Below are 416,153 nucleotides of genomic sequence, written 5' to 3' on the forward strand. Positions count from 1 at the left end.
TCGATTTGTAAAAATCCTGGTGCATCTACCATTAGTTGACGCGCCTGATAGTCGTACATTCCGGTCTCTTGGAGTTCTTTGCCATTGTATTTATAGTTGTAATAACCACCCAAATTACTCTTTAATCCTCCGATATGATTAAGACCGAATGGATAGTAATCATTTTTATCCGTGATTTCCAATGATCCATCGAGCTTTTTTGCATAGCTTAATCTGGCAGTTCCTAAATGATCTTTATACTGGTAAATATAACGATTTTCTGCAAAGCTGTAAAAGCCCTCTGTTGTAGGTACAAAATTTAATCTCCAGATTGGTGCTAAAGGAGGCTTGATACCACCACCCGGATCAAAGATGATGTCTCTCTTCTGATAGGCCTGCTCCTCAAAAGCAAACTCGGTACGACACCATAGACAAGGTGCTACCGTTTCTTCGTAACTGTAATGGAAGCCATCCAAATAATCAGTCATACTTGTAGTCGTAGACTGCCCTCTTCCTCCTCCACTAATATAAGATTTACGAAGCTTTACTCCATCTGCTCTATAAAGGTATTTAGTATAAATAGGAACCAAGAGTCCAACCATATTAATTTGGGAAATGGAAAAATTATTAGGTAAATTGAGATAGTTGTAACTGATATTTTGGATGTCTTTATCAAGCATATTGGTCATATTGCCATTAAGATCATAACTGATCAGATTATTTCCGCCTTCATAACCTGTACTGTTCTGCTGGTTTTCTATTATCTGAGTCAGACGGTTTCCTTCATAGATATAATCCAGATTATCTACCATTGTTGCCGTAGGTGAAAATACCTGAGGAGCATTTCTCTTCAGGCTGAGGATATTTCCGTTTAAATCATAGGTCAGATATTCATCAAAAAAAGTACTGTTTCCTGTCGTTGGCTCATTATAAAAAGCGTTTTTTAGCCTGTTCAAATGATCATACTCATAGTTATAGCGCTTCAAAAGATCTTCGGAAGAGTTTTTCCAATCGATCTCTGCAATATTGCCATTGTATTTTCCTGGTGCCGCATTGGTATTGGCTGGGTTGTTATATTTGATTTTATATCCAAATAGATCGCCATTGCTTAAATCTGCAGGATCATTGATATTGGTCATCCAACCTCGGATGTTGTAGACATAATCTACTTGCTGAAGTCCATTCCCTAAACTTGTTCCTCCAACCTTTTTGTTTTTCAATTGAGAAAGCTCAGTATACTCATTCTGTGCAAGATATTCCACAGGATTGCTATCAACCTGATGCGTATGGGTTACTAATCTGTTTTGATGATCATACGTAAAGTTCTCGGTAATAACCTTTTCGGGATCACTATCCAGTCTTTTGTGTTTTGTAACAACCATTTTTGCCATTCCTGAAAAATCAAGCTCTGATTCCGTTTTCGTATAACCTCCCAAATGGTTGATAGAATGACTTCCGATCGGTCTTCCTTTCTGATCATACCAAGTGTAATTCTTTGTCCAGTTGTCGTCCTCAATGTTTTTTACATACGACGCTACAGGCAAACCTTTGGTACTTACATTTAAACTTGAATCATCTGTCAACAAAGGTAAATTAGTAACTGTAGGGATAAATGACGGCGTAAATGGAGGATAGGTGTCGTAATAATTAACGGATAATATCGTATCTATCTGATTATATAAATCGTTTGTATAATAAATCTGCATTCCGCTCATGGTAAAACCTTGTGCGCTTTTGTTTTCAGTAATTACGAAATTATTGGTTATAGCTTGTAATCCTGCACGGGTTTGATTAGGAAGAGGCATAATTCCTGTATAGATTACTCTACCAAACGTATCATATTTTGTGACAAGCCATTTCGAATTTGGTCTTAAATTAGCATCCTGTGTTGCAATCAGTCGATCTGCTTTGTCATATACCATATACTCCCACCCCTTTCCCGGCAGCTTCTTCTCAACAAGACGGTTTCTACCGTCGTATTTGTATTGATAGCAAAGATTGTTTAATGTTACATCAGGAAATGTACCCGTGGTTAAACTTTTAACCGCTTCTACTGCTAAAGGTGGAATGACATAAGCCAGCTGGTCATAATCATTGTAAACATAATAAGTATCGGCATTTTCTGTGGCACTAACTACCTTTCTTACCATTAAAACCTGGCCCTGACCATTCTTATATTCAATGGTCGTATTTCCGTCTTCATCCGTTACCATATTTTTGTACAACTGGGCATTACCGTAAGAAGGTGTTAAATTAAGTTCCGATTCGAAAGTGGTATAGTTAAATGTGGCTGTAAACTTTCTCACCTCTCCGTCAACATTTGCATTGTAATTAAATGTGACAGGATGGGCTTGCCAGTCCGTGCCGGGCTGTACCTGAGATAAAACCCTGTCTAAAGGTGATGCCTCGAGATTGGAGTGACCAAATGCAAAATTATCACCATAATAAGTCGTGGCTGAAGATTTTACTCCTGTTTGAATGCCGCCATTCAGGGTATTCATAGGGGCAGGAAGCCAGGAATCGACTTGTCTTCCGAAACCGTCATATTCAATATGGCTCACCAAATCTTTTCCGGTAGGTGATGCTTTTATACTCACAACCTGTTTAGGTCTGCCTAAACCGTCAAAATATTGGACGGTTTCTGCTGCCTTAGAGGCAGTGGTTCCATTATAATCGAGATAGGTTTTTGAATAGACATAATTTTGATTAGTGCTCAGGTTGAGAGTTTGCGCATGGGAAAGCCCCACTACAAACAATGCACTTATCGGGATGATTATTTTTTTCATGATTTGGTTTTAGTGTTTGTAGTTGTATTTGAATTCTTTTAACAGTTTACCTGTAGCATTATCCTGTCTGATTTCTTTCAGTCTATGGGCTGAATCATACAAATAAACTTCTTTTATTCCTATAGGTGAGGTGATACTCGTTACTCCAATTAATGAATCATGCGTATAGGTAGTGACTTGTGCATCAGATAACCATGTAGAATTTCTAACATTAGTTAGAGCAGATAATAATGGGGTTTCATCATTATTAGCACTAGCTGCTGCATCTAAATTTGACTCATTTATTGCTTGATCTAGTAGTAATTTTAGGTCAGATGGTGTGCCATATTTGACTCTCAAACCCGCTCCTTCTATTTTGATAATAGGTTGAGTTTGATTATATCCCCAAATTATTATCGTGGTAAAATCACCCTTATCCGTATATTGTGATAAATTCCCCTGGTTGTCGTATTTATCATAAGTAATTTCTAAAGATGGTAAATTAGATTGAACGTCATATGACTGTACAGACAACGGTAGCAGTAGATTTCCCGTTTGCGATGTTGGATAATTATTCTGATCAGGATAGATGGTTTCTAATCTAGAAGTCATTTTGCCTACTAAATCTGTAGAATCCTTTCTTTTTAGATTCATAATTTCTAACGGAACACTTATCATATTAGCATTAAGCAACTTCTGGTTACCTTTCTCAAAAGCATAAGCATAGGTGGTTTCCTGAACAGAATAATCAGAAAGAGTTGTTATTTGTTTAGTAAGTTGCTTTTGAGGATTTAAATAATAATTTTTAATATTACTAATAATCTTATTATTTGGGTTATTAGAATTTGGAAAATCTGTAATTGTTGTTTCAGATAACAAAGCTTCATTTATGATAGTTGGGTAGGATGTAATATATTTATTTTTAAGATCATAAGGATCTCCATTGGCAGAAGGGTAAACGTCAGCTCCTAAAATATTATAGACTTTTCTATCTTCGGTAAAATTGTATTTATTTTCAATAATCTTATTATAAACGATATTATTATTTTGAATTTTAAATAATTTTTTGCTGATTAATTTTCCGTCAACATTGGGAAAAGAAAATAATCGATAGAATTTTTTTTCTACAGATAGAGTTAATAAAGATAAAACGCTCTCGTTTCCAAGAATATATTGATCACTAAAGCCTAGCTCACCAAACTCAGGTGAAAATAATTTGAAATCTTCATTTCTCGGTTTTACATAATAGTTTTTTTCTTCCCCTCCCTTTTCAAATTGATCTCCACCAAAACTTACAGTAATATCTGAATACATAGGATCAGTTAGATTGAAATAGTTTAGTTCATTCGAGTTTTTCGATGGATAAGAATATCCTAATGAACTTAAATTAGGAGTTGATTTAGTGTTTTCAACAACAATAGAAGATCCTGAGTAATTATCTGTAGGATGTTCATCACATCCAGACGATGTTTGGGGATTAGGTAATCTTGTCTGCAAAAGAAAATGAGTCTTAAAATTGGGAGTAAGAATAACATTATTCTTTTTTATATTGGGTATATTTACAAAATCAGTATAATATATTCTTTTAATGTTTACCGTGTCATTTTCTGTAATATCGTATTGTTTTTTTAATCGTATACCGGGTCCGTTCTGTATATCCAATTTCTTATATTTTATTATTGCATATCCTTCGCAATTACTACACATATTATCTAGAATCTTTAACAAAAATTTATATTTTTTAGTACGGTTTAACATAAAAGTAGCCTCTAGTCTATTATAAAAATTTGGAGTTATTCTACTTACTCCTAATCTTGTAGAATAAACAATATTATCGAAGCTGTCAAGTATTTGAAATTCAGACCATGCTTTTTGGGGTGGGGTGTAAGAAACATCATGAGATTTGAGACCAATTGAAATTTGAGCATTTCCATCGAAAAATTCATATGGCAATAATTCTTTAGTATTAGTACCAACATAGCTTATAGGCTCATCCAGCCGATGATTACCAACTCCCAAATCAAGCGTACCATCATCTTTAGGAGCCTCATTAATAGGTTCATATTCAAATACAGTTTTTCCTTTTGTGGGATAAGTTATAGATTTAAGAGTTCCATACTTTGCGAGTTCAAATATCGTTCTTCGATCTGCAAAAATATTCAACGCAGGTTTATTGGTTCCGTCAAATAAATTTGTATTGGGAATTATTGTATTTATATTATTACTTTTTCCGTTATAATACCCAAGATAATCAATAGCTACAGATGATCTGTTAGGAATTTCTAAGGGATTATCATATTCCATAGTATATTCCTGTGTTGAATTTAAATTATTGTTTTCATAAAATTTAATATTTGTCAGAAAGTATCTTTCCAAATTATTATTATTACCAAGTTTATCTAAATAATTAAACGTATACCTTTTCCTTAATAGATTATTACTGGTATAGACGTTAATACTGTTAAGTTTATCATATAAAACATGATCATTAGAATATTCAAAAGAAATAATTTTATCATCGGAAAAGATTCTGCTAATTCTTTTAGGGTCTGAAATTTTTAGAGCCCTGTTATTCTGTTGAATTCCAATAAGGGGGAGCGGACGTCCACCACAAGCTGGTTCTGAAATTAGCATAATATCTGAATTATAATTTTGTTGGATATTGGTTACTATTCCTTCTAAAATTCCTGTTTCATACTCGAAATTGATGGTCTTATTACTACTGCTGCTGGTTATTTGTTTCAAATAAAAACTTGTTACACCCGCTGTTGAAGGTTGATCTCTACTCATTGTTTTTTCAGTAAATCCAGTACCTCCAAAATGATAAACAATCCCATCGTTTGAAGTAATTTTAAACTCATAATTCTGTCTAAATGATCCAATGACTTCCACTTTACAATTATTGTCTTTAGTCAATATTACAGGTTGAAAATTTCCATCTAAATAAAAACTTCCGGAATAATTACCTATGGTAAAGTTGAAAACATCTACTTCGTGATCATTATTTTGTAATACATAGGCTCCCCAAGTCTGAGGATTGGATAGAGTTATATATGGAAGCAGATTAAATAAATTGTGTAGTACTTTTTCATCTGCAATATCATTAATAGTTCTTGTAATTATTCCTCCGGTATTTAAAACCCAATTTATGCCTGTACTGTTGGGTATATCGTTTACTTTCACCCCTGCTTTAGTATATTTTAATTCTAAATCGAGAGGAATATTACCATTTTGAAGTGAAAACAAAGGTATTGAGACATTAGGCTCTCCTCTAAAATCGTTGATTTCTGTATTTCCAAATGTTGATTTGTAAAACGATTCTGGTGATGGTGGGATTATATCATATGGCTTATCAGTATTAATTGACTGTCCAAAACAAACTAAATATATAAAGCTTGTTATAAAGATTAATATTTTTTTCATCTGTTTTTATTTCTTAATCAGTTTAGCATTCGCAGCTTTATCAGTATCTGTTTTCACAACGATCAAATATGCTCCCTGAATCAGATTCTGCGTATTGATCTTGGTTACCTTGTTTTTGGTTTTCAAACTCTGAAGCTGTCTTCCACCCATATCATATAGTGTAACATCTGCTTCTTTAAAATCAAATCCGATTTCAACATAAGCATAATCTGAAACTGGGTTAGGATAGATCTTAATATTCTGTTTTTCTATCAATTGGTCGATCTGGCTGTCACCAAGTTTCACGATCTTCCAGTTCTCTTTACCTAATTCTTCGGCGCTTGTTCCTGCCAAAACAATCGAACCATCTTTATTCATTTTCAGATCAGAAAGCCTTTCCTCTTTCTTTCTCGATTCCCCTTTTACGTGTTTTCGCCATTGTTCATTGCCATTATTGTCGATATACAGCATCCAAAATGTTTCATCATCAGCTTCAATTCTTCCTTCGGCTTGCGTATATCCTCCCAATAAAATTCCTTTAGAATTCTTTCCGTCTCTTGTGTTGATTACATTCATTCCCATCAGAATATCACGGTTTTTAAAGTTGTACGATCTCTGCCATTGCTCTTCACCTCTTGTATTTAAAGAGATGAGCCAGATATCTGTTCCTTCTTCAATTCCAACGGTTTTGTTTCCTGATCTTTCCGACCTTGATTCTCCACCAATAATATATCCTGAAGACGTAAAGGCCATAGTTCTCAAATGATCATCACCTGTACCTCCAAAATTCTTTTCCCATTCTACTTTATTGTCTTTGCTGAGCTTGATCACCCAATAGTCACCTTCACCGAAGTTTTCTGTAGACTTTGGATGAGTAATAGGTAATGAGTAATTAGTAATATCTGAAGAATTCCCTTTTGCAGTCGAATTGACATTACCCATTACCGATTGCTTATTACCCATATGAAATTCAGAACTCCTTGAATAGATTCCCAACAATGCTCCTCCATCTGGAGTAGGAATCATTTTTTCAACTTCATCCAGACCTCTTCCGCCTAATACTAATTCTGAAAGTACTTTTCCGTTTTTATCAAGTCTTGTTACGGTCACATCTTTTGAGCCGAATCCGTTGGCGTCATTCTGAACATTCCCGGCAACCATAAAACCAAAATCTGCGGTCTGAATCACCGATCTTGCTTCTTCATCCTGAGATGTTCCTAAGGTTTTTTGCCACAATTCATCTCCGAATTCGTTGATTCTGATCAGCCACATATCAGATCCTCCCTTAGAATCATCTTTTTTATCTAAACCTTTTCCGGAATAAGAAGTTCCCGCCAACAGAAAACCTCCTTCCTGAGTAGCAACCGCTGCTGATAGAAAATCATGGTTCTGTCCCGAAAAATATTTTTCCCAGACTTCTTCACCCTGTTGATTCAATTTAACGAGATGAAAATCGTAACCGTTATTCTGTTTGTTTTCGGAAGTGATTTTTTTTGATTGAATCGAACTTCCGGTAATAAGATATTGCTGATCGATTGTGGTGGTGACTTGTGAGAGAAAATCCTGAGTAGAAGATTTAATGTCTTTCTGCCATATCACCTCCTGAGCATATACAATTGCAGTACTTAGCAATAATGCACTTATGTAGAGTTTTTTCATGATTTGGTTATTAATTTAACAATGCGCGAATTTAACTTTTTTTAACGTAATAAGTCAACTGTTTGATGAAAATTAATATAAATATTATCATTGTAATGTGACAAAATTAAGTAAGCATTGCGACAAAACTTGACGTGTTATTATTTGACAGAAAAGAGAAGATAATCTTTTAGAGATTATTTTAGAAGTTTATCTCAAAGGGAAAGAAGTTCTAATAATATCTTATATTTCTTTAAATCTTTCATTTTGTTTATTAAATTCTTCTATTGTTAGATAATTAAGTGTGCTGTGACATCTTTTTTTGTTGTAACAGACTTCGATATACTCGAAAATTTCCAGCTCCATTTTTCTTTTGTAATTAGCTTGTTGCCATAAATGAGTTCAGTTTTCAATGATTTAAAAAAGCTCTCCGCCACTGCATTATCCCAACAATTTGCTCTACGGCTCATACTTCTTGCAGCGCCATAAAATTCAACGGTGTTCGCAAATTTCTTACTTGCATATTGTACACCCCGGTCAGAATGGAAAATTAATCTATCAACTATTTTCCTGTTTTTGACAGCCATTTTCCAAGCCGTAAGGGTTGTTTCTTCGGTACTCATTCCTTTGCTCAAACTCCATCCGATTATTTTCCGGTCGTATAAATCAATAATTGTTGTCAAATACAAAGACCCTTCTTTGCCGTGAATATAAGTGATGTCAGAAACCAATTTTTTAAGGACTTATCTGCTATAAAGTTCCTGTTCAACACATTTTCTACTACCAAATAATTGTGTTTAGAGTTCGTAGTAACTTTAAATTTCTTGCTTAATTTACTTCTCAAGCCAAGCTTCCACCAAATGTTTCGATATATCATCGGTCATGAGTACAAGACAAGCACAGCCAACTAAATAACTACTATTCCACTGCTGATTGTTGTTAATTTAAAAAATTAAATTGCAATAGACACAATCTAAAGACATTATTTGATAAGAATGAATTTTGAAATTCTTTTTTAATCCGGCTCAATTGAACCAAGTCATCGATAAAAGTGTTTAAAGATACGCTCGTCTTGGTTACAAGATAGGATCATAAAATTTCTGAAATTTGAGAAATTTGAGAAATTCTTTCCAAATCTTCGATTAAATGTTTCGATATTCCTTCGGTTATGGGTACAAAAAGCCTCTGAAATATTTTTCAGAGGCTTTTGCTTTTATCGGCTATTTTGAGCTCAGTCTGGAATCAAGGCTCAGTCTCAAAAGTTGGGGACTAAGCAAAAAGTTTAGCTAATCTGAATAGAAAGAAAGATTTATCTCGTACTCCTCCAAGTTGTAATCTGAAGTTTTTTATTTTCGCATTGAAAGATTCTGCTGAAGCGTTTGTGCTTGGTGCGTTAAAGTAATTGAGAATATCATTCATAGTCTAATATGATTGTTCTCGTTAAGGTATTGAATGATTTAAATCCTGATTCTTCCACTTCTTTAAACCAGTGTACCAGCTTTAACATTGCAACTGATTTTTCAATGTTTTGATTATAAGTTTTCCTAAGTCCACCTGATAAATTGTACGCTTTTTCTAAATCAGGAGACTCCGAAAACAAGATTTTTGCCCTCTTTTTTTGTGATGAAGTCCATTTTTCGGGAATTGGATATTTTCTGGGGAGGGATTTTTATGTTGAAATCTGTTTTTTGTTATTGTAGATTCTTTACGATTATATTTTATGGATGTTTATTAAAGACAAAATCCTCACATTTGTGAGGATTTATTTTATTAGCTCAAAGTCGGGAGTCTTTGTGCAGCGAGGATTTACATTTATGATAATTACAAACCTTATCTTGAATTTAAACCTTTTACAGTTTTTGAATAAAAAGAATATCCAGGAATAACATTATTATTTAATTTTTTTTCTAAGATAAATAATTTTTCATGTTTAATATTGAATGGGAAATCAATACTTGTGTTTTTAAACCATGTTTTGCCTTTGTCAAACTTAAAATTCAATTTCTTTATTTTTTTAGAAGGTATTAGAATTATCGGTATGGATTGTTTATCTTGACCGTACAATTCGCTAACAACGTTATCAATGGTATCATTTACAAAGAAATCATATTGGTTTAATTCGCCAACAGAACTAAAATTATTTTCACTTATTATACACTGAGGTGCTAAAATATAATAATTTTTAGATGTTGGATTGTTTAAGTAAATATTAATTTCATAATCTTTATCATTCCGATCTACTTTCTGCAATATTAACTGATCTTTATCTTTGCAAGATGTGAGCATCATAAAAACACATACAATGCAACTATTTAATAATTTATAAATTTTCATTATTTCACTTTAATAATTAAGTTTTTCAACAAATCTACAAGTACACGTTCTGGAGCAAATATACCCAAGTAGCTACCTCCATATATCCCTTGCAAATTTAATTTTCTATAATTATTCATTATAATAAAACTATTTTGACTCTGTTGGATAGCATGATGCGCTTTTGTACCCATTTCTATACTTGAGGTTTCAATTTTTTCATTCCATTCATTTTTGTATCCATATTTGTGGTTGATAACAGAATGACCAAACTCATGAAAAAAATAAGAATGTACCTGAGCAGTCGAATATACATTAGGTGGAATGTATATTGTAGAACGTACGGCTTTACCACCGATGACAGGATTATAAGCGGTAACTGTTGCAGCACCAGCTTCACCTCCTCCTTTTCTGACAAATGCTGTTCCACTCTCATTTAGAGTATAATTCCCGGGAATTGAACCCAGCGGAGCTAGATATACATTTTGTTTAAAACCATAGCTTAAGTATGGGCCTTTCCATTGTTGGAAAGCTTCTATTACTTCATTTTGAGTCAATGCTTTCTCACCAAATTCATCAATTACTTCACTTTCATGTACAGAAAAATAATCAGTAGATGTAATTTTATTATCAAATACATTGGCTGAATAGGAAATTCCTCCAATCGCTCCCGTTAAGAAGTTAGAACCTGTAAATGCAGAGTTTAATCCCCCTGAGACAATTCCAGGTAAAAAACTTTTAATTGCGCCTGCATAACTCGATATATTCCCTAATGCGCCTGAAACAGCTGCACCACCAATAGCCCCTCCTAATACTGCACTCCATGTACTTTCCCAATTCCATTTTCTGGGATTCCAATTTCCGTTGTTAGCCTGAACACCCGATAAATATCCTCCTGCAATTGCACCAACTGCCCACCACCAAAACTCTCCGTTAGGATCGCTGTACATCATTGGGTTATTCATAACATACCCATACTTATTATAATTCTGGGTGTTGTAAGGATCCTGGATGTTCTCGTCTGCATTTAAAAATCTTCTCAACAATGGATCGTATAATCTACCATTCATGTGGATGATGCCTACTTCTGCAAAATGCTCATGGCTGGTATATCCCCTCTCAATTAGTAATAAGGAATTAGCAATGAGTGATTTATCGGTGATAATTGCTCCATTTCCAATCTTAAAATGCGTAAAATTGCCCCAAGCATCAAAATGTCTTTGCTCAAGTTTATTTCCTGCTTCATCACTGATTGCGAGGATGCTTCCGATATAATCTTTGTGTAGGAATTTATGAGAGCCTGTTGATTCATCATAGTTCTTTAGATAAAGAATATTAGATTCATAAGGCGTTCCACCAATATAAAGAATATGTTTTTCTTTTCCGGTGGTATTATCCTTCACGACTTCAAAGCTGCCGTCTGAGCTGTAGAATTTGGTAAACTTACCATCTCCGTCTTCGCTGAAATTTCCTCCATAGGTTACTCTTTGCCTCATGGCAGTTAAACCATATTGAAAAGCTACATCTCCTTTTTCACCATCAATAAATACAGGATCGTTGTTTTCGTTATAAACAACAGATTGAATTAAATCATTATTATAATTCTGCTCACCTGCTGCATTGAGGGTCATCCCTGTCGGTTGGTAAATCTTGGAAGAATTTTCAAATTTAATTTTTCCAACCTGATCATTTTCAAGAATTCTACCTTTTGCATCATAAACATTAAGTTTTGCATTCTGTACTTTAACTCCAGTCACGGGATTTGTCCAGTTGATCAGTCGGTTATTGTCATCATAATCGAAAGTTTCATTGATGCTAAAATCTCCACCGGTTGTTCTGAGTCGTAATTCATTCTTTATGCCATCGAATGAATAATGAATTTGCAGAATATCTGTTTTTACCTGTGATGAATGATTCACATTGGTTAGAAAACCATTTTCATCATACATATTGTTAACATCGGCTGCTCCCAATTTTACCTTTGAAACCTGCCCTCTTGCATTGGTTTCTTTCAGCTCCCAAAGCACGGTACCTGTGAGGCTATTTTTAATCTGATATAATTCTCCATTCCAGGTGCTATATACATTCTCAATCTGAACTTTCGTTAAAATACCGGAAGAGTAGAGTTGTTTTTCATACGAAATCACCCTTGCTTTATCATCATAGGTAATTCCTTTTTGAATAAAATATTTACCGTTACTGCTTTCTGATGAAGACAATACTCTTCCCTGAGGATCGTAAGAAACATTAGAGCTATACGCTTTTCCTTTCGAGGTTCCGGATTTTGAAATTACTCTTCCTTTATCATCATAAGAATAAGTAATTGTTTTATTACTTGCCTGCCCGCTATCGTTTGTGGAAAGTTCTTTTTGTGTAATAAGCTGCCCTAAATTATTGTATGCATATTCTTTTGTTCCTTTAGGGCTGATGATTTTTTTAGGCTGTCCGAAGCCATCGTATTCATATTTATACAATCCGTTGGAAGGATCATTAAATTCAGATTTCCTTCCCCAGGCGTCATATTTTGTGGTAACAATATTTTCGGCATACTGTGCTTTAATCTGTTCTCCGGCGGCATTAAAAGTAAATTGTATTGTTCCTCCTTTATCATTGCTTGAAAGTACATTGCCTAAAGCATCGGTTGTTTTTGAATTTGTTCTTTCGTAGCCGTTATCTTCTTTTATGGTAGTAGTCAACCCTGAAGCAGTTGTTATTAATCGTTTACCTGTAAATGAAGTAATTTCATCCGATGCATTTATTTTAGCCAATGCAGTGGAAGTAACTTTAGTTGGGAAGACTGTATCATCATAGGTTAAAACATTCCACTGAGAAGGACTTTGCCCCTCAAAATAAAGCTCAGATTCTCTAATTTTTCTGCCTAAAATATCATATCGTGTATCTTTAGAAACAAATTGTCCCTGTCCGAAAGCTTTGGTGGAAGTTTTATAATTCTGACCTAACTTATTGGTGTAATTTTTAGAAATATCACCATCAGGATTATATTGGGTTATAATAATATTTGAATTGCTATCTCTATCATACTGATAAGTAGTTGTTCCGCCTAAATTAATTTTGGATTTAAGAAGTTTACCCCAGTTATCATAAGTGTTGGTAAGAACATTTCCTAAAGCATTGGTTTGAGTAAGAATTTGCCCCCAATTATTATAAGTAGTATTGGTTTCTAATCCTAAGTTGTCTGTTTTCTTTAGAATAAATCTCCCTTTATCATCATAATTTGTTTTTATTGTCTGCGTTTGAGGGTCTATACTATTGCTGATGGTTTTTTGGGTAAGATTACCAAAACCATCATAGCTGTAAGTTTCTAAAAGATAACCCGTATTATCTCTGTTCCAGATTTTCAGAGTTTTTAATTGGTTATTTTCGTAGGTATTTTCTTCTTTCGCTGATTTTGTGTCGCCATAGGCCTGTGCAATATCAGTTTTAGACTTTGGTCTACCTATAAAATAATTCACACCTATTCCTGTGGGATTATGGGTGTATTCAAAAGTAGAAGTACTTATTGCATAGCCGCTGTTGACATTAGATATTCTTTGCAATGGTAGGTAATAATCTCCATATGTAATATTATCAGTAGTTAAAATTCCTGATAAAAAATCTTTAGATTTTGAAATTTTTGGTATTATTGCCGTTACTACTTTTGGCTTGTCAGCATCAGCAAAAGTTGTTACTAACTGACCGTTCAGGAGTTTATCTGTCTGGTATGTTGTCGATTTAAAGCTTAGTAACTGTGCGTTATTCTCAGAAACATCTACAGGGAATATCTGAGATTCCATATTTGTTCTGATCGACCACTCTTTAATAGGAATACCTTCATTTATCGGATCAATTTCGACCCCTGACCATATTTTTGTATTTTCAAACCCATCAGCATACCAGGATGAGCGGGCTGTTTTGCGAAAACCTATCATCCCTCTTCCAAGAATGTTGGATGTAAGCCCTCTATATCTGAAATCTTGTTTTAGCTTCTTATCGGCTGCAATATTTTGGATGAGTTGAGAAACAACATGCATTCCTGCCACCTGCCCAATTTCAACATAAGGATAGTTTGTAACTTCAGAAGTATTATTATATAAATTAGGAGTTGGCGTTTTATCTAATCGATTATAAACAATATCAGTAGTAATATTTCCTTGTGAAATACTCTTGATACGACCTTCCATTGAAATGTCATAATACTTGTGAGTATCCATGTCCAAATCACCTTCAAAATTAGGCACTATAGAAACTAATGCAAACTTTTTTAGCATGGCTCCGGCTGAATGACCAACTGGTATTCCAATTTTATCAGCTGCATTTGGCGCTAAAAAAGAATTGATATTACTTGAATTAAGATAAACGATTTGACCATATGTTTGATCACTGTAAAGAGGATTGCTACCTCCTCCAAAAGTTGCTAAAACACTTACTCCACTGCCAGATGTTACGCGGTACTTTACCCCTGCACTTGGATTATCTTGATTATATTCTTTTTGATAATATCTTGACGATTGAAGGAATATAAGCTCTGTCTTTCCATCATTATTAATATCAAAAGCTACAAAAGTTCTAGGATTAGCCACCGTAATATTTTCGTAATTATCTTTAGTGACCGTACGACTCTTATGTTGCCTCATAAAAACACGGGTTTCTTCTTTGAAATCAATCCCTGTTGACATATACAGATACCAAAGATCAGAATCATTTGATTCCGGAATCATAATATCGCTTAAGCCATCTCCATTATAATCACCTGCTAAACCATCCTTCCATATTCCCTTTAATAGAGTATTGTTTGTCGGATTAAAAGGTGCTGTAGATGAAATATATTTACCCTGACTATTTTTTTGAAAAGTAATTATGAATGGTTTTTTATTCTGATCGATTTTTACCAAATCAAAAACACCATCTCCATTAAAGTCTCCGCTTTTATAATCAACAAATGCATTATCAGTGTCAGTGTAAAGCAATAATTCATAAAACCATTGATTATTTTGAATTGATTCATCAGGATCAATTACAATATATCTTTTTATATTCTCACATTGATGTGGGAGTTTTTCAGTACCATTTATATCAGTTCTCCAACAGGTTTTATCATTGAGTGTTAATACCAACTCACTTAAACCGTCTCCATTAAAATCAACATTATATAAGCCGCTAATGGTTGTTCTTACACCTTCTTGTGTGGTTCCAACAGAATAATCATAATTTACACCGGGAATGGTCTTTTTATTATATAATACAATCTGGTTATTTTCTGTAATTCCATAAAAAGATAGTTCTAAATCATACTTTAAACCGGAAGGATTAATATATTTCCATGTTACAAATCCCTGACGATTGTTAACAAGATTATTCCTTTTTAAATTGACAGCAATAGCGTTTTTAAATTCAGCTTGAGTTATTGAATTTCCTACATAAACAGGTGGAGAGCCTCCTCCTGCCACATGATAAAAATTTCTATAAAAGTATATCCCAATCTGAGGTATATTCGCAGATGTTGAAGTATGATATTTCATAAAATCGAGACGCCCGTCACCGTCAAAATCACCAAATAGATCTGTTGCATAGTTATGATTAACAACGTTTGGAAATCCCCAAGTTTGAATGTTTGGGTTAGGAATATCCATTGACTTTTCATAAGTGAAAATTACAGGATTAGCTTCCTCATTCTGACTATTGAAAACTGTGATTTTATCCAAATACCTGTAGGCGGTTTCCTGCAAATCCTTTTTATAGGTTACACGATATTTTTTATATTGTTGATGATTCGAAGTTACAATGATAGATTCAAGAAGTTTTGATTGAGAAAAACCAATCCCTTTAATATAAGCGGTTTCAGGCAAAGGTCTTACTCCAAATACAAATTCTATTTTGTTAAAATGCGGTGTACCCTGCATTTCATTACCACCCCATTCAATACTGCTTATTATTGCAATATTATTCTCCAAAATGTAATTGTAGATAATTAAATTACCATTAATATCTTTTGATTTAACAATATTATAATCTATTGGTGTTCTCGCAGAGCTATTCCCAGGCGAAGCAGATCCGTACCAAGCTTGAGAACCATCATCAAAAGTCACCTCCCAATATTCAGGACCTTGCCATGTAACTCCTGACACATTTCCAATTGATTTAATTTTGATATTGGAATATTTCTCAGTTACATATTCCGCACCATCTTTTCCATATTCTCCAGACTTAAGAATTAATCTCTGTCCGTTGAAACTGTAATAATCTGAATAATCTAGTTGAACACCTTTAGTTATACCATCTACTTCAAGATTTTTACCAATCCTAGAAATTGAGTTTAATCCTGTGATATTCCAATTGTAGCCTGCAAGACCATTTTGTCCTCCACTAGTATATACAAGACTAATGTTTGGTGCAATATTTTTAACTCCGGGGGGAATATCAATTGCTAAAGTATATTGCAATTGTCCTGCTTTGGTAACTTCAATATTTCCTTTAGTATCGTGAAAACTTTGGTTTGCAGGAGCATTTGTTCCTGAAGGATTTCCAGCTCCTGCACCAGAATCACTAGGTCCGCCGCCAGGATTTTCCGTACCGGGTCCTATTTTAGCCACAAAAGGATTTGAAATCCCTGAAGTAGCTCTAAAACCAGGTGCCATGATAACAGTTTGCGGATCCTGAACTGTCCTCGTTGTACTTTCGGTCTGATGCAGAATGGTCTGAGAATAACCTGCGACCGAAAGTAAGGATATAATTATTGAATAGAATAATTTCATATTCTTCATTGTAATAATATTAGTAATTAGTTTTTAACGTTTGGTTATATTCCTGCTAAATACCCTTCCATCTTTTAAACGAACATGAAGTACATAAACACCCCATTCATAGCCGGTCATATTTATCTTCAACTGTTTGTTAAGATTAGGAAGATTTTGCTGCTGAAATTTCCAATGAACTGTACTATGCTGGTAAATAGAAACTGTAGCGATAAGTTCATCCAGCTCATCTGTCCAATCTATAGTTAAAATATCATTTACCGGTACAGGATATATTCTCATCTGTTTCCAGAATACTTTATCATCGAGCTGAGCTATTGAAGCATCTTTTTTTTCAACTTTTGTCGTATCTATTTTAGCTTCCTGACTAATTATATCTTTTGGAGCAGATTTCCCATTAATATTAGGACCACGATATCTTTGATTTCCAGCCTCATCATATTTAAAATAAACTTCTGTCTGTGAATATCCAAAGAAGCCTATGAATAAAGATAAAATTGAAAGTAACTTTTTTTTCATCTTGTATTTATTTGTGATTTGAAATAAGTAATTGAACTTGTCTTTTAAGTTCATTAATTTCTTCAGACTGTAATTGTAATCGCTTATTTTGTTCTATTGAATACAATGTTAATTCTTCTATTTTTTCAAGAAGCTTAGCGTCCATTTCAGCAACATTAATTCCTTTTTCAATGACTTCAGTTGCCGAAGGTATATTAGGTAGATGTCCTTTTTCCGCAATATGTTTTTCAACCTCTTCCAAAGTTTTAAGCTTATAATCTTTCTTAAAAACATAATCTGCCCAGACATTTGCTTTTACTTCAACTTCTTTTGCAAATATTTTCCCGTTAAATCTTGCCGTGGCATTATTGAAGAACTTTGCCCAAACTCCGTTATGGTTGTCTTCAAAACCGACATATGATCCCCCATCATTTCCTCCATTTGGAATTGAAAACAATAAATTCTGCGAAGCTCCCGCTACATTAGATAAAGTTCTAAAAACCGTATCTCCTGTACGTGCACCAACTGCCCAACAATCATTACAAACTGATCTTGCAATCTGAAAAGTCCCTTGTGAGTTTGCAATTTCCACATACGTACCATCTGCTTTAAAAATTCTAAGGCTTGCCTCTGAGTTTGCAGGATCATTTTTTCCAATTTTTACATTACCTGCAGAATTTTCTAAAATAGCTCTCATCCATGATTGAGAACTACTGTTATTAGTTTTTCTAAAATATAAATCTTGATCAAAAAAACTTCCGGCGAATTGCATTCCGAAATTATTATTTGGATTAGCGTGTCTTACATCTAAAAGATGCCACCAATCGCTTGCACCAGAAGGATAATTTATAGGATTATTGGCTTCATAAAAACCACTAATGGTTGTTGGAGAGCCTGCGTCATTTCTTGTTGTAGTATTTTGCGAAAATGCAATTGAACTAAATAATAGTCCCACGAAAAATAAATTTTTTTTCATCTTTATTGTTTATTAATTTTAATTTAATCAATTGTAAATTTAACTTTTCTTAACTAATATTATAATCTCATTAATGAGAATTAATATGAAAGTTATCATATGCTTTTTTACAAAAATGTTTATAAAAACAAGAAAATTCATTAAACACAAAGAATTAACTAATTAAAAATCAGAATTTTACAGATATTCAAAATGAAATTATATTTTTCCAAATGATTCGATTTCCCTTCGGTATTAAGCATAATAACAAGCTCTGAAAATTAAAAAATTTCAGAGCTTGTTATTATGAGGGAGAATAAAATTTGGTTAATTCTAAATTTTAGGACTAATAAAAAAATATTTATTAAAAAATTACTGAATATCAACAGATCTTTTAGGTGAAATAGTACATTTTCCGTTGTTAATATTTACATCTGCTTTAACTTCATAGGTACCTGCAGCATTATAGAGATGTGTAGCAGTTGTACCTGTCGTCGTTGTTGTAGTACCATCACCAAAATTCCAAACGATGGATGTTATTTGATTTTCACCTGAATGACTTACGTTAAACTCAACTTGTTTTGGATTGGTTCCGGAAACATTAACGTGAAGCGATGTCAGTATATTTTCACCGAGACAATCTACAATATCCTCTTCCACCTTTCTACAAGAAGAGAATGTGGAAAATACACTAACTGTTAAAAACAGAATTCCTAAAAGTTTAGTTTTCATTATTATTTTTTTACGAATTTATACATTTTTAAATTTACAAAAACGACTTTCCTAGCAAAGATGTATAATTTCAAAATATGTAGACAATCAAAACGATGTAGTTAATTATTATTCAATTTAAATTACTAGAAAAAATGTTTTAGAATAAATTAAAAATAAATCTGTGTATTCGGCATTTGTTTCCTCAGGTTTTCAACTTGAGTTTTACTCATAGGATTTCCCGTAAGAATAAGTGTTTTTAAGTTTTTTAAATCAGTAATTTCTTTCGGTAATGATTTTAGCTGATTATTCGCCAAATTAAGACTGACAATATTCTTTAAATGTTTTATTTGAGGCGAAATCTCAGATATTTTATTCTCTCCTACATTCAAAAATTCAAGATTTTTTAAAGTCAGAATGTTTTTTGAGACTGTAAGCAACATATTTTTTTGTAACTCAAGATATTTGAGCTTTTTTGGGAATCCGGTTTCATTAAGATCATTAATCTGATTCGATGAAAGATTCAGAAACTTAAGATTCTTTATTTTATCAACATCAGAAACCATGCTGATTTGGTTACTATGTAAATTGATTTCTTCAAGTCCGGAAATTTCTGTCAAAGCTTTCGGAAAAACGCTCAGATTATTCGCGTCGAGCTGTACTACTTTAAGATTTTGAAGTTTGGCAAACTCAGGATTAAGCTCTGTCAACTGGTTAAGATTCATAGAAAATGTAGTCAGCTTTTTAAGTTTGCTGATTTCATCCGGAATATATTTAATGCTGTTTTCGTTAATATTAAGAATTTCAAGTTGTGAAAGTGAAAAAAGTGCTTCGTCTAGTTTTTCAAAATTATTTCCCATCATATTCAGAAAAAAAACAGAATCCATTTTCTTAATGTCAGGCGGTAAATTAAACAAACCTTTATCTCTGAAACTTAAGCTGTAAACAGTTTTATCAGACTTCAAAGCAGCCTCCATATCTGTATAGGTAGGATATTTTACAGGATCAATCTGTGCATTTATATTAGCGATACACAAAAACGACAAAAGGCAAGTATATTTTTTCATAAACAAAAAAAGGTCGCCGAAAAAACTCCGACGACCGTTATAAAGTATTAAAACTATTTTTTAAGAATCTTAGTTGTCTTCTGGAATCCGTCTGCTTCAATATTTAATATTAAAACTCTTGATGCCTGAAGCTGACTTGTGAAATCTAGATCTAAATTCGTTGTAGACCCAGTAATTTTCTTTTTAAACACTACTTTTCCGTCAATGCTGTACGCAGTAATTTCAAGATTTTTCAGTGCTTTTGAAGAATTAATTTTTACAATTCCTGAAGTAGGATTCGGGGCAACCGTCACATCATTTTCGTTAACAACTTCTACTGTACCCAAACTTCCTGAGGTACCTAAAAACTGTTGTAAAGCAACTACGATTGTAGCCGACTTTCCTCTGTAATCTATCGTATTTCCTGTAGCATCTATATCGGTCGAAATTGTAGAATTTGGATGTTGTATTGAAAAGAAACCAAATTTTTTGTCCGGTGTAAAAGTAAGACCTGTTGGTTCTGATCCTGCAGGCATTGATGCAAATAATCTTACATTAGGGTTTGCCTGAGTGTGATCCGGACCAATCACCCAAATGTAGTTTTTACCACCATCCTGAAGTACCCAAAGGTTTCCAAGCTCATCAAAAGTAAGGTTATCGTTTCCGTCTCCCCAAGATTCAGTTTTCATTCCCTGAGCAGTGTTAAATGTATAAACTGTTGATGCTCCCCCTACGAAAGTTTCTACGTTTGAAAGCGTCATTCCGTTGTCTGTCATTCTGTACACTTTGTCTAACCCTTTTGCCGTAAAGTAAATTTTACCGTCAAGTGGGCTTATTTCAACATCTTCTACTCCATTAAACGAAGTACCACCTAATGACAGAGCTAAAGCTGCGGTATTATTTTGATCTGCCTGAAGTTTGTTTGGAATCTGAATCCATTGTCCTGTGCTTGCTACCGGATTTCCTCCGCTTAAACCTTGATCAAGTTTTAAAACATATAAATTTCCTGAAGCCAAATTATTTGGAGTATCCATCACATATTTATAGACCATGTGAGTTCCGCCATCTTCTCCATAATAAGCCGTAGTACCAGCATCGTTTACAACCACATTCTCATGATTCATAATTCCCATCTGCCAAAGCTTGTCTTTAGTTCCCGCTTGGTTATGAGACATTACTTGTGCTGTTGCAGGATCAATTTCTACCAACCATCCATAATCTTTGTATCCATCAGCATTAAGATCATTTGAAGTAACAGATTCTTCAGCCGTTACCACAGTTCCCCAAGGTGTAACACCTCCCGAACAGTTTCTGATAGTCTGCACAAGGCTCGGTGCTGAAAAGCTCACTGCTCTTGATTTTGTCAACTGCCAAAGTTTGGTTGAAGTATTATAATTAATTTCTGCCATGGTAACACCACCTGGGTTAGTTTCATGGTTTACAGAAAGATATCCGTCGGTACTGCTGTTATTTTTAGCCACATAAGCGGTAAAGTCATTAAGACCACCAACCAATCCGCCACCTTCTGTATAATTATCTTCTTCTTTTAAGATTAACTGATATTTGTGTTCAGCAGGAATAATTAATTTTGATGTCTGCGTTGTCGGAACAATTGATGTAAAACAGCTGATATGAGTTCCTGTACAATTGGTAACCGGTGGAGTTACAGTTGTAGTTGTTTTAAGATAAGCATCGATGGTTAAATCTGAACTTGAAGCACTTCTGTTATGTAATTCAATTGAAATTCTGTTAACTCCCTGTACAAATTTGTTTTTGGGAATAGAAAATAAATTAATCGCTGTTTCTGCAGCTCCGTCAATCGTTGTACTCGAGAAAGTACCATGAGAAACAGCTCCAGCAGGCATATTGTCTCTTATCACCTCTTCACCATTTAGATAAACAATAATTCCATCATCTCTTCTCACGCCAAATTCCATCGTATTGGAAAGATCTGCCAAATTCACGGTAAAATCTTTGATAAGATAAGCAGTATCTACACCCGAGATAAAAGAAGTAGTAACCGGATCACCATATCCTAAAGGTCCGTTTCCTACAGCCCAGTTTGAAACATCATAATTGGAACTTTTCCAGTTTGCAGGCAATGCAACATCTGCGTCGTTGAACTTCCATGCACTTTGCAATGCAAAAATTGTCGTCTGTGCCTGGATCATCGATGTCGTCATCAATGCCAAAGCTGCGATACTAAGTAGTTTTCTTTTCACTTTTATTAAAATTTCATTTACGATGCAAAACTATTTTTTTTGTCTCGGCATTGCGTTACGCTATCTTTAATTAAACCCCGATGAATATTAATAAAACTGAACGTGAATGTTACGAATTTTAACTTATTATTAAATTTAAAATTAATGTAAAACATAAGCTTTATTTCACTAATTTCTTAGCCTTGCTGATATCTGTTAAAGTATTTAGAAAACTGATGAGTTGCTTTTTTTCAATTTCCGTCAGATTAAGTTTATCTGCAGGAAGCGTTTGATTTTTCATTGGCAATCCTAAACCTTCGCCACCTCCTTCATTATAAAAATCAATCACTTCTTCAAGTGTATTAAAAGCTCCGTTATGGAAGTAAGGTTTTGTTAAGGCAATATTTCTCACCGTCATGGTTTTGAATGAGTTTTCATAGATCCATGAATTTTCTTTTTTCACATTAGAATTTATTCTTCCTCTGTCGCCATCAAGTTCTATAGGTAAATTTGAAATTGGCTTTTTAGTCACGCCTAAAACTTCAGATTCATTTTCGTTAAAGAAAGGCGGTACAAGCCCTGAAAAATGCGGTGCAAAATGACAAGTCGCACAATTGGCTTTCCCCATGAATAGATTATACCCTTTTTTAGCATCTTCAGAAATTTCTTTTTCATTTCTCATAAAACGGTCAAAATCACTTTCAAACGAATATAGAGATGCTACAAAAGAACTTAGCGCTTTCGAAAAATTTTGTTTATTGATTTTTCCATCTTTAAAAACTTTTTTAAACTCTTTTTTATATTCTTTATTGCCATTCAGTTTTTGTACAATTTTTTGATAATCGGTATTAAATTCATCCTGATTATAAATCACATGTTCCGCCTGTTGCTCAAGATAAAAAGCTCTCATATCGTAAAAAAACCTTTTTGCAAAAACTGCATTATACAAAGAAGGAGAATTTCTTAAGACCGTTTTTCCTTCTACATTACTTGCAGATTTCTGTTTTAGATCGGTGTATGCATTTTCTGGCAGGTGACAACTTGCGCAACTCATCGCTTCATTCGCACTGAAACTTTGGTCATAAAAAATCTTTTCACCTAATTTTTTTAATTCTTCAGAATCTTCAGAAGGTTTTAAAATGGTATAAAAATAAGGGTCAAAAAAATCTGCCTTAAAAAAATCTTTATTGGAAACATTCCAACCCGAAAAGTTTTTGAGATCATCAGGATTGCCATCCCAACTACCTAATTCTTCATATAAAGGCTGAACAAATTGTTTATAAAACTCTATTCTGTCGAAAGACTCAAAATCGGTATTCTTCCCAAGATAAGTAATTGCATGTTGAATAATTAAATTAGCTTTTTCTGTTTTAAAATTTTTAAAATAAGCTTCATCATTGATGTATTGACTCATTCCCTTTAAAGCATGAGCTGCTTCCTCCGAAATATTAAGCGAACCCGGAGTATCAAAACCTGTCACACCCAAACTGTAAATTCTAATAAGTTCTATTCGCAAAGGCAAAGTCTTGTTGTTTCCCGAGCTTAATCCGTTATTCAAAGCACTTAAATAAAAGTTTGCATAGCTGTTGTAAAGAAAATTGGTAATTGTACCTATTTCTTCTTTCTGTTCACTGGCTTCGTCAGAAAAAATAAGTTCATCTAAAACCTGCAAACCTTCGGGAGGCAAAGTATAAGCTGAAGTTCCTGCAGCTTCAATATGAAAAAGCGGTGCTGCATTAAGATGGGTTTTGGTAAATTCAGGATAATAATAAGCGACGAAAAATTCTACTTCTTTAAAAGAATTTCTGGTATTCCTTAAAGTTTGCTGAAGCTTTTCTAAGGAAATTTTTTCTTGGGAATAAAGCTCAACATCGTTTTTTAAGTATTCTAACTCAATTTTAAAATCACGTAAGCCTCTGTTTATAAATTTATTGTCATTTTTCACACCTTTATTAACAGGGTTAAAAGACATTGCAGAAAAAATGAAGACGCATGGAATAAGCAGTAAAAGATAATATCTCACAGTTTTAATCGCAAAAGTAGCCTGATTAGATTACAGGAATTTTACGCATAGATTAAATAATGTTTACCATTTGCCCGACAAACCGCACCTTTTTTAATATTGTAAATACAAACCGTTAAAAAAGGAAGACTATTTTACAAAATGAATTTCTGATTTTACAGATTTTCATCTAAAATACTTTGTACTTTTTCTCCAATTATTTTCAGCCTCACAATACTTTCAGAGGTGATTCTGTCTGCAAATATAATTCTGAAATGATGGCTGCATGCGTCAGTGTAAGAAAATGTATCTCCAGGTGTAAAAGCGATTTTTTGACTTTCACAAAATGTATAGAAATCTGGCATATTTACTTCTTTAGGAAGCCTTCCCCAAATGCTGTAACCGCCATGAGGCCTGTGAAAATAACAATCTTCTGGAAAGTATAATCGTAATGCATTGAGAAGTTCTACGCATTGAATTTCTAATTGTTTTCGAAAAAAACGAAGATGTCGGTCATAAGAGTTTTCGTGTAACAACTGTATCATTAATTCCTGAAAAATGGGTGCTACAGATCTTCCAAGAGAAAACTTCAGCCTTTCAGCCTGTTCAAAAAAACGACCTGTATTTAGCCAGCCCAGACGAATTCCCGGTGCAAAAGTTTTTGAAAATGATGAATAAGTCATTACCCAACCCTCCGTATCAAAATTACAAATCGTTGAAGGTCTTTCACCATCAAAATAAAGGTCTCCATAAATATCATTTTCAATGATCGGAATCTCATTACTTTGCGCAATCGAAGCAAGATCTTTCTTTGTTTCGTCTGATATTAAAATTCCTGTGGGATTATGAAAATTGGATGTTAATACAACAGCACGAATATTATTTTTACTTACAGCATCTTTTAGATAATCTACATCAAACCCGTTTTTGTAATGTACCGGAACTTCGATTATCTTCAATTTTAAATTTGAAATAACTTCCAAAACAGAAAAAATACAGGGACTTTCTACCGCAATCACATCTCCCGATTGAGTTACCGAAGCCAGCCCAATGTAAAGCGCCTGCAAAGCTCCATCTGTAATAATGAGTTGTTCTGAATTTATTTTACAGCCAAATTTTGTTGCCCGTGCAGCAATTTGATTTCTTAAGATTTCTGATCCGTTCGCAGGATAATATCTGAGAATTGATGCACCTTTTTTCCGAATTACTTCCTGCATTTTTCTTAAGATCAATTTTTGAGGAATGAGCAGATCTGTCGGTGCAGCGGTATTAAATGAAATTTGTTCAAAAGACTTACCTGACTTTGAAGTGAGTTTTACCTTTTTATCAAACTCTACATTGCTTACAACTGGCGAGAATGTTGGTAAATCGTCAGGAATATTTTCATTTCTTTTTATAGTAACAAAAAATCCTGAGCGAGGACGATTTTCAACACAGCCTTTCATAACAAGATAATCATAACCACTCTGCACCGAAGTAATGCTTAGTTTATATTTTTCTTTAATTTCTCTTATAGAAGGTAACCGATCGCCTGAAACAAGAATTCCATTTTTAATCTGTTCCTCGATGACCGAAGTAAATATTTGATATTTAAAATTCTGCATAATCAAAATCTGTTCCGCACAAATTTACAAAAAGTAAAACTGTACCGTTTTATTTGCATGAAACTGTACCGATATTATCATTCATAAATAACTTAGCTTTGAAAAAAAATAAGAATGGAGATTGTTTCAAAATTTGTGGTAGGTTCAGACCAGGGAGTTGATGAATTTTTTGATGTTAAAAAAGCTTTTATTAAAAACTCATATAAAGAAATTGTTGCATCAGAAATTATAGAGAATTATATTCAAGAACATTTTGACCATAGAAAAATGATCAATATTTTAAATGATTTTTCTAATCAATTAATTATGGTTTTTGCAGATCAACAACCTGTAGGATATTGCTTTTTTCAAACCGGATTTTCTTACCCAGAAGCTAGTGAAAATCAAAAAATGACAGCTATCAAAGAATTTTCTATTCTTCAGGAATATGATTTGCCAGAAGTGAGACTTTCTCTTTGGAATAAAGTAAAATCGGCAATTCAATTTGCAGACAGTCTTTGGATCAATATCAGAGAAAATGATTCACAAATTCAGTTTTTTAAAGATCAAAAATTCGTTTTTGTAAAAGATACGGTTTCAGAACCCTTCAATCTTCCATCATTCATTTATGAATTAGATTTAAAAAAATTATAAATCATTCATTATAAATCCACATCAGTAAAGGCTTTTTAGAATTTTGAATAATCGGATCTAATTCCTTCATTGCAGTATTAGAAATCGTAGGACAACCCCATCCTTCCGGAGAACCTTTTGGATAAACTTCTTCATCGCTCATCAATTCCCATGAATGAAAAACAATGAATCTTTTCAGCGCATTATTATTTGTTTCTTCTAAACCGTGCATCAAATATTTTACATGAATTCCCCAATCGCTTCTTCCTCTTTCGCCTAATTGATATTTTCCCAAAGCTGAAAGATGGCTTCCGTCTTCGTTACTGAATTTGGGATTGTCTTTTGATTCATCACTGCTCCAACTATTACTTCCGCAACCATGCCCCACTAAATATTTATTAGATATTTTCTGCTCCTTAAAATCCCAGATTATAAAACGGTTCAATCCGGAATGCAGACTCATATCAATTAAAATACAGAAATCAGTATTCATTTTTTTGCTTTTGCAAAACACAAGGGCTTCTTCCGCTTTCTTTTTTGTTTTGATTAAATCTAATTCAGGCTTTATAATTTCACTGGTCTTTTCATTTTCAAAAACAGTGTTGTCAGCACCCTTTTTCGATTCATATTGACATGACGAAAAAATGATAACTAAGAAAATTAAATGGAAAATTTTCACAAGATTTATTTATAATGTAAGAAAATACCATAATCTGTTGGCGTCCACCATGCAGCTTTTTGTCCGGCAGCTTTTAGTGCATCGTTTGCCCAAGTGTTGCAGGTATTTAGAAAACTATAACTTCCCTGCGCATCATAGAACGCATCATTATCGCTGTAAATAGCTTTAGTTGGAATCAATATATAACTACCGTTTGTATCTCTATCAAATTTAGCATCGATAAACTTCACTAATTCTAAATATTGTTTTTTGCTGATCATTATTTTTTTGCAGTCAGCAGCTTCGGTCATCGTTTTGTAGAATGACGTATGCATTGCAGATTCACTCATCCAAAATGCAGCTTTTACAGCCGTAGAAAATTTCAAATCTGCCCAAGTCGGTGTATCCAAATAAAAACCTTTATCGCCCCACCCGATTCCTACATAATTGTAATCTGTTTTTTTCGAGGTTGTATTTGTAAACGGAATTTTTGCGCTCCAATCGTGTAATTCATTTTTCACAGGCATTACAATATCGGTATGAACACCGTTGGTATAAATGTAAATCGGAATTTCTTTTTGCTCACCATCATCCTTTGCCGAAACTTCGATAAAGGGCAACAGATAACCTAGAATAGCGTACAGCACAATGATTCCGAGGATGATTCCCAGAGTTTTTAGGAAATAGATCAGTATAATTTTCACACTCATGTTTTCAGATATTGGAGTTTAATAAAATTTAATTTTAAATTTTTCCTAAAAGTATTTATTTTAATTCAAAAATTAATTAAATTTAACTAACAAACATTCACAAATATGCTTAAAAACACGAAATCCCAAAAAAGATTTAAAGTAAGAGTAAAAACAGCTCCTAAAAGAACCCAGAAAAAACGTTGATTTTCTTAAAGACATTCTCTTTTTGAAAGTCAATTTTTCTTTTGTAGAAAGGGCTTTTTAAACTTTTACGAATTGAAATCTTTTATTTCTTTAAAACTAAAGTTTTAAGGAATGATACAATACCCTTATTATTTTTGGAGAGTACAATTTCCGAACAGGTTTTTTCACCTCTATATTGTACTATAATTCTTTTGAAGACTGATTCAAAAACTCAATATTTCTTTTTAGACCTGCAAATTTTGTGCGCTTCACAGGTGATTTCCGGAATATTTCGGAGAATATTTCTTGGGTTAATTCTTTCCACTCTCCTTTTTTAAAATTTTTCAACGCTTCATTAGGTTTAAATTTAGCCTGAATATTCGGCGCAGAAAAACGGTTCCAAGGACAGACATCCTGACAGATGTCGCAGCCAAACATCCAGTCTTCCATTTTATCTTTAAAATAATCCGGAATTTCAGTTTTCAATTCAATGGTTGCATAGGAAATACATCTGCTTCCGTCAACAATTTTCTCCGAAACAATCGCATCGGTCGGACAAGCATCGATACATTTTCTGCAGCTTCCGCAATGATCCGTTGTTTCATGATCAGAAATTAAATCTAAGTCACAAATAATTTCAGCTAAAAAATAAAACGAACCACTTTGTTTAGTTATTAAATTGGCATTTTTCCCAACCCACCCAATTCCTGATTTTTTCGCCCAACTTCTTTCCAAAACCGGAGCAGAGTCTACGAAAACACGGAACTCAAAGTCTCCGATTTCCTTCTGCAGTTCAGAAACCATATCACGAAGAATTTCTTTTACTACTTCGTGATAATCTTCAGCATACGCATATTTTGAAATTTTAAAATTCTCTAACGCAGAGATTTTTTCCTCAGGAAAATAGTTGTAAGAAAGCGAAATAACCGATTTAGAACCTTCCACTAACAATCTAGGATCTAATCTTTTGTCGAAATGATTTTCCATGTATTTCATTTCACCATGGAAGTTATTTTTAAGCCATTTTTCCAAATGATGGGCATCTTCTTCCAGAAAATCAGCCTTTGAAATTCCACAATTCTGAAACCCAAAACTTTTAGCTTTAGACTTGATTAATTGAGAATATTTTTCAGCAGTTGAATTCATAGATTTCGCATTGCAAAACTAAGATTATTTTATAAATTTGTTGGAGTTTGGATGTATGAAAATACTTCACTCATTTATCTTGTAATTTAACTCAAAAAAATTAAATATTATGTCATTAGCAGATGTATTACAATCAGGAAATTATGCATTAATCGACGTTCGTGAGCCAATGGAGCTTGAAATGGACGGAAATATAGAAGGAGCAGTCAATATCCCTTTGGGAGAAGTTGAAGACAGAAAAGACGAAATCTTATCTATCGAAAAGCCTGTTGTTTTGTTCTGCAGAAGTGGAAACAGAAGTGGAAAAGCTTTAGAATACCTGAATTCTGAAGGTTTAAAAGATGGCTACAACGGCGGAGGCTGGGCTGATTTGAAAGCAAGCTTATAAGAAACGGAAGGAACTTTTTTAAGTTCCTTTTTTATTTAACTAAAGATGAGATTTTATGATTTTAAAAGATAGATTTGAATCGCTTTGTCTAAACTTTACTGAAGATAAAATTTTAATTGAAAAATTTTGGATCGAAATTGAGAAAAACTATTCAGGGAAAAGCAGACATTATCACAATCTTCAACATTTAGAAACTCTATTTGAAGAAATTGAAAATGTAAAAGATAAAATCAAAAATTTCAATAGCATTTCATTTTCTATTTTTTACCATGATGTGATCTATGATGCGACTTCAAAATTTAATGAAGAAAAAAGTGCAGATCTTGCAAAAGAAAGGCTTGGAATTGTAGGTTTGAATAATGAAGATGTACAACAAGTTTACAAGCAAATTTTAGCTACAAAATCTCACAAAAAATCGGATGATGAAGACACTAATTTTCTTTTGGATGCAGATTTATCGATTCTTGGGAAAAGCTCGCAAGTTCATTTAAAGTATACAAAACAGATCAGAAAAGAATATTCTATTTATCCGGATTTCCTTTATAAACCGGGAAGAAAAAAGGTTTTACAACATTTTTTAGCACTTGAAAGTATTTTTAAAACTGAATATTTTAAGAATAGATATGAAACTCGGGCGAGGGAGAATATAGAATTTGAATTGAGAAGTTTGTAGGTTTTTCTTATTTTATTAAACCACCCCGTCAAAAATTCTTTGAATTTTCGCCACCCCTCCAGAGGAGGGGAATTTTAGCGAATTAATTTATTATTGTGTTAATAAACACAATTGATTTATTTAAAACTATTTCCGGAGATTCTTTGTGCGGTGTATGTCCAACATTTGGGATGATGAACTTCTCCGATGTTCCTGTAACCTGTGAAATTGTTTTTTCAACTTGGTTTAAAGTTCCGTATTCATCAGCTTCCCCTTGAATAAACAAAAGAGGACTTTCAATATTTTCCAATAAATACTCAATATTCCAGCCTCTGAATTTATCATTAAGCCAAATTTCAGTCCATGCTTTGACAATCGTTTCTACTTTATCACCGTGATATTTTTCGAGACGTTGAGGTAGATTTGTGGTGTTGTAAGCATTTAATGCTTCTTCCACACCTTTCACTGTAATATCTTCAATAAAAATATGTCCGGCTTCACAGATTACAGCTTTCACTTTTTCAGGATATTTTGATGCGGCAATTAAGGCAATCGTTCCGCCATCGCTGTGTCCGAAAAGAATGGCATCGTTAATATTAAATTCAGAAAGCAAATCATTCAATACATCTGCTTCCAATTCCATGTAATTATTTTCTCTTTCATGGGTAATCATAGGAAAAGACTTGCCATATCCTAAGCGGTCATATACCAAAACATTACATTGGGTTGCTTCCGCCAATTTTTCAGGAAAATCTCTCCAAAGCTGAACCGAACCTAAAGAATCATGCAGAAAAACAATTGTTGGTTTATTTTCGAATGAATTATTAAATTTTATAAATAAGTTTTGACCTTTTACATCAATTACCTCTTCAATCATTATTTATAAGCTCGGATTTTTTGTTTCATTAAATTCTTTTAAAAGGTTGGCAAAAACTGTTTCCACAGGAAGAACTTCGTCAATCAAAGCTGAAACCTGACCAATTTCCAATTCACCTTCTTCCATATCCCCTTCAAACATTCCTTTTTTTGCTCTTGCTCTACCTAATGAAGCGACCAAAGCTTCCGCATTTCTTCCCACATTATATATTTCCTCAAGCTCGTTGAAAAACTTGTTTTTAACCATTCTTACGGGCGCCAATTCTTTTAAAGTAAGAAGTGTATCACCTTCATTCAGTTCTGTAATTTTCTTTTTCCAGTTTTCATGAGCACTTGCTTCTTGTGTAGCCGCAAAACGACTTCCAATCTGTACTCCGTCTGCTCCTAAAATCATGGCAGCTTTCATTTGGGAACCTAAAGCAATTCCTCCTGCAGCAATCAATGGTTTAGAAATATGTTTTTTAACATTCGGAATCAGGCAAAAAGTTGTTGTTTCATCTCTTCCGTTGTGACCTCCTGCTTCAAAACCTTCAGCAACGATTGCATCAACTCCTGCTTCTTCACATTTAACGGCAAACTTGGTTGAAGAAACCACATGAGCGACTTTTAAACCTTCTTTCTGAAGCGTTTCGGTATACGTTTTAGGGCTTCCGGCAGAAGTGAAAACTATTTTCACACCCTCTTCCAGAATAATATTGATGATTTCTTCTAAATTTGGGTACAGCAAAGCGACATTTACACCAAAAGGTTTATCGGTAGCTTTCTTGCATTTCTGAATATTTTCTCTTAAAATATCCGGATACATACTTGCTGAACCAATCAACCCCAATCCACCACAATTAGAAACTGCCGAAGCTAATCTCCAGCCTGAATGCCAAATCATACCGGCCTGAATAATGGGATATTTAATATTGAAAAGTTCTGTGACTCTGTTTTTATTTTCGTTCATTTTATGAAGCTTTTTTGCGGAGTTGAAATCTATAAAATTACTCATAAGGTAAAAATACTAAAAACGTAGATTCTATGATACATCTGAGAACTATTTTCACAAAAAAAACCTTCAGAAAGTTCTGAAGGTTTAAGTATTATTTTTTTAAGGATTCTTTTTTCCAGTTCCCTTTAAAATCACAGCTGTCATATCGACCGTCTATAGAAATAAATGTGGTTGGAAGTTTTGAATTGACAAACTTCTCAATCATTTCACTTTTTTTCTTGTTAAGAGCCATCTGTTTGATTCTGTCGTAATCTGTTTCAAGTGTAATCTGGTGTGAAGGAATAACATCTTCAATTTTAATGATTTTTACCACTTTTCTTTTTCTTTCGTCTTCATCATCAAAAGCAGTTGTAATATCATTTTTATTAAGACCGGCAAGCTCATAACTGATTACTCCCGGAATGCTTTCTCTTTCGATTTTACTAGAACCATCTCCACCGGTAATAACACCCGCATTGAATTTAGTTTTTTTATCATCTGAAAACTTAAATGCAGCCTCTTTAAAACTCAATTTTTCAGCTAAGACTAAACCTCTGATACTGTCTAATTTTTGTTTTGTCGTAGTAATTTCTGCATCTGTAGGTGTCGCCATTAAAAGAATGTGTCTTGCATCATAAGCTTTACCAGATTTTTTCACCAACTGAATAATGTGATATCCAAACTCAGATTCTACAGGGTCTGAAATTTCACCTTCTTGTAAGTTTAATGCTGCAGCTTCGAAAGGCTTTACCATTTGCCCTTTAAAGATATTTTTCATCAACCCCCCATTTGGAGCCGTTCCTTGATCTTCAGAATAAATCCTTGCCTGGCTTTCAAAACTTTCTCCTCCCGCGATGTCGGCTTTGATCTTTTTAAGCTTGTTGATCAATTCATCTTTATGAGCTTCCGTCAATTTAGGATACATCATAATCTGAGAAAGAGAAACCTCATCTTTTATTTCAGGAAGCTGAGATTTATACAAATTGAAAAAATCTGTCACTTCATTAGGAGTAACGTCTGCTTTTTCTGTAATTCTTCCATATTTTGCCTGCCCGTAATATTGATCAGTATCAATTTTTTCGATGGCATTTTTCATCTCATATTGATTTCTGAACTTATAAGCAGCCAACATCGTCTTTTCATCAGGAAACTGACCTAAAAACTGATTATATTTTGCATTTACGTTTTCTTTAATCGCTGCAGAACGGTTTTCAATTAATGTATCTCTTTTAGCTTCGTACACCAAAAGTTTATTATTAATTAAGTTTTCCAAAAACTCACATCTATCAGTGGTTGAAGCACCCTGCTGTTTTCCGTAATTCATCTGCTCTTCAACATCAGACTCCAAAACGATCTCATCACCAATTACTGCCGCAATACCGTCTACCAACTGTCCTTTCTTTAGCTGAGCGTTGATGTTTCCTGAGAACAACATCGTGAAAACTCCTAAAAGGAAAGTGATTTTTAGTTTATTTATCATTATACTATTTTAAACAAGTTGCAAATTTAGAATTCTTAATGAATTGCACTCAATTTTTTATTATAAATATTTCTTAAAAAGAGATGATTTAATGTAATTCTACATCAAAAGTTGTCAATTCTTTAAATTGCTTCAATCTGTTTTGAATATCAGCTTCGTTAACCTCTTCAATTCTTTCTGTTCCGAATTTTTCTACTGTGAAAGAAGCCATTGCAGAACCTACGATTAATGCAGACTTCATTGTTTCGAAATCGAATTTACCTTTTTTAGCAAGATATGCTGCAAAACCACCTGCGAAAGTATCTCCGGCACCAGTCGGATCGAAAACTTCTTCCAAAGGAAGTGCAGGAATTGCGAATACTTTATTATCATGGAACAGTAAAGCACCGTGCTCTCCTTTTTTGATGATCACATAATCAGGGCCCATTGTATGGATCTTTTTAGCTGCTTTTACCAAAGAATATTCACCTGAAAGCTGTCTTGCTTCTTCGTCATTAATACTGATAACATCGGTTTTAGCAATCATGTCTTTCAGAATATCCATAGCAGAATCCATCCAGAAATTCATTGTATCTAAAATAACCAATTTAGGACGTTGGTTCATTTTTTCAAGAACTGAAAGCTGAACTCCAGGGTGAAGATTTCCTAATAATAAAATCTCTGCATCCTGCATAGATTCAGGAATTTTTGGATCAAAGTTCTCCAAAACATTTACTTCAGTCGCTAAAGTATCTCTTGTATTTAGATCATTGTGGTATTTACCTGACCAGAAAAACGTTTTTCCTTCTTTTACAATTTCTAATCCTTCGATGTTTACTTCTCTGTTGGTAAACATGTCAAGATATTCCTGTGGGAAATCTCCTCCAACTACAGATACAATTCCAGATTTTACTCCCAAAATAGAAGATGTAATCCCGATATAAGTAGCTGCTCCACCTAAAATTTTATCTGTTTTCCCAAACGGCGTCTCAATTGCATCAAATGCCACGCTTCCTACGACTAAAAGTTTCATATGTATTTTATATTTTTTTATTAAAGGTCATATGCAATCTACCGATGCTATATGTATTTTATTATTTTAATTAATAATCGATTGATTACTAAAGTTTTTATTGAATTTTAAAATTTATTTTTTCCATTCAAAAGTATCGAGCAAATGCATCATATCTTTTTTGATATAATCTATTGCAGGAGCTAAAGAATCTGGTTTTGGTCTAGAATTGAAGTATAAATATCCCGTCACGAAATGTTTTGTACTGTCGGTTGCATAAAACTGCAGATTAGATGCAGCTTGACCTTTCAATTCATAAAAATTTCCGTAAACTCTTTTCTCAGGATATTCGAAAGATTTTGTATCGATAGAACTAGCTTTTACAGTATGCTTGTAAACCATTTTTTCGGTTTCCATAATCTGCTGGGCAAAATCGTTATTGATGGGGTAATACGTCAGGAAAATCTTTGCCTTCATTTTTGGATAGTTCAGATAATACCAACAAGGTTTCTTTGCATCATAAATTTTGGCATAATCTGAAGCTTCAAAAGAATACAGGCAATTAGGCTCAAATTTATGATATTTTGGTGCAGGATATTCTAATCTCAATTCGCCGTAAGGTTTTGGAGTACTCTCCTTTCCGCACGAAATAATCAACATTGAAACAAAAATAAAAATGACTTTTTTAATCATTTTGCAAAAATACAAATTAGATTTCAAATTTGAAGGCACAAATTTCAGCATTTCAATGAGTTTTGAAATTTGATGATAAGATTTTTTTCAAATGTCAGTATCCATAAAGTTTGTCATTCCGTAGGAATCTCAACTCATTTATTAAACAATAAATAAAAAAACAGCGCTTAGATTCCTACGGAATAACAAATATGATGGAGATTTTTCATCTTTTCACATTAAAAAATTTGATAAACTGTCTCATAATTTTGGATATAATTTTCTAAAGGTTTTGGAAATGACCTTTCATGAGAACCTTCAACGTCCGTTATCATGTAATTGTTTTGAGCAATAAAATCTTCCCAAGCCGATTCAGAATCAACCTCAACATTAAAAATTTCTATGCTTAAATTTTTGTGAGTGAGTTTGTGATTAACTGTTTTTACGCTTTTAATAAATGGATTTAAATCATCAGAAATCATCGGCGGAAATTCAAATAATTTTTTCCAGATAAAGTCATCTTTTCTTTGCTGAATTAAAAACTGCCCGTTTCTGTGAACGAAATAATATTTTAAATCTAAATCCTGTGCTTTTACCTTTTTAGTTTTAACAGGAAATTCTGAGATTTTATTTAATGAAAAAGCAAGACAATCATCATTGACAGGACATTCTCCGCACAAAGGATTTTTTGGTTTGCAAATTTCCGAACCCAAATCCATCATTGCCTGATTAAAATCGCCCACATTTTCAGGCATAATCAAAGCTGATAATTCAGAAAAATAATTAAACGCTCTAGAATTGGAAATATCAAAATTATCAGCAAAAATTCTGCTTAAAACTCTGTAAAAATTTCCGTCAACTGCAGGCATTTTTCCATCAAAACAAATACTGGAAACAGCAGCAGCGGTATATTTACCAATTCCTTTTAGTTTTAAAATATCTTCATAATCGGAAGGAAAAATCCCATTGTAATCGTTGATGATTTGTTGTGATGCTTTATGAATATTGATGGCACGGGAATAATATCCTAACCCTTTCCAATACAATAAAACCTCATCTTCAGGAGATTCTGCCAAAGTTTTCACGTCGGGGAATCTTTCAATAAAATTATTGTAATGATTTAACCCCTGAGCGATTCGGGTTTGCTGAAAAACGATTTCGCAAATCCATATTTTATAAGGATCTTTGGTTTTTCTGAATGGCAAATCTCTCGCATTTTTATCATACCACTTCAACAGCTTGTTCCCGATGTGAAGAAAGTCTGAGTTTCTTTTATTCTTTTCCAAAAAACCAATTCATTTAGTGAGACAAAGATAAAACTATTTTTTTTCGTTATCAAGAAGATATACAGGAGCTCCTTTCAGCCACTGATATTTAATATTTTTCATTTCAGCAATAGATTTATACCCTTTCAGCGTTTCTAAAAATACATACACCGAATCATTTTTTTCTTTTTTAAGATTTAATCTCTGATTCGAAAGAAACTGAAACGGATACGGAATCACAGAATCTCTTTTGCTGAATAATAGATCTCCGGAATTGATGCTATAAATGTAAAATGCTTTACCGCGCCCCGAAGAACTGTCGGTGACAGAAACATCTGAACTTGCCACGACCATATCACTAATTCCGTAAGCTTCGTCTTCAGACATTACATATGCCTGATTGCTGTCTTTTTTTTCGTTTTTGAAAAGATCAATTTCATATTTTCGGGGTCGCTGATACTCTTTTTCACAACTTACAACTGAGAATAACAGAAAAGCTAACAAAATGTAAAACGTAAAATTTTTCATTAAACCGTTTTTAAAAATAATTAGAAATAAAAAACCGATGTTTTTGACGCACCGGTTTCTATATTGAATTTTATAAAGATTAATCCTGAATATATTCTGCATCCCACTCATTACCGTCATCACCTTTGTGACCGTCAAGCTTGATTACAAAACTTTTAGTAGGGAAATAAGGAGTCAGTCTGATATCTAACCAAACTCTGTCTTTATTTACTTTATCTTGCTCAAAACGTACAATTTTAAACTTTTCGATTAATTTATCAGCTCCTTTGATGCCATCTAAGAAACTCACAATCTGTCTTCTCAAGTCGTCTTCGTTTTTTGCGTTCCAGTTTTCGAAGGCTCTTCGGTTTAAGAAATCCAGTAAAACTTTAGTTACATAATCGAATACACGAACCACAGAATACGTCTGAAGACCGATGTTATCACCTGTAAATAATGTTTTTGCAGAGAACGCCATGATTTTACCATATTCATTCACCATTGGAACAAGACCCATTTTTTCTAACTGAGAAATTTCACTTTTCTTCAATTCAAATTTCACTGCGTCTACTTCATTGATATTACCGTGCTTTTTACCGGCAGCAACCTGTGACATTAAAGTTTTATGAATTTTTCCGGCCAATGAAGTTGACGGTGGAAGTTCTACGTTTTCTTCTTCACCTACTTCTTCTGCTCTACCACGACCCACTAGCCAGTTACACGTCATAATGACATTACTTCTGTGCAATTCGCCACCTGTAAGATTTGCAGAGTGGAATAAATCTACCACATCATCCGGCTTATCAAGATTGGCAAAATCGGTAACCATCATTACTTTATTTTCGTTACAGATCTTCGCCCACTTTTCAATTACTTTATTCGATCCCAAATATCCCGGAATCGCCAAAATAGAGTAGTTATCTCTTAAATCTAAACGGTCGTAATAACTTTTAAATTCATCAGCAATTGCCTCAATAAATAACGGGTTATCTAAATCTGAAACCTGCTCTAAGGTTGCATTGACTATACTTACATTATCTACCTTGTCTAGTTCTGTATTTTTATAAAACTGAGCAACCGTTCGGTATGAAGTTTCGAGTTGGCGAACGGCATCAAGAGAGTTTTTAAGATTTACTTTCAAGTTTTGATCAGCCTGTTGTGCTTTATTTTTGCAGGTATCTGCCATTTTTTCAGCAGAATCATTACTGTTTAAAAGCTCTACCCATAGATTAATTTTCTGTAAAAGCTCTTTTCTTTCATCGGTTTTATTACCATCGTTCAAGAAAATTTCTTTTCTCGCTTTTCTGGTGGGGTTCATATTGGCTATTCCGTCTACGACAGATTCTATAAAGCCAAATCCTCCGATTTTATTTAATTCTTCAAGCGGATTTCCTTTTGGTCTTCCAGCTTGCTGCTGTTGATTATGCTGTTGACTTTCTGCAGCCTGTAATTTACTATCCATAATATTTGTGTAGGTACTTAAGATTATTTTTCAAGTTCTTGTGCGACATCTTTCAATGCTTCAATAAAAGCAGCTCTGGTCTGCTCATTTTCCAACATATTGCGAAGAATCTTATTGGTTTTCAGCTGACGCACGATTTTATTGTACTGCTCCTGCTCCATACTGAGCTGCTGAAGATAATCTGATTTCTGAACAAGATTTTTGGGAGTAAAGTCTGCAAGATTCTGAAAACGGAATTCTTCTTCTACCACACTTCCTTCTTCTGTTTCGTGCTGTACAGCGACAGAAGGTTGAAAGTGTCTGAAAACATCATCTACGGTTTTTAATCCTGTAACAATTTCGGGAACATAAGATTCGTCTGTTGTAAGCTGGCTTACGATAAGAGATTTGTTCTCCTGGATTTCTTGAATAGCTTCATTAGCGTCGACCTTGACTTCGTTTCCGCCAACACCATAATTAAACATTGCCATATTATTATTATTTTGAGATTGTTGATTTTGGTTTTGGATTAGCAAATTTTTGACCAATCCATTGCTTAAATTTATAAAAAAACTATAACATACAAAATTTTGTGAAGTTTTTTTTAAAATAATTCAATTCACCGATGATAATTAAATGATTATTAATACTTTTTGGCATCACTATTCTATGAAAAACAAATAAAAAAAACGCACCAAAATGATGCGTTTTAACAGTAAATTATTGTACAAAAATTACCAGATTTTAATTCTCTCAGCCGGAGCTTTATACAATTTATCTCCCGGTTTAATATCGAATGCTTTCATAAAAGAGTCCTGATTTACCAAAGGTCCAAATGCTCTGAAATATCCCGGTGAGTGCGGATCTGTCTTCACCTGATTCATCATATACTGATCGGTAGATTTGGTTCTCCAAACCGTTGCCCAACTCATAAAAAACCTCTGATCCTGATTAAATCCGCTAATCAAACCGACATCTCCTTTATCTTTTAAATACATTTGAAGCGCATCATAAGCAACCGCTACTCCACCTAAATCACCAATATTTTCACCGCTGGTAAATTTTCCGTTGACGAAACTTCCTTTTACCGGTTCGTAAGCGTTGTATTGAGCTGCTAATTGCCCCACTTTTGCATCAAAATTCTTACGATCCTGATCGGTCCACCAATTATTCAAATTTCCATCACCGTCAAATCTTGAACCACTATCATCAAAACCATGAGAAATTTCATGACCAATCACCGCTCCGATTCCACCGAAATTCACCGCAGCATCAGCTTTTGGATTGTAAAAAGGTGGCTGTAGAATTGCAGCAGGGAAAACAATTTCGTTATTTGAACCGCTGTAATATGCATTTACAGTTTGTGGAGACATTCCCCACTCAGTTTTATCGACAGGTTTTCCTACTTTTTCTAAGCTTTTCTGATATTGCCAAGCGGAAACATTTTGTAAGTTGGAATATAATGTAGCACCTTGAGCTGGAGCTTCTACTTTCAATTTAGAATAATCTTTCCACTGATCTGGATAAGCAATTTTTACGGTAAATTTCGATAGTTTTTCCTGAGCTTTCACTTTGGTTTCCGGCGACATCCAATCCATATCATTGATGTGCGTTTTGAAAGATTTTAAAATGTAATCAATGTACATTTCCATCTGCTGTTTAGATTCGGGAGTAAAATATTTATCAACATATAATTTCCCGAAAGCTTCACCTAAAATACTGTTTACAAGCGCCAAACCTCTTTTATCCATCGCACGCTGTTCTTTTTGCCCCTGAAGATATTTAGAGTAAAAATCGAAACGTATATTATCTAAGCTGTCACCCAAATTACTTGCATTCCCATTAATGATATGGTATTTCAGATAATCTTTCAGCAACGGCAGGTTTTTCTGATTGATAAACTGATCCATATTTTGGTAATATTTCAGCTCACCAACGATTACTTTATCAGTATTTACGCCTGCATCTTTCAGATATTTAGCCAAATTTACATTTTTCACCAAACCAGAAAGCTCATTTACATTTTTAGGATTATATCTTAAATTGGCATCTCTGTTCTGCTCTAAAGTCAGTAAATAATTTGCTAATTGCTTTTCAAAATCAACTACATTTTTTGCAGCAGCATCTGAATTCTTATATCCTAAAACAACAAACAATTTAGCTACATAATTTTGATATTCTGCTAATGTTTTGGTATTGGCTTCGTTTACCTTTTGGTAATAATCTCTTCCTAAACCAAGGTCAGGACCTCCAAGATATACTGCATTCATTTTAGAATTCTTCATATCTGCCCCTACTCTCCATCCGTAGAATGAATTGTCACTCAATTTTGTTGCATCTAAAAGGTATTTCTGAAGGTCATTAATATTTTTAATCGCATCAACTTTAGCTAAATCAGATTTTATCGGAGAAATTCCAGCAGCATTTCTCTTTTCAACATCCATAAAAGATGCATACAGATTTTGAATTTTTTGTCCTTCTGAACCTTCTGCATATTTCTCGGTTAAAATTTTATTTAAAATATCAAGCGACGCATCATCTACATTTTCTCTCAATGCATTGAAAGAGCCCCAACTTGCTTTATCAGAAGGAATCTGAGTTTCTTTCACCCAGTTTCCGTTTACATAACTGAAGAAATCATCCTGCGGGCGAACCGTTTTATCCATATAAGATAAATTGATTCCGTTTTCAGGATAGATGGTAAGCGAAGAATTCTCAACAACGATATTTGTTGGAGTTTTTTCTACGGTCGCAGTGGTATTTTTGGTAGTTCCACAAGAATTTAAGAATACAATACCAGAAAATGCAAGTACTGCAATATTTAGCTTTTTCATTAAAATAATTTTGAAGTGTAAAACAGTTTTATCAAATATAAGAATTTTGGTGGACATGCTTATATTACCCAATATCTCGCAAATTAGTGCACATAAAGTCTGTCTAATCCGTGGGAAAAACATTAATTTTCGATCTTACTCAAATGTTTTTTCTTAAAAGCTGTAGGAGTTTCTCCCATGTAATTTTTGAATAATTTATTAAAGTAAGAAATGCTTTCAAAACCAACCTGAAAGCAAACTTCTGTAATGCATAAATTCTGTAACAACAACATTTTTGCCTGATTGATTCTGTAATTATTCACAAAATCGGTAAAAGTCATATTCGTTTGTTTTTTAAAATACCTACAAAAGGCTGGCGTACTCAAACTTACCATCTCAGCAATAACGTTCACATTGGGATTTTTGTCATAGTTTTCGTTGATGTAATCATAAATAGTTCCCATCCTGATCTTATCATTTAAGAACCATTTTATTCTGGTGTCTTCATTATTCAATTCTTTGACTTCATTTGATTGGGCTAAAATTTGTAGAATTTCAATTAAACCCATAAAAGAGACAAATGAATTTTCATTTTTAATCTGATGTAGTTTTTCAACGACAATCATTTTAGTTTCTCCTGAAAATGATAATCCCAGATAAGAACGTTCGAGCAAATTTTTAATACTATCGAATTCCGGAATTGGGAAAATAAGTTCCTGCAGAAAATTTTCTCTCATTTGCAAAACGAGCTGCTTGCATTCGGTATGAATTTTATAGTCAAAATTAAGATGCGGAACATTTGAACCAATCAATAACAATTCGCTGTCTTTAAAATCTGAAATATTTTTCCCAACATGACGGATTCCTTTGCAGGCTTCTACATAAACAAGTTCGATTTCGGGATGATAATGCCAGAAAAAACAGTCTTTTAATGAAGGAGAAAAAAGTTTAAAAGACTTTCCTTCTTCAAACTGAATAATTTCTTTCTGAATTTTCATTAGGTTCTATTTTGATTAATATTCAATTTAAATTAAAATAAAAAAGTTAATATAGAGCAAATTTATATCATTTCTGTTAAAGTTTAAATGATTATTTCTATCGAAATTTGCGCTTTAAAAAGAAGCAATGAATAATTGCGTGGATCAGGTTTATTTTTAAATAATTTAAAATGCAGATTGATAAAAGAATTATTCCACTTGCCATAGGTGGTTTGGGAATAGGAACAACAGAGTTTACAATCATGGGATTGCTTCCCGATCTGGCAAGAAGTTTACAGATCAGTATTCCGGAAGCAGGTCATTTGATCTCTGCGTATGCTTTTGGTGTTGTTGTAGGAGCACCTCTTTTAATAGGATATTCGGTGAAATTTCCACCTAAAAAAGTGTTGATTGTATTAATGATGATTTTCACATTATTTAATGCGTTATCTGCAATTGCTCCCGATTACAATACGATGATGATTATCCGTTTCTTATCCGGACTTCCTCATGGAGCATTTTTCGGAGTTGGAACCGTTGTTGCAACAAGAATGGCAGCAAAGGGGAAAGAAGCTTTTTATATTTCACTCATGTTTACAGGATTAACGGTTGCGAATTTAGCGATGGTTCCTTTGGTAACTTATATTGGCCATATGTTTCATTGGAGATGGTATTTTGCAATTGTTGGGGTCATAGGCCTGATTGCTTTATTATTTTTAAAACTTTGGCTTCCTGCAATAGATGCGAATCAGGATACTCATTTTAAAGAAGAAATTAAATTCCTAAAAAGAAAACAGGCTTGGTTGGTTTTGGCGATCACAGCAATTGGTTTTGGCGGACTTTTTACCTGGTTTAGTTATATCACCCCATTAATGACCGTCGTTTCTGGGATTGCAGAAAGCAGTATGGCATATGTAATGATTCTTGCAGGTGCAGGAATGGTAGTCGGAAATCTTGTTGGAGGATATCTATCTGATCGATTAAGCCCTGAAAAAACCTGTATCTTATTACTTGCATTGATGATGCTCTCTTTATGTGGTGTATTTTTCCTTTCAGAATATCAATCTATTTCTTTGGGATTAACTTTCATTTGTGGTGCATTATCAATGTCTGTGGCTGCGCCAATCAATATTATGATGATGAAAGCTGCACCGAAAAGCGAAATGATGGCTGCTGCATTTATGCAGGCTGCGTTTAATATTGCCAATGCAATGGGCGCATTTTTAGGAGGAATTCCTTTAGAAAACGGTCTTTCATATAATTATCCTTCGCTAGTCGGAGTGTTTATGACTTTAATTGGTCTGATCATCAGTGTGCGTTATATGTATCTCTACCGCTCCAATAATATTGTGGACGACTTGAAATTAGAAACTGCGAATTGCGACAAATAAAAGAACTAAAAAAGAGAAGCAATTGCTTCTCTTTTTTATTAACTAACTTTTAACTTCGTTACCGTTTTGACACCAGTATAATGCATTATAAAGATTTTCTTTCGGAAAAGATTTAAATTCTCCAGGCATCAAAACACTGAAAATATCTGTAAAATTCTGTACTCCTTCTTTATCGGTTACAATAGCTGCTCTGTTCCATTTCGTAATATTTTTTATACCTAAAAGTGCATCCTGAAGCCAGGCTCCCATCGTAAAATTACTTAAATCGGTATCTAAATAAAGGAGGTAATTTAATTCATCAAATTGTTCTATTTTACTCTTCACATAAGGAATGACAAGATTCTCAAAATCTTCTCTTGTTACTTCACCAGTTGCATTGAAGGCTGCTACATTTTCCGGAGCATCATTAAGTATTGTTATCATAATTTATATTTTAAATGGTTTTGGTGATTTTATTTTATCAATAATTAAACCATAATTAATGAATAGGTCTATTTAAGGCTCAATTATTGCTCATATTTTGAAAAAACTCTATGGACTTGAAATCTAACGAACCTTTCTGGCTTTTGAAAAATGGTTTATTATCTTCCTATCCTTCCCTAAAATCTGATGAAGAATGTGATGTTCTTATTATTGGCGGTGGAATTACCGGAAGTCTTATTGCTCATCAAATGATAAAAGACGGATACCAAACTATTTTGATTGATAAACGCGAAATCTGCAACGGAAGTACCTCAGCGACAACCTCAATGTTGCAGTATGAAATTGATACTCCGCTTTACGAATTGATTGAAATGATTGGCGAAAAAGGTGCGGTAGAAAGTTACAAAGCCTGTTCAAAATCTATAGACGATCTGGAAAAGCTTACAAAAGAAATAAAAGCCCGATCTGGTTTTAAAAGAAAACAGTCTTTATATTTTGCTTCGAAAAAGAAAGATGCAATTTGGCTTGAGAAAGAATATGTTGCCCGGAAAAAAGCAGGATTTGATGTGACTTGGTTGGGTATTGAAGACATTGAAGAAAAATTCGGATTTCAGAATACTTACGGTGGTATATTATCTAAACAAGGCGCAAGTATTGATGCCTTTAAATTTGCTCATGAGCTGCTAAGATTTAATACAAAAAAAGGACTGAAAATATTTGATAAAACCGAAATGAAATCGGTAAAATATTTAAGAGATCATAATTTAGCTTTAACAACTGATGGTTTTAATATTAAAGCTAAAAAAATTATTTACTGCGTTGGTTATGAAAGTTCAACAATGATTAAAGAACATTTTGTTGATTTGAAAAGCACGTTTGCAGTAGTTTCTGAAGTTGACAATAATAAATTTAAAAATATAGAACATACTCTCGTTTGGAATACCGATGATCCCTACATTTATATGCGATCTACAGACGACGAAAGACTACTGATCGGTGGTGGTGACGAAGATTTTTCTGATCCAGAAAAGAGAGATTCTTTATTGAACAAAAAAGAAAAAGAAATTTTAAAAAACCTGAAAAGAATAAAACCTGATTACCAGTTTTACACCGATTTTGTGTGGGCGGGAACCTTCGGTGAAACGAAAGACGGACTTCCGTACATCGGACCTCACGACAATTTTAAAAACTCGTATTTTGTTTTAGGATTTGGTGGAAACGGAATTACTTTTTCGGTTACAGGAATGGAAATGGCTTCCGCTTTTATGAAGAATAAAAAACACAAGCTTTCTGAATATTTTAAATTTGGAAGATAACTTTATTTTAAAATTTAGCGTTTTAAAAATAACTGAAAAGTTTCGGGGTTTGGCAAAGCCAAACCCCGAAACGAAATAAACAATACTAACATTCACATCACTGTTTCACGGAACTGGTGTTTGAGACCAATTCTTTTGCTACTTTTGTTGATAGGATTTTATCCTATCCTTTATTAGGTCGTCCCTTTGGGACTTTCGAACATCAATAAATAAAAAATAATTTCAAACTCGAATCCTATATCTCGGAACCGAAAACTAAAAACTATATCCGTTCTTTTTCGCCAATTCTATAATAGATCTTTCAATCGCTTTTCCTAGATCATCACCTTCAGAGCTTCCTCTTTTTGTTGTTTCAACATCAATAAATTCCTGTCTTTTTTTCGCTAAAACTTCAATTTCTTTTTGAATTTTGTCTCGGTCTGCAGATTTTTGAGCCACAATTTTCTGAATTTCATCTTTGCTTTTCCCTTTTAATTCAGAAGGTAATTCCTCCTCTTTTATTGATGAAATATAAGCTTTGTCTTTTTCAACTTTATCCACCAAATCCCAATGATCATTTTTGTAAGCATTTTTCTTTGATTTGCTTACGGCTCTTTCAACAGCATTAGAAGCGGATTGCATTTCTGCATTTGAATCTTGAGTTGTTTGCTTGTTTTTCATTTCAAAGCCACGTCGTCCGTAAGAGATATAAGTGTCATTCAGTTTAGAATTGTACTGCGAAATTTTCACATCATAAGGCGTTTCAATATAAATCACTTTTTGGTCGCTGTCGATATTAAAATACTTTCCGTCTCCTAAGCTCGCTCCGTTTTGCCAATGAGATTGAATGCCTTCTTCACGGCTTCCGCAGAAGATCGTATTCGTGTAAATGTTTTTGGTTTTAGCTTTAGAAATCACATCTTTATAACTAATTTTCCCCTGATCAAAAGGCTCATTTCCGGCAATGTAAATCAGTTTCATGCTTTTTTCGTTTCCTTCCCATTTCAAATTGGATGATGCATCACGAATGACCGCTCCACAATATTCATTTCCGCCATTGGTTCTAAGAGCAAAAAGTTTTTCTGAAACCAAATCCAGATCCTGTGTAAGCGGAGTTACTTGTCTGATGTAATTTTCATCCTGCAATCCGTCATTTCCATATTCATAAAGAGCAATTTCCACCTGTGGAGCTTGTCCGTTGTATTTTAAAGTCGTCAACGTATTGACGATATTCCAAAGTCTTGATTTTGCCTGGTCTATTAAACCATCCATACTGTTGGAAGTGTCCAAAAGCAAAGCGACCTGAATTTTACTATCTTTCGAAACAAGAATTTGTGGTTGATTTGAAATGTTACTTTCTACAATTTCTCTCTCGTTACCTTTGCTGCTGCAACGATTATCTGAAATTTTACCTGCACTCAAAAAAGCAAATACACTTGCTGTTACTGTTAAAACTTTTAATGTGTTCATATTGTATGTTTTTAATGATTTTTACTAAATCTTTTTTGTTGGTATTCGCAAAGGCCCAAGAATTTTAATATAATTTAAAGGCGCAAGGATTTTATCTTCGATAAAATTTATTAGCAATTTCTAAATGAAAATCTTCCGTCACACTGAGCGAAGTCGAAGTGATCTTGCGTCTTAAAAACAGCTTGTTTTTCCTAAAACCTTTGCGATTAATAACTTTTTTTAATAGGACTTCATTCTTTAGAAAATCGTCCCTTCAGGACTCTCTCAACTGCACTCAGACTCTCAAACCCTCAAACTTAATTAACGACTGTAATACTGAATCTGCATTTCCTTCGGATATTTTACTTCATAAGAGAAATTGATTTTTTCTGAAGCTCCGCTGTTGATTTTTCTGTTCCAAAGAACACTTCCGGTTTTGTCATCATAGCTTCCGTCTTCGATATTTAAAGTTTTCACTGTGATTTTCTGATTTTCACTTAATGGAATTTGATCTAAAATTTCCAGTTCAATACTTTCTTTTGTGTTGTTTCTGATAGATATTTCGTAAGATTCTGTTTCCCATTTATTAGAGTTGAAATATTTTTGGGCGGTTTTATCTTCAAGTTTAATACGTTTTACCACGATTCTTTCATCAACTCCAAGAGAAATTGGGAACTCATCTTTTACATAATTGCTTGTAATATTGGTTTTTCCGATATAGTTATCTTCAAAATAAATATTCGCTTCACCCGTAATTAGATTTAAATTCTGCCAATTTTTTATGAATGCCATTAAGAAGACCTGATTGTTCAGTTTCGGAACCGTGTGATACTTGAAATTAGCTTCGACATTTTTCTTATCTAAAATCACATATTGTTCTTTTTCCTGACTCACGATGGTTTGATTGTAATTCAATTCATACAAAATATTCATCTGATTATCCGAAACCGTTGCAACAGGAATCTGACTTGGTGCAGCAACTTCAGCTCGCATTTGATAAGAATTTGAAAGTTCAGCTTTTGCCTTTTTCTCATAACCTACTTTTGCATCTTCATTATTGTAAGCGGCATATTCAGCAACATATAAAGGCGATAAAATCGGTCTGTTTTGGTTGTAAGAAGGTCTGTAAGTGGACACGAAAAGTTTCACATTGTTCCAGTCTTGTCCGGTTTTCTGATAAATTTTTCCTTTGTAGACAATTTCTAAAGGTTTTTTTGTAGACTGTGCTCTTAAATCATAAGAAGGAATCCAACCTGCATTAGAAACGATATAGCTTACGCCGAGATTCAGATTCATTTCATTTTCAGCGAGAATTTCAAGTAAAAGTTCTTTTCTGTTTTGTGTTTTATGAGTCTGTTCTTCGGCAAATTGCTTGTTGATTTTAGCAATGCTTTCATCAAACGTAGTTTTTTGCTCATTCAGAAGAAAAACCTGATTGTCGATTTCCAGCATTCTCTTTCTGTAAAATTCAGTCAGTTTTATCAACTGTTCCTGCGGAGTCGATTTATCATTCGTTGAAACTTTAAGATTATCATTAATGATATTTTGTTCGCCCGTCAGATTTTTAATCTGAATATTTAGTAAATTGACCTGTCTCTGAAATTTTTTTCTTTCATCATCCAGTTTTTTTTCGCCGTCAGTCAGTTCATCATTTTTGAGATAATTACTTTGTGGGGTAATTGATAAAAGCGTTGTGTTTTTTTCAAGATTGATTTTGTACGTGTTTTCATCTAAATCATTCGGAAGGTTAATGATTTTCACGGTGTTTCTTCCTTTTTGGAGAGTAACGTTTGTGCTTCCGAAAACTTTCGCTCCCTGCAGAAATACAGTCGCCTGTTTTACGTCGATTTCTTTTTTAATTTCCTGAGATTTAAAAAACGAAACCATCAAAATGAGTATTAAAATAGAGTGTCGCATTGTTTATTGTTTTAAAGTTCTACAGTAAAATTACTTTGATTAGAAACCGAAAATCTGAAGACTTGGTGAACTGAGGTTTTCACTTGGTGGAAGTTTTTAAGCGAAAAAAAGACAGCCATTTCTGACTGCCTCTTAAAAAACTAAAGAATTTCGTATTTTGTTTTGATGCTGTATTTCAGCTTGATATTTTCGATGTTGTCGAACGAATAATCCATACTTTGGTCGGCTGCTTCCAACTGTACATTCGCCATTTTGCTTCTGTAAGCAACGGGAAGAATAGAATCGCTCATGTAATCTTCAATTTCTGTAATCTCAATCGCATCTCCGGCCTTTTTATTGATGCTTCCCAAAAGATAATCTGCTTTCTCTTTCGCAGCTTTTAAGGCATTAATTTTAACCGTTTTTCTGAAATCTGCAATTTTTGTGTTTTTGATTTCTGCAATGTTCAGATTGCTTACCCATTTCTGATTAAGGTCTTCAAAAAGCTTACTCACATTGGTTTTCGCATTAACTTTAAACTGAAAACTCTTGGTAAACTTCGTTGTTTTCGAATATAAATTCTGGTACATCGATTTAAATTTAATGTCTTCATTTTTTACACCGTTGTTTTTCAGTGTTTCAAATAAAAGTTTTTCGCTGTCTGCCAATTGATTTTTGTTGTCGGCTTTTATACCGATACTAAAGATGATTTCATCCGGTTCTACTTCCATTTCGGCAACTCCTGTTACTTCAATTGCATTTTTCTTTACTTCCTGCGCATTCATCAAACTTCCTGCTGCAAAGATTCCTACTAATAAAAGGTGTTTAAATTTCATATTGTTTATTTTAAATTTCTAAAGTAAAATTACCACGATTTGAAACTGAAATTTTGGAAACTTGGTGAACCGAGCTTTTCACTTGGTGAAAATATTTGATAGGATTACCTGTTAATCAACCAAGATGTGAAATTTGTCCTGCAATGCATTCATTCCTTTATCATTAATAGCTTTAGCATGAATCACTTGATTATTAAAAGAAAAAATAATTGTACTGTCTTTATTATTTTCCACGAATAAATGTCTGGAAATATGATGTTGATTATCTTCAAGAATCATTTGATGATTAAAAGAAATATCATAATGAAAAGAAGTCATCTTTTCTGAAGATTTTTCCATAAAAATCAGGTATTGGTCTTTATGAAAGAATAAATATTGATAAGGACTTTCGGAAGAAGTTACTTGATAAGCTCCCCTTAAATTGAATGAACTATCTTTATTTTCTGCATCAAAATTATTATTGAAATATGGTATTCCGATTTTTATAAATACAGTTCCTAAAATAAGAATCTTAAAAAAGGTTTTATAAGGAAGAAATAAAGTTTGGTCAAAAAAAGTTTTTTTTGGTAGACTAATCAATTTAAGAATAAGTTCCCATCCGTTTTTTCTGACCAAAAATAGGCTCATTAAAAGTAAAATCAGTGAAAATAATTTTACAGAAATATCAAAACTAATATTGATGATTAATATCTGAGCGAAGCTAATAATTGCCAATAATAATCCTAAAAACCGAGTGCGTTTGAATAACAACAAAACTCCTGAAAAAAATTCAATTGAACCCATGATGATATTATAAATTTTAGACGTTCCAATCGTACTCCAGAATAAAATATCTTTGTCTAAATTACCGAATCTTGTAAACAGAATATTCGGTTCAGGTTCGGGAAATTGAGCTTTAAAAATTTTATCAATACCATATTTTATCAGAATAACAGAAATATAAATTACACAAACATATCCTGTTATTGATAAAAATATTTCCATCCATTTTTTCTTGATAAGGAAACTAAAAATTGTCGATGTAAGAAGTAAAATGATGATTAAAACCAACATCGAATAACTATCTGAACTGTAATCTATTCTGCTATTCTTGTTATTGAATAAAAATTCTAATATAAAACCAGTAAAATCTCCAAAAATAAAATCCGTAATTTTTAACTGGAAATCGTTTAAAAAACTCAACGGAAAAAATAGAATGAATTGCAGAAAAAAAACACCGCAAAAAACAGTAACCTGTCTAAAAAGCATTGATTTAAATTTCACAAAAATGCTGTTAACGATTTTTTCTATAAATAAAAACAGACGCAAACACAGCAATACTTAAAACAAGCAAATACATGATTTCTTCTTTTGATTTAAAACTTTTTACTTCAGCCGTTTTTATTACTTTCTTAGAGGTAATCGGCTTATATTCTTTCGTTTTCTTGTCATATTTCAGAAAAACGGTACTGTCTAAATCATTTTGAAAATTGTAATCTCTTTTTAATTCTTTTTTTACAGCTTCTATATTTTCCTGGGAAAAAACGGGATGATTGTAAACAGTATCTCTTCCCGGTTTCCACTTTTCAGGATTTGCGTTTCCTCTTATTTTACAGTAGCTAGAAGTAACAATGACGCTTTTTTTATCATCAATAATAATCACACTATCCAATTTTGAGTTGGTTACATATCTTTCCGGTTTCATTCCAAGATTAGAATAATTTGTATTAAAACGGTCTTCCACAATACTTTTTTCAAAATATTTCATATCTCCGCTGTGGCTTTTGTAGGATATTAATTTGGTCTGAGAAAAAATCTGGCAACTTGAAAATACCAGTGCGAAATGAACTAAATAGGATAAATTTTTCATGAGAATTAAGTTTAAATTATATCACAAACTTAATCGTCTTTTAAAAGCTGTTTGAAGTCAACTTGGTCAACGTTGCTTTTCACTTGGTGAATAGTTTTTGGGTAAACTATATATATGTATATCTTTGTTTTATGAATTTAGTTCGGTTTTTTGTGTTGGTTTTTATGATTTCTGTGAATAATCTTTATTCGCAAAGTAAGGAGACGCAGGAAGTTGTAGCAGAAACGTCAAAACTGAAAAAAGCAGTCGAAACAAAAAACGAATCTGCAGAAGCCGAATCTTATTACAATATCGGCGAAACATTTTTTAATGATAGAAATTTTTCTAAAAGTGAAGAGTATTTTATAAAATCTAAAAATATCTACGAAAAGCTTAATGACAAGCAAAATCTCGAAAAAGTAATCCGAAAACTGGCGCAGTCTCAGGAAAATCAAAATAAGCTGAAATCTGCGCAAAGCAACTACCAAAAAGCTTCAAAAATTGGATATTCTAAATCAAAAAGAAGTTTAAATGCTAATGACGCGTCAAGACTTTCTTCTCCGGCGCCAGAAAATAAAGCGGATGCTATTCTGAGTAATATTCAGATTAGCGAAAAGGAAAACAATAAACAAGATCTTGCCGCAAGCTACAGTCAAATGGCAGATGTAAATATTGAAAATAAAAATATTCCGAAAGCCGAAGAAAACCTCAATACAGCGTATCAGATTTCAAAAGAACAGGCGCCGCAACAGGCTTTGGCAATCAATCAGAAATTAACCAATTTTTATGTCGACAATAAAGATTTTGACAAAGCAATAGAAGCCAAAAAATCTGTTTTAAAAGAAAATTTTGTTAAGGAAAATTCTCAGAAAAAAGTAGAGCAGATTCAGGAACTGGCAGAAATTTACATCAAAAAAAATGATCCGAAAGAAGCGATTGTTTTGTTGAAAAATGCTTATGACATTGCCTTACAGAAAGGTCATACTCTTGAAGCGCAGAAAAGTGTAAAAAAACTTGACAGTCTTTATAATATTTCAGAAAATACAGATGCTTCTGTGAAATTATATCGCGATTTTCTTGGAAAATTACCTGATTTGGTCTCCAAAGACAGAAGTTTAGTTGATAATAAAATCCTTGAAGATACCGAACAGAAAATTTCTCAACTTCTGCAAGAAAAGAAATTGAAAGATGAGCTAATTCGCAAGAAAAACATTTTCAATTACAGTTTAATTGGAGTGTTGGTTTTACTGACGGGTTTAATAATTTTCATCTTCAGAACTCTGAAAAAAGTTCAGATTAAAAACAAAAAAATTGCGTTGCAATCGCTTCGTCGTGAGATGAATCCGCACTTTATTTTTAACAGTTTAAATTCTGTCAATCATTTTATTGCAACCAATAATGAACTGGAAGCCAATCAATATTTAACCAAATTTTCAAAATTAATGCGTGGCGTCATGGAAAATTCCAGTGAAGATTTTATACCGTTTCAGCAGGAATTAGATTTGCTTCAGAATTATTTAGCTTTAGAAAAAACACGTTTTGCCGATAAATTTGACTACGAAATTGAAGTGGATGAAAGTTTAAATACTCAAAATCTAAAAGTTCCGGGAATGTTGATACAGCCATTTTTGGAAAATGCAGTTTGGCACGGCTTAAGATACAGAACAGATAAGGGATTTTTAAGTTTAGAATTCACAAAAAACAACGGCTTGCTGAAAATTACCATTAAAGATAACGGGATAGGAATAGAAGAAAGCAAAAAGCAAAAAACAGAACACCAAAAAACACGTGAAGGACGCGGAATGAAAAATACTCTGGAAAGAATCAGACTGCTGAATGATTTGTACAAGAAAAATATTATCTGTACGGTAAAAGATTCTGAAAACGGAGTTTTTGTTGAGGTTTCAATGATAATTTAATAGAAAAAAATGATGGAATTATATAAAAAAACAGCAGCATTTTTATTGCTATTGATCACGTTTTCTTTGTCGGCTCAGCAATACGCTGATGCGAGATATGGAGTTGTTTTGAAACAATTACAACTTAATTCTTCTGAGGTTCACAATGAACTCTACACTGAAAAGAAAATGCCCAACATTCAAGATTCTTATATTATTGTAGTGCCTGTTTTGTTGGGGAAACTTGAAGCTGATGGATTTTCTGTAAAAAATACGATACTAATTACCGATGTTCAGGGAAAAATCAATAGCAAATATATTGATGATACAGAGTTCGGATCTGATGCTATCATGTTGGATAGTTTTACAATAGATACAGGACTTTATAAGCTAAATTCCAACATTCGGGCTTTTGGAATTACTGCCAATTATCACGGCAGCAGCAGACCCAATCCATACTCTTCTTCCGATATTTCATTGTATTATCCCGAAGGCAAAACTTTGCAAAAAGTTCTTGATGGTTATAATTTGAAAACATACAGCGGCGAATGGGATATGAATTGTTCAGGAGAATTTGACAAAGATAATTCGGTCATTATTGTTGATCAAGTGAAAACGAATGGTTTTAACAATCTTAAAATTAAAACTGAAAGTAATCATATAATAAGTAAAGAGGTCAGTGGAGAATGTACCGAAGATAAAACTTCAAAAATTTCGAATAAAACCTTGAAATTTAATAAATCTGTTTACAAATAAATCCTGCTTCCTACAATCTGCAACCTAAAACCTAATAAGATGAAAATAAAATCAGTAATCGTAGACGACGAAAAAATTGCAAGAGAAGTTCTGAGGAATTATCTCACAAAATACTGTCCGCAAATCGAGATTCTGGGAGAAGCTGAAAATATAAAAGATGCTGTTCCTCTGATCGCAGAGATGCAGCCGCAACTGGTTTTTTTGGATGTAGAAATGCCTTTCGGAAATGCTTTTGATGTGTTGGAAGCAACGAAAGAGTTCTCGTACGAAACTATTTTTATCACGGCATTTTCGCAATATTCTTTGCAGGCTTTAAACAAATCTGCGAGTTATTATATTTTAAAACCCATCGATATTCAGGAATTGATTTTAGCAGTGAATAAAGTGGCAGAAAGTATTGAAAAGAAAGACGAGTTAAACCGAAACAAAATCCTCCTCGAAAATTTAAAATTAAAACCCGAAAAACAACAGTTGATTCTCCCGACATTACAAGGTTTTGACGTCGTAAAAACGGAGGACATTGTAAGACTTCAGGCTGATGGAAATTTTACGCAGGTTTATCTTACAGACGGTTCAAAGAAGATGGTTTGCAGGTTTTTAAAGCATTTTGATGACTTGCTTGAAAATCCTTTCGTTAGAGTTCACCGATCACACATTATCAATACCCATTTTGTAAAATCGTATCATAAAAGTGGAACGGCAACTTTGTCTGATAACTCCGAAATTGAAGTTTCAGGAAGTTTTAAAGAACAGTTTCTGAAAGTTTTTTCTTGATTTTTATGGCAGCTTTTCCGCCTTCCACTCCCGCTTTTTTGTTTCACAAAAAGAGCTCCGTTCAAGTCGGGCTGCTGCAATTCGATGCTGCAATTACATTGAAAGGCATCATTTTTGAATTTTCATCATACACAATTACAATATTATGAAAAACTTACACAAAATAGCCATTCCTGTTTCATTAGGTATTATCGGACTTTTAATGTTCAATTCCTGCTCGGTTGGAATTCCAAAAGGCGCAACGGCAGTCAAAAATTTTAATTCAGAAAAATATCTTGGTAGATGGTACGAAATTGCCCGTTTCGACTATAAATTTGAGAAAAATATGGATAATGTGACCGCCAATTATTCACTCAATCCTGACGGAACAATTAAAGTACAAAACAGAGGTTATGATTACGTAAAAAAAGAATGGAAAGAGTCAATTGGAGAAGCGAGATTCGTTAATGATCAATCTGAAGCGAGACTGAAGGTTTCCTTTTTTAAACCTATTTGGGCAGGCTATAATGTGATTGACATTGATGATGATTATCAAAATGCTTTGGTCGTAGGAAACAGCTCAAAATATATCTGGATTCTGTCACGAAACAAAGAAATCCCAAACAGTATTAAAGAAAGATTCTTAGCAAAAGCGCAGAAATTAGGCTATAATACCGATGATTTAATTTGGGTAAAACATAATTAATCATTGCGAGAAGTTAGACAAGAAAGCAATCTCGAAATAATTTAGTCTTCAGTTTGTCATTCTGACGAAGGAAGAATCTCTACAATAAAAAAAAGATTCTTCACTCCATTTCATTGCGTTCAGAATGACAAACTGAATTATTTAGTTTAAGCTTTTATACTCCTTCCATTCCTGAAAACGGTAATCGATAATCTGCTTCATCACATCATAATTTTCGTACGTATCTTCAATGTGATAAAAAGTTTCATATTCAAAATCTTTTTCTTCGGCTACAGTATCAAAAATATTGATGTAATCGGTAGCAAATGAACTGAATTTATCAGCAAAATCGGTTTCGTCAGCATAATAATCTTTGGCAAAACTGTTTCCTAGGTCATTCAAATCATATTCAGAAAACTTTCCGTCCAGAGATTCGATAATAAATTCTGCCCCGGTTATTTCGCGTTTTTTTAGACTTTCGATTTCGATTTCGCAATCTTCTTTCAATTCATCAGAATGCAAATTGTTGTTGATACACCAGTTAAGAAACATTCCAGTGTGTGTAGCGCTGTTTTTTTCGGGAATTCCTTCCGGAAAATCTCCACCATAATGCCACGAAGCATCATCATATTTAGTCATAATCTTTATTATAGTTTCAGACAGTTTAAATCAAAGATATAAAAAATCATTTTCTTTTGTTCACTACAGAGATTTTCACGTCATTTGTATGGAATTTATTCAAAATTAAACGCATGCAAAACGCAGTTCTTATCACCATTGGTGACGAAATTCTTTCAGGAAATACTGTAGATACCAATTCAAATTTTATTGCTACCGAACTAAAAAATATAGGCATAAAAGTTTCTCAGATCATTACCATTTCAGACGAAATAGAAACAATAAAAGAGACATTAAAGTTAGCTTTTGAAACGGGAGATTTAGTCATCACGACAGGAGGTTTGGGACCAACAAGAGATGATAAAACCAAAAAAGCTCTAGCTGAATTTTTCGATGATGAAATTGCTTTGGATGAAGCTACTTTCGAACATCTTAAAGCATATATGGAAAGACGTGGTCGCATAGAAATTTTAGAAAGAAACCGTGAACAGGCTTTTGTACCTACAAAGTCTACGGTTTTTCAAAATCATTATGGAACGGCACCGTGCATGATGATGCAACAAAACGGAAAACTTTCTTTCAGTTTACCTGGCGTTCCGTACGAAGTAAAACCTTTGATAAAAGATCAGATTATTCCTTATTTAAAAGAAAAATTTAATCTTAATTATATTTCTACAAGAATCGTTTCTGTAGTTGGAATTCCTGAAAGTATTTTAGCCGACGAGATTGAAGAATGGGAACTTGCTTTACCTGAAAATCTTGCTTTATCTTATCTTCCTGTCGGAACGAGAGTGAAATTGAGATTAACTGCTACAGGACCTGATGAAAATGTGTTGCAAATTCAGCTGGAAAATGAAATTCAAAAATTATTTCCGATTATTGGAAAAAACATTATTGCAACTTCCGAAGATAAAATAGAGAAAATTTTAGGTGAAATTTTAAGCGAAAAAAAATTAACTATTTCAACGGCTGAAAGTTGTACCGGCGGAGAATTATCTCTTTTGATTACATCAAATCCTGGAAGTTCTAAATATTTTATCGGTGGTATAGTACCTTACGCAACGCAGAAAAAGATAGATATTCTACATGTTTCAGAAGGGATTATTGAACGTTTTACGGTGGTAAGCGAAGAAGTTGCACGCGAAATGGCAGACGGTTGCCAAAATTTATTTAAAACAGATATTTCTCTTTCTACAACTGGAGTTGCAGGACCTGGAAAAGGCGAAGATGGAAAAGAGGTAGGATTGGTTTATTACACGATAAAAGTGAAAAACGAATCTCAAACTTTTAAATTGTATATGCCGCATTTAGACAGGCAGGATTTTATTTATTTTGTCTCTCAGAAAATCATTCAGGATTTGGTAGGGATTTTAATTAATCAATAAAAATTCAATTCACAAAATAAATTAACTTTACCGTAACAAAATTTAAATTTAATATACATATTGTGTAAATTATTATTACAATGAAAAAATTAACACTTTCTTTGTTTTTATTAGCAGGGGTTTGTTCACAAAATACGTTGAACGCTCAGACTAAATCAACCAAAACAGCAACTACAGCAGATAATGGTTTAGACATCAGTTTGATGGATAAATCTGTTCGTCCACAAGATGATTTTTACAATTATGTGAGTGGAACCTGGATGAAAACTGCAAAAATCCCTTCTGACAAACCAACTTGGGGAAGTTTCAACAAATTGGCAGATGATACCGATAACAATTCAATGACGATTTTAAACTCTCTTCTGAAAGATAAATTCGCAGAAGGAAGTGAAGGTAAAAAAATCCAGGATCTGTACGCAACGTACATGAATATGGAGAAGAGAAATACAGACGGAATCAAGCCTATTCAAGAAAACATCAACAAAATTGATGCAATCAAAAATCTTAATGATCTTCAGAATTATTTGACTTCAGTTACCAAAGACGGAGAAAATAATTTCTACGGATGGGGTGTTTATGCTGATCTTAAAGATTCTAATATGAATGCAGTTTACCTTGGTGATGCTTCATTAGGAATGGGTAGAGATTACTATCAAAAAGTAGATGCTAAAAATACTGAAGCTCTTGCAGAATATCAGAAGTATGTAGCTTCTATGTTGAAAGAATTAGGTTACAAAAACGCTGATGCAGCTGCAAAAGGTATTGTAGATTATGAAAAAAGCATTGCGAAACATTTACTAACGAATGAGCAAAGCCGTGATAATACACTTCAGTATAATCCTAAAACAATGGCAGAGCTTAAAGCTTTGGTTAAAAATGTAGATCTTCCGGCTTACCTTAAAAAAGTTGGGGTAGATACCGATAAAGTGATCATCGGTGAATTAGGATATTATAAAAACTTTGATCAGTTGGTGAATGCGAAAACACTTCCTGTGATCAAAGATTATTTAAAATTCCACATGATCAGCGGAAGCGCTTCTTATTTAAGTGAAAAATTAGGAGATGCTAAATTTGCTTTTTATGGTAAATATTTAAGAGGTCAGCAAGAGCAGAGAGCTTTAAACAAAAGAGGTTTTGAGTTGATCAACGGTTCTTTGGGTGAGGCTTTCGGTAAATTATATGTTGAAAAATACTTCCCGGCTGAAGCAAAAGCTCAGATGGTTGAGTTGATCGATTACTTAAAGAAAAGTTTTGCAGTTCACATCAATGGTTTAACGTGGATGTCTGCTACAACTAAGGAAAAAGCAATGACTAAATTGAATAAATTTACTGTAAAAGTTGCTTATCCTGATACATGGAAAGATTATTCTAAATTAAATATCATTCCTGAATCTAAAGGTGGAAATCTATATGCAAACCTTCAGAATGTTTCTGAGTGGCAATACAATAAAGATTTAGCAAAGATTGGAAAACCAGTAGATAAAACAGAATGGGGAATGACGCCACAAACTGTAAATGCTTATTACAACCCGGTATATAACGAAATCGTTTTCCCTGCTGCAATTCTTCAACCGCCATTCTTTAATCCTAAAGCGGATGCTGCTGTTAATTTTGGTGGAATTGGTGCCGTTATCGGTCACGAAATTTCTCACGGATTTGATGATTCAGGGGCACAGTTTGATGCAGACGGTAATTTAGTAGACTGGTGGACTCCGGAAGACAAAGCCAACTTCGAAAAAGCAACAAAAGCTTTGGCTGCTCAATACGATAAATATGAGCCAGTAAAAGGAACTTTCGTAAACGGAACTTTCACAAACGGTGAAAACATCGCAGATCTAGGTGGTGTAAACATTGCTTATGATGCACTGCAAATGTATTTAAAAGATAAAGGAAACCCTGGAACAATCAGTGGTTACACACAAGATCAGAGATTCTTCTTAAGTTGGGCAACCGTTTGGAGAACTTTATCTAGTGAAAAGTATATGGTAAACCAAGTGAAAACAGATCCGCATTCTCCTGGATATTTCAGAAGTTTCGCGCCTTTAATGAATGTTGATGCATTCTATAAAGCATTCGATGTGAAACCTGGTGACAAATTATACAAAAAACCGGAAGACAGAATTAAAATCTGGTAATCAGTATTTAAAATATTCAAAAACCGTTCAGTAATGAGCGGTTTTTTTATGGTTATAAATTAATTCAAAAAAAATCCGTCTCACATTTTACTTGTGAGACGGATTTTATATGTTTTTAATGAATATGTTTTTCTGCGTGGTAAGAACTTCTTACAAGAGGCGAACTTTCAACATGTCTGAAACCTAAACTTCTAGCAAAATCTCCAAATTCATCGAACTCTTCAGGCGTAATGAATTTTTTCACAGGAAGATGTTTCTTTGTTGGCTGCAAATATTGTCCCATTGTAATAACGTCAACATTGGCGTTTCTGATGTCTTCAATAGTCTGGAAAACCTCATCCCTATTTTCACCTAAACCAAGCATTAATCCGGTTTTTGTTCTGTTTTGTCCGGCTTCTTTTAAATATCTTAAAACTTCAAGACTTCTTTCATATTTAGCCTGAATTCTCACTTCTCTTGTCAAACGTTTTACCGTTTCCATGTTGTGAGAAATTACTTCAGGAGCAACATCGATCATTCTGTCAAGATGTTTTGTCAAACCTTGAAAGTCTGGGATCAAAGTTTCCATCGTTGTTCCCGGAGAAATTCTTCTTACTGCATTTACGGTTTCACCCCAAAGAATAGAACCCATATCTTTCAAATCGTCACGGTCAACAGAAGTTAAAACAGCGTGTTTGATCTTCATTAATTTAATTGAACGGGCTACTTTTTCAGGTTCATCCCAGTTTACATCCATTGGTTTTCCGGTTTTTACGCCGCAAAATCCACAACTTCTGGTGCAGATATTCCCTAAGATCATGAAAGTTGCCGTTCCTTCTCCCCAGCATTCACCCATATTTGGGCAGCTTCCGCTTTGGCAAATTGTATTTAATTTATATTTATCAACCAAAGTTCTTAATTCTCTGTAATTCTTTCCGGTAGGAAGTTTTACACGAATCCATTTTGGTTTTTGAACGGTAGTATCTTGAACTAAATTCTCCATTTATCTCTCAAATTGAGGTTCAAAGTTAGTGATTTTTTTATCGAAACAATCAAAGACAGACATTGATGAAACAGATAATTTTGTAATTTTAAGATTCAATATTTGTTATGAAGACTACAGTTTGCTTTCTATCCATTATTTTCAGTACATTTTGCTTTGCTCAAAAAGAATTCCAACCAAAAGGTTCTACAGTTAATGAAACTGTTGACGGAGATTTGGATGGTGATAAAATTCCGGAGAAAGTAATTGTTTATGATATTGCATCTAACAATGATTATGGAGACATTCGAGAGATCCAGATTTTGAAGAAAATTAATAATAAATGGACAGTTTTAGAAAAATCCAGAAAGGCAATTTTAAGAAGTAAAGATGGTGGAATGATGGGTGATCCTTATATGAGCACAACCATTGAAAATGGTATTTTAAACATCACTCATTATGGAGGAAGCAGCTGGAAATGGGGAGGCACAGATAAATACAGATTTCAAAACGGACATTTCGAATTAATAGGATTTTCTTCAGAAGGCGGAAAACCTGAAGAATATTGGACTACCGTAGATTTTAATCTTTCAACCGGAAAACTAATTTTTAATAAAGAAGTTGTAAATACTAAAGAATACGGAAAATCTAAAAATGAAATTTTCATTAAAAAAGGAATGAAAATTAATCTTCAAAACAGAAATCAGGAGAAGCAAAGAAAAATTATTCTTCCTAAAACGAAGGAGGATGTTTATTTGTAAGCATTTTTCGGAAAAGCCTTGTCAAGGTTTTGAACATTGACAAGGCTCATTAATTATCTTCAAACTCATTATTTTTCAGCAATTCTGCTAAAACTTTTTTCGCTCTCATTACACGAACTTTCGTGTTGGCAACAGAAATCCCAAGCTCCTCGGCAATTTCTTTGATGCTTTTTTCTTCAAAGAATCTTAATTTTATAATGTCTTGGTAGTTAACATCTAAAGACTCAATCGTTTTAATTATCTTTTGCTGCTCTTCATCAGAAATCATCAGTTCTTCCGGAGATTTTGCATAATGATTTTTTACTTCATCCAGATTTTCGGTAGGATCTTGATTTTCACGGCTTTTCCTGCGCCAGAAATCGATAATTGTGTTTTGAGCAATCGTTAGAATCCAGGTTTTAAACTGAAAATGAGGATCGTATAGATCGAGTTTCGATAAAACTTTTGAAAAAACATTTACGGTAATTTCATCTGCATCATTTTCGTCATGTACTTTCTTCATCACAAAAGAGAAAACATCCAACCAAAAAACATTGATCAGTTTAGTTTGTGCTTTCTGGTCTTTTTCCTTTGCTTTTTGGATGAGAGGAAATAATTGCTCGTCTTTCATTACTAACAAATATAATTGAATTTAAGTAAAAAACAAAAGAGATACGTATTAAGAGTTCCGAGTTTAAAATTACAAATATGATATTTCCACATTAGTAACACGAAACTCGAAACCCGAAACTCAAGTGATTTTCTTATCTTTGCGTATTAAATTTTAAACTGAAAAAAATAATGAACTCTTTTATTGAAGAACTGAAATGGCGTGGGCTTTTTGCCGATATGATGCCCGGAACAGATGAACAACTGAATAAGGAAATGACAACTGCCTATATCGGTTTTGATCCTACCGCAGATTCTTTACATATCGGAAGTCTTATTCAGATCAAAATTTTGGCTCATTTTCAGCAACATGGCCATAAACCAATCGCTTTGGTAGGTGGTGCAACAGGAATGATTGGTGACCCTTCAGGAAAATCTGCAGAGAGAAATCTTTTGGATGAAGCAACCCTTTTACACTATGTGGACTGTTTACAAAACCAACTTTCAAGATTTTTAAATTTTGATGGAAATGAAACCAACAAAGCTGAATTGGTCAACAATTACGACTGGATGAAGAAAATTTCTTTCCTTGATTTTGCTAAAAATGTAGGGAAAAACATCACCGTAAACTACATGATGGCGAAAGATTCTGTAAAGAAAAGACTTTCGGGGGAAGCAGGTGTTGACGGAATGAGTTTTACCGAGTTTACTTATCAATTGATTCAGGGATATGATTTCCTGTATTTATATCAGAATAACAATGTAAAACTTCAGATGGGTGGTTCTGACCAATGGGGAAATATCACCACAGGTACAGAATTGATCCGTAGAAAAGCGCAGGGAGAAGCGTTTGCTTTAACAGTTCCTTTAATTACAAAAGCTGACGGTTCGAAATTCGGAAAGTCTGAAAGCGGAGAAAATTATTGGTTAGATAAAAAGAAAACTTCGCCTTACAAATTCTATCAATTTTGGTTGAATGCAACCGATACAGATGCTGAAAGATTTATTAAATTCTACACTTTCTTAGGAAAAGAAGAAATTGATGCTTTAATTGAAGACCATAAAACAGCACCACACGAAAGAAAACTTCAGAAGAGATTGGCTGAAGAAGTTACGGTTTGGGTTCACGGAAGAGAAGAATATGAAAGAGCTTTAAAGGCTTCAGAAATTCTGTTTGGTAAATCTACAGCTGAAGATCTGGTAAGTCTTGATGAGGAAATTTTCCTGGAAATCTTTGATGGAGTTCCTCAGAAAGAAGTAGCTAAAGCTGATGTTTTAGGAATTAATATCGTTGATTTGCTTTCTGAAAAATCTGGTTTCCTAAAATCTAAAAGTGAAGCGACAAGAGAATTGAAAGGAAATGCAATCTCTGTAAACAAAGAAAAAATCAATGAAGTTTACACCGCAAATGAAACCGATTTGATTGACGGTAAATTCTTATTACTACAAAAAGGAAAGAAAAGTTACTTTATTGTAAAAGTGATTTAATCTTAAAAACATAAAAAATAATCCGACTCAGTTTTTGAGTCGGATTATTTTTTTATCAAAGTGGATGGTTTTTAAAATGTATAACTTGTTGAAGCCGATAAAGTCAGCCCGCTTGAGACACTTTCTTTTTTAAGCTGGCCATCTACCCAAATCTGAACTTTCAAAGTAGATGCCGCATCAACTCCTGTTGCATTTACCACAACATTAGAATTATAAACTACGCCTTCTGCAGTGAGTTCCGGGCTCGTCCATGTTGTTCCGCTCAAGCCAGTTACGGTAATAGGATTTCCGTCGATTCCGTAAACGGCTTTACTGATATTAACTCCGGATGACCCCTCTGCCTTGAAGACTACTTTTTGTGTCTTAATATCTTCAGAAGTATCATCATTATCTTTGCGACAAGATTCAACAAGACTCAAAACCATTACTGTTATTAAAGCAACAAATACTCCTTTAAATACCTGATTCAATTTTATTTTTTTCATAAATTTATTTTGTTAATATTTTTCGGAATCTCCTTGATTTAGAATCCGCAAAGATATTATAGACTAAAAATACTGTCAATCCTCAAATTTAAAAAAAATATTCTACCCTATTTTAGATATTTTTCAGTTCTGTGTTTTATAGAACTATTTTCGTTAATGGCTATGAAAGAATATGATTTGTCCCACCAAAAAAAAGTCCGACTCAAAATTGAGCCGGACTTTTTTTCATCATAGGGTTATATTAGAATGTATGACTTGCTGAAGCAGATAAATACTGTCCGCTTGAAGTTCCTTCTTTCTTAAGCTCACCATCTACCCAAATTTGAACCTTCAAAGTAGATGAAGTACTCGCTCCTACTGCATTTATTGCAACATTTGCGCTCATTGCTCCCGCTTCAGTAGTAATTTCCGGGCTCGACCATGTTGTTCCGCTTAAGCTGGTTGCAGTGGTAGGGTTTCCATCAATTCCGTAAACAGCGATCTCAATATTACTTCCTGCAGATGCTTCTGCTTTGAAAACTACTTTATGTGTTTTGTTGGTTCCAGGAATATTGTCATCGTCATCATTATTGCTGCAAGATGTTACAAAGCCAAAAACCAACGCCGCCATCACCATTACAAATGAGCCTTTCAATACGTTTTTCAATTTCATTTTTTTCATAATTTCTCTTGTTAAATATTACTGTTAATTTTAATTTGTAATCTTTCTGATTTAGTACCTGCAAAACTATGACTGTCTGAAAAGGCAAGCAATCCTTAGAATTAAGGAAAATATTCTACCTAATTTTAGGTATTTTTCAATTCTGAATTTTTCACTAAATTGTGGAGTTTTATTTTAAATAATGAAATTGAGACAATGAAGAACCACCTTATCACCATCTGTGTTTTTTTATCTACTTATATACACTCGCAGCAACTCATTCCGCTTAATGAGAAAGCCTATTCAGACAGTCTGAAAACGGTTGTAAACAGCAAGGTTGACAACAATGCCAAAGCGAATTCATATTTCTTATTATCAAACTTTTATAAAAATACAGACTCACTTTTAAGTAAAAGTTATTTAGAAAAAGGGAAAGCTTTAAGTGCGAAAACACCTTTAAATACAGCGAAATATCATTATTATGAAGGTTGGCATTTTTTAGAAAGCAACAAAGAAAAAGCAGCAGTCTCATTTCAAAAAGCCATACAAGAATTTTCTAAAATTAAAATTGAAGAATCTGATTTTTTTATTGCTTCATCATGGTACAGTTACGGTGTAACCCAGAAAAACAAAGAAGGCTATCCTTTTTTGGTGAAAATTCTAGTTGAAAAAAGCATTCCGCAGATTGAAAAATATAAGCATCATAAAACTTTAGGACAATTCTATTCTCAGCTAGCCATCATTCTTACGTATAACGCCGAGTTTGCAAAAGCTTTTGAATACAACACAAAAGCCATCAAAATATTAGAAAAAAATGCACCTCACTCTCCGGAATTGTTTTTTGCTTACCTAAACACTGCAAGTAATTTTTGTTATCAGGCAAAAGGTGACGAGGCAAAAAAATATTTGGACAAAGCCGAAAAACTCATTCAGCCTTATCCGGAGTCTTCTGCAAATGCTTCTTTCTATTATGGAAAAACCCTTTACTTTATAACTAAACAGAAAAATGAAGAAGCACTTCCAATGATTGAAAAAGGTTTGGTTTATGCTAAAAGATCCCACCAAAATCTGTTAACTCAGATGTTTTACATGAATAAATATGATATTTTAAGGAAACAGAATAAACTGAATGAAGCGAAAAATGTTCTGGAAAATATCTTATCCGAAAAGACGCTTATCATTGATGCAAACAACAGAAAAACTTTCTACAACCAGCTTTCGAGCCTTAATGAGCAAATGGGAAATCTTAAAGAGGCTTTGGTCTGGGAAAAGAAATATTCAAAATTAAATGACAGCTTAAATTCTGAAAATGTAAAGCTGGAACTCAATACACTGGAAACTAAATTCAGAACTGCAGAAAAGCAAAAAGAAATTGCCAACCTCAACACTGAGAAAGCGCAAAAAGAACTGGAGATCAACAAGAAAAATCAATATTTATGGTTATTGGTTTTTGCATCATTATTCCTTCTTATTTTAATTATTTCGATTTATTTTTACACTAAAAAATTAGCCAAAGAAAAGGAAATCAACCATTCTCAAAAGCTTAAAGAAATCGCTCAACAGGAAGAATTGAAAATAACAAAAGCCATTCTGGAAGGTGAAGAAAAAGAAAGAGAAAGAGTAGGAAAAGACCTTCACGACGGACTTGGAGGAATGCTTGCCGGAGTAAAAATAAATTTTTCAGCGTGGGCTTCACAAAATTTAGAACCAGAAAACAAACAAAACTTCAACGGAATTTTAAATCAGCTGGATCATTCGGTAACCGAGCTCAGAAATATTGCCAGAAATCTGATACCGGAATCTCTTTTAAAATTTGGTTTAGAAACTGCTTTAAAAGACCTTTCAGAATTTTACACCAGAAAAGGTCTACATATTGACTTTCAGCCTATTGATATCAATTCAAGGCTTCCTTTGCCAGTTCAGATTAATATTTTCAGGATTGTACAGGAAATTTTGGCTAATGCTGTGAAACATTCAGAAGCCGAAAATATCCTACTTCAATGCTCTCAGTCGAATGACGTGTTTTTAATTACAATTGAAGATGATGGTAAAGGTTTCTCACAAGATTCTTCACCAACCAAAAGTATGGGACTTCATAATCTAAAAACCCGTGTCGATTATTTAAAAGGCAAAATGGAAATCAATTCTGATCATGAAGGAACGGCAATTAATATAGAACTCAACACGCATGCAATCTCATAAAATCAACATCGTCATTGTAGATGACCATCCTATCGTTATTGAAGGGTTGAAAATCATGTTATCTGACAAACCTTTTTTTCACATTTCAAAAACATTTACCAATGGTGGTGAGGTCATTCAATTTATTAAATCTAATGAAGTAGATATTATTCTACTCGATATTTCTCTGCCAGACATCAGCGGAATTCAGCTATGTGAAGAAATCAAGAAAATTTCTCCGAATACATCCGTCATTATGTTTAGTAACCGTTCTGAAAGAAGCATTATCATGCAGTGTATTCAGAACGGAGCAAGCGGTTATTTATTGAAAAATGTTTCTTTGGAAGAATTGATGAAATGTTTTCATGGCGCGCTTTCCGGAAATATTGTTTTTTGTAATGAAACTAAAAATATCATCAGTAAACCTTCGCCACAGGAATTGACCACTACTCCACGTCTAACAAAACGTGAAAAGCAGATTCTCCAGTTTTTAGCAAAAGGAAAAACAAGCAATGAAATTGCAGACGAGCTTTTTTTAAGTCCTTTAACCGTAGATACCCACCGTAAAAATTTATTGCAAAAGTTTGGTGCTAAAAATTCTGCTGAGCTTGTACACATCGCTGTACAACAGAATATGATTTTGGAATAAAAAACCTACTTTAGTCTTCAATAATTGATAGTCTTTATGAAATATTTACTCTTTATTTTATTTGTTTCTTTTAATTTTTTGCCTGCACAGCAAAATATTGAATACGATAAAATTTTAAAAATCGAAAACCTTAAATTTCATGAAAAGGAAATCCGCGTTTATAAAAAATACGGAACCTCAACAGGTTTAGAGCTTTTCAGATTTTATGAGGATAAGAAGGAAAATTGGAAAGCCGAAGTTTATAATACAGTTGCTAGAACAAATAATAAAGATGAAGTTAAAATTTGGACAAGAAAATCAAAATTAAATTCTCTGAAAAATTTTGAGATGTTATGGCTACAGTTTTTGGATACTAATATTATTCATCTTCCAAAATGGGAAGCTTTTGAGTACAAATTAAAAAAAATAAATAAAACCTATCAAATTGAGGATGGTGAAATATATTCTTCAACCTCAAGACTTTCTGTACTTGACGGTCAATCTTTTTACGTACAAATTAAACGTGGAAAAGCAGAAAACCAATTTAACTACTATAACCCTGAATCATATTTAGAAAAATATCCAAACGTAGATGAGCTGCTTTCTTTCAAAGAACTTTTAGATTTAATCAGAACTGAATTTAAAGTTTTTGAAAAAGATTAAAGCACATTATTCTCTTCGTAATAGATTTTGATATAAAAAAAGACACATTTGTCCCATCCTGTTTTAGTTTACTCCAAAAGCCCGCCCGACGAGGCAAACTGATTTCAAGAGAAGTAAATATGGCTGCATATTTGTCTGCCCAAAATTTCTGGGGTCTAAAACGTCCCTCTGGCAGGACAATCTTTTATAGGTTGAGCAAAAACGCTCACCTAACAAGCTCTCTTTTTTACGAATTCCACAAAAAAACCTCTGAAAATTTCAGAGGTTTATAACTTTTAATATAATCATTACTGTACGAATAGGATTGCATCCTATCCTTTAGTAAGCCGTCCCGTTGGGACTTTTTGTGGATTAGTGCATTGCTTCACTCAAATCTATTTTTTCTTTGCTCTTCCGTTCTTTTATAAATAATATAAACGGAATACAAATTAAGAAAGCTATCCCTAAATAGAGGAAAACATCCATATAAGAAAGCACCGTTGCCTGTTTGGTGACCGTCATATCTAAGACCTTGTAAGCGGCATTCATTGCGTTATCGGGCGTCATTCCTTTGGCGATGAAATTAGCTTTTAAACCAGCGAGTCGCTGCTGTACATCAAAGCTGTCACTGTCGAGATGGGATATTAAATTCACCCTGTATTTCTGACTGGCGTTTGCGATAAATGTTGTAATGGCAGCAATCCCGAAAGAACCACCAAGCTGCCTCATCATTCCTGTAAAAGCTGCTCCCTGACCAATTTCCTGACCTTTCAATGTACTTAATGATAATGAGGTGATTGGGATAAACAATAGCCCTAATCCCATTCCTCGTACAATCAACATCCAGAAAAAGGCTTCTTTACTTGTATCTGGCGTCAGAATTTTGTAGCCCCAGAAACTGTAAACGAAGAATATAAATAATCCCAGGGAAACTAAAATCTGTTGTTTTACCCCTTTCGTTAATAATTTACCTATTATCGGCATCATAAAAGCAGTAGTTAAAGCTGCCGGAATCATTAGTGCTCCAGATTGTAGTGCCGTCCAGCCCAAAACACTTTGGGTGTAGAGCGGAACAATAAAAGTAGAACCATACAAACCGAAACCTAAAACAAATGACATTGCCGTTCCTATCCTCAGATTTCCATTTTTCAAAACCCGCAATTCTACAATCGGATATTTGCAGGTGAGCTCTCGCCAGAGGAATAAGATAAATCCTAAAACAGCTGTCGTCGTGAAGGTAACAATCATTCCGCTTTCAAACCAGTCTTCTTCGTGACCTCTTTCCAAAATAAACTGTAAAGAGCCAACAGTAAGTGCCAGTAAAGCAATCCCTAGCCAATCGACATCTGAAGCTTTACGTTTTTCGGCAAATTTGGGGCTTTTAATAAACTGTAAAGTCATTAAAGTTGCCGCAATACCAATCGGAATATTAATATAAAAAATATACGGCCAACTGTAATTATCAACAATATATCCTCCTAAGGGCGGACCTAAAGTGGGACCAATAATTACTCCCAGACCATAGATTGCCTGCGCCATACTTCTCTTTTCGATAGGATATGACTCTGTAATAATGGTTTGCGAAGTTACCAGCAACGCACCACCACCAATACCTTGGCATAATCTGAAAAATACCAGCTCCCAAATATTATCTGCATTCCCACAGAGAAATGAGAATATGGTAAAGATGACAATAGAGGCTGCAAAATAATTTCTTCTACCGAACTGCTGTGAAAGCCAGCTCGTCATGGGAACTACGATTACGTTACCAATGGCATACGCTGTAATTACCCAACCTACTTCAGAAAGTGTAGATCCCAAATTACCCTTCATTTCGTTGAGGGCAACATTTACAATCGTGGAATCCACAATTTCAAGCAAAGCACAAAGAATCGCTGTAATCGTAATGATTACTCTTCGGGCTCCATATTCTACTAATGAATCTTGCATTGATTTTTTAATGTGTTTTAAAGAAGGTTGAGGTAAAGATTTAGGCTAAGAATAAAGTATTTCTAAAGCTTAAAATCATTGTTCCTCATCTTTAAGAATTATAAAAAGTGAATTGTCAATAATCAATCAACATCGTTGTCAATTTTACTACTTCATTTCCAATCTGTCATCAATCATTGCCATAATCCTCATCAACCATCCTGCATCTAATTCCTCAACATTCCCAATTGACTCGCCTCAGCAAAACTGACAATTCACTTATATATTTTTATAAAAAATGAATTGTCAATACCCCATCAACATTGTTATCAATCTTCAGCTGCATTTCCATTCACAATTGATTTGCTTCCGCAAAATTGACAATTCACTTAACTAACTTTTTCAATATTATTTTAAAGAAACTTCTGCTTTCACATTCATTCCTGTTCTTAATCTTTTTGCAATTTTTGGATCAAGATTTACAAAATCGATTTTTATAGGAAGTCTCTGTACTACTTTTACAAAGTTTCCACTTGCATTATCCGGAGGCAAAATTGAGAATGTAGAACCTGTTGCAGGAGAGAATGAGCTTACTACTCCTTCAAATTCCGTATCAGGAAAAGCATCAATTTCTATTTTCACTTTTTGTCCTTCTACCATTTTAGCAACCTGAGTTTCTTTAAAATTCGCAATTACCCATTTTTGGTCGTTTTTAACCAAGCTAAATAACTGAGCACCTGCCTGTAAAAACTGACCTGCCTGAATAGGAACTTTTCCTACAAAACCATCTTCCGGAGCTACAATAACTGTGTAAGAAAGATTTAATTTTGCGCTTTCTACATCAACTTCTCTCTGTTTTGCTACCGAGCCGGCAACTGAAATCTGTTGAGAACTTGCTTCTGTTTGTGAAGATGCAATTCCTGTTTGTTGTGCGATTTGGTTTCTTGTATCTACTAAAACCTGTAGTTGCTTATCTGCAGATTGTTTTGCTGCTAAAGCCTGCTCGTATTGCTGTTCTGTAATCGAATGGTCTTTTACAAGAATTGAATATCTTTTTAAATCCTGAGAAGTTTTCCAAACGTTTACTTTTGCCGCTTCAATCTGTGCATTTGCTGTTGCTACAGCAGCTTGTGAGCTACTGATGTTTTTTGAAGTTGCAGTTGTAGAAGACTGAGCAGATGAAATATTGCTTTTCGCTGTTGACAAAGCTGCCTGAGCCTGATCCAACGCCATTTTCTGATCTTTGTTATCTAAAATAACCAGTGTATCACCTTTTTTTACAAACTGGTTGTCTTTTACTTTTACTTCGGCTACATATCCTGAGATTTTAGAAATTACAGGGTTCATGTTAGAAGCAATTTGAGCATCATCCGTTTCTTCGTGAAATTGCCCGTAAGAATAGGTTCTATATCCGTAAATCCCACCTACGACAATCACTACCGCTAAAATGATCGGGAAAACTAAACTTTTTTTCTTTTTTGGTTCAGTTACTTGAGTATTGTTATTTTCCATTTTGGATATTGTCTGTTTTTATTTGATTGTTAAAGTTCCTGTAGTCTGCAATAGTTTTCTGTAAGCCAATGCTGCATCTGCTTTTGCATTGATAACGCCTACGTTTGCTGCAATTTGGGCGGCATCTGCATCCAATAATTCTGTCATGGTTGCAAGACCGTTATCATATTTATTTTTTGTTATTCTGTAGTTTTCGTTAGCTTGTACAGCTGCCTTTTCGAAAACTGTAATTCTTTTTTTAGAATAATCTGAGTTCTGATATTCTCTGTTGACGTCTAATTTAATGTTGTCATTCAATAGTTCGTTGGTTGCAGACAACTGCATTTCTCTGGCTTTTGATTGCTTCAAAGCAGAATTTTCTTTCCAAAGATTTGATAAATTGTAAGAAACTCCCACTCCAACATTCACAGCATTATAAATCGTTAAGAATTTCGGAATATCTGCCGCTACATACCCTCCTGTAAATGCAATAGAAGGAAGATTTTCTGCTTTTGCCGATTTTGTTCCCAATTCTGCTGCTTTTCTTTGCTGGTCTAAAGCTTGCAGATCTTTACGGTTTTCTCTCGCTTCATTCAGATAAAAATCAACAGGCTTCACATCATCAGATTCGTCTACATAGTTTTGATCAACCTCAATCTCTGTCGTTTCCGGAAGACCTAGAAGTAAATCCATATTAATATTGGCAATGTTATAATTGTTTTTGGCTTCTAATAACTGTAATTCAATATTTGAAGTCTGAAGATTTGCCTTTAAACGGTCGTTTCTTGCAATCACTCCATTATTTTCAAGCTTAAGAAAAGTTTCGTCTCTTTTTTGAGAAGCGGTAAGGTTTTCTTCTAATACTTTAATCGATTGGTTGGCTTTAAATAAGTTATTATAAGCCTGTGCAACGTTGTAGGCAATGGCAACTTTATCGTTTTCGGTGCTCAATTTTGATGCTTCCACCAAATATTTTGCAGACTGAATTCCGTATTTGATTCTTCCACCGCTATAAATCGGAACGCTCAAATTGGCAGAACCGAAAGCAACCTGATGAACTTCAGGGCCACCTGCTCCAGAAACGCCCGGAAGTCTGATATCAACATTGGGCTTTAAAGGCAGATACAAATAACTGGCAGAAACTTTCAATTCCGGGAGCTGTCTGTTTTTTGCTTCCAAAAGATCGGCAGTTGCTTCTTCTATTTTGGCAGCATCTATTTTTAAACTTTTACTGTTTTGGATTCCCAACTGCACGGCTTCGTCGAGGCTGAGCTGTTTTTTCTCCTGAGCATTGGTGTACATTATTCCTGCGAAAAGGGACAGTACAATAACTGAGTTATTTATTCTCTTCATAACCTAAAAGGTCTTTTAAAATATGTTTTATATGTTTATTGAGTTCTGAATAATATTTTTCTTCAAAAGCTTCCTCGTCTTCTGTATTATTAAGAAATTCTTTATACATTTCTTTGGCATTTGACGCATAAAATAGCGTTCCGCTTACGGTAGAATGTAGTAAATAGATCGGTGGATTTTTAGTAAAAATCCCTTTTTGAATTCCGCTTTCCAGAATTTTAGAATACATGGAAATGAAGCTCATTTTAGTTTCCTTTAAAAACTCAACAATCTGAGGATTTTCTGTATGAAGCTGCTCTCTCTGCATAATTCTGTAAAAACATTTGTGATGCCTTACTCTTCCTGCAAACTGATCGACAATCTTTTGAATCTTTTCCCATTCGTTGATATCTGTTCTTTCTAAAATATCTTTCGAGAAAAACTGTCCTTCCTGCATTCTGTATTCTACCAATTTCTCATAAAGCTTTTCTTTAGAACCGAAATAATAAGAAATCATTGAAATATTTACATTGGCAGCTTTAGAAATCTCTCTAGTAGAAGTTCCCTGAAAACCATTTTCAGCAAATAGTTTCTCTGCAGCGAATAATATATTTTCTTCTTTTGAAATCATCTTTAGTAATTTTCGGGTGCAAATGTACAACGCTTTTTTGTTAAAATCAAACGATTGATTGATTTTTTAATTTATTTTTAATTATTACTATATTTCCAATTAATTTTATATTTACTTAAAATCAATTTTATGGGCTTTTTCAGTTTTCTTTTCAGCAAAAAAAAACAGACGGAGAAAATCAATCCTCCCGCAGAAGATCAATCAGTCAAAGTTTCGGAATCCGGAGCAAAATTCGATCTGGAAATTGTAGAAGCTTATAAAAGATATCATTCTGATCCGTCTTCAGATATAAGTTTAGACATTGAAGATCAAAACAGAAATAGTGTTCCGCCACACGTTGCTTATTCTCAGGTATTTTCGCAGTGGGCAGAAATTCAGTCTAAATGGGACAGAATGTCTGTACTATATGAATTTTGGGATAATTCTCAACTTGAAAAATTGGAAGACTGGCAAATCATGGAACGTTATACGAAAGACAGATATGCTACAAAATCGCTGCATTATTTCAGAAATAAAGTTGAAGAAAAAAACCAGTTTTCTGTGGAAGAATTGGTGGTTGCCTCCAAGCTTCACAGAATTTTACTGGATAACGATTCAGCATTGTCTTACGCAGAAAAAGCCTACGAAAAGTTTTCCAATAATGATTTGGCAAAAGTGGAATATGCCAGTGTACTTCATTTATCTAAAGACACCGTAAAAAGGGAAAAAAGCCATCAGATTATTGGTGATGTTTTAGAAAAAAAAATGAAACAAAATGAATCACAAAATATATTCGATTGTTTTATTTTTTCAGAAAATTATTTGGATTCATCAGTATTTGCAGTGGCTTATCTTATTAACAGCGATGCAGATCTTGAGACGTGGGATTATGTTGCAGAAGAATATTACTATTGTCCGGTCTTCCGTTACGAACATGCAGTAAAATTATCTGAATCTGAAAATACAGGTTTGCGTGCGCTCGCCAAACTCACCTCTTTAAGCCAGGAATTTCCATGGTTTACAACCGCATTGCAGTCTACAGTAAAAAACATAGAATCTATGCGTGTTCAGCTGGGCAAACCCGATTTTATGGAAAAGGAATATCTAGAGTTTAAAAACAATCTTCAACGATAGTTCTTCTTTAATATTGATCTAAAAATCCTGAATTTATTAACTCTTGTGAATATATCTTGACAATTTAATTCCTAAATCCGTCCATACGATTTTAGGATTTCCGTTTCTGGTGAGATGCAAATCTGCAGTGTTGATCTCATCTAAAATATTAATAATATTTGCACCACTAATAAATTTTGAAAAACCAGTCCAATTGAAACCATTGGCATCAATCTTTTTATACACCAATTCTTCAGACTGATAATTCTGCAACAAAGCCAATCTGAAAATTTCTGAGGCATAATTGAGAAAGTTCTTTTGCTTTTCCCTGTTCCAGCCTGCAATTTCTTTTGCCCAAATGATGATATTTTTAAGATATTCCGGTTTCTTTTTTACCATAAACGCATCACGAACCCATTGTACAAAAAGCTTTTCAAACTCAGGGTTTTTATCTTGAGAACTTAGAAATTTTACGGCATCGTTGAGATTTCCTTGTGACTGATGTACAACCTCCTTCCCTTTTTCATTCGAAATATCAAATTTATTTTTCAAATAAGCTTCCAAATCTTCATCATTGATTCTTGGAACTTCAATCAGTTGTGTTCTGGATAAAATTGTTGGTAAAATATCGTCACTGCTTTCTGCAGTTAAAAGAATAATCGTTTTTGCAGGTGGTTCTTCCAAAAATTTAAGAAACTTATTGGATGCTGCCACGTTCATTTTATCAGCACGCCAAACGATGAGAATTTTGGTTCCGCCTTCAAAACTTTTTAAAGCAAATTTTTGATTTTGCTCGTCAATTTCATCTGCAGAAATAAAGAATTGTTTGTTTTCAGATTCCAAAACGGCAGTCCAGTCATCAAAACTAGCGTAAGGAAAATCTATAATCATTTCTCTGAACTCCTCAAATTTATTTTTACTTAATGAGTTTCTGTTATCAGTAAAAACGGGAAAGCTGAAGTGTAAATCTAAGTGATTGAGATGTTCTACTTTTGAGGCAGCATGCTCATTTTCTCTATTCAAAATTTCTTTTGCGTAGGCTAAAACCAAAGGCATCGTTCCGTAACCTTCTTTTCCTATGAAAAGCTGGGCATGGCTTACTCTGTTTTCGGTAATGCTGTCTTGAAGAATTTTTTTAAGATTTTCTTGTCCGGCGATGTTTTCCCAATTCATGTTTCAAAGATAAGAATTTTTGAAAAGGGTAAGGTGTCAAGTATCAATTTTGCTTCGCAAGTGAATAGTTAATTTTAATGTCTTTAAAAAACTGACAGCAGACCGACAATTCACCTAATATCCCCCTTAACAAAATTTAACCTCAGTAAATTTTTACAATTCATTAATATTTAAGATATTTGCGCATTATTTTAAAATTCTAGAATGAAAAAAATTTTTGTACTATCATTCATTTCAGTGGGGTACTTCCTTAACGCGCAAAGTTTGAGCAACTCACCTTATGCAACTTACGGAATTGGTGATGTAAAATATGATAATACGATTGAAACTTCCTCTATGGGAGGAATTTCAACTGCTTTCATAAGTGATTTCAGCAGTAATTTTAACTTCGGAAACCCTGCGAATAACAGCAATTTTGAGTTAACAAGTCTTAAGCTTGAAGCTACTAACGAGAACAATTATTTCAAAACCGACTATAATAATACGAAGTCTACTAAACACTCTACGTATTTATCAAATATTTCCTTGGCCTTTCCTATTTCATCAAAAATAAAAATGGGATTCCTTTATCAGCCCTATAGTTCTAAGAGCTATGAAGTAATTCATGATGAAACCATTGATGGAGTAATCAATCGAAATATATTCAAAGGTAGTGGAACATTAAATACTGCTCAATTAGCCTTATCTTATAAAATCAATTCTCAATTTGCTGTAGGAGCAAGAGCCAATTATTATTTTGGTAATCTTTATGATCTAAACGAATTTTCAAATTCCACCGCAGATTTAATCAATGGTTATGAAACCAAAAACAGTATTAAAAACTTCAACTTTACATTAGGTACAAGCTATCAAAGTATAGATACACGTAATGACCATAAACTGACAATTGGTGCAACTGCAACATTTGGGAATACAAGTAATATGAACACCAATTATATCAACAGTACCTATTATTATAGTGATGTTGATACAAAAGCTGGAGAAACAATTATTGACAACAAAACTAAAAGCTCAAATAATCTTCTTCCCCTTCAAGCTTCAATCGGTGTAGGATATGGTAGTGAAAACCACTGGTTCTTATCAGGACAGATTGATTACAAAAAAGGAGAATCAATCACTTATTTCGGGAATACTTTCGATTATAAAGACTCTTACAGGGTTTCTGCCGGAGGTTGGTATTTACCAAACTACAATAACTTTAGAAGTTATTTCTCAAGAATAGTGTATCGTTATGGTGCCTTCTATGAAAAAGGAAACCTTGAAATAGCAGGAAACAGCATTAATAAATTTGGTATATCGGGAGGTGTGATGCTACCGTTCAAAACCAGCAGTATCTCAAGAATGAGTGGTCTTGAAATAGGTGTAGAATTAGGAAAAAGAGGAACACTTAAAAATAATTTGATTAATCAGAATTTTGTTAACCTAAAAGTTGGTTTCAATTTTGCTGACAGATGGTTTAGAAAACAGCTTTACAATTAATAATGAATTTTATTTCACATAGAACATTCAAAAATATAGCATACCTTTTTAGTTGTGCTATATTTTTTATATTAACATCCTGTGAAGAAGACCTCACAAAGCTGAATGGAAGTGAGAATAAAAACTTTCCGTCGCAGATTATTCACAATGCAAAGATTATACAGAGAGACTCTGGTTTTATTACACTAAAAGCAACCGCTCCTATTATTGAAAAATACGAATTGATCGACAGCCAATATACAGTAGCCAAGAAAGGAATGAAAATAGAGTTTTTTGATAAGAAAAACCCGAAAAAACCCGGTAACATTACTGCTAAATACGCAAAAATGTACGACTACAAAAAATTCTATGAAGCAAGAGGTGATGTGAAAATTCTTACCAGTGATGGGCAGAGATTTGCCACGCAAAGTGTTTTTTGGGATCAAAATAAGAAAAGAATCTACACAAGAGACACTGTTTATGCAACAATGGAAGATGGCTCTACTCTAGTGCACGCCAACGGAATGACTGCCAAAGATGATTTCTCAGAGTACAAATTTTTCAACAATTCTGGGGATCTTGATGTAAGCAAAGCTAAAATTGCCCAACCCAAACCTTAATCAATGAAAGTTTATAAAGCAATTGGGTTAATGTCCGGAACCAGTTTAGATGGTTTAGATATTTGTTTTACCAAGTTTTGGAAAGAAAATTCCTGCTGGAAATTTGAAATTCTAAAAGCTGAAACAATTGCTTATCCACAAATTTTAGAAGAACAACTTCGAAATTCTATTCATTTATCTTCACAAAATCTATTAGCTTTACATTCAGAATACGGATTTTATTTAGGTAAAACCACTACTGATTTTATTAAGAAAAATCAGCTTTCAGATATTGATTTGATTGCGTCTCACGGTCATACCGTTTTTCATCAGCCCCACCGAAAATTCACACTACAAATCGGTGATGGAAGAGCTATAAAGATACAAACTCAAGTTCCTGTAATTTACGATTTTCGGTCTCAGGATGTTTTACTCGGTGGAAACGGAGCACCTTTAGTTCCGATCGGTGATGAGCTTTTGTTTTCAGATTTTGATGCATGTCTTAATTTAGGAGGTTTTTCTAATATCTCTTTTAAATTTAATGACGAAAGAATCGCCTTTGACATTGCTCCGGTCAATATTATACTTAATAAATTAGTTCAGGAGTTTGGTCAGAATTATGACAAAAATGGTGATTTAGCTAGAAAAGGAAATGTAAACGTCCAGTTACTGGAACAGCTAAATTCGTTGGAGTTTTATGCGCTGTCTCATCCAAAATCATTGGGAATTGAATGGTGTAATGCAAATGTATTCCCCTTATTTTCCGGGATTGAAAATTTAGATATTTTAGCAACTTTTACAGAACATGCTGCTGAACAGATTTCTAAAATCTTTAATATTCATCAGTTTAATAAAGTGCTTTTTACAGGAGGGGGAACTTACAACCACTATCTTATCGAAAAAATAAGACAAAAAACGAGTACAAAAATCATTATTCCCGAGAAACAGATTATTGATTTTAAAGAAGCTTTAATCTTTGCTTTTATGGGTGTTCTAAGGTTAAATAAAGAAACCAATGTTCTTGCTTCTGCAACCGGAAGCTCACACAACCACAGTTCCGGAATTATCGCATAAAAAAACCTTCATTTCTGAAGGTTTTCGTTTTATTTATAAGCTTCGATTTTATCGGTCAAAGTATTAATGAAATTCTGAAGTGGTTTCTCAACCATCATTTTGATAAAAGGATTAAATTTTCCTTCAAAAAGCATCTGTACTTCAGTTTGAGTTTCGTTCAAAGGTTTTAAAGTTGCTGTAAGAGTAAAGTCTAAACTTGAGCTAGCCGATTTCAAAACAGCTTTTTCCTGAGTAACTTCATCTATTTTAAGAGCGATTTCAGGCATTCCCTGAAGTCCGAATTTGAAGCCGTCTTCTCGTGTTTCAAACTTTTGAAGACCATCTGGCATAAATTCTTTATAATTTTCAGGAGATTTTAGCAACTCAGATAAATCTTTTGATGATTTATTGACAATAATTTTTCGTCCTTCTAAATTCATTTTTTATTTTTGTATTTAAATTACTACAAATGTATAAAGTTTTTGTGAACGAAAAAAAATTATTGATATCTAAGAACCCGGAAAACTTAGAGAAAGTCTTAAATTACGAAAGTTTCACAACTTTAGAAATCGCTCTCGATCTTCTTCAGAATACGTCGACTTCTGAACTGAACGTTTATGGCGAACAAATTGAAATCATTTGGGAAGAATTTAAAAAACTATTCAGAATCATTGAAGCAGCGGGAGGAATTGTATTGAGGCCAAATGGAGATACACTTTTTATCAGGAGATTAGGAAAATGGGATCTTCCGAAGGGTAAAATGGAAAAAGGTGAATCTCGTGAAGAATCTGCGATAAGGGAAATTGAGGAAGAAACAAACCTGCAGAATGTGGAACTTAGAAACTTTATCAACACTACCTATCATATTTATATTGAAAGAAACGGCGACCGTGTTTTGAAACACACCCATTGGTTTGAGATGTTTTTTGCCGGTGAAGACACCTCAAAACCTCAGTTAGAAGAAGGTATCACGGAAGTTGCCTGGAAAAACACCATTCAGATTGAGAATGAAGTTTTCCCAAACACTTTTCAGAATATAAAATTGATTATTAATGAATTTTGGGATACAAAATCTAAATAAAATCGATTGCTTTTTCTAAAGAAATCCCTCGTGAAGCTTTAAGCAGAATATTTTCTGACTGAAGTTTGTTTTCTTTTAAATATTGAATTAATCTATCTGTGCTTTCAAAAGCCGCAGAATTTTTGTTGACGTTTTTAAATTGTTTTCCAACAGTGATAATTTCGTTAAAACCCAGCTCTTGAGCCAAGTTAAGAATATTCTGATGCTCTTTTTCGCTTTCCTCGCCCAACTCCAACATATCACCGATAACGATTGCTTTTGAGCCTTCAAAAGTGGCAAAATTTTGTAGAGAAGCAGACATTGAACTCGGGTTTGCATTGTAGGTATCTAAAACCAAAGTTTTATGATCTTTTTTCACCACCTGAGATCGCATATTCGTTGGAGTATATGATTCTATAGAAGATTGTATTTTATTAAAATCTATCCCAAAATACAGCCCTAAACTCGCAGCAGCGCACAGATTGGTAAAATTGTACTCTCCTGTTAATTGTGATAAAGTTTTTTGATCTTGATATTGTAAACCGACAAAGTTATTTTCGGAAAAAGCCTCAAAATAATAATCGGAATCTACTTTTCCAAAGGTTATTTTTCGTGTATAATCCTGTATCTTTTCTATTTGAATTGAATCATTCTCATTAATTAAAACAGTTTGATTTGTATTTTTAAGATAATCATACAATTCCGATTTACCCTTTACAACCCCTTCAAAACCTCCAAAACCTTCTAAATGAGCTTTTCCGAAATTGGTGATGTATCCAAAATTCGGTCTCGCAATAGTACAAAGCAATTCTATTTCTTTCTGATGATTGGCTCCCATCTCAATAACAGCCATTTCGTGTTCCGGTTGAATGGAAAGTATAGTCAACGGAACACCAATGTGATTATTTAAATTTCCAAAAGTGTACTGTACATTATATTTTGTTGATAATACCGCATGAATAAGCTCTTTGGTCGTCGTTTTACCATTGCTTCCTGTAAGACCAATAATCGGAATATTTAATTGATTTCTATGATGTACAGATAATTCTTGCAAAAACTCTAAAGTAGAAGGTACATAAAAAATATTTTTTCCTAAGTTTTCAAATTCTTTATTTTCAATGATAACAGCTAGAGCACCTTGAGCAATCGCTTTTTCAGCTAAAGTTGCCGCATCAAAATTATCACCTGAAAAAGCAAAGAAAATGTCATTTTTTTCGATTTTTCTGCTATCAATCGTTACTTTTTCTGCCTTTAAAAAGATTGGGTAAAACTGTTCTGTATTCATGTGAAAATATATGTTTTTTCGGAAGTCGTATGCATCATCAAATCTATGTCGTATTTTATGATTTTTAAGCAAAGCGATTTCAAGTTTCAAAAATAAAAAAACCTCCTGAAAGTACAGGAGGTTTTTTATAAGTATTTTGATAAATATTATCTTCTTGTTCTAGCTTTTTCGCTTTCTCTAGCATCTTGTGCAACACGGAAACCGATCCAACCATAACCAGCTGACTGATTTTTGTATCTTCTCTGTCCCGGATCCAACCAATATGCTGAATCTTGCCAAGAACCACCTTTCACAACTCTGATATCGTTAGAAATAGCTGAAGTTCTGTCTTTAGTATCTTTTTGCAATATTACTTTACCATTTGCATCAACAACAAACTTTGTAGTTGGAGCATTGTACATATCGTAAGATGCAGCAGAATCGCTTGCATTTCTGTAATCTAACGAAGACTGTCTGTCACCATCTCTATAGTTTCTGTAATCTGCGATAGTTTGTCTTTCAAACTGACCAGGTAAGTTTTTGTAAACCAATCTTCCGTCAGCTAAAGTATCGTATTTCATGTTACCTTCTTCTACCATTTTGTAAGTTCCGTCACCGTTTCTTACGATAGCTTGAGGCATATTTCCTCTATAATAATTGAAGTCGCTTCCAGATTCGTCGATGATTGGTCTGTAAACATCTGCCGTCCATTCAGCAACGTTTCCAAACATACCATAAATACCGATATTGTTTGAAGGGAATTTTCTTACGTCTGCAGTTTGAGCAGCACCGTCATTTTTCCATCCAGCAGGACCTGAGTAATCACCTCTTCCTTGCTTGAAGTTTTCAAGGATCATCCCTCTATTTTTACCTTTGGTACCTCTAAGAAGGTCTACCTGAGGTTTTTTCTCTAAGTAACTGTTGTACTCTCTGTTTTTTTCCATACCTAAAGCAGCAAATTCCCACTCTACTTCAGAAGGAAGTCTGAATTTGGTAACCATCGCTGCATTTGGAGCTCCGTTTGCAGCTTGAATTCTTTGGTTGGTCGTTTTCATACCAGTCCTTTGATTCAATCTTTGTTGGTTGATGTAACCTTGCATTTCAGGATCATTCGATTTGAATTTATCCATATTGAAAGCGGTTCCACCTTGGTTATTAGATTCGTTGATGTACAAATCTTTTGCAATTACACCTGCTTGCATCAAAGCTTTTTCGTTTGCTCTGTCTGTCAACCATTCGCAATATCTGTTTGCTTGAGTCCAAGAGACTCCTACTACTGGATAATAATCATAGTTTTGATCTCTGAAATAAGTTTCATTAAAATCATTTCTAGATAATTTATTATCCCATAACAAAGTATCCGGTAAAGCACCGTTGTAAATTTCTTTATAACTAGGATCACTTGGTGGGAATACATACTTCAACCATGTAAGGTATTCGCGGTATTCGTAGTTAGTAATCTCAGTTTCACCGATAAAGAACGAACTTACCTGCATTCTGCGAGGCGAGTTATTCCAATCGTGCATTACATCATCTTTCACTAATCCCATTGTAAAAGTTCCCCCTTCGACATATACCATTCCCGGCCAACCTTTTTGCTTCTGTTGCTTTCCTGCAAAGAACCAACCCTGTTTTTCGTTTGGTTTCCAACCTGTCTTGCTGACAAATTTTTTAGTACCCCCGCCTCCGGAAGTTCCTGAACCACCACAGCTGGTTAATGCAAGTGTAGAACTCAATGCTATTAATGAAAACAACTTTAGTTTTTTCATAGTCGATATAAATATTATTCAAAGTACAAAGAAAAAATAAATTATTCAATAAATCAAATAAAGATTTGATTTTTTTGAAATATCTTAACAAATTAATTTTATGGTATCACATATTAATTATAAAATTTTCATTTATTTTGTAATTTAGAAATTTCAAACATAAACATGAGACTTAAAATCACTATTTTACTTATATTATCCTTTGTATCAATCACTTGGGGTCAGCGAGTAAACATTAATTGGGCTGGAGCCAAAATTCAAGATTATGGTGAAGCTAAACTTAATCTTCCGAGCTTTACAAATGAAGGCTTTTCTTATACCCAAAATAATATCTTCATCATCAACAGCCAAAAAGCAGGAGAAAGACAACTTCAGGTTTCAAATTTTGCTTGGGAAGCGGTTTCTAAAAAAGATCTATACGAGTTAGACCCTAATTTCATTCACGAAAGTGATGTGTCAGATATTGATTATTATTATCTTGAAGGTGAGCGTCATGCAAGTGTACGCGTTGGTTTATTTAAAAAAACTAAAGGCAAAATTGAAAGATTGTCTTCATTTAGTATATCTGAAAGCAATGCACCTATGCCAATGAATGCAAGTAAGGTCGGTACAAGCCAAAATCCTCTATCAAGCGGAACTTTTTATAAAATTAAAGTTGATAAATCTGGAGTTTTTAAAATAACGGCTCAGTTTTTAAGAGATAATGGAATGAATCCATCCAATATTAATCCTAAAAACTTCAGAATTTATGGAAATGGTGGAATCATGCTTCCTGAGTTTAACCAAGACGTGAAGTATAGTGCTTTGCAAGAAAACGCAATTCAGGTAGTAGGAGAAGATGATAATGTATGGAATGATGGCGACTATGCACTTTTTTATGCTCAAGGTCCTAATGGATACAATTTATACAATACAGCAAATGGCAATGGCATTAAGAGAAAGGAGTTCAGAAGTGATCGCAGTGAAAATCTAAAAAACATCTATGAAGATTTTTCTTATTATTATATTAATTTCGACAAAGGTGCAGGAAAAAGAGTAATGCCTGTTGATGTAAATTTACCTGCATCCCAATTAATCACTAGATTTGATAATTATCAGGTGATCAATAATGACCAAAGAAACTTATTAAAGGTAGGTAGAACCTGGGTAGAAGATCAAGGATTTATTACGGACAAGGCGGTTACTTTTAATTTAAATTCTCCAGTTCAGGCAGGTGAAATTGTAAGATATAAAACTCAGGTTATTGGTTGGAGGTCACAAAAAAATAGTATTTCTTTTAATGTTAATAGCCAATCTCCCTCTACCACCACTATCCCTGAGAATCCGCCAAATTATTCCTATGATTTTTACCCTTTGAATTATTCCGGAACAACTACTGCTATTTCTGGCAACGAGATCACCATTAATTACTCTCCCAATATTTCAATCAACCCCAATGGAACTTTTCACCTTGATTATGCAGAAATACAGTACAAAGACGATTTAAAATTCAACGGTTCTCAGATAAATTTCAGAGATTTCTCTTTGGCTACCGGTACAAATACAAATTATGGCTTTAGTATTTCCAACGTAGGCAATTTGGAGCAGGTTTGGGATGTTACAGATATCACCAATGCCAACAGACGAGTAAACAAAGCTATCGGAAGCGGAAATTTCAATTTTGGTTACACAACTTCTGATCTTAATTTTAATAATGAATTTGTTGCTTTCAGAGCTGATGCGGCTTTTTCTCCTCAATTTGTAGGAAGAATTGCCAATCAAAATCTTTCAGCATTACAAAATGTAGATTATTTGATTATCACAACTCCTCAAATGATGGCACAAGCTCAGCGAATTGCTAATTATCATCAGACGAAAAACAATTTTAATGTTCAGATTGTCGACACCGATAAAATCTACAATGAGTTTGGAAGCGGAAGTAAAGACCTTACCGCAATAAGAGATTTTGTAACCAAACTAAACACACCATTAGGAAGTTTAAAATACGTGTTCATATTAGGAGATACTTCTTATGACTACAAAAACAGAATTCCAAATAATTCAAATATAGTTTCGAGCTATCAAAGTGAAGCTTCAAGAGAATTTGAAACCTCTTTCGTTACCGACGACTATATTGTAATGACTAAACCGCAAACTTCCTCAGATGTATCATTCAGTCTTCCTGATCTGCCAATAGGCCGTTTACCAGCAGCCAATCCTACGGAAGCTGCTAATATGGTTGATAAAACTTTAGCCTACTATAACTCACTTCCAGGACAGTCTTCACCTTTCGGAGAATGGAGAATGAAGCTCGATTTTATAGTGGATGACAATGGAGAAGGAGGTGGTGCTTTCCATAATGTAATGAATAATACTCTGGTAAATACATTTGAAATTCCGTTAGTCAACACTTTGAAAGAATACAATGTAAGAAAACTTTACTTAGATGCTTTTCAGGCACAAAGTACAGCGGGAGGTCAGAGATACCCTCAGGTAAATCAGGCAATCTCTAATGATATTGGTAATAGTCTTTACTTATTTTATTTCGGGCATGGAGGTATCAACGGGTGGGCTCAGGAAAGAGTGTTAACCACAGATGAGATCAACAACTCAAATAATTTTTCAAATGTTTATAGTAGATTCCCATTTGTATCAACAATTACTTGTGAATTTACACTTTGGGATGAGCCTTCTACTTTTTCGGCAGGAGAACAGTTTATTAAATTAAAACAAGGAGGTCCAGCCGCAATGATTACATCCAGTAGAGCAGTAAACGTAGATTATGGAAGAGACTTCACAGATCTTTATACAAAAGAAATGTTTAAAATGATTGGTGATGATTTTAACACGATTGGGAACTCTCATTTGAATGCAAAAAAATTAAAAAATGGAAATACCAATCATGTAAAAGTAAATCTATTGGGAGATCCAGCAATGAAACTAAGCAGGCCACAGAGACTATTGGTTATAGATGGTATTGAAACTCCTGTTCCCGGATTAATAAGAGGTTTAGATTTTGTAAAAGTGAAAGGTCATATTAATAATACAAACGGAACGGTAAATACCACTTTTAACGGAAGAGTTGTGATTAATATTTTCGATAAAAAACTAAACAAGACGACTCTCAACAATGATAATTCTGGAGAATTAAACCCCGTTTTAAGCTACAAAGAAGAAGGAAGTGCTATTGTAAAAGCTTCAGGAACGGCAGTAAATGGAGTTTTCACCGTAGAATTTTATGTCCCTAAAGATATTAATTATACTGTTGGAGAAGGTAGAATTTTAGGATATGCAGATAATAAATCAATTGATGTATTCGATAATCAGTTTGTACAGGTAGGAGATATTAATCCTAATGGAATTAATGATAATGAACCTCCAAAAATAAAATTGTACATGAACAATACCAATTTTGCTAATGGAGGTATTACCAATCAAAACCCTATGCTTTTAGCGTGTTTGAATGACGATACCGGAATAAACTCTACAGGATCAGGTGTTGGTCACGATATTACAGTATATTTAGATGGTCAAATTATCAACACGGTTGTTTTAAATGATTTCTTTTCTTCAGGTGAAGGAAACGGATGTATTAATCCTGCTTTGGCAGACTATCAAAAAGGGAATGTAACCTATCCTTTTAGAAACTTAGCGTTAGGTCAACATCAATTAACATTTAAAGTTTGGGACATCAACAATAATTCTACAACTGAAACGTTAAACTTTGAGGTTAAAGACGAGGCCGATCAACACTTAGTTATCAACAGACCATTAAACTGGCCCAACCCTTTTACCAACAAAACATACGTTCAATTTGAACATAATTGTGATGATATTTTAGATGTAAACGTTCAAATTTATACAATTACAGGAAAAATGGTAAGAACTTTAACAAATGTTGTAGTTGCAGAACCGTTCCTACAGGGCTTTAGAACGCCACGTCAGGCAATTGAATGGGACGGAAAAGACGATTTTGGTGACACAGTAGCAAAAGGTACGTATATTTTTAAGATATTTGCAAAAAGTCAAAATCAAGAAAAATGCAAAGGAAGTGCTACAGCTGTAGAAAAAATGGTACTTTTGAAGTAAATAAATAATTAATCGAGAATATCAATAAAAAACTGATAATATATAAAAGACAACATATGAATTTAACTACTAAACTGCTTTTAGGGATTGGTTTGAGTGCTGGTTTTTTAAGCTATGCACAAGACCTGAGTCAGGTAAGACCTGTTTTAACTGGAGCTCCATTCCTTAGAATTGCACCAGATGCAAGATCAGGAGGTATGGGAGATCAGGGTGTGGTAACTTCTCCTGATGCGTTTTCTCAGTTTTGGAATGCGGCAAAATATCCTTTTAGCAGAACAAGTTCTTCTGTAGGTTTAAACTACACTCCATATATGGGAAAATTAACCAACGATGTATTTTTATTGTACGGTGCTTTCCATAAATTTTTAGGTCAGGAAGAAAGATCTACTATTTCTGCAAGTATCTATTACTTCAATATGGGGGAAGTAGAACTTACTGAGCTTGGTGTAGACAATACGGTAACATCTAATGGGGTTTCAAAGCCAAACGAAATGTCGATTGACGTTGCCTATGCTTTGAAATTATCAGATTCATACTCTATGGCGGTTACAGGTAGATTCATTCGTTCAGATTTATCTGGAGGATTCAACACAGATACTACCCTAAAACCAGCAAATACTTTTGCGGTAGACGTTTCAGGTTACTATACCTCTCCAAAGTTTTCTAGCTTCGGAAATTATGATGGTAAGGTAAATGCAGGTTTTTCAGTTACAAACTTAGGTCCTAAATTAGACTACACAGGTGATGAGGCTTCTAGATCTTATCTTCCTACAATGGCTAGATTGGGTATTGGTTACGACATGTATCTTGATGATATGAACAGAGTAGGTCTTTCTGTAGAAGGATCTAAAATCTTGGTTCCGGGATCAGAATTTGTAGGTACAGACCCTAATACAAGACAGCCAATGTACCAAGTTCCAAACGTTGGTGTAATGGCAGGTATCGGAAAATCTTTCAAAAACACCAATTCAATTATGTATAGTGGTGCATTAGAATATTCTTATGACAATGCATTTGCGGTAAGAGGAGGTTATTTCCACGAAAGTGAAGAGCAGGGAGCAAGACAGTTTGCAACTGCAGGTATTGGTTTAAAGTATCGTTCTTTCGGTCTTGATGTATCTTACTTGATCAATATGTCTAAAATTAATACAGCATTAGATAACACTATTCGTTTCGGTTTAACTTGGAACATCGGTGATGAAACTTCAAATGTAGATTATTAAAAAACATACTATAAAAAGTTTTGAAAAGTCTCATTTTTATGAGGCTTTTTTTTGTTGAAAAATTTTCACCATTTTTTTATCCGTTGATTTTAATGAAAAATTAATTTAAAATTCACAAATCACTTCCAAAGTAAAATTGACAATTCACATTTAACCCCTATTTTTGTAATATGAACTATTCTTCGGAGCTCAAAAAAATCGTAACCAGCCAATATGTATATTCTTCAATAAGAATTACATTGGCGACGGTGATTCCGTGTTTAGTTCTCTCTTACTTTGGCTTGCTCAAAGATTACTTTCTTTTTCCTTTGGGAACAAGCTTTGTAGCATTGACTGATCAACCGGGACCATTTATCAGACGTAGAAATTCATTGACATTTGCTATATTCTGCTTTGTAGTTGTTGCAACAATCGCGAGTCTGGTGAAAGGAATTATTCCGCTTGTTCTTCTGGAAGTCATCGTTTTCGGAATGTTTTTCTCATTAATTGGAGTGTACGGGCAGAGATTGGCAGCTGTAGGTTCTTTAGCCTTAGTTGTTTTAGCCATTTTTATCGATGGTCATTTAACAGGAGCAAATATCCTGAAAAGTTTAGTGATTTTTGCAGCCGGATGCATTTGGTTTTTACTGATTTTCCTTATAGTTACTACGATTCAGCCCTATAAGTTAGCAAGTCAGATGATTGGTGAAAACTATCTTCAACTTGCAGAATTTCTTAAGATTAAAGCAAATTATTATCAGAAAAATCCAGATTTCGATAAACTTAGTTTACAAGTCATAGCAAAACAGATCGGCATTAAAAACCTTCAGGAAGAAACCCGTGAAACTGTTTTTAAAACAAGAACCATCGTTAATGAATCTACCACTTTGAGCAGATTATTAATGTTGATGTTTTTGAACTCTATGGATCTTCATGAAAAGCTGATGACCTCTGAAAGCGATTACAAAAAACTGCAGGAAAGTTTTGAAGACACAGAAATTTTAGTTAAAATACACGATTACCTTAATATTCTCTCAGATGAAATCGCCAATATTGGGATCGCTCTGCAAAGCAGCACGCGCGCAAGACCTATATTCAATTTAGACGCAAGTTTTCATGAGCTTAATGTACATTATTTCGAATTGAGAAATAAAGAAATGACTCCCGAGAACTTGGAAAATTTCATGATTTTGCGTCAAATTATGATGCGTATCAATGAAATAACTAAAGAAATCAGTGAGATTTATAAAGTTTTTTCTCAGAATGTAAGGTTGGCCAAAAGTCTTTCTACAGGTTTAGATTTAAAGAAATTTATGCCTAAAGAAGAGAAAATTAATTTTAAAGTTTTAAAAAGTAATATTTCTCTGACCTCATCTCATTTCAGACATGCGATAAGAATTACCATTGCATTGTTGTTAGGATATTTGGTTTCTTTACTTCCGTTTATAGAAATCGGTCATACTTATTGGATTTTAATTACCATTGTTGCCATTTTAAAACCAGCCTACTCTATCACAAAACAAAGAAATTTTCTGCGTTTTTGTGGAACCGTTGTAGGTGCTGTCATTGCCTATGCCTTACTGCATTTCATTCATGTTAATGCAATACTTTTAGCGATTCTTCTTTTAAGCATGATTTTATGTTTCAGTTTATTGAAAGGCAGATATTTTTGGGCGGTCTTGTTTATGACGATTTATGTTTTTATGAGTTTTAATTTCTTAAATCCTGGAAATGTAAATGTTATTTTTAAAGACCGAATTGCAGATACTTTTATTGCCGGAATTATTGCGTTTTTGGTTTCATATATCGTACTTCCGGTTTGGGAACATACGCAGAATTTAGATTTAATGAAAAAATCTGCAGAATCTAATCTCACCTATTTTCATAGCGTAATGTCTAAATTTTTGAACGAAAATTTTAATCTAGAAGACTATAAAGTAAAACGTAAAAATGCAATTATTTCATTAGCCAATCTTTCTGATAATTTCCAGAGAATGATCTCTGATCCTAAAAATCAGCAGAAAAAACTCGAAGTCGTACATCAGTTTGTGGCAACTTCACACTTGATTACAGCATATACGGCTTCATTATCTCAATACGCCAAAAGCAATCAGGAATATCCGGAAATAGACTCTGAAAGCTGGAGCAAAAAAATAGAATCTGAAATGCATCAGATATCAGCAATACTCAATGGAGATAAAATCCCGGAAGCTTTAAGAATGGACAGTCGCCTTGAGCCTGAAGATTCTTCGATTGAAGATATGCTTCACAAAAGAAAAACTGAACTTTTAGAAAAAGAGCATTTCGATACAAGAGACCCAAATAAAATCTCTCATTTAACCGAACTGAAAAATATTCATGATATTTTAGAATTGATTTATGATGTTGCCAAAGAACAGCGAAAGGTAATCGAAAAGTACAGGAACGAAGAAAACTCTACTCTTCCACAACCGTAAAGCAGTACTCGTCAAAAAATTCAACTCTTGCTTTAAGTTCGTCTGAAATCTGGTCATCATGCACTCTGCACTTTATAGAATGAAGATGTTTTAGTTCAAAAGGTCTTACTTCGTAATGTTTTTTCAGCGACCAGTGTTTGGAATGGTGAATTTTGTACATGCTTTCTTTCACGCTCCAGATAATCGTATAGAAAACTACTTCGGTATCAAAAGGAATAAAACCTCTTTCATTTTCGTACGTGAATTTGTCAATAACCCTTAAAATTTTAGGATTAAATTTTTCAATATCAATCCCAATTTTATTCTTAGAAATGGCAATTGCTGCAAAAGGATAAGAATGCGTGATAGAAATTTCGGCATCTTTCGGCGATAGAAACGGTTCTCTTTCTTTATACAGAATTTTTGAATTAGGCTTTATACTTTTTAAAAGTTTTCTGACCATTAAAACTTCCAGCAATTTTTTAGGATGATAATCTTTTACTTTTTCTGCATTTTCGGGTTCTAAAAGCTCATCAATATTGAGTTCATCATTCTCGTCATATTTCCAGACAAGAATGATTGCAGTATCATCAGAAAAATCTCGGTAAAGAGGCATGGGGTTGTTTATTGGGTAAAATTAGTGAAAAAATTTTGGTTGGATGATGGAGATTTTACTATTAAATGTTTTTAGACGCAAAGGTTTATTAATCGTTAAGCTAAATTTAAGGAGCAAAGAATAATCAACAAAGTTGATTTGATGAAGCGTTTGTTTTATACGTAAGCTTCATCTGCAACTTGTCGCAACCCTTTGCTCCTTAAATAATACAGTTTTCAAAATAAATCTTTGCGTTAAAAAAAAGACAAACAGAGCGCAAAAAAAATTCACTTAAATCCTAAGACCTAAGTGAATTTGAATATTATTTAAAAACTAGACTAATAAAGCGCAAAGTATTAAACTTCCCACTTCCATCATCCAGCTTTCATTTAAATCAATTTATTTCGACTGGTGATTCACATCATTTCTGTGCTCCATAATCTCAAGATTTTCATCTACAAAATAAGCACTTCCGAAACCATTTACATAAGAACCTTTCACAGGATGAAGTCCGATTAAGATGAAATCTTTCATTTCAGAAATTACATCTACCACTTTTCCGTGAGTTTCTTTCAACTGAGAAACAACTGTATTCCAAGTTTCAGAATCTCTTTCAACCTGAGAAGTAGAAGCTTCAATCGTTAATCTTTCTCTTGCATAAATTTGCTTTGTAGCAGACTCATCTTCGATGAACATAATAGAAGTTTTTCTTCCGTCAGCAAGATTTTTGGTGTGCTTTGCCATGAAAGAAACTAAAATATAAAAAGTATTTTCTACTTGTACAAAAGGAGCGTAGCTAGAATTAGGTGTTCCTTCAGCATCTACGGTTGCCAAAATGATACTTTTTGTTCTTTCTACCAATTCTTTTACTTTAGGGGCAAGAGGTTTTGCCTGTCTTTGAGCTTCTTCCTGAGTATTTGTATGATTCATAATAGAGATTTATTTTATGCAAAAATACACTATTTAGATTTAAAACAAATAAAATTAGCTCTGTAATATCTCATAAAAAGGAAGTTCAAAGCTTGTTTTTGTATCTAAATTATATGTTGTAATTTTGCATTTTATAATTAGAAATTAAATTATTCATAAGATATGAGTACAACAACACAATACGTTCCTTATAAAGTTAAGGATATTTCTCTTGCAGAATGGGGAAGAAAAGAAATTACTTTGGCTGAAGCAGAAATGCCAGGTTTGATGTCTATCCGTGAAGAATACGGACCATCTCAACCATTAAAAGGAGCTAGAATCGCAGGATGTCTTCACATGACTATTCAAACTGCAGTTTTAATCGAAACTTTGGTTGCACTTGGTGCTGAAGTTACTTGGTCTTCTTGTAACATTTTCTCTACACAAGATCACGCTGCTGCTGCGATTGCTGCTGCAGGAATCCCTGTTTACGCTTGGAAAGGTCTTAACGAAGAAGAATTTGACTGGTGTATCGAGCAGACTTTATTCTTTGGTGAAAACAGAAAACCATTAAACATGATTTTGGATGATGGTGGAGATCTTACAAACATGGTTTTTGATAAATACCCAGAATTTACAAAAGATATCAAAGGACTTTCTGAAGAAACTACAACTGGTGTTCACAGATTGTACGAAAGAATGAAGAACGGAACTTTGGTAATGCCTGCAATCAACGTAAATGATTCAGTGACTAAATCTAAATTCGACAATAAATATGGGTGTAAAGAATCTGCAGTAGATGCTGTAAGAAGAGCTACAGACCTTATGTTAGCTGGAAAAAGAGTGGTAGTTTGCGGATACGGAGACGTAGGTAAAGGTACTGCTGCATCTTTCAGAGGAGCTGGTTCTATCGTTACTGTTACTGAGATCGATCCAATTTGTGCGCTTCAGGCTGCAATGGACGGTTTTGAAGTAAAAAGATTAGATACTGTAGTTGATAACGCAGATATCATCATCACCACTACTGGTAACTTTAACATCGTAAGAGGAGAGCATTTCCTTAAAATGAAAGATAAAGCTGTTGTTTGTAACATCGGTCACTTCGATAACGAAATCGATATGGCTTGGTTAAACGAAAATTACGGTTCTACAAAATCTGAAGTTAAGCCTCAAGTAGATATCTACACCATCGAAGGTAAAGAAGTAATTATTCTTGCTGAAGGTAGATTGGTAAACCTTGGTTGTGCAACAGGTCACCCATCTTTTGTAATGTCTAACTCTTTCTCTAACCAGACTTTAGCTCAGATCGAATTATGGACAAACTCTGCTGCTTACGGAAACGAAGTTTACATGCTTCCTAAGCACTTAGATGAAAAAGTAGCTGCTCTTCACCTTAAGAAATTAAGCGTTGAACTAGAAGTTCTTTCTACTGAACAAGCTGAATACATCGGTGTTGACGTGAAAGGGCCTTTCAAACCTGAGTATTACAGATACTAAAAAATGTTATGCTGAGCTCTGCAAAGCATTTCAGATAAATTATAAAATCCCATTATTCAAAAAGTGGGATTTTTTATTTTTAATAGTGAAAAAATTCTCTAGGGAATTCTTACTTTTGAAAACTAAAATTTAAAAATGAAGAAGTATTTTTTCCTGAGTTTAATGAGCTCTGTCGTATTCTTTAACAGTTGTAGCGATACAGCTGAAGATGAATTAATTACAGACCCTCTACAACAAAAAACTTTATTGAGTAAAGTTACTACTGTTTATTATGATAACCCAGCAAGTACTGAAACTACGGTAGCAACATTCGAATACAATAATCAGGGACAATTGATTAAAGTTTTATCCGAAGGAGTATCTTCAGTTTTCGAATATGACCCAGCAGGAAAGCCTTTAAAAACAAACTATTATAAAACTGACGGAACATTAGAATACTACTCTCTTTATACCTACAATGGTGAAGAACTTGTAAACACCAAAGCAATTTACAGTAATCCTGATTTTAACCGTACAATCAATTATACCTACAACAACGGTAAAATTGCAACTTCTACTCTTTGCCAATCGGCAAATTGCTCTAACCCGAGTACTTCAGCATATACTTACAATGGCGAAAATATTACTGTAGAGACGTCAGTATTTGGAGGTACTTTTTCTACAAGTAATAAACATGAATATTTATATGACAACAAATTGAATCCTTTTACTTATACAAACAAATACTTTAAAATATCAATCGGTGGTGCTTATGTATTAAGCAAAAATAATTACACTTCAGAGAAAATCAGCTTTAAAGACAGTGCAGGAAACTGGGTGCCGAATCAAAATGTGGTATATGAGATTACGTATAATAGTGTTCAATTACCCACACAAGTCATTGGAAAAAGCCTAAGTGGAGCTAATTACGTAAAGTATAATTACGAATATATTACTCAATAAAACCAGTCAAAACTTTCCTTTATGGAGCATTTTTTTATTAATATTTTTCAAACTCTCAAACACACTCACTCTCCTACGCTCAAACTCTATTTCAGGAGCTATTTCCCGCTGTCCACTGTATCTTTTTTCTCCAAAGCTAAACCTCATAGGTTTTGAAAACCTATGAGGTTTCTCCATTCCTAAAAAAAAGGATGTCGTTCCTATCGGGGCTAATATTGTATCGCGAACTTCAATAATACAATTGCATCAATTGAAATAGATGACTTTGATTTTATAAAAAATAAAACTCTTATGAGATAATCGTTAACATTAATTTAAAAAATAATATATTTGAATCAATAATAAACAAAAATAACATTTAATGAAAAAACAAGGAGTTTCAAATGCATTCGTAGCGGCATCGTGGATTGCTTTAGGAGCAGGAATGGTTGGTTTTATTGTAGGTTTGGTAAGAGCAGAAATGCTGCTTAACGAAAAAGGGTACTACTTCACCATCCTACTTTACGGTTTATTTGCCGTAATTTCTTTACAAAAAGCAGTTCGTGACAGATTAGAAAACATCAAAGTAACCGATATCTATTACGGAATTTGTTGGTTTGCTACCATATCATCTATTGTTCTGTTGACTATAGGATTATTCAATGCAACCATTTTACCGAGTGAAAAAGGATTTTATGCTTTTGCATTTTTACTGGCTTTATTCGGTGCAATCGCCGTTCAGAAGAATACCCGAGACAATATGATGCAGGAATAGAATAACTTAGGCTCACCAAATTTGGTGAGTTTTTTTATTTTATATATCTTTATATTTCACAAAATATTGATATGTTAAAAAAACTTTTACCATTTTTTTTCTTAATAGTCTTTCATTTCCTGAAAGCGCAGAACGAGTTTATTACCATCTGGAAACCGAGTGGAATAAACCCCAATATTACAACTACTGTAATTGCACCATCACAGGCAAATTCAAACCAGATTTGGTTTCCCGGGACGGGAACAAATTATACCATTCAATGGGAAGAAATAAATTTTCCTCAGCATAATGGAACTTTAACGAATGTAACTTCTACTGGTCAAATTTTAATCAATTTTGGAACTCCTTTAAATCCAACACCAAATCAGGCGACTTATCGTGTAAAAGTAAGTAATGGAAACGGAGTTTTTAATAAAATTCAATTTGCTTCTTTCACCTTAGACTCAGGCGGAGCCAAAATCTGGTCTCACCTTGGTAATTCAGACAAGATTCTTGAGATATCGCAATGGGGCAATATACAATGGGCATCGATGTTTAATGCATTTTCGCATTGCCAAAGTTTACAGTTAACGGCTACAGATTCTCCGAATTTAACGAATGTTGAAAATGCTTCACATCTATTTTTTAACGCCAGCAGCTTTACTGGAAATTCTTCAATGGCAAACTGGAATACTTCTCATGTAAAAGATTTCAGCTTTATGTTTGCTCATACAAATATGTATCAGCTTGCAGATACATTTAATCCTTCCATTGGAAATTGGAATACCTCATCAGCAACAAATTTTAAATCATTGTTTGAAAACAGAAAAGCTTTTAATCAAAACCTAAATTCTTGGAACACCTCAAGTGTTACCAATATGAGTTCTTTGTTTGCCGGCTGTACTACTTTCAATCACCCCCTGAACAGTTGGAACACTTCAAATGTTACAGATATGTCTCTTATCTTTAATAAGATTCCTAATTTTAATCAACCATTAAACAATTGGAATACTTCAAAAGTTACCAATATGAGCGCTATGTTTGAAGGCTGTACTATCTTTAATCAACCTCTTAATAATTGGAATACCTCAAATGTTACCAATATGAGTTCTATGTTTGCTATATGTATTGCATTTAATCAACCACTTGATAATTGGAACACCTCAAATGTTACAGATATGAGTGCTATGTTTCATTTGATTCCTAATTTCAATCAACCCCTTAACAGTTGGAATACATCAAATGTTACCAATATATCTCATATGTTCCACAACTGCACAGCATTTAATCAACCTCTTGACAATTGGGACACCAGCAAGGTAACCGATATGAATGTTTTTCTGCAGGGAGCAGCAGCTTTTAATCAAACATTAGGAAGCTGGAATATTTCATCGCTTACTACAGCTTTGCTGGCAATTACCCAAACAGGAATAGATTGCACCAATTACAGTGATACTCTTGCAGGATGGGCAGATAATCCCAATACAGCGAATAATATTAATTTAGGTCCTCTTATGAACCTTATGTATTCGTCAACAATTATCAACAAGAGAAATACTCTTATTAATAAAGGATGGTTTTTTACCGGAGATCTTGCAGGTGAGTGTGAAAAACTTGCAGTGAATGAAATCAAACTAAAAAACAGTCTTTCAATTTATCCAAATCCGGCATCAGATTTTATTTATTTAAATAATGCTAAAGATGCAAAAAGTTACATCATAACAGATTCCAGCGGAAGAATCATATTGAAAGATTCTTTGGCTAAAGATTTTATAAATATTCAAAGTCTTAGCTCTGGAAATTATATTTTACAGATTGTAACTGGTAAAAATATTGAGAATTTTAAGTTTATTAAAAAGTAATTTATTAAAAATAAAAAATATGCTAAAAAAATTATCCGCTCTTATCCTATTAGTATTTTTAGGACAATTTGCAAAAGCACAAAACGAATTTATTACCATCTGGAAACCTACAACCGCAATCAATATGGATGAAATGGTTGCTGCACCCCATCAGGTTTTAGCGAATCAAATATGGTTTCCCGGAGTAGGACAAAACTATACCATAAATTGGGAAGAAATAGGCTATCCTCAACACAACGGGACGATGCCCAACGTTACTTCTACCACTCAGGTTTTGATAGACTTTGGAACCGCATTAAACCCTGTATCTGATGATGTAAAATACAGAGTAAAAGTAAGCAATGGGAACGGAATCTTTAAACAGATTCGTTTTGGTTTAATATACCCCAATACAATATCAGACCCAATACCTGTATTTGAAAATTTAGGAAGCATAGAAAGAATTCTTGAAGTGGAGCAATGGGGAAATATTCAGTGGATATCGATGTACAGCGCATTTGTAAACTGTAGAAATTTGAAAATCACTGCAACAGACACTCCAAATTTAAATAGCGTCACCGATGCCTCATATATGTTTTATAAGATCCATGCGCTTACTGTAAGTACATCTATTGCCAATTGGAACGTTACTACTATTAAAAACTTTAAAGGAATGTTTGGTGGAGTTGGTAGTTCTAATGATGATACATTTAATCCTCCAATAAGTAATTGGAATATTTCATCAGCTGAAAACTTGAGTCAGATGTTTGGAGGAAGACAGGTATTTAATCAAAACCTTAACGGTTGGAATACCTCGAACGTAAAAGATATGAGTCACTTATTTCAGGCAACTAAAGCTTTTAATCAGCCTTTAAACAATTGGAATACTTCAATGGTTACCGATATGTCTCACATGTTTTCTAATTCAGTTTTTAATCAATCTATAAACAGCTGGAATGTATCTAATGTAACTGATATTTCAGATATGTTTCATGATGCAGATTATTTTAACAAACCATTGTCATCTTGGAACACTAGTAATGTTCAAAATATGACCGCAATATTTGCTGGTGCAGACAGTTTTAATCAAGATTTAGGAAGCTGGGATCTTTCCTCACTTACCAATGCTTCATTAGCACTTAGTGGAAATTCAATAGATTGTGTTAATTACAGCTATACTATTGCAGGATGGGCACAAAACCCCAATACACCCAATAATATTTCGATATCTCCTTTGATGATGCTTTCGTATTCTCCTGATGTCGTTGTAGACAGAAATACATTGATCAGTAAAGGATGGACAATGTTTGGAGATACCTTAGGAAGCTGTCAAATCAAAGAAGGTCTTTCTACTTCTGAAACAACCAACCCCAAAATTTCTATTTACCCCAACCCGGCGCATGATATTATTTATTTAAAAAATATTTCTAATGTAAAAAGCTTTGTTATAACAGACCTAAGTGGCAGAATAGTAATGAAAGATTCTTTAAACAAAGATTCTATCAACATTCAGGATTTTACTTCTGGAACTTATATTTTAGAGCTTATATTTAAAGATAAAATACAGAGTTTAAAATTTATCAAAAAATAATATTATTTCAAAAAGAAGGTTCATAAAGAATTTAACAGTGGTTAAAATAAGAATTTCAGTTATCTGATAATATTTTCATTAAAATAATCATGCAAAAAATAATTACATTCATCATTTTTGTCATGCTTTTTCAACAGATAAAAGCACAGGATGAATTTATCATGATTTGGAAGCCATCCATTACCCAAACTTCCCCTTTAGTAAGCGGAACACCATCATCTTCTACACAGATTTGGCTTCCAGTAAGAGGAAATAATTTTAGCATTTATTGGGAAGAGATAGGCTATCCACAAAATCATTCTACCTTAACAAATATAAGTTCTGCATATCAGATACTAATTAATTTTGTTGAACCATTAAATCCTAATCCGGCAGATGCTACCTACAGGTTAAAAATCACCAATGGAAACGGAAATTTTCACAGCATCAGATTTGCAGACTCCACTTTATACCCCAATGGGACAGGTCTTGTAGGTGACAGTGACAAATTGCTCACTATTGAACAATGGGGCACAACTCCTTGGTCTACGATGAAACAAGCTTTCTCAATGTGTAGAAATATGGATATTACCGCAACTGATATTCCTAATTTGTCTAATATTACCTCTCTTCAAAACACATTTGTAGCGTGTAATAATTTAGTAGGAAATTCAAGTATGGCTAATTGGGACATTTCTAATGTAACAGATCTAAGCTTAACTTTCTCTGCGTGTCTTCTTTTTAATCAGCCTATTGGAAGTTGGAATACCAGCAACGTTACCTTAATGTCATCCACTTTTTCAACTGCAACAATATTTAATCAACCACTTTCAAACTGGAATACCTCGAAAGTTGAAGATACAGCAGCAATGTTTCTTAATGCTGTTGCCTTTAACCAACCTATCGGAAATTGGGATATGTCTAAAAACAAAAACATGGAGTTTATGTTTTACGGAACAAACTTCAATCTACCCTTAGCAAACTGGAATACTTCACAGGTTATCAAAATGTCTTACATGTTCAAAAATGCACCTTTATTTAATCAAAATATAGAAAACTGGAATACCAGTAATGTAGTGAATACCGAATTTATGTTTGAAAATGCAACAAATTTCAACCAAAATCTTGGAAATTGGAATTTAGCATCGCTTTCCACAGCGATGTTTATGCTTAATAATACAGGATTAGATTGTTTAAATTACAGCAGAACAATAAAAGGATGGTCATTAAACAGCATTACTCCAAATAATATTTATTTAGCGAATGTAAATCCATCAAAATATGCTTCAGATATAACGATTGATCGCAATAATCTTTTGGCAAAAGGATGGTTTTTTCAGGGAGATACTCTAGGATCATGTAGTGTTTTGAGTACATCTGAAGTTAATTCAAAAAATTTGCTTACAATTTACCCAAACCCGGTTACAGATTTCATTCATATTAAAAATTTAAAAAGCTCAAACTCTACATATAAAATCATTGATGCAAGCGGAAGAATTGTTTCGCAGGGAAAAGTAAGTGAAGACCAAATTGACATAAGAAATTTGGTAAAAGGAAATTACATTCTTCAGGTTAAAACACAGCAGGCAGTGAAAAATCTAAAATTTATCAAAAATTAAACCTACCAAAATCAAAAATATGAAAAAGACATTTTTTTTGTTTTTCTTTATTATCATTTCGTTTTTTGCTCAGGCTCAAAATGAGTTTATCACCATCTGGGAACCCGGTTTTACAACTAATCCGACAATAAACATCAATGCACCTTTTCAATCCAATTCCAACCAAATATGGTTTCCTGGTATAGGAGAAAATTATACTATCGAATGGGAGGAAGTCGGCTATCCGCAAAACAATGGCATCATGACCAATGTAACTTCTACCAGCCAGGTATTGATAGATTTCGGCCCTGTACGCGAAGGAAGTGCTCCTGCGACTCAGTACAGAGTAAAAGTATCCAACGGAAACGGAATTTTCAGACAGATACAATTTGCCACCCACTTGCCTTTTAATAATAATATTGAAACCAATGTTCCTAATATTCAGTTATATGGTAATTCAGAAAAGATCAGAGAGATTGAACAATGGGGGAACATTGTCTGGAGCACCATGAAATGTGCTTTTACCAACTGTCAAAAACTACAGCTTACGGCAACAGACAGCCCGAATTTAAGTATGGTCACAGATGCATCGCTTATGTTTTACAGAGCCTTTGAGTTTTTAGGAGCAAGCTCTATGCAGAATTGGGATACTTCGAACATTAAAAATTTCAGTTTTATGTTTGCAGCTCATTACAGTGGGATTAATTTTGCAACACTTCCGCTATATTTCAATCCTCCGTATTTAGGTAATTGGAATATGTCTTCTGCAAACGATCTCAGCTATATGTTCACAGCAAGAGATTTATTTAACCAAAACCTCAACAACTGGAATGTTTCTAATGTCTCGAAGATGAACTGGATGTTTGCATTTTGTGAAAATTTTAATCAGCCTTTAAATAATTGGAATACTTCAAGTCTTACAGATATGCACTACATGTTTAGTAATAACGCCGCCTTTAATCAACCTCTGGATAACTGGGATGTTTCTAATGTTAAAAATATGAATACGGCTTTCGGTGGTTGCAGTTCCTTCAATCAACCTTTGAATGTTTGGAATGTAGCAAATGTCACAAAAATGAATAATCTATTTGCTGGAACTACAGTTTTTAATCAACCTCTCAATTCCTGGGATGTAGGAAACGTCACCACTATGAATGGAATGTTCAGTTCTGCTGTGAACTTTAACCAACCGCTATCATCATGGAACGTCAGGAAAGTGACAGAAATGTCTAATATGTTCTCTGGCGCAAGTAGTTTCAATCAATCATTAGAAAACTGGAATTTGAGTGCTTTGGTTTTAGCCCATAAAATGCTTTTCAATACAGGTCTGAACTGTATCAATTACAGTAAAACACTTTCAGGTTGGGCAGATAACCCCAGCGCTCCCAATAACATCAACTTATCATCTGTAGAACCTGCTGTATACGCAGCAAATATTTTACCTAAAAGAACTATTTTGATTAATAAAGGATGGACAATCACCAACGATGTTATGGGAACCTGTATACTGTCAACTTCAGAATATCCTGGTGTAAAAGAGTTTTCAATTTATCCAAACCCTGCGACAGATTTTATTTATTTGAAAAACAGTAATCAATCATTAGATTACAGCATCTTTGAATTAAGCGGAAAAATAGTTTTACAAGGAGCGTTGAAAAATAACGAAATCAACATTAAAAATCTTAGCAAAGGCAACTACATTTTACAGGTCAAAACAAAAGATGGTATAGAAAATTTTAAATTCATCAAAAAATAAAAACAAAAGCCTCGCAAAATTGTGAGGCTTTGTTATATGTAAAGATGACAAGTCAATTATTGAGTGAAGTAAAATTCACTATTGACAATTTCTCAATCACAAATTAATTATCGTATTGGTTAGGATGCTTTGCTTTAATATCATCTACCGTTCCCAAAACTTTATCTTTTAAAGTATCTTGGTAAACCTGTAGTTTTTCTGCAATTTCTTCGTTTCCGCTTCCTAATATCTTTGCTGCTAAAATTCCAGCGTTCAATGCTCCATTTAACGCAACTGTTGCCACAGGAATTCCGCCTGGCATTTGTAAAATTGATAAAACAGAATCCCAACCGTCAATAGAATTGCTGGAAAGTATAGGAACTCCGATTACAGGTAAAGTAGTACAACTTGCAACCATTCCCGGAAGATGAGCAGCTCCGCCAGCTCCGGCAACAATTACCTTCAACCCTCTTTCTTTAGCTGTTTTTGCATAATCAAACATTCTTTCCGGAGTTCTGTGAGCCGAAACCACAGTCAGTTCGTAAGGAATGTCTAAACTTTTCAGAAAATTAGCCGCCAGTTCCATAATCGGTAAGTCGCTCTGACTTCCCATAATAATTCCTACCATTTTTTCAATTTTATTAGACCTCAAAGATAAGGATTTTAAAAAAGTGAATCACCAATTCTGTAACTTCAAAATTCTGCTGTTCTGTACCCATTTGTTCTGACTCATTATCTCTATATTTGCAGACGATTCACTCCATTTTGAAAAATTACAAACTTACTGTCGCCATCCTCACTGTCGCCATTGTCTGGGGCACTACATTTTTATCCATCCGTGTGGCTGTAGAAACTATTCCGGCATGGTTTGTTGCTGGGATCCGTCAGTTTTTAGCGGCGATAATCATGTTGGTTATACTTTTCTACAGAAAAGAATTCAAATGGATCGGCTGGAAAAATCTAGGTTATCAGATTATTTTTTCAACGTTAATGCTCATTATTGCCAACGGAATGACCACCGTTGCCGAAGAAACCGTAACCAGTAGTTTGGCTTCATTAATGAGCGCCTGTTCACCCATCGCTGTCTTTTTAGGAAGTGTGGCTTTTGGATTACAAAAATTCAGTTTTCGGGCTTTAATAGGCATAATACTATGTTTTAGTGGTATTCTTTTTATATTTTGGGATGGTTTGAATGATTTATCAAATCCAGATTATTTAATGGGTATTATTTTTCTTTTTGCTGCCATTTTAGGGTGGGCGTCGGGAACTATTTTCACTAAAAAACTAAACCTTCAAAGTAAAAATATCACGCTTAATCTTTTCTATCAATTTCTATTTGCCGGTGTTATACAGCTTTGTTTTGCCTTTCTTTTTTCAGAATCCTATAACTTTGAAAACTGGAGTATAAAAAGTATTTCGGCAATGCTTTATCTTGCAGTTTTTGGTTCTGTAGCGGCTTTCTTTGCATTTCACTATGCTTTAACAAAAATCTCTCCAGTACAGGTTTCAATTTTAGCTTATATCAATACGATTATTTCTATATTTTTAAGCTGGCTGATTTTAGATGAAAAAATTTCGGCTAAATTTATCATTGCAGCAGTACTGATTATCGCCGGAGTTTTTATTATTAATTATAATCCGGAACTTTTTAAGAGGAAAAAGATTGAAAACTAAATTGAATAATGTTTAATATTGAGTATCATAAATTGTTACATGAAAAACTCGTTTTTATATTTTGCTTTTACCTTATTTATATTTATCAATTATAAATCTCAAAACTCGAATAATTTATTTGACAAGACTGTTTTTGAAGTTAAAGGAGATTTAAATAAAGACAATCTCATTGATATGGTTACTGTAAAAGAAAATTCAAAAAGTAAATACAATCCTTATCAATTAGAAATAAAATTTAAAAATACCCATGGAGAATTAACCTCCGTCTTCTTATCTGAGAAAGTAATACCAAATAAATTTCCTTATGGTGATGAAAGAACGGAAGTTATTCTTGAAAACTTAGAAATAAAAAATGGCATTTTAATATTTAGTAATCAATTAATTCGTGGAAGACTCACTCATAAATTCAGATTTCAAAACGGAAACTTTGAACTTATAGGATATACATTTCATAATGCTAGTCCCGGATTTATCGAATATGTAGATTATAATTTATCTACAGGAAAGAAAATTTTAAGAAAAACGGCTTACGAAACAGATAAAGTTTTAAGTTTACTAGAAACTTCAGAAAAAATAAATCCACTGCCAAAACTTCAGGATTTTACGCCTTTCGATTTTATGTATTAAAAAATTATGAATAAAATTATTCCTCTATTTTTAACAATGATTTCATGTATTGATATATGACGCCGGTTTAGCTGGTCTTATTTATTGTTGAATTCAACGGAGAAAAAGTGGACGATTGATCAGCCGAAAATTAAATAAAAAAAGACTGCTTTTGGGCAGTCTTTCTCAATATATTTCAAAACGTTAAGCAATCACTCTTACCATCGCTTTTACTTGGATCAGTTTCTCCATCAACTCTTCTCTGGATTCTGCCAAAACATTGATGTGTCCCATTTTTCTTCCGGGCTTGGTTTCTGTTTTTCCGTAAAGGTGAATATAGGTTTCCGGAAGTTTTAAAACGTCTTCCATTCCTTCATAAATTACTTTTCCTGAAAACCCTTCTGCACCGACCAAATTCAGCATTCCGCTGTAAATAACGGCATCAGTATCTGCCAAAGGAAGATTTTTTACCACACGATACATTTGCTCGAATTGCGAATTGGCATTTCCTTCCTGACTTTGATGTCCTGAATTGTGAAGTCTCGGCGCGGTTTCATTGACCCAAACTTTTCCTTCTTTATCCAGAAATAATTCAATAGCAAAAAGTCCCGGAGAATTTACGGCATTCAGAAATTTCTCGGTAATTGAATCGATTTGATCTTCAATGTCTTCACTTAAAAAAACCGGACAAATATTAAAATCAAGCAAATTTAATTTAGGATCGGCAACCATTTCCGTTACAGGAAAAATTTGAGTTTCTCCGTTTTCGTTTTTGGCAACAATTACCGAAAGTTCTTTGTCTATATCAACTAGTTTTTCAAGAACAGAATCCTTAATCCAAAGGTTCTTCATGTCTTCATTCGTACGGATAACCTGAACTCCTTTTCCGTCGTAACCTCCCGTATTCATTTTCTGTACAAAAGGAAGTGGTATTTTTATTTCATCTGAACTCCCATCCATAATTTCAAAATCAGGACTTGGAATATCATGAGCTTTATAAAATTGCTTTTGAAGAATTTTTTGCTGAATGGTTTTAATGATTTGCGCATTCGGAACCACTTTTATCCCTTGGTTTTCAAGTTCTGCCAAAGCATCTGCATTTACATGTTCGATTTCAATCGTTACTACATCTTTATCTTTTCCGAAATTCAAAACGGTTTCGTAATCATTAAAACTCCCTTGCGTAAAATGCGAAATATTATGACAAGGCGCATCTGCAGCCGGATCTAAAGTGTAAAATTCATCGTCATACTTCAGCGCTTCCTGAATCAACATTCTGCCCAGCTGTCCGCCTCCCAAAATTCCTATTTTCATTTCTTTCTTTAATTTTTTCTATTAGATTTAATTTTTTCTAAATTTTTAAACATCCAAATTGTCATTCCGACGAAGGAGAAATCTCTACATTGAATATTTGAGATTCTTCACTCCAATACGTTTCGTTCAGAAATCGAAGATTCGACGAAGTCAATGACATTAGAACATCTAAATTTTATCAATTTTCAAATATCCCAATCCCATCAGATTTTCCTGATTTTCGGCATCAGACTTCACTAAAAAAATTGAATATTTTTCTTTCATTTTTTCGGGTAGAATATCGTTGACATTAAAAATATCATCAATATCAACACCGTGTTTATCATCGATATGACTTACCGCACCTTCAAATCCCATTGTTTTATAAAACTCGGTCTGTTTGGCTTTTTTCACAATTTCAGCCATTGAAGTTCCAACCATTAAATGTTGCTCGTGAAACTCTTCAAAATATCCTTTTTTATAACCACCCAAATTGATAAAATACAGTTGATTTTCTGAAACTTCTTCTCCTTTTTCTACGATTTTCACTTCAAAACCATCTGCAAATTTCACTTCCTGATAACAGTCGAGATGAATTTTTCCGTCGGCTTCTTTCCAGAAATCTTTAATATCCGGAACTAAATCTTTGAGACTTTCAGCGATACCAAAGAAAACATCATGCTGTTCTATATTTCTACCTTTTGGCGTTGCACCGAGGATCATATAAAATAACTTCATTTTGAATTTTATTTTTGCAAAAATACGGCAAAAAATAATCTTGGGTTAATGTTTGCCTGAAAACCGCAATAGTTTTATATTTGTAGCATGTCGGAGATCATTATTCTTTTTCTTGGCGCTATCTCGGCCGGGCTTTTAGGTTCGCTCACCGGTTTGGGAGGTGGAGTTATCATTATCCCTTTATTAACGCTTGGTTTCGGTGTTCCTATGCATTATGCAATTGGTGCTTCATTGATTTCGGTAATCGGAACTTCTTCCGGAGCTGCCGTTGCTTTCGTAAAAGAAGGCTTTACCAATATGAGGATCGGAATGTTTCTGGAGATTGCAACCACTTCAGGAGCAATTGTGGGAGCTTTGGTTTCCGGAATGCTGAATCCTAATACCATCGGGATCATCTTCGCAAGTATTCTTTTGCTTACGGTTATTTTAAATCTAAAAGGAAAACCCGATCATCAGGAAGCTTTAATTAAAGGAAGTGTTGAAGATAAGCTCAAGCTTTATGGTACTTTTCCCGATAAAGGTGTTGTGAAAAACTATGCAGCAAGAAATACCATTCCCGGATTTTTCATGATGATGTTTGCAGGAGCAATGTCAGGACTTTTAGGAATCGGTTCCGGGGCTTTGAAAGTTTTGGCAATGGATAATATGATGAGACTGCCTTTCAAAGTTTCTACAACAACCAGTAACTTTATGATTGGAGTAACTGCCGTTGCAAGTTCACTAATCTATTTCCAGAGAGGAGAAATTATCCCCGTAATTGTAGCGCCTGTTTTAGTGGGTGTTGTGGTTGGAAGTTTTATAGGATCTAAGACTTTAATGGTTTCAAAAACAAAGAAACTGAAGACATTTTTCGCAATTGTTATTACAATTCTTTCAGTTTACATGATGTATAACGGTATTAGAAGCAATTTCTCATGAGAAAAGATTTTACAGATGTTGATCTTAACCGTTCTGTTGGGAATCTCCTTCGTTTGGGCGTTATTTTATCGGTTATCACTTCGCTGGTTGGTTTCGTGAAGCTTTTCATGGAAGGTTTCCAAATGCCCAGAAAATACAAGCTTCTTGACATGGGAACTTCTTCAGAGAAAGTCTGGAGTCATTTTTGGGAAACACTTTGCAAAGGTGAAGGGATGGCCATCATTCAATTGGGAATTCTGATGCTAATTTTCACACCATTGATGAGAATTATTTTCGCATTAATCGGTTACCTTAAAGAAAAAGATTACGTTTATGTGATCATATCTTCAATTGTTTTAGCAATTATGGCGGTGAGTTTCTTTACGGGTTATGCACATTAATTATAATTGATGATTGATCAACGATAATTGATTTTAGTTCTCATAAAATTCCAGCGGTAAATCATCCGGGTCTTGTGTAAAGAAAAATTCTTTTTCAGTAAACTCATCAATTCGGATTTCTTCACAATTTAATCCTTTTTGAATTAATTCTTCACGTTTTTCGTTCACGTTTTCTACAGAGAATGCCAAATGTCTTAAGCCACAAGATTCCGGTCTTGAAGGTCGTTGCGGAGGATTAGGAAAAGAAAATAGCTCAATCACATAATGATCTCCGATGGCTAAATCTAATTTATAAGATTGTCTTTCTTCACGATAAACCTCACGGATAATATTTAAACCTAAAATTTGAGTATAAAACTTTTTTGAAACCTCGTAATCTGAGCAAATGATGGCAATATGATGAATTTTCATTTTTAAATTATTTATTACAGTTTGTTCTTCTTGTATCGATTAAATATTGAATTTTCCAGACATTATTTTGTTTGACTAACTGGAAGCTATTGGCTCCGCAATGTGAAAATTTTCCTTTGTAATAGAATTCGTACGGTGTAAAAACGCTCGCTAAATTTCCATCAATGTTAATCGCTTCAAATTTAATCTTTTCGTCTGCATCATTCTTTGATAACTTAGAAAAAGAAGATAAGAAATTTTGTAGTTTTTCTGTTTTCACCACATCGCTTTTTGTTATCGTTTGTAAAATTGCATTATCTGCAAAAACAGATTTTATCATGATCGTATCTGCATTTTTCATTCCTGTAAAAGCTTTTCTACACTTTCTTTCACTAAATCACTGTCCGTTTTCTGTCCGAAGCAAAACGAGCTTAAAAGCAATAGAATGATGATAATCTTTCCCATACTACGAAATTTAAACTTTAAAATTAAAAAATATATGGTTTAACAGCGCTATTTAAATCAAAACTGGCACGAAATTACCTGAAAATAACTTATTTTTATTTTATATCTGAAGAAATATGTGGGAAACTTACCTTGTTCTAAGTGCTTTATTACTGATTTTAACCATTTTACCGAAAATTCCGAGCCCGCATTGGATTTTTCGCTTTCCCGATTTTGGTAAAATTCAGATCACTTATTTTACAATCATCACTTTCGCTTTCGGATTTATCATCGAAAAAACAGAATATTTCTGGTATCTGCAAGGTTTATTATTGGCTATGATTATTTATCATGGGATTACTTTAATTAAATACACCCCGCTTTATAAAGTCAAAAAACATCCACAAACAAAGAACTCTTCAAAAAAATATCATTTCATTTCTGCCAATGTTTATCAGTTTAATACAGATTTTGAAAAGTTTATTCAATTAATCAACAAAAATAAACCTGAGATATTCTTAACAATGGAAAGCAATGGCAATTGGGAAAAAGCGCTGCAGGCTTTAGAAAAAGATTATCCTTACCAACATAAAGTTACGCTTGAAAATACATACGGAATGCATTTTTATTCTAAAATAAAAATTGAAGAATCAAAAACGCATTATTTTGTAGCGGATGACATTCCGAGTATTGAAGCACATTTAAAAACCGAAGATGGTTTTGAATTTGTATTTTTTGGAGTTCATCCTCCACCGCCAAGTCCGACCGAAGAAGAAACTTCAAAAGAAAGAGATGGTGATATTCTCAGTGTTGCCAAAAGAGTAACCGAAATAAAAAAACCGGTGATCGTTGTAGGTGATTTCAATAATGTTGCATGGTCTAAATCTTCCATTTTATTCAGAAAGACGAGTCATTTAATTGATCCTAGAGTCGGACATGACTTTGTGTCTACTTTTCATGCAAAATACAGGCTTTTCAGATTTCCTATTGACCTGATGTTTCATAGTGAAGACATTTTCATCAAAGATTTAAAAACATTAGAAAATTTCGGTTCAGACCATCTTCCTGTCTATTGCGAATTTTTCATCGATCATCACAATGATGATCAGGAAGAACGTGTAGAAGAGGCTGATTCTGAAGAAAAAGCCGAAGCTGAGGAAATGATAGAAGAAGGAAAAGAAGAAGACGGAGAGCGTGATGCGGTGGTGACTGAAGATTGATAAATACCCCTAAAAACCCAGATTAGATATTTTTATTGAATCTCAGTCGATTTATTTTTACTTCTGAGATAAAGACTTCCTGTAAACATGACAAAAAGAACTCCAACGATGAATCCGCCAATCACATCTGTAAACCAATGTGCTCCCAAATAAATACGTGAAAAAGCTCCCAAAACAATCATTGCTAAACAAATTGATGAAATCATTATTTTCCAGGATAATTTTAAAATACTCGAAGAAATAGCAATCACCATCAATGTTCCGAAAAAAGCAGTATAAAATAAAACATGACCGCTGGGAAAGCTTTGATAGTGTGTTTCTTCAACTATTCTTACAAAATCTGTAGTAGGTCTTGGACGGTCGATAAGCATTTTTAAAACATAACTTACACCGCCAGATAAAAGACATGACAATACAAAAAAAGCTTCTTTAATATATTTGAATGCAAAGAAAATTATAGAAAACACAATAACCATAATCGCTGCCACATAAACAGTTCCCAGCCAACTGAAACCTTTCATCAAAACATCTAAAATGGCACTTGGCTCTTCCTGCAACTCCTGAGAAACGAGAAGATCCCAAGATTTTGGGGATGAATCAACAACATAAAAACTCAAAAGGAGAAAAACAATGATAAAAAAAATAGAAAAACATAGAAATAGTGTTTTTCTTTTATCTCTGAAATAGGTTGAGAAATTACTCAGAAACTCATTATTTTTGAACTCCATATGATATGCTGAATTTGAATTGTTTTAATTGAATAATCATTTGGGTTGCAAATTTGATGCAAATCATTTCTAAACTAACAAATTAATTATTTTTATTTTTCTAAATTTATTTCTACTAAGTTTTCAGAAACTTTATGAATGTCAAATGCATGTTTCAGTACAATAAAATTGATTCTGATTTAATATGAAAAAGCAAATCGCAAAATTGATTGGTTCAGGAATATTTGCCAGTTTTTTGGCAGGAACCATTTTTATGATTGGATTTTTAATTATTATTGATATGCAAACTCCAAATCATTATGAAGACGGAAGGCCAAAAATGAATTGTTTTGGCGGTTTGCAATACGGAATCGCAATAGGAATTCAAATCTTAATAGCGTTACTTAATTTACCCGCTTTTTTAATTCTATTCAGACAAATCAGAAGAAATAAATACTTTACATTTCTGGCATTTTTCGCAGGATACATTCTTTATTTATTTACAATTTTTGCAAGTCTTTCGGAGTTTTCAGGCGAAGAATATGTTATCATTATTCCCTGGGTTAACTTTTTGGTGTGGATTTTTTATTATTTTAAATTGAGAAAAATGATTAACAGAAATGATGATAATCAATAAAATTTCACATTCACTTTAGCTCTTCTGAAAAAAATGGATCCAGGAAGAATAAATCATGCTCAATTTGTCATTCCGTAGGAATCTAAGCTATTTTATAATTACATTTCAAATAAATGATTCCAAAAATCTAAATTGGGATTAACACATCTTATCAATTCTAATTTTTTATTTCTGGAGAAATTCTTAATCTCTTTTTCCCTTTCAATTGCCTTATGAACCCATCCAAATTTTTCATAATAGATTAGAAACTCAGCATTATATTTAGCTGTGAAGCTATTTTCATTTTGTTTGGTAGAATGTTGAAATAATCTTTTATGAAGATTATTTGTAATACCTGTGTACAAAACAGTTTTTCTTTTATTTGTAAGGATGTAAACATAGAATGTATAAATACCTTCAGAAAATTCTATCATTGTGTTGTTCCATTTTTATTCTTACACCTTAGAGATTGCTTAGATTCCTACGGAATGACAAACGGTATGCTTAAATAAGTAATAAATTTAATAAAAAAACATTACAAAAACTTATTCTCAGTTAATAATATAAAAGCAAAAAAGCGAACTAAATAAGCTCGCTTCTATTAATATGTTTTTTCATTCTAAAACTTCATCACATCCTTCACTACTCCATTTTTCTGAGTATGTTGCAGCAATTCAGCTTCGATAAAAGTTTTTATTTTTTCTTCTGAACCGTCATTTGGAAATAGTAAGTGAACATTTGCACCGGCATCTAAAGTGAAGAATAAAGGTAAATCGGTTTCTCTTCTGAAATCCCAAATTTTATTGATCACTTCTAAAGTTCCTGTTTTCATTAAAATAAATGCAGGGTCGCTCATCATCATCATCGCATGAAGCGTCAATGCTTCGTGTTCTACTAATTTTATAAAATGTTGCATATCTCCGCTTTTCAAGATTTCTTTCATGGGAACAAAATTTTCTCTTGCCTCTTGAAATCTTCTTTCAGCATAAGGATTCGTATTCATCAAACCATGACCAACTGTAGAAGAAACGCTTTTTACTCCTTCATGAATCAGTAAAACCCAATCGTTAAAATCTTTAAAAATATCATGAATTTCTGTATTAGGATATTGTACTGCGAACAAGTCTGAACTTCCATTTACCTGATCAGATTCACCCCAAACAACCAATCCGTTGTAAAGGCTTCTGCAAGCACTTCCACTCCCTAATCTTGCTAAAAAAGAGGCTTTTGTTAAAGATTCTTCGTCAGATTTTTTTCCGGAAAAACTTTCATCCAATTTCATCAGACATTTTGCAATCGCTCCAAACCCTGATGCTGAACTCGCAATTCCTGAACTGTGAGGAAATGTGTTTTCTGTTTTAATGATATATTTTCCTTGTAGAATCCAAGGAAGATACTGCTCGATATTTTTAAAATATTTTTCAATTTTTTCGGCAAATTTTACTTCTTCGTTTCCTGATAGAAAAGTTTGCACAAAAAATGCTTCGTTGGCAACAAACTCCATCTCAGTATTTGTTTTGCAGTGATTTAATGTAAAACTGATACTCGGATTTGCAGGAATCTGATCCTTATACTTCCCCCAATATTTAATCAAGGCAATATTTGACGGGCAGCTTTCTGAAACCGTTTTAGATTGTATATTAAATTCTTTTTTTCCTAAAAATTCTTGTGTTGTCATCGTTTAATTACTAAACTTTTAATTTTTATATTTTTTGTATCAACCTAAATTTCAACCTCACATTAATACATCTTTTCAATAATATCTGCATATTTTTTCAGCACGATATTTCTTTTCACTTTTAAAGTTGGGGTAATTTCTCCAGTACCAATTTCAAACTCAGAAGGCATTAAAGTAAATTTCTTCACCTTTTCAAAGTCAGAAAGATGCTTTTGAAATTCGTTTACTTTTTCCTTGTAAAAATCTTGTATTTCTTTCTTTTTTACAATTTCTTCCCAATTGGTAAAAGGGATATTTTTCTTTTGAAGATATTCTTTCAAAAATTCAAAATTAGGAACAATCAAGGCAGAAACAAATTGTTTTCCTTCTGCGATCAAAACAATCTGCTGGATAAAATTATTATTGGTCAACAAATTTTCGATCATTTGCGGGGCAATATATTTTCCATTGGATGTTTTCATCAGATCTTTTATTCTGTCGGTAATAAACAGATTTCCTTTTTCATCAAACTTTCCGGCATCGCCGGTTTTGAACCAACCATCCTGAGTAAAAACTTTTTCGGTTTCTTCGGGTTTGCTGTAATACCCTTTCATAATACCGTTTCCTTTTGCCTGAATTTCGTCTTGTTCACCAATACGAATTTCAACACCCGACAAAGGTTTTCCACAACTTCCGTGCTCAAAATTTGTGAATGGAAAAGCTGTTAAAGTCGCGGTAGTTTCCGTAAGACCGTAACCAACAGTAAGATGAATGTTCACCGACTCAAAAAACTGGGTAACTTCCGGCGACAAGGAAGCGCCTCCGCAAGGCATAAACCAAAGTCTACCGCCCATTTTCTCTTTAATTTTACTGTAAACCAGCAATTCGGCAAATGTTTCTTTTATTTTTAATCCGAATGGAATTTCTTTTTCAGTTCTTCTTAATTCTCCGGTTTGTCTACCTGTTTCCAAAGCCCAGTTAAAGATTTTCTTTTTTAATGACGAACCTTCTTCCGCTTTTTCTAAAACTCCGGCATATACCTTCTGGAAAAACCTCGGTACCGCACACATCATCGTTGGCTTCACTTCTTCCAAGGCTTTGGCGATATTTTTCGGGTCTTCTAGAAAATAAACTCTTGCTCCGCCGTACAAACAAAGCAAGCTCCAGCTTCTTTCGAAAACGTGAGTTAAAGGTAAAAATGCTAATGAAAGCTCTTCTTCAAAATTTTTAAATTTAAAAAATTCAAAATGAGCATCAAATGCTTTAGTGAAATTTCCATGCGTTAGCATCACTCCTTTCGGCATTCCTGTCGTTCCGGAAGTATAAATAATGGTGGCTAAATCATCATCATTTTTAGAAATAATGTCAAGTTCCGGAGAAGATTTGGCAATAAAGTCTTCAAGATAAAAACTGCTGAATTCTTTCTTAATCCAGACTGCTTTTTTAGAAACAATAATTGTTTTAAGATAATTATCTGCGTCTTCTTTTTTCAAAATTTCAAGACATCCGTCATATTGTACCTGATCTCCAACCAAAACAATTTTTGCACCCGAATCTTTCAATATAAATTCTGCCTGTTCAGCATTATTGGTAGAATAAATAGGGACTGTAATGGCACCAATTGACATGCCCGCCAAATCGAAAATCATCCATTCTGCAGAATTTTCGGCATAGATCGCTACTTTATCATTTTCCCCAACACCCGAATCTTTCAGCGCATTGGCCGTTTTATAAACAATTTCGCCAAACTTTTTCCAGCTCAATTCTTTCCAGCCTTCCTTTTTCTTGAAACCTACTGCCGATTTTAAAGGATACTTTTCTATATTTTTTTTAATAATTGCCTCTGCAAGATTCATTATTTTTTGTTCAGCTTTTTGTCGTTAATATAATTGTTGAGATGAAAATCGATACTTTCCTCTACCGGAATAAATTCAAAGTTCAATTTATCCTTAATCTTCTGATTAGAAATAAAATTAAGAGAAGAAACGGCATCAATGTTTGATTTTGTAGCCATTTTCAATTGAGGAAAAATCCACCCGAAAAGAAAATTGGCAATTCTACCGATTTTCAAGGTACTTTTAGAAAGAATTTTAGCATTTTTCAAGCCTAATTTTGTTCTGATCTGTTTTCCAAGATCAGCGTATTTTTTATTTTCCGAAACGATGATAAAACGTTCACCGAAAACATTATTTTCCATAAGCTGGATCGAGATTTCGGCTACATCTCTTACGTCAACATAACTTGTTCCGCCCGAGAAAGTAAAACTGTTGTTCTCAAAAGTCGGAAAAATATCTCCGCTGCTTTTTCCCCAGTTTCCTGTTCCGATGATCATTCCGGGATTGATGATAATTGTGTTTAAACCTTCAGCAGAAGCTCTCCAGATTTCCATTTCAGAAAGATGCTTTGAAATCGCATAAGCAGAATGTTCTTCTTTAGGATTAAAATCTGAACTTTCGTCCAGCTCACCTTTTTCATTAAATAAATCCAGCACAGCAATCGAACTGACGTGAAGAAATTTTTCTACTGTGGAGTTTTCACAAGCAAACAGAAGATTTTCAGTAGCCTTGATGTTGGTATGATACATCTCTTTCTCATCTTTCGGATGAAAACTTACTTTTGCAGCACAGTGGTAAACTTCGGTAATATCTTTTAAGGCAGATTCAACAGCATTAATATCATCAAAATCAACATCGATCCATTCGATTTTATTGAAAAAATCATCGGGATTTTCGGTATAAAACTGATAAGAATGTTTTACTTCGTTGATGTTGCTTGAAGGTCTTTTTGCAGCACGTACTTTTTTACCTTTTTTCAAAAGTTCTAAAACGATGACTCTGCCTAAAATTCCTGTTGCTCCTGTTACAAAAACCATGAATTTAATTCTAATTGGTGACCCACTAAATTTAGTCGATATTATTTTTTATAAAATTGATTTTCGTTAAAATTCAACTGAAAAACAACTTCTGCAAATTTGCAACTTTTTCAGTCAAAACTCATTAGATTTTCATAATTATTCAGTTATATCAGACCATAAAAAAAGGAAACCTACGTGCTAAGTTTCCTTTCTAATATAAATTTGTTAAATACGAATTTCTTACTAAATTCAAGTTAAACATTTTGATATTCGCAATAAAATTAAATTTATTTCGCAAATAATTTTACATAAACAAATATCCTTATCAACTTGACAAAACTAAGGTACAATAAAATAATTCACAATATTTAAAAATAAAATAATTGGGAAAAATTTAACATTCCTTAAGTAAACTGTTTAGTTATTTATATTTAAAAAATCTTTTACTACAGTTGCAAAATCTACCGGATTATCTGCCTGAACCCAATGCGCTGCATTTTTAATTTTCACAAACTGAGCTTTTGGAAACTGCTGTTTGATTGAAAATTCATCCTGTGGCAAAATGTAATTTGATTTTTCACCGGCAATAAATAAGGTTTCACCCTGAAAAACGCCATATTTGATCGCATTCGAAACAAATTCATTGTATTTCTCCGAAAGCGTTTTCAGATTAAACCTCCAGTTAAGTTTTTTGTTATCACCGGATTCTTCCCAATACAAATTTTTTGCTAAAAACTGAATTGTAGATTTCTCCGGAATATATTGAGTCAGAACCGCTTCAACTTCATTTCTAGAAGCAACCGTATTGAAGTCTACAGTTTCCAACGCTTTGATAATTCCCTGATGATGCGGCGGATAAGCTTTTGGAGAAATATCTACAACAAGTAATTTCTCTACTTTTTCCGCATAATTGATTGCGAACTGCATCACCGCTTTTCCACCTAAAGAATGTCCTAAAACGTGAGCTTTTTCAATTCCGTAATGATTCATATAATTGGCAATATCATCTGCCAAATCATCATGCGACATCTCTTCAGAATGAAAGCTTCTGCCATGATTTCTCAAATCAATTAAATGAACCGGTAAAAGCTCACCTAATTCTTTCCCGAAACTTCCCCAGTTATCTAGCATTCCAAATAAACCATGAAATACTAAAAGCGGTGTTGACGATATATTTTCGCCAAATATTTTTGAATGTAAAACTTCCATAATTTTTAATTAAGATGTTAGAAATTAGATATTAGAAGTTAGAAGTTAGTAAAACAGTCTGCAATTCTAATTTCTAACCTCTAGTTTCTAATTCTACCATTTTGCCAATCTCTTCAAATACGACTGAACCGTATTTTCCATTCCCATATATAACGCTTCAGAAACCAAAGCATGGCCTATAGAAACTTCCAAAAGATTCGGAATATTGTCCGCGAAATACTTTAAATTTTCTAAACTTAAATCGTGACCTGCATTAATTCCTAAACCAAATTCAGCCGCTTTTACAGCCGTTTCGTAATAAGGTTTAATGGCTTCTTCTTTATTGACTGTATAATTTTTTGCGTATGCCTCTGTGTACAGTTCAATTCTATCAGCTCCGGTTTTTGCGGCATATTCTACCAACTCCGGATTAGGGTCGAGGAAAATAGACGTACGAATTCCTGCATTTTTAAATTCAGCGATAATTTCTTTAAGGAAATCTAAATGTTTTTTGGTATCCCAACCTGCATTTGAAGTAATTGCATCATCTGCATCAGGAACTAAAGTTACCTGTTCCGGCTTCACCTCTAAAACCATGTCGATAAACTCCCTGTGAGGATTTCCTTCGATATTATATTCGGTGGTAACCAAAGGCTTCAGATCATAGACATCTTTTCTGGTGATATGTCTTTCATCAGGTCTTGGATGAATGGTGATTCCGTGTGCACCAAATTCCTGAATTTTTATTGCTGCTTCAGTCACACTTGGCGTTTCACCTCCTCTTGCATTTCTTAGCGTTGCAATTTTATTAATGTTTACACTTAGTTTTGTCATTGTATTATTCAAGTTTGAGGCTAAAAATTAGAATTTTAATTATGATAAAATTAAACTCAAAATCTTATATCCTCATTAATAAAGTACAAAAATAAAAAAACCACTCGAAAGTGGCTTTATAAATGTTTTTTTAATTTCCTGTGAGTACAAGTCCAACTATAGTAAAACAATGTTTACAGTAAACACGATCAAGATTTAATAAAATAATTAAAAATATTTATTTTGGAAATCCGATTTGCATGATCTGAAGATCAAATTCTTTTGAGGCAACCAATAGATGATCAAAAATATCTGCCTGAATCTGCTCAAAACGCTGCCAATTTGAATCATTGGTAAAACAATAGATTTCCATCGGAAGCCCTTGTGTAGTAATCTCCAACTGACGAACCATTATTGTACTTTCTTTATCGATTTCGGGGTCATTTTCTAGATATCTTTGGGCATAATGTCTGAAAACACCAACGTTAGTAAGCTGCCTTCCGTTGATCACCTTGTCTTTATGCTGTATTGATTCTTTCTCCTGATTGATCTCTGAAGTTTTATCATTGAGATAATCGGATATAAGATTGATCTCTTTTAAACGTTCAATTTCTTCATTATTTAAAAATTTAAACGAATTGATATTAAAGAAAATAGATTTTTTAATTCTTCGGGTATTAGATTCAGACATTACCTGAAGATTTTTAATCTCAGTCGTTAACAAATCGTACGTTGGAATTGAAGAAATTGTTTTATCGAAATTAGCAATTTTTGTGGTTAACAAACTGATATCCAAAATATTTCCTTCTATATTATATTTAGGAATTCCAATCCAGTCGCCAACTTTTAAACTTTTAGAAGTAGCAACGTGAATTCCGGTCACAAAACCCAAGATTGTATCTCTGAAAACCAAAACCAAAACTGCCGTTATCGCCCCTAAACTTCCGACAATTGTAGTTCCTTTAATCCCAAAAACCACACAAATACTCACAATCGTAAATACAAAAATACCAAGAATTTTTACCGTTTCGGAAATAGCATTAATCGCCATTACTTTGTAATAATCCTGTTGTATCGTAAAATAATTTCTGAATGCTGTTAAAGATCGATATAACATTCCCGCAAGGATCATTACCAATCCTAAATTTACTGATCTGATAATAAAAATCGTTGTCTGTTTTAATGCTCCTACAAAAATAGCTTCGTGCATAGAGCCTACAATGGCCAAAGCTGTAAAATGTGCTACAGAATTGGTGATTTTAGACCGATAGATAGATTTTAAAACAGGAAATCTATTTTCATTTCTAAAAAAACGAAAGATATAATTGATGGTGATTTTAAAAATAAAATCCAACAACAAAAAAAGTGCGACAAGTAAACTGAGCTTAACAATAATATGAAGCACCCAATCGAGCCCTGTAGGGGCAATTTTACTTATACTAATGTAAAGCTGCTCACTCAGTTCCTGAAAAAAACTCTTGGTATCTTTTATTTCGTCTTTCATTTATAACAAATTTAATAAAATTAAGATGTATCGCAACCCTAATCAAATAAGAGTTTTCAACAAAACTAAGCAATCATAAATAACAATCACATAAAAATATGTCAAAAATAAAATCAAATTAACAACAAAATCGTTAATTTAGTACTCTAAACCACAAAACTATTTCTTATGAAAAATCTCAACTTATTATTGATTTTCATTATTCTATTATCATTTGGATCGTGTCGATCAGATTCTGAAACACCCACCGAAGTTAAAGTTGACAATACTATAAAAACCGGCAAACTTTCAGGAAAAGTAATGTCCCAAAATGGTACCAAACCTATTGGAGGGGCCTCAATTTTCACATTTGACGAAAAATACAAGATTTACTACACCACTTCAGATTCTGATGGTAATTTTACCTTAGAAGCTCCCGTTGGAAACCATACCATCCATATCCAAACTGGTAATGGTAGTAATTTCCGGACCGAAATTGCAGCTATAGTAAAAAATAACGAAACCGTCAACCTGAACGTAAGCCAAACAAAACTGAATCAGGTTGCAAAAATAGCCTACGTAAAAGGAACGTATGATAAAATTGAAGACATTATCCAGACTTTAGGTTATAATTCCACCGAAATCACCAATGCAGACCTTGCCAACATCAACACAATTGCTCAGTATGATATTATCTTTTTGAATTGCGGTTCAAGAAACTACAGCGTAAATCAATCACTTTACCCTGCAATAGATGCTAATTTAGCTATTTTTGTTGCCAACGGCGGAAGTATCTACGCTTCAGATTGGGATGTTTCGTATTTGGTTGGCGGAACAGACAATACCAACAACTGTTCGCTTGCCGGAGGATTTGTTCCGGACACAAAATTATGCTCAAAAAATACAGGAACTCCAGGAATAGTTCCTGCAACAGTAAATAATGTTGGATTATCTACTGCTTTAGGATTCAATACTGTTAATATTGATTTTGATTTAAGTTCATGGCAAAAAATCACCAACTACGATCCTGCTTATTGGGAAGTTTTAGTAAAAGAAACCTCCTCAAATAATGCTTTAATGATCAGAACCAATCATTTTACGGCAACAGGAATTCCGGCAACTCCAATTGGTAATGCTCCCAATTCTACATTTACAACCGTTTGTATTACACTTCCAGGAAACATTCAGATCAGTATTTCTGTCCCTACCATTACAGTTCCTTATTTGGTGGCTTTAGGGGCAACTGTAGGAGCTTGTTCTGGATCTACAAACAGTGGATACATTTATTACACAAGTTTCCATAATCATGCTACAGGAAATATTGGAAACGCAGGAGTAATTCTACAATACGTAATTTTAAACCTTTAAAAAATCGGCTTAAAAATTGATACCTAAAAAGTGGCTGCAAAGTCACTTTTTTTATTACAATAAATATGGATCACTCAATCATTTCGTTTTTAAGTATTGTTTTACTTATTCTGGGAATCTTAGGAACTTTTCTACCGGTTTTACCAGGGCTTGTTTTAAGTCTTGCCGGATTATTAATTTATAAATACGGAACAGATGCCGATCTTTCAGTTCTTTACATTTGGGCATTCGTTATTCTTACTCTTGCTTCTGTTGTTTTAAGTTATGTAATTCCTGCAAAAACCAACAGAAAATATGGAGGCACACGATGGGGAAGCATTGGTTCGGTTATCGGGACCATTGTTGGGATTTTCCTTCCAATTCCCTTAGGATTTTTGGTTGGAATGTTTGCCGGAGTTTTTATTGGTGAACTTTTGCACGACAGTAAAGACATGAACAAAGCATTAAAATCTACAAAAGGAGCTTTTATTGGTTTTATTTACGGAACGGGATTTAGTTTAGTGGTAGGAATTGCAATGCTTCTAGTTGTAATTTTAGACATCGTTAACGTCATATAATTTATAGAAATGTATAAAAATATAATAATTGGTTTAAGTATTATCAGCTTAGTAAACTGCAATGCGCAGAAAGAAACCACAAAACAAACTGCAACCCAGCAAGCTACTATTGTGAAAGAAACACCTCTTAAAAAAGATGGCAACATTATTTATTTCAGTGAAGGCGAAAATAAATTTTTACCAGAATTTCAAATGAACGTTACTTTCAAAGGTATCGCAGAAGACAGCCGTTGTCCCGAAGGAACCCAATGCGTTTGGGCTGGAGTTGCCGTTGCCAATATTGAATTCATGAGCACAACGAGCAGACCCATGATTTTACAATTTTCAACTGCTGAAGTTAAGGGTAAAGATTATCACAAAACGCAGTCATTTAACGGATATACAATATCATTGAAAGAACTTGCCCCTTATCCATCTGCTCAGGAAGGCACAAAATCACTTTCAGGGAAATATAAAATAGCGATTGAGATTACTAAAGATGATAGTCAAAACCAATCTACCATGAAATAAGTTTCTTACCTTTTGAAGCCAGATATTCATTAATTTTTGAAAAAGGTTTACTTCCATAAAAACCTCTGTACACAGAAAAAGGTGAAGGATGCGCAGATTTTAAAATAAAATGTTTAGCCGGATCAATCAATTCGGCTTTTTTCTGTGCAAAAGCTCCCCACAAAACGAAAACTACATTTTCTTTTTTATCTGAAATTTCTTTAATGATAAAATCGGTAAACTTTTCCCAACCCAAATCTTTGTGAGAATTTGGAGAATGTGCACGAACAGTAAACGTTGCATTCAACAACAAAACTCCCTGTTTAGCCCAATCGTCCAATTCTTTTGAAGTACGTTCCACTCCTACATCATCTTTTAATTCTGTAAAAATATTTTTAAGGGAAGGCGGTGCTTTAACCTGTTCTGAAACTGAAAAGCATAAACCATTTGCCTGAAAATCATTATGATAAGGATCTTGACCAATAATCACTACTTCCACATCTTCAAAAGCAGTTAAATCCAACGCTCTGAAAATCTGATTTTTCGGAGGAAATACTTTTGTTGTTGCGTACTCTTGTTTTACTTTTCCCCAAAGTTGGGTAAAATATTCCGTGTTTTTTATTGGGGCTAAAATTTCTGTCCAGGTAGTCATATCTATAAAATCCTTTTCAAATATATTAAACTTCTGCCAAATCAATAACTTTATACTTTCAAATCAATTAAATTTGGTTAATATTGAGAAGGTCTGTTGCTTTGTGACAGGCTTTTTATAGATAAAGGTGTTGAGTTAACTTATAATATTCATCCAAATAATTCTCTTCTAAATCTTCTAATTTAATATTACGTTTTTCGTCTTCAATTTGGATTTCTATTTTTTCCCCTTTATAAAAAACTATCTTATCACCGGAAGATTCCAAATAAATAAAAGTTAATATTGAATCTGATATTTTTGAAAATTCATGTAACCAATTTCTCACAGAAAGAGATTCGTTCAACATTGCACTCATTTTTGTAGTTACAGCTCCAAAACTCAGCATATAAATGTCATCATCTTTATGCTTATTAATACTTGCATCAAAAAATCCTATAGATATCTTACCATTTCCTAAATACCTATCTTCAAAATATTCTTTAAAATCAGCAATGGGATCGCTACAGTAAGGGTTATAGAAAGTTGCAAAAATTTCAGGATCAACATCAAAAATTAATGAAGTAGAAAAATTGATATCATTGATATTATAAATTATTTTTTCCTTATTGATTTTTTGAGATTCATTCTTAAAATAATCTCCTAAAATATCAACATAATCTCCATTATCCAATCTCAAAGCAACTCTATCATCTCCTGTAGAATTTTGGTTAAGCCAACTTAAAGAATTTTCAAGTTTTTCTTTTTTCACAAAAGTATTTATAGAATAATCTAATCCCATTTTCAATTTAAAGTTTAGATTTCTCCTTCGTCGAAATGACAAAGGAAAAGTTATTTTCTCAATTTATAAACCAAATTCTCAGGAAAACCTTCATCCACTCTTCTCTCTTCCAAAGTAAAATTATTTTTTAGAAGTAATGACTTTGACTTTTCATTAAACTTATTGGTGAAAGCTAAAATTTCACTTAAATATAATTCATTAAATCCAAAATTCAAAACGGCTTTCAAAGCTTCAGACATGATTCCTTTTCTATGATAATCAGGTAATAACTCATAACCTACTTCAGCTTCCTTACGGTCTTCAGAAAATCGGTATAAACAAATCGTTCCGATAAGATTTGTTTGATCTTTTAAAGAAATTCCCCAATAAAATGTTTCTTTGTTTTCTACTCTCTTTTTAATTGTCAAGATAAAATCCAGTGCGTCATAGTTTGTTTTTGGAGGAATTCTTTTTACAAACTGATTGGTGATGTTATTACTTCGTATTTTTAAAATATCATCAACGTGGCTTTCGTCAATCGGTTTTAAAACTAATCTTTCGGTTTCAAGTTTCATCTACTAAATGTAGTAAAACTTTTAACCACAAAAGGCATAAAAGTTTAAACATTAGATAAATTTAAGTTTAATAAATATGGGTTTAGAAAAACATATTCGCTTTTAAAAAGCTATAAATTTCATTTTTGAAAACTTTAAAGATTCTTACAATTCAAGCAAGTTTTTTGTGACTTTTCTGGTTTAAAATAAAAAACACATTTTCAAATTCTCCAATTAATTCATTTTCAAATTAATTATCTTTGCACTGTGTATATAAATAAAGAAGATTTAGACGAATTAGAGTTTCCGCAATTGCTCGCGGAAATTGCTCCTTTTGCATATTCTCCGAAAACGAGAGATAAAATTCTTGAACTTCGCCCGATGAACATTGACGAAGCTGAAGTTTCATTGAAAAAAACTTCCGAATATTTATCAAGTTTTGAAAGTTCAAATGCGATTCCGTTTGATGAATATGAAGATATTGAAACTGAACTAAAAGTAATGCTGATCGAGAATTACCGATTGGAAAACGTAGCTTTTATCAAAATAAAAACGTTAACGGAGCAAATCGGAAAACTGCAAAAGTTTTTTCCAACCATGCCCGAAACTTTTCCTAATCTGATTCAGGATGTTTCTGCATTAGAATTTAAAAAGGAAATCATTGATAAAGTTGATAAAGTTTTTAACCGTTTTGGCGAAGTAAAAAGTGAGGCCTCCCCGATTCTGAAAGAGTTGAGAGCTGAAATCCAACACGCTAAAAAAGCAATTACAGAAAATTTCAACAGAGCTTTATTCAATTACGGACAAAGTGAATTTCTGGATGATATTCGAGAAACAATTATTGACGACCAAAGAGTTTTGGCGGTAAAATCTGCATACAAAAAAAGAGTTGCAGGAAGAGTTTTAGGACTTTCAAAAACTGGCTCTATCACTTACATGCAGCCAGATTCTGTAGTAAAACATTATTTCAAACTTAAAGAAAGCCAGGAAGAAGAAAAGAAGGAAATTGATAAGATCCTGAGAAAACTAACGGCAGAATTGGCAGAATTTCAACCTCAGCTCTGGAGATACCAAATGTATATTTTCGATCTTGACTTAACGAGAGCAAAATCGAAATTTGCAGAGCTAGTCAACGGAGTTTTACCGAAAATCAACCGTCACAGAACCTTACGATTAAAAGAAGCTTTTCATCCTTTATTATTTTTAAGAAATAAAGCAGAAAATAAGACAATTTACCCGCAGACATTAGCTTTAACAGACCACAACAGAATTATCTGTATTTCCGGACCGAATGCTGGAGGAAAATCTATTACGCTAAAAACTGTAGGATTGCTTCAATTAATGATTCAGAGTGGAATTTTGGTTCCGACCCATCCAAAATCTGAAATGTTTTTCTTTGATAAAATAATGACAGATATTGGTGATAATCAATCTATTGAAAATCATCTTTCGACCTATTCTTCAAGATTAAAGAAAATGGGCGGAATTATCCGGGAGGCCGATGGAGAAACCCTTTTACTGATTGACGAATTCGGAACAGGATCTGATCCTGAATTAGGTGGCGCTTTGGCTGAAAGTTTCTTAGAGTTTTTCTATGACAAGAAGAGTTTTGCAATTATTACGACGCATTACACCAACATCAAACTGGTTGTAGAAGAGCTTCCTAACGCGCAAAATGCAGCAATGCTTTTCAATGAAGAAACGCTGGAACCAATGTACAAATTGGAAATCGGACAAGCCGGAAGTTCGTTTACGTTTGAAGTTGCTGAAAAGAATAAAATTCCGCGATTTATCATTCATTCTGCGAAGAAAAAAGTGGAACATGATATCGTGAATTTAGATAAAACGATTGTAAAGCTTCAGCAGGAAAAATACGAAGTTGAAAAACTGAAAACCGACCTTGCCGAAAGAAAAGAATCTGTGGAAGACAAGCGTGATAATCTGCAAAAGTTAAACGAACAGCTACAGCAAAAGTTATTCAATTTTCAGAAATTGTATGAAGATGAACATCGTAAGCTACAGTTCGGAACTAAAATAGAAGGTTTTATCGACAGCTATGTAAAAGGTAAATCGAGGAAAGATGTTGTGAAAGATTTTGTGAAAATTCTGGAGCAGGAAAAATTCAGAAAGATTGGAGCCGATAAAGATGAGTCTAAACGTCTTCAAGTCGTAAAAAGAAAAATTACGCAACAATTGAAGAAAGAAGATGTCATCGAAAAAATTACCGAAACCAACGAAAAGATCGAGGAAAAACGTAAAGTAGACCGTGCTGTCTGGATGAAAGAAGGGCAACGCGTGAGAATTACCGGAAGTACAAGTGTGGGAACGATTGAAAAAATATCGAGAAATAAAGTGACAGTAAATTACGGTACTTTTAAGACGATGATTGATGCGGATGAATTGGAAAGGATCTAATTTTGAATTAATTTTCAACGCAAAGATTATCTTCTACTTCTAATATTTTAAAGGGCAAAGAGTCGCGAACAAGTCGCTTAAGCTTGAATACACAAACGATTTATCAAATTATTTTATTGATTATTAATTTTAAATGACTGTAAAAACACATATTACGCTTAAAGATTTTTTGAATTTTAATATTAAGAATTCATTGCCGAGAATTATTATTTTCTCTTTTATTATCCTGATATTTTTGGGTTTAAATTTTTATAATACAGAACGCGATACAGAGAATATCTTACAATCTGCATCGATTTGGTTTGCTGCTGTTTTTGTTTTTATTATCATCCGATCTTATTTCCGTTTGAAAAATGCTTTTTATTCTAACAAGAAAATTCAGGAAGAGATTGTTTATACTTTCACTGATGAAAAAGTTCAGACCAAAGGCGAAACTTTCGAAGGAGATTTCGCTTGGAATACAGTCTACAAGATTAAAGAAACCAAAGACTGGCTTTTGATTTATCAAAGTAAAATGACGATGAATATGGTTCCGAAAAAATATTTTTCACAAAGTGAAATTATAGAATTAAGGAAAATTATTGAAAAAAATAATGTGAAAGCAAAACTTAGAAATGATTAAAAAAATCATTTTAATATAAAAATAGAGCGCTGTAACTGGCGCTCTATTCTTTTATTTCTTAATAAATTTAAACCTTGAATTTTCTTTTTCCTTTAATACAATAAAATATATTCCTTTTTCTAAATGACCCACATTCACTGTTTTATTCTTAGTTATCCCTTCGCTTAGCTTTTGTCCTGCAGCGTTGTAGATCTCAAAATCTATATCTGAGGAAATTCCTGAAATACTCAAAACATCTGAGGTTGGATTTGGGTAAATACTGATTTCTTTATTTTTATTAATTTCAGTTGTTGCAAGATTAGCTTCTGTTGATAAATACACATCATAATCCTCAACCTCACCGTACCCAAAATTACCACAACCGTTTGTAACTGCCGTATTTGAAAAAATAACTCTCATCGTAACAGCACAACTTATATTTCCGCCAACCGAAGCTAAAGACGGAACGCTAAACATATTTGTACTAACATTTGCCGAACTTGATGTATGATTCATAATTATTTCGCTTGTTTCGAAAGTTCCATTTGCATTAAAATCGATCCAAACCGCTACAAAAGCTGCATTTGGATTGATTGCACCTATTTTGGTAGCAGAAATCATATTGTTTGCAGAACCCCAAGTTAAATAAACTTTACGACTAGCATCGGGACGATAATCGGTGTATAAAGATGCAGCCGAATTGCTTATCATTTGGGATAAACCAGTTGAGGAAGGAGTAATCGTAACATTCGAAAGATGCATAAGACCTGAATTTGCTGACTCTGATGTACAATAATTGAGTTTTGTATTAAAAACCACTAAAGTTGACCACGCACCTTGAACATTATTACAAAGTTTAGCAATCTGTAATTCATACGCTGTGCATGGCATTAAACCATTCAAATTATAAAAGTTCTGGTTTCCCGGTACAGGTGGTGAGCTCCACGGAAAATTTCCGACGGGTCTGTATCGTAAAGTATAATTTGAAGTATTCGGATCATTTGCCCAACTCACTGTTGCTGCTGTATGTGTAATACTTGTCATAGTAACATTTGCCGGAGCCAATAGATCGCAGAAAAATTCAGGCTTTGTTTTATCAGGCATGCTTTTTCCCTGATAAAAAGTAGTTCCTAATAAGAAGAGAAATAAATAGAGTAAATTTTTGATCATGTAATTAGTTTTTTTTAAATATTTTTAAATATTTTTAAAAATAACAAAATATTCTTCAATAAGTGATTAAAACTTTATTCTTATTTTTGAACATGCTTGTCAATCTTAAAATATTGTGGATCTTTTACAGGAAACTTCTTATTCCGGGAGTTTTGTTTTCTTTATTGGCTAGCTTTCCAAATGGTTTTAATTTGAATAGCTTTGGATTAAGCTTTTTACTTATACTTCCTTTAATGCATTATTTTATTTATGAATTAAGATTTAAAAGAGAATATTTATTTTTTGCCAATTTTGGATTTTCAAGATTATTTCTTTGGGGATTAACATTTTTTTTAAGTTTAACAATAAATATCATTACAAAATTTTTATGAGCATATTACATATTGACAGCTTAACAAAATCTTATAGGTCAAAGAAAATTTTACAAGATATTTACTTACGTTGTGAAACAGGAAAAATTATTGGAGTTCTAGGGAGAATAGGAGAAGGGAAAACTACTTTATTACAAATTATTTTTGGAACAATTAAAGCTGATTTTCAATTTATCAAATTAAATAATGAAATTCTTACTAAACAATCTGACAGAAAAAATAAAATAGCTTATTTATCTCAACAGCCTATGTTTCCAAAAAACATAAAAGTCAGAAAATTAATTTCTCTTTTTTGCGACTCTAAAAACACTGAAAAGCTTTATTCTCTGAATTTAGTACAACCTTTTTTAGATAAATCTTTAAGAAATCTTTCGGGCGGGGAAACAAAACTTATGGAGGTTTTAATTATTATATATTCTAAAGCAGAATTTATTTTGCTTGAGCAACCATACAGCGGACTTTCACCAATATTCACAGAAAAATTAAAGAAAATCATTAAAGAAATTTCCAAAGAAAAAGGCTTTATTATTTCAGATTTCAATGCTCAACAAGCAATAGATATTTCGGATAAAATTTATCTTCTTTCTGATAGCCATTTAAAACCAATTAAAGATTTAAAAGAATTGCAACAGTATTATTATCTTCCAAAAAATATTTAATTTATATCTTTGAGCCATAAATATTCATTTACAATGACTTTCATCTACAAAGCAATCTATTTATCGCTATTCAGTATTTTTTCTTGTACTTTGATCAACGCCCAAGATAAAGTTCCTTTTGGGGTTGTAAAAGCCGAAGAAGGTTATGCAATGGTGCGTGTACACAAAGAAGATTACCGTAAGATTGTTGACAAAATCAGGATGAAAAGAGGAGACGTTTTCGTGTATGTAAAACCTGCTCCCGGAGAAACTGAATGGATCTGGATAAAATATCCAGAAAAAGAAGAGCTTCCAAAACCTTTTGTAAGATACGACAGTCTTAATAAAGAAGGAATGGTGAATAAAGGCCGTATTGCATTTATCGATCAGCTCCCAAAATTTACTCCGGTATTATCTAAAAACGGAAGATCGATTACTTTTACTGATAATAACAACCAAAAGATACCACCCGCTCAAAGAACAAAAGTGGTGATTGATATTTATCCTTCAAGCGCAAAATTCAAAAAGCAGGAAAAAGATGCGGAAGGAAACATCATTAAAATCGACAAACAAAAACCTTGGGGCATCAGCAAAGAACTTCCTGAAGATTTAAAGGAAGTAAAATCGGTACGTGTACAACAACCGGGAAGAGGTTCTGTTTTTGTGAGAGAAGCCATCAAAAATATGTTTCAGCCTACGATGGATTTTGAAAATATGGGTGTAACCTCCATTGACGATGATCATATTTTTCTTTATATGATTAATGGTTCAGGGAAAGACCGATACACTACTTTTTGGACAATCAAAGAAGGAAGAGCCATCAGTCAGATTGTTTACGCCAATCCTGAATAAAATTAAAAAGTCTAGTTTATTATTCTTATTTTTGCACTCGAAAAGTATTTAGCTTTTGAGACATTGCTTCATGCTAATACTTTTCAAGAAACTGGTTCTGTTTAACCGCAGATTAAAAGGGAATCGTGTGAAAATCACGAACTGTCGCGCAACTGTAAGTAACCGAAGTCTTTATAGAAACCACTGTGCAAAAGCATGGGAAGGAATAAAGATGGTACAAGTCAGGAGACCTGCCTATTTCTTTAGACAAAAACTTTCGCGATTTGAAGTTTATTGATCTCATAGCTTTTTCAGGAATTTCATGTTTCTGGATAATTCTTTTGGTTTCAATATCATTTCATTTTCGCTTTAATTAATAATGAAATATGACTACAGAAGAAAGAATTCAATCATCGGAAACCCGAATTTTCAAAGCCGTTTTCCCTAATACAACCAATCATTACGATACCCTTTTTGGAGGAACCGCCATGCAATTAATGGATGAAGTTGCCTTTATTACTGCAACAAGATTTGCAAGAAAGCGTGTGGTAACCGTAAGCAGCGATAAAATAGATTTTAAAAAACCTATTCCTGCAGGAACAATTGTTGAGCTTATCGGAAAAGTTTCACACGTTGGAAAAACGAGTATGAAAGTGAATGTAGAAATCTACACCGAGCAAATGTATTCTTACGAAAGAGAGAAAGCGATTGTCGGAGATTTTACTTTTGTGGCGATTGATGAGTTTAAGAAACCAATTCAAATACTATAGATAGAAAAATTTCGGCAACTGACAGTTGCCGAAATTCATTTCTTTTACCTAAGTTTTCGACAAATAAAGCCTGCCGAAAACTTTTTTATTTATCTTCTAAATTTCTTCAAACCTCAAGGGCTAATTTCACAAAAATTGAAAATCTGTAAAATTTACGAACGTATGAAAAACTATCTTAAGACTTTTTCGTTCTCTAAATTTAAGTTTAATAAAGTCTGAAAAGCATCTCCCATTTCATCAGAAGCCCTGCTGATTGCATTTTCAAGCATATTTCTTATTTGCAGTTCGGTTACTTTAGCTTCAGTCCAGCTTTTTCCTGAAGTATAAGTATTGAGAATAAAAGGCATAATTCTGTCAATTGCGCACGCAAAAATGGCATCGGGAGTTTGTTCTTCTTCAAATTCAAGCCAAAGATTGAAAAATTCTGAACGGATTGGCTCATCTAAAATTCCAAAAATATTTTGAGCAGATTGCTTTTCTCTTTCAAATTTTCCGACCATTGCGGCTTCATCAAAAAGAAAAGTATCACCCGCTTCAATCTCAACCAGATCATGAATAGAAAGCATTCTGATTACTCTCAATAAATCAATATCGGCTCTGTTTTTGGCATACGGAAAAAGAATTTGAGCAAGAATAATGATTTGCCAAGAATGTTCCGCGGTATTTTCTCTTCTGGAATCATCTGCATTATAATTTCTTCTTTGTACATTTTTCAGAGCATCTACGGCGATGATAAAATCAATTTCTTTCTGTATTTTCATTATTTTCTTCTTTAAAATATACCTCTCTAGGGTAAATGGTGGTTTTTGCAAACCATTTATAATCTATAAATTCTCTTTTTATGGTGGTTACTTTTTTAAGATCACTGGTATCTTCTTCAAATTCTAAGACCTTCAAAAGTCCTCTTTCGGGAACGAAAAGATACTCTGATGTAAGATTCCAGCAACAGCCATTTTTTAAATAAGCAGTAATCTTCTTACGATCAGAATCTACTGTAAACATTCCGGAATTTGAACGAACCAAATTGGTAAGCTCATCATTTAGCATCAATTGTTGCGTAGAAGAATCACTTAAATAAACCTCAAAAAAAGGGCTTCCCTGATTATTATTTCCGTTTCTAATGGCAACATCTTCAGCTCCGTCAAAATTAAAATCATCAAAAACAACCGATTTTTTTAATGAATCTAAAGCCGGCTTTCGATTTTCATTTAAATCTAAATAAAAATTACCTGAAGATAAAGTCTGGTATTTCTTCATTGAACTTTTATCATAAAGATCAATGATCGTTTTCCCACTACACTGATTCTCAGTACAATTTTCGGCAGTAACAATAACATTAAATTTTTCTGAAACATTTGGTAACTCAAAAAAGTTTTGTGCACTGCAAAGTCCACCTAAAAGAACTGATGTCATTAGAAATCTAGAGTAATTCATGGCTGGTTAGTTTTAAGATCAAAATTTCAGAATGAAAATCTGGAAAACTTGATAACAAATATAAAAATTTAAGATCAAAACTGGGCTTATTTATCATAATTAATAATTGATCGGATTTTTAAAACAAATTTATATAACTGATTTACAATATCTTAAATACTTTTTAAAAATAATTTCACTACTTTGCATTGCATATTACCATTTTAATTACATATCTTTGTAATGTAAAATAAGAATAGGTTCAACTAGCTAGGAACCGAAATCTGAAAATTTATATAACTAATTAACAAAACCTATTAAAGATGAATACCGAAAATACCAAAGCGCAAATGCGAAAAGGGATTCTGGAATTCTGTATTTTAAGCCTCATCAATAACCGCGAAATGTATGTTTCTGATTTAATTGATGAGCTGAAAAAAGGAAAACTGGATGTCGTGGAAGGAACACTCTACCCTCTTTTAACCCGATTAAAAAACGGAGAGTTTCTCTCTTACAGATGGGAAGAATCTACAGGAGGCCCACCCAGAAAATATTATCAGATTACAAAAAAAGGAGAAACTTTTTTATCTGAATTACAAAACACCTGGAAAGAATTGACAGATTCTGTAACCCAAATCACTCAAAAACACTAAAAACAAAAGCTATGAACAAGACACTCTCAATAGGACTCGCAGGTTTTTCTTTCACCATAGAAGAACACGCATACATAAAGCTCAGCGATTATCTTAATGCACTGAGAAGCTCTTTAGACGCTTCTGAAGCTGATGAGGTAATTCATGACATAGAAATCAGAATCGTTGAAATTTTAAAAGATACTTTAGGTAAACGTGAAGTAGTAAACGATACAGATATAGAAAAAGTAATTGCACAAATCGGATCTCCTGAAAAAATAGAAGAACAAGAGGAAGCATATTTTTCTGAAGGAAAACAAAAACAATCTAAGACTGGCAGCGCTTTTTCTTATAGTACTAATTCTGAAAAGCAATTGTTCCGCGATCCGGAAAGACAAAAAATTGCCGGAGTTTGTGCAGGTTTAGCAGCGTATTTTGGGATGGAAATCAGCTGGATGAGATTGATTTGGGTTGGTTCTTTTCTTTTCCTTTGGGTAGCCCCAGGATCTTCTTTCTTAGTTTTAATTTTGTATTTTATCCTTTGGGCTGTTTTACCAAAAGCAGAAACGGCTTCAGATTTTTTGAAAATGAAGGGTAAACCTCTCAACTTTGATAATCTAAAGGAAGAGTCTGGCAAAATTGTACAATTCGCTAATGAAACTACAACACGAGCAGGAGAAATTTACAATGAAAACAAACCGAAAATTGGATCAGCTGGTGACACCATCTTAAAAGTACTTAAATATTGTCTTGCAGTTTGGTTGGCATTAATGGCAGCAGGTTGTTTCATCGGATTATTCGCAATGATGTTTGCTTATGGTTCTGATAAATTCGGTATGGATAATAATCTAGGATTCTATCTTGAGGAAAATAATCTTGGCTATCTGATATTAGCAATTGCCGCATTACCAACTATTATTTTCGGGGTAGCGTCTTTATTATTATCAATTAAATTATTCTCTCCAAAGAGCAAATTCAATTATGTAGGACCAGTTCTTGGAACATTAGGAATTATCTGGATTATTTTGATTGGAGTATTGGCAGCAAGCGCATCTAAATTCAATTTCAGATACAGTGGAGAAAATCAGGATTATGAAAATGTTTCTATCATAGCTCCAAATGATACAATCTATCTTGACAGTAAAAAAGTAGCGATCCCTGAAAACTTCAATACTTATTTTAATAACATTTATTCTGATAAGGCAACCATCTACAAAAGAGATTATCCTAGTGTAGAAATTACAAGAAGAGACGATATTAAAACGCCATATATTATTATTAAAAAAGAAGCGGAAGGATACAATCAACCACTAAAAATGAAAGTTCCTGTGGAAATCAGAGATAACAGGATTTTTCTTCCAAACTATTTTGAGTATCCTTATGAATACAGATTCAGAGATTACAGATTAGATTATGAATTGGTGGTTCCATCAAGAATGATAGTTATCAATGAAAAAGAATATGAAATATCTATGCGTGGCGACGATGAAAAAGACCAAGAAAACCACGATGGCACACTACAAATCGAGAAGAATAAAATATCTATCAACGGCTCTACGATAGAATATAGCTCGGATGACAAAGACAGTATCATTATTGACGGAGTAAAAGTTCCGCAGCACGATGCAAAAAAGAAAATTGATTCTATCAAAAATATCATCAAGCTGAAAGAAAATGAGATCAAAAACATCGAGATTAAAGACGGTGACAGTAAAATCTCTATAAAAACCAAATAATTCAAACCTCAGAGAGTGCGGAAGGTGTGAATGAAAGACAACCGTTTGAAATTCACACTCTTCTTCTCCTGTAATTTTGAAAATAAGTTAAAAAAAAACTATTCTATTTCGTAAAAAAGTTTTATATTCGTATATCCAAATTCTATAATAAAAACAAACACAAAAAAGCAAAACCATGGTACAAGTAGTTTTAGAAATTGCAGTAAAAATTGCAGATTTAATCAGCAGTTTATTTTAAGAGCGACAATATTTCAATATATTTGTAAAGTATAACCAAAGTTTGGTTGTACTTTTTTGTTTTAAATATAAAATTCATGAAAAAACTGATAGGTAGTCTCTTACTGAAAATTTTGGGTTGGAAAGTTGTTCTCCAGGGTGATGTCAACAATCTCGACCGCTGTATTCTGGTTGTAGCTCCGCATACCCATAATATGGAATATATTTTAGGAAACTTAGCCTATTGGAAATTAGGAAAAAAACTAAAGATCATCATCAAAGATTCGCATACTAAAGCTTGGTATGGTTCTGTTGTAAGAGGTTTAGGCGGAATCGGGATCGACAGAAGTCAGAAAAACGATTTGATTAACTTTGTTGCGAATGAGTTTAAAAAAGAAGATTTCAGTTTAGTAATTACTCCGGAAGGGACAAGAAGCTGGGTTCCGAAATGGAGAAAAGGTTTTTACCATATGGCATTAGCAGCAAAAGTTCCTATTGTTTTGGCAGCCGGAGATTTTAAAAGAAATACCGTTTATTTAGGATATCAAATTCCTTATGAAAGATTAGAAACAGCAAGTTTTGCTGAAGTCATGGAGGAAATTCAAAATTATTATATTAAAAATGATATCGGTCCAAAAATTCCAGCCAACTGGAATCCCAATATTATGGGAAATGACACTGAAGAAGCTAGAAGCTAGAAGCTAGAAGCTAGAAGCTAGAAGCTAGAAGCTAGAAGCTAGAAGCTAGAAGCTAGAAGCTAGAAGCTAGAAGCTAGAAGCAAAATTACTTTTTACTTTTTACTTTTTACTTTTTACTTTTTACTTTTTACTTTTTACTTAAAAAAATACTCATTACCAATTACTTATTATCCATAAAAATATGTACATTAAAGATAAAACAAAAGAAGAGATATTAGAATTCATCAACAACTGGGGTGAAGAAACTTTTGCGAAAACGATTGGTATTCATTTTATCGATATTGATATTGAAAACGAAACGCTGACTGCAACAATGCCTGTTACACCAAACATCCATCAACCTTTCGGAATTATGCATGGTGGAGCAAGCTGTGTTTTAGCAGAAACAATGGGCTCTAGTCTTTCTAATATTTTTATTGACGGAAGCAAATATTTTGGCGTAGGAACCAACATTAATTCCAATCACTTAAGAAGTAAAAAAGACGGTATTGTAACTGCAGTGGCAAGATTCATCAGAAAAGGCAAAACAATGCATGTTTCTGAGATCGAGATTCGTGATGAAAAAGGCCAATTGATCAATCATACAACGATGACGAACAATATTATCAACCGATAAGAAATTTATTTTAAATAAAATTTAGAGGCTCAAATTTTTGAGTCTTTTTTATTATGTTACAACAAAATTTTTTAGATTTTCATTTATTATGTAATTGAAAAACATAAATTTACACATCATGAAAAAACATTTAATTATTCTATTATATTCCGTATTATTCATTGTAACTTCATGTCGTAATGATGATGAAAACATTGAGAATAAAAATCAAATTAACTTTCAATTGATTGGAGAAGGAAATTTGATAGGAAATTACGTTAATCCTCAAAACACCATTATTACAAACTCTATACAATGGAATAATTTTCTTAATCAAATAGACAGCACAACTTATCAAACTTCTGCTAGTTTTATAACAACTTATATTGATTTTAACGAATTTATAGTTATCGTTGTAGTAGATGAAACTTATCCAAGCGGTGGACACTCAATCGAGATTACGAAAATGGAAGAATACCCTAAGTATATTACTATCAATGTAGAAAAATCGTTAAAGGGAAACGTCACATCTTTTATCACTCAGCCTTATCATATTGTGAAAATTCCTAAAACCGCTAAATCTTTAATATTTAATTAAAGCATCCTGCAACCTTTTTATTTTTTTTCATCTTATATAAAGAAACCCTTAAATTTATATATCATGAAAAAACATTTACTCCTTTTACTCTGTTCCATATTTTTTATGACAATTTCTTGTCGTGATAATCATGATGATGAACAATTGGAGAATAAAAACCAAATTAATTTTCAGTTGATTGGAAAAGGAAATTTGATGGGAAATTACGCTGCCCAACAAAATACAGTGATTACAAACACAACACAATGGAATAACTTTCTAAGTCAAATAGACAGTCAGAATAATCATCCTTCTGCTAGTTTTACAGAAACCAATATCGACTTTAATCAATTTATGGTAATTGTTGTTATTGATGCAGTTTATCCAAACGGTGGACATTCTGTTGATATTATAACCGTTGATGAGAACACTCAGAATATTGAAGTGGATGTAGAAAAATTACTTCAGGGAAACGTGACGACAGTTGTGACTCAACCTTATCACATTGTGAAAATACCTAAAATTTTAAAACCTGTGATATTTAATTAAAATCGACTGCAACCTTTTTAAAATTCTACATCTTTAAAGAAAATAATAACCATGAAAACCTTAATTGTACCTTTTATTTTATTGCTGACGTTTGTATTTTCTTGCAGGGAGAATGATATTGATGAAGGACTGGAGAAAAATGTTAATTCTGTTGACCTTTATATTTCCGGTGCAGAAAGTAATCAAGCTTGTTATTGGAAAAATGGGCAAAAAATTATTTTACCCAACGGAACAGGATTGTATGCTCATCAAATTATTGTTGAAAATAACAATGTTTATATTTTAGGTTCGAAAACTAGTGAATACAATTTTGATCTACCATCAAAACATCATTATTTATGGAAAAATGGAAATAGATACAATTTAGATGAATATTTAGAGGATGTTCCGAACCCCGGCCCAAATAGTTATTTTGGGATAAACTCCAAAATGATAGTTGAAAACGGTAATGTTTATTTTTCCGGCTATATCACAATCCATAATTCTTCTTCTACACCTCCTATTACAAGTTACTATTCTTGGAAAAATGGTATTAAAACTTTAATTTCAAATGATAGTAATGTTGGTTTTCACTCATCTTACGATTTAATAAATAATGAGATTTATTATAGCATTAGAAAGAATTACCAATATAATCCTCTTACTTGGGAAACAGGATTTTTTAAAAATAATATATATCATTCTTTAGCCAATGACTCTGATGTTAAAAGCTTACATATAGATAATTCAGGAACATATGCTCTGATAAAAAATGTAATGAACAATCAGAAATATTTAAAGAACATTAACACAAATGCTATAATACAATTACCCCCAAATCCTCCTGGAGAAATATTAGATATTCTTTGGATCGATAACGATAAATATTATATCGGGAATATTTTTTATTACAAAAACAATACTTTAGTTCAACTAAATGACCCTAATGGCTATAATATAATTGGAAGTTTCAATGTGAAAAATCAACAAGTATATACGATTAGATATAAAGCTGGTTCAAATATTGGAGATTATGCTAAAGTATTTATTAATGATGTCGAATTTCAAAATCTAACTCAGGTACTCACATCAACAAGTGACCCAAATGTTGGAGGCCTTCTATCAATATTTATAGATTAATTTTGATGCAAAATCTCAATTGGCAAAAAATCTATCTCGACCATTCCCCAAAACTTTTGGGGATTTGTCGTAGATATATACCAGATCTTCAAAATGCAGAAGATATTGTGCAGGACAGCTTTATAACGGCGATTCAGAAAAATCATCAATTGAAAGATGAGAAAGCAATTTTCGGATGGCTAAAAAAAATTGTAGTCAATAATGCACTGCAATTTATCCGAAAGGCCAGTAAAGACGCCTTTATTGCCACCGAAAACTCAGAAATCCCAGATAACACGTTGACCGAAATCACAACATCTGCAATGGACGAAAAAAAACACATTTTAACATATGATTTCACGAGAGAAGAGCTGTTGAAATCTATCGACAGCTTGCCTTCTCACCACAAATCGGTTTTCAATTTATATTATATCGAAAACTATTCTCACGCAGAAATTTCAGGCTTGCTGGAAATCCCGGTCAATACTTCAAAATCTCATTTGATGAGGGCTAAAAAATCGGTGCAAAACTATTTAATGACACATTTCGTCAACCATGAAACTCCTAAAAACAAAACAGCACAGATTTTAGTTTTTCTTGGATTTGGAGGATTGTTATGGGCTCAGAATTTTCAAAGTAAGTTTTCAGATTTTACCATTTCACCATCGCAAAATTTCGAAATTCCATCTGATATAAGCTCAAGTACGCTCTCGTTTTCTTCAACTCATAATTTCTGGAAACAAAAAGCAATTATCGGAACTACTTTCTTCATTATTATTGTAGGATCTGTTTTACTTTTCACTCTTAAAAATTCTTTAATACAAACATTTAGTTCCAATATTTTAAATTCTAAATCAGAAGAAAATAAGAGTTCAAACAATGAAAAAAAAATAAATAATAATGAAGAACCACTTTTAAGTGAAAATTTAGAAAATCTAAGAATAAGCCAGAAATCAGTTTCAGAAAACGATCAAGATTTAAAATCAGAAAACCATTTCATTAAAACAAAAAATACTGTATCTTCAAAAATTATTACTCATAAAGATTCTTCAGAAACCGTTTCTCACAAAGTGATTGTAGTAAAAAAGATCATTCAGCGAGACACTGTTTTTATAGAAAGATAAAACGAAACCAACCATGTTTTTAAGAAAAATAATCTTACTTTTTTCTGTTATTTTCATTACTTGCGCTTTCGCTCAACGCAAAAAAACAGACACCATTTATGTGTATGAAAAAGTGATTGTGTACGATACTATTTACCTTGAAAAAGCAATAAAATTAAAACCTGCAAATTTAAAGTTTTCTTCTTTGGAAATCGAAGAAGAAGAGATTAAAGAAATCAATCTAAACATTGATAAAGAAGAACTTGAAGAACAAATAAAAAAGCTAAGAACAAAAAGATTTCAATACGGAATTCAGGCAGGAATTGGTTTTAAAAAAGCTAGTTGGGCTGAAATGCTGTCAGGAAAAAATCAACATTTCGGGCAAAATCTTGGAATATGGATTTCTAAAAGCATTATCGATCCGAATTTTTCATTAATGCTTTCTGCAAATATCTATTCTTGGAATTCTACATTTGATTTGGATGCCAATAAAGAAGAAACTTACCTCGACGGTTTTTACTTTTCTAAAGACGACCAACCTCTACTCTTTCAAAGATTTAACAATAAACACTTAGAATATGTTTTGCAGTTAAAAGCAATCTATGAATGGAAAAACCTGCGACCTTTTGCTGGATTTTTGGCCAATAAAAACAGTTATAAAATGAAGTTTTTAGTTCCTGAAAATAATGTTCTCAATAAACTGGATGATTTTAAAAGCAATCAAATCAACTTCGGATTTTCTTTAGGCTTGCAATATCGAATATTCAGCCGATTTTTGATTGATGTAGAATATCAACATTTTAAAATTAAAAATCTTTCTTTAAAAAACTCTTCATTTGATTTTGACATTTTTAAGACTAATAATACCTTTGCTGAAAGAAAAATCAGCTTAGGAATATCTTATTTTATTTCTAAATAATGGTTTTCTGAAAGATTCAAAATTATGATCTATTTCAAATTTCCTTTTGACGAGAAACTTTATTCTACGGACGAAAATTCTAACACTAATTCAATCAATTTTCACTCTTTTAATAATGCTGAAAAAATTGATATTGCCGGAAAAATCATTGAAAAAAACCTTACGGAATTTGAAAATTTAAAAATCACTTCTGAAATTTTACCAAAAGATGAATCTCAGTTTATTGCAGAAACTCAAGAAGAATATTTGCAAAAACTGGAAGAAGTCATTCAAATAATCAAAGAAAATGATCTTCCTAAACTTGTTCTTTCAAGAAGAAAAATTCTAAAAGACTTTAATAAAATTGATTTAAAAAATAGTTTTAATAATCTTTGTAAAAACTATTCAAATGCATTCAAATATTTATTTTTTGATGGTGAAACTTCATGGATGGGTGCTTTTTCTGAAGTTTTAGGAAAATACAATAAATCGACTCACGAGTTTGAAACAATGAGCATTGCAGGAACAATTCCTGCGTCTGAAGAATGGACTGAAAAAGAGATTGAAGAGCAGAAACCTGTTTCATCTTACATCAGGAATATTTTAGAGAAATATCGTGACTCACATTCTATTCAGGAGTCTGAAACTTATGACCATATTTCTGGAAACATTAAACATTTAAAAACAGATTTTAAAATAAAAATCAATCCTGAAAACTTAGATTCTATTATTCAGGAACTTCATCCTACTCCTGCAGTTTGTGGTATTCCTAAGGATTTTTGCAGAGAAATTATTGAAAAAGTTGAAAAATTTCCTCGAGAATTGTACGCTGGTTACATCAAAATTGAAACAGAAGATTACATTCAATATTTCGTTAATCTGCGTTGCGCAAGATTATATAAAAATTCAGTTCATCTCTTTGTTGGAGGCGGAATTACCGCTCAAAGTAATTCTGAAAAAGAATGGAATGAAACTGAGCTTAAATCTGAAGCCGTCTTGAAAAATCTGGTTATATTACATTCATAAAAATAAAATATTTAAACCAACAAAAAACCTCTTTCAAAATGAAAGAGGTTTTATATTTTATGTACAAAGAATTACTTCTTTGCGCCTATTTTACTCCAAGTATTCAGGATGAAAAGTAAACCAACACCCAACAATCCGCAAGCGATTGAAATTAAAAATTTAACATTATCTTCAGATGTGATATCTGAATTCCAGTCGATTGCATACGTATTGATAGCGATGATTACGACAAATACGATTAAAAATACTTTATAAAACTTCTGCATGATCTAAAAATTTATATAATTCTGCACCAGCTGCGCAAAATTTGCGGTAAATAATTTAATTGAAATTGCCAGTAGAATAATCCCGAAAACTTTCTGAAGAATTGCCAAAGACGCCTCTCCCATTTTCTTCTCAATCCACTTCGCAGATTTCAGCACCAAATATACGAAAATTGTATTGAGAATAATGCCACAAATAATGTTAATATCATGAAACTCTGCTCTTAAAGATAAAGTAGTTGTTAAAGTTCCGGCTCCTGCCACCAAAGGAAATGCAATAGGGACAATGGAGGCAGATTTTGCTTCGGTTGTTTTGTTGATTTCAATTCCTAAAATCATTTCAAGCGCAATGATAAAAATAACGAAAGCTCCTGCAATGGCAAATGAATTGACATCTACTCCAATAAATTTTAAGATCTTATTTCCTACAAAAAGAAAAACAATCATAATTACTCCGGCAGTAATTGAAGCTCTTCCTGCTTCTATTTGTCCGAACTTCTGTTGCAAACTCACCACAATAGGTACCGAACCGATGATGTCGATAACGGCGAAAAGTACCATAAAGCTGGTAATAACTTCTTTAAAAGAGAAACTGTTGAAAACCTCCATTTCTTACGATTATTAATTTCGCAAAAATATAAATAAAAAATGATTATTTACTAATAAGAGAATATAATTTAACAATATCGGTTAATAAGTCATTTAATGAGTCTTCTGTTGTAAGCGGAGAATATTTCTCAATCTGAATCTTTTGCAATAATTCCTGATATTTTTCAGCAACAGATTTGCCGTTTTGTCTTTCAAGAAATATTTTAAAATCCTCCTTAGAGCTTTGGAAATACTGACTTCTTACTTCTGCATCCATTTCTTCAAAGGTTTCAAAAAATTTAGGATAGTCCCCAGAAATTTTCAGATTTTCAAGATAAGCAAAATAATCGCTGATATCGGTTTTTAAACTTTCTCTGATTTCTTTTTCAGTTTCAGCAACAGAACCTAAAGGTTTTGGGGTTGGCTTTTCTTTAATTATTTTTTGTTTTTTTTGCCAATATTTAAACAACATATAGGCGATAAATAACCCAATTAATATCGCAATATTTACAAAAAGTACATTCCAGTTGAATTTATTTTTTTCTTTAACTTTGAAAGAGGTAGTTTTTAAAACCGGACTATCAACTGTTTCAAGCAACGTATTTGTATAATCATTTACTTTTTCTACTGTAGATCTTGCTTCTAAAACCTGATCATGTGAAAAAGCAGTTAAGCCTAATTTTTCCTGTCCTAGATTCACATATTCTTTTTCTGCAGGATTGAAGAAAGCAAAAGCTTCTGTTTTCACAATCAATTCACCCGCTTTTTTAGGAATTAAAATATATTTAGCAAAAACTTCACCTTTCATTCCTGTAAGACCAGTATGTACATTCGAGGTAATTTTTGGTGCAAAAACTTCGTAATCAGGAGATTCTTCAATTTTTGGAAGACTCATGTCGGCAAGATTACCTTCGCCAGAAACTTTTACCGTTACATTTACAGGTTTTTTGGCTTCAATTTTTTCTTTTGACGGGCAATAAATATCTACTTTAAAATTACCAACAGCATTCTTAAATGATTCGGGTGAACCTTCGGGAAGTTTTTTTACATTAAGTCTTACTTTATTGGATGCTATATTACTTTTCTTAGAATAAGTATTTACAGAAGCTGAAACTGAAGGTACTTCTACATAACCAGACTCATTGGGAAATACCATGAAAACAGCCAAAACCTGCGATGCCATATTAGCATAACCGGAAGGATCAATCTCTGATCTGTTGAGATTGATTGCATGTACATTGATATTATCCTGCTGAGGAAGTCTTATATTTTTTACCTTTCGAAGATTATCCATATTTTTAGAATAAACACGTAAGACAGCAACTGTAGCCTGATCCTGATAAACTTCGCGGTCTTCAATTTCCATATTAAGATAAACCTCATTGGCAAGATTTGCAACCGGTTTTTTCTCAACAATATCTTTTATGAAAATATCGAAGGGTTCAGTTTTATAGATTTTGTTGTTGACATTTACCAATACAGAACCAATTCTTATTTTTCCTTTTTGTTTAGGTTCAAGAGCTACACGCGTAATGTATTGGTCGATTGCGGTATTGGTTTCAGAATCATTTACGATTTGATTGAAAGATCCACTACCAATCATATTAAACTTTGACAAATCGGGAAGCATGATTTTACTTTTTTGCTCCAGATTATTGCCGTTTAATTCTAAAATAATGGTAAGGTTTACAATTTCTTTACCATTGTAGTCTGTTTTATCAGGTCTCATCGACAGTTCTACCTGTCCGTAAGAAATTACAGATATGAGGGTAAATATTGTGTAAATAATTTTTTGCTTCATCACCAATCTTTCTCGTTGCTTTGCGGCTTTGAATAAGATTTTTTGTCTAAAATTCTTTTGGCAGTTTTTTTCTCTCTGCCATTGATACTATCCAGGATTGCTTTTTCTAATTCTTTAGGAAGTTTGCCTTCACCGCCTTTCCCTTGGGGTTTATTATCCTCACCTTTATTTTGTTGAGGACCGTTGCCCTGCTCCTGTTTTTGATTTTTAGAATCTCCTTTTTCTCCTTTGTTTTTATTTTCTCCACCTCCGTTTTTACCGGGGTTGTTGTCTTTCTTGCTGTTGTTCCTTTCTATTTCCTTCTGCTTCAGCTTAGCAATCTCGTAGTTTTTTCTTGTCGCCTCATTATAAGGATCCTGTTTCAGAGATTGTTTATAGTAATCAGCGGCTTTATCCGGCTGATTCATCTGCATCATTGTATTTCCCAAATTGTGAAGCGTTGCCGCTTTATCTAGTAAAGTCTGAGAAAGTTTTTCAGCTTTTGCATATTCCTCTTTCGCATCCTGATACAATTTTCTTTTATACAAAGCATTTCCTAAATTGTAATGTGCCGTAAAATCACCAGAATTTGATTTTATGGCTTCCATATACTTTGAAGAAGCGCCATCATAATCATTAGCATTAAATTTTTGATTGCCTTCAAAGACTAAAGTCTTATAACTTTCCTGCCCAAATACTGCACCTGAGAACGAAAAAGCAAAAAGTAACGCTAAAAATACAATTTTAGTATTCATCTCTTGCAAAATTATCCCTTTATATGTTAAGAAACAGCGTCTTATTTGTTAAAATTGGGTTAAAGTATTTAATTAAAAACAGATTTCCTTTAAATATTAAAATCTCTTTTAGGATTAAATAAGAAAATCATTAAAAAGAAAAATATCGAAATGCCTAAAAAGTACTGATAATAATGATTAGCATTTTGAGAATTGACTGTGGTAACAGTATCCGAAACCTTTCTGTTGATTTCGTCAGCAATTCTTTTAGGAGCATCATTCATGTTGTTTCCGTCGATGTAAGTTCCGCCTGTAGATTCTGCCATTTTTTTTAGAGCTCCGGTTTGTCTTTTAGAAATAACAGTTTCCCCATTTTGATCAAATTTATACCCGATAAGCTGACCATTGCTATAAACAGGAACAGGTGCACCTTCATCAGTTCCCACCCCTACAGAAGTAATAGCTACACCTTCTTTGTTTGCCAATCTTATTGCGGCATTATCGTTCCCTTCATTATCTTCGCCATCGCTTATCAAAACTACTTTTCTTGAACCTTTGTTTATATTTTTAAATTTAGTTGCTGTAGTTTCCATTGCTAAAAGAAAATCTGTCCCTTGAATGGTGATATTATCTGTACTCAAATCTGTAATATAATTTTCTACTGAGCTGTAATCTGTAGTTAATGGCATGATAGAAACTGCTTCACCTGCAAAAATTACGATACCTATCTTATCATTTTTCAATTCATGCATTGTATTGATGATCAAATTCTTAGCCTGGGTAAGTCGATCAGGGTTAATATCTTCTGCATTCATAGAATTAGAGACATCCAATACAAACATTACGTTATTCATCTTTTGCTTGGTCTCTATTTTTTCGGCTCCACTTAAAAGATCAATAATTGAAAATATCAAGAAAAGTGTTGCAAAAAAGTAAAATACAGGGAATATTTTTATAAATCCTGAATTTTTTTCAAACAAACTTTCATGAAATTTTGACTCTGCAAATAATTCTCTTTTTCTTTTTTTCCAACGCAGATAACTCATCAGAAAAAATGATAAAAGCGGCAGAAGCAGCAATAACAACAGATACCAATTATTTCCTAAATACCAATCCATCAGCTTAAAAATTTATAAAGTACCCAACGTAAAAAAGCATCAAAAACCAGCATTCCTAAAGCAATCCAAAGAAAAAGTTTAAAATGCTCATCATAATTATAAAGCTTAGAAATATTGATATCGGTTTTTTCAAGTTTATTGATCTCCGCATAAATTTCCTGTAATCTGCTTTCGGAATCTGCTCTGTAATATTTACCGTCTGTGGTTACAGCAATTTCTCTCAACATATTTTCATCAATAGAAACTTCTTGTTCATTGTAGAAATACCCAAACTCATCATAGTCATAAGGCGTTAAAGCATACCCATTAGTTCCTATCCCTATACAATATACTTTAATATGGTTATCTTTAGCAAGAAGAGCAGCAAATTCCGGTGGAAAAAGGTTTTTCACATTGCTATTTACTCCATCAGTCATCAAAATAATTATTTTGCTCTTTGCTTTGCTTTTTATCAAATGATTCACGGCAACCGCCAATCCGTCTCCTACGGAAGTACCATCTGCCATTTCCCGCTGGTTCATGTTTATTATTTCATCTTTTACAGCATCATGATCAAACGTTAAAGGTACTTTCAGAAAAGCTTCCATCTTATATTTTACCACACCAAATCGGTCGTTAGGTCGTTTATCGATAAAATCTACTGCAATTTTTTTCAATACTTCATAGCGATCCGGGTCAAAGTCTTTCGACAACATACTTAGCGAAACGTCTACAGCCAGCATGATGTCGATTCCTTTTGTTTCGTCTCGATCTTGAGAAACCGAAAAAGTTCTAGGTCTTGCCATGGCAATAACCAAAGCTGAAAGGATGATATATTTTGAGATTTTCAATAAGAAAAGCACAGGCAAAATACCATTACTGCTGTTCATGTTTTTGGTAGTGGGAATCTTAATTCCTTTTCTCTTTTTCTGACTTAAATCTCTAAATAAAAGCGGAATAAACAGCAAAAACAAAAGAAAAACCCACGGACTGTAAAATTCAAAATCAAACATCTTTTCTCAGGTTTTCAAATTCTAAATCCTTGGAAGAGCGCTGCACAAAGTCTCTTATTTCAGCAAAATCTTTCTCCATCACTTCTTTATCTGGGAATGTTTTGGCAAATTTCACCAAATCACCTCTTAAGAAAACATCTTCTACAATTTTTTCGTTCTCCTGCGAAATTGTATTATTTTCTTTCATTAAAACAATTAAATCATCCGTCAGCAAAATATCTGCAGGAATTCGGTATTGTTTCGTGATAAACTTTCTGGAAATATCGATCAGTTCCACATAAAATGAACGGTAATCTCCGTCTTCAATGTATTTTTTCTTCTTTAACGAATCTAATTCTTTTAAAGTCTGATTTGTCGCTACAACGGGAGAATCTTTGCTTCTTCTTCCATACTTTACAAACATTACAATCGCAAAGATTAAACATATAAAAGCGATTGCCGCCAAGACATACCATTTATAAAGTTGCCAGTAATCGGTTGCTTCTAAATCGACTTCCTTATTGCTCATAATGTCATTGATCTGATCTTCTTTCAAAGCAGTATTAATAACTTCAATTTCGTAAGGAATGGTTTTCAAAAGCTTGTCGCCTACTTTAAATTCAAGTTCCGGAATTTTAAAAACTCCTACTTCATAAACAGCAAATTCTATTTTTCTTTCATACGTATTGGCGTTGATATTGATGCTGTCTGAAATTTCTTCAAAATGAAAAGGCAATAATTCATCTTTTGGCGCTGTAATTACTGCACGACTTTTAAGATTATCTATTTTTATAACCAAATGATTAATTTCTCCCAAAGCAAGCGTCGTTTTCTCCAGTTTAGAAGAAAGCAGCTGTGCAAAAGAATTTACACAGATAAAAAATGAGAGTAATAAGAATATTTTTTTCAATTTTATTTCTAAATTTTTAGCATTTTGTTATCATTCTGACGAAGGAAGAATCTCATATAATAAAGTAGATTCTTCTCTACATTTCATTTCACTCAGAATGACAGAGCAAATTCTATTTTATTTTTTCTGAAAATAATTATACAATAATTTTGAATAGTCTTCTCCGGTATTGATGTTCAGAAACTGGGCTGAAGATTTGGCAAAATCTTCTTCCAGATTTCTCTGTTTCTGTTTTTGTGCTTCAGCAAATGTATATCGCCATCTTGCACTCGAAGTATTTGCCCAAATCTGATTTCCTGTTTCAGCATCATAGAGCAAAGTATAACCTACATCCGGAATTTCGTTATCTTTTTCGTCATAAATTCTCATTCCCAAAAGCTGATGTTTTCTAGAAGCCACTCTCAAAATTTTAGAATCGTAATCATCCTCAAAATCCGAAAGCAAAAACACAAGAGATTTTCTTTTAAAAATCCCCATCATATATTCTAAAGCTTTATCGATTTTTGATACTGCAGGAATATATTCAGCAGTCAAAATATGACTGATCATCGACAAAACATGCTTCCTTCCTTTTTGGGGCGGAATCACTTTATATACTTTATCAGCAAATAAAATCAATCCCACTTTATCATTATTTCCCGCTGCCGAAAATCCTAAACTTGCTGCAATTTCTGCAACATATTCTCTTTTCAGTTGGGTTTTTGTACCATAATCCATGGATGCGGAAATATCAACCAGAATCATCATGGTCAGTTCCCTTTCCTCTTCCATTACTTTCACGAAAGGTTCGCGGAAACGAGCCGTTTTATTCCAGTCAATCCTGCGGATTTCATCTCCGAATTGATAAGGACGAACTTCGGAAAACGTCATTCCCTGTCCTTTAAAAGCACTGTGATATTGCCCCATCAAAGTAGCTTCCGTTTTCCTTCTGGTACGGATTTCTATTTGTTTGACTTTTTTTACAATATCTTTTATTTGCATGGTTTCCAATATAAATGATAATTGATAGATGATGATTGATAATACAAAATGATATCATTTATAAATCATCATCTATCAATCATATTTTAAGGTGCTTGAATTTTAGCTAAAATTCTATTTACAATTTCCTCAGAAGTGATTTCTTCGGCTTCAGCTTCAAAAGTAAGTCCGATTCTGTGTCTTAAAACATCCTGTGCTAATGCTTTTACATCTTCAGGAATTACAAAAGCTCTCCCTTTCAAAAATGCATAAGCTCTCGAAGCAATGGCTAAGTTGATTGATGCTCTTGGTGACGCTCCGAAACTGATGTAATTTTTCAGTTCAGAAAGTCCATATTTTTCAGGATAACGGGTGGCAAAAACCATATCCAGAATATATTTTTCAATCTTTTCATCCAGATAAATTTGATTGACAATTGCTTTTGCCTCAACAATATTCTGCAATGAAATCACCTGTTTAATTTCAGGTTGATGCGAAGTAGAAACCATTCTCATCACTTTTCTTTCATCTTCAAATTCAGGGTAATCAATTTTACATTTCAGCATAAAACGGTCGCTTTGCGCTTCAGGTAAAAGATAAGTTCCTTCCTGATCGATCGGGTTTTGAGTGGCTAAAACCAGGAAAGGTTTCGGTAACGGCATAGTTTCATCACCAATGGTCACCTGCTTTTCCTGCATTACTTCCAAAAGAGCAGACTGTACTTTTGCCGGAGCTCGATTAATCTCATCTGCTAAAACAAAATTTGCAAAAACAGGACCTCTTTTTATAGAAAAATCATTTTCTTTGATATTATAAATCATTGTTCCGACGACATCCGCAGGAAGCAAATCTGGCGTAAACTGAATTCTTGAAAAATCGCCGTGAACCGCTTCTGCCAAAGTCTTTATCGCTAAAGTTTTTGCCAAACCGGGAACACCCTCCAGCAAAACATGACCATTTCCTAAAAGCCCTATCAAAAGGCGATCGATCATGTAATGTTGACCAATAATCGCTTTATTGATTTCCTGCCTCAAAAGATTAAAAAAATAATTTTGTTCTTTAACCTTTTCGGTCAATTGACGGATGTCTTCTGCTTGATATGAATCTGACATTAGTTTGAATTAAAATAATGGGTAAATTTCTGATAAATACTTGCATTAATCAACACAATTAATGCCATATTTGAGTTAAAGTTTGTTAAATCTTCTTTCTTAAATGTAGGGTTAATAATCGGTCTTTTAATAAATTTATCTCAACAAAATCATTAATTTCATAAAAATCTATAAATTTTCATTCATTGATTCGGTCAAGAATTGTCATTTTCAGTTTATTAAACTATTTTTGAAGATTAAAAATATTGCAAAATGAATTATCATTTTCAAGCTCACAGACAGGTTAGAAAAAATCTTTTAGATATTCTTCAGGACACTTCTCATGAAGAGCTGTTATTAATTCCGGATGGTTTTAATAATAATATCTATTGGAATATTGCTCACACCGTTGCTACACAGCAATTGCTGCATTATTACCTGAGTGGAAATCCTTTCAGAATTGATAAATACTGGATCGAAACGTACAAAAAAGGAACGTTACCCAATCTGAATGTTCAAAAATCTGAAGTCGAGGATTTAGAATTTCTACTGACCGAAACTTCAAAAACTTTGATGAAAGATTTCGACAGTGATTTCTTTTCAGATTACACACCTTACACCACAAGTTTCGGGATGGATTTGAAGAGTATTCAGGATGCTATTATTTTTAACAACATGCACGAAAGTCTGCACTATGGCTATGCAATGGCGCAGAAAAGAGCAATTTTAGGAGAAAAAGGAAGATAGTCAGTCTGTAAATTTTGCTTCGCAAGTCAAAAGTCAATTGTGAGTTTTATACATAGTTGAAAATTGATTTCGAAAAAAAGTTGACAATTGACCATTCACCATATAATTTTTATGACAAATCAATGAAAGACGATTTTATTTTTGGGCTTCGTCCCGTATTGGAAGCTATTGAAGCTGGAAAAACTATTGACAAAATTTTTGTACAAAATGCATTGCAGGGTGAGATTTACGCTGAACTGAAAGCTATTTTAGCAAAAAATAAAATACGTCCCAACTACGTTCCGGTAGAGAAACTTAACCGTTTTACAAGGAAAAACCACCAAGGTGTAGTGGCTTTTATTTCTGATGTTCCGTTTCACAGAATAGAAAATATTGTTCCTGAATTATTTGAAGAAGGCAAAACGCCATTCATTTTAATTTTAGACAGATTAACTGATGTAAGAAACTTCGGAGCAATTTGCAGAACTGCAGAATGTGTAGGAATTGATGCGATTGTAATTCCTGAAAAAGGAGGAGCACCCGTAAATTCTGATGCGATAAAAACTTCAGCCGGAGCGATGTACAACATTAAAATTTGTAAAGAACCGAATTTGGCTCACGTTGTAGATTTCCTACAGCAAAGTGGAATTGCAGTATTTTCTGCAACCGAAAAGGCACAAAAATTGATATACGACGTTGATTTTACTGCGCCTTGCGCCATTGTAATGGGGAATGAAGAGACCGGAATTTCTAAAGAAGTTCTGCATCATTCAGACGAAAAAATAAAACTTCCGATAGAAGGAAAAACACAATCTTTGAACGTTTCTGTAGCTTGTGGAGCGATTTTATATGAAGCAATGAGACAGAAAATCACAAAAATTTAATTCACCTTTTTAAAATTATTTAATGAAAAACATAGCAGCATTAGCGCTAATCTCAATAGCACTTGTTTCATGTAAAAAGGAAACAGCAACCGTAACCAAAATAGATCCTAAAACAGGAAAAACAATCACTGTAGAAGTTCCTGCAGACTCTGTAAAAGAAGTAAAAGCAGATGCTGCAATCAAAGATTCTGTGGGCGTTTTTAAGCAGACTTTTAAACTTGAAAAAGGAAAAACTTATCCTTTGACAACGTACCAAAGAGATACAAAAACGATGACTGATCCGCAAGGTAAAACCATGACCGGAACCAGCGAATCTACTGACGAAATGAGTTTCACAGTAAATGATATCAAAGGGAATGTTTATGATCTTACCATCAACCTGATTGGAAAGAGAAATTCTCAATCTGCACAAGGAAAAACTGTTATCGTAGATACCAAGCTTCCTCTTCCTAAAGAAGATGATCTGAAAATGATCTGGAATGTGAACAAAGCACTTACCGGAAACAAGCTGAATATGAAGATGGATACGAAAGGAAACGTAATTTCTATCACCGGATTTGAAGCTGTCTACACAAAAATTTCTGATGCGCTTAAAAACATCGTCAAGGATGCTAACCAAAGAGCTAGTGTTGTAGCAAGCCTTAAAGAAAGCTTTAACGAAAAAGTTTTGAAAGATCAGTTTGAAAAAAACCTTTCTGTAATTCCTAAAAAAGGAGCGAAAATCGGTGAAAAATGGAGCACTTCTGAAAGTGCAGATGAAGCAGGAAAAATCAAAGTAACATCAAACTACACATTGAAAAGTGCAGGAAACGGAATTGTAGAAATTTCAATCACTGGCGGAATTCCTAAAAAAGAAGAGAAAAAATCTCAAGGTCCGATGACTCACAGCATGAGCAGTGAATTGTCTCAAAATGGAACGATTAAGTTTGATCAAAATACAGGGTGGATTAACAACCAAAACATCAGTGTAAAAACTACGCAGGTGGAATCTATTTCAGACGGGAAGCAAACTCAGTCTATGAAAAGTGTTTCTAACTCTTCTGTAATGGTAAACCCTTCATCTAAATAAGTTTTAGGGTTTGAGTGTCTGAAAGTTTTAGAACTTGAAATTTTAAAACTTGAAATCTTGAACTTTGAATTATTAAATAAAAAGTAATATGTCTTTTATCAAAGGAATTTTTGAGATCGTTCTCGCAACTATTGTTATTTTTTTTGTCTGGAATATTTTGAAGAGAATTTTCTTTAAAAAGTTTTATAATTTCATGGGCTTCAAACCCAATAACAATCAACAGCAGGAAACCAAAAACTCAAAAACGAATATTGAGCAAAAAGTAAAGTGGGACGCAGAAACTGTGGACTATGAAGAGGTGAAAGAGAAAAGATAATATTATTTTGATTCTCTAAAACACCTAAATTAAAATCTACTTAATAACCGAGATGGCAAAAAACAAAAACTTAATATATATTGCAGTTTCATTAATTGCATTTTTAGTTTTAGCATTTTTATATTCTACTCCTGTTTTTACAGGAAAACAGCTTTTCCAGCATGATATTGTACAGTATCGAGGTGGTGCAAAAGAGTTAATTGATTATCGAAACAATTATGATAAAGAAACTTATTGGAGCGACTCTATGTTTGGTGGAATGCCCACTTACCAGATGGGAAGCCGCTTTGAAGGCGACATTATCAAAAAAGTTGACAGCTATCTGAATATTTTGCCAAGACCGGTTAATTATTTGTTTTTACTGTTCTCAGGGTTTTTCCTTTTAGGAATGGTTGCCGTCCGAAACTGGAAATACGCACTTTTGGGAGCTACTTTTTTTGGGCTCTCTACTTATTTTTACATCATTATTGCAGCCGGACACAACGGAAAAGTAAACACGATAGAATATTTCGCGCCACTTTTAGCCGGAATTTTATTGGTTTATATCAGAAAAAAATACGTCCTCGGATTTATTGTCACTACCCTTTTCTTCGGATTACAGATTGCTGCAAACCATCCGCAAATGACGTATTATCTGTTCTTAGGTTTAGGATTTTTATTTATTTCTGAACTTGTAAGAGCGATAACAAAGAAAGTACCGATGAAACATTTTTTAATTTCATCAGGAATTATAGCTTCTGCTTTAGCAATCGGAGTTGGAATGAATTCCCAGCGAATCATGGCAAACTCCGAATACATTAAAGAAACAGTAAGAGGAAAACAAATTCTGAATACCGAAACCCATACCGCCGGAAATACAGGAATGGACAAAGAAAGTATCTTGATGTGGAGCTACGGGCAGCTGGAAACTTTAAATCTATTTATTCCAAGATTGATGGGAGGCGGAAGCCAGGAACCTGAAGGAAAAGAGATGATGGAAAAAGTACAGCAGCTTGTTCAGGATAATGTAAGTTCACAAGCCGAGTACGACCGAATTTCTAAAGGATTTGGAAGTCTAACGTACTGGGGAGATCAGCCGGGAACTTCCGGACCTGCTTATCAAGGTGCCATTGTTTGTTTCTTAGCACTTTTAGGATTCTTTTTTGCCTCAAAAAAATACCGTTATTGGATTTTAGGTGCTACCATTCTAACTATTTTGTTGGCTTGGGGAAGCAATTTCATGCCGCTTTCAGATTTCTTTATAGAATACGTTCCATTTTACAGCAAATTCAGAGCGCCATCTTCTATTTTAGTTGTTGTGGAATTATTATTTCCATTAATTGCAATTATAGGATTATACAGATTTTTCAATAGTGAAACTTTAGAAGAAGACTACAAAAAGAAAATCCTTACGTATGTTGGAGGTGGAACTTTAGGTTTAACTTTAATTTTGATTGTTTTCGGAAAATCAATTTTAGGTTTTGCCACGGATAACGAAAAAGTTTATTTACCGCCTTTCCTGCTCGATTATTTGGTTGATGAACGTTTCAGTATGTTCAGAACAGATGCTATCAAAGCATTATTATATGTTGGAATTACGGTAGCCGTTTTATTCTTTGCTTTAAAACAAAAACTAAATCAAAACATCGCTTTGGTTATCATTGGATTGGTGAGTTTATTTGATCTTTGGACTGTTAATAAACGTTATTTAAATGACGATAATTATGTAGATAAGATCTTTGCTGAAAACCCTTTCCAAACTGAAGGATCAGATTATTTAGCTGAAAAAGTAGGTGATAATGCCAACTTACAATCGATTTTAGCAAGTATTCCGGTGAATAAGACTTTGGAAACGATTGCTGAAAATGATAAAAAACATTACCGAATTTACAATCAGGTCTTAGGAACTACAAGTGAAACCAACACGTCTTATTTCAAAGCTTCAATCGGAGGTTATCATGCGGTGAAACTGAGACGTTATGATGATTTATTAAATAAATATATCGTACAACCCGACAGCGTAAAAACTCCAAAAATTCTGAATTTACTCAACACCAAGTACATGATCTTTGGTAATCCGGGAGAGCCACAAGTTGTTCCGAATCCTAAAGCCAATGGAAATGCATGGTTTGTAAGTGATCTGAAATTTGTAAATACTCCAGACGAAGAAATTAAATCTCTTGGAGAAATCGACAGTAAAAAAACCGCTGTTATTAATGCTTCTGATAAATCTTATTTCAATAACAAACAGGTTCAGGCAGATTCTACAGCAACGATCAATCTGACAAAATATGAGGCCAATGAACTAGAGTTCAAATCTCAGTCTAAAACTCCGCAATTAGCCGTTTTCTCTGAAATTTATTATCCTCATGGCTGGAAAGTTTTTGTTGATGAAAAAGAAGTCCCATACATCAAAGCCGATTATTTATTGCGTGCAGTACATGTTCCGGCTGGAAATCATCATATCAAAATGATTTTTGAACCACAAGTCATCGAAACCGGAAAATGGATTTCTCTTCTTTGCTTCGGATTATTTATTGCATTGAGTGCTTTCGGAATTTATTGGTTAAATAAAAAGAAAAAAGAGAACGTTGTAATTAAAGAAAAAATCTAATAAGCGAAGCTTAAAAACTTAATATTCTTAACTTCTTAAATTAAATCTTAATGGTAAACAAAACATTGAGGCCTGAATTAAGAAGTTAAGATTTTTAAATTTTATTCCTTTTGAATTCTTAATTTCATGGAAGATAAAAAAATTCTTATTATCACCTATTATTGGCCACCTGCAGGAGGACCAGGAGTTCAGCGATGGCTGAAATTTGCAAAATATCTTCCTGAATTTGGCTGGAAACCGATTATTTATACTCCTGAAAACCCAAGCTATCCTTTATTGGATGAAAGTTTAATGAAAGATGTTCCTGAAGATTTGGAAATCGTAAGAACAAAAATCTGGGAACCATATCAATTGGCAGAAAAACTGAATAAAAGCAATAAAAAATTCAAAGCAGGGCAGTTTGATGTGGGCAGCAATCAAAGTTGGAAATCTAAGCTTTCAATTTGGGTGAGAGGTAATTTTTTCATTCCCGATGCACGCGTTTTTTGGGTTAATCCTTCGACTCAATTTCTTGAGCAATATTTGAAAATCAACAATATTGAGACGATTGTTACTTCAGGACCGCCCCACTCGATGCATTTGATTGGTTTAAATTTAAAAAAGAAATTTCCTAATTTAAAATGGATTGCCGATTTCCGTGATCCGTGGACCGAAATTTCGTATTATAAACATTTAAAATTGACCAACAGATCAGATAAAAAACACCGCCAATTGGAATCTGAAGTTTTTAAAAATGCAGATATCACTTTGGCAACAAGCTATACCGATGCAGAAAACTTCCGTAAAAGCGGAGCGAATGCGTTTTGTATCACCAATGGATTTGATGAAACAGACTCAAACCCTCAAACCCTTCAACCCTCAAACTCTCTAACCCAATTTACACTAAGTTACATCGGTGTTTTAGAACAATTAAGAAATCCTGAAAACCTTTGGAAAGCACTCGATAATTTAGTGAAAACCAATTCAGATTTTGCGGAAAACTTTAACCTAAAATTTGTTGGGAGAATTGATGATAAAATTTTAGAAGTTATTGAGAAATCAAGCTTAAAAGATCATATTCAGAATCTTGGTTACGTTTCGCACGATAAAGCGGTTGATGAAATGGCGAAATCTTCCCTTTTGTTGATCACTAATTTTCCAAATGACTCTTCAAAAGGCATTATTCCTGGAAAAATATTTGAATATTTAGCGACGGGCAAACAAATTATTTCTTTCGGACCCAATGAAGCTGATGTTGCAAAAATTTTAGATGAAACAAAAGCCGGAAAACATTTTGGATACAATGATTCCAAACAAATTGAAGATTTTATTTTAGAAAAATTCGAACTGTGGAAAAATGGAAACCTTTTAGAAAACACTCAAAATATTGAGCAGTTTTCTAGGAAAAATTTAACGAAACAGTTGGTACAAATTCTGTAAACTACCCCATCTTCAACTTCATTGAATCCACCTTCATAAAAGGGGAATTTTAAATCGTCCATTCGTCGTTGATGATAGCGATTACGTAATATTTCCCTTCAAATTCTTCAAACACAAATCGGAGTGCGTTCCAATCCATTCCGCTATATTTTTCAGATCCGGGAATATAATTTTCTGTAAAATTGGTATTTGGATATATTTCTTTTAAATTATTAAGAGAATTACCTGTGCCTAAAAATGTATCAAATGCATAGTCAGATTTTGTGAAATCTTTTTTAAATACCCAATTTTTGAGATATTGCTCAAGAGTTGCTTTATAAATCTCACCCGACCCATCTCTGGAGCCCCAAGTAAAGATAGTTTTTGTAGGCAGATATTTTTCAAAATCTATTTTTGAGAAATGCTTATCTTCATTTCGGTTAACAAAAGCATACATCGAAAATCGCACCCCTTTTTCAGGATGAATATAATTGGCAAAAACATCATAATAACCTACTTTCAGTGCTTGTAAAAGCTCATCATTAGTCTTTTTCAGCGCTACTTCTTTTGAAAACGCTTCTGGTTTTGTATCTGTTCTTTCATTTGATCTTTTCAGATTATCCGTAGAAACTATGGGACTTTTATCTTGTTTTTTTTCACACGATAACGCTGCTAAAAGTAAGATTGCTAAAAAAGATTTTCTCATTATAAAATTTTCGTAAAAAGTTCAAAAGCGGTGCCAGTTTTGAGTTTGAGAGTTTTAATGTTTAATTGAATGAATAGAGTTTAAATATTATAAGTATAGTTTTTGACTTATTACTAAAAGTCTCTTGCTTCAAGCTTTTTTGTATTTTTGTTATATGGAAATTTTAGATATTCTGATTATCGGAGCCGGGCCAATTGGTCTCAACTGCGCACTCGAAGCCAAGAAAAACAACCTGAATTATTTAATTATAGAAAAAGGAACGATTGTAAATTCGCTTTACAATTACCCTTTATACATGAAGTTTTTTTCGACGGCAGATAAGCTTGAAATTGCAGAAATTCCTTTTATCTCGGCTGCACCAAAACCTGGAAGACAGGAAGCGTTGGAATATTATCAGGGAATTGCAAGGCAGAAAAACATCAATATCAACCTTTACGAAAAAGTATTAAAAGTTTCTAAAACCGGAAAAATATTTGAAATTGAAACTTCCAAATCAAAATATACTGCCAAGAACGTCATTATCTCGACCGGATTTTATGATATTCCGAATCTGATGAATATTCCCGGAGAAGATTTGCCTAAAGTAAAGCATTATTATACCGAACCTTATCCTTACGCAAAACAGAAAATCGTAGTGATTGGTTCGAGTAATTCTTCGGTTGATGCCGCTTTGGAAACCTATAGAAAAGGTACTGAAGTAACGATGGTCATTCGAAATTCTGAGATTTCTAACAATGTAAAATATTGGGTGAAACCAGATATTGAAAACAGGATTGCAGAAGGAAGTATTAAAGCTCATTTTAATGCTGAATTGATAGAAATTAAAGAGAAAACGGTTATTTTTAAAGATAAAGAAGGTGAAATTCAGGAAATTGAAAATGATTTTGTTTTGGCAATGACTGGTTATCTTCCCGATTTTTATTTTCTTAAAAATTCCGGTATTGATTTGCAGGGAGAATGTTTAAATCCTATCTACAACCATGAAACCATGGAAACAAATATTGAAAATTTATATTTGGCAGGCGTAGTTTGTGGTGGAAAAGATACTCATCTTTGGTTTATAGAAAATTCAAGAATTCATGCGGAAATGATTATTCGAAACATTCTTTCAACGTAATTATTTTATTATAAGAAATATAACAATATATTCTTACTTTTGAAATATTCAATTTCAATATGAAAAGAAACATCATCTTCGCCTTACTTACCACATTTTTTTCAATTACAATTTCAGCTCAATCGGATAGCATTCGAGTGTATATTACCAAAGCGCTGAAAATTATGAAAAGTAAATCGGTGAATAAATCAAAGCTCAATTGGGATGAAATATTTGATAAAACTCTTGCAGAAGCATCGAAAGCTAAAACGATAAAAGAGACTTATCCCATTATAAAAAATTCTTTAAGTTCATTAAACGATTCTCATTCTAATTTTTATCCCGCAGAAGTGGTAAAAGCCTACACTTTAGGATACAAAGCAACGGGTCAGGAGTTTCCGGTCATTAAAAGTGAAATGCTGGAAAACAGCTATGCTTACATCAGTTTACCAGATATTGGCTCGTTCAATAAAGATGACTGGAACTTGTACATCAATACTTTTTATGCAAAAGTGAATGACTTGCAAAAACGTAAACCTAAAGGCTGGATCATTGATTTGAGAGGAAATTTTGGAGGAATGCTTTATCCGATGTATGCTGCAATAGCTCCTTTTTTAGACGATAAAAATGTAGTCGGGACAAAAGACGCTGAAGGACAAATTGAATATTACAATTACAAAGATGCTAAGTTCTATGAAGGTTCAACAGCTACACAGATGTTCCAATTAACACAAAAAGAGCCAAAATCGGTGAAAAAACCTGTAACAATATTGGTAGATAAAGTGACGGGAAGTTCGGGAGAATTTATTACCGCTGCATTTGTCGGTCAAAAAAATGTAAAAATCATTGGCACAAATACGCAGGGCTTAACCTCGGGAAACCAAGAATATAAGTTATCTGACGGATCTTTCCTTGTTCTTACCACGGGCAATATTGTTGACAGAACAGGAAAAGAATATGCTAAAATTGGTGAAGGAATTCCCCCAAATATCATCATTGAAAAATCAGATGACAAAGCAAAAACGAATGAAACTTATTTGAAAGAGGCATTGAAGTATATTGATGGCAAATAAAAAAATTAAAAATCAACTTTCATTCCCAAAATAAAATTTCTTTTCGCTGCAGGATTATAATATCGGTTTCCAAATGCATTGATATCAAAACCTGAAACATAATCTTCATTATATAAATTCTGAACTTGCAGATATAAATTCACTCTTGTTTTCTCAAAATCTACCGGAAATCTGAATTGAATATTTCCAATTAAATTTGATTTCGAATAAACAGAATTCGCATCATTCAAAGGTATTTTTGAAGTATAAAAATGAGAATAATCAACATAAAGTTTTTTGAAAAAAGTAAAATTAAGCAAACTGTTTATCGTCGTTCTTGGAACTCCCGTTACATCATTTCCTGAAAAGTCATTTTGATTTTGCTGATAATTTTTAAATTTAAAATCATAAAAACTTCCTGAAAATCTGAATTTCAACTGGCTGAAAAAATCATTTTTAAGATCAATGTTTTTAGATTCTAACAAAAATTCAAAACCTTTCTGAACAGTTTTCCCTGAGTTGACAAAATATTCCTGTCCGGCTTCGTTTTGTCTTCTTACAATTGCATCATTGAGTCGAAAATCAAAATAGTTTGCTTCCACAAAAAAGGAATTTACAAACTGCTTTCGAATTCCCACTTCTTTGTTCCAACCAAATTCCGGATTGAGATTGACATTAAATTGCTGGTTTGAAGAACGAATTTCTTCATTGGTGGGTGCTGAATTTCCTTTTCCGATTTTCCCTCTAACCGAAAAACCTTTTTCTAAAAGATAGGTTACTCCAAAATTAGGAAGCCATTGATTTTTAAAATGTATATTTCCGTTTTCTGTTCGTGGATAAAGCCTTTCCCAATCGTAAGAATTTGAATTTAAACTTACCGAAATATCGCTAAAAAATTTTTCATTCATATTTAATTTCTGCGACAGAAAATAAAATCCTGAAGTGTTTTTAATCTGATCAAAATTTTGTGGATTGCCTTCAAAACCTTTGTTATTATCATAATTTTTAACGAAAATATCATTAATTCCACCTTCAAAACCGAATCGGTAGGCTAATGAAATTTTATCCCACATTTTCTCATAATTAAAATGGGTTCTTACCGCAAAATTCTTTTCAAAACGGTTTTCAAAATTGGTAATAAACGGATTTTCAAAATCTACGTAAGAGCCCTGAACTAAAATGAAATGCGAAAAATTATGATTAAATTGATATTCATTCGAAAGCCCCGCAAGAATCATTTTATTGCGAATTCCTGCGTTCTGTTCCGAAGCATCCGGAAGTGTTGCAGTTCCCGGTCGGGCTTGCTTTCTGTCAATATTCATCTGCTCCAAAGTCAGTCCGCCCGGAGTTTGATAATCAAGATCCGAATACATCAACATTCCTTTTAAAATTCCCTTTTCTGAATATTGAAAATTATCTTTTATAAAGATTTGCTTTCTCTTTACTTTCGACTGTTCACGATAAGAATCGGTTTGATAATAATTTTGAAAAACTTCCAAAAAATGTTTCCCGATTTGTTTAGAAAAATTTAAACTCTGGTTAAACGTTCCATAACTTCCAGTTGACAAATTTGCTGATAAATTGTCTGAATATTTTGTTTTTAAAAGCACTGTTCCGCCAGTTACAGCTCCATAATCACCACTTTCAGGACCTTTATAAATCTCCATTCGATCAATCAATTCTGGAGAAATCACATTAAAATAAGTATTTCCGGAAGCATCTGACAAAATGAAATCATCCAGATAAACCTTTACATTCCGAACTCCAAAAGGTGAGCGTAAAGTGCTTCCACGAAGCGAAATTCTGTAACTTCCGGGGGAACGTTCTTCCATTCTTGCTCCTGCAATTTGATTGATCGATTCCAGCATTCTTTCCGGTGTATTTTGATTGAGTAAATTTTCTGAAACTACCGAAACTGATTTTGTGGAAGCTATAAAAGTGGTTGGCTTTTTATAAGCATCAATTTTTACTTCTGAAATTAAGTTGACAGAATCTTTTTTCTGAGACAGTAAAAATGTTGCGGACAGGGTTGAAAGAAGAAAATATATTTTTGTCATTGTGCAATGCAAAGCAAAAATTATACTGTTTTGTGTTTATTTAAAATTAATGTTTTGTGAATTAATCAAAAAAAAAGAAAGCTGCAAATCTGCAACTTTCTTATATCATTTAAAATATTTAGTCAACAATTTCCTTGTTGTCTTTAATCATCCATGGAACAATAAAGTAGAATGCAATGGCAATCAAGGTTGCCAAAACTCCGGTACCAACCCATAAAACGGCAAATCCTAGTTTTTCAGCAATCAAAGTTCCCAAATATGGGGTCACAATAAATGCGATTGAAAAAGAAATTCCATTCAAACCCATATAGGCACCTTTGTTGTTTTTACCTGACCTTAAAGCGGTGATGGTCGACATAAAAGGCAATGCCCAAATCTCACCAATCGACAATAAAGTCATTGAAATTACTAAAGTGATAATACTGTAATCGAAGCCCAACATCGCATAAGAAAGCCCACAAATGAAGGTTCCTAAAAACATGGTTCTAGCTAAGCTCAGATATTTTTCGGCAATCTGAACCAATCCCATTTCTAATAACACAACTATAAATCCGCTGTACCCTAATAAATAACCGATATTTTGCTGACTTAATTGTGCAGTATCTTTATAAAAAATTGTCAACGTACTGAATAGCTGGAAAAAACAGATTGAAAAAAGCATACACAAGAAGCAGTAAATCAAGAATTTGCTATCTCGATATGGCGAATTTTCTTTTTTAATCTCAATCGCTTCTTTCACTTTTCTTGCTCTCAGTTTTGCCAGTTTATTTCTTTTTCGAAAGAAAACAATGTATAAAATCCCGGCCAATAAAGCTGCTAAAGCATTTGAAAAAAACAAAAACTCATAAGAAATTGCCGATAAAATTCCACCTAAAGCTGGACCGATAGAGAATCCTAAATTGACCGCCATTCGGTTTAATGAAAATGCTCTTGTAATATTTTCCGGTTTCGCATATTTGGTAATCGCAACTGAATTTGCCGGACGAAATGAATCGCTGACAATACTTTGAATCAAAATAATAGCAGCAACTCCCACTTCTGTTTTAAAGAGTGGAATTAAACAAAAAAGTGGAACACTCAGTAACAAACTCAGGTATTGAACTTTGTATTCTCCAATTTTATCGGTAATAAATCCGCCCAACCAAGAACCGATTACAGAACCGATTCCGAAAAAGCTAAGCACAATTCCTGTATGTTCTATACTGAATTTTAAATGAGCCGTCATATAAACTCCCAAAAACGGGAGCACCATCGAACCTGCACGGTTGATGAGCATTACCAAAGCAAGCATCCAGCTTTCCTGCGAAAGCCCTTTGAATGAGTTGGTGTATAATTGTATTAATTTCACAATTTCTAATTTTAATATTTGATTTTTAACGCTATAAGCGCTATTATTTTTTTAAACAATCTTTGTTTTTAGGCCTGCAAGGACGTTTCATTCTCTTGGTATCTTGTAATGTTTTGATGAGATTGCTTCATCTCTTCGATGATTGCAATGACAAAAAACAGGGCTTAAAAAATTAAGCCCTGTTTCATTTATATCAATATAAATAAATTTTTACTCCGGCTTATAAGAGTCTTTTAAAGTCACCGTTCTATTGAATACAAAATTTGTATCTGTAGAATCCTGATCTTTCGTAAAGTAGCCAATTCTCTGGAACTGAAGTGGTTCTCCCACTGCAACATCCTTTAAACTAGGCTCAGCAAATCCTTGAATTGTATTGACAGATTCAGGATTAATGAAATTCAAGAAATCTACATCTTTCTCAGCATCAGGCTGTTCCACCGTAAATAATTTCTCGTAATTTCTTACTTCCACAGGAATTGCATGCTGCGCAGAAACCCAGTGAATGGTACCTTTTACTTTTCTTAAACTTTCTTCAGTTCCGCTTCCAGACTTTGATTTTTCGTCATAAGTAGCGTAAATGGTTGTAATCTCACCATTTTCATCCTTTTCTACTCTTTCACCTTTAATGATGTAAGCAGATTTTAAACGGACTTCACCACCCAGTCTTAATCTAAAGAATTTATTACCCGCTTCTTCCTTGAAGTCTTCACGCTCAATATATAATTCTCTAGAGAAAGGAATTTCTCTTGTTCCTGCATCTTCCTGCTCATTATTATTTTCGGTAACCAGCCATTCTTCCTGACCTTCAGGGTAGTTTTCAATCACTAATTTAATAGGATCAACGACCGCCATTACACGTTTAGCTACTTTATTTAGATCTTCACGAACACAGAAATCTAATAATTGAATTTCAATTAAATTCTCTCTTTTTGCAACCCCTACTTTATCAATAAAGTTTCTAATTGCATTAGCCGTGAAGCCTTTTCTCCTCATTCCGGAAATCGTAGGCATCCTAGGATCATCCCAACCGTTGACTACATTTTCAGCAATCAGTCTTTGTAGTTTTCTTTTGGAAGTAATCATGTAAGAAACGTTCATCCTTGCAAACTCTCTTTGCTTGTTTTTCACCTTCCCTTCTTCATAAACCTGGTCTAAATACCAATTGTAAAGAGGTCTGTGGTTTTCAAACTCTAAAGAGCATAGCGAGTGCGAAATTTGCTCAATATAATCAGATTCACCATGAGCCCAATCGTACATTGGATAAATTTTCCAGTCTGTACCTGTTCTGTGGTGAGGTTTATTTAAAATTCTGTACATCACAGGATCACGCATATTCATATTCGGTGAAACCATGTCAATTTTTGCACGAAGAGACATTGAACCACTTTCGAATTCACCGTTTTTCATCTTTTCGAATAAATCTAAAGACTCTTCAACAGGACGATTTCTGAATGGAGATTCTATTCCCGGTTCTGCAGGATTTTTTCTTTGCTCAGTAATAACTTCAGACGGCTGCTCATCAACGTAAGCTTTTCCTTCTTTGATCAGCTGTACTGCCCAATCGTAAAGCTGCTGGAAGTAATCGGATGCATACAAAACTTTATCCCATTTGAAACCCAACCATTCAACGTCTTTCATGATAGAATCTACGAATTCCTGCTCTTCTTTTTCAGGGTTCGTATCGTCGAAACGAAGGTTTACGGGAGCATTGTATTTTTCACCCAAACCGAAGTTGATGCAGATTGCTTTTGTATGACCTACATGCAGATAACCGTTTGGTTCAGGCGGAAAACGGAAACGGAGTTGATCATTTGCTAGACCGTTTGCCAAATCATCTTCTATAATTTGCTCAATAAAATTGAGTGATTTTTTTTCTTCTTCCATTAAAATTCGCTTTAAGAGTCGTATTATGCGACAATTTGCAAATTTAGGAAAATTTCAGGGTTTATGAAAATGATAAATTTTAAAAATAAATTCACATAAAATTGATTTTTTTTTCGGACATTTACATCACCAACAGTTAACATAATATCAATCATGGAAAAATTAAAAAAACAATTTGCTGACATTCTTAAGTCAATTAAGAAAGCAATTTTTGTAAATGGCGTGGTTTAATCAAACGATTAACCTTTAAAGAAGAGCTGCTCTCCATTTAGATGCAGGCTACTTTCAAAATTATTAGTAAACAAACTTCCGGTTCCTAAACCTTGAGGCATTTGACTTCCTTTTGTAAAAGTATATTGGGCAATTGCATTCAACCCAATATTACTTTCCAAAGCAGAAGTAACCCACCATCCAATATTTCGCTGCACAACTAGAGATATCCACTCATCCGAACCTGAAAATCCTCCTACTAAAGCCGGTTTCAAAATAATATATTGTGGTTTTATTTGGTCTAAAAGTATTTTCTTTTCATTGAAATCAATAATCCCTATCAGCTCTTCGTCAAGAGCAATTGGAGTTGGTGTCTCTGCACACAAGTCTGCCATATCGTTCCAACTGCCAGCTTTTATGGGTTGCTCGATGGAATGAATGTGTAAGTCTGAAAGCTGTTGCAATACAATTTTAGCTTCTTTTTTAGAAAATCCGCCATTGGCATCAACTCTCAATTCTAGTGTATCTTTTGAAAACTTTTGTCTTAATTTTTGAAGAATCCTATGTTCTGATTTCCAGTCAACACCAATTTTTAATTTAATACAATGAAAGCCCTGTTCAAGTTTTTCCAGGATTTGTTCTTCCATAAAATCTACATCGCCCATCCAGATTAAACCATTAATCATCATTGAGCGCTGTTCTTTTGTAAATTCACTTGGAAAATAGAGTTTTCCGCCGTGTTTTAAATTTAGCAAAGCCTGCTCGTACCCGAACCAAATCGATGGAAACTCTTTTAATTCTTCTTTTAAAAATTCAGAATCCTGGTGAATGTTTTCACAAAGCCACAGCAATTTTTCTTCATAATCTGGTCGGTCATCATAGCTTAGCCCTCTGAATATTGCGCACTCTCCTATTCCTTTATTTTCATTTTGAAAAACTTCGAGAATGTAGGTTTCTTTTTCAAGCAAAACGCCACGAGATGTTCCACTCGGGCGTTTAAATTTTAATAAATATTTGTAATATTTTGCTATCATTTATTTTACGCTGTCGATTCGCATAAATTCTTCAGCTTTTTCTACCATATCTACACTTCCTGCAAAGAAAGGTATTCTTTGGTGAAGCTCGGTAGGCTCAACCTCCATAATTCTTCTAAAACCATCTGTAGCCTTTCCACCAGCTTGTTCAGCCAAAAACGCCATAGGATTACATTCGTATAATAATCTTAATTTCCCGTTAGGTGATTGCCCATATGAAGGATAGATATAAATTCCTCCTTTCAACATATTTCTGTGGAAATCTGCTACTAATGAACCAATATATCTGGAAGTGTATGGTCTATCACCTTCTTCCATCTGACAATATTTAAGGTAATTTTTAACTCCTTGCGGAAATTTAATATAATTACCTTCATTGATAGAATAAATTTTACCCGTTTTTGGGAATGTCATATTAGGATGAGAAAGATAATAAGTTCCCAGAGAAGGATCTAAAGTAAACCCGTTTACACCGTTACCTGTCGTATAAACAATCATAGTAGAAGATCCGTAAATAACATATCCTGCAGCAATCTGATTAATTCCTTTCTGTAAGAAATCTTCTAACTGCACCGGAGTTCCGGGCTCTGTAACTCTTCTGTAAATTGAGAAAATTGTTCCTACAGAAACATTCACATCAATATTTGAAGACCCATCTAAAGGATCGATTAGAACTACATATTTGCTTAAATGTCCGTTTTCTCCACATTTAATATCAATAAAATCGTCATTTTCTTCTGAAGCGATTCCACAAACAACTTCTCTTTGAGAAAGCGCCGTGATAAATATATCATTTGCAATTACATCAAGCTTTTGCTGCTCTTCGCCCTGAATATTCTGATTTCCAGCTGCACCCGTGATATCTACGATTCCTGCCTTATTTACCTCTCTATTTACTACTTTGGATGCCAGTCTTATAGCACTTAGAAGACGCGAAAATTCACCAGTGGAATACTGAAAATCTTCCTGCTTATCAATTAAAAATTCTCCTAGAGTCTGTAATGGTTGATCTGACATTTTTATGTTTTTACTTTACTGCCAAATTTCGGAAATTTTATCACATTAAAAAATATTTTCTTATAAAAGAGCTTAAACACTATTAATCAACACCATATCAAACAAATCATCCCATATATGGCATAATTTATTAACACTGTACATTCCCAAATCATGCCCTTAAACAGCAAATATATCTTATATTTTACCTCAATTTTAATTAAATCTTAATTCAATCCACGTTCAACGCTATTTCATATCTCACCGTAATTGCATAATTTTGACATCCGAAAAAAAATTCAATGTTTTAATATCTAACAATTTTATTCTTAACAATTTAATGAAAATTTTCAAGTTTGGAGGTGCATCAGTGAAAGATGCCGAAAGTGTAAAAAATGTATCTATGGTTCTTAGCAGCCAGGGTTTTGAAAAATGTCTACTTGTAATTTCAGCAATGGGTAAAACTACCAATGAGCTGGAAAAAGTAGTAGAATTATATTTCAAAAAAGACAACTATCAAACTGAAATAGAGAAAATAAAACAGAAACACATTGAAATAGCTAAGGGGCTTTTCTCGGAAAATCATGCAGTTTTTGCAGAAATCAATCTGTTTTTTGATGATATTGTTTCTTTTTTAAGAAGAAATAAATCTCCCAATTATAATTTTGTCTACGACCAGGTTGTAAGTTGCGGAGAAATGATTTCTACTAAAATTGTAAGTGAATATCTAAATGACATACAATTTACCAATCAATGGCTCGATGCAAGAGACTACATAAAAACAGATGATTCTTATAGAGACGGTGTTGTAAACTGGCAAAAAACGGAGGAATTCATATCGAATTTAAATCCTGATATTTGCTATGTAACTCAAGGTTTCATCGGTTCTGATGACAATAATTTCACCGTAACCTTAGGAAGAGAAGGTTCAGATTACTCAGGAGCAATTTTTGCATATTGCCTTAATGCAACCGCAATGACGATTTGGAAAGACGTTCCGGGAGTGATGACGGGAGACCCAAGAATCTTTAAGGATGTTACACTTTTATCTAATATTTCTTACGAAGAGGCTATAGAAATGGCTTATTTTGGAGCGAGTGTTATCCATCCAAAAACATTGCAACCTCTTCAGCAAAAAAACATTCCTTTTTATGTAAAATCTTTTGTAGACCCTACAAAAGAAGGAACTAAAGTAGGCGATTCTGAAAAAAATCAAAGCGAAGAATCTTATATTTTAAAAGACAATCAAACGTTGCTTAAAATTTCTACACGAGATTTCTCTTTCATTGCAGAAGACCACATGAGCTTAATTTTCAATAATTTAGCTAAATACAAAATCAAAGTTTCTTTGATGCAGAATTCTGCAATCTCTTTGGCGTTGTGTCTTGAGGATAAATTCCTTAAAATTGAGGAGCTTAATAATGAGCTTCAGAAAATTTTTAAAACAGATGTCATAAAAAATGTATCTTTATTTACTGTAAGAAATGCAAAAATGGAGAACATCGACAAATTTTACCAAGAAAAAAGTGTATTATTGGAACAGATTTCTAAGAATACGCTTCAAATGGTAACACTATAAATAAATTCTGAGTAAACACACATGAGCTTAATATCGAAAAATGATTTAATCAAAGCTTCCGGCTTGCATAAAATAGGATTCCTCAAGAATCCTGTGGCATCTGCTGTAATGAGCATTGCAAAAATAAATGAAGTCAACAGACTTTATGATAAGCTGAAAGACAAAGAGGGTAAAGATTTTTTCGATTCTTTCGTAAGAGAGAGAAACTTGAGCTATATTGCTTTTGAAGAAGACTTAGCAAAAATACCCAAAACGGGTCCTTTCATTTTGGTATCTAATCATCCACTTGGTGCGATTGATGGTATTTTGATGTGCAAAATTCTTTCAGAAGTTCGCCCGGATTTTAAGGTAATGGGAAATTTTCTTTTAGAAAAAATAAAACCCATGGAACCTTTTGTAATTGCCGTAAATCCTTTTGAAGGAAGAAAAGAAATACGAAATAGTGCAACCGGAATGCGAGAGACGCTAAAGCATCTGGAGAATGGTGGCTGTGTAGGAATTTTTCCTGCAGGAGAAGTTTCAAATAAAAACAATACTTACGGAGAAATTCTAGACAGAGAATGGGAAAAACCGGCTTTAAAGCTGATAAAAATGGCAAAAGTACCAGTTGTTCCTATGTATTTTCATGCTAAAAACAGTACTCTTTTTTATCAGGTAGCCAAGATTCATCCTAATTTACAAACCATTATGCTTCCTGCGGAAATGATGAATGACCGCGAAAAACCAATCCGCATCAGAATAGGAAAACCTATTACGGTAAAGGTGATGGATGAGATGGAAAATATTGAGGAACTGGGAGAATTTTTGAAACGTAAGGTTTATATGATGAAATCTTATTATGAAAAAAGAAAATCTCTAGCTCAAGCTATTAATCTCAAAAATTTATATGTAAAATTTCCTTTATTAAGAGAGGAAAACATTGTTCAGAACATCATTGACGAAACTCCGAAGGAAGATATCATAAAAGACATCTCTAAGCTTCGTGGAACCGATAAAATGCTATTTAGTAACGGTAATTACGAAATTTATTTTACACCTTACGAAGAAATCCCTTCGGTAATGAGGGAAATTGGAAGACAAAGAGAGCTTACTTTCCGTGCCGTGGGTGAAGGAAGTAATCTGCCTTTTGACCTTGATGAATATGACAAACATTATCATCACTTATTTCTGTGGGACAATGCCGCAGAAAAATTAGCCGGTGCTTACAGAATGGCTCTAGGGAAAGATGTGATGAAAAAATTTGGAATTAAAGGCTTTTATACAAGTTCTCTTTTTGAATTTGAACAAGATATTCATCCGTTTTTCAAAAAAGTAATTGAGATGGGTCGTGCTTATATCTGTGAAGAATATCAACAGAAACCTCTTCCCTTATTCCTTTTATGGCGTGGAATTGTACATGTTTGCTTAAGAAACCCGGATCATAAGTTCCTGATGGGAGGTGTAAGTATATCTAATAAATTTTCAGAATTTTCTAAATCTTTGATGATTGAGTTTATGCGATCCAATTATTACGATTCTGCTGTAGCTCAATACATTACCCCACGTAATGATTTTAAAGTAAAACTCAGAGATCGTGATAAACATCTTTTTCTGGATGAAATGGAATCTGATTTAAACAAATTAGATAAAATAATCGATGACCTTGAACCAGAGTTGAGAATGCCTGTTTTGATAAAAAAATACATCAAGCAAAATGCAAAAGTTATTGCCTTTAATGTAGATCCTAACTTTAATGATGCCATTGACGGATTGATGTATATCAGAATTAGCGATCTTCCCGAAAGTACGATTAAGCCTGTTTTAGAAGAAATGAGTGAGCAAATAAGAAAAGAGCAAGAAAATAATCAAACTGATAATCAGTAGGTTTTAATTTATTAGCAAAAAAGTTCGATTAATACTTGCTTCATATGCGAAAACTTCCTACTTTTGCATCACTTTAAAACAACGAAGTAAATCATACAATCATATAATGGTTTCTTAGCTCAGTTGGTAGAGCAATGGATTGAAAATCCATGTGTCCCTGGTTCGATTCCTGGAGAAACCACAAAACCACCTTTTACAGGTGGTTTTTTGGTTTTACAAAAGTTTCGCTATTCATATAAAATCAAAATTAAGTATCTTCGCTTTTTTAAATTTATAATTAAAATGAAAAAGATTATCTCCGGATTATTTATTTTTATCACTATTTTTATTTTAGCTCAAGACGAAATTAAATTTCATGACATCCCTTTCAAGGATCTTGTTGCTAAGGCAAAAAAGGAAAATAAACTTGTATTCATCGATGCATACGCCTCTTGGTGTGGACCATGTAAAATGATGGAAAAAAATATTTTCACCAAAAAATCTGTCGGTGATTTTTACAATAAAAACTTTGTAAATGCTAGAATCGACATGGAAAAAGGTGAGGGACGAGAAATTGCTCAAAAATTCGGCGTACGCTCTTACCCTACCTACTTGTTTTTGAATGGTGATGGCGAATTGGTTTCGCAGAACTATGGCTATATGGAAGAAGGTTTATTTTTGGCAATGGCACAAGAAATAAACTCTCCAAATAACAAAAAAGGTTCTTTGAAAGAACGTTTTGCTAACGGAGAAAAAGACAAAGATTTTTTGATTAATATCATGAAACTCAATTCAAGTTCAGATTATGAATTTGCTAAAAAAGCTTCCGAGAGATATTTTGAAAACAAAAAAAGCAACGAAGAGTTCACAAAAGATGATGCCGGGCTTTTATTTTACTTTCTGAAATCCTCAGAAGACTCAAATTATAAAACTTTTATTGCAAGAAAAACTGAAATCTTAAAGTTTTTACCTGAAGAAAATTATAATGAATTTAACAACCAACTTGTGCTAGGTAAAGTGGTTGAAGAATCTATTGATGATAAAAATAAAAAAATCAATGATGCCTATTTTCTGAAAATCGCAGAACCATTAGTGGGAAAAGAAGCTGCTATGGCAAAGCTTAATCAGACCAAACTAGCATACTACGAACAAAATGCTAATTTCCCGGAATACGAAAAAGCGGCTTTAGATTACTATAAACACTCAGATTCATTTGAACCGAATGAACTGTTAAAAGCAGCTTGGATATTCTCAGACCATATCAAAAACATCTCTTCTTTGAAGAAAGCCGCAGAATGGGCTGAAAAATCTGTTATGCGTACTGAAACGTCAGAGAATACGTATATTTTAGCTAAAATTTATTTTAATTTAGGGAATAAAGATTTAGCCAAAAACTTTGCCGAAATGTCTAAAAACATTGCTACTCAATCTGGTAAAGATGCCAATTTAGCTCAGACATTATTAAATCAAATTAAATAAATTTACATTTTGAAGTACAAAATTTTTATCGCAGTTTTAGGTATATTTTCAGGAATGAATATTAATGCACAGGAGAATCAGAAGCAAGAAATCAACCAGGAATCTGAGAAAAAACTTTATGTAAAAGGAAATGCATTACTCATTCCTATTGGCGTAATCAACGCAGGAGTAGAATACCAACTCAATAATAAATTCACTTTGCAAGGTGATGTTTTAGTATCTCCCTGGAAGTCTTTTTCCGGTCATGAGCTACAATATTATTCAGCGTCAATAGAGGGAAGGTACTATTTCAAAGAAGCATTTGACGGATGGTATTTAGGGGCAAATATCGGAGTATCATCTTTCGTCTTGCAAAAATGGAATTACTGGAATGATGATCCATATCCAAGTAAAAATGAAGAAAATGTAATTTTCACAAAATCAAATCTTTATCAAAAGGGATATTCATTTTTAGCCGGAATTACTGCAGGCTACCAATTCAAATTATCCGATAATTGGAGAATGGATTTATATGGTACAATAGGAACTTCGCAGGATTTTTACAAAGGGTATGATAGAGTATCAGGAAAAAGATATGATGAAAAACCTCATAGCTATAACAGAAGCGGTGAAATACTGCCTTACAGAGGAGGTGTAATGATTTCTTATAGATTAAAATAATATTAAAACAACATGAAACTACTCGGAAGAAACCACATCATCATATCCATCATTACTTTTACGATACTTTTTCTAATGAATTATCTAGGGAATGAAGAAGCTGATAAAATGGAACGTGCGTTAATGACTGCTTTCGCAGGTGTTATTGGCTTATCAATCGGACTTTTTATTCTGAATAAAGGAAAGAACGATAAGAATCCGCCGCAGAACTTTGATTAGTTCTTTAATCATCCGTTGTAAATTTACCATCCATGTGAAAACATTAAAAAATATTGAAATAAAAGCAAAATACAATTGATTGATAATCAAATAAAAAATTAAAAAAGCCAATTAAATTAGTATAAAATCATATTTAATTAGGCTAAAAACTTGCACTACATTAAAAAAAAACATATTTTTGCACCCAGTTAAAACAACGAAGTCAATCACACTTAAGATACAATGGTTTCTTAGCTCAGTTGGTAGAGCAATGGATTGAAAATCCATGTGTCCCTGGTTCGATTCCTGGAGAAACCACAAAACCACCTTTTACAGGTGGTTTTTTTATGCATTAATTTTTATTTGTTTAGAACGGTTTCTACATTTTCAATTATCTATTTTCTGTAGAATTCTTTTTGCGGCTTCAGAAGCGACTATAAGACCTCCTGCCAACATGATAATATCTTTTATCACTAATCTTCCGGCTCCTGATAAATAAGGGAAACCATAATGTGGTGTTGGAAAATCTCCGCCCAAATTAGGCACATACACTTCAGGCGTTGTAATAAGGAACGAAAGGGTAACTAATGACATTCCAGCTGTTAAAAAACCTCCCCAGAAGCCAACTTTAGGAAACCAGATGCCTAATAGCACTAAAATCCCAATCATTATAATAACCAATCCTAATCCGTAGGAAAAGATATAGGTATTATTTTGCGTATGCCAGTCTACATTCTTCTGAACTGTTTTACCTTCCGGATTCTTATAAAGCTTGTATTCTGCTACTTCTTTACCTTTTTCGTTGATAGCCTTATTACCGCTGTACTTATAAAAGAAACTCATAAAAGGACTATTACTAACAAATGGAACAATTCCGTCTGCTTCATAAGGGAAAGCTTTTAGCCCACCAATCCAGGCCATCACTATAAAAATAGCAATACGCATAAAGTTGATAAATCTGTTTTGAGAGCTTACAAATAATTTAAGAAATTTTTCCATTTTTAGTAACTTTTAAATCACTTCAAAAGTACAATCGAATTTCTTTCTTAAAAATGGACAAATGTGGATATTACATAGATTTTTCAGCTACAATAGATATACCTACTTCCCCACGAAAAGTCTTTGGAGACACTCCGACAGCTTTTTTAAAATATCTGCTGAAATAAAATTCATCTTCAAAACCTAGTTCTGCAGAAATCTCTTTGATGCTTTTATAAGTGAGATGAAGAAGTTTTTTAGATTCTAATATCAACCGTTCCTGAATGAGCTTTGAGGGAGTTTTCCCATAATGCTTCTTCACTTTTTTACTAAATGCATTCACAGATAAACCATATTGCTCTGCGTAAAAAGAAACTGATTTTGATGAAAATACATAGGTATCAAGCATCGCGCTTACATTTAAAACATCAGATTTATTAGTCGTTGTTTCAATATGTTTATTTTCAATCTGTTTTTCCCTGCTGCATAGAGCAAGAATAAGCTGAAGATATGATTTCACAATAGATAAATCATAATCTGTTACCGTATTTTCAAAAGCATCAATCTTATCAAAAAGCATCATCATTTCATCAAAAAAATCATTATTAATAGAGATATAAGGTTTATCATAGATGTTATTAAATAATATTCCATTGCATGCAACTTCCGCTTTGTGATATTCAATACAATAAAAATCACCATGAAATTGTAAGAAACGAATATTTCTCAAATTTCCGGACTCCCATTTTAAAAGCTGATACGGTGATAAAAAAAGTACATATTTTCCATTGATATTATATTCATTAAAATCTAACAAAAAAGAGGCGCTTCCATCAATTATGGCAATAGAATAATTGGGAACATAGGTACGAACCTCATCTTCAACACTAAAATTAATATCAGCTGAGGCTTTCAAAGTTTTCAATTGTTGCTCTCTATCAATAATTTTGGTCTCTAGTCCTGGCATCAGTTGTTAATGAGTTTAATGGTGTAAAAATTAAATACCCTGTAAATATGTTCATTTTAAACAAATAAAGAAACATAAAAATACTGATTAAAAACAACATCGCAAGAAGTAATCAATATCTAAAAATCATTCTTTAGGTTTAGTTATTAATAACAATTAGCTACAATTTCTTGTAGCTAATTGTATAAAACATTATGAATTTTCTTTTAAAAATTGCTGATAGTTCCCTTCACTTTCAAAATAAGCTACTTCATTGTTATTGCCAATAACCACAATATAAGCATCAGCTTTACTTATTTTTTTCAATGAATGCGGGTCGGTAGCGTAACGAGCACTTTCATCTTTCGGAATTTTTTCTTTGCACATATTGCAGCAACCATAGTACATTTTTCCTTCAAACGGAACTTCAATTTGTTCTTTTCCCATGTAGGCATCATTCACCATGCATACCATATTGTTGGGTACATTTTTTCCTTTTTCAGGATTATTTTTTTGAACTATTTCTTTGGCAACTGCTTTATTTTCTGCTACTACAGCTTTTATTTCTGTCTTTTTGCTTTCACAACTTGTGACAAGTACCGCAGCCAATGCTACGATACTTAGTGTTTTAAGAATTATTTTCATTTTTAATTATTTTTTAGTCATTTTTTTATCTGAATGAGGAACTGCAGTTCCTTCTACGATTTCTTCAGAAGCCATTTTTAGAATTTTATCTCCTTGGTTTAATTCTCCAAAAACTTCCACTTTATCATCCATCATTCTACCTTTACTCACGGGAATATTTTTAGTCTTCCCATTTTCTACCCTAATTACATAAATGCCCATTCCGCTTTCTACTACAGCCATTTTCGGAACAAAAAAAGTAGCTTCTGTATTTTGTAACGGAATGCTGGTTTCTGCCACCATATAAGGTTTCAGTACATTTTTTTTATTGATAAAATCAGCTTCCATTTTTTCTGAACGAAGTTTCGCATCCAAACTTCCCGATTTCCTACTTACTAATGCCATATGTTTGATTTGCGGTTGCGAACGTACATAAAACCGAATGGTATCCCCTATTTTAATATAAGGTGTATTGGCTTCCGGCACCGAAAGATTCAATCGTAATTTCTGATTATTCTCGATTATCAAAAGGGGCGATTTACTCATAGGGCCAACATAAGCTCCCAAATCAACACTTCTATTGGTAATGATTCCACTAAAAGGCGCTCTTATGACCAAATAATCATTGATATTTCTAATTTCATTGTAGGCTGAGCGAGCCGCAGCCAATTGTGACTCGTCAGAAAGTTTGCGAGCTTTAATTTGATCCACCGCATCTTTGGCGACAGCACCTTTGGTTTCATCAGCTTTAACCATACGATTATAAGTCGCTTTGGTAGATAGAAAAATCGCTTCTTGTGCCTGTACTTTTGCTTTTGCATTGGCAATTTGTGAAACAATTTCAGGAGCTTCCAAAACCATCAAAACCTGTCCGGCAAAAACTCTATCACCAATATCTACTTTAATATTTTTCACATAACTGTTTACTTTTGCAAACAATTCGGTTTGTTCGTAAGGTTTTAATTCACCTGCTAATTTTAAAGGAACCACCGGATTAGATTTCGAGATCTCAATCGTTTCCATCATATTCATCATTCCCATTCCTTCCATCACTGGCTTAGGTTTATTATCTTTATTTTCTGGAGTATTGCAAGCTGCTAAAAGCATCAAAGCTGCAAACGGAATTATATTTTTTAATTGCATAGTTTTATAAATTTGATTTGATAAAATGAATACTGTTTTCGTCTTCAGGATCTAAGGAAGGAGAAATAATACTTGCTTTTTTCTGCATCCAGCCGAATACCAACGGTAGAATAATCAGTACCGAAAATGTAGAAAATAACAATCCGCCAATCACGGCTCTTCCTAATGGTGCAATCTGATCGCCACCTTCACCAAAACCAATTGCCATAGGCAACATTCCTGCAATCATCGCCAAAGTGGTCATGATAATCGGACGGATACGTAACTTGGCAGCTTCCACTCCTGAATTAACGGCATCGTTGTTTAATTTTCTTAATGTTTCGGCATTACTGATGAGCAACACAGCATTGGCAATTGACACCCCTACAGACATGATGAGTCCCATATACGATTGAAGATTTAAAGTAGACCCTGTAATATTTAACATCAATAAAGCGCCAACCACAACAAATGGTACCGTTGATAAAATAACAATAGAAACACGGAACGATTGGAAAGTGGCTGCGAGCATTAAAAAGATAACGAAAACAGCAATCAGCAAACCTGTCGCTAAGCTTGATAATGTTTCATTTAATACAGGCGTCATTCCTGCAACTTCAATATTTATCCCTTTGGGTAATTCACCTAATGATGCAATTGCAGTTTGTATATCTTTAGAAGCTTGTTCTAAATCTTTTTTATACAAATTAGCCGTCACTGTGGTGTAGCCCATTGTTCCTAAATTATAACTTTCACCCAATTCTTTTGTAGGAGTAATGGTGGCTACATCGCCTAAAACAGGTCGGTCCGAATTTTTACTCAGCGGTAAATTTGCCAGTTCCTCTTTGCTGTTCAAAATATTTTGTGGCGTTTGCACCTGTACATCGTAAGCAATTCCCATCATTCCGCCTACCCAAAAGTTTTTGTTGGTATACCGTGTAGAAGCCGTTGCGGCAACTAATGATTTGGAAATATCCTGAACATCCAGTCCTAATTGTGCTGCACGTGTACGATCGATATTAATTTGCATCGCAGGATAATCCATTGACTGTGGAATTTGCTGATCCCGTAAGTACTCGATCTCTTTTAGTTTCGCTAAAAGCTTATTCGCATACATCCGGTTCATTTTTTTCATCATCCCCGAAACACGAATTTCAATAGGCGTATTGGTACCCTGACTTAGAATTTTCTCTGTTAATTCTATAGGTTCAAAAGAAATAGACAGTTCGGGCATTTTTTCTTTATAATATGCTCTGAGCTTATCTTTCAATTCATCCGAATTTCCTTTAAATTCTTTTAAAGCCACTTGCATTAAGGCTTCGTGCGGACCAGCATTGTACAGGTAAATAGGACTCACCGCAAATGTCGATGGATGTTGACCAATAAATACTGATGAAATGGCAATATTATCTTCCCCAACATTCTTTTTAAGATGCGATAAAAATGTTTTCACTTTCATTTCCGTCACTTCTATTCGTGTACCTTCAGCAGCTTTTATACGAACCTGGAACTGTCGTGAATTGGAAGCAGGCAGCACATCTTTTCCTGTAATTTGATACAACGCAAAACCTCCAGCTAAAACAACAACTAAACTTAAGCTGACAATCATCTTATTTTGCTTGGTAAGCTTTGTCAAAAAATTCACAAAACGATTTCTGAATTTTGAAAACCAATCTCCTTGATGCGCTGGATTTTCGCAATGATCTTTCGTATGTTTCATTAACCAATTCGCCATTACCGGAACAAAGGTCTGCGATAACAAAAACGACACAATCATAGAAAAACCAATAGCCATCGCCAAAGGCATAAATAAAGAACCCGGAATTCCTGTCATCATAAAAGCCGGAGCAAATACCGCCAAAATGCAAAGCATAATCAACAATTTTGGAAACGCGATTTCTTTACACGCATCCCAGATAGCCTGAGCTTTTGTTTTACCCTTGCCAAAATGTTGATGAATATTTTCAATCGTAACCGTACTTTCATCTACCAAGATCCCAATTGTTAATGCCAAGCCCGAAAGCGACATGATATTAATGGTCTGCCCAAATAATTTTAAAAATAATACTCCCGAAATAATTGAAATAGGAATCGTCATAATCACAATCAATGCAGCGCGACGGTCATTTAAGAATAAAAGCACCATCAATCCGGTAAGTAAGGCTCCTAAAACACCTTCCACAATCAAACTTTTCAAGGCGTTGGTAATGTAAACCGATTGATCAAATTCATAAGAAATCGTTACATCATCAGGCATATTTCGCTGAATATTTGGCAATTCTTTTTTCAAAGTATTCACTACATCCAAGGTTGAGGCATTTCCGGCTTTGGCAATGTTGATATACACCGAACGTTTGCCATCAATCAAGGCATAACCTGTGGCAATATCAGCTCCGTCTTTTATTGTCGCCACATCACGGATATATACATTATCTACAGAACCTTTAAAGATTGGAATATCACCCAACTCTGATACTTCTTTCACCGTATTATTGGTTGGTGTTAAATAATTTTTATCCCCGATATACATGTTTCCCGAAGGTGAGGTAATATTATTGCGACTAATTGCTTCTACAATTTGCTCAGGAGATAAATTATGCGATCGAAGTTTATATGGATCAATATTCACCTCGATAGTACGCGGGCTTCCTCCGAAAGGCGGTGCAGTCGTCAATCCCGGAATTTTAATCAAAAACGGACGCGCATTAAAATTGGCAATATCCTGTAACTGATTGTTGGTTTTAGTATCACTTCTAAACACCAACTGACCAACCGGTTGCGAAGACGCATCAAAACGAATAATAAACGGCGGCGGTGCGCCCGGAGGTAAAAATACCTGCGAACGGTTTGACAAAGCATTGATCGTGGCAATGGCTTCACCCATTTCCGTTCCTTCATAAAAGGTAACTTTCATTAGGGTGAGTCCTTGTGTATTTTTAGATTCAATAATCTTGATGCCATTGGTAAAAAGCATCATATTGACATACATTTTGGTAAAATAACCTTCCATTTGTTTTGGAGTATATCCATTGAAAGAATGGGCGATGTAAACCACCGGCAAATCCATTTCTGGTAAAATATCTACCTTGATTTCTTTGATTGCTTTTAAACCAAAAAACAGCAATCCGAGCACTAAAACCATGATCGCTATGGGTTTTCGCAGTGCGAATTTTATCATATTCATATTGAAATTTCTTAATAGATTATGGTATTAATATTTGAATATCCCCTTGTGCAGAAGCCAATAACAACAGAGCTTGCCAAACATTATTTTGGGCAATTTCGTAATCAATCTCAGCTCTGTTTAAGCTGTATAATGCCTGTGTGAAATCTACCAACGTGGTTAATCCGTTTTCATACAAAGCGGTTTGCTGTTTGTGAGCCAAAGCGGCAGCATCCAATTGAATTTTGGTTTCATCAAAATTGAGATAGGCATTTTTTAGCTGTGCATTAGCTTGTTGAGATAGTGTTTTGAGCTCTTTTTGCTGTGCATCAAACGTATATTGCAAAGATTGTGTTAAGAATTGTTGTTCTTTTATTTTAGTATTAAAACGGAAAATATTAGTGATATTCCAACTAAGAGAAATCCCTAAAAGATAATTACCTCGGTCAATTCCCACCCCTTTTAAATAGCTTGGAGAATAAGCTGAGTTATCTTGTGCATAATTGGCTTCAAAACCAGAACCTCGCCCCTGAACAACACCAAATGCCGATACATTTGGCTTTTTATGAGCTTTCAAAACTTCAATACTCTGTTCACTTTCATTGATCTTGCTTTGTTGCCATTGCAAATAAGGATGCTTTTCAATATTACCTTCTGCCGTTTCTAATACATTATTTGGAAGTGAAGTGCTGTACAAACTATCCAATTGATAGATCTTAAAATCATCATTAATTAACACCGCGAGCTGTTTAGACCATTCCAATTCCTTATCATAAGCCTTTATTTGCAAAGACTTAGCATTAGACCATTCAGCTTTTGCCAATTGCGCATCTACTTCCGGTATTAATCCACTTTTAGCTCTTGCATTGGTCATTTCATAAAAAACCTGTGCCCGTTCTGCATTTTTCTCCTGAACGAATTTTATTCTCTGACTTGCTAATAAATTGAGATAAGCCGCACTTACTTTTATTTGTTGTTGAAAAATTTCCTGTTGTAGATCAGCTTTGGCAGTTAATTCTTTTTTGCTTCCCAATTCTACTTGGTTTTTGATTCTTCCAAATGAGAATACATTCCAGTTGATATTGGCAAAATAAAGAGAGCCAAAAGCGGCGTTCCAATTTTGTTCTGCCAAAGGCATTGATGTAGCAGCAGAAGCTAATCCGCCATAAGCGTACATTGGACCGTGCTGCACATTGATGCTTCCGAAACTTTGCTGTGCAGAAAGCGTAAAATCGGGTAAATATTGTTGCTTTTGAAAAGCTGTATTTTGAGCCGAAGCGTTAACTAATTGCTGTTTGACTTTTATTTTATCGTATTGATCTTGGGTCCGATAAAGGGCATCTTTCAGTTTCAACACCTGACTATAACTATCTAAATAGCAAATCGATAGTAAAATAACAGATGCAATGAGTTTTAATTTCATTGTATATAAAATTTAGAAATTAGACATAAAAATGTAGGGCAGAATCGAGAAATCGAAACTGCTTGATCAGATTTTTAGTCTAAAATCAAATTCTATAAACGCAATGTAAAATGTAAAGAGGATTGCCCTGAATAGGGACTTTCGAAGAAGGATAAGTTGTGCTTTTTTCGGTTTTTAAAAGAATTGTTTCTACATCGAAAACTGCTCCCAACATTTTGTTTGGAATAGCATCGCCCAAAAACTTTACCGAAAATTCAAAATTATTTTGTTTTTTTACGCTGTCATCTACTTTTACAAATTCAGCTTGGTGTTGGCAGCAACCTTTCTTTTTATCTTTTAATTTTTTATCCTTTTTAGAACAAATAGGACAAGGTTTGTCTTGATTTTGAAACTGAGTATTTGTAAAACTATAAACTTTACTCGTCATTTCTTTGCATAAATGCGAATATTGGGTAAAGCCCGAAGCCAATACCAAATAAAATAATGAAAGAAATATAACAAGTGATTTTTTCATTCTGTACAATGCAAATATATACAAACTATTTGTAGAAAATATATTTTAAGAAATGACATTTAGACACCTCAGAGATAACCTAATGTATGATTAAAACATCTTTACTTTAATAACTAATCTTCATAAACAATATATTTACTTCTGATTTTTGAAAACTTCTCAAGATCTGCTTTCCAAGATGACTTTATTTCTTTTTCAGATTTACCAGAGACAATTTGTTTTCTCAGCTCATCACTTCCGGCTAAAGTATCAAAGAAAAGATTTTTAAGGAAGAAATCCTGTTGAGGGTTTTTATAGTTTTTATATGCTTTAAGTAACCATTCTAGATTAATTTCTCGCAAGTTTTTAGAGTAATCTGAAAGATTTTCACCATAGCATAATTTACCATTCAGAAAAGGATCTTTAGCTCCGAAATTTGGCTTTGGAGTAAACTGGTAAGGCAAATCTTTTGTCCAAGGAGAACCATACACCTGAAACGGAAAATTAGTTCCTCGCCCTACCGAAACCTGAGTTCCTTCAAAAAAACATAAGCTTGGATATAAGTTAATCGATTTATCGTTCGGCAAATTGGGAGACGGTTTATCTAAAATTGCATAGCGCTTTTTCTTATGGTAATTCTTCATTTCAATCAAAGTATATTTTGCCTGAACTCCATTTTTTAGCCATTTTTCACCGTTTACCATTTTTCCGTATTCACCGATGGTTAACCCATACACCACAGGAACTTCGTGCATTCCGACAAAACTTTCCCATTTTTTCTTTAAAACAGGTCCGTCAATATATCCATCGTGAGGATTTGGTCGGTCAAGAACCATGATTTCCACATTATTTTCAGCTGCTGCTTCCATCAAATAAGTTAAAGTTGAGATATAAGTATAAAATCTTACTCCAACATCCTGAATGTCGAAAACAACTACATCAATACCTTTTAGCTGATCCGGCTTTGGTTTTTTATTATTTCCATAAAGAGATACAATAGGAATTCCCGTCTTCACATCTACTCCATTTTTCACCTTTTCGCCTGCATCAGCATTACCTCTGAAACCATGTTCGGGGGCAAAAATCGATTTGATATTGATTTTATTTTCAACTAAAAAATCAACAATGCTTAAAGTATCTATCTTCATTGCTTTTGCACAACCTGTCGAAGGATCTTTTGCTGCATTATAATATTTCACTCTTGTTACAAGCCCTGTCTGATTGGTTACTACAGCAACTCTTTTATTTTTCAGAAGCCCAAGATATTTTTCCGGTTGGTCTGCACCGGTTTTAAAACCCTCTTTATTTGATGTCTGAGAATAATATTGACTGAATACTCCTAAAAAAATTAGGCAAATAAGAACTAATGTTTTAATTTTGAAATTTAAATTCATAAGCTTGAAATTTCCATTATATTTCTCCCGAAAAATAGCGTTTTCCAAAGATAACAAAAATAACCTTTCTCGGGTTATCATCTTCATCGGCAGACTGTCTGTGGCTTTGGGAATCATCGTTTCGCTCATCACTGTTTCTACGGGATTGGGCTCAAAAAAAGCGATAAAAGAAAGATTGGGGGATTTCAGCGGACATATTACGGTGAGATCTACCAAATCAAATTCATCTTACAATACTTCAGTTCTTGATAATCAAGGATTAGATATTAAAAGTCTTAAAGCATTTCCCGATGTTGCTACAGTTCAGGGATATGCAATGGTAACCGGAATTATGCGTAATGAAAATAGTTTTGCCGGAATTATTTTCAAAGGGGTAGGTAAAGATTTTGATAGTTTAAGGTTTAAAAAATTTCTGACCGCCGGAAAAACTCCTTTTCTGAATGGCGAAGGTTATAATAACGGCGTTGTCATTTCAGAAAAAATCGCTAAAGACCTCCATCTGAAAGTAAACGACAGCATCGTTACTGTTTTTTCAAAAGCTGATCAGAAGCCTATTTACAGAAACTTTGAAGTAGTGGGAATCTACAAAACCGACATCAAAATGATCGACGATCAATTTGTAGTGGGTGACATCAACCATGTAAGAAGAATTTTGGATATGAAGCCTGAGGAAATTGGCGGTTTGGATGTATTTTTTAAAAATATCAACAATATCGATGAAGATTTTCCGCAGGTTGAAAAATTTATCGGATATAAAAACTATGCAGAAAAAGCAACCGATAAATATCCGCAAATCAATGACTGGATCGGGCTTTTTGATACCAATATCGGGATTATCATTTCAATTATGCTTTTGGTCGTTATCATTAATATCATCATGGTATTGCTTATTCTTATCATCGAAAGAACCAATTCTATTGGCTTGCTTAAAACTTTAGGTGCAACCAACGGACAAATTAGAGCGACCTTTATCAATTACACTTTAATCATCATGGTTCCCGGACTTTTATGTGGAAATCTAATCGGTCTTGGACTTTTAATTACCCAAAAATACACTGGAATTATTAAATTAAATCCTGCTAATTACTATGTAAGCGTAGTTCCCGTGGATTTGAATCCGTGGATTATTATTTCTATTTCGGTAGGGATTTTAATTATTTCCGGAATGGCATTGGTGATTCCGAGTTATCTGATCAGTAAGATTTCTCCTGTAAAAGCGATCAAGTATAATTAAAAGTGAATTGTCAATTTAGCTTCGCTAATGAATTGTGAATTACAAATTGTGAATATCGTTTTGCATAAAGTTTGTCATTTCGTAGAAATCTAGACCATTATTTTATTTTTCAGCTGTTGAGATTCTTACAGAATGACAAAGTGAGTGAATATTATTGTTAAATACTTTTGCTCTCAATGACAAATAATTCTGATGGCTACAAATATCTTTAGCCCCGATTGCAATGAAAATCCTTTTTTAAAAAAAAAGATTGCAATGAAAAGCGGGAAAAAGCTCCTAAAAAAACATTTAAGAAATTTTGAAGATTATACCAAGTCATTGTTAAGATCTCTTTAATTCTCTGTTATTCATTTTTAATAATATTGAAAACTGTATCTTTGCCACGCATAAAAAAACATTTATGAAATACGCAGAAAATATACTCGAAACCATTGGAAATACCCCTCTTGTAAAGCTTAATAAAGTTTTGGGTGAAGATTTCCCGGCATTGGTTTTGGCAAAAGTAGAAACTTTCAACCCCGGAAATTCGGTAAAAGACAGAATGGCTCTGAAAATGATTGAAGATGCCGAAAAAGACGGAAGACTAAAACCGGGAGGTACCATTATTGAAGGTACTTCAGGAAATACAGGGATGGGATTGGCTTTGGCAGCCATCATCAAAGGATACAAATGTATTTTTGTGACCAATGCAAAACAGTCAAAAGAAAAATGTGATATTCTTCGTGCCGTTGGAGCTGAAGTGATCGTTTGTCCTACAGACGTAAAACCTACAGACCCGCGTTCTTACTATTCAGTTTCAAAGAGATTGGCAAGAGAAACAGAAAACGGATGGTACGTTAACCAATATGATAATTTATCAAACAGAGCGGCTCACTACGAGTCTACAGCTCCTGAAATCTGGGAACAAACGGAAGGAAAACTGACTCACTTTGTGGCTGGAGCAGGAACAGGAGGTACAGTTACCGGTTGTGGAACTTTCTTTAAAGAGAGAAATTCTGACATTAAAGTAATTGGTATCGATACGTATGGTTCTATTTTAAAAGAAATCCACGAAACGGGAGAGATCAATCTAGGAAATGCTTACAGCTACATTACAGAAGGTATTGGTGAAGATATTCTTCCTGAAAACTACGATATGTCTGTGATTGATCATTTCGAAAAAGTGACCGATAAAGATGGAGCTATCTACGCAAGAAAACTGGCTAAAGAAGAAGGTATTTTCTGTGGATATTCTGCAGGAAGCGCAATGGCAGCTTTGGTTCAGATGAAAGATCAGTTTACAAAAGATGATATCGTTGTGGTACTTCTTCACGATCACGGTTCAAGATACGTTGGGAAAATCTATAACGACGAATGGATGAAAGAAATGGGTTGGTTAGACTAATCAGCTTTTCATGATAAAACAAAACTCAGAGTATTTGCTCTGAGTTTTTTATTTATTCCTAAATCGATCGTAAATAAGATTTTGATTATCGTCTTAGGTTTACTTAATTTTTTACTTCAGAACATTGTTCTGCACCGCTTGCTTTAACAATTCGAAATCTGCCTCCTGCATTGACTTTTTTGGAAACATATAATTGAATTTCCCTTCTAAACCGATAAATTTTTCGCTAATCTCTGCAGCCGTAAATTCCGTCCAAAGACTGGTTTCTTTATTGTCGTTAAGGTTTACTTTAAAAACTTTAGCATTAAACTGAATTTGATAAATTTCTGTATTTTCAAGAGTTTTAAGGTATTTAACCACTTCTTTTTTCCATTTTGAAACCTTATTGATTGCTAAAGATAAATAGACCGCACAAAGCAGAAAAAGAAAACTCACAAAATATAAAATCCCGAATTTCTCTTTACTTAGATCATCTTTAAAGTAAAATAAAACCAACAAAATCACAGCAACTACGATTGTGGTGATTAATTTCCCTTTCACTGTAGGTGAGAAAAAAAGACTTCCCTGATCTCCATGAAGGTAAATCTCTTCAAAATCTTTTTTGTTGATCTGTAAATTAATGATTTTATCGTCGTTGAGTCTTGCCATGTAATGAGTTTTATAGTTTACAAAACTAAATTAAATATCTTCATATTTCTCATTTATCGCCGAAAGTTTTTGCATTAATTCACGGTTTATCTGATTTAAATTTTTCATTTTCTGCAGCATACTGTTGATAACTTCCAAACCGGGAAGATTAATTTCCAGATCGTAATGCCAATTGGTAAATCGCTCAAATGTAGGAAGATCTTCGTACATCAGATACCGAATTTCATTATCCGTTTCTATATTCAGTAAACCAGAATCTACCAATTCATCAAAAAAAGTAATCTCAATATTATAAATCTGTACGAGCTCCTCGCGTGATATTCTTTCACTCATAGCTTAGGAATTTTTAAGTTGTTCAAAAAGTTCTTTCTGCTTGTCTGTAAGATCGGTTGGCAATTTTACATCATACGTCGCAAATAAATCACCAAAATGTCCATCTTTTTTATAGACCGGAAAGCCTTTTCCTTTTAGTCTTACCGTTGTTCCGTTTTGAGTTCCGGGTTTTACTTTAAGATTAACACTTCCATCCAAAGTGTTTACAGTAACTTCACCACCTAAAACTGCGGTGTAAAGATCGATTGTAACTTTAGTTTTCAGATCATCTCCTACCCTTTCAAAGTTGGAATCAGGATTGATATTAAAAGTAATATATAAATCTCCGCTTGGTCCACCGTTAATTCCAGGACTTCCGTGACCTTTCAGTTTTATTTGTTGTCCATCATACACTCCTGCAGGAATCGTAATTCTTACTTTTTTACCATTAATATCAAAAGTTTGCTGATGAGTTGTTGCGGCATCTTTTAAGTTTAAATTTAATTCGGCATGCACATCCTGTCCTTTGAATTTTCCGGAAGCACTTCCGCGCGAACTTCTATTGGAGCCACCTCCAGCTCCACCAAACATACTTTGGAAAAAATCTGAAAAATCTTCACCTTCCCCAAAATCAGCACCGGAAAATCCACCTCCGTAGTTTCCGCCTTGATATTGCTGTCTTTGCTGTTGCTGTGCTTTTTCGTATTCTTCACCATGTTTCCAGTTTTCACCGTATTTATCGTATTTGGCACGGTTCTCAGGATTGCTGAGTACTTCGTTAGCTTCATTCAGTTCCTTGAAGTGTTTTTCTGCTTCTTTATCGTTCGGATTAAGGTCTGGATGCAGTTTTCTTGCCTGCTTTCGGTACGCTTTTTTAATATCGTCCTGCGTTGCGCTTTTGTCTACGCCTAAAATTTTGTAATAATCTATATAAGCCATAGAAACGAATGTTTACTCAAATTTAGAAAAATTAAGGCGAACATACCTCTTAGAAATTGTTAAAAATAAATCTATCTTTGATAAAAATCAGGCATAAAATCGCAATTATTTATTTGAATATCAAATACCAATTAAGTTAGACGATTACATATTGCTTAAAAATAATAAACATCCACCTATGAAAGAAGTTTTAAAAAACTATTCCGGAATTTCACTTTTACTTGTGGGAATCACCGTAGGAAGTATAATCGGTATTCTTGCACCTCAAATCGTGGAATATATAAAACCTTTGGGCGATATTTTTCTTAATCTTCTTTTTGTAAGTGTTGTTCCGCTTGTGTTTTTTGCCGTTTCCAATTCTATTGCTTCTCTTGAGCAAGAATCTAAGTTTGGTAAAATTCTTTTAATAATGTCTTTTACATTCTTGTTTTTTATATTAACTGCTGCAGTTTTTACCATTGGTGCAGTCTACCTTTTTCCCGTTTCATCCATATCAGGAAGTACAGAATTGATTGCTGAAGCTACCAAAGAAGAAAACTGGGGTGATAGAATTGTAAGTTTTTTTACCGTGGGTGAGTTTACCGAATTATTTTCCCGAAAAAATATGCTCGCACTTCTTATTTTTGCCTTCCTTACAGGTTTTGCAGCCAGAAAATCAGGTGAAAGCGGAAAACCTTTCAGAGTTTTTATTGCTTCAGGCTATGAAGTAATGAAAGAACTTCTTTTAATGATCATGAAAATTGCACCCATCGGTTTGGGAGCGTACTTTGCGTATCAGGTTGCTACATTGGGACCTCAGCTTTTTGGGTTTTATGCTAAACCGCTTGGTTTATATTACGTTGCAGGAATTATCTACTTCTTTGTATTTTTCACGCTTTATGCTTTTATGGCAAACGGACAAAACGGAATAAAAAGTTTCTGGAAAAACGCCATTCTTCCTACCTTAACTGCATTGAGTACCTGCAGCAGTTTTGCAACAATGCCCACGAATTTGGTAGCCGCATCAAAAATTGGAATCCCAAGTTCGATTGCCAATTTGGTGATACCGATTGGAACGACATTGCATAAAAACGGTTCATCAATGTCTTCCATTATTAAAATATATGTCGCTTTTCAGATTATCGGGAGAGATTTTTTTGAACCTTCCAATCTCTTATTGGCTTTAGGGATCACTGTTTTTGTAAGCATCGTTGCCGGAGGAATTCCGAATGGTGGTTATATTGGCGAGATGCTGATGATCTCTGTATACAGTTTACCACAGGAAGCCATTCCTGCAGTGATCATTATCGGAACTTTGGTAGATCCGTTGGCAACCGTTTTAAATGCTGTTGGAGATATTGTGGCGGCGATGTTTGTGAATCGGTTTGTGAAAGTTTGATTTTTTCCTAAATACTAATTGCACTAATTTTTCAGTTTGATTATCTGCGCAATCTCCTAAATTTGCGTGAAATTCTAAAGAAAATATTAATTAATTTATCTCACTGATTCTGCTGATTTTATTCAGTGCGCTTTACTGGATCTAACTAAATTCTGTAGCTCTTCAGGAGTGAAAAATCGGTATTATACTTTACGTTAGAATTAAGATACAGCTTTGTTATTTGCCATTTTTTTTCTAATGTAATTGGTTGTAGGAATCTCAAAATATTTGTAAAGTAATATTGATATTACCAATGATAATAGCCATGATAAAAAGAAATTAAATAATAGTGCAAATGACCATTTTATATTTAAAGAATAATTTATTTTCGCAATTTCAATTATTTTATCCCAATTTATACATTCTTCAATATAATGTATAACAATTGAATTAACTAAATAAAGAGAATATGAAATAAGGCTGATATATGTAATCGCTTTAAAAAGAACACTGTTATTTTTCTTTAATGCTCCTAAATATGGTAAAAACAGTAAAACTGTAACTGAAGTCATTGTGAATACAAAATTCCTTACTAAAAAACTTGCTTTATTATCAATTAAATAATACAATACAAATAGAAATAATGCAATAATAAGTGCTATTTTTTTATTTTTACTCCAAAATTTAGGATGATAATAGGATATATACGCTCCTAATAAACCATACATTAACGAGTCAAATCTATATAAAACACTAGATAACACGTTTTGAAAAGATTCATAATCATTTATAGTTTGTACTTTTTGTAATCTTAAAAAACTAACACTAATTATAATTAAAATGATAATGGATATAAAAGCATATTTTACTCGAATACTAAGTACTCTAATAGCAAAAAATAAAAGAATTGGTACTATTATATAAAACCATTCTTCGATACTTAAACTCCATGAGTGTGTATAAAAATCTATTGGTTTTTGCGTTAGGTTCTGAGAAAAGAAAAAATAAGGTAAATAGCTTTTTAGATTAAAATTTTGATTAGTAATATATTCAATTATAATCAGTAAAAATAGAAATAGAAAATAATTTGGTAAAGTCCTAGACCATCTCTTCATCCAAAAATGCAATAAATTTTTCATATTACATTTATATGTTTCTAATTGCATTATTAGAATTCGACCAATCAAAAAACCACTAAGCACAAAAAAAATCCCAACTCCATCATATACCATCTTCGCATAGAAATCGATATTTCGCAACATAAAATTATTTGTATGATTTATCATTACAAACAGGATAGCTGCAGCCCTCAGTATATCCAATCCAAAAATCCTATTCTGATTTAATACTATTTTTAAAAAATTGGTCATTATTCCTTCTTTGTGTTTTTTTTAAAAAAATAATACTTTAGAATTTGCATTATTTTTTAAATTTCATGTATTCTATTTTAAAAAAATCAAAAGTAGGAAAAAGAAACTAAGTTATAAATATATCTCAATAATCTTTGTCTCTAAACAGTTTACTAAAAAATAATAAATCTAAAAATGTTAAAAAAATGAAAGAGTAAAATAATGGAAAGACTTGAGAAGAAAATATATTGTTTTTTATCACAGTTTTTTATTGAAAAAATAAACTCAAATTATTACCTAAACATACCTCAAATTTTCATTTTTAGGAGCTTATTTAAATCTCATAGGTTTTAGATATATTTTCTCTTTTACTTTTTAAAGGCTACATAGCAAAGGCAATATATTCTAAATAAAATAGCTTAAATTATTCACTTCTCTTTATCGCTTCAAGATTTTTAAGTTCTTCAGTAGTGAACAGCCTGTAATGCACTTTAAACGTTTTTCCTAAAGGAGTTTCCAGAGAAAATCCGCCCGGTCCGAAACCTTCTAAAATATCTAATGTAAAATGGGAATACTGCCAATATTCGAAAAGATCGCGGTCAATCCAGAATTCATGTCCATTGATTGTTCCAATCATGGCATCGTTCATTCTTGGGAAGTAACCCCCTTTTTCAAAACATTGTGGCTGTGTTCCTTCACAACAACCTCCTGCTTGGTAAAACATTAAGTCGCCATGTTTTTTTTCTAATTCCCAAATCAGCTCTAAAGCTTTTTCTGTTACTGAGAGTCTTGATATTTTTTTTGTTTCCATAATTTCTTTTTTTGTAATTATAATACATGTAGCTTTCGCTTTTCGTTAAATATTCTTTTGGCTTGATCCAAAAGAACCAAAAAATCAAGACTTGGATTCTTCAGCTAAAAATTAATTCAATTTACTAAAAATTCTAAAACTTGCGCGATAGTCAATTATGTTCTTCGGTTAAAATTTTGTGTCGCGCTTCGAACAGTAGAATTTTCTTCACGTTCATTGAAATAATTTTCTTCACGCTTCAGACTCCTAAGTCAATTAAACCGCGATAAATTGAGGTTTTTTTAAATTTAATTAAAGTTAAAAAAACCTGACAACATAAAATTGTCAGGTTCCACTAAACTTCAATATACTCCTAGCTTGCAGAGCCAGCAATGTCTAAAACAATTCTGCCATCAATTTGTCCGGCCTTCATTTTGTCGAAAACCTCATTAATATCTTCCAGTTTTGCTGCCGTTACTGTTGCTTTTACCAAACCTTCGTTGGCAAAATCTAATGCTTCCTGCATATCTTTTCTCGTTCCTACAATCGAACCTCTTACGGTAATTCTTTTAAGAACGGTCTCAAAGATCGGAAGTTCAAATGAACCAGGAGGAAGACCATTCAAAGCAATCGTTCCTTTTCTTCTCAAAACATCAATTCCTTGTTTAAAAGCTATAGGCGAAACAGCCGTGATCAATGCGCCGTGCATTCCGCCGACTTCCTTATGTAAATACTCTCCAGGATCTGTGTTTTTTGCATTGACCACTAAATCTGCTCCTAATTTTTTTGCTAATTCTAATTTATCATCTGCTACATCAATCGCTGCAACGTGCATTCCCATTGCTTTTGCATATTGAACAGCAACGTGTCCTAAACCACCAATTCCCGAGATAGCAACCCATTCTCCAGGTTTGGTTTCTGTTTCTTTTAAACCTTTATAAACGGTTACTCCGGCGCACAGAATTGGTGCAATTTCCAAGAAGTTGACATTTGATTTTAAATGTCCTACATATCTTGAATCGGCAATTACATATTCTGCAAAACCGCCATCTACACTGTACCCACCATTTTTCTGAGCTTCACACAATGTTTCCCATCCTGTAATGCAATAATCACAACATCCACAAGCTGAATACAGCCAAGGAACTCCTACTGCATCTCCTTCTTTTACATAAGCTTCCGGTCCGCAAGCCACTACAATTCCTACTCCTTCATGACCGGGAATTAATGGCATTTTTGGTTTTGCAGGCCAATCGCCGTCTACTGCATGTAAATCGGTATGGCAAACTCCACAAGCTATTACTTTTACCAATACTTCATATCTTCCGGGTTCTCTTACCGGAACTTCCATAATTTTTAACGGTTGTCCGTAGCCTTGAACTACGGCGGCTTTCATTGTTTTTGGAATCATAGTTTTATTTTTTTATAGATTTGATTTATTTTGATTTGCTAATCGTTGTTTTTTTAACGCAAAGATTTATTTCTGAAACTGCATATTTAAAGAGCAAAGAATGGAATCAATGAATTGATTCTAATGAAGCTTTTGGTGATTTGTAACTCTTTCTATTTTACTTTTTATTAAACTGATTTCATGCAGTTGATTTTTATTTATAGACCTAATTTTAAAAGCCTTGTCAAGGTTTTGAACCTTGACAAGGCTCATGAGAATAAGATTCATAAAAATTCCTGCTCATCTAATTTGGGTAAGATAAGTGAGAAATAAGTCTGCTTTTGCGTGAGGGATAGTAAGGGTCTCGCTGAAAGCGAGAGTGCGGAGCGAAGCGGAGCACCGAAACGAAGTGCAGCCCTGAATAGCCCGACCGTTTTGCCTCGGCTAAAGCCAAGGCAAACGGGCACGCCCCTAGTATTTAAAAATTAAAAGAATCCTAATTTGTTTTTGTTGTATGAAATCAACATGTTTTTAGTCTGACGGTAATGGTCTAACATCATTTTGTGGTTTTCTCTACCAATACCCGACTGTTTGTAACCTCCAAACGGAGCTCCTGCAGGATATGAGTGATATTGATTGACCCAAACTCTACCCGCCTGAATCTGACGTGGCACATTGTACAACTGGTGTGCATCTCTCGTCCAAACTCCTGCTCCTAATCCGTAAATCGTGTCGTTGGCAATTTTAATTCCTTCTTCTTCGTCTTTGAAGGTTGTGAAAGCCAGAACCGGTCCGAAAATTTCTTCCTGGAAAATTCTCATTCTGTTGTTTCCTTTGAAAATGGTCGGCTGAATGTAATATCCTTCATCTAAACCTTCTCCAACATGATTTACATCACCACCAACTAAAACTTCAGCGCCTTCTTCTTTACCCAATTTGATATAAGACAGAATCTTGTCTTTCTGAATTTTTGAAGCCTGAGCTCCCATCATCACCGTTTTATCTAAAGGATTTCCTACTTTGATTGCTTTTACTCTTTCGATAACTTTTGCAATGAAAGCGTCTGCAATATCTTCCTGCACCAATAATCTTGACGGACAAGTACAAATCTCACCCTGATTTAAAGCGAAAAGCACTGCTCCTTCAATGGCTTTATCTAAAAATGCATCATCTGCATCCATCACTGAACTGAAAAATACGTTTGGAGATTTACCTCCCAATTCTAAAGTCACCGGAATAATATTTTCTGTCGCATATTGCATTACCAAACGACCCGTTGCTGTAGAACCTGTAAATGCCGCTTTGTTCACTTTTGGGTTGGTTACCAAAGCTCTTCCTAATTCAGCTCCGAAACCATTAACGATATTCACAACTCCCGCCGGAAGCAAATCGCCAATAAGTTCCATTAAAACTAAAATAGAGACCGGTGTACTTTCTGCAGGCTTTAAGACTACGCAATTTCCTGCTGCCAAAGCCGGAGCTAATTTCCAAACCGCCATAAGAATTGGAAAATTCCAAGGAATGATTTGCGCAATTACTCCTAAAGGTTCATGAACAATTAATGAAACGGTGTCTTTATCTAATTCGTTATGAGAACCTTCTTCTGCTCTGATTACCGCTGCAAAATACCTGAAATGGTCAACCGCCAAAGGAATATCTGCCGCTAAAGTTTCTCTTACTGCTTTACCGTTATCAATTGTCTCAACGGTTGCGATATATTCTAAATTCTGCTCGATTTTATCGGCAATTTTATTCAGAATGATGCTTCTTTCTGTAGATGAAGTGTCTTTCCATGTTTGGAATGCTTTTTCTGCTGCATTTACCGCTAATTCTAAATCTTCTTTTGATGAGTGTGCTGCCTGAGTGAAAACTTTTCCGTCAACTGGTGAAACCACATCAAAATACTGCCCGTTAACCGGCGCTGTAAACTTTCCGTCAATATAATTATTGTATTGATTTTTAAACTCTGGCCACTTTAAAGTGGTAGATGATTGTTGTTCTGTTGTTGTGCTCATATTAGTAAGTTTAATTTTTATCTAAAGCCAAATTACACACAGATAAGAGAATTGAATAGCAGAATCCTACAAAAGAATACTAAAATCCTACATCAATCTAATTTTATCATTTCATTAACAAAGAATTCCTCAATTAATTTCTATATTTGAATAGACAGGTCTTGAAAAATGTTTGGAAATGAATGATAACAAGTTTTTATTAAATACTCCTGAATTAAAGAAGGAAAACCAGCTTCTGAACTTGGTTGAAAACCAGACATTATTCAATCTAAATAATTGTGAATTTAGTATTTATGAAACCCACAAGTCTGCTTACGGTGTAAAACTACATTTCGACAACATCGCATTCACAGCAATGCTTCGCGGTAAAAAACACATGAAGCTGGAAAATAAGACCAATTATTTTGATTATCATCCCGGAGAAAGCGTTTTGGTCGCTCCCGGAGAAACCATGGTCATCGATTTTCCCGATGCTGATGAAACTCCTTCTCAATGTATTTCTTTAAGCTTAAACCCAGAATTTATTGAAAATTCTCTGAATCATCTCAACTACAATCTTCCAAAAGTGGATGAAACCTCAACATGGAACATACAGCTGGATGAGTATTTTCTGTTTAATAATCAGTCTTTAGCTTCTGCCACCAACAATATTATGAGAATTGCAATGGATGATAATTCACAGAAAGATATTATGGCAGATTTTGCTTTAAAGGAGTTATTAATCAGACTGATGCAAACTCAGGCAAGAACTATGGTAGAAAAAAATATTGCAAAAAATAAATCAAGAATTGGTTTTGTGGTAGATTATATCAAGAAAAATATCCACCAAAAACTTTCTATTGACAGCATTGCGAAACTGGCTTATGTAAGTAAATCAAATTTCTTTAAAATGTTTAAAGATGAACTGGGAACTTCGCCCAATGATTTTATTCTTCAGGAACGCATTAACAGGGCAAAAGAACTTTTAGCCTTAAATAACAGCATCAAGGAAACCGCTTTTCAAACCGGTTTTTCTGATACCAATTATTTCACAAGGGTTTTTAAACAATTGGTTGGAGTGACACCGAAAAGTTATCAGAATGAGATTATGTTTCATATTTAATTCTAATGACGATAAGTTCTTGTTGAATTAATATCAGTTTCATAAACATATTTTCCTTTATCTTTTTTAAGTAAATAAATCGTTAGCCTTTTATCTGAACCACAATTTTCATCTACAGCTAGAAGTATTTTTTTTCTATCCTTTGAAAATAAAGGTTTCGATATTCTTGTTTTACAAAAAATAGATTTTGAATCGGTATATTTATTTTTGACTAAAGAAGTATCAATCTGATATTTTTCATTTTTAATAATTTCAAAATTCAAATCTGTGAACTCTTTTTCTTTCCAATATTCCAGTCCTTCTTTTAGATAAAATGGTTCTGAAGAAAGGTTTTTCACACTTATTTTATGTTCATCAAAAAAAGTGTTTATAATTTCGTAATCATTACTTTTCTCAACACATGAAATGAAAGCAAAAATTATAATCAGATAAATTAAATTTCGCATATTGTTTATTTTAAAACAAAGCACCTCAAAAGAGATGCTTTTCTATTTATCCTTTATAACCGTAATACCTTGCTCCTTTCAACACAGGATTTTCCAATTCTACAGATTCTAAGCCAAATCCTTTGTAATCAGTATTTACAGAATATTCCAATTGTTTTCTATGAAGCTTTTCGTAAGTATCAAAATCAATGGCTAAACGATTTTTAAGGTTTTCAAATAAATCCCATTTTGCAACCACATTTTTCCAGTTTTCGGAAACTTTTCCGGCAAAAACTTTTGATTTTGAACCGCTTCCGTAACCAACAAATCCGATTTCTTCACCTGCCAATTCTTCATTTTCATTAAAAGAAGTCTGTAAACCTGAAAGTAAAGCCATAAAAATTGAAGCAGTGTACATATTTCCTATTTCCGAAGATGCACGCTGTGTTTTTTCAATTTTATTGTTGATGAATTTGATATAATTTTCAGACTTAGCAACTGCTTTTTGTTCTTCAGCATTTGAATAGGGAAGTCCGTTTTCTAGGCTGTAAATTTCTGTAAAAACTCTTTTCCCATGAAATGCATACGGAAGATGAAAAATAAGATATTTCCAGTTTTCAGAAGGTTTTGTTTTGCCTGAAGCCTCTTCATAATGCTGATAAGCCTCCCTGATTCTATCCTGATAACATTGGTTGGAATATTGCCCATCAAAAACAGGTTCATCCGTAAAAATTTCTATTTTGTCAGGAAAAGATTCCGGAGCGTTTGCCAAATCTTCTTTTTTGAAATGTCTTCTTGGTTTAAAAAAATCAAAAACAGATTCTGTAGCCACTCCCCAATTATTTTCAATCTCAATTAAATCAGGTTTTGCGGAAACCAATAAAGCAACCGCACCTCCACCTTGAGTATATTCACCGGAAGAAGCCAGCTCATATTTAGCATAATCACTTGCAATAACCACTGCTTTTTTATCAGGATTTACTCTTACAAAGTCTAAAGAATTGTGAAGCGCATCAACCGCGCCAATACACGCAAAAGTCATATCTACCACATCACAGTTTTTGAAACATCTTTCTCCAAACTCTGTTTCCAAAACTTTTTCTACCATCTGCATTGCATAGGAAGCTGTTGGTTTAGCGGCATCGATTGCGCTTTCTGTTCCTAAATAAATACGGGAAATTTCTTTGGGATTGATTTTATAGTCTTTTATTAATTTTAATAAAGCTTCTGCGGCAAATGTAGCAGCATCTTCATGTACATCGGGGAAACCCATTTTATGTAAGCCTAATCCTTTTTCCAGTTTTGCAGGTTCAATTCCTCTTTTTTCTGCTAAATCTTTAATTTCCAAATACAAAGAAGGCACATAATAAGTTGCTGCCTCAATTCCAAAACTCATAATCGTCAAATTTTAAACTAATTTATGAAAGATGTAATAAAAAACACTGGAGAATCGTCTATTTTTTGCCGATTACACAAAATTTCATCAATAAAAAAGCACCTCATGAGAGATGCTTTAGTTATGATATAGATATTTATCTATTTAAAATTTTCAATCGCTCTATTGATTGCGTCAATTTGCGGATTGATGCTTGATGCTTTTTGCGGATTCTGCTTAAGAAGTTCCATTTTCTTATTCAGACCGTCTTTCAGCATTTGAGTAATCATCATTTTTACCTGCGGATTATCTCCCATTTGCCCTTTAGTCTGGTCTAAAATTTTTGTAATACTTTCTGTAGCTTTTAAATTATCCGAAGACATAATCCAGTTATAGCCTTCTTCTGCTACTTTCCCCAATTCAGGATTCTGGAATTTCACAAAAGGATAAAATGCTGCAATCGAAGCTATATTTGCCATCTGTGAAGTCACTTTATTTTTAACCACGACAGGCAATAGCTGAGTAAGCATTTCTTCAGAAGCACCATCCAGTTCAATTTTATCAGCTAAACCATTTACTTTTGAAGGGTCAACTGCAATAATTGCCGCCAAAGAGTTTACTTTTACAGAATTGGAAACCGCATTTACTCCTTTTTCAAAAATCGGAACATACTTCTTGTCTTTTGTTTTTGCCAAAGCTGCAATTGCAACACCCTGAACCAAAGTTTTAGGATCATTTGAAGCCAGCTTTTCTACATCGCTTCCCAAAGCTTTCATTTGCTCAGAATTACTTAAATCCATCAACTCCAAAGCCTTCATTCTGATTCTGAAGAAAGGATCTTTTATAGCTGCTGCCAATATTTTTGTTGCAGCAGGATTTTTTCCTACCTGATCCTTTATCGCATTTAAAGCATTGTATTTGCTTTTAAATTCTTTAGAATTGGTAAACTGCAAGAAATTCTGCTCCGGAGTTTTAGATTCAGTAACATCAGCTACTAAAACTCCATCTGCATTAATATTAACAAGGTCTGGATTTTTAGACGAATCGAAAGTAAATGTATTTTTCGCTGCGGCATTTGCCCAAACATTATATCTTTTTGGTTTACCGTTATCATAAACATCAATAGCCAAAGGAAATTCAAAAGGTAAATCCTGAGATTGATTCAAAGTAACCGTAACTTGTTTTTTTACAGGTTCAAAAGTATAAGTGTAGTTTAATTTTGGATTTCCGCTTCCGAAATACCACTGATTGAAGAACCAGTTTAAATCTTTACCTGAAACTTTTTCAAAAGATAATCTCAACTGATGTGCTTCAGCATTTTTGTATTCATTGGTTTTAAGATAATCTGTAACTCCTGCGAAAAAGGCATCATCACCCAAATAATTTCTCAACATATGAAGAATTCCGCCTCCTTTTTGATAGGTTACCAAGTCAAAAACATCTTCACGAGAACCGTAATCAAATCTCACCAAGTCTTTTTTGAAATCTGAAGGATTATGAATGTAATGGTTCACATCTTCCATCTGATGATAATCTGCCTGATCTTTTCCGTACTTGTATTCGTTCCAAAGATATTCTGAATAGTTGGCAAAAGATTCATTTACGGTAAGATTACTCCAACTTTCTGCCGTAACTAAATCTCCAAACCAATGGTGAAATAATTCATGAGCAATGGTATCTTCCCATTTGTTCTCATCTATTAACTGTCCAGGTTTTTGAAGAATATCACTTCCATGAAGCGTTGCTGTGGTATTTTCCATCGCTCCGGAAACGTAGTCTCTTCCTGAAATCTGAGCATATTTTGCCCATGGATAATCGTAGCCTAATTTTTTAGAGAAAAAATCGATCATTTCCGGTGTGTTACCGTAAATCTGCTTTGCATACGGTTCGTAAGCTTTTTCAATATAATAATCTACAGGAATATTTTTCCATTTGTCTTTTACTACAGCATAATCACCAACTCCCATAAAGAAAAGGTATGTAGAATGTCTTTTATCCATCACCCAATGGTCGGTTCTTAAATCGTTGGATTCTTTTTTAGATTCTTTTAAAATCCCGTTAGAAAGGGTAACATATTTATCCGGAACCGTCATGAAAATTTCTTGAGTGGTCTTCTGATTCGGTTTATCGATTGTTGGAAACCACGCTGAAGAAGATTCAGTTTCACCCTGAGTCCAGATTTGAGTTGGCTTATCTGCATCTTTTCCTTGTGCGTTGATGAAATAAAGACCTTTTGCATCATTAATCGCTGCACTTCCCTGCTGTTTCACTTCATTCGGACGGGAAGTATATTTTATATAAACTGTATAATCCTGATTTCTTGTATAGGTTTTATCTAAATTTATCTTTAAAATATCATTTTTATAATCATATTTTAAAGGAGATTTTTTGCCGTTATTATCTAAAGCCACTTCATGAATCAACATTCCTTTTGCATCAAGCGTCAATTCATTAGAAGGATAAAAATACGGAGAAGCGGTTAACCATTCTTCACCATTCATCTGCTCTTTTTGATAATCAAAATTGACTTTAAGTTTGGTATGTTTAAGCTCTGTAACTTTTGTATGTGTTGCTCTATAGACTTTTTCTCTTCCCGAAGTTTCTGTTTGTGCAGATACATTTGCGGAGAATAAAACTCCGAGTATTGCGATAGATAAAATGGCTTTTCTCATCCTTTTCTATATTATTTTTTTTTGAATTATTTTTTAATCAGAATATCAAAAATATCGTTGACCAATGTTTCGTAATCACCTTTTTTCAACTGTTCTTTAGTTTTTGCAAACGCTTTTTTCAGTTCACTTTCCGGATTTTCGTCGTCGATAATTTCAATATCATTAATTCCTTTTACCTGAAGTAAAAGTTCTTTTAATTTTTCGACATCCGTATTTTCTTCAATGGTGATTTTTAGTGATTTCATAAGTGATATGTAGATATTTTGGCGTGAAAGTTACAAAAAAAGTGAAGCTTTATACTTCACTTGATTATTTATTAAGCATCCTTTCTAAGTTATCAGGATTACCTTTCGATGGTAGGAATAATAAAACTTCGACAGAATCAATTTGAATATCAAAATATACTTTCACTTGTTTCTTTCCTAATAAAGCAAATCTTAGTTTATTATCTGAATTTACTGTAGGATAAGAAATTATTTTGTCATTTAATGATTGTTTAAATTTCTCCAAATCTTTCTTAAACAATTTCAATTCTCTTTCACTCCATCGGTGATTCAAAAAATCAGTGATTTCTTGAAGACTTTTAATCGCATCTTTCGAAAAAACAATTTTCATTTCTTATTAAAAATCGAATCAATTAATTCTTCCGAAAACTCTTCATATTCGCCATTTTTAATTTGACTTCTGCTTTTTTCAATTACTTTAGCAAAAGCTTCAGAATTCTCAATTTCCTCCCACGAATAAGTTTTATCGTTTTCTGAAATCTCAATATGATTAATTCCTTTTATCTGAGACAAAAGTTTTTTAATGAAAGGAACATCTGCATATTCGTCTAAACTGATTTTAATTTCCATAATTTCAGGATTTTAATCAAAGTTAATGATTTTATTACTAAAAAATTATATCGCAACAGGAGCTTTAATTCCCGGATGCGGATCGTAATTTTCTAAAGTAAAATCCTCAAAATTAAAATCAAAAATATCTTTGATTTCAGGGTTAAGTTTCATTGTTGGTAAAGGTCGTGTCTCTCGGTAAAGCTGTTTATTAACCTGTTCAAAATGATTGTTATAAATATGAACATCACCAAAAGTATGCACATAATCACCAACTTCAAGTCCCGTAACCTGCGCAACCATCATCAATAAAAGTGCGTAACTTGCAATATTGAAAGGAACTCCCAGAAAAACGTCTGCACTTCTCTGATACAATTGAAGCGACAATTTTCCGTCTGCTACATAAAACTGAAATAACGCATGACAAGGTGCTAAGGCCATATTCGGAATTTCAGCTGCATTCCATGCAGAAACAATTAACCTTCTGGAATCTGGATTTTTTTTGATTTGTTCGATTACTTCAGAAAATTGGTCAACTACTTTTCCGTCGGCACCGCTCCAACTTCTCCATTGTGCACCGTAAACAGGACCAAGGTCTCCATTTTCATCGGCCCATTCGTTCCAGATAGAAACTCCATTATCGGTAAGATATTTAATATTGGTATCACCTTTAATGAACCAAAGCAATTCATAAATAATAGATTTCAAATGAACCTTTTTAGTCGTAACCAAAGGAAATCCTTTTGACAAATCGTAACGTAACTGGTATCCAAAAACACTTCGTGTTCCTGTTCCTGTTCTGTCGGTTTTATCGGTTCCGTTATCTAAAATATGCTGAAGTAAATCGAGGTAGTTTTGCATTGTGAAAATTATCAGCTTCAAATTTAAAAAAAACTAAGTTGAAAATCTTCATTTAAAACTTAAAGTTATCCATATCAATACAATTCCCATTTTCTATCAAAAAAAGCACTCATAAAAAATGAATGCTTCAATAATTTTATTTTTCTGAATATTATACTGCGGTATAGCCACCATCAACTAAATAATAACCTCCTGTCATAAAAGAAGATTTCTCAGAACTTAGGAAAAGAACCAATTCTGCAACTTCTTCTGATGTACCCAATCTTCCCATTGGATGTTTAGCAATTAAGGCTTGTTTCATATCACCACTTGCACTTTCTAACAGTGGAGTTTCTATGTAACCAGGTCCCACTGCATTACAACGAATATTTTTCTGTCCGTATTCTGCACCGATATTTTTCGTAAGCCCTACAACTGCGTGTTTTGCTGAAGTATAAGCTGAAGAAAGAGGTGCTGCAACTGTTCCGTGAATAGAAGCGATGTTTACGATAACACCGCCTCCATTTTTCTCCATTTGTATCAATTCATATTTGCAACCGTAGAAAACACCATCAAGATTCACATTAAGAACTTTTTTCCAGCTGTCGATGCTGTAATCTCCTGTTAATTTTTGTTCACCTCCAATTCCTGCATTATTGCACGCAATATCTAATCTTCCGTAAGTTTCAACTGTTGCTTTTACCAAAGCTTCCACCTGTTCAGGATTTGAAGTGTCTGCTTTAACAAAAGTTGCTTCGCCACCTGCTGATTTTATTTCTTCAACTGCAGATTTTCCGTGTTCTTCGTTGATATCGGAAACGATAACTTTTGCGCCTTCTTTAGCGTATAATTTTGCGATAGCAAGCCCAATTCCTGAACCTGCACCTGTAACCAATGCTACTTTATTGTCTAAGATTTTCATAACAAATGATGTATTTAATTATGATATTAAATCAACAAAAATTATGCAAAGAAGTGTTTTTAAAAGTTAATAAATTCACAAATGTTTCTTTTCGAATCAATGATATGTTTTAAAGTTAAAAACTACTGAATCTCAATAATTTTCTGATTTATATTATTCAACGAGAAAGATTCATTTTCCTGCTTCCCATACATTGCTTTTGCCAATGGAGATTCCGGAGAAATACAGATGATTTTTTCATTTTCACAAGTAATTTCACCTAAAGAAACCGAAATAAAAAACAAACCTTTTTCAGTTTTTACAATCGCTCCTTTTTCTGCTTTGTCAGATTGTTTTGGAAGTACTGTTTTCAGAAAATCCTGCTGTTTCAAAACTTCATTCAACTGAATTTGCAGATTATTGATTTCCTGCTGAAGCATTTCTCGTCCGGTTTCGTATTTGTCACCCATCGAACTTTTGGTATCATTGCTTGAAGCTCGGGTTTCAGCAATCAGATTTTCTAAGTTGTTGATTTTTTCGGAGAGTTTTAATTTAACAATATTGATAAGTGAAGATTTGTTCATATTAAATTTTAGCTAAAGCCTTTTCTTTAATTCATTAAAAAGCGGGCTAAAGCCCGCTCGTATTTATAATATATTTTAAAGTTATGTATTTTGATTTAATCTTAAAAGAAAAACTTATCTATAACTTTATGCAAATTTATTTTTCAAAAACAGCGTAATCGGAAACTTTAAAACTGAAGTTTTTACCCGTGTTGAAATCTCTTTTGGTACCATCAAAAATATTTTTAAAAATTCCAGACACATTTTCATCATCAATAGTAAATTCAACGTTTTCTTTTGAAAAATTGAGCACTACTAACACTTCATTCCACTTATTTTTTCTGATGTAAGCAAAAATTTTATCATTCGCTGAAGTGTTTAAAAGATAAGTGACCACATTTGAATCACCACCTCTTAAAGCCTGGTTTGAAGATTTCAGATTCAACAAAGTCTTATAAAAATCAGCCATTTTACAGTCATTCGTCCATTCTATCGGATCTTTTTCAAAAAACTCTAATCTTTTCAAATTAGGAAGTTCCTGACCTGAATACAATAAAGGAATTCCGTTCCAAGTTGCTGAAAATATCGCCATTGGTTTGGTAATATCTCCATACTTTTCGTATTCTGTTCCATTCCATGAATTTTCATCATGATTACTTGTAAACCACGCTCTCATTGAAGAGTCTCCTATTTGAGAATATTTTCTAAGCAAATCTACAAGTTCATGAATCGGTTGATTGTCTTTATAAAATTCGGCAGATTTGTGCATCCATTTCCAAGAATAGCTTGCATCAAAAACTTTTCCGTATTCCGGGCTTTCCAATTCATCAAACTCACCAATCCAGAAAAGAGGTTTTATTTTTTCAACTTCCGGTCTTGCTTCTTTCCAAAAATCTACCGTTACCCAAGAAGCCAAATCGCATCTGAAACCATCGATATATGTTTCTTCAATCCAGAATTTCATCGCATCGATCATGGCTTTTCTCATTTCCTGATTTTCATAATCAAGCTCAATAATATCATCCATTCCGGAAGCCATTTTGAAAGTACCATTTTCTTTCAGGTAAAATTCAGGATTGGTTTTCGTCCAAACATGGTCCCAACCTGTGTGATTGGCAACCCAGTCGATAATTACTTTAAAGCCTAAACGGTGCGCTTCATTCACCAAATGTTTGAAATCATCCATCGTTCCAAACTCAGGATTGATTGAAATGTAATCTGACGCTGCATAAGGACTTCCGAGGCTTCCTTTTTTATTTTGCTGAGCAATTGGAGTAATCGGCATGAACCACAAGGTTTTGACCCCCATATTTTTCAGACGTGGCATTTCTTTTTCAAAAGCTCTGAAAGTGCCTTCTTTTGTATATTGCCTTACATTAACTTCATATATATTGGTCGTGTGTTTCCATTCCTGAGGTAAATCCATATTCGTTTTCATTTTAAAAAATAAAGAAACATATCTTGTTCCTTACAATCAGTTTTGACTGAATTTATTTGGCAAAAATAAGAAATTGAGTTTTAAAACTAATTCTTATAACTTAAGTATAATCTTTTTTTATAATTTCCTTTTGTCTTGAAACAAAAGGAACAAAAGTTCAAAACTGGAATTTTCTTAACGCTCCACCTTCCTAAGTCGGAATTACTTATTTGAAATAAAAAACCCTGAATTTTACTTCAGGGCTATATTTTATTTTTATCTTTCGTTGTCATCGTCTTCATCATCGAAAACATCATCATTATAATCATCGTCTTCATCATCATCAAAATTATCATCATCTTCATCTGCAAAGTTATTGCTTCCACCTCCGAAATCATCTTCAAAATTGAAATCGTCATCCATTAAAGGCATTGCCGATTTTTTATTTTTTGATCCTGCAGCGGTTTTACTTTTGCTTGGAGCTTTTAGAGGAGCATTTCCAAATCTATAAGTTGTAATCGGATAATTGACACCTTTAGTTTCGTCTACCACTTCTACTAATTCGCAGAAAAATTCCCAAAGGTCGAGCAGCCCGTATTGAAACTGCGCTTTGTCGCCTGCAGACTCAAATGCTTCATCGATGTACACATCTGACATAATCTCGCCATCACCATCATCACTCATATCTTCTAGAGGTACGCTTTTTACAACAGTACCATCTTCTTCGAGAAGATTAAAAGTAGACAGCTCATCACCACTAAGGTTGAATGCACTTTTAATTCCCAAATGTAAGTTCCAGAGTGTTTGTTTTCCTTTGATTTCTACATCGCGGAAAATATCTTCTTTCGTATCTAATATTACACGGATTTTGTAAACCATATCAGTATTTCAATTACTTTTTGCCTTTATTTATTATGATAAATTCTTGATGCAAATATATAATAAATGAGATTTTACAAAAAATATTTAATAATTTTTTAGAAACTTTTTTTTCCTTACATTTCGCCAAAATCATTTACTTTTCTCGAGCATAAAACTAAATTTCGTACCTTCCAAATAAACACTTTCTACTGTAATATTTTCGTTATGAGCTTCTAGTATGTGTTTTACAATGGCTAATCCTAATCCGGAACCACCCTGTCTTCTGCTTCGACTGGTCTCTACTCTATAAAATCTTTCAAAAATTCTTGGTAAAAGTTCGGCTTTTATACCCATACCATTATCAATCACTTCGATGAGTACTTTATTCCTAAGAATACTTGTTTTCACCACAACTCTAGCTTCCTGTCTGTTGGCGTAATGAATAGCATTGGAAATTAAATTAATAAAAACCTGAGAAATTTTCTGTTTGTCGGCTTCTACAAAAATCTGGCTGTGTAAAGTCTGAAGCTGCAAAACGGTATTGTTTTTTTCGGCTTCAAGATCTAGGAGGTCAAAAATTTCTTTAATCAGAATATTAACATCAAATTTTGAAACGGTGAGATTAATTTCTCCTGCTTCTAATCTGTTGATCATATCGAGATCGTTTACGATAGCAATCAATCTTTCTACAGAAATCCCAATTCTTTCCAAATATTTATCGCGAATCGTCAAATTTTCTACGCCACCATCAACCAAAGTCTCTACGTAACCTTGGATAGAAAAAAGAGGTGTTTTCAGCTCATGCGAAACATTTCCGATGTATTCTTTACGGTAGCTTTCCATTTCCTTCATCATATCCATCTCGGTAAGCTGCTGCTGATTAAAATCTGAAAATCTTTCGCCCAATTCCTTCAGTGTAATATTATTTTGATCGCTATAAACAATTTCTTCGGGAAGAATTTTTGAGATTTTCCTAACCTGCTTTTTGGCGTAATAATTAAAAAGCAGTTCTAAGACCACATAATTAATAATGAACATCAAAATAATACACAGAAAAAGACCAATCTTAAACTGAGAAGTATGGTAATAGATATCTTTCAGTGAATCAAAAATAATCACTAAAACGAACATCACCAATGTAAGCAGACATGATGAAACTAAGGTAAGTCTGTAAAATTTCAATTTTACAAGAGTTTAGGGTTAAATGTAAAGTTAGGTATTCTTAATTAAACGATTAATTTATATCCTATTCCTTTTAAAGTTTGAATCGTGTTGATTCCTAATTTTTCTCTCAGTCTACGGATATGTACATCGATTGTTCTTTCGCCAACGATCACGTCATTACCCCAAACTTTTTCAAGAATCTCTTCTCTTTTAAACACTTTTTCGGTGTTTGAAGCCAAAAGATATAATAAATCAAACTCTTTTTTAGGTAATAAAAACTGCTGTCCGCTTTTAGAAACCCTAAAGTTATCTTTATCGATTATCAAATCTCCAATTTCTATCATTTTAGCATTATCCGAAACCTGAGAGGTCAACTGAAGCAATGCATTTACTTTAGAAATAAGAATTTTCGGTTTGATTAATTTCACAACATAATCATTCGCACCAGCCTGAAAACCGGCTAGCTGAGAAAATTCTTCACTTCTTGCAGAAAGAAAAACGATAAGTGTTTTTTGCAGTTCTTTTACTTTACGAAGTTCCTGGCAAGTTTCGATCCCGTCTTTTTCGGGCATCATTACATCTAATAAGATCAAATCGGGAATAATTTCTTTGGCTTTTTCTATACCTTCATTACCATTTGTAGCGGTATAAATGTCGTAGCCTTCTTTTTCCAGATTGTAAGACAGAATCTCTAGAATGTCGAGTTCATCGTCTATTAGAAGAATTTTCTTTTGGTTCATTTTCAATTTTTACGGTTCAAAGTTAATCAATTTTGAATCATGGATTAACACAAAGGTTATCGTTCACATAAAGTTAACAATAATTTCCATTTCGTAATAATTAGTTAAGAAAAATTTAAATTTCGCTAAACCATTTACACCAACAAACTTCTCTTCCTTTGCACCGAAAGTAATTAGTAAAAAAGAAATGAATTTTAGAAAACTGAGTATCGCTGCATTATTCCTTACCACAACTGGGACTTTAATGTACGCTCAAGAAAAAAATGACACCGTAAAGAACGAAAAAAAGATTGAGGGTGTTATCATCAAAGGGTCTACAAAAAAAGGAACTGAAGCTAACCTGATTAATATGCAGAAAAAATCTGTAGAAGTTATTGAAAGGGTGGGTTCTGTACAATTAGCTAAACAAGGTATCGGAAATGCATCTGCAGCAGTTACCAAAGCAACAGGAACACTAAAACAGGAAGGTAGCGGGCAAATTTTTGTAAGAGGATTGGGAGATCGTTATAATACTACAACGTTAAACGGCTTACCGATTCCTTCTGATGATCCGGAAATGAAAAACATTGATCTTGAAATCTTCAAAACATCAATGATTGAATACATTTCTTTGGATAAAGTTTACAATCCAAAATTATACGGAGATTTCGGTGGTGCTAATATCAACATCGTATCAAAAGAATATACAGGAAAACCTTATTTCAAAGTAGGACTTGGTAGTTCTATTAATATGCAGACCTATAAAAAAGAAAACTTCAAGCTTCAAGATGGCGGACCAGGTTTCTTCGGTTATAAAACTGCTACATTTAATAAATCTAATCCAGGTTCAACATATCCATTTACAACAAGCTGGAATTTTAAAAACGCACAAAATCCTTTTAATACTAATATTGATTTTGAAACAGGGGCTCGTTTGGGTAAATTTTCCATCTTTGCTTATGCGGGATTTGACAACAATTATGAATACAGTTCTGGTAACGAAAGCTTTTTTACAGGAACAGGAACTCGTAATAAAGATTATCAAGTTGAAAGATATTCGTATGAAACGAATACAACTGCTTTAGTAAATCTTTCTTATAAATTAAATAATAACAATAAACTAACATTTACCTCTAATTATATCCATTCTTCATCCCAAGTTGCAAGATTCTTTGAAGGATATAATTATGATACTGACAATAATGTAATCATTAATCGTGGTGATAATAAAATTACAGATACATGGATAAATCAATTAGTTGGAAATCATAAGTTAGGAAAAGATTGGGAAGCAGACTGGGCTGTAGGTTATAACAAATTGAACAGTAAAAGGCCAGACAGACTTCAGAATACAATGCTTGCAGACAGCAAAATAATTGTTGCTGGAAGTGCAGTAGATAATCACCGTTATTTTGATGAGTTAATTGATGATACTTTTCTAGGATATTTACATCTGAGTAAGAAGTTCAATAATTTTAAAGTTAACTTTGGTTATGACGGATCGTATAAGAACAGAACTTTTGATTATACATCTATCGGTATCAAATATGGATTTAATCCTTATGATACTCAGATTGTTTTAGATCCTAATAATATCGACGGCTTTTTCAATCCACAAAACAGCCCACTTTATCAGTTTAGTTATCAAACATTTCGTGATTCAGGAAACTTATACAAACCTTGGGGTTATGATATTAAACAACACTTGCATTCAGGTTTTGTTAACGTAGATTACAACATCTCAGATAAATTTGTGGTTCAAGTAGGTGGTAGATTCGATTATATTAATTGGGATATGAACTGGAGAGATCCTTTGGAAACGGATAAAAAACAAAAAAGCTATAATAAGTTTTTACCAGCTGTTAATGCAAAATACAGTGTAAATGATAAATCTAATCTGAGATTATCATTATCAAAAACTTACACTTTACCTCAGCCGAAAGAATTGATTCCAATTGCTTATTATGACATTACAACCAACGTTTATGGTAACCCAAATGTTGTTCCATCAGACAATTATAATGCTGATTTAAAGTGGGAGTATTTCCCTAAAGCAGGCGAAGTTATCTCTTTAACAGCTTTCGGAAAGTACATTCAAAATCCAATTGCCAGAACAACTTTCTCAACTGCAGCTTCAAGTGATATGACTTACTTCAATATTGCAAACTGGGGTTATATTGTAGGAGCAGAAGCAGAATTCAGAAAAGATATTCACGAATGGGGTAATTCTAAATTATACACATTCATTAATACAACTTATATGCATTCTCAACAAGAATTGAAAACTGCCGATGAGTTAGCTGCAGAAAACAAAGGAAAAAGAGCAGAGTTTAGCGGTCAGACTAAAGATGATGTACAAGGTGTAGCAGACTTTATTGCTAATGCAAACTTAGGCTACAATTATAAATGGAATGATAATACACTCGATTTCGTAGTATCTTATTCTTATGTCGGGAAAAACCTTTATGCATTGGGCACCAATAAAACAGGTAATTTCTACGAATTGTCAAGAAATATTCTCGATGCTAACTTAAACTTTACTTTAAAAAATATTGGAGTAGGTGTTAATGTGAGAAATCTTTTAAATCCTAATTATAAAATTGATCAGATGAATGGAGCAGGTACTTTCGTTCATAAAAACTATACAAAAGGTAGAACGATTGGGTTAAATCTTTCTTATAAATTCTAAATAAAATAATCAATAAATAAAATGAAAAAAACATTTTTAAGAGCTGCACTTTGCTTATCATTAGCAGTAAGCTTTACATCGGTAGCTGTTTCTTGTAGTAACAATGATGATACGGAAGAAGTATCTTCAACTCTTGATCCGAACGATTTCAAAGGTGACATCCAATCTGGACAGACCGTTACATTAGATGCTACAAAAACATATAAACTAACTGGAAAACTTTGGGTAAAAGAAGGAGCTACTTTGATCATTCCTGCAGGAACTAAAATTGTAGCAAGTGAAGGAGCAAATTACCTAATCGTAGATAGAGGTGCTAAAATCTTTATCAACGGTACAGCTGCTGCTCCAGTAGTTTTTGAAGGAGCAGTAAACAAGCCAGGAAGCTGGGGAGGAATTGTAGTTTTAGGAAAAGCACCATCTAACAGAAGTGCTGCTGGAACTTCTACTTCAGAACTTGGAGAATTAACTTATGGTGGAACGACCAAAGATGATAACTCTGGATCAATTCAGTATGTTAAAATCAAAAACAGTGGATTTAAATATAACCCTTCAAAAGAATTTAACGGTCTTTCTCTTTTCGGAGTAGGTAGCGGAACTAAAGTTTCTTATGTATATATTTACGATGGAGCTGATGATGGTGTAGAATTTTTCGGTGGTAATGTAAATGCAGATCATATCGTTGTACTTGGTGTAGGAGATGATAGTATTGACTGGACAGAAGGATGGCAAGGTACAGCTGAATATATTTATGCTGCTAGAAAAAAAGAGTATGCAAACGATGCTGAACCAGGTAACAGAGGCGTTGAAGCTGACACTCAAGATCCAGATCATGATACAACTTTCGGAAATGGAGTTTCTAATCCTACAATTAAAAATGCAACATTCTTAGGAAATACAAAAGGTACTGAATCTCAGGCAATGAAAATCAGAGCAGGTTCTCAAGGAAAATTCGATAATATTGTTTTAGCTAATTTCTCTACAGGAATTGATTTTGAAACTAACAGAACTCTTACTTGGTTCCAAGGAGGTTCATATGTGAAAAATGTTCGTTTTGAAAGTATCGGAACTAATATTAAAGCTAAAAATACAGCTGGTACAGCTGTTGATTTAACAGCAGCAGTACTTGTTAATACAGCAGCAAATGGTGCTGGTAATGGGTCATCTCTTCCAACTTGGGCACAAGGATGGACTGGGGTTTCTACTTTTACTGCAACTGATGCAGGAAATTAGTAAGTAATTAGTTTCTTCATATCAAATTGAAAACCACGCCCGGAATTTATTTTCCAGGCGTGGTTATTTTTTACCATAAACTTAAATTTTCTTTTAAATATTTAAATTAAAATCAATTCATCAGATTTTGAATTGGGATAATAAACAGAAAAATGGTAATTTGGTCTTCTCATTCAAAATAGATTGATAAAAATCTCGTTGAAGAAGAGTAACCTGAGAATTATGAAGAAAAATCATTTAAAAATAATCGTTGCAGCCTTTATAATTGGCTCATCATTTATTATTCATTCGTGCAGTAAAGATGAAGATATAAGTTCTGAAATTGCCGTGATAGGAATCGCTCAGGATCCCAACAATTTTAAAGGTGACGTTACCAACGGGCAAGTGGTGACTCTTAATCCGATGATGTCTTATAAACTCACAGGCATTGTTACGGTAAAAAATGGCGGAACTCTCGTTATTCCTGCCGGAACAAGAATTACCGCTACAGCGGGAGCTTTATCTTATGTTCTTGTCGAGCAGGGCGGAAAGATTTATGCGAACGGAACTGCGGGTTCTCCCGTTTTATTCACATCTACTACAGCCGAAGCCGGAAATTGGGGAGGAATCGTAATTTGTGGTAAAGCTCCGGTTAATACAGGAAGTACAGGTTTATCAGAGATAGGAAATTTAATATATGGAGGTTCCGAAGCTGAAGATAATTCAGGATCTCTGAACTTTGTAAGAATAGAATATGCCGGTGCCGAATTCGCTGCGGGTAAAAAATTCAATGGTCTTTCGCTTTTCGGAATTGGTAACGAGACCCGAGTAGAAAGTGTAGCACTTTTAAATAATGCAGATGACGGCATTGAGATTTATGGCGGAACGGTAAATGTTTCAAACATTGTTTCAGCTGCAAATACTAATAATGCCTTCAGTTATAAAGATGGATGGATTGGTAGCGCAACCAATATTTTTACCAAAAGAAAAGCAGATGGCACAGGAAATACTGGGATTACAGGGATTAATAATACAGGAAACGACAATGCCTCACCAAGATCAAATCCTACTATTAAAAATGTCACCTTTATCGGTGGAACTTCAGGTGAATCGAACGGAATAAAACTAAAACAGGGAACTTTTGCAACATTAGATAATGTCGTAGTTTCCGATTGGTCAACCGGAATTAATATTGAAAGCGATTCTACAGTGGCTCGTTTCAACGGTAAAAAAAGAATAACCAATGTTTTGTTTAAAGATACAACAACCGAAGTTTCTTTAAAATCTTCTTTAGGTGCAACAGTTCCTATTGTAGACACCACTTATACTAAAAAACCTGATGCAACCGGAGCCGGAAATGGCATTTTAATACCATCTTGGGCAGTTGGTTGGTCCGGATTACAATAATTAAATTTAAAATCGATATAAAATTCTTTAGAAATATTTCTGAGGAATTTTGTTTAAATAGTTAATTTATATCATTCTAATTTAGAATTTACCTGATAGGAATTTGTCTTACAATTTGAATAGCTCCAGAGGAGCAATACCTTTGTAGGATAGTAATAACCACAATTAAAGCTCCGTAGGAGTTCAACCTTTTCCAGTATTTTTAAAGTAAGAATAGTATTAGTCTTTGAATTGAGACGGCGTCATTCCTGTGTGTGACTTAAAAAATTTTGAAAAACTTGCCTGATCATAAAATCCCAAATCAAAAACAATATCTTTCACCGATTTTTTTGAAACTTTCAGAAGACGCTTTGCTTCAAGTAAAATTCTATCCTGAATAAGCGATGAAGCTGAAGAATTAATGCTTTTTTTACAGATAATATTTAAATAATTGGGCGAAATATTAAGCTTTTCAGCATAAAAAGAAACTGAACGTTCTTCTTTAAAATGCTCATCAATAAGATTCAAAAATTTTGAAAATACAGGATTCGAATGGTATTGCTCATCATTTTTAAAAATAAATTCTACCGCTTCACTGATGAGTAATCCAATCATTTCGCTACGTTTCTGAATCATTTCCCAAAAGATATTCTCATCATTCAAAAGTTTTTTAATAGTCTTAAATTCATAAACCAGAAATTCAAAACTCATATCTGAAAGATCTATGACAGGATGATTCTGATAAAATAATTGTGAAAATCTTAAAGTCGGAATTAGGCTTTCAAACCAATCTCTGCTAATCATTAACTGATATCCTATCGTTCCTGCTTCAATATCCCATTGATGCACCTGATCTGGAAAAACCAGATGAATCTGGTAATCTTTCACTTCATAATCTACAAAATCGATGGTATGATTTCCTTTTGCTTTTTCAAAAATATTAATGATAAAAAAATCATGTTTGTGCGGATCATCGATAGAACGTTCTCCGTAAAGCTCATTAAATAAGAGAGGTGTTTCCAAAGAATGATCATCCTTGAAATCCTGAATACCCAAAACCGGAAAATAATCTGAACGACGACTCATTCCGAATGATTTTTGCTTAAAATTAGTGAAATTTATGCAGGAAATCATTTTCAGAATATAAGTTTAGGTAGTTTAAGATTCTAAAATTTTTACAATCTCTTTATATCCTAAAGATTTTGCGTGTTCCAAAGCGGTAACTCCGTCGTTATCGGGAATATCTTTTGCTCCTTTATCTTTAAGGATCTGAACAATTTGCTGATATTTTAAACTTCCATCACCTAAAATTACCGCTTCCATCAAGGCAGTCCATCCCAATCTGTTCACATGATTGATCGGAAAACCTTCTGTATTTGCCAAAACTTTTACCGTTTCTACATGACCTCTTTCGCAGGCAGGAATTAAAGCCGTTCCGTTGTATCTGTTGAAAACGTCAAAACGAGCTCCGTTTTTTAGAAATAATTTCACCAATTCGGTCTGTCCGTTTGCACCGGCAAATAAAAACGGACTGTCCAATTGTTGATCCTGCAGATTAACATCCGCTTTATATTCGACAAGGATTTTTGCAATTTTTATCTTTTTTCCTACAGCTGCAAGAAGCAGCAAAGATCTTCCTCTCGAATCTTTAGTATTCACATCGGCTCCATTTTCCAAAGCCGTTCTTAATCCTTCTGCATTATTGCTCTTTACAAGCTCAATCACCTTTTCATCATTAACCATAATTTCTTTTACAGGTTGAGAGAAGCTTTTTTCGCAAGCATTTACACTGATAAAACACAACACAAAAAACAAAACTTTCATTGCCTGATTTTTATTTAATTAAAATACCACGTTCCCTCTATAAATAAGAGATTCTACGTTTGAAATTCTTGATACCGCTTCTGCCGAACAACTTGCATTCAGCAAAACAAAATCGGCATCATCACCCGTTTTCGGCCATTGCTGAATGCCTTTATCATCCAAAGGAGTTAGATTTGCCGTGGCCAATTTTAAACTTCTTGAAAGCAAAAATTCAGTCGACTGACCGTAAAGCTGAGCATAAAGATTGGCTTTCTCCAAAACACTTCCGGTTCCGTACGTATTCCAATGATCGATAATACTGTCGTTTCCGGTATAAACGGTTACATTATGTTTTTGTAAAGTCGGAAGCGGCATAATCAAATTTCCGATAGGAATCGTTGAAGCAATTCCCACTCGAGCATTGCCTAATTTTTCGGCAATCTCTTCTTGTTTTATTTTATCTAATTTACCTAAAATAAAACAATGACTAAAAAATGTTTTTCCTTTTAAAGAAGGATTTTCATTCACTTTATCGATAAGGTATTCAACCGTTTTCAAACCTGATTCTCCGGTTTCATGAAGATGAATGTCAATTCCTTTTTGATGATCTAAAGCGAGTTGTACCGTAAAATCAATTGTTTTTTCAATCGCTCCGTCAATCGTGTAAGGATCTACTCCACCGATAAAATCGATATTCATCTGAGCTGCTTCTTTCAAATAAGGAACAGAATTTTTGTAAAAAACTCCGTGTTGCGGAAAGGCAACAATTTCTGCTCCGAAACTTTTCTTTTTATTATCTAAAGCTTTCTGTAGATTTTTCAAAGAATCGAGCTTGGAAGTAGGCTCAATATTCACATGACTTCTTGCAAAAGCAGTTCCTTTGGACTGAATCAATTCAATCATTTTTTCTGCTTTGTAGGTAGAATTTTTCAGAATTTCCGGCATGATTTGTTCTTCCAAAGCAATCATTCCTTTTACTCCGCCTTTTCTTTTTCTTACAGCCTGCCATTTGTCGCCATAAAAAGTTTTATCTAGGTGAATGTGCATATCTTTAAAAGCCGGAAGCATCAGAAATCCCTTTGCATCCACCGCTTTCGCTTTCGGATTATTTGGAGCTATTTTTGTAATTTTTCCGTTTTCTGTTTCCACTAAAAACAAATCTGTCTTTGTAGAAATCACTTCGCCTTCTTCATATTCAAAACCGGTTTCAAGGCGGACATTTTTAAGAATTAATTTACCATTTACTCCTAAAACTTTATCTTCAGAAAGCGTTTTTGCACTCATCACTTTAGGCGTTAAAGTAATTCCAGCCATTGCTAAAGCAGAGCTTTTCAAAAAATCTTTTCGCGAAATATTATTAGACCTTTCCATATTCAATTTCTATGATACAAAATTAGTAAGAACTAAGGTCTTAGAATTGTATCATTTATCACATTGCTTGTATGAATTTTTGATTTTAGAGAAACAAAAAAGGATGAAGTTTTAAACCTCATCCTTTGTAAATTTATGTCTTATAATTTTAAGAATACTGAAATTTTCTTACAGCTTCTAAAGTCATATCGATTTCTTTGTCTTTGATCGCATCGCTGATGAAATACGTTTCATAGCCACTTGGCGGAAGATAAATTCCGTTCGTTAACATCTGATGAAAGAAATTATTAAACAGTGCATGATTAGCATTCTGTGCCTCATCAAAATTAGAAACCGCATTGATGTGGAAGAAAACCGACATCATTGAGCCTTTTCTGTTGATCCTGTGCTCAATTCCTTTTTCACTTAAAATTTTTCCGATTTCAAAGTCTAACGTTTCTGTTGTTTTAGCTAATCTGTTGAAAAATTCAGGGTCATTTTTAATAATTTGCAAAGTTTTTAAACCTGCTCTCATTGCCAAAGGATTTCCACTTAGTGTTCCTGCCTGATAAACGCCACCTTTTGGAGCCAAATGGTCCATAATTTCGTTTCTTCCAGCAAAAGCTCCTACCGGAAGTCCACCTCCGATCACTTTTCCATAAGTTACCAGATCGGCTTTCACATTAAACAATTCCTGAGCGCCACCAAATGCCAATCTGAAACCTGTCATTACTTCATCGAAGATCAATAAAGCTCCGTTTTCGTCACAGATCTTTCTTAATTTTTGTAAGAAATCATTTTCAGGAAGTACACAACCCATGTTTCCTGCAACCGGCTCAATAATTACCGCTGCAATTTCACCCTGATTATGTCTGAACAGATCTTCTACCTGCTCAAAATCATTATATCTTGCTAACAAAGTATCTTTTGCTGTTCCAGCCGTTACGCCCGGAGAATTTGGATTTCCAAAAGTTGCTGCACCACTTCCCGCTTTTATCAAAAATGAATCTGAATGACCATGATAACAGCCTTCAAACTTGATGAATTTATCTCTTCCTGTAAAACCTCTTGCCAGTCTGATCGCGCTCATGCAAGCTTCTGTTCCTGAAGAGACCATTCTGATCTGGTCGATATTCGGAACATTTTCAGTGATGAATTTTGCGATCTCAGTTTCCAATTCAGTGGGTGCACCAAAAGAGAAGCCTTTTTCTGCCTGAATTTTTAATTCTTCTAAAACTTCAGGATGTGTATGACCCAAAATTGCAGGTCCCCAAGAATTAATGTAGTCTACATACGTGTTGTCATCGGCATCCGTAAGGTAAGCACCTTTCGCAGATTTCATAAAAACGGGAACTCCACCCACCGATTTAAACGCACGAACCGGAGAATTTACACCTCCCGGAATATATTTGTAAGCCTCTTCAAATAAAGCTGAACTTCTTTGGTATTTCATTATTATTTAGTTGATAGTTGATGGTAATTAGTTGATAGCAATTAATTGTCAGTTCTTAAAACTAACAACCATCAACTAAAACCTAACAACTGATTTTAGTTTCTAGGTTTTTTGTCAATCAGATAAATAAGCTGTCCAGCGGATGGTTTCTGACCTTCATCCATTCTGTTTTTAGCGTATAATTTATGGAGTTTAATGCCAAATTTCTGTGCGATATCATACATATCTTCGCCAGATTCGGCTTTGTAGGTTGCTGTATTTCCTTCAGAATTTTTAGATTCCAAGAAAACGACCTCATTTTTCACTAATGCAGTTCCTTCTAGCTCATTCCACTTGGTTAATTTGCTTTCGCTAATTTTAAATTTCTTAGCTATATACTGTACATCAGTATCTTCAGGAATCACAATATACTTTAAACCGCCATTCGGATGGCTTTTGATTAAAATTGAATTAAGGATTTCTGCTTTGGTTTTTATTCTCTCCACTCTCTGTTGTTGCTGTGCATAAGAAGTCGCTTTGTAAGGAACTTTTACAGTAACAGGTGTTGTCGTTTTTTTTGTGGCTTTTGCAGGCTCCATTCTTGCCATGAAAGTACGGTCGTCTTTCAGATCTGGATATTTTTTCAGAACGGCATACAAAACTTCTTTAGAATCTACTTCATCAAACTCATACAGCTTATATTTTTCAATTTTACCGATAAGAATTGATGCATAACGAGGATTGGTAGCGTAACCTGCTTTTTTTAAACCATGTGCCCAAGCTCTGTAATCTTTCATATCGAGATCAAAAAGTTTGGTGTAATATTTTCTTGTTGCCAAAAATATAGAGTGGTCTTCGTAAGATTGTTTAGGATCGTCATACACTCGGAAGCACTCATTTGGAGCATCATCGGTGTGCTTCATTGTTTTTCCGGTCCATTCTTCTTTACATTTTATACCGAAGTGGTTTTTCCCTTCCTGCGCCAAACGGCTTTGTCCGCCACCGGTTTCCAAAAGTCCTTGTGCAAGCGTAATTGAAGCTGGAATTTTGTATTTTTCCATTTCTTCCACCGCATATTGGGCAAATTTCTGGATGTATTGATCTTCTGTAGCCCAGGTCTGAGCTGAGAATTTTGATAAAACTAAAAGGCTAATTAGTAAGAAAAGTCTTTTCATGTTTTTTTGATTTTTAAAGCCAGACAAGTAATTTACTTGTATTTTAAAATGGTCGTATGAATTCATCATACTTTTTCGGCTTTACATTATTAAATTTCTATTTTGTTTTTCTAAAAGCAAATTGGCCCCTTCTATTCCTTGCAAACCTCCGGTATGAAAACACAGAATTTTACTTCCTTCAGGAAAATAATCAGCATCGATCATTTCAAAAACTTTCTGCATCATTTTTCCTGTATACATTGGTTCTAAAGGAATATTAAATTTCGCTTTAAAATCATTGATAAAACGAATATTTTCATCATTTATTTTACCATAACCGCCAAAAGCAGCATCGGTTAGATGAAAATTTCTTTTAGAGGTTAATTCTGATATTTTGCTTTCTAAAGAAAAGTCTTCAACTACCTTAAAACCTATAACCTTCTGATTATCTTCGCAAAATTCTGAAATCCCCGCCAAAGTACCTCCGGTTCCAACTGATGTGCAAAGATAATCAAAATCTTTTGTATCGTCATTGAGCATCATTTTTACGCCCTGAACAGCGTTTTTATTGGTTCCGCCTTCAGGAATTATTAATGCTTCAGGAAATTCATGCTGCAGAAACTCAGTTAGTTTTTCTTTATGGCGATATTCTTCACGGGAGACAAATTTTAAATTCATTCCGTTTCTTTTGGCAAAAACTAAAGTCGGATTATCCCGCCATTTTTTTTCTAATTCTTCACCTCTTATAATGCCTAAAGTTTTAATTCTAAAAAGATTTCCTGTGGCAGAAACTGCAGAGATATGGTTTGAATAGGCTCCGCCAAATGTGATGATTAAAGGGTTTTCCGGCAGAGTTTCTAAATAATTATTGATATTATAAAAAAGTTTCCAGTATTTGTTTCCTGAAATTTGAGAATGAATGAAGTCTTCTCTTTTGATGAAAAGTTTTAATTTTTTATGAATTGGAATTTCCTGAATCGGAATAGTTTCTGTAGGAAGTTGTAATAGCATTTCTTTGTTTAAATGATATTTATTTTAACAAAAATAGTTTTTTTGAATCACCCGTCAAAAATTCATTGAATTTTCACTACCCCTCCAGAGAATGGGAATTTTGAAACGTTTAGTAGAAAAATAATTAAAAATTGAGAATTATTATAAATATTTTCTAAAACTCCAAAATTTTCTTTTTTTCAGATAATTTAAATCATGTTCCATTGAGTAAGCTTCTCTTTCAAAAGAAATTGCATGATAGGCTGCATGTGCATTTTTAAGTCTGAAAAAATGATAGTAATATTCAACAATGTATAAAATGTAAAAGAAAATTACTAGCAACTCTAATTGTTGTCTGATATGAATTTTTTCATGATTGATCAACACCCTATTCTTCTTATCTTCAGGATTTTTAATGAATATAAAAGGATAGAGTGTAATACCATTTATTTTTGTATTTTTGAGAAGCCTTTGGTACACAATTATCATGATAACAAATATAAAAGTTTTGATTTAACTTATGGCTCTTTTTGAAATCAAAGAAGGTGAAGACTTTTACTACAACGAACAGGGTTACAAAGTTTTTACCGAAAAATTCCATCTTAAACGTGGACATTGCTGTAAAAGCGGCTGTAGACACTGTCCTTACGGATACGATAAAAAGACAGACACATTTATAAAAACCAATAAAAAAAATAAATAAAATGAAGAAATATATTTTTATTTTGCTTGCGGCAAGTTTAGGTTTGTCGTCTTGTAGCCCCTTCAAAGTACGTTCAGATTATGCTCAAACTGCTAATTTCACGACTTATAAGACCTACAAAATCAGAATCGACGATTTGAAATTAAATGATATCGATAAAGAAAGAGTTTTGAATGAATTGTCTAAGCAGCTGCAGATGAAAGGCCTTCAACCGGGAGAAAATCCTGATTTGATTGTCAACGTAAAAGCTAATCACAAAAAAATCACTGAAATCAATAGTACCAACCCCTATGGAATGTGGGGCTGGGGTGGCGGTTTCGGCTGGGGTATAGGAATGAACAGAACCTGGACGAGTAATTATAACGAAGGTGCAATCATTGTAGACCTTGTAGATTCTCAAACTCAAAAATTGGTGTGGCAGGGAATCGGTAGCGGAATTGATGTAGACAGACCGAAAGCCAAACAAAAACAAATTCCTCAGATGGTGGCTGAAATTATGGCAAACTATCCTCCGGGAATGAAGAAATAAAATTTTTATTTTAAATTATATTAAAAGTCAATACAAAATTTGTGTTGACTTTTTTTATGTAAAATTTTACATAAACTTAACCTGTTTGTGGAAAAGATAATTGCTTTTAAATTTAATAATAATAATAATAATGTAATTTTACATTCACCAAATTGTTTTATTCTTACCCAAAAATTATATTATTATGAAAAAACTGCTTTTATGTATAGTATTCTCTCAGCTTGCGTACGCACAGGCTCCTGCAGGATATTATAGTTCAGCGAACGGATTGTCTGGAGCTTCATTAAAAACCGCTTTAAGCAATATTATTACAAACGGACATCAAGACAAAGGTTACAGCGGACTTTGGACGGCCTACAAAACCACCGACATCGATAAAAATTATGAGAATGATGGTTCTATTCTTGATATTTATTCAGAAAGACCCACTTCTACAGACCCTTACAAATTCACTCCTGGAAATAATCAGTGTGGTACCTACTCTACTGAAGGAAATTGTTACAATCGTGAACACATCGTTCCTCAAAGTCTTTTCAATGAAGGTTCGCCTATGAAAAACGACATTCACTTCATCAGAGCTACCGATGGAAAAGTAAATGGAATGCGTTCTAATTATCCTTTCGGAAAAGTAGGAACGGCAAGTTTTACTTCTTTAAATGGTTCAAAATTGGGAAGCTCATCATCTTCAGGATTTTCAGGGACCGTTTTTGAGCCTATCGATGAATTTAAAGGTGATGTAGCCAGAATGGTTTTCTATTTTGTAACAAGATACCAAAGCAAACTCTCAACATTTTCTACCGGAAATATGATTGGAAGTTCAGCATTTCCCGGATTACAAACCTGGGAACTCAATGTGCTTTTAGCTTGGCATAATCAGGATCCGGTTTCTCAGGCAGAAATCAATAGAAATAATGCTTCCTATACTTTTCAAGGGAACAGAAATCCGTTTATAGACAATCCTAATTATGTAAACCAAATTTGGGGAGGACAAGCTCCAACAACAGATACGCAAGCTCCTTCAACGGTTACCAATTTAACGGTTTCAGGAAAAACATCAAACACTGTTTCTATTACATGGAATGCAGCAACTGATAATGTAGCCGTAAGTTCTTACGATGTTTACATGAATGGAAATTTAAAAACCAGCGTTTCTTCAACTTCAACGACAGTTACAGGCTTAAATCCTTCTACAACTTATAATTTTTATATTAAAGCTAAAGATGCCGCAGGAAATTCTTCTGCAAACAGTTCTACCGTTTCTGCTACGACGAATGCGGGAACAACTAATCCTAATCCAATAGGTTGTGTAAATGAAACTTTTGAAACAATCCCAACAGCAAGTTCGTCATCGTATTCAACAAAAACATGGACGAGCAACGGAATTACATGGACCGCAACAGATTCAAGAAGCGATCAAACCATTTCTAATAAAGCCATTACTGTAAGAGACGGATCTTTGAAATCGAGCAGTTTGGCAAACGGAATAGGATCTTTGACGGTTACAACACAGCTTAAATTCAGTGGAAGCAATGGAAATTTTACGGTCCAGGTAAATGGTGTAAATGTAGGAACAGTTCCTTACAGTACGACGGCGACTACGACAACCATAAACAACATCAATGTTTCTGGAAACGTTGTGGTGACTTTGGTTAATAATTCTTCAACTAACAGAGTCGCGATTGATAATCTGAGCTGGACCTGCAATAATTCGTCTTCAAGACAAAGCCAGGAAACAAATTTTACAGCCGAACAAAAAGAGTTACAGATTTATCCAAATCCTATTACGAATCAGGAAATTTTTGTGAAAGGCGAGACACAGAATATTAAAAAAGCGGAAATCTATAATCTACAAGGGAAAGTAATGCAAACTATTAACAATCCTTTCAAAAATGGAAAGTCAATTAAAATTAAAAGTCTTTTGCAAGGTGTTTACATTTTAAAGCTTGATGAATCTACTTTGAAATTTGTAATCAAGTAAAGTTTTTCAGAAAATTAAAAAGACTGTTTCTATTTTGAAGCAGTCTTTTTTTTAGAAAGAGAAAATTCTAATATTTTCAATTGAAAATTCTGTGGAATATAGAACTGCAAATTCTTTGTAAGAATGTGATACTTGCAAAGTTTTAATCATTCCGGTATTTTTAGCAACTGTTATCTTTCCTGTGAAATTATCTTGGTTTTTATCTTTTAAGGTTTGATTTAATAAAACCTCTTCTTTATTATCGGTTAATTTTACTGTTTGTTCGATACTTAATAATGACTGATTTAAATAAATTTCAAAGAAAGACTTCCCGTTTTCAAAAGGATTTCGGAAAGATGAAAAGTAGTTTTTCATAAACCAATCTTCTTTCATTTTTTGATCAAAAACATCAGGATTTAAGACAACATATTCAAATTCTTCAAGGTATATTTTAGCATATTTGTCAGGAAAAAAATCCAGTAAATTTTCTTTAATCTGATTAAAATTATTTAAAATTTCTTTCTTTAAAGCAGTTCGCAAAATTTCCCCTTTGGTATTCACAAAAACTTCAATCGGATATAAAGACTTCATGCTTTCAATAGCCAGACTTTCCATTTTTGTATCATTCTGATTTGAAAACTGGTCTTTGGTAAAATGAAAAAGATGTTCATCAAATTCGTTTTTCATCCATTGTAAAGATGCGATATAAGAAAATCTGTTTTCAACGGTTTTGCCTTCTGTATTTGATGATTCTTTAATTGTAATTTTAAATTTTTCATTAAAGCCAATCGGATTAAAACCAATTTTCGGATTTAGTTTCGTACTTTTAAAAGGCGCATCGTTTTTATCATTATAGGTTTTAATTGTTATAAAATCGGGTAACAACAGTTTTTTTCCGGAAATCAAATCATCAACAATAAAATCTTCTTTCAGGCAATGTTGATTGTGAAATTCTTTAAGATAAATAGGATTTTCAAGCCCTATTTTTTCAGCAATATTTTCGAGGGTATCTCCGGGAAGTATAAAATGGATCATCATGTTTTTATAAATGCCTTTATGATAGTGTGTTTATGAAAAGAGATCATTAATTTACTAATTATTTTTAAAACTAAGTTTGATTATTTAGCTTTTTTATGATCGGCTTTCTAAGTTTTAGACATTCAGTTTAATCTCTGCTATTTCTTTTTCTTTAGCTTATAAGTTGTAATTTCACCCGTAGTTTTATCAAGTAAATCGCTGGTCAGAATAAAGTCATCATTTTTTCTTATGATTGAAAACTTCGAATTGCTATTATCTTTTTCCTGTAGAATAATTTTGTTTGGATTACTATTCAGGATAAGTAAATCTTTGTCTAAAATCTCATTATAGCTATCTAATCGAAAGGTCGCTTTATTATCTTTAATATCAATATAAATCATCGCATATGCACGTGGATCGGCAGATTCTTCTTTAATTCGAAGAAAATTGCATTCATATTTCCCATTCCAACTTTTGTTTAATGAATTATTTTTTAATTCAAATTCCCATTTTTTTAAAATCTTATTTTTGTCTAAAAATGAGACTGAATATCCGCTTTTCTGATTTTTTATTTCGACCTTGTTGTTTGCATAATTGTAATTATTAAATTTGAATACATCAATTATTTTATACAATTCCTGATCTTCATTTGACACCAACTTTTCTATAGTGAACAAATAATTTTCTTCATTATTTTTTTTATAAATAGAATACGTTAAACTGTCATTTTCATGTATTTTATCTGACTTGACAAAAGTGTAGGTATTGAGTTCATCACCCGAATAAAATTCTTTTCCTACATAGAGCTCATCTTTGTACTCTATTTTACTAGTTTCTTTAGGAAAAGTAACTTTCGCAGGAGATACTTCTTTAGTATTTTGCTCTTTACAATTAATGAAAATTAGGATTAAGAAAATCCACTTTAGTTTTAAGATTATTTTCATATTACTAACAAAAAATATCCATATTTAATTTCTGACTTTAGACTGCTTATTATATATTTTAGTGCAGTTCTTTTTTGTATTGCTTATTACTTTCAAAAGTTCTGTTATTGTTTTTTTCAAATCAACATTAATATTTTGACTGCACTTTTCCGTGTAACCATCCTGCCACGATTCAGATTCGCTTTTAATTTTTTTTAAAATCAACTTATTATTTATACCCGAAACCAAATAAGTATTCTGAAGATATCCTCTATCCGGAAATTGGGTAATAATTTCGAATCTGGATATACTAATTTAACGTCCAGTAAAAGTTAAGCATAAAACCTTAATTTTAATGTATGAAAAGAGAGCGAAAAATCTATGATCCTGCTTTTAAGACCAAAGCCGTTCAGCTAAGCAATGAGCGAACTAATATCTCGGAGCTTGCGCGAGAACTCGGAATCACAGTCACACTGCTTTACAAATGGCGCAAAGAATATGAAGAATTTGGGGAAGGTAGCTTCCCGGGGAATGGAAATTTAAAACTCACACCCGAACAGGAAAAAATCCACGAACTGGAGAAAAGGCTCAAAGATGCAGAGTTAGAACGTGACATATTAAAAAAAGCAATTGGCATTTTTTCCAAGACCGGTCGATGAAATATGAATTCATTAAAAATCATGAATATTTATTTCCGATTGAAAAAATGTGTAATGTTTTAAAAATAACTTCCAGTGGTTATTATAAATGGAAAAACAGGCCCTTTAGTAAGAGATTGCTTTCGAAAGAAAAAATAAAACAGCAAATAACTTCAATTTATTTCTCATCAAAACAACGCTACGGAAGTCCTAGAATTGCATTTGAGTTGAATTCATTAGGATACAAAATATCACGAATTACGGTGGCGAAATATATGAAGGAGCTTGGCTTGAGAAGTAAATTAAGCAAGAAATTTAAAGTTACTACGAACTCTAAACACAATTATTTGGTAGTAGAAAATGTGTTGAACAGGAACTTTATAGCAGATAAGTCCTCAAAAGCTTGGGTTTCTGACATCACTTATATTCACACCAAAGAGGGGTTTTTGTATTTGACAACAATTATTGATTTATATGACCGGAAAATAATCGGATGGAGTTTGAGCAAGGGAATGAGTACCGAAGAAACAAGCCTTGCGGCTTGGAAAATGGCTGTCAAAAACAGGAAAATAGTTGATGGATTAATTTTCCATTATGACCGGGGTGTACAATATGCAAGTAAGAAATTTGCGAATACTGTTGAATTTTATGGCGTTACAAGAAGTATGAGCCGTAGAGGAAATTGTTGGGATAATGCAGTGGCGAGAGCTTTTTTAAATCATTGAAAACGGAACTCATTTATGGCAACAAGCTAATTACAAAAGAAAAAATGGAGCTGGAAATTTTCGAATATATCGAAGTCTGGTACAACAAAAAAAGACGTCACAGCACACTTAATTATCAAACAATCGAAGAATTTAATAATCAAAACAAAATTTATAAAAATGTAGCTTAACTTATACTGGAACTTTTATTTGCATATTCACCCTTACCTTTAGTTTGATAAATTTTCAATTGAAGCAAAAAGCAAATTTTAATCTTTAAAACTGTATCACTTTTTATTTTTCAACTTTTTCAAAAATGATTCATTAACATCCTGAAATTTGATTTTACCGAGATTCTTTTGAGTCCAGACTTTAGAAGGTATTTTTTTATCATGATTGCTTTTATCAAAATATTCTTCTCCATATTTATATAAAAAGATTTCATTATTTTCTATTTTAAAAGTAGTAAAACCATTTACTAAAACATTGTAATCATAACATGTCTGTGCTTCAATGGTAAAGTAATTATCTTTTACAACGATATTACTAAAGCCCTCAGAGGCACATGTATTATCTACAGAATAAATCAAATTATTATTTTCTTTCCATAATTCAAATCCACTGTTAGTGCCCTTAAAAATTTTGATTGGCAAATGGAAATGTTCCTGATCAAATTTATCATTTAAAGATGTGTTTTTATATACCTCAATCTTATCTTTAATACCATCTCCATTTAAATCATGGATAATCTCCTGAACTGTCGCCATAGAAATTTTACTTTCTGGTGAATTTCCCTTCGCAATACTTTTAACTAAATCTTTTAAATTAATTCTTTGTTGTCTTTTTAAGTTCTTCAATTCCATATCTGGTTGTCTAGTTTTTCCTTTAAAAAAAACAAAAGGTAACTCTCGCTGATTATCAGGCATCGTGTGATCGTCATCTCTCGGATAATTATTATCTAAAGAAACCAATAATTTTTTATCTTTATCAACAGCTAATTCTTTAATATCATTGGGATAAGCCCAAAAATTATTATCTCCGTATCTCTCATCTTTCAATCCTGGATTAAAATATAATTGCAGAATCTCGTCATTATTTTTAATCTTATAAATTGCATAATCTACCCCATCTTCATATCCTTGTGCTCTTATGATCTCTTTTTTATTATCATCATCTAAATCTGCAAACCATTTATAATTAATGGAAACAAAAGGATAAGAAAATTCATGAATAAGATTTCCATTTTTATACCAATATTCAAAATATTTCTCAGAAAGCGAGTCGACTGCAGTAACAATCAATTCGTCGTCAGGATCATTATCTATATTAATTTTTTCCTGTTTTTCAATTTTTAATTTTGAAGGAATATTTTTTAATATATAGGTTTTAACTTCATTAATCACCGCCTTCTGATCCGCCTGTTTATTCTGTTTACAGGAGAAAAATATTGATAAAAGAAAAATGCTGTAGAATATTTTAAAATTTATCATATTAAGTTCCTGTTTGAGTTGTTTGATCTGTATTAATATTTACAGCCTTTCCTAATTCGGGAATTTCTGTAAGCGGACTAAATGAAGGTTTAGACATTTTTGCTTTTCTGACTTCAAAATGTAAGTGAGCCATTTTTGCAGCCTGTCCATTAGCATTTCCTGTCTGCCCGGTTTTACCAATAGGGTCACCAGCTTTAACTTTCGTCAAATTGTCCCTACTATCTTTTGCGATAATATCTACTGAACTTAAATAGAAAAAACAATATGTAGTACCATTGTACTTACCTTTCAGATTAATACATTCTCCATAGCTTGCGGAAGTATATATTTCATTGACTTCACCATCTACACAAGCATAAATTTAAGTTCCAGTTGGAGCGCATAAATCTATACCCAAATGTGTACTTGAGTCTCACATCTTTTCAAAAATATCACAAAGGTTTTTCTTCATAAAAAGTTTGCTTCCATTTATTAGAATTTTGTAATTGAACCTTGAAGTTAACTTGGCTGCAACAGCCACTCAAATGTAAAAATGTTAAAGTTTTATTTTTAAAATCTATATTTCTTGGAAAAAATCTAACCTGATCTGTCAAGTAATGGTCAATTTTGAACTTTCCGTCTTTATCCTGAATAAAATATGCATATAGTGTTCCTGCATTTCCACCCACATAGTTTGCAATAACGAAATCTTCTAAGCCATCGAAATTGATATCCACAATTATAAATTCCGGTAAGTTTTGCTTATTGATCTTCTGATTTATACCAGGATCATTAAAAAAAGAAACTGCCTCTTCTGGTACAGAATAAATATATTCAGGATTAAAATTAATTAATTGATTTTGAGCACTTTTATCAATTATCTTTATTTGGAGTGCTCTCGGCTTCTTTTCTTCAGTAAAGGAGACTGTTTTAATAAAGTAAGTAAAATTAGCAGTTTTAAATAGTTGTTTATCATCAGTTATTGTACGAAGCTGATCCTCTTTTCCATTGATGCTATTTTGTTCATTTTTAGAATTCAACTTAAATGTCCATTTTTTCACAAGTTTTTTATCCAACAATAAATTTAAAATTTTGTGATCAGAAAATTCTTCAATTTTTACATCAATATTTTTCGATTTGAGATTCACGGTATCCATAATTCGATACTTTGCAACATCCGGATTTTGTAAAAACTTATGAACTGCAAATATATAATTTTCACTATTTGTTATATTATATAAACCATACCATATGCTATCAATAGCAGTTTCTTTGAATTTTAGGGTTTTCACATCAACAAGTTCTGTCATTTCGTTAAATTCTCTATTGATATAAATGTCATTTTGTCCCTTTGTTCTTTTAACCTGTTCTATTGATTTGATGTTGATTTTTTCGGCATCAGTTATCATTGTGTTACTATTTTTACCACAAGATAAAAAAGTTAGTAAAACTGACAGTATATAAATATAGGTTACTCTTTTCATATTAAATTCCTGTTTGTGTGGTCTGATCGGGATTAATATTTGCAACCCTTATAAATGGTATTTTTTCATCACTAAAATATTTTAAAACATTATTCATTTTCTTTTTAATGTTGTATAAACCTGACCAATAAAGTTCACCTTTTCCATCTTTTTTTATAACTAATTTACCTACAATATCATCTTTTGAAATGTCTTCATCTACAATCATTAGCATATTTTTATAGTAATCTCGTTGAGAAGATGTACTAACAAATTTTAATACATATTCATCTTTTTTTGAAGATTTCTCTACTTTTAAATTAAAGCTTGTTTAAACTTTTAGTCGGAAAAATATTTTAGTCTATTGATTTAGTGGCTTCAATAAAACCTTTATCTTTAGTCTCATAAATCTTCAAAACAGTATTTCCGCCTTCCGACGTAATATTGATTGTAATTAAATCTTTTTTTATAGAATATTTAACTTCTGGTGTTGATAAAGTAGAATAAATTGTATCTTTTTTGGGTAATGCTTTTAATAAATCATCTTGCTGAAATTTTCCAGCAATTTGAGAATATAAAAAATTAAAATCTTTTACTCCGGAATACTCACAGATTTCCTTGAAAGAATAATTATTGTTTTCTTTTCTATAGCATTTTATACTATTCTTATTAGAATTATTCGAGTTTATCTCAACTAAACCACACAATTTAGAAATATCATTTTTTTCTAAGATTCTTATATCATATTTCAAAAGTTCCGGATTTTCAGGATCATTTGTAATATCTTGTAACTTCTTTGTCAAAGGAAAAAACTCTAACACTCTAACCATCCTACTGAATTTTCTGCAACTTTTTTTTCAGCAGAGCTTTTCAAAATATCATTGGAAACATAAAGCTCAATGGAAACTTTCTCAGAGGTTAAGTTATTAATTCTGATCTGTGTATTTTTAAAGTTTTTAAGAGCTAATGCATTACTAGATTTGACAATATCAATAATAGCTTCTTCACAGCTCTTGTAAATCTTATTATTTTGAATTCCTTTTTCTTGAACTGTTTGATTATTAACTAACAATGTTTGATTAGGCTTCTCTTTACATGCAAAGAAAAACATGACTATAATGAATGTTAATAGTTTTGTCATTAATTGCATATGATTTCTTTAACATTTTTCTAATAAAATTGGATTTTCTCCATCACTTTCTCTAATTAATGAAAAATCTTTGCCAGTATAATCTATTTTTTGTTTTTTAATATTATATAAGCCTTCCCAATGCAGTTCTACTTTACCATCTTTTTTTATAAAAAACTTCCCAATTATTTTATCTTTTGATATTTCCGATTCTGTTATTCTTAATGAAGTATCTACCCAATCTTTTTGGTCAGCTATTATTAAATATAACTAATAAATGATTTATTTGATTAGCTCTTAGTTATCTGTTTTGATAAATCTTATTCACATTTTTTGAGAATAACTTCTTCATTATTAGTTTCCTGCTGAAAACTATTTTCTTTAAACTCTCTTTTTTTTGTTTTTTTATTATAAAATCCATACCAATAGAAATGATATGTTTTATCATCAATCATTTTAATATAAGCAATCGGTTCATCATTTATATATTCTTTCCAATTTAGATTCCTACCGATATTTCCTATATCTTCAGGTATTTCTTTTAGTTTATACGAAATACCATTCTCAAAATCGAACCTTTTAAGCTCTGTCATATCAATATAAACTTGATTATACAGAAGTATCAATGAAGCATTCTTTCCTTCTATCGTTAAACTACCAACTCCATTTTCACAGTTTATCATCCATCTTCCATCAATTTGATATTGAGTTTTTGAGTTTTTTATATCTTTTTTGTTTGAGACGAGACTATTAATGTATTTTTTAGAATTAAAAATTGAATCATCTTCTTGTTTTATTATTTTTTTTTCAAAAAGAAATATCCATTTACCATTCTCTTTTTTATAATATTTCTGTGAATAAGGAAAATCAATATGATACTCATCTCGATTCTCCACAGTAATATATTTTTTAGGAATATAAGTACCTACTAATTTAAAATTGTTTTCAGATTTTATTTTATTCTTGAGAATTTCATTAATCTTTTTAACATCTGCAGTCGAAAAATAGCTTAAAGAATTTACCTCATCATACAAGGTAATAATGTTGTTTTCATTTTCAAAATTTTCAAAATAATTAATATCTACTTTTGAAACAGGAAGATAATAGACTGTAAACTTTCCTAAATTTTCATTTAACGCTGTTGAAAAAATCTGTTTTTCTTCAGGATTAAAATATAAATTTTCAGATTTAGAAAAATTATCAGTAATAGAGGATGGAATAACTTTTTCAGAGGGTAATTGAACATCTTTTTTGTCTTGTCCATTGCAACTAATAACATTAAATATAACTGATAGACTTAATAATAAAAATTTTATCTTCATATTGGATTTCCTTTAGTAGTTTCATCAAATTTTGTTTTCATAAATTGCTCTGGATCAATACGTGTATTTCCAAAACTGGCACTTGTAGCTGCTTCTATATGAATATGTCTATATATTGGTTTTATTCCATGAATAAGTACACCATTTTCATAAACAGAAGCAGCATTACCCGTACTTCCAGATTTCCCTATTGTATCTCCATGCCTTACTTTTTGATCTTTAGTAACAGATACTTCATCTAAATGACAATATTTAATATAAACTTCATTTCCATTTTTATCTTTAGATTTAATAACAATATAATTACCTAGACTATTAGCTCTATATTCATTTGCAGAAAATGTATCTACAAGTGCATGTACTGTTCCACACAACATTGACTTGATTATTGTCCCTGATGAAGCTAAAACATCTGTTCCTGTATGATAATAACCATCTGGATGACTACTATTATATCTTTTAGTTCGATGCCATCTGTTTTTATTTACATTATCACTTTGATTATTCAATTTTGGTCCTGATACAACATCAGCATATTCAAAACATTGAGATTTATCATCTGGACAAATTCCTTCAGAAGCATTTTCATTACAACAAATAATATCAAAATCTTTTAGAAAGCCTTCTTTAAGATGCAAATTACTATTTCCTTTTAGTTCTTCATCAAGATAGTGATTATAATGTTCTATACATGTTTTTAATGGTGTTGCTGGCTGTTTCTTTCCATTATAAGTATAATGGCTTTCTGTTTCTGTTTCAGGTAAACTAGCCCAAATAAAGCATGCATCTTGTTGTATAGCTTCTTTAATATTATTGGCAATTATTTTGTCTATAAGATTGGGTCTTTGTTTTTTCATAAGCGCAATACATATCTTATCTTGCGATTCAGCAGAATAATCGAGAATTTTATATTTTTTTAACAAATCTCTATCTTCAAAATACTTCCCCGTCTTCTTCTTTTTAACCACTTCAAAACCTGATAATTCCCACCACGTATATCGCATTACTTGATATGCACCTGCAGCAGAAGAACCTTCATCATCCTTGTTAACTTTATAAATCGTTTGTGGGTGTGTACTTAAATCTGTAATTATGTTCCCTCCAAAAGCAGTCGTATAACCTTTTTGAAAATCGTGAGGTATATATATTATATTCTTCTCTTTATCTCGAGATTTTATTACTTCACCTGTACCTTCCCCAACACGTACCATTCTGATGAATGCTCTTATTCGAGCTTCGCAATCACACTTCTTCCCTATCTCAAAATACACCCCATCCGCTTTCAAAAATTCTTTATCATGTTGTTTTTCGCCTTGAGCTTTAGCTTGAAGATAAAGAAGTTCTTTTTCTTTTTTATAAAGTTTAAATTTAATTGTTTGGTCTTTCTGATATGTTTTTATCTCAAGAGCTTTTTCGATATCATCAATGTAAGCAGTTTTACCATCAGCTATTTTTTCATTGTTCGTATTTCCATTTTTTGCGTTTTTCAAAATGGCTTCTGCCACTCTTTTTTTAGAATTTTCATCGGTGACTTTATTTTCACCTCCAAATTTGTAAGTGTATTCCCCATCTTCTTTTCCTCTGGAAACCTTTTCCTTCCATTGCTTGAGTTCATCATCCGATTTCGGTCTCAGATGAACAGGGATTTTCACCATTCCGTTTTCTATTTTCCCTGTGAACTCACTTTTTTCAGTTCCCGAAACTTCTCCTGTGGTCGGAGTAGCCTGATCCATTTGTTCTTCACTAATTTCTAAAATTGGTAAAATAGCGCCTGCAGAACCTTTAATTAATCCATCTTTTTCTTTAATGATAATCGTAGCCTGTTTGTCGCTTAGACCTGAACCTGCTGTTTTTGCTACCAAATATAATTTTGTGTCTAAAGGTGCTGAAGTAATTTTCTTTAATTCGGCTCCCAGTTTAAAGGTTTGGAAACTTATTTTTTCATCTTTATTGTAAACCTCTTTGGAGAGAGCCTGTTTAATGGCTTCCAGAGTTGTATATTCTTTTTTGTCTGCCAATGCTTTTACAGCAGGCTTTCCTAAAATAATTTTTGCGATTTTTTCTTTTTCTGCATCAGTAGCCGTTTTATTTCCGTTGCTTCCGAACTGATATTCTAAAGTTCCTGCAGCTTCACCAGTTTGTTTAGTGTATTCTTTTTTAGCAAAATAAGCATCCAATAATTCTTCCACCGAAGAATCTTCAACAATACTTACCGTTTTCCCTTCATTAGCTTGAGGAGTTGATGGTTGTTCAGCCCCAATTGTTCCTTGAGCCTCCTGATAATCGTGCAATTCTCCTTCAGATGGGTTTGGATTCTGAGCAGCAACTCCCCTTTCTTCCATCTGTGATATCGGTTTTTCTGCTGCAGGAGAATTTTCGGCTCTGGGTTGCGTATTATTTGATGGAGTTTCAGGTGTTGATTGAGCCGGAGGAGTAGGATTACTTGTCGGTTGTTGTGGTCTTGGTTGAGGAGTTGTCGCAGTCGTATGCAAAGGATTGTTCACATTGACATTATCTGTTGCGTGTTTTTTGTGTGAAAAATATTCGACCGTTACATAAAATTCAAGTTGTTTGGGATCTGTTTCTCCCTGCATTGCTTTTTGCATCAAAGCTCGGGTGAGCATAAACTCGGCTGTAGCAACACCACTTCTGTCTACGGTGGCTTCTTTTGTTTCAATTAAAAGGTTTTTTGCATCATGTCCTTCCCCTGTTGCATCATCTTCCCAAAGAGTAAACTTTAATTTTTCCCCATTCAAATTCACACATTGTGCACGAGCTCTCATTTTTTCTCTAAAACTGAAAACCGTTCCCGGTGAATCATCTACATACTGAAGTTCAACTTTCTCAATTTTCGGAACAACTGCAGGTTGAGGATTGATTTCAATGGTTGATGCACCGCTTCCTTCAGGTTCAAAAAGATAGGCTTCTAAACGGTAGGTATGTTTTTGTGCAACTTCTCCGAAAGTAAAGTTTCCAAGACCTGTTTTTTTGATGTTGGTTGAAGTAAATCTTCCGTTGGATCTTTTTTTAAATAATTCCCAAATAACATCAGCCGGATTTCTTTGGTTTTGAGGCGTAGAAGGATACCAATCTGTAACGGTATACGTGACAGCTTCTCCTACTTTTGGAGAAGGATTTCCGGATATTTTTGAAACTCCTTTTTTAGACATTTCAGGAAAGTTTAATGATTAATAAGCGTCGATTTCGCTTTCCATTACTGTTTCTTTAAAGTCATTCACATCCACAAGAGGATTTACATGTCTGATTACTTTTGCATCAGCATTTTTTACATTCTTTTTACTCATTTCACCACGTTGTCCGTGATCTTTAATCGTAATTTTTCCACCTGTCGCACATTGCAGTTCCGAAACTTCCGTCACACATTTCTTACCCATCACCAAAACTTTTTCGTAAGTCTTTTGCCATTTTCCAGCTGGAGCATAGGCACAAGGAAGATAGCCACCCGAACTGGGTTTTAATTTGCATTTTCCAAAACTTGGCCCAGGTGGATTAAACTGAAGGTCGTCTTCTGTAACGGCTAAATAATCTGCATTTCCTGCAGAATCATTCCAGAAATGTTTGTTGTGAGCATTGACGACATGCTTAGGAAACTGATCTCCTTGGTTACACTGACATGTTCCTTTTTGAACGACGAAGTGTTTACCATCATGAGATGATGATTGAGTAGACATAATGTGAGATTTGGTACTCAAAGATAACAAAAAGTATGCGAACATAAAAAAAACGGAAAACTAATTCTCCGTTTTTTTATTATGTCATAACTAATTAATGTTGAGTATATTCCGGTTCCTCTACAGGAAGCATCGTTGGCATAAAATATTCGTTAAGCCAATAGAACTCCTGTCCGTTCTGCTTAATTTTTACTGCAGGATGGTTTCTGTAAGTAAGCATTCTTTCTGCAAGATCTTTATAATATTTAAAGTAAGTTCTTGCTTCCTCATTGGTAATAACATCAGGTTTCGTCCAGCCTTTAAGCATGAATTTTGACATTTTTTCTTCATCAGAAATATCAAAACCTGTACTTACTCCCACCGCATAAGACATCGGTTGTTTATACAACTCACTTTTATCTAAGAATTTCAGCGTTGGATTATATTTTTTTAATAATTTAATATATTCTCTTATCGCTCTTCCCTGTTTAAAATCTGTTCTTGCAGCACCCGTATTTTCATAAACTTCTTTATAAAAAGCTTTCAGCTGATCATATTCAGATTCTGAAACAAGAATACCTTTTTCCATATTCTGTTTGTAATCCATCAATTCTTTAGGAATATATCCTTTTGTTAAAAACGGATTTCCATAATTGATTAGTTGCGCTGCAATACCAGAAGGAACAGGATTCGTCAAGCCCGGATACAGATATTTATATTTAAAATCTACATCTGTTTTACCTGCACCCACCGAAGAATGGAAGCGTTCATTTAATGACTTATCTATCATTTCATTGTCATAAGTTACCTGAGCAATGAGACTATCTACAGATTTCACCAAAAGTCCCGGTGCGGTGATATCTCCTTTTTTAGGGAAAATAACAAATCCTTGAGCCATACTCTGTTTAGGGAAATCTAAAGAAAAGAAGCCTGCATCACTTTCTATTAAACTAAAGTTATTCTTGTTTAAGACGTCACTTTGATTAATAATTTTCTGCTTTTTTAATTCAGCAACATTTTTAGCCGTATTGGTCACAATATTCTCTGATATCAAAACAAAATCGTTGTAAGTATCAGAAGAACGAGCATTAGTTTGGAACATAATCAACCTGGCCTGAGCTTGTGTTAAAGAACCAATAACGCCATACATATTTCCGCTTCGGTTGGCGGAAGTACCAATGGTAACGACAATATTAGCTTCATCCGGAACACCAGAGAGTAAATTTCCAGCGGCAATCAGACCTTCATTTACCGGCTGATTTCCAACACTGCTAGGACAATTCATTTCATTCATTTTATCTTCAATAAAACTCATTACTTTGTTATAATCTTTACTTAAAGGTGACGGAATTACATTTTCTCCACAAGAATTATTTTTATAAAGAACCACACCGTATTTTACAGAATTAAAATAAGAAGGCTTTTCAAATTTCAACTGAAGATCCTGTAAAAGTGAGCTTACAATGGGGATGTAGGGCTTATTTGCTTCACTTATATCTAGAACAAAAACAATATTTATTTTCTTATTTTTATCAATTATCTCTTTGTAACGGTCAAAAATAATAGGCTCTCCCAACACGTTCTTAACAAAGTTTTTACTGTAATCTAAAACATTGGTAAAATATTTAGTTTTGAGGTCAGGTTTTGTCTCTTCGTTTAAAGCCAATGTTACAGGGTAAATATTTTCAAGCGGAGGTCTTTTATCAACATCTGTCAACAAAACAGCAGTACGGTTTTCTTTATCAGCAGCTCCGGAAAAACCTTCATGAATACCTAAAGTACTTTCTTTAATACCTGTTGGATTTTTCATTTTTACAGCAGAGCGCTCACCCCAGGTTGAAATTACATTAGAACTTACCCATCCGTATAAACCTGTACTTATACTATCTATATCAATTCTAGGCTTTTTTCCTACTAAAAAGCGTTTGTTATTTTCTGCTTGTTTATAAACGTACACCATTTGTCCGTTTGGAATTTTCACATTCGCAGCCTCAATAAGACTTGGCGAATTAAAAACCATGATAGAATCGTTTTTATAGTATCTCTCTGCACTTTTGATAACGTCAGGATTATTGGGAACCACAGCAACTCTCACCGGATAGCCTGTTTTTTCGCTTTTTAAAGAATTGCTCCAAAGCAAAAGGTCAGATTCCGGGATCCAGCCGTAGGTTTTTATTGATTTCGAAGAGATTTTTTTCATTAAAGCATCAGGAATATATTCTGCTACTTTCACCATTCCGTCTCGGTATTTTAAAACCATTAAAGGTTCCAAAAATTTCACTTCTTTATATGATTTTTCATCACTCTTATCGAGATAAGCCGTATTTCTTGAACGATCTGAAATAACAATCCACGGAGCTGATTTTTTCGGAAAACCATTAATTACAGGAGCATTATCGATTTGCCCGTACTGTTGCGGCTCAGGAGTTTTTTTTGATGGCAATTTTACCTGACAGCTCGTCAGCAAAACTGAAAGCCCTATATAATATACCGCTAGAGGAAATTTATTTTTCATCTTAATTTTCTTTATAATTGGTGTGTTGTCCGATAAACGAACATTTTTTTTATTTACTTTGGTTGATGTCAACTTTGGTTACACAAGTCATTCCATCATCAAAATTTAATTTTACAGACTGTATTACCGTATTTTTATCAAACTGAAGGCCTGCACAATACAGATAAAAATTGTTGACTTTGCTGTCGGTAACTTTTACAATTGCATTTTCGTTATTACACAGATAAGTTTTTAAAAGATAATTATAATGCATATTGAAACTGTTACCATTCGCAATCTGCTGCAGATGATATTTAAAATCATTGTCTTTTTTCGCATACAATTCATCTAAAGTAGGCTGCTCATCCTGCATAGAATTATACGCCTGTAAAATTTTTATATGGTGCTGAATAGGTTCTAAATCTTTCTCGGTATAAAGGGTTACCACATAATCTCCAGGTTTTTGAAATGCGTAAATAGCCAATTTATCTTTAGCATCAATTTTTCCGGTTTCACCAAACCTCCAAGTAAACTGTGAAGCATCCGAGAGTGCACGAAACTGTACATTTTCATACTGCATTGCCTGAGTTTGTGCATCAATCTTAGTCACTGTTGCTGCACTATCTTTCGGTTTTGGAATTCCTCTTGAGGACACCATAATTGGGAAAGATTTAGAATATTTATTATCAATAATCAAGGTTACATTGTAATAACCGGGTTTACTGTAAAAGTGTATTCCCTTGTCTTTCTCTGAAGTCTGGCCATCTCCAAAATCCCATTTTTTAAATTTCGCAAACGGAGTTTTATCCTGAAACGTTAAAGTATCACCTGTAGAAAGCGAAGACGGGAAAACTACTCCTTCGATATCATCTGCCGAATGAATGACCTTTTTTTGCAGCCACAATGCGACGAGTGCAGCAATAAGCAATGTGACAATTACACCAATAATGATGTTTTTCCTGTTCTTTTGAAAATAATTCATAGTAATTTTTTGTGATGTGTTTTGTATATTTTTTGGTGTTATCTTGGGTTTAAAGCATTATTCCGATCTCTCAGAGTCTGGCTTTTTTCTTTGTATCCTAGTTGGCAATCTTCAAACTGTTTTTCGAATGTTTTTGTAGTTTCATTCATTTTCATGATTCTGTCTTTATCGACCATGTTCATTTTAAAGAATTTTCCTATTTGTGGAAAAGCCATTTTTCGTGAATCTTGAACAACGACATTCTGAAACGTATTAGCTAAATCCTGCACCGCATATTCAGCATCATTTCTTTCTACAGGCTGCTGAATTTCTACAGACAATCTGTTAACTCTCGCTGAAGCTGTGTCTATTAATTTTAAACCAATTTTTTGTTGCTGATCAAACTTCACTTTCTGATCCAAAATCTGTAACGAATTCGTATCTGCTTCAGAAAACGGTGATGCAAAACCTTTTAGGAAAATAACTCCCAGAAAGAAAAGTGCTACAATAAGCATTAATATGAGATAAAAAAACTGATAGTGTTTTTCTTTTTTTGATAATGTAACTTGTCCCTGCATAATTTCTAAACTTTAAAATAATTATCTTCTTCGCCCTGTAAAATTTCTGCTGGGATCTATTTTCATCTTGTTGTTAATCTGATTAGATTTCCCCTGACATTCCTGAACATTACGGATAGCAATCTGTTGTTTAAAAGAAACATTGAGAATTTGACTCTTTAGATTAAGCATTGGCTTAATTTTCTGCATTAAAACTGCGTAATGCTTTAAGTTATTAGCACTGTCGGCTCCCATAATTTTTTGAGCTTCGCGAACGTTGTCGAAAATATAAGTACGTAAATAGTTATCGTTATAAGCTTTGTCAGAATCCAGAAGCTCCATTCTTGCGTAAATACTGTCAACGTGGATACGAAGAAGATTATCCTTAGCCAAAAGCTCTCGGTATGCACGTACTTCGTCATCGACACCAGCAAGCTGCCTGTCATAACTCTTAAAAAAGAAGAATACACTGGTAAATGAGATTGCAGATAATATAATAAATGAAAGTATAAACTTCCAAATACCCAATCTTACATCAGATTTGTTTAATTTTTTTTCTCTACTAGTAGACATGTTTGTGATTTGATTTGGATTGTGAAAATAGGAAAAAAACATGTATGCACAAAATTAAATTCAATGCATACAATACAATTTACAATTTTTTAATGTGAAGTTTCAGTCTCAGATTCGAAAGATTTTCTTATTTTAGTCAGCAGAATTTTATTTTGCCATACCAAATCACGAAAATAAAATGAGTAAATTACTGACCAATACGGTAAGATTTTCTATTGCGGACAGCGATTTTTATTTTAAAAAAATAATGATCAAAACCCTTCTGGAAAACCCATTTAATATGCTGCTCAATGACTGCAACAATGGTCATGAGCTGATTAACCGAATCTACCGAAAACAGGAAGATGTTTTTATCATCGAGCTATTCATGCCAGTCTTGAGTGGCATTGAAGCCATAAAATTTATTCGAAAAAACAACAGTGAAACACCGATTATTACCTATTCCGGAACTTATCAGGAAGACATGGCAGAGATCCTAGAGAAGGTTCCCAATATCTATTATTGCCAGAAAAACAGCAATATTATAAAAGACATCATCAAAGGACAAATCACCACTCAAGAATTTGATTACCAAGCCTATTCTGAAAACTGGAAACAACAGCCTTTGGCAGTTCAGGAATATATGAACCGTCAGAAAAAAAGCCAGGAAGAGCTTTCATCAACAGAAATTCAACTGATGAAATTTTGCTATGAAGGCTTCAGCAATAAAGAGATTGGCGAAAAGCTTAATTTAAGCACGCGTACCATCGATACCTACATCAACAGACTTACAGAAAAGCTCGGTTTAAAAACCAAACTACACCTCATTCGCTTCTGCGTAGAAAACGGATATTACAATTCCAGCATGTAAAAAAGCCATCCTTTTTGCGGTACACTATACTAAACACAGAATTCTCAGCAGTTTATGTGAAACATTTTTCGTTCGAATTTGCTACTATTCAATTTTTTTAACTAAATTTGCACACCTAAAATTTAAAATTTACAAAGGAAATGACAAAGGCAGAATTGGTAAACACCATCTCAAATAAATTGGGGACCGAAAAGAATGAAACACAGAAAGTTGTAGAAGCTTTTATGCAGGAGATCAGAACTTCTATGTACAATGGAGACAATGTTTACCTAAGAGGTTTTGGATCTTTCATCGTGAAAACAAGAGCAGCAAAAACGGGAAGAAACATCTCTAAGAACACTGCTATAGAAATTCCTGCACACAATATTCCTGCTTTCAAGCCATCAAAATCTTTTGTGGAGAAAGTGAAAACTAAGGTTGCAGTAAAATAAAGAGAAATAATTAATATTAACTAGTTACTTAAAAAAAATTTAACATTATGCCAAGCGGAAAGAAAAGAAAAAGACACAAGGTTGCAACACACAAAAGAAAGAAAAGAAGAAGAGCGAACAGACATAAGAAAAAATAATCTCCTTCGGGATTTTTAGTATAATAATATAGTTGGTGTTTTTAATTTTTTAATATTCACCGACTATATTTTGTTATGTAAAATAAGTAAGGAATTGAGAATAATGAGCAATCATTACCTCAAATTTCATCACCAATCTTTTTATCTTTAATTTAAAAAATGAAGAAAGAACTAATAGTTTCGCATGAAGATGATCTTACAAAGATTGCTTTGCTGGAGGATGGAAGACTATGTGAACTTCATGAAGAAGAAGACAAAAATGATTTTGTAGTAGGAGATCTGTTTATAGGAAAAGTAAAAAAACTTGCACCCAATCTTAATGCCGCATTTGTAAATATCGGCTATGATAAAGATGCATTCTTGCATTACCAGGATTTGGGACCGCAATACCTTACCTATCGAAAATTTTTAAAAGATTCGGTTTCTAAAAAACAGACTTCATCAGGTTTGAAAAATTTTGAAATTCAGCCTGAAATCGACAAAAACGGAACTGTAGATAAGATCATCGCCAAAGATGATATCGTTTTATTACAAATTACCAAGGAGCCTATCTCCACAAAAGGACCAAGAATTTCTACCCAAATTTCTTTAACAGGACGTTTTTTGGTTTTGATACCTTTCGACAATAAAGTTTCAATCTCAAAAAAAATCAGCAGTTCTGAAGAAAAAGTAAGACTTCGTACCCTGATAGACAGTATAAAGCCGGAAGGTTTTGGCGTCATCATCAGAACAGTAGCAGAAGGTAAAAAAGTAGCCGACCTCCACAATGACATGAATCAACTGATTCAGAAATGGGAGAATACTTTTAAGAATATTCAGAAAAACAAAGTACCTTCTAAAGTCTTGAGTGAAGATGATAAAGCATCATCTATTTTGAGAGATAACTTTAATCAGGATTTTGTAAATGTCTTTTGCGATGACGAGCAAATGGTAGACGAAATGAAAAATTATCTGGAAGTAATAGCTCCTGAACGAAAAAACATCGTTCAGTTCTACGACTCCCATATTCCTCTTCTCGAATATTATAATGTAGAAAAACAGCTTAAACAAAGCTTTGGAAAACATGTAAATATTCCTAGTTCAAAGGGTGCTTATCTGGTGATAGAACACACAGAAGCGCTGCACGTAATCGACGTCAATTCCGGAAATAATATTACCGCCGGAAACACTGCCAATAAAGAACATGCACTACATGTAAACAAAATGGCAGCTACAGAAATAGCACGACAATTGCGTCTTCGCGATATGGGAGGCATCATCGTTGTAGATTTTATCGACATGACCAACCCCGATCACAGAAGAGATTTGTATGAGCATTTTAAAACAGAAATGAGCCGCGACAAAGCTCGTCACAAGATTTTACCTCCAAGTAAATTTGGATTGATACAGATCACAAGACAGAGAAACCGTCCGGAAAAACAAATCGACACCAAAGAAGAAAACCCCAACAAAGATGGAGAAATAGTAGCTCCGATCGTAATTGTTGAGAAAATGGGAGACACTATCAGAACCATTATGCAGAAGGAAAAAGGAAAACTTTTCCTGCATGTACACCCCTTCGTAGAAGCTTACCTTACTAAAGGTCTTAAAAGCATCCAGATGAAATGGTTTTTGAAGTACAAAAAATGGGTCACCATTATCCCTAGGGATTCTTTCAAGTATTTAGAATACAAAATCTACAATTCTAATAAAGAAGAATTGAGCGGATATTCTAATTAAAAAACATTTTATAGCCTCCAGATTTTGGAGGCTTTTTATTTTCAGGCACCTTATATTTCAACAAACTCAGTATCTTTTTTAATAAAACACATCAGCTTTTCATAATTAAAATTATCTTTAATTAACATTTTCACGTTTTCTTTCTACAAGATATATTACTAAATTTGAGCTATGGAAAGTTTTGGTAAAGATCTTTTAAGAAAAATAAAAAATGCAGAATTGGCAGGTGACAATGCACACGGAATTTTCTCGCCACCTTCACGTCCCGTATTCACTTATGATCAGGTTTTAGAAAAAAATCCGAAATTTGCTGCTGTAAATATTGTATTATATCTGAAAGATAATGAGTGGTATTTTCCTTTAATTGTAAGAAGCACAAACGAAAGAGACCGTCACAGTGGCCAAATTTCTCTTCCCGGCGGAAAACGTGAAGAGCTGGATAAAGATTTTGCTGAAACCGCTATCCGCGAAACTTCCGAAGAAATTGGTATTGAAAAACATTATGTGAGAATGATAAGAGAGCTCTCTCCTATTTATATTCCGCCTAGTAATTTTTATGTTTATCCGTTTATTTCTTACACCAAAAAAAATCCTGAATTTATTCTGCAGCAAAGTGAAGCTGTAGAAGTGATAGAATTTCCTATTACCTCATTTTTAAATTTACCAGACAGCCCCGAAATAATGGCACTTCCGGGAGCAGGAGGACATGAGGTTCCGGTCATCAATTTCAACGGATACATTATTTGGGGAGCCACAGCGATGATCTTAAGCGAATTCAGCCAGTTGATTAAAAAAATGTAACTTTGCAACTATTATGTTTAATTGAAAAATGGCGAAGAAGAACATTTTTACCGATTCATTCGGAACACCTTATTTTTTAAAAAGATTAATTATTTTTATTCTGGGAATTATTTCTTACAGAAGATTCAATGGTTTTAACAAGCTTAAAATCACCGGAACAGAAAATCTGGTAGACCTTCCGGATTCTAATGTACTTTTTGTGTCAAACCACCAAACCTATTTTGCCGATGTTGCCGCAATGTATCATGCATTCTGTGCAGTAAATAATGGTTATTTAAATACAATTAAAAATCCTATTTATCTTCTTAATCCAAGAGTAGATTTTTATTATGTAGCTGCCGAAGAAACCATGAATAAAGGTATTCTTCCAAAAATATTTAAAATTGCAGGCGCAGTTACCGTAAAAAGAACATGGAGAGCAGAAGGTAAAAATGTCAACCGTATGGTAGATCTTGGAGAGATTGATAACATTATGAAAGCTTTAGACAACGGTTGGGTAGCTACTTTTCCACAAGGAACAACAGCTGCTTTTGCTCAGGGAAGAAAAGGAACGGCAAAATTGGTTAAAAACCAGCGCCCGATTGTAATTCCTATTAAAATAAATGGATTCAGAAGAGCGTTTGATAAAAAAGGACTTCGTGTAAAAGTGACCGGTGTAAAACCAACCATGGAGTTTAAAAAACCTTTAGACATTGATTACGACAAAGAAAATGCGCAGCAGATTCTTCTCAAAATAATGACCGCTATTGAGCAGACAGAAGACTTTAATATTCTACACACCTATGATGAAGAAATTAAGGCTAAAAAAACTGAACAACGCAATCCACAAAACTAGAACGACAATGAAGAAGATTTTAGGTGTATTTTTAATTATTCTGACCTTGCTTTCTTGCAACAGTCAGAAGGTTTACCAAGATTTTGATATCAGTTATTCGAAAAGTGGAGGTTATGCTCCGTCTTATGAAAATCTATTGATAAAGGGAAATGATGTTCATTATTCTTTTGAAGGACAGGGTAAAAAAATAAAGAAAAGTTTCAAAGTATCTAATGAAGATCTGAAAAACTTGGAAGAAACACTTTCTAAGAATAATTTCAGAAGAATTCAGGAAGATCATAAAAAGGTTTATGATAACGTGACGACATCGATCAATATTAAGAAAGGTGTAAACGAAGGTAGTAAAAACGACGGAAGCATGATTATGCCCAATTATAAAACCAATTGGGAAAATATTACCGCTGAATTTCAGAAACTCATAAACAATAACGTAAAAAACTAGGAAAATAAGTTGAGAACTCATTTTATTGCTATAGGCGGAAGCGCAATGCACAACCTTGCGATTGCACTTAAAGATAAAGGATATCACGTGACAGGTTCAGATGATGCTATTTTTGAACCTTCAAAATCGAGATTAGAAAAAAAAGGAATTCTTCCCGAAGAGTTGGGTTGGTTTCCTGAAAAAATCACGTCTGATATTGATGCTGTAATCCTTGGAATGCACGCTCATCAAGACAATCCCGAATTGGCAAAAGCAAAAGAATTGGGTTTAAAAATTTATTCTTATCCTGAGTTTCTTTACGAACAATCGAAAACTAAAACCAGAGTTGTCATTGCTGGTTCCCATGGAAAAACAACCATCACATCAATGATTCTTCACGTGCTGAATTTCCATCAGAAAGATGTAGATTATATGGTGGGAGCTCAGTTGGAAGGTTTTGACTGTATGGTAAAACTGACCGAAGACAACGATTTTATGGTTTTGGAAGGTGACGAATACCTTTCCTCTCCTATAGATTTGCGTTCAAAATTCCTTTTATATCAACCAAATATCGCATTAATGAGTGGTATTGCATGGGATCACATCAATGTTTTCAAAACATTTGACGATTACATCGAGCAGTTCAGAAGATTTGTAGCAAGCATTACTCCGGGTGGAGTTTTGGTGTACAATGAAGAAGATGCAGAAGTGGTAAAAGTGGTAGAAAATGCTGAAAATTATTTCAGAAAAATACCCTATAAAACTCCTGAATACGAAATCAGCAACGGCAAAGTACTTCTTAAAACAGAAATGGGTGATATTCCGCTGTCTGTTTTTGGAGCGCACAATTTATTAAACCTTGAAGGAGCAAGACACATTTGCCATACGTTGGGAATTATGGATGAAGATTTCTATGATGCCATTATGAGTTTTAAAGGAGCCTCAAAACGTCTCGAAAAAGTAGAAAGAGAAGATAAAGGAATTCTTTATAAAGATTTTGCACATGCTCCGAGCAAAGTAAAAGCGGCTGTAAAAGCATTCTGCGAACAGTTTAAAAATGAAAAAAAATACAGTTTTCTTGAACTTCATACTTACTCAAGTTTAAACCCTATTTTTCTTGAACAATATGACCACGCCATGGACGGATTAGACGAAGCCATTGTTTTCTATTCTGAAGATGCTTTAAAAATAAAAAGAATGGAGCCGATTTCTCCAGATCTGATCAAAGAGAAATTTAAAAATGAAAACCTAAAAGTGTTTACCAACGCTGAAGAACTTCATGCCTATTGGGATTTGCTGGATAAAACACACGGTGTTTATATGATGATGAGTTCTGGGAATTTCGGTGGTTTAGATTTAACGAAATAAATAATTGAGACTAATAAACTCTTAATTTACACATACTAAAAATAGCTTTCAATACTTCTGAAAGCTATTTTTTTGATATTAACTTTACCAAGGGTCTTTATTAAGCTTGTAATCATAAGGAATATTCTGGCTAAAATCTGATACATGCCAAATATTAGGTTCAGATTTATATTGAACAAAATCATAAATCACATTAAGCGGCATTTGAATATTTCCCAAATTCCCACGCTCTTTATTAAACGCCGAAACCATTGCTGTAACCCGCACCAATTCTTCTCCCGACTGTAATGGTGCATTATAAGCCGTTCCAATCTGAATATGAGCTTTATATTCGTCCAAAAGTTTACTCACTTCATTTTTATAATGACTAACAATCGCATTTTGAGCTTCTCCGTTACTAGGTTTGTTTTCCGCCAAAATCAGTTTAGAAAAATCTCGTGCTTTGTACCTTTTTATTTCTGCCAAAACCTCATCAGGAATATAATCTTTATTTTTAATTGCATTTTCCCACATCAACGTATCAATCGGGCTTTCAGGAGCAGGAGTTGCAACATCTGTCATACTTGATTCAGCTGGAGAACTTGCCAAAATCCGTTTGTTGTTTTCATAATTTGCCCAATCTTCTTTGCTGTACGTTAAATACTGCTGAATTTTATACAGTGGCGTTTCTTTTTCGTTTCGGTAAACATATTCTGCGATACCTAAACCAAGGATTAAAATCAAAAATAAAATACCGATGACTTTAAATATTTTTCTAGCAGTTGATTTTTTTCTTATTGGTTTTTCAAAATTTTGTGATGGTGATTTCATTTATATTGTATGATTTTATGATATAAATTTAAAGATAGCTTAAATATTATCCCGTTAACTTCACAAATAAAACTGTTTTTTTTATTTATTAAATCTGCGAGAACCTTAAAACTAAATAGATTCTGAATATTCTCTAATTAATTTTTCTAAAATATCCTGAGTAGAAAGTTCGCTGTAATTGACAATTGATTGTCCTACCCAAAGATTGACAAACTCATCATTTTTCACCGTTTTTGCGATTCTTCTCATTTCTCCAGTCAGTTTATTTTGATATGGATAAGGTAAAATATATTCTGAATTTTCAATCGTTTCAATAAATTTATTTTTAATTCCTCTTGCGTAACGCCCCGAAAAACTTTTCGTTAAAACAATATCTTTTCCATTAACATTCTTTAGTCTTTCTTTTTCAAAATCCTGTAAAGCACTTTCCTGTGAAGCCAGCAAAAGACTTCCTATCTGAAAACCTTGTGCACCCAATTCTTTTGCAGCAGCCAAAGTTTTTCCGTTATAAATTCCGCCTGCATAAATCAGAGGAACTTTTACAGAATCATAAACCTGAGAAAGCAAAGAAAATCCGCCAATCTGAGGAATATTTTCCGAAACAAAACTTCCTCTATGACCTCCGGCTTCTATTCCTTGAACGCAAATAATATCAATTCCCGATTTTTCAAGAGCCAAAGCTTCTTCTACAGATGTACAGGTTCCAATTAAAATTGTTCCGTTTTCTTTTAATTTCTGAATGCTTTGGTTATCAATGTTTCCAAAAGTAAAGCTCAGAATTTTACAGTCTTCATTTAAAATTGCATTAATTTGTTCGTGATAAGAATTAATTTTTAAGCTTTCTAATTCAGGAAGATGAACTTCTATATTATTTTCCTGAGTTAAATTTTCAAGGTATTTTTTTGTCTTAGAATATTGTTGTTTTAATTCATCGGTAATTTCAGGAATTTGATGAACAAAAATATTAACCGCAAAAGGTTGATCTGTCAGTGATTTGGTTTTACGGATCAATTCAACAGATTTTTCAGCGGAAAGATCAGCTAAAGCCAACGAACCCAAACATCCTGCTTTTCCAGCAGCTGCAGTCATTTCCGGAGTACTTACTCCAAACATTGGCGCTTGTATGATTGGATATTTTATTTTTAAAATTTTGCTGATGGTTTCTGAAAAAGGCATAAGATTTCTTTTACTTAAAATTAGTCAATTATTTTTTTTCTCATCATTCTGAAAACATGATTTTCGTTTTCATTGATTAATTTTTTAAATTTAACCGAAAAATAAAAATGTCTTATACTATTAGAATAGCAGTTCCAGACGACTATCCGAAACTGGTTCAAATTTGGGAGTCTGCCGTAAAAGCTACTCATGATTTTTTATCGGAAAGTGATTTTCAATATTTCAAAAAAGTAATTCCTGAGCAATATTTCCCTCATCTTGAAGTCTACATTATTTCTGAGAACAGTGATCCGAAAGGATTTGGTGCAGTTTCTGACGATACTTTAGAAATGCTTTTTGTACATAATGATGCTCGTGGAAAAGGATTAGGAAAAATTCTTTTTCAATATTTATGTGATAAAACTGGTTGTACAAAAGTAGATGTAAATGAGCAAAATCCGCAGGCAATAGGGTTCTATGAAAAAATGGGATTCAGAAAAACAGGAAGATCAGAAAAAGATGGTTCGGGTAAAGATTATCCGTTGATTCATATGAGTCTGTAATTATCTTAAGTTTAAAAGGTTCATCCTATAATTTTTCGTAAATTGGTATGGCAAATCATATCAATTTTTCGATAAATGCCCACACAAACCTCTACCCGTCAAACTGTAAAAAAAGTTCTTCCGTTGATTTTAGCGACTGCTATTTTTATGCAGATGCTAGATTCTACGATTCTGAACACTTCCCTACCTTCAATTGCAAGAGATTTAAATGAATCTCCATTGAATATGCAAAATGCAATTATCAGTTATGTGTTGACACTTGCCGTTTTCATGCCTGCAAGCGGATTTTTGGCAGATCGTTTTGGAACGAGAAGAGTTTTCATCTTTGCTTTGGTACTTTTTAGTTTAGGTTCTGTGTTTTGTGCGCTTTCTCAAAACCTTACTCATTTGGTGATTTCGCGGGTTATTCAGGGAGTTGGTGGAAGTTTGATGACTCCTGTTGGAAAACTGGCTTTAATTAAAACTTTCAACCGGAACGAATTACTCAAAGCTATGAATTTCGCTATCGTTCCTGCTTTAATTGGCCCTGTTCTCGGTCCGCTTGTCGGAGGTTACATGGTAGATTATCTTTCATGGCACTGGATTTTTCTTATTAATATTCCGATCGGGGTTTTAGGAATTGTTTTAGGCTTAAAATATATGCCCAATTACAACGCACGGGAAACCGATTTTGACCTGAAAGGTTTTATGATTTTTGCAGCAGCTTCACTTCTCCTTTCGGTTTCTCTGGAACTTTTCGGAGACATGCAGAATATCACGCCGGTTTTACTCGTTTTCATATTAGGATTTTTGTTCCTCTATTATTACTACCGACACGCAAAAAGAGGCAACAATCCTATTTTTCCTTTAAGTTTATTTCAGGTGCGTACATTCCGTGTAGGAATTGTCGGAAATCTTGCAACGAGATTAGGAATCAGTTCCGTTCCTCTTTTACTTCCATTAATGATTCAGATTGCTTACGGTCAATCAGCCGTAACTTCAGGTTGGATTATTGCGCCAATGGCACTCACCGCAATGTTTGGAAAATCTTCTGTCATTAAAATTTTAAATAAATTTGGCTACAGAAGAACCTTGATGGTCAATACATTCATTATCGGAGTATTAATTTGTTGCCTTGCCATTCCTGATATTCACAGTTCCATATTTTGGTTCGTTCCGGTGATCGCTATTTTAGGATTTTTCAATTCAATACAGTTTACATCGATGAACACCATTTCTATAGCAGACTTACGAAACTTCCAGACGAGCAGCGGAAACTCTCTTATTTCGGTTAATCAACAGTTAGCCATCGGATTCGGAATTGCATTTGGCTTAATTGTTTTAAAAATTTACGAAAACAGCCCCGCGTTAATCAGACACGAAACCCACAACGCATTTCGCTACACCTTCCTTACCGTAGGAATTTTAACGATTCTATCAAGCTTAGTTTTCAGAAGACTTCATACGTTCGATGGCAGAAATATGAAATCCCAAGAATAAACTCTAAAACCCTCCCACTCTATACCCCTTAAACTTACTTATCACACATCAATGTAATTGATTACAAACTGTTCTAATTTTGTTTAAAATTAAAACATCTATTATGACAACAAAAAAAATAGAAATAGTAATCCCTCCAAAACCTGCTCATTTTGTAGGTGACGGGTTCAGAGTACACAACTTTATTCCGGGTGCTTATCATTTAGATATGAAAAGAATGGATCCGTTTATCATGCTTGATTATAATTCTAAATTTCATTTCAACGGTTCAGAAACGCCTCGCGGAGTTGGAGTTCATCCACACAGAGGTTTTGAAACAGTAACGATCGCATATCAAGGAAAAGTAGAACATCATGACAGCGCAGGAGGCGGTGGCATCATTGGTGAAGGAGATATACAGTGGATGACTGCTGCAAGTGGAATTTTACATAAAGAATATCACGAAAAAGAATGGTCAAAAACCGGAGGAATTTTCCAGATGGTACAGCTTTGGGTAAACCTTCCTGCAAAAGATAAAATGAGCAAGCCAAAATATCAGGCGATTAAAAACTCAGAAATAAAAAGAGCAGATTTAGGTGAAAACGGATTTGTAGAAATTATCGCCGGAGAATATCAAAATATAAAAGGTTCTGCCACCACATTCAGTCACGTGAATTTGATGAATGCTAAATTAAAATCCGGTGGAAAAGCAGAATTTAATTTTCCTGCAAATTTTAATACCGCAGCTTTGGTGGTTGAAGGAAACATCTTAGTGAATGGTGAAGAAAAAGTAAAAACTGACCATTTAGTTTTATTTAAAAATGAAGGCGAAAACTTTACGATTGAAGCAACAGAAGATTCTGTAATATTAATTCTAAGTGGCGAACCTTTAAATGAACCCATTTTTCCACACGGTCCTTTTGTAATGAACAGCAGAGAAGAAATCATGCAGGCTTTTGAAGATTTCAATACCGGAAAATTCGGGTATTTGGAAGACTAATTAAATAAAATCATATTCATAAAAATTAGAATAGTGTTTGTCATTCCGCAGGAATCTAACCTTATTTTTTGAAAGTCGAGATCCTTTCAGGATGACAAACATTATTCTCTTTTATAAAACTTAAAAATATAAACATCATGAAACCAGAATTTGAAAACATTCCATTAGTAAAAAACGAAGATAAAAAGAGATTTGAAATCGAAGTAAACGGTCATTTCGCATTTATCGATTATAAAGAAACAAGCCAGCGAATCGCTTTAATCCATACAGAAGCTGAGCCTGAATTAGCTGGAACCGGAGCTGCCGCTGCAGTGGTTGAAAAAACGTTGATCTATATTGAAGAAAGTGGCAAAAAACTGCTTCCGTTTTGTCCGTATGTTTTTGCATACATCAAAAAAAATCCAGATTGGAAACGTATTGTAGACGAAAAATTTGAAGGCTACGATAAACTTTAATTTTTATTAAAGTAGCCTTAAATAGAATAAATTTTAATTAAATTAGCTATCCACAAAAACTAAAATCACAATATTCATGTCAAATATCGGACTTATATTAGAAGAAAAATCCGCAGATATCGGAAATTTTTTAGTGGGAAGATTGTTGCCTTTCCGTGAAAAAAGAGCGGTCGGTCCTTTCGTTTTTATCGACCATATGGGACCTGCAGAATTAAAAGATTATCAGAATCTTGATGTTCCGCCACATCCTCACATTGGTCTTTCTACTTTAACTTACCTTTTGGAAGGTTCTATTTTTCACAGAGACAGCATTGGAAGCGCTCTTGAAATAAAACCGGGCGCTGTAAACTGGATGACTGCCGGAAAAGGCGTGGTACACTCAGAAAGAACTCCTGAATATTTAAGAAATACAGATAAAAAACTTCACGGATTTCAAATTTGGGTAGGTCTTCCAAAACATTTGGAACAAAGCGAACCTACTTTTCATCATATTGAAGCCAACGAACTTCCGGTTTGGGAAGATGGGGACATTCAGTATAAATTAATTGCTGGTGAAGCTTTCGATAAAAGATCTCCAGTTCCAGTTCACAGTAAATTATTTTTTATCGAAATTAAAACTAAAACTGCACAAAAGATCAGTATCGGAAAAGATCTTTATGGTGAAGCGGCAATGTATGTTTTAGATGGGACAGTAAACATTGAAGATAATTCTTACGGTTCAAAACAATTGCTGATTGCCAAAAACACGCAACTTTGCCAGTTTGAAATGAGTGAAAACGGAACTGTTTATCTTTTCGGAGGTGAACCTTTTGATGAAGAACGTTTCATTTTTTGGAATTTTGTAAATTCAGACAAAGAAGTAATTGATGAAGCAAAAGTAAACTGGAATGACCAGAATCATGACGCTTTTCCTTTGGTTCCCGGAGACGAACAGGAATATGTTCCGCTTCCTAAAGCCATTTTAAACAGAAAATAATTTGATTTTTAATCAATATCCCTATTTTTTATAAATGAAAAACCTGACACTTTTATTTTTACTATGCCTATCTTTTTTGGGAACTGCGCAAACCGTAACAGAGCCTAAAAATAATCCGGCAGAATGGTCTAAAAACTACGAACCTTTCAAAATTGTAGGCAATCTGTATTATGTAGGAACTTACGATCTTGCATCTTATTTGATTGTGACCGATAAAGGCAATATTTTGATCAATACAGGTTTGGCGGATTCTTATTCTACCATTAAAAAAAATATCGAAAAGCTGGGTTTCAATTATAAAGACATTAAAATTCTTACTTTAACGCAGGCTCATTATGATCACATGGGAGCAATGGCTCAAATAAAAAAAGAAACCGGTGCAAAACTTTATGTTGACGAAAAAGATGCTGCAGAACTTAAAAGTGGTGGAAAATCTGACTACGAAATGGGAAAATACGGCGTTACTTTCGAACCTGTGCAACCTGATTTTCTTTTGAAAAACAATGCTAAAATAAAATTGGGAAATACGGTATTAACCTTGCTTCATCATCCCGGTCACACAAAAGGATCATGCAGCTTTCTGTTTGAAACTAAAGAAGGAAATAAAAACTATAGAGTTCTGATCGCCAATTTACCTTCGATTATTATTGACCATAAATTCTCGGATGTAAAAAAATATCCTACCATTCAAAAAGATTATGGATACACTTTTGAAGCGATGAAAAAAATAAATTTCGATGTTTGGGTAGCTTCACACGCAAGTCAGTTTGATCTTCATAAAAAGCGAAAAGAAGGAGATCCTTACAACCCAAAGTTGTTTATGGATAAAGAAAATTATTTTAAAAGACTTAAAAGTTTGGAGGAAGATTATCTGGAAAAAGTAAAAGAAGATTCAGCGAAAAAATAAATAATTCAGGATTTTCTTTTTAAAATTTAAAAATAAATAAACATGAAAATATTAGCATTTGCAGGAAGCACTTCTTCCACATCCATCAACAGAGAGCTGGTAAAATTTGTTCTTAAAAACTTTCAGGAAGACGAGATTAATTTGATTGATCTTAATGATTTTTCGATGCCTGTATTTTCTGTTGATCTTGAAAAGAAAGGTTTTCCGGATGAAGCGCATAACTTTTTAAAGCAAATTGAAGAATGCGATGTCATTATCTGTTCTTTAGCAGAGCACAACCGTTCGTATTCGGCAGCTTTCAAAAATGTATTCGACTGGTCTTCGAGAATCAATGTAAAAGTTTTCCAAAATAAACCGATGCTTTTGATGAGTACTTCACCGGGAGGTTATGGTGGCGGAAATGTAATGAATACTGCAAAAACGTTTTTCCCACAATTTGCGGCAGATGTAAAGGAAACTTTTTCATTACCTAAATTTTACGAAAATTTCGATTTGGAAAGCGGTGTTATCAATCCTGAAATGCTGAACGATTTAAATAATAAAATTGAGAGTTTTAAAAATCAGATTGCTTAAACCGATTTTCAATAACTAACAATTATCAACTAAAAACAATCAACAAATAATGGCTGTAACTGTAAAAGCAAGTTTAGGCAAAACAAAATATTACACGGAAGTTGTAGCAGGTGAAAATCATCTGATTACTGACGAACCTATAGACAAAGGCGGACAAAACAAAGGATTTAATCCTTTTGAAATCCTCGCTACTTCTTTGGCAAGCTGTACTGCCGCCACACTTAGAATGTACATCGACAGAAAAGAGTGGAACGTTGAAAAAATTGATGTAGAAGTTGAGCTGGAAAATTTTCCTTTAACAAAATTGGCAGTTTTTAAAAGAAACATTAGTTTTGAAGGAGAAGATTTGAGCGAAGATCAGCTGAAAAGACTTCACACGATTGCAGATGCTTGTCCGGTACACAAAATATTAAATAACGAAATAGAAATTCAAACTAAATTTTCATCAATATGATAGAAGTAAAACAAAACAACGACGAAAAACACGGAAGCTTTGAAGCTTTGATTGACGGAAAAAGAGCAGGATTAATGACCTATACTTGGGCAGGTGAAGACCGATTCATCATCGATCATACCGAAGTTGAGGAAGCTTACAACGGAAAAGGTGTAGGAAAAGAAATGCTGATAAAAGCGGTAGAATTTGCAAGAGAAAATGGTAAAAAGATTATTCCTCTTTGTCCGTTTGCAAAAGCGACTTTCCAGAAAAATGAAGATTTACGAGACGTTTTGTAAGCAAAAATGGGAATGAAATAAATCGCCACAAATGCACGAATTTAATCGTTACTATTTTTCATTAAACAAAAATTCGTGCATTCGTGGCAAAAAAAATTACAAGTTATCCATCCGTGAAGAAAGAATTTTAATTGATTTTAAAGTTTTTTCTTCACGGATCTTTTTATTTTAAATCAAATCTTAGCTAGTGTAAATTACAATTTATCCAAAACTTTCATCATTAAACATCCAACATCCGCTACATTCGAAAAAAAACTATATTTGCTGAAATTTAAATTGTAAACATGAATTCCGGAACTATACTTTTGCTATTTGTTTTTGTTTATTTCATTGGTCTTTTGGTGATCTCTTATTTTACGAGCCGAAATTCTGATAACCAGTCTTTTTTCATCGGAAACAAAAAAAGCAAATGGTGGCTCGTTGCTTTCGGGATGATCGGAACCAGCTTAAGTGGAGTTACCTTTATTTCCGTTCCGGGAACGGTTGGTAAAATGACCGGAAGCGAATATATTTTCGGCGGTTTTGAATATTACATGATGGTAATCGGGTTTTTCATCGGATATTTTATTGTGGCAGCAGTACTTCTTCCACTCTATTATAAGATGAATCTAACTTCAATTTACACGTACTTAGGCAGAAGATTCAATGTTGAAGCCCATAAAATCGGTTCTGTATTTTTTATCGTTTCAAGAGCAATCGGAGCAACCGCAAGATTATATTTGGTAGTCAATGTTTTACAGATCTTTTTATTGGAAGGTTTAGGCGTTCCGTTTTGGGTAACCGCTTTGGTGCTTTTATTAATGGTTCTTTTATATACTTTTGAGGGTGGTGTAAAAACGATTGTTATTACCGATACATTGCAGACTTCATTTATGATCATCAGTTTAATTGCATGTATTGTTTATATTTTATCTAATTTAAATTTATCTTTTGGCGAAGCTTACACAATCTTAGAACAGAAAAATTATACTCATTTCATCAATTTTGATCCGAATTCCAAGACATTTTTCCTCAAAACTATTTTAGGTGGAATTTTCATTACCATCGCCATGACAGGATTGGATCAGGAAATGATGCAGAAAAATATTTCGGTTGACAATCTTCAGAATTCAAAGAAAAACATGTTGACTTTTGCAGGAACATTGCTTTTTGTAAATCTTGCATTCTTATTTTTAGGTGGACTACTTTATCTTTTTGCTTTACAAAATGGCGCAGAATATTTTCAAATAACGAATATAGTAGACGGAAAAGAAGTCGTTTCTAATATTTTTGGGTTCAAAGATTCTGCAGGAAATATCAAGAACGTAATGGGCGACGATTTATTCCCATCTTTATCTCTTCAAGGGCATTTTCCAATGATCATTTCGGTCATCTTTATTATCGGATTAATTTCCGCTTTATTCCCTTCTGCGGATGGAGCTTTAACGGCCGTGACAAGTTCATATTGTGTTGACCTTTTAAACCTTAATGAAGACAAAAGCAAAACCGAAAAAGAGAAAAAACGCCTGAGAATGAAAGTTCATTTAATCTTTACCGTTGTTTTCTTTATTTTAATTATGGTTTTCAAAGCTATGAATGATAAGTCAATTGTTTATTTGATCATGGAAATCGCTGGTTACACTTACGGACCTCTTTTAGGGCTTTTTGCCTTCGGAATTTTCACCAAATTTAAAATTTCTAAAAAATATTCTATCTTAACTGTTACCCTTTTGGCGCCGGTTTTAACTTACATTATCAATATGTTGGTAACCAATTATACTGATTACAGAATTGGGGTAGAACTAATTATTTTAAATGGGTTACTGACATTTATCGGATTGTGGTTGGTGAAGAATAAGAATTATTTGAAAGTGGTTTAGAATAATTTGGGCAGCTTTTCCCGCCTTCCGCTCCCGCTTTTTTGTTTCACAAAAAGAGCTCCGCTCAAGTCGGGCTGCGAAATTTGTCATAATAAAAACTTTGTGGAGGGGTTTAAACTCACTCAAAGTAAAACATAATAAATCCGGATTCAACGTCCGGATTTTTGCATTTCCATAAGCCGACAAAAAATTGTAAATTTGCATGCAAATAAATCCTAATATATGAGTAAAAGTATTGAAGAGCTGAAATCTCTTACAACACAAATCAGAAGAGACATTTTAAGAATGGTTCACGCTGTAAATTCAGGGCATCCAGGTGGAAGTTTGGGCTGTACTGAGTACTTCACAGCATTGTATGGTAAAGTAATGAACTACAATCTTCCTTTCACAATGGAAGGTAAAAATGAAGATCACTTCTATCTTTCAAACGGACATATTTCGCCGGTTTTCTATTCTACATTGGCTAGATTTGACTTCTTCCCGGTTGACGAATTGAAAACTTTCAGAAAATTAGATTCAAGATTGCAAGGTCACCCAACCACTCACGAAGGTTTGGAAGGGGTAAGAATTGCTTCTGGATCTCTAGGACAAGGTCTTTCTGTTGCTTTAGGTGTTGCACAGGGAAAAAAATTAGATGGTGATACCTCTTTGGTTTACTCTCTTCACGGAGACGGAGAATTGCAGGAAGGGCAAATTTGGGAAGCTTTAATGTATGCTGCGGCAAATAAAGTAGACAATATCATTTCTACGATTGATTATAACGGACAGCAAATCGATGGAAGCACAGAAAATGTACTTTCATTAGGAAATCTTCATGCAAAATTAGAATCTTTCGGATGGACAGTTTTGGAAGAGAAAAACGGTAACGATCTTGAAGCGGTAATCGGAATTCTTGAAAGAGCAAAAACAGAAACCGGAAAAGGAAAACCAGTGGTAATTATTCTTCATACAGAAATGGGTAATGGAGTTGATTTCATGATGGGAACTCACGCTTGGCATGGAAAAGCTCCAAATGATGAGCAATTGGATACCGCTTTCAAACAATTGTACTTAGAAGCTCCAGCTGATTATTAATTATTAGTAATAAGTAATTGATAATAAGTAATCTTTAATAATTAGAAATAAAAATGAAATATACATATACAGAAAAAAAAGATACACGTTCAGGTTTTGGGGCTGGTTTAGCTGAATTGGCTGATAAAAACCCAAATGTTGTTGCATTGTGTGCAGACCTTATCGGTTCTTTGAAAATGGAAAAATTCATCGAAAAAGCTCCTGAAAGATTTTACCAGGTGGGTATCGCAGAAGCAAATATGATGGGTCTTGCTGCAGGTTTAAGCATCACTGGAAAAATTCCTTTTACCGGAACTTTCGCTAACTTCTCTACATCAAGAGTGTATGACCAGATTCGTCAGTCAATTGCATATTCAGATAAAAATGTAAAAATTTGTGCTTCTCACGCAGGTCTTACTTTAGGAGAAGACGGAGCAACGCACCAGGTTTTGGAAGACATCGGTATGATGAAAATGCTTCCTGGAATGACGGTAATTAATCCTTGTGATTACAACCAGACAAAAGCTGCAACATTAGCAATTGCAGATCACAAAGGACCTGTATATTTAAGATTTGGTAGACCAACAGTTCCTGTTTTCATTCCGGAAGATATGCCTTTCGAAATTGGAAAAGGAATTCTTTTGCAGGAAGGAACTGATGTAACAATTGTTGCAACAGGTCACTTAGTTTGGGAATCTTTAGTTGCTGCAGATGAGCTTGAAAAAGAAGGTATTTCTTGTGAGGTAATCAATATTCACACGATTAAACCTTTAGACGAAGAAATCATCTTAAAATCTGTTGAAAAAACAGGTAAAATTGTAACTGCCGAAGAACATAACTATTTAGGTGGTTTAGGAGAATCAGTGGCGGGAATGTTAGCAAGAAAAAGACCTACAAGACAAGAATTCGTGGCGGTAAACGATACTTTCGGAGAATCTGCTACGCCAGCTGAATTAATGAAAAAATATAAAATTGACGCTGCTGCTGTAAAAGAGGCGGTGAAAAGAATTTTAGCGTAATAATATTTCATTTGAAATAAAGAAAAGCATCCAAAATTTGGATGCTTTTTTTGTTTTTATTATTTGGAAGATAGCGCTCCTACGGAGCGCATTTTATGTAATCTATTCTATATATTGCTACACATATTTTGCTCCTATGGAGCAAGCTTATTATGTTTCTTTGATAAATTTCGGATAAGGTTACATTAAAAAAAGCCGACTATAGTCAGCTTTTATTTCTAAAAATATCTTTAATAAACTATCTGAAAAATTTCCACTTTGGGATAATTGCCAACATTCCAAAACCTGTAAAAAGAAAAAGGTTGGTAACATCGGTGTATAAAAAAGTTGATAGATAATAATTATGCATCAGGAAATGAAAAACCAATAATATCGGAAAAGCAAACATCCCTATTTTTTTGTAGAAAAACATCAGAACCAAACTTAGTATCATGAATGCATCGATCGTGAAAATCACGTAGAAATACCATCTTGGTATATTGAGATACTCGTGCTGAAGAAACTCATCAATATCTATTCCCATGCCCATAATTGTAAACAAAAGCAGAGAAGCCAAAGCTAAAATAAAACCCCATCCTTTCTTCGGATCTACATCAAAATAGCTATATTCTTTATATTCCTTTTCCATACTGCAAAAATAAAGAACTTATGAATCACTTCATAAGTTCTTTGGTATTTATATCGTCTAAAATTCGATTAAATTGAGATTGCGTTGATCAATCTGTTTTTATCGCTTAAGAATTCTTCCATAGAGATCATACTTTCAGTTCTCATTACGTCCTGAATGTCGTCAATCTGATAAATGATTCTTTTTGCGTCGTTTGTATTTTTAGCTCTTACCTTGCAGAAAATGTTGTATTTCCCAGAGATAACACTTGCTTCGATAACGTTTGGAATTGTCCCCAACTCTTTCAAAACCTCTTGCGTACGGTTTGATTTTGTTAAAAGAATTCCGATAAAAGCTGTGAAATGGTAATCTAGTTTACCATAATCAAGATTAAGAGATGATCCTAAAATAATACCTGCATCTTCCATTTTCTTCACTCTTACGTGAATTGTACCCGCAGAAACATCCATCTGCTTAGCAATTTCTGTAAAAGGCATTCTTGTGTTTTCTACTAAGAAATCAAGAATTTTCTTGTCTATTTCGTCCAGTTGATAGTTCATATTAGTGAAATTATATTTTTCTTAAAAAATCGATCAATTTTTTACAAAATTAAAAAAAATAATTAAACTAAAAAAATTATATCAAACATTAACAATAATTAACACATATGATAAAAATCATTAAAAATTTACGGCTTTTTGCCATCTGATTTTACAGAATCTGTTTTTATTTCAACTTTGTCAGTAGCTGACTTTTTGTCTTTTTTCTTCTTTTTGAATAAAGAATTGAAGCTTTTACTCCAAACGATACCTCCACCATAAGCCTGATTTGCAGAGCCGTTCGTTCCTACAGTTCCTACACCCATTCCGATATTGGTTGGTTTAGAATAACCTCTCAAGACCAATGTACCATCGTTTTTCTTAGAAATATCATATTCTACAGACCCTTCACCGGAAAGATAATTGTTGCTCGTACTTTCTGTTTTAGAAAGAGGAATTCCCAAGCCGGTTTTTACCGTAATTCGTGGTGATAAGTCAAAACTAACCCCTGCATTCGCTCGGTCTCCGGTATTAGAAAACTGATCGTTTCCTTTTACATAATTCAAATCAATTTGAAATTCGTTACTCATGGTATTCAAAACCGAGCCAAGCTGTTTCAAAATCAAATTATATCCAGAAGATTCTGCTACATCGGCGGCATTGAATAGAAGCCCACCCGAGTTGGATACATTAAACATATTAAGCAAAAGTATCGAGCTAAATTGCAAAACATTTTCACCTTCTGTTTGATTAATTTTGGCTGCCAAAGTCTCCTTTACCTGACTTGAAACATCGAGGGCAGTAACATTCAATGCAATTTTTGGGTCCGTAAGCGTATTCGTAATATGGGTTTGAAGAAGAATACTAATAGGTTGCAACTGCCCCATATTAAGATAATCTCCCGCATTAGAAACCATCCTTACATAATTAGCAGAAATATCCAACGAAGGCTTCATTGCATCACCATCCCATCTGATGCTGCTATTTTTTTGAATCTGGAAAGTCCTGTTAAGAATTGCTTTAGAGACGAAAGTTCCATTATCTACCATATACGATCCGTTCATGGCAATATTCCCCTGTCTGCTCATTTGGAATCTCAGGTTATTTGCCAATCCTTTTACCGTAATATTTCCTACATCATCGCCAACTAAAACATTTACTGTAGTTCCTTTATCAACATCCAAACTAAAATCAATGTTCATATTGGCTCCGGTTTTCTTTTTCTCATCTAAAGTGACCAAACCATCTTTTCCTTCCTTTAAAAACCTCAGCATTTTAAATTCTTCAACATTGGAAGTAGAACTTGAGTTAAAAGTAAATGTACTACCATTTAAAGCCTTCATATTTGGAGTAGTAAGATTTAAAGAAGACACTGGTCCATCGACATATAAATCGCCTTGTCCGTATACTCTTCCCCAAAATAGATCGTAATCTTTCTGAGTGGTATTCAACATTAATAAATTATCGGCTCTCATCACGAGATTGACTCCCATTGAAGATAAAGTTTCAAACTGTATCGCCCCTGAAATAGTTCCTTGAGAATTATTCCTTCCATCATGAACGCCAATATTATTTAAAATTGCCAAACCTTTAGAAAGCGGAATGACTGTATCATCAAATGAATAATCTACACCGGTAAATAAAAGTTTTAACCCAAATTCTTTTAAAGCAATATCTCCACTGTAATCAAGATTTTTCAGAGTACCATTTATTTTTAAATCTCCGGTTGCTTTCCCTCTTAAATTTCCAAAAATAGTTTGTACAAATTGTTGGGTAAAAGCCAAATCAAAATCTCTTAATTCTGTGGTTAAATCTATTGTTGGCGATGGCGTATTGTTATTAACTGTACCGGTAAGATGCAGGTTATTATTCCCAATTACTCCCGCTGAAGCTACTCTTACATCAACATCATAAACATTCAGAGAAAAGCCGTTGACTGCAGAAATCGTCACATCACCCATATCATTACCATTCATCATGATATTATCAACAGTAAGATCAACTAAAGGTTGTAATGTGCTTTTATCCATCTTGATTTTCACATTACCATTGGCCAGACCTTTAATATCCATCGGATTTCCGCCCGACTGCATTTCTAAAAGTTTTTCTATGGCAAAGTTCTGAACCTCCGCATCCACATAAAAATCTTTAATAGATTTAAATATAGATTCATTGATGAGTAATGAACTATCGTCTGAATAAATTTTTAAATTATGTATTTCAAAATCAGACGTTTTTCTACGGTAACTAATATTGTGATCGAGTTCCTGACTAGTATCGATTGACCATTTTACGTTATTTAAATTGACTTCAGTAGGTTCAAACCTGAAAACATAATCTCCCGCAGGATTTGTTGACTGGTTAAAATTAATTGCATAATCTTTCAGGGTATTATTCAATTCATCTTCCGGATTTCCATGCTTAAAGTTCGTTGCAATCCTTAAAACAGAATTATTATCATTTTTACCGGTAAGTATTACGTCCTTCAGAATATTTTTATTGTATTCCAATCTGCTTATTTTGGCATAAAGCTGCTGTTCGGTATTGGCTGTATTAATTCTTACCATTATACTGTCAACCATCGCACTGTCTCGTGTAACCGCTATTCTGTCATCAACTTTATAATCAGGATTTGCTTCTGCCAAAGCGCGATCCGCTTCGGTAATCTCCTCCTTTTTTGTCATGATATATTTCAGAGAAGCCGCATCAAGATTTAAAATCAAATTATTTGAATTCCCATCGTATTCTCCTTCCACTTTTGCACCTTGAGGAAGTTTCAGATCCGGCATAAAATAAGCAACCAAACCTTGTTCAACATCAAAATTCATGGCGAAAGTTTGTCCACGATATAATTTTCTCGGTTCAGGACCAACCAGAATTTTCCCTAAACCATTTTCAACCATTCCTGCTAAATCGGCAAGATTATATTTTCCTGAAATTTTTCCGTTTACTGCACCCGGTGCATCAACCAAAATAGAACGTTCTCCACCTTCTACAAAGGTTTTCAGCTTAGCATTCGGAATATGATATTTCTGATCTGCTGTTGCAAAATTCACATCAAAAGCCTCTACATCCAAATTCAAATCATTCAGCGTAGACATTGCCATTTTACCATTTACTCTACCACTTACAATCTGACTTCCGGCCTTATCTGTAAAATAATTCATATTTAAATAGGCAACATCAGCATCTACGTTTGCAGAAATTTTTGCAGTGCTGAAGTCTATCAAACCTTTTACGGTCGCTTTTGCCTGCTCGTCATTTACCGTAATCAATCCGTTGTATTTTTTATGATCTAAAAGACCATCCAAAACCACATTATTGATCTCTTTATTCATGATTTCAATACTTGAGATCTGAGATTTTGTACTCAAACGCATTGTGTTGACATCAAAACTTTGCCCGTCTAGATTAAATTTACCGGAAATCAGCCCAACTGCTTTGCTTTTGGTAATGACAGAAGTATTTAAGTCATTAACTTCGGCGTATCCTTTATATTTAGGCAACGTTGTACTGTAATCTGTTAAAGAGAAGTTGGAGATTTTTGCCTGCCCGATTCCTGTCATCAGATTTCCTGAAGAAACATAAACTTGCTTCGGAGTTACTTTCGCAGTTCCGTTATATTTTAGTTTACCGAAATCATCCGCAAAGTTTTTCATCTTTGAGGAAACGAAAGTCGGCATCATAGCTTTCAAATCTTTATATGTAAAATCTGCCGAAAGATTTTCGGTTTCTATCGTGAAATCGCCTTTTAGCAAATGATTGGCTTTCAGTTTTTTTGTAGCAATATTTACCGAAGGATTTCTGATCAGAAAGTTTTCTAAAGTAAAATGATTTAATGGACCTGTCATTTTACCGCTTGCATTAAAGGGTATGAAATTATCCCAATTGGTCACAAAATAAGAGATATCGTAACCACTTATCTGGCTTCCCAATTTCATATTCATGTCCCATTTTACTTTATTGGTAAAATCTGCCCACGAACCTTTATTTAAATTAAATTTAATATCTCCCTGAAGAAGTGAATGATCTGTATTTAAAGTAAGATCTCCCAAAGAAAGAAAATCTTCGGTCATTGAAAAATCGGTAGAAAAAGTTTCTACAAAATGAGATTTCCCCCATCTTTTAGTGATGAAAGTAAAATTGTCAATCCGTGCATTGATATCAGCGCCATTGACTTTAACTTTTGGAGCAATCAGATTCACATTGGTTGCAGTTAACCATTTTCCTGGTTCTCCCGGAGAGTTTTGATTAACAATAGAAACCTTAGAATTTAAAATTTCTAAACGTGCATTCAGCTGAAAAGGTGGTTTTGTAGGATCTTTCTTTTTACCACTGTCAAAAAGTTGTGTAAAACGGATGAAGTTTGAAATACTGTCGCCTTTATAAGTAATCACTTTGATGTCTGCATCATTCAATGTCAAACCATTAAAACTTAGGGAATTATTTTTACCGATATTAGTTGCTAAAGAAAACCAGTCAGAATTGGCTTTAAACTCTCTTGCTTTAATAAAGTCTACATTTTTATAATCTTTTATTCTTAAACCTTTAATGGTAACATCTCCAAAGAAATCAACCTCTACACTTTCGGTAGACATTTTAGCTTTAAAATCTCTATTGACAATCTGTAAAGCCTGATCTGCAGCCCATCTTTTGGTAACTGGTAAATTAATTGCGATGAAAACAAGAACTACGATTGAAAGAAGAGTCCAGAAAAGAAAAAGCAATAGCTTCGCCCACCAAGAATAGCTCACCACATCTTTTGCAGCCTGTTTTCCAAACTCTTGCGCAGTGTCTATCGGGTGATTTATAGCGTCTGAAGCCAGTTCAGAAGCTTCCTTCACAGTCTCCTGAACATTTTCTACGGTCTTTTGTACCTGATCTCCCAGGTTTTCAGCTACCGATTTTTTGTTCTCATTTTCGTTATTATTCTCTAACTTTGCCATTATTATGAGCGACTCTATAATTTTAGGTATCGAATCATCTTGCGATGACACTTCAGCAGCTATTATCAAAGGGAATTCTATTCTTTCAAACATTGCAGCCAATCAGGAAATCCACAAAGAATATGGTGGTGTTGTTCCAGAGCTGGCTTCTCGTGCCCATCAGCAGAATATTATTCCTGTTGTTGAAAAATCTATACTCAAAGCAAATATACAACAAAATGCAATTTCTGCCATAGGCTTTACGAGAGGTCCCGGACTTTTGGGCTCTCTGCTTGTAGGAACCTCTTTTGCTAAGTCGCTCGCTATGAGTTTAGATGTTCCTTTAATAGAAGTAAATCACCTTCAGGCGCATATTTTAGCGCATTTCATTGACGATGCAAATCCTGTGCCGCCAAAATTCCCATTTTTGTGTCTTACCGTAAGCGGTGGACATACGATGATTGTCTTGGTAAAAGATTATTTTGACATGGAAATTATCGGAAAAACGATTGATGATGCTGCCGGTGAAGCTTTTGATAAAATCGGGAAAATTTTTGATCTTGATTATCCAGCCGGTCCAATCATCGATAGATTAGCCAAAGAAGGAAATCCTGATGCTTTTAAATTTAATAAGCCAAGACTTGAAAATTACGATTACTCTTTTAGTGGAATTAAAACCTCGGTTTTATATTTTATTCAGAAAGAAGTAAAGAAAAATCCTGATTTCATTAAAGAAAACATGAATGATCTTTGTGCTTCGGTACAAAAGTGTATCATTGAAATTTTAATGAATAAATTAGAGAAAGCAGCGAAAGATTTAAACATAAAAGAAGTTGCCATTGCGGGTGGAGTTTCTGCCAATTCAGCATTGAGAAAAGTAATGCAGGACAATCACGAAAAATTAGGATGGAATATTTATATCCCGAAATTTGAATATACCACCGATAATGCGGCAATGATTGCTATGGTTGCGCAATTGAAATTTGAACGCGGTGAGTTTACAGATTTAAGAACGACAGCAACCTCGAAATACGATTTATAAATCACAATTAATTCAATTTTATTTTAAAGAAAACTTTGAAATAAAAACTTAAACAATAAACATCTACAGATGAAAGTATTATTAGAAGAAAAAGTACTGGGAACACAATCTAAAAAGAACTCAAAATATTATTGGGTTTTAGAAACCATTACCGGGAAAAATGAAGCAACACAAGAGTCTGAAGACGAAGATTATTTAATGGCGAGTTCGGAAATTGGATATATTCAAAATGTAAAGGAAGAGGTTTTAGAAAAAATAAATTCAGAGAACGTCTTCAGCTTTCCTTACGAACCAAAAGAAGGAGATTATTTATCGATCAAAAATAATTTAAGAAAAAACGAATATCTGAATATGATTTTCATGAATAATGTTTGGATTGAGGAAATCTATATGTGTTCTTACAGAGATTGCGATGGTGACATTTATACCACGATAAAAACCGGAGTGGCATTTATAAGTGAAAATGAGATTACGTTTTAAAAAATAATAACCTTTTTCTATGAAACTTTTTTTTGGAGAAATCAATCACGGAAAAGCAATCATCAACGACGAAGAACAACAGCACATCGTAAAAGTTCTTCGCATGAAAGATGGCGAAGAAATTCATGTGACTGACGGAAAGGGAAATCTTGCTTCCGGAACATTAATTATTGAAGGTAAAAAAGCAGGAATTGAAGTTGCTGAAATTAAAACTGAAACACCCGCTTTTAATCCAAAACTTCATATTGCTATTGCTCCAACCAAAAATATCGACCGTATCGAATTTTTCGTAGAAAAAGCAGTAGAAATGGGAATTTCTGAAATTACAATTCTTCAAACCGAAAAAACTGAACGTAAAAATCTGAATATTGATAAAATCAGAAAGCAGGCAATTGCAGCATCAAAGCAAAGTTTGAGATTTCATTTTCCGGTTATTAATGATTTAATTAAAATTCAGGATTTTCTTAAAAATATTGATTCGGAAACCACTTTTGTAGCGCACTGTAACGAAAATTTAGAAAGAATAGCTTTAAATGAAATTCCAGCATTAGAAAATTACACTTTTCTAATTGGTCCTGAAGGCGACTTTTCGGATAAGGAAATTCTATTTTTAGCTGAAAAAGGAATTAAAGCAGTTTCATTAGGAAATCAAAGATTGAGAACGGAAACTGCGGGAGTTTTTGTTGCTGCGTGGAATTATAATAAAATGATTAAATAGTTTTCTCTTTAAACCTTTTTATAGGCCAGGTAATTCCTATCTGAAGAGTATTGATCGGAAAATTTTCAGCTTTCAGTAATCTAAAATTATATCCAACAGTCAGTTTTCCGCCACCGCCACCAAATCCCAAGTACGGCATCACTCGTGGAATCACTTTCTCAAAGTTGGTCTGAAATTGTACTTCCGCACCTAAAGCTATTCCTGCGCTGGAAGCCACCCCTATTTTAGGAGCCATAAAAAAGTCATACCGATTATTAAATATAAAATCACTTCCCGCATAATATACTTTTGCCGCACCGTGATTTCCGCCATACTCAATTATTTTAGCAAAAACAACCTCAATGATATGCATTTGCGACGCTATGAATGTTTTTGTATTATCTTTTGCGTCACCAGCATAATGATAACCCACCAATATTGCAGGAGTAACTGTAGTTTTTAATCTTTTGGGAGAGAGTGTATCAAACTTCAATTGAGAAAACATACAGCCATAGAAAAGGAAAAATAAAACAGAAAATAATCTCGTCATGATGATTTAAAATTTTAATAATAACTTTTAAAAGTTGAAATTATTATCTCTTAAATACTTTTCAAAAATCTGCGGCCCACTTCGCATAGAATTCACTGCCCAACGAATTTTCATTCGTAGCAGTTTTTCTTCATTCAGCTTATAATCAATATTAGATTTTATCAGTTTTTGCTTTAATTCATACATACAGATTGAAGCCGCAACCGAAACATTAAAACTTCTGGTAAAACCATACATCGGAATTGCCAAGGTTTCATCTGCAAAATCTAAAACCTCTTGAGAAACACCTTCCATTTCGGTTCCGAAAACAAGAGCAATCGGCTCGGTAATTTCATAATCAGGTAAAAATTTTGCATTTTTTTCTAAAGAAACTGCTACCATTTTGTACCCTCTGTCTTTAATATTCTGAAAAGATTCCATATTTCTGGGAAGTCTTTCTACTTCCACCCAAGTATCTGCGCCTTTTGTAACTTTTAAATTCGGCTCAAAACTATGCTCTTCCTGCAAAGCAACCACTTTATGAAAACCACACGCTTCTACAGACCTTACAATTGCCGCTGCATTTCTAAACTGATAAACATCTTCAACCACTGGAAGTACAAAATCTGAACTTTCAGGAGCAAAATGCTCAATTTTCTTTAATCTTTCTTCAGTTAAAAATTGTTGTAAATACTCGTAAGTTTTCTCTAAATCTTTCATCTTCTTTCAAATCTTTGCAAATTAACGTAATTTTGAAATTCTGAACCTGAAAAGAAACTCAAAATCTTTAATTTAAATAAAAAAATGAAGCGAAAAGTCCTTCTGATTTATACCGGCGGAACGATTGGTATGGAAAAAGACTACGAAACCGGAAGTCTCCGTGCCTTTGATTTCGGAAATATTTTTGAGAAAATGCCCGAAATGAAACTCATGGAATGTGAAGTTTTCGTACATCCTTTTGAAAAACCTCTCGATTCTTCCGATATGGGACCTGAGGAATGGAGAATGATCGCCAGTTTAATATTCGACAATTATAAGAAATATGACGGCTTCCTGATTCTTCACGGGACAGATACGATGTCTTATACTGCTTCTGCATTGAGTTTTATGTTGAAAGGTTTGACAAAGCCCGTTATTTTAACCGGTTCACAACTTCCCATTGGAGATTTGAGAACTGACGCCAAAGAAAATCTTCTGACGAGCCTTTATTATGCAAGTCTTTATGAACAGAATGATGCCGTGATACAGGAAGTTGCGATTTATTTTGAATATAAATTATTGAGAGGAAACCGTACTTTGAAATATTCTGCAGAGTATTTTGATGCCTATGCAAGTCCGAACTATCCTATTTTAGGGCAATCTGGAGTTCATTTAAAAATTGACAAGGATAATCTTTTCCGTTGTGATGGCAGAATTGAATTTCATGTAGATGAACATATTTCTGAAGATGTTTTGTTCTGGAGAATTTTTCCGGGCATGAAACTGAATCATTTTAAAGAAATTCCGAAAATGAAAGTGTTGATCTTGCAGGTTTTCGGGTCGGGAACGATTTTCAGCAGCGAAAAAACACTTGAAACTTTACAGCAAATCAGAAATAACGGAACTGAAATCGTAGTGGTAAGTCAGTGTATTTCCGGTGGAATATCGTTTGGAAAATACGAAAACTCTAATATTTTCTCAAGAATCGGAGCAATCAGCGGAAGAGATATGACTGCAGAATCTGCGATTACTAAAGCAATGCACCTTATTGACAATCCTAATTATCATGGAAGTTTTGCCGATAATTTTGCAAGAAATATCTGTGGAGAAATAAGCGAGTAATTTTAAATTAAGAATTTGTAGATTCAATAAAATAGCCTATTTTTGCAGTCTTCAAACATAGAGAGGTGTCCGAGTGGTTGAAGGAGCCACCCTGGAAAGGTGGTATACGGGTAACTGTATCGTGGGTTCGAATCCCATCTTCTCTACAATCAAGGAGAAATGATCATTTTGATCGTTTCTCTTTTTTTTTACACCTTCTAACTCATTATTAATCTGAAAGATATGGTGTGCTATGGAGTTAATTCGTGCGGTTCGATAATGTTTTCCGTCAAATTCCAATTTTTCAGGAAATATCGAACCAATTATTGCCCGCTTTGTCTCAATGCCCCCTTTTTGGTAGTGTTTTCCGATATTTTGAAGTGTCTCTAAGGCTTGTTCGAGCAGTTTTTCTATATTGCTAATTTGAGGAACTGAATTTTTATTTAATTCTTCTTCCAATTTTGAAATCCGTTCTTTGCATTCCCTTTTAATTTCCAGATATTCATCATCATCAATTATCTCTGACAGAAACTTATTTCGGGCAAAAGATAGTTTGTTATTGAGTGAGTCAATTTCGTCAGATATTTTCTTTTTCTCCTTTAATGGATCGTTTATGAAATTCTGATAATTCTCCGTCAAAAGCATTTTTAGATATTTTTTAACTGGTGTATTCATTTCGAATGCCATCAATCCATCTTCAAAAGCTTTATTGACAAGTTCTGCTCTTTCTCTGAACCCGCAGGTAGAATTACAATGGTAATAATAGTATCTATTATTTCGACCTCTCGAAGCACTGGCAGTAATTGTCTTACCACAGTTAGGGCACGTTAGAAAACCTCGAAGAGGAAAGTTTTCCTGAACAGTGATTTTTGTGTTCGGTCTTTGGGGTCGTTTCTTACCATCTAATATTTCTTGTACCTTGTCAAAAAGTTCCTCACTGATCAACGGTTCATGTTGACCTTCTACAAAACAGGCTTCCTCATCTTTATGCTTTGGAACAAACACTTTACCGCAATAAATGGGATTACGAATAGCTATATGAAAAGATGTCCTACTAACACTTTTCCTCAAAGACTCATTTATTTTAGTTCTTATAGAGTTGCTTGCATAAATTCCTTTTGACAACTCATTAAATGCCCACTTCATTTTTGTTGCTTCTGGTTCTTTGATTGCAATATACTTTTTACCATTCTCTGTAATCTTATTTGCATATCCAAATGGAGCTTTGCCCATAACACGACCTTCTTTAACAGCTCTTCTCATCCCATAAAAAACATTGAGTGCTCTTCTGTCATTTTCAACCTCAGGCGCAGCCAAATATATCGCTAACATCATTTTGTTTTCTGGGATGGAAAGATCAAGCGGTTGTTCAACGGCTTGTAATTCTACACCCAATTTTGAGAGGATGCTTATCATCTGATAGGCATCGCCTGCGTTTCTGCTAAACCGATCCCATTTTGTAAACAATATGACATTGGTTTTAGAACCTCTCTTCTTAAGTTCAGTCAAAAGCTTCTTCCATTCGGGACGGTTAAAAGATTTTGCAGAATGATCTTCATAAATAACATTACCTACAGTAAAATTATTCTGTGAACAGAAACGTCTTAAACGTTCTTCCTGGTCTCTTTGGGAATAACCTTTATCCGCTTGTTCATCTGTCGATACACGTATATATAGATCTGCTGTTTTCATAATTTTAAAATTTAATTCTGTTGAGTAATATTGAAGTATGGTAGAATAATAGAATGTCAGATCTATCAGCAGTCGATATTCTATTAATGAGTATCATTTCTGATCAGTATCGAAATACTTTTTGATGACCATTAAAGTAAGATTATACAAAAATTCCATTATTTGTTCAGCTTCCTCTTTTGTCAATTCCATACCTTCTAATCGGAAATATTCAATTACTTCCTCAATTGGTATTTTTTTTATTTCTTTTGTCTGAGACATAAATGCAGAATTTCCCTAAATATAATTCAGAGAAATTCCATTTTATTAATGGTAAGTACCTTGATGCACTCTTAGGCATCAAAAGTCTTAATGTAAATAAACTACGCATTTGATTAGAGTCATTCTTCTGTTAAGTGTTTAATCAGCATTTTTTTCACAGAGAGAATTTATCTCAAAATTCAATAATAATTTACCATCTATCACAACTTCTTTAAGTACCTCCATCAAATTGTCTACAATCATTTTCATCTGATCTGCTTTCTCAGTGTTAACCTTTGCTATACTGTGATGTACGCTCATATTATAATCAGTAAAGGAAAATATGTTGGATGAGAATTGCGCGAAAAGATAGTTGTACTTATGTATATCCTGATCAGCATAGATACATAATTGCCAAAGGGCTTCACTGGTCATATAATTAGGCAGATAAAATGCTTTTGCATATATGTAAGTTCTGCAGAAGGACAAGAGAAATAATGCGAAGAGATTATCTACACCTTGATAATTTTCTTCTTTTCCGTCAATCAATTTATAAAACTGCAATGAACTTTCTAATGTGCTCTTGTAATGGAAATGCAAGTCATTGTGCTGTGGATGATGAGGCATCTGCCAATGCGGTTCGGGATGATATTGATCTGAGACATAGACCAAATGTTTGGCTTGCATAATGAAAACAAAGAAGCTCTGGTATTGATAAAGATTCTTTTGAATCCAGTAGCGATCGTGACCGACCAATAAAAATCTATATTTATTTCCAAATATACTTGTCAAAGAATGAGTGATGGATTTTATTTTTTCATTATTCACATTCAGACCGATCAAAAGCAGATAGTAGGTTTTTACTTCTCCATAAGTTGTTTGATGAAAGAAATAGATCTGTTCCAATTCTACAAAAGTCAGGATTCTGTCAATAGCTCTTTCAAGTATTTCATCTTTCGGATATTCTTCCATTGGAAACACATCTTGGTCGACCTTATAAATTTCTTCATATTGCTTTTTAATCAGATGTTTCAATTCATAAAACCGAGCTTCGATGTAAGTAAATAACGAATCCTCAATGATGCGTAATGATTCAAACATTTCGTTGTTATAAATAATCTCATCTTCCTCAATCGCCTTTTTTGCTTCGTCAAAAAGTTCAGTTACAAAATATTCGTGTTGATTCTTTTTCACAAAAAATTGCTTGAGTTCCGGAATATAAATCAACAAATTATTTATCCTTTGATTGAGATCGATGTCACTTGTCCTATTTCCGGTATACAATTCCTCTAGATATTCTAGGTCATATTTGATCAGTTCTTCGTAAGAAGTAAAGGCACTGTTATAGGAATTCTCAGCGATCAGCCTTTCGACCTGCAACTGATGGATCTCGTGGTCGTGGTGAAAAGTATCTTCGTACCGATTGAACTTTTTGTGATATTTTTTCCAGTTTCTATTGATTAAAAGTGAAGAACGTGAATCTTCTTTCTGATAGATTATTGATGACTGATGACAATGGTATTCTATGAATGGGTGACCTTTAGAAAATTGGTATTCGAGTCTTGAATAATCAATGAAGTAAATATAGACCTGATATTGTTCTCTGACTTCGGCAACCCATTTTTTTGACTGTAATTTTATAGCATCTGCATTTTTAGAAACGGAGATCAGTAGGTGTGATTTCGTTGAGCTCTTTTCCTGCTTGTAGAATATCTGAACAATTGAATAGTCGTGTATAAGCTGATTCAATGTATTTTCCAAGAACTCGTTGGCGAGAACTGAAAACGGAGATTTATTTGGCGTTTTCATAGTTGATCGTTTTTAGTTTCATAATCACTATCGTAGTATATAAAGATAGCCTCAATAAATAGGCGAACCAAGGCAAACCATACCATCATATCGATATGTACACCCATTTCGGGATCGCTGTCAAATCCCAAAGTCTGTTTCAAAACAAAATCAGGGTCTTTCATATTTTCTTGATATTTCTTAAAGTAATCAATTCCTACTATTGATAATATTAGTAGGAATAGCTCATTAATACTTTCCTCGGAAGTGATTGCATTCATTATATAATTTATGCTATCAAATTGAGTCACATCATCGACCTTGCATTTACTCAAATTACCCTTATCATTGTCAAAATAAAAATGAATGAGTAATAATATGCAGGACAACAGTCCTGCCGTCTTGACATCCCGCCTGCTTGCATCTTTGATCTCAATCTTTCCTGATAGCAATTTGTCCAATTCGTATTCTTGAATCAAATCCGGATAACTATCAAGCAATTCTGTAAGCCTGGGATTATTCAGTTGGTCACGCAGGCAAAATATACCTAATTCAAGATCTACTCCTTGAGAATTCTGAACCAGAATACTTAATGCGATCTCAGCTTGCTCTCTTGTTTGTACAAGCTGTTTCTCTTTACTAAAGGGTGTGTTCTTTTTCATTTCAATAATTTTGCTTTAGTAAAGTTGACGAATGAGTGAAGGATATTCTATTCTGGAAAGGGATATATTAGTCAGAATTATCCTTCACGTTATCTTTGATCTTTATGACACCTCTTTCACTCATTACCTGCGCTGCATCCAGCATTTTAACAAGGTAAATATGTGGAGTGATAAGGTCATAATCAAATTCTTCCCTGTAAGGTGAAAGTGACACGTGAACAATTTCATTCAAGAAAAACTCATATTCGTCCAACGTTTTGCATTTGAATGCTTTCTCGAATACAAGAAATGGATTTTGATATTCTTCTTTATTTAAAGATGCCTGACTTATGATCTGCCATTCTTCGGGAACTTCTTTTACCTTCCATCTTTTAGCTTTGAATGTTAGCAGATAAGCTCCCCTTATAAATGATCTGACAGCAGTATGAAAATCGAAGATGTCTCCCGGACGTTCTTTGTTACAGACCTCAGCTTTGTAGACAAACAGCATAACCTCATTGAGTGTATTTTTATAGCTGTCTACAGTACAGTAGTTAAAAAAAGCGTTAATTAGCTCAAAAGGATCTTCAATTTCGTATGTCGCCCAGAAATTAGTTTCCATCGATATTTTTATCTTTTTCATAATATTATAATTTAAAATCGAGAACTAAATTCTGGTCTTCAGTGTGAATAATCTATCCTTTTCAGGAATAAAATATCCGACGGAAGGGATATTTTACAGGATAATTTTTTAACTTTACAATTCAGACGAATTAACAGAAATGGCTTTATCTTTAAGCCTTTAAAATTTTGATAACCGCTATGGAACAGAAAATACATCAAGGAAGAAATGTGAAACGCTTTAGAGAAATGCTTGGCATCAAGCAGGAGGCTTTAGCATTTGACTTGGGAGAGGAATGGAATCAAAAGAAAATTTCTATGCTGGAGCAGAAAGATATTATCGAAGATGAACTATTGAAAGCAATTTCTACAGCTCTTAAAATTCCTGTAGAGGCTTTTCAAAATTTCGATGAAGAACAAGCTGTTAATATTATTGCAAACACTTTTGACAATGGTTCAATTTTGAATGGTATCAATCATAATCCAACTTTTCATCCTATTGAAAAGTTAGTTCAGCTACACGAAGAAAAAATTGCTTTGTATGAAAGAATGCTGAAAGAGAAAGACGAAATGATGGATAGGCTGGAGAAGCTTATCAATAAATAAAATATTAGTAATTCGGGATAATTACTTTTTCATAGGAAAGGCTCAACTACAATAGTTGAGCTTTTTTTACAAGAAAATCATCAAATACATTCATGATTGAAAGAGAATTAAATCTTTGATTCAAATTGCTTAATGAAAACAAATTAAAAAACTAAAACTATAAAAACTTTCCACCATGATAAATAAAGGGTCTGAATGGAATATTTGGGATTTACATGTGCATACGCCAGCTTCAGGATTTGCATCAGATTCTGATTATCCAACTTTAATTGATAATTTGAAAGCTTCCCAAGCTGATGTAATAGGAATTAATGATTATTGTTCTGTACAAGGATATAAGAAAATTATGAGTTTGGGAGGAGTTGAAGGGAAAATTCTTTTTCCAGTTGTGGAGTTTAGAATGAATAATAAAATTAATCACAAAAATTCGACAGCTACTGAAGGTGGAGTCAGTATCAATTTTCATATAATTTTTGATAATAATAGTGATATCAATAGTTTAGAAGTAGAATTGAATAGTTTAGAATGTAAATTTGATGGTGGAAATGAATCAAAATTAGGACATGTTACTACCGTCGAGGATTTAGGTAAAATATCTTTCGATTATTTCGATACTGTTAAAAAATTAAACTCATCTATTTTAAAAAATAAGTTTTTAGTTTGGGTTCCCTATGATGAATACGGTGGAATTGACGCTATTGATCCAATCAATGATGGATTTTTTAAATTGGGGATTATTAATACTGCTCACATATTAGGCTCAGGAAACAACAGACAGATTTCTTATTTTATAAGTGATAGATGCGTTACCGATGTTGGGAAAAACATTGCTTGTATTAAAGGTAGTGACGCGCATCAACTAGACTACCCATTCGGAAAATTACGAGATAAAGATTCTAATCCAACAGATAGATATTGCTGGATTAAAGGTGAAAAAAGTTTTAAAGCTTTACAGCATTTAATTGTTGAACCTATAGATAGAGTTGTGATAAATGATAAAAATCCTATCGAGAATAGAGTAACAACAAATCGTACTAAATATATTGAAAGTATTAAGATTAATCAAGTTTCGGGATATAATCAATCTACACATGGCGAATGGTTTAATGAAGTGGATATTCCACTTAATCCTGAATTAGTTGCTATAATAGGTAATAAAGGAAATGGCAAAAGCGCTTTAGCAGATATTATTGGGCTCTGTGGAGACTATAATGGAAGTCATGATGATTTTTCATTCTTAAATAAGAAAAAATTTGGTGAAAATAATGGTCGTATAGCACAAAATTTTGAAGCAAAACTAAAATGGTTAAGTGGTACTGAAATTACCAAAAATCTTAATGATAAAACTGATATTTCATTTACAGAAAAAGTAAAGTATTTACCTCAGGGTTATTTTGAAAGTATTACAAACGAATCCGTAGAGGGATTCAATAAAGAAATCGAGGATGTTGTGTTTACTCACTTGAAAGAAGATGAGAAATTAGGAAAGACAAATTTTAAAGAATTAATTGACTATAAAAATAGTGTGAGTAAAGAGGAAATTACTCAACTGAAAGGTAAATTACATTCTATTAATGAATCAATATTCAATAAGGAAGTTAAGTTAAATCCACTATATCAAAAAAGTATTGAAGATCATATAAAGCAAAAGCAAGATGAATTGAACGCTTTAATTGAGCCTATTGCTGTTTCAAATCCTAATGATGATCCTGAGCATGCAGAACAAAATAAAGTTGTCAATGAGGAAATTGAAGGATTAAACAAGAGCATCAAACTTCAAGAAGAGAAAATAAAAGTAATTGAAAAGTTAAAATTGAATCTTTTAATTGAGATTAATGAGTTAAAATCATTTAAACAACGAATTGAAAATAAAGTAAAAGAAGTTGTTGACTTTAAAAATAATTTAGTTTCTGAATTATCTAAATACGAAAATCTTGATATTAATGAATTAATTAAATTAACGTCAAATCTTGAAAATTTAGACAAATTATTATCCGAAAAGAATGCACTGTATGAAGATTACAAATTAGCATTAGAAGAATCTACTTCTATTGATCCAAACTATAAATCTGAAAAGAAAGTTTTAAAAGGATATACAGATAGAAAAGAAGATATACAAAAATCTTTAGGTGAAGCCGACAAAGTTTATCAACACTATCTTTTAGAAAAGAAAAATTGGGATGATCTTAAAAGTAAAATAATTGGCAATGTAAATATCCAAGGTACATTGGAGTTTTATAAAAAGGAATTGACTTATTTAAATTTAAGTCTTACTAGTGAAATAGAAACTGAAAAAATTGAAAGATTAAAACTGACTAAAGAAATCTTTGAATTAAAAAGTACTGTATTGTCCACATACCAAAATGTAAAACAACGTATAGACAATATTATTAATGAGAATAATGAATTACTTTCTGCATATCCGATAGAAATAGAAGCTTCTTTTACATTTACTTCTAATTTTCAGAAAAAATTTTTAGATTTTATTTATTTCAATAAGGCAGGAACTTTTTATGGAAAAGAAAACGCTGAAATACAATATAGAAAAATAGTTGAAAATGTAGATATTGATAACTTTGGAGGTATTGCTACATTATTAGAAAACTTGATAAGACCATTTTTTACCGATTTAAGAGATGAGGGAAAACAGACAAATATTGAAAATCAAGTAAATGATGTGGTTGACTTATATGATTATTTATTTTCCTTGGATTTTGTTGATTATAATTATGAATTACGTCAAGGGAGTAAAAACTTAGAGCAACTATCTCCTGGTGAAAAAGGAGCTTTATTACTGATATTTTACCTATTACTTGACAATAATGATATTCCATTAATAATTGATCAGCCTGAAGATAATCTCGATAATCACAGTGTTGCAAATATTTTAGTTCCATTTATTAAGAAAGCTAAATCAAAAAGACAAATAATACTAGTTACACATAATCCAAATTTAGCAGTTGTTGCCGATGCCGAACAGGTGATTTATACTGAACTCGACAAAGAAAATAATTATAAATTTTCATTTAAAGCAGGTGCGATCGAAAATCCGGAAATTAACGAATGCATTGTAAAAGTTTTGGAAGGAGCAATGCCTGCATTCAATAAGAGAAAATTAAAGTATTATGAGAATAACTAATACTTTATGAAAGAAAAAATTATACACTTTTCATTGTATGTGTTAAAGACCTTAAATTAAATAATCTAATAAATATCCAAAAGAAAAAAAAGAAAAAAAAAGAAAGCCAGTCCATCATTGTTACAGATTTCAATAAGCAAGTTTATCAATAAAAATACGACCTGAAAGGTGGAGATTTTTATTGATACCGACAGGCTTGAACTTGTGTTTATAATCTGAAACTATTCCTTTGTTTTCTTTTTATTATTTTTTACAATCTTTGATTACAACCTTCGTTGTTTTTTCTTCTTTTGCTGTAAGGGAATTTGCTCAGAATAATGATTGATCTCAAGATTGCCAAAATTTAAGAGAGATATTATTTGAGAAATGCTTTCTGAATCTTTAAAAACTTCTTCAAATGCAGAGAAAGGTATATTGTTTTCCTGTGAAACCTTCTTACAAATATCATTAATTTCTGCGATTAACTTTTCTTTAGAGCCAGTAAATAGCTGAGGTAATTTTGTTTTCTCAAATCGTAATGTTTTGATCAAAGTATCCTTTACCGAGTCTAAATATTTTATTTTTTCACTCGAATAAATATCACCGCTGGATAGAACGGTGGATAATTTATTTTTCAGAATCGAAATTTCTTTTTTGAGATCTAAATTTTTACTTTGGAGTTCTGTCATCAGTTTGTTTTTGAATTCTAACTCCTGTTTGTTTTTTCTAAGCTGGATATTATACGTTTTGAACACTTTTTCGTAGTTGTCAAGAGTTTCATCGGTTCTAATTTTTTTAAAGCCTAAGAAATCGCTTTCTTTCACAATCAAATCTTCAAACTTTTTGGAACTGAGCTCAGATTTGACATTGTTTATCTTTTCATCCAGTTCTAAAAGCTCTTGTTCTTTTTTCTGAATCTTAAATCCTATAGCTTCTAATCTACTTTTTGAGCCCTCAATACCTCTCTCCATTCCCAAACATTCCGCTGTGATATCCTGCATTTTTGAATAGTGAAAAGATTGATGCTTTAGAGTCTTTCCCGTTTTAAGATCTTGCCAGTCAGCAAGCATATGAGCGTGGTAATTGGGTTTCCATTCTTTATCCTCTATATCAAAGTGACCTTCATCTTTATGGATAGCAATCTGGAAAATTCTAATCTGTAATTCTTCTTCAAGTCGTTTTGAAAGCTGATGCAAATCCTGCATTGTTGTATCTTCTTTAATCACAACAACGGCTTCTCTAATTGGCATTGCATTCTTTTGCAATTTTCTTCCGGATTTTTCTTTACAATATGTTTCAATTTTGTGTAGTCTGTCTGAAAGTTTTTCTTCTGACCAATATTCGTTTTTAGCCGTTAAGTCTTTTCGGATATAATCAAAAGTCTTTCTTCTAAAGTTATGTGCTTCAGAATCTGATTTTGCTTCCTTGAAATTGATAGAGGTTTTCATTTCAATTCTAAATTAAAGTAACAAAATATAATTGATGGAAAACTTCTTCTAACGATATACTTTGGCGCTCTTTTGCCTATCTTCAGGAGATTTTTAAAGTATTAGTAATTATAAAGTCGACTATATAATTTGATATTTTTGTAGTACTTTAGAGCTCACTTATTATTTAGAAATGCACAAATGATTAATCGTATAATACTTATTGGTAATGGCTTTGATTTAGCTAATGGATTGCGTACAAACTATAAAAGTTTTATTGACGATTATTGGAAAAGTACAACATCAAAATATTCAAAAGAGAAGGTGGAAGATATATTTGAATGTGATGAATTTAGTGCAATATCCTTAAAAACATTTGCTGATGAGCAAAAGATCACAAACTATGTTGAATTTTTTCAGCATATAGCTAATACCAGAATTCAATACACAGCTAAAAATCATTTTTTTCTACAAATGTGTCACAATCTTTATAATAAAGACTGGTGGGATGTCGAAAGTTACTTTTATAATATTCTTAAAGACGTTAGTGGTTCGAAAACAATGGCTGATGAAATCAAAAAGTTAAATCAAGACTTTGAGGGTGTGAAAAAATTGTTGGAAGCATATCTTTTCAGTGCAAAATTAGATTCACCAGTTGATTATGAAATTGTTAGGGAAATTAAATCAAAAATATTTGAGCTTATAAACTTTGATGATATTTCAGAGGCAGGGGTTACCCAAATAGTAAATAATTTGTGGGGAACGATTGGTAGTTATGTTAGTGATCCAGATTTTCAAGGCTTTCGTGATCAGAACTTGGGAGATTTTGAATCAAAGATCGTAAAAGCTCTTTCAAATGGATCATATGATAAATATTCATTAAAAAAATTTTTACAATCTCAAAGTAGTACTCTAACAAGTAAATTAGATGTACCCATTACCATTCTGAACTTTAATTACACAGACACTGAAAGTTTTTATATCAATGGAGAACAGGAAGTTATAAAAATTCACGGGGAACTAAATAATATTGACAACCCAATTATTTTTGGTTACGGCGATGAATTAGATGATTCTTACAGTGCAATTGAAAAGCTAAATAACAATGATTTCTTAGAAAATTTCAAATCTATAAATTATTCTAAAACAGCCAACTATAAAAAGCTTTTGCAAACTATAAATAGTGATCTATATCAAATTTATGTAATGGGACATTCTTGTGGCAATTCAGATAGAACTTTATTAAATACAATTTTTGAACACGATAATTGCATCTCTATAAAAATCTTTTATCACGAAAAAGAGAATGGTGAAGATAATTACCTTGACGTGTACAAAAATATTTCTCGTAACTTCAATAATAAAGCAAAATTAAGAGATAGGGTAGTTAATAAAAAATATAGTCAATCTCTTCTACCATTAAAATTGCAAAAGACATAAATTTTCAGATTAAATTATGAAGCCTCGCAGAGCGTATTTGAAACTTTGTTAGGAGGCACGACTTTCAAAGTTGCGAATGCGCTCCTAACTTCATAGGGTAGTTGGCAAAATCGCACGCATTTTAATAAGCAACAAATCCATTCTTAAGACAAAATTTTAGGTAAATTACTTTTTACAAAGCAGGCTTTGTTTTGATTAATGGTTTAAAAGTAAAAAACGAAGCTATCTATATATTAGATTTTATGGTGACCAACTAAAAGGTGGACTTCTTAAAATTATAATAGCCAAATGCTAGCACAAACTATGCTAAAATTTAAGTTGGCTATATTAATAACCAGTTACAAACTTAACTACAAACAGAAAAAATTGTAATGCCTTTTATCAAATACCTACATCAATAAAAGTCTTCTAATTTAGACTTTCATTAAAAAAATCGAAGCCAAATAGTTCCTTGCAACGCCATTGTAAAGGCATACCTCATTTTCAGAATTAATTTTCTGAAAAATAAAAAATGCTACATAAAGAAACAGTCAGTAAGGAAATGTGGGAACTTCTTCAAAAACTGATGAAAGATGAAAAGCTAAAAAATTTTACCTTAGTAGGTGGTACCGCACTCAGTTTAATGCTTGGTCATCGTCTAAGTATTGATATTGATCTGTTTACAACTAGTGCTTTTGATGAGAAATCTGTTTTAAACCATCTTGCAAAGAAATATCCTGTAGAAGTTAAAAATATGTTCGAAAATACGCTGCTTTTGCAAATATCCCAAATCAAAGTCGATATCCTTGCCCATCAGTATCAATGGCAATTGCCTCCAATAACTAAAGAAAATGTTAGGTTGGCATCCCTTGAGGACATAGGAGCAATGAAACTGCACGCTATATTTCAAGATGGAAGCAGAATAAAAGATTTTGTCGATATGCATTTTATATTAGAACACAATTCTCTTAAAACTTACCTTGATTTTTATCAAAAAAAGTATGGAGGAAATTCATCACTTGTAGCCTTAAGTTTATTACACTATGACAGTATCGATAGAGATGTACAAGTTAAGATTATGAAAGGTAAAGATGTAACCTGGCAAAAGATAGAAGATAGATTAAAAAAATCAGTACATAACCCCTTACTAAAGTTCACTGAAATCAAGGAGCAAAATAACAAACAAAAAGGACGTGGATTCAAGCGTTAAACTTTCATATATCACTAATATTCAGTAAATTTATATTATGAAAACAGGAAATAACAAAAGACGATCCTTTGATCTCGATCCTGCATTTTTTTGGGATTATGATTTAGATGCGATGGATCTTGATAAAGCCTATAAATCAATTATAGGTCGTATTGTTGAACGTGGTGATAAAAATGACATTGACAAAATTGTAGAATTTTATACTTACGAAAAAGTAGTCAAAGCAATTCGTGACGAAATCCATTTCTTGCCTAATTATGCAATTAATAAAGCTTTAGAATTTTTTCCGGAACTTAAAAAAGAAGAGATGCACTGCTATCTAAATCGAAAGGACAAACCTTACCATTGGATTTAATTTTAAAATTTTTCTTTAAAGATAAAGCTAAAACAAATAATAATACTTAGAAATAATTTCTCATCGTAAAAATTGAAAGGTGCTAATTTCGTGAGGAAATGAGTGATGAAAATTAGCTTCTTTTTCCTTTTGTAAAAAAATGTAAGGTGTCCGCTTTTTAGCGGACTTCTTGCATTTTATAAAATTGTGATTCAAAAAGAAACTAGATTGTTAGAAATTTATTCGTGAAATATTAATTAAATAAGCCTTTCATTTTACATTCTTCTAAAAACTTTCTCTTAATCATATTTTTAATTGATTTTGGATTACGTGTCGTCGCCTTTAAAACTTTCTCGTAATATTTATCTGCATCTGTAATTTCAATTAATGATTGAGCATTTTCATAGTGATCGAGAATATCCTCATACCATTCTTTTGCACTATGTTTGTTACAGATAAACTCATCATACCTTCCATAATATTCTATACTTCCATCAGTATTATATTTTGTTTCTATTTTGAATATTCTTTTCCAAGAATTTAACTCTTCAGTATTACTATTACAATTTATAGTCAATTTATAATCCGATGGTTTTATCCCTCCTTTTATGCCTGTGTTAGACAGTTTGAAGTCAATTTCTATATTTGGATGGCTATCTGAATAAGGATAAAAAGCAAGTTTTCTTCCCTTAATATGCTCTATTGGATCATGGGTGCTTTTATTACCCGAGTTACATTTATGACACATTGGAGAGAGGTTTTTAAAATTGATGGAATTAAATGGATAAATAGCTTTAGGTAGAAAATGGTCATAAGCTTCCCTCGTTGATACATAAATCCCATCTATAGGATAAATTCCACAAAATGGACAAATACCTTCGTCATTCTCCGTCATAAATTCTTTATAGTGAGATGGGAGTAAATCATTATTTAATTTACCAAAAATCTCCAAATTAAAGGGAGATTCTTTCCCATAAAGCTTAGAGTAAAAATTATTTAATGCTTTTTCTAGATCAGGGTATTTTCGCTCTATTTCTTTATAACTTATTGGTGTTTTACTTTTATTGCCGCATAAAGTTTCAATTTCATTATTTTTATAATAAAAATCAATCAATTCTAATTTAAATCCATCATCATCAATTTTCGCAAATTCATTAAAAATTTTTTCAATTGAACTATTAAAAAAGTAAGCTGATTTTCCCATTTGATTTTTACTTGTGTCATTAGGGTCATAATCAACATTTCCTAAATGTTCATAAATATCCTTTAAAATTAGATTTCCATTGAGCTTCTCTACATCGAAAGTACCTTCAGCGAATAACCAAACGTCATAGAATAAGAAATCAAGAATTTTTTGAAATTTCTCAATCTCGTGATCAATATATTTGTAAGTAAATATCATTATTTATTTTCTATTTGATCGATAATATCATTAATAAATAATACGCTTTCAACGGATTCGCCTATTTCTTTTCTAACTTTTATAAGAAACTTTTCCTTATCATCAGTATTTTCTAATTCTTTTCTTAATTCATCAATTTTTTGGTTTGCAAACTCACCAATTGTTTCAGGCTTATTGAAAATTCTCAACGTAATTTTATTTACAGATGTTCCCAAAGTCTGAAATTCAGGATAGCCGCAATTAACATTTTTGGTTTCACTTTCCTTTGAAAATATATGTACATATTTTGACTCACTATCAGAAATTAGATAAGGAGAATGTGTTGTAATCAACATTTCCCTCATAGTATTTGATTCATCCAAAGCGAAACAATGTCTAATACTTGAAATGAATTTTGATTTCCAATCGGGATTGAAATGTGTTTCGGGTTCGTCTAGCAAAAACAAACAATTTTCATTTTTAAATAGCAAACAAAGTCCTAATGAATGGAGAAATTGGTGTTCTCCATCAGAAAGTTCTTTAGTAAAAAGAGGTTTACTTAATCCTTTTTTATTTATCCAAAGATTCTTAAATCTAAGAATTCGATTATCTTCCAATGGGATAGGATTAATATCATGATTAATAAAAATATTTTTAGACTGATATACCCTTTTCTTATCTTCATAAGAAGCCACATACGCATTCAGTTCTAAAAGAATTTGAAACAACTGAAACAATTGCAAGGGCTGATTATACTCTTCATTAGCAAAATGAAAACGAAAAGCTTCTTTCGTAGCTTCTGTTACCTTAAAATCTAAAATCAAATATTCATTAACCTCTTCACCATTATCTTGTTCTATAATTCTCGTTTCATAACATGTAGCACACTGTTTTAAAATTCCTATGCTGTCTTTCAAATTAGATGTCAGTTGAACTTGATAAGTCCTTTTATCGTCTAAATTGACAGTTCTATCTCGTAAAATATCTTCATGCAAATCGAGATATTCATCCATGCGTATAATCAGTCTGAATTCGTCAATATCTTCCAGTTCTACTTCTTCATTAAATGGAGCAAGTGTTTTCTCATCTTGCATTAATAAATTAGTTAACAAAATAGCCTGGCTATATTCTTTATCTAAATAAACCAATCTTCCTTCAGATTTTGGTGGAAAGCCGAAAGAATCTTCACGAATCAGTTTGTCGGCATATTCATCAAAATGTAGAAAACGGGTTTTAAAAAAGGGCAAACTCAACAGCTCATTTTCACCTGATGAATACCCTAAAACATATTTCGGCAATAACTGTTGTAAATCTTTTTTACCAAGGGGAGCTGTATTATCCGTAAAATCGCTTCTATTCACCCATTCAAAAACTGGTGTTTCACCAACTTCTTTTGAAATTTTTATCCTTCCTAAATTTTCGTAAATCTTTCGTGATAGCAATTCAGTATTTGATTTATTACACCATTCCATTGGAATATCTATAAAATACTCCAATTCAAAAGCATCTACTATACACACACGGTTGTCAAATCCTTTTTGATTTTCTTCACTTTGCAAAAAATCTTGTGGAAGATTATCTACATTCATACAGTCTAAATGATAGAATATATTTGCCAATGCTTCTAATATATTTGACTTACCACTTCCATTTCTACCAGCCAAAATATTGGGATTGAAATCATGAGCTAATTGGTAATCAAAATCTCTTAGAAAATAGATTTCAAAAGCACTTTGCAATGACCTGAAACCTTCGGGTGTATTTACTTTAAAGCGAATTAGTTTCATGAAATCACTTTTAGCATTATTTTTTTATCCGTTTTAAGATTTCCAGATTCCTCATCCTTATATCGAATTTCTTCAAAAGTTTGAGTGAGTAAAGCATCATCTCCTTCCAACTCTTTAAAAATAAAGCTTTTCATCTCTTCATATTTAAACCAATCGCCTCTTTCATAAACCAATCGATTGTATAGTATTTCTAAATCATCAATACTAAATGGCTTCTTAGAAAAATACTTTTTAAAGAAAAATTTTAAATCCATAATATGATTCTCAATACTTCCATACTTATTTACTATATCATCAGGAATTCCATAATAATCGTCTAAAGACAAAGAAATATAATCAAACTGATATTTAGAAAAAAGATTTATGTTTTGATATTCATCCAATATATTCTCTGGTAATAAAGAAATATATCTTTCAACGGATTTGTGTTGGTCAATTTGCCAGGCTGTAAATTCATTTACCTCAGATTCTAGTTCTTCTCCAATTTTATTTAACTCAATTAAATCATTTCTAAAATCGACGATATTGATTTTGCTTGTTTTTGATAATAAATAAATTTTTGTTCTCAAATCTTTTGATTTATTAATATACAACTTACAATTTTCACTTAAATAAGAATCATCTATTTTCCTTTCCTCTATTACTTCTAATAATTCTGTCTTCTTTTTTAAGGACTCAAAGTTCTCTTCTATAGTATCTTCTTTCACTTCTTCACTATCTTTTTGTTTTGAAACTTTCATATCTGAAATATCTACTTTGCTTAAATCTAGTTCCCCATTAAATGCTCTTTGGCTAATGCTTCCATAAAGATTTTCCAGTTCTTGCAAACTCTGTTTAAATTGTCTTTTAAGAGCTTCTGCCTTCATTGCAATGATGTCAAATTCCTGTTGAACTTCTATTAAGGGTTGCGGAACTTTGAACGTTCTTAAAATTTCAAGGTTAATATTTTTTTGAGCAGCAGATGGTGCGTTTTTTTCTAATATTCTTTGAAAGAAAGAAAATAAATGATGCACATATAAGTTTGTTGCTTCTTTTGAATCAACAACAAAACCTACGATGCTGTCTGGAAAACAAGCATCAAATGTTAGAATTCCAGTTTTAGCAATATTTGCAGCAATTGTGATACATAAAGTACCTGCTGGCCATTTTTTACTTTGTTTAAGACCAATATCAGAATACGTTTGTTTATAATCTAATATATAAGTGCCTGCATTTGCAACATCGCCAGTTTGAATAAGTGGGTGAACCCCATTTAATAATTCAGGTGCATTTCTTGGTCTATGCTTTGAAACTCCTCTATCAATTGTTCCAAATTTGGATAAAGGAACGATATTCCAGCCTTTCTCATTTCTTACTGGGTCTCCAAACATTTCTAAAAAGGTTGATCGCAATAACTCATCCAACAAATCAATACTTGCTTTTCTCTTTTGGATTAGTCCTTCACATTGTGAAAGAACTTTTGCTATTCGTTTTTGGTCGTCAATATTTTTTGGAAATTGAATTTTTATAGCCCTTAGACTTTTGTTATTTAAAATTGGAAGAATTGCATTCTTTGCATTACCTCGTAGCAATTGTTTATTAGCTTTTAACCAATAATAAAAGTATTCAAAGTATACCTCCTCATTTGTTCGAATACCTGTTATTTGCTGATTTGTACATGATTCGATACTTGTAATACCTAATTTGCCTATATCACCTATTGCACCAATGACAACGGTATGTTTTGGAAGGATTGTTGCTTTATTTTCGGCAACAGCTTTTTCGGTAATTGTACGATTTGATTTACCTAAAAACTTCTCTTTGTCTAAATCACCTGGTGTATACCAATTTATATTTCCATTATAATATTGCTCTTCTTTTGAGGGAGGAGTTTTGCCAGTCTTTATAAGGGATTCTATTTCCCCAATTGTTTTTTTTACAATTTCCATTAAAACAGACTTTTTAACTCTTCTAATCCTATAATAATTTCTTTTTCAAGTCCATTTTCTCCAATTAATTTATCTAAAATAATTGCTGGCTTTTCATAAATAATATCTTCAAAAGTATCTTCTCTATACTTAGAAAAACTTAAATCATAATTTTCCTCAATAATTTTTGCAATAGGAACAAAGAAAAATTTACCTTTTCTATCATACTCAATTTCTGCACTTCTTGATTTAAATTGATGAACTATGTCTTGCAAGTCGCCATATCCTTCCTGTTTAGCTCGTTTATCATCTAAAGTATAACCATCCGATTCCATATCGTAGAACCAAACATTTTCTGTTGTACCACCTTTTGTAAAAATTAATAAAGCGGTACTTACACCAGCGTAAGGTTTGAAAACACCACTAGGAGCAGTTACTACTGCTTTTAGTTCTGATTTTTCAATCATCAGTTTTCGAGCATCTATAAAAGCACCACCAGTACCAAACAGCACGCCTTGTGGCACAACAATTCCTGCTGTGCCACCCATCTCAAGCATATTGTAAATGCGTTCAATGAAAAGCAGTTCTGTTTTTGTAGTCTTTAAGGCTAGTTCTTCATTGATATCGCCTTTATCTATGTTACCAGTAAAAGGTGGATTTGCTAATACAATTTTGTATTGTGCATTCTCGGTATAGCTTTTACTTAACGTGTCTTTGTAATCTATTTGAGGACTATCAATGCCATGCATCATTAAGTTCATCAAGCCTAAACGTACCATGGTTTGGTCAATGTCGTATCCATACAAACTTTTTCCTAATATTTCTTTTACATCTTCGGTTAGTAATGCACTACGGCTACTTCTTATAAAGCCATCTTCATCAGGTTCTTTTTTATCTTTCTCTTTGTCAAGTTGCGTAATCATATATTGGTATGCACCCAACAAAAAACCACCAGTTCCGCAAGCAGGGTCGGCAATACGATGTCCTAATTGTGGGTCAACTAATTCTACCAATAATTTAATGATGTGTCTTGGTGTTCTAAATTGGCCGTTTTTACCAGCAGCTGCAATTTCACTCAACAACATTTCATACACATCACCTTGAATGTCTTGGAAATCTTGTCCTTTTTCGTTGGCATCTTTTTCCATTTCTAAATAAATGGAATCAATAGTATCAACTGCTTCTTTTAAAAGTGATGGTTTAGGAATAATGAATACCGCATTTGCCATGTGCTTGGTAAAGGATGCTTCATCTTTGTCTAATTCTTTAATAAACGGAAAAACATATTGCTGAACATAAGAAAGCATGTTTTCTGTAGGTGCAATTCTTTTAAATTGACTCCAACGCAAACTATGCTTATCAACTCCTTTTGTTTTTTCGATTTCAGCAATCTGTTCAGGAGTTGCATCAGCTTTTGGTCTATCTTGTGGAAGTACATAAATGCCAGAAAATTTTGATGTGTATGGGTCGCCAGAAAATTCGCTTGCTGACAATGCTTCCAAATCATTTTCATCCAACTTTTTCATGAAAAGCAAATAGGTAATTTGCTCGATGGCTGTCAACGGATTTGAAATACCGCCACTCCAGAACTTTTGCCAAAGGTCATTTATTTTGGATGCGATTTGCGGATTGCTATTTATTAAACTCATATTATGCTGCGAATTTTTCTGTTAGTATTAAAATGTCTTGTATTTCTGAGGGCGAAAAAATGCCACGAATTCCCTTTGGATGAATGATAGTAAAAGGAGCTTGTATCAAATCTCTTTTTTCGATGTTGCCCCTTTCAATGATGTAGCTTTTTAACAAATTCAAGAATTCGATTTGTCTTGTCGTTAAATGTGTATGATCCACAATAAATTGCTGAACTGCTTTGCTTACTTGTTCATCAAAACTTTCCAAAATTTCAATTCCTAAAATATGTTTGATAAATTGAATAAACTTTGCCTTTTGATGTTTATACACTTTTTGTAAAAGTGATTCTGTAATATGTGGGTCTTCTTCATGCAGTTCTTCAGCCAATTGTTGGGCTTCTTCTTCAGAAATGGGATTGCCGGATTTTAGTTTTTGTAAAATCGGGTTACGTTCTATGAGTTCAGCAATTTTTGCCTCTACCATTTCACGATATTTTGTAATGCTTACAGCCTCGTTTTGTGGACCAAACTCTACCATTTCTTTTGTTTTCAATACATCTTGCAAATTCAATTTTGCAGGCCCATCTGATTGAAAGCGTTGTTCTCTGAATTTTATTAATGGCGATATAGTTTCAGCTAATTCTTCAAACCCATCATCGGTAATTGTTGACCAATAATGATTGGTTAATACTTGCTTGATAAAGGAAGTATGCTTTGCTACTATGTTAACAGACAAAGGCAATTCACTAACTATAGTGATAACGTTTTCTTTTAGCGTATCGAACTTTTCTTTTTCCTTTGAAAGATGTGCAAGGGAAATTTCTAAGACATCTTTTTGAAATCGCATTGCCTTGAAATCGGTTTGCGATACAGTTCTAAACAAAGGTTTTATCGTATGTCTTAAAAATTCCAACTTTTCATTTGTCAGATTTAACCAAAAGTTTTCTTGTTCCACCTTAGCCAAATCAGTTTTTGAATCCTGAATTACTACAGACTTTGTAGGTAGTTCAGAAATTTGAACACGAAGTTTTTCAATTTCCTTTTGAGCTATTTCAGGTTTTGCTTTTTCTAATGCCTTTTCGATTTTATCAATACGGATTCCTACAAATCGAACTGGCAAAGGAATTTGAGCCTTTAATTCTTTGCCTTTAGGATTCAGTTTGAAATATTCAAAATTATCCCAACAGTCCATAATTAAGAAAGTATCTTTCTCTGGACACCAAGGTTTAATTTTAGATTTTTCTAATAACCTTGTTCCTCGTCCAATCATTTGCCAAAACTTGGTGTATGAAAAAACAGGTTTAACGAAAACAAGATTTACTAATTCACGAACATCAATTCCTGTATCCAACATGTCCACACTTATTGCAATTCGGGGCATGTCACTATGTGTAAACTGATGTAATAATCCACCTTTACCGTAAACTCTTGGATCGTCTGACACCATTACTTTTGCAAGTTCGCCAGTGTATTCAGGATAAAGAGAATCAAAAATTGCTTCAATTCTTCTTGCATGGGCTTTCGTTGCACAAAAGAATATTGTTTTGCCTGGAAGAACACCGTTAGGGTCTTTAATGCATTCTTCCATAAATTCTTTAACAATAGTAACATTTGTCCCTTTGTTAATTACCGTTTTTTCTAAGTCGGTTCCTTCAAAATTTATTTCTGAAACTTCTTTTCCTTCTAGAATTAATTGTTTTTGGTCTTCAAGTGAAATTGTTCTTTTACTGATTCCTTCTTCTTGAAATTTCGTTTGAATTTTCATTACTTGAAAATCACAGAGGTAAGGCGGAATATTATTTACCGCTTCTTCATAAGAATAAGCGAAAGTTGGAATTCCATCTTCACATTCGAAAAGTTTAAAAGTATTGTGGTCTATTACATTTGTTGGCGTAGCCGTCAAACCAAGTGTGATTGTATTAAAGTAATCTAAAACTTCTTGATAGGTGTTGTAAATAGACCGATGACTCTCATCTACCACAATCAAATCAAAAAAATGAGGAGATAAAGAATTATCTTCATCTCTAATAATATTCAACATTGTTGGATAGGTCGAAGTATAAATCCTTCTATCCTTTGCGATTGATTTTTCTCCGATTTTTGGCCAAGCTGGTTCGTTCGGCAAGTATTCTTTGAATGCTTCTAAAGCCTGATTTCTTAACGCAATACGGTCAACCAAAAACAGAACTCTTTCCAGCCATCCAGCTCTCATTAAAGCATCAACCATTGCAATAGTTGTTCTAGTTTTACCCGTACCAGTTGCCATTACTAAAAGAAATGTCCTCTTCCTTTTGTCTATACCTTCCATTACAGAACGGATAGCATGAACTTGATAATCTCTTCCAGCAATATTTGTATTGATTAATTCCGCTGCTAATGGTTTTCTATTTTTTCTTATGTATTGATACCTTTCTAAATCATCTCTTGTCGGAAAACCGATCACTTTCTTGGGAGGATAGTTTCCTAAATCCCAAAAGTAAATCTCATGTCCATTTGTATAAAAACAAAATGGAATTTCACCACCAATTTCTTTTTGAATGTTATAACAATACTGTTTTGCTTGTTCTCTTCCTATTGCAGCATCTACTATCGTTTTTTTTACTTCGACAACAGCTAGTGGTTTTCCATTCTTTCCAAGTAAAACATAATCTGAAAATTGACAACGATTATAAGTTGATTGAGGTTCGTTCAAAACATCTAATAGATCAAATGTTATCTTAAACTCATTTACTACTTGAGCCTTGTTATTAATATCCCAACCGGCGTTGATTAGTTTAATATCAACAATTTGTTCTCTAGTAAATTTTTCGTTCAAAGTTCTATGTTTATAGATATTCCATAAAAGTACAAAATATTATTATTCCCTTAATTAACCTAACAAAAATTTGATCTGTTACACCGTCATCTTTGCGAGTTAGATTATGCTACTACCTTTAATAGAAGTCAGAGGCCTTACGATAATAAGATAAACACTCCAATCTCTCAATATATAAAAGCGTTTATATATTTTATTGAGCTTAAGTGGCTCAAATCTTCAACAAAATGTTTCGAAATTTGTTCATCTAAGGCTACAAAAGCGTTGATTTTCAACGCTTTTTTTTGTTTTTAATGAATTCTAATATTTCTTGTCTGCATAACTTGCATCAGTAAAATTACTAATTGCTCTATCAGTTTTTCATTTATTATTTACGTTTATCTGTAAAAAATAAGCGCAAATGTATATGCCTTATATTAACGTAATGCGTAAATTTGAGTGTTATCTGCAATATTATAAATTCATATTCCAAATGAGATACCCACTATTTTTATTGATATTATTTTTAATATTTTCTTGTGAAGAAAAACCAGAATTAAAAATGGATATTAAAACGGTGAAAACAAATTTGAATCTTAATAATAATCGATATTTAAAAGAATATCATCCTGAAAAAATTGGTCAAGAAGTCGAAATTCAATTTGTAAAAAATAAAAATAATAATAAATTATATGGAATTATGAGTTGTTCCTACAATAGTAACTTCGTACTTGACAATAAGGATTTTTCGTTTGAAACATTTAGATGTGATTCCAACTTTCCTGTATATGTACATTTTGAAAACAATATTTCTGAAAAATATAAATTATTGGTGACAAAAAATCCTAAGTCAAAAAGTAATTATTTCAAAATTGGATTCAAAAAAATTATTTTTCCAAATAAATATTATTCTTTTGAATCTTTCTGGGAAAAAGTCGAAAACAAAAAATACGAAATCCTCTGGAGCGAACCGATAAAATTTGAAAATTAAGTAATGAAAGATATTAGAAATAACATTGCATTGACAAAATGCGGGGTAAATAATATATAATCAAACTTTGAATACACAAAACAAAAACCAAATCGATTGATCTGGTTTTTTGCTTGAAATGCAGTTTCAAAATGCATTTCGACAATATAATGATGTGTATGAATGTTCAATAGATATTCTTTCGTTTTAAAGCAAAAGAAATAAAAGTTCAAAACTGAAACCTTTTGCTAACATTAATAATCAATCCTAAAATTCCCAAAACCCGTGCGGATTATTTATTGTAATTGGTTATTAGCTTAACCGCTTCCAAGCAATGGGAATTTTATTTAATGGATTAATCTTTTATTTTTTTTTCGCTACAGTTTTATAAATCGAGTCATTTGTTTTAATTTCTAAATTATGATTTTAAAGCCCATTTCTTAGCCCCGATTGGAGCAATTGTTTGAGCTCATTTTTTTGGATTCGGCGGCGGCTTTGCCGCCGCCGAAACTAAAAAATAGCGAGTGCGGAAAGCGGGATCAAGCTCCTAAAAAAAAAATCAATTACAAATCGTAAGAAAACTATGTCCTCTCATGTGAATTTTCATCATTGCTTCAGATCTTAATTCGCTGTAAATACTTTGATCAAAAGCCTGAACTTCATTCAATTTAGAGTCTATGAAATCTGCAATTCGTACCACCGAAAAATAAAAATTTCGGTATAAAGACATATCTACCGTACTTCCGAAACGAGGAAGAAAAGCCTTTAAAAACGGAAGTTTTTTCTGATGCAAATCGTAGTTAGGATAATAGCCTGTTTTTTCTTTTGCAGTGATCAATTCGTAATGATTGATATAATCCAGAACCGTTTCATTTTCTTTCATTGAAATTTTATTTTTCTGAAAATATTGATGGATTCTGTCTAAAATATGTTGAGCATATTCCATCATCGTGATGCTTTTTATTTCAGAAATATTGCTGATTCCCGTTTTGAAATTCTTAGCGTTTTTATGATTTATATTAAACGAAATTCCAAAGTTTTCATGATACGGAAAGAAACAATTATTTATTTCGATCACAGCATCTGCCTGCAATCTGTCTTTCGAAAAATTATAGCATAAATACGGCTTATACATCTCTTTCAGATGAAGAAGAAAATCGGTCTCATTGGTATTTCGATTGTTTTCAAACCAGTTTTCAAGATTGTTATAATAATCATTTTCAAATTCTCTGAAGCTTAAATAAAACGGGATTTCCATAACTCTCAATATTTTATACTGCAAAGCTATAGCTGTAATGCGCCAAAACTTGACGCGTTTTATTTTGATGTAAATTATTTTCAATAAAAAAGTCCGGCTCTAAAAAAATTAGAACCGGACTTCAACGAATGAAATAATGATATGAATAAAAAAACTAAACCTATTTCCAGCCGCCACCTAAACTTTTGTAGATGTCGACAACAGTACTTAACTGTTTTTCTTTGGCTTCGATCAATTCCATTTTTGCATCTAAAGCGTCTCTTTGGTTGAGTAAAACTTCCAGATAATCTGCTCTTGAGTTTTTGAAAAGCTGATTCGCAATATCAATAGATTGGTCTAAAGCCTGTGTTTCCTGAGATTTTAACTGATAATACTGATCGATATTTTTCACTTTCGACATTAGATTTGAAATATCTAAATACGCATTCAGAATGGTTTTGTCATATTCATACAAAGCTTGAATCTGTTTTGCATCTGCCGTGTGAAAATTAGCTTTAATGGCACTTTTATTAATCAGTGGTCCTGCCAATTCTCCAACCAAATTGTAAGCAATAGACTCCGGCATTTTAACTAAATAAGAAGGTTTAAATGCTTCTAATCCTAAAGTTGCAGAAATTTCCAAACTTGGATAGAATTCTTTTCTTGCAGCTTCAACATCTAATTTTGCAGCTTTTAATTCTAATTCAGCCTGCTTAATATCGGGGCGGTTTGCCAATAACTGAGACGGAATTCCCGTATAAACCGTTTGCGGAATGGTAGACATAAAACTCTCTTTCGTTCTCACAATGGGTTGTGGATAACGGCCACAAAGCGCATTGATCTGATTTTCCTTTTCAGTGATTTCCTGACGGATCGTGTATTCTGTCGCTTTTGATTTTGCCAATTCAGCCTCAAATTTTTTCACTGCCAATTCTGTTGCAGCAGCAGCTTGTTTTTGAATCTTAGCAATCTCTAAAGCTCTCGTCTGCAATTTGATGTACTGCTGAATAATATCCATCTGATTGTCCAGTGCCAATAATTCATAATAATTATCGGCAACTTCCTCAATCAGATTTGAAAGCACAAAATTCTTTCCTTCAACTGTTGAAAGGTAATGAGCAACTGCAGCATCCTTTTCATTTCTGAGTTTTTTCCAGATGTCTATTTCCCAGTTTGCCATCAAGCCACCTTCGAAATTTCCAAGCGGATCAGGCATTTCTTTTCCGGGCTCAATTTCCGTTGAAGCATCACCTGCTCCTTCACTTGTATAGCGACCTGCTTTTTTTAGTCCTGCTCCTAAACCTGCTCTTACAGTTGGAGAAAGTTTTCCTTTTTTAGCAACGACACCACTTTTAGCAATCTCGATTTCCTGAAGGGTAATCATCAACTCCTGATTATTTTTAAGAGAAGTTTCAATTAAACTTACCAAATTAGGGTCGGTAAAAAACTGTCTCCACGGTGTTGTTCCGCTATTGTTATTAACATCCTGCTGTTCATCTTGCTTAAAATTCTCAGGAATATTATTTTTAACATCGTCCTGAATAACGGTCGCCATCGGAGCTTTACAACTCGCCAAAACAAGCGATACGGCAATGGCAGCAATATATTTATTATAAATCTTCATGTTTATCATCGTGTTGATAAGGTTCTGTTTGTTCTGTTAAAGGATTTTCTTCTTCGTATTTTGCCAATCTTGTTTTATCAGCAATGGTTCCGAAAATGTAATATAATCCAGGAATGATCATCAGTCCGAAAACGGTTCCCAAAAGCATTCCTCCTGCAGCAGCGGTTCCGATAGTTCTGTTTCCTACAGCTCCCGGTCCGGTTGCCATTACCAAAGGAATTAATCCTGCAACAAATGCAAATGAGGTCATCAAAATAGGTCTGAAACGAACTGCTGCTCCTTCAATTGCTGCTTTCGCTACAGAAATTCCTTCTTCCGCTTTTTTCTGAACGGCAAATTCAATAATCAATACCGCATTTTTACCTAAAAGTCCGATCAACATGACCATTGCAACCTGTGCGTAGATATTGTTTTCTAAACCTAAAAGTTTTAAACATAAAAATGCTCCGAAAATACCTGTAGGTAAAGAAAGGATTACCGGTAAAGGAAGAATGAAGCTTTCATACTGCGCCGAAAGAATTAAATAAACAAATCCTAAACAGATCAAGAAGATATAAACCGCTTCGTTTCCACGGCCTACTTCATCTTTTGAAATTCCCGCCCAGTCGATTCCGAAACCTCTTGGTAACGTTTTATCGGCAACTTCCTGAATAGCTTTGATCGCCTGACCGGAACTGTAACCCGGAGCCGGAGTTCCACTAACTTCAGAAGAGTTATACATATTATGTCTTGTGATTTCCGAAAGACCATACACTTTTTCCAAATGCATAAAATCTGAGTATGGAACCATTTGATCTTTATCGTTTTTCACATATAATTTCAACAAATCACTTGGCAAAGCACGATATTGTGGACCCGCTTGAACGATTACTTTGTAAGGTCTGTCGAAACGGATGAAACTTGTTTCATAGTTTGAACCAATCAAAGTAGAAAGATTATCCATTGCTTTTTCTATGCTCACGCCTTTTTGTTCGGCTAAATCGTTATCGATTTTAAGCATATATTGAGGAAAACTCGCAGAATAGAACGTGAATGCGGAACCTAATTCCGGACGTTTCTTCAACTCTTTCACAAAATCGGTACTTACCTGCTCCATTTTCTGGTAATCACCACTTCCGCCTTTATCCAAAAGTCTTAATTCAAAACCACCTGCAGCACCATAACCAGGAATAGAAGGCGGTTGGAAGAATTCAATATTCGCTCCCGGAATATTTTTAGCTTTTTCTTCCAACTTTTCGATGATTTCGGCGGCAGACTCTGAACGTTCTTCCCAACTTTTAAGGTTGATCAAACACGTTCCAGAGTTTGAACCTGTTCCTTCTGTAAGAATTTCGTAACCAGCCAAAGATGAAACAGACTGTACACCATCAATATCTTCAGATTCTTTCAACAACTCTCTTGCAATCTGATTCGTTCTTTCTAATGTTGAACCAGGAGGAGTCTGGATAATCCCATAAATCATTCCCTGATCTTCACTAGGAATAAATCCTGAAGGCAATGAGTTGCTTAAAAAGTAAGTACAGGCACAGAAAATCAATAACAAAGGAAGTGTAATGAATTTTTTAGTTACTGTTTTATTCAATAACTTTTCATATTTCCCAGCTCCTTTATTAAATAAACCATTGAATTTATCTAAAAGAATTGTGATAGGACCTTTCTTTTTAGCCTTTCCATGGTTATTTTTTAGAATTAAAGCACATAAAGCCGGAGTCAGCGTTAACGCAACAACTCCTGAAAGAATAATCGATGAAGCCATTGTAATAGAGAACTGACGATAGAAAACTCCCACCGGACCCGACATAAATGCCACCGGAATAAATACCGCCGCCATTACCAATGTGATTGCGATAATCGCTCCACTGATCTCGTGCATTGCTTCTTCCGTTGCTTTTAATGCGGAAAGACCTTTTTCTTCCATCTTGGCGTGAACTGCCTCAATTACAACGATCGCATCATCGACGACGACTCCAATTGCCATTACCAAAGCGAAAAGCGAAATCATATTTAAGGTAATTCCAAATGCGGACATCACTGCAAAAGTTCCTACCAAAGAAACCGGAACTGCGATTGCCGGAATCAATGTTGAACGCCAATCTCCCAAGAATAGGAATACAACAATTGCCACCAAAATAAAGGCTTCAAATAAAGTATGAACTACTTTTTCAATTGATGCATCCAGGAATCTTGAAACGTCATAACTGATGTCGTAATGCATTCCTTTCGGGAAGTTGGTTTTCTCCAGCTGAGCCATCAATGTTTTTACATTTTTGATAACGTCACTCGCATTGGAACCGTAAGATTGTTTTACCGTAATCGCAGCAGATGGTTTTCCGTTTAATGTAGAATAAATATCGTACATCGAAGAACCAAATTCGATATCGGCAACATCTTTTAGTCTTACAAATTCTCCGGCAGATTTAGCTTTAAGAATAATATTCCCGTAATCTTTTTCATTATTAAAACGTCCGGAATATTTCAAAATATATTCAAAAGACTGAGAACGTTTCCCCGAACTTTCACCTGTCTTTCCTGGAGAAGCTTCCAAACTTTGTTGGTTTAAAGCTTCCATTACTTCATCGGCTGAAATATTGTAAGCCGTTAATCTGTCTGGTTTCAACCAAATACGCATTGCATATTCTCTGGTTCCTAAAATGTCAGCAAAACCAACTCCACTTACCCTTCTCAATTCCGACATTACATTGATATCTGCATAGTTGAAAAGGAATTTTTGGTCAGCTTTAGGATCGTCACTGTACAAGTTAATGTACATCAACATATTCGGTTCTTCACGAGTAATTTTTACCCCTTCACGAACTACCAAAGGTGGAAGTTTATTCACTACCGAAGAAACACGGTTCTGAACATTAACTGCCGCAACATTCGGGTCAGTTCCCAGATCAAACACCACCTGAATGGAAGTTTCTCCATCATTTCCTGCATCAGAAGTCATATATTTCATTCCCGGAAGACCATTTAGCCCTCTTTCCAAAGGAATAACTACAGATTTAATCAATAATTCGTTATTCGCACCCGGATAGGTTGCCGTAATATTTACTTTTGGTGGTGAAATCGCAGGAAACTGAGTAATAGGAAGTTTCATTAACGATAAAACTCCCATAAAAACGATAATCAAAGAGATTACAATCGACAGAACAGGTCTGCGTATGAATTTTTTAAACATAAAAATAATTATAAATGATAAATTATTAATGATGAATGATGGATCAATGATCGCTTATCAATTATCATTTATTTTTACTCTGCTTTTAATTTTAAAGATTGAAGAACTTTCTTCGGATCCTGGAATTTCACTTTTACTTTTTGGTCGTCTTTCACTTTCTGAACTCCTTCCAACAAGATTTTATCACCACCTGAAAGACCAGATGCGACAACATAAATATCCGGAAGTTCATAGGCAACTTTAATATTCTTAGATTTTGCTACCCCATTTTTATCGACAACAAAAACATATTTCTGATCCTGAATTTCGTAGGTTGCTTTCTGAGGAATAATTAAAGCGTTCTTCAACGGTAAAGTCATACGGATTTTTCCTGTTTCACCGTTTCTTAATAGCTTTTCAGGATTTGGAAACTTTGCTCGAAAAGCAATATTTCCAGTTTCATTATCAAACTGACCTTCAATCGTTTGAATCTGTCCGGTTTGATTAAATAAATCTCCGTTTGCCATTACCAGATTTACATTTTGATTTCCTCGGTCTGCAACATTCTTCTGATAATTAAGATATTCAGGTTCGGAAACATTAAAATAACTGTAAATATCTGTGTTGTCTGAAAGCGTCGTCAAAAGATCACCTTCATCCACTAAACTCCCTAGTTTCAAAGGAATTCTGTCAATAACTCCAGAGAACGGAGCCTTAATATCTGTAAATGAAAGATGAATTTGGGCTAATTTCATTTCAGCATTCGCTGCATCCAATTTTGCTTTTGCCATTAATCTTTCGTTTTTTGAAACAATATCGTTGTTTGCTAATGTACTTGCATTTCTCAGCTCAATTGAAGCCTGTTCAACTTCAGCTTTTGCTTTTAATAATTCTGCCTGATACAATTGAGGCATAATTCTGAATAATGTTTGTCCAGCCTTTACGTATTGACCTTCATCTACATAGATTTTCTCAAGGAAACCTTTTTCCTGAGCACGAATTTCAATGTTTTTTACCGACTGAATCTGAGCGACAAAATCTTTGTTAATAATCGTATCCATTTTTACAGGTGAAGTCACCGGATACACTGAATCTTCTTGTTTTTCTTCTTTTTTCTCGTTACAGTTAAACAGTAAGAGAACAGCGCTTAAGACAGCACCTGAGACAACTCTTTTCATCATAATTTTAGAGTGGTATAAATCGTTAAAAGTTTAATTTGAATAAATAATTCTGGAAATAGTTACATTGTGAAATCATTCAAAGCACAACGCAATGCTTTTTGTTCCGGTTCTGGAACAAAAAAGAAAATCGGAAAATGAAATTTTAGATTCTGATAGAACGAATCAGAATAAATGTTTTTACAGAATTGAAGTGCTGTAAAAATTCGGAAATTGAGGGTTTAAACCTTTTTTTGAATAATAATCCAAATGAATAAATTAACCCAAATACACTGGCAAAAACGATAATTGCCTGCACTGTATCTGAAAACTGAAAATCATCTTCAGCCAATTCTATCGAAAAACCGTCGGTAGTATTTGTTATTTGCTGAACTGAAAATTTAGCTCCTGATTGATTGGTCTGATCAATCTTATTTGGATAATTATGAGCAATATGACCCGAAAAGTCATTACGCAAAGTTTTGACATTAAGCTTGCTTTCCACCATAAAAAGCAGAAAAAGGCTGGTCAAAAAATATACGATATAGTTTCTCATTTCAAGATGCAAATGTATGCTTAGATTTTAATAGTCGATTCACTATTAACAAAATTTAACTCTTCTTGAAATCGGCTGAAAAAATGAGTGAGAGAAGCGGTTGATTATATTTAACATTAAAATAAACTCATAAATAGTGATTAAATTATTTAAATTATTAAAAATTAACATTTTTTAATAAGAAATAATTGTAATTTTACACGACCAAAGCAATATATTAGAAAAACCTTAAAAACCAAAATTACAAATGAAGAATTTTTTACTTGGATTTTTTATAATCCTCACATTATCAGCGTGTACACATTCCGCTAAAGATCCCGAAACTGCCAATGTAAAGCAGGAAACACCTACATCTCAAGATGATATTACAAAGGTAACTGTTACTGACCGCCACGGTGATGAAATGGAAATTATCACCAATAACACTAAAAATATTGTTGTGGTGAGACTAAACGGACAAAGCTATGAGCTTAAAAAAAATATAGAAAACCCCAGTTTTTCTACAGAGGATAATAAATATCAATTTACTGAAACCAAATATGAAGTCACCTTCTTAAAAAAAGATGCTGATATGGTCTTGTTTCATGCAAAAAAAGATCAGCCAACCAAGAAAATGGCTTTACAATAATAAGAAAAGACGCTTTTTTAAGCGTCTTTTTTCTTTAAAATCTATCGATTGAAATCTCTTTAGGTAATGGAATATTATTTTCAATATAATCAAATAACGTCTTTGAGAAATAACATCCATTAAGAATTCCGCGAGCTCCCAAACCGTTAAACACGTACAAATTGGAACGCTGAGCATGTCTTCCTAAAATAGGTCTCCTATCTTTTACTGTTGGTCTGAAGCCGAAATGCACTTCTTTAATTTCAAAATCATTCGGATAAAATTCTGAAAGCCCTTTTTGTAATTGCTCGACTGCAGAATTATCTATTTCGTGATGTAATTGTTCGCGATCGTATGTTCCGCCATAAAAATGGAGATTGTTGTCTAAAGGAAATAAAAAATGTTTTTTCTTAATGGTAATATCTTGCTGAATAGGTTCAGAAAGTTTGACACGAATGTGATGTCCTTTGTTTGGGTTAACAGCAATCTCTGAAAAGTATGGATTTTCTTTTACTCCCATTCCTTCGCAGAACAAAATATTTTTAAAGCTAAAATCTTTATAAGTAGAGTTTGAAGTATCAATCTCAGAATAATCGAATTTCTCTTTGACTAAATTTCCTTTATTTTCTAAATAACTCAATAAACCCACAAAAAATCCTTTAACATTCAGTCTTGCTGACTGATTAACCTTTCCGGTCTGAAAGTCGTTTTTTACACCATTTAAATGATCGAAATTTTCATCTAAAAAGTTTTTAAGGTCATCATTCGCCGATTTTTTAAGCCAAAGTTTCTGTTCGTTCTCATCATGAAAAATTCTGTGAATAGGAGATTCTATTAAATAATTTTCGCCTGTATAAGATTCAATTTCTTTCAAAGATTTTTTCAGAAAGTCAATTTGTTCCTGAGCTAACCAAAATGTAGTAAACTTTTTTAAAACTACAGGATTAATAATTCCTGCAGAAATTTGTGAAGCACTTTTCTTTCCTTCCGAGAAAATTACAAATGATTTATTATTTAAAAGTAACTGATGAGCAAAAAATAAAGCCGCATAACCATCACCAACGATGATGTAATCTACATTTTTCATATAAAAGATTTTATTTAAAAGTCATATACAATCCTTTACCACAACTATGTAAAAGGCGATTGTATAATAAAAAAACCTGAGTAAATGTACTCAGGTTTTTTATAAATATCAAGTGAAATTTAGTAATTCCACATATCGTTTTCCATTTGAAGAATCTGATCTTTGATTCTTTGGCTTTCAGCCAATTGCTCTTCAGCATTTCTAGGAACATAATCTTTAATAGTACCGTCTCCAAGACCGTTGCTTGACTTGTAGATAATTGAAGAAAATCTTCTTGCATTAATTATGTCATCAAAAGATAAATCCGCTGACGAATTTGCCCTGTTGTACACGTAATTGTTAGCTAAAATATCTCTCGCTTTTGGATAATAAACCCAGAATAAGTCTACAAGGTCATTAGCTCCTTCCATTAATTTACCTTCAGCATCAAGTCTTCCGATAGAGGTTGGATCTGGTCCCATTGCCGCGATTCCAAGAGGTCTGTATTTCATCATACCGTCTCTCTTGTCGATGAACCACATTCCCATAATTTTAAGAACTTTTACTTTATCAGTAGTCGTTCTAATATGGTCAACAAGTCTTTTCTTTTCATCTTCAGTAAGTTGCCTTCCTGAGTTCAAAATATCAATAGCTTCTTCATCTATTCTCTCACTTTCCAACTTTTTCTGGAGAGCCTCCTTACTTAGTTTTGTTGTGAAATTTTCATCATCATAAACCTCTTCTATTTTTCCGTCCATAGCTGCGTCAAGAAGAATCTGATATAAAGATCTTGTAGTTTTAGCAAGTAATCCATTTGGATTATCATAGTAAAAAGGTTGATTGATCTTGTCATTAAGATCAATAATTTCCCATACCGTCATACTTTTTAGGATGTCTTTATCATCTACAAAGCCATACTCTAAAGGAGTAACTTTATTACTAATAATAGTGTCTCCTACTTTTTTCATATTCTCAGCTCTCATTTGTCTGAATTCTTCCGGAGAAGAAGCATTTAGAATAGTCTGAGAGAATGCAAACCCAGAAGCTAATACTAAAAGACTGCTAATATATTTTTTCATAATATGAATTTACAAATTAATCTTATTGAACATTGATAGTTACCGGTGAAATATCTTTCAATATTTGGTTTCCTAAACCAGTTGCAGTTGCCTTGATATCATAGATTTGTACGACATCTCCCGATCTAAGATTTCTTAATAATCCTTCTGCAGAAGATAATCCGTTACCTTGAATCATTGTACCAGCTCTTCCAGGTAATTTTAAGATAAAGCTATTTACAGTGAATGAAACTGGGAAGTCAAAATCAGGTAATGTAGCACTCACAATTTGATTTGGAATTGAAGTTGCCGGCATAAAATTCACAGCTTTTCCTCTAATCTGACCTTGTGGCCTAGGAATTCCTTTAATTCTGTATTCAAATACTTGTGAAACAGTTTTACCATTAGGTTCTCTTCCAGAAAGAGTTAACTGTATTACATTTCCACTTTGAGGAGTAACATTCCATTTCCCATTTCCTGTACCTTTAACAATAGCACCTCCAGAAGCTGACAAGGATAATTTAGCATTATCCGCACCTAAGATTGATCCTGAAACAGGATTTTCTAATCCTCTGTACATTACGTTCATTTTATCAGCAGAAAGTAATAAACCTTTCTCAAGTTTAACTTCCTGAGGACCAGCGATTACATTATACGTATGCGTGAACGGGAATTGCTGAGCTTTTCCTGTAGCATCTGTTAAAGTAATTACACCACCAATCTTTTTCTCGCCAATACCTCCAGTGTTTAAAGGAAGATATCCTTTACCGTTTTCTTGTCTGCTTACACCGCTAATGCTAATCTTACTACTGTTTGAGTAGTTTCCTAACATTACAACTGCTTCAGCTTTCTTACCAGCTTGAACATCTGTAGGAGCAGAAACAATTGCTTCGTAGCTTGTAAATTTAATACTAGCATCAACTTTTTCCTGAAGCATTAACGCCAATGCATCAGACTGTACGTTTCTTGCATCATTCTGAATAATCTCTAGATTTGAAATCGCAGCGATAAGCGGTTGGTGATAGAATTTATTCTGAAACCAAGTCTTACCGTTTGGAGATTTTCCAGCTGGATATTCTGCAATAATCGATTTGTTTGCTCTTTCAACTAATTTTGTTAATTGAGGATTACTTCCAAAAGTAGCTACAATATATGACCTTACATCATCTAATTGTTTTTTTAGATCTAAAGCTTTCGCAGAAGGAGCATTTTCGTCACCTTCTTTAAAGAAATATTCAGTAGTCGCTTCGTTATTATTTAAAGCTGAGAAGTTTTCGCTTACGTCCATGTCTTTTCCTGTTTTAGGATCTTTATCATGGAAATCTGATTGCTTCTTTAGAATAACTTTAATATCATCAGCTGATTTTACCAAAACATCAATCTTGCTTTTCAGTACTTTATACTGCTCCCAAGGAGTTGCATAAGTATCAGGTACTTGCTGAGCTTTTGCTTCTAAAGTTTTTTCAAAAATATCTTCATTTTTTTGTTGCGTCAACATTCTCGTATCGTTTAGAGCAACAGTAGAATCATAATATGATCTGATGATTTCAACATCAATGTTGAGGGCCATCATAGCGATGAACACCAAATACATAAGGTTGATCATCTTCTGACGTGGAGTCTGTTTTCCTTTTGCCATTCTTTTTTCTTTAGTTTTTGTTTAAATTAATGGTTAAGGATTATGACTTCATAGCAGTTAACATACCACCATAAACTCTATTTAAGCTATTTAAGTTGGTTGTTAAACCTTGTAATTCTTGATTAAATTTCTCAGACTGCTCTGCTGATTTTTGCATATCTGCAACATATTTTTTAGCAAAATCTGATTGTTTTTGACCGTTTTCTAACTGCATTGCATAAAGAGCATTCATGCTTTCCATGTGTGAAGCAGCTTTGTTTAACTGATCATTGTATTTGTGTGTAGAAGCAGATACGTCAACAGTTTGATTGATTTGATCTACTGAGCTTGAAAATTTATCAATTCCAGTTCTCAATCTATCAAACAATTGCACGTCTAGTTTCGCATCCTGAAGCATTTTATCTAACTTCGTTGAAAGCGAGTTCTCTAGTTCAGCGAACTGAGCTCCTGTATTTTTAGCAGAAATATTTGAGTGTAAAGGATTTGGGTTTGCATGCTTATCTAACAATTCTGGATAAACATTTTCCCAATGGTAAGATTCTTCCGCAGCTGGAGGGTCGAATGCAAAAATAATAAAGATAATTGCCTCAGTTACAAGCCCTACTGTAAGAGCGATGTTTCCGTTAATAGGTCCAAATGTAATGTGAGTAATTTTAAGCCAAGCTCCAAGAATTACAATTGCAGCACCGAATGAATAGAAGAAATTCATCCAAGCATCTTTAGTCTTAAACATATAAGTTAGTTTTTTTTAAGTGTTATAAATTGATAATAAAAATAATTTAGGCAATATTATCTGTTAACTCTTTTCGCTTTAACAGCTGCTTCAGGAATATCTTGTACCGTTCTGAAACCGATATAACTTCTAGCAGAATCTTTGTTTTCCCAGTCTCTTGCACCTGTCATCAACATATAACCAACATCTTTCCAAGAACCTCCTCTTACAGATTTTTTGTTGTCTGTTTTAGATTTAATAGAAGGATTTAAAGTAGAAGAGAACCCGTATGCAGAATTGTTGTATCCTGAATCAGTCCACTCCGATACGTTACCTGCCATATCAAACAATCCAAAAGTATTTTTCTTGAATTTTTTCACAGGAGCTGTATAAGTATAAGTACCTTTTTTCTCATCTTCCATATAGCTACCTCTTTTTGGCTTGAAGTTTGCTAGATAACAACCTCTATCATCCATTAAATAAGGACCACCCCAAGGATAAGTTGCATTTTGTTTTCCACCTCTTGCAGCATATTCCCATTCCATTTCGTTAGGAAGACGGAAACGTAAAGGTCTTTGTTGTTTTCTTTTCAAGCTTTCATTATAATCAGACTTTAATTTAGTTCTGAAGTCACAGTATGCTCTTGCCTGATCCCAAGTTACCCCAACAACAGGATAATCTTTGTAAGCTTTGTGCCAGAAATACTGTTCAAATAAAGGCTCATTATAAGTAAAGTGGAAATCGTTCACCCAAACTGTTGTGTCTGGATAGATTGCAATACTTTCGCTTCTTAAGTAGTTTACACCTCTTTCGTTATCCGCGATAGCTACATCCATATCTCCCCATCTATAACCATATTTTAATTTACTAACATCAATAAGTCTTTCACTTCCTACTCTAGAAGAAGCAGGTAAATACATAGACTCAAGAACTTCAGCATATTCTACATCCGGATATTTTGATGTATTCCAATGTAATGGAATTTTCCAATCTAATTTTTTGCTTGCATCAAAACCGTCGTCTCTTCCTCCGGCTCCTTCAAGATATTCCTGATATGGTGTTAAGTTTTCTTCTTTTTTAGCAAGATAAGCATAGTCTCCGATGCTTGCGCCTTTACCGCCACCATCGCCACCTTCACCTGCTGCTTCAGCAAGCATTGTTCTAGCGATAGAATCTCTTACGTAATTGATGAAAACTCTGTATTCTGCATTAGTAGTTTCAGCTTCATCCATAAAGAAAGGAGCTACGGTTACCGTTTTCAAAGGTGCAGTTTCACCATTATTGGTAAATGATTCATCGGCCATACCGGCAATAAAAGAACCGCCAGGAATTGCCACCATCCCATAAGGTCTTTGTGCAACAAATGATTTTGTTTTTTCTCTAGGTATCAATTCTCCTTTTGTTCCAGGCTTCCCTACAGAAGAAGATCCACCACCTGAACAAGATACCGATGCTACCGACGCAGACAATAATAAAAGAAATATCCTTTTCATGTTAATTTTTATAATTAAGCCGTAAATATATAATTTTTTTAAGAAACTTTTAAGATTTTTTTTAGAATAACGAAAAAAACCTAAACTTATTTTATTTCCAAGTACTTTTTACTCTACAGTTACAGATTTTGCAAGATTTCTTGGCTGGTCTACATTGGCACCTCTATACACCGCTATGTAATAAGCTAATAATTGTAATGGTACTGAAGCTACTATTGGAGAAAAACATTCTGAGGTTTCAGGAATTTCAATCACATAATCAGCCATTGCACTTACCTGAGTATCTCCTTTATTTACTACGGCAATTACTTTACCTTTTCTAGCCTTAATTTCCTGTACATTGCTTACAATTTTATCATAATGACCTTTTTTTGGAGCAATGATAACTATTGGCATATTTTCGTCAATTAGGGCGATTGGGCCATGCTTCATCTCTGCAGCAGGATAACCTTCTGCATGAATGTAAGAGATTTCTTTTAATTTAAGAGCTCCTTCTAAAGCCGCAGGATAATTATACCCTCTTCCTAAGTATAAGAAATTGGTAGCATCGATGAAGTCTTTTGCGATATGCTGAGTAAGGTCATGCGTAGCTTCTAATACTTCTTCAATTTTTTTAGGGATCGCATCGAGTTCTGAGATAAGACTCATAAATTCAGCAGTTCCTAAGTTACCATTGTGATTTCCTAATTTTAATGCGATTAAAGAAAGGATAGTCAACTGAGCTGTAAATGCTTTTGTAGAAGCAACACCAATCTCAGGCCCTGCGTGAGTATAAGATCCGGCATCAGTAATTCTTGCAATAGAAGAATCTACGACATTACAAATACCATATATAAATGCACCTCTTTCTTTTGCTAATTTTAAGGCAGCCATCGTATCTGCTGTTTCTCCTGATTGAGAAATCGCAATCACGACATCTTTGTCTGTAACAATCGGGTTTCTATATCTGAATTCTGATGCGTATTCTACTTCTACAGGAATTCTTGCAAACTCTTCGATTAGATATTCACCGATAAGACCTGCATGCCAAGAAGTACCACAAGCAATGATAATAATCCTATTAGCATTTTTGAATTTTTCTACGTGATCCCAAATTCCTGCCATTTTAATAACTCCTTCATTTACAATAAGTCTTCCTCTCATTGTATCGTGGATAGATTTTGGCTGTTCAAAGATTTCTTTAAGCATAAAATGCTCATATCCACCTTTTTCTATTTGTTCTAAGCTTAATTTTAATTCTTGAATTTCAGGAATTATTTTAGAGTTATCATTGATTGTTCTGATGTCTACGCCGCCTTCCAAAGATATTGTTGCCATATGACCTTCTTCAAGATAAATAGCTTCTTTAGTAAACTCAACAAAGGGTGATGCATCAGAAGCAATAAAATATTCTTGATTTCCAATTCCAATTGCTAACGGAGAACCTAATCTCGCAACAACTAAAACCCCTGGATGGTCTTCGTGCATTACCGTAATAGCATATGCTCCATATACTTCGTTTAATGCATATCTTACAGCTTCAGGAAAATCTGTTTCAGAATTAAGGTCTGTAAAATACTGAATAAGATTAACTAAAACTTCTGTATCTGTTTCAGATTTGAAAGAAAAACCTTTCTCGGTAAGCATCGTTTTAATGGTATCATAATTTTCAATAATACCATTATGAACAAGTGCAATTTTTCCGTTATTTGAAACATGAGGATGTGAATTTCTATCACTTGGTACACCGTGAGTTGCCCAACGAGTGTGTCCCATTCCTATTTTGGAAGTTCCTTTTAAATTATTTGAAATATTGACCAAATCATCAACCTTACCTTTCGTTTTTTCAACGCTAAAGCTATTAGCTGTGTTTTCTAAAACAATTCCGGCACTGTCGTACCCTCTATATTCTAATCTTCTAAGACCATTGATAACAATATCATAGGCATCTTGAAAGCCTGTATAACCAACTATTCCACACATATTTTAATCCGGTGTTTTTTTTAAAGTATTCTTAGTTTTATTTTTTTGTACCGTAAGTAACGAGTAACTGAATTTTATTTTTATTTAAAGGATCAGAACCTACAAAGACGGTTCTTCCCATAGAAAATGCTCTTGAAGTATAGTTATACCCCGCAATAGGACTAGAAGCGCTCCGTAAAAACTTAGCAAGATCTATCTTGAAATATTTATCTTTATATTTATTATAAGTATCAGTTGATTCAACAATATCTTTTAAAGATCGAGTTACTGTAAAATCATAATGAGCAAGCTTCTTATCTGTATTGTAAGCTCTTATAGGAATAAAAGTGGCTCCTAAAGATGTATAATCTGTTGTAAATGCTGTCGTTTCTTTTCCGCTAGCATCTTTATTTTTTTGAACGATTGTGAAATCTTCGAAGGTTGGTTTAGAGTATGGGTTATCCCATTCTATTTCATCTGTATAAATTCTGATTTTTGCACTGATAATAGCTGCTTTCTCATCTTGATATAGCTTTTTCAATCTATCAATCTCTTCTTCTTTGAATTTTACACCAATAGAATTACCACCCATTCCTTGTGCATAGAGTTTTTGATCTCCTGTATCTTTGTTTCCAAAAGCAAAATCGTTAATCCTAGCTCCGCCTCTATTATATTCGTAATAGGCAGAATGCATATTAGTACCTTTCACAGCAAACTCATATTTTGTTTGAGGTCTAGTATTAACATTATCTACAAGCTTATCATTCTTATAATACATAAGCAACTCCATATCATTGGGAGTAAACTGGAATAAATAGCCATCATTATCAGTAACAGCAACTTTTAAACCTCTAAAATGTCTTATAAAATTAGAAACATCGCTTAGCTCAGGTTTACCTTTCTTGTCAATAATTTTAGACTGGAATAAAGAAGGAGACAACTGAATTCTTAAACCAGGAACTGATGCAGATGAAGGAAACAACTGACTATTATCCGAATCTTTTGTAATTGTTACAGAACTAACATTACCATCTTTAATTTCTTTCGAGCCCAAAAGCTCAGTGTATGTTTCAAAATCTTTATTAGAATAAACAATATCATTATATCCATTCATAAAATCTTTCACTTCATATACTTTCAAAGTAAGATTCTTTTTAGCTTTTCCAAATTTTGCAATAGGATATGTACTGACCACTTTTTTAGCATCTATATTTCCATCCGGATAAACATAATTTTCATCTGTGGTAGTAGCTTTAAGTGAATCTAAACGAGAAATAGGTTTAATAACCAAAACCACAGAATCTACCACCGCATTAGTTCCAAAATCAGGATCATAAGAAGGTAATCTCACCTGAGTAAAATAAGAAGCTCTCTGCATCCCAAACTGACTCTCATTAAAAGCACCCAAAACCGCTGTAGAAGAAGTCGAGCCAGAACTAATAAGATCTAATAATTTAAATGCATCTGTTCTTATTGTATCATTATTCTTAATATTATAGGCAATAAGATCATAAGAGGATTCTACTCCTTCTGCTGCACCATTCAAAAACAACTGTTCACCTAGAGAATCTGGTTCCGGTTCGCAGTTATAAACTAAAACACCACCTAAAACCATTACAGAAAGAATGGTGAAAACTTTTCTAATATTATAAATCATCAAAATGTATATTAATATAATTTACTGATAGAGTCTACATCAAGGTATTCAGATTTTGAAGTAGCGGTCTCATTAAAGCCTTTGTCAAGATCACCGTTCAAAAACTCATCACCTTTTACTACTTCGTCTACATAATTCATACTTTCAATAACAAAACTCTCGAAGCTCGGTTTATTTAACGCATTTAAATCTGAAATATTATCAAACTGCAATTTCTCACCTACATTTCCTGCCAAAGCTGCATCTTTCTCATTATATAATGAAAGTACAATTTTAGCATCTTTGAAGTAAGTATCAGATTTGTAGTATGTTTTTAAGTAAATAGGCACAAAAGAAGACATCCATCCATTTAAGTGAATCACGTCTGGAACCCAGTTTAGTTTTTTAATGGTTTCTATTACACCACGTGCAAAGAATATAGCTCTCTCGTCATTATCATCAAATGCTACTCCTGCATCATCAAAATAATATTGTTTTCTTTTGAAGTACTCTTCGTTATCGATAAAATAAACCTGCAGCCTCTCTCCTGGAAGTGAAGCCACTTTAATAATTAAAGGTTGATCTAAGTCATTGATAATAATATTCATCCCCGAAAGACGAATCACTTCATGAAGTTGAAATTTCCTCTCACTTATCTGTCCGAATCTTGGCATAAAAACTCTTACATCATTGCCTTCTTGGTGCATTTTAAGTGCCATTTTGTTTACCACCGCTGCTAAATTTGTATCTTCCTGATAAGGGTACATCTCTGTGGTAATGTACAGTATTTTCTGATTGGGCATATAATTTTTTATATAATTTTAAATAACGCTCTAATATGCAAAATTACGAAAAAACATTCAACATTATTCTAATTAACATTTTTTTACGATAGTTATTGAGATAATGCATAAAAACTCAAAATGAATATCTTAATATTTAGTATTTTTGAATTGTTATTAAAATAAACTATGGAAGTTCTAAAAAACAAAAAAACACTTCAGGATTTTATAGAAAGACAGAAGGAAATGGGCAAAAAAATAGGTTTTGCCCCTACTATGGGAGCTTTACACAATGGTCATTTATCATTGTATGAAGCTGCAAGGAAAGAAAACGATCTGGTCATCTCATCAATTTTTGTAAACCCTACACAGTTTAACAATGCTGAAGATTTGGAAAAATACCCAAGAGATACCGATCGCGACATCTCTATTCTTAAAACCTCAGGGCTTGTAGATGCTGTTTATCTTCCTCAAGTTGAAGACATCTATCCCGAAAAAACAGAGAGTCAACGCTATGATTACGATGGTTTAGAAAATGAAATGGAAGGAAAATCTAGACCCGGCCATTTTGATGGCGTAGGAACGGTAGTTGAAGAACTTTTCAGACAAGTAAAGGCAGACAATGCTTACTTCGGAGAAAAAGACTTTCAACAACTAGCAATCATCAAAAAAATGGTTGAAAAAAAACTACTTCCTATTAAAATAAAAGGAGTTTCCATCTACAGAGCAGAAAACGGCTTAGCTTTAAGCTCAAGAAACCAGCGCCTCACCGAAACAAGGAAAGATGAAGCTAAAATTATTTTCGAAACATTAATTAAGGTAAAAAAATTATTTAAAAATACTCCGGTTTTAAATATTAAGGAAAATGTGAATAAAATCTTTCACAACAAAAAAGACATGGAGTTGGAGTATTTTCTAATTGCTGACGAAAGTACATTAAAAGAAATTAACCAAAGAGAAGAAGAGAAATCTTACAGAGCATTTATTGTAGTTAATGTAGACGGAGTACGATTAATTGACAACATGCATTTGGATTGACATAAAAAATCAAAGGCTTCCTGAAGGAAGCCTTTGAACACCAAATCACAAAATATTAATATGAAAAAAATTTACTTTTCAGTAAACTTGTGACCCGGCTGGGATTCGAACCCAGGACCCATACATTAAAAGTGTATTGCTCTACCAGCTGAGCTACCGAGTCGGTCACATTAAATTAACGAGGACAAATATAAAATTTATTTTATAAAATATCAACTATTAATTAAATATTTTTTTCTGCTGTGCCTGTGACTGGATTCGAACCAGCACATCCTTAGGAAACCACCCCCTCAAGATGGCGTGTCTACCAATTTCACCACACAGGCAACAAAATTACAAAAATCTAGTAATTTTTCGCTAGTGACCCGGCTGGGATTCGAACCCAGGACCCATACATTAAAAGTGTATTGCTCTACCAGCTGAGCTACCGAGTCGGTCACTATATTATCAAGTTTTTACTGTTAAGTAATATCCTTGTTTTCAGTGGTGCAAAGATATAACTTTTTTCGTTATCTCAAAATTTTTTTGCAAATTTGTTTAAAATAATTTCATGATAATTTCACTGGTAGGCTACATGGGAAGTGGTAAATCTCACATTTCCAAAATATTAAATGACAAAATAAATTTTAAATTAATTGACCTCGATAAAGAGATTTCTAAGCGAAAAAAATTAACCATTCCCGAAATATTCGATAAAATGGGAGAAATTCACTTTAGAAAATTAGAAAGAGAAACTTTGGAGGAGATTTTAGCCTCTCAAGAAAATATCGTTTTGAGCCTGGGAGGCGGAACTCCGGTCTATTATAATAATATGGAAATTATTAATAATAGTTCGAAGAGCTTTTTTTTGAGAGCTTCTATTGCTACTTTGGCAGAAAGAATTTCAAAACAAAAAGAAAAAAGACCTTTAATTGCAAAAATATCTGATGAAGATCTCCCGGAATTTATAGCCAAACATTTATTTGAGCGAAATGTATTTTACAGTAAAGCTCAATTTAGCATAAACACAGATAATAAAAATCCTGAAGACATTATTCAGGAGATAATAGAAAAGCTCTATCTCTAGAGCTTTTTCTTTTAATTAATCATTGGTTTCAGAATCGTTGCCATCTTCACCAAAAAAATCGTCCCAATCTGTAAAATCAGCAGTCACATCATTTTCTACATAATCATCCATTTCTCTCCTGTCTTTTTTAGTAGGTCTTCCTTCGCCTCTGTTTCGGTAGTATTCCTGAGACATTTTTCGCATCATTAAGATTTCGTATTGATCTTTATCAGTTACGTCTTTAATATGAAGTGATACCAATTTTGCCCCTATTCTACTTTTAGGGATTTGTAATACTTTAATTTTATATTCGATTTGATTTTTACGAATTTTGATAACATCTCCTTCTTTTACTTCTTTAGAGGACTTCACAGTCGAAGACCCAATAGAAACCCTGTTCTTTTTTATTTCATCTGCAGACACCGATCTTGTTTTATAAAAACGAATGCTCCATAAAAATTTATCTATTCTCATATTTTTTTATACTTTTGTCGTTATATTATTTGTAAAGTAATTAAAGTTTTTGAAATGAAAAAAATATTTTTGTATATCCTTGCAGGATCGTTGTGTTTCACAGCTTGTAAAAAGGATGATGAAGTGGAGACTTTTGTAGAGCCCGAAGACATCAATGTAAGAAATTCTTATGACGAGCAGGCTATTCAGAAATTTATGGATAACAACTACCTAGATTCGCAGGGAAACATAAAAGCTTTCAGCAGTACAGATACAGCTGACGACAATGAGAAAAAACTCTCTCAGCTAGACCCTAAGACACTTCCTTCCGGAGTTATTTATATCAAAAGAGCCGGAGCTCAACCAGAAGACAGCAATCCCCCTGTAACAGGTGTTACCATGCAAGACTCTACGCAAATCACTACGATGATGAGAGCTAATTATTATCTTGCTACAGAAACAGACGGAAATATTTCGTTTGGGAATGCAGGAGTTCTTTTAAATACGATTAACGGAAGCGGTTCTCCAGTAATTGATCCTTTGTTTTATTTTGTGAAAAAAAGTGTAAGAACTGCCGCTGAAAAAAACAGTGATTATTACGAGATTGAAGGCCTTAGAGAAGGTTTAAAATACTTTAAAGGTTTTGAAAACTTACCACAAGGAAATCCTTATAATTTGCAGGGAGTAATTATTGTTCCGTCTAAAGCAGCTTTTGCAAGAGATTTACATTACAATTATACCGGACTTTCTCTACAAAACTATAGTTTTGTTTTTAATTTTCAAATTTATAAAGCAAACTTAAGACCTACTGGTCAATAGTCTAAAACCAAAATAAAAAAAGCGCTTCAAAATATTTTGAAGCGCTTTTTTATTTATCTCACATTTCCTAAAATATCCGGGAAATATTTATCTGAAAGATGCTCAAACTCATCACCTCGCATAAACATACTGGCATCAACTTCCTCATAAGAACTTCTTCCTGCAGCAGCAATTAATTCGTTACACGTGTGTAAAGTATTTTTATGGAAATGATATACTCTTTCTGCTTTATCGGTTACATCAAGCCCTTTAATCAACATTTTATCCTGCGTTGCCACACCCGTCGGACAATTGTTGTTATTACATCTCAAAGCCTGAATACAGCCAAGAGAAAACATAAATCCTCTTGCATTGTTACACATATCTGCACCCATTGCAACCGCTCGCAAAATATCTAAACTTGTAAGAACTTTTCCGCTTGCTATTACACGTAATTTATTTCTAAGATTATAATTTCTCAACGTACGATTGACAAATATTAAAGCTGGTTCCAAAGGCATCCCTACTCCATCCGAAAACTCCGGTGGTGCAGCTCCGGTTCCTCCTTCTGCTCCGTCAATGGTTATAAAATCCGGATAGATTTTCAAAACATTCATCTGAACGCAAATATCTTCAAATTCTTTGGTATCACCGATACACAACTTGAAACCAACAGGTTTACCACCAGAAAGTTCTCTCAGTTGCTGTACAAACCTCAACAATCCTGCAGCATCAGAAAAAGATGAATGGGATGGCGGAGAAATAATAGTCAGACCAGGTTGTACATGACGTATTTTAGCAATCTCAGGAGTATTTTTTACACCCGGTAAAACTCCACCATGACCGGGTTTTGCACCTTGAGATAATTTAATCTCAATCATTTTTACACTTGGAAGAGTAGAATATTTTGTGAATAATTCAGGATTAAATTTCCCTTCATCATCTCTGCAACCAAAATATCCGGTTCCTATTTGCCAGCATAAATCGCCTCCTTCCAAATGGTGAGGAGAAATCCCCCCTTCTCCTGTATTATGATAAAAATTCCCTTTTTTCGCTCCTTTATTTAGCGAAATTTGAGCTCTGTCACTCAATGCACCAAAACTCATGGCTGAAATATTAAACAATGAAGCATGATAAGGCTGAGTACACTGTTCACCTCCTACCCAAACTCTCGGAAGTTCTTCTTTTGGAGATTTAGCATAAATAGAATGCTTAATACCCTCATATTTTCTGTGATTTACTTCTAACTGAGTTCCAAAAGGAACGGTGTCGCTGATATTTTTTGAACGTCTATAGACTGCGGAACGCTGATTTCTGGGAAATGGCTTTCCATCAGTTTCTCTTTCAATGAAATACTGCTGCATTTCAGGTGAAATACCTTCAAAAAAGTACCTGAAATATCCCAAAACAGGGAAATTTCTCAGAATTGCATGTTTTGATTGGTAAGAATTATAGACTCCTAATGCATAAATTGCTGTTAACAGCGTAGGAATCCAGTAATGTGCTTTGATCAGTAACGCAACAATCCATGTTGCAGCTACCAATACAATTCCCCAAGATAAGAACTTATCTCTCATAAGAATATATATTTAAAACGTTAAAGATTAAATGTAGTGGAAATATAGCAAACAGACTAAGCTTTTGCTAAAAAACTTTCGTAAGACGATTGCACAGAAACCGTGCCATCTGACAGGATTTTTTCTAAATTTAGAAATTCAATTTGATTTACTGAAGCCTGGTCAAAATCTTTCTGCACCCTCACATAGTTTTCTGTGAAGCCGTACATTTTGCCGTCTTTATTTTCGTGCTCCCAAAGAACGGGAAGCGTTTTTCCTAATTGAGTCTGATAAAATGCCATTTTTTTCTTTTCAGAAAGAATTCTAAGCATTTTATTTCGTTTTTTTCTTTCCGGAATAGGAACAACGCTCTGCATTCCTACCGCTTCTGTATTTTCTCTTTCAGAATAAGTAAATACATGAAGATATGAAATTGGTAGATTATTCAGGAAATTATACGTTTCCATGAATAATTCTTCTGTTTCACCAGGGAAACCAACAATAACATCTACACCAATTGCCGCATCGGGCATTACTTCGCGGATTTTATTAACCCTATCGTTATACAACTTGGTAAGATAACGACGTTTCATTTTTTTCAATAACTCATCACTTCCCGATTGCAAAGGAATATGAAAATGCGGTACAAAGCTTTTACTTTTAGAAACCAATTCGATGCTTTCATCTTTTAAAAGATTGGGTTCAATTGAAGAAATACGAATTCTTTCGATGCCTTCCACCTGATCAAGTTCAGAAATTAAATCTAAAAAAGTATGCTCATGTCTTTTGTTTCCGAACTCACCTTTACCGTAATCACCGATATTTACACCGGTTAAAACGATTTCTTTGATGTCTCTTTCGGCAATTTCTTTGGCGTTTTTCAGAACATTTTCGATAGTATCTGAACGGGAAATACCTCTTGCTAAAGGAATTGTACAATAGGTACATTTATAATCGCAACCATCCTGAACTTTCAGGAAAGCTCTGGTTCTGTCCCCGATGGAGTAACTTCCGATAAAAAAATCAGTTTCTTCAATTTCACAAGAGTGTACAACACCTTCGCTTTCAGATTTTTCTAAATCATCCAAATAACTTAGAATATTGAATTTTTCTTTGGCTCCAAGAACCAAATCTACCCCAGTGATCTGTGAAATTTCTTCAGGTTTCAATTGTGCATAACAACCTACAATCACCACCAAACCTTCAGGATTGGCTTTTATGGCTCTTTTTACGTGAAGTTTACATTCACGATCGGCGTTTTCAGTAACCGAACAAGTATTGATGACATAAATATCGGCTCTATCATCAAACCCCACCTTATCATAACCTGCATCTGTTAATTGACGGGCAATAGTAGATGTTTCCGCAAAGTTTAATTTGCAGCCAAGGGTATGAAATGCGGCAGTCTTATGAAAGTGAGACATTTATTTTCCTGAATTTTCTGGGTGCAAAGGTAATCAAATTTAATATAAATTTTAAATTGATTTGGTCTATAATTTATAATCATCTCGTACATCAGGAGTATTTTCAAAACAAACAGGAGAAGAATTAAGGTCTGTCTCCTCTTTTGTAAACTTATTTTTCATTTCATTATTGAAATCCGACGATTTGTTTCTTGCGATAGAAAGCGTTTTCCAATCTTCATTTTTCATCATTTTAGCAATAAAAACAATCTGACCAATATGATAAGGATAATGCGCCAATTGTCTGAAAACCGCATCAATCACCGAATGAGCCTCGTTTCTGATATAAATTGTAGAATATAAATTTACATCATTAATTTGATTCAAAGCATCAAAAAGGCATTTCCAACCTTTTTCCCAATATTGCAAAACCTCATCTTTCGTTTTAAAAGTATTCACAAATTCTTTATCACGGTTTCGCCAGGATTTCTCACCGTCTTCCGTTAAAAAATTCGTCCATCTTGACAGCATATTTCCTGCAACATGTTTTACAATCACCGCAATGGAATTACTTTCTTCATTGAACTGCCAGAAAAATTGTTCGTCTAAAAGCTGCTCAAATGATTTATCGCCGAGCATTTTATAATATTCAAATCTTTTGATGAATAAATCTTTCATGATCAATGTTTAGTATTTTATTTAAAACCAATTTAGCATTTTTCACGTATATAAATGTAAATTGCAACCTATGAATTGTAAGATCAGCCATTTTATGCAGGATTTAAATTCTTTAAATGTTGAAAAGCTTGAAAAATGGTTTACTGATGAAACTGTAATTTGGATTCCGCCAGCGAAAGAAATTTCAGGAAAGAGCAGAATCTTAGCATTATTCAGAGCTATTTTCAGACGATACGAAAAGATCGAGTGGAATGTTTCGGAAATTTTCCATTTGGGAAACAACAAATATTTTTATCAGACTACTTCTTCAGGAAATATGAGCGGTAAAGGAACTTATTTAAACGAAATATGTACCGTTGTACAGTTTTCAGAATGCGGTAAAATACTTTATCTCTCAGATTATTTTAAAGATACCAAAGCTTTTAATTAACAAAAGCCATCTTAGAAAGGATGGCTTTTGTTATATATAATCATTAATTCTATTCTCTATTCTTCAGTAACACCCAACCTGAGTATTTAATCGGGGTATTTTTTTTGTCATTCTCATTCCATGATACAGAATACCAGTAATTTCCGGTAGGAACTCTTTTATTACCAGCAGTACCATCCCATTTATAATGATTTAATTTATCTGCCTGGAAAATTTTGTTTCCGTATCTGTCGAAGACATTAAAAATTAAATTTTGTTTATGTGCCAATGCAGAATAATCTATTACATCGTTGATGCCATCTCCGTTTGGTGTGATAACATTCACTAGATTTGGGACAACAATTTCTATTTCTATTGGCTCACAATCATAGGCATCTTTTACATAGATTTTATGATCACCTCTTTTCACATTCGCAAATACATTAGAATCTTGCCAAACACCGCCATCTATTGAATATCTGTAAGGAGCTTTTCCTCCATTTACATTTACTGTTACTGTTGTGTTAGAAATATCAACACTTGTAATGACAGGCTGTTCTGAAGCATATACTTTTACACTTTGCAGAGCGATACAATTTCCTGTTTTTAATTTTACCCAGTAAGTTCCTACGCCTACACTAGAAATAGTTTGCGTTGTAGCACCAGTACTCCATTCATACCCATCAAATCCTACGCCTGCATCCAAGGTGGTTTTATCTTCTATACAAATTATTTTATCTTTTAAAACCGAAGAATACACCGGAGGAATAACTTCTAATTTAATTTTTGCAATCCCATAGCATCCATTTCCATCAATAACTTTTACATACACTACTCCATTTGGAGAAATATAGGTGGTAAAGTTTGAAATGATGTTAGTCCCGTTTATGGCATCTGTAAGAGAGGGGTAATATTTTTTTGTAGTCCCAGTCTGAGCGGTCACAGAAGCAGTTGTAAGATCAAAAGAAGCCGTTTTAAGATTAACATCAAATGTACAAGCTCTTAATGTAGCATCATTTACGATAACTTCAGGGTAAAAAAGCATTGTAATTACGGCATTATCAGAACAACCATCTGTTGTTTGTACATGCGCATAAACAATTCCTTCAGCTGACACATGCTGACTAGGGTTAGCAATTTGTCCTGTTCCTGCATTTAGATCAGCCAAGGTTAAGTAATAGGTTATCGTTACATTTCCTCCGCCAAAAACATTCGCTGTGGTTAAGTTAAAGGTTCCCTGACCTTTTTTATTATTGTTACACGCAAAAATTGTTGCGTCATTCGCTGTAATATTTCCTAATTTAAATTTAAAAGCACCGATTTGTCGGCAAGAATTAAGTGCATTATTAGGACTCGCTGGATCTTGATAATGAATACTATAATAATAAGTTGTCGTTGTATTCACAATTAAAGGAGCAGTAATAGGACTTGCTCCCGAAAGCGCATCATTCTGTGATGTATGATAAGAAACAACAAAATTTGGGTTTCCATTTAAGATTCCTGGAGTAAGTGTACTGAAATCAAACAAAGCGGGACTTGAACAAATAAGAATCTCACGCGGATCATTCGGGTTAGCAGCAGGAATTCCTGGTGGTACAAATGGATTTGGCTGTAATACAGGATCCGTAAAAGGAGAAGCTAAAGTAGCCGTTCCGCCCCAAGTTAGAGAAAAAGGAGCTGTTGTACTTCCACCTGCTCCAACCCAGTTATCTAAATATAAATAATACGTTTCTCCTGCAACTACATCTAAATACCGACAATAAGGAGTAGTAGAACCTCCTGCAGCACTTAATATCGTGCTCGTCATATTCAATCCTGTGGAAGCACCCACTCCTATTACCGTTGCTGCATTACATCGAATAGGCGCACCTAAACTTGCACATGTAACATTTGGCCCATACATCGCCCAATCATAATCTGCATTGGGATTGGTAGGAACCAAATCAAAAGTAAGTGTACCTCCGGTTGCAATCGTTAATTTATACCATATTGAATTGTGTTCTCCTTCTGTGAGGCAGCCCCCCAATGTTTCATCAACCAAACCAATTCCTGTGGGATTGTACGTGATATTAGAATTTCCACAAACCGCTAAAGCAGTAGAGCAATCTGCCTGCGAGTAAAACGTTTGTGAAATACAAAAAAGAATAAATAATAGAGTTTTTTTCATGTCTTATTTGATTATTAGTTAAAGTATACCAAATGTACTTAAATTTAATTAATATCACCAAATATTGACAAAAATCAAATTTTAATCAATAAAACAAACATATAATTATATTATTTATATCAATTTTCAAAAACTATTTGATATTAGTCATATTACCACAAAGGTTTTCGAGATGGAAAATCTTATGGAAAGGGCTTTTCACCTGATTTAAATGTTCGCTATCTTGAATGAAAGTATATCTTGATGCAATAGAATTCATATCTGAGACAATAACCAGCCAACATTCATCTACAGAAGTATCATAATAAGGGAATTTTTCATTCTTTTTTTCAATCAGCTCAATGATTTTCTCAGAACACAGCTCATCAAAGAGACTCATATTATATTCATAGGTGATAAAAACATTTCTACGGTGAGAAGATTTTCTGATATTTTTCACACAACCGATTGGTTTTCCTTTTTTAATGCTTTTATAGATGTTTAAAATAATTTCCTCCTGATATTCGAGAGAATCAAATTTAATATTTGAATGAAATTCTAAAAAATAAACACCACGATATTTCGTAGTGTCTTCTTGTTCGAGTAATATTTCTGCCTGACGGAAAATCTTGTTCAAATTACTTTCCACCTTTTTCATTTCAAGATGATTGATTACTTCCGTTAATTCTATTCCTATCTTTTTTTCGTTAAGAGTGGCGATAAAATCCGGACTTTCGCAGGTAAGATTTTCAAAGGTAACTTCCGGAAAATGGTGCATAAAAGAGTTAAGCAATAAAATTTCTGCTTTTTTCTTATATTTTTCACGGTCATGAAGTTTTGATTCATCAATCTTTTGGTGATATTTTTCCATCGGTTTTTTTTTCAAATGCCGATTGAGATGATACAGGCTGAGATTTTTTATTAAATCTTCATCAGAAAATGCTCTTTTCATGTGTGGCCTTTTAAAAGTTAATAATGACACATGTTTTCACGGTTCAAACTGAAAGCTTTTGATAATCAAAAATTTACACTTAAAGGTAGTTAAAAATAAGATTCAAAAGTCTCTTTTAAAATAATTTATTATATAATTAATGCAGAGTTTGTTTTCTTAATCGATACCTTTACTTTGTTTAACACAAACAATGATTCTATGGATTTCAGAAATTATAAGATACCTTTCAGCATCAACCCACAATACTCTAAAAAAGTAGCCTACTTTTCAATGGAATTTGCTCTGGAGCAGGTTTTAAAAATATACTCCGGAGGTTTGGGATTCTTAGCTGGGTCACACATGAGAAGTGCATACAATCTTAATCAGGATCTTATCGGGATCGGAATTCTATGGAAATTTGGATACTATGATCAGGCAAGAAATCACGATCAGACTTTGCAGCCTACATGGACCAGAAAGATGTACAGTTTTCTTGAAGACACCGGTATAAAATTTCAAATTGAAATACACAGTGCTCCGGTTTGGGTGAAAGTCTGGTATCTCGATCCTGAAATTTTCAACACCGCACCGATGTTTTTCCTTTCCACAGACGTACCGGAAAATGATCACATCTCTAAAACGATTTGCCACAGATTGTACGACGCCAACGAATCTACAAAACTCGCACAATATATCCTTCTTGGAAAAGGCGGTGCAAAACTTTTAGATGAAATGAATATTGACAGAGATGTTTATCATCTTAATGAAGCTCACGGGCTTCCGGCTGCATTTCATTTATTAAAAAAATACAACGGAGACATTCAGAAAGTAAAAGAAAAACTGGTTTTTACGACACACACTCCCGAAGAAGCAGGAAATGAAAAGCACAATCTGAAACTATGTTACGACATGTCTTATTTCTCAGGTTTAAGCATGGAAGAAGCAAAAACAATTGAAGGTTCCGACGGTGAACTTTTCAATCACTCTCTTTGCGCATTGAAAATGGCAAGAATAGCAAACGGTGTTTCAAAACTACACGGTGAAGTTTCCAGAGCGATGTGGAGTAAATATCCCGGAATTTGTGAAATAAAATCGATTACCAATGCTCAGGAATTCAAATATTGGGGCGACAAAGAGCTTTACAATTCTAAAGACGAAAAAAACGATACTCTTTTTGATTATAGAAAGAAAATTTTAAAGAAAAGATTATTCAAAATTGTAGCCGATCAAACAGGAAATTTATTTGATCCCAATATTTTCACAATCGTTTGGGCAAGAAGATTTGCGGGTTATAAAAGAGCAGATTTGCTTCTGCAGGACAAAGAAAGATTCAGGAAATTACTCAACAATCCTAAATATCCGGTTCAAATTATTTGGGCAGGAAAACCTTATCCGATGGATTATTCTTCGATTTCCACATTCAATGTTTTGGTGGAAGAAAGTAAAAATCACAAAAACATGGCGGTTTTAACGGGGTATGAATTGGCTTTAAGTAAATCTTTAAAGCAAGGTTCAGATTTATGGTTAAATAATCCTAGAGTTCCGAGAGAAGCTTCTGGTACATCAGGAATGACTGCTGCAATGAACGGCTCAGTAAATTTGTCTACAGACGACGGCTGGATTCCTGAGTTTGCAAAACACGGTGTAAATTCTTTTGTTGTTCCGAAAGCAGATTTTGAGAATATGAGTATTTATGAGCAAGACCGATACGATTTCAACAAATTATATGAGCTTCTTGAAAACGAAATTCTTCCAACTTATTACGATCAACCTGATAAATGGAGAAAAATACAGCAGAATTCTATGAAAGATGTAAAACAAAATTTCAACAGCGATAGAATGGCAGACGAATATTACAATATCTTATATAATCATAAAGCATAAGCTGTAAAAATTGTGCAACTATGTTATGAGCATAAATTGTTTTAAAAGTAGCATATTAAACTCACTATAAATAAAAATCGGTTTGAATACTTCGAACCGATTTTTGTTTAATCTTTTTTATTTTTTCTGTTTTGGAACTTTCAAACCAGCTTCTTTAGCTTCAGAAATACCGATTGCAACGGCTTGTTTTCTGTTAGTTACTTTATCACCTGAAGAAGATTTCAATTTTTCTTCTTTGAATTCTTCCATCACTTTTCCTACTTTTTTCTGAGCTTTTTCAGAATATTTTATCTTGCTCATCCTATTTAGTTTTTAAAGTTTTGATTTCGAAACCCCAATTTCATAAACACAAGCGTGTTTCAGATATTTTGATCGCTCTCTTGAAGTTACCGATTCTAAATGATCGTTTTTAATAACGATAATAGGATCCTCTTCATTTTCGAGTTCAAAATTGGCAAAATATCTTTCTTCGGGACCAGTTTTATCCATACTTGCTTTTATCTTCTGAAGTTCACCTGCATATTGTTTAAAACCGGGATCAGAAGAATGTATAAATTTGTATTCAGGACCTGCTTCTACAAAATAGTGCAGTTTTTTCTCAATAATTCCTGCTTCATTAGTAATCTGAGGATTGTCGTTTCCATCTTTAAAGGCAATCTCTACCAATTCTCCACCTTCTTTTTCTACATAAGTTTCAGCTTCATTAAAATTTGAAAATCCTGTAATTACCACTTGATCTTTCAGGTCATAACGGTTAAGTTTTTTATTAGTTTCCATAATTATTTTTCTTTGATTATAAAATATATTCAATTCTTTTGCCAAAATACTATTACAAAAGCTTTTTCTTATCAGATTAATAAAATTATTATCTTTGAAATTCTTTAAATTAAGCAATGAAAAAATTCTTACTTACCCTTACTGTTATAGCAGCTTTTCAAAATGCTACGTCACAGGAAATCACTTTAGATAAAATATATTCAGGATACTACCGTGGCAAAGGCATTGCCGGAATTGCATCTATGAAAAACGGTGAAAATTATTTGGTCATCGAGCAAGGCGGAATTGCAAAATATTCTTACAAAACATCTCAGAAAGAAGGAAATCTGGTTGACGGAAATTTTGAGAGCTACGAATTTTCTGATGATGAATCTAAAATACTTTTATTAAAAGAAAGTCAGCCTATTTACAGACATTCCTTTTTAGGGGTTTATGATGTTAAAGATTTAAAATCTGGTAAAAATTTAAGTTTAAATGATGGAAAACCAGTTCAGGAACCAAGATTTTCTCCGGATGCTACCAAAATTTCTTTCATTGTTGATAATAATTTATTTTATCAGGATTTAAATTCAGGAAAAATTACTCAGATTACGGAACATGGAGTAAAAAATAAAGTTTTAAACGGTTTGGCAGACTGGGTGTATGAAGAAGAATTTGGGCATGCAAGATTATATGAATGGACTAAAAACTCTGCAGACATTTTATTTGTAAAATTGGTTGAGACCGATGTTCCAGAAATTTATATTCCGATGTATGGTAAATCGCTTTACCCGACTGAAATGCGTTATAAATATCCAAAAGCAGGAGAAAAGAATTCTGTTGCATCAGCTCATATTTATCATTTAGCAGACGGAAAAAAGACAAAAGTAAATCTTGATCAGTTTAAAAACTATTACATTCCAAACGTTATTCAGACCGCGAATGCAGATGAAATTGTTTTGATTACTTCACAAAGAACGCAAAATGCTTCTGATGTTTTAAAAGTAAATACTAAAACGGGTGAAGCTAAAAAATTGTTTACAGAAACTGATGACAAGTGGATTGATACAGACAATGTAACGTTGGAATTCCTTGAAGACAACAGTTTTCTTTGGGCTTCAGAAAGAGATGGTTTCCGTCATTTATATTGGTTTGACAAAGATGGCAAGCTGAAAAAACAAGTTACAAAAGGAAATTGGGAAGTGACAGAATATTACGGTTACAATCCAAAATCTCAGGAAATTTTCGTTCAGACTACAGAAAAAGGAAGCATCAATAAAGTAGTTTCTAAAATCAATATTCAAAACGGAAAATCGCAGCTAATTTCAAATGCAGAAGGAAACAATGCGGCAAACTTCAGCAAGAATTATAATTATTTCATCGAAACTTCTTCTACAGCGGCAAAACCTTACACTTTTACACTGAAAGACGGTAACGGAAAACAGCTGAAAGAACTTCAGAATAATGATGATCAGCTTAAAAAATTACAGGCAGATCAATTTGCAGTAAAAGAATTCATCACCATTCCAAACTCAGCAGGAGATCAGATGAACGCTTGGATTATTAAGCCTAAAAACTTTGATCCGAACAAAAAATATCCTTTATTTATGTACCAATATTCTGGTCCAGGTTCTCAACAGGTTTCCAATTCTTGGGACAACGGAAATGCACTTTGGTTTGAAATGTTGGCTCAAAAAGGATATATTATCGCTTGTGTAGACGGACGTGGAACTGGTTATAAAGGAGCAAAATTCAAAAAAGTAACGTATAAAAACTTAGGTAAATATGAAATTGAAGACCAAATTGTAGCAGCAAAATGGTTAGGAAATCAAAAATATATCGACAAAACAAGAATCGGAATCTTCGGATGGAGCTTCGGAGGATATATGGCAAGTTTGGCAATGACAAAAGGTGCCGATGTTTTCAAAGCAGGAATCGCTGTTGCACCGGTTACCAACTGGAGATATTATGATTCTGTTTACACCGAAAGATTTTTGTTAACTCCACAAGAAAACCCGGCTGGTTATGATGATAATTCGCCTACAACTTATGCTAATTTGTTGAAAGGTAAATTTTTATTAATCCACGGAACCGCCGATGACAACGTACATTTCCAAAATTCAATGGAGTTTTCTGAAGCTTTAATTCAGAACAAAAAACAGTTTGAATTCATGGCTTATCCTGATAAAAACCACGGAATTTATGGCGGACAAACAAGACCGCAATTATATCAGAAAATGACAGATTTTATTTTGGAAAATCTTTAATTAAACAAATAATTTAAGCAATAAAAAATCACTCAAGTTGAGTGATTTTTTATTTAATATTGGTGTGAGCTTTTGTTATCAATAATTGCAACAAGAAAAATTTTATTATTAATTTCCTGATAAATTAATGAATTATTTTTGTCTACTAAACATTTTCTGTAATTAAGAAGTAATGATTTAGGACAAATTTCTTTGTGATTTTGTAATCTTAAAATTAATTTATCAAATCTACTTTCAAAATTCTCAATTTCTCTTACAGACCAGTTTTCTAATAAATAATCTAAAACACGGAAATAATTTCGCAAAACTTCTTCTGACCAAACAACTTCCATTATTTTGATTTTTCTAAAAGATATTGTTTAATCTTTTGTTTGGCTTCTTCGTGAGAATATGTTTTTTCATTCTCAATATCATTAATTCCTTTTTCAATGGAGTCTTTTTGAAAATCTGTCAAATTATCTGCCCAATCTTTTTCAACGCTGGATTCTGAGTATTTTGATTTCAAAAAATCAATATAATCATTAACCTGTCCCAAAAATTCTTTAGGAAGCGATTTCAAATTTTTCTCTATTTCTTTAATGCTAATTTCCATCTCATTAAATTTTACTCAAAGTTAATAAAATTCAAATATTGTTTTTAAAATTTTATATTTGTGAAATTGTAAAAATCTTATACATGAAAACCAAACATCCTAAAGGGCTTCCCTATCTATTTTTCACAGAAATGTGGGAGCGTTTCGGCTATTATTTAATCCTCGGAATTTTCGTACTCTACATGATTGACAGCGAAAAAGGAGGATTAGCTTTTGATGATAAAAGCGCTGATGATATTTTCGGAACTTTTATCGCATTAACTTATTTAACGCCATTTTTAGGTGGATTTTTAGCCGACAGAGTTTTAGGATACATCAAAGCAATCTACATTGGTGGATTCTTGATGGGATTGGGTTATCTCGGGATTGGTTTCTTCAAAGAATTACCTTTATTTTATGCTTCTTTAGCTTTAATTATTATTGGAAACGGATTTTTTAAACCTAGTATTTCTACACTTCTAGGAAATTTATACAACGAAGAACCTTATAAAGCGAATAAAGATGCAGGATACAATATTTTCTACATGGGAATCAACATTGGAGCTTTTGTGTGTAATATTATTGCTGCTTTCATGCGTAACAAATACGGATGGGGACCGGCGTTTATGACAGCGGGAGTAGGAATGTTTGTAGGACTTTTGGTTTTTACCATTGGAAGACAGCATATTCTTCAGGCAAATGTTTTGAAACCTGCACAGGAAGGAGACACTAAAATTTCTGATGTTTTAGTAAAAGTTTTTTTACCTGCAGTAATTTTCGGACTTGTTGGTTGGTTTATTCCAAATAATATTTTTGGAAGTGACAGTACAGATGCATTTATTTTCGCTTGTATTCCGGTAATTTATTTCTATGTAATGCTTTATGTAAAGGCAAATGCAGAAGATAAAAAACCAATTGGAGCCTTGCTTGCAATTTTTGCGGTAAGCTTAATGTTCTGGGCCGTCTTCAAACAAAATGGAACCGCTTTAACACGTTGGGCGAATTACTATACCGAAAGAACAGTTCCTGCAACTATAGAAAAACCTTTAGAAGCCATTTATTTGGTTGATAAAAAAGATTACTTAGACAAAGAAGTTTCTGTCTATGATGATCAATATCAGGTAAAAAAAGACAAAAATGGCAAAGCTTTAAAAGAACAAGGAAAAGATATTTATTTCAGAAATATTTCTGCCGCAGATAAAGCAAAACTGGAAACTAATCCTTCACAAACAGTTAATCTTTACAACACAGAATTATTCCAGTCCATCAATCCGGGTTGGGTAATTTTACTAACACCCGTTGTCGTTGCATTCTTCATGATGCTTCGTAAAAAAGGGAAAGAACCAAGTACTCCTTCAAAAATTGTTTTAGGATTATTTATCTCCGCATTATCTTGTTTGGTAATGGTTGGAGCGGTTTATGCCGGACAAAACGGTCTAGTAAAAGTATCAGCTTTATGGCTGGTTGCTGCTTACGGAGTAATCACAGTGGGAGAACTTTGTCTCTCGCCGATGGGATTATCTTTGGTTTCAAAACTTTCACCACCAAGATTAACAGCTTTGATGATGGGTGGATTTTTCCTTTCAACATCAATCGGAAACAAACTTTCCGGAGTTTTAGCGAGCTTCTGGTACGATTATGACAATAAAGCTAATTTCTTCATCGTCAATTTTGGTTTATTGCTTCTAGCTACATTACTTGGGCTTTCCATATTAAAAAGACTTAATAAAATCATGAAAGAAAAGGGAGTAAATTAACCTTCTGAAATTCGAAATAAATAGCCGTAGATGATTCTGCGGCTTTTTTATTTTAAAAATAAAATTAAAACCTTGCCAAAAACTCAAAAAAAACTATATTTGTGGGTCTTAACAGAAATTTAACAATCAAATATGGATACAGTACAGAAGAAAGGACATCCCAAGGGTTTGTACCTATTGTTCTTCACCGAGATGTGGGAGCGTTTTTCTTATTATGGAATGCGTGCAATTTTGATCCTTTATTTAACTAAGAAATTAATTGAAGGAGGATTAGGAATGGATGAGCAGAATGCCACACTTTTATATGGATATTTTACAGGGCTTGTTTATTTTACACCATTAATCGGAGGTTGGCTTGCTGATAAATTTTTAGGAAAACGTCTAGCAATTACAATCGGTGGTATCACCATGATGCTTGGTCAGTTTGTTTTATTCGGAATGAATACTACAACAGGGCTTTACATCGGTTTAGCTTTACTAATCATAGGAAATGGTTTCTTTAAGCCTAATATTTCCACTTTAGTTGGGGGGTTATATCCAGATGGTGACGACAGAAGAGATTCTGCATTCTCTATCTTTTACATGGGAATTAACTTAGGAGCTTTAATTGCACCTTTTATTATCGGTTATTTTACAGATAACCTTTTTGCAACCACCAATGCAGACGGATCTATCGCTTACGGTTACAGATATGGTTTCTTGGCTGCCGGAGTCGGAATGTTCTTAGGACAGATTGTATTTAATACTTTTGCACAAAAATACTTGGGAGATTTGGGTTCTAAACCTGTTAAAAACTCTTCTACAGATGAAAAATCAACAGAAGCAAGTTCAATTAACCCTGTTACAGGAAAACCATTAACTAAACCTGAAGAAGGGCAAAGAATTACAGTAATCTTTATTTTATTCTTATTTGCAGTATTCTTTTGGGCTGGTTTCGAACAGGCTGGATCGTCTTTATCTTTATATACAGATAAATTTATCAACAGAAATGTTTTCGGATTTGAAATTCCTACATCATGGTTTCAGTCGGTTAACCCTATCTTCATTGTAACTTTAGCACCATTATTTGCAATATTCTGGAGTTCTAAATTAGGTAAAAAACTTTCTACCCCTGTAAAAATGGGTGTTGGTATGATTATCTTAGGAATTGGTTTCTGGTTTATGCTTGGAGCAGTTGCAGAAAGAAATTCAAACGGAGACATTGCTGACATCGCAAACAAAGCGGGAATTATGTGGCTGATTATGACTTACTTACTACATACGATTGGTGAACTTTGCCTTTCACCTGTAGGTTTATCTGTAGTAACTAAATTATCTCCACCTAAATTAGCTTCAATCTTAATGGCAGTTTGGATGTTGTCTTCTTCAATTGCCAACTTCATCGGAGGCTTCTTAGCATCCATTGTAGAAACTTTAGGAGCAGGACAAGTATTCACTTACATTTCAGGATTTGTAATTGTTTGTGGAGTATTGCTTCTTTTACTAAGCAAGTACATCAGCAAAATGATGCACGGCGTAAAATAAAAAGTATTTTCATCAAAATAATATTTAAACCTCTGATTTTTTCAGAGGTTTTTTTTTACATTCGTATAATGGAAGTTTCTGAAGATTCTTTGTTTCAATCCATAAAGGAAATTATTAATCACTCGCGCGAAAAAGTTTTTCGTATTGCGAATTCTACTCTATTATTAACGTATTGGCAAATCGGACAATTAATTGTTGAAGACGAGCAAAAAGGAAAAGAAAGAGCAGAATACGGAAAATATACTTTAAAAAAGCTTTCAAAAAAACTTACTTTAGAATTTGGGAAAGGTTTTGATGAAAGCAATTTGAGAAATATGCGCTCTTTTTACAATATATTTCCAATTCGTGACGCAGTGCGTCACGAATTGAGCTGGACTCATTACAGATTGCTTTTAAGACAAGAAAATAATCAAAAAAGAATATATTATCTCAATGAATCTATTCAAAATAACTGGAGCTCAAGAGATCTGAAAAGGCAAATCAATTCTCTTGCTTACGAAAGAGTTTTACAGCATAAAAAATCCTCACACGAAACCATTCATAGTGTTTTAAAAGATCCCTATATTTTTGAATTTTTAGGAATAAAATCTGATGAAAAAATTTCAGAAAAAGAAATTGAAACCGGAATTATCGACCATATTCAAAAATTTCTTTTAGAATTTGGGAAAGGCTTTGCTTTTGTAGCAAGACAGCAACATATTTCCACAGACACTTCAGATTTTTACATAGACTTAGTCTTTTACAATTATATTTTAAAATGCTTCGTCATTATTGATTTAAAAACGGGGGAACTTTCACATCAAGATATTGGACAAATCGATATGTACGTAAGAATGTATGATGATCTGAAACGAGGCGATGACGACAACCCTACAATAGGAATTCTTTTATGTTCTGAAAAAGATGAAACCATCGTAAAATATTCTGTTTTAAATGATAAAAACAATCTATTCGCAAGCAAGTATTTATTATACCTTCCGAGAGAAGAAGAATTAAAACAAATTATTGATCAAGACAGAATTCGTTTTGAGCTTGATCAGGAAGATAAAAATCAAACTAAAATATAATTACATATAAAATTATGAGCCAAACTTTAGAAGAAATACAAAATTTCAAAGGAAAATACCCAAAACAATTATGGACACTTTTTACCGTCGAGATGTGGGAAAGATTCTGTTTTTACGGAATGAGAGGTGTTCTTACTTTTTTTATGGTAGATCAACTTTTATTAAAAGATGATGTAGCCAATCTTCAATATGGTGCAATCCAGGCTTTTGTATATGCTTTCACTTTCATAGGTGGTATTTTTGCAGATAAAATTTTAGGATTCAAAAAATCTTTGTTCTTCGGAGGTATTGTCATGATTTTAGGTAATTTATTAATTGCTTTTTCTCCAAAAGATTTATTTTATTACGGAATTGCATTCTCCATTATCGGAACAGGATTCTTCAAACCCAATGTTTCATCCATGGTTGGAGAATTGTATGATGAAAAAGATCCAAGAAGAGACGCAGGGTACGGAATGTTTTACGCAGGAATTAATATTGGTGGACTTTTAGGAGGAGCTCTTTGTATCTATTTAGGAAAATATCATTCTTGGACTTTATGTTTTCTTGCGGCAGCTATAGTAATGGTTATCGGTTTACTTACTTTTCTTTTCACCAAGAAAAACTTAGGACCAATTGGTAATTCTCCATTAATAAATATGGAACCGGGAAAACGAAAAATAAGAGAAATCGGCGTTTATGTGCTTTCTATATTAAGTATTCCTTTGATTTTCATTATGGTAAAAAATACTCATTACACAGACTATTTCATGTATACCATTGGAGTTATCGCTGTAGGATATTTCATTTACGAATTGGTGAGATTAAAGATCTCTGGCCTTCAGAAAAAGTTGATTGCTGCATTTGCTTTTATATTTTTCTATTTCTTATTCAATGCGATATATGAACAGAGTGGTGGCTCATTATCTCTGTTTGCAAAAGACAATTTAGATCACAATTTATTAGGTTTTAATATGGATCCTAATGTGGTTAACAACAGTTCAAATACTCTTTTTGTTATTATTTTAAGTCCAATTATTGGTCTACTTTGGCTTTGGTTGGCAAAGAAAAAACTAGAACCAAATACATTAATTAAGTTCGGAATCGGATTTTTATTCCTTTCTGCTTCATTTTATATATTTTATTACACCAAATTTTTTGCTAATGTAGAGGGAATTACTTCACTGAATGTCTTTGCATTCGCTTATCTGATTACAACCATCGGAGAGCTTTGTTTAGGCCCAATCGGAATGTCGATTATTACCAAATTATCTCCAAAAAGATTATTCGGAATGATGATGGGGCTTTGGTTTTTGGCAAGTGCTTTCGGTCAGTTAGCGGCAGGAAAACTGGGTGCTGAAATTTCAAAATCAAATACAGGAAATGATTTAGTATCTAAGTTACAGTCTTATACAGACGGTTATTACCAGCTTGCTATTTATGCATTAATTGCCGGTGTGGTACTGATTTTGATATCACCATTCATTAAAAAGCTTATGCAAGAGGTAAAATAGAGCTTGCTTTTTCATTTAAACATCAAATCATGAAAAAAATATCCACCCTACTTTTTCTTTTCATTATCAGCTTCAGTTTTGCGCAGGTAAAATGGATGACGATTGAAGAAGCATTAAATGCACAGAAAACGCAACCTAAGAAAATTCTCATCGACTTTTATGCAGATTGGTGTGGACCATGCAAAATCATGGATAAAAAAACCTATGGAAATCCCATAATTTATGAGTCTTTAAATGAAAATTATTATCCCGTAAAATTTAATGCTGAAGACAAACAAACGATAGAAATCTTCGGAAGAAAATTTTCTAATGAAAATACTTCTCATAAGAAAGGAAGAAATTCATTGCATGAATTCACTCAATACATGAATGTAAATGCAGTACCAAGTACGGTTTTTCTTGATGACAAAGGAAATCCGATCACGATGTTACAGGGCGAATTATCCGCCAAAGAATTAGAACCTTATCTTGATTTTATATCAAATGATCTATACAAAAAAGTAAAAACCAAACAAGACTGGGAAGATTATCAGAAAAAATTTAGATCTAAAATAAAAGAATAATCGTTTTAAAACATATAATTAAGGCTTCCATTTTTTTGGAAGTCTTTTTTATTTTACCGAAATTCGAGCTTTTATTTTTTCATTCAAAAACAAAGAAAAAAGACTCGAAACCGACATCTCGAAACCCTGAAAATGACTTTAGAAACTTCCATAGAATATGTAAAAGGAATTGGTACTGAACGAGCCAAACTCATTAAAAATGTGTTGGCCGTTTCTACGGTGGAAGATCTTCTCAACTTCTACCCTATTCGCTATATTGATAAAAATAAAGTTTACAAAGTAAACGGACTTCAGGAAAGCAATATTGAAATTCAGCTAAAAGGAAAAATTTCCAATGTACAGGAAATTCTTACCGGAAAAGTAAAAAGACTGACCGCAAAATTCAATGACGATACCGGAAGCATGGATTTGGTTTGGTTTCAGTATTCAAAATGGCTGAAAGAGCAACTTCCTGTAAACCGTGAAGTTTTTATTTTTGGGAAAATAAATGCGTTCAACAATCAGTTTTCGATGCCACATCCGGAAATAGAACTGGATGAAAACAAAGAAAAAGACAATAGACTAAGACCCATTTATCCAAGTTCTGAAAAACTGACGAAAAGAGGTTTAAACCAAAAATTCTTTCAGGTAATTCTGAGAAATATCTGCAAAGAAATCCCTAGTCTTATTCAGGAAAACCTTCCGGAATCTATAATGAGCTCGATGAAATTTTTATCGAGGCAACAGACTTTTTTAAACATTCATTTTCCAAAAAATTTAGAGTATTTTGAAAAGGCGAATCAACGTTTAAAGTTTGAAGAATCATTTTTCTTTCAGCTAGGATATGCTTTAAAAAAGCTTCATCATAAAACACAATCTGTAGGAAATCCGTTTCCGATTGTTGGGGATCATTTTACCGGTTTTTATGAAAATCATCTTCCTTTTGAACTTACAGGAGCTCAAAAAAGAGTTTTAAAGGAAATCCGAATGGATATGAAAAAGCCAATTCAGATGAACAGACTTTTGCAGGGCGATGTAGGTTCAGGAAAAACGATGGTCGCTTTATTAACGATGTTGATTGCTTTAGACAATGGTTTTCAAAGCTGTTTGATGGCTCCCACAGAAATTCTTGCCCAACAACATTACAACGGAATTAAAGATTTACTGAAAGACACAGAAATTAAAGTCAGTCTTTTGACAGGTTCGGTAAAAGCTTCCGCAAGAAAAATCATTCACGAAGAACTCGAAAATGGTGAACTTTCTATTTTGGTAGGAACTCATGCTGTTTTGGAAGATAAGGTGAAATTTAAAAATCTTGGTTTGGCAATTATCGATGAGCAACATCGATTTGGGGTCGCTCAAAGAGCCAAACTGTGGGCAAAAAATAAAATTCCGCCTCATATTTTGGTGATGACCGCAACTCCGATTCCAAGAACTTTGGCAATGAGCTTTTATTCGGATCTCGACGTTTCAGTGATTGATGAAATGCCAGTGGGAAGAAAAGCAATTATTACTGCTCATCGAAGAGAAAAAGACAGAACTTATGTTTATCATTTCTGTCACGAAGAAATCCGAAAAGGCAGACAAATTTACTTTGTTTATCCGTTGATTGAAGAATCTGAAACTTTAGATTATAAAAATCTGATGGAAGGTTTGGATCATATTATGGATAACTTTTCGAATTATGAGGTAACGATGCTTCACGGGAAAATGAAACCCGATGAGAAAGATGCCGCAATGAATTATTTTGCTTCGGGAAAATCACAAATCATGGTCGCAACAACCGTAATTGAAGTCGGTGTAAATGTTCCGAATGCTTCGGTTATGGTGATTGAAAGTGCTGAAAGATTTGGCCTTTCACAGCTTCACCAGCTTCGTGGAAGAGTTGGAAGAGGAGCCGAACAGAGCTATTGTATTTTGATGACTTCCGATAAAATGTCTGCCGAAAGCCGAACAAGGATCAGAACGATGACCGAAACCAATGATGGTTTTAAAATTTCTGAAGTCGATATGCAATTACGGGGTCCCGGTGATATTTTGGGAACTCAACAAAGCGGTGTTGTTGATTTTAAAAGACTCGATTTGGTCAACGATGCGCCCATCATTAAAACCACAAAAAAAATGGTCGACAAAATCTTAGAAACAGATCCACATTTATCAGGAACCGATCATCAAATTATTAAAAATTATTATATCCAAAATTATAAAGGGAAAAATAAGTGGAGTAAGATTTCTTAGAATTAAAAAAATTCAAATAAGATTGCCTTGTCATTACGAAGAAAGGAAAACGAACGACATAGCAATCTCATCCAAATCAATAGATTGCTGCGTTATTTTGCAATGACAAATTCCATCAAATAATCATCCATCACATATCCATTTCCAATATCAAAAACGCCTTCATCATACACTTTATAGCCTTGAGATTCGTAGAATTTTTTCGCTGAATTATGCTTATTGACGTTCAGAATAATTCTGTTGTCGCCGCTTTCTAAAGTTTTTTCATTCAAAAACTCAAGCGTTTTTTTACCTAATCCTTTTCCTTTACTTTCAGGAACCAGGTAAATACGGTGAAGCTTGGTTGTGTTGTCTTCGTAATGATTTTCAAAACCAATAAATCCGTCATATTCATTTGAATTTTCATCAAAAACGAGATAATAATGATAATTTGGGCTTTTCAAATGTGCCGAAATTTCGGATTGAGAATACATTGTATCTAACATATATTGCATCTGCTCAATAGATAAAATTTCTGCATAGGCATTTTCCCAAGACCTTTTGGCTAAATCCTGAATTAAAGGGATATTTTCTTCTGTTGCTTTGATTATTTTCATGCTTTATAAATTAAAAAAAATCGTTTAACACATTAGAACACTTAAGTTTTTCAGTTCATTACTTTGAAAATATTAAGAACACGTAAGACGAAAATCAAAGATTTTCAAAGACTAATTTGTTCTTTTCAACATTCGACTCACTCACTTAAAGAAACTAATGTGTTTAAAAAAATTATAGTTAAATACTAAGATTAAAAAAGTGAAAAGCATTATACTTTTCACTTTAAATATTTATAGTTTAAGAATTCACAATTGATTTTTTGACAATTCACCTTCTTAAATTTTCGCCATTTCAGCTTTTATTTTCGCATAAAGCCCTTCTGAAGCAGCAACCAATGGAAGTCTCAAATAATTTTTGATTAATCCTTTTTCTGCCAAAACAACTTTAATTCCACAAGGATTTCCTTCTGCAAAAATAAGTCTTGTAATGTCAACCAACTTATTATGAATTTCGTACGCTTCTTTTACTTTTCCTTCAAAAGCAAGTTGAACCATTGTAGAAAATTCTTTCGGATACCCTTGTCCGATTACAGAAATCACACCGTTTCCACCTGCTAAAGTTACAGGAAGTGTGTATTCATCATCTCCAGAAACTAAGTTGAATCCTTCAGGTTTTTTTCTCAAAATATCAAAATACTGAAGAATATTTGGTGCAGCTTCTTTAATTAAGAATAAATTCGGGAATTCATTTGCCAAACGCAAAGTAGTTTCTGCTTCTACATTTTGTCCGGTTCTTGAAGGAACGTTATAAATGATAATATTCTTTCCGGTAGAAGCCAACATTTTATAATGTTGATAAAGCCCTTCCTGATTAGGTTTGTTATAATAAGGAGATACCGATAAAACAGCCGTAAAATCTGACAAATCAGTTTCTTCGATTTGCTGTTTGACTTCAAGAGTATTGTTTCCGCCAATTCCTAAAACCAAAGGAAGACGTTTATTATTCACCTTAATGATGTGTTCAACTACCTGTTTCTTCTCGTCTGAAGAAAGTGTAGCAGCTTCCGCTGTAGTTCCTAATACTACTAAATAGTTGGTTCCGTTTTCGATATTAAACTCAACAAGTTTTGTCAAACTTTCGAAATCTACGGATAAATCTTCATTAAAGGGTGTTACCAAAGCAACACCTACTCCTTTTAAAATGCTCATCTGTTCGAATTATTTTCCCCAAATTTAATAATTTCATACAAGAATTTACAATATTTAATCTTATTTTATTATACATATAATTATATTTGCATATACTAAAGATATTATGCAAAATAAATTCTTATTGCTAGGAATTGCCTTGTTATCACTCACAGCCTGTAAAACGACATCGTTGCAGGTTGCCAATGTGCAGACACAGAAAAACATTTCTATTAATAAAGAGCTGAAGGACGATGAAGGTTTTGCGAAATTTATCGAGCCTTACACTCTGAAACTCAATAAAGAGATGAATCAAAAAATCTCTTACACCAATGTAGACCTTACAAAAGAAGGTGACAACAGCAATCTGGGAAATCTTTTAGCAGATTATACCTTTGACGGAGCCGATGTTTGGGTAAAAGCGAATCTCAATAAAAACGTAGATGCTGCCTTAATCAATATCGGTGGAATCCGTACTACGATTGGGAAAGGAGATATTCTTCTAAAAAATGTTTTCGAAGTTATGCCTTTTGAAAATGAAGTGATCATTGTAAAAATGAAAGGTTCAGATGTACAGGGCTTGTTTGATTACTATGCAAAAACTCAGGTAAATAATCCGGTTTCTCATTTATACATAGAAACCAATAACGGACAATTGACCAAAACTTTAATTAACGGGAAAGTGGTGAATCCAACTCAGGATTATTATATTGCAACGTCTGATTATCTGGCTTTGGGAGGTGATAATATGAAATTTTTCAGTAAAGGAGAATCGATTCCTACAGGAATTAAATTGAGAGATTTATTTATCGATTATTTTAAGAAAAATGCAGAAATCAATCCGAAGGAAGATATCCGTTTAAATTTTATTGGGAAGAAATAATGAATAGAAAGAGTTTTTTAAAAACAATAGGTGGCGGAACTTTAGCAATGTCTTTAGCTCCCAATTTGATGATGGCGGAAGAATTGAGTTTAAATTCTTTCAAATCTGCCCACAAATTAACGATTCTTCATACCAACGATCAACACAGCAGAATAGAACCTTTTGACGAAAGCTATACTAAAAATCCTAATCAGGGTGGTTTTGCGAGAAGAGCAAGTTTAATACAGAAAATCAGAAGCGAAGAAAGCAATCTTTTATTGCTGGATTCTGGAGATATTTTTCAGGGAACACCTTATTTTAATTTTTTTGGTGGCGAGCTGGAGTTTAAACTAATGTCAATGATGAAGTATGATGCTTCAACGATGGGAAATCATGATTTCGATAATGGTTTAGATGGATTTTTAAAGGTTTTGCCTAATGCAGAGTTTCCTTTTATCTGTTCGAATTATGATTTTAAAAATACAATTCTCGACGGAAAAACTTCGCAGTATAAAATATTCAACAAAAACGGCATCAAAGTCGGAATTTTTGGAGTAGGAATTCAGCTTGAAGGTTTAGTAGGCAAGAAGCAATACGGAGAAACGATATGGTCTGACCCTATTGATGTGGCGCAACATTATTCTAATTTTCTGAAAAATGAGAAAAAGTGTGACCTTGTGATTTGCCTTTCTCACATCGGATATGATTACAAAGATGAACCTGAAAAAATAAGTGATAAAATTTTAGCTTCCAAAACAGAAAATATTGACCTAATTTTGGGAGGTCACACGCATACTTTTTTACCGGAACCTCAAACCTTTAAAAATAGACAAGGGAAAAACGTTTTGGTAAACCAGGTAGGTTGGGCAGGTCTTCTTTTAGGCAGAATAGACTTCTTTTTTGATTCAAATAAAAATGTAAAACAGATTTCTTGGAACAACCAGGCAATCGACAGCAGTATAACAGTATAAGTATAATATGAAAAAAATCTCATTACTTTCTTTTGGTATTTTCGCAGCGTTGCAGTTTGTAAATGCGCAGAATATTTCTTCAAAAAAATGGGCAGACTTGTTTTCTTACAACAATGTTCTGGCGATGAAAGAAGATAACGGAAAAATCGTTGCCGCCACAGAAAACGGGATTTTTTATTATACAATTTCTTCAGGAGAAATCACTAAGCTGTCAAAAGCCAATGGTCTTCATGATGTAAAAATTTCTGCTTTTGATTACAATCCACAAACCAAGATTGGTCTGGTAGGGTATCAAAACGGAGCATTAGACATTATTACTCCACAAGGGGTAACGTATGTAGTAGATATTCCTATTGCAACAGGTTATAATGGAAGCAAAAAAATTAATCACATTTCTATTACCGGAGATAAAGCGGTAGTTTCTGTAGGATATGGAGTTTCTATTTTTGATTTAAAAAAGAAAGAATTTGCTGATTCTGCATTCTTTATTAACGGAGGTGTTTTTCAAGCCAGTAATGAAGCGACCATTTTAGGAAATAAAGTTTTTGCAGCAACCAATACAGGATTGAAAACCCATGAAATGAATACCACTTTTCCTGTGTTTACAACCTGGGCAACAGAAATGCCCGGAAACTTCACCAATATTGATTCTGAATCAGTTTTAGCGTTTTCATCTGCCACTGCGACATATATTTACAATAACGGAATATCAACTCCTCTCACTCAAGCTTTTGGAGGAATTAATGACGTGGTTGTTAATTCAAACAATATCATCATTACAGATGGTAGCAGAATTTATACTTACAACACCAATGGAAATTTCGGAGGAACTACAAGTGTAGGAGAAAGCTGCAATACGGCCACAACAATTGGCTCTAAAGTATATGGTGGGACTAAACTTTCTGGAGTTAAAACCGATGATAATATAGCCTACAAACCAGATGGCCCTTATTTCAATGATTCTTACAAAATAAGATTATTTAATGATAATCAACTTTTAGTTTCTACAGGAATTAGAGCAAACGGATATAATGAACCACAAATTAATCCCAAAAATCCTGGATTCTATTATTTTACAGGAACAGAATGGATTTATTCTTCTTATTTTGTTGGAAGCCCTACAGTTTTTAATATAATAGACGCTTTTCCTGATCCTGCCAATTCTGGAGAGATATTTTTTTCAAATTATAATTTTAATCCTGGCTACGGTATCTATAAAATGAAATATAATTCAAGTTCTAAAGATTTAGAATTTGTAAAACGTTATGACTTAGCTGCAGAAAATCAATTTGTTCGTAGACCTGTAGGTTTTACTTCTGATGATCAAAATAATATTTTTGCAACTATTGGTTATTCAGGTCCTACGGCTGCATTAGCGCATTATGACAGAGCAACAGACAATTTTTTATTAAAAGATTTAAATGTCAGTGCTGGAATTCAGTATCCTGTTTTTAGTAATGATTTACTGTGGATTCCTATACCGAGAACTGTCAATTTCTTAGTCTATGATACAAAAAAGACAGCAAGTCTTTCCGATGATACACAATATTATCTAGATCAATCAAACGGCTTTCCGGCAAATACAATTTCTTTTGCTATGGATAAATCAGGAGATGCATGGGTTGGAACTGAAGGAGGATTAAGAGTTTTGCCTAATGCAGCAGCCGAAATAAAAAACGATCCCAAATTCGAACCAATTGTAATTGAACAGGGTGGACTGGCTGAAGAACTTTTCAGAGATGCTACAATTTTACATATTGAAGTAGATGGAGGAAACCAAAAATGGGTATCTGTAGAAGAAGGAGGAGTTTATTATCTATCTGCATCGGGAGAACAAACGATTAAACACTTTACAAAAGACAACTCTCCACTTCCTACAAATACCGTTACAGATATTAAAATTGATAAAAAGACTGGTAAAGTTTATTTTGTAACCTTTGACGGAATTGTTACTTACCAAGGCGATGTTGCAGATGTAACTAAAGACTTTGGAAATGTTTTGGTTTATCCGAATCCTGTGGTTTATTCCCAGTTTAAAGGCAATGTAACTATCAAAGGCTTGGCCGAAAAAACAAACATCAGAATTACCGATGCAGCCGGAAACCTTGTACATTCTGCCATTGCAAGAACAGGATATTACGAATGGAATCTTAATAACCAGAAGGGTAAAAGAGTGGCTTCCGGAATTTATTTTGTCCTGATGACCAACGAAGACGGTTCAGATAAAGCTACAGCAAAAATAGCGGTAGTCAATTAATGATTTCACAAAACGGGTTTTTACTTTCATACATAAAATATGGAGAAAACGATGCAGTTCTCCATTGTTTCACCGAAGAAGACGGTTTTCAAACCTATTTTCTGAAAGGAATTTATAGCAAAACAAATAAGAAAAAGGCATTTTTGCTTCCTTTAAATAAGCTTAATTTTTCTGTTAATTCAGGAAAAAGCAATGGAATTCAAACGGTTTCAAAATTAGAAATCGTAGAAGCAAATGATGTTTATACAGACATCAAAGCCAATACGGTTATATTTTTTATTGCCGATTTTTTGAATCAGATTTTAAGAAACGAAAATAAAAACCCGAATATCTTTCATATCATTGATGAATTTATCTTTGAGCTTGGTCGACAAAACTACCGTTGTCATCTTATTCTTTTGGTTAAAGTTTTAAAAATTCAAGGAGTTGCCCCTCTTTTAGCCGAAGGAAATTATCTTGACCCCGAAACAGGAACATTTTCCAATATAGGAGCCCATCACCTATTCGATAATGAAAATTCTCTGCTGTGGAAATTAATTTTATCTTCCCAAAATCCTTACGAAATAAAGATTCCGCAGGTGATGAGAAAATCCTTTCTAGATAGTTTGCTGGTTTATTATCATTATCACATTACCGATTTTAAAACACCCAATTCACTCGAAGTTATTCAGCAGATTTTCGAATAAATTACCCGCCATTTGAAAAACTCTCCAGACTGGTCATTCCGCCATCGATGAAAATACTCGTTCCGGAAATATAATCAGCCAAATCACTCGCCAAAAAAGCAGCCAGATTTCCAACATCTTCAGGTTGGCCAATTCTGTTATATGGAATTAGCTTCATTAAATCATTTAATGCTTCAGGAGTTTCCCATGCATCTTTATTGATTGGCGTTTGAATAGCTCCAGGACAAATAGAATTAACTCTAATTTTATCTGCTCCGTGTTCCTGAGCCAAAGTCTGCATCAACATTTTTATAGCTCCTTTGCTTGCTGCATAATTCGCATGACCCGCCCAGGGAATAATTTCGTGAACCGAACTGATATGAATAATTTTTCCACAGGCAACAGAACGAGTTTTGTCTATTCCGCGGCGTAGAAATTCTTTAACGGCTTCTCTGGAACACAAAAAATGACCACGAAGATTCACGCCCATTACCGTATCCCATTCTTCCAAAGTCATATCGATAAATTTGGCATCTTTTTGAATTCCGGCGTTATTAACCAGAATATCAACGGTTCCGTATTCTGAAATTACGTCTGAAAACATTTTTACCACCTGATCTTCTTTAGAAACATCGCATTGATAAATCATTCCGTCGCCGCCGTTTTTCTGAATTTCGTTTAAAACTTTTTGGGCTTCATCTTTAGATTTTTCTGATGAATGATTGATGATTATTGTGGCTCCGGCTGAAGCGATAGATTTTGCAATTCCGGTTCCAATTCCGCTTGACGCACCGGTGATGATGGCAACCTGATTTCTTAATGAAACTTCCATATTTTAATTTTAATGATGTTTAAAACCAATTGAAAGTATCACGCCAAACTGACTGTTTAATTTTTAAATTAATCTAAATTTTTAGACATCACAAATTGCGGTCCGCTTCTTCCATCTATTTTTTTGCCATCATAAATATATCCTGCTTTCAAATAAATCTGAAAAGCCAAATCATTTCTTTCATTAACTGACAAGACAATTTCATTGCAATCTTTAAAATGTTCTTTAATAAAATCATCAAGCACAATCATCACAGATTTACCGATTCCTTTTCCCTGAAATTCAGGATTTATAGACAACGAACGAAGTAAAACAGAATTTTGATTATCTGTTAATTCTAACTTATCATTCCCAAAATCTAAAACACAAAACCCCGCAACTTGTTCGTCAAAAAAAATAGTAATCGGATATGCGAAAAAATCATCATTTTGATTTCTTGCTTCAATTCTTTCTAAAGCCTGATTCGGCAAAGCTGAAAACTGTGCTTGTATTTCATCAAGCACATAATTTAATTCAGATAAATCTTTCGTTTTAAAAAACTGTAAATCAACCATAACTTAATGATGATAAATATCATTGTACATTACTCCCGCTCTTATTTCTATAGGAAGTTTATTTTCTTCAGGAACAATCGGACAATTGTAATCATAAGCATTATAAGCACAGAAAGGCTGATAAGATTGATTAAAATCTAGCACAATCGTATTTTCTTTTGGGATTTTTAAATCCATATATTTTCCGCCGCCGTAAGTTTGTTTCTGATTGGTTTCATCACGAAAAGGCAAGAAAAGATGATCTTTATATTTTTCCATTTTCATCAGATCTAAACTTTGGTAAATGGTCAAAGTATAAGATTTTCCGTCAATTGTAAAGTGAGCTTTTCCGTATTCCTGATACGATTTCGATTTTCCTGAAGAAGTGGGTAAATCAAAAGGTTCAGGGTTTTCATTTTTAACAAAATCAGCAGTTACACGGTATTTCAAATCAATCGGAAAGAAAGGATGTGCTTTGAAGTTTTCAAAATTATCGCCTCGCAATGGTGTTTCTTTTTTGTTGAGGTATTCTTTATTTAAATCTGATTGAAACTTTTTGATTTCTTTAATTTCCTTTGAGTTGTTTCCCAAAGAATTGTTTGTTTTCATTTTCTGAGAAAACGTTAAAAGAGGAATAACAGCAAATAAAAAGAATATAATTTTCTTCATTTTAGTCTAATTAAATTGGTAAAGGATTCATCATTACACTTCACTTCATTCGGACAGAAATTTTTATTCCGAAATTTTTATACGGTAAATATCTGAAGAATTTCTTTTGATTGATTTCACAAAAAAGCCACCTTCTTCAGGAATTATTTCTTTAAAATCAAAACTTGTGCAGTCTTTTGGTAAACCCGAAAATACTAAAGTAAACCAAAAATCTTTCATAAACGGAACTACCGTCCAATTCGGATAAATGGTAATATTTTCAGCATGAATCAGTTTACTTTTATGACTTGATCTATTATCAACAAGGAAAGTTGTATTCCAAATTCTGATTAAATTTCCCAAAAATGGCGATGCCGGAAAACAGCAATGTACAATCACCTGTTTTTCTTCTTCAATTTTCGTTTGAAGAGATTCAAGGATTTCCTTTGCAATAATCGGTTTTGAAATAACTTCCATCTTGATATGAGTAATAGTAATGAATAATAAATAACACTACAAAATTACTTATTACCCATTACTTATCACCTATGTTTAATGCTTGAGCTCTAATTTTTCTTTGCTGTACGCTCTGGTATTTTTTGCCAATTCAGGATTTTCTGATAATTTTTGCCCGTATGAAGGGATCATTTCCAGTAATTTATCTTTCCATTCTCCCTGTAGTTTTTCAGGAAAACATTTTTCTAAAACATTCAACATCGCAAAAACTGCAGTTGAAGCTCCCGGAGAAGCTCCTAAAAGGGAAGCGATTGTTCCTTTATCATTAACGACAACCTCAGTTCCAAACTCTAATTTACCTCCTAATTTATCATCTTTTTTAATGATTTGTACTCGCTGTCCGGCAACTTTTAATTCCCAGTCTTCTTCTTTCGCATCTTTTACAAACTCTCTTAAATGCTGTATTCTCTGAGCTTTTGTCATTGCCACCTGCTGAACTAAATATTTTGTTAATGGAATATTATGCCACCAAGCTCCGAATAATGAGCGAAGATTTTTGGTATTGACACTTTCAGGTAAATCAAGATAGCTTCCTTCTTTCAAAAATTTCGTTGAAAAGCCAGCAAAAGGACCGAAAAGTAAGGCCTTTTCACCATCGATAATTCTTAAATCTAAATGTGGAACAGACATTGGCGGTGCATCAACTGTCGCCTGAGTATAAACTTTTGCCTGATGTTGCGCTACCAATTCCTGATTATGGGTAACCAACCATTCTCCGGAAACCGGAAAACCACCATAACCTACGCTTTCTTTAATATCCGAACTGTCGAGTAAAGGCAGTGCATAACCTCCTGCTCCTATAAAAACAAAATCTGCTACAACCTCTTGTTTATGGCTTTTTATACGATCTTTTACTTTCATTTCCCATTTCCCGTCTTCTCTCGGATCGATGTCTTTTACTTCATGATACAAGAAAACTTCTACATGAGAATCTTCTACAAGATGGCGTCCCATTTTTCGGGTAAGAGCGCCAAAATTCACATCGGTTCCGAGATCCATTTTTGTGGCCGCCAAAACTTCAGACTGATTTCTTTTGCTCATTACCAAAGGTATCCATTCTCGTAACGTATCATGATCGGTAGAAAATTCCATTTCTGAAAACAGAGGTGAATTTATCATTGCATCGTGTCTTTTGCGAAGATAGTCTGCATCTTTTTCACCAAAAACCAAACTCATGTGAGCACAAGAGTTGATAAATTCCTGAGGATTCTGAATGTATTTTTTGTCAACTAAATAAGACCAAAACTGTTTTGAAATTTCAAACTGCTCTGCAATTTTTTCAGCTTTTGAAATATCTATACTTCCGTCTTCTTTTTCAGGCGTGTAATTGAGTTCACAAAATGCAGAATGGCCTGTTCCCGCGTTGTTCCATGCAGCAGTACTTTCTTTAGCAAACCTTCCCAGTCTTTCAAAAATAGCAATATCTAAATTGGGATCAAATTCGTGAAGTAAAGTTGCTAGCGTTACGCTCATAATTCCGCCGCCGATCAGTACGACATCGTATTTTGGCTTGGGCGTTCTGTTTGTAATAGTATGTGGCATTGTGTGAATTTTAATACGAATTTCGGGAAAAGTTTTATATTAAAATAAGATTTAACGATTTAATTCGGCTCCGAAAATAAAATTATTATTAGCCCAGTGAAGGCGATGGAAATTATCAATTTCAAATAATAGAGATGATATATTTAATAAAAAAACACCAGCGAGAATCACTGATGTTTTATATATTTTTTAGATTAAATTGACTCTAATTCAACTTTGCCGTTAATTTTTTAAACTGTTTTTCAGCATTTTTACCTTCATATAAAATCGCATAAATAGTATCAATAATCGGTAACTCTAATTTTTTCTGTTTTGCTGTTTTATAAATAGAATCTGCAGCGTAATACCCTTCAGCAACCATGTTCATCGACTGAATTGCAGATTTCACCGTGTATCCTTTTCCGATAAGGTTTCCTAAATTTCTGTTTCTTGAGAACAATGAATACGCCGTAACCAATAAATCTCCCAAATAAGCACTTTCGTTAACATCTCTCGGTGCCTCATAAATCGCTTCAAGGAAAGTTTCCATCTCACGAATCGCATTCGATACAAAAACAGCTGTAAAGTTGTCTCCATAACCCAAACCGCTTGCAATACCGGCTCCGATGGCAAAAATATTTTTCAGAATCGCACTGTATTCGTTTCCTAAAATATCTTTACTTGAATTTACTTTAATAAAATCTGAATTGAAAATATTAACCAGTTTTTGAGAAACTTCATCTTCCACAGTCGCTACAGTAAGATAAGAAAGTCTTTCCATCGCAACTTCTTCAGCATGGCAAGGTCCTGCAATTACTGCCTGATTTCTGAATCCTATCTGAAATTCTTCTTTCAGATAATGTGCAACGACATCATTCACTTTCGGAATAATCCCTTTAATTGCAGAAACAAAAATTTTGTCTTTATACTCGCATGTCATTTTATCTAATGTATCTGAAAGATAAATAGACGGAGTTGCTAAGACAACAACATCACAAGCTGTAACCAACTCGTTGACATCCGTTGTCAGCTTTAAATTTTTAAGATTAAAATTAACTGCCGTAAGATAAGTGGGGTTGTGACCGCGCAGTTCAATTGCTCCTTTTACAAACTCATTTCTTACACACCAATGCACTGTTTTGCAGTTTTCAACAAGCATTTTCACAATCGCTGTTGCAAAACTTCCGCTACCTACAACGCCCACTGCAACGTCATTTTTGGTATTTTTAGAAGTAGAAGAATCTGAGTTGGTTTTCTTTTTCGCCATAATTAAAATGTGAACTGTAAATATATTAAAACCGAAAGATATCGAAACTTTATCTCATATAATATAAATCATTTTTGAAAAATTTAACATTTTCGAACAATTAAATATCTAAAAATACGTTTATTACAATAATTTATAAATTTTTGTTAAGAATAATGCTCAAAGTTTATTTTTACTTAAATTTGCATCCTTAAAACCTTTTTAAATTCTAAGAGAAAGAAAAATGAAGAAATTTTTAGGCAGCAAAAAGAAAGTAACAGTTCTTATTGGAGGACTTTCACTTGTAGTTTTTGCACAAAGTATTTTTATTGCCAAATTGTTTTCGGAGAAAGATGACAAAAACTATGAAGTAAATTTGGTGAAAATAAATACAGAAAAAGACAGCGTTGATTATCTGAAAATGAAAACAGATCTTAGTTTGGTAGATCAAACGGTATCTCAATTAAATTCTTTTCTAAAATCAAAAGATATTAAGAACGAAAAGCTGATGGTTCTTGATAGCGACAGTATTTCAAACTCAATTTATCTGGCTAAACAATCAAACAGATACAGCCAATATCTGATGGACTTGCAGAAAAAACTAATGCAAGTACCTCTAGGAATGCCTACTGAAGGCTATATTTCATCCAATTTTGGAATCAGAAAAAACCCAATTCCTTTTAAAACAGTTTATGCATCTGTAAAACCAATTGCATCTGCTCCTACCGCCGTTGCTGCAACTTCAAAACCTGAAGTAAAAGCCGAACCCGTAGAAAAAATTATTGAAGTAACAGACAGTTATGGAAATAAGAGAGAAATAAAGGTAATGGTAACGCCAAAAGCAGCAAGCGCAGCTTCTCCAACTCCAACAAATTCTCCTGCTAAAAATGTAGTGGTATCTAAAGCTCCAACAGAAAAAAATAATCCTCCTGCAGAAGCTGATCAAATGCAGTTTCACAAGGGTTTGGATATTGCCGTTCCTTTCGGATCTGACGTTGTCGCAACAGCAGCCGGAACAGTAATTTTCTCCGGACAAAAAGGTGGTTACGGAAACTGCATCATCGTCTCTCATGGAAATGGATTGGCAACACTTTACGGTCACCTTTCACAATTGGTTGCAAAAACTAATGAAAAAGTAAAAGTTGGGCAAGTGATTGCAAAGTCAGGAAATTCAGGACGTTCTACAGGACCACATTTGCATTATGAAGTACATAAAAACAACGCTCCGGTAAATCCGAAGCTCTTTATGAGTTTATAAAATAATTAATTTGTATAAAATATTCGGCGACACCTTGGGTGCCGCCGAATATTTTTTTATTTGTTGGATCGGTTTTCATCGGATTTTATCCGACGCTTTGGTAAGTCATGCCTTTGGGACTCTCAAAATAATTAATACGCTGCCGTAAATCTTTCACGGATGTGATTGTTTTGTTCCAGTTCATCAACCAAAACAACGGCAACATCTTCCACAGAAAGTACGCTTCTTCCCTCTTCATTGAATACAGGATTTTCAAGAGCAGTTCTATATTTTCCGGTTCTGATTCCTGCTGTTCCGGGATGCATTTCAATTGCAGGGCTGAAAAAAGTCCAATCTAAAGTTGTATTTTCTTTGATTTTATTTAGATAATCTCTTGCTGCAGTTGCTCCAGGTTTGATATCTGCCGGAAAATCTGGTCCGTCAACCAATTGATTTCCGTCGATGAACAAACTTCCTGCTCCACCAACCGTTATAAATCTTTTCACACCTGATTTTTCAACCGCTTTTTCTATATTGATTGATCCATTTAGAAAATCATTGTAAAGATTAGGATTCGTCCAACCTGCATTAAAGGTATTGATTACAGCATCATTTCCTTTCAAAGCTTCTGCTAAATCTTCGACATTATTTACATCAACACTTTTTGCTTTTACCGTTTCAGTTTCGTTTACTTTAGATACATCTCTTACGATTGCTTCTACTTCAAAACCTCTGTTTGCCAATTCTTTTACGACTTGTGTTCCCACAAAACCGGTTGCACCGATTACTGCTACTTTTTTGTTCATACTTTTTTTATTTATTTTTAAAGGAATTCACGAACCTTTTGGTTCATTTGATACTATTTTATTTAAATTAATTGTAATAAATTTTGTTACATTTTAAGTCAAAAAATTTTTAATCGAAATGTTCGGTAAATTCTTTCAAAGATTTATCTCCTAAAAATTGACAGACTAACACATCTGTTTCTGTAAAAAGCTGCCCTAAATGAGAATTGATATTTTTACCTACAGGACATGCTGGGTTGGGACTATTATTTTTTTTACCTAAAACATCAGAGTTTTTTACTGCTGAATAAATTTCAGAAATACTGATCTCGGAAGCATCTTTTGCCAATTGACTTCCTCCTTCTTTTCCTTTTTTGCTGATAATCAATCCGGCTTCTTTTAAAACTCCGATTTCTTTACGAACAATTACAGGATTTACATTAATACTCCCGGCAAGCCAGTCAGAAGTCATCCACTCCTGAGAAAATTTTGACAACAAAGTCATGATATGTATTGCCGTAGCAAATCTTGTATTGTTCATAATTACTCTGCAAAGATACAAATATTTTAATTGTAACAAAAACAATTACAATTAAAATATTTAAACATATTTAATGATCTCAAAGATTATTTGGTTTCAATCTCAACAATTCTTTTTCCAATATCGCCAAAGTATTGATTGATGATTGTTTCATAAATTTTGTAGCCGTCATCAACATTTGTAAAAATAACGAGACCTTTTTTTGTCTTTGGCAAAACGATAGCAAATGTATTTACTCCTTTATCGGAACCACTGTGCGAAAGAGAAATATCATTATTCCCTAAATCATAAATTTCAAAACCGAGCCCGTAATATTTATTTTTTTTAGTTTCGATCTGCTTGCTTTTCATATCTTCAAAAACTTTAGGTGACAGCAATTTATTATCCATTACGGCAATCAAAAAATTACTGTAATCTTCCACAGAAGTCATCAAATCATCTGCCGCATTAGGAGTTTTGTTTTTTACAATATCGTAGGGTTTCCCGTTTTTGTCATAACCGATTACAATCCTGTATGCATCTTTTTTATCGTTCCAGATATAACTTGTATCGTTCATATTTAATGGTTTAAAAACCATCTCCTTAGCCAAATCTTCCAAGCTTTTACCGAATTTTTTTTCAATTGCTTTTCGCAGATATTCAAAACCTTCACCGGAATACTGATATTTTGTTCCAGGCTCAAAATCAAAACTGAGCTTTTGATCTTTATTCGTCCACCTCCAATTGGCAAAGCCGGTCTGATGGCTTAAAACCAATCTTGTTGTTAATTTTTTGTATCGAGGGTCTTTTGCAACATCAGGATCTGTAAAATATTTGTAAAGCGGCTCATCAAGATCCCATTTTCCGAGACTTACTAAACGTAAAACCGTCATTGCAGTTACAGGTTTAGTCAAAGATGCCACATTAAAAAGTGAATTATAAGATGCAGAAATTGTATCATTTAATTTTCCATAAACTTTTATTTGTGTTAATTTTCCATTTTCGATAATTCCCAATCCTAAAGTAGGGATATGATTATCTTTCAATAGTTTTTCCAAATTATCTGGAATTTTTGCTTTTTTAGGATCGCCATGATCGTAGCTCAAAACATCACTCATTAACCAGTTTCCGTCTTTTTTTGTCCAAACCGATGTGAATTTTGCTTGTCCGCCCAAAACATCTTCTTTATTTTTTTCTCGCGTAAAAAACTGATGTTCTCCCGTTTGTATCGCACCATACAGTTCGCCATTATTATACAAAGGAAAAACTTCCAGACTGCTTTCGATAACTTTACGAATTGGCTTTTGATTTGGGTTTGAACAGATATTTTGTTTCGTTCTTTCCAAGAATAATTTTTTATCCTGAAAACCGCCATTATCATGGTAGAATTTGAGATTATCATCAACCGATTTTTCCAGATATGCCATTTCACAATTATTAAAGCCACGTTCAAAAAAAAGACTATCCTGTTTTTTTAATTCTAAAAATAATGGTGAATTTTTATCGATTTGAGCGTTTACATTTCCGAAGAAAAAGAAGAGTATAAAAATACTGATGTTGAGTTTTTTTGTCATTGAATTATTTTTGACAAAGATTCAGAATAAATTGATTTCAACTCAAAAAATAAACCCGACAAAAACCCGACAATTAATTATCACATTTATATAATACTGAAATTCAGCTTATACCGAAGACTTTGTTTCTTGTCAATTTCATAAGCATTTTTCAAAATAATGTAAACATTTGCCAACACTAAGGCAATCATTGTTATCATAACAGATACTGAACCTAATTTTAATAAGGCAATTAACATAAAAATAATAGGCGAAATAATCGCTAAAAATATTTGAAGAGAAATTATTTGTTTTACAATTGGAGATTTCTCTTTTGTGAAAAACATAATCAATAATGGCAGCAAAAAATTAGCAATCGGAAGCCATGCAAACGGAAGTGAAGAAAGATTAATTATTTTGATTAAACCAGAGTTAGAAAGAGAATTATTTTCTTCTGTAGCAAAAATGACTTCATCAATTACAATTTCTTCTTTTATCGTCTCAGAAGTCAATAAATCATTCTCAGAAACTTCAAGACTTTCTGCCAAAGTTTTCAGCGTATACCCTTTTGGAGTGGTTCCAGCTTCAATTCGTTGAATGGTTCTTACCGAAACTCCTGATTTTTCGGCTAATTCTTCCTGAGTTAGATTTTTTGTCTCACGGATTTTTTTTAATTCAGACATTATTTACAACTAGATTACAGCAAATTTACAGATTCAAACTTTCATTCTGCTTTACAAAATCAATTTATCTAAATCTAAAAGCAAATAATTAATGGTTTGATTGATCGTACGAGTTGCCGACTGCATCTGATTAAGCATTGCAGCACGATTGTGAAGATCATCAGCACGATAAAGACCTCCATCTTTGAAAATAACTGATTGATCGGCTTTATTCTCATCATCATCAAATTGATAGTGTAGCCACCTTTCTTTCATATTTGAAATAATAGAGTGCTTTTCTTTATTTGAAAACCTTTTCTCAGTATACATATACCAGATAAAAGGTGGAAAATTGGGAGATTCTAACTTCTCGTTCCAAATATCTCTTAATAGATTTCTTTGATGTATAAATTCTACTTTTTTACCTTTAGGATTTAAAGTTGCCAAACCAAAGGCCGCCCCCAAAGTACCTCCGGAAATATCGATCGCATTGCTCCAACCATTGTCTTGTACGATCCCACCCGCAATTGAGGCTACAGCTCCGGCTGCAATAGAGTATAAAATGAGTTTATTATTCCTGGAATCGTTTAAATTATCTACATAATTTCCAATTTGTGCCACACGTTCTCCTTCACAGTCAAATTCTGCGGCAACAGCGTCTAATTCAGTCAATGCAATGGTTATTTTACTATTGATTTTCATCTTCAGCTGCAAAACTTTCACCTGAGAACTCAATGATGAATCTTTTTTTAGTTTCACAATTTCGTTCACTTCATCCAAATTATCCAAAGCATTTAGAACCAAAATACTCTGGTCAGAAAAAATACTTTTCAGTTGCTGATTAGCTGCAATAATAGAATCTGAATTATAAGAAGGTAATTTATTTTCATAATTATACTTGAAAGGCGCTTTGCAATAGCTGTCTTTCAAAGTAAGAATATTCTGTTTAATGACCTGATTTTTCTTTGAAACACAGGAAGTCAACAAAATAAAAGCGGCAAAAATTGGGTATATTTTTTTCATTAAAATTCAATTAAAAAAATATGAATCTTAATACTAAGATAGTACAAATAAAAAAATCCACCTGAAAACAGATGGATTTTAATTTATTTTTAAGGATTAGATTATTTAATATCTAATAATTCTACCTGAAATACCAATGTAGAATTGGGACCGATTTCTTTGCTAATTTGCTGATCTCCATACGCTAAATGCGGTGGAATAATCAATCTCCATTTGCTTCCTACGGGCATTAATTGAAGCGCTTCTGTCCATCCTTTGATTACTTTATTCAACGGAAATGAAGCAGGTGTTCCTCTTTTTACAGAGCTGTCGAAAACTTTTCCGGCAATTGTTGTTCCGTGATAATGACATTTTACCATTGATTTCGGGCCTGGCTTTGGGCCATCACCTTCGGTCATGATTTCGTACTGCAATCCGCTTGGTAACTGCACTACACTTTCTCTTTTACCGTATTCAACCATATATTCCTGACCGTCTTTCAGGTTTTTTTCTGCCAATTCCTTTTTTTTCTTAAATAACAAATCTGCTACTCCCATAACTTTTTTTTGCAAAGATAAGATTTATGCATAAATGATAAATCATAATTGATAATTGAGATAAATATCAATTATGATAAACTTCCAGCTTCAAACATCAAATGTCAGGCTTTTATTATCGCTTCAAATTACATCAATAAAAACATTAAAAAATGTTTAACATTCTCGTAACGTAAAAATAAAAACTTGGCGTTATCATTGAGTTTTAAAAACTATATGCCAAATCCATTAAGATATAATAAGAACTTTGAAAAACTCAGCTATGAGGAAAAACAACTCTTGGAAGAAACCAAAAAGAGCATAGCCGATTTTGTGGAATACTCATCTACGATAAGTGATGTAAATTATGCCACAAGAAATGCCCACGCAAAAACCTATGCTGTTCTGAAAGGAGTATTTATCATCAACAAAGATATTCCGCAAGACCTAAAATCTGTTTTTGACAGCGAACACTATGAAATTACCGCAAGATTATCTAATGCGCATCTTAAAATTAATAAAAGTAAAAAAGATATTCCTGCCTACGGTTTTGCTATTAAAATAAAAGATGATTCTGGGAAAACGATTTCCAATTATCCTTTGGTTAATTTCCCGTTGTTTCCCGTGAACTCTGTTTCTGTATTTTTGAAGCTTTTCACTTCACTCAACCGGTTTTTTATAAAGAAATGGAGTCATTTATTTTCAGTTTTAAAGCAGATTTACAAGGTTATTCCTTTCACTTTAAACCCATCATTTTTGAAAAATGTCTGGAAACTTCTTTTAAACAAAAATAATTTCATCCTTTCTTTTGATTTTTATTCTGTGGGAGCATATCGCTTTGATGATAAAATGATTAAGATAAAAGTAAGCCCTAAAAACGTAGATAAAAATTTTGGCAAAAAGCAATCTATAAAAGATGCTGTTGAATTGTTTTTCAGAACTCAAGACTTTGCAGCAGATGTTTATATTCAGTTTTGTTATAATCTGAAAGATCAACCTATCAACAAGCTTAATGTCGAATGGAAAAACTCACCTTTCATCAAAATAGGAGAAATTAAAATTGAAAAAGGTTCATTACTCAATCCTAAAGGCTGCGAGAATGAACTTCTATCTTTCAATCCTTTTGATAGTGCTGAAATCTTTCAACCTGTGGGAAAAATTCAGAAACTCAGAGATGAAGCGTATAAAGTTTCGCTACAGACGAGAAAGAAGATTAATAAGCTGTTGAAGTATAAATAATGTTGATAGTTGATAGTTGATAGTTGATAGTTGATAGTTGATAGTTGATAGTTGATAGTGAAAATAAGAAACATACAAGGCTTTACGATCTGTAAAGCCTTGTATGTTTTAATTTTATTTAGTTATTCTTTTACTTCATCATCTTTCTTATCGGGAAACATAACAGAAATAAGTACCGAAAGCACCAAAACTCCACCTACAATTCCTAATGAAACCGGAGATGAGATATGATACCAAGGTGCAATTAACATCTTAACACCGATAAATGCTAAAATAATTGCCAACCCATAAGGTAGCTTGCTGAACATGTGAATGAAGTTTGCCAATAGGAAATACAAAGATCTTAATCCTAAAATTGCAAAAATATTTGAGGTATAAAGGATAAATGGATCTTTTGAAATCGCAAAAATAGCCGGAATAGAATCTACCGCAAAAAGAACGTCTGTAAACTCAATTACTGCTACAACGACTAAAAGTGGTGTTGCCATTTTGATTCCGTTCTGAACGGTGAAAAACTTGTCGCCATCATAATTGTCTGAAACTTTCCAAAAGCTTTTAATCAATTTAGCACCTGCTGTATCGCTGTAATCTTCATCTTCATCGTCTCCGCCATCACCCCAAGATTTTATTCCTGCATAAATAAGGAATAAACCAAAAAGAGTCATCACAACATTAATCCTTACTACATATCCTAAGATATCCATCTCAGGTAAATACGTTAAATCAATCAATTCAACACCTGCAAAGATAAAGATGGCTCTGAAAATCAGTGCTCCAATAATCCCCCAGAATAAAACTTTATGATGTAAGAATTTTGGCACTTTAAAGAAACCAAAAACCAATATAAATACGAAGAGGTTGTCTACGGAAAGTGCTTTCTCAATCCAATATGCTGCTTGATACTGTGTAAACTTTTCTACTGCTATTGCGTGGCTCTCTGAGGTACCATCTGTATTGAAAACCCAGTACACAACTCCTGAAAAAACCATTGACAGCGAAATCCAGACAATTGACCAGATTGTAGCCTCTTTTGAAGAAACCTCATGACTTTTTTTATTGAATACTCCCAAATCGAGAAGCAACATGATAACCACCGTTATCGCAAACCCCCACACCAAACCAGGATGCAGTTCTAAAATATTGTATTTTTCCACTTTAATTCTGTTTATTATATGATAAAAGCAATAACCGTAAATATACAGCTATTGCTAATGATTGTAGTCTAAAACAATACTATTTCAGACATTATTTTATAATTTTTACAAATATTTTTCCTGAACAGTCTTTACGGTCTGCTCCAGTTTTTTATCTGAAGTAGCATCTCCGATCGCGTTGAATTTCCACTCACCGTTTCTCTTATAGAAAACTCCCATTACCATTGATACATGTCCGACGAAAGATTTATCATTGGCAATATCATATTTGGCAAAAACTTCTCTTACGTTTGTTGGAGTTCCTTCATAGATTCTAATTGATGCAAAAGGAATCGTTCCGAAATCCTGACCTTTGTAACTGTGTAAAACCATTGCTACATGTTCAACAGCAGGATCTAAATTAGAAAAATCTACTGTGATTACTTCGTTGTCTAATCCGTCATCACCATTCACATCACCAGTTAAATCGTCACCGCTGTGTTTTACAGAACCGTTTTTAGATTTAAGGTTTCCAAAATAAATTACCTCAGTTGCATTTTTATTTGAATCATACAAGATGCAGCTTCCATCTAAGTCTACTGCTTCTTTTGAAGTTCCACCGAAGAAACTTTTCTTCTCGATAGCACCCCAGTTGATTCCTACGCAAGCCTGGGAAAGCGTAGTCCCGTTTTCTTTGGTAAGGTTTATTCTCTGACCTTTTTGTAAGTTAATAGCCATTATTTCTTTTTGTTTAGTTATTTTTTTTGAATCTCTGCTTCATTGCTCAATTTAATTTAAACGCAAAGCCTGCAAAGATTTTTGTTAAATCTGTTCTGCATATTTTCGTTCGCAAAGGCGTTTCACTCAGCAAAGAAAATTTGCATACTTAAAATATAGAGTAGAAAATAAATTTAAATAAACTTTTTACTTTTTACTTTTTACTTTTATTAATTATTTAAATTTAAATTAAGCATTGCCCGAAGAATATTGGTTTCTTCGTTCACATCAAATATTTTACTCATAATATCGATACTTTCCAGATTTCTGAGATAATCTTTCAGAACTGCTATTACATCTGCCGAGAGCTCTTTCTTCCTAAATTCCATTGTTTCGTTGAGGTCTTCGTTTTTTCTTTTCAGCTGATTGATGATCGAGATCTGATTAGATTCGTTTTCATCAGTATTTAATGCAGCTAAATCTTCATCATCTATTAGATACATTTTTTTTTCTTCTACATTAAAGATAAAATGCTCATCAGACTGAAAAATCTTAAACAATTCATATTCTTCTCTTTCAACACGATATCCGCAGACAAAACGCACTTTAAAATTCTGAATATTGAGTTTCCCCAACAATTTTCTTTCAATACAATAATCCTGATACTGGTAAAACGGAGCTGATTGAGGTTTCAGTTTATCTTCTTCTACTTCTGTTCTGTAAAATTCTGCAGCGTATTTTTTATGAAAATACAACACATCATTCCAGTTTAGGGTAGCTCTGTTTTCGGTTAGATCTTTATACAAATTTCTCAAATGCTCAGAAAAAATTCCGCTGTAGATCTTCCTATCGGTTTCAAAACTGTCGGTCTTTTTTTCTTCGAAAGAAGCAATGTATCGGTTGTTGATATTAATTTCGTTAATAACAGCCAGCAAATCGTTTTCCTTTTTCTTTTTTATTTTGGTCAACAATTCTATCAGACTGTCGGTATATTGCAGGTGAAAAAGTTCTAATTTATTAAAATCTAACGTCTGATTTTCATTAAATAAATTATGAATGACATCAGTTTTAATATAAATCGCAATGATATCAACATTTTCAAAGAAATTAGCCAGAAGTTTAAGCCTTGTTAATCTTCTTTTGCTTTGAGACATTATGATTGCAACCTCCTCATTCACCTTTTTACCGTCTTATTACCCTCTGATGTTTGCTTTTAATTCGCTTTCCAACGTCTGAAGATCCTGATCTAATTTTCTTCTGCTTTCGGTACCTTGTTTCTGAATCTGTTTCACTTCATTCAAAGTATTGATCAACATTGCAGTTGTTTCTTTCAACGTTTCAGCAGAAACAATTGTCTGCTCGTTTGCTCTTGCAACATTTCTTGAATTCTGACCCAAACGTTCTGCATTTTTCTTTAGAATATCTTCAGTTGTTTGCGAAACTTTCTGCTGAATCTCGATATTCTGCTGTTGTCTGTGCATTGCAACTGCTAAAGAAAGCTGATTCTTCCAAACCGGTAAAGTTGTCGTAAGAATCGTCTGTGCTTTTTCAGCAATCGAAACGTTGTTATTCTGCACCAATCTAATTTGTGGAAGAGACTGCATCATAATCAAACGAACCACTTTTAAGTCTGCTAATCTTCTATCTAATCTGTTGATAAAATCTCTTTTGTCAGCAATCTGATAGTCTGCAAAATTCTGAACATTCGCTTCCATATTTGCCAATTCCAAAGCCGCTTTTTCCATTCTTAAATTTCCGGCAATCACCAGATCTTCAATGGCTTTAATGGAATTCACATTGCTGTCAAAAATAGTCTGTAAAACCGCATTATCCTTAGTTGAAGTGATAATTCCGGCGTTTACTTTATGTGAAATCTGGTCGATATTATTCGTGATTTTATCATATTTAGCGAAAAGATTATCAACCTGAGTCAACATTTTTTTCATAAAAGGAATTTTGCTTAAAAAACCTTTTACTCCGCCGTTATTGATTTCGTCTACGTCTACATAGTTCAATTCGACCAATAAATTATTAATCAATTCTCCTACTTCACCAGAATTTGATCTTCTTACATTCCCTAAGAAACTGTCACTCTGATTGGCTAAAGTTTTCTGTAATTCTGAACCGAAATTAACGATCGATCCAGGATTAGTTTCATCAATTGCATTAGCAACCATTTCGTATTTTGCACGATCCTGCTGCTGAATCTGATTTAAATTCACGTTTCCATCTCTATCCATCAAAACTGCAGGAGCTGCAGGATCAGGTTGAAGAGATTGACTCGTAGATGGTGTCGGATCAAAACTTTTCAGTGGTTCAATTGATCCCAGTGGATCGTTTGGGTTATTCTGATTATCCATAATTGATTATTGATACATTGATACAAATTTATCCAGACCGTCTCTCTGCCCGCTTCCTACTGCTTCGAATTTCCATTCTCCGTTTCTGTTGTAGATTCTTCCGAATTCTACTGCTGTTTCGATAGAGAAATCTTCGTCTAATTCATATTTTAAAATCTCTTCATTGGTTTCTGTATTGAAAATTCTGATGAAAGAATTTCTTACCTGTCCGAAGTTTTGTCTTCTTGCATCTGCATCGTGAATGGTTACCACAACCGTAATTTCTTGTACTGCAGCATCAATTTTCGTTAAATCGATTTTGATTTGCTCGTCATCACCATCACCATCACCTGTCAAATTATCCCCAGAATGGATTACAGCTTTATCAGGAGATTCAAGGTTGTTATAAAAAATAAAATGATTATCTGAAACCAGTTTTTTGCTGTCATTCAACAGGAATAAAGAAGCATCTAAATCAAAAGCTCCACCTGTTGAAGTATTATTTACGTCCCATCCTAAACCGATGGTAAATTTTGGTGCATTTATATTTTCTCTTTGCCCTTTCTGTAAGTTAATTGCCATAATAGATTTCTGTTTGTGTTAAAGTGTTTATATTATTTTCGTACTCTTTTATTAAATGATAATTGTTGCTGATGGCTAGCTCGATTAAATCATCTGTATGCTGTTTTTTTACATTTGAGGTAAGATACTCAAAATTTTCGGAATTTAACCCTAAAATATATTTTACAATTCGCGTATTAAACTGAAAACTTTCTTTAGCCATCACCTTTACAACATCCTGAACATCTTTCACCGTATAGTAATTAAAAAAGTTTTCAATGGTTGGATCGATGTCAAAATTGGTCAGTTCAGCGTAATACATAAACAGAAAATCGGCACTTACTGCATATTGATTGAGAATTTTATTCACCGTATACTCATGGCTACCTGTAATTTTAATATCATCGATAAAAATGCACAGTTTTCCTCTTAAAAAATCTTTATCTAAATAATAAGTATCATTCGCAATCAGGCTTTTACGGTCTTCAAAACTAAGATTTCCGTAATCTGTAGTGTAGGTATGATTTCTATTGATCTTAGACAATACACTCGACTTTTTTCCTTTCTGGAAAAGATAAAAATCAAGATATTTTTTAAAATAAAAACACAGGAAATTAGATGCCGTAGGAATCGCCATATACGGACTCGGTAAAACCACAATTTCTTTTTCGGTAGCTAAAATCTCTTGATGTTGACTGATAAATCCATCAAAAAGCTCTTTTGCAAATTTTTCTGCATAGGCTTTATCACCATACTTGAAATAGCTGTACTCTGCCGGCGAAAAAGTAAACTTCTCCGCAGAATCTATTTTATGTAAACTATAACGCTTGTTCATAATTAAATTTAATATTTGAGTAGGTGCGCACTAAAACCAAAATCTATAGCACCTTTATAATCTGCGATCGGGTTATCGCCAATATGCAAAATCTGATCCATTTGAAGTTCCTGATTTCTGATCTGATTTTTCACTTCCTGAAAAACCAAAGGATTCGGTTTAGAGCATTTGATCTCATCAGAATAAATGTGGAAATCGATGTATTGCTCAAGATTTTCGTTCATCAAAAATTTTCGCATGGTTTTACCTTTGATGAAACCTGTATTGCTCAGAATATTGATTGTCTTTCCCTGATTTTTAATTTCATCAAAAAAATCATGCAATTTATCAAAAATAACCACAGGTTTGTATTCTAAAAACAAATCTTCACTTTTTTGGTAAAATGTATTCAGAGTCTCTTTATTCAATTGTTTGATATCAACGTTTAATGAATTTAAAATCAATAAATAAATCTCAAAAGTATCGACGTTTCCACCGATTACTTCATTGATCGTATTACACAAATCATCGTAATATTTTACTGCTTTTGCAACTTCATCAATGGGCTTATTCACATTAAAAAAAGACGAAAAAAGCTCAACTCTTTTTGCCTTAAATTGAGGATGAGATTTTATTAAAGTGAGCCACAGATCAAACGAAAAATGATCATGCTTATGAATGTCAATATCTGTTTTCAAAATATTATACGTTAATTATGTTAGCTTTTATTGAAAAAGATCTTATTAATATTTTACATTTTTTTATCATCTCAATGTGTTTTAATTTCATTTCTTTCAAAGATAAAATTTTTCATTCAATCTTGATTTTTTTTAAGATTCTTTATGAGTTTTATTTAATAGCCGAAATTAATAATGATTTTACTTTTCCTAAAAATAGTATGAAAATTTTTGTCATTCAAATATTTTTTATAATTTCGCAACCGATTAACAATCAACAATGTCAACAAAAATGATAAATATAATTTCTTTAAGCAATCCTATCAGAGCTGTGTTCTTTGGTAGCACTAAATATTTATCTGAATAACGATCGTCCTTTATAAAACAAAAAATATAACGAAGGCCTATCTGTTCAGATAGGTCTTTTTTGCTACCCTATTTTCAGCTTTTCAATTATTCGAAAAACTTCTGTTGTTCGATGATGAAAGTTGGATTTTTTCTTTAAACGCGAAGTTTCTTATAATTTAGACTGTATATTTTCAGTGAGCAAAAAAATAGCGACAAAGTCGCTGATGAAGTACGCTTCTTAAAATCAATTTTATTGATTTAGTCTTTGTCCTCTTAAATTTAGCTTAAGTTTTAATAAATCTTTGCGTCAAAAAATTCAAAAAAAATATCACTCAACAATATTTCAGAAGTTTAAAAATCAACAATTTAAATTTAACAAAATGAAATACAATACACGAAATATAGGGATAATAGCACACGTCGATGCCGGAAAAACCACTCTCACGGAAAGATTGCTTTATTACACAGGAATGATCCATAAAATTGGAAACGTAGACGATGGAAATACCACGATGGATAAAGACATTCAAGAGAAAAACAGAGGAATAACGATTTCATCTGCTGCGATTTCCACACAATGGAAAAAAGATCAGAATGTTTTTAATATCAATATTATTGACACTCCAGGACACATTGATTTCGCAGTGGAAGTTGAACGTTCTTTGAGAGTTTTGGACAGCGTAATTGCCGTTTTCTGTGCTTCTTCGGGAGTGCAGCCACAAACGGAAAACGTTTGGTTTCAAGCCGAAAAACATGGAATTTCAAAAATATGTTTCATTAATAAGATGGACAGAATCGGAGCTGATTTCTTTGCCGTTTTAAATGAAATCAAAACTAAACTCAATGCAATTCCTTTGGTTTTGCAAATTCCAATCGGTTCAGAAGACAATTTTGAAGGCATTATTGATTTAATTAAACAAAAAGCGTTGTATTGGATGGATGAAAACGGTGAAACAATTATTGAAAAGGAAATTCCTAAAAATTATCAATCAGAAGCCAACGAATGGAGAATCAAATTAATGGAAACTTTAGCCGAATTTGACGAAACTTTTTTTGAAATATTCATGGATTCTGAAACTAAAATTTCTGAAGAAATGATTTTTGAAGCGATACAAAGAACTTGTCAGTCAAGGAGTTTAGTTCCTGTTTTATGCGGTTCTGCTTTTAAAAATAAAGGCGTTCAACCCTTACTTGATGCGATTGTAAGTTATCTTCCTGCTCCGAATCAATTGCCTTCTATTAAAGGAAAAGATGCCAAAACGGAAGAAACAATCGAGCTTGAAAGAAATGAAGAAGAAACTTTTTCAGGGTTGGTTTTCAAGGTTGTGATTGATAAACACATGGGAAAATTGGCGATGCTCAGAATTTATTCAGGAAAAATCAATTCTGGAGACAATGTTTTGAATGTGAGAACAGCTGAAAATTTCAGAATTTCGAGGATTTTACAGATGCAATCGGACAAAACGTTAACTATTGAAGAAGGAAAAGCCGGAGATATTGTTGCCTTAACAGGAATAAAAGATGCGAAAACAGGAGATTCTTTATCTTCCATTAAAAGACCTGTCTTGCTTGAATCTATTACGATTCCAGCTCCGGTTATTCGAGTTTCAATTGAACCGAAAACGAATGCTGATGAAAAATCTTTCGGTTTGGTTTTAGCCAAAATTCAGGAAGAAGACCCTTCGTTGGTTGTTGAAAGAGACAAACAAACGGGAGAAACTTTATTGAGTGGTTTGGGAGAATTGCATCTTGAAGTAACTTTAGAAAAAATAAGATTGACTCATGGAATTGAAATCAATCAGGGAAAACCTAAAGTTTCTTACCGGGAAATTTTAACCGAAACCAGAAGGCACAGAGAAAAACTTTCCAAACAAAACGGTGGAAGCGGACAATTTGCCGACATTACTTTTGAAATTGGACCTCGTGAAGACAACGAGATTGGTTTGAAGTTTATCAACCAAATCAAAGGCGGTGTAATTTCGAATGAGTTTATTCCGTCTATTGAGAAAGGTTTCAGAGAAGCGATGGAAAATGGAACTTTGAGCGGAAATCCTCTGGAAAGTATGAAAATTACACTTTTGGATGGATCTACTCACTCGGAAGATTCTAAAGCTTATGATTTTGAAATGGCTGCGAGAGATGGTTTTAGAGCGATTGCGAAAAGCTGTAAACCGAAATTATTAGAACCAATCATGCAGGTTGAAATTCAAAGCATTGAAGAATACACCGGAGTTGTGACTGCCGATATCAACAAACGAAGAGGAATAATTACTTCGATTGATGAAAAATCAGGAAGAAAAATTTTCGCAGCGGAAGTTCCTTTGGCTTCTACTTTTGGATATATTTCTGATCTGAGAACTTTGACAAGCGGTAGAGCTTCGATCAGCATGAAATTGTCGCACTATGCTTTAGTGCCTGATTTCATTGCGAATACATTAATAACCTAAAAAACGAGGGCTGTAAATTTTATTTTGCAGTCCTTGTTTGGTTATTAAAAACTTTAGATTATCATTCAGATTCTACTTCATTTATTGAGCATATTATTCAAGAGATTTTAGATTAAGAATAATAAATTTCTTTAAAAATCCTCCAAGCGTAAATATTATTTTAAACAAAACAACAGACAATCACATATTTTAACAAATAAATCACAATTAAAACAACTATTATTAGATTAAAAACTAAAAATAATAGCAAAAACACAGAAATTACTCAAAAACTATAAGTATATTTGAGAAACCATTAAAATTAATACTCATGAAAAGAATCTTTCTACTATCTTCAGTTCTATTTTCTTTATTCGCAAAAGCACAAACGCCAGCTTATGTTCCGTCTTCAGGACTAGTTGCCTGGTGGGGTTTTAGCGGCAGTGCAATCGATTACAGTGGGAATTCAAATGATTTAACTGTCAATGGAGCAACGTTGACGGCAGACCGTAACGGAACCGCAAATTCGGCATACGCTTTCAACGGAAGTAGCGGACATTTAACAAGATCCACTCTTTCTTACAATTTTGCACAAAGCGGAACTTATTCAATATCATTTTGGATGAAAAAAACCGGAAATTCTGAAGGCGTAGCAATGATGAGTGGCTCAAACACAGGAGGCAACTTCATTTGGCTTCTACAATGCGATGCTACAAAAACTATTTTTGGAACCAATAAACAAGGAGAATCCTGGACTTGGGCAAACGGACCCAATTATTCTACCACCGCATGGGAACATTTCGTAGCCGTTTACAACGCTCAAACCATGCAGCTTTACAAAAACGGAACCTTAGTAGCAACCACTACGAACACCTACACCAACTCAACATCAGCCGCAATGCCTTTTTATATTGGAAGAGCGATTGGCGGTGGAAATATTGCTGCAAGTATTGATGATGTAGGAATTTGGAGCAGAGCACTTTCTACAACTGAAATTGCACAATTATACAGCAGTAATCTTTCAACAAGTGATATAAAATCTACAAAAGCCAATATCAGTATTGCTCCAAACCCGGTAAATGATATCCTGTATGTAAATATTCCCTTAAAAGGTAAAAATACATACAAGATTATTGATGTTAACGGCAGAGCAGTATTAAAAGGAGAATTAAATGATTCAAAAAACATTAATGTTTCTCTTCTTACAAAAGGAGCCTATTTCCTTGAAGTTGAAGGCATATCTAGTTTAAAGTTTATAAAAAAATAACAAATAAAAACCGCTTCAATTTGAATCTTGAAGCGGTTTTATTTTTATCAATCATAATCCTCAATCATTTCTGCGGCATCACCTTATAGGTAGTATCTTCCTGAATATTTACTTCAATTACTGCTTCAGCATTTTTCAACATTTTCCGACAATCTTCGCTAAGATATTTTAAATGTAATTTTTTGTTTTGCTGAGCATATTTTTTAGAAAGCTTGTCTAAAGCGTCGATTGCACTCATATCAACAATTCTGCTTTCTTTGAAATCAATAACCACTTCCTCTGGATCATTTTCAGGATCAAATTTATCGGTAAAGGTGGTAACAGAACCAAAAAAAAGAGGTCCGAAAATTTCATAATATTTTACACCATTTTCATCAAAATGCTTTCTTGCACGAATTCTTTTGGCATTATCCCAGGCAAAAACTAGGGCTGAAATAACCACTCCAATTAAAACAGCTAAAGCCAGATTGTGCAAAACTATCGTGATTAAAGCTACTGTAATTCCCACAAAAATATCTGATTTTGGCATTTTATTGACAATCCTAATCGAAACCCATTGAAATGTACTTATTGCAACCATCATCATTACACCCACCAAAGCAGCCATCGGAATTTTTTCTATAAACGGAGCTCCGACAAGGATGATAATTAAAATAGTAATGGATGCAATTATTCCAGAAAGTCTAGCCCTTGAACCGGCATTTAGATTTACCAAAGTTTGGGCAACCATTGCACAACCTCCCATTCCACCGAAGAATCCGTTTGTAATATTAGCTAAACCCTGAGCGACAGATTCTTTATTGGCACTTCCTTTTGAATTGGTAATTTCATCGACCATTGACAGCGTCAAAAGAGATTCTATCAAACCAACACCTGCCATAATCAAAGCATAAGGAAAAATAATCTGCAAAGTTTCTAATGAAAAAGGAAGCTTTGGGATATGGAAACTTGGTAAACTACCACTTATATTGGCAATATCGGCCACTGTCTTCGTATTAACTCCAAAGCCTAAAACGATTCCAAAAACAACTAATATCGCAACTAAAGAAGCAGGAACTACTTTTGTTATTTTTGGAAAGAAATAAACAATAGCAATCGTTAAAGTCGTTAAACCCAACATGATATATAAAGATGAGCCTTGCAACCAACTTACTACTCCATTTGTATCCGTAATTTTAAACTGTTCCACTTGAGCCATAAAAATAATGACGGCTAAACCATTTAGAAAACCATACATTACAGGCTGCGGAATGAGTCTAACAAATTTTCCTAATTTAAAAATCCCTACAAAAAGCTGTAAAACTCCGGCTAAAATTACGGTGGCAAAGAGATATTCTATTCCGTGAGATTGTATTAACGCAATTAAAACAACGATTGTTGCTCCTGCTCCGCCGGAAACCATTCCTGGACGGCCACCCAAAACCGCAGTTACCAACCCCATCATGAAAGCTGCATACAATCCGACTAATGGAGAAAGCCCTGCCAAAATTGCAAATGAAAGCGATTCTGGAATCATGGTCATCGCAACGGTAAAACCAGCTAAAACCTCATTTTTAAGATTTATTTTTTTGGAAAAGTCAAATAAAGCTAAAGACGGCATCATTATATATTATAATATTATTGAAAATTACATAAATTAATTATTAAATATAAAATAGTACATAAATAAACTATTTTATATTTTCATTTAATCAAAAAAGAATTTTATTATTCCTTTTGCAAAAATAAGACTTCTCAATTACTATTAGGTCAACAAAGATTACTATTCATCAACTGTTGAATTGTATTGTATTGAAAATGTATAAGAAAGAAGTAATATGAATTTTGATAACATTGCATTATACCCTATTTTAACACCCTATTATCAACATAAATTAAATTTTATTAACGTACGAATAAAAAAATAATAGTGATTTATTCGTCTTTTTTTTTAAATTTGAAAAACAAACAAGACAAGTATTAAATATATTTGAACAATATTATATCAAATCGTCTAGTATAACAGCGATAGAGAATTTTTAATAAATTTAATTAATATCAAATTTTTATTAAATCACTCTTTAAGTAATTGTTGTAAGATTTGAAATCATTATTCAGATTATATATATAATTTTATATTTTGTTTGCAAACCAATCACAAAACACAAATTGCTGAAAATCAATTTTTTACAATCAACCAAACATTAAAATTGTAAAGTAATTAGACAGCTATTTTTAAGAGCAACTCACAACCATGTAGAAATTGTTTCACAATTTAATTACAGGGCTCTCAAAATCATTCATTTACTCCACAAATACGATTAATTTAAAAAAAAGCGATTATCAATAAATGTTATACAAAAACATACATATAGGTAAGTACATTAAGGAAATGGTAGACCACAAAAACATTTCTATAGAAAGAATCTGTAATTTTCTTGCAAAAGATGAAGAATTTGTTGAGAACATATACGAAAGCAAATCAATAGACACAGATATCTTATTAAGATGGAGCAAGCTGCTAGAATATGATTTTTTCAGGTTATACAGCTCACATTTGATACTATATGCTCCCCCAGCAGCAGTAAACAAAACCGACACTCCAAAATCTGACAAAACACCACAATTCAGAAAAAACATTTACACTCAGGAAATAAAAAATTTCATTTTAAGCAAAATCGAGTCTGGAGAAATGACTCAAGCTGAGGTAATTAAAGAATATTCTATTCCAAAGAGCACATTACACCGTTGGATTCAGAAAAAAATATAATCAACCAAAATCACACTATTTTTATGAGACCAAATTACAACAGGATCTACCAAGATCTTTTACAACAACAGTATCCGGAAAAGCTGGAATGCCCTAAAATTAAAGAACATTTAGGCAGATTAGACTCAACGGAAGAGATTTTAAAGCTGAATCAAAGACTTTTTAAACAAAACAAAGAGACTTCTAAAACCAACCAGCAGCTTAAAACCTACGACAAAAAAACCATGATGAAGCTTCTGACTTATCAGAAAAAGCACGATTTCTCTACCAGTTTTATGTCGAGAAAATACAACATCAGCCGAACTACTTTTTCTAAATGGAAAAAAATACTTGAAAAAGAGCTTCAGCCAATTTAAAAGTATAACAAAAAAAACACTACATTTTCAGTAGTGTTTTTTTATCATCCATTTCAATTTTTATTTAAAACATCTTTTATTCCATCGAGACCTTCGCTGAATTGAGCTAATAATGCAATCACCTGCATCATTCGGTCATTTTCACCTAAACCTTTTATTGATTTATTCTTTACAAAAGTTTTTTTAATTTCTTGCCAACGCGAATTTTCATCTTCCGAAAGTATATTCATCAATTCCTTCAATTTAAGCATATTCGCTTCTGCTCCGGTTGTTAATGTTTGAGATTCATTTTGGTAATGATTTAAAACAATCTGCAGTACTTCTTCCTCTTTTAAAATCGGCTGAATCTGTGTAATGAGTTTATTCATATTTCGGTAAGAACCCTGTAGTTTGAAAGATGGTTCGTTACGATAATCATCAGACATAGCCGCAGAAGCAATGTATTGCTTATTCACTTTTAAAACAATATTTCTTACTTTCAAGATGTTTTCGAGTACCTTTCTAAAATCTGAAATTTCGTTTGAACTAAAGTTTCCTGCCAAATCTACATTCGGAGAATTAGACTGAACACTGTCATACAAATGATACAGATTTTCCATTCCAAACTGAGTCAATCGGGTAAGATAATCGTTTGACATCAAAGAATTTTCAATCAAACTTAAATCAAACAACTCAGTTTTATTGCCTGAAATTTCGCCTAAATTATAAGTATCGGAACGGTTTGCCAACATATCAGGAATTTTGAATTTCTCACCGCTTTCAGTGTAAGGATTTCCGGCCATCACCAAACAGAAACGTTTTGACCTTAAATCATAGGTTTTACTTTCACCATTGTAAATCCCTTCAATCTTTCGCTGTCCGTCTGCCAAAGAAATAAATTTCTGTAAAAATTCCGGATTACAGTGCTGAATATCGTCAAGATATAACATCACATTATCACCCATTTCCAAAGCCAAATTCAACTTTTCAAGTTCCTGTTTTGCTCCTGCATTTTTTGCTTCGCTCGGATCTGTGGAAACAATATCATGACCAATTGACGGGCCATTGATCTTTATGAAAACCAATCCCATTCGATCTGCCATATATTCCATCAACGTAGTTTTTCCGTAACCAGGAGGCGAAACGAGGAGCAACATTCCCATTCTGTCGGTACGTTTATCATTTCCTACTGTTCCTAATTGTTTAGCCAAATTGGCACCAATCAACGGAAAATAAACATCGTTAATCAATCTGTTTCTTACAAATGAACTTAAAACCTGCGATTTGAAAGTATCAATTTTCAAGGCTTTCTTTTTATCGTTTACCCATTTTGCTTTTAATTCCTGAAACTGCTTGTATTTCGGAACAACCACTCCATTGAAATGAGTTAGACGAGCTGTAAATTCATAATAATTTAAACTGTAGTCAAGATCTTTTTCTAAAGATTTCAAACCTTTAAGAATCGCTTCATAAGCGATATGAAGAATGTTTTTAGTATCAAAATGTTGTGTTACAAAAAACACAGCCGTTTCTTTTTTAATATCATCTTCAAAATTGAGTTCTGAATTAAATAAAAAGGCATTTAAAGCACTTTCAGCAATAGAAAAACAAGCAGCTGGATACTTTTTCAACGCATCGAGCTGGTCGATAAATTCGAGGTCTTTCCCTTTTTCTTTGAGATCTTTTAAAAATGATTCATATAATAAACCTGCTTTTTCTGAAACTAAAAAGGCAGATTTGTTTTCTTTTCTTAAATAAAATGCAGCATTCAGACAATTTACCTCAGCAAAAAGATGATTAGCCAAAGCAAATGATTTTATTTCACTCGATAATTCATCATTAAGATACTGAAAACCTTTATCCGTCGTAAATGATTTTGAAACCAATGCTGCAGCCTCAAACTGTTTCTGATAATACTCTTTTTTTTCTTCATTCAGAAAATACCAAAATAATTGCGCTAAAGCCCGTTCTTTCGGAGTAAACTGCATCAATCCTAATTCATTATGCATTTGCTGAAGTTTTGAAACGATTGTCAATGCATCTTCATCGTGAATTCCTTTCACCAAACCTTCCCCAAAATGCTCCGTCATAAACTGCTGAATTGCAATTCGGTTTTGTTCTTCGGTATTGATATTTTTATTGTTTAAAAAAACATTCCATGCTAAATATTCGAAGCGTTTTACATTAGAATTTTCAGAAATATATTCCTGATTCCAGACTTCTTTGTAATCTAAAATGGTTTCAAAATTCAATGGCTCATAAAATCCGGTTCCTGTCAAATGATAATAATACTGCGCATTTCTCAACACCAAAGTAAGATCTAATTTCTGACGGTTGACTGCAAATTTGTAATCACCTAAAGCAATCACATTGTCACCGTCGGCATAGATTTCTTTTTTATCTTTAAGCTTTCTGACCGCTTCCTGCTGAGAAGTTTTCAATAAAGTCTGAATTTCTTCCGCTTTTGCAGAATCCTCAAAATCCATCAACTGTCGGGAAATATCTCTGATTTTTTCAACCATTAAATCGGTAGCGAAATATCCGTTTATCTCATTTTCAGAATCAAAAGACTCACCTTTCGTCTGAACAGATTTTAAAATTCGTTGTGCAGAATCGTATAAACTTTGAGTCCGTTTATTTCTAGACTCCGTTAACTGAACTCTTTTGTTTTGGAAATGACTATAAACCTCTTCTCTTTTTTCACCAATTTTCTCGATAAATTCATCAAAATCAACAAATTTTGTTTCCATTTCCTCCAACTGAATGGAAAGTTTGGTTAAATATTCATCACATTTTTCGGGAGTTTGAGACAATTCAAGAAAGTTAATCACTGACTGATCAAACAACGTCATTTGTGCCTGAAAATCTGCAGATAATTCTTTACCTGAAATTTCTCTTTTTCTTTTAGAAAGTTCTAATCTTTCCTGATTTAATCTTGCAAAAATCACAGAAATATTTTCAATAATCTGTGTCGATTGTGAAGTGTCTTCAATTTTTAAATTATTGACAATATCAACCAAAAGTTCAAGTTGCCCAGATAAATTATTGATTTCTTCCTCAATGGTTTTGGCGTCGATTGCTTTCTGTAAATTGATGATGTTTTCAGAAATTTGCTGTGCTCTGTTTTGATAAGGCAATAAAGAATCTTCCTGAAGCAGGAAATTCACACAGGCATTTGAAAGTTCTTCTGAACGCTCTGAAAGTGATTTTTCCAAAGAATCAAGAATAGCAGCATCCACATATTTCAGATCTCGGGCTCCGATAATTTCACCACGCAAAGCTCTGATCTGCGAAAGCATATCAATATATTCTGTCAGCTGAGAATAATTAATTCTTTTGGTATCGTCTAAAATTTTCTCGCAGGCTAGTTTGATTTTTTCAACCGCTTCGGAGGTGTTTTTTTTCTGCTCGACAACTTTTTCATATTCATTGATTGCCGAATGAGCAATATTCCTGATTTCTTTTAAAGGCTGATCGAGATTTTCAACCTCATCATCACTAAGGAAATAATAAGCATCCAAAATAGTAGTGGAAAGCTTGACAATATCGTCGTACAATCCGCTGTAAGAATCTTTTTTATTCAAAAGCGTGATCAATTCCTGACTTTCTGCCATGACTCTTACAATATCTTTATTCCCGATTTTGTAAAGAAGCGTATCTGATTTTTCGGTATTCGGTAATAATTCTTTTGAATATGGAGTCTGCCAAATCTGAGCTAAATGATGTTTTGTGGTTTCGAGAGTTTCTCTTAGATAAATTAATCTTCCATCATTTAAAATAGAAAAACCACTGCAACGAATCGGTGTCTCGATAGTTTGCGTAATGATATTGTATGAAATCAGCTGATAATTATTGGTTTTATCATCATAAAAAACATACATAAAGTTTTCACCATTCGGTTCCGAAATCGTTTTCAGATAATGAAGCCTATTCTGATCCTGAGAAATCACCTTTAAACCTCCCGTCTGCAAAGCATAACCGTTCGAGAAAAGAACGCCCTGATTTTCCGGAAGCAAAACTGCCGAATATTTCAAAGTATCAACTCTTGAAACTATTTTTTCTTTATGATTATAAATAAAATAACGCTCAGATTCCTGATAAGGTTTAATTTTAAATAAAACCAGATTATCAAGATCACAAAAATGAATTTCAGCATCGTCGAGGTTCTGATCTTTATGAATAACATCTTCAGAATAAATTCCTTTTCCGCTATCGGTATTGTCTTCAATTTTTATCGTGATGTCACCGCCAATCGACTCTACAAAAACTTTATCAGCCAAAGAAACGTGCGGAAATTTTCCACTTCGCTGCATATCTCTCGTTGCTTTCGTCCATGCGAAACCATGTTGTGGCGGATAAGTCACCTCCGAAGCACTTCGAGAATCAATATAAACCAACTTATCTTCCTTAATTAGCCATTTAAAAGCTTTGATATCGGAAGTACTTTCAGATAACTGAAAAACCATATACAGATAGTTTTCGGTAAAATGAAAGCGTGCAAAAAAAGTATTTCTGTAATATTTATAGAGATTTTTAAACTCGTCAATAAAAATTTCATCTCCAATTAAAGAAGAGTCCTGCGGTTCAAAACGATCGTTATTAATTTTATATATTGAAAAAACATCAGTGATATTGATCTCCGTCTGTAAACCCAAATGCGCATTAGAACCAAAGACTAAAATATCTTTCAGTGAGAAAATATCTTTGGCCACGCAGTTGTGCTCCGTAGAAATTCTTTCGTTGGCAATGAGCGAAAAATCTACTCCACCGAAAATCTCCTTACGGTTTTCGTTCAGCTTCTTAAGCCTTTGAACGAGGTCGTTTTTCTGCTCATTCAAACGGTTCTGAATTATTTCGTATGTCCCTGAATTTAATTGTTCTGACATATTTTAGATATTAGATGTTAGATGCTAGATTTTAGACTAGCATCGTAATGTTAAAAACATTTATTTTTTTAATCATTAAGAATTATTAAGTAATTAAGAGTCATTAAGTTTAGCTTCGCTTTAAGGTTCACGCTTATAAAAATCTAGTGATTTTCTTAACTGAACTTAACACCTTAATAATTCTTAATGATTAAATTTTTAAAATTCATATTGGAAAAAACTCTCAAAACATCATTGAAAATCACACAATGAGAGTTTTTAATTAATTTTATAGATAGGATTTTATCCTATCCTTTGTTAAATCGTCCCTTTGGGACTCTATCAGAAATTCATTTAGTTATCTGATTGGTTTTTGGTCGATGCCAAGATTTTTAGCCATATCCATTGCTCTTTCTAGAAGACCTCTTTCCTGCTGATTGGCGATACCGTTGAGTTTAAAAATCAGACTTGCAATACTCATATTTTTGATATCTTCTGAGGATACATTGTATTTTTCAACCATTCCCATTACTTTGCCAATGATGTTTTCACCATCACCCAGTAAATTTTCTTTTACCAAAGTAGCGTTTTCACTATGGCTAATGAATTTATCTAAACCTTTTCCTGCAGAAACCTGACGAATCACATTATCAAAGAACGTATTATCTCCACCCACGATGTCAATTTTTGCAGACTTGAATGCTTCCGCAAGAACGCCAGCCTGAGCTTGAGCAATATCTTTCTGAATTGAGATTTGCGCCAACTCCACTTCTTTTTCTTTTGCTAAAGTCAATCGGAATTCTTCATGCTCTTTTCCTGCATCGTTTAATTTTTTCATTGCTTCGGCTTTTTCGGTAATTCCGGCTGCTTCTGCAAATGCTTTTTCTTTAATAACTTCAGCCTGTGCAATACCTTCTTTTCTCTCTGCTTCCGCTTTTTTCTCAATAACAATCGATTCTACGATTCCCTGTCTTTCGGCTGCATCAGCTTTTGCATGAAGAACCTGAGCTTCAGATAAACCAACTGTTGCTTCTTCCTTCGCTTTTGCATCAGCAATAATTTTACGAGCTTCTGCTTCTTTTTCTGCTCCGTCACGTTTTGCCTGAGCTTCGATGACGTATTTTTGAGCATCTTTTTCTGCAGATAACCTTCTTGATTCTGCTGCTCTGGTTTCCTGGATTAATTTCTTTTCAGCTTCCTGAGTCGCCAAAGTGATTTCCACCTGTTTCGTTCTGTCTGCTGTTTTGAAAGCTTCCAGATCTTTAATTCCCTGCTGTTCTTCTACAACCGTTTTTTCCATCGTCAAACGCTCGCGGATCGCATCCTGAATATTTTTCTTCTCCAATTCGATTGCTTTTTCCTTTTCGATCTGAGCCAAAGAAACAATTCTTTCTCTTTCCGTTGCTTCCAACATTTGGTCTTTCTGTACTCTTTCAGTTTCCACCAAATCGGCACGTTCTTTATTTTTCGCAGCTATAACAACCTGCCTTTGTTTATTTTCCTCGGCGATTTGAAGTTTTTCTTCGGTTGCAATTCGAACAGTTTCATATTTTAAACGTTCTTCTTCAGTTACTTTTAAAATCTCAGCATTTTCTCGGGATTTAATATTAGCAACTTCTCTTTTTTGAGATTCTTCTTTTTCAGCCAATTGTTTTTCCAGCTCTAAAATAGCTTCACGAGCCTCCACATTTTGTTTCGTAATAATTTTTTCTTCATCTCTACGAACCTGATTGGCTTTAATATTTTGATTAGCCGTTAATTCAGTAATTTTTTTAATCCCTTCTGAATCTAAAATATTGTCTTTATCTAAATTCTCTATTTTTGTCTGCTCTAAATAATCAATCGCACAGTCATCTAAAACATAACCATTCAAATCTGTTCCGATAATATCTAAAATTTCCTGACGGAATTCACTTCTTGCCTCATACAATTCAATGAATTCAAACTTTTTACCTACGGTTTTCAAGGCTTCAGAAAATTTAGCTTCAAATAATTCTCTCAACGTGTTGATATCAGAAGCTCTCTGACAACCAATCGTCTGTCCCACATTCACAATATCATCCGCCGATTTATTAACTCTGATAAAGAAAGCCACCTGAATATCGGCTCTCATATTATCTTTACAAATTAATCCTGCTCTTCCTTCTCGGGCAATTTCCAGTTTTTTCACGGAAATATCCATCGATTCCATTCTGTGAATAACCGGAATTACAATCCCTGCATTGAAGAAAACTTTCGTTCCTCCATAACCGGTTCTTAAAATAACGATTCCCTGAACGGTTTTTTTATACATTGATAAAATCCAGAAAATCAATCCGAGCGATGCTACCACAACGACAACAATCCCAACAATCAAAGGTGTATTCATATTTTTATAGTTTATTTATTTTAATGTGTTTTTAATTTATTTAAATCATCAAAATCATTTCCCTATCCCTAAAGAGAGTAATTTCAGATTCTTAAGAAACTTCGCATCCTTTAGGGACGGATAAACAAAATTTCATCATGAGTTAATACTTTTAATTTTTAAAGAAAACAGTCTAAAATTTTAATAAAAAGTATCATAAAAAAAGCGATCATTATTTCATTGTTTAAAATCTTATTTCTTCTGCTACGTAATAAATTCTTTTCTCCCGATCTTCATCCACAATATATACAACCGTTCCGTGATTAATCACCTCTCCATCTTTACTTCTCACCATTAAAATCATGGGGTCATTTCCTATAAAAACTTCAAGCATTCCGGTTTTAGCTCCGTGAATTGTTGATTTCATTCTTCCTTGTCTGCCAAGAAAATCGTGAGAAACTTCACCTTTATGATTAATTTCTCTGAAGAAAGGATTCAACGGTTTTAAAATTAATTTAGTCAACAACATGCTTACTAAAAATATAGGAATCACAAGTAAAGCAGAAACCCACAATCCTAAAGATAAAAATGCTTCGATATAAAATGAACCCAACCATGTTAACAAAAGTGACAATGTGAGAAAATAGGTAATCGGCACAATATCAAGATTCAGAAACTTCAAAAATTGAAGCCAGCCAGAAGCATCATCCGGAATATGAATATGCCCATCCGGACTGTCTATATCTGCATCAAGATCTGCATCAATCCCAACATCAATATCCAAACCTGTGATGATGGTAAAAAGCCAATAAATCACAGACAAAATCAGCAGCACGCTCAAAACCGTATTGACCGGCGAAAAAGCTGTAGTTAAAAATTCATGATAGGTCATATGCGTTTTTTTAAAATTAATCAATTCACAACAAATACCAATTTAAATAAAACATTTAAAGCATTACAATCTAAAAACTTCACTTATTTACTTAATTTTGACTGATTGCACACAAATATAATAAAATTTAATCAAATTGCAAATATTATTAGCAAATTAATTAAATTTAATATTACATTTGCAAAAAAGATTAGAACACATGAGTTTTTTCGGAGCTAATATTAAAACAATAAGACAGGCAAAAGGTTTAAGTCAACAAGCGTTCGCAGATTTATTTGATTTAACCAGAGGCGTTATAGGCGCTTATGAAGAAGGAAGATCCGAACCTAAAATATCCACCCTACTCACTGTTGTACATTACTTTAATCTGGATTTAGACAAATTCTTAACGGTTCCTTTAACTATCGATGATTTAAATAAACCGGAAAATTTCGAAAAATTCCAATTATCTTTCAATTCAGATTTACCTTATGAAGAAAATAACATTGATAATAATATTAAATATAACTCACTGCAAAAAGCGTTAGCAAATATTGATTTAATCTATGAATTTACAGAAAGTACATTGCTTTTATCAAATTACAACCTAGGAGACTTCTTGTTTTTAATAAAATCTAATATCTTAAAGCAAAACCCTGAAACGCTATTATTTTTGGAAGAAGGAAGTTTGAAATACCTTTCTTCGATTGCAAAAGAAGATTATTCTAAAAAAGAAGTGTATAAAATTTCCGGCTATCTTTCTTTTGAGCAAAAAAATATCCTCTCCAGTATTTTGGAAAGGATTGAGATTTTGGAAAAAAGAGGGAAATAAAATCTAATATTCTTTTATTTTATTTCTGACCTCGATGCCTGAGACTTCTGATTAAAAAGAAAACAGAAAATAGAAAAGTGCAGAGATAGACAATACTCAATGCCGTCTTGTCGACCGTCAGGGTTCTAAAATCAATTTGCTTCCATAATGCACCTCCTACAATAATGGCGATGATAGCGAAGAAAAACGTTCCTCCTTTTTTATTTTCCATAGTTGTTATTTTTTTAGTTTTAATTAGCAATCTTGCGAGAACAACTTTTATATTTTTTCAAAAAAATCCAAAACAGCTTTATTAAATTTCTCAGGCATATTTTGGGGAGCTTCATGATCTCCACCTTTAAAAATAAGCATTTTACCATTCGGAATTTTATCTGCAATAAGTTTGGTGTGTTTTTCTGGCATCACATCATGTTCTCCCGCCATCACTAAAGTCGGCGCTTGTATTTTTTTCAATTCGTCTGGATTGATATTGGGCTCGGTAAGAAGAAGTATTTTTAGACGGTAATCCATATTGTTTTCTGCGACACCTTTTGCTTTCATTTCTTTCACCTGTTGATTGAGAATTTTATTGATTTTAGGATCTACAGAAGTTTTGTTATTGTACAAAACCGTTCCCATAATTGCCATTTTCTTGACTTTATCAGGATGTTCCATTCCTAAAATGACCGCAATGTTTCCACCGTCGCTCCAGCCTAAGACGTTTACATTTTTAAGATTCATTTGATCTAAAAAAACATTCACATCATCCGCCATTAATTCATAAGTTAGCTTTGTATCGTTTGAAGTTGAATTTCCCTGACCGCGACTGTCTAAACCAATTACCTGATATTTTTTGCTTAAAACTTCGAGCTGATTATTAAAACTTGCCATCGAACTATTGTTTCCGTGAATTAACAAAAGCGGTTCGCCTTGTCCGTAGACTTCATAGTATAATTTCACACCATTTACATCCATCAACTTTCCGATTTCTTTATTATTTCCGAAACCAGATGTAACGACAGCAGCTGAATTATCAATAAACAAAGACTGCTTCCCTGATAAAGGTTTAGCATCTGAAATTGACATTGTAGAACCGTCATCTTTAGCATAAGACTGCCAAGGCATCAAAGATGCATCTTCAAAACCACCGTTTTTTAAAGGAACTTCTATCTTATTTTTGCCTTCCAAAATGAACAATTTAAAATCATCAAGGTAATAACTTCCTTTACCCGCAACAGAAATTCCTACAGCGATTCCTTTTGCGTTTTTAATAATTTTTCCCCTAAGCTCATATGGACTCCATTCTCCTTTTTTATAATAAATCTGTGCATCATCGCTATGAATCATGCCTTTCATTCCTGTTCCTTTTCCGTCCAGAAACAAAGCACTTAATACCATCCATGAATTATTACTTATATCACTGTTGTAAAATATTTTTCCTTCAAGAATAAAATTCTTACCCTGATATTTTTCAATATTGACTACCTGAACAACCTGATAAAGCTGGCCTGATATTTTAGAAAAAATAATAAAAAAGAGAAATAGAAAAAGTTTCAAAGTTAATCTTATCATGGTGATGTAATTTTAGTTATTAAATGATATACAGAAGACAATAAATGTTTCAATTTGGTTACAGCCTTTTTATAAAAAACTTATATTACATTTCTTTAAACGGCTTATAACAAAGATATAAACCTTCTAATTTTATTTCACAAAATAAAGATAAAAATACAAAATATTATTTTCCAAATAAAAAAATCCTTCCCGAATTTGGAAAGGATTTGAATGATTCATTAAAATAATAAAAGGTAAAAATCAAGAAAAGAATGCGGGGCATGTCAAGCCGGAGTCGAACCGGATAGCCTTGCCGGAGTTACCAACTTCGCTATTCCTCCCCATGAGTGAGACGAAGTATCTTTTCTCTACGACACTTTTATTTTTTTAAACAAGGCAACAGTCAAAAAGTGTGTCGTGCTCTAACCAACTGAGCTACTCTCCCAATAGAAATTGTGTTTTATTGGTGGAAGAGACGGGACTCGAACCCGCGTCCCCGTCGTGATAATCGAAGTAACACTATTCTACGGCACTTGTTTTTATTTTTCAAATTAAAAAGAGGCGAAAGGCGAGAAAACCACGAATAAGTCTTAACACTTATTTTCTGGATTTGAACCAATATCATAAGATTTACCGAAGTAAGTTTTCTTTACGGCACTCTTTATTTAAACTGAATTTAAAAGAGGTAACTCATTGAAACACTTCCCAATCTTTTTCAAGATCGTTTGGACTCGAACCAAAATTACACCAAGAAGTAAGTCTTTTCTACGACACTCTTTATTTTTAAATCAAGGTAAAAATTAAGAATCTTTCAGTGCTTTTGCTCTACCGACTGAGCTACTCTTCCGTTTTTAAGGAAAAGGCAGGATTCGAACCCGCGACCCAAAGATTAAATATCTAAGTATGATTCTAAAACGACACTTGATTTTTTTATATTTTTAAAACCGAGCAATTTTTAAAAAGAGTTTTAAATTCAATGTAAAGTCGAAGGAACTCTTTTTTACGGCATCAGTTGTTTTAAAGTAAGGTAAAAATCAAACAGAGACTTACCGACAGAGCGATACCAATTACGCCATCTCGGATTTCCAAGAACAGGAGTCGAACCTGTATTGCTGTCCCCAAACGAAGAAATTCTGTTTTACGACACTTACTTTTTTGTTATTTGTTATTTATTATTGCAAAATTATTGCGTTGGTGCGCATTCTTTTTACGCAGTTGAAATTTATTTTGAATATTTATTTATTGTTCGTTTTGCCTTGAAGCAAAAGAACCAAAAATTCAAGGCTTGGAAACTCCGGCTAAAAATAATCTATACTCTCTAAAAATTCTAAAACTTGCGCGAATTCAATATTTGTTTTTCGATTCGATATCTGTGTCGCGCTTCAAACAGTAGAATTTTCTTAACGTTCGTATAGCTTATTTTCTTAACGCCTACATTTCCTATGTCGTCATTGCGAGGAGCGGAGCGACGAAGCAATCTTTAATTATTTAAAAAGCATTTCATTAAAATTCGGTATAACTTCTTTAGCCATAATTAAAACTTGTTGATTTTTTTCTCGAATATAATTCTGTTCTAATATATCTGTTAAGAAGTTATGTAAATCATTAGTGATTTTGAAAAACTCAATAATCATTTCTCCAGTTTTATCTCCATCAAATTGAATTATTGTGTTGTAGTATAAATCTACATCATCGCTAATATGACCACTAATATTATTTCTAATAATTTTCATATCAGCTTCGTATTTATACTCTTTTTTAAAAACTTTTATTGAATTATTAATATTTACAAAATTTTCTTTAAGATGCGGAAGTGCATTTTCTGAAAGTTCATTTAAGAATTTTCCATATTTACTAAATGTTTTAAAAATTTCAAAAACAGTTAAATATACATTTTTTTTTACATAAATTTTCTCCCAGTTATTTGAAGCATTATAAAGCATTTTGCTCGACACCGCTAAATCAAGATTAGCTATTGCAAACAATGAACTGACATCATTAATTTTCCTCACTAAATCAAAACCATTCAAGCATATATCAATATCATTCTTATCAAAATGTGTTTTTACATAATCAATTATTTTATTTACTTTCTGTGCTGTATCTAATAAACCTGTAAAAACAGCAACTGTAGAATCTGCAGAATTATTAAAACTTTTATTCATTGTTTTCATAATTATTATTTATTGGGTTTTTATTCCTAGCCCCGATTGCAACGGCATCCTTTTTCTGAAATGGCTTGAAAAAAGCGTTGGCGAAAAAGATATAGTGGAAAGCGGGATCAAGCTTCTAAATTACAGTAATATTCAGGATAAAATCATTCATCATTTATCACTTATAATTTATTCTAATTAAAGCAGCACCTTTTACAGCACTACTTTTTTAATCATTTCTACTGCCGATTTTTTGCCTTCCAAAGCATTCAATACATCGAAAATTTTGTCGGACCAACCTGCGATAAGATAGACATCATTTTTTCGGACATCCAACGGTGGTTTTCCGTAACCAGCCAAATCAAATAGATACAATTTTGCATTCGGATTGATTTTTTTGTATCGGCTCCAAGAGTTTTCGAAAGCATTGGTAAATCCACCGGTATCCCACATTTGAGTATCGGTAAACAACATGATTTTATCTGCTTTTTCTTTTTTGTTGATTAAATCTTCAAGCACAAGATGACCATTCGTGGAATAACCCACTTCACCTTCTCTTTTGTAGAATGCATCTACGTTTCTCAGAATACCGTTTTTCGGCATCGGAACTCTTTTCCAACGGTCACCAAACATACCTGTAATCACGTTTTTGCACTGCGACTGCAACATCATCGACATTAACAGACCGATATCGTACAACAAAACTTTAGATCTCGGAGAAATTGACTGTTGCATCGAACCCGAAACATCTGCCGCAATCACTACCGAAGTTTCGAAGCCAAAACCTTTGATGTTTTTTGCACTTACCATCATCGCATCTTCCAATGCTTCCAGGATCGATGACAAATATGGTGAATCGATTGTTTTCAATTCTCTATACGCCGCCAAAAATCTGAATGGCAATTGTTTTGAGTTTCTTACCGCTTTTTCATCTGACAAATAGTTGCAAACTTTGTACATCGCATCAGAAGAAACTTTGGCTTCCAAAATATTTCTAAGGTTTCTCAAAGTCGCCATATAACCCAATTTGTTGCTGAAGATCAATTCTTCCCATTTGTTTTTGAAAGCTGATTTTCTTTCAGCGTCATCGGCAAATTTGGTCTGACCCAACATTGAAAGTTCAACTTCCCAAGTATAAGGAGTTTCCAATGCATCGTTGACGATCTTGTTGAAAATTGCCTGCTGATTTCCATCTTTTGCTTTTGGGTGAACCAAGAACAAAGCATCTTTTAAAGTAACTTCTGCTTTTCTGTTGTATTTTGCGAATTGGTATTCATCAAATTTGTTGAAAGATTTTACCAAACCTTTTTGGATTTGTTTTGAAAGTTTATTCAACTTTTTAGTTTCCGTTCTTTCGTTTGCCAATTGGTAATACGCCAGTAATTCTGTGATTTCATCAGCTCTTTGGATAACTCCGTCAACGGTTTTACTTATCAAGTCAGTACCCATGAAATTTGATTTTCTTAAAAAATTAAATTTCATGGGTACTGTTTTTATTGTTAAACATTTTTGGAGGATTATCACTTCCTCTCTGATTTTTTATGCAAAGTAAAAGTGGTGTTGCGCAGTGTTTTTGCGTAGTGAAAAGATTTCTGAAAAAGTTTTCATTTTTTGTTGGAAAATCGCAAAGACGCAAAGCTTTATTTTGTTACAAACTGTTTTTAAGACGCAAGGATTTTATCTGCGAAAAAATTCATTGTGTTGTCGTTGTGAGGGATGAAATGATTTTAAAAAGATATATCCAAGAATTTTGTCATTCCGTAGAAATCTAAGTGGTAGTGATAATTTAGATTCCACGCTTCACTGCGTTCCGCTCTGAATGACAAACATACCGTCGAATTTTAAAAAAGCTAACAACAAGCAACTATCAACAAACTACCAAATACAATTTGTCTATCATTCATTTAATATAAAGGAATCAACAATGTAAAATTTTTGAAAATCTCTTTTCTAGCTTTGTTTTGATTAAAATTAAAACTATGATTAAAGGATTATATGAAACTCACGTCCAGGTAAGTAATCTGGAAAATGCTATTCAATTTTACACTGAAGTTTTAGGATTGGAATTCGCTCATAAAGACGAAAACCGTCCCATTGCTTTTTTATGGATTGGAAAAAATAAAGAATCCATGCTTGGATTGTGGGAGCAGAAAGAAAATTTGCAGACCAGACATTTTGCTTTTGCGGCTGATAAAGAAGACATTCTGAATTATTCAGTTGAGTTTTTGAAAAATAAAAATTTAAAACCTTACAACTTTTTAAAAGACGGAATTGATAAGCCAATGGTTTTTGCTTGGATGCCCGCTTTAGCGATTTATTTTAATGATCCTGATGGAAATCAACTGGAATTTATTTCGATCTTGGAAGGTGATGCAAAGCCAGAATTGGGTGTGCTTTCTTATGAGGAATGGTTGGAGAGAAAATAAAAGATACGTTTTGAAAACGGAGTCTAATAACTACTTTGTAAAATATCAATAATATCATTTAATTTATCTTTTTTATCTGAAAAATAAAATTTCAATTCCTGATAAACGAATTCTTTAATTTCACTCTGAACTTTGGGAGTTCCTAATTTCCATCGTGTAGCACCTAAAAAAGAAAGTTCACCATTAACTGAAGCATACAACAAGAGATGATTTTTTAGTTTTGTATTTGAAATATTTAGCTTCAAATTACTCTTCACAGCTTCTTCTTTTAAGAATTTTTTAAACCCTTGTAAAATTCCATTCAAAAGAGACCCTCCTAAAATTGTTTCTTTATAATTGGCATAAACTTTAATTCTTGGTTTTAAACTCAAACCTTCAACAAAAGCTAGTGATAATGAATATGAAAAATCTGTTTTTTTATTAAGATTTAGTTTAAAAAAAGGAGAATTATATCTAAAATTCTTCTCTATTTCGAAATCGATTATTTCTGATAAACCTTTTGGGTAATGAAAAATATTGATTTGTAATTCAGTAGATGATTTATCAATACTTTTGATTTTAAGTTCTGAATTTAAAAAACCATACCTTCTTAATAAGGTATTTAAATGCGGATAACTTAAGTTTAAATTTTTAAAAATATCTTTATCAATTGTAAAATCAAATTTTATTTTACGAGCCTCATCATTAATAATTTCATTTTCAATTTTAAATATTCCCTTATTAGAGCTTAAAACAAAATTTTCATTAATTTCAATTTTCAAAAAATCAGACAAAGCAACAAGACAGGCTATCGAAAGGTAAAAATGTGAATCTTTGTAATTATTAATATTTTTAATTGCATTTGATAATAAAGTTGAGCTTTTAGTACTTTTACTTTCTATAATAACACGATTATTTTTATACAATATACAAATAACTTCATAAAATTCTATTGCTATAAAATCCTGAATTAAATAGTGAATTAATTCATTAAATCCCGAATTATCTAAAGCTCCAATATACATTCCCGGTCGCTTCCTGATGTGTTCTAAAACATTATAATTCTCAGTCATAAATAAAATAAAAATCCCTCTAAATATACGAATTTCAAAAGGTTTTATTAAATTTTGCCTACACTTTTTTCAAACACCAAAATAGAATCTTGGCAATATTCTTCACATCGTCAATTCCTCTGTGATGTGTGCCCACTAAAGGAAATTTCAATTCTTTCAAAGCCCTATCCATTCCTACGCTTTTTCGAATCGGATGCAATTGAGCGAATAACGTTTTAACATTAATGTGGTCATCACTCAAAGGATAATCGACATTGAATCTTCTTGCCTGATTTTGAAGCATATTCAAATCATAGTTTCCGTAGCTTGCCCAAGTCAAGTCTTCAGAATTGTATTCTACTCTCAGAATATCCAGAGCATCTTCCAGAAAAATCCCTTCATCATCAAGCATTTGTTGAGTAATAGAAGTCAGTTCCGTACAAAACGGACTCACTTTTGAGTATTGAGGTTTAATTAAAATCCCCTCATTTTGTGAAATCTTACCGGTTTTTGCATCCATAATACAAACTCCGATTTCTATAATTTCACTTTCCTGTCCTCTTGGCGGTCGGTCATTCCAACACGTGGCTTCGAGGTCTATAATTAATATATTGTCTGTTGTTTTCATTTGTTTAAAAAAATTAATATTTGTAGCTGGAAGTCTGAAGCTGGAGGCTGGAAGTCAATTTCGCACCGCAAAAACTTCCCACTTCCTTCATCCATCTTCCTGACCAAATTATTACTACAAAATTTCTCTTAAAATTTTGGCAGCGTTGTAAGCATCGTCTGCTCCGCTGTGATGATTTCCTTCAAAATCCATATTCATATATTTCAGGGCTCTTTTTAAACCCATCATTTTATGAAGTCCGATATGATTTTTGAATTGATACATCACATTAATATAATTTTCTGAGAAAGGATTTTCGATTCCGAGATAATCACACTGTTCCATGATTTGTTCTTTATCAAAATTCCCAAAGCCTGCCCAAGTAAGCGAAGTTGAATGATATTCTTTTTTGATTTTCTCACAGGCTTCCTCAAAATAAATTCCTTTTTCTTCGATTAATTGTGGTGTTATTCCGGTGAGTTCTGTACAAAATTTATTGATTTTAGACCTTTCAGGAATTACATAGATGCTTTGTTTCCTGGAAATTGCTTTTGTTGTTCTGTTTAATTCGCAAATTCCGATTTCTATGATATCAACTTTTTGTCCAGCTGGGATTCTATCGTTTTCCCAGCATGTGGCTTCCAAATCGATGATTAATATTTCATTGGTTGTTTTCATTTTACTATTTTATTACATATTTTTTCATTCATCTGCATTTGGTTTTCATTGGAGGAGAGGTGGGAAGAAATACCCTAAAGAAGAATTGATGTTGCTGCTAAAGCTCTGCAAAGATAAAACCATCAGTACGCATTCTATTTACGCAGTAAAAAATAATTTCAAAAAAAACTCCCCGAAGGGAGCTATTTTAATTTCTTGGTGCAAAAGGCGGTGTCCATTTCTTTTTCTTCATCAATTCTTTGATTTCTTCATAAGAAACAGGATAAAAATTATGGCAATCAACACCTACATCAATACTTAAAGCATTTTCATCATCCGATAATGTTCCGTGTGAATGACCGTATAATTGCCATGTTCCGTGATGAGAACCGTTCCAGGTGCGCATTGCGTAATGAAAAAGCATGATCTTCTGTTTGCCCATTTTATGACTTTCGTCTTCCACATAAAGCTCGTGGTAATCTTTGATCCATTCGAACCTTTCCGGAACCCGAAGCGCAGAATATTCATGATTGCCTTTTATCAGATGGATTTTTCCATTTAGTCTGTCTAAAATTTCTTTTGTAAAATCTGGTTTTCCTAAACTTACATCGCCCAAGTGATAGACAGTATCATCTTTTCCTATTTTTTCGTTCCATCGTTTGATAAGTTGCTCATTCATTTCCTCCGTCGACTCAAAAGGCCGTTCGGAAAATTTTATAATATTGGCATGACCGAAATGATGGTCTGCCGTAAAAAATATATTTGTTTGCATTTTTTTTAATTTTTTTAATTGTTTTCTAATTCATTATTTTCCATCTGAGTAACGTTTCTCTGAGCGTGAAGTGAAAGGAAATAAATGTATTCATACACATTGATTTTTCCCAATCCATTCACGGTCATTGTTGTTTCACAGAGAAGACCTTCTCCATTTTTCATCAAGTCTAAATAGTTTAAGCATTGATGATATTGTTGAGAAATTAAACTACTGATTTTATTTAAATTCAATTCTCCTTTGGGCTCCATATGTTCTGGTCTTATCAATTCAAACGCACCATACTCGCCTACTTTCTCAAATTTTTCTTTATCGAAACTGTAGTTTTCTATTTCAAAATTTAAATCAAGATTGCGATAATTTCGCATTGCTTTTTTTGAACCTTTATCAATAAGAATCAACAAGTAAAAGTTCGTCAAATAAATATGCTCTAAAATCTGTTGAACCGTCCAACCTCCATTTGAAGGTTGATAATTCAAGGTTCTATTATCTTTATCAAACCATCTGTCAACCTCATCGAAACTGAGATTCAAATGCTTTCTTATATCTTGAATTAATCTAAAAATGTCCATTACAATTTTTTAAAGTTGTTTAAAAGTCCTTCAATATTTTCCTTTCCAACAGGATTCATGGAGTGGCAATAGAATTTTGGTAAGTCCAAATAGTTATCCATACAATATTCTACCAGCCATTTTGCACAATCATAGCCTGTTTTTTCAACAAACTCCTGAGAATTTGGTTCTAAATAATGTTCATCTGCAAGGTCATGGTCAAAAGAAATCATTTCCGGAAGTCCTTTTTCCAAAATTCTGTTGACAAACTGCTCATAATTTCGAACGATATACCAATCTTTTCTGAGAAAAATATCCTGTTTGGTATAATGATAGGCCTCAAACGGATATCTTATATCATCCAGAAATAGTAATCTTTTTGTTAACTCCATTGCTTTAGTTTTTTAAAACTTGATACAATAATTTTGCTGTGTTAAAAGCGTCATCTGCACCATTATGATTGCTCCCTTCAAATTCTATATTTCTTGTCTGAAGTTCTTTCAATAATCCAATTGGCTTTTCACCAGTCATTAAACTTATCAAAACCTTCAAATCAAGATACGTTTCACTAAAGGGAAATTTAATATCAAATTCTTGACATTGACTTTCCATAATTGATTTGTCAAATCCACCATAACCGGCGTATGTTCTTCGTAATGAATTGTATCTGTTTTTGATATTTGAACAGGCTTCTTTAAAAGAAATCCCTTCTTTTTCTAGTTCTCCAGAAGTAATTCCTGTCAATTTTGTACAATATTCGCTTACTTCCGATCGTGTCGGTTTTATCAAATAGCTTCTTTTGTCTTCGATATTTCCGTCCGACATATTGAGTTTGCAAATTCCGATTTCAATGATTTCTCTTTTTTGATCTTCAGGAGTTTGCCCTTTTTCCCAACATGTAGCTTCGATATCTATGACAATTACTTTGTCGTATAAAAACATTTTAATTTATTTTTTAATTGGAAAAGTAAATATTCAATGCTTTGATAATACTTTTCACGTTGGTGTTTGGATAAAATCCGGAACTATTGATACAATTTATTTCAACAATTTTCCAGCCTTCATCTGTTAAACAAATATCCATTACAAAAGCTTCTTCAAGATTGAAAAGTTGGATCATTTTATTGGCGAAATTTAATCCATCTTCTGACACGTTTTCTTCGAAAGGTGCATTATCATTAAATTTATAATATCCTGCATCGATAATCTGTCCGCCAACGATCCAAAGTCTAGCTTCTTTTATTGTTAGTTTTGCTTCAGAAATCTGAACCAAAGAATCTTCTGTAATTCTGTTGGATCTATTTTTCAATGCTTCAAAAACAAAATCTTTCCATTCTGTTTCACTGAAAACTTTTCCTGTGAAAATTTTAGCTTCATTGTAAGGTTTGATGAATTTAATTTCACCTTTTTTCCAAATCAATTCTTCTGAAATTTTATGAACGGAAACTTTGTGATTCAAAAGGTTTTCACCATAAAATTTAGAATACACTTCATACAAATGATTGCCTCCGTAAAAAGAACCGGGAAACCAATCGGTATTTTGTTTTGCCAATCTCGCGATCGTCACCGAACCGTAAACGAAAACATCTTTTCTGTCTGTTTCGAAGTCTATTTTTTCTGCTGTTGGAGGAATATTAATTACACTGTAATCAATATTCAATTCTTCCAAAGCATCAAAAATTTTATAATGATCGGGGTCTAAATACACATTAGCCTGAACTAAAAAATACATGGTTACTAGTTTTTAAAGGTTCTTTTATTTAATTTTTTTGATGGAAGTTAGAAGCGGGATGTGGGGAGTTAATATCATACTGTTAAAAAACTTCCAACTTCCTACATCTCGCTTCCAGCTTTTATTACACCATCATATCAGCACAATTTGAACTTGCAAATGCGTAAGGTTTTGCTTTAAATATATAACCCATTCCCATAATGTACCCCATTGCATCTTTCAAAGCAACATTGGATTTAAAATCCGGGTCGGTGTTAATGTCTGCGTGTACCTCCATTTCCACATCATATGTTTCCAGAATAGAGCAAATGGCGTAGGCGATTTCTACGGATTTGTTGACCTCGTTCAACATTCGCTCTTTGATACTGATATTCTGTATTTCTCTTTCTTTTCTGATAAAGGTAAACGCTCCTTTTCCCTCACGAATAAAGACCACTGCCGTAGCATAATTAATGGCGTCACCGTAAACGTGGGAGTCTGAACCCACACACACTTTCAGTCGATGTCCATTTGCCTGTTCGCGAATGATGGCTTCTTCTACCAATTGCGTGATAGAATGTTGGAAAAATTTTCCGGTCATGTTTTGCCATGTTTGTTGTTGCGTTTCCATTTTTTCTACATGTTTAAGTTTTATATTTTTTATAATTCATAAATGATTTTTACTTGCGGTTATTTTTCTAATTTCTAATCTCTAGTTTCTAATTTCTATTTTTCTGTTGATTCATCAGGACTCGAACCTGAACAACAAGAGTCAAAGTCTTGTGTGCTGACCAATTACACTATGAATCAGTTTTAATTATAATTGATAAATAATAAGCGATAAATGATATTTTTCCACTGTAAATTCATCATTTATCTTTCTGTGGAGCAGACAGGAATCGAACCTATACCTTTAGTTTTTCAGACTAACCTGCAGACCTGCCCCACCACTCTTCCAGGTTTATGAATGATAATTGATAAGTTATAAATGGTACCATTGCTACTTTTATCATTTATTATTGATGATTTATCAATTATGCTTTTGTACGGAAAGAGGGAGTCGAACCCTCAATATCTTGAGCCTAAATCAAGTGTGTCTGCCAGTTCCACCATTCCCGCAAGTTTTTATGAGTAATGTGTAATTAATAATATAAATTCATACTTAATAATTTATGATGGCAATAATTACTCATTGCACATTACTAATTATTTATATTTTGTACTCTATAAGGGAATCGAACCCTTGTTTTCTGCTCGAAAGGCAGGCGTCCTGAACCGTTAGACGAATAGAGCATTTTTCTTGTGAATGGTGAATCGTCAATTTACTTTGCAGTCAAATTTTTAAAATTGACAATTGACTTATTCATTATTCCCTTTTTTTGACCACTAACCAGGAGTCGAACCTGAACAACAAGAGTATATTTCCTGCATGCTGCCATTACATTATCAGCGGTATTTGTGGAAGTAGTAGAATTTGAACCTACTCAGCAATGAAGCAACAGATTTACAGTCTGCCCCGACTCTCCAACTTCGGCGTACTTCCAAATTTTGATAAATGTTAATTGATAAGAGATAAATGATTTCCATCTTCATTCTAACTTCTAATTTCTAACATCTAATTTCTCTTTTGAAGAAAAACAAAGCCTGTCATTATTTTTTTGTTTGATATAAGAACTTCTACGCTCGACAGACTTTTACTTTTTCTTCGGAACTAATCTCATTTTAGTTATTTGAGATGGTTATGGGATTCAAACCCACTCAGTTTTCACAACGGTTTTGCAGACCGCCCCGACTCTTCCACTTCGGCGAACCATCGTTTTTTTTAAAACTAGTTGTTGGTTTCTAGTTGATAGTTTTTAGAAATATCAAGTTTCTAAATTCTAACTTCTAATTGAAAAATAAAGCCTGTCTTAATTTTTTGTTTGATATAAAAACTTCTGCGCTTTGACAAACTTTATTTTACCTAAAAATTTATATTATGTTTAAATTTCCATTTTTCTGTTTAATTGAGTTAAGAAAAAGCCTGTCTATATTGTGTTTTTGGCGTAAAGATCTTCTGCGCTTGACAAACCTTTTCTCTTCTCTTTGAAACAATTAATATTTAGTTATTTGCGATTCCGGAAAGGCTCGAACTTTCAACTTCCGGTTTAACAGACCGGCGCTCTACCATTGAGCTACAGAATCATTTTTAATTTGCTAATGGTCAATTATCAATCTGACATTGCTTGTCAATTTTAAAAATTCACTTGTGAAACAAAAGTGACAATTGACTATTCATTTTTTTCGTCTGGAAAGCAAGATTGTTCATTGTTCCTTTTTTATTATTTTTTAAAGGCATTCACGAATGCTTCGCATTTCGAACTTGCGACCTCCCGCGTCCAAGACGGGGAAACAACCACCGTTATCCTTCCAGTTTTGCAGATTCACTTCAAAAATCTTCTCCGAGAGACAGTCGGATCGGAAATTTTCTGTGAATCGTTGCAGTCTATGCGAGAATCGAACTCGCGGTGTCCAAGAGACAGTCGGACAGGTTACCATTACCTCAATAGACCATTTTTTTGCGGAGAGCAAAGGAATCGAACCTTCACTACTGTCGTAGAACTCATTAGCAGTAAGCCGCAACAAACCAATATTTGCCTACTCTCCTTTTGTGACCTCGACAAGATTCGAACCTGTAACCCTCGTTTTAGAAAACCGATGCTCTAGCCAATTGAGCTACGAGATCTTTGTAACCCCAGAAAGATTTGAACTTTCAACCCCCGGTTTAAAAGACCGGTGCTCTAACCATTTGAGCTATGAGATTCTATTTGTAATCTCAGAAGGATTCGAACCTTCAACCTTCGGTGTCGTAAACCGACGCTCTATCCAATTGAGCCATGAGATTGTTTTTTTTAACTTTTATGTAATCCCAGAAGGACTCGAACCTTCAACCTTCGGCGTATCCAACCAATTGAGCTATGAGATTTTCACTTTGGGTATCTCCGGGGATCGAACCCTGTTCTCCGGTGCCACAAACCGACGCTTTACCAAATAAGCTAAAGAAACCATAAAAAAAGCGCCTCTTTTCGGGAGGCGCTTTATATTTTTTGACGTGTCGCTATATTAGCTGACCCATTTATATAAGCACCTTTTATCCACAAATTCACTATCAAGAATACACGCAAGTCCCATCGCCTCTTGTCCGTGTCGTCTTGAATACTGATTAGATATGTTATGTAATTGTTTCATTATATTCTTGTTGTGTAAAATTGTTTTTTGAAAAGATTAAAAACGTATTGCTTTTAATTTTCGATTGCAAAGTAAGTATGAAATTTTTTAATCCGCAAATTTATTTTTCAATCAACTACCTGAAAACCAATTAATTATATTCAATTTTTGGAATAGAGAATTTCTGTCTGTAATATTTTACAGATATCAATTTCACCTAAATGACTGTCTCTCATTGGTTTTCCTATCACGTCTTATTTTCTAATTATTTGTTCATTGTTGATTAAATTATTTTCACTTTTATGGTTATTTTTTTTCATTCTAAATAATTCCTGCCCTAAAAACACAAAAAACGCCTCGATGACCGAGGCGTTTCTGCAGTATTTTGATTAAATCTTTACGAGTTTACAGTAAAAAATTTTCAAAGCAAGCACATTTCGCCTCATCAGATATCATCCATTCATATCCAAACGATCCCTTTACTACAGGGTGATCGCATAGATTTAAACTGATATGTGCTCTTTGTATTGTCATAATTTTATTGGTGCAAAGATAATTGTTTTTCTTCTTTAATTTATAATTTTCATGAGAACGGGTAATAAAACTGATAGTTTTTAAAAGCTTTAATCATCAAATATTATAAATCATTACTGTCATTTTCTTCATTCAAAAATTTTTCAAGATCTGGAAGTAAGCTCCCTTGATAATCATATAAACTTTTATGTTCGGAAGTTCTAATAATTACAATCTCTTTTGCTTCCATTAATGAAAGTTGCGGAAATATTTCTCTGCTTTTTTTAATTGTAACCAATGGAGATTTATACTGTTCCATCATTTCATCTACAATTTCGTACACGCTTTTATCTTTATGTTTTAAATGAAGATACTTACTTGTATTATCCATTTTACAATTTTTAATTTTTTAATTAAATCAATTTCTAAACATTTTATTTCTCCCTGTTCTGTATCTCGAAATATCTTTTAAAATCACCTCATCTTTTGGATTGAAATGCTTCAGTTCATTGATGATGGAAGAATGATTTTCTATATTTTCGGCAATGATCTCGTAAGCGATATTCCTTGTTGTTTCCTGTAGTTTTGAATCTTTTTTAAACTCATGTTTCATCGCTTCAAGATAAATTAATTTCTTATCAGAAGGAGTTTTGAGGTATAAATTTTGAATTGTATAATTTAGATTATCAACGTTATTGATATTTACGAAATAGTTATTCAGACAATTAAAAGCATCTTTATTTTCTTCCCAACCTTGTAATAAAATTTTCTGAGCTTCTTCCGGAACATCCATTTTTTTGCGGTAGATAAGAGAAGCTTTCACCATTTGATCGTTGCTTACATAATCATCAACAACCATTTGGTAATAAGAATTCGCATTTTTGGTATCATTAATTTGCATATAAAGATCACCCACTTTTTCTTTTTGCTCGAGCTCTTTATACAGTTCAATTGATTTTTGATATTGCTTTGCTTTTTCAAAACAAGACGCAGCTTCCGATTTATTTTTTAATTTTTTAAGGTAAATCACGGCAGCTTCGTTGTACAAACCACCATCTTCAAGCGTTTTTGCACCACGGTAATTGTCATTCAGCAAATTCATATACACTTTTGCGGCTCTTGTATAATCTTTTTCGGCAATGTATTTTTCGGCTAGTTCTTCGTACTTGTTTCTGATTCTGTCGAACAAAGAATTTTCAAGATAAAAATTTCCTCCACTACCTTTTCTTCCTGAAGAATTTCCAGATTTTTCTTTATTTTCAAGAGCGATGATTACAAAAAATATAATTACTAAAACTACTATGAAAATCACCAGATTTCCAATAACGCTCCAAAATGTTTTCTGAAAAAGCTCAGCAAAAATCGCAATGATTTTAATAATTGCCAAAACCACAAGTGCTCTCAGAAACTTATCGATAAACTTCTGCTTATTCATTCTCTTCAGATTTTAAAATGGTTTTATCTTCGCGAAAAAGTCTGTACAAAAGAAGAGCTACACAAATAATCAATATCCAGACAAACCAGTTATAGCCAAACATTTCGATGATTGGATAAAAAATATAACTCAACAGAGCAATCAAAACAACCATGAGGAAGATCTTGATTCCTATCGGAACATTTTCGCCACCGAAATGTATTTTTTTCTTTTTAAAAAGGAATGAGTACAATCCTACAGCTCCTGCCATTAAAACAATTAGCCAAAAAATATCTGATGCCGAAACTTTTTCAGAATCACTTGACTCGCCTTTATTCCCTTCAAGATAAGCCTGCGAATTTTCATCCATATTAGAAATTGGTGGCTCAATAGTTCCGTAGCGTTTCCCTAAAGAGTCAGCCATCAAAATCTGTTTTTTATTGAGAACCATTTTCACGACACCTTTATCGGCAGGAATTCCGTTTCCTTCTTTTTTGAGAGAATCTGTGATTTTATTTTGTAGTTTTTCGGTATTTTCTGTAATTACTTTTACTATTTTTTTATTGTAAATCGTTTTGAGAGAATCTTTTGTTTTTCCTTCATCAATTCTATATTTCTCAACATCTTTCACCACATCATCCATTGATTTTTCGTGAAATTCTTTCGTTGCTTCATGAAAATCATTCATCAATTTCCCTCTTCGCTTTCTGTAAATAGAATCAATTTTTATATCAATATCAGTAATCCCAGATTTAAACGCCAAAATTTTTCCGATCTTGTTTTGCTGTTGAACTTTCCCGGAATTCACATGTTCCTCGGTCTCATCCTTAGTCAACTGAAATCCTATTCTCGCAACGACAATTAAAATGATAAAAACAAAAAAGAGCCAGCGGTAATTCCCTGAACCTGAGTTTTCCTCTGAAGAATTATCACTTCCACTAAAAAAGTTTTGAAACCAAGTTCCAAATTTGAATTTACCAAACCCATCTCCTCTGGAAGTTCCCATAATATCTAACGGAACTCCCAATTCTACAGCTCTTTCAGGATATTTTTCAATATATTTTAAATATTTTTCGATTTCCTTTTTATTTCCTGCCATTACTTTTTTCATATCAAAAGGCAGGTTTTTCATCCACTCTTCTTCAGTTTGCGGTTTTTGAAGCGCTTCCATCACTTGGTCATCATCCATTTCCACCATAAAACTTTTAATTTCTTGGGAAATTGTTACTCCTTTTGATGGTTTTCGAATCTTATCTTCTGATTGTTTAGGATGATTAATTAGTGAAATCCAATCAATTTCTTCATTCAATTTCACCAACCCGAAATCAGGATGCATCACCAGAAAATCAGCATTGATATTTTGCCAGTCTTCAGGATTGATTTTAGGATAAAAAGTGGTGTTTTCAGGAATAAAAAACCTGTCTTCAATACTTTGAAAATAAGAATTCTTGCCAATTTCAGAAGGAGCAAGGTTTTTAAAAATTAAAAAGCATCCATACAGAATATTGGGTTCGTTGGAAGGAATTGGAAATGACCGAACTTCATTTAAATCAATTCCTAAAGTTTCCATTTCGTGCAGCCACGTCAATGGTGAAGAACTTTTTATTAAAAGTCCTTTTTTAGGATAATTGTTTTTCGGAAAAGGTTTAATTCTCAGTTCCATATTCTACAATTTGATGAATAAATGGGTCTAAATATTCCATAATCATATCTTCCATTTTTCTCATTTTCAGCAAAGTGGTTTCAGGCAAATAATATTCTGAGCCCCCAAATTCTGTATGGCTCGCCAAAGCCAAATAGCCAGCTTCGGTAGATGGAATGTAAAATTCCGGAACATTTTGATTACTGCTTTTAAAAGTCAGCATTCCACGGGAATCTGTAATGATTTCGCTGCCTTCTGAAAATGTAAATCTATTTTTATTTTGCTGAGCAAAAATCTTCATCGGATATTTATTTCTGTAAAAAACCAATGAATGATCATAATTCTGGGTCAGTTCATTATTAGAAATCACTAATCCAAATTCAGTATTGATTCCGACATTATTGAAATTATTTAAAATTTTAACTCCGATATTATTCAATTTATTGAGTTCAGTTTCAACTTTTGAATTATTTTTATCCATTTCATTAACCTTGTCGAAAGTTTCTTCTAAAGAAATATCACCATCGATGTTTATCCTGTAGTTGTAAGGAATTTCAATTTGGTGTAAATAAAAATTTTTATCAAAATAGATCAATTTATGCTGATGGGGAATTTTATGCCCTGACAAATTCAGTTCAGAATATTCTTTTGTATTTAAGTTTAATTTAGAAATCAATTTTTTATCCCGTTGATAATGGCATAAAATAAATTGATGTTGTTTGTTTTTAGCTAAAGCAAACTGGCCTTTTGGCCTCACCGAAATATCTTCAAACAAAACCTCACAACCCCGATGAATTTTATACTGATCGTAATAATTTTTATTGTAATAATTATCAGATAAATAGGTTTTAAGCAACTGTTTTTTAGAACTTAAAATAAAAAACTCGCCTTCATACAAAAATGTAGCAATTCTATTTTTTGAAGTTGGAAATAAAATCGGATAATTCAAAGGAACATCTGCTTTTTTACTTCTCAGAGAGTTGTTATTTTCTCCTTTTTGATTTCTCTTCGGTGGATTTGCCCATAATTCCTGCAACGGAAGCATGATTTTCTGGACGTGTTTTCTTGTTCCTTTATGATGCTTGTAAAAATTCAGTTCACCTTCTGCGGAAGTCGTCACCAAAAATTTCAGTCGATCCCGATTTTCTTGAATAACTTTCTGCAGCTTTTGATTTTCTAAATTTTCCTGATTGGTAATAAAAAAAACTTCAAGATCTTTCTCGGTATGCTCTTCACTAAAAAACTTTTCCAACGATTGAGAAACTTCCAAAACCGGACTTACGATATTAAGATGATCGATCACCTCCTCCACTTGATCAAGCTTGATCGGAATTGAATTTTGTCCTAAAGCAAAAACTTTACATTCAGAATGCGCTTTTGGATGTTTGATAACTGCAATGGCTGATGCAAATGCCAAAACTTTCGGAGTTCCCCAATTTTTCAGAGAAGTATCAATTAAAATAATTCTTTCAAAAACATTTTCTTCAGGCGGGATTTCACGCTGAATGTATAAAGCTTCATTATTTGCAACACGATTCATAAAAACCTCATCTTCATTGGCAAATTCCGACAAAAGCATTCTGCTGAAATCACCTTTGTTGGTCATATCTGAAACGCCTCCAATCGGTTGTTCACCGGGAGAAAGGTGACGCATTGGAATTTTCAGTCCGCTCCAGATTCTTTTAATTAAACTTCCAACCTGGAAAGTTTTGGGTTCTTCGATGAGTTCCTGGATAAAATCTTTATCGGTTTCTATTGTTGTTTCTTCTTCAATAACTTCTTCTTCAATATCAGCAATTTTCAAATTACCTTTCATTACTTGAATAATCATTTGACTTGAAGGAAATTTTTCATTCAAAGCTACCAAGATCCCTAAATCTTTGGAAAACTTCGAAACAGTAATTTCTATTTTCTGTGCTGAATCGGCAATTTTTCGTGAATTTCGTAAATATCCATTTAAAATATATTCCGATTGTTTTTCCGAAATATTATTAGACGCATACTTGAATATTGTCTGTAAAAGAAGAACTCTATTTTTCCCTTTTTTATAATTGTTATGGAGAGATTTTAATGTTTCTAAAAATTGAAATGCAGGACGAATCAAATGTTTAACATATTCATGCCTTGCCAAAGGATGTTTTCTGAGATTTGTTTTAATACCTTTTATATCTAAATATCCTTCGTTTGTTGCATATAAAGCTAATAAAAGAGGGTTCAAAATTGGTAAACCGTTAAGTTGAAGCTCCTTCAAGATCTCAATCAGATAAGGTCTATAAACAACAGCCCCAATATTCTGAAACGAAATAAGATTATTTTCATTATAGCCGGTATCGTCCGGAACATCTTCATCCGTTGTCCATTCCCAGAAATAACTTTCGTAAGATTGGAAATATTCTTTTAATTCCATTCTTGTGATTTTTCAGTCAGACGAAATGAACTTACAGATAGTTTTCTGAAATTCTCTTTATTAATGGATAAAACACTTCCGGTTTCGCTCCACAAAAGCCAGTCTTCGTTGCATTCATTATACTTTCTTTGCAATAAAGAACTCAGATTTTTAAATTCAAAATCAAAACCTGTTGGTAGAAGATGATCATCTTTTAACCAAAAAGTTTTTCCGGGAAAGCCTAATAATGGAGTTCCCATAAATAATGCTTTATCATTAATGACAATCCAATCCAGTTTTTCTAATTTGAATTTTGGTGTCGCAATAATTACGTCTTTAATTTCCGAGATTGAGCAAAGCAAAGCCATTGCAGGCTGTTCTTCTTCACTTGGCTTTAATTTAACTTCAATCTTTTCATCAATTCCAAAAAAATTATTATTTGAAATAGGAAAAGTGAGCTTTAAAGCTTTATCAATCGGAGTCCAGAGCAAAGCGGTTCTCATTTTTTTACTCGGAACCAATGCATCTTTTCTGAATAAAAGTCCATCCCTCAATTCATACAAAATAAAATTCGGCAACTGCTGAATTTCCGACGAAGCGGCCTGTTCATCGGTAAAACCTTTCAGCCAGATTATTTCTTCATCTATCGCAATCTGAACATTTTTCCAGTCACGAATTGCACCAAGAAAATCTTCATCCGCTTTTGGAAGCTCTGCCCAAAAAATTTTTATACTGTTTGAAGAATCTTCTGCCATAAACTTTCAATTTCTTGTTGAATGTATTGTTTTTGCTCAGGATTTCTGATCCAGTCGCATCGGGTTTGAAGATATCTTAATTTATCTTTTATCACGTTTTGCTCTTCAAAACTTAATGTTCCGCTATTCCATTTTTCGATCAGGATTTTCACATCTTTCATCACTTCTTCAGGATTGGGGATTTTATTTTGCAAAGCTTGCGGATGAGACTTTGGATGGTCGTCTTTTTCAATCGTTCTGTTGATAATTCCTTCTAAAATTTCAATCTGTTCTTCGGTGTCCCAAATATGCTTCAGTACCCATAGATCTGAAAGAATAGCTTCGTTTCGACCACAAATTAAAGCACTTGCCGCAATCAGATTTTGCAACTTCACGGCTCTACGGTCGGAAATTGCAATCCCTGTATTTCTAAGATTGATGATTGTATTTAAATAGACTTCGTAAATGGGTTTCAAATCAATACTTTTACACAAATTCTGAAGCTCTCGGATTTCATCTGAAAAGATTTCCGGAGTTTCGGTTTCGAGAATATTTTCGAGTTTTCTACCAGCTAAAAGTACTTGTTGAAGAAGATCCGGATTTACATTATCAACATTAATTCTAATTAAAAAACGGTCAAAAAGTGCATTCAAAGCTTCATCTTCAGGAAGAACGTTACTTGCACCGACAAACATCAATGCAGGAAGCTTCCTTGTTTCTTTTCCTCTTTTGAAAATCTTTTCATTTAAAGCCATCAAAAGAGAATTTAAGATTGCCGAATTGGCATTGAAGATTTCATCCAGAAAAACCATCGACGCTTCAGGCATCATCCCTTCTGTGTTGGTTAACAATTCTCCTTCTTTTAATTTTCTGATATCAAAAGGACCAAAAATTTCGTTGGGTTCGGTGAAACGGGTTAATAGATATTCAAAGTTTTTACCGTCTGTCACCGTATTTGCCAATGTTCTTACAATGGCAGATTTTGCGGTTCCGGGAGGTCCGTATAAAAATGCATTTTCTCTTGCCAACAAACATATTCCGAGCAAATCTACAACGTCATTTTTCCCGACAAAAGTATCTTTAACATAGGCGAGAACTTTGTTTAATTTTTCTATATTTTGAGTCATTTTTTAATTTAATTTTAAACGCAAAGAGCGCAATTTTTTTTTTTAATAGCTAACTGCTTTTAAGTTCGCGAAGGCGTTTGACTTCGTCGAATCTTCGATTTCACTTAACCAAGAAATACAAACAGTTTAATTTTCTACTATTTGTAATTCTCTCCAAAAAATATCTTTGTACATCCCAAATTCTGCAATCAGCAATTGGTTGATATATGGAATTTCCGCCAATGAATAAGCTTTCTTTTCAACGATTCTTTCAAGATATAATTTTCGGTAGATTTTGTCTTTTAATTCTTCTTCCCAATTGATTTTTTCAAGATTTAAATCTAATCCAATTCCTGAATAATGAAACTGGTGTAAAATATTTTCCAGCATTTTCACCAAAGGGTCTGTAGAATCTGCAATCTGAAGCGCATGGAGCAATTGTGGTAAAAACCTCAACGACAAATCTGCGGATAAAATTGCGGAAACATTTTTTTCACCTAGATATTGCGGAATCACTTTTTCTAAATTTTTCGCCGTATCTTTTCTTATTAAATACAACTGTGCACTGTGATACAAAACTTTTGCAGACCAAATGGCAGCTTCTTTATTGAATGGAATCTTATCTGATAAAAAATCTAATCTTTCTTTTTCAAAATCCGATTCGAAAAAATCTTCCGCCTCTTTTTCTTCTTTTTCAGACAGCGTTTTAAAATCTGAAAAAATAGTCAGTGTACCTTCTTTTCTGAGAAGAAACAAAGTGTCTAAAAACGGGGATTTATTTTCCATCATCTAACAAAAATAGAATTATTTTCTTGAATTATTTATGAATTTCAAAACCTGAAATAAGAATTTACTTCTTCAACGAACAAATAACTGCAGAATTCTCATTAAATTTATATAAAAATTAATTTCTTATCCTAAGTCAATGAATCGGAAATCATTCTTCCCTTAGATTTGCAGTATTAAATAACAACAAAAAATAAATACAATGGCTACAAAATGGAATTTAGACCCAGCACACAGTGAAATTACTTTTAAAGTAAAACACATGATGATCTCTAACATCAAAGGTAATTTTACCAATTTCAATGCAGAGATCGAAGCTGAAGACGATACTTTTGCGAATGCAAAAACTACCGCTACAATTAATGTAGATTCTATCTCTACTCACAATACAGACAGAGATAATCACCTGAAATCTGCAGAATTCTTTAATGCAGAAGCTAACCCAACCATTACTTTTGAGTCTAATGCTCTTAATAATTCTGTGACCGGAAATCTTACCGTAAACGGAGTTACGAAGCCAATTACTTTGGATGTAGATTTCGGAGGAATCAATGTAGATCCTTGGGGAAATACAAAGGCAGGTTTTTCTTTTGAAGGAAAAATCAACAGAAAAGATTTCGGACTTAACTGGAATGCAGCTCTTGAAGCAGGGGGTGTAATGGTAAGCGAAGAAGTGAAAATTGCAGGTGAATTACAGTTTGTAAAACAAGCTTAATTTTAAAATAAATTTCTGCAAGCCACAAAAACGTGGAATAATGAAATAATTAGTTTTTTAAATCAGAAGGTTCAGGGATTATTATTTAACCTTGAACCTTTTTTAATCTAAATACAAATGAATCTCAACGATTTACAGAATATAAGCAGTCAGTTTAATAATTCGCAGAAAATGCCGGTTCTTTTTCTTGGTCACGGTTCTCCGATGAATGCCATTGAAGAAAATCAGTTTGTACAGGGTTTTAGAAATGTGGCAAAAGAAATTCCGAAACCTAATGCGATTTTGTGTATTTCTGCACACTGGTTCACCCGCGGAACAAAAGTTACTGCGATGGATATGCCCAAAACGATTCATGATTTTGGTGGTTTTCCGCAAGCTTTATTTGATGTGCAATATCCTGCTCCGGGAAATCCTGAATTAGCACATGAAGTTGCAGATATTTTAAATCCAATCGTTGAAGAAGACCACAATTGGGGGCTTGATCATGGAGCTTGGTCTGTAATTAAACACATGTATCCCAATGCTGATATTCCCGTGATTCAGTTAAGTATTGATTATACAAAACCACCGCAATATCATTTTGATTTGGCTAAAAAATTAGAGAAATTAAGAGAAAAAGGTATTTTAATTATCGGGAGTGGAAATATTGTGCATAATCTAAGATTAATTGACTGGCGAAACATTGATACTGTTGGCGCAGGTTGGGACTGGGCAATTGAAGCTCGTGAAAAAACCAACAACTGGCTTCTTGACGGAAATTTTCAGAACCTTATTGATTATCAAAAACAGGGAACTTCTCTGCAATACGCCATTCCTACACCCGATCATTATTTGCCATTGATCTATTCTTTAGGTTTAAAAAATAAATCGGAAGACCTGGTTTTATTTAATGATGATTTAATTGGCGGTTCGCTAAGTATGACAAGTGTGAAAATCGGTTAAATTAAATTTCTTTTAGCCTTCTTTTTTTTATCACTATAAATTTAGTAATATTGTTTACCATGAAAAAAACAGTATTGCTTTTCTTAATGATTTGTCCTTTTTACGTGCTTTTGTCACAAACCATAAAAGGTACAGTTGTGAATGACATCGACAAACCGATTGCGAATGTCAGCATTTATCTCGACGGAACGAAAACGGGAACGACTTCTACTTCAGACGGAAGTTTTAGTATTACTTCAAACCATAATAACAGCCTGGTTTTTCAGAAAGATGATTACGAAACTTTTACTGTAAACACTTCGGAGGTTTTAAATAAAAAACTGAAAGTCGTTTTGATTAAAGCGAAGGAAATTGAAGAAGTTGTCATCATTCCGTTTACAGAAGCCACGTATAAAAATTACATCAATTTCTTTCTGGATTCTTTTATTGGATATGACAAAGAAAATGTGAGGATCAAGAATCAGCGTTCACTAAAGTTTGCCTATGATAAAAGTAATAAAAATTTAAAAGTAAAGGCTCCACAGACTTTAATTATTGAAAACAAAAATTTAGGATATACTATCGAATATAATCTTGTAGAATTCTCTGCAAATTTTGATGAAAACACTACTCGATTTGTAGGTACCAGCTTCTTCAAGGAAACAAAAAGCACCGATAAAGTAAAGCTGAATAGAATGAATGCTTACGACGGCAGTCAGGTTCATTTTTTCAGAAGTGTTTTCGCAAATAAAGTTGCTGATGAAGGCTTCATTGTGAATCAGATCACCAAGTTTCCGAACTCAAAATATCCGACTGAAGAAGAATTGCAACGACTTAAAGATTTTACAGAAATGTTTAAATCAAAAGGTACACTGAATGTTCCGGAAGATATTTTAGATATTAGTAACCGTAAAAGAAACGAGCAACCGTATAAAATTGCGATTACAAAAACTCAGATTCCTGAAACTGATTACACTAAAAAAACAGACAATAAACTATATTTGGATTATAATCATATGATGCAGATTAATTTCAAAAAGTATTTTTATGAGTTGAAAAAAGGGCAGTTTGTAAAAGCTACAACCCCAATTGTACAGACCTCTTTTCTTCATCCTGAAAACGATACTTTTGAAATTTATACTAACGGAAATACTTCAAACCCAGGTATGCTGACGAATCAAGGAGAATTCACCAAAAATAAAATTGAATTTCTTTTACCTTTAGATTATGAATTAGGAAATTGACAATTATTAAAATTTTCCATAAAAAAAATCGGAAGATAAAATCCTCCGATTACAATCAAATTACAATATGATAAGTGCTTTAATTTAGATTCTTGTAATAGAAACAATATGTGGTACGCCTTCGATTGGGCTATAAACTTCCACAATAGCTTCCCAAATTACATCTGAAGGAGGCATAGAAGCATCACATTTGAAGCGATAATTAGTTCCGTTTACAATTTGTGTAGATACCATTTTAGGAGAATATTTTACTCCTACAAATCCTCTCATTGCTTCGTCAAATACTTTTTGATCTTCTGGCGTAAGAGCGTGATACGCTGTCCATCCTCCTACTAATGATTTTTGTGCTGTTGTCATGATTAATATTTTGTTTTTCTCCTACTCTTGTGGCTTTTCGGATTACGCCCCGTTTTTGAATGGTTGCTGGTCTCCATGGTTAAAAGTTTTTTACAGATTGCTTTTAAACTTCTCTGTATTTGTTTGTGATCACATGACAAAGCTACTATAGAAAAAATATATTTAATAGCGTATAAATACGTATTTTAAATTTTAAGTATAATTACCAAATACCATATTTAAATTAAAATTCAACAAAAACAAACAACTAAAAACAATATTTCAATAACAATAATACACATTAAGAACAAAAAACATATTTTAAATCCAAGCTAAAATTACTAATTTGTAATCACAAAAAAATTCGGAAGAGTTTAACTTCCGAATATATTTACAGTTAAAAAATCCTTAAATTCTATATTTTTTTAACCCTTAAGATTTATTGCACCGCTTGTAAAACATTAATATTTCCATATCCGTAATCTGCATTCTTGGTTGGATAATAGGTTGCAGACTGTCTCATTTTATTTAAAACCTGATCTCTCGTCCATGACGGATTTTTAGACCAAACCAAAGCTGCAATACCTGCAGTAGAAGCAGTTGCCACAGAAGAGCCGCCTACATAATCGGTTTGTGCATTGTAGTAACTCAATACAGGTATATTATTTCCCGAAGCTCTTTCCATCTGATACGTAAAATCTATTTCACTTCCAGAATGGCAAACATCACATTTTTGATTAGATGTATTTTCTTTAACACCAGTTATAGCCTGTGTTTCTGGCATCCAAGCCGGAAAAATTACGCCGACAAATGTGGTAAAACTTGTAGAAGTTCCACCAGCACAGAAAATAAGTTTTCCTTTAGAATAAGCGTATTTTACACCGTCTTCAATTTTTCCAACTGAGAAAATATGTCCCATCGACATTGAAATTATTTTTACACTTGCCGTATTTCCAAGATTGGTAAAGGCGATTTTCACTCCTTCTTGTTCGTGATACCCATCCAAAACAACATTAGAAGCTGCACGATAAGAAATCAAGTTTGCATTATAGGCAACACCAACCGGTTGTCCCTGATTATTTCTCGGAGCCGCCATTGCAGAAGCCATGCTCGTTCCGTGACCGCATTTATCATCCGCTCCGTCATAACCAGAACTCCATGGCCAAACAGAATCTACATACACTCCGTTTTTACTGATCGTTCTTCCCGAAGATGAACCATTATTAAAACTGCCACTCAACAAACTTTGATTGAAAGAAACTCCTGAATCGATTAATCCGATGGTAACTCCGGCTCCTGTGCTGTAATTCCATGCGCTGGTAATATTATGTTTTGCAAATGACCAAGGTGCTTTTGCGTTTGGAGTTACGGTAGTGTAATCTGAAGCATTCAGAGCGGTTGATTCCAATCCACAACCTGAAGAACTTCCACTTGATTTAGCCGTGGTTCCATTTATCTTATTTTCATTTTCAAAATAACGGTAATCTGCAGGCTCAAAGTAGCGTATTGATTTTAATTTTCGCAAAGCAATCACCGTTTCCTGCTTTTCGATATAAACATCGATTTGATTTAAAAATTCATCAGAAGCCAATAAAACTCTCTCGTTTTTTCTTTCATATTGCTGAATAACATCTAAAATTTCCTGTTGTAAAGCCTCAGAATTAGAAGATTTACTTCTATCAAAATCATCTTTTGAATTTCCGAAACCAATGGAAGCTATTTTATTTCCCTGAACAATCCCGCTCCACAAAAAGTGTGAGGAAGTCTCGTTCCATGAAAATCTTCCTTTCGTTTTGGTGGTTTGATTAATCTGTTCGTTGATTTGTCTTGCACTCAAAGGATCTGTCTGTACAATTTCTGCTTCGATAGCATTGGTCTGCATGTCTTCTGTAGAACAAGAGCTCAGCGCAAAAACTGCCAATACGTAAAATACACATTTTTTCATACTAAAATATTTAAAATTTGGTACTCCAAGATATTAATTTCTAATGATATAGAAATATTAAAATTTTATTTTGAACAGAAAAAACTATGTTGTAAATACTTTACAATAATCACAATTTCAAATTTATTTTTCATGATTAAACTTCATCACAAAAGGAATTAATAATCCCCAGATTTAACATAATAACCCCAATCAATAGTAAAAACTTAATACTTAAAGTTATTCTTAAAATCCTACAGTTATCTGAACTTGTTTTCGTAAATTTGTGTTTGAAATTTTTTACTAGATGAAAGAAAGTGCTGTAAAAAAAATTGCAGTTCTTACTTCAGGAGGAGATTCTCCTGGTATGAACGCAGCATTAAGAGCGGTTGTAAGAACCGCAAATTATTATAATATCGAATGTTACGGTGTAAGAGAGGGCTACAATGGTCTGATTCACGATGATTTCCTGAAAATGGGGCCTCGTTCCGTAAAAAATATAATCAATCAGGGTGGTACGATTCTTAAATCTGCCCGTTCCGTAGAATTCAGAACCAAAGAAGGTCGCCAAAAAGCGTATGACAATTGCATGAAATATGGAATTGATGCTTTGGTGTGCATTGGTGGTGACGGTACTTTTACGGGAGCTAAAATCTTTAATGAAGAATTTGGCATCAGAGTAATTGGTGTTCCCGGAACTATTGACAATGATATTTTCGGAACCGATAATACTATTGGGTATGATACCGCTTTGAATACAGCAATGGATGCAATTGACAAAATCCGTGATACGGCGACTTCTCACAACAGAGTTTTCTTTGTTGAGGTGATGGGGCGTGATGCAGGTTTCATCGCCTTAAACAGTGGTTTGGCAACCGGAGCTTTAGACATCCTTATTCCTGAGAAAAAAGACAGTATGGATGAGCTTTTTGCTAACTTCAGAAATGCTGAAAAAACAGGAAAAGCTTCAAGTATTGTTGTTGTAGCTGAAGGTGAAAAACTTGCAAATATCTACGAACTGGCTGAGCAAACTCAAAAAGAATTCCCGGATTATGATATTCGTGTAGCTATTTTAGGTCACATCCAAAGAGGAGGTTCACCAAGTTGTGCCGATAGAGTTTTGGCAAGCAGACTGGGTTACGGAGCTGTGGTAGGATTAATGGAAGGGCAAACCAACGTAATGGCAGGAATGCGTTCTAACGATATTGTTTATACAGAGATCGAGGAGGCAATCAAAAAACACAACGAAATCAATAAAGATCTTTTATTAATTTCTGAAATTTTAGCAATCTAACTATTTAATATAATTTTTAAAAAAGTAAAACATTATGTCAACAATTAAAGTAGGTATTAACGGTTTTGGTAGAATCGGTCGTCTTGTTTTCAGAGCAATGACAGAGAGAAGCAACATCGAAGTTGTAGGAATCAACGACCTTATCAATGCAGAATACATGGCTTACATGTTAAAATACGACTCTGTACACGGAGTTTTCCCAGGAGAAGTTTCTGTAGAAGGCAACGATCTTGTGGTAAACGGAAAAAAAATCAGAGTTACTGCAGAAAAAGACCCAACCAACCTAAAGTGGAACGAAATCGGTGCTGATTATATCGTAGAATCTACTGGTTTATTTTTAGATAAAGAAAGTGCAGCAAAACACATTACTGCAGGTGCAAAAAAAGTAATCCTTTCGGCTCCTTCTAAAGATGATACTCCAATGTTTGTAATGGGTGTAAACCACACTGAGCTTACAGATGATGTAAAAATCTTCTCAAATGCTTCTTGTACAACAAACTGTTTAGCTCCTTTAGCTAAAGTAATTCACGATAACTTCGGGATCGTAGAAGGTTTAATGACAACTGTACACGCTACAACAGCTACTCAAAAAACTGTTGACGGTCCTTCAATGAAAGACTGGAGAGGTGGTAGAGCTGCTCTAAACAACATCATCCCTTCTTCTACAGGTGCTGCAAAAGCAGTAGGAAAAGTAATTCCTTCTTTGAACGGAAAATTAACAGGTATGTCTTTCAGAGTACCAACTGTTGACGTTTCTGTAGTAGATTTAACAGTAAGAATTGAAAAAGCTGCTTCTTACGAAGAAATCTGTGCAGTAATCAAAGCTGCTTCTGAAGGTGAATTGAAAGGTATTTTAGGATACACTGAAGATGCTGTAGTTTCTCAGGATTTTGTAGGAGATAAGAGAACTTCTATCTTCGATAAAGATGCTGGAATTATGCTTTCTCCAAACTTTGTGAAATTGGTTTCTTGGTATGACAACGAAATGGGTTACTCAAACAAGTTGGTTGATATGTTGGTTCATTCTTCTTCTTTGTAATTGATTAATCTTTTATGATATAAAAAAAACCTTCCGGATGGAAGGTTTTTTTGTTTAAACAAATAGCTCACTTTCTCTAATATTAAAAAGATATAGCTTTACTAAAACCTAATTGAAGTAAAGAAAAATCCTGTTTTCTGTCAGAGAAATTTAGATAATTTACAAACCTTAAAAATATTTTATCTGCTTTGTTTTTATTTGGAAAATAAGAAATAGCAGCTTTAAACGAAGCCAAATGATTCCACTCATCATTGTCTACATATATATTAGGATTCATTTTTTGGAATAAATACCTTACCCGGAGATCCAAAGAAAAGTTATTAAGCTTTTTACTTTTAAGTGCTAATTCAGCATAAGGAGTATGAACACCTATCACAACTTTATTATCTACAATATTAAGATTACTCGAGCTATAAATATATCCAGCTTTAAGTTCAAGAGAATTATGTGGACGCCAATCGAACCTTAAAAGATTAGTATCAATACCAACAGCATAAGTATAACGTCTAAACAAATCGAGTCTATTTATTTCTTTGTCTGAAGATACCTGAATTGTATCGAATTTGCTATCTATTCTACTGAAATGAAAGAATGGCTCAATAGCATCAAATGGCATAAAAACATAGGAATTTCTATAGGTGCCACGATGCAGATAAAATTTTGAATTAGCTTCAAACTGCATCAATCCGTTTGCTTCATTTCCAAAAACAGCTAACAAATCTGTATAAACCTGTAAATTAACCAATGAATTTAAATTATTGTTTGCAACAAGCATTTTAGAATCAGTAGTAACCGTTCCATCTGTGTTAAACTTATTTTTCAACTTTAATTCTTTATCTTCAGGAAAGTAATTGAACCTTCTATCTGCTTCAAAATAAATGGCGTCCTTAAGAAAAACAAAACTGTTATCTCTAGGATTATAAAGCTTATCATTAAATCTTTTTTCTAAGGTAATCAATGGTATAGGAGAATTACTAGAAAAAGTATTTCCACCTTTAGTATAAACCCGAAGATGATCTATCACTCCTTCATTGATTGCCACTGCAATACTATCTATATAACCTATATCTAAAGTAAAATCTACACCTTTCTTTGCAAAAGGCACAGAGACATTTGTCCATGTTCTATTTACTTTTTTTTTATAAATTCCATCAATATCTTCATTTGCTTTTACATTTATTTTTCTATAAAGCTTCTTATTAACTTTAATAAGATTATCGATTTTTTCTCTTGAGCTAAGGTATTCATCCGCACTTTCTATAGGAAAATGATTTTTAAAGATAATTGCATAATCTCTAATGTAGAAAAAGCCAATTTTAGTGGTATCGCTATTCTTTTCATCAATTAATTTCTTGATTTTAGAGAGTAATTCATCATTATCAGATTTTTTGGTAGCATCACCTACTACCGTTTTTGATGTTGTATCAAAATCTTTGACTTCAAACTTTTCTTGTCCGAAAGCCATTCCCACCCACCCGAGCAGAAACAGCAATAAAATTTTTGTTCTCATGATTACTTTTGTTTTTTATGGTTAGTTTTATAAAAAGCGAAAAAGCAACTACCAAAATATTGGCAGCCGAGTTTTCAGGTATTAGTTTACACAAATATCTGTAATTTTTTAACGCAAAAATGATTTTATAGAATAATTTTTTAAGAATTATTAACAATAATTAAGAAAAGATTAATTAATCTAAAGTTAAGCTTTTCAGCGACCAAACTCCGCCGTTATAGATATTCAGATCTATTTTAGAATTGATTCCGTACACAATTCCGTTTTCTGTAAATTGCCAGAAATCCCAATGATCTTCAGGTGAAGGTTCGGGAACATCGTTGTAATTGGCAAGCCAGATTGGGTAGCCATCAAATTCGCCTCTCAGAAAATCTTTGTAATAATGATAATAGGTGTAAATAATAGGTTTTTCACCATAAGTTTCTTCTACAATTTTACACCAGATTTTCAAGTCTTCAATCAGCTTTTCTTTCGACTTACTTTTGGGAATTTTTTCAATATCTAAAACCGGAGGCAAATCGCCACTTTCAAGTTTTACATTATCCAAAAAATTGTTTGCCTGAATGACCGGATCTTCATCAGCCCGGTAAAAATGATATGCTCCACGAATGAGGTTATGTTCTTTTGCAGAAGCCCAGAATTCATCGAAATTTTTATCGGCATTTCTATTTCCCATCGTCGCTCTCATCACCACAAATTCAAGCGGAATTGTTTTATTCCCGACGCTCAGACTATCCCATTTTATATCTTCTTTATTTTGATAATGAGAAATATCAAAACCATACGTTTTATCAAGATTATTTGAAATAATTTTCTGAATTCTCAGAGTTTCAGATTCGCTGTTTTTTAGCTTCTTATGAGCGAATTTATTAAAATATAAGGCGTAATAATAACTGATTGATTGCTTTAAATATAAACCTGTTCCGATAAGCGCAATCACCAAGATGAGCAATATAATTTTCCGACGCAAAAAATAATTCTTTCGTCTTGATTTGTGGATGTTTTTGGCAGTTTTTTTGGTGTACTTTTTAGGGCTCATAAAGTTTTGTAAAACTAACTTTTTAAGCCTTAAAAATACTAAATAAAATAAGTAAATTTGTGTATTATGGAAACACGCGAAAAGGTTATCATCATTGGAGGAGGTTTTGCGGGATTGCAGCTTGCAAAAACGCTGAACAATAAAAATAAAAAGGTAATTGTTCTCGACAGAGTAAATCATCACATGTTTCAACCGCTTTTCTATCAGGTTGCTTGTGGACGAATTGAGCCTTCCAATATTTCTTTTCCTTTCAGAAAAATCTTTCAGCAATCCAGAAATACACAGTTTCGTTTAACCGATGTAAAATCTATTGATCCGGCCAATAATAAGGTCATTACTGACGAAGCAGAATTTACTTACGACAAATTAATTATCGCTACAGGTTGTAAAACTAATTTCTTTGGTAATAAAGATCTCGAAAGTAAAGCTTTTGGGATGAAAAATACCCAGGAAGCCATTAGCATCAGAAATCATGTTTTATTGACCTTCGAAAAACTGATTCTTGAAAAAAGCCGAAGCGACGACGGAAACTGGAATATTGTCATCGTAGGAAGCGGACCAACCGGAGTAGAATTAGCCGGCGCTTTTTCAGAGATGAAAAAAGAAATCCTTCCGCGCGATTATCCTTACATGAATTTTGATCAGCTTCAAATTATTCTGGTAAGTTCTACCGAAAAACCCCTTGCCGTAATGAGCCCTGAAGCTCAGGAAAAATCAGAAAAATATTTAAAAGAATTAGGCGTAAACTTCCTGAGTGGTGAAATTGTAACCGATTATGATGGCGATAAAGTGTACATGAAAAGCGGCAAAGAAATCCCTTCGAATAATGTAATCTGGGCTGCAGGAGTTACAGGAAATGTCATTGACGGATTTCCTTCAGAAAATTTAGTCAGAAATCGATATATCGTTGATCGTTTCAATAAAGTAAAAGGCTACGACAATATTTATGCAGTTGGAGATATTGCCTACATGGAAACTCCGAAATATCCTCAAGGTCATCCTCAAGTTGCGAATGTTGCCATCAATCAGGCAAAAAATTTAGGCAAAAACTTTCTGAGGAAAAATAAAAACGAATGGGTTGAATATGAGTATAAAGACCAAGGTTCATTAGCAACCATCGGAAAGCATAGAGCCGTTGTTGACTTGCCATTTATAAAATTTCAGGGATTTTTAGCCTGGTATTTTTGGATGTTCTTACATTTAATGCTTATTTTGAGCGTTCGAAATAAACTGGCGATATTTTTTAACTGGATGTGGAGCTATTTTAATAAAGATTCTTCCTTACGTCTGATTATTTCGCCATCCCAAAAAAATAATACGCAGCAATGAGAATTGACATTATAAGCGTGCTTCCAGAATTAATGGAAAGCCCGTTTCAAACTTCTATTTTGAAAAGAGCAGTTGATAAAGGTATTGTAGAAGTACATTTTCATCAGTTGAGAGACTGGTCCATCAACAAACACCGCCAGATTGATGACGAACCTTACGGTGGCGGTGCAGGAATGGTGATGATGATTGAGCCTATAGATAAATGCATTTCTGAGCTTAAATCTCAGAGAGAATATGATGAAATCATTTATTTGACACCTGATGGAGAAACTTTAAACCAAAAAATTGCCAACACTCTTTCTATTAAAAACAATCTGATCTTTTTGTGCGGTCACTACAAAGGAATTGATCAGCGTGTAAGAGATCTGCATATTACCAAAGAAATTTCTATCGGTGATTTTGTTTTGACTGGTGGTGAATTGGCGGCCTGCGTTTTGGCAGATTCTATTATCCGTCTCGTACCGGGTGTTTTAAATGACGAGCAAAGTGCTTTAACAGACAGTTTTCAGGATGATTTGCTTTCTCCTCCCATTTACACAAGACCAGAATCTTATAAAGGTTTGGATGTTCCAAAAATTCTTTTAAGTGGAAATTTTGCTAAAATAGAAGAATGGAGACATGATCAAGCCATAAAAATAACTACCGAAAAACGTCCTGATCTTTTAGAATAAGTCCCAAAAAGCTATGCAATAGATAGTTTTAATGTAAATTTCACATTATTTATTGGATTTTTCTAACAAATATTTCCCTTACAGATGTATTGTTTTTAATTGAACAATACATCGTTTTTTTTGAAATTTATATTGTAAATTTGTAAAATATTTATCATTGTAATTAAAATTTAAGATTTTACAAATCAATTTGATTGAAGCTTTTTTTAAAGTTGAAATTTTATTATATTTAGTGGTAAGTTAAAATTTTATTACAATTAGAAAAATATGTCGATGGAGCTCTTTGCTTTTTACAATGTTGAAAATTTATTTTTGCCCGATCCGCCGCAGATTCATAAACTCGACCCCACAAAATCAGGATTACGAAACTGGGATGATAGAAAGTACAGAACTAAGCTCTCCAAAATTGCACATGTTTTTCGTTTAATGAAAGAAGAAAACGGGATTTTACCTGCCCTTATCGGCTTATGTGAAATTTCTGGAAAAAAGGTATTAGAAGATCTGATACAGCTTGATCCCTTCAGTTCACAATACGGAATTGTACACTACAATTCTCTCGATGAGCGAAAAGTGGATGTTGCTCTGCTTTATGATAAATCTAAAGTAGAAATTATAGATTCTGAAGCAATCACTTTCTTTTTTGAAATTGTAGACAACAAACCTGATAATTATGACACAACAAGGGATGTACTCTTTGCCAAAGTAAAATTTAAAGAGGAAATAATGAATGTTTTTGTTGCTCACCTTCCTTCGAAGAGAGAAAAAGACATTAATCAGCCCAAAAGAAACTTTATAATGGATGAAATTCGTGGAAGGATTTTAAATATTATTAATGAAGATAAAGAACATGTCATTTTATGTGGAGACTTTAACCAAAACCCGGATGATGAAAATTTGATAAAAATTCTTTACGACAATACACAGAAAAAAGTATTACAAAATCCTTTTCAAAAACTGTTTTCAAATAAAAAATATTCTACTTTTCATTATAAATCCGGATTATTGTTTGACCAGATTATGCTGTCTGATTCTTTTTTTAAAGCTGATGCTGCAGTATCTTTTCAGGATGCAAAAATTTTTAATCCTGAAAGTATGAGTACCCAAAATAGAGGTTTTGAAGGCAGACCCTTCAGAACTTATGCAGGAACAAGGTATCTAGGTGGATTTAGTGACCATTTTCCGGTATTAGTGACTTTTAAAAGTAAAACATATTGAGATGAAAAATACAGACGACGGCACAAGCTATCAATTGGATGCGCTAGACAAAGAAATTATTTATATGCTGATGGACAATTCTAAAAGTTCTCTAGCTTATATATCTAAACAAGTAGGGATATCTACCACCGCTGTGCATCAGAGAATCAAAAAACTCGAATTGGCAGGGGTTATAGAAAATTCTATATCATTTTTAAACCCAAGAAAAATAGGATATAAAGTAGTTTCATACATCGGTATGTTTCTTGATCAACCCAGTCATTATCCTGAAGTTGTAAAAGCTTTAAAAGAAGTAAATGAAGTGGTAGAAGCACATTACACCACTGGGAATTACACTATTTTTCTAAAAGTTTTATGTAAAGACAATGATCATTTAATGCAAATCTTAAGTAAACTTCAGAAGCTGAAAGGGGTTACAAGAACCGAAACTTTCATATCTTTGGAACAAGGTATTTACAGACAACTGAAAGTATAATTATGATAAACATTGCTCAATATTTAGATTCGACCTATTTAAAAACACCACAACAGTCAGGAATTTCTGAACCAGAAACGCTGCAGATTGTAAAAGATTTAGCTCAGGAAGCGATTGATCATCACATTTTTGCGGTAATGATTCGTCCGGATTATGTTGCTGAAATTAAAAGTTTTTTGAATGAAAAGAAAGCTAATGTGATTGTAGGAACAGTAATTGGTTTTCATGAAGGAACCTATTCTGTTGACGAAAAACTTGCTGAAGCAAACAAAGCGATCAATGACGGAGCAGATGAATTGGATTTTGTAATTAATTATGAAGCTTATCTGAATGGAAATGTAGAACTTGTAAAAGATGAGTTTGTAAGATGTACGCAACTATGTATTCAGCATCAAAAAATTGCAAAATGGATTATTGAAATTGCAGCTTTGACAGATGCACAAATTGCAGACATTACTAAAAATATTTCAACCTGGGCTGAAGTAAATTTTGATGAAAAAGATCTAGAAAACATTTTCGTAAAATCTTCAACAGGCTTTTTTCAAACAGAAAACGGAAAACCAAACGGAGCAACCTTCGAAGGAATCAAAATAATGCTCGATAATGCGGGTAAACTTCCCGTAAAAGCAGCAGGTGGAGTAAGAACTCCCGAAGATGCAGAAAAGATGATTAAACTAGGCGTAAAAAGGGTTGGAACTTCTTCCGCATTAGCTCTTATAAAAAATAATTCTCCTTCAGAAGGATATTAAATTAAACAAAACTTTTTAAAATATAAAACCCATCAGATTTTGATGGGTTTTAATTTTATGCTTGTTGAGCTTGATATTCTGCGTAAAACTCCTGAGTTTCCTGAATTACTGCATCCATTTCTTCCAAAGTATATACTTCTAAAAATTTTCTTCTGAAATCTTTAAAATGTGGAATTCCACGGAAATAATTGCTATAATGCTGCCTCATTTCAATTAATCCCAATTTTTCACCTTTCCATTCAGCACTCCATTCAGCATGTTGACGCACGGCTAATAATCTGTCTGAAATAGTTGGAGCCGCTAAGTTCTCACCCGTTTTAAAGAAATGCTTTATTTCATTAAAAATCCACGGATATCCAATTGCAGCACGACCAATCATAATTCCGTCGCACGCATATTTATTTTTATATTCTAATGCCTTTTCTGGAGAATCTATATCTCCGTTTCCGAAAATTGGAATCTCAATATTAGGATTTTGTTTAATTCTTGAAATATGTTCCCAATCGGCTTCTCCTTTATACATTTGTCCACGCGTTCTTGCGTGAATAGTTAAAGCTTTAATTCCAGTTTCCTGAAGACGTTCGGCAACTTCATCAATATTAATTGAATTGCTGTCCCATCCCAAACGGGTTTTCACCGTTACAGGAAGGCTCGTAGAGCTTACAACTGCTTTCGTCAGACGAACCATCATATCAACATCCTTCAAAACACCGGCACCAGCACCTTTGCAAACTACTTTTTTCACAGGGCAACCGAAATTAATATCTACCAAATCAGGATTTACAGTTTCCACAATTCTTGCAGACATTGCCATAGCCTCTTCATCACCACCAAAAATCTGAATTCCTACAGGTCTTTCATAATCGAAAATATCCAGTTTTTTTCTGCTCTTCATTGCATCACGAATTAAACCCTCAGAAGAAATAAACTCCGAATACATCAAATCTGCTCCATGCAATTTACACAAACGTCTGTATGGAGGGTCACTCACATCTTCCATCGGAGCCAACAACAGCGGAAATTCCGGCAGTTCTATATTGCCTATTTTTATCATGGTGCAAATTTACGAATTTCTAAACTTTAAACAATTTAATAATATCTATTATCTTGATACTTAAATGTGTTAGTATACAAAATAAAGATTCTTATATCATAAATTGCCTTTTCAGGAGCTATTTCCGGCTATTCGCTTTTACTCCTCACTCCATTGCTTTTCCATCACTAAACCCTCTTCTCTCCAACTCATGTTCCGGGGTAACCGCTTCTATCCGGGCTAGGATTACAGTCTTTTTATAATAATATTTGTCCTTTAATTAAAATTAAAGGCTTCCAATTCATCTTTTCAGAATTCAATATTTACCATCTTTAAATGTAAAGCTCAAAAATCAAAATTTTAATTAAGATTTACACTCAAGATAAAAGATAAAACATAACAAGCACTCCGGAGGCGTGCAACCTTTGTAGCACATTACAGCATCATTTTTTTCATAAGCTCCGGAGGAGCGATACAACTAACAACTAACAACTAACAACTAACAACTATAATTAGGCAATAGGCAATAGGCAATAGGCAATAGGCAATAGGCAATAGGCAATAGGCAATAGGCAAAATTACTTATTGCTTATCTTCAAAAGTTTATAACAAAAAAAAAGTCTCAT

General features: G+C 33.3%; 369 protein-coding genes, 18 tRNA genes, 2 pseudogenes and 1 riboswitch. Of the genes and pseudogenes, 148 read left to right on the forward strand and 241 right to left on the reverse strand.

What is annotated here, in order from left to right; all coding sequences use genetic code 11:
• The 16 genes and pseudogenes from B5X64_RS03610 to B5X64_RS03680 all read right to left on the reverse strand — a co-directional run.
• The coding region (locus B5X64_RS03610; protein ID WP_079463962.1) for a DUF6443 domain-containing protein at positions 1 to 2,765 on the reverse strand (2,765 nt) is incomplete at its 3' end.
• A gap of 9 nt (positions 2,766 to 2,774) precedes the next feature.
• A complete protein-coding gene (locus B5X64_RS03615) occupies positions 2,775 to 6,167 on the reverse strand; it encodes a hypothetical protein (protein ID WP_079463963.1) in 3,393 nt (1,130 codons plus the stop codon).
• A 6-nt stretch (positions 6,168 to 6,173) separates the two neighbouring features.
• A complete protein-coding gene (locus tag B5X64_RS03620) occupies positions 6,174 to 7,805 on the reverse strand; it encodes a T9SS type A sorting domain-containing protein (protein WP_079463964.1) in 1,632 nt (543 codons plus the stop codon).
• 222 nt (positions 7,806 to 8,027) lie between these two features.
• Complete coding sequence (locus tag B5X64_RS23305; RefSeq protein ID WP_123920945.1) at positions 8,028 to 8,150, reverse strand: IS3 family transposase; 123 nt, start codon at positions 8,148 to 8,150, stop codon at positions 8,028 to 8,030.
• A gap of 143 nt (positions 8,151 to 8,293) precedes the next feature.
• Positions 8,294 to 8,515: pseudogene (locus B5X64_RS23310) on the reverse strand (DDE-type integrase/transposase/recombinase); the annotation flags it as partial.
• Positions 8,516 to 9,053: 538 nt separating this feature from the next.
• The gene (locus tag B5X64_RS23170; RefSeq protein WP_079463966.1) at positions 9,054 to 9,203 is read right to left on the reverse strand and encodes a transposase; all 150 of its coding nucleotides are present in this window, start codon (positions 9,201 to 9,203) and stop codon (positions 9,054 to 9,056) included.
• Entirely contained in the window at positions 9,196 to 9,384 is a 189-nt protein-coding gene (locus tag B5X64_RS23175; protein WP_262707254.1) for a transposase, read from the reverse strand. The genes B5X64_RS23170 and B5X64_RS23175 overlap by 8 nt, the downstream gene beginning before the upstream one ends.
• Before the next feature lie 230 nt (positions 9,385 to 9,614).
• Positions 9,615 to 10,118: a hypothetical protein gene (locus B5X64_RS03640; RefSeq protein ID WP_079463968.1), complete on the reverse strand. Its 504-nt coding sequence runs from the start codon at positions 10,116 to 10,118 to the stop codon at positions 9,615 to 9,617.
• Positions 10,118 to 16,849, reverse strand: a complete 6,732-nt coding sequence (locus tag B5X64_RS03645) for an RHS repeat-associated core domain-containing protein (protein WP_164463445.1) — start codon at positions 16,847 to 16,849, stop codon at positions 10,118 to 10,120. The genes B5X64_RS03640 and B5X64_RS03645 overlap by 1 nt, the downstream gene beginning before the upstream one ends.
• Before the next feature lie 33 nt (positions 16,850 to 16,882).
• Complete coding sequence (locus B5X64_RS03650) at positions 16,883 to 17,368, reverse strand: T9SS type A sorting domain-containing protein (RefSeq protein ID WP_079464282.1); 486 nt, start codon at positions 17,366 to 17,368, stop codon at positions 16,883 to 16,885.
• Between the two features lie 7 nt (positions 17,369 to 17,375).
• Entirely contained in the window at positions 17,376 to 18,323 is a 948-nt protein-coding gene (locus tag B5X64_RS03655; protein WP_079463969.1) for a DUF536 domain-containing protein, read from the reverse strand.
• Between the two features lie 351 nt (positions 18,324 to 18,674).
• Positions 18,675 to 19,034 (reverse strand): PKD domain-containing protein, encoded by a 360-nt coding sequence (locus B5X64_RS03660; protein WP_079463970.1) that lies wholly within the window; start codon positions 19,032 to 19,034, stop codon positions 18,675 to 18,677.
• Between the two features lie 149 nt (positions 19,035 to 19,183).
• Positions 19,184 to 20,080, reverse strand: a complete 897-nt coding sequence (locus B5X64_RS03665) for a leucine-rich repeat domain-containing protein (RefSeq protein WP_079463971.1) — start codon at positions 20,078 to 20,080, stop codon at positions 19,184 to 19,186.
• Positions 20,081 to 20,133: 53 nt separating this feature from the next.
• Complete coding sequence (locus tag B5X64_RS03670; protein ID WP_079463972.1) at positions 20,134 to 22,281, reverse strand: alkaline phosphatase PhoX; 2,148 nt, start codon at positions 22,279 to 22,281, stop codon at positions 20,134 to 20,136.
• A 160-nt stretch (positions 22,282 to 22,441) separates the two neighbouring features.
• A complete protein-coding gene (locus B5X64_RS03675) occupies positions 22,442 to 24,232 on the reverse strand; it encodes a cytochrome-c peroxidase (protein ID WP_228418724.1) in 1,791 nt (596 codons plus the stop codon).
• Positions 24,233 to 24,438: 206 nt separating this feature from the next.
• On the reverse strand, positions 24,439 to 25,866 hold the full coding sequence (locus B5X64_RS03680; RefSeq protein WP_079463974.1) for an aminotransferase-like domain-containing protein: 1,428 nt from the start codon (positions 25,864 to 25,866) through the stop codon (positions 24,439 to 24,441).
• A gap of 114 nt (positions 25,867 to 25,980) precedes the next feature.
• On the opposite strand from B5X64_RS03680, the gene B5X64_RS03685 reads away from it, so the two are divergent.
• Positions 25,981 to 26,499, forward strand: coding sequence for a hypothetical protein (locus B5X64_RS03685; protein WP_079463975.1), 519 nt, complete (start codon positions 25,981 to 25,983; stop codon positions 26,497 to 26,499).
• A gap of 1 nt (position 26,500) precedes the next feature.
• Here the strand turns inward: B5X64_RS03685 and B5X64_RS03690 are convergent, their stop codons facing one another.
• The 3 genes from B5X64_RS03690 to queG all read right to left on the reverse strand — a co-directional run bounded on the left by B5X64_RS03690 (position 26,501) and on the right by queG (position 29,157).
• Entirely contained in the window at positions 26,501 to 27,157 is a 657-nt protein-coding gene (locus B5X64_RS03690; RefSeq protein ID WP_228418727.1) for a murein L,D-transpeptidase catalytic domain-containing protein, read from the reverse strand.
• Positions 27,158 to 27,162: 5 nt separating this feature from the next.
• Positions 27,163 to 27,846: a TIGR02117 family protein gene (locus B5X64_RS03695; protein ID WP_079463977.1), complete on the reverse strand. Its 684-nt coding sequence runs from the start codon at positions 27,844 to 27,846 to the stop codon at positions 27,163 to 27,165.
• A 366-nt stretch (positions 27,847 to 28,212) separates the two neighbouring features.
• Positions 28,213 to 29,157, reverse strand: coding sequence for a tRNA epoxyqueuosine(34) reductase QueG (gene queG, locus B5X64_RS03700; RefSeq protein ID WP_079463978.1), 945 nt, complete (start codon positions 29,155 to 29,157; stop codon positions 28,213 to 28,215).
• Between the two features lie 109 nt (positions 29,158 to 29,266).
• Here queG and B5X64_RS03705 point away from each other — a divergent pair, with 109 nt between their 5' ends.
• Together B5X64_RS03705 and B5X64_RS03710 are read left to right on the forward strand one after the other, a co-directional pair.
• Entirely contained in the window at positions 29,267 to 29,545 is a 279-nt protein-coding gene (locus tag B5X64_RS03705; protein ID WP_079463979.1) for a rhodanese-like domain-containing protein, read from the forward strand.
• Positions 29,546 to 29,600: 55 nt separating this feature from the next.
• Entirely contained in the window at positions 29,601 to 30,218 is a 618-nt protein-coding gene (locus tag B5X64_RS03710) for an HD domain-containing protein (protein ID WP_079463980.1), read from the forward strand.
• 82 nt (positions 30,219 to 30,300) lie between these two features.
• On the opposite strand, the gene B5X64_RS03715 is transcribed toward B5X64_RS03710, so the two are convergent.
• From B5X64_RS03715 to B5X64_RS03765, 11 genes are all read right to left on the reverse strand, one after another.
• Complete coding sequence (locus B5X64_RS03715; RefSeq protein WP_079463981.1) at positions 30,301 to 31,074, reverse strand: alpha/beta fold hydrolase; 774 nt, start codon at positions 31,072 to 31,074, stop codon at positions 30,301 to 30,303.
• 3 nt (positions 31,075 to 31,077) lie between these two features.
• A complete protein-coding gene (locus tag B5X64_RS03720) occupies positions 31,078 to 32,022 on the reverse strand; it encodes an NAD(P)H-dependent flavin oxidoreductase (protein ID WP_079464283.1) in 945 nt (314 codons plus the stop codon).
• A 136-nt stretch (positions 32,023 to 32,158) separates the two neighbouring features.
• Complete coding sequence (locus B5X64_RS03725; RefSeq protein ID WP_079463982.1) at positions 32,159 to 33,526, reverse strand: peptidylprolyl isomerase; 1,368 nt, start codon at positions 33,524 to 33,526, stop codon at positions 32,159 to 32,161.
• Positions 33,527 to 33,614: 88 nt separating this feature from the next.
• Positions 33,615 to 34,538: a PfkB family carbohydrate kinase gene (locus B5X64_RS03730; protein ID WP_079463983.1), complete on the reverse strand. Its 924-nt coding sequence runs from the start codon at positions 34,536 to 34,538 to the stop codon at positions 33,615 to 33,617.
• A gap of 114 nt (positions 34,539 to 34,652) precedes the next feature.
• On the reverse strand, positions 34,653 to 35,210 hold the full coding sequence (gldD, locus tag B5X64_RS03735) for a gliding motility lipoprotein GldD (RefSeq protein ID WP_066679738.1): 558 nt from the start codon (positions 35,208 to 35,210) through the stop codon (positions 34,653 to 34,655).
• Between the two features lie 218 nt (positions 35,211 to 35,428).
• Positions 35,429 to 36,475, reverse strand: coding sequence for an A/G-specific adenine glycosylase (gene mutY, locus B5X64_RS03740; RefSeq protein WP_079463984.1), 1,047 nt, complete (start codon positions 36,473 to 36,475; stop codon positions 35,429 to 35,431).
• Positions 36,476 to 36,508: 33 nt separating this feature from the next.
• The gene (locus B5X64_RS03745; RefSeq protein WP_079464284.1) at positions 36,509 to 36,982 is read right to left on the reverse strand and encodes a hypothetical protein; all 474 of its coding nucleotides are present in this window, start codon (positions 36,980 to 36,982) and stop codon (positions 36,509 to 36,511) included.
• Between the two features lie 79 nt (positions 36,983 to 37,061).
• A complete protein-coding gene (locus B5X64_RS03750) occupies positions 37,062 to 38,423 on the reverse strand; it encodes a DUF5458 family protein (protein WP_079463985.1) in 1,362 nt (453 codons plus the stop codon).
• Positions 38,424 to 38,446: 23 nt separating this feature from the next.
• Positions 38,447 to 38,893, reverse strand: coding sequence for a type VI secretion system contractile sheath small subunit (locus tag B5X64_RS03755; RefSeq protein WP_074230261.1), 447 nt, complete (start codon positions 38,891 to 38,893; stop codon positions 38,447 to 38,449).
• 243 nt (positions 38,894 to 39,136) lie between these two features.
• A complete protein-coding gene (locus tag B5X64_RS03760) occupies positions 39,137 to 41,236 on the reverse strand; it encodes a M13 family metallopeptidase (protein ID WP_079464285.1) in 2,100 nt (699 codons plus the stop codon).
• Positions 41,237 to 41,358: 122 nt separating this feature from the next.
• Complete coding sequence (locus B5X64_RS03765) at positions 41,359 to 42,213, reverse strand: AraC family transcriptional regulator (RefSeq protein WP_079463986.1); 855 nt, start codon at positions 42,211 to 42,213, stop codon at positions 41,359 to 41,361.
• A gap of 170 nt (positions 42,214 to 42,383) precedes the next feature.
• Here B5X64_RS03765 and B5X64_RS03770 point away from each other — a divergent pair, with 170 nt between their 5' ends.
• A complete protein-coding gene (locus tag B5X64_RS03770; protein WP_172459122.1) occupies positions 42,384 to 43,583 on the forward strand; it encodes an MFS transporter in 1,200 nt (399 codons plus the stop codon).
• A 42-nt stretch (positions 43,584 to 43,625) separates the two neighbouring features.
• On the opposite strand, the gene B5X64_RS03775 is transcribed toward B5X64_RS03770, so the two are convergent.
• Complete coding sequence (locus B5X64_RS03775) at positions 43,626 to 44,006, reverse strand: SpoIIAA family protein (RefSeq protein WP_079463987.1); 381 nt, start codon at positions 44,004 to 44,006, stop codon at positions 43,626 to 43,628.
• Positions 44,007 to 44,116: 110 nt separating this feature from the next.
• Here B5X64_RS03775 and B5X64_RS03780 point away from each other — a divergent pair, with 110 nt between their 5' ends.
• Positions 44,117 to 45,322, forward strand: coding sequence for an NAD(P)/FAD-dependent oxidoreductase (locus tag B5X64_RS03780; RefSeq protein ID WP_079463988.1), 1,206 nt, complete (start codon positions 44,117 to 44,119; stop codon positions 45,320 to 45,322).
• Positions 45,323 to 45,577: 255 nt separating this feature from the next.
• Here B5X64_RS03780 and B5X64_RS03785 read toward each other — a convergent pair whose 3' ends face one another.
• The 5 genes from B5X64_RS03785 to B5X64_RS03805 all read right to left on the reverse strand — a co-directional run bounded on the left by B5X64_RS03785 (position 45,578) and on the right by B5X64_RS03805 (position 51,331).
• Positions 45,578 to 46,771: a vWA domain-containing protein gene (locus tag B5X64_RS03785; protein ID WP_079463989.1), complete on the reverse strand. Its 1,194-nt coding sequence runs from the start codon at positions 46,769 to 46,771 to the stop codon at positions 45,578 to 45,580.
• A gap of 300 nt (positions 46,772 to 47,071) precedes the next feature.
• Positions 47,072 to 48,667: a DUF4139 domain-containing protein gene (locus tag B5X64_RS03790; RefSeq protein ID WP_079463990.1), complete on the reverse strand. Its 1,596-nt coding sequence runs from the start codon at positions 48,665 to 48,667 to the stop codon at positions 47,072 to 47,074.
• Between the two features lie 140 nt (positions 48,668 to 48,807).
• Positions 48,808 to 49,482, reverse strand: a complete 675-nt coding sequence (locus B5X64_RS03795) for an SIMPL domain-containing protein (RefSeq protein WP_079463991.1) — start codon at positions 49,480 to 49,482, stop codon at positions 48,808 to 48,810.
• A gap of 111 nt (positions 49,483 to 49,593) precedes the next feature.
• Positions 49,594 to 50,745 carry a hypothetical protein gene (locus B5X64_RS03800; protein WP_228418729.1) on the reverse strand — a complete coding sequence of 384 codons (1,152 nt, stop codon included), beginning with the start codon at positions 50,743 to 50,745 and terminating at the stop codon, positions 49,594 to 49,596.
• Positions 50,746 to 50,755: 10 nt separating this feature from the next.
• Complete coding sequence (locus B5X64_RS03805; RefSeq protein WP_079463993.1) at positions 50,756 to 51,331, reverse strand: hypothetical protein; 576 nt, start codon at positions 51,329 to 51,331, stop codon at positions 50,756 to 50,758.
• A gap of 131 nt (positions 51,332 to 51,462) precedes the next feature.
• Between B5X64_RS03805 and B5X64_RS03810 the strand changes: the two genes are divergently transcribed.
• The 4 genes from B5X64_RS03810 to B5X64_RS03825 all read left to right on the forward strand — a co-directional run bounded on the left by B5X64_RS03810 (position 51,463) and on the right by B5X64_RS03825 (position 55,423).
• Complete coding sequence (locus tag B5X64_RS03810; RefSeq protein WP_079463994.1) at positions 51,463 to 53,229, forward strand: histidine kinase; 1,767 nt, start codon at positions 51,463 to 51,465, stop codon at positions 53,227 to 53,229.
• 9 nt (positions 53,230 to 53,238) lie between these two features.
• Complete coding sequence (locus B5X64_RS03815; protein WP_079463995.1) at positions 53,239 to 53,964, forward strand: PA3715 family protein; 726 nt, start codon at positions 53,239 to 53,241, stop codon at positions 53,962 to 53,964.
• Positions 53,965 to 54,003: 39 nt separating this feature from the next.
• Complete coding sequence (locus B5X64_RS03820; RefSeq protein WP_079463996.1) at positions 54,004 to 54,738, forward strand: LytR/AlgR family response regulator transcription factor; 735 nt, start codon at positions 54,004 to 54,006, stop codon at positions 54,736 to 54,738.
• Positions 54,739 to 54,883: 145 nt separating this feature from the next.
• Positions 54,884 to 55,423 carry a lipocalin family protein gene (locus B5X64_RS03825; protein WP_079463997.1) on the forward strand — a complete coding sequence of 180 codons (540 nt, stop codon included), beginning with the start codon at positions 54,884 to 54,886 and terminating at the stop codon, positions 55,421 to 55,423.
• Between the two features lie 141 nt (positions 55,424 to 55,564).
• On the opposite strand, the gene B5X64_RS03830 is transcribed toward B5X64_RS03825, so the two are convergent.
• Positions 55,565 to 56,041: a DUF7832 domain-containing protein gene (locus tag B5X64_RS03830; RefSeq protein WP_079463998.1), complete on the reverse strand. Its 477-nt coding sequence runs from the start codon at positions 56,039 to 56,041 to the stop codon at positions 55,565 to 55,567.
• Positions 56,042 to 56,154: 113 nt separating this feature from the next.
• On the opposite strand from B5X64_RS03830, the gene B5X64_RS03835 reads away from it, so the two are divergent.
• Both B5X64_RS03835 and B5X64_RS03840 read left to right on the forward strand, forming a co-directional pair.
• Positions 56,155 to 57,405: a CinA family nicotinamide mononucleotide deamidase-related protein gene (locus B5X64_RS03835; protein WP_079463999.1), complete on the forward strand. Its 1,251-nt coding sequence runs from the start codon at positions 56,155 to 56,157 to the stop codon at positions 57,403 to 57,405.
• 80 nt (positions 57,406 to 57,485) lie between these two features.
• Positions 57,486 to 59,540: a M13 family metallopeptidase gene (locus B5X64_RS03840; RefSeq protein WP_079464000.1), complete on the forward strand. Its 2,055-nt coding sequence runs from the start codon at positions 57,486 to 57,488 to the stop codon at positions 59,538 to 59,540.
• 115 nt (positions 59,541 to 59,655) lie between these two features.
• Here the strand turns inward: B5X64_RS03840 and lipA are convergent, their stop codons facing one another.
• The gene (gene lipA / locus B5X64_RS03845; protein ID WP_079464001.1) at positions 59,656 to 60,522 is read right to left on the reverse strand and encodes a lipoyl synthase; all 867 of its coding nucleotides are present in this window, start codon (positions 60,520 to 60,522) and stop codon (positions 59,656 to 59,658) included.
• Positions 60,523 to 60,629: 107 nt separating this feature from the next.
• Between lipA and B5X64_RS03850 the strand changes: the two genes are divergently transcribed.
• Entirely contained in the window at positions 60,630 to 61,262 is a 633-nt protein-coding gene (locus B5X64_RS03850; protein ID WP_079464002.1) for a hypothetical protein, read from the forward strand.
• Positions 61,263 to 61,311: 49 nt separating this feature from the next.
• Here B5X64_RS03850 and B5X64_RS03855 read toward each other — a convergent pair whose 3' ends face one another.
• The gene (locus B5X64_RS03855) at positions 61,312 to 61,872 is read right to left on the reverse strand and encodes an RNA polymerase sigma factor (protein ID WP_079464003.1); all 561 of its coding nucleotides are present in this window, start codon (positions 61,870 to 61,872) and stop codon (positions 61,312 to 61,314) included.
• A gap of 170 nt (positions 61,873 to 62,042) precedes the next feature.
• On the opposite strand from B5X64_RS03855, the gene tyrS reads away from it, so the two are divergent.
• The gene (tyrS, locus tag B5X64_RS03860) at positions 62,043 to 63,338 is read left to right on the forward strand and encodes a tyrosine--tRNA ligase (RefSeq protein ID WP_079464004.1); all 1,296 of its coding nucleotides are present in this window, start codon (positions 62,043 to 62,045) and stop codon (positions 63,336 to 63,338) included.
• Between the two features lie 71 nt (positions 63,339 to 63,409).
• On the opposite strand, the gene B5X64_RS03865 is transcribed toward tyrS, so the two are convergent.
• Together B5X64_RS03865 and B5X64_RS03870 are read right to left on the reverse strand one after the other, a co-directional pair.
• Positions 63,410 to 63,823, reverse strand: coding sequence for a hypothetical protein (locus B5X64_RS03865; protein WP_079464005.1), 414 nt, complete (start codon positions 63,821 to 63,823; stop codon positions 63,410 to 63,412).
• Positions 63,824 to 64,064: 241 nt separating this feature from the next.
• Positions 64,065 to 64,484 (reverse strand): MmpS family transport accessory protein, encoded by a 420-nt coding sequence (locus B5X64_RS03870; protein WP_079464006.1) that lies wholly within the window; start codon positions 64,482 to 64,484, stop codon positions 64,065 to 64,067.
• 195 nt (positions 64,485 to 64,679) lie between these two features.
• Between B5X64_RS03870 and B5X64_RS03875 the strand changes: the two genes are divergently transcribed.
• Genes B5X64_RS03875 through B5X64_RS03885 form a run of 3 tightly spaced genes read left to right on the forward strand, consistent with a single transcriptional unit; the run spans position 64,680 to position 67,935 of the window.
• Positions 64,680 to 66,665 (forward strand): tetratricopeptide repeat-containing sensor histidine kinase, encoded by a 1,986-nt coding sequence (locus B5X64_RS03875; protein ID WP_123920951.1) that lies wholly within the window; start codon positions 64,680 to 64,682, stop codon positions 66,663 to 66,665.
• Positions 66,652 to 67,293 (forward strand): response regulator transcription factor, encoded by a 642-nt coding sequence (locus B5X64_RS03880; protein WP_079464008.1) that lies wholly within the window; start codon positions 66,652 to 66,654, stop codon positions 67,291 to 67,293. Before B5X64_RS03875 ends, B5X64_RS03880 begins: the two co-directional genes overlap by 14 nt.
• A 36-nt stretch (positions 67,294 to 67,329) precedes the next feature.
• Complete coding sequence (locus B5X64_RS03885; protein ID WP_079464009.1) at positions 67,330 to 67,935, forward strand: hypothetical protein; 606 nt, start codon at positions 67,330 to 67,332, stop codon at positions 67,933 to 67,935.
• 351 nt (positions 67,936 to 68,286) lie between these two features.
• Here B5X64_RS03885 and B5X64_RS03890 read toward each other — a convergent pair whose 3' ends face one another.
• From B5X64_RS03890 to B5X64_RS03905, 4 genes are all read right to left on the reverse strand, one after another.
• Positions 68,287 to 69,864 carry a DHA2 family efflux MFS transporter permease subunit gene (locus B5X64_RS03890; protein WP_066676151.1) on the reverse strand — a complete coding sequence of 526 codons (1,578 nt, stop codon included), beginning with the start codon at positions 69,862 to 69,864 and terminating at the stop codon, positions 68,287 to 68,289.
• Positions 69,865 to 70,251: 387 nt separating this feature from the next.
• Complete coding sequence (locus tag B5X64_RS03895) at positions 70,252 to 71,355, reverse strand: HlyD family secretion protein (protein WP_079464010.1); 1,104 nt, start codon at positions 71,353 to 71,355, stop codon at positions 70,252 to 70,254.
• Positions 71,356 to 71,373: 18 nt separating this feature from the next.
• Positions 71,374 to 72,687 (reverse strand): TolC family protein, encoded by a 1,314-nt coding sequence (locus B5X64_RS03900; RefSeq protein ID WP_079464011.1) that lies wholly within the window; start codon positions 72,685 to 72,687, stop codon positions 71,374 to 71,376.
• Positions 72,671 to 73,297 (reverse strand): TetR/AcrR family transcriptional regulator, encoded by a 627-nt coding sequence (locus B5X64_RS03905; RefSeq protein WP_079464012.1) that lies wholly within the window; start codon positions 73,295 to 73,297, stop codon positions 72,671 to 72,673. Before B5X64_RS03905 ends, B5X64_RS03900 begins: the two co-directional genes overlap by 17 nt.
• Positions 73,298 to 73,426: 129 nt before the next feature.
• Here B5X64_RS03905 and B5X64_RS03910 point away from each other — a divergent pair, with 129 nt between their 5' ends.
• Positions 73,427 to 74,410 carry a hypothetical protein gene (locus B5X64_RS03910; protein ID WP_079464013.1) on the forward strand — a complete coding sequence of 328 codons (984 nt, stop codon included), beginning with the start codon at positions 73,427 to 73,429 and terminating at the stop codon, positions 74,408 to 74,410.
• A gap of 36 nt (positions 74,411 to 74,446) precedes the next feature.
• Here the strand turns inward: B5X64_RS03910 and B5X64_RS03915 are convergent, their stop codons facing one another.
• Positions 74,447 to 75,562 carry a DNA polymerase III subunit gene (locus tag B5X64_RS03915; RefSeq protein ID WP_079464014.1) on the reverse strand — a complete coding sequence of 372 codons (1,116 nt, stop codon included), beginning with the start codon at positions 75,560 to 75,562 and terminating at the stop codon, positions 74,447 to 74,449.
• 204 nt (positions 75,563 to 75,766) lie between these two features.
• On the opposite strand from B5X64_RS03915, the gene bamG reads away from it, so the two are divergent.
• The 3 genes from bamG to B5X64_RS03930 are packed head-to-tail and all read left to right on the forward strand — an operon-like array spanning position 75,767 to position 78,693.
• Positions 75,767 to 77,041 (forward strand): BamG family beta-barrel-assembly machinery protein, encoded by a 1,275-nt coding sequence (gene bamG, locus B5X64_RS03920; RefSeq protein ID WP_079464015.1) that lies wholly within the window; start codon positions 75,767 to 75,769, stop codon positions 77,039 to 77,041.
• A 2-nt stretch (positions 77,042 to 77,043) separates the two neighbouring features.
• A complete protein-coding gene (gene lptC / locus B5X64_RS03925; protein WP_079464016.1) occupies positions 77,044 to 77,640 on the forward strand; it encodes an LPS export ABC transporter periplasmic protein LptC in 597 nt (198 codons plus the stop codon).
• Positions 77,641 to 77,643: 3 nt separating this feature from the next.
• Entirely contained in the window at positions 77,644 to 78,693 is a 1,050-nt protein-coding gene (locus B5X64_RS03930; protein ID WP_079464017.1) for an anhydro-N-acetylmuramic acid kinase, read from the forward strand.
• A 29-nt stretch (positions 78,694 to 78,722) separates the two neighbouring features.
• On the opposite strand, the gene B5X64_RS03935 is transcribed toward B5X64_RS03930, so the two are convergent.
• Positions 78,723 to 79,112 carry an orotate phosphoribosyltransferase gene (locus B5X64_RS03935; RefSeq protein WP_079464018.1) on the reverse strand — a complete coding sequence of 130 codons (390 nt, stop codon included), beginning with the start codon at positions 79,110 to 79,112 and terminating at the stop codon, positions 78,723 to 78,725.
• 29 nt (positions 79,113 to 79,141) lie between these two features.
• On the opposite strand from B5X64_RS03935, the gene B5X64_RS03940 reads away from it, so the two are divergent.
• Complete coding sequence (locus tag B5X64_RS03940) at positions 79,142 to 79,753, forward strand: NUDIX hydrolase (protein ID WP_079464019.1); 612 nt, start codon at positions 79,142 to 79,144, stop codon at positions 79,751 to 79,753.
• On the opposite strand, the gene B5X64_RS03945 is transcribed toward B5X64_RS03940, so the two are convergent.
• Both B5X64_RS03945 and gldJ read right to left on the reverse strand, forming a co-directional pair.
• The gene (locus B5X64_RS03945; RefSeq protein ID WP_079464020.1) at positions 79,746 to 81,017 is read right to left on the reverse strand and encodes a UDP-N-acetylmuramoyl-tripeptide--D-alanyl-D-alanine ligase; all 1,272 of its coding nucleotides are present in this window, start codon (positions 81,015 to 81,017) and stop codon (positions 79,746 to 79,748) included. The genes B5X64_RS03940 and B5X64_RS03945 overlap by 8 nt on opposite strands.
• Before the next feature lie 146 nt (positions 81,018 to 81,163).
• On the reverse strand, positions 81,164 to 82,765 hold the full coding sequence (gene gldJ / locus B5X64_RS03950) for a gliding motility lipoprotein GldJ (protein WP_079464021.1): 1,602 nt from the start codon (positions 82,763 to 82,765) through the stop codon (positions 81,164 to 81,166).
• Positions 82,766 to 82,930: 165 nt separating this feature from the next.
• On the opposite strand from gldJ, the gene porU reads away from it, so the two are divergent.
• The 3 genes from porU to B5X64_RS03965 all read left to right on the forward strand — a co-directional run bounded on the left by porU (position 82,931) and on the right by B5X64_RS03965 (position 90,491).
• Positions 82,931 to 86,833 (forward strand): type IX secretion system sortase PorU, encoded by a 3,903-nt coding sequence (gene porU / locus B5X64_RS03955; RefSeq protein WP_079464022.1) that lies wholly within the window; start codon positions 82,931 to 82,933, stop codon positions 86,831 to 86,833.
• 56 nt (positions 86,834 to 86,889) lie between these two features.
• Positions 86,890 to 88,056, forward strand: coding sequence for a type IX secretion system outer membrane channel protein PorV (porV, locus tag B5X64_RS03960; protein ID WP_079464023.1), 1,167 nt, complete (start codon positions 86,890 to 86,892; stop codon positions 88,054 to 88,056).
• Between the two features lie 170 nt (positions 88,057 to 88,226).
• Positions 88,227 to 90,491 carry an FUSC family protein gene (locus B5X64_RS03965; protein ID WP_079464024.1) on the forward strand — a complete coding sequence of 755 codons (2,265 nt, stop codon included), beginning with the start codon at positions 88,227 to 88,229 and terminating at the stop codon, positions 90,489 to 90,491.
• Here B5X64_RS03965 and B5X64_RS03970 read toward each other — a convergent pair.
• A complete protein-coding gene (locus B5X64_RS03970; RefSeq protein WP_079464025.1) occupies positions 90,472 to 91,086 on the reverse strand; it encodes a 4'-phosphopantetheinyl transferase family protein in 615 nt (204 codons plus the stop codon). The two genes, B5X64_RS03965 and B5X64_RS03970, sit on opposite strands and share 20 nt — an antisense overlap.
• A 378-nt stretch (positions 91,087 to 91,464) precedes the next feature.
• Positions 91,465 to 91,995 (reverse strand): HugZ family pyridoxamine 5'-phosphate oxidase, encoded by a 531-nt coding sequence (locus B5X64_RS03975; protein ID WP_079464026.1) that lies wholly within the window; start codon positions 91,993 to 91,995, stop codon positions 91,465 to 91,467.
• A 162-nt stretch (positions 91,996 to 92,157) separates the two neighbouring features.
• Here B5X64_RS03975 and ahcY point away from each other — a divergent pair, with 162 nt between their 5' ends.
• From ahcY to B5X64_RS04010, 7 genes are all read left to right on the forward strand, one after another.
• Positions 92,158 to 93,471 carry an adenosylhomocysteinase gene (gene ahcY / locus B5X64_RS03980; protein ID WP_079464027.1) on the forward strand — a complete coding sequence of 438 codons (1,314 nt, stop codon included), beginning with the start codon at positions 92,158 to 92,160 and terminating at the stop codon, positions 93,469 to 93,471.
• Between the two features lie 135 nt (positions 93,472 to 93,606).
• Positions 93,607 to 94,413: a hypothetical protein gene (locus B5X64_RS03985; RefSeq protein WP_079464028.1), complete on the forward strand. Its 807-nt coding sequence runs from the start codon at positions 93,607 to 93,609 to the stop codon at positions 94,411 to 94,413.
• Positions 94,414 to 94,774: 361 nt separating this feature from the next.
• Positions 94,775 to 95,167 carry an inner membrane protein YiaA gene (yiaA, locus tag B5X64_RS03990; RefSeq protein ID WP_079464029.1) on the forward strand — a complete coding sequence of 131 codons (393 nt, stop codon included), beginning with the start codon at positions 94,775 to 94,777 and terminating at the stop codon, positions 95,165 to 95,167.
• Between the two features lie 71 nt (positions 95,168 to 95,238).
• Positions 95,239 to 97,008, forward strand: a complete 1,770-nt coding sequence (locus B5X64_RS03995; protein ID WP_079464030.1) for a BspA family leucine-rich repeat surface protein — start codon at positions 95,239 to 95,241, stop codon at positions 97,006 to 97,008.
• 19 nt (positions 97,009 to 97,027) lie between these two features.
• A complete protein-coding gene (locus tag B5X64_RS04000) occupies positions 97,028 to 98,578 on the forward strand; it encodes a BspA family leucine-rich repeat surface protein (protein ID WP_139377597.1) in 1,551 nt (516 codons plus the stop codon).
• 89 nt (positions 98,579 to 98,667) lie between these two features.
• On the forward strand, positions 98,668 to 100,176 hold the full coding sequence (locus B5X64_RS04005; protein ID WP_079464032.1) for a BspA family leucine-rich repeat surface protein: 1,509 nt from the start codon (positions 98,668 to 98,670) through the stop codon (positions 100,174 to 100,176).
• Between the two features lie 19 nt (positions 100,177 to 100,195).
• The gene (locus tag B5X64_RS04010) at positions 100,196 to 101,911 is read left to right on the forward strand and encodes a BspA family leucine-rich repeat surface protein (RefSeq protein WP_066676190.1); all 1,716 of its coding nucleotides are present in this window, start codon (positions 100,196 to 100,198) and stop codon (positions 101,909 to 101,911) included.
• 103 nt (positions 101,912 to 102,014) lie between these two features.
• Here the strand turns inward: B5X64_RS04010 and purE are convergent, their stop codons facing one another.
• Positions 102,015 to 102,518: a 5-(carboxyamino)imidazole ribonucleotide mutase gene (gene purE / locus B5X64_RS04015; protein ID WP_066676194.1), complete on the reverse strand. Its 504-nt coding sequence runs from the start codon at positions 102,516 to 102,518 to the stop codon at positions 102,015 to 102,017.
• 137 nt (positions 102,519 to 102,655) lie between these two features.
• On the opposite strand from purE, the gene B5X64_RS04020 reads away from it, so the two are divergent.
• Positions 102,656 to 103,564, forward strand: a complete 909-nt coding sequence (locus B5X64_RS04020) for a DMT family transporter (protein ID WP_079464033.1) — start codon at positions 102,656 to 102,658, stop codon at positions 103,562 to 103,564.
• A gap of 39 nt (positions 103,565 to 103,603) precedes the next feature.
• A complete protein-coding gene (locus B5X64_RS04025; protein ID WP_079464034.1) occupies positions 103,604 to 104,191 on the forward strand; it encodes a hypothetical protein in 588 nt (195 codons plus the stop codon).
• 183 nt (positions 104,192 to 104,374) lie between these two features.
• Here the strand turns inward: B5X64_RS04025 and B5X64_RS04030 are convergent, their stop codons facing one another.
• Both B5X64_RS04030 and B5X64_RS04035 read right to left on the reverse strand, forming a co-directional pair.
• Entirely contained in the window at positions 104,375 to 105,484 is a 1,110-nt protein-coding gene (locus tag B5X64_RS04030; RefSeq protein WP_079464035.1) for a 5-(carboxyamino)imidazole ribonucleotide synthase, read from the reverse strand.
• A gap of 168 nt (positions 105,485 to 105,652) precedes the next feature.
• Complete coding sequence (locus B5X64_RS04035) at positions 105,653 to 106,201, reverse strand: DUF1543 domain-containing protein (protein WP_079464036.1); 549 nt, start codon at positions 106,199 to 106,201, stop codon at positions 105,653 to 105,655.
• Positions 106,202 to 106,288: 87 nt separating this feature from the next.
• Here B5X64_RS04035 and B5X64_RS04040 point away from each other — a divergent pair, with 87 nt between their 5' ends.
• Both B5X64_RS04040 and B5X64_RS04045 read left to right on the forward strand, forming a co-directional pair.
• Complete coding sequence (locus B5X64_RS04040) at positions 106,289 to 107,119, forward strand: sulfite exporter TauE/SafE family protein (protein WP_079464037.1); 831 nt, start codon at positions 106,289 to 106,291, stop codon at positions 107,117 to 107,119.
• Positions 107,116 to 107,499 (forward strand): DUF1634 domain-containing protein, encoded by a 384-nt coding sequence (locus tag B5X64_RS04045; protein WP_079464038.1) that lies wholly within the window; start codon positions 107,116 to 107,118, stop codon positions 107,497 to 107,499. Before B5X64_RS04040 ends, B5X64_RS04045 begins: the two co-directional genes overlap by 4 nt.
• 33 nt (positions 107,500 to 107,532) lie before the next feature.
• On the opposite strand, the gene gloA2 is transcribed toward B5X64_RS04045, so the two are convergent.
• Entirely contained in the window at positions 107,533 to 107,910 is a 378-nt protein-coding gene (gene gloA2, locus B5X64_RS04050; RefSeq protein ID WP_079464039.1) for an SMU1112c/YaeR family gloxylase I-like metalloprotein, read from the reverse strand.
• 7 nt (positions 107,911 to 107,917) lie between these two features.
• Positions 107,918 to 108,250 (reverse strand): hypothetical protein, encoded by a 333-nt coding sequence (locus B5X64_RS04055; RefSeq protein WP_228418732.1) that lies wholly within the window; start codon positions 108,248 to 108,250, stop codon positions 107,918 to 107,920.
• A gap of 220 nt (positions 108,251 to 108,470) precedes the next feature.
• Between B5X64_RS04055 and B5X64_RS04060 the strand changes: the two genes are divergently transcribed.
• Positions 108,471 to 109,553 carry an endonuclease/exonuclease/phosphatase family protein gene (locus B5X64_RS04060; RefSeq protein WP_079464040.1) on the forward strand — a complete coding sequence of 361 codons (1,083 nt, stop codon included), beginning with the start codon at positions 108,471 to 108,473 and terminating at the stop codon, positions 109,551 to 109,553.
• Positions 109,554 to 109,585: 32 nt separating this feature from the next.
• Here the strand turns inward: B5X64_RS04060 and B5X64_RS04065 are convergent, their stop codons facing one another.
• A complete protein-coding gene (locus B5X64_RS04065; RefSeq protein ID WP_079464041.1) occupies positions 109,586 to 110,281 on the reverse strand; it encodes a phosphatase PAP2 family protein in 696 nt (231 codons plus the stop codon).
• Positions 110,282 to 110,465: 184 nt separating this feature from the next.
• On the opposite strand from B5X64_RS04065, the gene B5X64_RS04070 reads away from it, so the two are divergent.
• A complete protein-coding gene (locus B5X64_RS04070) occupies positions 110,466 to 110,897 on the forward strand; it encodes a hypothetical protein (RefSeq protein ID WP_079464042.1) in 432 nt (143 codons plus the stop codon).
• A 98-nt stretch (positions 110,898 to 110,995) separates the two neighbouring features.
• On the opposite strand, the gene B5X64_RS04075 is transcribed toward B5X64_RS04070, so the two are convergent.
• From B5X64_RS04075 to B5X64_RS04105, 7 genes are all read right to left on the reverse strand, one after another.
• Positions 110,996 to 111,310 (reverse strand): GIY-YIG nuclease family protein, encoded by a 315-nt coding sequence (locus tag B5X64_RS04075; protein ID WP_079464043.1) that lies wholly within the window; start codon positions 111,308 to 111,310, stop codon positions 110,996 to 110,998.
• Positions 111,311 to 111,495: 185 nt separating this feature from the next.
• Positions 111,496 to 112,554 carry a diphosphomevalonate decarboxylase gene (locus tag B5X64_RS04080; RefSeq protein WP_079464044.1) on the reverse strand — a complete coding sequence of 353 codons (1,059 nt, stop codon included), beginning with the start codon at positions 112,552 to 112,554 and terminating at the stop codon, positions 111,496 to 111,498.
• Positions 112,555 to 112,616: 62 nt separating this feature from the next.
• Entirely contained in the window at positions 112,617 to 114,389 is a 1,773-nt protein-coding gene (locus tag B5X64_RS04085) for an AMP-dependent synthetase/ligase (RefSeq protein ID WP_079464045.1), read from the reverse strand.
• Positions 114,389 to 115,405, reverse strand: a complete 1,017-nt coding sequence (locus tag B5X64_RS04090; protein WP_079464046.1) for an NAD-dependent epimerase/dehydratase family protein — start codon at positions 115,403 to 115,405, stop codon at positions 114,389 to 114,391. The genes B5X64_RS04085 and B5X64_RS04090 overlap by 1 nt, the downstream gene beginning before the upstream one ends.
• Before the next feature lie 399 nt (positions 115,406 to 115,804).
• Complete coding sequence (locus B5X64_RS04095; RefSeq protein ID WP_079464047.1) at positions 115,805 to 116,596, reverse strand: alpha/beta fold hydrolase; 792 nt, start codon at positions 116,594 to 116,596, stop codon at positions 115,805 to 115,807.
• Between the two features lie 93 nt (positions 116,597 to 116,689).
• Positions 116,690 to 117,409: a pyridoxine 5'-phosphate synthase gene (locus B5X64_RS04100; protein WP_079464048.1), complete on the reverse strand. Its 720-nt coding sequence runs from the start codon at positions 117,407 to 117,409 to the stop codon at positions 116,690 to 116,692.
• Positions 117,410 to 117,626: 217 nt separating this feature from the next.
• Positions 117,627 to 118,892: a mechanosensitive ion channel family protein gene (locus B5X64_RS04105; protein WP_079464049.1), complete on the reverse strand. Its 1,266-nt coding sequence runs from the start codon at positions 118,890 to 118,892 to the stop codon at positions 117,627 to 117,629.
• Between the two features lie 168 nt (positions 118,893 to 119,060).
• Here B5X64_RS04105 and B5X64_RS04110 point away from each other — a divergent pair, with 168 nt between their 5' ends.
• The 3 genes from B5X64_RS04110 (at position 119,061) to B5X64_RS04120 (ending at position 121,306) form a co-directional block, all read left to right on the forward strand.
• Positions 119,061 to 120,239, forward strand: a complete 1,179-nt coding sequence (locus B5X64_RS04110; RefSeq protein WP_079464050.1) for a peptidase associated/transthyretin-like domain-containing protein — start codon at positions 119,061 to 119,063, stop codon at positions 120,237 to 120,239.
• A 65-nt stretch (positions 120,240 to 120,304) separates the two neighbouring features.
• The gene (locus B5X64_RS04115) at positions 120,305 to 120,796 is read left to right on the forward strand and encodes a DUF456 domain-containing protein (RefSeq protein WP_079464051.1); all 492 of its coding nucleotides are present in this window, start codon (positions 120,305 to 120,307) and stop codon (positions 120,794 to 120,796) included.
• A 9-nt stretch (positions 120,797 to 120,805) separates the two neighbouring features.
• Positions 120,806 to 121,306 (forward strand): hypothetical protein, encoded by a 501-nt coding sequence (locus B5X64_RS04120; RefSeq protein ID WP_079464052.1) that lies wholly within the window; start codon positions 120,806 to 120,808, stop codon positions 121,304 to 121,306.
• On the opposite strand, the gene B5X64_RS04125 is transcribed toward B5X64_RS04120, so the two are convergent.
• The 3 genes from B5X64_RS04125 to B5X64_RS04135 all read right to left on the reverse strand — a co-directional run bounded on the left by B5X64_RS04125 (position 121,293) and on the right by B5X64_RS04135 (position 123,269).
• Entirely contained in the window at positions 121,293 to 121,937 is a 645-nt protein-coding gene (locus tag B5X64_RS04125) for a uracil-DNA glycosylase (protein WP_079464053.1), read from the reverse strand. The genes B5X64_RS04120 and B5X64_RS04125 overlap by 14 nt on opposite strands.
• A gap of 115 nt (positions 121,938 to 122,052) precedes the next feature.
• Positions 122,053 to 122,685, reverse strand: a complete 633-nt coding sequence (locus B5X64_RS04130; RefSeq protein ID WP_139377598.1) for a hypothetical protein — start codon at positions 122,683 to 122,685, stop codon at positions 122,053 to 122,055.
• A gap of 80 nt (positions 122,686 to 122,765) precedes the next feature.
• On the reverse strand, positions 122,766 to 123,269 hold the full coding sequence (locus B5X64_RS04135; RefSeq protein WP_079464055.1) for a GNAT family N-acetyltransferase: 504 nt from the start codon (positions 123,267 to 123,269) through the stop codon (positions 122,766 to 122,768).
• A gap of 246 nt (positions 123,270 to 123,515) precedes the next feature.
• On the opposite strand from B5X64_RS04135, the gene B5X64_RS04140 reads away from it, so the two are divergent.
• Complete coding sequence (locus B5X64_RS04140) at positions 123,516 to 125,663, forward strand: endonuclease MutS2 (protein WP_079464056.1); 2,148 nt, start codon at positions 123,516 to 123,518, stop codon at positions 125,661 to 125,663.
• A gap of 133 nt (positions 125,664 to 125,796) precedes the next feature.
• Complete coding sequence (locus B5X64_RS04145) at positions 125,797 to 126,285, forward strand: YcxB family protein (protein ID WP_079464057.1); 489 nt, start codon at positions 125,797 to 125,799, stop codon at positions 126,283 to 126,285.
• A gap of 51 nt (positions 126,286 to 126,336) precedes the next feature.
• Here B5X64_RS04145 and B5X64_RS04150 read toward each other — a convergent pair whose 3' ends face one another.
• Positions 126,337 to 127,434 carry a GEVED domain-containing protein gene (locus B5X64_RS04150; RefSeq protein WP_079464058.1) on the reverse strand — a complete coding sequence of 366 codons (1,098 nt, stop codon included), beginning with the start codon at positions 127,432 to 127,434 and terminating at the stop codon, positions 126,337 to 126,339.
• Positions 127,435 to 127,801: 367 nt separating this feature from the next.
• Between B5X64_RS04150 and B5X64_RS04160 the strand changes: the two genes are divergently transcribed.
• The 3 genes from B5X64_RS04160 to B5X64_RS04170 all read left to right on the forward strand — a co-directional run bounded on the left by B5X64_RS04160 (position 127,802) and on the right by B5X64_RS04170 (position 130,044).
• The gene (locus B5X64_RS04160; RefSeq protein ID WP_079464060.1) at positions 127,802 to 128,464 is read left to right on the forward strand and encodes an ATP-binding cassette domain-containing protein; all 663 of its coding nucleotides are present in this window, start codon (positions 127,802 to 127,804) and stop codon (positions 128,462 to 128,464) included.
• 33 nt (positions 128,465 to 128,497) lie between these two features.
• On the forward strand, positions 128,498 to 129,295 hold the full coding sequence (locus tag B5X64_RS04165; RefSeq protein ID WP_079464061.1) for an SGNH/GDSL hydrolase family protein: 798 nt from the start codon (positions 128,498 to 128,500) through the stop codon (positions 129,293 to 129,295).
• Between the two features lie 75 nt (positions 129,296 to 129,370).
• A riboswitch (cobalamin riboswitch) is annotated at positions 129,371 to 129,547 on the forward strand.
• A 113-nt stretch (positions 129,548 to 129,660) separates the two neighbouring features.
• A complete protein-coding gene (locus tag B5X64_RS04170) occupies positions 129,661 to 130,044 on the forward strand; it encodes an acyl-CoA thioesterase (RefSeq protein WP_074229813.1) in 384 nt (127 codons plus the stop codon).
• Between the two features lie 170 nt (positions 130,045 to 130,214).
• Here the strand turns inward: B5X64_RS04170 and B5X64_RS04175 are convergent, their stop codons facing one another.
• Both B5X64_RS04175 and B5X64_RS04180 read right to left on the reverse strand, forming a co-directional pair.
• Positions 130,215 to 130,805 (reverse strand): HD domain-containing protein, encoded by a 591-nt coding sequence (locus B5X64_RS04175; RefSeq protein ID WP_079464062.1) that lies wholly within the window; start codon positions 130,803 to 130,805, stop codon positions 130,215 to 130,217.
• Entirely contained in the window at positions 130,783 to 131,478 is a 696-nt protein-coding gene (locus B5X64_RS04180; RefSeq protein ID WP_079464063.1) for an XAC2610-related protein, read from the reverse strand. Before B5X64_RS04180 ends, B5X64_RS04175 begins: the two co-directional genes overlap by 23 nt.
• 302 nt (positions 131,479 to 131,780) lie before the next feature.
• On the opposite strand from B5X64_RS04180, the gene B5X64_RS04185 reads away from it, so the two are divergent.
• The 10 genes from B5X64_RS04185 to B5X64_RS04230 all read left to right on the forward strand — a co-directional run bounded on the left by B5X64_RS04185 (position 131,781) and on the right by B5X64_RS04230 (position 140,585).
• A complete protein-coding gene (locus B5X64_RS04185; RefSeq protein WP_079464064.1) occupies positions 131,781 to 132,110 on the forward strand; it encodes a PadR family transcriptional regulator in 330 nt (109 codons plus the stop codon).
• An 11-nt stretch (positions 132,111 to 132,121) separates the two neighbouring features.
• Positions 132,122 to 133,825, forward strand: a complete 1,704-nt coding sequence (locus tag B5X64_RS04190) for a PspC domain-containing protein (protein WP_079464065.1) — start codon at positions 132,122 to 132,124, stop codon at positions 133,823 to 133,825.
• 314 nt (positions 133,826 to 134,139) lie between these two features.
• Positions 134,140 to 134,739 (forward strand): 1-acyl-sn-glycerol-3-phosphate acyltransferase, encoded by a 600-nt coding sequence (locus B5X64_RS04195; protein WP_079464066.1) that lies wholly within the window; start codon positions 134,140 to 134,142, stop codon positions 134,737 to 134,739.
• Positions 134,740 to 134,926: 187 nt separating this feature from the next.
• Positions 134,927 to 135,355 carry a PaaI family thioesterase gene (locus B5X64_RS04200; protein WP_079464287.1) on the forward strand — a complete coding sequence of 143 codons (429 nt, stop codon included), beginning with the start codon at positions 134,927 to 134,929 and terminating at the stop codon, positions 135,353 to 135,355.
• Positions 135,356 to 135,473: 118 nt separating this feature from the next.
• Positions 135,474 to 135,932, forward strand: coding sequence for a protease complex subunit PrcB family protein (locus B5X64_RS04205; RefSeq protein WP_079464067.1), 459 nt, complete (start codon positions 135,474 to 135,476; stop codon positions 135,930 to 135,932).
• Positions 135,933 to 135,995: 63 nt separating this feature from the next.
• Positions 135,996 to 136,460 (forward strand): protease complex subunit PrcB family protein, encoded by a 465-nt coding sequence (locus B5X64_RS04210; protein ID WP_123920965.1) that lies wholly within the window; start codon positions 135,996 to 135,998, stop codon positions 136,458 to 136,460.
• Between the two features lie 51 nt (positions 136,461 to 136,511).
• Positions 136,512 to 137,579 (forward strand): hypothetical protein, encoded by a 1,068-nt coding sequence (locus B5X64_RS04215; RefSeq protein ID WP_079464069.1) that lies wholly within the window; start codon positions 136,512 to 136,514, stop codon positions 137,577 to 137,579.
• Positions 137,580 to 137,584: 5 nt separating this feature from the next.
• Entirely contained in the window at positions 137,585 to 138,682 is a 1,098-nt protein-coding gene (locus B5X64_RS04220; RefSeq protein ID WP_079464071.1) for an RNA polymerase sigma factor, read from the forward strand.
• Positions 138,683 to 138,695: 13 nt separating this feature from the next.
• Complete coding sequence (locus B5X64_RS04225) at positions 138,696 to 139,580, forward strand: hypothetical protein (RefSeq protein ID WP_066681439.1); 885 nt, start codon at positions 138,696 to 138,698, stop codon at positions 139,578 to 139,580.
• Between the two features lie 24 nt (positions 139,581 to 139,604).
• On the forward strand, positions 139,605 to 140,585 hold the full coding sequence (locus B5X64_RS04230) for a chorismate-binding protein (RefSeq protein ID WP_079464073.1): 981 nt from the start codon (positions 139,605 to 139,607) through the stop codon (positions 140,583 to 140,585).
• 71 nt (positions 140,586 to 140,656) lie between these two features.
• Here B5X64_RS04230 and B5X64_RS04235 read toward each other — a convergent pair whose 3' ends face one another.
• From B5X64_RS04235 to B5X64_RS04275, 9 genes are all read right to left on the reverse strand, one after another.
• Complete coding sequence (locus B5X64_RS04235) at positions 140,657 to 140,851, reverse strand: hypothetical protein (protein WP_066681436.1); 195 nt, start codon at positions 140,849 to 140,851, stop codon at positions 140,657 to 140,659.
• A 3-nt stretch (positions 140,852 to 140,854) separates the two neighbouring features.
• A complete protein-coding gene (locus B5X64_RS04240) occupies positions 140,855 to 141,457 on the reverse strand; it encodes a MarC family protein (RefSeq protein WP_066681434.1) in 603 nt (200 codons plus the stop codon).
• 43 nt (positions 141,458 to 141,500) lie between these two features.
• A complete protein-coding gene (locus B5X64_RS04245) occupies positions 141,501 to 143,237 on the reverse strand; it encodes a BatD family protein (RefSeq protein WP_079464074.1) in 1,737 nt (578 codons plus the stop codon).
• On the reverse strand, positions 143,237 to 143,971 hold the full coding sequence (locus B5X64_RS04250; protein ID WP_079464075.1) for a tetratricopeptide repeat protein: 735 nt from the start codon (positions 143,969 to 143,971) through the stop codon (positions 143,237 to 143,239). The genes B5X64_RS04245 and B5X64_RS04250 overlap by 1 nt, the downstream gene beginning before the upstream one ends.
• Positions 143,972 to 144,060: 89 nt before the next feature.
• Positions 144,061 to 145,068 carry a vWA domain-containing protein gene (locus B5X64_RS04255; protein WP_079464076.1) on the reverse strand — a complete coding sequence of 336 codons (1,008 nt, stop codon included), beginning with the start codon at positions 145,066 to 145,068 and terminating at the stop codon, positions 144,061 to 144,063.
• A complete protein-coding gene (locus tag B5X64_RS04260; RefSeq protein ID WP_079464077.1) occupies positions 145,068 to 146,060 on the reverse strand; it encodes a VWA domain-containing protein in 993 nt (330 codons plus the stop codon). Before B5X64_RS04260 ends, B5X64_RS04255 begins: the two co-directional genes overlap by 1 nt.
• Complete coding sequence (locus B5X64_RS04265; RefSeq protein WP_420808107.1) at positions 146,053 to 146,949, reverse strand: BatD family protein; 897 nt, start codon at positions 146,947 to 146,949, stop codon at positions 146,053 to 146,055. Before B5X64_RS04265 ends, B5X64_RS04260 begins: the two co-directional genes overlap by 8 nt.
• Before the next feature lie 117 nt (positions 146,950 to 147,066).
• The gene (locus B5X64_RS04270; RefSeq protein ID WP_079464288.1) at positions 147,067 to 147,930 is read right to left on the reverse strand and encodes a DUF58 domain-containing protein; all 864 of its coding nucleotides are present in this window, start codon (positions 147,928 to 147,930) and stop codon (positions 147,067 to 147,069) included.
• Between the two features lie 86 nt (positions 147,931 to 148,016).
• Entirely contained in the window at positions 148,017 to 149,021 is a 1,005-nt protein-coding gene (locus B5X64_RS04275; protein ID WP_076561858.1) for an AAA family ATPase, read from the reverse strand.
• A 252-nt stretch (positions 149,022 to 149,273) separates the two neighbouring features.
• Here B5X64_RS04275 and B5X64_RS04280 point away from each other — a divergent pair, with 252 nt between their 5' ends.
• The 6 genes from B5X64_RS04280 to B5X64_RS04305 all read left to right on the forward strand — a co-directional run bounded on the left by B5X64_RS04280 (position 149,274) and on the right by B5X64_RS04305 (position 156,007).
• Positions 149,274 to 149,747, forward strand: coding sequence for a DinB family protein (locus B5X64_RS04280; RefSeq protein ID WP_066681421.1), 474 nt, complete (start codon positions 149,274 to 149,276; stop codon positions 149,745 to 149,747).
• Between the two features lie 122 nt (positions 149,748 to 149,869).
• Positions 149,870 to 150,610, forward strand: a complete 741-nt coding sequence (gene rlmB / locus B5X64_RS04285) for a 23S rRNA (guanosine(2251)-2'-O)-methyltransferase RlmB (RefSeq protein WP_066681467.1) — start codon at positions 149,870 to 149,872, stop codon at positions 150,608 to 150,610.
• 22 nt (positions 150,611 to 150,632) lie between these two features.
• Positions 150,633 to 151,679 (forward strand): DUF6263 family protein, encoded by a 1,047-nt coding sequence (locus tag B5X64_RS04290; protein WP_066681419.1) that lies wholly within the window; start codon positions 150,633 to 150,635, stop codon positions 151,677 to 151,679.
• An 88-nt stretch (positions 151,680 to 151,767) separates the two neighbouring features.
• Positions 151,768 to 151,995, forward strand: a complete 228-nt coding sequence (locus B5X64_RS04295) for a hypothetical protein (RefSeq protein ID WP_079464079.1) — start codon at positions 151,768 to 151,770, stop codon at positions 151,993 to 151,995.
• Between the two features lie 52 nt (positions 151,996 to 152,047).
• On the forward strand, positions 152,048 to 154,588 hold the full coding sequence (locus tag B5X64_RS04300; RefSeq protein ID WP_079464080.1) for a YfhO family protein: 2,541 nt from the start codon (positions 152,048 to 152,050) through the stop codon (positions 154,586 to 154,588).
• Positions 154,589 to 154,714: 126 nt separating this feature from the next.
• Positions 154,715 to 156,007: a glycosyltransferase family protein gene (locus B5X64_RS04305; RefSeq protein WP_079464081.1), complete on the forward strand. Its 1,293-nt coding sequence runs from the start codon at positions 154,715 to 154,717 to the stop codon at positions 156,005 to 156,007.
• A gap of 49 nt (positions 156,008 to 156,056) precedes the next feature.
• On the opposite strand, the gene B5X64_RS04310 is transcribed toward B5X64_RS04305, so the two are convergent.
• On the reverse strand, positions 156,057 to 156,692 hold the full coding sequence (locus B5X64_RS04310) for a hypothetical protein (RefSeq protein WP_079464082.1): 636 nt from the start codon (positions 156,690 to 156,692) through the stop codon (positions 156,057 to 156,059).
• Positions 156,693 to 156,846: 154 nt separating this feature from the next.
• On the opposite strand from B5X64_RS04310, the gene B5X64_RS04315 reads away from it, so the two are divergent.
• A complete protein-coding gene (locus B5X64_RS04315; protein ID WP_079464083.1) occupies positions 156,847 to 157,809 on the forward strand; it encodes a YpdA family putative bacillithiol disulfide reductase in 963 nt (320 codons plus the stop codon).
• 59 nt (positions 157,810 to 157,868) lie between these two features.
• Positions 157,869 to 158,861 carry a S41 family peptidase gene (locus tag B5X64_RS04320; protein WP_079464084.1) on the forward strand — a complete coding sequence of 331 codons (993 nt, stop codon included), beginning with the start codon at positions 157,869 to 157,871 and terminating at the stop codon, positions 158,859 to 158,861.
• A gap of 5 nt (positions 158,862 to 158,866) precedes the next feature.
• Here B5X64_RS04320 and B5X64_RS04325 read toward each other — a convergent pair whose 3' ends face one another.
• The 5 genes from B5X64_RS04325 to fbp form a co-directional block, all read right to left on the reverse strand.
• Positions 158,867 to 160,897: a TonB-dependent receptor gene (locus tag B5X64_RS04325; protein ID WP_079464085.1), complete on the reverse strand. Its 2,031-nt coding sequence runs from the start codon at positions 160,895 to 160,897 to the stop codon at positions 158,867 to 158,869.
• Between the two features lie 118 nt (positions 160,898 to 161,015).
• Positions 161,016 to 162,188 (reverse strand): MFS transporter, encoded by a 1,173-nt coding sequence (locus B5X64_RS04330; protein ID WP_111944920.1) that lies wholly within the window; start codon positions 162,186 to 162,188, stop codon positions 161,016 to 161,018.
• 267 nt (positions 162,189 to 162,455) lie between these two features.
• Positions 162,456 to 164,129, reverse strand: a complete 1,674-nt coding sequence (locus B5X64_RS04335; protein WP_079464087.1) for a glutamine--tRNA ligase/YqeY domain fusion protein — start codon at positions 164,127 to 164,129, stop codon at positions 162,456 to 162,458.
• Positions 164,130 to 164,368: 239 nt separating this feature from the next.
• On the reverse strand, positions 164,369 to 165,373 hold the full coding sequence (locus B5X64_RS04340) for an o-succinylbenzoate synthase (protein ID WP_079464088.1): 1,005 nt from the start codon (positions 165,371 to 165,373) through the stop codon (positions 164,369 to 164,371).
• On the reverse strand, positions 165,374 to 166,390 hold the full coding sequence (gene fbp, locus B5X64_RS04345; protein ID WP_079464089.1) for a class 1 fructose-bisphosphatase: 1,017 nt from the start codon (positions 166,388 to 166,390) through the stop codon (positions 165,374 to 165,376). It lies immediately after the preceding gene.
• A 319-nt stretch (positions 166,391 to 166,709) separates the two neighbouring features.
• On the opposite strand from fbp, the gene B5X64_RS04350 reads away from it, so the two are divergent.
• The 7 genes from B5X64_RS04350 (at position 166,710) to B5X64_RS04380 (ending at position 172,445) form a co-directional block, all read left to right on the forward strand.
• Positions 166,710 to 167,948: an aspartate kinase gene (locus B5X64_RS04350; protein ID WP_079464090.1), complete on the forward strand. Its 1,239-nt coding sequence runs from the start codon at positions 166,710 to 166,712 to the stop codon at positions 167,946 to 167,948.
• A gap of 21 nt (positions 167,949 to 167,969) precedes the next feature.
• On the forward strand, positions 167,970 to 169,811 hold the full coding sequence (locus B5X64_RS04355) for a lysophospholipid acyltransferase family protein (protein ID WP_079464091.1): 1,842 nt from the start codon (positions 167,970 to 167,972) through the stop codon (positions 169,809 to 169,811).
• Positions 169,812 to 169,919: 108 nt separating this feature from the next.
• Positions 169,920 to 169,992 (forward strand) — tRNA-Phe (locus tag B5X64_RS04360).
• 101 nt (positions 169,993 to 170,093) lie between these two features.
• Positions 170,094 to 171,269: a thioredoxin family protein gene (locus tag B5X64_RS04365; protein ID WP_079464092.1), complete on the forward strand. Its 1,176-nt coding sequence runs from the start codon at positions 170,094 to 170,096 to the stop codon at positions 171,267 to 171,269.
• A 9-nt stretch (positions 171,270 to 171,278) separates the two neighbouring features.
• Positions 171,279 to 171,929: a DUF3575 domain-containing protein gene (locus B5X64_RS04370; protein ID WP_172459121.1), complete on the forward strand. Its 651-nt coding sequence runs from the start codon at positions 171,279 to 171,281 to the stop codon at positions 171,927 to 171,929.
• Positions 171,930 to 171,941: 12 nt separating this feature from the next.
• Positions 171,942 to 172,148: a hypothetical protein gene (locus B5X64_RS04375; RefSeq protein WP_066674935.1), complete on the forward strand. Its 207-nt coding sequence runs from the start codon at positions 171,942 to 171,944 to the stop codon at positions 172,146 to 172,148.
• Positions 172,149 to 172,372: 224 nt separating this feature from the next.
• Positions 172,373 to 172,445: transfer RNA gene (locus B5X64_RS04380), tRNA-Phe, on the forward strand.
• A gap of 69 nt (positions 172,446 to 172,514) precedes the next feature.
• On the opposite strand, the gene B5X64_RS04385 is transcribed toward B5X64_RS04380, so the two are convergent.
• The 8 genes from B5X64_RS04385 to B5X64_RS04420 all read right to left on the reverse strand — a co-directional run bounded on the left by B5X64_RS04385 (position 172,515) and on the right by B5X64_RS04420 (position 182,270).
• Positions 172,515 to 173,126 carry a DUF417 family protein gene (locus B5X64_RS04385; RefSeq protein ID WP_079464093.1) on the reverse strand — a complete coding sequence of 204 codons (612 nt, stop codon included), beginning with the start codon at positions 173,124 to 173,126 and terminating at the stop codon, positions 172,515 to 172,517.
• Between the two features lie 70 nt (positions 173,127 to 173,196).
• Complete coding sequence (locus B5X64_RS04390) at positions 173,197 to 174,072, reverse strand: helix-turn-helix domain-containing protein (protein WP_079464094.1); 876 nt, start codon at positions 174,070 to 174,072, stop codon at positions 173,197 to 173,199.
• A gap of 192 nt (positions 174,073 to 174,264) precedes the next feature.
• Entirely contained in the window at positions 174,265 to 174,696 is a 432-nt protein-coding gene (locus B5X64_RS04395; protein ID WP_079464095.1) for a hypothetical protein, read from the reverse strand.
• Between the two features lie 6 nt (positions 174,697 to 174,702).
• Entirely contained in the window at positions 174,703 to 175,818 is a 1,116-nt protein-coding gene (locus tag B5X64_RS04400; protein WP_079464096.1) for an efflux RND transporter periplasmic adaptor subunit, read from the reverse strand.
• 4 nt (positions 175,819 to 175,822) lie between these two features.
• The gene (locus tag B5X64_RS04405; protein WP_079464097.1) at positions 175,823 to 178,981 is read right to left on the reverse strand and encodes an efflux RND transporter permease subunit; all 3,159 of its coding nucleotides are present in this window, start codon (positions 178,979 to 178,981) and stop codon (positions 175,823 to 175,825) included.
• A gap of 19 nt (positions 178,982 to 179,000) precedes the next feature.
• On the reverse strand, positions 179,001 to 180,383 hold the full coding sequence (locus B5X64_RS04410) for a TolC family protein (RefSeq protein ID WP_079464098.1): 1,383 nt from the start codon (positions 180,381 to 180,383) through the stop codon (positions 179,001 to 179,003).
• Between the two features lie 85 nt (positions 180,384 to 180,468).
• Positions 180,469 to 180,897 (reverse strand): HYC_CC_PP family protein, encoded by a 429-nt coding sequence (locus B5X64_RS04415; protein ID WP_079464099.1) that lies wholly within the window; start codon positions 180,895 to 180,897, stop codon positions 180,469 to 180,471.
• Between the two features lie 113 nt (positions 180,898 to 181,010).
• Positions 181,011 to 182,270: an exo-beta-N-acetylmuramidase NamZ family protein gene (locus B5X64_RS04420; protein WP_079464100.1), complete on the reverse strand. Its 1,260-nt coding sequence runs from the start codon at positions 182,268 to 182,270 to the stop codon at positions 181,011 to 181,013.
• Positions 182,271 to 182,274: 4 nt separating this feature from the next.
• On the opposite strand from B5X64_RS04420, the gene B5X64_RS04425 reads away from it, so the two are divergent.
• Positions 182,275 to 183,504, forward strand: a complete 1,230-nt coding sequence (locus tag B5X64_RS04425) for an ABC transporter permease (protein WP_066680118.1) — start codon at positions 182,275 to 182,277, stop codon at positions 183,502 to 183,504.
• 400 nt (positions 183,505 to 183,904) lie between these two features.
• A complete protein-coding gene (locus B5X64_RS04430) occupies positions 183,905 to 184,888 on the forward strand; it encodes a PLP-dependent cysteine synthase family protein (RefSeq protein WP_079464101.1) in 984 nt (327 codons plus the stop codon).
• A 111-nt stretch (positions 184,889 to 184,999) separates the two neighbouring features.
• Here B5X64_RS04430 and B5X64_RS04435 read toward each other — a convergent pair whose 3' ends face one another.
• The 3 genes from B5X64_RS04435 to B5X64_RS04445 are packed head-to-tail and all read right to left on the reverse strand — an operon-like array spanning position 185,000 to position 186,787.
• The gene (locus B5X64_RS04435; protein ID WP_079464102.1) at positions 185,000 to 185,536 is read right to left on the reverse strand and encodes a hypothetical protein; all 537 of its coding nucleotides are present in this window, start codon (positions 185,534 to 185,536) and stop codon (positions 185,000 to 185,002) included.
• A 30-nt stretch (positions 185,537 to 185,566) separates the two neighbouring features.
• Positions 185,567 to 185,869, reverse strand: a complete 303-nt coding sequence (locus B5X64_RS04440; protein WP_079464103.1) for a chaperone modulator CbpM — start codon at positions 185,867 to 185,869, stop codon at positions 185,567 to 185,569.
• A 3-nt stretch (positions 185,870 to 185,872) separates the two neighbouring features.
• Positions 185,873 to 186,787 carry a DnaJ C-terminal domain-containing protein gene (locus B5X64_RS04445; RefSeq protein ID WP_079464104.1) on the reverse strand — a complete coding sequence of 305 codons (915 nt, stop codon included), beginning with the start codon at positions 186,785 to 186,787 and terminating at the stop codon, positions 185,873 to 185,875.
• Between the two features lie 178 nt (positions 186,788 to 186,965).
• Here B5X64_RS04445 and B5X64_RS04450 point away from each other — a divergent pair, with 178 nt between their 5' ends.
• A complete protein-coding gene (locus B5X64_RS04450; protein ID WP_079464290.1) occupies positions 186,966 to 188,165 on the forward strand; it encodes a dicarboxylate/amino acid:cation symporter in 1,200 nt (399 codons plus the stop codon).
• Between the two features lie 200 nt (positions 188,166 to 188,365).
• On the opposite strand, the gene B5X64_RS04455 is transcribed toward B5X64_RS04450, so the two are convergent.
• The 4 genes from B5X64_RS04455 to B5X64_RS04470 form a co-directional block, all read right to left on the reverse strand.
• The gene (locus B5X64_RS04455; RefSeq protein WP_079464105.1) at positions 188,366 to 189,514 is read right to left on the reverse strand and encodes an acyltransferase family protein; all 1,149 of its coding nucleotides are present in this window, start codon (positions 189,512 to 189,514) and stop codon (positions 188,366 to 188,368) included.
• Positions 189,515 to 189,917: 403 nt separating this feature from the next.
• On the reverse strand, positions 189,918 to 190,304 hold the full coding sequence (locus B5X64_RS04460) for a DUF779 domain-containing protein (RefSeq protein WP_079464106.1): 387 nt from the start codon (positions 190,302 to 190,304) through the stop codon (positions 189,918 to 189,920).
• A gap of 352 nt (positions 190,305 to 190,656) precedes the next feature.
• Positions 190,657 to 191,694, reverse strand: coding sequence for an alcohol dehydrogenase AdhP (gene adhP, locus B5X64_RS04465; RefSeq protein ID WP_079464107.1), 1,038 nt, complete (start codon positions 191,692 to 191,694; stop codon positions 190,657 to 190,659).
• Positions 191,695 to 192,158: 464 nt separating this feature from the next.
• The gene (locus tag B5X64_RS04470) at positions 192,159 to 193,688 is read right to left on the reverse strand and encodes an aldehyde dehydrogenase family protein (RefSeq protein ID WP_079464108.1); all 1,530 of its coding nucleotides are present in this window, start codon (positions 193,686 to 193,688) and stop codon (positions 192,159 to 192,161) included.
• A gap of 178 nt (positions 193,689 to 193,866) precedes the next feature.
• On the opposite strand from B5X64_RS04470, the gene B5X64_RS04475 reads away from it, so the two are divergent.
• Positions 193,867 to 194,790, forward strand: a complete 924-nt coding sequence (locus B5X64_RS04475) for an AraC family transcriptional regulator (protein WP_079464109.1) — start codon at positions 193,867 to 193,869, stop codon at positions 194,788 to 194,790.
• Positions 194,791 to 194,792: 2 nt separating this feature from the next.
• Here the strand turns inward: B5X64_RS04475 and B5X64_RS04480 are convergent, their stop codons facing one another.
• The 13 genes from B5X64_RS04480 to B5X64_RS04540 all read right to left on the reverse strand — a co-directional run bounded on the left by B5X64_RS04480 (position 194,793) and on the right by B5X64_RS04540 (position 206,581).
• Positions 194,793 to 195,128, reverse strand: a complete 336-nt coding sequence (locus B5X64_RS04480; protein WP_139377599.1) for a hypothetical protein — start codon at positions 195,126 to 195,128, stop codon at positions 194,793 to 194,795.
• Positions 195,129 to 195,282: 154 nt separating this feature from the next.
• Complete coding sequence (locus B5X64_RS04485; RefSeq protein WP_079464111.1) at positions 195,283 to 196,611, reverse strand: hydroxymethylglutaryl-CoA synthase family protein; 1,329 nt, start codon at positions 196,609 to 196,611, stop codon at positions 195,283 to 195,285.
• A gap of 140 nt (positions 196,612 to 196,751) precedes the next feature.
• Positions 196,752 to 199,262, reverse strand: coding sequence for a M1 family metallopeptidase (locus B5X64_RS04490; RefSeq protein WP_079464112.1), 2,511 nt, complete (start codon positions 199,260 to 199,262; stop codon positions 196,752 to 196,754).
• Between the two features lie 26 nt (positions 199,263 to 199,288).
• On the reverse strand, positions 199,289 to 199,507 hold the full coding sequence (locus B5X64_RS04495) for a hypothetical protein (protein ID WP_079464113.1): 219 nt from the start codon (positions 199,505 to 199,507) through the stop codon (positions 199,289 to 199,291).
• 64 nt (positions 199,508 to 199,571) lie between these two features.
• Complete coding sequence (locus B5X64_RS04500; RefSeq protein WP_079464114.1) at positions 199,572 to 199,877, reverse strand: hypothetical protein; 306 nt, start codon at positions 199,875 to 199,877, stop codon at positions 199,572 to 199,574.
• Positions 199,874 to 200,116, reverse strand: a complete 243-nt coding sequence (locus B5X64_RS04505; protein ID WP_079464115.1) for a hypothetical protein — start codon at positions 200,114 to 200,116, stop codon at positions 199,874 to 199,876. The genes B5X64_RS04500 and B5X64_RS04505 overlap by 4 nt, the downstream gene beginning before the upstream one ends.
• Positions 200,117 to 200,161: 45 nt before the next feature.
• Positions 200,162 to 200,956, reverse strand: a complete 795-nt coding sequence (locus B5X64_RS04510; protein ID WP_079464116.1) for a thymidylate synthase — start codon at positions 200,954 to 200,956, stop codon at positions 200,162 to 200,164.
• Positions 200,957 to 201,107: 151 nt separating this feature from the next.
• Positions 201,108 to 201,857 (reverse strand): SDR family NAD(P)-dependent oxidoreductase, encoded by a 750-nt coding sequence (locus B5X64_RS04515; protein WP_079464117.1) that lies wholly within the window; start codon positions 201,855 to 201,857, stop codon positions 201,108 to 201,110.
• A 122-nt stretch (positions 201,858 to 201,979) separates the two neighbouring features.
• The gene (locus B5X64_RS04520; RefSeq protein ID WP_079464118.1) at positions 201,980 to 202,420 is read right to left on the reverse strand and encodes a hypothetical protein; all 441 of its coding nucleotides are present in this window, start codon (positions 202,418 to 202,420) and stop codon (positions 201,980 to 201,982) included.
• A 136-nt stretch (positions 202,421 to 202,556) separates the two neighbouring features.
• Positions 202,557 to 203,837, reverse strand: a complete 1,281-nt coding sequence (locus tag B5X64_RS04525; protein WP_079464119.1) for an alpha-amylase family glycosyl hydrolase — start codon at positions 203,835 to 203,837, stop codon at positions 202,557 to 202,559.
• 255 nt (positions 203,838 to 204,092) lie between these two features.
• Positions 204,093 to 204,695 carry an IS1096 element passenger TnpR family protein gene (locus B5X64_RS04530; protein WP_079464120.1) on the reverse strand — a complete coding sequence of 201 codons (603 nt, stop codon included), beginning with the start codon at positions 204,693 to 204,695 and terminating at the stop codon, positions 204,093 to 204,095.
• Positions 204,696 to 204,827: 132 nt separating this feature from the next.
• Positions 204,828 to 205,859 carry a sensor histidine kinase gene (locus B5X64_RS04535; protein WP_079464121.1) on the reverse strand — a complete coding sequence of 344 codons (1,032 nt, stop codon included), beginning with the start codon at positions 205,857 to 205,859 and terminating at the stop codon, positions 204,828 to 204,830.
• Positions 205,860 to 205,903: 44 nt separating this feature from the next.
• A complete protein-coding gene (locus B5X64_RS04540; RefSeq protein WP_079464122.1) occupies positions 205,904 to 206,581 on the reverse strand; it encodes a response regulator transcription factor in 678 nt (225 codons plus the stop codon).
• Positions 206,582 to 206,768: 187 nt separating this feature from the next.
• Here B5X64_RS04540 and B5X64_RS04545 point away from each other — a divergent pair, with 187 nt between their 5' ends.
• The 3 genes from B5X64_RS04545 to B5X64_RS04555 all read left to right on the forward strand — a co-directional run bounded on the left by B5X64_RS04545 (position 206,769) and on the right by B5X64_RS04555 (position 211,865).
• Complete coding sequence (locus tag B5X64_RS04545) at positions 206,769 to 209,249, forward strand: TonB-dependent receptor plug domain-containing protein (RefSeq protein ID WP_079464123.1); 2,481 nt, start codon at positions 206,769 to 206,771, stop codon at positions 209,247 to 209,249.
• A gap of 21 nt (positions 209,250 to 209,270) precedes the next feature.
• Positions 209,271 to 210,479: a hypothetical protein gene (locus B5X64_RS04550; protein WP_079464124.1), complete on the forward strand. Its 1,209-nt coding sequence runs from the start codon at positions 209,271 to 209,273 to the stop codon at positions 210,477 to 210,479.
• 222 nt (positions 210,480 to 210,701) lie between these two features.
• Positions 210,702 to 211,865: a hypothetical protein gene (locus B5X64_RS04555; protein ID WP_079464125.1), complete on the forward strand. Its 1,164-nt coding sequence runs from the start codon at positions 210,702 to 210,704 to the stop codon at positions 211,863 to 211,865.
• A gap of 219 nt (positions 211,866 to 212,084) precedes the next feature.
• On the opposite strand, the gene B5X64_RS04560 is transcribed toward B5X64_RS04555, so the two are convergent.
• The 7 genes from B5X64_RS04560 to B5X64_RS22970 all read right to left on the reverse strand — a co-directional run bounded on the left by B5X64_RS04560 (position 212,085) and on the right by B5X64_RS22970 (position 219,062).
• Positions 212,085 to 212,930, reverse strand: coding sequence for a helix-turn-helix domain-containing protein (locus B5X64_RS04560; RefSeq protein WP_079464126.1), 846 nt, complete (start codon positions 212,928 to 212,930; stop codon positions 212,085 to 212,087).
• Between the two features lie 72 nt (positions 212,931 to 213,002).
• A complete protein-coding gene (locus B5X64_RS04565; RefSeq protein ID WP_079464127.1) occupies positions 213,003 to 213,668 on the reverse strand; it encodes an ankyrin repeat domain-containing protein in 666 nt (221 codons plus the stop codon).
• A gap of 18 nt (positions 213,669 to 213,686) precedes the next feature.
• Positions 213,687 to 215,018, reverse strand: a complete 1,332-nt coding sequence (locus tag B5X64_RS04570; protein ID WP_079464128.1) for an amidohydrolase — start codon at positions 215,016 to 215,018, stop codon at positions 213,687 to 213,689.
• Between the two features lie 148 nt (positions 215,019 to 215,166).
• Positions 215,167 to 216,450, reverse strand: a complete 1,284-nt coding sequence (hemL, locus tag B5X64_RS04575; protein WP_079464129.1) for a glutamate-1-semialdehyde 2,1-aminomutase — start codon at positions 216,448 to 216,450, stop codon at positions 215,167 to 215,169.
• A 95-nt stretch (positions 216,451 to 216,545) separates the two neighbouring features.
• Positions 216,546 to 217,604 (reverse strand): glucosaminidase domain-containing protein, encoded by a 1,059-nt coding sequence (locus B5X64_RS04580; RefSeq protein WP_079464291.1) that lies wholly within the window; start codon positions 217,602 to 217,604, stop codon positions 216,546 to 216,548.
• Between the two features lie 81 nt (positions 217,605 to 217,685).
• Positions 217,686 to 218,594 (reverse strand): 1-aminocyclopropane-1-carboxylate deaminase/D-cysteine desulfhydrase, encoded by a 909-nt coding sequence (locus B5X64_RS04585; RefSeq protein WP_079464130.1) that lies wholly within the window; start codon positions 218,592 to 218,594, stop codon positions 217,686 to 217,688.
• A gap of 141 nt (positions 218,595 to 218,735) precedes the next feature.
• Entirely contained in the window at positions 218,736 to 219,062 is a 327-nt protein-coding gene (locus B5X64_RS22970; RefSeq protein ID WP_079464131.1) for a hypothetical protein, read from the reverse strand.
• A 31-nt stretch (positions 219,063 to 219,093) separates the two neighbouring features.
• On the opposite strand from B5X64_RS22970, the gene B5X64_RS04595 reads away from it, so the two are divergent.
• From B5X64_RS04595 to B5X64_RS04605, 3 genes are all read left to right on the forward strand, one after another.
• Positions 219,094 to 219,276, forward strand: coding sequence for a C1orf53 family protein (locus B5X64_RS04595; protein WP_047480711.1), 183 nt, complete (start codon positions 219,094 to 219,096; stop codon positions 219,274 to 219,276).
• Between the two features lies 1 nt (position 219,277).
• Complete coding sequence (locus tag B5X64_RS04600; RefSeq protein ID WP_066680045.1) at positions 219,278 to 219,805, forward strand: DUF4136 domain-containing protein; 528 nt, start codon at positions 219,278 to 219,280, stop codon at positions 219,803 to 219,805.
• Between the two features lie 184 nt (positions 219,806 to 219,989).
• Complete coding sequence (locus tag B5X64_RS04605; protein WP_079464132.1) at positions 219,990 to 221,783, forward strand: endonuclease; 1,794 nt, start codon at positions 219,990 to 219,992, stop codon at positions 221,781 to 221,783.
• A gap of 51 nt (positions 221,784 to 221,834) precedes the next feature.
• Here the strand turns inward: B5X64_RS04605 and B5X64_RS04610 are convergent, their stop codons facing one another.
• On the reverse strand, positions 221,835 to 222,800 hold the full coding sequence (locus B5X64_RS04610; RefSeq protein ID WP_079464133.1) for a hypothetical protein: 966 nt from the start codon (positions 222,798 to 222,800) through the stop codon (positions 221,835 to 221,837).
• Between the two features lie 137 nt (positions 222,801 to 222,937).
• The gene (locus tag B5X64_RS04615) at positions 222,938 to 223,723 is read right to left on the reverse strand and encodes a hypothetical protein (protein WP_079464134.1); all 786 of its coding nucleotides are present in this window, start codon (positions 223,721 to 223,723) and stop codon (positions 222,938 to 222,940) included.
• Between the two features lie 338 nt (positions 223,724 to 224,061).
• On the opposite strand from B5X64_RS04615, the gene B5X64_RS22975 reads away from it, so the two are divergent.
• From B5X64_RS22975 to B5X64_RS22985, 3 genes are read left to right on the forward strand one after another with little or no spacing between them, the layout of a single operon-like run.
• Positions 224,062 to 224,361, forward strand: a complete 300-nt coding sequence (locus B5X64_RS22975; protein ID WP_079464136.1) for a transposase — start codon at positions 224,062 to 224,064, stop codon at positions 224,359 to 224,361.
• Positions 224,358 to 225,065 carry an IS3 family transposase gene (locus tag B5X64_RS22980; RefSeq protein ID WP_249414633.1) on the forward strand — a complete coding sequence of 236 codons (708 nt, stop codon included), beginning with the start codon at positions 224,358 to 224,360 and terminating at the stop codon, positions 225,063 to 225,065. Before B5X64_RS22975 ends, B5X64_RS22980 begins: the two co-directional genes overlap by 4 nt.
• Complete coding sequence (locus B5X64_RS22985; RefSeq protein WP_228418738.1) at positions 225,062 to 225,235, forward strand: IS3 family transposase; 174 nt, start codon at positions 225,062 to 225,064, stop codon at positions 225,233 to 225,235. The genes B5X64_RS22980 and B5X64_RS22985 overlap by 4 nt, the downstream gene beginning before the upstream one ends.
• A gap of 96 nt (positions 225,236 to 225,331) precedes the next feature.
• Here B5X64_RS22985 and B5X64_RS04635 read toward each other — a convergent pair whose 3' ends face one another.
• The 13 genes from B5X64_RS04635 to tssO (B5X64_RS04695) form a co-directional block, all read right to left on the reverse strand.
• Positions 225,332 to 226,534, reverse strand: a complete 1,203-nt coding sequence (locus tag B5X64_RS04635; RefSeq protein ID WP_079464137.1) for a hypothetical protein — start codon at positions 226,532 to 226,534, stop codon at positions 225,332 to 225,334.
• Between the two features lies 1 nt (position 226,535).
• The gene (locus B5X64_RS04640) at positions 226,536 to 226,895 is read right to left on the reverse strand and encodes a M23 family metallopeptidase (protein WP_079464138.1); all 360 of its coding nucleotides are present in this window, start codon (positions 226,893 to 226,895) and stop codon (positions 226,536 to 226,538) included.
• A 70-nt stretch (positions 226,896 to 226,965) separates the two neighbouring features.
• The gene (locus B5X64_RS04645; protein ID WP_123920969.1) at positions 226,966 to 227,997 is read right to left on the reverse strand and encodes an XAC2610-related protein; all 1,032 of its coding nucleotides are present in this window, start codon (positions 227,995 to 227,997) and stop codon (positions 226,966 to 226,968) included.
• Between the two features lies 1 nt (position 227,998).
• The gene (locus tag B5X64_RS04650; RefSeq protein WP_123920971.1) at positions 227,999 to 228,205 is read right to left on the reverse strand and encodes a hypothetical protein; all 207 of its coding nucleotides are present in this window, start codon (positions 228,203 to 228,205) and stop codon (positions 227,999 to 228,001) included.
• 127 nt (positions 228,206 to 228,332) lie between these two features.
• The gene (locus B5X64_RS04655) at positions 228,333 to 228,806 is read right to left on the reverse strand and encodes a hypothetical protein (protein WP_079464141.1); all 474 of its coding nucleotides are present in this window, start codon (positions 228,804 to 228,806) and stop codon (positions 228,333 to 228,335) included.
• The gene (locus B5X64_RS04660; protein WP_123920973.1) at positions 228,791 to 229,117 is read right to left on the reverse strand and encodes a hypothetical protein; all 327 of its coding nucleotides are present in this window, start codon (positions 229,115 to 229,117) and stop codon (positions 228,791 to 228,793) included. Before B5X64_RS04660 ends, B5X64_RS04655 begins: the two co-directional genes overlap by 16 nt.
• 308 nt (positions 229,118 to 229,425) lie before the next feature.
• Positions 229,426 to 230,427, reverse strand: a complete 1,002-nt coding sequence (locus B5X64_RS04665; protein WP_079464143.1) for a hypothetical protein — start codon at positions 230,425 to 230,427, stop codon at positions 229,426 to 229,428.
• Positions 230,424 to 233,597: a peptidoglycan DD-metalloendopeptidase family protein gene (locus tag B5X64_RS04670; protein WP_079464144.1), complete on the reverse strand. Its 3,174-nt coding sequence runs from the start codon at positions 233,595 to 233,597 to the stop codon at positions 230,424 to 230,426. The genes B5X64_RS04665 and B5X64_RS04670 overlap by 4 nt, the downstream gene beginning before the upstream one ends.
• Positions 233,598 to 233,615: 18 nt before the next feature.
• Entirely contained in the window at positions 233,616 to 234,119 is a 504-nt protein-coding gene (locus B5X64_RS04675; protein WP_079464145.1) for a DUF4280 domain-containing protein, read from the reverse strand.
• A 94-nt stretch (positions 234,120 to 234,213) separates the two neighbouring features.
• Positions 234,214 to 236,613, reverse strand: coding sequence for a type VI secretion system protein TssR domain-containing protein (tssR, locus tag B5X64_RS04680; protein WP_079464292.1), 2,400 nt, complete (start codon positions 236,611 to 236,613; stop codon positions 234,214 to 234,216).
• Positions 236,614 to 236,662: 49 nt separating this feature from the next.
• Positions 236,663 to 237,574: a PKD domain-containing protein gene (locus tag B5X64_RS04685; protein WP_079464146.1), complete on the reverse strand. Its 912-nt coding sequence runs from the start codon at positions 237,572 to 237,574 to the stop codon at positions 236,663 to 236,665.
• 38 nt (positions 237,575 to 237,612) lie between these two features.
• Complete coding sequence (gene tssO / locus B5X64_RS04690; RefSeq protein ID WP_079464147.1) at positions 237,613 to 238,131, reverse strand: type VI secretion system TssO; 519 nt, start codon at positions 238,129 to 238,131, stop codon at positions 237,613 to 237,615.
• A 21-nt stretch (positions 238,132 to 238,152) separates the two neighbouring features.
• Positions 238,153 to 238,683 (reverse strand): type VI secretion system TssO, encoded by a 531-nt coding sequence (gene tssO / locus B5X64_RS04695; RefSeq protein WP_079464293.1) that lies wholly within the window; start codon positions 238,681 to 238,683, stop codon positions 238,153 to 238,155.
• Positions 238,684 to 238,861: 178 nt separating this feature from the next.
• Between tssO (B5X64_RS04695) and B5X64_RS04700 the strand changes: the two genes are divergently transcribed.
• The 7 genes from B5X64_RS04700 (at position 238,862) to B5X64_RS04730 (ending at position 245,245) form a co-directional block, all read left to right on the forward strand.
• Positions 238,862 to 239,533, forward strand: a complete 672-nt coding sequence (locus B5X64_RS04700; RefSeq protein WP_079464148.1) for a response regulator transcription factor — start codon at positions 238,862 to 238,864, stop codon at positions 239,531 to 239,533.
• 140 nt (positions 239,534 to 239,673) lie between these two features.
• Positions 239,674 to 239,964, forward strand: coding sequence for an HU family DNA-binding protein (locus B5X64_RS04705; RefSeq protein ID WP_034674127.1), 291 nt, complete (start codon positions 239,674 to 239,676; stop codon positions 239,962 to 239,964).
• 296 nt (positions 239,965 to 240,260) lie between these two features.
• On the forward strand, positions 240,261 to 241,820 hold the full coding sequence (locus B5X64_RS04710) for an Rne/Rng family ribonuclease (RefSeq protein ID WP_079464149.1): 1,560 nt from the start codon (positions 240,261 to 240,263) through the stop codon (positions 241,818 to 241,820).
• A gap of 171 nt (positions 241,821 to 241,991) precedes the next feature.
• The gene (locus B5X64_RS04715) at positions 241,992 to 242,621 is read left to right on the forward strand and encodes an NUDIX hydrolase (RefSeq protein WP_079464150.1); all 630 of its coding nucleotides are present in this window, start codon (positions 241,992 to 241,994) and stop codon (positions 242,619 to 242,621) included.
• A 28-nt stretch (positions 242,622 to 242,649) separates the two neighbouring features.
• Positions 242,650 to 243,456 (forward strand): lysophospholipid acyltransferase family protein, encoded by an 807-nt coding sequence (locus tag B5X64_RS04720; protein WP_079464151.1) that lies wholly within the window; start codon positions 242,650 to 242,652, stop codon positions 243,454 to 243,456.
• Between the two features lie 7 nt (positions 243,457 to 243,463).
• Positions 243,464 to 243,898 carry a hypothetical protein gene (locus tag B5X64_RS04725; protein WP_079464152.1) on the forward strand — a complete coding sequence of 145 codons (435 nt, stop codon included), beginning with the start codon at positions 243,464 to 243,466 and terminating at the stop codon, positions 243,896 to 243,898.
• A 9-nt stretch (positions 243,899 to 243,907) separates the two neighbouring features.
• A complete protein-coding gene (locus tag B5X64_RS04730; protein WP_079464153.1) occupies positions 243,908 to 245,245 on the forward strand; it encodes a UDP-N-acetylmuramate--L-alanine ligase in 1,338 nt (445 codons plus the stop codon).
• Positions 245,246 to 245,329: 84 nt separating this feature from the next.
• On the opposite strand, the gene B5X64_RS04735 is transcribed toward B5X64_RS04730, so the two are convergent.
• Both B5X64_RS04735 and B5X64_RS04740 read right to left on the reverse strand, forming a co-directional pair.
• Positions 245,330 to 246,055, reverse strand: a complete 726-nt coding sequence (locus B5X64_RS04735; RefSeq protein WP_079464154.1) for a hypothetical protein — start codon at positions 246,053 to 246,055, stop codon at positions 245,330 to 245,332.
• A 111-nt stretch (positions 246,056 to 246,166) separates the two neighbouring features.
• Positions 246,167 to 247,231 (reverse strand): NAD(P)H-dependent flavin oxidoreductase, encoded by a 1,065-nt coding sequence (locus B5X64_RS04740; RefSeq protein ID WP_079464155.1) that lies wholly within the window; start codon positions 247,229 to 247,231, stop codon positions 246,167 to 246,169.
• A gap of 107 nt (positions 247,232 to 247,338) precedes the next feature.
• Here B5X64_RS04740 and B5X64_RS04745 point away from each other — a divergent pair, with 107 nt between their 5' ends.
• The 12 genes from B5X64_RS04745 (at position 247,339) to B5X64_RS04800 (ending at position 257,805) form a co-directional block, all read left to right on the forward strand.
• The gene (locus B5X64_RS04745) at positions 247,339 to 247,773 is read left to right on the forward strand and encodes a GNAT family N-acetyltransferase (RefSeq protein WP_066678779.1); all 435 of its coding nucleotides are present in this window, start codon (positions 247,339 to 247,341) and stop codon (positions 247,771 to 247,773) included.
• Between the two features lie 75 nt (positions 247,774 to 247,848).
• Positions 247,849 to 249,252, forward strand: a complete 1,404-nt coding sequence (locus tag B5X64_RS04750; RefSeq protein ID WP_079464156.1) for an MFS transporter — start codon at positions 247,849 to 247,851, stop codon at positions 249,250 to 249,252.
• Between the two features lie 103 nt (positions 249,253 to 249,355).
• The gene (locus tag B5X64_RS04755; RefSeq protein ID WP_079464157.1) at positions 249,356 to 250,231 is read left to right on the forward strand and encodes a pirin family protein; all 876 of its coding nucleotides are present in this window, start codon (positions 249,356 to 249,358) and stop codon (positions 250,229 to 250,231) included.
• Positions 250,232 to 250,368: 137 nt separating this feature from the next.
• Positions 250,369 to 250,686: a GNAT family N-acetyltransferase gene (locus tag B5X64_RS04760; protein WP_066678775.1), complete on the forward strand. Its 318-nt coding sequence runs from the start codon at positions 250,369 to 250,371 to the stop codon at positions 250,684 to 250,686.
• Between the two features lie 76 nt (positions 250,687 to 250,762).
• On the forward strand, positions 250,763 to 251,662 hold the full coding sequence (locus B5X64_RS04765; protein WP_079464158.1) for a pirin family protein: 900 nt from the start codon (positions 250,763 to 250,765) through the stop codon (positions 251,660 to 251,662).
• 34 nt (positions 251,663 to 251,696) lie between these two features.
• Positions 251,697 to 252,569 (forward strand): CPS family subclass B3 metallo-beta-lactamase, encoded by an 873-nt coding sequence (gene blaCPS, locus B5X64_RS04770; RefSeq protein WP_079464159.1) that lies wholly within the window; start codon positions 251,697 to 251,699, stop codon positions 252,567 to 252,569.
• 42 nt (positions 252,570 to 252,611) lie between these two features.
• Positions 252,612 to 253,142 (forward strand): NADPH-dependent FMN reductase, encoded by a 531-nt coding sequence (locus B5X64_RS04775; protein WP_079464160.1) that lies wholly within the window; start codon positions 252,612 to 252,614, stop codon positions 253,140 to 253,142.
• A gap of 49 nt (positions 253,143 to 253,191) precedes the next feature.
• Positions 253,192 to 253,596 (forward strand): OsmC family protein, encoded by a 405-nt coding sequence (locus tag B5X64_RS04780; protein WP_079464161.1) that lies wholly within the window; start codon positions 253,192 to 253,194, stop codon positions 253,594 to 253,596.
• A complete protein-coding gene (locus B5X64_RS04785; RefSeq protein WP_172459120.1) occupies positions 253,593 to 253,874 on the forward strand; it encodes a GNAT family N-acetyltransferase in 282 nt (93 codons plus the stop codon). The genes B5X64_RS04780 and B5X64_RS04785 overlap by 4 nt, the downstream gene beginning before the upstream one ends.
• A gap of 284 nt (positions 253,875 to 254,158) precedes the next feature.
• Positions 254,159 to 255,733 carry a sodium:solute symporter gene (locus B5X64_RS04790; protein ID WP_079464162.1) on the forward strand — a complete coding sequence of 525 codons (1,575 nt, stop codon included), beginning with the start codon at positions 254,159 to 254,161 and terminating at the stop codon, positions 255,731 to 255,733.
• A gap of 222 nt (positions 255,734 to 255,955) precedes the next feature.
• On the forward strand, positions 255,956 to 256,807 hold the full coding sequence (locus tag B5X64_RS04795) for a transketolase (protein ID WP_079464163.1): 852 nt from the start codon (positions 255,956 to 255,958) through the stop codon (positions 256,805 to 256,807).
• 53 nt (positions 256,808 to 256,860) lie between these two features.
• Positions 256,861 to 257,805, forward strand: coding sequence for a transketolase family protein (locus B5X64_RS04800; RefSeq protein ID WP_079464164.1), 945 nt, complete (start codon positions 256,861 to 256,863; stop codon positions 257,803 to 257,805).
• Between the two features lie 238 nt (positions 257,806 to 258,043).
• Here B5X64_RS04800 and B5X64_RS04805 read toward each other — a convergent pair whose 3' ends face one another.
• The 3 genes from B5X64_RS04805 to B5X64_RS04815 all read right to left on the reverse strand — a co-directional run bounded on the left by B5X64_RS04805 (position 258,044) and on the right by B5X64_RS04815 (position 263,897).
• Positions 258,044 to 258,433 carry a hypothetical protein gene (locus tag B5X64_RS04805; RefSeq protein WP_079464165.1) on the reverse strand — a complete coding sequence of 130 codons (390 nt, stop codon included), beginning with the start codon at positions 258,431 to 258,433 and terminating at the stop codon, positions 258,044 to 258,046.
• A 68-nt stretch (positions 258,434 to 258,501) separates the two neighbouring features.
• Positions 258,502 to 258,972 carry an Lrp/AsnC family transcriptional regulator gene (locus B5X64_RS04810; RefSeq protein WP_066678756.1) on the reverse strand — a complete coding sequence of 157 codons (471 nt, stop codon included), beginning with the start codon at positions 258,970 to 258,972 and terminating at the stop codon, positions 258,502 to 258,504.
• A 128-nt stretch (positions 258,973 to 259,100) separates the two neighbouring features.
• Complete coding sequence (locus B5X64_RS04815; RefSeq protein ID WP_079464166.1) at positions 259,101 to 263,897, reverse strand: translocation/assembly module TamB domain-containing protein; 4,797 nt, start codon at positions 263,895 to 263,897, stop codon at positions 259,101 to 259,103.
• Between the two features lie 4 nt (positions 263,898 to 263,901).
• Here B5X64_RS04815 and tsaD point away from each other — a divergent pair, with 4 nt between their 5' ends.
• The 3 genes from tsaD (at position 263,902) to B5X64_RS04830 (ending at position 266,116) form a co-directional block, all read left to right on the forward strand.
• Positions 263,902 to 264,918, forward strand: a complete 1,017-nt coding sequence (gene tsaD, locus B5X64_RS04820; RefSeq protein WP_066678754.1) for a tRNA (adenosine(37)-N6)-threonylcarbamoyltransferase complex transferase subunit TsaD — start codon at positions 263,902 to 263,904, stop codon at positions 264,916 to 264,918.
• Between the two features lie 69 nt (positions 264,919 to 264,987).
• Positions 264,988 to 265,398 (forward strand): hypothetical protein, encoded by a 411-nt coding sequence (locus tag B5X64_RS04825; RefSeq protein ID WP_079464167.1) that lies wholly within the window; start codon positions 264,988 to 264,990, stop codon positions 265,396 to 265,398.
• Positions 265,399 to 265,417: 19 nt separating this feature from the next.
• Positions 265,418 to 266,116, forward strand: coding sequence for an RsmE family RNA methyltransferase (locus tag B5X64_RS04830; protein WP_079464168.1), 699 nt, complete (start codon positions 265,418 to 265,420; stop codon positions 266,114 to 266,116).
• On the opposite strand, the gene B5X64_RS04835 is transcribed toward B5X64_RS04830, so the two are convergent.
• Positions 266,109 to 266,645: a hypothetical protein gene (locus B5X64_RS04835; protein ID WP_123920975.1), complete on the reverse strand. Its 537-nt coding sequence runs from the start codon at positions 266,643 to 266,645 to the stop codon at positions 266,109 to 266,111. The two genes, B5X64_RS04830 and B5X64_RS04835, sit on opposite strands and share 8 nt — an antisense overlap.
• 27 nt (positions 266,646 to 266,672) lie before the next feature.
• On the reverse strand, positions 266,673 to 267,344 hold the full coding sequence (locus B5X64_RS04840) for a TrmH family RNA methyltransferase (protein WP_079464170.1): 672 nt from the start codon (positions 267,342 to 267,344) through the stop codon (positions 266,673 to 266,675).
• A gap of 84 nt (positions 267,345 to 267,428) precedes the next feature.
• On the opposite strand from B5X64_RS04840, the gene B5X64_RS04845 reads away from it, so the two are divergent.
• Positions 267,429 to 268,445 carry an asparaginase gene (locus B5X64_RS04845; protein ID WP_079464171.1) on the forward strand — a complete coding sequence of 339 codons (1,017 nt, stop codon included), beginning with the start codon at positions 267,429 to 267,431 and terminating at the stop codon, positions 268,443 to 268,445.
• A gap of 59 nt (positions 268,446 to 268,504) precedes the next feature.
• Positions 268,505 to 268,591 (forward strand) — tRNA-Ser (locus tag B5X64_RS04850).
• A gap of 589 nt (positions 268,592 to 269,180) precedes the next feature.
• Here B5X64_RS04850 and B5X64_RS22990 read toward each other — a convergent pair.
• The 5 genes and pseudogenes from B5X64_RS22990 to B5X64_RS04870 all read right to left on the reverse strand — a co-directional run.
• Positions 269,181 to 270,116 (reverse strand): annotated as a pseudogene (locus B5X64_RS22990) (recombinase family protein); the annotation flags it as partial.
• A 93-nt stretch (positions 270,117 to 270,209) separates the two neighbouring features.
• Positions 270,210 to 270,377, reverse strand: coding sequence for a DUF2624 family protein (locus B5X64_RS22515; protein ID WP_111944919.1), 168 nt, complete (start codon positions 270,375 to 270,377; stop codon positions 270,210 to 270,212).
• Positions 270,378 to 270,515: 138 nt separating this feature from the next.
• Positions 270,516 to 272,165: a DNA topoisomerase VI subunit B family protein gene (locus tag B5X64_RS04860; protein WP_079464172.1), complete on the reverse strand. Its 1,650-nt coding sequence runs from the start codon at positions 272,163 to 272,165 to the stop codon at positions 270,516 to 270,518.
• On the reverse strand, positions 272,162 to 272,806 hold the full coding sequence (locus B5X64_RS04865) for a hypothetical protein (RefSeq protein WP_079464173.1): 645 nt from the start codon (positions 272,804 to 272,806) through the stop codon (positions 272,162 to 272,164). The genes B5X64_RS04860 and B5X64_RS04865 overlap by 4 nt, the downstream gene beginning before the upstream one ends.
• A gap of 67 nt (positions 272,807 to 272,873) precedes the next feature.
• Positions 272,874 to 273,428, reverse strand: coding sequence for a hypothetical protein (locus B5X64_RS04870; RefSeq protein ID WP_123920977.1), 555 nt, complete (start codon positions 273,426 to 273,428; stop codon positions 272,874 to 272,876).
• 179 nt (positions 273,429 to 273,607) lie between these two features.
• Between B5X64_RS04870 and B5X64_RS04875 the strand changes: the two genes are divergently transcribed.
• Together B5X64_RS04875 and B5X64_RS04880 are read left to right on the forward strand one after the other, a co-directional pair.
• Entirely contained in the window at positions 273,608 to 274,012 is a 405-nt protein-coding gene (locus B5X64_RS04875; protein ID WP_079464175.1) for a helix-turn-helix domain-containing protein, read from the forward strand.
• A 175-nt stretch (positions 274,013 to 274,187) separates the two neighbouring features.
• The gene (locus B5X64_RS04880) at positions 274,188 to 277,151 is read left to right on the forward strand and encodes a TrlF family AAA-like ATPase (RefSeq protein WP_079464176.1); all 2,964 of its coding nucleotides are present in this window, start codon (positions 274,188 to 274,190) and stop codon (positions 277,149 to 277,151) included.
• Between the two features lie 263 nt (positions 277,152 to 277,414).
• Here the strand turns inward: B5X64_RS04880 and B5X64_RS04885 are convergent, their stop codons facing one another.
• Complete coding sequence (locus B5X64_RS04885) at positions 277,415 to 278,578, reverse strand: plasmid recombination protein (protein WP_079464177.1); 1,164 nt, start codon at positions 278,576 to 278,578, stop codon at positions 277,415 to 277,417.
• A gap of 180 nt (positions 278,579 to 278,758) precedes the next feature.
• Here B5X64_RS04885 and B5X64_RS04890 point away from each other — a divergent pair, with 180 nt between their 5' ends.
• From B5X64_RS04890 to B5X64_RS04900, 3 genes are all read left to right on the forward strand, one after another.
• Complete coding sequence (locus tag B5X64_RS04890; RefSeq protein WP_079464178.1) at positions 278,759 to 279,997, forward strand: AbiH family protein; 1,239 nt, start codon at positions 278,759 to 278,761, stop codon at positions 279,995 to 279,997.
• A 511-nt stretch (positions 279,998 to 280,508) separates the two neighbouring features.
• A complete protein-coding gene (locus tag B5X64_RS04895) occupies positions 280,509 to 281,186 on the forward strand; it encodes a nucleotidyl transferase AbiEii/AbiGii toxin family protein (protein WP_079464179.1) in 678 nt (225 codons plus the stop codon).
• Positions 281,187 to 281,223: 37 nt separating this feature from the next.
• Positions 281,224 to 281,541, forward strand: a complete 318-nt coding sequence (locus tag B5X64_RS04900; RefSeq protein WP_079464180.1) for a DUF6922 domain-containing protein — start codon at positions 281,224 to 281,226, stop codon at positions 281,539 to 281,541.
• A 232-nt stretch (positions 281,542 to 281,773) separates the two neighbouring features.
• On the opposite strand, the gene B5X64_RS04905 is transcribed toward B5X64_RS04900, so the two are convergent.
• Genes B5X64_RS04905 through B5X64_RS04925 form a run of 5 tightly spaced genes read right to left on the reverse strand, consistent with a single transcriptional unit; the run spans position 281,774 to position 291,041 of the window.
• Positions 281,774 to 282,922, reverse strand: a complete 1,149-nt coding sequence (locus B5X64_RS04905) for a hypothetical protein (RefSeq protein ID WP_079464181.1) — start codon at positions 282,920 to 282,922, stop codon at positions 281,774 to 281,776.
• Positions 282,922 to 284,640, reverse strand: coding sequence for a restriction system-associated AAA family ATPase (locus B5X64_RS04910; protein WP_249414632.1), 1,719 nt, complete (start codon positions 284,638 to 284,640; stop codon positions 282,922 to 282,924). Before B5X64_RS04910 ends, B5X64_RS04905 begins: the two co-directional genes overlap by 1 nt.
• Positions 284,641 to 284,684: 44 nt before the next feature.
• A complete protein-coding gene (locus B5X64_RS04915; protein ID WP_079464183.1) occupies positions 284,685 to 286,616 on the reverse strand; it encodes a restriction endonuclease subunit S in 1,932 nt (643 codons plus the stop codon).
• On the reverse strand, positions 286,616 to 288,244 hold the full coding sequence (locus B5X64_RS04920; RefSeq protein WP_079464184.1) for a class I SAM-dependent DNA methyltransferase: 1,629 nt from the start codon (positions 288,242 to 288,244) through the stop codon (positions 286,616 to 286,618). The genes B5X64_RS04915 and B5X64_RS04920 overlap by 1 nt, the downstream gene beginning before the upstream one ends.
• A 1-nt stretch (position 288,245) precedes the next feature.
• On the reverse strand, positions 288,246 to 291,041 hold the full coding sequence (locus B5X64_RS04925) for a type I restriction endonuclease subunit R (protein WP_079464185.1): 2,796 nt from the start codon (positions 291,039 to 291,041) through the stop codon (positions 288,246 to 288,248).
• A gap of 541 nt (positions 291,042 to 291,582) precedes the next feature.
• Between B5X64_RS04925 and B5X64_RS04930 the strand changes: the two genes are divergently transcribed.
• Positions 291,583 to 292,011 (forward strand): hypothetical protein, encoded by a 429-nt coding sequence (locus tag B5X64_RS04930; RefSeq protein WP_139377601.1) that lies wholly within the window; start codon positions 291,583 to 291,585, stop codon positions 292,009 to 292,011.
• A 538-nt stretch (positions 292,012 to 292,549) separates the two neighbouring features.
• Here B5X64_RS04930 and B5X64_RS04935 read toward each other — a convergent pair.
• From B5X64_RS04935 to B5X64_RS04955, 5 genes are all read right to left on the reverse strand, one after another.
• Complete coding sequence (locus B5X64_RS04935; RefSeq protein WP_079464187.1) at positions 292,550 to 293,248, reverse strand: hypothetical protein; 699 nt, start codon at positions 293,246 to 293,248, stop codon at positions 292,550 to 292,552.
• Between the two features lie 160 nt (positions 293,249 to 293,408).
• Positions 293,409 to 294,851, reverse strand: a complete 1,443-nt coding sequence (locus B5X64_RS04940; protein ID WP_164463446.1) for a TolC family protein — start codon at positions 294,849 to 294,851, stop codon at positions 293,409 to 293,411.
• On the reverse strand, positions 294,838 to 298,032 hold the full coding sequence (locus B5X64_RS04945; protein WP_079464189.1) for an efflux RND transporter permease subunit: 3,195 nt from the start codon (positions 298,030 to 298,032) through the stop codon (positions 294,838 to 294,840). Before B5X64_RS04945 ends, B5X64_RS04940 begins: the two co-directional genes overlap by 14 nt.
• A gap of 74 nt (positions 298,033 to 298,106) precedes the next feature.
• Positions 298,107 to 299,189, reverse strand: a complete 1,083-nt coding sequence (locus B5X64_RS04950; RefSeq protein ID WP_079464295.1) for an efflux RND transporter periplasmic adaptor subunit — start codon at positions 299,187 to 299,189, stop codon at positions 298,107 to 298,109.
• A 145-nt stretch (positions 299,190 to 299,334) separates the two neighbouring features.
• Positions 299,335 to 299,724 carry a hypothetical protein gene (locus tag B5X64_RS04955; protein WP_074231821.1) on the reverse strand — a complete coding sequence of 130 codons (390 nt, stop codon included), beginning with the start codon at positions 299,722 to 299,724 and terminating at the stop codon, positions 299,335 to 299,337.
• A 247-nt stretch (positions 299,725 to 299,971) separates the two neighbouring features.
• Between B5X64_RS04955 and B5X64_RS04960 the strand changes: the two genes are divergently transcribed.
• Positions 299,972 to 300,352: a hypothetical protein gene (locus B5X64_RS04960; protein ID WP_079464190.1), complete on the forward strand. Its 381-nt coding sequence runs from the start codon at positions 299,972 to 299,974 to the stop codon at positions 300,350 to 300,352.
• 34 nt (positions 300,353 to 300,386) lie between these two features.
• Here B5X64_RS04960 and B5X64_RS04965 read toward each other — a convergent pair whose 3' ends face one another.
• From B5X64_RS04965 to B5X64_RS05000, 8 genes are all read right to left on the reverse strand, one after another.
• On the reverse strand, positions 300,387 to 301,418 hold the full coding sequence (locus B5X64_RS04965; RefSeq protein WP_079464191.1) for an NAD(P)/FAD-dependent oxidoreductase: 1,032 nt from the start codon (positions 301,416 to 301,418) through the stop codon (positions 300,387 to 300,389).
• A 119-nt stretch (positions 301,419 to 301,537) separates the two neighbouring features.
• A complete protein-coding gene (porN, locus tag B5X64_RS04970) occupies positions 301,538 to 302,476 on the reverse strand; it encodes a type IX secretion system ring subunit PorN/GldN (RefSeq protein WP_066678739.1) in 939 nt (312 codons plus the stop codon).
• A gap of 22 nt (positions 302,477 to 302,498) precedes the next feature.
• A complete protein-coding gene (gene porM, locus B5X64_RS04975; protein ID WP_079464192.1) occupies positions 302,499 to 304,094 on the reverse strand; it encodes a type IX secretion system motor protein PorM/GldM in 1,596 nt (531 codons plus the stop codon).
• 40 nt (positions 304,095 to 304,134) lie between these two features.
• On the reverse strand, positions 304,135 to 304,827 hold the full coding sequence (gene porL, locus B5X64_RS04980) for a type IX secretion system motor protein PorL/GldL (RefSeq protein WP_066678736.1): 693 nt from the start codon (positions 304,825 to 304,827) through the stop codon (positions 304,135 to 304,137).
• 56 nt (positions 304,828 to 304,883) lie between these two features.
• A complete protein-coding gene (gene porK / locus B5X64_RS04985; RefSeq protein WP_079464193.1) occupies positions 304,884 to 306,299 on the reverse strand; it encodes a T9SS ring complex lipoprotein PorK/GldK in 1,416 nt (471 codons plus the stop codon).
• A gap of 108 nt (positions 306,300 to 306,407) precedes the next feature.
• Entirely contained in the window at positions 306,408 to 308,261 is a 1,854-nt protein-coding gene (gene glmS / locus B5X64_RS04990) for a glutamine--fructose-6-phosphate transaminase (isomerizing) (RefSeq protein WP_079464194.1), read from the reverse strand.
• Between the two features lie 37 nt (positions 308,262 to 308,298).
• Complete coding sequence (locus B5X64_RS04995; RefSeq protein ID WP_079464195.1) at positions 308,299 to 309,897, reverse strand: DUF4270 family protein; 1,599 nt, start codon at positions 309,895 to 309,897, stop codon at positions 308,299 to 308,301.
• A gap of 11 nt (positions 309,898 to 309,908) precedes the next feature.
• Entirely contained in the window at positions 309,909 to 310,679 is a 771-nt protein-coding gene (locus B5X64_RS05000; protein WP_079464196.1) for a glycogen/starch synthase, read from the reverse strand.
• A 168-nt stretch (positions 310,680 to 310,847) separates the two neighbouring features.
• On the opposite strand from B5X64_RS05000, the gene panC reads away from it, so the two are divergent.
• Positions 310,848 to 311,696, forward strand: coding sequence for a pantoate--beta-alanine ligase (gene panC, locus B5X64_RS05005; RefSeq protein ID WP_079464197.1), 849 nt, complete (start codon positions 310,848 to 310,850; stop codon positions 311,694 to 311,696).
• Positions 311,697 to 311,786: 90 nt separating this feature from the next.
• Here the strand turns inward: panC and B5X64_RS05010 are convergent.
• The 3 genes from B5X64_RS05010 to B5X64_RS05020 all read right to left on the reverse strand — a co-directional run bounded on the left by B5X64_RS05010 (position 311,787) and on the right by B5X64_RS05020 (position 312,130).
• Positions 311,787 to 311,859: transfer RNA gene (locus B5X64_RS05010), tRNA-Lys, on the reverse strand.
• 80 nt (positions 311,860 to 311,939) lie between these two features.
• A tRNA-Leu gene (locus B5X64_RS05015) sits at positions 311,940 to 312,022 on the reverse strand.
• Between the two features lie 35 nt (positions 312,023 to 312,057).
• Positions 312,058 to 312,130 (reverse strand) — tRNA-Lys (locus tag B5X64_RS05020).
• Positions 312,131 to 312,246: 116 nt separating this feature from the next.
• Here B5X64_RS05020 and B5X64_RS05025 point away from each other — a divergent pair.
• Positions 312,247 to 312,762 carry a shikimate kinase gene (locus tag B5X64_RS05025; protein ID WP_079464198.1) on the forward strand — a complete coding sequence of 172 codons (516 nt, stop codon included), beginning with the start codon at positions 312,247 to 312,249 and terminating at the stop codon, positions 312,760 to 312,762.
• A 15-nt stretch (positions 312,763 to 312,777) separates the two neighbouring features.
• Here the strand turns inward: B5X64_RS05025 and B5X64_RS05030 are convergent, their stop codons facing one another.
• Positions 312,778 to 313,215 (reverse strand): RNA-binding S4 domain-containing protein, encoded by a 438-nt coding sequence (locus B5X64_RS05030; RefSeq protein ID WP_079464199.1) that lies wholly within the window; start codon positions 313,213 to 313,215, stop codon positions 312,778 to 312,780.
• A 54-nt stretch (positions 313,216 to 313,269) separates the two neighbouring features.
• On the opposite strand from B5X64_RS05030, the gene B5X64_RS05035 reads away from it, so the two are divergent.
• Positions 313,270 to 314,013 (forward strand): hypothetical protein, encoded by a 744-nt coding sequence (locus B5X64_RS05035; protein ID WP_079464200.1) that lies wholly within the window; start codon positions 313,270 to 313,272, stop codon positions 314,011 to 314,013.
• Positions 314,014 to 314,066: 53 nt separating this feature from the next.
• On the opposite strand, the gene B5X64_RS05040 is transcribed toward B5X64_RS05035, so the two are convergent.
• From B5X64_RS05040 to B5X64_RS05050, 3 genes are all read right to left on the reverse strand, one after another.
• Entirely contained in the window at positions 314,067 to 315,569 is a 1,503-nt protein-coding gene (locus B5X64_RS05040) for an FMN-binding glutamate synthase family protein (protein WP_079464201.1), read from the reverse strand.
• Between the two features lie 56 nt (positions 315,570 to 315,625).
• The gene (mtaB, locus tag B5X64_RS05045; protein WP_079464202.1) at positions 315,626 to 316,972 is read right to left on the reverse strand and encodes a tRNA (N(6)-L-threonylcarbamoyladenosine(37)-C(2))-methylthiotransferase MtaB; all 1,347 of its coding nucleotides are present in this window, start codon (positions 316,970 to 316,972) and stop codon (positions 315,626 to 315,628) included.
• Between the two features lie 66 nt (positions 316,973 to 317,038).
• Positions 317,039 to 317,629, reverse strand: a complete 591-nt coding sequence (locus tag B5X64_RS05050; RefSeq protein ID WP_079464203.1) for a DUF1572 family protein — start codon at positions 317,627 to 317,629, stop codon at positions 317,039 to 317,041.
• A gap of 70 nt (positions 317,630 to 317,699) precedes the next feature.
• On the opposite strand from B5X64_RS05050, the gene B5X64_RS05055 reads away from it, so the two are divergent.
• Complete coding sequence (locus B5X64_RS05055; protein ID WP_079464204.1) at positions 317,700 to 318,059, forward strand: nuclear transport factor 2 family protein; 360 nt, start codon at positions 317,700 to 317,702, stop codon at positions 318,057 to 318,059.
• Positions 318,060 to 318,108: 49 nt separating this feature from the next.
• Here the strand turns inward: B5X64_RS05055 and B5X64_RS05060 are convergent, their stop codons facing one another.
• Positions 318,109 to 320,205, reverse strand: a complete 2,097-nt coding sequence (locus tag B5X64_RS05060; RefSeq protein WP_079464205.1) for a T9SS type B sorting domain-containing protein — start codon at positions 320,203 to 320,205, stop codon at positions 318,109 to 318,111.
• Positions 320,206 to 320,338: 133 nt separating this feature from the next.
• Entirely contained in the window at positions 320,339 to 321,136 is a 798-nt protein-coding gene (locus B5X64_RS05065; protein ID WP_079464206.1) for a hypothetical protein, read from the reverse strand.
• Between the two features lie 198 nt (positions 321,137 to 321,334).
• On the opposite strand from B5X64_RS05065, the gene glgP reads away from it, so the two are divergent.
• The gene (gene glgP / locus B5X64_RS05070) at positions 321,335 to 322,999 is read left to right on the forward strand and encodes an alpha-glucan family phosphorylase (RefSeq protein ID WP_079464207.1); all 1,665 of its coding nucleotides are present in this window, start codon (positions 321,335 to 321,337) and stop codon (positions 322,997 to 322,999) included.
• Positions 323,000 to 323,116: 117 nt separating this feature from the next.
• Here glgP and B5X64_RS05075 read toward each other — a convergent pair whose 3' ends face one another.
• Positions 323,117 to 323,299 (reverse strand): DUF6496 domain-containing protein, encoded by a 183-nt coding sequence (locus B5X64_RS05075; RefSeq protein WP_079464208.1) that lies wholly within the window; start codon positions 323,297 to 323,299, stop codon positions 323,117 to 323,119.
• 12 nt (positions 323,300 to 323,311) lie between these two features.
• Positions 323,312 to 323,776, reverse strand: coding sequence for a hypothetical protein (locus tag B5X64_RS22745; protein ID WP_079464296.1), 465 nt, complete (start codon positions 323,774 to 323,776; stop codon positions 323,312 to 323,314).
• A gap of 116 nt (positions 323,777 to 323,892) precedes the next feature.
• Here B5X64_RS22745 and B5X64_RS05085 point away from each other — a divergent pair, with 116 nt between their 5' ends.
• The gene (locus tag B5X64_RS05085; RefSeq protein ID WP_079464209.1) at positions 323,893 to 326,022 is read left to right on the forward strand and encodes a S9 family peptidase; all 2,130 of its coding nucleotides are present in this window, start codon (positions 323,893 to 323,895) and stop codon (positions 326,020 to 326,022) included.
• A gap of 53 nt (positions 326,023 to 326,075) precedes the next feature.
• Here B5X64_RS05085 and B5X64_RS05090 read toward each other — a convergent pair whose 3' ends face one another.
• Together B5X64_RS05090 and B5X64_RS05095 are read right to left on the reverse strand one after the other, a co-directional pair.
• Positions 326,076 to 326,354 (reverse strand): type II toxin-antitoxin system RelE/ParE family toxin, encoded by a 279-nt coding sequence (locus B5X64_RS05090; protein ID WP_079464210.1) that lies wholly within the window; start codon positions 326,352 to 326,354, stop codon positions 326,076 to 326,078.
• On the reverse strand, positions 326,354 to 326,614 hold the full coding sequence (locus B5X64_RS05095; protein WP_079464211.1) for a hypothetical protein: 261 nt from the start codon (positions 326,612 to 326,614) through the stop codon (positions 326,354 to 326,356). The genes B5X64_RS05090 and B5X64_RS05095 overlap by 1 nt, the downstream gene beginning before the upstream one ends.
• 83 nt (positions 326,615 to 326,697) lie before the next feature.
• Here B5X64_RS05095 and B5X64_RS05100 point away from each other — a divergent pair, with 83 nt between their 5' ends.
• The 6 genes from B5X64_RS05100 (at position 326,698) to recG (ending at position 335,214) form a co-directional block, all read left to right on the forward strand.
• Positions 326,698 to 328,350 carry a peptide MFS transporter gene (locus tag B5X64_RS05100; protein ID WP_079464212.1) on the forward strand — a complete coding sequence of 551 codons (1,653 nt, stop codon included), beginning with the start codon at positions 326,698 to 326,700 and terminating at the stop codon, positions 328,348 to 328,350.
• A gap of 132 nt (positions 328,351 to 328,482) precedes the next feature.
• Complete coding sequence (locus tag B5X64_RS05105) at positions 328,483 to 329,874, forward strand: peptide MFS transporter (protein WP_079464213.1); 1,392 nt, start codon at positions 328,483 to 328,485, stop codon at positions 329,872 to 329,874.
• A 68-nt stretch (positions 329,875 to 329,942) separates the two neighbouring features.
• On the forward strand, positions 329,943 to 330,941 hold the full coding sequence (locus B5X64_RS05110) for a PDDEXK nuclease domain-containing protein (protein ID WP_079464214.1): 999 nt from the start codon (positions 329,943 to 329,945) through the stop codon (positions 330,939 to 330,941).
• 14 nt (positions 330,942 to 330,955) lie between these two features.
• Positions 330,956 to 332,434, forward strand: a complete 1,479-nt coding sequence (locus B5X64_RS05115; RefSeq protein WP_079464215.1) for a peptide MFS transporter — start codon at positions 330,956 to 330,958, stop codon at positions 332,432 to 332,434.
• A gap of 29 nt (positions 332,435 to 332,463) precedes the next feature.
• The gene (locus B5X64_RS05120) at positions 332,464 to 332,997 is read left to right on the forward strand and encodes a thioredoxin family protein (RefSeq protein ID WP_079464216.1); all 534 of its coding nucleotides are present in this window, start codon (positions 332,464 to 332,466) and stop codon (positions 332,995 to 332,997) included.
• Positions 332,998 to 333,078: 81 nt separating this feature from the next.
• Entirely contained in the window at positions 333,079 to 335,214 is a 2,136-nt protein-coding gene (gene recG / locus B5X64_RS05125) for an ATP-dependent DNA helicase RecG (protein ID WP_228418751.1), read from the forward strand.
• A gap of 92 nt (positions 335,215 to 335,306) precedes the next feature.
• Here recG and B5X64_RS05130 read toward each other — a convergent pair whose 3' ends face one another.
• Both B5X64_RS05130 and dapA read right to left on the reverse strand, forming a co-directional pair.
• Positions 335,307 to 335,810, reverse strand: coding sequence for a GNAT family N-acetyltransferase (locus B5X64_RS05130; RefSeq protein WP_079464218.1), 504 nt, complete (start codon positions 335,808 to 335,810; stop codon positions 335,307 to 335,309).
• A 276-nt stretch (positions 335,811 to 336,086) separates the two neighbouring features.
• Positions 336,087 to 336,959, reverse strand: coding sequence for a 4-hydroxy-tetrahydrodipicolinate synthase (gene dapA / locus B5X64_RS05135; RefSeq protein ID WP_079464219.1), 873 nt, complete (start codon positions 336,957 to 336,959; stop codon positions 336,087 to 336,089).
• Positions 336,960 to 337,065: 106 nt separating this feature from the next.
• On the opposite strand from dapA, the gene B5X64_RS05140 reads away from it, so the two are divergent.
• The 4 genes from B5X64_RS05140 to recO are packed head-to-tail and all read left to right on the forward strand — an operon-like array spanning position 337,066 to position 341,714.
• On the forward strand, positions 337,066 to 337,821 hold the full coding sequence (locus B5X64_RS05140; RefSeq protein WP_079464220.1) for a 5'-nucleotidase C-terminal domain-containing protein: 756 nt from the start codon (positions 337,066 to 337,068) through the stop codon (positions 337,819 to 337,821).
• Complete coding sequence (locus tag B5X64_RS05145; protein ID WP_079464221.1) at positions 337,821 to 338,771, forward strand: bifunctional metallophosphatase/5'-nucleotidase; 951 nt, start codon at positions 337,821 to 337,823, stop codon at positions 338,769 to 338,771. The genes B5X64_RS05140 and B5X64_RS05145 overlap by 1 nt, the downstream gene beginning before the upstream one ends.
• A 7-nt stretch (positions 338,772 to 338,778) precedes the next feature.
• The gene (gene porZ / locus B5X64_RS05150; RefSeq protein WP_079464222.1) at positions 338,779 to 341,028 is read left to right on the forward strand and encodes a type IX secretion system anionic LPS delivery protein PorZ; all 2,250 of its coding nucleotides are present in this window, start codon (positions 338,779 to 338,781) and stop codon (positions 341,026 to 341,028) included.
• On the forward strand, positions 341,028 to 341,714 hold the full coding sequence (gene recO / locus B5X64_RS05155) for a DNA repair protein RecO (protein ID WP_079464223.1): 687 nt from the start codon (positions 341,028 to 341,030) through the stop codon (positions 341,712 to 341,714). The genes porZ and recO overlap by 1 nt, the downstream gene beginning before the upstream one ends.
• A 1-nt stretch (position 341,715) precedes the next feature.
• On the opposite strand, the gene B5X64_RS05160 is transcribed toward recO, so the two are convergent.
• From B5X64_RS05160 to B5X64_RS05185, 6 genes are all read right to left on the reverse strand, one after another.
• Complete coding sequence (locus B5X64_RS05160) at positions 341,716 to 342,525, reverse strand: glucose 1-dehydrogenase (RefSeq protein WP_079464224.1); 810 nt, start codon at positions 342,523 to 342,525, stop codon at positions 341,716 to 341,718.
• A 68-nt stretch (positions 342,526 to 342,593) separates the two neighbouring features.
• On the reverse strand, positions 342,594 to 343,079 hold the full coding sequence (locus tag B5X64_RS05165; RefSeq protein ID WP_079464225.1) for a GNAT family N-acetyltransferase: 486 nt from the start codon (positions 343,077 to 343,079) through the stop codon (positions 342,594 to 342,596).
• Positions 343,080 to 343,082: 3 nt separating this feature from the next.
• A complete protein-coding gene (locus B5X64_RS05170; protein WP_079464226.1) occupies positions 343,083 to 343,727 on the reverse strand; it encodes a DUF1684 domain-containing protein in 645 nt (214 codons plus the stop codon).
• A 63-nt stretch (positions 343,728 to 343,790) separates the two neighbouring features.
• Positions 343,791 to 344,183, reverse strand: a complete 393-nt coding sequence (locus B5X64_RS05175; protein WP_079464227.1) for a hypothetical protein — start codon at positions 344,181 to 344,183, stop codon at positions 343,791 to 343,793.
• Positions 344,184 to 344,258: 75 nt separating this feature from the next.
• Positions 344,259 to 345,764 carry a malate dehydrogenase (quinone) gene (gene mqo / locus B5X64_RS05180; RefSeq protein WP_079464228.1) on the reverse strand — a complete coding sequence of 502 codons (1,506 nt, stop codon included), beginning with the start codon at positions 345,762 to 345,764 and terminating at the stop codon, positions 344,259 to 344,261.
• Between the two features lie 205 nt (positions 345,765 to 345,969).
• A complete protein-coding gene (locus B5X64_RS05185) occupies positions 345,970 to 347,010 on the reverse strand; it encodes an NAD(P)H-dependent glycerol-3-phosphate dehydrogenase (protein WP_079464229.1) in 1,041 nt (346 codons plus the stop codon).
• 223 nt (positions 347,011 to 347,233) lie between these two features.
• Here B5X64_RS05185 and B5X64_RS05190 point away from each other — a divergent pair, with 223 nt between their 5' ends.
• Complete coding sequence (locus B5X64_RS05190; protein ID WP_079464230.1) at positions 347,234 to 348,247, forward strand: M23 family metallopeptidase; 1,014 nt, start codon at positions 347,234 to 347,236, stop codon at positions 348,245 to 348,247.
• A gap of 131 nt (positions 348,248 to 348,378) precedes the next feature.
• Here B5X64_RS05190 and B5X64_RS05195 read toward each other — a convergent pair whose 3' ends face one another.
• The 6 genes from B5X64_RS05195 to B5X64_RS05220 form a co-directional block, all read right to left on the reverse strand.
• Positions 348,379 to 349,032: an NAD(P)-dependent oxidoreductase gene (locus B5X64_RS05195; protein WP_079464231.1), complete on the reverse strand. Its 654-nt coding sequence runs from the start codon at positions 349,030 to 349,032 to the stop codon at positions 348,379 to 348,381.
• A gap of 109 nt (positions 349,033 to 349,141) precedes the next feature.
• Positions 349,142 to 349,552, reverse strand: a complete 411-nt coding sequence (locus tag B5X64_RS05200) for an Rrf2 family transcriptional regulator (RefSeq protein WP_079464232.1) — start codon at positions 349,550 to 349,552, stop codon at positions 349,142 to 349,144.
• A gap of 86 nt (positions 349,553 to 349,638) precedes the next feature.
• Positions 349,639 to 351,105 (reverse strand): serine hydrolase domain-containing protein, encoded by a 1,467-nt coding sequence (locus B5X64_RS05205; protein WP_079464233.1) that lies wholly within the window; start codon positions 351,103 to 351,105, stop codon positions 349,639 to 349,641.
• An 86-nt stretch (positions 351,106 to 351,191) separates the two neighbouring features.
• On the reverse strand, positions 351,192 to 351,767 hold the full coding sequence (locus B5X64_RS05210) for a helix-turn-helix domain-containing protein (RefSeq protein WP_079464234.1): 576 nt from the start codon (positions 351,765 to 351,767) through the stop codon (positions 351,192 to 351,194).
• Between the two features lie 51 nt (positions 351,768 to 351,818).
• The gene (locus B5X64_RS05215) at positions 351,819 to 352,769 is read right to left on the reverse strand and encodes a hypothetical protein (RefSeq protein ID WP_079464235.1); all 951 of its coding nucleotides are present in this window, start codon (positions 352,767 to 352,769) and stop codon (positions 351,819 to 351,821) included.
• Between the two features lie 101 nt (positions 352,770 to 352,870).
• Positions 352,871 to 353,320 carry an FKBP-type peptidyl-prolyl cis-trans isomerase gene (locus tag B5X64_RS05220; RefSeq protein ID WP_228418741.1) on the reverse strand — a complete coding sequence of 150 codons (450 nt, stop codon included), beginning with the start codon at positions 353,318 to 353,320 and terminating at the stop codon, positions 352,871 to 352,873.
• A gap of 201 nt (positions 353,321 to 353,521) precedes the next feature.
• Between B5X64_RS05220 and B5X64_RS05225 the strand changes: the two genes are divergently transcribed.
• On the forward strand, positions 353,522 to 354,523 hold the full coding sequence (locus B5X64_RS05225; RefSeq protein ID WP_079464237.1) for a catalase family protein: 1,002 nt from the start codon (positions 353,522 to 353,524) through the stop codon (positions 354,521 to 354,523).
• A gap of 122 nt (positions 354,524 to 354,645) precedes the next feature.
• On the opposite strand, the gene B5X64_RS05230 is transcribed toward B5X64_RS05225, so the two are convergent.
• The 7 genes from B5X64_RS05230 to B5X64_RS05260 form a co-directional block, all read right to left on the reverse strand.
• On the reverse strand, positions 354,646 to 355,677 hold the full coding sequence (locus B5X64_RS05230; protein ID WP_066680317.1) for a TerC/Alx family metal homeostasis membrane protein: 1,032 nt from the start codon (positions 355,675 to 355,677) through the stop codon (positions 354,646 to 354,648).
• Between the two features lie 105 nt (positions 355,678 to 355,782).
• A complete protein-coding gene (locus tag B5X64_RS05235; protein WP_079464238.1) occupies positions 355,783 to 356,394 on the reverse strand; it encodes a TerD family protein in 612 nt (203 codons plus the stop codon).
• 209 nt (positions 356,395 to 356,603) lie between these two features.
• Positions 356,604 to 357,527 carry a hypothetical protein gene (locus B5X64_RS05240; protein ID WP_079464239.1) on the reverse strand — a complete coding sequence of 308 codons (924 nt, stop codon included), beginning with the start codon at positions 357,525 to 357,527 and terminating at the stop codon, positions 356,604 to 356,606.
• Positions 357,528 to 357,566: 39 nt separating this feature from the next.
• Positions 357,567 to 358,733 carry a toxic anion resistance protein gene (locus tag B5X64_RS05245; protein WP_079464240.1) on the reverse strand — a complete coding sequence of 389 codons (1,167 nt, stop codon included), beginning with the start codon at positions 358,731 to 358,733 and terminating at the stop codon, positions 357,567 to 357,569.
• A gap of 6 nt (positions 358,734 to 358,739) precedes the next feature.
• A complete protein-coding gene (locus tag B5X64_RS05250) occupies positions 358,740 to 359,294 on the reverse strand; it encodes a TerD family protein (RefSeq protein ID WP_076562571.1) in 555 nt (184 codons plus the stop codon).
• Complete coding sequence (locus tag B5X64_RS05255) at positions 359,284 to 360,108, reverse strand: phosphoribosyltransferase family protein (RefSeq protein ID WP_079464241.1); 825 nt, start codon at positions 360,106 to 360,108, stop codon at positions 359,284 to 359,286. The genes B5X64_RS05250 and B5X64_RS05255 overlap by 11 nt, the downstream gene beginning before the upstream one ends.
• An 8-nt stretch (positions 360,109 to 360,116) precedes the next feature.
• Positions 360,117 to 360,785 carry an HAD family hydrolase gene (locus B5X64_RS05260; RefSeq protein ID WP_079464242.1) on the reverse strand — a complete coding sequence of 223 codons (669 nt, stop codon included), beginning with the start codon at positions 360,783 to 360,785 and terminating at the stop codon, positions 360,117 to 360,119.
• A 707-nt stretch (positions 360,786 to 361,492) separates the two neighbouring features.
• On the opposite strand from B5X64_RS05260, the gene fusA reads away from it, so the two are divergent.
• Positions 361,493 to 363,559: an elongation factor G gene (gene fusA / locus B5X64_RS05270; protein ID WP_079464297.1), complete on the forward strand. Its 2,067-nt coding sequence runs from the start codon at positions 361,493 to 361,495 to the stop codon at positions 363,557 to 363,559.
• Positions 363,560 to 363,869: 310 nt separating this feature from the next.
• Complete coding sequence (locus tag B5X64_RS05275) at positions 363,870 to 364,805, forward strand: LamG-like jellyroll fold domain-containing protein (RefSeq protein WP_079464243.1); 936 nt, start codon at positions 363,870 to 363,872, stop codon at positions 364,803 to 364,805.
• Positions 364,806 to 364,869: 64 nt separating this feature from the next.
• Here the strand turns inward: B5X64_RS05275 and B5X64_RS05280 are convergent, their stop codons facing one another.
• The gene (locus tag B5X64_RS05280) at positions 364,870 to 366,408 is read right to left on the reverse strand and encodes a SulP family inorganic anion transporter (protein ID WP_079464244.1); all 1,539 of its coding nucleotides are present in this window, start codon (positions 366,406 to 366,408) and stop codon (positions 364,870 to 364,872) included.
• A gap of 726 nt (positions 366,409 to 367,134) precedes the next feature.
• On the opposite strand from B5X64_RS05280, the gene B5X64_RS05285 reads away from it, so the two are divergent.
• Positions 367,135 to 367,554: a transposase gene (locus B5X64_RS05285; protein ID WP_079464245.1), complete on the forward strand. Its 420-nt coding sequence runs from the start codon at positions 367,135 to 367,137 to the stop codon at positions 367,552 to 367,554.
• A gap of 23 nt (positions 367,555 to 367,577) precedes the next feature.
• On the forward strand, positions 367,578 to 367,910 hold the full coding sequence (locus B5X64_RS05290) for a hypothetical protein (RefSeq protein WP_079464298.1): 333 nt from the start codon (positions 367,578 to 367,580) through the stop codon (positions 367,908 to 367,910).
• Between the two features lie 53 nt (positions 367,911 to 367,963).
• Here B5X64_RS05290 and B5X64_RS05295 read toward each other — a convergent pair whose 3' ends face one another.
• From B5X64_RS05295 to B5X64_RS05305, 3 genes are all read right to left on the reverse strand, one after another.
• Positions 367,964 to 372,775 (reverse strand): DNA repair ATPase, encoded by a 4,812-nt coding sequence (locus B5X64_RS05295; protein WP_079464246.1) that lies wholly within the window; start codon positions 372,773 to 372,775, stop codon positions 367,964 to 367,966.
• Positions 372,776 to 373,112: 337 nt separating this feature from the next.
• The gene (locus tag B5X64_RS05300) at positions 373,113 to 375,122 is read right to left on the reverse strand and encodes a flotillin family protein (RefSeq protein WP_079464247.1); all 2,010 of its coding nucleotides are present in this window, start codon (positions 375,120 to 375,122) and stop codon (positions 373,113 to 373,115) included.
• A 223-nt stretch (positions 375,123 to 375,345) separates the two neighbouring features.
• A complete protein-coding gene (locus tag B5X64_RS05305; protein WP_079464248.1) occupies positions 375,346 to 375,993 on the reverse strand; it encodes a hypothetical protein in 648 nt (215 codons plus the stop codon).
• Between the two features lie 199 nt (positions 375,994 to 376,192).
• Between B5X64_RS05305 and B5X64_RS05310 the strand changes: the two genes are divergently transcribed.
• Positions 376,193 to 376,804 (forward strand): helix-turn-helix domain-containing protein, encoded by a 612-nt coding sequence (locus B5X64_RS05310; protein ID WP_079464249.1) that lies wholly within the window; start codon positions 376,193 to 376,195, stop codon positions 376,802 to 376,804.
• 19 nt (positions 376,805 to 376,823) lie between these two features.
• On the opposite strand, the gene B5X64_RS05315 is transcribed toward B5X64_RS05310, so the two are convergent.
• The 4 genes from B5X64_RS05315 to B5X64_RS05330 form a co-directional block, all read right to left on the reverse strand.
• Positions 376,824 to 377,015, reverse strand: a complete 192-nt coding sequence (locus B5X64_RS05315; RefSeq protein ID WP_079464299.1) for a hypothetical protein — start codon at positions 377,013 to 377,015, stop codon at positions 376,824 to 376,826.
• 47 nt (positions 377,016 to 377,062) lie between these two features.
• The gene (locus B5X64_RS05320; protein WP_079464250.1) at positions 377,063 to 378,355 is read right to left on the reverse strand and encodes an alpha/beta fold hydrolase; all 1,293 of its coding nucleotides are present in this window, start codon (positions 378,353 to 378,355) and stop codon (positions 377,063 to 377,065) included.
• Between the two features lie 1,466 nt (positions 378,356 to 379,821).
• Positions 379,822 to 380,511: a hypothetical protein gene (locus tag B5X64_RS05325; RefSeq protein ID WP_079464251.1), complete on the reverse strand. Its 690-nt coding sequence runs from the start codon at positions 380,509 to 380,511 to the stop codon at positions 379,822 to 379,824.
• Between the two features lie 192 nt (positions 380,512 to 380,703).
• Positions 380,704 to 381,972, reverse strand: coding sequence for a TROVE domain-containing protein (locus B5X64_RS05330; RefSeq protein ID WP_228418744.1), 1,269 nt, complete (start codon positions 381,970 to 381,972; stop codon positions 380,704 to 380,706).
• 497 nt (positions 381,973 to 382,469) lie between these two features.
• Here B5X64_RS05330 and B5X64_RS05335 point away from each other — a divergent pair, with 497 nt between their 5' ends.
• Positions 382,470 to 382,916: a VOC family protein gene (locus B5X64_RS05335; protein ID WP_079464252.1), complete on the forward strand. Its 447-nt coding sequence runs from the start codon at positions 382,470 to 382,472 to the stop codon at positions 382,914 to 382,916.
• Between the two features lie 23 nt (positions 382,917 to 382,939).
• On the opposite strand, the gene B5X64_RS05340 is transcribed toward B5X64_RS05335, so the two are convergent.
• The 28 genes from B5X64_RS05340 to B5X64_RS05465 all read right to left on the reverse strand — a co-directional run bounded on the left by B5X64_RS05340 (position 382,940) and on the right by B5X64_RS05465 (position 400,033).
• Positions 382,940 to 383,968 carry a DNA topoisomerase IV subunit B family protein gene (locus B5X64_RS05340; protein WP_079464253.1) on the reverse strand — a complete coding sequence of 343 codons (1,029 nt, stop codon included), beginning with the start codon at positions 383,966 to 383,968 and terminating at the stop codon, positions 382,940 to 382,942.
• Between the two features lie 58 nt (positions 383,969 to 384,026).
• Positions 384,027 to 384,575: a 3'-5' exonuclease gene (locus B5X64_RS05345; RefSeq protein ID WP_079464254.1), complete on the reverse strand. Its 549-nt coding sequence runs from the start codon at positions 384,573 to 384,575 to the stop codon at positions 384,027 to 384,029.
• A gap of 114 nt (positions 384,576 to 384,689) precedes the next feature.
• Complete coding sequence (locus tag B5X64_RS05350) at positions 384,690 to 385,232, reverse strand: 3'-5' exonuclease (protein WP_079464255.1); 543 nt, start codon at positions 385,230 to 385,232, stop codon at positions 384,690 to 384,692.
• 187 nt (positions 385,233 to 385,419) lie between these two features.
• A complete protein-coding gene (locus B5X64_RS05355; protein ID WP_079464256.1) occupies positions 385,420 to 385,983 on the reverse strand; it encodes a metallophosphoesterase in 564 nt (187 codons plus the stop codon).
• A 14-nt stretch (positions 385,984 to 385,997) separates the two neighbouring features.
• Positions 385,998 to 386,555 (reverse strand): DinB family protein, encoded by a 558-nt coding sequence (locus B5X64_RS05360; RefSeq protein WP_079464257.1) that lies wholly within the window; start codon positions 386,553 to 386,555, stop codon positions 385,998 to 386,000.
• A complete protein-coding gene (locus tag B5X64_RS05365) occupies positions 386,555 to 386,926 on the reverse strand; it encodes a cyclic-phosphate processing receiver domain-containing protein (RefSeq protein WP_079464258.1) in 372 nt (123 codons plus the stop codon). Before B5X64_RS05365 ends, B5X64_RS05360 begins: the two co-directional genes overlap by 1 nt.
• 4 nt (positions 386,927 to 386,930) lie before the next feature.
• On the reverse strand, positions 386,931 to 387,476 hold the full coding sequence (locus B5X64_RS05370) for a 3'-5' exonuclease (protein WP_079464259.1): 546 nt from the start codon (positions 387,474 to 387,476) through the stop codon (positions 386,931 to 386,933).
• 13 nt (positions 387,477 to 387,489) lie between these two features.
• Positions 387,490 to 388,266, reverse strand: coding sequence for an ATP-grasp domain-containing protein (locus tag B5X64_RS05375; protein WP_079464260.1), 777 nt, complete (start codon positions 388,264 to 388,266; stop codon positions 387,490 to 387,492).
• Between the two features lie 124 nt (positions 388,267 to 388,390).
• Positions 388,391 to 388,876 carry a ribonuclease H-like YkuK family protein gene (locus B5X64_RS05380; protein WP_079464261.1) on the reverse strand — a complete coding sequence of 162 codons (486 nt, stop codon included), beginning with the start codon at positions 388,874 to 388,876 and terminating at the stop codon, positions 388,391 to 388,393.
• 106 nt (positions 388,877 to 388,982) lie between these two features.
• Positions 388,983 to 389,055: transfer RNA gene (locus B5X64_RS05385), tRNA-Gln, on the reverse strand.
• 74 nt (positions 389,056 to 389,129) lie between these two features.
• Positions 389,130 to 389,191 (reverse strand) — tRNA-Phe (locus tag B5X64_RS05390).
• 99 nt (positions 389,192 to 389,290) lie between these two features.
• Positions 389,291 to 389,364: transfer RNA gene (locus tag B5X64_RS05395), tRNA-Leu, on the reverse strand.
• A 101-nt stretch (positions 389,365 to 389,465) separates the two neighbouring features.
• A tRNA-Glu gene (locus B5X64_RS05400) sits at positions 389,466 to 389,538 on the reverse strand.
• Between the two features lie 166 nt (positions 389,539 to 389,704).
• Positions 389,705 to 389,788 (reverse strand) — tRNA-Tyr (locus B5X64_RS22750).
• Between the two features lie 190 nt (positions 389,789 to 389,978).
• Positions 389,979 to 390,060 (reverse strand) — tRNA-Cys (locus B5X64_RS22755).
• Between the two features lie 297 nt (positions 390,061 to 390,357).
• Positions 390,358 to 390,429: transfer RNA gene (locus B5X64_RS05405), tRNA-Asn, on the reverse strand.
• Positions 390,430 to 390,806: 377 nt separating this feature from the next.
• Positions 390,807 to 390,891 (reverse strand) — tRNA-Ser (locus B5X64_RS22760).
• An 83-nt stretch (positions 390,892 to 390,974) separates the two neighbouring features.
• A tRNA-Lys gene (locus tag B5X64_RS05415) sits at positions 390,975 to 391,048 on the reverse strand.
• Between the two features lie 7 nt (positions 391,049 to 391,055).
• Positions 391,056 to 391,129 (reverse strand) — tRNA-Arg (locus B5X64_RS05420).
• A gap of 19 nt (positions 391,130 to 391,148) precedes the next feature.
• Positions 391,149 to 391,210, reverse strand: a tRNA-OTHER gene (locus B5X64_RS22765).
• Between the two features lie 7 nt (positions 391,211 to 391,217).
• Positions 391,218 to 391,285 (reverse strand) — tRNA-His (locus B5X64_RS05425).
• Positions 391,286 to 392,089: 804 nt separating this feature from the next.
• Positions 392,090 to 392,356, reverse strand: a complete 267-nt coding sequence (locus tag B5X64_RS05435; protein WP_079464263.1) for a hypothetical protein — start codon at positions 392,354 to 392,356, stop codon at positions 392,090 to 392,092.
• A 27-nt stretch (positions 392,357 to 392,383) separates the two neighbouring features.
• Entirely contained in the window at positions 392,384 to 393,400 is a 1,017-nt protein-coding gene (locus B5X64_RS05440) for a tetratricopeptide repeat protein (RefSeq protein ID WP_079464264.1), read from the reverse strand.
• On the reverse strand, positions 393,393 to 395,042 hold the full coding sequence (locus B5X64_RS05445) for a hypothetical protein (protein ID WP_079464265.1): 1,650 nt from the start codon (positions 395,040 to 395,042) through the stop codon (positions 393,393 to 393,395). Before B5X64_RS05445 ends, B5X64_RS05440 begins: the two co-directional genes overlap by 8 nt.
• Positions 395,026 to 397,428: a hypothetical protein gene (locus tag B5X64_RS05450; RefSeq protein ID WP_079464266.1), complete on the reverse strand. Its 2,403-nt coding sequence runs from the start codon at positions 397,426 to 397,428 to the stop codon at positions 395,026 to 395,028. Before B5X64_RS05450 ends, B5X64_RS05445 begins: the two co-directional genes overlap by 17 nt.
• Entirely contained in the window at positions 397,419 to 398,162 is a 744-nt protein-coding gene (locus B5X64_RS05455; protein WP_079464267.1) for a hypothetical protein, read from the reverse strand. The genes B5X64_RS05450 and B5X64_RS05455 overlap by 10 nt, the downstream gene beginning before the upstream one ends.
• A complete protein-coding gene (locus B5X64_RS05460) occupies positions 398,135 to 399,268 on the reverse strand; it encodes an AAA family ATPase (RefSeq protein WP_079464268.1) in 1,134 nt (377 codons plus the stop codon). Before B5X64_RS05460 ends, B5X64_RS05455 begins: the two co-directional genes overlap by 28 nt.
• 126 nt (positions 399,269 to 399,394) lie before the next feature.
• Positions 399,395 to 400,033 carry a hypothetical protein gene (locus tag B5X64_RS05465; protein ID WP_079464300.1) on the reverse strand — a complete coding sequence of 213 codons (639 nt, stop codon included), beginning with the start codon at positions 400,031 to 400,033 and terminating at the stop codon, positions 399,395 to 399,397.
• Positions 400,034 to 400,235: 202 nt separating this feature from the next.
• Between B5X64_RS05465 and B5X64_RS05470 the strand changes: the two genes are divergently transcribed.
• The 3 genes from B5X64_RS05470 to B5X64_RS05480 all read left to right on the forward strand — a co-directional run bounded on the left by B5X64_RS05470 (position 400,236) and on the right by B5X64_RS05480 (position 402,913).
• Positions 400,236 to 400,748: a YceI family protein gene (locus tag B5X64_RS05470; protein WP_074231741.1), complete on the forward strand. Its 513-nt coding sequence runs from the start codon at positions 400,236 to 400,238 to the stop codon at positions 400,746 to 400,748.
• 117 nt (positions 400,749 to 400,865) lie between these two features.
• On the forward strand, positions 400,866 to 401,690 hold the full coding sequence (ygiD, locus tag B5X64_RS05475; protein ID WP_079464269.1) for a 4,5-DOPA-extradiol-dioxygenase: 825 nt from the start codon (positions 400,866 to 400,868) through the stop codon (positions 401,688 to 401,690).
• A 59-nt stretch (positions 401,691 to 401,749) separates the two neighbouring features.
• Positions 401,750 to 402,913 carry a carboxypeptidase-like regulatory domain-containing protein gene (locus B5X64_RS05480; RefSeq protein WP_079464270.1) on the forward strand — a complete coding sequence of 388 codons (1,164 nt, stop codon included), beginning with the start codon at positions 401,750 to 401,752 and terminating at the stop codon, positions 402,911 to 402,913.
• Between the two features lie 84 nt (positions 402,914 to 402,997).
• Here the strand turns inward: B5X64_RS05480 and B5X64_RS05485 are convergent, their stop codons facing one another.
• On the reverse strand, positions 402,998 to 403,270 hold the full coding sequence (locus B5X64_RS05485; RefSeq protein WP_079464271.1) for a hypothetical protein: 273 nt from the start codon (positions 403,268 to 403,270) through the stop codon (positions 402,998 to 403,000).
• A gap of 418 nt (positions 403,271 to 403,688) precedes the next feature.
• A complete protein-coding gene (locus B5X64_RS05490) occupies positions 403,689 to 405,194 on the reverse strand; it encodes a S8 family peptidase (RefSeq protein ID WP_079464272.1) in 1,506 nt (501 codons plus the stop codon).
• A 286-nt stretch (positions 405,195 to 405,480) separates the two neighbouring features.
• Between B5X64_RS05490 and pfkA the strand changes: the two genes are divergently transcribed.
• Entirely contained in the window at positions 405,481 to 406,467 is a 987-nt protein-coding gene (gene pfkA, locus B5X64_RS05495; protein WP_066679505.1) for a 6-phosphofructokinase, read from the forward strand.
• 34 nt (positions 406,468 to 406,501) lie between these two features.
• Positions 406,502 to 407,506 carry a type I glyceraldehyde-3-phosphate dehydrogenase gene (gene gap, locus B5X64_RS05500; RefSeq protein WP_079464273.1) on the forward strand — a complete coding sequence of 335 codons (1,005 nt, stop codon included), beginning with the start codon at positions 406,502 to 406,504 and terminating at the stop codon, positions 407,504 to 407,506.
• An 82-nt stretch (positions 407,507 to 407,588) separates the two neighbouring features.
• On the opposite strand, the gene B5X64_RS05505 is transcribed toward gap, so the two are convergent.
• Positions 407,589 to 409,016 carry a hypothetical protein gene (locus tag B5X64_RS05505; RefSeq protein WP_079464274.1) on the reverse strand — a complete coding sequence of 476 codons (1,428 nt, stop codon included), beginning with the start codon at positions 409,014 to 409,016 and terminating at the stop codon, positions 407,589 to 407,591.
• 175 nt (positions 409,017 to 409,191) lie between these two features.
• Complete coding sequence (locus tag B5X64_RS05510; protein WP_079464275.1) at positions 409,192 to 410,055, reverse strand: glycoside hydrolase family 25 protein; 864 nt, start codon at positions 410,053 to 410,055, stop codon at positions 409,192 to 409,194.
• A gap of 66 nt (positions 410,056 to 410,121) precedes the next feature.
• Between B5X64_RS05510 and B5X64_RS05515 the strand changes: the two genes are divergently transcribed.
• The 5 genes from B5X64_RS05515 (at position 410,122) to deoC (ending at position 414,494) form a co-directional block, all read left to right on the forward strand.
• Positions 410,122 to 411,384, forward strand: coding sequence for an NAD(P)/FAD-dependent oxidoreductase (locus tag B5X64_RS05515; protein ID WP_079464276.1), 1,263 nt, complete (start codon positions 410,122 to 410,124; stop codon positions 411,382 to 411,384).
• Positions 411,381 to 412,055: a tRNA (guanosine(37)-N1)-methyltransferase TrmD gene (gene trmD, locus B5X64_RS05520; protein ID WP_079464277.1), complete on the forward strand. Its 675-nt coding sequence runs from the start codon at positions 411,381 to 411,383 to the stop codon at positions 412,053 to 412,055. Before B5X64_RS05515 ends, trmD begins: the two co-directional genes overlap by 4 nt.
• 273 nt (positions 412,056 to 412,328) lie before the next feature.
• Positions 412,329 to 413,270, forward strand: coding sequence for an endonuclease/exonuclease/phosphatase family protein (locus B5X64_RS05525; RefSeq protein ID WP_079464278.1), 942 nt, complete (start codon positions 412,329 to 412,331; stop codon positions 413,268 to 413,270).
• A gap of 1 nt (position 413,271) precedes the next feature.
• Positions 413,272 to 413,745 carry an Lrp/AsnC ligand binding domain-containing protein gene (locus B5X64_RS05530; RefSeq protein ID WP_066679499.1) on the forward strand — a complete coding sequence of 158 codons (474 nt, stop codon included), beginning with the start codon at positions 413,272 to 413,274 and terminating at the stop codon, positions 413,743 to 413,745.
• Positions 413,746 to 413,747: 2 nt separating this feature from the next.
• Entirely contained in the window at positions 413,748 to 414,494 is a 747-nt protein-coding gene (gene deoC / locus B5X64_RS05535) for a deoxyribose-phosphate aldolase (protein WP_079464279.1), read from the forward strand.
• Between the two features lie 55 nt (positions 414,495 to 414,549).
• Here the strand turns inward: deoC and dusB are convergent, their stop codons facing one another.
• The gene (gene dusB, locus B5X64_RS05540; protein WP_079464280.1) at positions 414,550 to 415,548 is read right to left on the reverse strand and encodes a tRNA dihydrouridine synthase DusB; all 999 of its coding nucleotides are present in this window, start codon (positions 415,546 to 415,548) and stop codon (positions 414,550 to 414,552) included.
• Between the last annotated feature and the right edge of the window lie 605 nt (positions 415,549 to 416,153).

The organism is Chryseobacterium balustinum, assembly GCF_900168205.1.
Taxonomy (GTDB): domain Bacteria; phylum Bacteroidota; class Bacteroidia; order Flavobacteriales; family Weeksellaceae; genus Chryseobacterium; species Chryseobacterium balustinum.

Excerpts from the sequence above, each read along its gene's own strand:
- B5X64_RS03615 (WP_079463963.1), bottom strand. The coding sequence starts at position 6,167 with ATGAAAAAAATATTAATCTTTATAACAAGCTTTATATATTTAGTTTGT.
- B5X64_RS03620 (WP_079463964.1), bottom strand. The coding sequence starts at position 7,805 with ATGAAAAAACTCTACATAAGTGCATTATTGCTAAGTACTGCAATTGTA.
- B5X64_RS23305 (WP_123920945.1), bottom strand. The coding sequence starts at position 8,150 with ATGGAGCTGGAAATTTTCGAGTATATCGAAGTCTGTTACAACAAAAAA.
- B5X64_RS23170 (WP_079463966.1), bottom strand. The coding sequence starts at position 9,203 with ATGAATGATATTCTCAATTACTTTAACGCACCAAGCACAAACGCTTCA.
- B5X64_RS03640 (WP_079463968.1), bottom strand. The coding sequence starts at position 10,118 with ATGAAAATTTATAAATTATTAAATAGTTGCATTGTATGTGTTTTTATG.
- B5X64_RS03645 (WP_164463445.1), bottom strand. The coding sequence starts at position 16,849 with ATGAAATTATTCTATTCAATAATTATATCCTTACTTTCGGTCGCAGGT.
- B5X64_RS03650 (WP_079464282.1), bottom strand. The coding sequence starts at position 17,368 with ATGAAAAAAAAGTTACTTTCAATTTTATCTTTATTCATAGGCTTCTTT.
- B5X64_RS03655 (WP_079463969.1), bottom strand. The coding sequence starts at position 18,323 with ATGAAAAAAAATTTATTTTTCGTGGGACTATTATTTAGTTCAATTGCA.
- B5X64_RS03660 (WP_079463970.1), bottom strand. The coding sequence starts at position 19,034 with ATGAAAACTAAACTTTTAGGAATTCTGTTTTTAACAGTTAGTGTATTT.
- B5X64_RS03665 (WP_079463971.1), bottom strand. The coding sequence starts at position 20,080 with ATGAAAAAATATACTTGCCTTTTGTCGTTTTTGTGTATCGCTAATATA.
- B5X64_RS03675 (WP_228418724.1), bottom strand. The coding sequence starts at position 24,232 with ATGTCTTTTAACCCTGTTAATAAAGGTGTGAAAAATGACAATAAATTT.
- B5X64_RS03680 (WP_079463974.1), bottom strand. The coding sequence starts at position 25,866 with ATGCAGAATTTTAAATATCAAATATTTACTTCGGTCATCGAGGAACAG.
- B5X64_RS03685 (WP_079463975.1), top strand. The coding sequence starts at position 25,981 with ATGGAGATTGTTTCAAAATTTGTGGTAGGTTCAGACCAGGGAGTTGAT.
- B5X64_RS03695 (WP_079463977.1), bottom strand. The coding sequence starts at position 27,846 with ATGAGTGTGAAAATTATACTGATCTATTTCCTAAAAACTCTGGGAATC.
- queG (WP_079463978.1), bottom strand. The coding sequence starts at position 29,157 with ATGAATTCAACTGCTGAAAAATATTCTCAATTAATCAAGTCTAAAGCT.
- B5X64_RS03705 (WP_079463979.1), top strand. The coding sequence starts at position 29,267 with ATGTCATTAGCAGATGTATTACAATCAGGAAATTATGCATTAATCGAC.
- B5X64_RS03710 (WP_079463980.1), top strand. The coding sequence starts at position 29,601 with ATGATTTTAAAAGATAGATTTGAATCGCTTTGTCTAAACTTTACTGAA.
- B5X64_RS03715 (WP_079463981.1), bottom strand. The coding sequence starts at position 31,074 with ATGATTGAAGAGGTAATTGATGTAAAAGGTCAAAACTTATTTATAAAA.
- B5X64_RS03720 (WP_079464283.1), bottom strand. The coding sequence starts at position 32,022 with ATGAACGAAAATAAAAACAGAGTCACAGAACTTTTCAATATTAAATAT.
- B5X64_RS03725 (WP_079463982.1), bottom strand. The coding sequence starts at position 33,526 with ATGATAAATAAACTAAAAATCACTTTCCTTTTAGGAGTTTTCACGATG.
- B5X64_RS03730 (WP_079463983.1), bottom strand. The coding sequence starts at position 34,538 with ATGAAACTTTTAGTCGTAGGAAGCGTGGCATTTGATGCAATTGAGACG.
- gldD (WP_066679738.1), bottom strand. The coding sequence starts at position 35,210 with ATGATTAAAAAAGTCATTTTTATTTTTGTTTCAATGTTGATTATTTCG.
- B5X64_RS03745 (WP_079464284.1), bottom strand. The coding sequence starts at position 36,982 with ATGAAAAATTTTACGTTTTACATTTTGTTAGCTTTTCTGTTATTCTCA.
- B5X64_RS03750 (WP_079463985.1), bottom strand. The coding sequence starts at position 38,423 with ATGGATAGTAAATTACAGGCTGCAGAAAGTCAACAGCATAATCAACAG.
- B5X64_RS03755 (WP_074230261.1), bottom strand. The coding sequence starts at position 38,893 with ATGGCAATGTTTAATTATGGTGTTGGCGGAAACGAAGTCAAGGTCGAC.
- B5X64_RS03760 (WP_079464285.1), bottom strand. The coding sequence starts at position 41,236 with ATGAAAAAGCTAAATATTGCAGTACTTGCATTTTCTGGTATTGTATTC.
- B5X64_RS03765 (WP_079463986.1), bottom strand. The coding sequence starts at position 42,213 with ATGAAAATTCAGAAAGAAATTATTCAGTTTGAAGAAGGAAAGTCTTTT.
- B5X64_RS03770 (WP_172459122.1), top strand. The coding sequence starts at position 42,384 with ATGCAGATTGATAAAAGAATTATTCCACTTGCCATAGGTGGTTTGGGA.
- B5X64_RS03775 (WP_079463987.1), bottom strand. The coding sequence starts at position 44,006 with ATGATAACAATACTTAATGATGCTCCGGAAAATGTAGCAGCCTTCAAT.
- B5X64_RS03780 (WP_079463988.1), top strand. The coding sequence starts at position 44,117 with ATGGACTTGAAATCTAACGAACCTTTCTGGCTTTTGAAAAATGGTTTA.
- B5X64_RS03785 (WP_079463989.1), bottom strand. The coding sequence starts at position 46,771 with ATGAACACATTAAAAGTTTTAACAGTAACAGCAAGTGTATTTGCTTTT.
- B5X64_RS03790 (WP_079463990.1), bottom strand. The coding sequence starts at position 48,667 with ATGCGACACTCTATTTTAATACTCATTTTGATGGTTTCGTTTTTTAAA.
- B5X64_RS03795 (WP_079463991.1), bottom strand. The coding sequence starts at position 49,482 with ATGAAATTTAAACACCTTTTATTAGTAGGAATCTTTGCAGCAGGAAGT.
- B5X64_RS03805 (WP_079463993.1), bottom strand. The coding sequence starts at position 51,331 with ATGAAAAATTTATCCTATTTAGTTCATTTCGCACTGGTATTTTCAAGT.
- B5X64_RS03810 (WP_079463994.1), top strand. The coding sequence starts at position 51,463 with ATGAATTTAGTTCGGTTTTTTGTGTTGGTTTTTATGATTTCTGTGAAT.
- B5X64_RS03815 (WP_079463995.1), top strand. The coding sequence starts at position 53,239 with ATGATGGAATTATATAAAAAAACAGCAGCATTTTTATTGCTATTGATC.
- B5X64_RS03820 (WP_079463996.1), top strand. The coding sequence starts at position 54,004 with ATGAAAATAAAATCAGTAATCGTAGACGACGAAAAAATTGCAAGAGAA.
- B5X64_RS03825 (WP_079463997.1), top strand. The coding sequence starts at position 54,884 with ATGAAAAACTTACACAAAATAGCCATTCCTGTTTCATTAGGTATTATC.
- B5X64_RS03830 (WP_079463998.1), bottom strand. The coding sequence starts at position 56,041 with ATGACTAAATATGATGATGCTTCGTGGCATTATGGTGGAGATTTTCCG.
- B5X64_RS03835 (WP_079463999.1), top strand. The coding sequence starts at position 56,155 with ATGCAAAACGCAGTTCTTATCACCATTGGTGACGAAATTCTTTCAGGA.
- B5X64_RS03840 (WP_079464000.1), top strand. The coding sequence starts at position 57,486 with ATGAAAAAATTAACACTTTCTTTGTTTTTATTAGCAGGGGTTTGTTCA.
- lipA (WP_079464001.1), bottom strand. The coding sequence starts at position 60,522 with ATGGAGAATTTAGTTCAAGATACTACCGTTCAAAAACCAAAATGGATT.
- B5X64_RS03850 (WP_079464002.1), top strand. The coding sequence starts at position 60,630 with ATGAAGACTACAGTTTGCTTTCTATCCATTATTTTCAGTACATTTTGC.
- B5X64_RS03855 (WP_079464003.1), bottom strand. The coding sequence starts at position 61,872 with ATGAAAGACGAGCAATTATTTCCTCTCATCCAAAAAGCAAAGGAAAAA.
- tyrS (WP_079464004.1), top strand. The coding sequence starts at position 62,043 with ATGAACTCTTTTATTGAAGAACTGAAATGGCGTGGGCTTTTTGCCGAT.
- B5X64_RS03865 (WP_079464005.1), bottom strand. The coding sequence starts at position 63,823 with ATGAAAAAAATAAAATTGAATCAGGTATTTAAAGGAGTATTTGTTGCT.
- B5X64_RS03870 (WP_079464006.1), bottom strand. The coding sequence starts at position 64,484 with ATGAAAAAAATGAAATTGAAAAACGTATTGAAAGGCTCATTTGTAATG.
- B5X64_RS03875 (WP_123920951.1), top strand. The coding sequence starts at position 64,680 with ATGAAGAACCACCTTATCACCATCTGTGTTTTTTTATCTACTTATATA.
- B5X64_RS03880 (WP_079464008.1), top strand. The coding sequence starts at position 66,652 with ATGCAATCTCATAAAATCAACATCGTCATTGTAGATGACCATCCTATC.
- B5X64_RS03885 (WP_079464009.1), top strand. The coding sequence starts at position 67,330 with ATGAAATATTTACTCTTTATTTTATTTGTTTCTTTTAATTTTTTGCCT.
- B5X64_RS03890 (WP_066676151.1), bottom strand. The coding sequence starts at position 69,864 with ATGCAAGATTCATTAGTAGAATATGGAGCCCGAAGAGTAATCATTACG.
- B5X64_RS03895 (WP_079464010.1), bottom strand. The coding sequence starts at position 71,355 with ATGGAAAATAACAATACTCAAGTAACTGAACCAAAAAAGAAAAAAAGT.
- B5X64_RS03900 (WP_079464011.1), bottom strand. The coding sequence starts at position 72,687 with ATGAAGAGAATAAATAACTCAGTTATTGTACTGTCCCTTTTCGCAGGA.
- B5X64_RS03905 (WP_079464012.1), bottom strand. The coding sequence starts at position 73,297 with ATGATTTCAAAAGAAGAAAATATATTATTCGCTGCAGAGAAACTATTT.
- B5X64_RS03910 (WP_079464013.1), top strand. The coding sequence starts at position 73,427 with ATGGGCTTTTTCAGTTTTCTTTTCAGCAAAAAAAAACAGACGGAGAAA.
- B5X64_RS03915 (WP_079464014.1), bottom strand. The coding sequence starts at position 75,562 with ATGAATTGGGAAAACATCGCCGGACAAGAAAATCTTAAAAAAATTCTT.
- bamG (WP_079464015.1), top strand. The coding sequence starts at position 75,767 with ATGAAAAAAATTTTTGTACTATCATTCATTTCAGTGGGGTACTTCCTT.
- lptC (WP_079464016.1), top strand. The coding sequence starts at position 77,044 with ATGAATTTTATTTCACATAGAACATTCAAAAATATAGCATACCTTTTT.
- B5X64_RS03930 (WP_079464017.1), top strand. The coding sequence starts at position 77,644 with ATGAAAGTTTATAAAGCAATTGGGTTAATGTCCGGAACCAGTTTAGAT.
- B5X64_RS03935 (WP_079464018.1), bottom strand. The coding sequence starts at position 79,112 with ATGAATTTAGAAGGACGAAAAATTATTGTCAATAAATCATCAAAAGAT.
- B5X64_RS03940 (WP_079464019.1), top strand. The coding sequence starts at position 79,142 with ATGTATAAAGTTTTTGTGAACGAAAAAAAATTATTGATATCTAAGAAC.
- B5X64_RS03945 (WP_079464020.1), bottom strand. The coding sequence starts at position 81,017 with ATGAATACAGAACAGTTTTACCCAATCTTTTTAAAGGCAGAAAAAGTA.
- gldJ (WP_079464021.1), bottom strand. The coding sequence starts at position 82,765 with ATGAAAAAACTAAAGTTGTTTTCATTAATAGCATTGAGTTCTACACTT.
- porU (WP_079464022.1), top strand. The coding sequence starts at position 82,931 with ATGAGACTTAAAATCACTATTTTACTTATATTATCCTTTGTATCAATC.
- porV (WP_079464023.1), top strand. The coding sequence starts at position 86,890 with ATGAATTTAACTACTAAACTGCTTTTAGGGATTGGTTTGAGTGCTGGT.
- B5X64_RS03965 (WP_079464024.1), top strand. The coding sequence starts at position 88,227 with ATGAACTATTCTTCGGAGCTCAAAAAAATCGTAACCAGCCAATATGTA.
- B5X64_RS03970 (WP_079464025.1), bottom strand. The coding sequence starts at position 91,086 with ATGCCTCTTTACCGAGATTTTTCTGATGATACTGCAATCATTCTTGTC.
- B5X64_RS03975 (WP_079464026.1), bottom strand. The coding sequence starts at position 91,995 with ATGAATCATACAAATACTCAGGAAGAAGCTCAAAGACAGGCAAAACCT.
- ahcY (WP_079464027.1), top strand. The coding sequence starts at position 92,158 with ATGAGTACAACAACACAATACGTTCCTTATAAAGTTAAGGATATTTCT.
- B5X64_RS03985 (WP_079464028.1), top strand. The coding sequence starts at position 93,607 with ATGAAGAAGTATTTTTTCCTGAGTTTAATGAGCTCTGTCGTATTCTTT.
- yiaA (WP_079464029.1), top strand. The coding sequence starts at position 94,775 with ATGAAAAAACAAGGAGTTTCAAATGCATTCGTAGCGGCATCGTGGATT.
- B5X64_RS03995 (WP_079464030.1), top strand. The coding sequence starts at position 95,239 with ATGTTAAAAAAACTTTTACCATTTTTTTTCTTAATAGTCTTTCATTTC.
- B5X64_RS04000 (WP_139377597.1), top strand. The coding sequence starts at position 97,028 with ATGCTAAAAAAATTATCCGCTCTTATCCTATTAGTATTTTTAGGACAA.
- B5X64_RS04005 (WP_079464032.1), top strand. The coding sequence starts at position 98,668 with ATGCAAAAAATAATTACATTCATCATTTTTGTCATGCTTTTTCAACAG.
- B5X64_RS04010 (WP_066676190.1), top strand. The coding sequence starts at position 100,196 with ATGAAAAAGACATTTTTTTTGTTTTTCTTTATTATCATTTCGTTTTTT.
- purE (WP_066676194.1), bottom strand. The coding sequence starts at position 102,518 with ATGGTAGGAATTATTATGGGAAGTCAGAGCGACTTACCGATTATGGAA.
- B5X64_RS04025 (WP_079464034.1), top strand. The coding sequence starts at position 103,604 with ATGAAAAACTCGTTTTTATATTTTGCTTTTACCTTATTTATATTTATC.
- B5X64_RS04030 (WP_079464035.1), bottom strand. The coding sequence starts at position 105,484 with ATGAAAATAGGAATTTTGGGAGGCGGACAGCTGGGCAGAATGTTGATT.
- B5X64_RS04035 (WP_079464036.1), bottom strand. The coding sequence starts at position 106,201 with ATGAAGTTATTTTATATGATCCTCGGTGCAACGCCAAAAGGTAGAAAT.
- B5X64_RS04040 (WP_079464037.1), top strand. The coding sequence starts at position 106,289 with ATGTCGGAGATCATTATTCTTTTTCTTGGCGCTATCTCGGCCGGGCTT.
- B5X64_RS04045 (WP_079464038.1), top strand. The coding sequence starts at position 107,116 with ATGAGAAAAGATTTTACAGATGTTGATCTTAACCGTTCTGTTGGGAAT.
- gloA2 (WP_079464039.1), bottom strand. The coding sequence starts at position 107,910 with ATGAAAATTCATCATATTGCCATCATTTGCTCAGATTACGAGGTTTCA.
- B5X64_RS04055 (WP_228418732.1), bottom strand. The coding sequence starts at position 108,250 with ATGAAAAATGCAGATACGATCATGATAAAATCTGTTTTTGCAGATAAT.
- B5X64_RS04060 (WP_079464040.1), top strand. The coding sequence starts at position 108,471 with ATGTGGGAAACTTACCTTGTTCTAAGTGCTTTATTACTGATTTTAACC.
- B5X64_RS04065 (WP_079464041.1), bottom strand. The coding sequence starts at position 110,281 with ATGGAGTTCAAAAATAATGAGTTTCTGAGTAATTTCTCAACCTATTTC.
- B5X64_RS04070 (WP_079464042.1), top strand. The coding sequence starts at position 110,466 with ATGAAAAAGCAAATCGCAAAATTGATTGGTTCAGGAATATTTGCCAGT.
- B5X64_RS04075 (WP_079464043.1), bottom strand. The coding sequence starts at position 111,310 with ATGATAGAATTTTCTGAAGGTATTTATACATTCTATGTTTACATCCTT.
- B5X64_RS04080 (WP_079464044.1), bottom strand. The coding sequence starts at position 112,554 with ATGACAACACAAGAATTTTTAGGAAAAAAAGAATTTAATATACAATCT.
- B5X64_RS04085 (WP_079464045.1), bottom strand. The coding sequence starts at position 114,389 with ATGAATCTTGCAGAGGCAATTATTAAAAAAAATATAGAAAAGTATCCT.
- B5X64_RS04090 (WP_079464046.1), bottom strand. The coding sequence starts at position 115,405 with ATGGTTTTTGTAACAGGAGCAACAGGAATTTTAGGCAGAGTCATCGTT.
- B5X64_RS04095 (WP_079464047.1), bottom strand. The coding sequence starts at position 116,596 with ATGGAAGTTTTACATTCAAAAATATTTGGCGAAAATATATCGTCAACA.
- B5X64_RS04100 (WP_079464048.1), bottom strand. The coding sequence starts at position 117,409 with ATGACAAAACTAAGTGTAAACATTAATAAAATTGCAACGCTAAGAAAT.
- B5X64_RS04105 (WP_079464049.1), bottom strand. The coding sequence starts at position 118,892 with ATGAAAGACGAAATAAAAGATACCAAGAGTTTTTTTCAGGAACTGAGT.
- B5X64_RS04110 (WP_079464050.1), top strand. The coding sequence starts at position 119,061 with ATGAAAAATCTCAACTTATTATTGATTTTCATTATTCTATTATCATTT.
- B5X64_RS04115 (WP_079464051.1), top strand. The coding sequence starts at position 120,305 with ATGGATCACTCAATCATTTCGTTTTTAAGTATTGTTTTACTTATTCTG.
- B5X64_RS04120 (WP_079464052.1), top strand. The coding sequence starts at position 120,806 with ATGTATAAAAATATAATAATTGGTTTAAGTATTATCAGCTTAGTAAAC.
- B5X64_RS04125 (WP_079464053.1), bottom strand. The coding sequence starts at position 121,937 with ATGACTACCTGGACAGAAATTTTAGCCCCAATAAAAAACACGGAATAT.
- B5X64_RS04135 (WP_079464055.1), bottom strand. The coding sequence starts at position 123,269 with ATGAAACTTGAAACCGAAAGATTAGTTTTAAAACCGATTGACGAAAGC.
- B5X64_RS04145 (WP_079464057.1), top strand. The coding sequence starts at position 125,797 with ATGACTGTAAAAACACATATTACGCTTAAAGATTTTTTGAATTTTAAT.
- B5X64_RS04150 (WP_079464058.1), bottom strand. The coding sequence starts at position 127,434 with ATGATCAAAAATTTACTCTATTTATTTCTCTTCTTATTAGGAACTACT.
- B5X64_RS04160 (WP_079464060.1), top strand. The coding sequence starts at position 127,802 with ATGAGCATATTACATATTGACAGCTTAACAAAATCTTATAGGTCAAAG.
- B5X64_RS04165 (WP_079464061.1), top strand. The coding sequence starts at position 128,498 with ATGACTTTCATCTACAAAGCAATCTATTTATCGCTATTCAGTATTTTT.
- B5X64_RS04170 (WP_074229813.1), top strand. The coding sequence starts at position 129,661 with ATGACTACAGAAGAAAGAATTCAATCATCGGAAACCCGAATTTTCAAA.
- B5X64_RS04175 (WP_079464062.1), bottom strand. The coding sequence starts at position 130,805 with ATGAAAATACAGAAAGAAATTGATTTTATCATCGCCGTAGATGCTCTG.
- B5X64_RS04180 (WP_079464063.1), bottom strand. The coding sequence starts at position 131,478 with ATGAATTACTCTAGATTTCTAATGACATCAGTTCTTTTAGGTGGACTT.
- B5X64_RS04185 (WP_079464064.1), top strand. The coding sequence starts at position 131,781 with ATGAATACCGAAAATACCAAAGCGCAAATGCGAAAAGGGATTCTGGAA.
- B5X64_RS04190 (WP_079464065.1), top strand. The coding sequence starts at position 132,122 with ATGAACAAGACACTCTCAATAGGACTCGCAGGTTTTTCTTTCACCATA.
- B5X64_RS04195 (WP_079464066.1), top strand. The coding sequence starts at position 134,140 with ATGAAAAAACTGATAGGTAGTCTCTTACTGAAAATTTTGGGTTGGAAA.
- B5X64_RS04205 (WP_079464067.1), top strand. The coding sequence starts at position 135,474 with ATGAAAAAACATTTAATTATTCTATTATATTCCGTATTATTCATTGTA.
- B5X64_RS04210 (WP_123920965.1), top strand. The coding sequence starts at position 135,996 with ATGAAAAAACATTTACTCCTTTTACTCTGTTCCATATTTTTTATGACA.
- B5X64_RS04215 (WP_079464069.1), top strand. The coding sequence starts at position 136,512 with ATGAAAACCTTAATTGTACCTTTTATTTTATTGCTGACGTTTGTATTT.
- B5X64_RS04220 (WP_079464071.1), top strand. The coding sequence starts at position 137,585 with ATGCAAAATCTCAATTGGCAAAAAATCTATCTCGACCATTCCCCAAAA.
- B5X64_RS04225 (WP_066681439.1), top strand. The coding sequence starts at position 138,696 with ATGTTTTTAAGAAAAATAATCTTACTTTTTTCTGTTATTTTCATTACT.
- B5X64_RS04230 (WP_079464073.1), top strand. The coding sequence starts at position 139,605 with ATGATCTATTTCAAATTTCCTTTTGACGAGAAACTTTATTCTACGGAC.
- B5X64_RS04235 (WP_066681436.1), bottom strand. The coding sequence starts at position 140,851 with ATGCAGAAGTTTTATAAAGTATTTTTAATCGTATTTGTCGTAATCATC.
- B5X64_RS04240 (WP_066681434.1), bottom strand. The coding sequence starts at position 141,457 with ATGGAGGTTTTCAACAGTTTCTCTTTTAAAGAAGTTATTACCAGCTTT.
- B5X64_RS04245 (WP_079464074.1), bottom strand. The coding sequence starts at position 143,237 with ATGAAGCAAAAAATTATTTACACAATATTTACCCTCATATCTGTAATT.
- B5X64_RS04250 (WP_079464075.1), bottom strand. The coding sequence starts at position 143,971 with ATGAATACTAAAATTGTATTTTTAGCGTTACTTTTTGCTTTTTCGTTC.
- B5X64_RS04255 (WP_079464076.1), bottom strand. The coding sequence starts at position 145,068 with ATGGATTGGTATTTAGGAAATAATTGGTATCTGTTGTTATTGCTGCTT.
- B5X64_RS04260 (WP_079464077.1), bottom strand. The coding sequence starts at position 146,060 with ATGTTTGATTTTGAATTTTACAGTCCGTGGGTTTTTCTTTTGTTTTTG.
- B5X64_RS04270 (WP_079464288.1), bottom strand. The coding sequence starts at position 147,930 with ATGCAAATAAAAGATATTGTAAAAAAAGTCAAACAAATAGAAATCCGT.
- B5X64_RS04275 (WP_076561858.1), bottom strand. The coding sequence starts at position 149,021 with ATGTCAGATTCATATCAAGCAGAAGACATCCGTCAATTGACCGAAAAG.
- B5X64_RS04280 (WP_066681421.1), top strand. The coding sequence starts at position 149,274 with ATGAATTATCATTTTCAAGCTCACAGACAGGTTAGAAAAAATCTTTTA.
- rlmB (WP_066681467.1), top strand. The coding sequence starts at position 149,870 with ATGAAAGACGATTTTATTTTTGGGCTTCGTCCCGTATTGGAAGCTATT.
- B5X64_RS04290 (WP_066681419.1), top strand. The coding sequence starts at position 150,633 with ATGAAAAACATAGCAGCATTAGCGCTAATCTCAATAGCACTTGTTTCA.
- B5X64_RS04295 (WP_079464079.1), top strand. The coding sequence starts at position 151,768 with ATGTCTTTTATCAAAGGAATTTTTGAGATCGTTCTCGCAACTATTGTT.
- B5X64_RS04300 (WP_079464080.1), top strand. The coding sequence starts at position 152,048 with ATGGCAAAAAACAAAAACTTAATATATATTGCAGTTTCATTAATTGCA.
- B5X64_RS04305 (WP_079464081.1), top strand. The coding sequence starts at position 154,715 with ATGGAAGATAAAAAAATTCTTATTATCACCTATTATTGGCCACCTGCA.
- B5X64_RS04310 (WP_079464082.1), bottom strand. The coding sequence starts at position 156,692 with ATGAGAAAATCTTTTTTAGCAATCTTACTTTTAGCAGCGTTATCGTGT.
- B5X64_RS04315 (WP_079464083.1), top strand. The coding sequence starts at position 156,847 with ATGGAAATTTTAGATATTCTGATTATCGGAGCCGGGCCAATTGGTCTC.
- B5X64_RS04320 (WP_079464084.1), top strand. The coding sequence starts at position 157,869 with ATGAAAAGAAACATCATCTTCGCCTTACTTACCACATTTTTTTCAATT.
- B5X64_RS04325 (WP_079464085.1), bottom strand. The coding sequence starts at position 160,897 with ATGACAAAAATATATTTTCTTCTTTCAACCCTGTCCGCAACATTTTTA.
- B5X64_RS04330 (WP_111944920.1), bottom strand. The coding sequence starts at position 162,188 with ATGCTTGCTTTGGTAATGCTCATCAACCGTGCAGGTTCGATGGTGCTC.
- B5X64_RS04335 (WP_079464087.1), bottom strand. The coding sequence starts at position 164,129 with ATGGAAGAAGAAAAAAAATCACTCAATTTTATTGAGCAAATTATAGAA.
- B5X64_RS04340 (WP_079464088.1), bottom strand. The coding sequence starts at position 165,373 with ATGATAGCAAAATATTACAAATATTTATTAAAATTTAAACGCCCGAGT.
- fbp (WP_079464089.1), bottom strand. The coding sequence starts at position 166,390 with ATGTCAGATCAACCATTACAGACTCTAGGAGAATTTTTAATTGATAAG.
- B5X64_RS04350 (WP_079464090.1), top strand. The coding sequence starts at position 166,710 with ATGAAAATTTTCAAGTTTGGAGGTGCATCAGTGAAAGATGCCGAAAGT.
- B5X64_RS04355 (WP_079464091.1), top strand. The coding sequence starts at position 167,970 with ATGAGCTTAATATCGAAAAATGATTTAATCAAAGCTTCCGGCTTGCAT.
- B5X64_RS04365 (WP_079464092.1), top strand. The coding sequence starts at position 170,094 with ATGAAAAAGATTATCTCCGGATTATTTATTTTTATCACTATTTTTATT.
- B5X64_RS04375 (WP_066674935.1), top strand. The coding sequence starts at position 171,942 with ATGAAACTACTCGGAAGAAACCACATCATCATATCCATCATTACTTTT.
- B5X64_RS04385 (WP_079464093.1), bottom strand. The coding sequence starts at position 173,126 with ATGGAAAAATTTCTTAAATTATTTGTAAGCTCTCAAAACAGATTTATC.
- B5X64_RS04390 (WP_079464094.1), bottom strand. The coding sequence starts at position 174,072 with ATGCCAGGACTAGAGACCAAAATTATTGATAGAGAGCAACAATTGAAA.
- B5X64_RS04395 (WP_079464095.1), bottom strand. The coding sequence starts at position 174,696 with ATGAAAATAATTCTTAAAACACTAAGTATCGTAGCATTGGCTGCGGTA.
- B5X64_RS04400 (WP_079464096.1), bottom strand. The coding sequence starts at position 175,818 with ATGCAATTAAAAAATATAATTCCGTTTGCAGCTTTGATGCTTTTAGCA.
- B5X64_RS04405 (WP_079464097.1), bottom strand. The coding sequence starts at position 178,981 with ATGAATATGATAAAATTCGCACTGCGAAAACCCATAGCGATCATGGTT.
- B5X64_RS04410 (WP_079464098.1), bottom strand. The coding sequence starts at position 180,383 with ATGAAATTAAAACTCATTGCATCTGTTATTTTACTATCGATTTGCTAT.
- B5X64_RS04415 (WP_079464099.1), bottom strand. The coding sequence starts at position 180,897 with ATGAAAAAATCACTTGTTATATTTCTTTCATTATTTTATTTGGTATTG.
- B5X64_RS04420 (WP_079464100.1), bottom strand. The coding sequence starts at position 182,270 with ATGAATTTAAATTTCAAAATTAAAACATTAGTTCTTATTTGCCTAATT.
- B5X64_RS04430 (WP_079464101.1), top strand. The coding sequence starts at position 183,905 with ATGAAATACGCAGAAAATATACTCGAAACCATTGGAAATACCCCTCTT.
- B5X64_RS04435 (WP_079464102.1), bottom strand. The coding sequence starts at position 185,536 with ATGGCAAGACTCAACGACGATAAAATCATTAATTTACAGATCAACAAA.
- B5X64_RS04440 (WP_079464103.1), bottom strand. The coding sequence starts at position 185,869 with ATGAGTGAAAGAATATCACGCGAGGAGCTCGTACAGATTTATAATATT.
- B5X64_RS04445 (WP_079464104.1), bottom strand. The coding sequence starts at position 186,787 with ATGGCTTATATAGATTATTACAAAATTTTAGGCGTAGACAAAAGCGCA.
- B5X64_RS04450 (WP_079464290.1), top strand. The coding sequence starts at position 186,966 with ATGAAAGAAGTTTTAAAAAACTATTCCGGAATTTCACTTTTACTTGTG.
- B5X64_RS04455 (WP_079464105.1), bottom strand. The coding sequence starts at position 189,514 with ATGACCAATTTTTTAAAAATAGTATTAAATCAGAATAGGATTTTTGGA.
- B5X64_RS04460 (WP_079464106.1), bottom strand. The coding sequence starts at position 190,304 with ATGGAAACAAAAAAAATATCAAGACTCTCAGTAACAGAAAAAGCTTTA.
- adhP (WP_079464107.1), bottom strand. The coding sequence starts at position 191,694 with ATGATTCCAAAAACAATGAAAGCCGCCGTAGTTCAAGGCTACGGACAA.
- B5X64_RS04470 (WP_079464108.1), bottom strand. The coding sequence starts at position 193,688 with ATGAGCACAACAACAGAACAACAATCATCTACCACTTTAAAGTGGCCA.
- B5X64_RS04475 (WP_079464109.1), top strand. The coding sequence starts at position 193,867 with ATGAATGATAACAAGTTTTTATTAAATACTCCTGAATTAAAGAAGGAA.
- B5X64_RS04485 (WP_079464111.1), bottom strand. The coding sequence starts at position 196,611 with ATGAGTTTTGGAATTGAGGCAGCAACTTATTATGTGCCTTCTTTGTAT.
- B5X64_RS04490 (WP_079464112.1), bottom strand. The coding sequence starts at position 199,262 with ATGAGAAAAGCCATTTTATCTATCGCAATACTCGGAGTTTTATTCTCC.
- B5X64_RS04495 (WP_079464113.1), bottom strand. The coding sequence starts at position 199,507 with ATGAAATCACTAAAAATCACCATTGAAGAAAATACGGATGTCGAAAAA.
- B5X64_RS04500 (WP_079464114.1), bottom strand. The coding sequence starts at position 199,877 with ATGAAAATTGTTTTTTCGAAAGATGCGATTAAAAGTCTTCAAGAAATC.
- B5X64_RS04505 (WP_079464115.1), bottom strand. The coding sequence starts at position 200,116 with ATGGAAATTAAAATCAGTTTAGACGAATATGCAGATGTTCCTTTCATT.
- B5X64_RS04510 (WP_079464116.1), bottom strand. The coding sequence starts at position 200,956 with ATGCAAAACTACCTCGATTTACTTCAGCATATTTTAGATAACGGAACC.
- B5X64_RS04515 (WP_079464117.1), bottom strand. The coding sequence starts at position 201,857 with ATGAAAATCTTAGACAATAAAGTAGCATTGGTTACAGGTGCAGGTTCA.
- B5X64_RS04520 (WP_079464118.1), bottom strand. The coding sequence starts at position 202,420 with ATGAACAAATCTTCACTTATCAATATTGTTAAATTAAAACTCTCCGAA.
- B5X64_RS04525 (WP_079464119.1), bottom strand. The coding sequence starts at position 203,837 with ATGAAAACGAATATGGATTTACCTCAGGAATGGAAACACACGACCAAT.
- B5X64_RS04530 (WP_079464120.1), bottom strand. The coding sequence starts at position 204,695 with ATGGTTTACAAAATCCGTGTAATATTAGATACGAAAGAAGATATTTTC.
- B5X64_RS04540 (WP_079464122.1), bottom strand. The coding sequence starts at position 206,581 with ATGAACCAAAAGAAAATTCTTCTAATAGACGATGAACTCGACATTCTA.
- B5X64_RS04545 (WP_079464123.1), top strand. The coding sequence starts at position 206,769 with ATGAATTTTAGAAAACTGAGTATCGCTGCATTATTCCTTACCACAACT.
- B5X64_RS04550 (WP_079464124.1), top strand. The coding sequence starts at position 209,271 with ATGAAAAAAACATTTTTAAGAGCTGCACTTTGCTTATCATTAGCAGTA.
- B5X64_RS04555 (WP_079464125.1), top strand. The coding sequence starts at position 210,702 with ATGAAGAAAAATCATTTAAAAATAATCGTTGCAGCCTTTATAATTGGC.
- B5X64_RS04560 (WP_079464126.1), bottom strand. The coding sequence starts at position 212,930 with ATGAGTCGTCGTTCAGATTATTTTCCGGTTTTGGGTATTCAGGATTTC.
- B5X64_RS04565 (WP_079464127.1), bottom strand. The coding sequence starts at position 213,668 with ATGAAAGTTTTGTTTTTTGTGTTGTGTTTTATCAGTGTAAATGCTTGC.
- B5X64_RS04570 (WP_079464128.1), bottom strand. The coding sequence starts at position 215,018 with ATGGAAAGGTCTAATAATATTTCGCGAAAAGATTTTTTGAAAAGCTCT.
- hemL (WP_079464129.1), bottom strand. The coding sequence starts at position 216,450 with ATGAAATACCAAAGAAGTTCAGCTTTATTTGAAGAGGCTTACAAATAT.
- B5X64_RS04580 (WP_079464291.1), bottom strand. The coding sequence starts at position 217,604 with ATGAAAAGACTTTTCTTACTAATTAGCCTTTTAGTTTTATCAAAATTC.
- B5X64_RS04585 (WP_079464130.1), bottom strand. The coding sequence starts at position 218,594 with ATGCTATTACAACTTCCTACAGAAACTATTCCGATTCAGGAAATTCCA.
- B5X64_RS22970 (WP_079464131.1), bottom strand. The coding sequence starts at position 219,062 with ATGATAATTGTGTACCAAAGGCTTCTCAAAAATACAAAAATAAATGGT.
- B5X64_RS04595 (WP_047480711.1), top strand. The coding sequence starts at position 219,094 with ATGGCTCTTTTTGAAATCAAAGAAGGTGAAGACTTTTACTACAACGAA.
- B5X64_RS04600 (WP_066680045.1), top strand. The coding sequence starts at position 219,278 with ATGAAGAAATATATTTTTATTTTGCTTGCGGCAAGTTTAGGTTTGTCG.
- B5X64_RS04605 (WP_079464132.1), top strand. The coding sequence starts at position 219,990 with ATGAAAAAACTGCTTTTATGTATAGTATTCTCTCAGCTTGCGTACGCA.
- B5X64_RS04610 (WP_079464133.1), bottom strand. The coding sequence starts at position 222,800 with ATGATGATCCATTTTATACTTCCCGGAGATACCCTCGAAAATATTGCT.
- B5X64_RS04615 (WP_079464134.1), bottom strand. The coding sequence starts at position 223,723 with ATGAAAATAATCTTAAAACTAAAGTGGATTTTCTTAATCCTAATTTTC.
- B5X64_RS22975 (WP_079464136.1), top strand. The coding sequence starts at position 224,062 with ATGAAAAGAGAGCGAAAAATCTATGATCCTGCTTTTAAGACCAAAGCC.
- B5X64_RS22980 (WP_249414633.1), top strand. The coding sequence starts at position 224,358 with ATGAAATATGAATTCATTAAAAATCATGAATATTTATTTCCGATTGAA.
- B5X64_RS04635 (WP_079464137.1), bottom strand. The coding sequence starts at position 226,534 with ATGATAAATTTTAAAATATTCTACAGCATTTTTCTTTTATCAATATTT.
- B5X64_RS04645 (WP_123920969.1), bottom strand. The coding sequence starts at position 227,997 with ATGAAAAGAGTAACCTATATTTATATACTGTCAGTTTTACTAACTTTT.
- B5X64_RS04650 (WP_123920971.1), bottom strand. The coding sequence starts at position 228,205 with ATGATTGTAGATGAAGACATTTCAAAAGATGATATTGTAGGTAAATTA.
- B5X64_RS04655 (WP_079464141.1), bottom strand. The coding sequence starts at position 228,806 with ATGGTTAGAGTGTTAGAGTTTTTTCCTTTGACAAAGAAGTTACAAGAT.
- B5X64_RS04660 (WP_123920973.1), bottom strand. The coding sequence starts at position 229,117 with ATGACAAAACTATTAACATTCATTATAGTCATGTTTTTCTTTGCATGT.
- B5X64_RS04665 (WP_079464143.1), bottom strand. The coding sequence starts at position 230,427 with ATGAAGATAAAATTTTTATTATTAAGTCTATCAGTTATATTTAATGTT.
- B5X64_RS04670 (WP_079464144.1), bottom strand. The coding sequence starts at position 233,597 with ATGTCTAAAAAAGGAGTTTCAAAAATATCCGGAAATCCTTCTCCAAAA.
- B5X64_RS04675 (WP_079464145.1), bottom strand. The coding sequence starts at position 234,119 with ATGTCTACTCAATCATCATCTCATGATGGTAAACACTTCGTCGTTCAA.
- tssR (WP_079464292.1), bottom strand. The coding sequence starts at position 236,613 with ATGAAAAATAAATTTCCTCTAGCGGTATATTATATAGGGCTTTCAGTT.
- B5X64_RS04685 (WP_079464146.1), bottom strand. The coding sequence starts at position 237,574 with ATGAATTATTTTCAAAAGAACAGGAAAAACATCATTATTGGTGTAATT.
- tssO (WP_079464147.1), bottom strand. The coding sequence starts at position 238,131 with ATGCAGGGACAAGTTACATTATCAAAAAAAGAAAAACACTATCAGTTT.
- tssO (WP_079464293.1), bottom strand. The coding sequence starts at position 238,683 with ATGTCTACTAGTAGAGAAAAAAAATTAAACAAATCTGATGTAAGATTG.
- B5X64_RS04700 (WP_079464148.1), top strand. The coding sequence starts at position 238,862 with ATGAGTAAATTACTGACCAATACGGTAAGATTTTCTATTGCGGACAGC.
- B5X64_RS04705 (WP_034674127.1), top strand. The coding sequence starts at position 239,674 with ATGACAAAGGCAGAATTGGTAAACACCATCTCAAATAAATTGGGGACC.
- B5X64_RS04710 (WP_079464149.1), top strand. The coding sequence starts at position 240,261 with ATGAAGAAAGAACTAATAGTTTCGCATGAAGATGATCTTACAAAGATT.
- B5X64_RS04715 (WP_079464150.1), top strand. The coding sequence starts at position 241,992 with ATGGAAAGTTTTGGTAAAGATCTTTTAAGAAAAATAAAAAATGCAGAA.
- B5X64_RS04720 (WP_079464151.1), top strand. The coding sequence starts at position 242,650 with ATGGCGAAGAAGAACATTTTTACCGATTCATTCGGAACACCTTATTTT.
- B5X64_RS04725 (WP_079464152.1), top strand. The coding sequence starts at position 243,464 with ATGAAGAAGATTTTAGGTGTATTTTTAATTATTCTGACCTTGCTTTCT.
- B5X64_RS04735 (WP_079464154.1), bottom strand. The coding sequence starts at position 246,055 with ATGAAATCACCATCACAAAATTTTGAAAAACCAATAAGAAAAAAATCA.
- B5X64_RS04740 (WP_079464155.1), bottom strand. The coding sequence starts at position 247,231 with ATGCCTTTTTCAGAAACCATCAGCAAAATTTTAAAAATAAAATATCCA.
- B5X64_RS04745 (WP_066678779.1), top strand. The coding sequence starts at position 247,339 with ATGTCTTATACTATTAGAATAGCAGTTCCAGACGACTATCCGAAACTG.
- B5X64_RS04750 (WP_079464156.1), top strand. The coding sequence starts at position 247,849 with ATGCCCACACAAACCTCTACCCGTCAAACTGTAAAAAAAGTTCTTCCG.
- B5X64_RS04755 (WP_079464157.1), top strand. The coding sequence starts at position 249,356 with ATGACAACAAAAAAAATAGAAATAGTAATCCCTCCAAAACCTGCTCAT.
- B5X64_RS04760 (WP_066678775.1), top strand. The coding sequence starts at position 250,369 with ATGAAACCAGAATTTGAAAACATTCCATTAGTAAAAAACGAAGATAAA.
- B5X64_RS04765 (WP_079464158.1), top strand. The coding sequence starts at position 250,763 with ATGTCAAATATCGGACTTATATTAGAAGAAAAATCCGCAGATATCGGA.
- blaCPS (WP_079464159.1), top strand. The coding sequence starts at position 251,697 with ATGAAAAACCTGACACTTTTATTTTTACTATGCCTATCTTTTTTGGGA.
- B5X64_RS04775 (WP_079464160.1), top strand. The coding sequence starts at position 252,612 with ATGAAAATATTAGCATTTGCAGGAAGCACTTCTTCCACATCCATCAAC.
- B5X64_RS04780 (WP_079464161.1), top strand. The coding sequence starts at position 253,192 with ATGGCTGTAACTGTAAAAGCAAGTTTAGGCAAAACAAAATATTACACG.
- B5X64_RS04785 (WP_172459120.1), top strand. The coding sequence starts at position 253,593 with ATGATAGAAGTAAAACAAAACAACGACGAAAAACACGGAAGCTTTGAA.
- B5X64_RS04790 (WP_079464162.1), top strand. The coding sequence starts at position 254,159 with ATGAATTCCGGAACTATACTTTTGCTATTTGTTTTTGTTTATTTCATT.
- B5X64_RS04795 (WP_079464163.1), top strand. The coding sequence starts at position 255,956 with ATGAGTAAAAGTATTGAAGAGCTGAAATCTCTTACAACACAAATCAGA.
- B5X64_RS04800 (WP_079464164.1), top strand. The coding sequence starts at position 256,861 with ATGAAATATACATATACAGAAAAAAAAGATACACGTTCAGGTTTTGGG.
- B5X64_RS04805 (WP_079464165.1), bottom strand. The coding sequence starts at position 258,433 with ATGGAAAAGGAATATAAAGAATATAGCTATTTTGATGTAGATCCGAAG.
- B5X64_RS04810 (WP_066678756.1), bottom strand. The coding sequence starts at position 258,972 with ATGAACTATCAACTGGACGAAATAGACAAGAAAATTCTTGATTTCTTA.
- B5X64_RS04815 (WP_079464166.1), bottom strand. The coding sequence starts at position 263,897 with ATGGCAAAGTTAGAGAATAATAACGAAAATGAGAACAAAAAATCGGTA.
- tsaD (WP_066678754.1), top strand. The coding sequence starts at position 263,902 with ATGAGCGACTCTATAATTTTAGGTATCGAATCATCTTGCGATGACACT.
- B5X64_RS04825 (WP_079464167.1), top strand. The coding sequence starts at position 264,988 with ATGAAAGTATTATTAGAAGAAAAAGTACTGGGAACACAATCTAAAAAG.
- B5X64_RS04830 (WP_079464168.1), top strand. The coding sequence starts at position 265,418 with ATGAAACTTTTTTTTGGAGAAATCAATCACGGAAAAGCAATCATCAAC.
- B5X64_RS04835 (WP_123920975.1), bottom strand. The coding sequence starts at position 266,645 with ATGACGAGATTATTTTCTGTTTTATTTTTCCTTTTCTATGGCTGTATG.
- B5X64_RS04840 (WP_079464170.1), bottom strand. The coding sequence starts at position 267,344 with ATGAAAGATTTAGAGAAAACTTACGAGTATTTACAACAATTTTTAACT.
- B5X64_RS04845 (WP_079464171.1), top strand. The coding sequence starts at position 267,429 with ATGAAGCGAAAAGTCCTTCTGATTTATACCGGCGGAACGATTGGTATG.
- B5X64_RS22515 (WP_111944919.1), bottom strand. The coding sequence starts at position 270,377 with ATGTCTCAGACAAAAGAAATAAAAAAAATACCAATTGAGGAAGTAATT.
- B5X64_RS04860 (WP_079464172.1), bottom strand. The coding sequence starts at position 272,165 with ATGAAAACGCCAAATAAATCTCCGTTTTCAGTTCTCGCCAACGAGTTC.
- B5X64_RS04865 (WP_079464173.1), bottom strand. The coding sequence starts at position 272,806 with ATGAAAAAGAACACACCCTTTAGTAAAGAGAAACAGCTTGTACAAACA.
- B5X64_RS04870 (WP_123920977.1), bottom strand. The coding sequence starts at position 273,428 with ATGAAAAAGATAAAAATATCGATGGAAACTAATTTCTGGGCGACATAC.
- B5X64_RS04875 (WP_079464175.1), top strand. The coding sequence starts at position 273,608 with ATGGAACAGAAAATACATCAAGGAAGAAATGTGAAACGCTTTAGAGAA.
- B5X64_RS04880 (WP_079464176.1), top strand. The coding sequence starts at position 274,188 with ATGATAAATAAAGGGTCTGAATGGAATATTTGGGATTTACATGTGCAT.
- B5X64_RS04885 (WP_079464177.1), bottom strand. The coding sequence starts at position 278,578 with ATGAAAACCTCTATCAATTTCAAGGAAGCAAAATCAGATTCTGAAGCA.
- B5X64_RS04890 (WP_079464178.1), top strand. The coding sequence starts at position 278,759 with ATGATTAATCGTATAATACTTATTGGTAATGGCTTTGATTTAGCTAAT.
- B5X64_RS04895 (WP_079464179.1), top strand. The coding sequence starts at position 280,509 with ATGCTACATAAAGAAACAGTCAGTAAGGAAATGTGGGAACTTCTTCAA.
- B5X64_RS04900 (WP_079464180.1), top strand. The coding sequence starts at position 281,224 with ATGAAAACAGGAAATAACAAAAGACGATCCTTTGATCTCGATCCTGCA.
- B5X64_RS04905 (WP_079464181.1), bottom strand. The coding sequence starts at position 282,922 with ATGATATTTACTTACAAATATATTGATCACGAGATTGAGAAATTTCAA.
- B5X64_RS04915 (WP_079464183.1), bottom strand. The coding sequence starts at position 286,616 with ATGGAAATTGTAAAAAAAACAATTGGGGAAATAGAATCCCTTATAAAG.
- B5X64_RS04920 (WP_079464184.1), bottom strand. The coding sequence starts at position 288,244 with ATGAGTTTAATAAATAGCAATCCGCAAATCGCATCCAAAATAAATGAC.
- B5X64_RS04930 (WP_139377601.1), top strand. The coding sequence starts at position 291,583 with ATGGATATTAAAACGGTGAAAACAAATTTGAATCTTAATAATAATCGA.
- B5X64_RS04935 (WP_079464187.1), bottom strand. The coding sequence starts at position 293,248 with ATGGAAATCCCGTTTTATTTAAGCTTCAGAGAATTTGAAAATGATTAT.
- B5X64_RS04940 (WP_164463446.1), bottom strand. The coding sequence starts at position 294,851 with ATGAAGATTTATAATAAATATATTGCTGCCATTGCCGTATCGCTTGTT.
- B5X64_RS04945 (WP_079464189.1), bottom strand. The coding sequence starts at position 298,032 with ATGTTTAAAAAATTCATACGCAGACCTGTTCTGTCGATTGTAATCTCT.
- B5X64_RS04950 (WP_079464295.1), bottom strand. The coding sequence starts at position 299,189 with ATGAAAAGAGTTGTCTCAGGTGCTGTCTTAAGCGCTGTTCTCTTACTG.
- B5X64_RS04955 (WP_074231821.1), bottom strand. The coding sequence starts at position 299,724 with ATGAGAAACTATATCGTATATTTTTTGACCAGCCTTTTTCTGCTTTTT.
- B5X64_RS04960 (WP_079464190.1), top strand. The coding sequence starts at position 299,972 with ATGAAGAATTTTTTACTTGGATTTTTTATAATCCTCACATTATCAGCG.
- B5X64_RS04965 (WP_079464191.1), bottom strand. The coding sequence starts at position 301,418 with ATGAAAAATGTAGATTACATCATCGTTGGTGATGGTTATGCGGCTTTA.
- porN (WP_066678739.1), bottom strand. The coding sequence starts at position 302,476 with ATGAAAAAATATATTAGCAGTCTTTTAGTATTAGCTTCTGGGTTTGCA.
- porM (WP_079464192.1), bottom strand. The coding sequence starts at position 304,094 with ATGGCAAAAGGAAAACAGACTCCACGTCAGAAGATGATCAACCTTATG.
- porL (WP_066678736.1), bottom strand. The coding sequence starts at position 304,827 with ATGTTTAAGACTAAAGATGCTTGGATGAATTTCTTCTATTCATTCGGT.
- porK (WP_079464193.1), bottom strand. The coding sequence starts at position 306,299 with ATGAAAAGGATATTTCTTTTATTATTGTCTGCGTCGGTAGCATCGGTA.
- glmS (WP_079464194.1), bottom strand. The coding sequence starts at position 308,261 with ATGTGTGGAATAGTTGGTTATACAGGCTTTCAAGATGCCTATGATATT.
- B5X64_RS04995 (WP_079464195.1), bottom strand. The coding sequence starts at position 309,897 with ATGATTTATAATATTAGAAAAGTTTTCACCATTCTTTCTGTAATGGTT.
- B5X64_RS05000 (WP_079464196.1), bottom strand. The coding sequence starts at position 310,679 with ATGCCCAATCAGAAAATACTGTACATTACCACAGAGATGTACCCTTAT.
- panC (WP_079464197.1), top strand. The coding sequence starts at position 310,848 with ATGGAAGTTCTAAAAAACAAAAAAACACTTCAGGATTTTATAGAAAGA.
- B5X64_RS05025 (WP_079464198.1), top strand. The coding sequence starts at position 312,247 with ATGATAATTTCACTGGTAGGCTACATGGGAAGTGGTAAATCTCACATT.
- B5X64_RS05030 (WP_079464199.1), bottom strand. The coding sequence starts at position 313,215 with ATGAGAATAGATAAATTTTTATGGAGCATTCGTTTTTATAAAACAAGA.
- B5X64_RS05035 (WP_079464200.1), top strand. The coding sequence starts at position 313,270 with ATGAAAAAAATATTTTTGTATATCCTTGCAGGATCGTTGTGTTTCACA.
- B5X64_RS05040 (WP_079464201.1), bottom strand. The coding sequence starts at position 315,569 with ATGAGAGATAAGTTCTTATCTTGGGGAATTGTATTGGTAGCTGCAACA.
- mtaB (WP_079464202.1), bottom strand. The coding sequence starts at position 316,972 with ATGTCTCACTTTCATAAGACTGCCGCATTTCATACCCTTGGCTGCAAA.
- B5X64_RS05050 (WP_079464203.1), bottom strand. The coding sequence starts at position 317,629 with ATGAAAGATTTATTCATCAAAAGATTTGAATATTATAAAATGCTCGGC.
- B5X64_RS05055 (WP_079464204.1), top strand. The coding sequence starts at position 317,700 with ATGAATTGTAAGATCAGCCATTTTATGCAGGATTTAAATTCTTTAAAT.
- B5X64_RS05060 (WP_079464205.1), bottom strand. The coding sequence starts at position 320,205 with ATGAAAAAAACTCTATTATTTATTCTTTTTTGTATTTCACAAACGTTT.
- B5X64_RS05065 (WP_079464206.1), bottom strand. The coding sequence starts at position 321,136 with ATGAAAAGAGCATTTTCTGATGAAGATTTAATAAAAAATCTCAGCCTG.
- glgP (WP_079464207.1), top strand. The coding sequence starts at position 321,335 with ATGGATTTCAGAAATTATAAGATACCTTTCAGCATCAACCCACAATAC.
- B5X64_RS05075 (WP_079464208.1), bottom strand. The coding sequence starts at position 323,299 with ATGAGCAAGATAAAATATTCTGAAAAAGCTCAGAAAAAAGTAGGAAAA.
- B5X64_RS22745 (WP_079464296.1), bottom strand. The coding sequence starts at position 323,776 with ATGGAAACTAATAAAAAACTTAACCGTTATGACCTGAAAGATCAAGTG.
- B5X64_RS05085 (WP_079464209.1), top strand. The coding sequence starts at position 323,893 with ATGAAAAAATTCTTACTTACCCTTACTGTTATAGCAGCTTTTCAAAAT.
- B5X64_RS05090 (WP_079464210.1), bottom strand. The coding sequence starts at position 326,354 with ATGGAAGTTGTTTGGTCAGAAGAAGTTTTGCGAAATTATTTCCGTGTT.
- B5X64_RS05095 (WP_079464211.1), bottom strand. The coding sequence starts at position 326,614 with ATGGAAATTAGCATTAAAGAAATAGAGAAAAATTTGAAATCGCTTCCT.
- B5X64_RS05100 (WP_079464212.1), top strand. The coding sequence starts at position 326,698 with ATGAAAACCAAACATCCTAAAGGGCTTCCCTATCTATTTTTCACAGAA.
- B5X64_RS05105 (WP_079464213.1), top strand. The coding sequence starts at position 328,483 with ATGGATACAGTACAGAAGAAAGGACATCCCAAGGGTTTGTACCTATTG.
- B5X64_RS05110 (WP_079464214.1), top strand. The coding sequence starts at position 329,943 with ATGGAAGTTTCTGAAGATTCTTTGTTTCAATCCATAAAGGAAATTATT.
- B5X64_RS05115 (WP_079464215.1), top strand. The coding sequence starts at position 330,956 with ATGAGCCAAACTTTAGAAGAAATACAAAATTTCAAAGGAAAATACCCA.
- B5X64_RS05120 (WP_079464216.1), top strand. The coding sequence starts at position 332,464 with ATGAAAAAAATATCCACCCTACTTTTTCTTTTCATTATCAGCTTCAGT.
- B5X64_RS05130 (WP_079464218.1), bottom strand. The coding sequence starts at position 335,810 with ATGAAAATAATCAAAGCAACAGAAGAAAATATCCCTTTAATTCAGGAT.
- dapA (WP_079464219.1), bottom strand. The coding sequence starts at position 336,959 with ATGAGCATTTTAAAAGGAGTAGGTGTTGCTTTGGTAACACCCTTTAAT.
- B5X64_RS05140 (WP_079464220.1), top strand. The coding sequence starts at position 337,066 with ATGCAAAATAAATTCTTATTGCTAGGAATTGCCTTGTTATCACTCACA.
- B5X64_RS05145 (WP_079464221.1), top strand. The coding sequence starts at position 337,821 with ATGAATAGAAAGAGTTTTTTAAAAACAATAGGTGGCGGAACTTTAGCA.
- porZ (WP_079464222.1), top strand. The coding sequence starts at position 338,779 with ATGAAAAAAATCTCATTACTTTCTTTTGGTATTTTCGCAGCGTTGCAG.
- recO (WP_079464223.1), top strand. The coding sequence starts at position 341,028 with ATGATTTCACAAAACGGGTTTTTACTTTCATACATAAAATATGGAGAA.
- B5X64_RS05160 (WP_079464224.1), bottom strand. The coding sequence starts at position 342,525 with ATGGAAGTTTCATTAAGAAATCAGGTTGCCATCATCACCGGTGCGTCA.
- B5X64_RS05165 (WP_079464225.1), bottom strand. The coding sequence starts at position 343,079 with ATGGTTGATTTACAGTTTTTTAAAACGAAAGATTTATCTGAATTAAAT.
- B5X64_RS05170 (WP_079464226.1), bottom strand. The coding sequence starts at position 343,727 with ATGAAGAAAATTATATTCTTTTTATTTGCTGTTATTCCTCTTTTAACG.
- B5X64_RS05175 (WP_079464227.1), bottom strand. The coding sequence starts at position 344,183 with ATGGAAGTTATTTCAAAACCGATTATTGCAAAGGAAATCCTTGAATCT.
- mqo (WP_079464228.1), bottom strand. The coding sequence starts at position 345,764 with ATGCCACATACTATTACAAACAGAACGCCCAAGCCAAAATACGATGTC.
- B5X64_RS05185 (WP_079464229.1), bottom strand. The coding sequence starts at position 347,010 with ATGGCGAAAAAGAAAACCAACTCAGATTCTTCTACTTCTAAAAATACC.
- B5X64_RS05190 (WP_079464230.1), top strand. The coding sequence starts at position 347,234 with ATGAAGAAATTTTTAGGCAGCAAAAAGAAAGTAACAGTTCTTATTGGA.
- B5X64_RS05195 (WP_079464231.1), bottom strand. The coding sequence starts at position 349,032 with ATGAACAAAAAAGTAGCAGTAATCGGTGCAACCGGTTTTGTGGGAACA.
- B5X64_RS05200 (WP_079464232.1), bottom strand. The coding sequence starts at position 349,552 with ATGAACAATACAAGATTTGCTACGGCAATACATATCATGACTTTGTTG.
- B5X64_RS05205 (WP_079464233.1), bottom strand. The coding sequence starts at position 351,105 with ATGACAAAAAAACTCAACATCAGTATTTTTATACTCTTCTTTTTCTTC.
- B5X64_RS05210 (WP_079464234.1), bottom strand. The coding sequence starts at position 351,767 with ATGTCTGAATTAAAAAAAATCCGTGAGACAAAAAATCTAACTCAGGAA.
- B5X64_RS05215 (WP_079464235.1), bottom strand. The coding sequence starts at position 352,769 with ATGAAAAAAATATACCCAATTTTTGCCGCTTTTATTTTGTTGACTTCC.
- B5X64_RS05225 (WP_079464237.1), top strand. The coding sequence starts at position 353,522 with ATGCCAAATCCATTAAGATATAATAAGAACTTTGAAAAACTCAGCTAT.
- B5X64_RS05235 (WP_079464238.1), bottom strand. The coding sequence starts at position 356,394 with ATGGCTATTAACTTACAAAAAGGTCAGAGAATAAACCTTACCAAAGAA.
- B5X64_RS05240 (WP_079464239.1), bottom strand. The coding sequence starts at position 357,527 with ATGTCTCAAAGCAAAAGAAGATTAACAAGGCTTAAACTTCTGGCTAAT.
- B5X64_RS05245 (WP_079464240.1), bottom strand. The coding sequence starts at position 358,733 with ATGGATAATCAGAATAACCCAAACGATCCACTGGGATCAATTGAACCA.
- B5X64_RS05250 (WP_076562571.1), bottom strand. The coding sequence starts at position 359,294 with ATGGCAATTAACTTACAGAAAGGGCAAAGAGAAAATATAAATGCACCA.
- B5X64_RS05255 (WP_079464241.1), bottom strand. The coding sequence starts at position 360,108 with ATGAACAAGCGTTATAGTTTACATAAAATAGATTCTGCGGAGAAGTTT.
- fusA (WP_079464297.1), top strand. The coding sequence starts at position 361,493 with ATGAAATACAATACACGAAATATAGGGATAATAGCACACGTCGATGCC.
- B5X64_RS05275 (WP_079464243.1), top strand. The coding sequence starts at position 363,870 with ATGAAAAGAATCTTTCTACTATCTTCAGTTCTATTTTCTTTATTCGCA.
- B5X64_RS05280 (WP_079464244.1), bottom strand. The coding sequence starts at position 366,408 with ATGATGCCGTCTTTAGCTTTATTTGACTTTTCCAAAAAAATAAATCTT.
- B5X64_RS05285 (WP_079464245.1), top strand. The coding sequence starts at position 367,135 with ATGTTATACAAAAACATACATATAGGTAAGTACATTAAGGAAATGGTA.
- B5X64_RS05290 (WP_079464298.1), top strand. The coding sequence starts at position 367,578 with ATGAGACCAAATTACAACAGGATCTACCAAGATCTTTTACAACAACAG.
- B5X64_RS05295 (WP_079464246.1), bottom strand. The coding sequence starts at position 372,775 with ATGTCAGAACAATTAAATTCAGGGACATACGAAATAATTCAGAACCGT.
- B5X64_RS05300 (WP_079464247.1), bottom strand. The coding sequence starts at position 375,122 with ATGAATACACCTTTGATTGTTGGGATTGTTGTCGTTGTGGTAGCATCG.
- B5X64_RS05305 (WP_079464248.1), bottom strand. The coding sequence starts at position 375,993 with ATGACCTATCATGAATTTTTAACTACAGCTTTTTCGCCGGTCAATACG.
- B5X64_RS05310 (WP_079464249.1), top strand. The coding sequence starts at position 376,193 with ATGAGTTTTTTCGGAGCTAATATTAAAACAATAAGACAGGCAAAAGGT.
- B5X64_RS05315 (WP_079464299.1), bottom strand. The coding sequence starts at position 377,015 with ATGGAAAATAAAAAAGGAGGAACGTTTTTCTTCGCTATCATCGCCATT.
- B5X64_RS05320 (WP_079464250.1), bottom strand. The coding sequence starts at position 378,355 with ATGATAAGATTAACTTTGAAACTTTTTCTATTTCTCTTTTTTATTATT.
- B5X64_RS05325 (WP_079464251.1), bottom strand. The coding sequence starts at position 380,511 with ATGAAAACAATGAATAAAAGTTTTAATAATTCTGCAGATTCTACAGTT.
- B5X64_RS05330 (WP_228418744.1), bottom strand. The coding sequence starts at position 381,972 with ATGAAATTTAATTTTTTAAGAAAATCAAATTTCATGGGTACTGACTTG.
- B5X64_RS05335 (WP_079464252.1), top strand. The coding sequence starts at position 382,470 with ATGATTAAAGGATTATATGAAACTCACGTCCAGGTAAGTAATCTGGAA.
- B5X64_RS05340 (WP_079464253.1), bottom strand. The coding sequence starts at position 383,968 with ATGACTGAGAATTATAATGTTTTAGAACACATCAGGAAGCGACCGGGA.
- B5X64_RS05345 (WP_079464254.1), bottom strand. The coding sequence starts at position 384,575 with ATGAAAACAACAGACAATATATTAATTATAGACCTCGAAGCCACGTGT.
- B5X64_RS05350 (WP_079464255.1), bottom strand. The coding sequence starts at position 385,232 with ATGAAAACAACCAATGAAATATTAATCATCGATTTGGAAGCCACATGC.
- B5X64_RS05355 (WP_079464256.1), bottom strand. The coding sequence starts at position 385,983 with ATGCAAACAAATATATTTTTTACGGCAGACCATCATTTCGGTCATGCC.
- B5X64_RS05360 (WP_079464257.1), bottom strand. The coding sequence starts at position 386,555 with ATGGACATTTTTAGATTAATTCAAGATATAAGAAAGCATTTGAATCTC.
- B5X64_RS05365 (WP_079464258.1), bottom strand. The coding sequence starts at position 386,926 with ATGGAGTTAACAAAAAGATTACTATTTCTGGATGATATAAGATATCCG.
- B5X64_RS05370 (WP_079464259.1), bottom strand. The coding sequence starts at position 387,476 with ATGTTTTTATACGACAAAGTAATTGTCATAGATATCGAAGCTACATGT.
- B5X64_RS05375 (WP_079464260.1), bottom strand. The coding sequence starts at position 388,266 with ATGTATTTTTTAGTTCAGGCTAATGTGTATTTAGACCCCGATCATTAT.
- B5X64_RS05380 (WP_079464261.1), bottom strand. The coding sequence starts at position 388,876 with ATGGAAACGCAACAACAAACATGGCAAAACATGACCGGAAAATTTTTC.
- B5X64_RS05435 (WP_079464263.1), bottom strand. The coding sequence starts at position 392,356 with ATGGATAATACAAGTAAGTATCTTCATTTAAAACATAAAGATAAAAGC.
- B5X64_RS05440 (WP_079464264.1), bottom strand. The coding sequence starts at position 393,400 with ATGAATAAGCAGAAGTTTATCGATAAGTTTCTGAGAGCACTTGTGGTT.
- B5X64_RS05445 (WP_079464265.1), bottom strand. The coding sequence starts at position 395,042 with ATGGAACTGAGAATTAAACCTTTTCCGAAAAACAATTATCCTAAAAAA.
- B5X64_RS05450 (WP_079464266.1), bottom strand. The coding sequence starts at position 397,428 with ATGGAATTAAAAGAATATTTCCAATCTTACGAAAGTTATTTCTGGGAA.
- B5X64_RS05455 (WP_079464267.1), bottom strand. The coding sequence starts at position 398,162 with ATGGCAGAAGATTCTTCAAACAGTATAAAAATTTTTTGGGCAGAGCTT.
- B5X64_RS05460 (WP_079464268.1), bottom strand. The coding sequence starts at position 399,268 with ATGACTCAAAATATAGAAAAATTAAACAAAGTTCTCGCCTATGTTAAA.
- B5X64_RS05465 (WP_079464300.1), bottom strand. The coding sequence starts at position 400,033 with ATGGAAAATAAATCCCCGTTTTTAGACACTTTGTTTCTTCTCAGAAAA.
- B5X64_RS05470 (WP_074231741.1), top strand. The coding sequence starts at position 400,236 with ATGGCTACAAAATGGAATTTAGACCCAGCACACAGTGAAATTACTTTT.
- ygiD (WP_079464269.1), top strand. The coding sequence starts at position 400,866 with ATGAATCTCAACGATTTACAGAATATAAGCAGTCAGTTTAATAATTCG.
- B5X64_RS05480 (WP_079464270.1), top strand. The coding sequence starts at position 401,750 with ATGAAAAAAACAGTATTGCTTTTCTTAATGATTTGTCCTTTTTACGTG.
- B5X64_RS05485 (WP_079464271.1), bottom strand. The coding sequence starts at position 403,270 with ATGACAACAGCACAAAAATCATTAGTAGGAGGATGGACAGCGTATCAC.
- B5X64_RS05490 (WP_079464272.1), bottom strand. The coding sequence starts at position 405,194 with ATGAAAAAATGTGTATTTTACGTATTGGCAGTTTTTGCGCTGAGCTCT.
- pfkA (WP_066679505.1), top strand. The coding sequence starts at position 405,481 with ATGAAAGAAAGTGCTGTAAAAAAAATTGCAGTTCTTACTTCAGGAGGA.
- gap (WP_079464273.1), top strand. The coding sequence starts at position 406,502 with ATGTCAACAATTAAAGTAGGTATTAACGGTTTTGGTAGAATCGGTCGT.
- B5X64_RS05505 (WP_079464274.1), bottom strand. The coding sequence starts at position 409,016 with ATGAGAACAAAAATTTTATTGCTGTTTCTGCTCGGGTGGGTGGGAATG.
- B5X64_RS05510 (WP_079464275.1), bottom strand. The coding sequence starts at position 410,055 with ATGAGCCCTAAAAAGTACACCAAAAAAACTGCCAAAAACATCCACAAA.
- B5X64_RS05515 (WP_079464276.1), top strand. The coding sequence starts at position 410,122 with ATGGAAACACGCGAAAAGGTTATCATCATTGGAGGAGGTTTTGCGGGA.
- trmD (WP_079464277.1), top strand. The coding sequence starts at position 411,381 with ATGAGAATTGACATTATAAGCGTGCTTCCAGAATTAATGGAAAGCCCG.
- B5X64_RS05525 (WP_079464278.1), top strand. The coding sequence starts at position 412,329 with ATGGAGCTCTTTGCTTTTTACAATGTTGAAAATTTATTTTTGCCCGAT.
- B5X64_RS05530 (WP_066679499.1), top strand. The coding sequence starts at position 413,272 with ATGAAAAATACAGACGACGGCACAAGCTATCAATTGGATGCGCTAGAC.
- deoC (WP_079464279.1), top strand. The coding sequence starts at position 413,748 with ATGATAAACATTGCTCAATATTTAGATTCGACCTATTTAAAAACACCA.
- dusB (WP_079464280.1), bottom strand. The coding sequence starts at position 415,548 with ATGATAAAAATAGGCAATATAGAACTGCCGGAATTTCCGCTGTTGTTG.